We start from the raw sequence: 461,373 nt of genomic DNA, 5'->3' as shown, positions 1-461,373 counted from the left end.
ACGACGGATTCCTTGTTGAACAGCTTGTGCAGCATCCGGTACGGCTGCCAGATGCTCGGCGCGCGGCGGTTCTGCAGCCACGCGCGGCACTGGTCGACCCAGCCCGTCAGCAGCGGCGCGGCCGCGAGCGCGACGAGAATCTCGAGCGTCTGCGACAGGATGCCGGAGGCGGTCACCATCGTCTCACCACCGTCAGAAGCACGATCAGCACGACGAAGCTGTACGTCAGGTAGATCGCGATGCGGCCCGTCTGCAGCAATCCGGCGAGCGCCGCGACGCGATTCACGAGCGCCGCGACCGGCTCGTAGAGCAAATGCCATGTGCGATCCGCGACGCTCATCCGGTATTCCGGCCGCGAATCGAACGGCGAAGGCAGCCGCCGCTCGATCCGGAAGAACGGCGTGAAAATCTCGCGGATCGGCTGGCCGAAGCCTTCGGCCGTGTCCTGCATCCGCGCGGTCACGAACGGATGGCCGCACGACCACGGCGCCGCGCGCCTGAGCCGCCCGTGATAGAAGCGCCGCACGAGCAGCCACGCGAGCGCGCAGCACGCGAGAAAGAACAGCATGAAGAGCGCCGGCATGTAGCTCGCGCGCGCGGCCGACACGGGCGCGAACAGCAGCCAGCCGTGGTTCGTGCCGCCGATGCCCGCGCCGATCAGCGAGCGCGTCACCGCGTCGAGCACCTTCACGTACTGGACGGGCGCGAGGCCGAGCAGCACGCTCGCCGCCGCGAACCAGCAGAACGCGACGCGCTCCCACGGGCTCGCGTCGCGCGCGCGCTCGAGCTTCGGCTCGCGCGGCTGGCCGAGGAACACGATGCCGAAAAACTTGACCATCGCATAGCCGGCAAGCGCGGCCGTCAGCGCAACGAGCGCCGCGACGAGCGGCACCGTCATCCCGAGCACCGAATCGGGCAGGCCCGGCGTGAAGAGGAAGCTCTGCACCAGCAGCCACTCCGACACGAAGCCGCTCGACGGCGGCAGCCCGGCGCTCGCGGCGACGGCAACGAGCATCGCCCACGCGGTCCACGGCATGAAGCGGATCAGCCCGCCGAGCCGCCCGAGATTGCGCTCGCCCGTCGCGTGCAGCACGGCGCCCGTGCCGAGGAAGAGCAGGCTCTTGAAGCACGCGTGCGCGACGATCTGATACAGCAGCGCCGTCAGCGACAGCGCGGCGAGCGCGGGCAGACGGTAGCCGAGAAACAGGATCGTGAGGCCGAGGCTCACGCACATCAGCCCGATGTTGTCGATCGACGAATACGCGAGCAGCCGCTTCATGTCGGTCTGGATCGTGCTGAACACGACGCCGAGCAGCGCGCCGAACAGGCCGAGCGCGAGCGTCAGCACGCCCCACCACGCGGCCTGCACATGCAGCAGATCGAGCACCGTGCGCAGGATTCCGTACAGGCCGACCTTCAGCACGAAGCCGCTCAGGAGCGCGGACACGGGCGACGGCGCCGCCGGATGCGCGTCCGGCAGCCAGACGTGCAGCGGAAAGACGCCCGCCTTCGCGCCGAAGCCGGCAAGCGCGAGCAAGAACGCGGCCGACGCGGCGAGCCCGTCGAGATGCTGGACGCGCATGTTCGCGAACGTGTAGTCGCCCGTGCCCGCCTGCAGCAGGCCGAAGCACGAGAGCAGCGCGAGCGCGCCGACGTGCGAGATCAGAAAGTACAGGAACGCCGCGCGGCGGATCTCGGCGATCCGGTGATTCGTCATCACGAGGAAGGCCGCCGACAGCGTCAGCGTCTCCCACGCGACCATGAAGCAGTACGCGTCGTCCGCGACGAGGAGGAGCGCCATGCTTGCCGCGCACGCGTGGTATTCGAAGCAGATGAGCCCGGGCGCCGTGCCCTCGCCCTTGCGAAAGTAGCCGGACGAGAACGCGCCGACGCCCGCCGTCACCATGCCGAGCACGAACAGAAAGTAGGAAGACAGCGCGTCGATGCGCAGATGGAACGGCAGATCGGGCAGACCGAGCGGCAGCACGACCGTCGACGGCTCGGCGAACACGCCGGCGAATCCGATGCCCGCGAGCGCGAGCCCGGCCAGCGCGCCGAGCGGAAAGAGACCGTGAGCGACCGCACCGGTGCGACGCATGTTCGCGAGTCCGGCGCAGCCGAGCGCGAGCCACGCGAGCGCGACGAACAGCACGCATCGGAGAAGCAGGCCCTGTTCCATGTTGTTTGACTCGCGGATCGCCTAGCGTCGCGCCAACGGACGTGCCAACGAGTATGGCGAAGCGGCGCGCGCCGCGCAAGCGGCTAAAGGCCGCGCGAATGCGGCGCCGCAGCGCGCGCGGCGCGTGCCCGCGCCGCCTGTCTCCTGATCGGTTCCGGACGCCGGGCGGGATGTCATCGCAGGACCACGCAGGACCATATCGTTACAAGAGTATGATAATGTCGTTATCATCCTAGCACCATTGTCGATCTGTCACCACACGCGTCGATCCGCATTGCCTCGCTCCCCGTCGCGCCCCGCTTCGCTTCGCGCCTGTTCGGCGCTCGAACGCGAAGGTTGCCGGGCACGCGGGCGCAATGCGCAGGTTCGCCCGCCGCCACGTCACGCCATGCCAGTCGCCTACTTTCGCAGCCTCGCCGGAAAGGATCGCAATCTCGACGCCAACCGGCACCTCGGCTTTTCCCTCGCGTTCGTCGCGGGCGCCGCGAATGCCGGCGGCTTTCTCGCCGTCAAGCAGTACACGTCGCACATGAGCGGGATCGTGTCGGCGATCGCCGATCAGGCGGCGCTCGGCAACGTCGTGCTCGTGTTCGCGGGCGTTGCGTCGCTTGCGTCGTTCCTGCTCGGCGCGGCGGCGTCGGCCGTGCTCGTCAACTGGGGCCGGCGCAAGCGGCTGCACAGCCGCTATGCGTTTCCGCTGCTGCTCGAGGCGTTCCTGCTGCTGTGCTTCGGCCTTCTCGGCAGCCATCTGGCGCTCTGGCGGACGTTCTTCGTGCCTGTCACAGTCGTTCTGCTGTGCTTCATCATGGGCCTGCAGAACGCAATCATCACGAAGCTCTCGAACGCCGAGATCCGCACGACGCACATGACGGGCATCGTCACCGATCTCGGCATCGAGCTCGGCAAGCTGTTCTACTGGAATTCGACGCAGGCCGAGCCCGGCGAGCCGGACGTGTACGCGAACCGGCTGAAGCTGCGCGTGCTCGGCACGATGCTCGCGATGTTCTTCTCGGGCGGCCTCGCGGGCGCGCTCGGTTTCAAGCACATCGGCTACTCGGTGACGATCCCGCTCGCGGGTCTGCTCGTCGTGCTGGCCGGCGTCCCGATGCTCGATGACCTGCGCGAATGGGCGAGCCGGCCGGGCGGCGGCAGGCGGGCGGACTGACGGCGCATCGACGGGGTGGAGCGCGGCCCCGTGCCGGTCGGCGCGTCGGCGCGAGGCGATCGCCATTGGCGCGGCTTCGGGCGCAGCCCGTCGCAGTTGAGCGATTTCGCTTCGCGCCCCTAAACCGCCAGCGCCACCGTCCGAGCGCCGGCCATGCGGCGCGTTCGAGCCGCTCGACGAGAACCCCGGGGCGCGAAAGTGCGGTCGAGCGCCGAATTCCAGCGGGTTCAGCCAATCGGTCCAAGCCGAAGCCGAAGCCGAAGCCGAAGCCGAAGCCGAAGCCGAAGCCGGCAGCATTGTTGCGCGGGTTGCGCCCGCAATTCGTCCCGCCGAAAGCCGTCCGTCAGGCGCCGGCGCCCGCTTCAATCCCCTTGCCGCGCATCGGCTCCCGTCGCCCGGCGCACCTGCCCACTTTCCGAGCACGCACATACCATGTTAATGTTATGTGCATATACACTCCCGCGCACGAAAATGATCGATCACGCGCCGGCCCGTTCCGGCGATTGGCTCAACCGCACGCGCCCCCCGATGCGCGGCCCGACCCGGACGCACGCATGTTCGACATGCATATAGCGCTCCTAGCGCACGACTACGCGCGCCGCGTGCCGCGGGACGTAATGGGCACGCAGGGCCTCGTGATCGTCGGCGTCGGCAGGAGCGGCGAGCGCGGCTTTCAGATGCTCTACCGCTTCTCGGCCGCGTGCGAGCGCCTCGAGGCGCTCGGCACGAACGTCATCTTCGTCTACCCGAAGGAATCGGCGCGCCACGTGCTGGACCCGATCTCGGTGTCGAGCGCGCAGATCCGGCAGCGCCCCTGCCTCTTCCTCGACGACGACGGGCGCTTCTTCCGGCGGCCGTGCCCGCCCCGCTCGCTGGCGCTCGTGCATCTGAACCGCGACATGAAGCCGCTCGACACGGCGAAAATCGTCCTGCAGGATGGCGCATGGGACGGCGAGCTGCTCGCGTTCCTCGCCCGCGCGCAGGCGCGCGCGATGCACTGAGACTGAGTGCGCAGGCGCGCGAGCCGGCCGCGACGGCCCGCGTGCAACGAATCACTTGAAGGATTCCCGGTGGCACAAGCATTGATCGAGATCGGCCTGAAATGGGGGCGCTACGACGCCGCGTTCGCGGGCCAGGCGCTCGCCGGCGCGGCGGGCCGCTTCCAGAGCGACATCGTCGTCGTCGCGAACGGCCGCCGCGCGAACGCGAAGGACGTGATGTCCGTCGTCGCGCTGCGCGCGAAGCGCGGCACGCAGATGCAGATTCTGTCGAGCGGCCCGGACGAGGAAGACGCGCTTCATTCGCTCGCGTCGCTCTTGAGCGCGAACTGACGCGCGGGAGAACCGGCCGATGCAACCACGCTTTCCCGGCATGCCCGCGAACTCGTCCGGGCCGCTGTCCGCGCCGCACCGCTGCGCGCACGCGAACTCGCCCGTCGTGATCGAGACGCCGCACCTCGTGTCGCTCTGCTTCGACGATCGCGGGATGCAAAGCTGCATGTATGTCGACGGCCCGGATCTGCTCGCGCTCGGCTACACGCGCACGATGATGGGCTTTCTGTTGCTGCACTCCGAGCCGCGCCGGATCGCGATGATCGGCTTGGGCGGCGGCTCGCTCGCGAAATATCTGTACCGGCACCTGCCCGACGCGCGCATCACGTCGATCGAGATCAATCCGGACGTGATCGCGCTGCGCGACCGGTTCCGAATTCCGCCCGACGACGCGCGCTTCTCGGTGCTGTGCGCGGACGGCGCCCAATACGTCGCGTCCGCGGGCGACGCGTGCGCGGACGTGCTGATCGTCGACGGCTTCGACGCCGGCGGGCTGCCGCTCGAGCTCGGCAGCCGGCCGTTCTACGCGGACTGCCGCCGCCATCTGGCGGCGGGCGGCGTGCTGGTCGTCAATCTGCTGACCGACGATCCGCGCGTGGCCGATTGCCTCGCCGCACTGCGCGACGTGTTCGGCACCTCGGCCGCGCTCGCGCCCGCCGAGGACAGCGCGTCGAACCTGATCGTCTTCGCGTGGAAAAGCGATGCGCCGCTGCCGTCGCTCGAGACGATGATCGAGCGGGCGAACGCGCTGGCCCGCGGGCACAGCATCGATCTCGTCGAGGCGGCCGTGCGCATCGAACTGGGCGTGAGCTACGACTGGCGCCGGTTCGGCGAACCGGTCGACGCATGATACGGGCCCGGCTGCGCCGGAAATGAGGGAACGGACAAAAAATCGTCCGGAAGTCGGCATGTATTATAATTTGATTAACATACATGCCACTGTGTCCCGCCATGGAAACGAAAAGCGCCCGTCTGACCGTCCTGATCGACCCCTTCAAGAAGAAGGCGTTCGAGCAGTTGTGCGCCGCGCAGGATCTGACGCCGTCGCAGGTCGTGCGTCAGATGATTCGGGATTATCTCGAGCAGCACGGCGTGAGCTACAAGACGCGCAGCCCGGTCGCCCCGCGCGGCGCCGCGAAGCCGCAGCCGCGCCGCAAGACCACCGCCTGATTCGTGGGCGCGTGCGCGCCCGTGTCGCACCTTGTCGTGCCGTGCCGTAGAAAGCAGCAATGATACCTTGTGATGTCTGTCAGCCGCTCCTCGCCGAGCGGCATCCGGAGTCGGGCGATGTTCCGCTCGATGCGCTCGGCAAGCCGACCAAGCTGCGGCCGCTGTTTCGCAAGCCGCTCATGATCGGCAAGTTCCGCTGCCGCGCCTGCGGCGCGAACTGGATCCGCGAATCGGACGCGTCCGCGCCCGGCCAGGTTCACTGGCTCTTCCTCGGCGACGCGACGAGCATCCTCGAACCTTCCGCGCGCAAGCGCCCGCCGTCGAGCGCCGAACGCAGCGCCGCGGCCGAGCCGCACGCGCCGCCTGCCGGCGCCGAGCAGGCCGCGTGATCGTTCAGCGCGCGGCGGCGCCCGCGATCGGCACGCGCCGGATCTCCGCCAGATAGAGGATGATCAGCGACACCCAGACGATCCCGTACAGGAACATGAAGCACGTCGAGCGCACGCGAAGCAAGTCGACGAGCGCGCCGAAGATGATCGGCAGCAGGAAGCCGCCGAGCCCACCCGCGAGCCCGACGATGCCGGTGACGACGCCCATGTTGTCCGGAAAATCGTCGGCGACGTACTTGAACGTCGACGCCATCCCGAACGCGAACACGGCGCCCAACACGAACGTCAGCACGACGAACGCGGCGAGCGGAATATGGAGACGCAGCGTCGCGGTGCCGTCGACCGTGTGGATCACGAGGTCGGTCGGCGGATAGGACAGCAGGAACAGGCAAATCCACGCGACCCACAACCCCCACCATGTGACCGCGTGCGCGCCGTAGCGGTCGGCGAGCGCGCCGCCGAGCGCGCGCAGCACCGAGCCCGGCAGCGAGAAGCCCGCCGCGAACGCGGACGCGGCGACAAGCGACATTCCATAGCCGTTCTTCAGGTACTGCGGCATCCACAGCGACAGCGCCGTAAAGCCGCCGAACGTGATCGAGTAGTACTGGCAGAGCTTCCACACGCGCCGATCGCGCAGCACCCCGAACGATTCGAGCCACGAGCCCTTTTGCGCGCCCGCGCCGGGATCGGGCGCCGACGCGAACCAGAAGATCGCCGCGGTGACGAGAAGCGCGACCGCGTACACGCGCGGCACGACGCGCCAGCCGTACGCGGCGAGCAGCAGCGGCGTGACGAACAGATTGACCGCCGCGCCGGCCGTACCCGCGCCGAACACGCCCATCGCAAGCCCGCGCCGCTGTGGCGGGAAGAAGCGCGCGACGTATGGCGTGCCGACCGCGAACGACGCGCCGACGCAGCCGAGAAAGAGCCCGATCAGCAGGAACTGCCAAAGCGCGGTCGCGTAGCTGACCGCATAGACGGGCACCGCGCAGACGACGAGCAGCACCGTCATCACGATGCGCCCGCCGAAGCGGTCGGTCCATGCGCCGAGCGGCAGCCGCATCAATGCGCCCGTCAGCACGGGCGTCGACGTGAGCATCCCGAACTCGGTCGCGTTCAGATGCAAGTCTTCGCGCAGCTGGATGCCGAGCACGCCGAACATCATCCAGACGACGAAGCAGACGAGGAACGCGAACGTGCTCGCGAAAAGCACCGACCACGCGCGCGCGGGAATCGCCGGCGCATGGTCGAGCGCGCCGGAATCGTGCTGTGAGACCATGTCCGCCCTCCTTTCCCGATCAGTTCATTGAACCAGCGGGCCGTTCGCGTCGCCGAACGCGACGCCCTCGACGCGCGCGCCGCTCGCGAGAATCGTCACGTATTGCTGGATCGCCTTGTGCCGCACGCGCTCGGCGAGGAACGCGGCGATGTCGGCGGCGACCGCGTCGAACGGCACCGGATCGCCCGGCACGCGGCGCTCGATCCGCACGATGTGAAAGCCGAAGCGCGTGTTCACGAGGCGCGGCAGCACGCCGAGGTCGGGCGCATCGAACACGGCCGCCTCGAACTCCGGCGCCGAATCGCCGCGCAGCAGCTGCCCGAGGCTGCCGCCCACGCTCGCCGACGGGCAGTTCGAGAGCTCGCGCGCGAGCGCCTCGAACGTTTGCGGATCGGCGAGCACGCGCGCGAGCGTCGCTTCGGCCTCGCGGCGCAGCGGCGCGAGCGGCGTCGCGTCCGTCACCGCGAACAGGATGTGGCTCGCGTAGGCGATGTCGCGCCGGCGAAAGCGCGCCGCGTGGTTCCGGTAGTAGCGCTCGCAGTCCTCGCGCGCCGGCTGCGGCAAGTGCGTGAGCTCGCGCTCGAGCAGCGCGTCGAGCGCGTCGTCGTCGAGCGGCGCGCCTTCGGCGCAGAGGCCGAGCGCGATCGCGCGCTGCCGCAGCAGTTCGCGCACCACGAGCGCGCGCCGCGCCGCGTCGAGCGGATCGCCGGCGTCGGCATGGTGCGCGCGCTCGTCGGCGATCTCGGCCGCGCCGATCTCGACGCCGTTGACGCTCACGCGCGCATGCGCCCCCGCGTCGAGGGTTTCGTCGATCGTATTCATCAGCTGCTCGTCAACGCTTGCGCACGAGCTGGTACGGCCGGATCAGGTACGCGAGCGACGCGAACCCGCTCCAGATGTGCACCATCCGCGTGAACGGCGACACGAGGAAAATCGTGAAGCCGAGCAGGATGTGCGCGCGATACGTCCACGGCACGCCGGCGAGCAGATCCGCGACGCCCGGCCGGAACGTGACGACGCCCTTCACGTAGTCGGTCAGCACCTCGAACATCGCGCCGTCCATGTGCCGCGCGGACAGCACGACCGTGCCGAGCCCGAGCGCGAGCTGCGCCCAGAGCATCAGCACGATCAGGATGTCGGACTTGCGGCTGTTGCGGCGAATGCGCGCGTCGCCGAGCCGCCGCGCGATCAGGATCGTGAGCCCGACGATCGCGACCGCGCCCGCCGCGCCGCCGCCCACCATCGCGACGAGCTGATGCGCGGACGCCGACAGGAACGGCGACACGAGCCAGTGCGGCGCGAGAAAGCCGGCGAAGTGGCCGATCACGACGACGAGCACGCCCCAGTGGAACAGGTTGCTGCCGAGCCGCAGCGCGCCGTGCCGCAGCAACTGCGACGAATCGCTCTTCCACGTGTACTGCTCTCGATCGAAGCGGATCAGGCTGCCGATCAGCAGCACCGCGAGACAGAGGTACGGATAGAGGCCGAACAGAAACGTATTCAAGTAATCGCTCATGGGCTTCTCCTGATCTTTCGCCGGGTACTTTCGCCGGGTACTTCGTTGATCCTGCGCCAGGGCCTTGCGCCGCCCGCCCGCGCCGCCGGCCTTCGCATCGTCGCGCCGTCGGCCAGACGGCCGCGCGCGGCCCGTTGCGCGACCTGGGGAAACACTGATTCAATCGCTCGCAGCGCCGCAAACCCTTGTCGGGCCATGCTCAGTAGCGCGAATCCGGCCTTTGATCAGCGTTTCCCTAGCGGCCCGGCCGCTTGTCGTAAAACCGCACGGGCTCCGCCGCGCCCGGCGTCTCCGCGCCGACGAAGCGAACCGGTTCGTCCGCGTAGTCGGCGTCGAGCGCGCGGTGATCGACTGCCGTGTGCGCATCGTCGTCCGGCGACTCGGGCACGTCCGCCCGCCCCTTGCCCGCGAGCGACAACAGCGCGCCGATCGCGAAGCCGTAATGGCTGCCGCGCTTCGCGAGCGCCGTTGCCAGCGCCTGCAGAATCTCGGCCGTCTCCTCGAGCAGATTGCGCGCGTCGCGCTCCGGCAGCCGCGACAGATATTCGAGGAACACCGGCAGATAATCGGGCAACTCGTGCGCGCTCAGATAGAGCCCGTGCCGCTCGTACATCTGCAGCAGATCGACCATCGCCTGGCCCCGGTCGCGCGATTCGCCGTGCACGTGCTCAAACAGATGCAGCGACGTCGCGCGGCCGCGATCGAAGAGCGCGACGTAGTTCTCCTGCAGCGTCAGCAAGTCGCGCTCGCCGAGATACGCGACAAGGCGCGCGAGCCCCGCGCGCGCGCCGTTCGTCAATCCCTTCGCGTCGCGCAGGCACGCGTCGATCGAAGGCAGCGCGTCGACGAGCGCGTCGCCCGGATAATCGAGCAGCGCCGACAGCGCCGCGTACACCGCGCCGCGCGGCTCGAGCGGTGCGTCGCTCATCGCTCCACCTCCTTGATCGGAATCGTCCGCTGGCCTTTCTTCATGCCGAACAGGCTCGCCTCCGACGTGCCGCCCGAGCAGCCGTTGCCGAACGAGAAGCCGCACGACGCGCGCAGATCGAACGCGTCCTCCGCGTATTCGCGATGGGTCGTCGGGATCACGAAGCGATCCTCGTAGTTCGCGATCGCGAGATAGCGATACATCTCGTCGACCTGCGCGATCGACAGGCTCGCCTGCTTCAGCACGCCCGGCGCGTCGACGCGATCGACATGCCGCGCGCGCATGAACGCGCGCATCGCGAGCAGCCGCTCGAGCGCGAGCTTCACCGGCGCTTCGTCGCCCGCCGTCAACAGGTTCGCGAGATAGCGCAGCGGAATGCGCAGCGATTCGACGTCGGGCAAATAGCCGTTCATCCCGAGCGTGCCGCTGTTCGCGGCCGCGTTGATCGGCGACAGCGGCGGCACGTACCAGACCATCGGCAGCGTCCGGTACTCCGGATGCAGCGGGAACGCGATCTTCCAGTCGATCGCCATCTTGTAGACGGGCGAGCGCCTCGCCGCGTCGAGCCACGCGGCCGGCACGCCGTCGCGCTCCGCCTGAGCGGCGATCGCCGGATCGTTCGGATCGAGAAAGAGCGACAGTTGCGCACCGTACAGATCCGTTTCCCGCTCGACGCTCGCCGCGTCGCCGATGCGATCCGCGTCGTACAGCAGCACGCCGAGATAGCGAATGCGGCCGACGCAGGTCTCCGAGCACACGGTGGGCTGCCCCGCCTCGATGCGCGGATAGCAGAAGATGCATTTCTCCGCCTTGCCGCTTTGCCAGTTGTAGTAGATCTTCTTGTACGGACAGCCGGACACGCACATTCGCCAGCCGCGGCACTTGTCCTGATCGATCAGCACGATGCCGTCTTCCTCGCGCTTGTAGATCGAGCCCGACGGGCACGCGGCGACGCACGCCGGATTCAGGCAGTGCTCGCACAGCCGCGGCAAGTACATCATGAACGTGTTCTCGAACTGTCCGTAGATGTCCTTCTGAACGTGATCGAAGTTGTAGTCCTTCGAGCGCTTTTCGAATTCGCCGCCGAGAATCTCCTCCCAGTTCGGCCCCCACTCGATCTTCTCGAGCCGCTCGCCGCTCACGAGCGAGCGCGGCCGCGCGACAGGCATCGCGCGCGCGTCGCCCGCTTCCTGCAGATGCGCGTAGTCGAACGTGAACGGCTCGTAGTAATCGTCGATCTCCGGCAGATGCGGATTCGCGAAGATCTGCGCGAGCAGCCGCCACTTGCCGCCGAGGCGCGGCTCGATCCTGCCGTCCGCGCGCCGCTTCCAGCCGCCGCGCCAACGCTCCTGGTTCTCCCAGTCCTTCGGATAGCCGATGCCCGGCTTCGTCTCGACGTTGTTGAACCACGCGTACTCCATCCCTTCGCGGCTCGTCCACACGTTCTTGCACGTGACCGAGCACGTGTGGCAGCCGATGCACTTGTCGAGATTGAGCACCATTGCGATCTGCGCGCGGATTTTCATCGCGTTTCTCCTGCGTCGGCATTGCGTGCGGCCGGCTCACCCGGAGCAGCGGGTGCGGCCGACGGTGCGGCGGCCGCGCCGCCTGCGCGCGCGCGTTCGCTTTCGTTTTCGTTTTCGTCGTCGAGCCAGTCGATCCGTTTCATCTTGCGCACGATCAGGAACTCGTCGCGATTCGAGCCGACGGTGCCGTAATAATTGAAGCCGTACGACAGCTGCGCGTAGCCGCCGATCATGTGCGTCGGCTTCAGCGACACGCGCGTGACCGAGTTGTGGATGCCGCCGCGCGTGCCGGTGATCTCCGAGCCCGGCGTGTTCACGATCTTCTCCTGCGCGTGATACATCATCACCATCCCGCGCGGCACGCGCTGGCTCACGACGGCGCGCGCGCACAGCGCGCCGTTCGCGTTGTAGCACTCGATCCAGTCGTTGTCGGCGACGCCGATCGTCTGCGCGTCGCGCTCCGACATCCAGACGATCGGCCCGCCGCGCGAGAGCGTCAGCATCAGCAGGTTGTCCGTGTACGTGCTGTGGATGCCCCACTTCTGATGCGGCGTGATGAAGTTCAGCACGATCTCGGGATTGCCGTTCGAGCGCTGGCCGACCATGTGCGCGTAGCTGCCGGTATCGACGGGCGGCTTGTATGCGCAGAGCGACTCGCCGAACGCGCGCATCCACGGATGATCCTGATAGAGCTGCTGCCGCCCGCTCAGCGTGCGCCACGGCACGAGCTCGTGCACGTTCACGTAGCCCGCGTTGTACGACACGTGCTCGGATTCGATTCCGCTCCACGTCGGCGACGAGATGATCTTGCGCGGCTGCGCCTGGATGTCGCGAAAGCGGACTTTCTCGTCCTCACGCGCATGCGCGAGATGCGCGTGCTCGATGCCGGTGACGCGCGAGAGCGCCTGCCACGCCCTCACCGCGACCGCGCCGTTCGTCTCCGGCGCGAGCGCGAGGATCACCTCGGCCGCGTCGAGCGCGCTGTCGATCCGCGGGCGGCCTTGCGCGCAGCCGTCCTCGGTCACGCGATAGTTGAGCGCGCCGAGCAGCGCGACCTCGTCCTTCGTATCCCAGCCGATGCCCTTGCCGCCGTTGCCGAGCCGGTCCATCAGCGGCCCGAGCGACGTGAACTTGCGGTACGTGCTCGGATAGTCGCGATCGACGACGGTCACGGCCGGCATCGTCCTGCCGGGAACCGCGTCGCATTCGCCGCGCTTCCAGTCGCGCACGTCGAACGGCTGCGCGAGCTCCGCCGGGCTGTCGTGCGCGATCGGCGAAAGCACGATGTCGCGCTCGACCCCGAGGTGGCCGTCGGCCAGCTCCGAGAAGCGCTTCGCGATGCCCTTGAAGATCTCCCAGTCGCTCTTCGACTGCCACGCCGGATCGACCGCCGCCGACAGCGGATGGATGAACGGATGCATGTCCGACGTGTTCATGTCGTCCTTCTCGTACCACGTGGCGGTCGGCAGCACGACGTCGGAGTACATGCAGGTCGTCGACATCCGGAAGTCGAGCGTGACGAGCAGATCGAGCTTGCCGCGCGGCGCCTGCGCGCGCCACGTCACTTCCTCGGGGCGCGCGCCTTCGCCTTCGCGGATCTCGTCGCCCTGCACGCCGTGCGTCGTGCCGAGCAGGTGCTTCAGGAAATATTCGTGGCCCTTGCCCGACGAGCCGAGCAGGTTCGAGCGCCACACGAACAGGTTGCGCGGGAAGTTCTCGGGCGCGTCGGGGTCCTCGCACGCCATCCTCAGCTCGCCCGACGCGAGCCGCCGCGCGATCTCCGCGCCCGCGTGCGCGGGATCGGCGATGTCCGCGCCGACGCGCAGCGGATTCGCGGCGAGCTGCGGCGCGGACGGCAGCCAGCCCATCCGCTCGGCGCGCACGTTGTAGTCGATCGGCGCGCCGTGGAAGCGGCTCTTGTCGGCGAGCGGCGACAAGAGCGCGGCCGGGTCCATCGGGTCGTAGCGCCACTGGTCGGTGTGCGCGTAGAAGAACGATGTCGAATTCATCTGCCTGGGCGGCCGGTGCCAGTCGAGCGCGAACGCAAGCGCGGTCCAGCCGGTCTGCGGCCGCAGCTTTTCCTGGCCGACGTAGTGTGACCAGCCGCCGCCCGATTTGCCGATGCAGCCGCACATGATCAGCATGTTGATGATCGCGCGGTACGTCATGTCCATGTGGAACCAGTGGTTGATCCCCGCGCCGACGATCACCATCGATTTGCCCTGCGTCTTGTGCGCGTTTTCCGCGAACTGCCGCGCGACGGCGATCGCGTCGCCGCGCTTCACGCCGGTGATCGCCTCCTGCCACGCGGGCGTGTACGGCACGTCGTCGTCATAGGTCTTCGCGACGTCGCGGCCGCCCAGGCCCTGATCGATTCCGTAGTTCGCGACGAACAGGTCATAGACGGTCGCGACGAGCATCTCGCCGTTTGGCGTCGCGACGCGCCGCGCGCCGATCTTGCGCGACAGCTCGGACGGATGCGCGGTGTGATCGAAATGCGCGTGCGGCTGGTTGCCGAAGTACGGAAACAGCACGTCGACGACTTCGTCATGCGCTTTCGCGAGCGACAGCCGCGGCGCGAGCGCGTCGCCCGCCGACGTCTCGGCCTTCAGGTTCCACTTGCCGCGATCGCCGCCGTCCTGCTGCGCCCAGCGAAAGCCGATCGAGCCGACCGGCACGACGAACTCGCCCGTCGCGTCGTCGATCATCACGGTCTTCCATTCCGGACGCCCGGTTTCGCCGAGCGCGCCGCCGAAGTCGGACGCGCGCACGAGCCGCTCGGGCACGTAGCCCGCGCCATGCGGCACGAGCCGCACGACGCACGGCATATCCGTGTAGCGGCGGCAATAATCGGAGAAATAGTCGCTCGCCCCGTCGACGTGGAATTCCTTCAGGATCACGTGCCCCATCGCGAGCGCGAGCGCCGCGTCGGTGCCCTGCTTCGGATGCAGCCACAGGTCGCCGAACTTCGCGCCTTCGGCGTAATCGGGGAACACCGACACGATCTTCGTGCCCCGGTAACGCGCCTCGACGAGGAAGTGCGCGTCGGGCGTGCGCGTCTGCGGGACATTGGAGCCCCACATCATGATGAAGGTCGAGTTGTACCAGTCGGCGGACTCGGGCACGTCGGTCTGCTCGCCCCACGTCTGCGGCGACGCGGGCGGCAGGTCGCAATACCAGTCGTAGAAGCTCAGGCACACGCCGCCCACCAGCGACAGATAGCGCGAGCCCGCCGCGTACGACACCATCGACATCGCCGGGATCGGCGAGAAGCCGACGACGCGGTCCGGCCCGTGGCGGGCTATCGTATGAACATTCGCCGCCGCGACGATCTCGTTGACTTCGTCCCACGTCGCGCGCACGAAGCCGCCGAGGCCGCGGCGGCTCTGATAGGCGCGCCGCGCGTCTTCGTCGTCGACGATCGAGCGCCACGCGTCGACGGGCGCCATCGTGCGGCGCCGCGCGCGCCACAGCTTGACGAGCGCGCTGCGCACGAGCGGGTACTTGAGCCGGTTCGCGCTGTACAGGTACCACGAGTACGACGCGCCGCGCGAGCAGCCGCGCGGCTCGTGGTTCGGCATGTCCGCTCGCGTGCGCGGATAGTCGGTCTGCTGCGTCTCCCACGTGACGATGCCGCCCTTCACGTAGACCTTCCACGAGCACGAGCCGGTGCAGTTCACGCCGTGCGTCGAACGGACGATCTTGTCGTGCTGCCAGCGCTGCCGGTAGCCCTCTTCCCACTTCCGGTCCTCGTCGGTGACCGCGCCGTGCCCGTCGGAAAACTGTGGGCGGGCCGTCGTGAAAAAGCGCAGCCTGTCCAGGAAATGGCTCATGGCGATCCTTGTGGGGGAGTGAGGCGCACGGTTTTGAATCTAGCAACGGCCTTCCGCAAAGTAAAGGTAACGTAACCAATCGCGGCCGCCGTCGCGCCCGCGCGGAGCGCGCGCCGCCGCCGGCCGGGGCGGCGCGCCGCGGCGCCGGCCGGGCATTTGCGCCGATCGGGCCGGCGCCGGCATCCGATGCAAAATCGGCCGGGCGCCGCCATTGCGCGGCCGAATCCGCCGACGCGGCAGCGAAATAATCGGTAACGGAAAACTCGCGCCGCACGCCATTCGAATGATCGCCAAGACATGGAAAATGCCGATGGCGAGGTCTCGCCGAATATCGGTGAAATCGATGACGCGCGCCTGGCGGCGCAAAAAATGCCGATCGCGCGCGCGGCGCATTCTTGCCCGTCGCGCGGATGCCGCACCGCACGATGCGATGCGCGGCTCGCGGACGTTGACGGCGGCCCGCGCGCGCGTGTCGAGTCCGCGCGGCTGTGCCGGGTGGGAACCGATTGCCTCGCGGCGCAATATTTGAAAGAATTCGGCACGCGGCGCCTCCGCGTTGTCGCATTGCCGAAAATGACGGGAATCACGCAAAATATCGGCATTCCAATACCCGCCGCGTATCGAGCGCATTCGCTCGATGCCCCCCAACCAGCAACACCGGCATAACGAAGCATAGGTATGAATTCATGACCGCCAGCGGGTTCAGCCCTGGCGCATCGCGCGATGCGTCCCGCACCGACCGGCGCGCCGCGCTCGTGGCCGTGGCCGTCGCCGCGCTGGGCATCGCCGCGTCGTACGGCGTCGCGCGCCTCGTGCTGCAGCAGGAGCGCGACGCCGCGCAGGCCCGTTTCGAGCGCCGCGCCGCACATGTGACGACAACCCTGCGCCAGGAGCTGCTGACCGCCACGACGGTGCTGCGCGGCGCGCGCGGCATGCTCGGCTCGAACGCGTCGCCCGCCGCCGGCGGCTGGGCGAACTATCAGGCGCAGCTCGATCTCGACCGTGCGCGCTCGCCGATCCGCTCGCTTGGCTTCATCGACGCGAAAGCGATCGTCGGCGCCGCGCAAGCGAGCGTCGATCCGCAGGCGCGCGCCGCGCTGCTGCGCGCGGCCGACTCCGGCCTCGCGACGCTCGACGCCCATGCGGCGCCGGCCGACGGCACGTACGCGCCGGACAACGGCGCCGGCACGCTCGCGCTCTACCTGCCCGTCTACGCCGCGAACGAAGCGCTGCCCGCCGCGGAGCGCCGCCGCGCCGACACGTCGGGCTTCTTGGTCGCGACGCTCGATCCGCGGCGGCTCGTCGAGCTGTCGACGTCGAACGATCGCGACATCGACCTGCGCCTGACGGCGGGCGAGCGCGGCGCGCTCGTCTACACGACCGATCGCGACGACGCCGGCGCGGACTCGTCGCATCCGCCGCTCACGCGAGCGGACCCGCTCAATTTCGGCGGCACGCCGCTCACCCTCGCCTACAAGACCGAGAACCGCTGGGCGGCGATCCGCTCGAACGCCGTCGCGACCACGGTGCTCGTCGCCGGCGCGGCCACCTCCGCGCTGTTCGCGGTGCTCGCGTATCTGCTCGTCGGCCGGCTCGGCGCGCGCAGCGAATACGCCGACGACAGCCCGCTCAACGAAGCGCGGATGATGGGCATCATCCGCTCGTCGATGGAAGCGATCATCACGGTGGACGACAGGCAGACCATCGTGATCTTCAATCCGGCCGCCGAGCGCGTGTTCGGTGTGTCCGCGATGGATGCGATCGGCTCGTCGCTGTCGCGCTTCATCCCCGAGCGCTTTCGCCCGGCGCACGCGAAGCACGTCGAGCAGTTCGGCGTGACGGGCGTGTCCGAGCGGCAGATGGGCCGCCAGCGCGTGCTGTTCGGGCTGCGCGAGAACGGCGAGGAGTTTCCGATCGAGGCGTCGATCTCGCAGATCCGCGACGGCTCCGGCAAGCTGTACACGGTGATGCTGCGCGACGTCACCGAGCGCGTGCGCGCCGAGAATGCGCTGCGCCAGTCGCGCGAGGAGCTGCGCGAGCTGTCCGCGAACCTGCAGAACGTGCGCGAGGAGGAGAAGACGCGAATCGCGCGCGAGCTGCACGACGATCTCGGTCAGCAGCTCACCGCGCTCAAGATGGACGTATCGGCAATCGCGATCGCACTCGCCCGCCATCGCGAGGAGCAAGCCGACGCGCAGCCGATCGCGGCCGTCGAGCAGCAGTTGCAAGGGATGCGGCGGCTCATCGATTCGACGGTTGCGTCGGTGCGGCGCATCGCGGCCGACCTGCGGCCCGTGATGCTCGACGATCTCGGTCTCGTGCCCGCGATCGAATGGCTCGCAAACGATTTCACGAATCGCTACGGGATCGACGTCGAGCGCCGGCTCGACACGGCCGACACGCGCTTCACGAACGCCGGCGCGACGACGCTGTTCCGGATCGTCCAGGAGGCGCTCACCAACGTCGCGCGCCACGCGGACGCGTCCCGCGTGGACCTCACGCTCGCGATCGACCAGGACTTGTGCCTGCTGCAGATCAAGGATGACGGCCGCGGCGTGCAGCCCGGCGAGCGTCGCGACAGGCACGGCGACAAGTCGTTCGGGCTCATCGGCATCCGCGAGCGCGCGCACATGCTGAGCGGCACCGTCACGATCGATTCCGTGCCCGGACAGGGCTTCTCGATCAAGGTCACGCTGCCGCTCGCGGCGATCCGGCAACAGGACGCGCTCCTATGATCAAGGTCTTGATCGCGGACGATCACGCGCTCGTGCGCGACGGCCTGCGTCACATTCTCGGCAGCGCGACGGGCTTCGAGGTCGTCGGCGAGGCGTGCGACGGCATCTCGACCATCGAGCTGATGCGCTCGGCCGACGCGCAGGTGCTGGTGCTCGACCTGTCGATGCCGGGCCGCAACGGCATCGATCTCATCAAGCAGATCAAGGAGGAAAAGCCCGCGCTGCGCATCCTCGTGCTGACGATGCATGCGGAGCAGCAATACGCGTCGCGCGCGTTTCGCGCGGGCGCGTCCGGGTACATGACGAAGGAAAGCGCGAGCGCGGAGCTCGTCGGCGCGCTGACGAAGATCGCGGCGGGCGGCGTCTACGTGTGCCTCGCGATGGCCGAGCGGCTCGCGCAGAGCCTGAACGAGCCCGTCGAATCGCTGCCGCACCAGCGCTTGTCGGACCGCGAGTTCGACGTGTTCCGCCGGATCGCCGCCGGCGAGACGATCACCGAGATCGCGCAGGCGCTCGACGTGAGCGCGAAGACGGTCAGCACCTACAAGGCGCGCATCCTCGAGAAGATGCAGATGCCGCACGATGCGGCGCTCGTGCGCTACGCGCTGCGGCACAAGCTGTTCGACGACAGCGACGAAGTCTGATCGAGCGCGTCGCCGCGGGCGGGCCGCGCGCGCCTGCGCCGCTCGCTCGTTCGTTCGTGCGCTTCCCGGCCCGCCTGCCGGCCGCGGGTTCGCCGCTTGCGTTCGCCCGCTATCGTCCTTACCGGGCGGCGCTCGTCGCCCGTGGCTGACCGATTCCGCCCGATTCCGCCCGATTCGAATCGATTTGGCCCGATCTCGCCTGCCGTTGCGGCGGCGGCGCGCTTTCCACGAGCCGCCGCTCGACAACTCGACCGCTCGCCGCCCCGCGCCCTCCGCGCGATGCGCCACGGCCGGGCCGGCCGTGCCCTCGACGCCGGCCCCCTGAGCGCGCCGTTTCCGCCGCACGTTCCGCCTCCACCGCCCCGCGCCCCGGCGCCTGTCCGCATCCGCGCAATCCCTCGTAGGAATATCCCTACGTCGAACCCGCCATTGCCTACCCCATTTTCACCCGGCGCTGATTTCGCGCCGCGCCCGGGCCGACCATACTGCCGGTCATGGATGCACGCGAGTCAACTCCTCCGCTGAGAGTCTTTCTCGCCGACTACGCGGCCCCGGTCAGAGATCGCCTTACGTCGCTGTTCGAGACGATCCTCGGGGTCGAGGTGGTCGGCGAGGCCGAGGACGCTCCGGCCGCGCTCGCGGGCATTCTCGAAACGGGCGCCGACGTCGCCGTCATCGAGCTGAGACTGACGGGCGGCAGCGGACTCGAGTTGATTTCGGCGCTGACGCGCGCCGCTCCGAAGGTGGTCAAGATCGTGCTGACCAACCTGTCCGGACCGGCATTTCGCGCGGCATGCAGCGACGCGGGAGCGGATTTCTTCTTCGACAAGACCGCCGACGTCGACGCCGCCTGCCGCACCGTGAGGACCCTGGCCAGCGCGCGTCGACCGCACGCAGCCGAATGACAGGAGCAGATCATGTTGCAAGCGCAAACGCAGAACGCCTTGACGCCCGCGGCGCAGCAGCGCGCGATGATAGCGGTGCGTGCGGCCGCGCGTGACGACGCGGCCAAGCGTCCGGCCACGCGCTGCTCGAACTGCGCGATGCGCAGCGTCTGCATGCCCGCCGACCTGACCGTCAACGAATTCGCGAAGCTCGACGCGCTGATCTGCTCGACGCGTCAGGTCAAGCGCGGCGACACGCTGTTCCGCACGCACGACACATTCCAGAGCATCTACGCGGTGCGCACCGGCTCGTTCAAGACGGTCGTCATGCATCGCGACGGCCAGGAGCACGTGACGGGCTTCCAGATCGTCGGCGAGACGATGGGCCTCGACGGCGTGTGCGCCGGCCGCCACAACAGCGATGCGGTCGCGCTCGAGGACAGCACCGTCTGCATCATTCCGTTCGCGCAGCTCGAAGTCGTGTGCCGCGACGTGAAGCCGATGCAGCATCACGTGCATCGCCTGATGAGCAGCGAGATCGTCCGCGAGTCGAGCCAGATGATGCTGCTCGGCACGATGACGGCCGACCAGCGCGTCGCCGCGTTCCTGCTCAACATCTCCGAGCGTTTCCAGAAGCGCGGCTACTCGGCCGCGGAATTCAACCTGCGGATGACGCGCGAGGAAATCGGCTGCTATCTGGGAATGAAGCTCGAGACCGTCAGCCGGATGTTGTCGAAGTTCCAGCGCGACAAGCTGATCGCGCCGCGCGGCAAGCAGATTCGCATCATCGATCCGGTCGGCCTCGCGCGCGTGTGACGCGCGGCGGCCACGCGGATCGCGGAACAATCGCTACGGGGATAGAAAAAAGCTACGGGGATAGAAAAAAGACAGGCAGGCCGGACATCACGAGGAAGGCCCGGCGCACGCCGGGCCGCGACGGGGCCGAACCATACGGGGAGCAAACTGGCTGGCACGAGCAGAACGAGATCGAAAATCGACGGCTGAATACCCTACCTCGAAAGAGGCGCTTGAGGACGGCGTAGCGATACGGCCGTCCATTTTTTTTGCCAACGCCCGGCCGCTCGCGCCGCGCGTTTCGTCGCCGATGTGCGCCGCCTCGTCACTTCGCCGCGGCGCGTCCGTCGATCGGCGTCGCGCGCGCGTTACGAGCGCACCGGCAGCACGAGCGTCGACTGCTTGTTCGGATCGAACTCGAACGTCACGCCGAAGCGCTCGCCCGGATTGACGGGCGGCTGATACAGGCTGTCGTACGTGTCGAGCACGATGCCGATGTGGTGGCCCGCCGGCACGTCGTACGCGGTCGCCGAAAACTCGATCGGGAAATCGATCGTCGCGCCCGGGCTCGCCCAGTGCACGGTCCGCGCGCCGTGCGTGATCAGCTTGCCGAAGCCGAGCGCGTCGACGTCGTACAGGTACGCGACGACCTGCGCGCGCGCCTGCGACGGCGTCGCGCGCAGGTTCAGCTGCGCGACGCCGCGCAGATGCAGCGGCTGCGCGAGCGGCGCGCCCTCGTAGCGCACGCCCGTTGCGAGATTGACGGTGGCGAGCTGATTGACGACGGGCGCGCCGAGGCTCTCGCCGAACGTCGACAGCACCGGAATCGGGCCGCTCGTCGCGGTCGTGTCCGCGAAGTTCTGGATCAGATCGCCGCCCGCGGTGCGGTTCGGCCCGCTCTGCAGCGCGCCCGACACGCCCTTCTTGCACAGGCACGACAGATCCCAGCGCAGCGGGCCGCGCGGCGCGACGTACAGCGTCTGCGCCTGCACGTTGCTCGCGGGCCACGTGTCGAACGATTCGCGCGTGTTCGTGAACTTGATCTGCATCGACACCTTCGGCTCCGTGTCGACGCCGTTCTGCACGCCTTTCAGCCAGCGGTCGAACCAGCGGTGCGCCTGGTCGTACGGAACGTTCGGCGCGCCGACGAGCGCGCCCGGAATCTCGGCCTGCGCATGGATGCCCGGATTCAGCACGAGCTTTTTCGGCACCGTCAACTGCGAGAACAGCTTCAGCGACGAGTTCGGCGTGAACATGTCGTCTTCGAAATTCTTGCTGATGAAGACCGGCGCGCCGCGGCGGTTCAGCGCGTCGAGATACGTCGACGGCGAGCGCACCCGCGCCCACGCGATGATCTCGTCCGCCTTGGCCTGCGTCGTGTTCGGATCGAGCAGCGCCTTCACGTACTGGTCGACGATCGGATCGAGCCGCCCCGTCACCTTGCCGGACAGGAACAGCACCGCGCTCCACGTCGCGTTCGGCGACTGCGCGCCGTAGAGCTGATCGGCGAGATCGCCCCAGCCGGAGAGCGCGGCCGCCGTCTTCAGCCGCTTGTCCTGCGCGAGCGCGAGGAGCGACAGCCCCGCGCCGTACGAAATGCCGCTCGCCGCGAGCTTGTCGGGATCGGCGGGCGTGTTCGCCGACACCCAGTCGAGCGCCGACGATACGTCCTTCACGTCCTGCGGGCTCGCGACCTCGACCTGCCCGCCCGACAGATAGAAGCCGCGCGCGGTGTACGCGAGCACGATGTAGCCGTCCTGCGCGAGCTTGCGCTGCTGGCCGAGATACTCGAAGAAATCGGCTGCGGCCCAGCTCGAGATCATCACGATCGCAGGAAACTTCTGGTCGGGGCTCGTGATCTTCGGCAAGAACACGTTCGCGGTGAGCCGCGTGCCGTCCGTCGCCGTCACGGTCTGGTTGTTGACCCAGCAGGTGCCGTCCTTCGGCGAGCTCACGCCGGGAAACTGGAACGGCGTCGTGTAGACGGCCGCTTCGGCGGGCGTCGCGGGGCGGCAGGACACGCCCGCGTGGGCGAGCGAGGCGGCAAGCACCAAACTCCAGCCCCCAATGAAACGCGCAAGCTTCATGTATCTCCTCCAATTGCTCTTGGATCTTGTTCGGTCGGGTCGCGCCGCCGGCGGCCCGCTTGGCGGATTCCAGCGCGGCGCTGACTGATTGAGCCATTCGCCGAGCCGAGGGTCAAGGTGGGTGAAAGGTGCGAAAACGCCAACCGGCGGCGCGTGCGCGCCGCTTACCGTTTGAGCCGCGCAGAGGGTGTCCCATATCGCAATGCCGAGCCGCCGCCGCCGCGCTTCGTCGTCGTTTGAAACCGGTGCCCGCGCAAAAAATAAAGTAAACATTCGAAACGAAACGCCGAGTCGAATCGAAACACGGAAACGCGATGAAAACGAACATCCGGCGCATTTGGCGCATTCGGCGCGAGCCGGCCGCGTCGAATCGGGGCGGGGTCGCCGCGCGAATCGTATGGCGCGGTGCAACGAAAACCTTGGTGGCGACCTAATTCGCACGCGGCCGGCGAATCGCCGGGGCCGTATCCGAAATGAATGCGATTTCGAGAATTTTCTTCAAGCAGATCGCAATACCGATTTTCATGATTCAGCCAAAATCAAACAATTGGCTATTTTTTAAAAATAAATCGTCATTGATTAGAGAGGCCATACCATGAAGTTGCCGTCGACAAAAAATAACTGAACCTATACTGATTTCGAAATCGCAAAAAAATCTTGTAGAAAAAGCGTTTGCCCCACGACATCCGACAAACGGCGCGCTGCGGCTAGAGACCGCCATCGCAAGCGTGCTTCGTCAATTGGCGCACCGTCGCGCCCGGCGTGCGTTGAATCATTGCACTCGAAGCAACTCCGCGCCGCCTTGGTCCGCCCATCCGGCGACATCGCTCGCGGGCGGCGCGTTGCGCACGCGACGCCGCGCCACACGACAAGCGTTCGCCGCCGCCCTCCGCGATCCGGCCCGCGCGCGCCGGAACCGCTCGCCACCGGAAGGAAACTGGCAACGGCACCGCATCTCGACGACAGGAGTTCGACATGCACTCACTGAAACTGAAAATCACCGAGACCGACACCACGCACGGCAACCGCCCGCGACAGCCGAACGACGACTTGCGCAAGAACTGGTGGCCCGTCGCTTACTCGCACGACGTGGGCTCGACGCTACCGCACGGCATCTCGCTATTCGGCGAGCCGCTCGCGCTGTTCCGCAACGCGAGCGGCCGCGTTCAATGCTTGCAGGACTTGTGCCCGCACAAATCGGTGCCGTTGTCGATCGGCACGGTCGAAGACGGACACATCGTCTGCCGCTACCATGGCTGGCAGTTCAACGGCGCCGGCCAATGCAGCCATCCGAGCGGCATGTCGAATCGCATGGACGCGTGCCGATACAGCTATCCGGCGCTCGACGACGGCCTGCTGATCTGGATCTATCCGGACGCGTCGGAGCCGATCCCGTTCGTACAGCCGCTCACGCGCCTCATCGGCGACGACGCGCCATTGCCGGCCTGCTTCAGGGCGGACGTGTTCGACTTCAACCAGCCGTGGGATCTGTGGACGGCGGGATTCCTCGACCTGCTGCACACGAGGCACGTGCACCGCAGAAGCGTGGCGGGCGAGCGGCATCAGAATCTGCGCTATCACTACGATCCGGAGCTCTCGCCGGCCGCGACGCTCGCGCAGCCGCACTTGAGCGAATGGTACGCGGTCCATATCTATCTGCTGATCGTCCCCACGCGTGAGCATTCGAACCGGCACTTCCTGATGATGATGCCTTCGTCGAAGAAGCTCGCCACGCCGCTCGCGAAGGTGATCTTCAATCTGACGACGCCGCGCAAGGCGTTCACGAGCGCGATCGCCTACGAGGATTTCTATGTCGCCGAAAAGCAGTTCGAGCGCTTGCAGCAAGGCGCGAGCCGCTTCGGCATCGGCGGCACATCGCAGTTGTCCGACAAGTTCGTCGCGTGGTACCGCGAGCACTACAACGACAAGGTCTGGTTCAAGCGTTATGGCCCGGAGGGCGTCGTGCTTGACGCGCTCGACAGCCTCGAAACCCGATTGACGCGCACGCAAAAGGACACCGCAGTCGAGATCGCGTCGATGCAAAGCGGGCTGCGCTGGAACGTTCGCGACATCGGCATGGAATCGCAACTGCCGCGGCCGTTCACATGGGGCAAGCGCAAGCCGGTTGAATTCGCGGTGCAGCGCTTGCGCGACTACGTCGGCATCGCGCTGCAGGGCAAGAAATGATTCGCGTGCGACGCTCGCCGCGCGGAGCAGTCCGGCCCGCGCGCATCGCGGGGCTCGCCGGGCCGCTCGCGCGCGGCCGATAGCGCGTCTTCTCGAATCGCCCGCGCGCCGCTCCGGCCCTGGGCCTCATCGATCGGCCAACGCGCGAGGCCGCCTCGGACGAATCGTCGCCGGTTCGCTCGCCGGCGGGCTAGCGCGCCGATCGGCGCGCGTCGGCCGGGGACGCGCGGCAGCCCCGAGGCGCGCCCCGGCGCGCGTTCCGCACAAGCCGCCGCGACGCCGTTTGCCGTTCCCGACACCATCCCCCACTCGAACAGGGAGATCGCCATGGCCCAATCACTCGACGTCGTGCTGACGGATTTCCGTTCCGAACAATTGTCGCCGCCGATGCCGCAGGCTCGATCGCTCGACTACATCGCATGGCTCATCGAGCAAAAGAGCGGCCGGGAATCGAGCCGCTTTGAAGTCGAACGCGACGATGTCGATGTCGGCGACGCCGTCCGGACCGATCTGTCGTCCTACATTCGCGATCGCGTCTGGCATTATGGCGTCGCGCCCGAGCACATCGGCCACCGGCAACTGCACGCGCTTCCCTCGTCGACCCGCTTGAACGGCGATCCGGACACGTGGGACCGTGCGGTCTTCAACGAAGTCGGCGTCGAGTCGCCGCGCGGGCGCGGGCTCGGCGAGCGCCTCGACTACTTCGCGGAAGTCGCCGACACATGTTTCGAGCGCTTCTACCAAAACGAGCGCGAGGCGCCGGACGACATCATCCATGTGAGCTGCTCCGGCTACCTGTCGCCGAGCGCCGCGCAAAAGCTCGTGTCGCGCAAGCGCTGGCTCTCGACGAACGTCACGCACTCGTACCACATGGGCTGCTACGGCGCGTTTCCGCCCGTTCACATGGCGTCCGGTTATCTGTCCGCCGCGCATTGCCTGCTGCCGAAACCGAAGCGCCGCGTCGACGTCGTGCACACCGAGCTGCTGTCGATCCACGGCGACTTTTCGGATCTGTCGAGCGGCAACCTCGTCACGCTCACCCTGTTCGCGGACGGGTTCATCAAGTATTCCGCGTATCGCGGCGACGAAGCGCGCCGCCGGCACAAGCGCGGGCTGCGCCTGCTCGCGGCGGAAACCGCGATCATCGAAGCGTCGACCCACGAGATGACCTGGAAGCCCGGCGAGCACAATTTCGAGATGTATCTGTCGCGACGCGTGCCGCTCTACATACGCGACGCGATCGCGCCGCTCTTCACGAAGCTGTGCGGCCAATGCGGAATCGACTTCGCGCGCGAGCGCAACGCGCTGCTCTACGCGATCCATCCCGGCGGGCCGAAGATTCTCGATCATATCGTCGCGAGCCTCGGCGTCGATCGCGCGCGGATGCACTGGAGCTGGGACGTGCTGAAGCAGTGCGGCAACATGTCGTCGGCGACTGTGCCGCACATCTGGCAGGCGATGCTCGGCGACGACGCGGTGCCCGTCGGCGGCAAGATCGTGTCGGTGGCGTTCGGACCGGGGCTCACCGCGACATCGCTGCTGTTCGAGAAGATCGACGGATGAGCGGCGCCGGCGGCGGGGTGCCCGTTGGCAGGTTCGTACGTGCGTCCGCGCGCGAAGCGCTGTCGCCCGCCCCGGCGAGTCCGCCGCAAACGCATGCGGGCGACGCCGCGAATCCGCTCAGCCGCCCGCGCCCCGCGCGTGCGCGAGCGCGCGCAGGTTGCCCTCGCCGAAGCCGTGATGCCCCTGCCGCTGGACGATCTCGAAGAAGATCTCGCCGGGCCGCCGCTTGACGAAGGTCTGGAAGAAAAGCTGCGGCACGCCGTCGTCGCCGATCTCGCCGTCGACCAGTATGCCGCGCGTGCGCAGCGCGTCGACGTCGATCCGGCAGCCGGGCAGCCGCGCGTCGATCTCGTCGTAATAGCGCGCCGGCGGCTCGACGAACTCCACGCCGTTCGCGACGAGCGCGTCGGTGCACGCGAGGATGTCGTCGGTCGCGAGCGCGATGTGCTGAACGCCCTCGCCCGGATGGTCGGGCAGGTATTCGTGCATCAGCTCGGTGCGCCGCGCGCCCTCCTCGTACACCGGAATCCGCACGTCGCCGCACGGCGACACCATTACCCGCGATTCCTCCGACACGTGCCAGTTCGCGTTGAGCTCGTGGATCTCGCGGAAATGCAGCAGATCGCGATAGAAATCGAGCCACTCCTGCATCCGGCCGCTGCCGACCGTCTGCGTCAGGTGGTCGACCTGCCGCAGGCCCGTGCCGACGTAGTCGAGGTCGGCCTGCGCGGTCGCGACGTCGATCGGGCGAAAATCGACGTCGAAGATCGAGATGTCGCCGACGCCGCCGCGCAGCCCGCCCCGCCCGCGCCAGCGGTCGACGAAATGGATGTGCGACGCGCCGATCCCCTGGATCGCCGGAATCGTCAGCTCGCCGACGCCGATCCGCTCGCCCTCGAACGCCCACGCACCGAGCTCGATCGCGCGGTCGAACGCGCGCTGCGCGTTGTCGACGCGGATGCCGATCGCGCAGACGCCCGTGCCGTATTCGTCCGCGTAGCGCGCGGCGAACGAGTCGGGCTCCGCGTTGACGAGGAAGTTCATGTGCCCCTGGCGGTACAGCGTGACCGCCTTGCTGACGTGGCGCGCGATCGCCTTGAAACCGAGCTGCCCGAGGCGTCGCGCGAGCGCGTCGGGCTCGCGCGACGCGAATTCGACGAACTCGAGTCCGGCCATCCCGAGTGGATTGTCGCCCGGCGGGCCGGTAAACGCGGGGGCGCTGGACGGGGAGCTGGCGGGGCTGGGCATCGGTGTCTCCTGGGCTGGCGGTAGATCTTACGCGACCTGCGATCGGCGCGGCCGTGCGCAATCGCGGCGGCGCGGCGCGACGGCGGGCGATCGTCGATTGCCGGACGGCGCCGGCAATTTTAACCAAATCGTTCACGATGCCAAGCGGTGTCGACGCGCGGCGCGCATCGGCCGCCCGCCCAGGGCCTGTTCACGCCGGCGACGGGCTTGCGCCGGCCTAGTGCAAACCCCGAAACCGTTCGATAATCGCACGCCTGCGTTCGATGATCGTTCATCATGACGTGCCGTTCCGTTGCTCCGAAGCCGCCGCCGCTCCTATGCTGCGTGTCAACCCGGCACGACGGCTTGCGCGAGCCGCGTCGGCCACGCCGCAGACGCGTCGCGGCCGCGGCGGCCATGCGCCGACGACAACAGGAGACAAGGAATGACCCCAGCATTTGACGCAGCCGGCGCGGTCGGCGCCGAACCCATCCACAAGAACCAGGCCCGCAAGGCCGCGATCGGCAGCTTCGTCGGCGCGGTCGTCGACTGGTACGACTTCCTGCTGTACGGCATCGTCGCCGCGCTCGTGTTCAACCACGCGTTCTTCCCGAACGTCGGCCCGACGATGGGCACGCTCGCCGCATTCGCGACGTTCGGCGTCGGGTTCCTGTTCCGGCCGCTCGGCGGCGTCGTGTTCGGCCACTACGGCGATCGGCTCGGCCGCAAGCGGATGCTCGTGCTGACCGTGATGCTGATGGGCTTGTCGACGGTCGCGATCGGCCTGCTGCCGAGTTTCGGCACGATCGGCTGGTGGGCGCCCGTGCTGCTCGTCGCGCTGCGCGCGGTGCAGGGCTTCGCGGTCGGCGGCGAATGGGGCGGCGCGGCGCTGATGGCGGTCGAAAGCGCGCCGCAGAAGCAAAAGGCGTTCTACAGCAGCGGCGTGCAGGTGGGCTACGGCGTCGGTCTCGTGCTCGCGACGGGCATCGTGTCGATCCTGAGCCACACGCTCGGCGACGCCGCGTTCCGCGCGTGGGGCTGGCGGCTGCCGTTCGTGTTCAGCATCGTGCTCGTGCTGATCGGCCTGTGGGTGCGCGCGAGCATGGACGAATCGCAGGAATTCGTCGAGAAGGTCGAGCACGGCCGCCGCAAGCTGAAGCTGCCGGTGATCGAGGCGCTGACCCGCCATCCGAAGGCGTTCCTCTACATCGTCGCGCTGCGCCTCGCCGAGCTGTTCACGATGTACATCGTGACCGCGTTCGCGCTCAGCTATTCGACGTCGAACCTCGGCATGTCGCGCGACCTGTTCCTGAACATCGGCCTTCTCGTGGGCGCGATCAGCTGCGTGACGATCCCCTGCTTCGCATGGCTCGCCGACCGCTTCGGGCTGCGCCGCGTCTACATCGTCGGCGCGCTCGTCGGGCTCGCGAGCGCGGTGCCGTTCTTCGTCGCGCTCGAGGCGCGCGCGACCGTCTGGATCGTGATCTTCTCGGTGATGCTCGCGAACGTCGCGCACGACATGGTCGTGAGCGTCCAGCAACCGCTCTTCACCGAGCTGTTCGGCGCCGAGTACCGCTACAGCGGCGCGGGCGTCGGCTATCAGTTCGCGAGCGTCGTCGGCGGCGGCTTCACGCCGTTCATCGCGGTCGCGCTCGTCAGCTTCGGCGGCGGCTCGTGGCACCTCGTCGCCGCGTATCTCGCGATCGGCTGCCTGATCTCGACGTTCGTCGCCGCGCGGATGCGCGCCGCCTGAGCGCCGACGGCCGAACGTGCATGAAAAGCGTCCGTGAAACGCCCATGAGCCGAGCATGAAGAAGACGCCGCTCGACAAGCGCGACTGGATCGCGGGCCTCGAAAAGGGCCTCGCGATCCTCGAGGCGTTCGACAGCCAGCACGCGCGGATGACGCCGACCCAGGCCGCCGCGCGCACCGGCCTGACGCGCACCGCCGCGCGCCGCTATCTGCTCACGCTCGAATCGCTCGGCTACGTGTACACGGACGGGCGGCTCTACGGGCTCACGCCGCGCGTGCTGCGGGTGGGCTGGTCGTACTTCGACTCGGCGCGGCTGCCGCGCACCGTGCAGCCGTATCTGCAGCAACTGAGCGCGACGCTCAACGAATCCGCGTACGTGAGCGTGCTCGACGAATGGGAGCTCGTCGTGATCGCGCGCAACGGCGTGTCGCGCGTGATGACGACGGGCTTCGTGCTCGGCGCGCGCGTGCCCGCGCCGCTGATCTCGCCGGGCGTCGTGCTGCTCGCGTACAAGGACGACCAGGACGCGGTGCGCGCGTGGCTCGACTCGACCGAGTTCCCGCCGTTCACGCCGCACACGCTAACGAACCAGTCGCGCCTGCAGGAGAAGATCGACCGCGCGCGCATCGACGGCTATGCGTTGATCGAGCAGCAGTTGCAGGTCGGCGTGCGCGGGATCGCGGTGCCGCTCAAGAACCGTCAGGGCGAGGTCGTCGCCGCGCTCAGCACCAACATGCCGATCGGCGGCGAAAGCGCCGAAGCCGCGCTCGAGCGCGTGCTGCCGCCCCTGCAGGAAACCGCGCTCGCGATGATGAACGTGCTGTGATGTGACGCGCGTGCGCGCCGGATGTCGCGGGCCATGCGCCATGCGCCATGCACCGTGCGCCGTGAGTCGTGCACCGTGAGTCATGCGCCGTGGGTCGCGGGCCGAATGTCGCGCGCCGCCGAATGCCGGCTGCCGCGGCCGGAACGCGGCGCGCCGATCCGGCTGGCCGAGCCGTGCGCGCGGTTCGCCGGTCTGGGACGCCCGCTCGAAGGAGAGCCGACGACGAGGCCGGCGAATCATGGCGCGCGCGGCCCGGCCTTCGCGCCCGCCCGAAACGACGCGGGCCCGGCATCGCGCCGGGCCCGCCGATACCGCCGCCGTCACGGCGGCGATTCCCTCAACGGGAGAACGACCTCGCTTACTTCGCCTTCTCGGCCGTATCCGAGATCGCCTGGCCGCCCTTCGAAATGTCCTGGCCGACGCCCGCGATCGTGTTGCAGCCGGCAAGCGCGGCGGTCAGGATCAGCAGGGCGGCGGCAATCGCGCGGTTCATTCTCACTCTCCTTGTCAATGCGGGCGCTTGGCGTGCGACCGACGTATCCGAATCCGCCCGCGCCAAGGCGCGGGGACTGGTCCCGATTATACGGACGGGCCGCGCCGCACGGGGCAAAGCAATTGTTAAACGTGTTGCGGCTCGTACGGCGGCTTCGTGCGCCGCGCCGCCGTCCGTCATCCGTCAACTCGTTCGCATTTTCCGCTTGACTTCGGCCGCTGTCGACCTACCATACGCATCGCGTATATTTTAGAGAGCCGAGCCGACTGATGACCGTTCCTCAACAAGCGTTCCTGCGCGACGCGATGCGCCGCCTCAACATGACCCGCGACGCGTTCGCGAACCGCATCGGCATTAGCCGCCGCGCACTCGACACATGGCTTTTGCCCGACGATTCGCAGGAATCTCGCGGGATGCCAGAAATCGTCGAGCGCTTCGTCTCCGAGATCGTCGCGCGCCCGGAATCCGCCGAAGTCTATACGCATCGCGTAGATGCTCCGCCGCCGCTCGCAAGCCAGTTTCTGTTCGAAGGCAAGCCGCAACTGCTGTCGGTCGACCAGTTCTCGCGCGACTCGGTCGAGGCGCTCTTTCGGGTCGCCGACGTGATGCAGCCGATCGCCCGCCGCCGCAAGATTTCGCGCGTGCTCGAGGGCGCGGTGCTCGGCAATCTGTTCTTCGAGGCGAGCACGCGCACGCGCGTATCGTTCGGCGCCGCGTTCTGCCGGCTCGGCGGCTCGGTGTGCGACACGACGGGCTTCACGTTCTCGTCGATGGCGAAAGGCGAATCGATCTACGACACGAGCCGCGTGATGGCAGGCTACGTCGACGCGCTCGTGATCCGCCACCCCGAGCAAGGCTCCGTCGCCGAGTTCGCGCGCGCGATCAACCTGCCCGTGATCAACGGCGGCGACGGCCCCGGCGAGCATCCGAGCCAGGCGCTCCTCGACCTGTACACGATCCAGCGCGAATTCTCGCGGCTCGGCAAGATCGTCGACGGCGCGCACATCGCGCTCGTCGGCGATCTGAAGTACGGGCGCACCGTTCACTCGCTCGTCAAGCTGCTCGCGCTGTATCGCGGGCTCAAGTTCACGCTCGTGTCGCCGCCGACGCTCGAAATGCCCGCGTACATCGTCGATCAGATCTCGAAGAACGGCCACGTGGTCGAGGAGACGCACGACCTCGCGGCGGGCCTGAAGGGCGCGGACGTCGTCTACGCGACGCGAATCCAGAAGGAGCGCTTCACCGACGAATCGTTCGAAGGCTACACGCCGGATTTCCAGATCAACCAGGCGCTCGTCGACACCGCGTGCGGCCGCGACACGCTGATCATGCACCCGCTGCCGCGCGACAGCCGCCCGGGCGCGAACGACTTGTCGACCGACCTGAACCGCGACCCGCGCCTCGCGATCTTCCGCCAGACCGACAACGGGATTCCGGTGCGCATGGCGATCTTCGCGGTGCTGCTCGGCGTCGAGCATCTGGTCCAGCACTCGATGCGCGACGCGACCTGGCGCCCGCCCGCGTATCTCGGGCCCGAGGACGCGACGTTCCACGGAATCGACTGATTCCGGCGCGCAGGCGGGTTCGCGCCCGCCTGCGCGTAGTCAGCCGCTTGTTCCTTATCTTTCAATCAGATAGCCGGTTTTTCGGCGATTGCTCAAGAAAACGTAACAAGAACGCTTCTCATTTATAAAAATATTCACTAAAATGGCGCCCGAAAACAATTTGTAATATTCGGGTGGGGTGCGTCGCGCACCGGCGGTTGCTTCGCCCGATCGAGTCACATCTGGCGAGGAAATACCACTGATGAAGCCGCGTTCCGACGAGTTGAAGCTCGGAAAATTCACCACCCTTTGCGGCGTGCTCGCCGCGAGCCCTGCGTTCGCGCAGGACGCCGCGCCGCCCGCCGCGACCGCCGATCACGACAAGGAACTCGCGCCGATCCAGGTCAAGGGCGCCGCCGAGCACAGCTACAAGGCCGACTTTTCCTCGTCGGCGAAATTCACCGCTCCGCTCGTCGACACGCCGAAGTCCGTCACCGTGATCCCGCAGGCGCTGATCCAGAACAGCGGCGCGGCGACGCTCACCGAAGCGCTGCGCACGGTGCCCGGCATCACGTTCGGCGCGGGCGAAGGCGGCAACCCGCTCGGCGATCGCCCGTTCATCCGCGGCTACGACACGCAAGGCAGCATCTTCGTCGACGGCATGCGCGACACGGGCGCGACGACGCGCGAGATCTTCAACACCGAGCGCGTCGAAATCACGAAGGGCTCGGACGGCGCGTACGGCGGCCGCGGCGGCGCGGGCGGCAGCGTCAATCTCGTCACGAAGGCGCCGCACCTCGGCACGACGGCCGAAGCGAGCGCGGGCCTCGGCACCGACCGCTACCGCCGCTTCACCGCCGACGGCAACTGGCAGTTCGCCGATCACGCGGCGTTTCGCCTGAACCTGATGAGCCACAACAACGACGTCGCCGGCCGCGACGCCGTCAACAACGAGCGCTGGGGCGTCGCGCCGTCGATCGCGTTCGGTCTCGGCACGCCGACGCGCGTGACCGCGAGCTACTACCACCTGTCGACCGACGACCTGCCCGATAGCGGCATTCCGTACTTCTACACGAGCTCGAACAAGCCGGCGAACGTCGACACGATCTATCCGGCCAACGTCGACCGCCACAACTTCTACGGCCTGATCGACCGCGACTTCCGCAAGACGACGTCGGACATCAGCACGCTCAAGATCGAGCACGACATCACGCCGTCGCTGACGATCCGCAACACGACGCGCTACACGGAATCGACGCAGGACTACATCTGGACGCAGCCCGACGACAGCCAGGGCAACGTGATCAACGGCCGTGTCTGGCGGCGCAACAACAATCGCAACAGCTCGATCAACAGCATCGCGAACCTGACCGAGCTGTTCGGCGAATTCCGCACCGGCCCGTTCAAGCACAGCTTCACGACGGGCATCGAGCTGTCGCGCGAATGGGGCAAGCGCGACACGTACACCGTCGCGACGGGCACCGGCAAGATCTGCCAGCAAGGGATCGGCGCCGCGTCGGGCTACAACTGCACGAGCCTGTGGTCGCCGAACCCGAACGATCCGTGGACGGGCTCGATCACGCGCAACAACGACTACGCGCACGCGCGCACCGTCACGAAATCGATCTACGGCTTCGACACGATCGAGCTCAGCAAGCGTTGGCAGGTGAACGCCGGCGTGCGTCTCGACGACTACTCGACCCGCTTCACCGACACCCGCGCGAACGGCGGCAAGACCTACACGCGCGACGACACGCTCTTCAACTGGCAGCTCGGCCTCGTGTTCAAGCCCGCGCAGAACGGCAGCATCTATGCGTCGTACGCGACGTCGTCGACGCCCGCCGGCATGCTGCTCGGCGAAGGCTCGGAGACGCAGTCGCTCACGCCGGGCCGCGGCGGCGTCGGCTCGAACGCCGACCAGCTCGCGCCGGAGAAGAACCGCAGCATCGAACTCGGCACGAAGTGGAACGTGCTCGACGACAAGCTCTCGCTCACGGCCGCCCTCTTCCAGATCGACACGACGAACGCGCGCGTCACGCTGCCGAACGACCAGTACGCGATGGTCGGCGACAAGCGCGTGCAGGGGCTCGAACTCGGCTTCGCCGGGCAGCTCACGCGCGCGTGGCAGGTGTTCGGCGGCTACACGTACATGAAGAGCGAACTGCGCGACAACGGCAAGAACACCGCCGACAACGGCCACCAGTTCCCGCAGACGCCGAAGCACAGCTTCACGCTGTGGACGAACTACGACGTGACGCCGAAGCTCACGGTCGGCGGCGGCGCGTTCTACATGTCGAAGGTGTTCGGCGACACCGCGAACCTGCGCGCCGTGCCGTCGTACTGGCGCTTCGACGCGATGGCGCAGTACCGGATCAGCAAGAAGCTCGACGTCCGGCTGAACGTGAACAACCTGTTCAACCGCACGTACTTCGATCAGGCGTATCCGGCGCACTACGCGTCGATCGCGCCGGGCCGCTCGGCGTTCGTCACGCTGAACGCGCGCTACTGACGCGATGCGGCCGGTATCGTTGAAGGCGCTCGCATCGGCGTCGCGCGAGGATCTCGCCGGGGTCCTCGCCGGGCCGCCCGAGCGCGCGGCCGCGTGGGTCGCGGCGGCCGCGGAGAACGGGATCGTCGAGGCGCAGGCCGTCTACGGGCAATACCTGCTCGACGGCCGCGGCGTCGCACGCGACACCGCGGCCGCGCTCGAATGGTTCAAGCACGCGGCGCGCGCCGATCATCCGATGGCGATGAACATGGTCGGCCGCTGCTACGAGTTCGGCTGGGGAACGGCCGCGAGCGCGGCCGTCGCCGCGTACTGGTATCGCGAGGCCGCGCGCGCGGGGCTCGACTGGGGCATGTACAACTACGCGACGTTGCTCGCGCTCGGCAAAGGCGTCGACGAGGATCGCGCGGCCGCGCTCGAATGGTTCGAGAAGGCGGCGGCGCTCGGCCACGCGAAGTCGATCAACCTGATCGGCGGCTTCCATGAAGACGGCTGGGTCGTCGCGGCCGACCGCGACGCGGCCTTCGACTGCTACCGGCGCGCCGCCGCCGCGGGCGACTTCCGAGGCCAGTTCAACTATGCGCGCCTGCTCGGCGAGCGCGGCCGCGTGGCGGAGGCGCTCGAATGGCTCGCGCGGGTGCCGCGCACCGCGACGCCCGCGTTCGTCGCGAAGATGCGCGCGTATCTCGCGGCGTCGCCGATCGACGCGTTTCGTTCGATCGCCGCGCGGCAGGAGTTCGCGACATGATGCTTCACATTCCCGGCGTGCTGACGAAGGAGCAGGTCGCGCAATGCCGCGACGCGCTCGAGCTCGCCGACTGGACCGACGGCAATGCGACGTCCGGCGCGCAATCGGCGCTCGCGAAGCGCAACCAGCAACTGCCGGAGGGCTCGCCCGTCGCGCGCGCGGTCGGCGACGCGATCCAGGACGCGCTCGCGCGCAACGCGCTGTTCTTCTCGGCGGCGCTGCCGCTCAAGGTATTTCCGCCGCTCTTCAACCGCTACACGGGCGGCGACGCGTTCGGCACGCATGTCGACAATGCGATCCGCCTGCTGCGCGGCACCGATTTCCGCGTGCGCAGCGACTTGTCGGCGACGCTCTTTCTCGAGGAGCCGGATGCGTACGACGGCGGCGAGCTGTGCGTCGAGGATACGTTCGGCGTCCACCACGCGAAGCTGCCGGCGGGCGACATGGTGCTGTATCCGGCGTCGAGCCTGCATCACGTGACGCCCGTGACGCGCGGCGCGCGGATCGCGTCGTTTTTCTGGATTCAGAGCATGGTGCGCGACGACGCGGACCGCACCCTGCTGTTCCAGCTCGACACGCAGATTCAGCAATTGACCGCGGACAAAGGCGGGCGCGATGCCAGCGTGATCGCGCTCACCGGGATTTATCACAATCTGCTGCGGCGGTGGGCCGATGCGTGACGCGTGAGGATTCGGGCGGCGTTCGGATGGGAGTCAGGAATTGCCATCGATCGCCGGCCGCCGTCGGATGCGGATCGGATGCGGATCGGGCGTGACGATTCCGCAGTCGGTCGATTTGCGGCCGACGACCGAACGGCGCCGCTTGATCGCGGCTTGCCCTTTTCATTGTTTCGATCGGGCGAGGAAATACGCAATCACACGAAATTGCCGGCGTACGCGATTGGACGCCGGCCTGCGCGCCCGCGCACCGGGCCGCCGGCCAACCGCGCCGACGCAATCGGCATCGACGGCGGCACGCAATCGAGCCGATCGCGACGGCCGCCGCCGATTCACGCGTCAGCCGCCGAGGCGCGCCACGATGCTCGCGGCGTCCAGCACGCGCGCGTAGTCCATCGCGAGGTTGCTGAGCGACAGCGCATGGACATCCTCGGCGGCCCAGAGCCGCCCCGACAGGTCGCGCTGATCGAACGTGAAGCACGCGTCGCCCGCGACGATCGTGTCGAAGCCGAGATTGCCGGCCGAGCGCGCGGTCGATTCGACCGAGTTGTTCGTGATGACGCCCGCGATCACGAGCTGCGCGATCCCATGCTCGTGCAGCCAGCGTGCGAGCCCGGTTGCCGCAAACGCGTCGGGAACGTTCTTCTCGACCACGTGCTCGCGCGCGAGCGGCGAAAACGCGTCCTGAAACGCCGCGCCGGGTTGCCCCGGCCAGAACACCGATTCCGGCGACCGGGACACGTGCCGGACGTGCACGACCGGACGCCCGCTGCGCCTCCAGCTTGCCAGCAGCGCTTCGGCGTGCGACTCCGCGTCCGGATTGTTGCGGCGGCCGAGCTTCGGTTCGTGGATGCCTTTCTGCAAATCGATGAGCAGCAAAGCGGCGCGCGCGGCAAGCAATGTGGATGCGTCCATGTGGAAAGCGAATCGATCGCGAAGATAAACCGAGCGACGATTGTATCGGCCATATCGGCCGCGTCGATAAACGGGATCGACAATGCGTCGCCGCCTGTTCTTGCTTGTCGCCACCTGTTTTCGCTTGTCGTCGCCCGCCGTCGTATGTCGTCGTATGTCGTCGTTTATCGTCGCCCTTCACCTCGGGCGCCGCCCATCTCGATGCCCGCCATCCCGGCGGACTTCGGCGGCATGCCGCCCGCACCCCACCGCTCCCGTCCGAAGAAAGGGCTTCCCCGAACTTGCGCCCCGCCCGCGCCGCACCGCACAATCGCTGCACCTTCGCCACCGCATACCGCCATGACCCATGCGTCGCTCGCCTCCGGCGTGCTGCTGGCCGCGGGCCTCGGCACCCGCTTCGATCCCGGCGGCGTGCACAGCAAGCTGCTCGCGAAGCTGCCCGACGGCACGCCCGTCGCCGTCGCGGCCGCGCAACGGCTCGCCGCCGTGCTTCCCGATGTCGTCGCGGTCGTGCGCCCCGGCGCGGAGCGGCTCGCGCACCTGCTCAACGACGCCGGCTGCCAGGTGGTGTTCGCGCCGGACGCCGAGCGCGGCATGGGCGCGAGTCTCGCGGCCGGCGTGCGCGCGCGCGCCGAAAGCCCGGGCTGGATCGTCGCGCTCGCGGACATGCCGTGGATCGCGCCGTCGACGATCGAGGCCGTCGCGCGCGCGCTCGACGCCGGGCTCGCGTCGAGCGTCGCGCCCGTCTATCGCGGGCAGCGCGGCCATCCGGTCGGCTTCGCGAGCCGCCATTACGACGCGCTCGCCGCGCTCGACGGCGACATCGGCGCCCGCGCGCTGCTGACGGCCGCGCCGCCCGCGCTCGTCGACGTCGCCGATCCGGCCGTGCTGCGCGATGTCGACACGCGCGCCGACCTGCTCGCGCCGCCGCCGCGCGACTAACGCCGCATCGCCCGGCAAACGCGCGCCCGATTGGCTATAACGGAAGACGAGACCCGGCGTGTGCCGCGCCGGTCCCCGCTTTCACCGACACTTGCCGACTTCCATGACCGATCACACCACGCCGCTGCCGGAACCGCCCGCCGACCCCACTCGCGACCCCGAGGAAGACACGCTCGCGCCGCCGTCGCCCGGCCACCATCACCACGAGAATCCGCAAAAACCGGAAGAGCCGCCGAGCAAGGACCCGGTTTGACGCGCACGCGACGCGCCGACGCGCCGCGCACGCCCCGATCGTGCGCGCGGCTCGCGCCGCGAGCCTGAGTATCGGCGTTCGTTCGGCTTCGGCTTTCGGGCTCGCACGCCGGGTGCACGCGCGAGGATCGGAAGCGCGGATCGGGAGAGAGAATCGGGAAAGCGGCGCTGGAGCGAGCTTCGAGCACGGGGCCGGCGCGCAGGCTTCGGACGCGCGCAACGGCCCACGGCCGAAACCCCGCCCGATTCGTCCCGCGCCGCCGATTCGGCCGGCCACCCTGCCGCCCGCGGCTTGAAATCGGCCTTACGCGGCGCACGTCGGTCGTCGCACGTCGGTCGTGCGGCGGCGGATGCCGGCGCTGCGCATGGCGCCGCAACGCGTTGCCGATCGCCGCCTTGCCGATCTCGCCGGCCGCCTCGTCGATCCGGGTTCGACCGACGAATCGCCATCCACGACGCGATCGGCCGGCGTGATGACCCACCGTCCCGCGCCCCTCGGCGCGCGCGGCGACGCCTGCCGGCATCCGCCAACCGCCTCTCGGAGCCCGTTTGAAAATTGATGAAATGGAGAATTCCAGCCCATCTGGACCGCGCTTGCATGCCTTGGCGACGGTTTTTTCAGAGCGGTGCTCTTCGTCGAGAAGGCTGGAAGGGCGAGAATTTGCATTTCCAAACACGCTCTCAAGACTTGCCCGCCCGCGCCCGCACCTAGGGAATACCCGCCTGCGCCCCTCGTGCGCCGCGCCGATAAACAGGCATTCGTCCCCAAGCATCAGCCGCCTGACCGACAACAGACCATGCGCTCCCTTTCACTGAACCACAAGCTCGCGTCGATGATCGTCATTCTCTGGATCGGCCTGCTGCTGATCGGTGCGACCGGCGCGTGGCAGAACCGCGCGTCGATGATCACGGACCGGCGCGAGCAGCTTGCGAACCTGACCGCGCAGGCGTACAGCGTCAGCAGCCATTTCTACAAGCTGTCGCAGCAAAACGCGATGCCCGAAGCCGACGCGAAGCGCGCCGCGCTCGAAGCGATCGCCGCGATGCGCTACGGCAAGGACGGCTACCTGTCGGTCAACGATTCGAAGCCCGTCGTCGTGATGCATCCGATCAAGCAGGCGCTGAACGGCAAGGACGTATCGGGCTTCACCGATCCGGGCGGCAAGCATCTGTTCGTCGAGATCGTGAAGGCGGGCAACACGGAAGGCGGCCTCGGCTTCGTCGAATACATGTGGCCGAAGCCGGGCGCAGACAAGCCGATCGACAAGACGAGCGCCGTTCGCCATTTCGCGCCGTGGGACTGGTACATCGTGACCGGCATGTACATGGACGACCTGCACGCCGCCGTGCTCGCGAGCACCGGCCGCTGGCTCGCGATGACGGCCGTGCTCGGCGTCGCCGCGACGATCCTGATGGTGCTCGTGCTGCGCAGCGTGCGCCGCAGCCTCGGCGGCGATCTCGAAGCGGCCGTCGAAACCGCGCAGCGGATCGCGCAGGGCGACCTGACCGCGCACGTCGACCTCCACCACGGCGACCGCGCGAGCCTCCTGCACGCGCTGCACACGATGCAGACGGCGCTCATCGACATGGTGTCGCGCGTGCGGCTCGGCACCGAGAACATCAACGTCGGCGCGTCCGAGATCGCGGCCGGCAACACGGATCTGTCGCAGCGCACCGAGCAGCAGGCGGCCGCGCTGGTCGAGACGGCGTCGAACATGGACCAGATGACGTCGAACGTGAAGCACAATGCGGACAGCGCGTCGCAGGCGGCCGAGCTCGCCGACGAGGCCGCGCAGGTCGCCACGCGCGGCAGCGCCGTCGTCGACGACGTCGTGCGGACGATGGACGAGATCACCGACGCGTCGCGCAAGATCGGCGACATCATCGGCGTGATCGACGGCATCGCGTTCCAGACCAACATCCTCGCGCTCAATGCGGCCGTCGAGGCGGCACGCGCGGGTGAACAGGGCCGCGGCTTCGCGGTCGTCGCGGGCGAAGTGCGCACGCTCGCGCAGAGGAGCGCGACGGCGGCGAAGGAAATCAAATCGCTGATCGAGACGTCGAACACGACGGTCGAGCACGGCGCGACGCTCGTCACGCGCGCGGGCGCGACGATGACGGAGATCGTGCAGTCGGTGAAGCGCGTGAACGAGATCCTCGAGGAAATCAGCCACGCGTCGCACGAACAAAGCGCGGGCATCGATCAGGTCAACCGCGCGGTGGGCGAGATGGACCAGGTTACGCAGCAGAACGCCGCGCTCGTCGAGCAGGCGGCGGCCGCCGCGCATTCGCTGAAGGATCAGGCGGACGCGCTGCGCTCGGCGGTCGCGCTGTTCGCGCTGCCGGCCTGAGCGACGCCGGCCGATGCGATGGGCGGCTCGGCGGCCCCGGTCTTGCTTTCGCCGTCTTGCTTTCGCCGCCCGGACGGTTTCGTTGGCCGGGCGGCGTTTCCGGCCTTTCTGTCGCTCGCGGCGAGGAGCTCGCGGGCCTTTCTCCGAATCCGGTGCGTGCTCCCCGTTTGCGTTTGCGTTTGCGTTTGCACGCCGCCGCTCAGCCGCTCAGCCGCACCGCCCGCCGCTCGCGGCGCGTGACGTCCGGCGCGCGAGCGTTTGCCCGTTTGCCCGTTTGCCCGTGCGCGCGCCTCGCGCGCGGCCCTTTCCGCCAATCGGCCGTTTCCGCTCGCCGGACGCCGTTTCGCCCAGCGTTCGAACGCCCCTTTCTCTTCGGCTGACTTGTCCGTGCCCGCGCATGACGCCCCCCGCCGCATACGTCGCCCTCTCGACGCTTCGCGCCGCCGGCTCGCTCAGCGCGCGATCCCGCCGGACCGACACCGGGGGCCGGCCCGCGCACGCCGACGCCCAGACACGTCGCGGCAGACGCATTCGAGCTCGCGCATCGCGCCCGTCGCCGCATTCGCCGATCGCTTTCGGTTTCGGGGCGCCGGCTCGCTCCTCCGGCCCATTCCGTTGGGCGATCCCATCGGCCGAACGCCGAATCGACCACATGCGCGGGCGATCCATTCCATTCGACCGACGTCCCCACGCCCGCTGACGTATCGCACGCCTCGTCGCATCCGCCGATCGCCGCGCGTCTAGCGCCGACGGCCTCCCACCGCCCGATGGCTTCCATCCTCGGCGCGCAAGGCAAGCGCATTCGCAACGCCTCGCCGGCCACCGTCCGCTTTCGCCGGGCAACACCGTCAATCCAGCGCCGCGCCGACGCGTCGATTCGTTCGCCGATCGCGCTCGCGCGCAACCGCGAGCGCACGCGTCGCGCACGTCTCGTAGCGCCCTCTTTCGCCGCTCGCACCGGTTCCGCGCGCCCCGCGCCCTTCTTCCACATTTGTCAGATTTTTCAATGATTTGGCAGCCAATCCAGACGAAATCATTACTCATTCATTACAATTCCATCTTCGGGACGCGATCCGCGGTCCCGCCCAGCGATAGCCAGCCCATGCGCCTGAAGAAAAAACCGAAGTCGTCCGATCCTTACGTCGCCGTCGCGAAAAGCCCGATGCTGTCGGCGAGCCTGCCGATGTGGCGCTCGAAATTCGTCGTGATCCTCGTGTTCCTCGCGTTCGGCACGCTGATCGCCCGCGCATTCTGGGTGCAGATCGCGAACCAGGATTTCTACGTCGGCCAGGGCCAGAAACGCTATCAGCGCACGATCGAGCTCGGCGCGATGCGCGGCAGCATCGTCGACCGCAACGGCGCGCTCCTCGCCGTCAGCCTGACGACCTACGAGATCTGGGCGAATCCGAAGCAGGTCGACGAGACGGCTTACGCGCCGCTCGCGAAGCTGCTCGACCTGCCGCTCGCCGAAGTGCGGCGGCGCCTGAGGAGCGACCGCTCGTTCGTGCTGCTCAAGCGCCAGGTCGATCCCGAAACGGCCGCCCGGATCGAGAAGCTCGACGTCGACGGGCTCACGCAGATCGCCGATTCGAAGCGCTTCTACCCGGAGGGCGAATCGGCCGCGCACGTCGTCGGCTTCACGAACGTCGAGGATCAGGGCCAGGAAGGCGTCGAGCTCGCCGCGAACGGGCGGCTGTCCGGCACCGCGGGCCAGCGCCAGGTGATCCGCGACCGGCTCGGCCGGATCATCTCCGACACCGGGCCGCTCGTGCCCGCGCAGCACGGCGCGACGATCGAGCTCACGGTCGACCGGCGGATTCAGCAGCTCGCGTACGCGCAGCTGAAATCCGCGATCACCGCCAACAACGCGCAGGCGGGCAGCGTCGTCGTGCTCGATGCGCAGAACGGCGAAATCCTCGCGCTCGCGAACTATCCGACGTTCGATCCGAACGACCGCTCGCGCCTCACGGGCCAGCAGTTGCGCAACCGCGCGGTGATCGACACGTTCGAGCCGGGCTCGACGATCAAGCCGCTCGTCGTCGCGCTGTCGATCGACGCGGGCAAGGTGCGGCCGCAGACGATCATCGACACGTCCCCCGGCTCGTACAAGATCGGCCCGAACGTGATTCACGACACGTCGAACCACGGCGCGATCACGGTCGCGCAGGCGCTGCAGATGTCGAGCAACATCGCGCTCGCGAAGCTCGCGCTCCACCTGCCCGCCGAGACGATCTGGAACAAGTACCAGGAATACGGAATCGGCCGCGCGCCGGAGCTGACGTTTCCCGGCGTCGCGTCCGGGCGGCTGCGCCCGTACAAGCGCTGGCGGCCGATCGAGCAGGCGACGATGGCGTACGGCTACGGGCTGTCGACGTCGCTGCTGCAGATCGCGCAGGTCTATACCGCGTACGCGGGCGACGGCACGATCCATCCCGTGTCGCTGCTCAGGACGACGGCCGATCCGCACTTCGCCGACGCGCACCGCGGCCATCGCGTGACGACGCCGGCCACCGCGGCCGCGATCCGCTCGATGCTCGAGATGGCGGTCGGCCAGGGCGGCACCGGGCGCGCCGCGCGCGTCGACGGCTATCGCATCGGCGGCAAGACCGGCACCGCGCGCAAGCAGGTGGGCGCGTCGTACGCGAAGGGGAAGTACCGCGCGCTCTTCGCGGGAATGGCGCCGATGAGCGATCCGCGCCTCATCGTCGCCGTGATGATCGACGAGCCCGCCGCGAAGAGCTATTACGGCGGCACGGTGGCGGGGCCGGTGTTCTCGTCGGTGATGAGCGGCTCGCTGCAACTGCTCGGCGTGCCGCCGGACGCGCCCGTCGCGGCCGGCAAGCCGGCGACGGGCGGCGCGAAGGCGCAGGCTCCGGCGAAGGCGCAAGCGCAAGCGCAGCCTCGGGCGCAGGCGCAGGCTCCGGCTCAAGCGAACGCAAGAACTTGAGTCGATGCACGCACTGCGGCGCGGGCAAGCGATCGCGCGTTTGCGCCGCGGTTGGCAACGGCGTCGCATCACGAGTTGGGCACGTCGGCGTTTGCATCGCGTTCGTCGCGCGGCGCTTTACGACTGATCGGCTTGCCGATTCGAGTCTGCCCGCCGCCGGCGCTTCATCGCCGGATGTTTGCCGCCGAGCGGCGCTTCGCCCGTTCACGTCGAGCCTGGGCGCTTCGATACGTCGCGCCGCTCGGACGGCCCTCATCTTTTCCGTGCCCGCCCACGCGCGGCCCGCGTCGAATCTCGGCGATCGAATGCTTCATGCCCGATTCCGGACGTCGGGACGTCGCTCCGCACCGCGAACACACCGGTCGCATCATCGTGCCTGCGCCGCGGCGCGCCGATGTCATTGCGGCTTCCTACTTCGCTGAGCTTCGTCGCCATCCGCGCGGCCGCATCCCGCAACCGGCACTTGCACGAACAACCCCCCCATCCCCCGGCGGTCCCATTCTTTAGGATCACCTCGCATTATTTGGAAGCCCGCTTTCCCGCCGCCTACAATCTGCCGCACGACATGCATGCCGTGCGCGGCTCGCAAGGCCGCATCCATTCAAAACGGAGCACGAAGGAGACGCTTATGGGATCGCGTTGGTCCAGAGCCGCCCTCGTCTGCGCGAGCGTCGCCGCCGGCCTGTCGGCGGCGGGCCTCGCGCATGCGCAAGGCGCCGCGCCGGTGAAGATCGGCTTCGTCGTCAAGCAGCCCGACGACCCTTGGTTTCAGGACGAATGGCGCTTCGCCGAGCAAGCGGCGAAGGACAAGCAGTTCACGCTCGTGAAGATCGCCGCGCCGAGCGGCGAGAAAGTGTCGACCGCGCTCGATAGCCTCGCCGCGCAAAAGGCGCAAGGCGTGATCATCTGCGCGCCGGACGTGAAGCTCGGCCCGGGCATCGCCGCGAAGGCCAAGCGCTACGGGATGAAGCTGATGTCGGTCGACGACCAGCTCGTCGACGGCCGCGGCGCGACGCTGGCGGGCGTGCCGCACATGGGCATCTCCGCGTACAAGATCGGCCGGCAGGTCGGCGACGCGCTCGCCGCCGAGGCGAAGCGGCGCGGCTGGAATCCGGCCGAGGTCGGCGTGCTGCGGCTCGCGTACGACCAGTTGCCGACCGCGCGCGAGCGCACGGCGGGCGCCGTCGACGCGCTGAAGGCAGCCGGCTTCCCGGCCGCGAACGTCGTCGACGCGCCCGAGATGACGGCCGACACCGAAGGCGCGTTCAACGCCGCGAACATCGCGTTCACCAAGCATCGGAACTTCAAGCGCTGGGTTGCGTTCGGATCGAATGACGACACGACGGTCGGCGCGGTGCGCGCGGGCGAAGGTCGCGGCATCGGCGCGGACAACATGATCGCGGTCGGCATCAACGGCAGCCAGGTCGCGATGAACGAGTTCGCGAAACCGAAGCCGACGGGCTTTTTCGGCTCGATCCTGCTGAATCCGCGACAGCACGGCTACGACACGTCGGTCAACATGTACGACTGGATCACCCGGAACCGGACGCCGCCGCCGCTCGTGCTGACGTCCGGCACGCTGATCACGCGCGCGAACGAGAAAACGGCGCGCGCGCAACTCGGGCTGTGAGCGGCGCCGCGCGGCGGGCGGCGTCGACAGTCCGCTTCGAATCGGAGGAATACGCATGACGACACGCACCACGTTGATCACGGGCGCCGCGGGCGGCATCGGACAGGCGCTCGTGCGCCGCTTTCTCGCCGCGGGCGACCGCGTGCTCGCGCTCGACCGCGACCGCGCGGCGCTCGCCGCGTTCGTCGACACGCTCGGCGGCGCCGCCGTCGCGCCCGTCGTCGACGACCTGACCGACGCCGAGCGCCTCGCGGCCGCGCTCGCGAGCGAGCGCGTCGACGTGCTCGTCGCGAATGCGGGCACCGCCGCGTCGGCGACGCTGCGCACGACGACGAGCGCGTCGTGGCGCACGGATCTCGACGCGAACCTGACCGCGACCTACGTGAGCGTCGAGGCGGCGCTCGCCGGGATGCGCGCGCGCCGGCGCGGCGCGATCACGATCGTCGGCTCGGTGAACGGCGTCGTCGCGCTCGGCCATCCGGCGTACAGCGCGGCGAAGGCGGGACTCATCAGCTATGCGAAGTCGCTCGCGATCGAATACGGGCGAGAGGGCGTGCGCGCGAACATCGTCTGTCCGGGCACCGTGAAGACGCCCGCATGGGAAGCGCGCGTGCGGCAGAACCCGCAGGTGTTCGAGCAACTGAAGAAGTGGTATCCGCTCGAAGACTTCGCGACGCCCGACGACGTCGCGAACGCGGCTTTTTTCCTGTCGTCGGACGCGGCGCGCGCGATCACGGGCGTCACGCTGCCCGTCGACGGCGGGCTGCTCGCCGGCAATCGGGTGATGGCGCAGGAACTGACGCTCGAATCGTTCTATTGACGTGCGGCGAACGATGCGTTCGCGCCGCGCGTGCGAACCACCGGAACGTCCGGCGTGACCGCAGACGCGCCGGATGATTCGAATCGCGGCCGACGCGGACGCCGCCGTGATCACGGCGCCGATGCGTTTTCCGCGCGGCCCGCATGGCATATCGCGCGACGCATCGTTGCGAACCGTCATGGCAAGCATGCGCTGGGCGCGATCCCGCGAACTTCGTCGCGCCGGGGCATGCGCAGATGATGGAGGCGGCCGTCGCCGAAGGCCGCTCCTTCGAGACACCGCCCGATTCGAGGTCCTGTTGACGAGCGCGGCGATGGAATTTCCGAACTCGTGCGAATTCAAGTTTCGCTGGCCGCGCAGGCATTTGCCGTTCATCGCGCCGTCGAACATCGCGTTTCGCGGCGACAAGAGCACCGTCGCCGCCGGTCTCCTGACCGACGACAACCGCCCGCCGTTCCGGCGCTTTCCCGAACAAGGCGTGCTCTCCGGCGCGCCGCCTTCGCCGCCACGCCCGCGCCAAACGAACCGGACGAACCAAACGAACCGAACGCGCGCACGCGCCCGGCGCGCGCGTCCGTCCAACGATCAATGCGCGGCCGCCGGCCGCACCCTGCCCGCATCCGCGCCCATCCGCGCAAGCACGTGCTCGGTCATCCCGCGCGCGAGCTCGGTCTCGCCGACGAACACGTCGCCCATCCCTTCGTTCGCGAGCAGCGCCGCCTCGTCGTCGCTGTTCGTGCAGAGCGCGATCTCGATCGCCGGATTCAGCGTGCGCGAGATGTCGACGATCTGCCGCACGTCGAACACGTCCGGCAGCGTGACGACGAGCATCCCCGCGCGCGCGATGTGCGCCTGCACGAGCACGATCGGCTCGATCGCGTCGCCCGACACCGCCGCGACGCCGTCCACGCGCAACTTCTCGACCGTCTCGCGATTCTGCTCGACGACGACGTACGCGATCCCGCGCGCGTCGAGCGCCTGCGCGATCCGCGTGCCGACGCGCCCGTAGCCCACGATCACGACCTGCCCGGTCAGATGCGTCTGCGGCGTCGACATCGGCAGCGCGGCGAGCGGATCGTCGCGCGACTCGAGCCGGCGCGCGAACGCCGAGTGCCGGCGAATCCACGCGAGCGCCGGATCGATCGCCGCGAACAGCAGCGTGTTGAGCGCGATCGACAGCAGCGCGACCGCGAGAATCAGGCTCTGCCCTTCGGCCGACAGCAGCCCGAGCCCGCGCCCGAGGCTCGCGAGGATGAACGAGAACTCGCCGATCTGCGCCAGGCCCGCGCCGACCGTGAGCGCCGTGTTCAACGGGTAGCGGAACGCGAGCACGAGCGCCACCGCCGCGAGCGTCTTGCCGACCACGACGATCGCCGCGACTTCGAGCACGTGCAGCGGCTCGTCGATCAGCACGCGCGGGTCGAACAGCATGCCGACCGAGATGAAGAACAGCACCGAGAACGCGTCGCGCAGCGGCAGCGTTTCGTCGGCGGCGCGGCGGCTGAACTCCGATTCGCGCATCATCATTCCGGCGAAGAACGCGCCGAGCGCGAACGACACGTCGAACAGCTTCGCCGCGCCGAACGCGACGCCGACCGCCGCCGCGATCATGCACAGCGTGAACAGCTCGCGCGAGCCGGTGCGCGCGACGAGCCACAGGATGCGCGGAAACACGCGCTTGCCGACCACGAGCATCAGCGCGATGAACGCCGCGACCTTCAGCAGCGTGACGCCGAGCGCGCTCCAGAGACTGCCGCCCGCCTCGGCCGCCTGCGCGGCCGCATCGCCGTGCGCCTGAGGGCCGCCGCCGAGGAGCGCGGCGAGCGGCGGCAGCAGCACGAGCACGAGCACCATCACGAGATCCTCGACGACAAGCCAGCCCACCGCGATCCGCCCGTTGACCGATTCGACGAGCCCGCGCCCTTCGAGCGCGCGCAGCAGCACGACCGTGCTCGCAACCGACAGCGCGAGGCCGAACACGAGCGCGCCGCCGACGTTCCAGCCCCACAGCAGCGCGAGCCCGGCGCCGAGCGCCGTCGCGACCGCGATCTGGACGATCGCGCCCGGCAGCGCGATCTTGCGCACGGCGAGCAGATCGCCGAGCGAGAAATGCAGGCCGACGCCGAACATCAACAGCATCACGCCGATTTCGGCGAGTTGCTGCGCGAGCGCGAGATCGCCGACGAAGCCGGGCGTTCCGGGGCCGATCACGATGCCGGCGAGCAAATAGCCGACGAGCGGTGGCATCTTCAGCAGCGACGCGAAGTAACCGAGGATCATCGCGAGACCGAAACCGGCCGCGAGCAGTGCAATCAGGCTGACGTCATGAGGCATCCGTGCTCCATTCGATGTAACGTTTTCGTAAGACTTCAAGGATAAGGGATCGCGGCGGCAAATGTGCGAACTGACCAAAATTTGCCGGGGGGAGCGATCCGAGAACGCGGCGGGCGGCCGCAGCGGCGCGCCGGGTCGGGCGAGCGGCCCGGCCGGCGGCGCGCTTGCCGGCCTCCGGCCTTGCAGCGGGATTCGCGCCCGAGCGTGCGCGCGCACACTGCACACATGCGGCGCGCAGAATGAATCAGCCCCGCATCGCCTTGCGGCGCGGCTGCGCGCGGATGTCGCCTGTCGCGCCGGCCGCCGCTCTGACTCTGACTCTGACTCTGACTCTGACTCTGACTCTGACTCTGACTCCGATGGGCCGGCACCACGAACATTCTGCGGACGGCCGCCATCGCCTCGTCGAATGAATTCGGATCGCCGCTTAATCCGAATTAGTCATCCCGTCCTTGATTCAAATCAAGTTTCATTCGGTTCATAGCGAATCAAAACTCGTTCTGTTGGAAAGCATTCAGAAAAAGAGTTTCACCGCCATTGCCGCGACCATCCGTCGCACTTCACCGAATCCGTTCGAAATCGAACCATGACGATTCGTCTGAATGCCCTACCCATATTGCTTTCCGACCGGCAATCAAACAGCGCGCGACACGCCCTCTTCTCCGGCATTTCCAAAGCCCCGGATATTCCCATCGCCGCATCAGGGAAAATCCCCACGCGAAACGGCTGGTGCTCGCCGATCAAGCGATTATCATCGTTACATCGTTCAATGTAATGGTTGCCGGTGAATCCCGGCGGACGCCGCGACGGCGTCGCCGATGCGAACCGGCGTCGACTAGGAGGCAATCGATCATGGCCGACCACCCGCTGCCCGAAGTCCGCGCGGACGAGCTCGAATCGTTCCGCGCGCTGCAGCAGCTCGCGTATCGCTGCGTCGAAACCGTCGGCGGCATGCTCTACCCCGGCATCACCGAGAGAACCGCGGTGCGCCTCCTGACCGAATGGGCACAGGACCACGGCGTGCGCAACTGGGGGCACAAGCCGTTCGCGTGGTTCGGCGAACGCACCGCATTCGCGGGCTTCTCCGGCCTCACGCACCTCGCGGGCTTCAATCCGGCGTTCTTCCCGAGCGATCGCCGCCTCGAGCCGGGCATGCCGGTGATCCTCGACATCGCGCCCGTCGTCGACGGCTTCGTCGCGGACGTCGGCTACACGACCTGCCTTGGCGAGAACCCGATTCTCGCGCAGATCCAGGACGATCTGATCGCGCATCGCGAGCTGATCGTGACGCTCGTCAACGCGCGCCGCACGCTCGCCGACGTCGCGCGCGAAGTCGACGCGCTCTGCCGCCGCCAGGGCGTCGAGCCGCGCCACAAGGCGTATCCGTTTCACGTGCTCGCGCACCGGATCGAGCGGATCGCCACCGGCGGCAAGCCGCGCTTCGTCGCGCGCTTCGGCGTCGACTTCGCGCTGAACCTCGTCGCGAAGCAGATGCGCGCGGGCCGCGCGCAAGGCTGGTCGCCGCTCTGGTCGGCCGAGCGCCGCTCCGAGCACGCGCCGACGCCCGGACTCTGGGCGGTCGAGCCGCATCTCGGGTTCGCGGGCGTCGGCGCGAAGTTCGAGGAGCTGCTCGTCGTCACCGCCGACGATGCGTACTGGCTCGACGACGATCTGCCGCACGTGCGCCGCTGGCGGCGCCGGCAAACGGCCGCTCATGCCGCGCTCGAGTACGCGGCATGAGCGGATGCGCGAGGAACGCGCGATGGAACGCGTCATGCGACACGCGGCGAACACGACGAAGACGATCCGCGCCGCGGACGTCGCCGGGCGCCGCGAACGCCACGCCGATGCCGCGAACGACGCGGACGCCGCGGCGGCGCGCGCGACGGCCGCATCCGGCCACGCGACGCCTCGACGCCTCGACGCCCCGCGCGGCGCCGGCCGCCGCGCCCGCGCGGCCCCGCATTCTCCAGCCACACGCGATACGGGACGGCCGCACGCCGTCCGATGAATTCAAACCACAGGGAGGCACACATGGCAGTCGGCAAGCACCATCAGATCAAGGCGCGTCACGTCAAGTTCGATTTCAGCGCGACGCCGCTTCAGTGGATTCCGGGCGACCCCGAGAGCACGCACATCATCGACACGCTGAACCTGCTGTTCCCGGAAGGCGAGCTGTGGTTCTGCCGCGTGTACAACAAGGCGCTGCCGCTCATCGACGACCCGGCGCTGCACGCGGACGCCGACGGCTTCCTGCGCCAGGAGGCGGTGCATTCGCGCTCGCATCACGCGGTTGCGAAGCAGTGCTACGCGCGGCACGGCGTCGACACGCAGCCGTACACGAAACGCCTGACCTGGCTCTTCAGCAAGGTGCTCGGCGAGACGCCGCTCGGCCTGAAGATCGGCGGCACGCGCTTCTGGCTGCGCCAGCAGCTCGGCATCATCGCCGCGCTCGAGCATTTCTTCGCGTACCTCGGCCGCTGGGTGCTGAACGCGCGCGAGCTCGACGAAGCGCAGGCCGATCCGGCGATGCTCGACCTGTTGCGCTGGCACGGCGCGGAGGAAGTCGAGCACGGCACCGTCGCGTTCGACCTGCATCGCTACATGGGCGGCGGCTACTTCGGCCGCGCGTTCCACATGCTGCTCGCGATCGTGCTGCTGATCCTGTTCGTGTCGATGGGCTCGAAGTTCATGTACACGCGCGATCCGCAGGCCGGCCGCTATCCCGGTTTCGTGCGCGCGTGGAAGCGCGGCTCGCGGCGCGCGCACCTGCCGTCGTTCTGGAAGACGATCGGCGCCGCGCTGCGCTACTTCAACCCCGCGTACACGCCGCACGGCGAAGGCTCGACCGAGCTCGCGCTCGACTATCTCGCGCGCTCGCCCGCCACGCAGGCGGCCGCGCACGGCGGCAACTGGGGCGCGAAAAAGACGACTTGAGCGCCCCTCGATCGCCCGCCTCGTTCGCCGCCGCCCGCACGGTTCCACCCATTCATCGATTTTCTTTGCCTACACCACATCACCCATGATCGACATTCGCTTGAAACGGGTTGCGCCGCTGTTGCTGCTCGGCGCGCAGGCCGTGAGCCTCGGCGCCGCGGCGGGCACGCTGACGGGCACCGTCTCGTCGGACGGCAAGCCGCTGCCGGGCGCGATGGTCACCGTGTTCGACGCGGCGCAGACGCGCCGCGACACCGTCTACACCGACCGCAACGGCCACTACGGCATCGCCGTCGACTTCGCGGGCGAGCTGCGCGTACGCGCCCGCACGCCGTACTTCAAGGATGCGGCGCAGAGCCTCGCGCTTGCGTCCGGCGCGCGCAAGACGCTCGACTTCTCGCTCGAGCGGCAGACGGTGGCCGACGAGCTGTCCGCGAGCCTGCCCGCGTCCGCGCATCTGAGCGCGCTGTCGTGGCCCAGCCAGGACTCGCGGACCGCGTTCATCAGCCAGTGCAACTACTGCCACCAGGTCGGCAATGCGCTCACGCGCACGCCGCGCGACGAGGCCGCGTGGGGCGCGACGGTGCGCCGGATGGAGGGCTACGCGGCGCTCCTCACGAACAATCAGGCGCGGGACATCACGCACGCGCTGCACGAGGGAATGGACGGCCGCGCGGTCGCGGCGGTCGAGAAATACCTGTATGACGATCAGCTCGCGCCCGCGAAGATCCGGGAATGGGCGGCAGGCGACGGCCTCACGTTCATCCACGACGCGGACGTCGGCTCCGACGATCATCTGTACGGCGCCGACGAAGGCCACGACAAGATCTGGGAGCTCGACCGCAAGAGCGGCAAGCTCAGCGAATGGAAGGAGCCCGACGTCGATCTGCCGGTGGGCGGCATATTCTCGGGCGTGCAGCTGCCGATCGGCGTGTTCAGCGGCAAGCACGGGCCGCACAGCCTCGCGCAGGGGGCCGACGGCCGGTTCTGGATCACGAACGCGCTGTCGTCGACGCTCGCGTCGTTCGATCCGGCGACGAAGCGCTTCAAGCTCTACCCGCTCGGCCACTCGCATCTGTATCCGCACACGCTCCGCATCGACCGCGCGGGCATCGTCTGGTTCACGATCGTCGCGTCGAACGAAGTCGCGCGCTTCGATCCTAAGACCGAGACGTTCACGATCATCCATCTGCCCGACGGCGGGTTCTGGCGCGCGGTGTCGCACTATCTGTTTCCGCTCATCGTGAAGATGGCCGCGTGGTTCCCGGGGCAGAACCTGCACCTCGCGCTCACGCATCACAAGTGGGCATTCCAGGGCCGCGACGCGTTCCCGTTCCCGTACGGCATCGACGTGAATCCGCTCGACGGCTCGATCTGGTACGCGAAGCTCTATGCGAACAAGATCGGCCGCATCGATCCGGCGACGCTCGACGTCACCGAATTCGACACGCCGCTCAGCGGCCCGCGACGGCTGCGCTTCGATCCGCAGGGCAACCTGTGGATTCCGGCGTTCGACGACGGCGGGCTGATGAAATTCGATCCGCGCACGCATCGCTTCGAAACCTACAAGCTGCCGCTTCTCGCGCACAACGAATACGAAGTGCCGTATGCGCTGAACGTGAATCCGAAGACGGGCGACGTGTGGATCACGTCGAACATGTCCGATCGGATCTTCCGCTTCGCGCCGTCCACCCGGACCTTCGTCACGTATCCGCTGCCGACGCGCGTCACGTGGCTGCGCGACATGTCGTTCACGCAGGACGGCGCGGTGTGCTCGAGTTCGTCGAATCTGCCCGCGTACGGGATCGAAGGCGCGCGCGCGTCGTTCATCTGCCTGTATCCGGACGGCGAGCGCGGCGGCGCGGCGGCGGGCGGTACGGCAAGCGCGGCGGCGGCCGCTGCCGGCGACGCGTCAGATCGCTTGCCGGCCGAGCGGCAAGCGTCGAGCCGAGCGGCGGGAAGCCGCGCAATGCTCGCCGGCGCCGGATCGAATCGCGCCGGCGCGATTCAGGCCGGCCCCGTCCAGCTCGTCGCCTCGCGCGCCGATCGTTCGACACACTAAGCGAATACCCGCCATGGACATGCAAACTTTCCTGCTGTATCTGCTCATTACGGTGCTGATGGCGCCGCTGCTGGCCGTCTACGGGCTGCCGTTCATCGCTCTCGCGCGCGGGTTCGCGCGCATCGCGCGCGCACGTATCGGCAATCGTCTTCGCTACGCGATCGCGTGCGCGATCGCCGCGGCCGGGATCGCCCCGTCGTACGACGCCTATCGCGCGCCGCTGCCGATCTATGCGCGCCGGCTATTCGACGGCGTGAGCGTGGATGCCGGGTTCATGCTCGCGTCGTTCGGCGTCACGTGGATCGTCGTGATGATCGTTGCGCGGCTGTGCGTGCGGCGGCACGTGCCGCAAGACGCATGATCGGCAGGTAGGCGAAGCGCCGGTCCGCCGCACGTGCGGGACCGGCCCGAGGGATTTCGCTCGCGCCCCGGCCGCCGCGCCTGCCGCGTCGCGCCTTTTCCGTTTCGATCGGATCGCCGACGCGCGCTGCGCCGAGGCTCCCGTTGCAAATGAATCGTTCGTGGCGATAGCCGAAATTCCATGACGAAAAGTCGGCCATGTCGCATATGGCAGGCACGCTTGCATCTCGCTCGTCCACGATTTGAAATGCGAATTCGCGCTGCGCCACAATAAGCGGCGTCGATCGATATGAATCGAGATCATGCATTTTCCCGATATCGATCATCACCCGCTGCGTCGCCCGATTGGCCGACTCGATTAATCCGGGCCGACTGAATGACCGGGCAACGCATGGGGAATGGCTCCCGTCTTGACGCTATTTCCTTATTTCCTATATACACGCATGCATAAATCCTTAAAATAACCGGCCATCAATCAATTACTTTCTATCGCCATGAGCATTCGCAGTCGATTTTCCACGGACAATCCCGTACTCGCGGAAATCTGGCACCGTTCGGTGCGCGCGACGCATACCTTCCTGAGCGAACAGGACATCCGGGAGTTATATCCGCAAGTCCGGAACACTTACCTGCCGAACGTCACCGTATGGATCGACGAAGCCATCGACGGCCGCATTGCCGGCTTCGTCGGTGCGAACGGCGCGCGAATCGAAATGCTGTTCGTCGATCCGGACCTGGTCGGCCAGGGTGTCGGGACGCGCCTGCTCGACCATGTCAGGGCCGAGCATCCTCGCCTGAGCGTCGACGTCAACGAACAGAATCCGCTGGCCCACGGCTTCTATCGCCGATACGGATTCAAGGACGTCGGGCGCTCGGAAACCGATTCGGCCGGCAGACCGTTTCCGTTGATTCACATGGCGTATTGATTCGCGCGGTCGGGCATCTGCCGCGACGTGCGCTCCGGCCCATCGCCAAGCCGCGCCCTCCGACGGCCGGAATCGATGCCGAAGGCGCGCTCGTCGCCCAATGGCCGGACGGTCATGCCAGCCGCTTCGATCCGGGATGGCGGCGCGCTCACGCGCACGACGATCCGGCGCGCGGCATTTTCGGCGCTGCCATATCGACCGGAACCAATGGCGACCGGGGCAAATGGCTGTCGCGCATGCTCGTGCCGCAGCGCTGATCGCCGCGTTTTCCCGGGCCCCACGGGCCGACGTCGGCAAGCCGCGCCCGGCGCGCGCAGCGCGCCGGCGGCCGGACCTGCACGCACCGCACGCTACCGCCCCAGCCGCTCGCGGAGAAACTCGATGAACCGCTGTGTCTTCGCGGGCAGCAGACGAGTCTCGGTGATCGCATAGACGGGCATCGGCACGCCGTGCCATCCGGGCATGATCCGGCGCAGTTTCCCGCTCGCCAGCTCGTCGGCGACGACTTCCTCCGGCATCAGGACGATGCCCATGTCGAGCGTCGCCAGGCGGCGGATCATCCCGACGCTGTTCAGCGTGAAGCGCCCGCCCACCGAAACCGTCGTCTCTCGGCGTCCGTCGCGCAGCGTCCACGAGGCCGCTCTCAGGATGCCCAGGCACTCGTGCCGCGCCAGATCGGCGGGCTTTGCCGGTTCGCCCGATCGTTCGAGGTAGCCCGGCGATGCATAAAGATGCGGCGTGAGCGACGCCAGCGGGCGCGCGATGAGCTGCGAGCTTTCGGATTCCCCCATGCGGATCGCCACGTCGAAGGGCTCGCTGACGAGATCGACGCGCCTGGGCGTCAGATCGAAATCGAACGTGATGCCCGGATAGAGGGCGGCGAACTCGGCGATCAGCGGCGCCAGGTAGGTCACGGCGGCGCCAAGGTCATGCTTTTCGCCGGCTCGCCGCTGCACGCCGCGTCAACCCGAGCGCAACGGCGTTTCAACATGGGCTGCGAGCGATTCGATGGCGAGCACGCCGCGCTTGCGCTGATCGACCATCGGATCGGCGCCATGGGCTGAGTCAAGTCCATGCCGTTCAGCGACATGAAGCGCACCTCGCCGATGCCGGCGAAGACCGCGCGCATCCCGAGCATGCCGGCCGCGCCGACCTCCGGCATGGAGGGACATGCGCAGGCGCTGCCGTTGAACGAACCCGGATCTATCCCGCCCACCGGGTACGCGGCGCGAATCCGCGCTCGCCGGCATCGTCGCCGCGATGGGCGACGAACGCTTCGCGGCGGCCGTGAAGGCGACCGGGCGCACCAAGTTCATCGTCGCCGGCGTCACCAACGACGTGTGCACAGTGCTCCCGGCGCTCCCGGCGCTGAGCGTCGTGCGCGAAGGCTGCGGCGTGCCCGCCGTCGCCGATGCGGACGGCCCGCCCGGCACGATCGTCGACGGCATGGCCCGGCGCCGCACGCAAGGTCACGGCGTCGCGCTCGCCGGCCCGAGCCGGATCGTCAGGCAACCCTCGGGCGACTGGGCCACGCCGGAAGGAAGCCAAATCGCGCAAGTCGTGACGGAAGCGCCGCTGGCTTCCGCATGAGGGATTCGGATCGTCGTTCGTGGCGCGGCGGGTGCGGCGGGTGCGGCGACCCCGCCGGTCAAGCGCGCCTTCTCTTCGGACGGCTGCGAAGCTCCACCGGCGATTGCTCGGCGGCCCGTCGATTCATCTTGTCCAGCACGCGCTTCGCCCTGCCCGCGCAATCCTCGCCGTCCGCCTTGTGATCGATCTCGTCGGCGAGCGCGACAAGCTGGCGCTTGCTGCTCGCGAGACGCTGCTCCAGCAGCTCGATTTCGTCGATCTTGCGCCGCAGCGCCTGCAGCAATTCCTCGCGAGGCCACTTGTCCAGATCCGGCGGCAGAATCGCCCGGATTTCGTCGAGCGAGAAACCCGCGCATTGCGCGCCGACGATGATCTCCAGCCGCGTCAACGCGTCCGGCGCATACTCCCGATAGCCGTTCGCCTGCCGCTGCGCAGGCTGCAGCAAGCCGCTCGCCTCGTAGAACCGGATACGCGACGCCGTCACGCCGCTCAACTGCGCGAGCTCGCCGATCTTCATTCGCGCCCTCCCGGCACTTGACATTGAAGTTGACTTTAAGCTTAAGGTCACGATGTCGTCAACCGCGGGTGCTCCCCATGAAGCTCTTCACTCCCCTCGTTCTCCCCAACGGCGCGGTGATTCCGAACCGTCTCGCCAAAGCGGCCATGGAAGAAAACATGGCGGATGCGGACCACGCGCCGTCCGACGCGCTCTTGCGCCTGTACGACGCATGGGCGAAGGGCAAGGCCGGCCTGATCCTGACCGGCAACGTCATGGTGGATCACCGCGCGATGACGGGCCCGAACGGCGTGGTGCTGGAGGACGACGCCCACCTCGACCGCTTCCGGCGCTGGGCGGAAGTCGCGCGCGCCCACGGCGCGCACATCTGGATGCAGATCAACCACCCCGGCCGCCAGATGGCCGCCGCGCTCGGCCAGACCACGCTCGCGCCGTCCGCGGTGCCGTTGGCGCTCGGCGCGCTGTCCAAGCAGTTTCCGGTGCCGCGGGAAATGACGGACGACGACATCGCCGGCGTGCAGCGCCGCTTCGTGCAGGCCGCGCGGCTGGCGGAACGAAGCGGCTTTACCGGCGTGCAGATTCATGCCGCGCACGGCTACCTGCTGAGCCAGTTCCTGTCGCCGATCACGAACCGCCGCCAGGACCGGTGGGGCGGCAGCATCGAGAACCGCGCCCGCCTGCTGCTCGACATCGTCCGCGCCGTGCGCGACGCGGTATCGCCCGGGTTCGCGGTGTCCGTCAAGCTGAACTCCGCCGATTTCCAGCGCGGCGGCTTCAGCTCCGACGACGCGAAGCGCGTGGTCGAGATGCTCAATCCGCTCGGCGTCGATCTGGTCGAACTGTCTGGCGGAAGCTACGAGGCCCCGGCGATGCAGGGACAAGCGCGCGACGGCCGCACGCTCGCCCGCGAAGCCTATTTCCTCGAATTCGCTCGCGACATCGCTGCGGCCGCGCGCATGCCGTTGATGGTCACGGGCGGCATTCGCCGCCGCGCGGTCGCCGAGCAGGTCGTCGACAGCGGCGTCGCGATGGTCGGCATCGCCACCGCGCTGTCCGTCGATCCGAACCTGCCGCGCGACTGGCTGGCGGGCGGAAACAACGCGCCGGCGCTGCGTCCGATCGTCTGGAAGAACAAGGTGCTGGGCTCGCTCGCCAACATGGCGGTCGTCAAGTTTCAGCTGAAGCGGCTCAGTGAGGGGCGTGTGACGAATCCGCGCGTCTCGCCGCTGAGAGCGCTGCTCCTGCAGCAGTTGTCCACGTCCTGCCAGACGCGGCGTTATCGGCGCTGGACGGCCGCGCGGGCGGCGCGTTAGCCAGGCGCCGTTGCGGCGGCGGGACATCCCGCGCTCGCCTGCAGCGGGCGCCGGATCGAAGTGCAGCCACGGGAATTCGCGCCGCCGCGCGTCCGGCCGAACGCCGGCGCGCGACGGCGGCGGCGCCCGCTCATTCCGAAATGCACGTTCTTGCACGTTTCAATTCTTGTTTATGCACGTTATACTGCGTGCATGACCGACGCACTTCCCCTCGCGCGACGCGACACCATCGCAAGCCGGCTGGCCCTCGGGCAGCCGGTCCAGGCCGCGGCGCTCGCCGCCGAATTCGACGTTTCCGAAGACGCGATACGCCGCGACCTTCGCGCGCTGGCCGCCGAAGGCCGCTGCCGCCGGGTCTATGGCGGCGCGCTGCCCGTCACGCCGGCGTCCGCGCCGATGGCGGCCAGGATCGACGCCGCGCGCGAACGCAAGGAGGCCCTGGCCCGCTCGGCCGCGCCGCTGATCCGGCGCGGCGAACTGCTGTTTCTCGACAGCGGCAGCACCAATCTCGCGCTGGTCGAGTTCCTGCCCGAAGACGCCGAGCTCACGGTCGCCACCAACTCGATCGACATCGCCGCCGCCGTGCTGCGGCGCTCCGATCTGAACCTGATCATGATCGGCGGCGCGGTCGATCCGGCGGTCGGCGGATGCGTCGACGCGGCCGCCGTTCAGAGCGTCAGCCGGATGAACGTCGATCACGCCTTTCTCGGCGCTTGCGCGCTGTCGCCGAAAGGCGGCCTCAGCGCATTCGGCATCGCCGATGCGGCGTTCAAGCGCGCCGTCGTCGCCGCGAGCGAGCGCCGCGTCGTCCTCGCGACGGCCGACAAGCTCGCCGCGCGCGCGCCGCACCGTGTCGCGACGATCGACGAGATCGGCTGCATCGTCGTCGAGCACGATCTGCCGCGCGCCGAATGCGCGTTGCTGTCGAAAGCCGGTGCGTCGGTGTTGCAGGCGCAGCCGCCCGTGCGGCCGTAACGCCCGTTCTTCGTGGAGTCGATCGACATGTCCGCCGACCGGCCGGCTACCCGGCTTGCCACCCGTCTCGCCTTTCTCGCGGCGGGCTTCGGGCTCGCGTGCTGGGCGCCCCTCGTGCCGTTCGCGAAACAGCGGCTCGGCGTGAACGACGGCGCTCTCGGCGCGCTGCTGCTCTGCGTCGGCCTCGGCTCGGTGGCCTCGATGCTGCTCACCGGCCCGTTCAGCACGCGATACGGCAGCAAGCCGATCATCGTCGCGGGCGGAGTCGCGCTCGCCGCGATCCTGCCGCTGCTGACCGTCGCGAGCGGGCCGATCACGCTCGGCGTCGCGCTGTTCGCGTTCGGCGCGGCGCTCGGCTCGCTCGACGTGGCGATGAACGTCCATGCGGTCAAAGTCGAGCGCGCCGCCGCGCGGCCGCTGATGTCCGGATTTCACGCGCTCTTCAGCGTCGGCGGCGCCGCCGGCTCCGGCATCATGACGTTCCTGCTCTCGATGCGCATCGGCACGTTCGCCAGCACCTTGCTGTGCGCAATGCCGATGCTCGCCGCGATCCTCTTCGCGAGCCCCAGACTGCTGCAAGGCGCGCAGGCCGGCGAGCGGCCGCGGTTCGTGATGCCGCGCGGCGTGGTTCCGCTCCTCGCGCTCCTCACCGCGATCACGTTTCTCGCCGAAGGCGCGCTGCTCGACTGGAGCGCGTTGCTCATCACGGACAAGGGGCTCGTCGTCGCGGCCCAGGGCGGATTGGGCTATGTGCTGTTCTCGATCGCGATGACCGCCGGCCGGTTCGGCGGAGATGCGATCGCGACGCGCATTGGCGATCGGCCGACGATGTTCTGGGGCGGACTTCTCGCAGTCGCCGGGTTCGTGATTCTGCTGACCGCGCCGATTGCGGGCGTCGCGATGGCCGGCTTTGCGTTCATCGGCCTGGGCGCGTCGAACATCGTGCCCGTGCTGTTTCGCCGTGCGGGCGCGCAGCGGGCGATGCCTTCCGCGCTGGCCGTCACGGTCATCACGATCACCGGTTACGGAGGCCATCTGGTCGGCCCGGCCGGCATGGGCTTCGTCGCCCGGAGCGTCGGCCTCGAAAGCGCGTTCTGGATGCTGGCCGTCCTGCTGTGCCTCGTTCCGTGCTGCGCCCGGCTCGTGACGGGGAAGCGGTAGCGACCGCGCCCGACGCAACGCGGCCCTGCGCGCGACGTTTCGCACGGTAGTCGCGCTCGGGACAATTTGGCTCGCCGCATCGCTCCTCGCCGTGGCGAGCGACGTGTGCCATGTTCCTCACCGAGCGTGCGCGGATCTATCGCGCGCGAAAACCGTGGAGAAGCGCCGGAGCGGCCAGCGAACTCGGTCGGGCGGATCGGCTTCGTGTCGCGTCCACCGCTCGACCGCCGACTGAGCCGACGCATTGGCAAGTCGCACACCCGCGATACGGCAAAGTCTTCGCCTTTCGCGAACGAAGCTCGGGCGGATTGCCGGCGCTTCTTGTCACGGCGCTCATTCACGCGGTCCGATGCCGCTCCTTACACTTCACGACAGCAACGGCACAGCGCCTGGCTTCGCGCCTCTCGTCATTTTGATCCCCCAAGTCCGTTTGGGACGGTCTTTTCTGCGGCCACGATCACGCGATCAATCCCGCGTCGCAGCCAATTGGACTAAACATCCCCGCTCGTTCCCGTAATTCGCACTCTCAGCGAATGTAATATTATTGATATTTGTGCGTAAGCAAAATGTCGCGATACATCGCATTATTTGCCGCGCCCAATTCAGACCAAAATCGTCCCTTGGAGACCAACGATGATCACAACTTCGGGCCATGTCGACAACCATTCCAACTTCGGCGGTATGTGGATCGACCGCACCGACTGGCAGGAGCAATTGAAATCAAGAGTGCCTGTTCCGGAGCTTGCTCGTCTCATTACGGATTTTGTCCGCGACGGCTTCATCGTGCTGGAAGGCGGCGCCGATCCGAGCGCAGTGGATGCGTTCCAGGCGCAAATCGACCTTTCGTTCCGGGAAGGAAATCCGGAGCTGTTCTACCAAAAGCACGGCTCGCGTGACACGCGCAAGCTCGACGAACCCGTGAACCGCCTCGGCACGCGCGTCGTGGACTGCTACGGCGCAATGAGCGAGGCGCTGGACCTCTTTTCGTCGCCGCAGCTGATCGCTTTCCTGAAGGCCATCTTCGGCGAAGCGCCGCTCCTCTTCCAAAGCCTCAGCTTCGACCAAGGTTCGCAGCAGGGCCTGCACCGCGACACCGCCTATGTCGTCGTCGACCGCCCGATGGAACTCGCCGCATGCTGGATCGCGCTCGAGGACATCAAGGAAGGCTCGGGCGAATTGATGTACGCGCCCGGCAGCCACCGCCTGCCCGATTGGCCGTTCGGCGAGGGACGCAAGCACTTCGACGCCGCCCTGGACGGCTGGGATGTTCACGAGCAATGGTCCGACTGGCTACGCAGCTCCGCCGCCAGTAGCGAGCGAGGCGTCGAACGCTTCCTCGCGAAGAAGGGCGACATCCTCGTGTGGCATGCCGATCTCGCGCACGGCGGCTCGCCCGTCGTCGATCCGGCGCTGACTCGCCAAAGCCTCGTCGGACATTTCTGCCCGGCCTCGGCAAGGCCACGGTACTTCGATCACGCCCCCTGCCACGACGCCGTCGTCCAGCGTGGCCAGCTACACTATTCGAGCATGTACTACGATCTTCGGTCATCGTCTCCCGCTCGCCGCTCGCTCTGGCGTTCGATCAAGTCCGCGCTGACGCGTTAAGCGTGCGTCGCCGGTCGAACTAGGTTCGCTACGGAGCGGGGAAACATGCCGGAGCAAATCGTCGATCGGCGCCCGTCGAGCCGGCACTCGGCGGGCATCGGCTTCATCGGGAGCACATTCGGCCGACGACGGCAGCACCCCGCTCGCCACGGCCAAGTTCGGTCGATACTGCCGACGGACTCGAGCAGCCGCGTTACGCTCTTGCCCGCCCGACGAGCGCTTTCGATTCAAACGGCGTGGCCGCGCCGAACCGCCGCCGCGCGAGCGTGGACAAGGCAGGCGCGGCATGGTGTGATGGCGCACGTTCACAAGGAGCCTTCCATGTTGACCCGCCCGGACTGCATCCGCCATTGGACCGAACTCGAGGACGAAGACGACGCGCACTATCGCGGCGACACCGAACTGCTCGCGATCGGCGCGCCGCTCGCGGCGAAGCTCGGCATCACGCGGATCGGCATCCATCATTGCCGGCTGCCGCCCGGCCGCCGCACGTCGTATCCGCACGCGGAAAGCGCGGAAGAGGAATTCGTGTTCGTCCTGGAAGGCACGCCGGACGTCTGGCTCGACGGACACCTGCACCGCCTCGCGCCCGGCGACGCCGTCGGGTTCCCGGCCGGCACCGGACTTTGCCACACGTTCATCAACGACACGGACGCCGAGGTTCGGCTGCTCGTCGTCGGCGAAAGGCCGAAAGCCGAGAATCGCATTCGCTATCCGCGCAACAAGGCGTACGAGGCGACGCGCGCGGACCGCTGGATCGATTGGCCCGCGCGGCCGCTCGGGCCGCACGACGGCAAGCCCGCGCCGCGCGACGGCGATGGCTGACGGTTCGTTCGGCGCCGCGCTTCGCCGGTTGCCCGGCGGCGGCGCGACGAGCCGCGAGCAGCGAGCAGCGACCGACGATCGGCCGCCGCCGACGACAAGCGACGGGGATGGCGCCCGCCGGCATCCGGCATCGCAATCGGGCAGCACGGCGAGCGTGACCGGCGACGGCGCGGCCCGCCGAGGTGCGTGCCCCCGAGCCCCCGAAACTCGCGCCGAGCGGCGCATTGAAGCGTGCGCACGCTGAACGGCGAGAAAAGAGGCTCGATGCGCGCAGAGCGCCCGGCTCCGCCGATCCGGCGCAAGCCGTCGACGGGCAAGGCAGCGCGGACCGGCGCTTCCGCACTTTCGCACTTTCGCACTCTTCCTCTCTTCCTCTCTTCCTCTCTTCCTCTCTTCCTCTCTTCCTCTCTTCCGCACTTGCGCTCTTGCGCTCTTGCGCTCTTGCGCTCTTGCGCTCTTGCGCTCTTGCGCTCTTGCGCTCTTGCGCTCTTAGGATATCAACTCGCCCAATCCCTATTCCGCCGCGATTTCGCCGCGCGCCGATCCGACGGCGCCCGACCGGCACGCATCACCGATACCGCGCCGCCCCGATGAACTGCGAGAACCGCTCGCACCAGATCACGACGGTCGTATACGCGTCGACGTCGACGCCCTCCGCGAGCGGCGCGACGAAGTCGCCGAACGTCTTCAGCTCGCCGACCCGCAGCGCGCGCGATTTCATCGCGAGAAACGCCTGCTTCGACGCGACGAATTCGGGCGCAAGGTAGATCTTGTAGTCCGGGCCCGGCGCGACGCGCCCCTCGAACGCGAGCGCCGTGCGCGTGACGGACAGCTTGCCGTCCGTCCAGTGCAGCGGATCGCCGCCCGTCAGGCCGCGCTCGAAGCGGCCCGTGTAAAGCGCGCGTCCGGTGATCGGGCGCAGCTCGGTTTCGCTCGCGCCGGCTTCGGCCGTCAGGAGCGGCAGCGAATACACGCCGAGCGCGAAGCCCAATACGAACGCGATCACGTGCGAGCCGATCCAGATCCCTTCTTTCTTCATAGCTTCCGTCCTCCGTAGTCGAATCGATGCGCCGTTGCCCGCGAACGGGCCCGGCATGACGACAGTCGGCGCGGCGGGCGAAATATGACAGCCGGGCGGCCATGTTCGACGTGCGGCAAGCGGTCGCGGGACGGAAGTCGCGACCGGCCGATCGGACTCGGGGAACTTGGAGAGCCTGACGAAGTCGGCGAGGATTCTCGGGATTCTCGGGATTCTCGGGATTCTCGGGATTCTCGGGATTCTCGGGATTCTCGGGATTCTCGGGATTCTCGGGATTCTCGGGATTCTCGGGATTCTCGGGATTCTCGGGATTCTCGGGATTCTCGGGATTCTCGGGATTCTCGGGATTCTCGGGATTCTCGGGATTCTCGGGATTCTCGGGATTCTCGGGATTCTCGGGATTCTCGGGATATACGAGGGATTCGCGGCCGCGCGTCCCGGCACGTCACGGCGCGCCGTCGCGCCGCGAACCTCGACGCATCCTCACGGAACGCATCCTCACGGAACGCATGCGCGCCGCGGCCGCCCCGCTACCACGCGATCCGATCGAGCTCGAACGCATGCGCCGCCGCGCGCAAGTCGCCGACCTCGACGCCGTCGCGCAGCAGCGATTCGGTGAGCCGCTCGCGATAGCGGTGGAAGTCGTAGCTGCCGCGATCGCGCGGCCGCGGCAGCGCGATCTCGACGACCTGTCCGATCCGCCCGGGCCGCGGCCGCATCACGACGACGCGATCCGCGAGAACCACCGCCTCGTCGACGTCGTGCGTGACGAACAGCGTCGTGATCCGCTCGCGTTCGCGTATCCGCAGCAGCTCGTCCTGAAGCTGATGGCGCGTGAGCGCGTCGAGCGCGCCGAACGGCTCGTCGAGCATCAGGATTCGCGGGCGGGCGACGAGCCCGCGCGCGATCGCGACCCGCTGCGCCATGCCGCCCGACAGTTGATGCGGCAACGCGTCGTCGAAGCCGTCGAGGCCGACGAGCCGGATCGCGTCGGCGACACGCCGCGCCGCCTCGTCGCCCGGCAGCGCCTGCGCGGCGACGCCGAGCGCGACGTTGCGCGCCACCGTCAACCACGGAAACAGCCGGTGCTCCTGAAACACGATTCCGCGCTCGGCGCCGATGCCCGCGATCGGCTCGCCGTCGACGCGGATTTCGCCGTCGAACTCGGTGTCGAGGCCGACGAGCAGGCGCAGCAGCGTCGACTTCCCGCAGCCGCTCGCGCCGACGATCGCGACGAGCTCGCCCGCCGCGATGTCGAGCGAGAAGCCGCGGATCGCTTCGTAGGCGCGTCCGCCCATGTCGAACGTCTTGCCGACGCCGCGAAACGCGACGGCGGGCGTCAATCGATTCATCTCCGTTCTCCGGTCAAAAAAAACGAACGCCGGCCGGACCGCGCCGCGACGCCGTCATCGCGCGGGCGCGGGCTCGGACACGAGCGCGATCTTCGTGTAGCCGGCCGCGCTGATCTCGCCCATCGCCTCGATCATGCGGCCGTACGGCAGCGCCTTGTCGCCGCGGATCTCGATCCGCCGCGCGGCGTCGCCCGCCGCCTCGCGCGCGAGCGCTGGCACGAGCTGCGCGGCGGCGACCTCGGTCGTGCCGACGAACACCTTGCCGTCGCGCGCGAAGCTCACCGCGATCGGCGGCTTGTCCTCGGTGAGCGCGCCCGCCTTCGCCTGCGGCAAGTCCACCTTCACGCCCTGCGCCATCAGCGGCGCGGCGACCATGAAGACGATCAGCAGCACGAGCATCACGTCGACGAGCGGCGTCACGTTGATGTCGCTGACGGGCGCGGCCGCCGCGCGCGCGGCCGATGTCGTTCCGATCTTCGCGCCCATCTCACGCCCCTCCCGTCGCGACGCCCGCGATGCCTGCGGCAACGGGCACGAGGCCGGCCGCGTCGCGCGGCTCGACCGCCGTCGCCGTCGCGGTCGTCGCCGCCGCCGACGACGTGCGCGTGGTCGAACGCGCAAGCGCCGACGACGCGTCGCGCTCCCCCGCTCGCGTCGACACGACAGCGATGCTCGCGGCGGCCGGTGCGGCCGCCGCGGTACGGCCGATTGCCGCCGCCGGCGCAATTGGGGCCGGCGTATTTGCCGTATTTGCCGTATTTGCCGTATTTGCCGTATTTGCCGTATTTGCCGTATTCGCCGTATTCGCCGTATTCGCCGTATTCGCCGCGACCGCCGCCACCGCTACCCCAGCGACCGCCGGCCGCGCGCCATCGCCGTGCGCCGCGCTCCCGTCGCGGCCGCTGACGCGCTGCGCGTCACGGCCGGCGCCGCCGTCCGCGTCGACGACCGGATCGCCCGCATCGAGCTGCCGCGACAACTGCACTTCGACGAGCCCCGCGAGCGTGTCGAGCCGGTTCGCGTACGCGTTCAAATCGCCCGACGCGCGGTTGTACGCGACGACGGCCGGAATCGCGGCGACCAGCCCGAGCGCGGTTGCGAACAGCGCCTCGGCAATCCCCGGCGCGACGACGGCAAGGCTCGTGTCGTTGGTCGCGGCGATCCCCTGGAACGCATTGATGATCCCCCAGACGGTGCCGAACAGCCCGACGAACGGCGCGACCGAGCCGACCGTCGCGAGCACCGGCAAGCCGCGCTGCAACTGCTCGATCTCGACGCCGCGCGCGATCGCGCCGACGCGCGCGAGCCGCTCCTTCAGGCTGTCGCGCCCGGCTTCGCGCTGCTCGAGCCCTTGCCGCCAGCTTTCGCGCCACTCGGCCGCGATCGCGCGATACACGCGCGCGAACGGATCGCCGGCGTGCGCGCCGAGCGCCTGCGCGAGCGCGGGCAGCGGCCGCGGCTCGCGCAGCAGCGCGAGCCAGCGCGCGGCGCGGCGTTCAAGCGTGCGAAAGCGCAGCAGCTTGTCGGCGATGACGGCCCAGCTCGCCACCGACGCGAGCGCGAGCAGCGCCATGATGCTCTTGACGAGCCAGTCCGCCTGCTCGAACAACTGCAGCGGCGACAAATGGGCGGCGACGTGGGCGGAATTCATGCGGTTCTCCTGAGAAAAAAGACGGCGTCAGTCGGTCAATTGGTAGACGATCGCGCCCGCGAGCCGGTACGCGCTCGCGCCGAGATCCGGCGGCTTCGGAAACGGCGCGGCCGCGCGGATCGCTTCGCGCGCGGCCGCGTCGAGCTCGCCGTTGCCGGACGAGACGATTTCGACGTGCTGCACGCGGCCGTCCGGATCGAGCGTGAGCCGGTAGCCGACGCGCCCTTCGTCGCGGCGCAGCCGCGCGGCGCGCGGATAGCTGTCGGCCGCGTAGCGGTCGATCCGCTCGAGCACCTTCGCCGCGTAATCGCTCGGGATGCCCGACATCCCGACGACGGCCGGCGACGGCCGCGATGCGGCGGGCGTCGATGCGGCGCTCGGCGCGGGCGGAGGCAGCGCGGACGTGGCTTGTGCAGCCGGTGCGGGCTGCGCGGCTGCAGCGGCAGTCGTCGCGGCGGGCGTCGCGGCGGGCGCGTTCGCCGGCGGCGCGGGGCGCGCGGCCGGCTCGGCGGAACGGGGAGCCGCAGGCCGCGCCGGCTCGCTGCGGCGCACGGGCGGCGGCGCGGCGCGCTTCACGGGCTCGCTCGCCGGTTCGCGCGACGCATGCACGGGCGCCGGCGCCGGCTGCGGCGCGACGAGCGTGCGCGCCGGCGCGGGCTGCGCGATCGTCAGCTCGATCGCGCGCTCGCGCGCGGGCGGCTGCGGCGCATGTGCGTGAAACGCCCACAGCGCGGCGAGCGCCGCGCCGTGCAGCGCGACCGACACGGCCGTGCCCGCATGCGCGCCGCGCCGCGCGGGAATCGGCGCGAACGACGCCGCTTCGTCCTGCGGCCGCGCGATGTCGGGAAAAAAAGCGGTCTGCACGGAAATCGTCACGATGGGCTCCGTTGGAAATGCGCCGCGCTGGGCGGGCCGTCGTCCGCGACGACGACGAACGCCCCCGCGCGCCGGGACGACGAAGCGGCGCACGCCCGCGCGAACGCGTGCGCATGGGCCGGCACGCGCCCGCTCGCGCCCCCGCCCGCGCCGCGAGGGCAACAGCGACGGCGCAGGCAACGGCCGCGATCGACACGCGCGTTCATGCGTCCTGCGGCTGCGTCGCGAACACGCGCACCGCGCCGTCCTGCACGCCGTTGTCGGCGACATAGCGGGCCCAGTGCTCGAGCAGCGCGGCGAGGCGATCGGGCTGCGCATCCGCGAGATCACGCGTCTCGCCCGGATCGGCGGCGAGGTCGTAAAGCTGCCACGCGCCCGGCCCGACCGGCTGCGGAATGAACACCGCCTTCCAGTCGCCCTGCCGCACCGCGCGCATCCCGAACAGCTCCCAGCCCGTCACGTGCGCGTCGTCATGCACGCGCGCCGCGTCGCGCCGCAGGTAGGGCGCGAGCGACGCGCCCTTGACCGCCGCGACGTCCCGCCCGCGATAGCGCGCGCCCGGGTGCGCGACGCCCGCGAGCTCGAGCACGGTCGGCGTCACGTCCATCACCGTCGCGAACGCGTCGCTGATCTCGCGCCGCCGCGCGAGCGCCGGATAGTGCGCGAACGCGACCACGCGAATCCCGCCTTCCGTCGTGAACGCCTTGTACAGCCGCGACGGCGCGGTCGCCGCCTGCGCCCAGCGCGGGCCGTACCACACGTATGAATTGCCGTTGCCGACGTTCTCGAGGCGGTTGTCGTAGTAGTCGCGGATGAATTGCTGGAGATTCGGCCCGAACACCGGCAGCGCCTCGAGCAGCGCGCCCTCCGCGCCGTTGTCGGAGAGGAACAGCACGAACGTGTCGTCAAGCTCGCCCGTCGCCTTCAGATAGTCGACCACGCGGCCGACGTTCCAGTCGAGCCGCTCGACCATCGCCGCATACACCTCCATCGTCCGCGCGGAGAACGCGCGCTCGTCCGGCGTGAGCTGCGCCCACTCGGCGTTGCGCGCGACGACCGGATGCGCGTCGACGTGCGCGCCGAGCAAGCCGAGTTCGCGCTGCCGCGCGAGGCGCGCGCCGCGCAGCGCGGCCGGGCCGTCCGCATAGCGGCCGCGATATTTCGCGACGATGTCGGCAGGCGCCTGCAGCGGCCAGTGCGGCGCGGAAAACGGCAGATACGCGAAGAACGGCCGGCCGTCGTCGGGGCGCTCGCCGAGGTATTGCAGCAGCTTGTCCGCGAAGGTGTCGGACGAGTAGAAATCGTCCGGCAGCGCGTCGACGAGGCGATCGTCCTCGACGTACAGCGAGCGCGTCGAGCGCATCAGCCGCGGCTGCTCGGCGTCCGCCGGCACCGGCTCGAATCCGTAATGGTTCGCCGCGCCCGGCAGAAGCGCGAACGAGCGCTCGAAGCCGCGCGCGGCGGGCGCGCGCTCGATCGTGAGCCCGAGGTGCCACTTGCCCGCCATCGCCGTGAAGTAGCCGGCGTCGCGCAGCAGCTCGGGCAGCGCGACCACGCGCTCGTTCAGATAGCCCTCGTAGCCCGGCTTGCCCTGCAGCTCCGGCGTCAGCGCCTCGGCCATCGTGCCGATCCCGGCGACGTGATGATCGGTGCCCGTCAGCAGCATCGAGCGCGTCGGCGAGCACGCGGACGCGGTGTGGAAATCGGTGAAGCGCACGCCCGCGTAGGCGAGCGCGTCGAGGTTCGGCGTCGAGATTTCGCCGCCGAACGCGCCGATGTCGGAGAAGCCGAGATCGTCGGCGACGATCACGAGAAAGTTCGGCCGATCGGCCGGCTTGCGCCGGGAGCTTGCTTGGGTCGACATGGTGGCTCTGGTTCCTGGTTTCTGGTTTCGATCGAAGGAAAGGAAGAAAAGCGAAGCGCTCAGCGCGGGCCGCGCCAGCGCGTCGCCGCGGCTTCGAGCCGGCCGCCCAGCCAGCCGAGCGCCGCGCCGAGCGCGCCGACGATCACGGCCGCGCTCATCAGCCGGTCCATCCGGAACAGTTGCTGCGCGTCGAGCATGAAGCCGCCGATGCCGACGCCCGACGGCATGAAGTACTCGGCGCCGATCGCGCCGAGCCACGCATAGACGAGGCCGAGCCGCAGGCCCGCGAAAAGGCCGGGCGCGATCGCGGGCAGCACGAGCTGCCCCAGCCGCTGCCGTGCCGGCAGCCGCAGCGTGCGCGCGGCTTCGGCGAGCTGCGGCGACAGGCTCTCGACCGAGCGCTGCGCGGCGACGAGCATCGGGAAGAATGCGGCGAGCGCGACGAAGATCACTTTCGACAGCTCGTCGATGCCGGCCCACGCGGTGAGGAGCGGAATCCACGCGAAGATCGCGACCTGGCGCAGCGCGGCGAACGTCGGCCCGGCCGCGCGGCCGAGCCCGCGCACGAGACCGAACGCCACGCCCGCGACCGCGCCCGCCGTCGCGCCGAGCGCGAGCCCTTCGAGCGCGCGCAGCAGCGTGCGCGCGAGCGGCACGGGCAGCGCGCCGCTCGCGATGTCGCGAAACGCGCTCGCGAGCACGGCGGACGGCGCGGGCAGCACGCGCGCGTCCACCCAATGCCAGTGCGCGGCGGCCGCCCAAAGCGCCGCGAGCGCGGCGGGCAGCAGCGCGCCGTGCAGCCATGCGAGCGCGCTGCGGCGCGGCGCGCTCGCATGCTCGGCGAGCGCCGCGCGCGGCCAGCGCACGAGCCCCGCGTCGAGCCGGCGCAGCGCGTCGTCCATCGCGAAGCCGGTCGCGCCGATCACCGCGATGCAGACGAACACGATGTCGAGCTGGAACATCTGCCGGCCCCACACCATCAGATAGCCGATCCCCTCGGACGACGCGAGCAGCTCGACCGCGATCAGCGTGAGCCAGCCCTGCGCGAGCGCGATCCGCAACCCGGTCATCACCGGCGGCAGCGCGGCGGGCGCGACGAGCAGGCGCAGCGTCGCCGCGCGCGGCAGCCGCGCGACGGCGGCGATCTCGCGCAGCCGCGGCGGCACGCCGCGCACGCCGAGCTGCGTGTGAATCGCCACCGGCACGAGCACCGCCTTGACGATCAGCGCGATCTTCAGCGCCTCGCCGATGCCGAGCACGACCATCAGCAGCGGCAGCCACGCGAGCGTCGGGATCTGCGCGAACGCATAGAACACGGGCGACACGATGTCGTCGGCGGTGCGCGAGCGGCCCGTCAGCGCGCCGAGCGCGACGCCCGCGGCCACGCCCGCCGCGAACCCCGTCGCGAGCCGCGCGAGGCTCACCGCGAGCTGCGAGAACAGGTTGTCGCCGGCGAGCTCGACGGCCGTTTGCCAGACGAGCTCGGGCGTCGGCAGGATCTGCGGCGACATCCATTGCCGATGCGACGCGTGCCACCACAGCGCGAACAGCAGCGCGGGCAGCACCGCGCCGGCGAGCCGGTGCCAGCCGGCTGCGCCCGCGCGGCGGGCGAACGCGCGACGCAGCGTCTGCGGCGTGTACGACGCCGCGCGCGGCGCGCGGGCCGGCCCGAGGAACGGCGCGGCGGCCGATGCGGTGCGGGGCGATCTCGTCATCGTCTGGCTCCTTCGTCGTCGCGCGTCAGTAGTCGTAGCGCAGCGTCGCGCCGAACATCCGCTCGTCGCCGACTGACGCCGTGTACGCGCCGTTGATCGTCGCGAACGACGCGAGGTAGTAGCGGCGGTCGAACACGTTGCGCGCCCACAGCGACAGGTCCCATTGATGGCGGCCCATCGCGAGCCGCCAGCCGGTCGTCAGGTTCAGCACGCCGTAGCCGGGCAGCCGGCCGTACGTCGAATCGTCGAGCGTGCCGTACTGGCTCGAGCGCAGCGAATACTGCGCGGCGACATACTGGTCGATGTCGTGACGCAGCCGGAACTGGTATTGCGCGTTCAGGTTGACGATCCAGCGCGGCGCGCCCGCGACGGGCCGCCCGGTCAGGCTGCAGACCGCCTTCGGATTCGGGATCGACACTTCCGACGGGCACGGCGCGTTCTCGTACGACGTGTAGGCCGCATCGACGTACGACGCGTTGAGCCCGAGCACGAGATTGCGGATCGGCATCGCGCGCACGTCGAGCTCCGCGCCGCGGCTCCTCACGTCGGCCGCGTTCGACAGCACCGAGACGACGCCCGTCGGCGTCGCGAGGAAGCTCGTCGCCTGATAGCCGCTCACCTGCGTCCAGAACAGGTTCGCGTTGACCGTCAGCCGGCGCTCGAAGAACTCGCTCTTCACGCCGATCTCCGCGTTGTTCGCGCGCTCGGGCCCGACGAGGAGCGATTGCGCGCCCTGCGTCGGCGCCGACGACACCGACAGGTTCGCGCCGCCCGATTTCTCGCCGTGCGACAGCGTCACGTAGCCGAGCACGTTCGGCGCGAGCTTGTAGCCGAAATTGAGCAGCGCCGACGGGCTCAGGCTGTACAGGTTCAGGTCGCCCGACGCGTACCGGCCGATCACCGCGTCGCGCACCGCCTGCACGGCGGGCGGCACGGCCGCGCCGCCCGCCGGCGCGTCGCGCGTGACGCTCGCCGATTTCGTCTCGTACGTGCCGCGAATGCCCGCCGTGATATCGGCGCGCGGGCTCGCGTGCCACGTGCCTTGCGCGAACAGCGCGAAGCTGTCGGTCGTCATCGTCGCGGGCGCGATCGACGTCGTGTTCGCGAGCGCGCCGCTGCGGTTGCCGAGCACGATCGCGTCGGCGAACGGGCCGTAGTACGCGAACGTCCGGTTGCTCAGGCGCTGATGGAAGTAGTACGCGCCCGCGACGTAATCGAAGCGGCCGCCGGTGGGCGACGCGAGCCGGAACTCCTGCGACAGCTGGTGATCGTTGACCGCGACGCCCGTGTTGTAGATCGCGGGCTTGTCGAGGTTGTCGTCGTTCGCCGGCTCGAAATTCCAGAAGCGCGCGGCGCTGATCGACGTCAGCGTGTGGCCGCTCGGCAGCGTGTAGTCGACTTCGGCCGACAGCCCGCCCTGATGCACGCTCACGTGCTGCCGCGAATCGAGGTTCACCTCGTGCAGCGCGGGGTTCGTGACGGGCGCGGCGCCGATCGACGCCGCGCGGCTCAGGAACGGGTTGTAGCCGTTGATCGTCGGCCCGAAGCCGTACAGCACCGTCGTGCCGTAGCTCGAATCCTCGCGGTGATAGTCGGCGATCACGCGCGCGTTCAGGCTCGCCGACGGCTTGAACAGCAGCTCGCCGCGCACGCCTTCGCGCATGCCGCCGTTGAGCCGGCCGCCGGTGTAGCGGTTCTTCACGTCGCCGTCGTCGTGCGTGCGGTACAGCACGAGCCGGCCCGCGACTGTGTCCGCGAGCGGCCCCGACAGCACCGCCTTCGTCTGCGCATAGCCCCGCTGGCCGACCGACTGCTCGATCGACGCCTCGGCCCTGAACGTCGGCCGGCGCGTCGTGATGTTGATCACGCCGGCCGTGCTGTTCTTGCCGAACAGCGTGCCCTGCGGGCCGCGCAGCAGTTCGATCTGGTCGATGTCGAACGCGTCGAACACGGCCATTCCGGGGCGGCCGAGATAGACGTTGTCGAGATAGACGCCCGCGCTGCCCTCGAGGCCGTCGTTCGCCGGATTGTTGCCGAGGCCGCGCACGGAGATGCTCGACTGGCGCGCGTGGATGAACGCGACGTTCGTGCTCGGCAGCACGGTCTGCAGGTCCTGCACGCGGTAGTTGCGCTGCAGTTCGAGATCGTCGCCGCTGACGGTCGAGATCGGCGCGGGCACCTGCTGCGCGTTCTCCTTGCGGCGGCGCGCGGTGACGACGACGTCCTTCAGCGCGGCGCTCGACGAGGCGGCGGCGCTGCGCCCGGCCGGTGGGGTTGCGGCTGAGGCGGCTGGGGCGGCTGAGGCGGCTGGGGCGGCTGGGGCGGCTGGGGCGGTTGGGGCGGTTGCGGCCGGCGACGCGGCGTCGCGTCGGTCAGCCTGCCCAGCCTGCCCAGTCGGCCCAGTCGGCCCAGTCGGCCCGGCCGATCGGGCCGCCTTCGACGGCCCGCCGCCGGAAGCGCCCGCGTCGGATGTCGCATCGGATGTCGCATCGGATGTCGCATCGGATGTCGCATCGGATGTCGCGCCGCCGCCTGCGGCCCCGAACGATTCCGTCGCGCGAACCGGTCCGCTCGCACGCTCGGCGCGAGTCGCGTCGGCGGCGCTTGCGGCATCGGGCGCATTCGCCGAATCGGCCCCGCCCGCAACCGGCAACGCATTCGCCGTCCGCGCGGCGGGCGGCGGCGCACCGGCGGCTTCGACGCCGTCTCGCACGCCGGCCGCCCGGGCCGGATCGGGCGCGCGCGTCGCGGTTTCGGCGAGCGCGAGCGTCGATGCGGCCGGCAAGCCCGCCGCGCTCGTCGCATCGCGCCCATCGAGCGCATTCGTCGCGCCGGGCTTCGTCCCCGCATTCACCGCATTCGCCGCATTCGCCGCCTGCGGCGCACGCGCCACGTCCGCCGCCGCGCCGGCCTGCCCTTGCGCGCCGGCCTCCGCCTGCGCCCATGCCGCCGGCGCCAGCGCGGCCGCGACGAGCGTCGAGCCGAATCGAATCGTATTGCGCTTCATCGCCCCGCCCGTCAAAGCGCGCTGCCCGGCCGGCCGAACGATTCGTACGCCTGCCAGCGCGCGCCGAGATTCAGCTCGCGCAGCGCGGCGTCGAGATAGCTGCGGTCGATCCATTGGTCGACGTCGAACGTGCGGCGGATCAGCCCCGCTTCCTTCGCGACGCGCACGTCCTGCTTGAACGCGTCGACGTAATGGCGATCGATGAGCGGCGAGAACACGACGGCCGGATCGCTTTCGGCGAGCTCGTTGCGCCAGACGGTCGGCGGAATGCTCGCCTGCTGCTGTTCGAGCGCGATGTACGCATCGAGATTGCGCTTGTCGGATAGCCACTGCGACGCCTCGACGACGGTCTTCACGACCGTGCGCGCGAGCTCCGGATGCGCGCGCAGGAACGCGGACGACGCGACGAGCCCCGCCTTCAGCGTGCCGACGCCCTGCCGGCCCTTCGTGCTGACGGGCACGTCCGCGAGCCCCTTGTCGCGCAGCACGAACACGCCGGCCGAGCCCCACGCCGCATCGATCCGGCGCGCGGCGAGCGCCGCGGCCGCCGCGTTCGGATCGAGATTGACGATGCGGAAATCGCGCTCGGCGAGGCCTTCCGCGCGCAGCACGCTGTCGAACGACAGTTGCAGCGCGGTCCCGCGGAACACCGCGACCTGCTTGCCCTTCAGCGCGCGCAGGTCAGTGACGCCCGAGCCCGGCGTCACCGCGAGAAAGCCGTTCACGTTGCGCGCGAGCGCGGCGACGAGGCGCGTGTCGAGGCCGTTCGCGCGGCCGATCACCGCCGCGAGATCGCCGAGAAACGCGAGATCGACCTGCCCGTTCGCGAACGCCTCGTTGATCGCCGGGCCGGCGCCCTTGAAGAAGGTCCACCGCACGTCCACGCCCTGTTTCGCGAACGCCTTTTCGAGCAGCCGGTTCGCATGGATCACGTCGACCACGCCGCCGCCCGCGGGCTTCGGCCCGGCGCTCGTGTCGGGCACCGCGATGCGGATGACGGTTTGCGCGAATGCGTGGGCCGGCGCGGCGAGCGCCCACGCGAGCATGACGAGCCGAAGCGGCTTCAGCCATCGAATCAGATGCTTCATGGAAATCCTGGCGTTCTGGGGTTGAACGAAGCGAGCGACGCGCGGCGCGCGATGCGCGGCGGCGGCGGCAGCGGCAGCGCGCGACGCCACCGCGCTGGGGGCGAGGTCGCTCGGCGCGCGCCTGCGTCGACATGCCGACATCAAGCGGCCTTCGTGTCCGCGCTCGCGCGCGGATTCGGCTCGCGCAGCCGCGTGACGCTGCGCCGGCCGTCGACGCCGACGGGCACGTCGCCCGCGAGCGTCACGCGGCGCACGACGCGGCGCGCGTCGCCGTAGTCGTTGACCGCGTAGTGCTGCGTCGCGCGGTTGTCCCAGATCGCGACGTCTCCTTCGCGCCAGCGCCAGCGGACGATGTTCTCGAGCCGCGTCACGTAGCTCTGCAGCAGTTCGAACAGATGCGCGGAGCCGCCCGGCGTCACGCCGATGAAGTGCTTGAGGAAGTGGCCGAGGATCAGCGTCTTCTCGCCCGTCTCCGGATGCACGCGCACGACCGGATGCTCGGTTTCGTAGCGCGTCGACACGAACACCTCGCGATAGCGCTTGAGCGCCGCGACGTCGTGCGGCGTGTCGCCGGTGCCGATCCGGTGGCTCGCGTAGTCGTACTCGTTGCTGTGCACGGCCCACAGCGCGTCGGCGAGCGTCTTCAGCGGCGCCGGCAGATCGTCGTACGCGGCCGCGGTGTTCGCCCACACGGTGTCGCCGCCGACTTCCGGAATCGTCACGCCGCGCAGGATCGACGCCTGCGGGTACGCGTCGACGAACGTGACGTCGGTGTGCCACGAATTCGCGCGGCCGCCGCGGTGCGAATCGAGCTCGAGCAGATAGTCGGTGCCTTCGACGACGGGCACCGTCGGATGCGCGACCGGCTCGCCGAGCCGCTTCGCGAAGCCTTCCTGCTCGGCGTCGCTCAGATGCGCCTGGTCGCGCAGGAAGATCACCTTGTGCTTGAGGAGCGCGGCGCGGATCGCGTCGACGGACGCCGCGTCGAGCTGCGCGGACAGTTTCACGCCATGGATTTCGGCCCCGATGCGGCCGGTGACGGGGCGCACGTCGAGCGTGTTCGATACGGCGAGACTCAGATTGGTCATGACGGACTCCGATGGAGAAAACGATGGACGAGACGAAACGGCGCGCCTGCGCGGCGCGCGGCGACGGAAACGACGAAAGCGGCGAATCGGAAAAAACCGGAAAAACCGGGTGCGGCGGCCGCCGCGAACCGCGCGGCCGGATCAGCGGCGGCGACAGCGGCAGATGCGCGCGCGGCGCGGCGCGGGATGCACGCGGCGTCGAGTCGGGCGATGGGCGGATAGCGCGAACGTATTCAGCACGTCAAGGGCTCTGCCGGTTGCATTTGATGGAGATCATTATCGGCAGAGCGGCGGCGGCGAATCTATCGCGCGTTGGACATTTGACAGAAGAAGTTCGCATGCCGTTATGCGCGGCGGCCTGAAAAGCTCAGCAGGCATTCGGATGAAACCTGGAGGACGGCGTGCGCCCGCGGCGCGCGTCCGCACCGGTTCAGTCGAGCCACGGCGGCCGGCCCTTGGTCGACGTCCCGATCGGGCGCGCGCCCGCGCTCCGGTTCGGCGATCCGACGCCGATCGACGCGAGCCGCCTGCGCTGCGCGTCAGGGGTTGCGGAGCACGCCGCCGCGCCTTCGATCATGCGCATGCAGGCGCATGCCGTCGGGAAACGGCCGAAGGGAAACGGCCGAATCTCGGCCGGGTCGAACCTCGCCGCGATCGAACGCCGGATCTATCCGGCCCGCGCGATCGCGGCGGCCGGGAACGGTTGGCAGCCGTGGCACGCCCGCACGGAAGTCACGCGGCCGTGCCGATTGTCATGGCGGATCGATCGAGCGCTCGCGTCGCCGCCGACGGAACCGAAACCGGAATTGCGCGCGCCGCGCGTATCGCGCGCGGCCGCGCAGATCCGGCGGCTGCGCCCGCGCCGCCGCGATCGGAGCCGTGCACGCACAGCCCCGCCCCCGGCGCGGCGCGTCACACCGTCATTCTTCGCCGTCACTGATCGCGCGCAGCCCGTCGAGATCGAGAATCGTCAGCCGGCTGTACTGCGAATCGATGATCCGCTCGCGCACGAGCCGGCGCAGTTCCTTGTTCACGCTCTGCCGCGACGCGACGAGCAGCGACGCGAGATCCTCCTGCGACAGCCGGATCGTCAGCTCGATCCCGCGCGGCGTCGGCTGGCCGTGCCATTCGGCGAGCGTCAGCAACTGGTCGGCGAGCCGCGCGCGAAAGCCCGACAGCGCGGTCCGGCCGATCCGCCGGTGCAGCGCGCGGCTGCGCACGCAGATGAGCTCGAGCACGCCGCGCAGCAGCGCCGGCTCGCGCTCGAACTGCGCGAAGAGCGCGTCGCGCGAGATGTGGAACAGCGTGGTGAGCCCGTGCGCGCGCTGGTCGTGCATCGAGCCGCCGCCGTCGATCACCGGAATGAAGTTGATCACCTCGTTCGGCCACATGTAGACGGCGACCGCGCGCGCGCCCGCCGCGTTCGTCCAGCTCATCTCGATCGCGCCGGACAGCACCACCTGGATGTCGTCGCACGGGCCATGGCGCGCGAAGATCAGCTCGCCGTTCAGCCAGGTCTTCAGATAGCCGGCGTCGCAGAGCCCATCGATCGATTCGGCGGGCCAGTTGCGCAGGCACGGATTCGCGGTGAACGCCGCGTGGATCGCGCGGCGCGTGCGCGCGTCGAGCGCGCGGCCGGCGCGTTGCGGCTGGAACGGCAGCGCGGCGTGCCCGGACGACGGGCGCGGCGCATGCGCGGGCGGACGGCGTATCTCGATCGCTTCGCTGATCTCGCTCATGATGTCGACGCGCATCGCGCGGGAAGAATCGGGGCAGCACATGAAAGCACCGTTTCCCGCCCTCGCCAACGACTTCTTTTTTATGTGCTTATCACGGCCGGGCCGCCGCGCGGCTGGCCGGCAAAGCGGCCGGGCGCGCCGGCCCGCGGGCCTCGGCCGCGCCGGCGGCCCTGATCGCCGCGCGGCCGTCGTGCGCATGCGGCCGCCGCCTGGCCGCGCGTCGCGCCGACACGCGCGCGGCGCGCCGCCCCGCGATCGCGCCGCTACTGCCGCGCCGCCTCCGCGCCGCGCGCGCCGACCGGATAGATCAGCCACGGATCGCCGTCGATGTCGCGCCAGTACGCGCCCTGCGCCTCGAGCACCGTCGCGAGCCGCTGCCGCAGCCGGTTCAGTTGCGCGTTCGACGCCGTCTCGAAGAAGGTTCCGCGCACCTCGCGCAGCGCAATGCCGGCGCGCTCCATCCGGTGCACGAGATGGATGAACGTCGCGACCGCGTCGCTCGGGCCGCCCCCGCCGCCGCGCGTGGCGAGATCGCAGACGACGAGGCTGTCGTCGACGAGCCGGTAGACGAGATCGAGATCGTTGACCCGCACGCGCCAGCCGATCCGGAAATGGCTTTCGCCGAAATACGCGGGCTCCGGATGCATGCCCTGCGCTTGCAGATAGCGGGTTGCCGCATCGAGGGCTTCGGCCTGCATCGCGCCTCCCGTCAGTACCGCACCGCGGCGGCCATCTGCCCCTGCAGCGTCACGAGCTCGCGCAGCGCGTCGCGCATCTGCCGCGACGCGTCGAGCGCGCGCTCGAGGGTCGACGCGAGCGCCTTTTGCAGACGCTCGACGGACTGGCTATCGAAATCGCCCTGCAACTGCGTCTGCTGCGCGTCGCGCACGAGCGACGCGTTCGCGACGCCCGCGATCCCCTGCCCGGCCTTCGACAGCCCGTCGGTCGCGGTCGCGCCGAGCTGGCTGCCCGACGCCGCGCCGAGCGCGCTCATCGCGCCGCCGACGATCTGCGCGACCGCCGACGCCATCGCCGCGTCGAAGTTCTGCATGATCGCCTGCTTCCTCGTCTCGAGCACGCCGACCTGCCGGTCGAACGCGATCCGCTGCATCGTCTCGTTGAACGTGCGCTCCAGGTCGCGCATGTCGCTGAAGATCTTCTGCAGCCTCGCCTTCAACTGGTCGATCGTCGCCATCGGCCCCATCGCGGCGTCGCCCCCGTCGAACAGGCCGGCCGCGCCGAGCCCCGGCGTATCGGTGCGGACCGGCGCGCCGCCGGCTTGCGTCACAGTACTCATCACTCGTTCTCCTCGAATTTCAAACGGCGTCGTTGCGCCGTGCGTTCAAACCATCGCCGCGGCGACCCGCGACTGCACCGCGCCGCTCTGCCTGAGCGCCTGGCCGCCGTCCTCGATCGCCTGCCCCGCCTTCTCGACGAGCGCCTGCGCGTCCTTCGTCTGCGCTTCCTTCTGCTGCTTGTAGAACTCGAAGCACATCTGCAGCCATTGCTGGTCGAGAATCAGTTGGTCGATTTCCTTCTGCAGCTTCGCGCGCTCGACGCCGAGCACGCCCGACGTCGTCTGGCTCGCGGCCGCGACCGTCGCGCGCGTCGTGTTCAGAAGCGGCGACAGCGACGCCTTCAGCGCGGCCGCCATCACGTCGCGCTTCACTTGCTTGGCGATCGCCTGCGTCAGCGCCTGCGCGGTCATCTCGGCGCCGCGGTCGATCGCCTCGTTCGCGACCTTCTGCACCGCCTTCGTCACCATCTTCTCGATCGCCTCGCGCGAGAAGCTCTCGAGCATCCGGTTCACGCCGAGCTGCTGGACCGTCTTCTGCAGCGCTTCCTTGCCCGCCTTCTTCGACGCCTCGAGCGCGGCCTTGCCGAGCCCCTGCAGGATCTGCTCGGACACCTGCGACGCGACTTCCTTGCCGACCGCCTGCGCGGCCGTCTCGACCGCCTGCTTGCTGCCCGCCTTGACCGCCTGCTCGAGCGCCTCGCCCGCGCCCTTCTCGAGCACGGCGGTCGTCGCCTTCGGAATCGCCTTCGTGAGCAGCATGTTGCGCGCGGCGCTCGTCACGTCGACGACCGCGCCCGCGATCTCGAACGTCAACTGCACCTTCGCGGCGACGTCCGCGACCTGCCGGTACTTGTCCGCGTTCTTCTCGTCGATCAGCGCGAGCGTGTTCATCGTCGCCTTCACGACGCCGGCGAAGCCCGCCATCAGGTCCATCGCGCCGCCCGCGACCATCATCGCGTTGCCGGACAGCGCGCCGCCGATCATCTTCGCGACGCCGGACACGACCTCGACGGCCGCGACGATCCAGTCGAAGATCACGCCGAAGATGCCGGCCTTCTTCGCCTTCTGCTGCTGCTCGACCGCGTTGTCGATCTGCTCGCGATAATCCTTGATCTCCTGCCGGCGGACTTCCTCCTGCTTCGCGGACATGATGTCGAGCGCCTTGCTCTTCAGCTCCGCGGTGTTACCGAGCGCCTTCGTCGACAGCAGCGTCGTCGCGAGCAGCATCGTCTCCATCGACATTTTTTCGAAATCGCGCAGGCCGATCGACGACGCCGAGCCTTTTTCGCCGGATGCGCGATCGAACTGGCCGAGCACGCGCCCAAGCGCGCCCGCCGCCTCCTTCATCGACACGAGCGCCTGCGCGGCGAGCGGCGCGCGGCCGTCGGCGGCGAGCCCCGCGCGCGCATCGTCGACGACGGCCGCCGCGACGCGCAGCAGGCCCGCCGCGGCGCGCGCACGCGCCGCGCCGTCCGCCTGCCGTTCGGGATCGATCGGCGCGAGCGCGCCGCCTTGCGTTCCATGTGCGTTGATCGCAACCGTCATTTCATTCCTCCCGTTCACATTGCGCGCATTGCGCGAGCTGCCGCGCCGCGCGCGCCTTCAGCTCGCTGTGCTCGCCGCGCTCGCCGCACCAGCCGAGCGCCGCGCGAAACGCCTTCGCCGCGTAATCGGAATTGCCGGCGAGCCGGTAGCTCACGCCCGCGTGATACGACGCGCGCGGATCGTCCACGCGTATCATCCCGGCGCGGCTGAAGCAGAAGATCGCTTCGTCATGCGAGGCGAGCCGCTGCTGGCAAAGGCCGAGCGCGAACCAGTAATCGAAGTTCCAGTGATCGACGCGCGCGAGCATCAGCAGGAAGTTGCGCGCCGCGTGCAGCTCGCCCGCGTCGAGGAGCTGCGTGGCATACGCGTACAGCGTGTCGAGATCGCGCCGCTCGACGTCGGCGAGCATGCGAATCGATCCGCCCGACGCGAAAAAGCGCTGCAGCACCGCGTGATCGTCGTGCGGCGTCGTTTGATTGAGTGCGGCCATCGGATGGTCTCCCGTGCGGCGGCCGGCGCGCGCGAAGCCGCGCCGGCCGCGCGGCGCGTCAGCGGATCGCCGACGCGATGCCCTTCGTCGATTCGGCGAGCATGCTTTGCAGGCTGTTGATCATCTGCACCGCCGTGTTGTAGTTCTGCATCAGCTGCTGCATCTTCAGCTGGCTCTGCTGGATGAAATCCGACGCGCGCCCCGATACCGATTCGAGCGACGACTTCACCGACATCAGGTCCGCCTTGTCGAGCTTGCCGCCCTTGTCCTTCATGAAATCGTCGATCGTCTTGCCGTTCACGAGGATGTTGTTGTCCTTCATGTACTTGAGCACGTCGGCGGGCAGCTCGGTCTTGTCCTCCGGCTTGACGAGCTTCGCGAGCGCCGCTTCCACCTTGTTCGCCATGTCCTGCGCGTCGCGCGAGATGTTCGACTTCTTCTGCATGTCGTCCAGCTTCGCCGTCGTCTGCCGGCTCAGCAGATCCATGATCACCAGCATCATCGCGATGCTGTCGCCGATCGGGTGCGGATTCGCGACGTTGCGCTCGCTCGCGCCGCCGATCGGGTCGACGTTGGACATCTGGCTCTGGGCGGTCGGTTGAATGGTCGTCATGTCTCGGATTCTCCGTTTCGTTCGTTTCGTTCGTTTCGCTACGTTCCGTTCGCTTCGCTGCGGCTTGCTTCGTGTTTCCGGCTTCGTGCTGTTTCGCTGCGCGGCCGGATCGGACGGGTGTCAGACGAATGCGCGAGCGAATTTCCTCGGCGTCCGGCGCTCGCGCGAGGCCTCGGGCTGCGGCGCGGCGGCGAGCGCGAGCTGCGCGATTTCGTCGCCGAGCCGCTTCAGGCACTGCTCCGTCTTGCCGGCCTGCTCGGTCATGCGCTCGGCGAGGCCCTGCCCGCCGTGCTTCATCAGGTCGTCGAGACGCTGCAGCTTGCGGCGCGCGTCCGGATCGCGCGCGGCCCGCGCGCGTAGCGCCGCGATCTCGTCCTGCAACGCTTCAAACGCCTGCATCTGCTCGCGCATCGCTTCCTTGCGCCGGTGCAGGTCGGTCATCGCATCCTTCAGTTGCTCGAGTCCTTGCATCGCTCACCTCGTTCTTGACGGTTTCATCGTAATTTCACCGCGCGATTTCGCTTTACTGAAAACCGCGGCCGCTTTCGAATTCGTACCCGCGCATGCGCGTTTACCGCAATCGCCGTCGCGCGGCCGGCGCGCGCGAAGCCGCGCCGGCCGCGCGGCGCGTCAGCGGATCGCCGACGCGATGCCCTTCGTCGATTCGGCGAGCATGCTTTGAAGGCTGTTGATCATCTGCACCGCCGTGTTGTAGTTCTGCATCAGCTGCTGCATCTTCAGCTGGCTCTGCTGGATGAAATCCGACGCGCGCCCCGATACCGATTCGAGCGACGACTTCACCGACATCAGGTCCGCCTTGTCGAGGCCCGCCGCGCCCTGCAGCGCGCTCATGATCGTCTTCATGTGATCGACGCTGATCTTCTGGCCGGGCCGGTAGTTCACCTCGGGCAGCGACCAGATGTAGTCGCACACGCGCTTGCCGTCGATCTTGATGCCGAGCGAATCCATGTAGCTGACCACGTCCTGCCACGGCGTCGACGTCATCCCGTCCGCATCGGCCTTGTCGATCATCGACTGCATCTTTTCGAGCATCTGCGCGAATTTCCGAGGGTCCGGGCCGGCCGCCGTCTTCGCCGCCATGAACTCGTCAATCGTCATGCCGTTCACGAGGATGTCGTTGTCCTTCATATACTTGAGCACGTCGGCGGGCAGCTCGGTCTTGTCCTCCGGCTTGACGAGCTTCGCGAGCGCCGCCTCCACCTTGTTCGCCATGTCCTGCGCGTCGCGCGAGATGTTCGACTTCTTCTGCATGTCGTCCAGCTTCGCCGTCGTCTGCCGGCTCAGCAGATCCATGATCACCAGCATCATCGCGATGCTGTCGCCGATCGGGTGCGGATTCGCGACGTTGCGCTCGCCCGGCGCGTCCACGGCGTATTGCGTGCCGACGGAAGCCGCGCCCTGGCGCTCAATGCCAACTTGCATCGTGGGACCCTCCTTTTTATCGTGCAGCCGGTGGTTGACTCGGCGCTGCCCGCCGCGTCCGACTGCGTCCGCGACGAGCGCCGATCGGCGCGCCCGAACGGCCGCGCCCCGATCCGTTGCGTCCATCGTAGCCACGCATCCGGCCGCGCTTTGTCGGAATCCGGCCGCGCATTCCGGTTTTTCGGCAACGGGCCGGCGACGCGCGCAAGTGCGGCATGCCGCCTCGCCGACCGACGGTTTCAGGTGATGACCTGAGACGATTTTTCAGCCAAATGGCCGATGATTCGGACCGGGCAGCAACAACAGCCACGGGGGCTTGATGCAAGTTGTACGATTCCTGTTCGGCCGCCTGAGCGGCCAGGTGAGGACGCGCGGCATGATCCACGCGGTGCCGGGCGACTGTATCGTCGTCACCCGTGACGACGCCGCGCTGTGCGACGCCGGCGCCGGCACCGACATCCAGTTCGCCGACTTCTACGCGGCCGACTTCCGCACGCTGTACGCGGAGATCAGCGCGCTGATCGACCGGCCCGAGGCGACGCCGTTTCGCGGCGAGCCGCTGCGCGTCGTGCCGACCTCGCCCGAGGTGATCGGCATGCTGGAGCTGCTCGCGCCCGTGTCGCGCCCGGCGCTCCTCAGCTTCCTGTACGTGTTTTGCCTCGGCGCCGATCGCGCGTACTTCTCGCGGCTGCTGCACGCGGCGATGGCGGGCGACACCGAGTTCGTCGACTTCGTCGACGCACACGCGCTCAATCCGTGGAGCGTCGCGCGCTTCGCCGAGGAGTTCGGGCTGCCGCCGCGCAAGTTCAACCTGCTGTTCGTCGAGAAATACGGGATGTCCGCGAAGCGCTGGCTCGTCGAGCGCCGTCTCGCGCACGCGCAGCATCTGCTCGTGTCGACGTCGATGCGCATTCTCGACATCGCGCACGAATGCGGCTTCTCGAATCACGCGCATTTCACCGACAGCTTCCGCCGCCGCTACCTCTGCAATCCGACGCAGTACCGGCTGCGCGCGAAGCGGCCGGCGGCCGCGGTGGCCTGACGGAGGGCCCTGCGATGGATATCGAAGCCGTCAATCAGCAGCTCTCGCGTCTCGTCGACAAGGTCGGCAACGACGTCGAGTCGAAAATGAACGCGTCCGACCTCAACGATCCGACCAGCATGCTGCAGGCGCAGTTCGCGATCCAGCAGTACTCGGTGTTCGTCGGCTATCAGAGCGCGGTGCTCAAGGCCGTCAAGGACATGCTGTCCGGCATCATCCAGAAGATATGACGGCGCTCTCGCAAGACGCGCGCCGCCTGCTCGTCGAGTGCGGGCTCGCGGCCGTCAATCACGGGCTCGCGCGGCACGCATGGGCGATCTACGACGCGCTGCCGGCGCTCGTCGCGGCCACAGGCGACCGGCGGCTCGTCGAAGCGACGATGCTGATCGGGCTCGGCCGCGACGGCTGCGCCGCGCGGCTGCTCGCGTCGATGCCGGGGCCCGACGCCGCGCTGCTGCGCGGGCTGCTCGCGCCCGCGCACGCGCCGTCCGGCGCGCCGCCCCCGTTCTCATCCGAATTCGCAAGGAGCCTCCATGGACATCACAGCCGCGCAACACGCGCTCCAGACGCTGCAAGCGGCGCAGCAGCCGGGCGCGACGCCCGTCGACCAGACCCAGATTGACGCGTTCACGCGCGCGCTGTTCGGCCAGGACGCGAGCACGCCCGAAGCGCGCGCGGCGAGCGGCTTCCAGCATCGCTCGCTCGGCGTCGAACGCGCGCTCGACGCGGCGCGCGATCCCGGCGCCGCGCTGATGCAGCCGCTCGACATGCTCGCGAACCAGTCGGCGATGCTGCGCGCGATCCTCGAAGTCGACCTGACCGCGAAGGCGGCGGGCGCGGTGTCGCAGGGCATCAACAAGCTGGTGAACATGCAATGACCGCACGCGCTTCACGCGCCGTGTGCGCGGCCGCGCTCGCGCTGTCGCTCGCGGCCTGCAAGACGGATCTCTACACGAACCTGCCCGAAACCGAGGCGAACCAGATGATCGCGCTGCTGATGCTGCGCGACATCGACGTCGACAAGAAGCTGTCGAAGGACGGCAACGTGACGATTCGCGTCGATTCCGACCAGTTCGTCAACGCGGTCGAGCTGATGCGGCAGAACGGGCTGCCGCGACGCAAGGCGGCCGCGCTCGAGGATCTGTTTCCGTCCGGCCAGCTCGTCACGTCGCCCGCGCAGGAGCAGGCGAAGATCACGTTCCTCAAGGAGCAGCAGCTCGAGAAGATGCTGCGCGCGATGGACGGCGTCGTCGACGCGCAGGTGTCGATCGCCGAGGGCGATCCGCAGAACCGGCGCGATCCGCCGCAGCCGTCGGCGTCGGTGTTCGTCAAGTACAGCCCCGAGCGCAACTTCGCCGCGCGCGAAGCCGAGATCCGCAGCCTCGTCGTCACCGGCACGCCGGGGCTCGCGGCGGATCGCGTGAGCGTCGTGCTGCAGCCCGCCGATTACCGCTACGACATGCCGGCCGAAGTCGGGCCGCAAGCCGACGCGGGCCTCATCGCGTGGCTGCGCGCGCACCGGCTCGGGCTCGGGCTCGCGCTCGGCGCGCTCGGCATCGTCGCGAGCCTCGCGGTCGCCGTCGTCGCGTCGCGCGGCCGCTCGGCGGGCGAGCCGCGCGCGTCATGATCATGAGCGAACCGCCCGTCATGCCCGTCGCGCCCTCCATGTCGTCCATGCCCTTCACGCCCGCGCTGCAGCGCCTGCATCGGCTAGGCTGGCAACCCGGCGCGACGATGCACGACGGCTGGTGGCCGCATCTCGGACTCGCCGCGTGGCGCGAAAGCTATCGTCGCCATCCGGCGTGCCGCGCGGCGATCGACCGGCTGATCGTCGCGCGGCGCGGCTTTCCGCGCGCGCCGCTGCCCGCGCGGCTCGACGACAGGCAAAGCGCGCTGCTGTCCGTCGAGCCGCGAATCGAAGCGCTGATCGTCGCGCTCGGCGTGATCGCGCTCGATTGCGCGGATCATCTGCTCGTCACGCGATACCGCACGCACCTCGCCGGGCGGATCGGCGAGCGCGGCTGCGCGCAGTTGCTCGCGCTGCATCGCGGATGGCGCTCGCCCGCGCGCGTCGCATCGCCCGAGCGCCTCGTCGACGCCGCGACGGCGGCGGGCGTGCGATGGTGGCGGCGCGACGCGGGGGCGTGCGTCGTCGCGACGCTGCTCGCGACGCGGCTGCCGCCGGCGGACGATGCGCCGCTCGACGGGCCGGATGCGGCCGTGCGGCCGGCTGCGTTCGATGCGTCGGTTGCGTTCGATGCGGCCGATGCGTTCGACACGCACCAGACGCACCAGACGCATCAAACGCATGAGATGCGTGAGATGCACGAGACGCGCGGCATGCACGACATGCACGACATGCGAGACGCCCGGGTCCTGCGCGCGACGCCCGGCGCGACCGACGGGTGTGAACGGCTCGCCGCGCCCCCCGACGCGACGAGCCCATCGACCGCAGCGACCGTACCGACCGCAGCGACCGCGCCGACCGCATCGATCGCGCCGCACGCGCTCGCCGTGCGAAACCCGCTCGACGCATCGCCGCCGGCAACCGCCGGCTCCGCCTCCGACAAGCTCCTGAAACTCGCCCGCTTCCTATGAACGGCCTCGTTCCTCCGATCGTCTCGCTGCCCGGCCCCGCGCCGCTCGACGTGCATCTGCCGGCGGACGCGCTCGCGCGCTATTGCGACGCGGCGGCCGTCGTCGCGGCCGCGCGCGACGAAGCGCGTGCGCTCGTCGATCAGGCGCGGCGCGAGCTCGACGCGGCGCGGCAAGCGGCCGAGCGGGTGCGCGACGACGCGTACCGCGAAGGCGCCGCCCGCGCCGAAGCCGAGCTCGAATGCCGGCGAGACACGTTGATCGACGATACCGTCCGCTGGCTGATCGACGCGCGCGAAGCCGAGGCCCGGATCGCCGAGCGGATCGACGCGCGCGTGCGCGCGCTCGTCGCGAGCGTGGTCGAGCCGTACCTCGGCACGCACGAGCCCGTCGCGCTGCTCGCGCAACGCGTGCGCGTGCGCGTTCGCGCCGACGCGCACGGGCAAGCGTTCCGCGTCTTCGTGTCGCCGGCGAACCTGCCGCGCGCGCGCGGCGCGCTTGGGCACGACCCGCGCGTGCGAATCGACGCCGACACCGCACTGTCGGACCGCGCCGCACGGTTCGAAACGCCGGACGCGATCGTCCGCTTCGATCTCGACCGGCATCTGCGCCTGTTGCTCGCGCGCCTCGCGGGCCCAACCGAGGAGACTCGCTCCGATGCTCAACCGTATTGATCCGGCCGCCGCGCAGGCGAGCGCCGCCGCGACGCCGGCCGGCGCCGGCGCGGCTTCCGCGCAGCCGGTCCAGCGGATCGTGCCGCCGCAGTCCGCGCACGAGCTCGCGCAACGCGAGCTCGCCGACGCGCCGCTCGACTTCGGCGGCGCGCCGCTCGAAGCGGCGGGCGTGTCGGGCGAATCGTTCGCCGAAACGCTCGAGGACATCGGCTTCGCGATCGGCGCGCGTTTTCGCGAGCCGCGGCGCGGCGCGGCGGACGGCCGCCCGGATCGGCCGCGCGCGCGCTCGATGCTGCATCAGTTGATCAAGCAGATCGGCGCGGTGTCGGCGGCCGAGCTCGCCGAGCTGCGCGAGCGGATTCCCGGCGTCGACGAACTCGACGATGCGGCCGACGCGATGCGCGACGCCGGCTTCAACGCGGGCGAAATCGCGCTGCTGCTCGGCGCGATGCTCGAAGAAGGCAAGCTGTCCGGCATGCGGCGCAAGCGCGCAGAAGACGCGCTCGCCGCGATTCTCGACGGCGACGAATGGGCATTGCAGCTGTTCGCCCGGCTCGAATTCGGCGTGGCCGGCCGCGCGGGCCTGAGCGAGCTGCGGCGGCTCTATCAGCGCGCGGCCGCGCGGCAAAAGCGCCTGACCGAATGGTTCGACGAATTTCGCCGCCTGCGCGACCGGCGGCGCAAGCTGAAGACGCTGATCCGCGCGCTCGCGTTCGAGCTGTCCGCACAGGGGCCGGCGATGGATGCGCATCTCGCGGCCGTGATCACGGACCTGAAACGCATCCTGCAGTTTCTCGGCGTCGAGGATCACTGCGCGCGCGCGGCCGACGCGTTGAACGCGCCCGGCGTCGACGCCGACGTGCTGCTGCAATCGCTCGTCGAATGCGTCGAGCAAAGCTGGATCAGCGCGGGCTGGCTCGCCGAGCGCACCGGCGCGGCGATCCGCGACGACGCGTTCCGCTACCGCTACGCGAAGGCGATGCAGGAGCTCGTCAAGCTGCTGCCCGTCGACTGCTACGAGGACGCCGGCCAGCGCGACGCGATCCTCGGCGCGTTCGCCGAGCATCTCGAAGCGCTGGCCGACGCCGGGCTGTAGTTCGGCGCGCGCTCGTGAGCGAAGATGGGCGGGCCATCGCTCGCGCGCGAACAGGAACGGCTCGCGCCGCACGCGCGCCGCCTCCCTTACCCGGCCGGCGGGCCCCGGTTCGCGCGCTTGCCCTTGATGCGACCGCCCTTCGCCGGACGGCCGCTCTCGATCCGGCCGGTCGCGAACCGATCGGCGCGCCGAATGCCGATCAGGCAAGTCTGGCAAGCATGTTCGCGCGCGACGCGCTGCAATTCGATCAGATGCGCGGGCGCGCCCCGGCCTCACCTCGCACGCGCTCGACGGGCGCGGCGAGCCGGCATTCGGCCGTACCGCCGGCGGCGCTCGGCCGCGCCGAATCCGTCGCGTCATGCCGTTCGTGACCCGGCGCTTCCGCAACGCCGGACGCGCCGACAATCGACCAATCGCCGCTGAACGCCTTCGATCGGCCGTCACGAATCCGCGGCCGCGCTCGGCCATCCGGTATCCGCGCCGATCCGGAACATTCGATCGTGTGCGATGTCGCGCGGCGCCGCTCGCGCAATCCGGCACGCACGGCCGGTTTCCCCATCGTGAGCGCTCGCCGGAGCATTCAGCCTCGCGGCGGCGTCCCCGCTTGGCCGGGCGGGCTGCCGTGATATCGCGCCCACAGCGTGTCGATCACGTCGCGCGCCGCGCTCGCCGCGAGCCGCACGGCGTCCGGACAATCGCCGCCCGGCGCGCACGCGCGCGCGAGCACGGCGAGCAGCCGGTCGCGCGCCTCGCCCGTGTCGTCGGCGAACAGCGTTTCTTCGAGAGCAGTCAGTCGTACCATCGGAGGTTCCTTGCGGGAGGATCACATGTCGAGCGGCACCGACACGAGGCGCTCGTCCTTGCGCAGGCTCATCGCGCGGCGCGTGACGCGCACGATCGCATAGCCGTTCGGCAGCACGCCGCCCAGTTGCAGACGCATGCCGTTCGCGAGCACGACGTAGATCGCGCCCGCGTGGCCGCCCACCGTCACGACGGGCGCGGGCAGATACGCGCTCGCCGTCTGTTGCGACGGCACGTCCTGCCACGTCGCGGCGAAACCGTCGCGGGCCGAGCGGTTGAATTCGGCGATCACGGCCGAAAGCGCCGCCGCGCGGGCCGGGTCCGCCGCGCCGCTGACGATCAGCGTCTTGCCGGACATCACGATGTTCAGGCCGTCGAGCGGCACGCGAGCCGACAGCGCTTCGTACAGCCGGCCGAACCACAATGCGCGATCGTTAACCGCGCGCCATGCGCGCAGCCCGCCCAGCATCTGAAGCTGCGCGGCGACGCGCTGCCACGCCGCATCGGCAACGATCGGCCCGCGGATCTCGACGCCGTCGAGCGTCGCGTCGCTGCGCACGTCCACGTCGCGGTAGCCGTTCAGCGCGAGCACGTTGCGCACGTTCTCGCGCAGCGTGTCCGCGCAGAGGCTCGCGTCGCGCATCGCGATGCCGCGCGCGCGCAACCGCGCCCGCAGCCGCTCGACGTCGCCCGACGACGCGCAAAGCCCGCTCACCTCCACCGAGCCGTCCGCCGCGCGCCGCGCATGCAGGCCGTGCAGCGCCGGCGCGCGCATCTGTTGCGCGAGCCACGCGTCGACATCGAATCGCGCCGGCGCAGGCGGGCGCCACAGAATCAGCGCGAGCCCCGCGGCGATCGCGGCGATCGCCGCGCACGCGAACGCCGCGCATGCGAGCGCGCGCGTCGACGCCGCCGTCGCGGCGCGACGCCGCGCGGGCACCGGCAGCGCGGACAGCGTATCGCCGCTTTCGCCGAGCACGAACGCGACGCCCGCGACGTCGATCGCCCGCCCGAGAGGCAACGCGCCGTGCGCATTCCACGGCTGGCCGTCGACCCACGCGCGCGCGTCGGCCGACACGCGCACGCCGTCCTCGCCGCTCGTCAGCTCCGCGCGCGCATCGCCTTCGAGCGGCAGCGCGATGTCCGCGTCGTCGCCGCCGATGCGCGTCGCGCCCGGCGGCAGATCGAACTCGAGGCCGGCGAGCGGGCCGTTCAGCCACTTGAGCTTGTGCATCGGATCGTCATGCCGGCTACGTCTGCCACGGATCGGCGCGGATCAGGAACAGCCGGACCGTGTGCCGCTGGCTCCGGCTCGTCGTCTTGAACAGACGCCCGAGAATCGGGATGTCGCCGAGCAGCGGAATCTTGCGCTCGCCCTCGCTCAGCTCGTCCTGCACGAAGCCGCCCAGCAGCAGCGCATCGCCCTCCTTGAGCAGCGAATGCGTCGCGATCTCGGAGCTGAGCGTCTGCGGCAACGGCTCCTGGCGGCTCAGCGGGCTCGTCTGGCGGCCGTCCTGCACGACGAGCGTCAGCATGACCTCCTGGCGGCCCGCGTCGCCGATGATGCGCGGCGTCACGCGCAGCAGCGAGCCCGTCGAAATCGATTCGAGCCGCGCGACGCGCTCGGCGCTCACCTTCGTATAGAACGTGATGTTGCGATCCAGCACCGCCTGCATGTTGTCGAGCGTGACGACCGACGGGCGCGACAGGATGCGCGCCTTCGAGTTCTGCTGCAATGCGCTGAGCTGCACCATGAAGTTGCCGGTGTTCGAGATCACCGTCGAGAAGCTGCCCGCGCCGGGCTGGCCGCCGCTGTTGAAGCTCACCGTGCCGCCGCCGATCCGCGCGGACGCCTGCCAGTCGACGCCGAGCGCGCCGAGGTCCTCCGCGTTGATGTCGATGATCGTGACCGAGATCTCGACGAGCTTCGGCTTGCGGTCGAGCTGCGCGATCAGGTCGCCGTAGAGGCTCATGTTCGCGCGCTTGTCGCGCACGATCACCGCGTTCTGCCGCGCGTCGGCGGCGAACATCGGCAGCAGCCGGTCGCTCGCCGGCTGCTGCCCCTGGCTGTCCTTGAGCGGCAGCGCGCGGCCCTGCGCCATCTCGCGCAGCACCGACACGACGCCCGGCACCGTCACCTGCTGCGATCGATAGCTGTACGACGTGTCGGCGGCCGTCGCGTACTTGAGCGGAAAGAAGCGCACCGACTCCTGATTCTGCTCGCGATTGATCGCCTGCTGATCGAGGCGCTTCGCGAATTGCGCGATGCGCTCGAGGCAGACGGGCACGCCGTACGCCTCGATCGCGTTCGCCTGCGCGATCGCCAGCACGCGGCATTGCCGCCGATCCAGCAGCCCGGCCGAGCGCAATTGCGCGATCAAGGTGGCGGAAGGCAGGTAGTCGAGCGCGATCAGACGGCTCGCCACCTCCTGCGCGCGATACACGTAGAGCGTTTGCCCGTCGTAGTACCACGCGAGCTGATAGAGCCGCGCGAGACGATCGAGCGCCGCGTCCGGCGGGCCGCCGTCGAGCGTGCCGATGAACGCGCCGTCGACCTGCTCGCTGACGACGACGGGCACCCGATAGTTCGCGCCGAGATCGCGCAGCACGTCGGCGAGCTTCGCGCCGCGCGTGGCGAGAAAGAACGGCGCCGCGCCGTGCGTCGGCAGCGGCGCGGCCCATGCTGCCGCGTTCGCCGCCACGCACGCGGCAAGCGCCGCGGCGGCCCGCGCGCGCATTCGCGTGCGACGAAACGCGCGCGTCATTCGAGAGGTCCTGCGCGACGCATGCCGCGCGCGGCCGCGTGATGCGCGCCGAGCCAGCGCACGACCGCGCCCTGCTGCTCGAGCCCCGCGCGCAGCGCGGCCGCATCGACGTCGCAATCGTAGCGGCGCACGAAGTAGAGCGTGCCCTCGTCCAGCCACAGCGCATCGTCGGGCTGGCCGCGCAGCGACGCGAGCCACAGCGCCGCGTGCGCAAGCCATGCGGCGTCGTGCGGCGCGCCGTCCACGGCGAACGCAACGCATACGCCGTAGGCGCCTTCGCCGCACCAGCCGTCCAGCTCGTCCATCGTCAGCGACCAGCGTCCGCGCCGCGCGTCGCCGATCGAAACCGATCCGACATGCCGGATGCATGCGGGAGCGTCAATCAGGTATCCGTGCTTCATGGCGTGACATTTTCAAGATAGACCTTGATAGAATCGATCCGGTCATCACCTGAATTTCGGACGCCTTGAGTAATTTTTCATCATCGTCTGGCACCCGCCCCATGGCTCTCACGCACACCGCCGCTCCCGCCGAGATACGCATCCTGGTCGTGGAGGACCATCCCCTGCTGCGGTTGGGCCTCAAGAACCTGCTGGATGCTTCGCCGCCGCTGTCCGTCGTCGACGAAATCAGCAACGGCCTCGACGTCTATGCCGCGTGCCAGCGGCTCGATCCCGACATCGTGCTGCTCGATCTCGGCCTGCCCGGCATGAACGGCCTCGACGTGATCCATCAGTTGCGGCGGCGCTGGCCGGACCTCGGCATCCTCGTCGTCACCGCCGAGACCACCGAACATCGCGCGAGCGCCGCGCTCGCGGCCGGCGCGAACGGCTACCTGCTGAAGAACAGCTCGAAGCAGACGCTGCTCGACGCGATCTGGAAAGTGTGGCGCGGCCACACGGTGATCGATCCGGCGCTCAACGTCGAGCAGGTCACGACCAAGGCCGTTGCCGACGGCGCGGTCGCGCTCACGCCGCGCGAACGTCAGGTGCTCAAACTGATTTCCGAAGGCTGCCGCAACCGCGACATCGCCGAGAAGCTCACGATTACGATCAAGACCGTGGAGACCCATCGACTGAACCTGATGCGCAAGCTCGACGCGCACAACGCGGCGGAGCTCGCCAACTGGGCGCACCGCCTCGGCCTGCACTGACGCGGCGCCCGCCGCTGCGGTCACGCAAACTGAATCGAGATCAATTCCGCCAGGTCCCGCACGTCCTGACAGCTCGTCCAGCCGCCCGCGCGCACCTGACGCTCCTGCTGCTCGGCCGCCTCGCGCACGAGGTCGAGCCCGCCCTGGCCCGCGCAGCCCTTCAGCGCATGCAGCACGTTCAGCATCGACGCGACGTCATTCGCGTGCCATGCGGCGTCGATCTGCCGGTGCAGATCGACGAGCGCCTGATGCAGCTTCTCGCGCATCGCGGCGTCGTTCAGATCGAAGAGCGGCGAGCATGACTTCGCGTTCGGCGTGAGCTCGACACCGCGCGCGAGCTGCGTCGACGCGACCTGATTGATCATGTCGGCCAGCTGCTCGAGCGAAACCGGTTTCGTCAGATAACCGTTCATTCCCGCCGCCCTCGCGCGCTCGTGCTCGGCGGGCGACGCGTTCGCCGTCAGCGCGACGATCGGCGTATCCGGATCGAGCACGCCCTCGGCCACGTGCCGCCAGCGCTTCGCGGTCGCCATGCCGTCCAGCTCGGGCATGCGCACGTCCATCAGCACGAGATCGAACACGTGCGAGCGGCCGAGCTTCAGCGCGAGCTGCCCGGACGCGGCCGCGCGCGTGCGATGCCCGAGCTCGCGCAGCATCTTGCCGACGATGTCGCGATTGACCGCGACGTCGTCGACGACGAGGATCTTCAGCGACCACGGGCAGATCGCCTTCGGCGCGACCTCTTCCTGCACGGCCTCGCCGCGCAGCGCGAGCACGACCTTGTCCCACAGCTTGCCCGGCAGATAGCCCGATTCGGGCATCGGAAACTGCACGTTGTCGCCCGTGTCGACTTGCAGCCCCCACATGCGCAGCTGCATGTGCAGCGCGGCCGGCGCGACGAGATGGCCCGCGAGCGGCGCGGGCGGCATTTCATCGGCCTGCAGCGGCAGCAGCACCGTGAAGCGCGTGCCCTTGCCGAGCTTGCTGTCGAGCAGGATCTCGCCGTTCATCAGGTTCGCGAGCCGCGACGCGATCGGCAGGCCGAGGCCGTTGCCGCTGTCGTGCGCGCGCACCTGCACGAACGGCTTGAAGATGTCGAGCTGGTATTCGTCCGGAATGCCCTTGCCGGTATCCTCGACGACGAACGCGAGCATGTCCGCGCGGCGCTCGACGCTCAGGTGGATGTGCCCCTGCTCGGTGAACTTCATCGCGTTGCCGAGCAGGTTGATGAGGATCTGCCGCACGCGCAGGCCGTCTAGCCACACGCGACGCGGCACGTCGGACGTGACGAAGGTCCGCAGGCTGAGGCTCTTCTCGTGCGCGCGGATGTGGATCGTCAGCATCGCCTGGTCGAGCAGCGCGAGCAGATCGGTCTGCTCGCTCGCGAGCTCGAGCTGGCCCGCCTCGATTCGCGAAAAGTCGAGCACGTTGTTGACGATCCCGAGCAGATAGCACGACGACTGCTGCGCGACGCGCACGAGATCCCGCTGCTCGGCCTGCAGCGCGCTGCGATTCAGGAGCGCGAGCGCGCCGACGATCCCGTTGAGCGGCGTGCGCAGCTCGTGGCTGATGCTCGCGATGTGCTCGCTCTTGCGGTGGCTCGCCGATTCGGCGATCCGCTTGGCCTCCGCGAGTTCGCGCGTGCGCTCGCGCACCTTGCTCTCGAGCGTCTTGTAGTACGCGTTGACCGTGCTGAGCAGCGAGTTGTACGCGCTCCCGATCCGGCCCAGCTCGTCGCGGCGCCCGGTCGGCAGGCGGCGGCCGAGGTCGCCCTCGCGCTGCGCGTCGATGATGTCGACGAAATGCTGCAGCGGCCGGCCGAGCTGCCGCTGCAGCGTGACGTAGACGAACGCGATCAGCAGCAGCTGCACGACGAAGGTCCAGCGCGTCGTCAGCGGCAGCAGCGACATCGCCTTGTCCGTGACCGCGCTCACCGGATAGATCGCGGCGAGCTGCCAGTTCGGGCCCGACAGCGGCGTGCAGATCACATAGTAGTTGCCCCGGCGATTCCAGTTCGTGCGGTCGCACTTCGGCGTGAGCACGAACGCGGGCGGCGGCTTCATCGGCGTGTCGGCGCCCATCCAGAACACGTCGCCCGCCTGCGATTGCAGCGCGAAGCGCGGCGGCGCCTCGAGCCCCATGTCCTTCGCGATCGACGGGATGTCGCCCACCCGCAGATTCTGGCCGGCGACGATGCCCGTGTGCGGATCGACGACGGCCGCCGCCGCGCGGAGCACGCCCTTCGAATCCGTGATCGCCGCGCCCCAATGCACGACGGGCAGCTTCGGCAGCGTGCGCAGCGTCGCCAGCGCGGCGATCTTGCGCTGCATGTCGTTCTTCGACATCCTTTCCGGCTCGAACAGCACGATGCCTTCCGTCGGCAGCAGCAGGAACGTGTCCATCCGGTTGCGCGGATCGGCGTGCCCGTAGATCTCGACGATTTCACGCGCGCGATCGACGAGCTCGCGATCGCCCTTCGCGTCCTTGAACGGCACGAAAATCGCATGCTGCCCCGAAGCCTGCGCCTTCGGGCGCAGGATGATCCGGTCGTCGAGCATGTTCCACCACGACAGCAGCATCCGCGCCTGGCGCTCGGCGTATTCGTAACGGCGGCTTTCCTCCTGCGCGATCGATTCGAGCTGCCAGGTGAGCTCGCTGCGCAGCTCTCTTTGCGCCTCGATGTATCGAAAATAAAAGCCGATCGACTCGGACAACAGCCAGAAAGCCGTCATCGCGCAACTCAGGATCACCATGATCCGCGCGGTCAGCGACTTTTCCCACAATGCACTCATTATTGATGTGTACCCCGCAACATCTGCGGCGTAATTATCGCATTTTGCATTTTCGCGCGCCGGCCGGTTCAGGTCTTTACCGTATGCCCCGCTCGGGCCCGATTCGCGAAGATGTCTCGACCTTGTCTCACGACGCATCTTCGGCGTACGAAGGAACCGAATGGATTTGCAAACGGAACGCCGACTCGAGCAGTTGCTGCGCCTGCTCGATTTGCCCTGCGAGCGCATCGCCGAGCGCATGGAATTCGCCGTGGCGGGTACGCGCCTTTTCGTCGAAGTCGACGGCGGGCGGCTCACGCTGTCGCTCGCGAGCGCGGTGGACGCCGCGCGCCGCCGCGACGCGCTGATTCGCGTCATCGCGCGGTGCGATCCGATGCGCATGCAGGGCCTCGTGCTGCGCGCGTTCGCGGCGGGCACGCAGCTCGTCGTGAGCTGCGCGTTTCCGCGCGACACGAACGTCGACGACTGGCTGGCCGGCCACCGGACGATGCGGCGCCTGCTCGACGCGCACGCCGGAGACGCCGCATGAAACGGCTCGCGCCGTGGCTCGCGCGCGCGGCGGGCCGCCAGGACATCGTGCTCGCGGTGATGCTGCTCGTCGCGGTGTTCATGATGATCGTGCCGCTGCCGACGAGCCTCGTCGACCTGATGATCGCGTTCAACCTGATGGTGTCGATCATCCTGCTGATGATGTCGCTGTACATCCGCGATCCGCTCGAATTCTCGGTGTTCCCGTCGCTGCTGCTGATCACGACGCTCTACCGGCTCGCGCTCACGATCAGCACGACGCGTCTCATCCTGCTGCAGGCGGACGCGGGCGAGATCGTCTACACGTTCGGCAGCTTCGCGGTCGGCGGCAATCTCGGCGTCGGCCTCATCGTGTTCGTGATCATCACGATCGTTCAGTTCATCGTGATCACGAAGGGCTCCGAGCGCGTCGCCGAGGTGAGCGCGCGTTTCTCGCTCGACGGGATGCCCGGCAAGCAGATGAGCATCGACGGCGACCTGCGCGCGGGCACGATCGACGCGAACGACGCGCGCCGACTGCGCGGCCTCGTGCAGAAGGAGAGCCAGCTCTACGGCGCGATGGACGGCGCGATGAAGTTCGTCAAGGGCGATGCGATCGCGGGCATCATCATCATTCTCGTCAACATCCTCGGCGGCACCGCGGTCGGCGTGTTCATGCACGGCATGAGCGCGAGCCAGGCGATGTCGACGTACGCGATCCTGTCGATCGGCGACGGCCTCATCAGCCAGATTCCCGCGCTGCTGATCTCGATCACCGCGGGCATCATCGTCACGCGCGTGCCGGGCGACACGCGCCAGCCGCTCGCCGCCGATCTCGCCGAGCAGATCGGCAAGCAGCCGCAGGCGCTCTGGCTCGCCGCGTCGGTGCTGCTCGTGTTCGCGCTGCTGCCGGGCTTTCCCGTCGTCTACTTCGTCGCGCTCGCCGCGCTGGTGTTCGGCTGCGCGTGGCATCTGCGCCGGCGCGCGAAGCGCGGCGCGGCGGGCATCGGCACCGCGGCGCACGGCGCGGCCGCGCCGGCGGGCGCGCTCGCGGCACACGCGCCCGGCTCGCCGGGCTTCGCGCTGACGCCGGGCGCGATCCCGTTGATGATCCGCCACGGCGAAACGGCGGTGCGGCCCGCGAAGCTCGCCGAAGCGCTCGACGCGCTGCGCGCGCGCACGTTCGAGCAGCTCGGCCTGCCGCTGCCCGAGATCCATCTGCAAGCCGACGCCGGGCTCGCCGCCGACGCCGTGCAGATCCTGCTCTATCAGGAGCCCGTTCTCACGCTCGCGATGCCGGCGAACGAATGGCTCGCCGACGCGCGCAGCGCAAGCGTTGCGCAGCGCGTGCGCGTCGAGGCGCTGCCGTTCGCGCAGTTGCGGCTTCAATGGATCGACCCCGCTCATGCGGACGCGCTCGCCGCGCTCGGCGTCACCGTTCATCGCGACGAGGCGCGCGTCGCGCACTGCGTGTCGCTCGTCGTCGAGCGTCACGCCGCGCAGTTCATCGGCGTGCAGGAAACCCGCTTCCTGATGGACGCGATGGAGGCGCGCTACGCGGAGCTCGTGAAGGAAGTGCAGCGCCAGATGCCGATCGGCCGGATCGCGGACGTGCTGCAGCGGCTCGTCGACGAGCGCGTGTCGGTGCGCGATCTGCGCGGCATCTTCGAGGCGCTCGTCGAATGGGCGCCGCGCGAGAAGGACCCCGTGATGCTCGCCGAATACGTGCGCGTCGCGCTGCGGCGGCACATCGCGACGCGCCATCGCGCGGGCCAACCGTGGATCAGCTGCTGGATGATCGGCGAGCGCATCGAATCGATGGTTCGCGAATCGATCCGGCAGACGGCCGCGGGCTCGTATTCGTCGCTCGCGCCCGAGCACACGCACGCGATCGTCACGCGCCTGCAAGGCGCGCTCGCCGACGCCGATTTGCGGCGCACCGTGCTCGTCACCGCGATCGACGTGCGCCGTTTCATGCGCAAGATGGTCGAGCGCGAGTTCGGCGATCTGCCCGTGCTGTCGTTTCAGGAAATCGGCGACGAGGCGGAATTGCGCGTGATCGGCACCGCCGATCTGATCGGGGAGCTCGCCGATGCGCCCGCTTGATCACCCGCTTGATCACCCGCCTGATCACCCGCGCGATCGCTCGCTCGATCGCCTACTTGATCGCCTAGTTGATCGCGCGCGCGTCGCCGCGCTCGTCGACGCGCGGCTCGCGCCGCGCGGCGTCGCGCCCGAGGCCGGCGTGCGCTTCGGCCGCGTCGTCGAGATCGGCCCGACGCTCGTGCGCGCGACGCTGCCGGGCGTCGGCTTCGGCGATCTGTGCCGGCTCGAGCCGAGCGGGATCGACGCCGAAGTCGTCGCGGTCGACGGCGACGCGGCGCTGCTGTCGCCGTTCGCCGAACCGCGCGGCATCGCGGCGGGCAGCGCGGTGCGCGCGCTCGGGCGGCCGCACCGGATTGCGGTCGGCGATTTTCTGCTCGGGCGCGTCGTCGACGGGCTCGGCCGGCCGCTCGACGACGGCCCCGCGATACCCGCCGACGCCGCGCGGATCGATCTCGATCGCGCGGCGCCCGGCCCGCTCGCGCGCGCGGTGATCGACACGCCGCTGCCGCTCGGCGTGCGCGCGATCGACGGCGTGCTCACGTGCGGGCGCGGGCAACGGATCGGCATCTTCGCGGCCGCGGGCGGCGGCAAGAGCACGCTGCTCGGCATGATCTGCGACGGCAGCCTCGCCGATGTCACCGTGCTCGCGCTGATCGGCGAGCGCGGCCGCGAGGTGCGCGAGTTTCTCGAACGCGTGCTGACGCCTCAGGCGCGCGCGCGCGCGGTCGTCGTCGTGTCGACGTCCGATCGCCCGGCGCTCGAGCGGCTGAAGGCCGCGTATGCGGCGACCGCGATCGCCGAACACTTCCGCGACCAGGGCCGCGACGTGCTGCTGATGATGGATTCGCTGACGCGCTTCGCGCGCGCGGCGCGCGAGATCGGCCTCGCGGCAGGCGAAAAGCCCGCGGCGGGCAGCTATCCGCCGAGCTTCTTCGCGCGGCTGCCGCGCCTGCTCGAACGCGCGGGGCCCGCCGCAACGGGCAGCATCACCGGGCTCTACACGGTGCTCGTCGAGGGCGACGACATGAACGAGCCCGTCGCCGACGAGGCCCGCTCGATCCTCGACGGCCACATCGTGCTGTCGCGCAAGCTCGCGCAGGCGAACCATTATCCGGCGATCGACGTCGGCGCGAGCGTGAGCCGCGTGATGAGCCAGATCGTCGATGCGCGCCATCGGGATCTCGCCGCGCGGCTCAGACGCCTCGACGCCGTCTATCGCGACATCGAGCTGCTCGTGCGGGTCGGCGAATATCAGCCGGGACGCGATCCGGAAGCCGACGACGCGCTCGCGCGGCGCGACGCGATCCGCCGCTTCCTGTGCCAGCCGGTGACGGAGAAGACTACGTTTGAACAGACGATCGATCAGTTATGGACAACGGTGGACGGTCAACGCTGACCACGCTCGTGACAATCAAGAAGCGTCGCGAGCGCAGCATACGCAGCACGCTCGCGATGCTCGAGCAACAGGAGGCGACGCTCCTTGCAAGCAAGGCGAGCCTGCTGGAGGCGCGTCGCGCGCTTTGGGTCGAATGGCGCGAGTGCGCGGACGAGGACGCGGTGCACGACTACGCATCGCTGCAGGCGCTCAAGCGCGAGCTCGCGGGCTTTCATCAACGCGACCAGACGCTCGCCGACCGGATCGAGGCGGTCGATGCGCAGTGGCAGGCGCTGAGGCTCGAACGCGACGGCCAGCTCGATCAGTTGCGCCGCGCGCTCGTCGATCAGGAAAAACTGAACGCGCTGCTGGAATGACGCGACGAGGTGCGCCGTGAAAACGATGACGACGGGCGCGCGGTTGCGCGAATCGTACGGACCGTGCGCGCCGCACGCCGCGCGCGCGCCGGATCGCAGCGAGATGTCGGCGGGCGACGCCGCCGATGCGTTTTGCGCCTGGCTCGACGCCGGGCCGGGCGACGCGCGGCCACCGCGCACGCCCGCCGACGACGCGCCGGCGATCCGCACGAACGACTCGGGTGACTCGGGTGACTCGGGTGACTCGGGTGACTCGGGTGATTCGAGCGGCTCGGACGGCTCGAGCGCCGCAGCCGCCGGCTCGCGCGCGCACGCTCGACGCGCGCCGGCAGGCGGTGCGGGCGCGCGGTTCGACGGCGCGCCCGCCGCGCCGCGCCCGTCGCCCGCCGACGTGCTGACGCTGCGCATCGCGAACGGCCCGCTCGCCGGGCTCACGCTGCGCGCGCGCTTCGCGGGCGGCGCGCTCGTCGTCGCGCTCGATTCGGGCGGCGAGCACGCGCATTTGCGGGCGCGGGCGCGGCGGATGCGCGGCCGGCTCGAGGCGGCGCTCGCCGCACGTTTCGCGCAGCCCGTCACGCTGGAGTGGTCCGATGCAGCCGCTGCGGATTGATCGCACGACGCTCGCGCTGCTGCGCGCGGTCGGCGCGGGCCGGCGGCTCGCGCTCGGCGACGGCGCGCTCGCGCTGCGCTTTCTGCGCGCGGGCGGCGACGGCCTGATCCTGTCGGCGCGCACGGACGACGGCCCCGTGCGCCTATGGGTCGACGCCGCGCCGTGGTGCCGATGGATCGAGCCGGTGCTGAGCGTGCCGCACTGGGACGCGGTGCCCGTCGAGCTGCGCGGCGCGCTCGCCGCGTGGACGTGCGCGTGCATCGAGCCGGATCTCGCGTCGTTCGGCGTGCCGTGGCTGTGCGCCGACGCGATCGAGCGCGGCGCGTGCGCGGCCGAGCCCGCGTGGTCGCTGCGCATCGAGCGCGAGCATGCGGCGCTCGACATGCGGATCGTCGACGCTCCGCTCGCATGGCTCGAACGGCTCGCGAACGGGCTCGATCCGCTGCCGGATGATTTTCTGCCGGTCGATCCGCAGCCGATCGATTTGGAGCCGATCGATCTGCCGCCCCATTCGCCGGTCGGTTCTTCAGCCATGCCGCCGCGCACGCCGCCGCACGGCGGCCGCGCGGCCTCGCCCGCGCTCCGGCTCTCGCTCGCGGCCGGCTGGAGCATCGTCGACACGGCGACGCTCTCGCGCGTGCGCGCAGGCGACGCGCTGCTGCTGCAACACGCATACGCGGTTGCGCAAGGCGAGCTCGCGCTCTTCGCCGAGCGCCCGCTCGCGACCGTGCTCGATTGCCGGCGCGGCCCTTACACGATTGGAACGACGATGGATACGTTCGATGACTGGCTCGACATCGATGTCGAGCCTGCCGCGCTGCCGGATGCGCGAGGCGCAGCCGACGGGTTCGATGCGCCCGACACTGTCGATGCGCCCGACATGCACGACGGGCACGAAGGACACGCCCCGCCGCTGCGGCTCGACGCGCGCGTGCGCGTCGTCGCGCAGGTCGCGACGATCGACGTGCCGCTCGCGCGGCTCGCGAGCCTGCGCGCGGGCGACGTGCTCGACGGCCCCGCGCAGCCCGACGGGCTCGTCACGCTGCAGGTCGCGGGCAAGCCGTTCGCGCGCGGCACGCTGCTCGACATCGGCGGGCGCCTCGCCGTGCGCATCGAGCATCTGCTGCCCGCATGACGCGCGACTTCAGGTGTCGGCCGGATGGGTCGGTGCGCGACGCGCGCCGATAATGCGTCGCGTATCGCCCTTTCCGGATTCGTGGATGAACCTTTTCGACCAGCCCCTCCAGTTGATCGCCGTGCTGTTCGCACTGTCGATCCTGCCGCTGCTCGTGGTGCTGGGCACGTCGTTCCTCAAGCTGTCGGTCGTGTTCGCGCTGCTGCGCAACGCGCTCGGCACGCAGCAGATCCCGCCGAACATCGCGCTGCACGGGCTCGCGCTCGTGCTGACGATGTTCGTGATGGCGCCCGTCGGGCTCGCGATCCAGGACAACGTCGCCGCGCATCCGGTCAGGATCGACGCGCCGGACTTCACGCAGCAGGTCGAAAAGACGATCCTCGCGCCGTACCGCGCGTTTCTCGAGCGCAACACCGCGCCGGACCAGGTGCGCTTCTTCGCGGACATCGGCCACAAGACCTGGCCCGAGCCGTACCGCAACCGGATTCCCGACGATTCGCTGCTCGTGCTGCTGCCCGCGTTCACCGTGAGCCAGCTGATCGAAGCGTTCAAGATCGGCCTGCTGCTGTTCCTGCCGTTCATCGCGATCGATCTGATCGTGTCGAACGTGCTGCTGGCGATGGGGATGATGATGGTGTCGCCGATGACGATCGCGCTGCCGCTCAAGCTGCTCGTGTTCGTGCTGGTGCACGGCTGGGAGAAGCTGATCGGCCAGCTTCTGCTGTCGTTCGCCTGACGCCGCGCGCCGCCACGCATGAGCGAAGCCGTCGTCACCCAGCTCGCCGCGCAGATGATGTGGCTCGTGCTGCTGCTGTCGCTGCCCGTCGTCGTCGTCGCGTCGGTCGTCGGCATTCTCGTGAGTCTCGTGCAGGCGCTCACGCAGGTGCAGGACCAGACGATTCAATTCCTGATCAAGCTGCTCGCCGTCGCCGTCACGCTCGCCGCGACGTATCACTGGATGGGCGACGTGCTCGTCAACTATACGCTGCAGAGCTTCGATCAGATCGGCAGGATGCGATCGTAGCGCGCCGCCCATGCAGACGCTCGTCCAATGGCTGCCGATCGTCGCGATCGCGATGCTGCGCCCGTTCGGCGCGCTGCTGATCCTGCCCGTCTTCACGCCGGCCACGCTCGGCGGCGCGCTCGTGCGCAACGCACTCGCGCTGATGATCGCGCTGCCCGTGCTGCCGTTTCACGGTGCCTGGCCGGCGTTGCCCCAGGCGGCCGGCGGCACGCCGCATTACCTGTGGCTCGCGTTCGGCGAGCTGTGCATCGGCGCGCTGATCGGCTTTTGCGCGGCGATCCCGTTCTGGGCGCTCGACATGGCGGGCTTCCTGATCGACACGACACGCGGCGCGTCGATCGCGAGCGTGCTCAATCCGCTGCTCGGCGCGCAGTCGTCGCCGTTCGGGATGGTGTTCTCGCAAGTGTTCACGCTGCTCTTTCTCGTGTCGGGCGGGTTCAACACGCTGATCGCGACGATCTACGCGTCGTTCGCGACGCTGCCGCCGGGCGCCGCGCTCCACTTCGGCCCCGGCGCGCTCGCGTTCTTCGCGCAGCAGTGGCATCTGATGGTCGAGCTGTGCCTGCGCTTCGCGATGCCGGCGCTCGCGGCGATCCTCCTCGTCGACATGGCGCTCGGCCTCGTCAACCGCTCCGCGCAGCAGTTGAACGTGTTCTTCCTGTCGATGCCGATCAAGAGCGCGTTCGCGCTGCTGCTGGTCGTCATGTGCGCGAGCTTCGCGTTCCGGCTGCCGCTCGCCGACATCGCGCGGCTGCCCGAGCGCATCGCGCATCTTTGCGGCATGCTGCAATGAGCGAGAAGACCGAAAAGCCGACCGCGAAGAAGCTCGCCGACGCGCGCAAGAAAGGCCAGGTCGCGAAAAGCGCCGAGATCACGAGCGGCGCGCAGCTCGCGGTGCTGCTCGGCTATTTCCTGTTCGAGGGCGCGCATCTGCTGCAGGCGTTCGAGGCGCTCGTCGACGTGTCGATCGCGGTCGTCAACGACGATTTCGCCGCCGCCACCGCGCGCTGGATGCGCGCGCTCGGCGCGGCGCTGATCCGCTTCACGCTCGGCATGGCGGCGCTCGTGATCGCGACGACGGTGGTCGCGGTGATCGCGCAGATCGGCCCGCTGCTCGCCGTCGACGCGATCAAGCCGTCGCTCGACAAGATCAATCCGCTCGCGAACTTCAAGCAGATGTTTTCGCTGAAGAGCCTGTTCGAATTCGCGAAATCGCTGTTCAAGGTCGGCGTGCTGTCGGCGATCTTCTTCTATCTGATCCGGCAGTACGCGCCGTCGCTGCAGTTCCTGCCGCTTTGCAGCGTCGAATGCGGGCTCGCGGTCAGCACGCAGCTGCTGTACTGGATGTGGGCGGCGCTGATCGGCTTTTACGTCGTGTTCGGCATCGCCGATTTCGCGTTCCAGCGCTACAACACGACGAAGCAGCTGATGATGTCGCTCGAGGACATCAAGCAGGAATTCAAGAATTCCGAAGGCAACCCGGAGATCAAGCACAAGCGGCGCGAGATCCATCGCGAGGTGCAAAGCGGCAGCCTCGCCGCGAACGTCGCGAAATCGACGGTCGTCGTGCGCAACCCGACGCACGTCGCCGTGTGCCTCTATTACCGGCGCGACGAGACGCCGCTGCCCGAGGTGATCGAGATCGGCCGCGACGAGATGGCGCTGCACATCGTCGCGCTCGCCGAGCGCGAGCGCGTGCCCGTCGTCGAGAACGTGCCGCTCGCGCGGGCGCTCGCGAGCCGGCTCGGCGTCGGGCAGCGCATTCCGCCCGACCTGTTCGAGGCCGTCGCGCACGTGCTGCGCGTCGCGATGCAGTTGCCGTACGACGATGGCGATGACGACAGCGATGACGATGGCTGCGGTCGTGATGACGGCGGTCGCGTCGCGCGAGACGAACGCGCGCATTCTTCCCGCAACGATGCAAGCGGCTGAGCGTCGTGCGGCGCGGCGGAGCGCGCCGCGCCGGACGCGAGCGGCGCGCGCTCCGCTGGCGGTTGCGTCATCGCGCACGTCGCGGGCGCTCGCGATCGCCTTCGCGCTCGCGACCGTCGGCATCGACGCGCGAAGCGCGCATGCGCAGGAGGCGCGAGCGCCGCTCGTCTGGACGCCTTACGTCGAGGACGTCGAGGAATCGAGTGCGGCGGCCGGCGGTCGCTCCGATGCGAACACGGCCGCGCTTTCGGCGTTCGCTCCGCCTTCGACGAACGCCGCGACGCCCTCCATCGAGCCGGCCGATGCGGCCGCACGCGCGTTTGCGTCGTCTCGCGCGGCGCTTGCCGACGACACGGCGAAGGACTCGGGGAATGACTCGGTGAGGGACACGGCCAAAGACACCGCGAAAGACACCGCCAAAGACACCACGAAAGACACGACGGAAAACTCGACTGACGACTCGGCGGGACATGCGGCGAAGCAGGCGTCGCCCCCGCGGTCGACTTCCGCTTCGCCTTCGCGATCCTCCGGCTCCACGTCGCACGAACATGCGAGCCTCGCCGACGACACCGACGTTCGCACCGTCGAGGCGGCCGCATCACGAAACGCGGCGTCGCCCGCCGCGCCTCTCGCGTCCGCCGCGGCGCCGCCGTCGCGCCCCACGCGCTACGACGCGCTCGTCGCGACGGTCGCCCGGGAATTCGGTCTCGACGCGAAGCTGCTGCACGCGATGATCCGCGTCGAATCCGACTACGACGCGAACGCGATATCGCCGAAGGGCGCGACCGGCCTGATGCAGGTGATTCCCGCCACGGGCGCGCGCTTCGGCTTCGACGATCTGCGCGATCCGCATGCGAACCTGCGCGCCGGCGCGACCTATCTGAAATGGCTGCTCGGCGAATTCGGCGACGACCTGACGCTCGCGCTCGCCGCGTACAACGCGGGCGAAGGCGCGGTACGCAAGTACCGCGGCCGGATTCCGCCATATCGGGAAACGCAGGACTACGTGCGGCAGGTGCTCGCGTGCTACCGCAGCGCATGCCCGCCGCCCGACGATGCGCGACGCGACGGTTCGTCCCGCGCGAGCGTCGATGCCGCGACGCGCCCGCGCGCCGCGCGCCCGGATGCGCCGCGCCTCACCGCCGGCGCGCTCCTCGCGAAACTCGGCAGGCTGCTGCTGTCGACGCCCGCGCGTTCCGCGCCGTGACGCGCGCATGCGCGCGGCTGCGCGTGCGCGTCGAGGCGAGTGCGTCGCGCCGCCGATCGCGCAGACGTATCGGCCGCAGCCCGCATCGGCGGATCTGCTCGGCGCGCGGCTCGAACGGTATCGGCGTATGCATCGAGCGCTGAAGGGCGAGTTCGTCGCATGGCGCGCGTGCGCGCGAGCCGGTGGAACGTCCGGCATCCTTGACGAGCGGCGTTTCGGTGTTTCGGTGTTTCGGTGCAGCAGCGATGCAGCGCTTCGTCGTGCACGGCGCATCCCCGGACATCGATTTCCTTCGTTGCGCTGTCGCGCGAGCCGCCCGCGTCAACGCCCGCCCGTGCTCCGACGGCCGCGCCGAATCGGCTCCATGCCAGCCACGCCCCCGCCTCGCGACTTTGCGCATCGACGCGCGCATTGTGTCTCGACAGCGCTCGTGATTCTCCGCGCGCACCACGCGTTCTCGTCGCAAGCGCCCGACCTGCACCGCTCGTTCGCGATGTTCGCGATGTTCGCGACGGCCCGCCGCAGGCAAGCCGATTTCCACCGGACGCGGCGAAAATCAAGCAAGCGCGCCGAACACCTCGTCGAAAAGCGCGAGCATCATCCGCCACGACCGCTCGTCCGCGGAAGGATTGAAGCCGTAGCCGGGCTTGTTCAGTCGATCGGCGTCGGGATTGGTGTACGCATGCCCGACGCCGCCGAAGAGGTGAAGCTGCCAGTCCACCTGCTTTCCCTGCATTTCCGCCGCGAAGGCGGCGCGGTCCTGCGGCGGCACATCGGGGTCCTGATCGCCGATCATCATCAGAACCTTGGCCTGGATCGGCTGATCCGGGCTGCCTGCGGGACGCTTCAGGCCGGGATGAAAACCCACGGCGCATCGAACGGGCGCCCCGCTGCGCGCGAGTTCCAGCACGCTGATTCCGCCTTGGCAAAAGCCGATCGCGGCCACCCGCTTGCGATCGACGCCGGGCAGAGCCATCAGAAGTCCGAGCCCCGCGCTCGCCCGAGCGAGCATGAGGCCCGGCGCGGACATCAACTCGATATGGCGGCTCATCGCCTCCGATAGCGAAAGCCCCTCGACGCCGTACATATCGAGGGCGAACGCCGCATAGCCGAGGTCGGCCAGGCGTCTCGTTCGCGCCCGTATGTGCTCGTTCATTCCGAACGCCTCGTGCGCGACCAGGATCGCGGGCTTTTCCACGTGCGGCGCACAGTCGGCGAAATAGCCCGCCAGCGGGGTCCCTTCACATTCGTAGACTATCGTGCGTGTTTCCAACTTCATCTCTCCTTGCCCGACGGAAGGTCATCGCCTTGAGCTTTCGCGACGATGCCCAGGCCGGGGCGATGCATGAAATGGCGCGGGCGCGCGCGCCCAAATCGAGCGTCTCGACCGGATGCGACGAATTTGACCAACATCAACCAAGCGGCGCGTTTCACCTATCCGCTCATACCGCGACAATAAAACACATTTGAATACGTTCCGTCGGAAACGACGAAAATATAATTCGACCTTGTCGTTGCAGCACCGGCGATTTTCGCTTCGCCGTTCAAGCCGCTTTCGCGAGCCGCCGGCCGGATCTCGCGTCGCATCCGTTTTCCATCATCCGCTTGCCCGCCCCATACCATGACGAACGCGCTCACCTCGACAACCGCCACGCCCCGCTCCGCACGAACGCTGCCTGCACCGCCGCCGCGCATGCTCGGCGCGCTGCTCGTCGTGGCCGCCTGCGTCGCGCCGGGCCGCGCGCACGCGCGCCCGACTCCGCAGACGAGCGCCGTTTCGTGGCTCGTCGTCGACGCCGATTCCGGCACGACGCTCGGCGAGCATAACGCGAACGCGCGCCGCGAACCGGCCTCGCTCACGAAGCTGATGACCGCCTACCTCGCGTTCGACGCGCTCGAACGCGGGACGCTGCGCTGGGACGAAACCGTCGCGGTTTCCGCCGGCGACATCGCGTCCGTCGGCAGCGACGAAGCGCGCATGTATCTGACGCCCGGCCAGCACGTTCGCGTGCGCGATCTGGTGCGCGGCCTGATCGTCGCGTCGGCGAACGACGCGGCGCTCGTGCTCGCGAAACGGATCGGCGGCAGCCCCGCCGGCTTCGCGGCGCGGATGAACGACACGGCGCGGCGGCTCGGCATGCGCGATTCGCATTTCGTGTCGCCGTCGGGCATCACGACGCCCGATCACTATTCGACCGCGCACGATCTGTCGATTCTCGCGCAGCATCTGAACCGGGATTTTCCGGCGTTCTACGCGTTCTCGTCACAGCGGCGCTTCGCGTACGGGACCTTCTCGAAGACGAACAAGAATCGCCTGCTGAGTACCGATCCGACCGTCGACGGCATGAAGACGGGCCATACGAACGCGGCCGGCTGGTGCATGGTCGTCACCGCGGAGCGCCGCATCGCCGGCTCGCGTGCGTTGCACCGCGTGATCGCCGTGCTGCTCGGCGAGCCGACGGAAAAGCAGCGGCTCGCCGACGCCGGCAAGCTCCTCGACTGGGGCTTCGCGTCGCTCGGCGGCGGCGAATCGGCGGCGTCGACCGCTACGGCAGCTACGGCAGCTACTACTGCTACGACCGCTGCGACCGCTGCGGCAGCTACAACCGCTACAGCCGCGGCGACGGGGGCGCGCCGCTCGAACGCGCGGGCCGGCGAGCACCGCGCGGAAGATCGGGCGCACATGCTGTGACGTTCGCGTAGCGCGACGCCGCTCTCGCGCGCGCCTCGACGGCAACAGCGACGCGCCCGCGCCCGCGCGACAAGATGCCACGCGCGACGAGACGCGACACGACGCGCGACGCCCGCGCCGGCATCGATCGCCTATCGAAGCGGCGCGCGTCGCCGTGCAGCGTCATTTCGCCTTCATCCCTCCGCGCGGCATCGCGCCGCGCGTGCCGACGCGCTTCGCCGCGTCCTCTTTCCGCACGCGCTCGCCCAACGGCGGCGAGCGCATCGGTCATCCATCGGGGCTCTCGCTTCACGGCCGCGCCCTCGCGGTCGGGGCATCGCCCCTGTCGCCACCCACCTTCGTCGCCACGACGTCGACTCGACACCCATTCGACCATGCCGAAACCCACCGAATCGCTCCGCCCCCCTCCGCCGACGCCCGGCACGCTCCCCCGCTGGCGCTCGCGCTGCGTCCTCGCGCTCCTCTGCGCCGGCTTCGGCGCGCTCGCGGCGCGCGCGCTGTGGGTTCAGGTCGTGCACAGCGATTTCTACATCAGGCAGGGCGTGAAGCGATACGAGCACACGTTCGCGGCCGCGCCGACGCGCGGGCGCATTCTCGACCGCAACGGCGACGCCCTCGCGATCAACGAGCCCGTCGCCGACGTGTGGATCGCGCCCGACGCGCTGCGCCGCGCGACGCATCCGCAAATGCGCGCGCTCGCGTCGCTGCTCGGCCTGCCGGACGACGCGCTCGCCGCCAAGGCGCTCAGCGCGCGGCAGTTCCTGTATCTGAAGCGCTGGATCGCGCCGGAGCTGGCCGCGCGCGTCGAGCGGCTCGACGTGCCGGGCGTGCACGTCGCCCGCGCGACGCGGCGCTATTACCCGGGCGGCGGCGACGTCGCGCAGCTCGTCGGCTTCGTCGGCGCGAACGGTCACGGGCTCGAAGGCGTCGAGCTCGCCGCCGACGCCGCGCTCGCCGGCGTCGGCGCGAAGCGGGACTACATCGTCGACCGCCTGGGCCGCCCGGTGGACGTCGGCGACGTCGAATCGGCGGGCACGCCCGGCGCGGACGTGAGGCTGTCCGTCGATCGGCGCATCCAGCATCTCGCCACGCTCGCCGTCGAGCGGACCATCGAGCGCACCGGCGCGGCGGCCGGCTGCGCGATCGTCGTCGATGCGAAGACGGGCGGCGTCCTCGCGCTCGTGAACGCCCCCACGTTCGATCCGAACGAGCCGCACGCGGCCGGCGACGGCGACGGCCGCTTCCGCAACCGCGCGCTGACCGACGTCTTCGAGCCGGCCTCGACGCTCAAGCCCCTCACGGTCGCGCTCGCGTTGAGCGAAGGCGTCGTCACGCCCGACACGCGCTTCGACACGTCGCCCGGCGTGCTGGAGATCGACGGCGCGACGATTCACGACACCGGCGACTTCGGCGAGCTGAGCGTCACGCAGATCATCGCGAAATCGAGCAATATCGGCATGGCGAAGATCGCCGAGCGGCTGCGCGCGCAGGACATGTGGCAGACGTTCGCGCGTGCCGGCATCGGCGCGCGGCCGCTCGCGGGCCTGCCGGCGGTCGCGCGCGGCACGCTGCGGCCGGCCCGCCATTGGAGGCCGATCGAGCGCCTGACGATGTCGTACGGCTACGGGCTGTCGATGTCGCTCGCGCAGCTCGCGGACGTCTACACGGCCTTCGCCGGCGACGGCGAGCGCATTGCGCTGTCGCTCACGCGCCCGAGCGCGCAGGCCGAGCGCGTGCGCGTCGTGCCGCCCGCGGTTGCGCGGCAGATTCGCGCGATGCTGGAAACGGACGGCGAGCAAGGCACGGCGCGCGTCGCCCGGCTGCCCGACTACCGGATCGGCGCGAAGACGGGCACCGCGCGCAAGCTTCACGCCGGGCGCTATGCGCGCGGCAAGTACCGGGCGCTCTTCGTCGGCATGGCGCCGATGAGCGATCCCCGGCTGATCGTCGCGGTGATGATCGACGAGCCGTCGCGCGGCTCGTATTACGGCGGCCCGGCGGCCGGCCCCGCGTGGGCGCAGATCATGGAGAACGCGCTGCATCTGCTCGGCGTGCCGCCCGATCGGACAGCGCCGCGGCATGCATGACGCGCGATTCGATCGTCGCGCCGATAGCCGCCGTGCAACGGCCGAGCCGCAGCCGTCGTTTGCGCCCTCGATCCTTGTCGGACGTCGACGTGTCGGAACGCTTGTGCCGGCTCGTTCGCCGTGCGCCGCGCGCGTTCGGTCAATCTCCGAACGGCGCCGCGCGCGCCGAGCCGTGCGGCACGCCGAATCTCGAGCCGAACGCGGCGGCGCGAACGCGCGCGCGCCTCGTTCGCATTTGCCGCGCGGAAGCGGCCTGTTGCCGCCGCCGGTTGCGTCAATCGCATTGCTCGCCGCCTACGTCGCAAACGCAATTCAGGCGCGGTTGCCGACGGTCGCGGTGCTCGCGCACTTTCAGCCGATCGTGCCCGCTCATGGCCGATGCGGCGGACAACGCGCCGATCGCGCAATGCCGTACGGAACGCCGTGTACCGCCGACATTCGATGCGACTCCGCGCGTCGTGAAGCGCGTGGCGCTCGCAGCGCAAGGCGACGGATTCCACGCGCGCCGCGGCATCGACATGGTCGGCCCGGCGCGCGCCGCGTTCACGGGCGGGAGATCGATTCGCCCCGCCGCACGACGATCGAGATCCCCGTATCCGCGTACCCCATGAACAAATGGGACTCGGCGCGCATGTTGCGCTGCATGTCGTCGAAGCTGCCGGCGTTCTTGCCCGTTCCCGGGTCCATGTAGCTGCCGTCGGCGCGATGCGCGACCCAGTGCAGCCCGACCGGCACCTTCGCGAACGACACGGCGAGCGCCTTCAGCTCGGCCTCGCCTTCGCGCAGCTCGGCCGCGTGCGGCCTGACGACGGTGCCCGGCGCGAGCGACGACTTGACGTCCGAATACAGCCAGTTCAACACCTTCGAGAAGATGCCGGGATGCTCGTGAATGTCCATCTCGAGCCCCAGCAGCTGCCCCGCGAACACCAGATGCTGCGGCATCGAATATCCGGCGTCATGGATGCGGTCCGCATGACGCCGGTGCGTCGTCATCCCGCTCGTGATCATGAAAAGATCCTGCTCGCATGCGTTGCTCAGCTCGAGCGCGCCGTCGCCGAGCTCGCTCAGCGAGCCCTTATAAGCCGGCATCTTCTCGACGCCGAGCTCCTTCGCGATGCATAGAAGGCTCGCGGCGCCGCACGAGTTCGGGAAAATCTGCTTGCGCGACGCGTGCGCCGGAACGGTCGTGCCGGCGAGCCGGTCGGCGGCTTGCGCGCCGGCCGCAGTCGGCACATGAGCGGATATCGGGAGATTGCGGATCATGCGGTTGTCGATCGAATGGCGCGGCCGGCCGGCTGGCGTTCGTCGTCACGACGCGGCCGGGCGCCGTATGCGCGAACGCGGGATGCGGCGCTTGCGGCGCAGCCGCCGGCGACGTCGGGTTCATGGCGCGGCCGGCGCGTGCGGCGGCCGCGGCGTACGCGTTCGTGTCGTCGGGGCATCGTGCCCGTCGGCGAACGCGCGGTTCGATGTTACGAAAATCGGAGCGCGCGTGTTTTGAAAACGCGCCGCGCTTGTCGAATTCGCCGCGACGCGCGGCGGCGCGGCGGCGCGGCGTGCGCGCGGTGTGCGCCCGGTGTCGCGACGTGGCGCGCCATCGCGGCTATCGCTGCCATCTCCGTCATCGCCGCCACTGCCGCCGACGCGACCGACTCTGCTGACGCGGTCGGCTCGGTTGACGCTAACGTTGACGCTGACGTTGATGGCAACGCGAACGCAAACGCCCCCACAACGGCGTCGACCTCACCCGCGCCAACGCCCCCGGCGCAGCGCGCGTCAGCGCACGCTCGACCCCCGATCCGCCGCGTGGCGCAGGCACGCGCGCGGCTCTCGGCGCAGCCGCGCGCGCATGCGCGCGAGTGCCCGTCCGGCGCGGCTGCGCACCCGCCGCCCGCGCCCGTACATCTGCCTCGGCCCCACGTATGCGGTGTCCCTCGGCGCCGCGCCGCCGCCGTCGAGCGGCGCGCCCACTTCAATAAACGTCTCGCGCATAACGCTTGTCCTTCGCGAGCCGCGCGACGTAGTCCGCCGCCTGCTCGTCGGTCATCCCCCCATGCCGCGCGACGATCGCCTTCAGCGCCGCGTCGACGTCCTTCGCCATGCGCGACGCGTCGCCGCACACGTAGAAATGCGCGCCCTCCTCGAGCCACGCCCACAGCGCCGCGCCCTGCTCGATCATCCGGTCCTGCACGTAGATCTTCTCCTTCTGATCGCGCGAGAACGCGAGATCGAGCCGCGTCAGCAAACCGTCCGTGCGCATCCGGGCGAGCTCGTCGCGATAGTAGAAATCGGTGTCCGCGTGCTGTTCGCCGAAGAAGAGCCAGTTGCGCCCGTTCGCGCCGCGCGCGCGCCGCTCGTGCAGGAAGCCGCGAAACGGCGCGATGCCCGTGCCCGGCCCGACCATCACGATCGGCGTGTCGCCGCTCGCCGGCGGCCGGAAATGCGCGGACTTCTGCACGAACACCGGCACGCCCGCGTCGGCCGCGCGATCCGCGAGGAACGTCGACGCGACGCCCTTGCGCTGCCGCCGCCCGTTGCTGTAGCGCACGGCCGACACGGTCAGATGGATCTCGCCGCGATGCGCGTTCGGGCTCGACGCGATCGAATACAGCCGCGGCTGCAGGCGCTTGAGCATCCCGACGAGCTCGGCGGCCGACAGCTCGAGCGGAAACTCGTGCAGCACGTCGGCGATCTGCTGCCCCCACAGCCAGTTTTTCAGATCCGCCTTGCGATCGTCGCCGAGCAGGCGCGCGAGCGCGTCTCCCGAGCGGCTGCGCGACGCGACGAGCGCGAGCGCGTCGGGATGCGGCCGCGTGATGTCGAGATGCCTCGCGAGCGCATCGGCGAGCCGCAGCTCGCCCACGCCCGCGAGCGTCACCGGCGCGTCCGCCTTCAGGCGCGTCAACGTCAGCAGCTCGTCGACGAGCGCCGGGCAGTTCGTCGGCCACACGCCGAGCGCGTCGCCCGTTTCGTATTCGATCGCCGCGCCGTCCGTCGACAGCGACACGTAGCGCGTATCCTTCGCCGCGCCCGGCTCGTTGAGCCGCAGGTTCGCGACGAGCCGCGACGCGGCCGGGCGCGTCTTCGTCGGGATTGCGCCCGACGGGATCATCCCGTCCGCCGGCACCGCGTGCAGCGCCGCGTCCTCTTCCTTGATCCGCGCGATCGCGCGTTCGAGCCACGCGTCGGCGGCCGGCTGGAATTCGGCGTCGCAATCGACGCGCTCGACGACGCGCGTCGCGCCGAGCGCCGCGAGCCTCGCGTCGAGCCGGCGGCCGTGGCCGCAGAACTGGTCGTAGTTGCGGTCGCCGAACGCGAGCACCGCGTAGCGCAGCCCGTCCACGCGCGGCGCGTGCGCTGCGTTCAGCGCCGCCCAGAATTCCTGGCCGTTGTCCGGCGCGTCGCCGTCGCCGAACGTGCTCGTCATCAGCAGCGCGTACTGCGCCTTCGCGAGCGACGCGGCCGGATAATCGGCCATGCACGCGACGCGGATCTCGAAGCCCGAATCCATCAGCTGCGTCGCGTAGCGCTCGGTCAGCGATTCGACGTTGCCCGTCTGCGACGCCCACAGCAGCACGACCTTCGGCCGCGCGCGCACGATCCGCACGCCGCTCGGCGCGGGCGACGCGTCGGCCGCCGGCAGCGGCGGCGGCGACGTCGCGCCCGCCCGCGCCTCGAGCAGCGCCGGCGCCCCGCCCGGCGCGCGGCTGAACAGCCCGGCGAGCAGCCCGTCGACCCAGAGCCGCGTGTCGGCGCCAAGCGGCGCGTTCGCGGGCAGCACCGGCACGCCGCCCGCCCGTCTGCCCTCGACGCAGCGCAGCCCGCTGACGAAGCCCGCGACGTAGACGCGTTCCGCGCCCGTGAGCTGCGGCGCGCTCGCCGTGACCGGGACGCCGAGCAGCGCGGCGAAGGTGTCGATATCGGACATGTTCAGTTCCTCGGGGGCGGCGTCGGCGGCGCACGCGGCTTCGCACGCGCCGAACGCGCGCGGCGCGCCGCCTGCGTGCGCCTCATACGATTCATGCGCTTCATGCGCTTCTGCGCGCGGCGCGCGCGCGGCGCCGCCCGCCGCGGCGTCCGTTTCGCCGGACACGTCGGCGCGCGCAAGCGCGACCGCGCAGAATTTGAGTTCGGGCTGCAGCGACACCGGATCGACCGCGTCGTTCGTGAGCGCGTTCACGCACAGGTCGTCGCCGTACACGTCGTTCCAGTGCATCGGCGCGAAGCACGCGCCCGGCTGCACGCGGTCGGTGACGACAGCGGGCAACACCGCGCGGCCGCGCGCCGAACGGATCTCGACCGCGTCCTTCGCGGCGATCGACAGCGCGGCCGCGTCGTGCGGATGGATCTCGACGAACGGGCGCGGATTCAGCTTGTTCAGCATCGCAACCTTGCCCGTCTTCGTCATCGTGTGCCACTGATGCTGCAAGCGGCCCGTGTTCAGCACGATCGGGAATTCGCGCGTCGGCGTCTCGGCCGGCGCGACGTGCGGCCGCGCGAAGAAGCGCGCCTTGCCGGACGGCGTCGGAAACGCGATCGGCGGCGCGCCGCCGTCGGGCAGCGTCCGAAGCGGCTCGCTCGCGCCGTCGTTCAGGTAGCGGATCGGATGGCGGTCGCGCCCGTCGTCCGGCGGACACGGCCATTGCAGCGGCGTGTCGCGCAGCGCCGCGTGGCTCGCGCCGCGCAGGTCGTAGCCGGTGCGCGGATTCGCGAAGCGCCGGATCTCGTCGAATACTTCGGCGGCCGAACCGTAGTCGAACGCGTCGCCGTAGCCCATCTCACGCGCGACCGCCGCGACGATCCTCCAGTCCGGCCATGCGTCGCCGGGCGGCTCGACCGCCTGCCGCATCAGCGTGAGGTTGCGCTCCGAGTTGATCATCACGCCTTCGGCCTCCGCCCACAACGCGCCCGGCAGCAGGATGTCCGCGTAGCGGTTCGTCTCGGTGTCGAGGAACGCATCCTGCACGATCACGACGTCGGCCGCCCGCAGCCCGGCGATCACGTTCTTGCGGTTCGCGACCGTCGCGGCCGGGTTCGTGCAGATGATCCAGCACGCCTTCACGTCGCCCGCGGCCATTTTCGCGAACAGGTCGACGGTGCCGCCGCCCGCGTCCTTGCGGATCGTGCCCGCGGGCAGGCGCCAGACGTCCTCGACGAAGCGGCGGTCGTCGTCGTCGAGCGCGGTGCGCTGGCCCGGCAGCCCCGGTCCCATGTAGCCCATCTCGCGGCCGCCCATCGCGTTCGGCTGCCCGGTCAGCGAGAACGGCCCGCTGCCCGGCCGGCAAATCCTGCCCGTCGCGAGATGCAGGTTGCAGATCGCGTTCGTGTTCCAGGTGCCGTGCGTGCTCTGGTTGAGCCCCATCGTCCAGCAGCTCGTCCATTCGCGCGCGTCGCCGATCCATTGCGCGGCGAGCCGGATGTCCGCTTCGGCGAGGCCGGTGATTTCGGCGACCTTCTCGGGCGCGTAATCGCCGAGGAAATCCGGCATCGCGTCCCAGCCCTCGGTGTGCGCGGCGATGAACTCCGCGTCGGTCCTGCCGTTCGCGTGCAGCAGATGCAGCAGCCCGTTCAGCAGCGCGAGATCGGTGCCGGGCCGGATCTTCAGGAACAGGTCCGCCTTGTCCGCGGTCGCGGTGCGGCGCGGATCGACGACGACGAGCTTCGCGCCCGCCTTCACGCGGTCCATCATCCGCAGGAACAGAATCGGATGGCAGTCGGCCATGTTCGAGCCGATCACGAAGAACAGGTCCGCGCGGTCGAAATCCTGATACGAGCCGGGCGGGCCGTCCGCGCCGAGCGACAGCTTGTAGCCGCTACCCGCGCTCGCCATGCAAAGGCGCGAATTCGATTCGATGTGCGGCGTGCGCACGTAGCCCTTCGCGAGCTTGTTCACGAGATACTGCGCTTCGAGCGACATCTGGCCCGACACGTAGAACGCGAGCGCGTCGGGGCCGTGCGCGTCGAGCACGGCGCGCAGCCGGCGCGCGGTCTCGGCGATCGCGTCGGCGATCGGCACGGGCGCGGGATCGCGCTCGCGCGCGTCGCGCACGAACGCCCGCTCGAGCCGGCCCGCGTTGCGCAGCGCGACATGCGCGGACGAGCCCTTCGTGCACAGACGCCCGAAGTTGGTCGGATGCTCGGTGTCGCCGGACACCTTGACGACCTCGCCGCCCTCGACGTGCAGCACCATGCCGCAGCCGACGCCACAGTACGGGCACACGGTCTTCACGCTCGCGCTCGCCACGTTCGCTCGCCTCGCCGTTCGCTATCGGTCGGCGCGGCGCGTCAGGCCGCGACCCACACGTAGCCGTCCTCGATGCGCGACGCATACGCGCTCACCGATTGGTCCGGCGCCTCGACGCACTCGCCCGTGCGCAGGTCGAAGTGATGCTTGTAGAGCGGCGACGCGACGACGATCCGCTCGCCGAGGCTGCCGATCAGCCCGCGCGACAGCACGGCGGCATGCGAATGCGGATCGACGTTGCCGATCGCGAACGCGCGGCCGTGGCCGCCGCCGTCGTCGACGTGGAACACGGCGACCTGCTCGCCGTTCACGAGCGCGCAGACGCCCGTGTTCGGCAGGATGTCGTCGAGCGCGCAGACGGGCGTCCACGCGCAAGCGTCTCGATGGCGGGTCATGGCGATCTCCTTTCAGTGGCTGACGATGACGGAACGTTCAAGCGGTTTCGGCTTCGGTTTGCGCTTGCGCCTCGGGCGCGCGGCGCGCGTCGGCCGAAGCGGCCGGGCTGACCGAAGCGGCCGGGCCGGCAGCGCCGAGCGCCTCGCGCTCGTCCGGCGTCGCCGGGCGAATCTGGCCGCGCGCCTCGACGAACGCGATCGTCGAATCGGGCGCGTCGCTGTTGACGAAGTGACGAAAGCGCCGGCGCGTGGCCGGATCGGCGACGGCCTTCTTCCATTCGCATTCGTACGTATCGACGATATGCTGCATCTGCGCCTCGAGCTCCGCCGCGAGCCCGAGCTTGTCGTGGACGACGACGTCGATCAGGTAGTCGAGCCCGCCTTCGAGGTTGTCGCGCCACACGCTCGTGCGCTGCAGCCGGTCGGCGGTGCGGATGTAGAACATCAGGAAGCGGTCGACGTAGCGCACGAGCTGCTCGCGGTCGAGATCGGCCGCGAGCAGCTCCGCGTGGCGCGGCTTCATCCCGCCGTTGCCGCACACGTACAGGTTCCAGCCCTTCTCGGTCGCGATCACGCCGATGTCCTTGCCCTGCGCCTCCGCGCATTCGCGCGTGCAGCCGGACACGCCGAACTTCAGCTTGTGCGGCGCGCGCAGGCCCTTGTAGCGGTTTTCCAGATCGATCGCGAGGCCGACCGAATCGCCGACGCCGTAGCGGCACCACGTCGAGCCGACGCACGATTTCACGGTGCGCACCGACTTGCCGTACGCGTGGCCCGATTCGAAGCCGGCCGCGATCAGCTCCTCCCAGATGAGCGGCAACTGCTCGACGCGCGCGCCGAACAGGTCGACGCGCTGGCCGCCCGTGATCTTCGTGTAGAGGCCGTACTTGCGCGCGACCTGGCCGACCGCGATCAGCCCTTCCGGCGTGACCTCGCCGCCCGGCATCCGCGGCACGACCGAATACGTGCCGTCGCGCTGGATGTTCGCGAGATAGTAGTCGTTCGTATCCTGCAGCCCCGCATGCTCCTTCTTGAGCACGAATTCGTTCCAGCACGACGCGAGGATGCCGGCGACGGCCGGCTTGCAGACGTCGCAGCCGAGGCCGCGGCCGTGCTTCTCCAAGAGCGCGCCGAACGTCTTGATCCGCTCGACGCGCACGAGGTGATAGAGCTCCTGCCGCGAATGCGGGAAGTGCTCGCACAGGTGGTTGTTCACGTCGAGGCCCTGCTTCTTCATCTCGGCCTTCATCACCTGCGTGACGAGCGGCACGCAGCCGCCGCACGACGTGCCCGCGCCCGTGCAGCTCTTCAGCGCGCCGATGCTCGTCGCTCCCTGCGCGAGCGCCTCGCAGAGCTGCGCCTTCGTCACGTTGTTGCACGAGCAGATCTGCGCGGCGTCGGGCAGCGCGTCGACGCCGAGCGCCGGCTTCGCCGCGCCGTCCGACGACGGCAGGATCAGGAATTCGGGCGAATCGGACAGCTCGATCCGGTTCAGCATCATCTGCAGCAGCGTGCCGTACTCGGCCGCGTCGCCCACCATCACCGCGCCGAGCAGTTCCTTCCCGCATTCGGACACGACGAGCTTCTTGTAGATCGCCTTGCGTTCGTCGGCGAACTGGTACGTGCGGCTGCCGGGCGTCTTGCCGTGCGCGTCGCCGATGCTCGCGACATCGACGCCCATCAGCTTGAGCTTCGTGCTCAGGTCCGCGCCGGTGAACGCGCCGTCGCCGCCCGCGAGCTGCCGCGCGACGACGCGCGCCATGTCGTAGCCGGGCGCGACGAGGCCGAAGGTCTGGCCGTTCCACGCCGCGCATTCGCCGATCGCGTAGATATCCTGATCGCTCGTGCGGCAGCCGCTGTCGATCGCGACGCCGCCGCGCGGGCCGATCTCGAGCCCGCACGCGCGCGCGATCTCGTCGCGCGGCCGGATGCCCGCGGAGAACACGATCATGTCGGCATCGAGATGCGTGCCGTCGGCGAATTCCATCCGGTGCGCGCCCGCCTCGCCGTCGACGATCGCAAGCGTGTTCTTGCCCGTGTGCACCTGCACGCCGAGCGCCTCGATCCTGCCGCGCAGCATCCGGCCGCCGCCTTCGTCCACTTGCACCGCCATCAGGCGCGGCGCGAATTCGACGACGTGCGTCGCGAGCCCCATGTCGCGCAGCGCCTTCGCGCATTCGAGGCCGAGCAGCCCGCCGCCGACGACGACGCCCGACTTCGCGCGTGCGCCGCACGCCTGCATCGCCTCGAGATCCTCGATCGTTCGGTAGACGAAGCAATCGGCGCGCTCGCGGCCCGGCACGGGCGGCACGAACGGCGTCGAGCCCGTCGCGAGCACGAGCTTGTCGTACGCGAGCGTCTCGCCCGTCGACAGCGCGACCGTGCGCGCGCGGCGGTCGATCGCGACCGCCTTCGTGTTCAGCAGCACGCGAAAGTTCGGATGACGCTTGAAGAAGCCCGGCTCGACGAGCGACAGGTCGTCGGCCGACTTGCCGGCGAAGAATTCGGACAGGTGAACGCGGTCGTACGCGGGGCGCGGCTCTTCGCAGATCACCGCGACCTGCGGCGCGCAGCACGCATCCCGCGCGCCGGCCGCGATGCATTCGAGCAGCTTGTGGCCGACCATCCCGTGACCGATGACGACGATTTTCATGGTGGATGCCCTCTGTTTCCCTGTTAATGCGTGAAGCCGTTCGCGGCAAGCGCGCGCTCGCGCAGCGCCGCCTCGCGAGCCTTGTGCTCGGCGCTGAACCGTACCGCGAGCGCGCAAAACGCGGAAACGGTGACGAATAGGCCTAGCAGCGTGAGCGTTTGTTGGATATCGCCAACGCCTTTCATCAGGAATCCTGCCGCGACCGCGCCGACGTTGCCGCCCGCGCCGACGATCCCCGCGACGCCGCCGAGCGCGCGGCGATCGATGAACGGCACGAGCGCGTACGTCGCGCCGCAGGCCATGTGCGTGAAGAGACCGAACGCGACCATCGCGACGACGGCCGCCGCCACGCTGCCCGCATGCGCGAACCACAGCAGCCCGAGCCCCTCGCCGACGATCAGCGTGAACAGCAGCGTCGCGCGCACGTCGAGCCCGCGGCGCGCGGCGACGCGATCCGACAGCCAGCCGCCCGTCGCGCGCGCGAAGAGCGCGAGGAGGCCGAAGATGCCGGCGGCGAGGCCCGCGTCCTTCAGCGACAGCTGGAAGTGATTGACGTAGTAGAGCGCGGCGATGTTGTGCATGAACACTTCGACGCCGAAGCACGCGCCGTAGGTGACGAACAGCATCCACACGCGGTAGTTCGCGCACGCGGCGGCGAAGCTCGCGAAGCCGCCCTTCTTGCCGCTGTCGATCGTCGCGCCGCGCGCGCGCAGCGCGGCGAAGTCGCCCTGCGGGCAGTCCTGCGTGAAGCGCCAGTAGACGAACGCCATCGCGAGCATCGCGACGCCCGGCGCCGCGAGCGCCGCGCGCCAAGCGGACGCGTCGGGCAGGCCGAGCATCAGCGCGGCGGCCACGAGCAGCGGCATCGCCGCCTGAGCCGCGCCCGCGCCCGCGTTGCCCCAGCCGGCCGCCGTCGCGTTCGCGGTGCCGACGACGTTCGGCGCGAACATCACCGACGTGTGGTATTGCGTGATCACGAAGCTCGCGCCGATCGCGCCGATGCCCAAGCGGCACAGCAGGAACGTCAGGTAATCGTGCGAGAACGCCACCGCGAACACCGGAATCGCGCCGAGCGCGAGCAGGCCCGCATAGACGCGGCGCGGGCCGAAACGGTCGCAGAGCGGGCCGACGACGAGCCGCACCGCGATCGTCGCCGCGACGGCCGCGATGCTGACGTTCGCGACCTGATCGGCGCTCAGCCTGAATTCGCGGGCGATGAGCGGCATCAGCGGCGCGCACGCGAACCATGCGAAGAAACACACGAAGAACGCGATCCACGTCAGATGGAACGCGCGCATCGGCGCGGTGCGCCAGTCGAGCAGGTCGATGCGGGTGGCTTTGTCGGACATCTTGTTGTCTCACCAAACGAAAACGGCGTCCTGCGAACCCGGTCTCGAGTGACCGGATGCGTAGGACGCCGTTGCCCAGAAAGCCCGTCGCCGGGCGGATCGATATTCGATGCTGCGAGGCGAATCGTCGTTGAATCGCCCGTCGATCGCTAGGCAAGTGCCGTGCCAGCCGACGCGAAGCGAGACGCGACGCGGGATTGCGCCGAAACGCCCGGGTTTCGCGGCGCGCGCCGACGATGCGCGGTGATGCAGCGAAGCACAGATCTGGTGCGATGCAGCACTGTCGGCGTGCGACATGCCGGTGCGCAGCCGGGTGCGGCGGGCGTCCTCGCGCGTCGATCGCGACGCCGTGCGTCCGGACGCGGCGAGCGATGATCTATGAGCGATGAGCGGCGTGCGGCGCTTTGCGCGGATGCTCGCGTCGCGCGCTGCGTCCCAGCCGGGGCGGCGTCGGGCGGGCGCGACGGCAACCCGCCCGACGCCGCCCCGCACGCGACGCGTCGGCGCGAGACGACGCGCGCAAGCGCGCCGTCGCCCCGCTTCGCCAAGCGCGCGCCGCCGATGCTGGCCCGAATATTGCTCACCATGAAGCGTCATCGGCAACGGAGCCGGTGCCGCATCGCGAGACTTCTTTCGGACCGTCCGCCGACGGACGGTCCACTTGGACAACGGTGTCCCACGCATCCGGCCGCTGCGTCGGCGGGGTGCGCAGGACGCCGTTCTTTTTTTGGGCAACGCGCATTCGCCGCGCACGCGCCGCCCGCGCGACATGGGGATACGAAGATGAACACGATGGGCAAGGTCACGCTGCTCGGCGCCGGCCCCGGCGATCTGGATCTGCTGACGCTCAAGGCGGCGAAAGCGCTCGCGGCCGCCGACGTGCTGCTGCTCGACGATCTCGTCAATCCGGACATCGTCGCGCTCGCGCCGCAAGCGCGCGTGATCCGTGTCGGCAAGCGCGGCGGCTGCCGGTCGACGCCGCAGGCGTTCATCGAGCGGCTGATGTGCCGCTACGCGCTGCGCGGCGCGCACGTCGTGCGCGTCAAGGGCGGCGACGTGCTGCTGTTCGGCCGCGCGGGCGAAGAGATCGCCGCGTTGCGCGCGGCGCGCGTGCCGGTCGAGATCGTCAATGGGATCTCGTCGGGCTTCGCGGCCGCCGCGAGCCTCGGCGTGTCGCTCACGCACCGCGATCACTGTCAGGGCGTGACGTTCGTCACCGCGCACCTGCAGGACCACGGCGAGCCCGACTGGGCGAACCTCGCCGCGGCCGGCACGACGCTCGCGATCTACATGGGGATGAGCCGCATCGAGCGGATCGCCGCGGGGCTGCTGTCGACGCTCGATGCAGCGACGCCCGCCGCCATCGTCCAGTGGGCGGGCACGCCGGCCGAGCGGCGCTGGGCCGGCACGCTCGGCCGCCTCGCCGCCGGCGCCGCCGAGGCGGGCCTCGGCAGCCCGGCCGTGATCTTCGTCGGCCGCGCGATCGGCGAGGCGCTCGCGACCGGCGGCGCATGCGCGGCGCGCAATGCGCACGCGGGCTCGGACGACGCGCGCGGCACGCACGCCGCCGCGCGCACGCTCGAACGCCCCGAGGTTTCGCACGCGGCCTGAGCCGCGCGCGCCGGCCAGCGGTTGCGCGCCGCCCGCGCGCGTATGGCAAAAACAATCGCATGGGCGGGCGCCGCCGCAGCGCGCCCGCCTCCTCCATCCGATCCATGGAATCGACTGACCATTCCTCCAGGCTGCGCGTGCTGCTCGTCACCGACACCGACAAGCCGCTCGGCGAGCTGCGCGACACGCTCGCGCGCCTCGGCTACGAGATGCTCGACGAGGTCGCGACGCCCGCGCGGCTGCCCGCGGCCGTCGAAGAGCAGCGGCCGGACGTCGTGATCATCGACACCGAATCGCCGTCGCGCGACACGCTCGAGCAGCTCGCGGTGATGAACGCGACCGCGCCGCGCCCCGTGCTGATGTTCAGCCACGACGCCGACCAGCAGTTGATCCGCGCGGCGGTCGGCGCGGGCGTGAGCGCGTATCTGATCGAGGGGCTCTCCGCCGAACGGCTCGCGCCGATCCTCGAAGTCGCGCTCGCGCGCTTCTCGCACGACGAGCAATTGCGCAAGCGGCTCGCCGACGTCGAGAGCGAACTCGCCGACCGCAAGCTGATCGATCGCGCGAAGCGCATGCTGATGGACCGCCGCAAGCTGTCCGAACAGGAGGCCTACGCGACGCTGCGCCGCAGCGCGATGGATCAGGGCGTCCGGATCGTCGAGGCGGCCCGCCGGCTGCTCGCGGCGCACTCGCAATCTTGATCGAAGGTGCACTACGCATGAACACAGCGCGCATGAACCCAGCGACACCCGACGCACCGGAACGCCGCCGCCTGCGCATCGGCTTCGTCGCGCTGAGCGACGCGGCGCCGCTCGTCGTCGCGAAGCGGCTCGAGCTCGGCGAGCGCTACGGTCTCGCGCTCGAGCTGTGCCGGCAGCCGTCGTGGGCCAGCATCCGCGACAAGCTGCTGTCGGGCGAGCTCGACGCGGCGCACGCGCTGTACGGGCTCGTCTACGGCGTGCAGCTCGGCATCGGCGGGCCGCGCGCCGACATGGCCGTGCCGATGGTGCTCAACCGCAACGGCCAGGCGATCACGTTCTCGAACCGGCTCGCCGGCGCCTACCGCGCGTCGGGCGACCTGAAGGCCGCGCTCGCGACGCTCGGCCGCCGCCCCGTGTTCGCGCAGACGTTCCCGACGGGCACGCACGCGATGTGGCTGTATCACTGGCTCGCGTCGCGCGGCGTCGATCCGCTGCGCGACATTCGCAGCGTCGTGATTCCGCCGCCGGAGATGGTCGGCGCGCTCGCGGCGGGCGAGCTCGACGGGCTGTGCGTCGGCGAGCCGTGGAACGCGGTCGCCGAGGCGAGCGGCGCGGGCAGGACGGTCGCGGCGACGAGCGAAGTCTGGCTCGATCATCCGGAAAAGGCGCTCGCGTGCCGGCGCGAATTCGTCGCGCTGTATCCGAATGCCGCGCGGCTGCTGGTGCGCACGCTGCTCGACGCGTGCGAATGGCTCGACGACGCGGACCATCGGCGGCAGGCGGCCGAATGGCTCGCGGAGCCGGACGCGATCGACGTGCCGGTCGCGCAGATCGCACCGCGGCTGCTCGGCGATTACGGCGCGGGCCCGTTCGCGCAGCCGCCCGCGCCGATCCGGTTCTACGGGCACGGAACGGTGAACCGGCCTGCGGCGAGCGACGGCGTGTGGTTCCTGTCGCAATACCGGCGCTGGGGCATGCTGCGCTCGGACGTCGACGACGCGGCAATCGCGAGCGGCGTTGCGCAAACGGCGCTCTACGACGAAGCGGTCGCGCTCGCGGGAGCGCGGCGCGTCGGCTGACGGGGGGCTTCGTCGCGCGCGCGGCGGCCGGCTCGCGCGACGTTTGCACGACGCACGCGAGCCGGCCGCCTCGTCGGCGACTCGCCCGCGCATCGATGCCGATGCGCGCGGCGAAGAGTCCGCTGCTCCTCGCGGCGGCCCGGCCGATCAATTCGCATCAGTTGCACATCAGTTGCACGATAGCGCCGCCACGCCGGCGATCGTGCCGGCCGGGGCCGCCCGCACGATGTACGCGGCGAGTAGATGCGGCTTCGTCGCATCCGCGCCTCCGAATTAGCTCATCACCTGGTACGGATTGTCACGACGACGACGACGATCAAGCGCGCGCGCATCGCACACGGCGCGGATTGCATCCATGCGCGCCGGGGCTCGCCCGCACGCGAACGGTCCGGCCGCGGCCGAACGAAACGACACGCGGCGACGCACGCCACGCGCCACATGCCACATGCGACACGCCGCACGCCACGCGCCGCGCGCGCGAATCAACGAGGCGCGCCGAATTCCGTACGCCGCGCGCGAGATCGCTTCGGCCGTTCGTCGCACCGCGCGAAGAAGCCGGTGCCGACGGGCCAATTGCGAATGCGCGCGGCAACCCGTCGCGCGGTACGTCGACGAATCGAAGCGATGACAAAGGACGAAGGACGGCCGACGAATCGATCAGAACGGCCCACCCGCACTGAAATCCGCGATCGCGAATCGGCGTTCTTTTGCCATGCGAATTCGACCGAATCGATTGACGAATCATGATTTTTCAATGCGATTTCATTTGAATCATTAACAACTCGATACATAGAAAATTCGAAAGCAACGTTCACTCCCGCCCCAATCATGTGACGAATGGTTTAGCATGCACGGGTGCTGACGTACCACGCATTCGTGTGGAAGCGAGCGCGCAGCACGCGATGTAGCCGAAGTTCGAACGTTTCCGCCGAGGCGCGATGGGCTCGCGTCGCACTCGGCCGGCACGGCGCGCATCGACGCGCCGCGTCACATCCTCATCTCGCCCGGCTCGCGCCAGGCGGCCGCAGCGGCATTTGCGCCGGCCCGGGCGGCTCCGGCTACGCGCGCGACGCGCGCACGGCAACCGCACGTTGCGGCGTGCGCACGCAATCCGCACGCAATCCGCATTCGGCACGACACGGCGAGCATCCGGCCGTCTCGCATCGCGCGTCCCGATTCAAGCGTCATTCAGCCGTGCCTTTCGTCTGTCCGGCGACATCCGGTCACCGGACATATCGACACAATTTCCGTTGCCCACGAGCAAATGGAGGAGATATGAAGGCGTATTTCGATACGAGGAAAGTCTTCACCTGTTTAATTGCCTTTTTCATTGCCTTTCTGGCGAGCTGCTCCGATCACGACGACATTTCGCGAGGCGGCGATCCGTCCGCCCCGGCGCTCGCGTTCCGGCTCGACCGCGGCAACCAGATCAACGCGTTCTATCGACAGGACAAGATCGCCGCGCATCTGCTGATGCGCTCGTCGGCGAAGCCTCGCCTGCTCGTCGTGTTTCCGGCCGGCAACAGCGGCGCGGGCCTCTGGTTCGACGATACGTCGCAGCCCGTCAACTGGAGCCAGGACACGCCGATCGCGCCCGCCACCACGCAGGACGCGGCGGGCCGGACGCTGTACGGAATCGGCGTCGACGTGTCGGCCGACGCGAGCAGCCTGTCGATCAGGCAGGCGCTGCTGAGCTCCGTGCGCTTCCTGCGCGACTACAACGGCGGCGCGACCGTGCCGGCCGACATCGTCGCGCCGCCGACCGTGTCGGGCAACGTCGCGATGTGGCAGCGCGATCGCGTCGACGGCGCGCCGGGCTACGCGCTGCGCGTCACCGTGCTCGACGGCGGCTCGGTGGCGTCGGACGGCGCCGGCAAGCTCCTGCTGCAGTCGCCGTCGGGCGCGCCGACGCTGCGTCTGCACATCGACGCGTTCAGCGGCGAAACGCCGCTGCAACCGATCACGCATGCGAATCTGTTCACGTCGGCCGTCAACCCTGATCCGCTGAACCAGAACGTGTTCGAATTCCTGAGCTTCAGCGACAAGCTGCTCGCGGGCTCGTGGCAGTACGACACCTACTTCGGCCGCGACACGCTGATCTCGGTGCGCATGCTGATGCCCGTGCTGCAGCCGGACGTGATCGAGGCCGGGCTCGGCTCGGTGCTGAGCCGCCTGTCGCCGGACGGCAAGGTCGCGCACGAGGAAGGCATCGGCGAATTCGCGCTGATCGACAATCTGAGGCACGGCCGCCCGAACGATCCGACGCCGACCTACGACTACAAGATGATCGACGGCGACTACATGCTCGCGCCGATCATGGCGGACTGGCTGATCGAGGACCCGCGCGGCCAGGCGCGCGCCGCCGCGTATCTCGCGCAAACGGGCGGCGACGGCGTCACGAACGGCAGCCGCTTCGTGAGCAACCTGCTGCGCGTCGTGCAGACCGCGCAGCCGTTCGCGCAGCAAGCGCTCGCCGCGAACCTGATCCGGCTGCGCCCCGGCGAGATCGTCGGCAACTGGCGCGACAGCACCGACGGCCTCGCGGGCGGCGTCTACCCGTACGACGTGAACGTCGCGCTCGTGCCGGCCGCGCTGCGCGCGTGCGCCAATTTCCTCGCGCGCGGGCTGCTCGACCCGTATCTGAGCGGCGACCAGCGCGCCGTCCTCGCGAACGCGGGCGCGGCGGCGGCCGTCTGGGAGCGCGCCGCGCCGCCGTACTTCCAGATCGCCGTCACGCCGAGCGACGCGCGCGCGAAGCTCGCCGCGTACGCGCCGCAAGCGGGCGTGCCGGCGGGCACGGTGCCGGACGCCGCGCTGCAGTTCGATGCGATCGCGCTCGACGCGAACGGCAACCCGATCCCGATCATGCACTCGGACGGCGGCTTCGTGCTGCTGTTCGGCGATCCTGCGCCGCCGTTGCTCGCGCGCATCGTCAGCGACGTGATGCGGCCGTTCCCGGCCGGTCTCGTGACCGACGTCGGGATGCTGATCGCGAACCCCGCGTACGCGGACCCGACGCTCTGGCCGCGCTTCACGAGCTCCGCGTATCACGGCACGGTGATCTGGTCGTGGCAACAGGCGATGTGGGTCGCGGGCCTCGACCGTCAGCTCGCGCGCACCGATTTGCCGAGCGACGTGCGCACGCTGCTCGCGCAGGCGCGTCAGCAGATCTGGCAGGTGATCTCGAACGCGAAGGACATGCGCTCGACCGAGATGTGGTCGTGGTCGTACGCGAACGGGCAATACCAGGCGGAGGCGTTCGGCACGCGCAGCGCCGACGTCACCGAGGCGAACGCCGCGCAATTGTGGAGCACGACGTATCTGGCGATCCGGGACCCGAACTTGCGCGCGGGCAAGTACTGGTGGGACGCGCGCGCGGCCGGCGGCGCGACGCCGCAGCGCGGCCCGACGCAAGCCGCGGCGGCGAACCGCATGAGCGGCGCGGCATCCTGACCGCTCGAATCATCGATCGCGGGACGACGGTTCGATGCCGGCCGCGCGTCGAACGAGCGCGGCTCGCCGCGCCGGTTCGCGCGGCGCCGGCGCGGTGCCGATCGAAACGCCGGCCGGTACGGCGAGCGCGCGCGACGCAGGCCATCGCACGCCATCGCGCGCCATCGCGCGCTTAACGCCGCCACGCCACGCCTAGCCTGTCGCGCGCCTAGCGCCGAGCGCCATTGCAAAGCGCACGCCGCGCGCCCTTTCCGTCGACGACCGGACGCCCTCGCCGGCACCGCCGCGCGAGCGCGCGGCGCAAAAAGAGAAAAGCCGCGCGATCGCTCGCGCGGCAAAATCCGCCTGCATCCAAGGGCCACCTCCAGATGGCGGGCGGCGCACTAGCCTCGTCAGCCACTAGTGCCGAACCAACGAAACCCATCGAACGCCCGGGCGACGGAAACTTCGCCATCCCGACGTTGCGGCGGGCGCGCTCAGCGCGCCGCCTGATAACTCCCGAAGAACGCCGCGGCGTTGCGCGCGAGCGTATCCAGGTGATAGCCGCCTTCCTGCACGATCAGCGTCGGCAAGCGCAACGCGCCGACGAGCGCGCCGAGCCGGCCGAAGCCCTCGGTCGTCACCGCGACCTTCGATTGCGGATCGTCCCGGTACACGTCGAAGCCGAGCGCGAACACGAGCGCGTCGGGCGCGAAGCGCTCGACGATCGCCTTCGCACGCTCGAGCTGCGCGAAGAACACCGATTCGGCCGATCCGTGCGGCATCGGCAGATTCACGTTGTAGCCCTCGCCGCGCCCCGCTCCGCGCTCTTCCTCGTAGCCCGTGACGGCCGGATAGAAGTTCGTCGGATCGCCGTGAATCGACACGTACAGCACGTCGTCGCGATCGTAGAACAGCGCCTGGATGCCCTGGCCGTGATGCATGTCGGTGTCGAGGATCGCGACCCGCGCGTAGCGCGCGCGCAGCGCCTGCGCGGCGATCGCCGCGTTGTTCAGATAACAGAAGCCGCCCGCCGCGTCGCGCCGCGCATGATGGCCGGGCGGACGGCAGAGCGCGTACGCGTCGCGCACGCCGCCGCAAAGAGCCGCCGCGCCCGCGAGCGCATCCTGCGCGGACCAGTACGCGGCCCGATACGTGTGCTCGCCGATCGGGCAGCTGCCGTCCGCGAGATAGCGCGCCGCCTGCGCGAGCACGCCGCGCAGCGGATTCGGCTCGCGCACGTAAATGTTCGACATCACCTCGGGCCCCCAATCCTCCGGAATGCGCCGCCATTCGCGATGCGCGTCGGCGAGAAAGCGCAGATACGGCGCGCTGTGCACGGCCGCGAGCGGCGCCGAGCCGAAGTCCGCGGGTGCGCGCACGTCGAAGCCGAGCGAGTTCGCCGCGTCGAGCAGCCGCGCGGCCCGTTCGGGCACTTCGTGCGGCGCGCGCATCTTGCCGCGCGACAGGTAGGTGAGCGGGCGGTGCTTCAACTGATCCGGATGAAAATAAGTCAGCATGCGAGGTCGGTTCCCGGATCGATCGTCAATGCAGTTGCGCCGCGATGTCGGCGCGCACGTGCGCCGGCCTCGCGGGTCGAGCCGTTTGCGCATGCACGCCGGCGCGCGCGAGCACCGCGTCGAGCAGCACGTTCGCACCCGCCGCGACGTGCTCGGGCAGCGCGCGCTCGGCCGCGTTGTGCGACAGCCCGCCGACGCACGGAATGAACACCATCGCCGCCGGCACGCAGCGCGCGAGATGAATCGCGTCGTGTCCGGCGCCGCTCACGATCCGCTCGTGCGTGTAACCGCAGCGGCGCGCGGCCGCCTCGACGAGCGCGACGCACGCGGGGTCGAACGGCGTCGCGGGACTCGACCAATGCGAGCGGATGTCGACCGCCACGCCGCGGCGCGCGGCGATGTGCGCGCACGCGTCGCGCAGCTCGCGCTCGATCGCGTCGAGCGTCGCATCGTCAGGATGACGAAGATCGACGCTGAACGCGACGCGCTCCGCGATCGTGTTGCGCGACGCGTTCTCGATCACGCTCTGCCCGATCGTCGCGAGCGCATCCGGCGCGCGGCGCGCGGCGAGCGCTTCGAGCGCGAGCGCGATCTCGGCGCTCGCGAACAGCGCGCACTTCCGGTACGGCATCGGCGTCGTGCCCGCGTGCGCGGCGACGCCCGTCACGGTCGCGTCGAGCCAGCGGATCGCTTGCCCGCCCGTCACGACGCCGATCGCCGTGCCGTTTCGCTCCAGCACCGGCCCCTGCTCGATGTGCGCCTCGAAGTACGCATCCACGCGCTCGCGCATCGGCACGCGCGCCACTTCCGGATCGCACGGCGCATGCGGGCCGAGCGCCCACGCGGCCCGCAGCGGATCGCGGTAGCCGCACGCGTCGAGCGCGTCGGCGAGCGCGACGCCGTGCGCATCGCGCACCGCGAGCGCCGCGTCGAGCGACATCGCGCCCGCGAACACCGCCGAGCCGAGCATCGCCGGCGCGAAGCGCGCGCCCTCCTCGTTGGTCCACGACACGATCTCGATCGGCTTGTCGGTGACGATCCCGCGATCGTTCAGCGTGCGCACGAGCTCGAGCCCGGCGAGCACGCCGTACGCGCCGTCGAAGCGCCCGCCTTCGGGCTGCGTGTCGAGATGGCTGCCGACGAGCACGGCCGGATGCGCGTCATCCGCACCGGCGCGCCGCGCGAACAGATTGCCGATCGCATCGACGCGCACCGTCATTCCCGCGTCGCGGCACCATTGCGCGAAGCGCTCGCGGCCGCGCCGATCGGCGTCGGTCAGCGCGAGCCGGCGCACGCCGCCCCGCGCGGTGCCGCCGATCCGCGCGAGATCCATCAGACTGTTCCAGAGTCGCGTACCGTCGATTTCCCACACCGCAGCCTCCTCCCTTTCCGAATCAGCGCATGAGCACGGCGTCCGCGACGTCGGCCCGCTGCTGCCTGCGCGCGTCGAGCGCGATCACGCCGAACAGCGACAACGCCGCGAGGCACGTATAGAACACCGCGAGCGGCCACCACTGCCCGACGAAGCGATGCGCGAGCCAGGTGCCGGCGAGCGGCGTCAGCCCGCCCGCGATCGCGCCGCACATCTGGTACGAGATCGAGATCGCCGAATAGCGCACGCGCGCCGGAAACGCGCCGCTCACGAAGCCCGCGATCACCGAATAGAAGCCGGCGAGGAACACGGTCGCGAGCGCGATGCCGATCACCATCGGCGCGAGGCGTCCCGTCTGCACGAGCGCGAACATCGGATACGGCGACGCCATCGCGAAAAGCGCGGCGAGCTTCAGAAAGCGCGCGTCGCCGAGCTTGCCGCCGAGCCACGCGGCGATCGGCTGCGACGCGAACTGGATGATCGCGACGATGAACAGGCAATCGAGAATCAGCGATTTCGTCACGCCGACGTGCTGCGTCGTGAACGCGATCATGAACGTGTTCGTGAAATACAGCCCGGCGATGCCGATCGTGTTCGCGCACAGGCAGAACGACAGCATCGCGGGCGACGAGCGCAGCACCTCGGCGATCGGCCGCGCAACGGTGCGCGCCATCGCCTTCTCGCGCACGAACTCCGGCGATTCGTCGACCTTCAGCCGCACGAACGCGCCCACCGCGAGCAACGCGATGCTCGCGAGAAACGGCAGGCGCCAGCCCCACGACATGAACGCGTCGTGCTCCATCGACGCGACCGCGCGAAACGCGACGAGCGACAGGATGAGCCCGGCCGGGCTGCCGAGCTGCGCGAACGACGCGAAGAACGTGCGCCGCCCGTGCGGCGCGTGCTCGCCCGCCATCAGCACCGCGCCGCCCCATTCGCCGCCGACCGCGACGCCCTGCACGATTCGCAGCAGCACGAGCAGCGCGGGCGCGAGCATGCCGACGCGCTCGTAGGTCGGCAGCAGCCCGACGCAGACGGTCGCCGCGCCCATCATCGCGAGCGTCGCCATCAGCGCCTTCTTGCGCCCGATCCGGTCGCCGAGGTGGCCGAAAAGCAGCCCGCCGAGCGGCCGCGCGAAGAAGCCGACCGCGAACGTCGCGAATGACGCCATCGTGCTCGTGAACGAGTCGCGCGACGGGAAGAACAGCTCGCCGAAGACCAGCGCGGCCGCGTTCGCGTAGATGTAGAAGTCGTACCACTCGATCATCGTGCCGACGAACGCGGCGCCGGCCGCGCGACGCGGCTGGCGCGCGGGCAGGCTCGGTGGGAAGCCCCGGTTCAATGCGATCTCCTCGCAGAAATGTACGCGTCGCCGAATCGCGCGGATTCGGCAAATGGGCGTTTTATCGCGCACCGGGATTAATCGGTCAAATTCTAAGTTATTATCTTAAGAATAAATTTCATTAATCCAGTTTTACGATGCAGAATCGTTTCTCTGGGGTAAAAATAAATGTCGAATATTCGAAGCCATGTTTCCCGCGTCCTGATGGACCGCCTCGACTGGAATCTGCTGCGAACCTATCTGGCGATCATGCAGGAGCGCAGCATCAGCCGCGCGGCCGCACGGCTGCACCTGACGCAGCCGGCCGTGAGCCAGGCGCTCAAGCGGCTCGAGGATTCGCTCGGCCGCACGCTGATCCAGCGGCGCGGCGCGCAGTTCCTGCCGACCCGCGCCGGAGAAGAGGTCTACCGGATCGCCACCGACATCTACGGCCACATGTCGCGGCTCGACAACGAGCTCGACGACCGCGGCGGCGAGCTGACCGGCTCGGTGCGCCTGCTGTGCGTGAGCCGCGTCGAATCGCCCGTCTACGACGAATTTCTCGCCGAATTCCGCCGCGCTTATCCGCGCGTCGATCTGCATATCGAAGTCATGCGCTCGGCGGATATTCTTTCTTCTTTATTGCAAAAAACCGCGACTTGCGGACTCGCATTATGCCGAACGCCGGTCGATAAAATAGAATTACGCAGTTTTTTGCGCCAACGCTATGCAATGTTTTGCGGACGTCACCACCAGTTATTTGGTCGGCAGGCGTTGAAAATCGAGGATCTGCTCTCCGAGAATTTCGTTTCGTTCACCAGTGACCAGATCGGCGACGCGCTCGCGCCGCTCACCGTGTTTCGCGACCAGCGCGGCTTCACCGGGCGCATCGTCGCGACGTCGGCGAGCCTCGACGAAATCCGCCGCCTCGTGTTCGCCGGCTACGGCATCGGCTGCCTGCCCGAGCACATCGTGCGCGACGATATCGCACGCCAGCGGCTCTGGCGCCTGCCGCCCGAAGAAGGCCTGCTCGACGTCGAGATCTTCCTGATGTGGAACCGCGAGCGCCGGATGAACGCGGCCGAGAAAGTGTTCATCGACGCGTTTCAGCGCTACGTGCAGCGGTATCCGATGGCGGAACGGCTGGGGATGCTGCATTGAGCGGCGCGACGGATCGCGCTCGGGTTCGGCCGGCCGCGCGAGGCTCGGAACGCGCCGGGGCGGGAACGTCGCGCGCCAGATGATGCAAGAGCGGCGGCGCATTGCGTTGCATCGCACGCGATCGGGCGATGCAACCGCGCGATGTTCGCCGAACGAGCGCCGATCGAACGAGAACGATCCGGCAATTTCGCGTTTCGCGGCGCAGGCGCACGCCGGCCGGCTGGCCGGCGCACGATCCGTTTCCACCGCCCGTTGCAACGCGATGAACGTCCGCGGAGGGTCCGCCGAGGTTCCGCCGATGGCCGGTTCGTTCGAGGCGGGCCCGCTGCGCGATGCGCAGATGAACGCGTCCGCGCCCACGCATCGGCGCGAAGCCAAGGCGGCGCACGCTCGAAGCGGCGCACGCTCGAAGCGGCGCACGCCGTCGGCATTCGCCGAACGGCGGCCGCTCGCCGCGCGTCAGGCCATTTTCATCGCAGCGTTGAAACTGAAATCGCGCCCGCCGGCTGTGACGCGCCCGCCGTGCGCCGCATCATCGCAGCCGGAGCCGACCGAACGCGCCCGGATGCGCCGCGACGACCGCTGACAACGACGGTCAACGACGGCGGCGCCCCCCGCGCCGCCCGCCGCCCCGAACATCGCGGCGCGCGCATTCGCTGCGCGCGGCGGCCGGCGCTCCCTTTCACTTTTCGCCGATTCGAACCGCCATGAAAGCCATCGCCTTCTACCAGAACCTCCCGATCGACGCCGCCGATTCGCTCGTCGACATCGAGCTGCCCGCCCCGCAGCCGGGCCCGCGCGACCTGCTCGTCGAAGTCCGCGCGGTGTCGGTCAATCCCGTCGACGTCAAGGTGCGCGCCGGCCGGCCGCCCGAAGCCGGCCAGCCGACCGTGCTCGGCTGGGACGCGGCGGGCGTCGTGCTGGCCGTCGGCAGCGCGGCGTCGCTGTTCAAGCCGGGCGACCGCGTGTGGTACGCAGGCTCGCTGACGCGCCCGGGCACCAACAGCGAGCTGCACGTCGTCGACGAGCGGATCGTCGGCAGGATGCCGGGCTCGCTCGACTTCGCGCACGCGGCCGCGCTGCCGCTCACCGCGATCACCGCGTGGGAGCTGCTGTTCGACCGCCTGCAGATCCCCGAGGGCCCCGCCGCGGCCGGCAAGCGGCTGCTCGTCGTCGGCGCGGCGGGCGGCGTCGGCTCGATCCTCGTGCAGCTCGCGCGCCGCCTGACGGGCGTCACCGTGATCGGCACCGCGTCGCGCGACGAGACGGCCGCGTGGGCCCGCGAGCTCGGCGCGCATCACGTGATCGACCATTCGAAGCCGCTCGCCGCCGAGCTCGAGCGAATCGGCATCGGCCGGGTGGACTACGTCGCGAGCCTGAACCAGACCGATCGTCACTTCGATCAGATCGTCGACGCGCTCGAGCCGCAAGGCAAGCTCGCGCTGATCGACGATCCGGCGCTGCTCGATTTCCGCAAGCTGAAGGCGAAGAGCGCGTCGCTGCACTGGGAGTTCATGTTCACGCGCTCGATGTTCGGCACGAGCGACCAGCTCCAGCAGCACGCGCTGCTCGATCGCGTCGCGGCGCTCGTCGACGCGGGCACGCTGCGCACGACGTTCAGCGAACACTTCGGCGCGATCAATGCGGCGAACCTGAAGCGCGCGCACGCGTTCATCGAAAGCCATCGCGCGCGCGGCAAGATCGTGCTCGAAGGCTTCTGATCCGCCGGGCGGCGCGGCCGGCCCGCCGCGCCGCCGCCTTTTTTCTCCGGAGATCGCCTTGACCCGAACTTCCCCGGTCGTCACGCTCGCGACGATCGATTTGTCCTTTCATCACGCAGCGGCGGGCATCGTGATCGCGGCGCTCGCGCGTCACGGCGTGCGCGTCGACGAAATCAGGCGGCCGCACGAAGGCGCGTTCGAGCTGCTGCGCGACGGCACGGCCGACATGCTGTGCGCCGCGTGGCTGCCCGGCAGCCACGGCGCGTATTTCGACGCGATCGCCGACGCGTTCGAGCCCTTGTCCGCGATGTACGCGCCGTACGCGCTGTGGGGCGTGCCCGACTACGTGCCGGCCGACGCGGTGTCGAGCGTCGCGGACCTGACGCGCGCCGACGTCGTCGAGCGGATGACGCCGCTCATCCAGGGCATCGGCCCGGGCGCGGGCATCTCGCGCTTCTCGCGCGAGATCTTCGCCGCGTACGATCTCGACGCGCACGGCTATCGCTTCGCGAACGGCACACTCGAACAGTGCGTCGACGCGTTCGAAGAGGCGGCGGCAAGACGCGCGTGGGTCGTCGTGCCGCTGTGGCGGCCGCAATACCTGCACTGGCGTCACGCGATACGCGAACTGCGCGAGCCGCGCGGGCTGCTGCGCGGCGCCGACGCGGCGACGCTCGTGCTGCGCAAATCGGCGCGCGAGCGGCTGCCCGCCGCCGCCGTCGACGCGCTGCGGCAGCTGCGCCCGGGCAACGCCGGGCTCACGCGGCTCGATCATCTGATTTCGCGCGACGGGCTCAGCCCGCGCGAAGCGGGCGAGCGGTATCTGCGCGAGCTTGCGGCGCGTGTGTCGGGTGGGGCCGTGTCGCGTTGATCGGACTGAGCGCGCTGTTCGTGCTGTTCGCGCTGTTCGGGCTGTTCGGGCTGTTCGGGCTGTTCGGGCTGTTCGGGCTGTTCGGGCTGCTCGGGCTGTTCGGGCTGTTCGGGCTGTGCGGGCTGTGCGGGCTGTGCGGGCTGTGCGGGCTGCGCGGGCTGTTCAGGCCGTTCGCGCTATTCGCGCCGTTCTCGCCGTTCGGGCCGTTCGATGCTGTTCGGCACCGCCCCGCTTCGCCCGGCATCGACCTGCTCCGGCCGATGCGGACAGGCGCGCCAATCGCTGCTCCATGCCAATCAGCGCCGCACGGCGCGATCTCGCTGCGCGCCACGCGACGCCGCGCTAAGCGAGGTACGCAGCGATCCGCGCCCGCAGAAAGTCGCGCAGCGCGGCGAGCGTCGGCGACAGCGCGAGCCGGTGCGTATAGACGAGATTGAGCGGCGTCGGCTCGGTCGTCCACGCGTCGAGCGCGGGCTCGAGACGCCCCGCGCGCAGATCGTCGAGCACGTCGAGGCGCGACTTGTACGCAATCCCGTACCCGCCGACCGCCCAGCGACGCACGAGCTCGCCGTCGTCGGCAGCCCGGCTGCCCGTCACCTTGACCGTGTGCGCGGCGTCGCCCGAATGGAACGTCCATTGGTCGTGCGTGCGCTCGCTCAGCGCGAAGCGCAGGCAGTTGTGGCCGCGCAGATCGTCCGGCGTCGCCGGCTTGCCGTGCCGCGCGAAATAAGCGGGCGATGCGCACAGCACGCGCCGGTTGTCGGGCGCGAGCGGTGCCGCGATCAGCGACGAATCGTCGGGAACACCGTAGCGCAGCACCGCGTCGACCGGCTGACGGAACAGGTTGACGATCCGGTCGCCGATCCGCACGTGCAGCGACACGGCCGGATACAGCGCGAGAAACTCGTCGAGCCAGCCGGACAGCACGTTGCGGCCGAAATCGGACGGCATCGACAGCGTCAGGTCGCCGCCCACTTCCTGACGGCCGCGCGCGAGCGCGTCCTTGCCGGCGCGCAGTTCGGCGAGCGCGTTGCGCGCGTACGCGAGATAGCGCTCGCCGTCCGGCGTGAGGCGCAGGCTGCGCGTCGTGCGCGCGAGCAGGCGCACGTCGAGCTCGCTTTCGAGCCGCTTGACCGCCGCGCTGGCGACGGCCGGCGCGACGTCGAGCAGCCGCGCGGCGGCGGACAGGCTGCCGTTGTCGGCGGCGAGCACGAATACGGCGAGGTCGTCGAGTCGGATCATCGGGGGAGGCGCGTCGGGGCGAGCGACGCGCGCAAAGGCGCGCAACGGGCTGCAAGGGTACTGCGAACGCGTGCGGCGGTCGAGCGGCGGCTTGCGCGCGCCGTTCAGCCGGCCGCCAGCTCGACCGCCGCGAGCGCGTGCAGCGCGGTCGTGTCGAACACCGGCAGCGCCGAATCGGCGGGCTTGATCAGCAGCGTGATTTCCGTGCAGCCGAGGATCACGGCTTCGGCGCCCGCCGCCTGCAACGCGTCGATGATCCGCCGGTAGGCGGCGCGCGATTCATCGCGCGCGACGCCGTGACAGAGCTCGTCGTAGATCACGTCGTGGACGACGGCCCGCTCCCGCTCGCCCGGCACGATCACGTCGATGCCGTGAAGCGACGCCATCCGCTCGCGATAGAAATCCTGCTCCATCGTGAAGCGCGTCGCCGATCAGCCCGGCGACGCGCGCGAGCCCGTCGGCGCGGCGGCCGACGATCGCCACGCGTGCCCGCTGCCGCGCGAAACGCCGCGCGGTCGCGACACCGATCCCCGCGCCGCCGCCGCTCGCCACGACGGCCTGATCCATGCGCATGCCCCGATGCGGCCGTGACGGCCGCGCCGGTCCGCGCCCGCTACCACTCGGCGGGCGACCAACCGAGCGCGCGCGCCGGATGCGGCCATTGCACCGGCGCGCCTTCGACCTCGGACGGCGCCCGTACGCGCTGCGCCGGCCCCCAACTCGTCTCCTCGACCCAATCGGCCAGATCGCCCGCCGTCTCGCGCGCGATCGCCGGCCTGTCGGCTTCCTGCAAGCCACCCGATGCGAGCAGCACTGCCGTTCGCGCGAGCGACGCGCGCGTCCTCGTTCCGGCGCCTGTCGCCAACCGTCGCGCGAGACCGCGAATCGCGGCCGTCGCGAGCAGATAGCCGGCGCCGTGATCGAGCGCCTGCACGGGCAGCGGCACCGGCCGCTCGGCGCCGGCCTCGCGCATGCCCGTCGCGACGATGCCCGCGCTCGTCTGCACCAGGCTGTCGAAGCCGCGGCGGCCGCGCCACGGCCCGCTCCAGCCATAGGCGTCGAGCGATACGTCGACGAGGCCCGGATTGATCCGCCGCCGTTCGTCCGCATCGAAGCCGAGCCGGTCGAGCGCATCGGGCCGGTAGCCGTGGACCATCACGTCGGCCTCGCCGATCAGGCGGCGCAGCAGCGCGCGCCCGTCGCCCGATTTCAGATCGGCGCGGGCGCAGCGCTTGCCGAGCACGACTTCGGGCACCGTGTTCGGCTCGTCCCAGCCGATCGGATCGATGCGCAGCACCTGCGCGCCGAAGCCCGCGAGAAAGCGCGTCGCGACGGGGCCCGCCAGAATGCGTGTGAGATCGAGCACGCGCACGCCCCGCAGCGGCCGCTCGGCGGACGGCGACCACGCGGGCCGCTTGCCTTCGACCGCGACGCCGTCGTGAATCAGCAGCGGCTCCGCGCGCACTGCAAGCCCCTGCGGATGTCGCGCCCATTCGTCCTGCGTGCGCATCGCGGCCGCGCATCCGCCCTGCTCGACGACGGCCGACTCGAGCGCGTCGCTGCGCCACTGCCCGGCCGCGTGCGCGACCGCCGCCTTGTCGGGCGGCGCGCCGAGCACCGCGAGCGCGGCGGCGCGATGGTGCGGCGCGTTCGTGTGCAGCCTGATCCAGCCGTCGGCCGTGCGATAGTCGCCCGCGATCGCATCCCACGGCGGCGGCATGTCCCAGCCGCGCGGCCGCAGCGACGCGCCGAACCACAGCGACGCACGGCGGCGATCCACGCGCACGCCGGGCAGCTTGCCGGTCGCGCGATGCACGAGTTCGGCGACCGCGACGCTCGCCGCGCCGATCGCGGCCGATGCGAAATCGGTGACCGGAAACGCCGACGGCAGCACGCCCGTGCCGCTGAAATTCAACGCATGCAGGGCGGCGAGATCGCCGTTCGCGGCCCGCCAGATTTCGTGCAAATACGCGGCGGTGCGCGCACGGCCGGATTGTTCGGATTGCGACGACGAAGAGAGATCGGACATTGACTTCCCCGATTTGAAGAGATCACGGCAAGATTATTGCCGACGAATATCGAGTGTCAACGTTGATTCCGGGAATCAAGTTATTTTTTAATTCGTCCGCATCTTCTTTTAAAACGAATCCGGATGTGCGGCCGTCGGGCGATCGAGCGTCCCTATTCGGGCCCGCGGGCTCCGGGCGCGGGATTCCCGCTTCCGGGCCGATGCGGCGAAAGCGGCGACGCCCGCCGCCGCTCCCAGGCGGGCACGCGAATCGCGCCGCATCGATCATGGCAATGCGTCATGCGTCTTCCGCGGCGCGATATTGAAATGCACATCGAATTCCGATTCGCCTAATCGATTTCCATTTTTTCGGCGATCTGAACTTCGATGTCGACTCCCCGAATCAGGACGACGAACGCGCGGCGCTGCGCTTTACGTTGACTTTATATCCGCATTACTCGTCCGCTTTGCTCGTTCGCTTGAACCGGCGCGCGCGTCGCGGCCCTTTCGGCGCACCCCGTGCGCGCATCGTTTCGTCTTCGACGATGAGCGCCCGTTGCGGCGAACCGGCGACGGGTCCGCCGCCGCACTCCGCGCGCGTCGCGTCGCCGGCCTGCGGCGACGCGCCCCAAGCGCTCGCCCCACGCGCGCCACGAGGCGAACGGCGCGCGCCGGCCCTCGCCGAACCGGGGCACAGCGCGCACATTCGCCGCGCTTCGCGATCCGCGCCGCCGCCGTCAGCGCGACGCCTGCGTCGCCTTCCTCAGCTTCGCGACGTCGGCCGGGCGCACCGCGGGCGCGCCGTTGTTCCAGCCGGCGCGCATGAACGTCAGCACGTCGGCGATCTGCCGGTCGGTCAGCACGTGCGCGAACTTCGGCATCGGATAGGCGGCCGGCAGCCCGTCGATCACGAGATCGTCGGTGCCGTTCAGCGTGACGTTGATCAGCGACGCCGCGTTCGACTCGAGCACGTTCGGATTGCCGGCGAGCGGCGCGAGCAGCGGCGCGAACGCGTGGCCGTCGACGCCGTGGCAGTGCATGCAGTACGCGGCGTACACCTTCGCGCCCGCATCGTCGGCCGGCCGCGCGAGCAGCGCCTGCGTCGCGGCCGCTTCGTGGCGATAAGGCGGCGCGCCCGTGCCGCCCGCCGCCGGCAGCGATTTCAGATAGCGCGCGATCGCGGCCAGATCCGCCTCGCTCAGCGCCTGCGTGCTGTGATTGATCACGCTCGTCATCGAGCCGAACGCGCTCGCATGCCGGTTCGCGCCCGTCTTCAGGAACTGCGCGAGGTCCGCTTCGGTCCATCGGCCGAGCCCGACGTTGTGCTCGCCCGTCAGGTTCGACGCGAACCAGTTGTCGATCAGCGCGCCGGACAGATACGCCGGCCCGCTCTCGTCGAGCGCCTTCTCCTGGAAGCCGACGCCGCGCGGCGTGTGGCACGAGCCGCAGTGGCCGAGCCCCTGCACGAGGTACGCGCCGCGATTCCACGTCGCGTCCTTGCCCGGCTTGTCGCGATACGCGCCCGCGTCGAGAAACACCGCGTTCCAGATCTTCAGCGGCCAGCGCATGCCGAGCGGCCACGGAATGTCCGGCGCGCGATTCGCCTGCTTCACCGGTTCGACGCCATGCATGAAATACGCGTAGAGCGCCTTCACGTCGCCGTCGGCGAGCTTCGCATACGACGGATAAGGCATCGCCGGATACAGGTTGTGGCCGTCCTTCGCGACGCCCTCGCGCAACGCGCGCGCGAAGTCCGTCTCGCTGTAGCCGCCGATCCCCGTTTCCGGGTCCGGCGTGATGTTGGTCGCATAGATCGCGCCCATCGGCGTTTCCATCGGCAGGCCGCCCGCGAACGGCTTGCCGCGCGCGGCCGTATGGCACGCGATGCAGTCGCCCGCCTTCGCGAGGTACGCGCCGCGCGCGACAAGCGCGTCGTCGGGCGAGGCGGCGCGCGCGCCCGTGCTCACCGCGAGCGCCGCGAGCATCGCGCCGAGCGCCTGCGCGGCGCGCTTGAACTTGTTTCCAGTACGAATCATCGGAGTCCTCGGCGTTCAGGCGGTTTTCAGCTGGCTGCCGACCGGCAGCTTGCGCAGGCGCTTGCCCGTCGCCGCATGGATCGCGTTCGTGAGCGCGGCGCCGAGCGCCGCCGTGCCCGGCTCGCCGATCCCGCCCGGCGCTTCGCCGCTCTTCACGATGTGCACGTCGATTTGCGGCGTCTGATCGATCCGCAGCATCCGGTAGTCGGTGAAGTTGCCCTGCTCGACGCGGCCGTCCTCGATCGTGATCTCGCCGTACAGCGCGCCCGTGATCCCGAAGATGATGCCGCCCTGCACCTGCGCCTCGATCGTGTCCGGATTCACCACCATCCCGCAGTCGACCGCGCACACGATGCGCTTCACGCTCACCTCGCCGTCGTCGACGGATACGTCCGCGACCATCGAGAAGAAGCTGCCGAACGCATGCATCACCGATACGCCGCGCCCCTGCCCCTTCGGCAGCGACGCGCCCCAGCCCGCCGCCTTCGCGGCGACGTCGAGCACGTTGCGCGCGCGCGGCGACTTGCCGAGCAGCGCGCGGCGGTAGGCGACGGGATCGGTCTTCGTCTGCGCGGCGAGCTCGTCGATGAAACTCTCGACGACGAACGTGCCGCGCGTCGGCCCGACGCCGCGCCAGAACGCGGTCGGCACATGGCGCGGCTCCTGGCGCACGTAGTCGACGAGCTGGTTCGGCAGGTCGTACGGCAATTCGGCGGCGACCTCGACCGCGTCCGGATCGACGCCGTCCTTGACCGCGGGCGGCGCGAAGCGCGCGAGAATCGACGAGCCGACGATCCGGTGCCGCCACGCGACCGGCTTGCCGTTCGCGTCGAGCCCCGCCGAAATGCGGTCGTAGTAGTACGGCCGGTACATGTCGTGACGGATGTCCTCCTCGCGAGTCCAGACCACCTTCACCGGCGCGCTCACCTGCTTCGCGATCTTGACCGCCTGCCGCACCATGTCGGTCTCGAGCCGCCGGCCGAAGCCGCCGCCCAACAGATGGTTGTGCAGCACGATCTTGTCGGCCGGCAGGCCGGTCACGCTCGCGGCCGCGTCGACCGCGCGCGTCGGCACCTGCGTGCCCGTCCAGAGCTCGCAGCCGTCCGGGCGCACGTGCACCGTGCAGTTCACGGGCTCCATCGTCGCGTGCGCGAGGAACGGCTGCTCGTAGACCGCGTCGACGCGCGTCTTCGCGTTCGAAAACGCATGCTCGACGTCGCCGTCCTTGCGCGCGACCGCGCCCTTGCCGCTGTCGGCCGCGCGCGCGAGATCGGCGACGATGTCGCGCATCGACACGCGCGCGCCCGCGCCTTCGTTCCATTGAACCTGCAGCGCCGACGCGCCGCGCTTCGCGGCCCACGTGTGATCGCCGACGACCGCGACCGCGTCGTCCGCGACGACCACCTGCCGCACGCCCGGCACCTGCTTCGCGGCGCGATCGTCGACGTGCGCGACCTTGCCGCCGAACACCGGGCTGTTGACGATCACCGCGTACAGCATGCCCGGCACGCGCACGTCGAGCCCGAACTGCGCGGTGCCGTCGATTTTCTCCGGCGAATCGAGCCGCTTGACGGGCTTGCCGATCAGCTTGAAGTCCTCGGGCTGCTTCAGCGCGACGTCCTTCGGCACGGGCAGCTTCGCGGCCGCGTCGGCGAGCTGCCCGTACGACGCGCGCCGCCCGCTGGCCGGATGCAGCACTTCGCCGCCTTGCGCGCGGCACGACGCCGGATCGACCTTCCACTGCCGCGCCGCCGCCGCGACGAGCAGCGTGCGCGCGGCCGCGCCCGCGCGGCGCATCGGCTCCCACGCATAGCGGATCGACGTCGAGCCGCCCGTCAGCTGGCCGCCGAGCAGCGGATCGAGAAACAGCTTCGCGTTCGGCGGCGCGTGGTCGAGCGTCACGCTCGCGAGCGGCACCTCGAGCTCCTCGGCGATCAGCATCGGAATCGACGTGTAGACGCCCTGGCCCATCTCGACCTTCGGCATCACGAGCGTGACCGTGCCCGTGCGGTCGATCTGCACGAACGCGTTCGGCGCGAACACGCCGTTTCGGGGCGTCTCGATCGCGTCGCCGCCGATCACCGAGCGGCGGGCGTCGCCGCCCGCGGCGGGCACGCTGAAGCCGAGCAGCAGGCCGCCGCCCGCCGCCGCGCCGAGCGTCATCCCGTATTTCAGGAAATCGCGCCGCGACACGCCCGCGCCGCGCGCCGCCTCGGCCGCGTGCGCCCTGCCTGCTTCGATCAGTCCGCGCGACATGTCAGGCCCCCTTCGCGGCGTGCTTGATCGCCGCGCGTATCCGGTTGTACGTGCCGCAGCGGCAGAGGTTGCCCGTCATCGCCGCGTCGATGTCCGCGTCGGTCGGGTTCGGGTTCGACGCGAGCAGCGCCGCGGCCGCCATCACCTGGCCGGACTGGCAATAGCCGCACTGGACGACGTCGAGCTCGCGCCACGCCTGCTGAACCTTCTGCCCCGCCGGCGTCGCGCCGACCGCTTCGATCGTCGTGATTTTCCTGCCGCCGACCGAGGCGACGGGCAGCACGCACGAGCGCACCGCGACGCCGTCGAGATGCACGGTGCACGCGCCGCATTGCGCGATGCCGCAGCCGAATTTCGTGCCGGTCAGGCCGACGAGATCGCGCAGCACCCAGAGGAGCGGCATGTCGGCGGGGGCGTCGACCGCATGGGTCGCGCCGTTGATGTTCAAGTCGGTCATGCGGACTCCGGCAATGACGAGTGGGGATTTCGAATGGCGTGCAGCAACTCGCGCATATTGAACCTATTGCTAAATTGCTGCAGTCTCGGCCCGTGCAAGCGCGACGGATCGGCACGACAACGCACGAAAACGGTGCGGCGCACGCCCGCATGTCGGCTCGACCGGATCGGCGCATCGCGCGGGGCGACATCCTGCGCAGCGACGAGCGAGGGCCGGCAAACGCGGAAAAACCGCGGCCTTCCACGCGCCGCGCCGACGGCGGGCATGCGTGGCGGCTCGACTCCGATGCCGCTCGGATACCGGCGCTGCGGCCCGCGCAAGGCGATCGCGACGAGCGCCGCCTGCCCGCCGCAACACGGTTCGCACGGGGTTGTCGCGCCGGGCCGCCGACTCACGGCGGCTACGGCCGTCAGCGCCGTCACGGCGGGCGGCTGCGCCAGCCATTCAGCCGCCCTCTTCCGATACGCGACGGAATGCGCGCTCGCGCGGCGCGCTTCGGGCGCGGCCTCGTCGCCGTCGATCCCGAGCATATGAAGACCCGGCACGCCGTCGGCCTGACGAAACAGATCGCAGCGGCGATTGCCCGGTTCGGCGCGCGTCGCGGCCGCGGTCCGGCACAATCCCGCCGCCGCGCCGATGCGCTGGGGCGTCGGGATCAGGCTTGCAAGGACACCGCGCGCCATGATCGTTCTCGATGCCAATCCGGACCGCGGTCCGGCGATTCGCCTCCCCGCACGCCTCTGCACGCCTCTGCACGCCTCCGCACGCCTCCGCATCGCATGAATCCGCGCGACATCCGAGGCGGCGGCTCGAACGCGAGCGCCGAACCTTCATCCCGGCGCTCGCGCGGCCGAACTCACGGCGCGTCGGGCCCCACGCGCACGACGACCTTGCCGAAGTTCTTCCCGCCGAGCAGTCCGATCAGCGTCTGCGGCGCCGCCTCGAGCCCGTCGACGACGTCCTCGCGAAGCTGCACCTTGCCCTGCGCGACCCACTCGCCCATTTCCTTCAGGAATGCCGGATAAACGTCCGCGTAGTGATCGAGGATGATGAAGCCCTGCATGCTGATCCGCTTGCGCAGCACGCTCGACATCAGCAGCGGCAAACGATTCGGCCCCGGCGGCAGCGCGCTGTCGTTGTAGTGGGCGATCAGCCCGCAGACGGGCACGCGCGCGCGATCGTTCAGCAGCGGCAGCACCGCGTCGAACACCGCGCCGCCGACGTTCTCGAAATACACGTCGATGCCGTTCGGGCACGCGGCCGCGAGCTGCTCGGCCACATCCGGAGCGCGATGGTCGACGCACGCATCGAAGCCGAGCGTCTGCGTCACGTAGCGGCACTTGTCGGCGCCGCCCGCGATGCCGACGACCCGGCAGCCCTTCAGCTTCGCGATCTGCCCGACGACCGAGCCGACCGCGCCGCTCGCCGCCGCGACGACGACCGTCTCGCCCGCCTTCGGCCGGCCGATCTCCAGCAATCCGAAGTAAGCGGTGAAGCCGGGCATCCCGAGCACGCCGAGCGCCTGCGACGGATGCGCGATGCCGGCGAGCGGCATCAGGTCAGCGCCGTCGGACAGCGCGTAATCCTGCCAGCCGGCGTTCGACAGCACGAGGTCGCCTTCGCGAAACGCGGGCACGGTCGACGAGACGACGCGGCTCACCGTCCCGCCCACCATCACGCCGCCGATCTCGACGGGCGGCGCATACGAAGGCGCGTCGCTCATGCGGCCGCGCATGTACGGATCGAGCGACAGCCACACTGTGCGCAGCAGCACCTCGCCCTGAGCGGGCGTCGGCACCGCCGTCGTCTCGACGCGGAAATTCTCGGGCGTGGGCGCGCCTTTCGGGCGCGAATTCAGAACGATCCTGCGGTTCGTCGTCTGGCTTTGCGGCATAGGAATCTCCATTGAAATGAAACGAGGGGCATTGGCGTGCGGCGCACGCCGCCGAGCTTCGACGATTCGAAGCGGCTTGGAATCACAGGCTTGCCTCGAGCACGCGGCGGCTCACGTCGAGCGTGACGTCCCTGCGCTCGCCGAGCTGCGTCATGCCGTGCGCATCGAGCTGCGCGACGAGACCGTCGATCGCGTCGGCGCCCACGCCGTAGTCGGCAAGGCGAGTCTTCACGTCGAGGCTCTCGAAGAACGCGCGCGTGCGCTCGATCGCCGCGTCGATGCGCTCGTCCTCGGCGCCGTCGACGATGTTCCACACGCGCGCCGCGTACTGCAACAGCTTCGCACGCTTCGCGTCGCGCCGCACCTGGAGCATCGACGGCAGCACGACGGCGAGCGTGCGCGCGTGATCGATGTCGTAGCGCGCGGTGAGTTCGTGGCCGACCATGTGCGTCGCCCAGTCCTGCGGCACGCCCGCGCCGATCAGACCGTTCAGCGCGAGCGTCGCGACCCACATCAGGTTCGCGCGGATCGCGTAGTCGTGCGGCTCGGCAATCGCCTTCGGGCCGATCTCGATCAGCGTCTGCAAGAGGCCCTCGGCGAAGCGGTCCTGCGCGAGGCCGTCGGCCGGATACGTCAGATACTGCTCGACGATGTGCGTGAACGCGTCGACGACGCCGTTCGCGACTTGCCGCGGCGGCAGCGTGTACGTCTTCGTCGGATCGAGGATCGAGAATTTCGGGAACACGAGCGGGTGGCGGAACGCGAGCTTCGCGTGCGTCGCGCGGCGCGTGACGACCGCGCCGCTGTTCATCTCCGAGCCGGTGGCGGGCAACGTCAGCACGCTGCCGAACGGCAGCGCGGCCGCGACGTTCGCGCCGTGCGTCTCGAGGATGCTCCACGGATCGCCCGCGAACGGCACGGCGGCCGCGACGAACTTCGTGCCGTCGATCACCGATCCGCCGCCGACCGCGAGCAGAAAATCGACGCGCTCGCGCCGCACCAGCTCGACCGCCTTCATCAGCGTCTCGTAGGTCGGATTCGGCTCGATCCCGCCGAACTCGCGCACGTCGCGCGCGCCGAGCGCGGCGCGGACCTCGTCGAGCGTGCCGTTGCTGCGCGCGCTCTCGCCGCCGTACAGCACGAGCACGCGGGCCGCGGCCGGCAGCAGCTCGTTCAGCCGCGCAACGGTGTTCTCGCCGAAGACGATCCGGGTCGGATTGTAGAAATCGAAATTCTGCATGTTTGCTCCATCAAAAGTAGACCAGTCGTCTATAAACGGACTCAAAAGAAGGCACGCTCATGCGCGCCTTGCTTCGATGCCCGGCCGATCGACGACTCGGCTGCGGCACATCCATGCGCGGCGACGTCGCCGCCGCCACGGCTTCAAGCGGCCTCCAGCTGCGCGGCATCGTTTCGATGCCGCGTCGCCATCGCCGGGTCGCCGGGCCGCCGTGCCCGGCGCGCCGTTGAAATTCTTTCTGCGAGGGGGCGGCAAAACACAACTTGTCGACCTCTCGGAACGCACGAAAAACCGCTCGTGCGACTCGGGCAAGGGGTGTGAGACCATCCCCGAAAACCACGTGCGAGCACCTCGCAAGCCGGCTTTTCAACAGCCTGCCAACGCAGCGCCGCAGGCCGCCGTGCACCGGCGTGCGATCCGCTCGAGCGAACCATCAGCGCGCGAGGCTTCGACGCTGGCCGCGTAACGCGCGACGATTCGCGGCCCGCGTCGAAGCCGCGCGTCAACACACTCCGCATCGTCGCCGTGCCGAGTGTTCGGCCCGTTGCGCCTGCGCGCGCCTCGAGTGCACCGCGCCCGCCCCGGCCGGCCAGCCGCGCGCGCGACGCGCGAGGCAGCCGCCCGAACAGGCGCCGGACCGCGCTCCGCCGAACGCTTCCTACAAAGCCTCCGTCAAATCGAGGCAGCGGCGGAGCACCTCTTTCGGGATGTCCTCCGCCGCGAGCATTTCGCTCGAGCCAGCCCGCCAAAACCCAGTGCGGAAGCGCGATCGGCCTCGCGTCGCGGCGTTCAGGACGCGCGGCGCACGTGCGCAGTCGAGCGAAAGATCATGGCGCGCATCATAGCACAATTAGACCGGTCGTCTAGAGCGGCATCGGATGTTGCGGAAGCCCGCGCGGCCGCAGCCGAGTCGCGCCCATGAGCGGCCAATGAGCGGCCCATCTCGCCGCTGCCGCGGCGGACCACGCGCGTCGCTCGGGTGCGCGCCGCCCGCGTGAAAAGCGGCGCTCGCGCACCGACCATTCGAGCCGAACCGCCCGCCGTCTCCCGCATTCAACGCCCACGCCGACAAGTCGTCCGAACGATCCCGCGCATCGATCCAAGAATCGGCAATCACGCTCGATGCGGCCGCCGCCGCTTGCTCGCGGAAACGACGCGCTCGAGATTCACGGCGCACACCGCGCCCGGCAATCGATCATTCGCCATCGCACAGATCGCCGCCGATTAGCCGGCGCGCCATGACCAGGCGCCTGCGCGATCTCGTTCGAATCCGATCGCCCACGATGATCGCCACGGCGCGCGACGAAACCGTGCCGACCGACGCGCAATCGCTCATGCGCCATGCGCTGCGACGCGGGCTTCGTCGAATGCGCGCATCGCACGCTCGCCGCAGGCCATGCTTGGACATGCCGAACATGTCTGAACGGCGCGCCCCGTTTTCGACATCCGCGACGACCATCGGGCACCGAGCGAGGAGCACCGAGCGACGACATGCACGACGCGTCAATATCTTCACGATGCGTTGCGTTTATCATGCGCAGGATTTCACGTTCCGCATGTCATCCGGAGTACAGAGCAAATGAAGAACACGCCCGCGCCGACGTCACGGCACGCTTCAGCCTTCCCGTTCGACGCCGCGTCCGCGCATCCGGTGCCGATGCCGCGGTGACGGCGGCGCTTCGAAACGAGCCGAGCCGGGCCGAATCGAATCGAATCGAATCGAATCGATTCGAGAAACGAGAAACGACACGCGCGAGAAGACCGCCGTCCCGGCCCCGGCCCGACCGACGGCCGATCTGCCGCACACGCTCCACCACCCCTTTTCCAACAACGACACAACGCACATGACGACCACTCGCATCACGTCGCGAGCCGCCCTCGCCGCTTCGCTTTCCGCCCTGCTGCTCGCCGCGTGCGGAGGCGACGGCTCCTCCGATGCGTCGAATGCGAACGGCGCCGCCGCACCCGCCGCGCCCGCGACGACGAACGCCCCCGAAACGGCCGGCAATACGCCGGGCGTCACGCCCACGCCGCCTTCCAGCAGCACGTCGATCGGGCAGATCTCGATCGACAAGCTGGAATTCGCGCAGACTCACGTGGTGCCGAGCGGCGGCTTGAGCTGGGCGCTCCCGAATGCCAGCACGAGGCTTCGCCTGATCGGCGGGCGCGACGCGCTCGCATTGGTCGCCATCGGCCAGGCGGACGCCGCGCAGCCCGTCCTGCAAGCGTGGCGCAACGGCGCGAAGCTCGGCGCGCTGGCGCTGAACCCGCCGTCCGCGCTGCCGCCGACCGAGTCCAACGGCCGCGCGTATGCGGGCGACCGCTGGAGCGCCGTCGTGCCCGCCGCGTGGATGGTGCCGAGCGTCTCGTTCAGCGTGTCGGCGGCCAACTACACGCCGAGCGTCGCGCAGGCCCCGGTGTTCGGCACCGACGCCGACGTGCAACTGACGATCCTGCCGTTCTATCTGTTCGGCGCCGACGACGCCAATTCGCCGCCGCTGTCCGCGACGCAGGCGCCCGACGCCGCCACGCAGCAGGAGATCTCCGCGAAATGGCCGACGTCGGACGTGAAGGTCCGCACGCACCCGGCCGGGCGCTTCAGCCTCGCGACGGTCGTCGTCGGTCCGCGCGCCGATCGCGCCGGCGCGGCTCAGCCCGCCTATGCGGTGACCGCGCTCGATCAGCAGAAGGACGGCTACGGCGTGATGAGCGCGATGCTCACGCTGATTTCGAGCATGCGCACCGCGAACGGCGACGGCGCACTCAACGATCAGTACTACGCGCCGCTGCTCGCGCTGAATTCGAGCGGGAAGTTCGCGAACCTCGGCGGCGGACTGGGCGGCGTCGGCTCGGGCGCGTCGGTCGGCGATCATCGTTACACCGGCATCTTCATTCACGAACAGGGGCACGCGTTCGGCCTCGGCCACGCGGGAGACGAATATGCGAAGGGCGCCTATCCGTACGCGGGCGGCAGCCTGAACGGATCGGCGTGGGGCTACGACCCGAACCGCCGCGAGTTCCTCGACGTGCTCGTGCCCGCCACCGCGTCGAGCCATGCGAAGTGCGCGAGCTCGCATCAGGTCGACGCGCAGGGCCGCTGCTACAAGCAGGACCCCATGCAAAGCGGCGCCGGCGATCAATCGAGCGGCTACAAGTTCGCGACGTTCTCGGACTACAACACGGGCCGGATGCAGGCATGGATCGAATCGCGCGTGCTGATCGATCCCGCTTCGCCCAGCGGCTACAGCAAGTGGGACGCGGCCGCGCAGGCGCGCGCGCCGTACACGCCGACGACCGACGGCAAGGGGCTCTACGGCGTCAACCAGAATCTGCCCGTGCGAACCGGCGTGCCGGTGCACACGATCATCGTGAGCTTCAGCAAGGCCGGTTCGGCGGGCGCGTCGTACATCTATCCGCCGTTCACGTACACGGGGAACCTGATCGCGACGTTCGATCCGACCTCCGCGGCGGACCGCCAGGCGATCACCGTCGATAAGGGCACGTATCCGTGGTACTGCAAAGGCAGCGGCTGCGACTACACGCTGCGCGTCACGTATGCGGACGGCAGCCGCGCGTATCGCGTGCTGCAGGGCGGATTCCGTGCGTGGTGGACGCCCACCGTCGACAACGCCAACGCGGCCAATCCGCTCAGCGGCAGCAGCTTGCGCGTGTGGGCGATCAACGTGCCGGGCGACCAGCCCATCGGCAAGATCGAGCTGCTCGACACACCGACGGTGTGGAACGGCATGCCCGCGAATCCGACCGTGCTGCTCAGCCGGTGACGTCGCGGCGCTCGGGCGCGCGGCGCGGCCCGACGCGAAGCCCGGGCGCGCGGCGCACCGTTCAGGCTCGCGCGACGACGTCGATGCGCAGCGCCTCGCCGCCCGCCGCGATCGCGAGCAGCCGGTCGACGTTCGGATGCGCGCCCGGACGGTCGCGCGCATCGGCGGTGTGCTCGGCGAACACCGCGAGGCCGTGCTCGGCGGCGTCGGCGTCGAGCGCGCCGAACGTCTCGCGCAGATAGTGATACACGGCCAGCGAGCCCTGCTTGCCCGGCTTGTTCTCGATGCTCGCCACCACCGCGCCCTTCGCGTCGACGAGATCGATGCGCTCGATGCCGTCGATGGCGGGCAATTGGGCGAGGTTGTCCTTGAATGCGCGGGTCGGCTGAATCACTGCTGTCACTCCGTATGGTCGGGGAAAAGTTCGGCGGGGCGTATCTTAGCCGATCGCGTGCGCATGCATGACGCATACGCGGCGCGAGAGCGGCTCATCGGCGGGCAGCTCGCCGACGTCGCCCCGATGCGCGTCGCCCCCATCCGCAAAGTATCCGGAACACGTCGTTCGCGCCGCCGCGCCGCTACGCCGCGGCCGCCCGGATCGCGCGCTTGAGCGCGTCGAGCGTCCGGTCGCCCGCCATGTCCTGCCGCGTGACGAGGCACACGGCCGGCAGCGCGAAATCGAGATCGATCGGCAGGATGCGGCACGCGCCGCCGTGCGCGACTTCCTCCGCCAGGTCGCGCGGCAGCATCGTGACGGCTTCGTCGTTCGCGGCCAGCACGGCCTCGATGACCGTCACCGACGTCGTTTCGACGAGCGGCTCGCCGATCACGACGCCGCGCCTGACGAGCATCTCGTCGAACGCGCGCCGCGTCGGCGTGGCCTTCGGCGGCAGGACCCATTGCGCGCCGGCGACCGCGTCGATCGTCGCGCCCCGGCCCTTCGGAGCGCGGTAGCCGCGGCTCGAAAGCAGTACGGGCTGCTGAACGTAGAGGACCTCCTGCTCGATCTCGCCGGCGCTTTCGTGCGTGAGCCGCGCGATCGCGCAGTCGATCTCGTGACGCCGCAGCATGCCGACCACCGTATCGGTGTCGCCGTCGCGCACCGCGAAGCGATAGTTGAATCCGCGCTCCCGCAGCGCATCCATCGCTTTCGTCAGGATGCCGTACGCAATGAAATGGATGACGCCGATCCTCACGACGCCGTGAAAGCCGTCCTCGATCGCCGTGAGATCGCCCGCGAGATTGCGCAGATCCGCCAGGAAGGCGGCGCTTCGCGACACGAGCATGTCGGCGGCCGGCGTCGGCACGAGCCCTCGCGCGGTCCGCTCGAAGAGCGCCGCACCGACGATCTCCTCCAGTTCCTGCAACGCCTTCGTGATCGCCGGCTGGCTGAGGTTCATCTCGTCGGCCACCTTGCGCAGCGTACGATGGCGATGAATCGACGACAGCAGCACGAAGTGCCGCGCTTTCAGCCGCTGCGTCAACGCGGCCAACAGCTGCTCGTCCCGGCTTCGCATGGCGTTTCCATTTGGTTATCGCGCGTTCAGTATATTTCAATGCCGAGTTATATGGCCGAACTAGTATCGGGCTCACAGGTGCGGCACGCACCACGACTCGTGACTTGGAGGTCAGATGAAACTGTGGCTCTTGGGCACCGGCACGCCCACGCCCTCAACCAGCCGGATGTGCTCGGGCTATCTCGTCGAAGCGGGCGGCGACTACATCGTGTTCGATCACGGATTCGGCTCGCACCATCGCCTGCTCGAACTCGGCGTTCCCGCGACGCGCATCTCGCATGCGTTCTTCAGCCATCACCACTACGATCACATGGGCGACTACCCGCGGCTTCTGCTCACGCGGTGGGATCAGGGCGCGGGCAGAATCCCGGAGCTGAAGGTGTACGGGCCGCCGCCGCTGCGGAAAATCACCGATCGCCTGTTCGGCGACGACGGCGCTTTCGGCCCGGATCTCGTTTCGCGCACGGAGAACCAGGCGAGCATCGACGTGTATCGCGCGCGCGGCGGCGAAGGCGCGCGCGCGCGGCCGCGGCCGGTCGTCACGGAGCTGTCGCCGCTCGCGACGGTTACTGAAAACGAATGGACCGTGCAGGCCGTTGCCGTGAATCACTTCGCGCCCCATCTCGTTTCGTACGGCTATCGAATCGATCACGACGGCCAGTCGATCGTGTATTCGGGCGACACCGGCCCGTGCCCGGCGCTCGATCGGCTCGCGAAGGATTGCGACGTGCTCGTGCACATGTGCCACTACCTGAGCGGCACCGCGCCCAGCAGGACGTTCGCCGCTTTCACGGCCGGCCATCTCGAGGTGGCGCAGGCGGCCCGGCAGGCAAACGCGAAGAATCTCGTCATCTCGCACGTGACGGAGCAGTTCGACAAGCCGGGCGTGCGCGAGCGCGTCATCGTCGAGATGAGCCGGATCTACAGCGGCAACATCTTCTTCGGCTCGGATCGCATGGAGATTCCGGTATCCGGACCTCAGGCGAGCAAGCTCGACTAACCGCCGACCGGCGGCGGCGCGGGCCGCCCGCATCGCCGCCATCCACCTTCGGGGCATTTCGTGAATATGCTAGAGCAATACGTTCGGCCCTCCGCCTGCGAGGCAGACATGGCGTCCATCCGGCCCGTCGAAAAAAAGGCGATCGCCGCCGCCGTCATCGGCACGACGCTCGAATGGTATGACCTGTTCGCGTACCTGTACTTCTCGGTCACGATCTCGAAGCTCTTCTTTCCGCATTCCGATCCGCTCGTCTCGCTGCTCGCGACCGTCGGCACGTTCGGCGGCTCGTATCTCGTGAAGCCGCTCGGCGCGCTCGTGCTCAGTTCGTACGCGGACCGGGTGAGCGCGAAGGCCGCGCTCACGCTCACGGTGACGCTGATGGGACTCGGCACGGCGATGATCGCGCTGACGCCGACCTATTCGTCGATCGGCGGCGCCGCGACGGCCGTGATGGTGATCGCCCGGCTCGTTCAGGGTTTTTCCTCGGGCGGCGAATACGGCTCGGGCATCACGTTCATCGTGCAGCGCGCGCCCGCCGCGGATCGGGGATTCTACTCGAGCTTCCAGATCGCGGCGCAAGGCTTGACGTCGGTGTTCGCGGGGCTGACGGGCGTCGTCATCTCGGCGTCGCTGACCTCGGAGCAGATCCTGCACTGGGGCTGGCGCATCCCGTTCTTCATCGGGCTCGCGATCATTCCGGTCGCCGTGTACATGCGGCGCAACGTCCCCGAGGTCAACGACAAGACGATCGCGCCGCGACACGCGACGCCGGTGCGCGAAGCGATCCGCGAGCATCCGGCGCTCTGCGTGCTATCGATCGGCACGTTCGTGCTCGTGTCGGTGTCGTCATATGCGCTCGCCTACTATCTTCCGACCTATGCGGTGCGCACGCTCGGCCTGCCGCAGACGAGCGCGTTCGCCGCGACCATCCTGACGGGCGTGGTTCAAGCCGCGTTCTCGCCGGTGTTCGGCCGCCTGTCGGACCGATTCGGGCGGCTGCGCGTGATGCGCACCGGCGCGATCCTGATCGCGCTGATCGTGATCCCGGCGTTCGAGTTCGTCGTGTCGCATCCGGGGATCGCGTCGCTTCTGATCAGCCAGTTCGTTCTCGGCCTGCTGATGACGTCGTATCAGGCGCCGATGCCCGCGCTGCTGTGCGACCTGTTTCCGCCGTCGATCCGCACGGTGGGCGTGTCGATCGCGCACGACTTCACCGCGGCGACGTTCGGCGGCTTCACGCCGTTTCTCATCACCTACCTGATCGCGTCGACCGGCTCGAAGATCGCGCCCGGCTTCTACGTGTGCGGCGCCGCGGTCATCAGCCTCATCTGCATCACGCGCGTGACGAAGCACGCTCGCGCCGCGGCCGCGCGTTGCGCATGACGAAGCGGCCGATCAGCGGCCGGGCCCGCCCGGCGGGCCCAAGGAGACGGAAATGGAAAAACGCAAACTCGGCGCTGGCGGCCTGGAAGTGTCGGCGATGGGCTTCGGCTGCATGGGGTTGAGCGCGGCCTACGGGCCGGCGCCCGGCAGGCAGGACGCGATCGGAATCGTGCGAGCGGCGTTCGAGCGCGGCGTGACGTTCTTCGACACCGCCGAAGCCTATGGCCCGCACACCAACGAGACGCTCGTCGGCGAAGCGCTCGCGCCGTTTCGCCGCGAGGTCGTGATCGCGACTAAGTTCGGATTTCGCGACGGCGAGCTTCGCGCGCGCCCGGACAGCCGTCCGGCGCGTATCCGGGCGGTCGCCGACGCCGCCCTGACGCGCCTGCGGACCGACTACATCGATCTCTTCTACCAGCATCGCGTCGACCCGGACGTGCCGATCGAGGACCTCGCGGGAACCGTGCAGGATCTCATCCGGCAAGGCAAGGTCCGGCATTTCGGGTTGTCGGAAGCCGGCGCGCAGACGATCCGGCGCGCGCACGCGGTGCAGCCCGTCGCCGCGCTGCAAAGCGAGTTCTCGCTGTGGTGGCGCGAGCCCGAGACGGCGATCCTGCCGACGCTCGACGCGCTCGGCATCGGCTTCGTTTCCTTCAGCCCGCTCGGCAAGGGCTTTCTGACCGGCGCGATCACCGCAAGCACGACGTTCGGGCGCGACGATCCCCGCCGCGCGTCTCCCCGCTTCGCGCCCGGCGTGCGCGAGTCGAACCTCGGCGTCGTCGCCCGGCTCGACCAGATCGCGCGGCGCAAGCACGCGACGCCCGCCCAGATCGCGCTCGCGTGGCTTCTGGCTCAAAGGCCGTGGATCGTTCCGATTCCCGGCACGAGCAAGCTGCATCGTCTGGATGAGAACGTCGACGCGGCGGCGATCGAGCTGACGCCGGAGGATCTTCGCGAGATCGAGCGCGCGCTCGCGGGCGTCACGGTGCACGGCAACCGGTACTCGAACGAACGGGCGACGCTGATCGATCGGCATTGAGCGTGCGCGGCGCGCAACGTCCGCGCGAACACGCGGTGCGTCCGCGCTTGCCGCGCCGCCGCCGAGCGATCGCGTTCGATGACGCATGCGCCGCGATCCGTGATCGCTCGGGCGCGCAAGCGCGCAATCCCCGGGCGTGCATGCGCGCGAGCGGTTGCTGCCGGCCCGCCCGGCGAACGTCCGCCGGACACGAACGGCGCTGACGCCCAACGGTTGGCGCGCAGTCGCCCGCCGAGATCCGCGTCGCGCCGAAGCGGTCGACGGGCGTCGTGCGCGCGAACACCGCGCGCGCATCGAGAACGCCGACCGCATCCCGACCGCCGCGCGCAAGCCGCGTCTTCGGCGAGTTGCAGCCGAATGCCGCAAAAATGCAGCCGAAATGCAGCCGAAATGCAGCCGAAATGCAGCCGAAATACCGTCGACAACGGGCGCGCCGGCAGGCGGACCACACCCACCTTCGCTCGCGCGCCCGGCTGAGAACCGGCTTCCCCACGCGCGATCGCGCGCGTTTGCGCGCGGCCCGACACGATGATCCGCCCGCCCGCGGCATCAGGCATCGACGCCCGTCGGCCTCGCCGATCGCCAAGAAGTGGCGGCCCGCCCCTCGCCAACGTGTAAACTGCTGCCTTTTTTCGAAACTGACACTCGTGGCATGGTGCAAGCCCCGCAACATAGAGCGCTCGGCGGACCGGCGCTGATCCGCTTGCTTGCTCGCCTGGCGGACGCCGACGTGCCGGAATCCAGGCAGTCGCTGTCGGACCGGCTGAGCCAATGGCTCGCGTGGACCGACGCGATCGCGCTGTCGTCGGCGCTCGGCATGAGTCCGCCCGCCGCGGCGGCCGGCGCGCGCGCCGACGGCGACGGCGACCGCGACAACGCAAGCGGCCAATGCGCGCGCGTGCGCGCGTCGCTCGCGAAAGCGATCGCCCGCACGGGCGCGCTCGCCGCCGGACGCGACAGCGTCGCGCCGTCCGCCGCCCGCGACGCGGCGGCGGACGCGCCCGCCGATTTCACGCTTTTTCGCCACGACTACCTGTCGATGCAGCAGGCGATGGAGATCGACATCGGCGACCTGCGCGGCCGCCTGCGGCAGACGATGGCCGCCCGCACGCCCGCCCTCGCCCGGCTCGCGGTGCTCGACGCGACGATGGAGCGCGCGCTCGCCGTGCGCGAGCGGAGCCTGCTCGCGTGCGTGCCGAAGCTGCTCGGCGCGTATTTCGAGCGCCTGCGCCGGGCCGAGCAGCAACGCCTTGCCGACGCCGAAGCCAACGCCGCCGTGAACGCCGCCGCGGCCACGCCGGGCGCGTGGCTCGACGCGTTCCGCAAGGATATGCAAAGCGTGCTGCTCACCGAGCTGGAAGTTCGTTTTCAACCGGTCGAAGGGCTGCTCGCCGCCCTTCGCGCCAGCTAACCGGGCCCCCATGTCCAGACATCACGTTCATCTCGTTTTCTTTTTCGCCGGTCTCGCCGCGGTCTGCTGGATCGGCGCGGGCTATGCCGCGTCGAATCCGCTCGCGCTCGCCGTGACCGTCGTGATCGCCGCCTGCTATCTTGCCGGCGCGCTCGAACTGCGCCGCTATCAGCAGGCCACGTCCACGCTCGCGCACGCGGTCGCGGACCTGTCCGAGCCGCCGTCCGAATTGCGGGCGTGGCTCGAACGGCTGCATCCGAGCCTGCGCCACGCGGTGCGCCTGCGCGTCGAAGGCGAGCGCGTCGCGCTGCCGGGCCCCGCACTGACGCCGTATCTGGTCGGCCTGCTCGTGCTGCTCGGCATGCTGGGCACGCTCCTCGGCATGGTCATGACGCTCCGGGGCACCGGCGCCGCGCTCGAGAGCGCGACGGACCTGCATGCGATCCGCGCGTCGCTCGCCGCGCCCGTCAAGGGGCTCGGATTCGCGTTCGGCACCTCGATCGCCGGCGTGTCCGCGTCCGCGATGCTGGGCCTCCTGTCCGCGCTTTGCCGGCGCGAGCGGCTCCAGGCCGCGCAGGCGCTCGACGCGAAGATCGCGACGACGCTGCGCGTGCACTCGCACGCCCATCAGCGCGACGAGACCTTCAGGCTGCTGCAGCGGCAGGCCGACATGATGCCCACGCTGGTCGATCGGCTGCAGACGATGATGACGACGCTCGAGCAGCAAGGCATTGCGTCGGCCGAGCGGCAGATCGCCGGCCAGCAAGCGTTTCTCGGCAAGGCGGAAGAGACGTATGCGCGCCTCGCGTCGTCGGTCGGGCAGTCGCTGAAGGACAGCGCCGCCGAGAGCGCGCGCGTGGCCGGCTCGGCGTTGCAGCCCGTCATGGAAACCACGATGGCGGCGCTCGCACGCGAGACGACCGCGCTCCACGACGCCGTCGCGCAGGCTGTGCAGCGGCAGCTCGACGGGCTGTCGGCCGGCTTCGACGCGACGGCGACGAACGTCGCGAACGTCTGGCGCAACGCGCTCGACGAACATCAGCGCTCAAGCGACGCGCTCGCGCAGCGCCTGCACGGCTCGGCGGACCGCTTCGTCGAATCGTTCGAGCAACGCTCGGCGGGCCTGCTCGACGGCGTCTCGGCGCGCCTCGACGCGACGGCGGGCAGCGTGTCCGCGGCGTGGAACGACGCGCTGTCGCGTCAGGAGCGGGCCAACGAGACGCTGGCCGAGCGCAACCGGCAGGCGCTCGACGCGGCCGCCGCGACGTTCGAGCAGCACTCGGCCGCGCTGCTGCGCACGGTGGGCCAATCGCATGCGGATCTGCAGAAGGATCTGGCGTCGCGCGACGAGCTGCGCCTGGCCGCGTGGACCGATTCGCTCGCAACGATGGCCGCGAAGCTCGGCACCGAATGGGAGCAAACGAGCGTGCACGCCGCGAACCGGCAACAGGAAATCTGCGACGCGCTCACGCAAACCTCGCGCGACATCTCCGCTCAAGCCGCCGCGTTCGAGCAACATACCGCTGCGCTGCTGCGCACGATGAGCGAATCGCATTCGAACTTGCAGACGACGCTCGAATCGCGCGATCAACAACGCCTGACGACGTGGACCGATTCGCTCGCAACGATGGCCGCGAAGCTCGGCACCGAATGGGAACAAACGAGCGCGCACGCCGCGAACCGGCAACAGGAAATCTGCGACGCGCTCACGCAAACCGCACGCGACATCTCCGCTCAAGCCGCCGCGTTCGAGCAACATACCGCTGCGCTGCTGCGCACGATGAGCGAATCGCATTCGAACTTGCAGACGACGCTCGAATCGCGCGATCAACAGCGCCTGACGACGTGGACCGATTCGCTCGCAACGATGGCCGCGAAGCTCGGCACCGAATGGGAACAAACGAGCGCGCACGCCGCGAACCGGCAACAGGAAATCTGCGACGCGCTCGCGCAAACCTCACGCGACATCTCCGCCCAAACGCAAGCGCATGCGCGCGACACGATCGCCGAGATCTCCCGGCTCGTGCAGGCCGCGTCGGAAGCGCCGAAGGCCGCGGCCGAAGTCGTCGCCGAGCTGCGTCAGAAGCTCTCCGACAGCATGGTCCGCGACACCGCGATGCTCGAGGAGCGAAGCCGGCTGCTCGCCACGCTCGAAACCCTTCTCGATGCGGTCAACCACGCGTCGACCGAGCAGCGCACGGCCGTCGACGCACTCGTCGCGACGAGCGCCGACCTGTTGCAACGCGTCGGCGCACAATTCACCGAGCGGATCGACGCCGAAACCGGCAGGCTCGGCGCCGTCGCCGCGCAGGTGACGGGCAGCGCGGTCGAAGTCGCGAGCCTCGGCGAAGCGTTCGGCGCGGCCGTCCAGTCGTTCGGCGAATCGAACGACACGCTCGTCGCGCATCTGCAGCGCATCGAAGCCGCGCTCGACAAGTCGCTCGCGCGCAGTGACGAGCAACTCGCCTATTACGTCGCGCAGGCGCGTGAAATCATCGACCTGAGCATGCTGTCGCAGAAGCAGATCATCGAAGACCTGCAGCGCGTCGCCGGCCGGCAGGCATCCGTCGGAGCCGAAGCGGCATGAGCGACGAAATCGACGGCGGCCTCGAACAGACCGCGCCGATCTGGGCCGCGTTCGGCGACCTGATGTCGGTGCTGCTCGGCGCGTTCGTGCTGATTCTCGTCGGCGTGATCGGCGTGCAGCTCGAGCTGTCGTCGAAGCTCGACGCCGAGGTCAGGCAACGGCAGATGGAAACGCAGCGCCGCAAGACGCTCGAACAGGCGCTGGCGGGCCCGCTCGCGGCGGGACGCGTGACGCTCGTCAACGGACGCATCGGCATCAGCGGCAGCGTGCTGTTCGCGCTGAACTCCGACGAGCTGCAGCCGGCCGGCCGCGATCTGCTGAAGAGCCTCGCCGGGCCGCTCGCGGCTTACCTCAGCGCGAATCACGAGATCCTGATGGTGAGCGGCTTCGCGGACGACCTCCAGGTGCGCGCGGGCAATCGCCGCTTCGCGGACAACTGGGAGCTGTCGGCCAAGCGCGCGCTGACGGTGACGCGCGCGTTCATCGACGAAGGCGTGCCGGCGGCGTCGGTGTTCGCGGCGGCGTTCGGCTCCGAGCAGCCCGTGAGCCCGAACTCGGACGATACGGGGCGCGCGAAGAACCGGCGCGTCGAGATCGCACCGGTTCCGCGGCCGACGGCCGGCGACGGTGAACGCCATGAATGACGCTGCGGCCCGCGCGCAAGAAACGCTCGACGCATGGCGCACGCGCGGCGCGGATCGGCTCGACCCCATGCGCTTTCGCTTCATCGATGCGCTGCGGCGGCGCGCGGCCGACCACACCGGCGACGCGCGCCGGATTCTGGATGCGCGGCTGTCGGCGCTGATCGATGCGTACGCGGACGATCTTCGGCGCGCGTCTTCGGCCGCCGATGCGGCCGAAGACGCGGCGTCGGCATTGGAATCGGCATCGGCTTCTGCATCGGCTTCTGCATCGGCTTCTGCATCGGCTTCGGCTTCGGCTTCGGCTTCGGCGTCGGCTCCGGCTCCGGCTCCGGCTCCGGCTTCGGCTCCGGCTCCGGCTCCGGCTTCGGCTTCGGCTTCGGCTTCGGCTTCGGCTTCGGCTTCGGCTTCGGCTTCGGCTTCGGCTCCAGCGTTGACGCCGGCATTGGAATCGGCGTCGATGCCCGCATCGACGCCGACGCCTGCGCCGCCCGCACCCGCACGCGGGCCGCTCGCCGCACTGCTCGACTACATCGGCGGCCAGGCGCGCCCGAACGCGGGCGGCCCGTCCGCCGGCGCCAATGACGCCAATGACGCCGCGAACCGCAACCGCCGCGCCCTTCGCGCGGAACCGGACATGCTCGACTACTTCCGGCAAACCTGGTCGAAGGTCAGCGCGGACAGCCAGTTGCTCGCCTCGCTCGAACAAGTGCCGAAGAACGCCGGACCGCTCAATTCGAGCAGCCTCGTGCACCGGTCGCTGTCGCTGATGCGCGAGCTGTCGCCCGAGTATCTGCGGCAGTTCCTCTCGTATGTCGATGCGTTGTCGTGGCTCGAGCAGATGAACGGCGACGACGACGCCGCGAGCGGCGACGCGGCGCGCGCCGGAAGCGCCGCCACGAAGAAGGGCGCGCGAAGGAAATCGCGGTAACGCCGCGTTTCGGCGCGCCGCGCGAGCCGCACGAGCCGCGCAAACCGCGCCGCAGCGCGGCGCCGGCCGCGCGCCCCCCCGGAACGCTACCCGCCCGTCACCACGAACCGGCCGTCGCTCTGCAACTGCGCGTATGCGCCGGCACGGCCGGCGGTGCCGCTGTTCCAGAGCGGCCGCCCCGCGGTGTCGTATTCGACGAGATTGCCGTCCGCCTGCATCACGACCCGCGCGGCGATCTGCGACGACACGCCGTTGCTCCACACCGCCGCGCCGCCTTGGTAGGTGACGAGATTTCCGTCGCTCTGGAGCACGAGCTTGAACCGGCCGTCGCACGACACGAGCGCCGGCCCCACGGCAAGCCCCTGGTTCGGCCCGAGCGCGCCGCACGCGGGCACGCCGGCCGCCTGCGGCCCGGGATTGGCCGGCACCACGTCGGTCGCGGGCGATTCGCCGCGCACCACGCGCCCCGCCTCGTAAGCGAATCGCAGATACCAGTCGCTCGGGAGCGCGCGCCCGTCGGCATCGAGCGTCAGCCAATATCCCTGGTCGGGCGCATCGCCTCGCTTGCCGGCCGCCTTGAAGATCGCCGTCCCCTCGTTGACTTCGTCGAACATCGCGATCTTGATCGCCGACGCGCCGCTCGACACCGCGTTATACACCTGCCGCCAGAGAAATGCGCCGCCGAGCCGGGGCACCTGGTTCGCCGGCTTGTCCGGACTCGACATCGAGCGACGCCATCTCGACTTGCTCGCGCCGAAGGCGCGGGCGATACGGCAAGTAGTCCGCGTTGCGTTCGCGGCCGCGAAATGCCTCGATGCTCGCCACTGTAAAATTCTCCCGTTCTTCCGTTTCGTCATGCGCGGCGCGGGCAGACGCCATGCAGGCGAATCGGCCCCGAACGCATTCGTCTCGGTCAACGCCGATCGGGGCGCAACGTTCCCGGCTTCATCGATTTTTCTGGATTCAACGGCATCCCGAACATGACTTACTCACTCGCCACCACTTACATTCGGGAACTCGAGATCCGCAAGAGCCGGTTCATCGCATACGCGATCCCGGTCGAGGGCCGCGACGCGGCGATGGCCGAGTTGCAGCGGCTGCGCACCGAGCATCCGGGCGCGACGCACGTCTGCTGGGCGCTGCTCGCGGGCGGCCAGTCCGGGATGTCGGACGACGGCGAGCCGTCCGGCACCGCCGGCCGGCCGATTCTCGAAGTGCTGCGCCATCACGATCTCGACGGCGTGCTCGGCGCGGTCGTCCGCTACTTCGGCGGCGTGAAGCTCGGCGCGGGCGGCCTCGTGCGCGCGTACACCGACGCGATCGCCGCCGCGCTCCTCGACGCCGAGCGCATCGAGCGCATCGCGTACGCGCGGCTCGCGATCGAGACCGGCTATCCGGACGAAGCGCGCGTGCGCCGCTGGATCGAGCAGGAAGGCCACGACCTCGTCGACAGCGCGTACGGCATGACGGTGAAGCTCGTGATCCGGCTGCCCGCGAATGCGCTCGGCGCGGCGCGCGACACGTTGTTCGATCTGACGCAAGGGCGCGCCGGGTTTCCTTCAGTCGACTGACGAGCGCGAGGCCGCGCACGGAACGCCGGGCGATGCGACGGGTGCCGGCGATGGGCTTGCGCCGGATGGATGCGCGGCGCATCCCGTGCCGTGCCGCGCCACGCGGCATTTTTGCGCCGCAGCGGTCAGCCAGGGGCGTCGGCGAGCACGGAACGCGCAGTCGACGATTCGAAGCGGACATTCGGCGACGGCTGTTGCCGCTGTTGCCGCTGTTGCCGCTGTTGCCGCTGTTGTCGCCTCGTCGCCTCGTCGCCCTGCGCCCCCGCCAACTCGCCGATCCACCGATCCACCAGCCTGCCAGCCCAACGATTTGCCGAATCACCGCTCGGCCGATTCGCCGCCCCATCCGCTCCTCAGTCCGTCGTCCCGTCAGAATCGATCGCACGACGGCGGGATCGATCCGGCCAACGCCCCCGCCGACGTTCCCGCCCGCCACGAAACGAATGGCCGCCGCCCCCGGTTTGCGCTATCGTGGCGTCACTTTTTCACGTCGATCCGCGCCGCCCGCGCCACGCCCATGTCCGCACGCATGAACGCGGCTTTCACCGCACTCCTCGCCGCCGCGCTGTTCGGCGCCACCACGCCGCTCGCGAAGACGCTGCTCGGCTCGCTCACGCCGTTCATGGTCGCAGGCCTCTTCTATCTCGGCAGCGGCATCGGCCTCGCGACGTTCATATTGATTCGCCGGCTCGCGCGCGGCGCCGACGCGTCGCAGGCCGAGCAGTCGCGAGTGCCGCCCGCCGAGCTTCCATGGCTCGCGGGCGCGGTCGCGGCAGGCGGCGTCGCGGGCCCCGCGCTGCTGATGCTCGGCCTCGCGACGACGCCCGCCGCGACAAGCGCGCTGCTGCTGAATCTCGAAGGCGTGTTCACCGCGGTCATTGCGTGGGTCGTGTTCCGCGAGAACGTCGACGCACCGATCTTCGCCGGCATGGTCGCGATCGTCTCGGGCGGCGCGCTGCTGTCGTGGCATCCGGGCGCGGCGGGCGTGCCGCTCGGCGCGCTGCTCGTCGCGGCCGCCTGCGCGTGCTGGGCGATCGACAACAACCTGACGCGCAAGGTTTCGACCAACGACGCCGCGACGATCGCGTGCATCAAGGGCCTCGTCGCGGGCCCGGTCAATCTCGGCATTGCGCTCGCGCTCGGCGCGAAACTGCCCGCCGCCGCGTCGACGGCCGCCGCGATGCTCACGGGCTTCGCCGGCTACGGCGTGAGCCTCGTGCTGTTCGTCGTCGCGCTGCGCAACCTTGGCACCGCGCGGACCGGCGCGTATTTTTCGGTCGCGCCGCTGTTCGGCGTCGGACTGTCGCTCGCACTGTGGCCCGAGTGGCCGCCGCTGTCGTTCTGGGCGGCCGCGGCGCTGATGGCGATCGGCATCTGGCTGCATCTGCGCGAGCGGCACGAGCACGCGCACACGCACGACGCGCTCGAGCACAGCCACCGGCATCGCCACGACGAGCATCATCAGCACACGCACGATTTCGACTGGGACGGCGCGGAGCCGCACACGCATCCGCATCGGCATGCGCCGATCACGCATACGCACGCGCACTTTCCGGACATTCATCACCGGCATTCGCACTGACGGCGAGCGTCGGAACGCAGCCGGCATTGCAACTTGGCGAGTTGAACTCGGAGCCTTGCGGTTGGGGCTTGGGGAACTTTGGGCCGTCGGCGTCGAACTTCGAGTCGTGAGCTTCGAGTCGTGAGCTTCGAGTCGTGAGCTTCGAGTCGTGAGCTTCGAGGCGTGAGCTTCGAGTCGTGAGCTTCGAGGCGTGAGCTTCGAGTCGTGAGCTTCGAGGCGTGAGCGGCGAAGCGAGCTTTGAGCTTCGACCTGCAAGCCGCGAAGTACGACGCGTGAAACACGAGCTTCAGACTCGCGGCTCGTGACTTCCGCTTGGCGTCAGCCCAGATTGCGCCGGTCTCGCTCGACTTGGCTGCGGCGTCGGCGTCGACTTCGGCAAACGGTGCGTCCACCGTCGAATCGAATCGACGCTCGCACGCCGCCGTCACGCCATCACGACCACACCCCCGAAGCCGCCCCGACGATTCCCGCGACGCTCACCGCCGCCGCCACCGCCGACACGATCCACAGATAGGCGCCGCGCGGCCGCTGCGCCGGCGGCAGCGCGATTGCCGCGAGCGCGACGAGCAACCCCGCGACGAGCGGCAGCATCACCGCGTTGACCACCTGCGCCGCGACGTTCAGCGACACCAGATCGGGCGCGACCCACACGATCGCCGCGCAGCCCGCGACCGCCGCGACATAGATTCCGTAGAACCAGGGCGCGCGCGTCGGCCGGTCGTCGAGCGAGCGCTCGTAGCCGGCCACCTCGCCGAGCCCCCACGCGAGCGACAGCGAGCAGACGATCGCCGCGACCATCGACGCGCCCAGCACGCCCGCGCCGAACAGCACGCGCGCCGCGTGCGGACCGACCACCGTTTCGAGCGCCGCGCTGATCTCGCCGACGCTGCCGAGCGTGCGCGACGCACCGTCGCCGGCGAGCGTCGCCGCGGCCGCGACGAGCACCGCGCCCGTCAGCAACTGCGTGAGCACCGCGCCCACGGCCGTCTCGGCGCGCGCCGCGCGATGGTCGTCCGGCCCGAGCCGTTTGTCGGCGACGGCCGCCTGCTGATAGAAGACCATCCACGGGTTGAAGGTCGCGCCGATCAGCGCGGCCGCGAGATAGCCGAACGGCGCGCCGGCGGCCGGCCGCGCGGCCGCCGACAGCAGCCCCCGCCATTGCGGATGTGCCTTCCACGCGACGACGAAGAACGTCAGCTCGAACGCGCCGATCACGATCGCCGCCTTGTCGACGCGCTTGTGCGAGCCCGTCATCACGATCGCGATCAGCAGCGCGACGGCGGCCGGCAGGCTGACCGAGCGCGGCACGCCGAACATCTCGCCGATGCCGGCGACGCCCGTGAATTCGGTCACGAGCGAACCGAGCACCGCGACGACGAGGCCGGCCGCCGACAGCCACGCCCATCCCGCGCCGAAATGCTCGCGGATCAGTTCGCCGTGGCCGCGTCCCGTGAAGATGCCGAGCCGCACGGTCAGCTCCTGAATCATGTACAGCAGCGGCACGAGGCCGAGCAGCAGCATCAGCGGACCGACGCCCCACTGCACGCCGGCTTGCGCGGCGGTGACGACGTTCCCGGCGTCGCAGTCGGCGAGCATGACGAGAAGCCCCGGCCCCCATAGCGCCGCCCATCGCAGGCGCGCGGGCGGAGTCGATTTCGGCGGAACGGAAGAGCCCGGCATGGTTACTGAAAGGTTGCGTCGGTAGTATGCGGCGGCCGATTGTAGCGCGCCGGGCGCGGCCGGCGCGAGCCGCGGCGAACCGGCGCACGGCGGCACGGCGCATGCCGACCGCGATTGCGCCGCCGCGCCGCTTCCTGCCGCGACGATCACTTCATCCGTGGATTCGATATGGAAACCTATATTCTGCTTGGCATCGGCTTCGGCGCGGGCTTGCTGATCGCGATCTGGGGCATCAGCCAGCTCAAGTGAGCGGCCGCATGCCGAACGACCGTAGCGGCCGCGCGGCAAAACAGCGCGCCGCCGCGCGCGCGTGACCGCGGCAGCGAGCGCGGCGGAAGATTCGCCGCGACCGCGGCGAGACGTGCGCGCTCGCGCGCCGGGCATCGACAAGACCGGAAGCGACGCCTTCCGATGCGCCAGCCCGTCGCGCACGCCATTCCGGGAACGCACGCACGCGTCGGACATGCGCCGATCGCCCGCGGCGGGCCGGAACGGCCGCGCCGTCGCGTCTTCGTCGTCGCCTTCGTTCGTCCGGCTCGATCATCGTGCGCTCGCGGCCGCGCGCGCCCGTTCGTTTGCAACGGGCGCCGCCGCCGCGCCGTAAGCGCCCCCTCCCGCGCGCTGCCCGCCGCCGGCGGCCGACGCGCACGCGCCTCGAACGCCGCGGCGCTCACGCGCGCCGGCTGCGGCAGATCGCGTCACGCACGCGCTTCGAGCAGCCGGCGCGCGGCCCACCGCCCCGTCTCCGCCGCGCCGTCGGTCCACGGCGAGCCCATGTAGTCGCCCGCGAACAGCACGCGCCGGCGCGCGTCCGCGCTCGCGCGGTACGCGGCGATCGCGCGCGCACGGCCGACGGGCGACAACGGCTCCGCCGCGTCCCAGCGCTGCACGTGCGTCGCCACGACCGCGTCGGCAAGCCCCGGCAGCAACGTGTGCGCGTCGTCGAGCGCGACGCGCGCGATCTCGTCGTCCGACGCGTAGCGCAACGCGCTCGCGCATGCATGCCCGAGCATCGCCGACACGACTTCGCCGCCCCCGTCGCCGATCCCGCGCCCGCGCTCGAACGTCAATGCGGCGATGCGGCGCGCATCCGGCGACAGCAGCGCGCCGTACACGCGCCGCAGCCGCGCCGGCGCACGCCAGCCCGGCGCGAGACCGAACGCGACGTGCACGGCACGCGCGTAGCCGGTCGCGAGCAGCACGCGCTCCGCGTCGGTTTGCGCGCGCCAGATGCGGCGCGCGACGGTCGCGGGCGTCGCGACGATCGCGGCGTCGAAGCGCAGCGCGCGATCGCCGACGCGCGCCGTCACGCCGCCCGAGTCCGCCGACAGCGCGTCGACGGGCGCGCCGTAGCGCACGTCGAGCCGGGCCGCGAGCGCGCCGGGCAACGTCTGCCAGCCGCCCGCCACCGCCAGCGTGTGCGCGCCGTCGAAGCCGGTGACGGCGGCGAGCAGCGCGCGCGACGAACCGCGCAGCGACTGGAAATAGAGCCCATGAATCATCGGCGCGAAGATCGCGTCGACGGCCGCGCGCCCGAACGTCTGCTCGGCCCATTGCGCGGCGTCGGCATCGTCGAATTCGGCGAACGCCGCGTAGCGATTCGGATCGAGCGCGCGAATCCGCGCGAGCAGCGCGGCGCGCGCGCGGCCGACGCGCAGGCTGTCGCGCCAGCCGAGCAGGCCGCTCGCGGGAATCGTCCACGGACGGCGCGCATGCACGCGAAAGAGCCGCTCGCCGCGCTCGAACGCCGCCCACGGCGACGTCTTCACGAGCCGCGCCGCGAGCCCCGCCTCGCCGAAGAGCGGCATCAGATGCCGATAGCCGGACGACGGAAACTGCGCGCCGCATTCGATCACGTGACCGTGGAACGGCACGCTGCGAATCCGCCCGCCCGGGCGCTCGGCGGCCTCGACGACGGTGACGTCGCACCCGCCCCGCTTCAATTGCCAGCCGGCGGCCAGCCCGGCGATTCCTGCTCCGACGACGAGTACGTGCATGGCGAGGACGACCTCGAGGGTTGAACGAGGCCGTACAATAGCCGCCACGATCGGACCATACAAAGCCTGTACGTTTTCATGGCAAGAACGACAAGAGCGGACTGGATCGCGGCGGGCCTCGCCGCGCTCGACGACGAAGGCGCGCAAGGCGTGTCAGCCGACCAGCTCGCGCGCCGCCTGGGCGTCACGCGCGGCGCGTTCTACCATCACTTCGGCAGCCGGAAGGCGTTCGTTCTCGCGCTGCTCGCCGAATGGGAAGCGGCCTACACGACGCAGGCGATCGCGCTGCTGCAAGGCGACGAGCCGCCCGAGACCGCGCTCGACCGCTATCTCGCCGCGGCGTCGCGGATGAACCCGCGCCGCGAGGCGGCGATCCGGACGTGGTCGCTGCACGAGCCGCTCGTCGCCGAATTCCAGCGCCGCGCCGATCGCGCGCGGCTCGCGGCCGCGCATGCGTTCTGCAGGCAGACGCTGCGCAGCGAGTCAGACGCGGCGCTGTTCGCGCAGGTGTCCTACCTGTGCTTCGTCGGCGCGCAGCAAAGCGCGCTGCCGATGGGCCCGGACGATTTCGCGGCGCTGTTCCGCTCGCTGCTCGCGCTCGGCAAGCGGCTGCCGCCGGCGGGCGACGTCGAAGCCGACGGCCACGCCGATCGCGATGCCGATACCGATGCCGATACCGATACCGATGTTGCTCCGGCTCCGGCCCCGCCCGCCGCTCCGGCGCGGCGGGCGAGCAAGCCGGCCGCGCGCCGTTCGCGCGGCGATCGTCAGCCGAGAAACAGCCGATAAGCGGGATGGCCGGTTTCCTCGCGCTGCGGATAGCCGAGCGTCGCAAGGAAGCGGTCGAACGCCGCGTCGTCCGCCCGCGGCACCTGAAGGCCGACGAGGATCGAGCTCGCATCGCCGCCCTGATTGCGGTAGTGGAACAGGCTGATGTTCCAGTCGGGCGCCATCGACGACAGGAACTTCATCAGCGCGCCCGGCCGCTCGGGGAATTCGAAGCGGAACAGCCGCTCGTCGTGCGCGAGCGGCGAGCGGCCGCCGACCATGTGCCTCACATGCTGCTTCGCGAGTTCGTCGCCGCTCAGATCGACAGTGTCGAAGCCGTGCACGGCGAAGTTGCGCGCGATCTCGTCCGATTCGTCGCGCCGCTTGATCTGCACGCCGACGAAGATGTGCGCCGATTGCGCGTCGGCGATCCGGTAGTTGAACTCGGTCACGTTGCGCTCGCCGACGAGCGAGCAGAAGCGCTTGAAGCTGCCGCGCTCCTCGGGGAGCGTCACCGCGAACACCGCTTCGCGCGCCTCGCCCACTTCGGCGCGCTCGGCGACGAAGCGCATCCGGTCGAAATTCATGTTCGCGCCGGACGTGATCGCGACGAGCGTCTCGCCTTCGATGCCTTCGCGCTCCGCATACCGCTTCGCGCCCGCGACCGCGAGCGAGCCGGCGGGCTCGAGCACGCTGCGCGTGTCCTGGAACACGTCCTTGATCGCCGCGCAGAGCGCGTCGGTGTCGACGGTCAAGACGTCGTCGAGATACGCGGTGCAGAGCCGGAACGTCTCCTCGCCGACGCGCTTCACCGCGGTGCCGTCGGAGAAGAGGCCGACCTCGGCGAGCTCGACGCGCTCGCCCGCGTCGAGCGAGCGCTTCATCGCGCACGAATCGTCGGTCTGCACGCCGATCACCTTGATCTCGGGCCGCACCGCCTTCACGTACGCGGCCACGCCCGCGGCCAGGCTGCCGCCGCCGATCGGCACGAAGATCGCGTGGATCGGCCCCTGATGCTGGCGCAGGATTTCCATCGCGACCGTGCCCTGGCCCGCGATCACGTGCGGATCGTCGAACGCCGGGATGAACGCGAGCCGGTCGCGCTGCTGCACGCGCAGCGCGTACGCATACGCATCGCTGTACGATTCGCCCGCCTGCACGACTTCGACGAACGCGCCGCCGTGCGCGCGCACCGCATCGACCTTCACGCGCGGCGCCGTCTCCGGCACGACGATCGTCGCCTTCACGCGAAGCCGCGCCGCCGCGAGCGCGACGCCCTGCGCATGATTGCCCGCAGACGCGGTGATCACGCCGCGCGCGAGCGCGTCGGCGGACAGATGCGCCATCTTGTTGTACGCGCCGCGGATCTTGAACGAGAACACCGGCTGCGTATCCTCGCGCTTCAGCCAGACCGTGTTGCGCACGCGCGCCGACAGGTTCGGCGCAAGCTCGAGCGCCGTCTCGCGCGCGACGTCATAGACGCGCGCGTTCAGAATCAGCTTCAGGTATTCGTCGAGCGCGCTCGCCGCGCGCATCGCGGGCGCGGCTCGCGTGCGGGCTTCGGGGGTTTCCGTGACGGCGTCGTCTGACTGCATGGCAGGCTCTCCTGGGAGTGGACGCCCGGGAGACGGAAACAAAAAACCCGCCTCACGGGGCGGGTTGCTGTAAATGCTTTCGTACGCGCGCTAACCCACCATTCGATGAATGGTGCGAATAATGTGCGCGATGCGAAAGCCATAGGAATTCATGTGCGCAAGCTTGCGGTAGCGCGCACGGTTTGTCAATCCCGCCCGGCGCACGCCGGCGCCGCGTTCGTGACGCGCGGCACATCCTGACATATTGCATTCGTAGCCTAACGTACATCTTTCAATCGAACATGTCTCTAATGTCTGTTGCGGCACCGGTCCCGGTCCGGTGCCGTCGAATTCCGGCCGGGCATGACGCCCGTCGGGCCACTCGTCAATCCGGACTCTTTGGGTCCAAACTTCTCAGGAGAACCAAGATGCAGGAACTCAGCCAGCAGGAAATCGCCCACGTCTCGGGCGGCCACTATGACGGCGGCAGCATCTTCGACACGCTCGGCAATCTGATAGAGGTCGCAGGCAAAGGCGCGGAAACGATCGGCAACACGCTCACGCTCGGCCTTCTGTCGCCGATCAGCAGCGCGGCATACGGCATCGGCGAAGTGCTGACGACGGCGGCCGTGAACCTCGGCAACTCGCTCCTCAACCTATTCGGCATCCCGGCCAAGCATTATTGACGCGCGGCGTCGGCGTCCCGGCGCGCGCGGGCGTTCGTCCGCGCGCGCCGCGGGAAGACCTCAGTAAATCTCCGGCACGATCATGTCGGCCGGCACCGGACGCCGGATGTAGTCGTCGTGATGCTCGCGCTGCGGCAGATGCACGGGATCGCGCTCGATCTCGTAGTACGGCACGAGGCTCAGCAGATGGCTCATGCAATTGAGCCGCGCGCTCTTCTTGTCGACCGCCTGCACGACCCACCACGGCGCCTCGGGAATGTGCGTGCGCATCAGCATCTCCTCCTTCGCCGCCGTGTACGCCTCCCAGCGGCGGCGGCTCTCGAGATCCATCGGGCTCAGCTTCCATTGCTTGAGCGGATCGTCGATGCGGTTCTGGAAGCGGACTTCCTGCTCTTCGTCGGTGATCGAGAACCAGTACTTGACGATCTGGATTCCGCTGCGCGCGAGCATTTTCTCGAACTCCGGCACCGAGCGGAAGAACTCCTCGTACTCGTCGTCGGTGCAGAAATTCATCACGCGTTCGACGCCCGCGCGGTTGTACCAGCTGCGGTCGAACAGCACGATCTCGCCGCCCGCGGGCAGATGCGCGACGTAGCGCTGGAAATACCATTGCGTGCGCTCGCGGTTGCTCGGCGCGGGCAGCGCGGCGACCCGGCACACGCGCGGATTCAGCCGCTGCGTGATGCGCTTGATCGCGCCGCCCTTGCCCGCCGCGTCGCGCCCCTCGAAGATCACGACGAGCCGGTGCCCGGTGTTCACGACCCAGTCCTGCAGCTTCACGAGCTCGCCCTGCAGGCGGAACAGCTCGCGGAAGTAGCGCTTGCGCGCTTCGCGGCGCTCGGCGGAAAAGAGCGTCTCATCCTCGAAGCGACGGTCGTCGAGCTCCATCTCGAGCTCTTCGTCGTACGCGTCGACGAGATCCTCCTCGAAGCGGCGCTGCCGCTCGTGCAGCGGCGCCATGTCGCGCCGCGTGTCCTTTTCGCTCATGCCGGCCTCCTTGCTGCGCGTTGCAGACGCGTTCCGCGCACATTATCGCAGGCCCGGATGTCGGGGGAATGACCGCGCGGAAAGGATCGGGCGGCGGCGTGGCCGGCGGCCGGCAAGCCGCCGGACGATGAGACGAGACGGGCCGCCCGCCGGCGACGCCCACATCCACGCCGGCACCGGCCGGAGCGCATGGATTGCCTCGAGCGCACGGAGCCGCGCGACGCCGCTCAGAACCGGTAGTTGAGCAGCATCGTGCAGAGCAGGACGTTCGCGGAAAGCGTCGTCGTGTTCGACGCGAGGATGCGCTTCGCGTCGTTGATGTTGAGCGTGATCGCCGCCTTCAGCGGAATGTACGAGAGCGCCGTCGACAGCGACAACTGGCGCGTGAGCTGATAGTTCGCGCCGACGACGAACACGGGCGTCCACGTGCTCTTCACGCTCGCCGTCGCATGGACGCCGTTCGACAGCACGAGATTCGCGCCCGCCTGCAGCAGACGATCGAGCGCGCTCGGATCGGCGAGCAGCGATTGCAGATCGCCGAGCGAGATGCCCGCCGACAGCAGGCCGCCGAGCGACGTGAGCTTGTTCGCGAACACCGGGCTCAGGTTCGAGTTCGTGAAGCGCGTGTAGCTGATGCCGAGGCCGACGTATGGCCGGAGCCGGTCCTCGCGCTTACCGAGGTAATACTTGAACACGGTCGACGCAAGCCACGCGCGCGTCGTGCCGAGCGGATTGCTCTGCGTGTTGCCGAGGTCGACGAGCGGCAGCCGGCCCTGCACGCCCGGGAAGATCTTGTCGAACGGCAACCCGACGCTGCCGTGGCCGCGCATCGTCAGCTCGGGCGGAATCCCGCCGACGATCTCGGCCGCGACGTGCTCGCCGAAGAAATGCGTGAACGTGAACGCGGGCGTGTTCGCGTTGCTGATCGACACCGCGGAGCCCGGATTCACGAAGCTGCCGATCCCGAGCGCCCCCGTCGTCGTCGTCACGGGCGTCGAGCGGCCCGTCGACAACACGTAGTGCCAGCCGATCCCGATCATGTTGCTGTCGTCGCCCCGCAATTGCTCGAGGAGCGTCGGGCCCTGCGCCTCCGGCAGATCGGGCAGCATTTCCGGATCGATCGGATGCAGCTCGTACGGCATCCGGTCGTAGCGCACGCCGGCGATGAAGCGCGGCGCCGCGTCCGCGGGCGGGCGCCGCGCCGCGCCCTCGTCCGGCGCGCACGCGCTGCCGCCGCATGCGTCGGCGGAGGGCGCGTCGTCCGCGGGCGCGCCGCCCGGCGCGTCGGCGAAGCCGATGCCGTCGCCGCCGCCGCCGGAGCGCACGCGCGTCGCGGCGGCCGGCGTCGCGACGCGTTGGCCGAGCGTGATCGTCTCTTCGGTGAGCCTGCGCGGACGCGGCGCGTTCGGGCTCGCGGCGAGGGCGCCCGATGCGTCCGATGCGCCCGCTCCAGCCGCTGCGCCCGCCATGTCCGCCGTCCCGCTCGATGCGCCGCCGCTCGACGCCGCGCCCCGCCCCGCGCCCGCCGACGCCCGCCGCGCGTCGCCCGGCACCGGCCCCCACGCGTTCGCGTCGAAGCCGGGCGCGTCGCCGCCCGGAAAGAAGCCGATGCCGTCCGCGCCGTCGCGCCATTTCGCCGAGCCGCCGTCCTGCGCGTGCGCGGACCATGCGCACGCGAGCAGCGTCGCGCCGAGCCAACAGGACACCGGAGCGCGCCAGCCGCGGCGCGCGCGTCGTCGACGATGCTTGTCACCCATTACGCATCGGCCGTCACGCGGGCGTACCGAACATCCGCTGCCGGATCCGATACAACGGTTCGAACAGCCATTCGAGCAGGCTGCGCTTCTCGAGCACGATGTCCGCCTTCAGCGTCATCCCGGCCTTCAGCGTGAGCGGCCTGCCTTCAAACGCCGGATTGCGGTCGGCGAGCTCGACCCAGCACTTGAAGTAGGTCTGCGGCGCGCCGGCGTCGGCCGGCAGATTCAGCTCCTTCGCGGTGAACGCGACGGGCGACACCGACAGCAGCTTGCCGCGATAGGTGCCGAACTTCTCGACCGGATAGCTGCCGTACGCGAGCTTCACTTCCTGGCCGGGCTTCACGAACCCCGCCTTCGACGACGGAATGTACAGCTCGGCGATGAGCCCGTCCGCCTTCGCCGGCAGGATCTCGACGACGCGCGTGCCGGGCGGATCGATCACGCTGCCCTGCACGACGTCGAACCGCACGATCTGCCCGTCGGCGGGCGCGTACAGCACCTGATTCACGTTCTCGTCGATGTTGAATTCCTTCGAGTTCAGTTCTTCCCGCTTGATCTTCAGCTCGGCGTTCGAGCCGTCGTACTTGCTCTGCACGGTTTCCAGATCGCCGCGCAGCTTCATCGCGTTCTTCACGAGATCGGCGCGGCGCAGCATCAGATCCTGATACGCCTGGCTCGCCTGCAGATACTGCGTGTTCACCTGGTTGTACTGCTCGAGCGTGACCACCTGCTCGTTCAAGAGCTGCTTCACGCGGTCGCGCCGCTCCTGGTACTCGGACACGATCCGCTTCTGGTCCTGGATCTGCTTGTCCATGAGGCCGCGGCTCTCCGCGAGCGCGCCGATCTGCTGGTTGATCTGCTGGATCGTCGACTGGTATTCGAGCTTCACCGCATCCATCTGCTGATCGACCTCGACGCGCTGGCGCTTGATCGATTCGCGCATCCCCTGCGCGTTGTTCGCCTGCGCGACGAAGCTCGTGTCGCGCGTGACGCTCAGGAGCTTCTGGCCGGCCTTCACGTGCTGATCCTTCGCGACGAACACCTCGCGCACCGCCCATCCGGGCGGCGCGCCGACGCCGATCAGCCCCGTGCGCGGCGTGAGCATGCCCATCACGTTCTCGGTGTTCGCATACGTGAGGCGCACGAGCGCGACGACGAACATCACGAACATCGCGATCGACAGATAGCAGAAGAACCGCATCGACACCGGCACGTCGACGACGCCGTTGATCACCGTGCCGAACGTCGTGCCGCGCGTGAGCTTGCGCGGCGTCTTCTGCTCTCTCAGAGCGGTCATCCAGGTAGGCATGGGCGAAAACTCGTCAGGCGCTGCGCAGCGTCTGCGCGGCGGCGCGCGCGTTCGGCTCGAGCAACGGGGATGGCATCAGGTACGGCGTGAAGTGCTCCCAGAAGTGCCACTGTTCGGGCTGCTTCACGAGCGCTTCCTCGAGCTTGTCGGCGATCCGCTGATGGGTCGCCGCGACGCGCGACGATTCGTCCGCGACGCCGAGCATCCGCGACGCGGGCCGCGCGTCGAGCTCGACGAAGTGCATCTTGCACGTGTCGCGAAACGGCACGCCCGTCGCATACGACACGAGCATCGGGATGTCGTGCTCGACCGCGAGCTTCACGCCGCCGCCCGCGAGCCGCACCCAGCGGCCGCCGAGCCGGCATGCGTTGGTCTTGCCGAAGCGGCCGTGCAGATCGGAGAACAGCAGGAACACGGGCGCTTCCTTGCGCAAGCCCGTGACGAGCCGGCGCAGATGCACGCGCTGCTCGATGTCGATCAGCTCGATCTTGCCCGCGCCGTATTCTTCGACGAGGCGCAGCGCGTCGTCGAAGAACGCGCCCGGCGCGTCCTTGTGCATCACGATCATCATCTTGCGGTCTTCGGGAATCATCAGCCGCAGCTTCGTGACGAACAGCATCAGGTTGCCGAAGTGCAGGCCCGCGAGCATCAGCGGGCCGCCTCGCGCGAGCGCCGCGCGCAGCGCGCTCTCGCCTTCGCATTCCATCCGGTCGAGCAGCGCCTTCATCGACGCGATGCTGTGCGAGCGCAGCATCAGCCCCGCCACCTCGGCCTCGAACAGCTCGTGGACGATGCCGTCCGCGACGCCGCGGATGCGCACCGGATCGTCGTTCAGGTGCGCGCTCAGCATGTGCCTCACCGACATTTCGATCGACGAGCGGATCGACGGAAAGAGGCGCAGGCAGACGCCCGCGCACCAGCGCATCATGCCGAGCCCGCGTTCGGGCGAGCGGCCGAGCGCGATCCGCTTGACGATCCGCCGCACGAAAAAGCAATACGAGAACGCATTGAACAGAAAGAGCCGCATCAACGTCATCGCTGCACCTCCAGCTCCGGCTGCCGCTCGGGCGTCACTTCGGCGAGGCGGCCGTCGCGCATCTCGTAGATGCGATCGACCATCGACAGGATCGACGCGTCGTGCGTGACGAGCACGATCGTGCACGGCAGCGTCAGCACGTTGCGGCAGATCTCGTGCGTCGTCGCCTGATCGAGGTTCGACGAGAATTCGTCGAGAATCAGGAGCCGCGGCTCGCAATACAGCGCACGGGCGATCAGCAGGCGCTGCATCTGCCCGGCCGACAGGAACCTCTGCGTGTCGCCGAGCGGCGTGTCGTAGCGGTTGTCGAGCTGATCGATTTCGCGGTCGATGCACGCGAGGCGCGCGGCCTCGTGCATCGCGCCGACGCGTGGCGCGGGCGCGAAGTTCGTGATGTTGTCGCGAATCGTGCCGCGGAACAGCTGATCCGACTGCGTGACGGCCGCGACGTGCTTTCGGTAGAGCCTCAGGTTCACCTCGGACAGATCGACGCCGCCCACGAACAGCGTGCCCGGGCTCGACTGATACAGCCCGCAGATCAGGTTCAGAAGCGTCGTCTTGCCGCTGCCGGTCCGGCCGACGATCGCGACCTTCGCGCCGGCCGGCACGTCGAGATCGATGTCTTCGAGAATCGCACGGCGGCCGCCCTTCGGTGTGTACGTCAGCGCACGAATCGACAGCGAGCCGTCGAAATGCTCGACCGAGCGCACCGGCGCGTCGGGCGCGGGCTCTTCGGTTTCGGTCTGCAGCACGTCGGCGACGCGGTCCATGTGCACCTGCAAGACCTTGCGCCGCACGTAGAGCTGGATCGAATCGATGAACTTGTCCGCGAACAGGTTCTTGTACTGGATGAACGCGTAGATGATCCCGATCGTGCTCTGCCCGTGCATCACGAGCCACGCGCCGTACGTGACGATGATCAGCTGCTCGACATGGACGATCCCCTTCGAGATCGCGTCGAACAGCAATTGCAGCCGCTCCTGCTGGCGAACCGCCTGCAGCTTCTGCGTGAACGCGTTCACCCACAGGCTGCTGCGCGAGGTTTCCGACGACAGCAGCTTGATCGAATGCGCGGAGCGAATGTTCTCGATGAGCAGCGCGTCGGCCTCGGCGCCGCGCGTGAGGATCTGCGACATCGCGTCCTGCAGCTGCGGCTGGATCGCGAGCCGCGACAGCGCGAACAGCACCATCCCCGCGAGGCTGATGCCGGCGAGCACCGGGCTGTAATACAGCATCAGCACGAGCGTGACGACGCACGTGAACACGTTGAGCAGCCCGCCGATCAGCCCGTCGACGAGAAAGCGGCCGATCTCCGACACCGACGCGACGCGCGAAATCGAATCGCCCGTGTTGTGGAACAGGTAATAGCCGATCGGCAGCCGCGCGAGATGCCCGACCATGTTCGACGACAGCTGCTGCGACACGATGTTGCGCAAGTAGCTCTTGATGTTGCCGACGAGGTTCGCGTACAGCGTGTCGAACAGGAACACGATACCGAACAGGATCGTCAGCAGGTACAGAATGTCGACGTCGGTCTTCTTCAGCGCCTCGTCGATCGTGAGCTGCACGTACGACGGCCCGAGCAGCAGCAGCAACTGCGCGGCGATGCCGCCCCCGACGCCGAGCAGGATGCTCTTGCGAATGCCCGTGAGGCCCACCAGGTAGTCGCGCAGATGGATCTTGTCGGACGTGCCGACGTGCTTGAAGCCGATGTCCGGATTGAGCTCGAGCGCGTAGCCCGTGATCTGCGTGAGCGCCTGCGCGAGCGGCAGTTTCGTCTCGCCGAGCGCCGGATCGACGATGTGCACGCTGCCGTAGCAGACTTTCGTCAGCACGACGTAGTGGTTCATCCCCCAGTGCAGGATGCACGGCAGCTTCAGCGCGTCGATCTCGTTCGCCTCGAACTGGAGCCCGCGCGCGCGCATCCCGAGGTCGTTCGCGATCTCCATCAGATCGAAGAACGACAGGCCGGAATCGATCTTCACGGGATACCGGTTGCGCAGCGTGCGCAACGTCGTGTCCCGGCCGTGCCAGGTCGCGATCATCGCAAGGCACGCGAGACCGCATTCGGTCACCTCGTCCTGAAGAATGGGCCTGACTTTATTTGTGTTGAACCACATAGCTTGCGAATGCTGGACACGACAATGCCGGCCCGCGCCCGGCGCGCTGCGGCTCGAAGCCGTCGCGCGGGCACGGCGTGAACGCCGCGCCCCGGCTTCAGCGGAACGCGGCCTGGACGCTGCTTCGAGCCCGGCTTAGCTGCCGGACCCGAGCGCCATTTTGAATTGGTTGACGGCCTGGGCCTGGTATTGGGTCAAGAGCCCGTTGACGACGGGGCCGATCGATTGATTCGCGAGGGAAACCGTGTAGGCGGCCGAGTTGGCGTAGGCAGAGCCTCCGCCGCGGATCGCACGGGCTTGTTGCTCAGATATGGCTTGCATCGGGGTGGCCTTTACTCTTGAAGCAACGTCGTGGCCCGAATCCGCATCCGCCAGCGCGGACGACCCCATTCGGAGATGCCTCGACATCACTGTCTCCTGATCATTTCCTCCGATTGCCAACAAAGAAGAATGAATAGTGTTTATATATCTCGATTGGCGACGGATTACCGTTTTTGCAACTTGAACTTCAGACTATTTTACGCGGGGGGCGCCTCCCCGCGCAAATGCAACGGCTAGTGCTTACTTGCCGTTGCTATTGTAGTTCTTGGGATTCTGCAGGTAGCCGCCGAGCGTCGGCATGAACTGGCCGAGCGCCGTGAACAGCGGGCCGGATGCCGCTGCCAGCGTGCCCAGCGAGCTGATCGGGCCGCCGCCGTGAACCACCTTGGTCTGCTCCATCGTCATAACCTTCATAACTATCTCCTCGTAAAGAAAAAAAGACGACGTCAAGACTTCTCTAATAATGCCAATGGCCGTAAATAACCGAACGACGTTTATTTTTTATCGCTGCGATTACAAGCCGGAATCAGGCTATCATGCGCTCAAGATGGAAACAAGATGGCCGGCCTCGTCATATATGGGTTTTTGACGATCCGAAATTCACCAAAAAGATGCATGCGTTTCAACTCATTATTTAAAACGTTTAATTTGTAGCGTCGACCGCTTGACACATGGCAGGAGATGGAGACGGAGATGTTTGAAACAGCGAATTTGGGTGCCTCGTCTAAATTTTGGCATGCGGGTTTTCACTTAACGAGTAAATCCTTTCGCTTTCGAGCCAATGTGGCTTACGCCACCGTTTGCGCGGCATTCGTCGCACTCGGTACCGGTTCCGAAACGGCAAGCGCATTCTGTCTAGACGAGGTTTACCAGCATGCGGTTTCGAACGATCCGAAATTCCTGCAGGCGCGGGCCGAATACGACGCCGCGCGGCAGAAATTCCCGCAGGCGCGCGCGCAAATGCTGCCGCAGGCGAGCGCGCAGCTCGAATGGGGGCGCTACGGCACGCACGCGAACCTGTTCGGCATCGACGTGAGCGGCAACAGCACCGCCGCATACGGCGCCGCGCAGGTCACGCAGGCGCTCTTCAACATGCCGTACCTGTACGACATGAGCCGCGCAAAGGAATTCGAGGAATCGGCGCGGCAGCAGCTCGAAGTCGCGAAGCAGGAGCTCATCATGCGCGTGGCGAACGCGTGCTTCGATCTGCTGTCCGCGCGCGAGAAGCTGCAGCTCGCCGACGACGAGGTCGACGCGCTCGCGCGGCTCGAGAGCGACACGCGCCGCATGGCGCAGCTCGGGATGAAGACGATCGGCGACACCGCCGAGATCGAGGCGCGCAGGAGCCTCGCGCAATCGGACGAGGCGCTCGCACGCATCGACGTCGAGGCGCGCCGCGCGCGCTACGAGACGCTGCTCGGCTCCGCGATCGATTTCACGCGCTGGCCGCGGCTCGCGATGCACGGCACGTCGCCGCGCATTCCGTCGGGCGATTACCAGCCGCAGGACAACCCGTCGTATCAGCAGGCGTATCGCGACCTGCGCGTCGCGCGGCTCGCCGCGAAGCGCATCGGCGCCGAGCATCTGCCGACCGTCGACCTGTTCGCGTCGTATTCGCGCGGGCTCAATCCGAACCTGCGCGGCCTCACCGACAAATCCGACTTCCATCAGAGCGCGGTCGGCGTGCAGGTGACGATTCCGATCTTCTCGGGCGGCAGCGTGCACTACCGGCAGGTCGAGGCCGAGCACGTCGCGACGCAGTACCAGAACCGGCTGCGCGAAGTCGAGCAGCAGTTGAGCACCGACCATCGCGAGACGCTCGCGGCGCTGCAGTCGATCGGCACGCGCATCCGCGCGCTGCAGCAGTCGCTGCAGGCGGCGCGGCTCGCGTACGATTCGTCGATGAAGGCGCACCAGGTCGGCTACAGCACGACGTACGAGACGCTGAACCTGCGCACCGACATCTCGAACATCCGCCAGAAGCTGTTCGAGAGCTATCTCGACGCGCTGAAGCTGCAACTGAAGCTGAAGGGCATTCTCGGCACGCTGGACGAGCAGTCACTCGTGGCGGTGGACAGCTTCCTCGCGAGCAACGCGGCTTCGCCGGATCAAACGAGCGAGTGAGCGGCCGCGCGATCCGGTGCGCGCGTTCGGCGCGCTCGGGCCGCGGACGTCTCGCGCACCGAAATGAAACGTCCCGCTTGCGCGGCACGACGATCGTGACGATCGTGACGATCGTGTGACGCAAGCGGGACGTTTTCGTTTTCGCCGAAAGCCTCGCGACGAAGCGCGCGCCGGAACAGCGGCGCGGCAAAGACGCAGGAACGGCGGGAATGCGGCGGAAGCGGCGGAAGCGCGCGGCGAAAACGAAACGCGCCGCCGGCCGATGCGCCGCTTCGCCGCTTCGCCACTTCGCCACTTCGCCATTTCGCCACTTCGCCACTTCGCCACTTCGCCACTTCGCCACTTCGGTACTTCGGTACTTCGGTACTTTACCGCTTTCGCCGCCCGGCGCTTCCGGCGGCGAGCGGCGAGCGGCGAGCGGCGAGCGGCAAACGACGCTACACGCTCACTGAATCACGCGCGACACGCCGCGCCCGCGCGGGTCGGACACCGCCTCGGGCGTCTTGCCGTCGATCTGGATCGCCTGGATGTCGCCGCTGAAGTCCTGGCCCTTCAGCGTGTAGCCCTTCGCCTCGATGCCCTTCGCCAGATCCCCGTCGATCGGGTGGTACGGCTCCCAGAAGATCGTGTTCGGCGGCAGCAGCTGATGGTGGAAACGCATCGCGCCCACCGCGTCCTTCAGCGGCATCTTGAAGTCGTACAGGTTCGTGATCACCTGGAAGATCGACGTGAAGATCCGCGAGCCGCCCGGCGTGCCGATCACGAGCGCGACCTTGCCGTCCTTCGTCAGGATCGTCGGCGACATCGACGAAAGCGGCCGCTTCTTCGGCTCGATCGCGTTCGCGTCGCTGCCGACGACGCCGAACATGTTCGCCACGCCCGGCTTCGCGGAGAAGTCGTCCATCTCGTCGTTGAGCACGATGCCCGTGCCTTCGGCGACGACGCCCGAGCCGAAGTAGCCGTTGATCGTGTACGTGTTCGACACCGCGTTGCCCCACTTGTCGACGACCGAGAAATGCGTCGTCTCCGCCTTCTCGGGCATCGACGTGCCGAGGCCCGGCTGCACGCTCTTCGTGTCGGACGGCTTCTCCGGATTCACTTCGGCCGCGCGCTTCGCGATGTAGGCGTCGTCGGTCAGTTGCGCGACAGGCACCTTGTAGAAATCCGGATCGCCCAGGTACTGCGCGCGATCGGCGAACACGCGCTTCTCGATCTCGGCGATCAGGTGCACGTATTGCGGCGAGTTCAGCGTGACGCCGTCGAAGTCGGCCTTGCGGTCCGCCTTCATCTTCAGCAACTGGACAAGGCCGATGCCGCCCGAGCTCGGCGGCGGCGCGGTGATCACGCGATAGCCGTTCCAGCTCGCCTGGACCGGCTGCCGCCACACCGCCTTGTACTGGACGAGGTCCTGCTTCGTGATGAGGCCGCCGCCCTTTTTCATCGACACGGCGATCAGGTCGGCCGTCTTGCCGTCGTAGAAATCCTTCGCGCCGTCGTTCGCGATGCGCGCCAGCACCGCCGCGAGCTCCGGCTGCTTGAAGTTCGCGCCCGCCTTCAGGCCGGCGAAGTATTGGTCGAAGTTCGTCTTGCCGCCGAATTCCTTCGACGCGTCGACGCCGCGCTGCGCGAGCTGCTCGTCGACGATGAAGCCGTCGCGCGCGTAGCGGATCGCGGGCGCGAGCACCTGCTTCCACTTCAGCTTGCCGAAGCGCTTCTGCGCCTCCCACATCCCGGCGACCGTGCCCGGCACGCCGACCGCGCGGTCGCCGTACAGGCTCATGCCCTTGACGACGTTGCCGTCCTTGTCGAGGTACATGTCCCTCGTCGCGGCGAGCGGCGCGCGCTCGCGATAGTCGAGGAAGTACGGCTTGCCGTCCTTGTAGATGGTCATGAAGCCGCCGCCGCCGATGTTGCCCGCCTCCGGATACGTGACGGCGAGCGTGAATGCGATCGCGACCGCGGCGTCGACCGCGTTGCCGCCTTCCTTGAAGATCTGCTCGGCGGCGTCGGCACTGTATTTGTCGGCGACGGCGACGGCCGAGCCGTCGAGCACGACGCGCTGCGGACCTTTCGCATGAGCGGGCGCGCTCGGCAGGAAGCCGACGAAGGCCGCGCTCACGAGCGCGGCGAGCGCCGTCGACTTGAAGCGGTTCGTTGCGTTCATTGCATGTCTCCCATGTTGATCTCCTTGCAAATTGGGGCGCGAAAAGCTGACGAATAGGCTTATAGCACGGCTGCACGCGTAAACAAAAATGGGGCTTCGTAGTCGCGCCGGCCGGCGGGGCCCGGAGCGCGGCTCGTGGATGCGGCGTTGCATTGCATGGCGACAGGCTCGCACCGGATGACAAGCAGCGGCAATCGATACGCGGCATGCCGCGTGCGTGCCCCCGGCGCGCGAGCCGGCCGCGCCGCATCCGTTGCCCACGGCGGACGAATCGCGAAACGCCGGCGTTGCCCGGTCGCCGTTCGTGCAAGCGCGCGGCCGCTGCGTCCGCGCGCTCGTCGGAAGCTCGTCACGCGTTCGTTGCGCCGAGGCACTGCCGATAATGTAGTTAGTTGCGCCAAGTTGCGCTGAAAAATCAGACGGCATCCGCCAATTGGCAACGGTTGCATGCCGATCAGCCTTGCCGCACCGCGATGATCGAAAGGATTGCTGCGTCGGCCGTGCCAAGCGCCCGCCACGCCGCGCGCAACTTCACGTTCGCATCGCTTGGCGCGCGCCGAAAACTTTTCTTCGCCGCTCCTGCGCGCCGCACGCCAAATCTGCGAAGATAGCGCCCCTTTTCAATTTCGGCCGCGCGCCGACGCAACACCGGCATGGCATCACACGCAGCACATCACGCAAGCGGCTGGGCCGCGGGCCTCGTCGCCGCGGCGCTCGTCGCGCAGGCGGGCGCCGCGGGACCGTGGCACGTCTACAGCCTCGCCGCATTCGCGGCGGGCGTCGCGGGCGGCACCGCGCCCGACTGGCTCGAGCTCGCGTGGTGGCGCCGCTCGCGGCGGCTCTGGGTCACGCACCGCACCGTCACGCACTGGGGCGTCGCGTGGGTGGCAATGCTCGTCTTCGCGTATCGGTCGCTCGGCCATCTCCACCCTTGGGCCGCGCCGCTCTTCGGCTTCGCGTGCGGCGGCCTCGTCCATCTGATCGCCGACTGGCCGAACCCGCTCGGCGTGCCGTGGCTGTGGAAACGCCATTCGCTGAACTGGTGGAACAGCGGGCATTGCGACCTGCTCGTCGTCGCGGCCGCGTGGGCGGGCGCGCTGTGGCTCGCGCAGGCCGCATGGGGGCACGCGGCGCCGCTCGCGCACTGGCTCGGCTGGCTGCGCACGGTGTGACGCCGCCCGTCGACGGATACCGAATGCCAGACGCCGAATGCCAATGCCGAATGCCGGACGCCAGACGCCGGACGCCGGACGCCGGATGACAGATAACGGATGACGGATGACGGATGACGGCGATGATGACTCGAACGTCAATCGCATGACCGACGCGCCCGCTCGACGTGCGCTCGAAGGCAATCGCTCGATCGCCGATCGCTCGACCAGCAATTGCTCGCCCGGCAATCGCCCGGCCGGCATCCGTTCGATCCTGACCGCCTGGCCGACGATCGTTCGGCCAGCAATCGCCCGCCCGACGATTGGCCGGCAAGCGATCGCTCGATCGACGCCCGCGCGGCCGACCGGCGCCGGCTCGGCCGGCAGCCGTTCCACCGACGATCGGCAAACCGGCCGCCGATCGACACTGCTCCCGGCATGCGTCCGGGCCGCGCCGCGGCCGCGGGTAGAATGGCGAACGCGGCCTCGCCGCGCCCTTCGACGATCAGGCCGGATCGTTCCTGACACAACGCACAAGAACATGACCGACGACATCACGACGCCTCCGCCTTCATCCGCCGCACGCCCGCTGCCGAGCTTCGGCCCGCTTCGCTGGATCGTCCGGCACTGGCGCGGCGACTACTCGCTCGGCATCGCCTTCTGGCTGAATCAATCGCCGATCTACGCGCTGCGGACGATCTGCAGCCAGGTGCTGATGACCCGAGTGTTCGAACGGCTCGGCGAAGGACAGGGACCGGGAGACAACGACGCGATCGCAAGCGCGCTGGCGGCCGTCCCGCCGGTGGTGCTCGCCGACGTCGCGCTGTCGCTCCTCAACGTCTGGTGGGTCGTCGGCGTCTGGCGCGCGGCCAGGCGGCACATCGCCCGCACCGGCCGCCGATTCTGGGCGCGCGCGGCACAGGTGACGGCGGCGCTCGTCGCGGCGCGCATCGCCTATTCGATCGTGGTCATTCCGCACTCGATCGAGACGCTCCAGCTCCTCGTCATCGATCCGGGGAGACTGCTCACGGACCCGGTCGGCACGCTGAAGAACTGGCTGTTCTGACGATCGTCGGCGCAGGCGCGCGATCGCCGTGCTACGGCGATCGCGCGCCGCTGGAGTTGCCGCTGGAGTTGCCGCTGGAGTCGCCACCGAAAGTGCAGCCGAAGTCGTTGCCCGAAGCATCACCGAGTTCGGCCAACGAGCGCGTCGCCAGCCCTGATGCCGACAAGCCATCGGCGACGCGAGGCGAATAACGTCCACGCCTTCGGAACCATTTTCGTTCGGCGCATGATCTCCGCGGGCATGTCGCATGTCGCATGTCGCATGTCGCATGTCGCATGTCGCATGTCGCATGTCGCATGCCCGCGTTCTGCGCCCTGCGTTCTGCGTTCTGCGTTCTGCGTTCTGCGTTCTGCGTTCTGCGTTCTGTAGGCACGATCGCCCCGCCCTCGGCGCAACACAACCCCACCGTTAGTCGCATTCATGAGCCGCCCACGCTTCCCGCGGCCGGCTCACGCCCCGCGCCGCCCGCCGCAACGCACCACGTCCCCGCCCGCCGATCGCCTGCAATCCGCCCGCGCGTCTGGCACACTATCCGGCCGGGCCCCGCCTTGCGCCGCCCGCGCCCGCCCCCACCTACGGTTCCGATGGACGTCACCACCACCCGCCCCGCCGCCCGCGCGCTCGACGCGTTCCATCCCGTCGTCGCCGCGTGGTTCTCCGATACGTTCGCCGCGCCCACCGGCGCGCAGGCGCTCGCGTGGCCGCACATCAAGGCCGGCCGCTCGACGCTCGTCGCCGCGCCGACCGGCTCCGGCAAGACCCTCACCGCGTTCCTGTCCGCGCTCGACGATCTCGTGCGCGACGCGCTCGCGCACGGCGGCGCGCTGCCGGACGAAACGCTCGTCGTCTACGTGTCGCCGCTGAAGGCGCTGTCCAACGACATCCACGTGAACCTCGAGGCGCCGCTCGCCGGCATCGCCGCCGAGATCGCGCGGCGCGGGCTGCCCGCGCCGCAGATCCGCACCGCGGTCCGCACCGGCGACACGTCGCAGGCCGAGCGCGTCGCGCATCGCAAGCACGCGCCGCACATTCTCGTCACGACCCCGGAATCGCTGTACGTGCTGCTGTCGTCCGAATCGGGCCGGCGCATGCTCGCGAGCACGCGCACCGTGATCGTCGACGAAATTCACGCGCTCGCCAACAACAAGCGCGGCAGCCATCTCGCGCTGTCGCTTGAGCGGCTCGACGCGCTCGCCGGCCGCAAGCTGCCGCGCATCGGGCTGTCCGCGACGCAAAAGCCCGTCGAGGCGGTCGCGCGCTTTCTCGTCGGCGGCCGCGACGACGCGCCGCCCGATTGCGCGATCGTCGACACGGGCCACACGCGCACGCGCGATCTCGCGCTCGAATTGCCGCCGGTGCCGCTCGGCCCGGTGATGGCGAACGATGTCTGGGAGCGCATTTACGACCGCATCGCCGAGCTCGCGGCCGCGCACCGCACGACGCTCGTGTTCGTCAACACGCGCCGGATGGCCGAGCGCGCCGCGCGCCATCTCGCCGAGCGCCTCGGCGCGGACGCGATCGCCGCGCACCACGGCAGCCTCGCGAAGGAGCACCGCTTCGACGCCGAGCAGCGCCTGAAGCACGGCAAGCTGAAGCTGCTCGTCGCGACGGCGTCGCTCGAGCTCGGGATCGACATCGGCGACGTCGACCTCGTCTGCCAGCTCGGCTCGCCGCGCGGCATCGCGCCGTTCTTGCAGCGCGTGGGCCGCTCCGGGCACCGGGTCGGCGGCGTGCCGAAGGGGCGGCTCTTTCCGCTGTCGCGCGACGAGCTCGTCGAATGCGCGGCGCTCCTCGATTGCGTGCGGCGCGGCGAGCTCGACGTGCTGCGCATCCCGCACGCGCCGCTCGACGTGCTCGCGCAGCAGCTCGTCGCCGAAGTCGCGTGCCGCGAATGGGACGAGGACGCGCTCTACCGCTGCGTGACGCGGGCCGCGCCGTACGCGACGCTCGCGCGCGAGCAGTTCGACGACGTGCTGAAGATGCTAGCCGAAGGCTTCACGACCCGGCGCGGCGCGCGCGCCGCGTATCTGCATCGCGACGTCGTCTCGCACACGGTGCGCGGGCGGCGCAATGCGCGCATCGCGGCGGTCACCTCGGGCGGCACGATTCCCGACAACGCCGACTACGCGGTGCTGCTCGAGCCGCAGGGCGTGAACATCGGCACCGTCAACGAGGATTTCGCGGTCGAAAGCCTCGCGGGCGACGTGTTCCAGCTCGGCAACCAGTCGTACCGGATCATCCGGATCGAGACGGGGCGCGTGCGCGTCGAGGATGCGCACGGGCAGGCGCCGAACATCCCGTTCTGGATCGGCGAGGCGCCCGCGCGCAGCGACGAGCTGTCGGCGGGCGTCGCGCGGCTGCGCGCGCACGTCGACGCGCTGCTCGCGCGACGCGATGCGGATGCCGCTCGGGCGGGAGCTGAGGCGAACTCGGGTGCGAACGCGAACGCGAATGCGAATGCGGGAGCGGGAGCGGGAGCGGGAGCGGGAACGGGAACGGGAGCGGGAGCGGGAACGGGAGCGGGAACGGGAACGGGAACGGGAGCAGAGGCAGAGGCAGATAAAGATGCAACGAGAAATATCGCCGCGCCGCGCGGCCGTCGCGTCGCGGCGCGCCCCGCTGCCGCCGCCGCATCGCCGCGCGCCGCGACGCACGCCGAAACCGTCGCGATCGCCGTCACCGCAACCGAATCTGCCGCAGCCGAATCTGCCGCAAGCGCATCTGCCGCAACCGAAACCGCCGCATCCGACGCCGCCGCCGAGCCGCGCCGTCTCGCGCCCGTGCTCGCGTGGCTGACCGGCGAGCTCGGCGTCGACGCCGAAGCCGCGCGGCAGATCGCCGACTATCTCGCGCGCGCCCGCGCGGCGCTCGGCGCGCTGCCGACGCAGGACACGCTCGTGATGGAGCGCTTCTTCGACGAATCGGGCGGCATGCAGCTCGTGATCCATTCGCCGAACGGCAGCCGGATCAACCGCGCGTGGGGCCTCGCACTGCGCAAGCGCTTCTGCCGCACGTTCAACTTCGAGCTGCAGGCGGCGGCGACCGACGACGCGCTGATCCTGTCGCTGTCGCACGCGCACAGCTTCGCGCTCGACGAAGTCTGGCGCTATCTGCGCGCGGCGAGCGCCGAGCACGTGCTGATCCAGGCGCTCCTCGACGCGCCGCTCTTCAACGCGCGCTGGCGCTGGAACGCGACGACGTCGCTCGCGCTGCCGCGCTTCGCGGGCGGCCGCAAGGTCGCCCCGCAACTGCAGCGAATGAAGAGCGACGATCTGCTCGCGACCGTGTTCCCCGATCAGGTCGCGTGCGCGGAGAACATCGTCGGCGAGCGCGAGGTGCCGCGGCATCCGCTCGTCGACCAGACGCTCGACGATTGCCTGCACGACGCGATGGACACCGAAGGCTGGCTCGCGCTGCTGCGGCGGATCGAGTCGGGCGACGTCGCGCTCGTCGCACGCGATCTGCCCGCGCCGTCGCCGCTCGCGGCCGAGATCCTGAACGCGAAGCCGTACGCGTTCCTCGACGACGCGCCGCTCGAGGAGCGCCGCACGCAGGCGGTGCTCGCGCGGCGCTGGAGCGATCCGGAAGCGGCCGACGATCTCGGCGCGCTCGACGCGGGCGCGATCGACTCGGTGCGCGGCGAAGCGTGGCCGCTCGTGCGCGAGCCCGACGAAATGCACGATGCGCTCGTCGGCCTCGCGTGCGTGTCCGACGACGAGATCGAAGCGCACGACGGCTGGCGCGCGTGCGTCGAGCGGCTCGCGGCCGGCAAGCGCGCGGCCCGGCTCGCGCTCGCGAACGGCCGCGGACTGTGGCTTCCCGCCGAGCGCGTCGCGTGCATGCGGGCGCTGTACGGCGCGAACGCCCCGCTCGATCCGCCGCTCGAGCCGCCGGCCGGCTTCGACGCGCCGTGGGAGCCCGACGCGGCGCTCGTCGACGTGATTCGCGCGCGGCTCACGGGCTTCGGGCCGCTCTCGGCCGACGCGCACGCGGCGCCGCTCGCGCTGCCCGCGTCGTCGGTCGCGATCGCGCTCGCCGCGCTCGAGCGCGAAGGCTACGTGCTGCGCGGCCGCTTCACGCCGGGCGCGCGCGACGACGAATGGTGCGAGCGGCACCTGCTCGCGCGCATCCACCGGTACACCGTGAAGCGCCTGCGGCGCGAGATCGAGCCCGTCGAGCTCGCGGACTTCATGCGCTTCCTGTTCCACTGGCAGCGCGTCGCGCCCGACACGCGCGGCATGGGCAACGACGCGCTCGCGTCGGTCGCCCATCAGCTCGAAGGCTTCGAGGCCGCCGCGAGCGCGTGGGAAGACGAGCTGCTGCCCGCGCGGCTCGCCGATTACGTGACGGGCGGCCTCGACGAGCCGTGCCGCGCCGGCAAGCTCGCGTGGGCGCGGCTCGGCGCGCCGGCGAAAGCCGCGAGCGCGCCCGTGAAGACGACGCCCGTCGTGCTGCTGCCGCGCCGCGAGCTCGCGCTCTGGCAGGCGCTGCGCGATCCGGCCGCGCAGCCGGCGCTGTCCGCGCGCGCCGAGCGCGTGCGCGCGACGCTCGCCGCGTACGGCGCGATGTTCTTCGACGAGCTCGCCGCGCACGCGCGCCTGTTGCCCGTCGAGCTCGAGCGCGCGCTCGGCGAGCTCGTCGCGGCGGGGCTCGTCAACGCGGACAGCTTCGCGGGCCTGCGCGCGCTGATCAGGCCGGCCGCGCAGCGCGGCACGCACCGGCCGTCGCGCGCGCGACGCGGCGGCGCGCTGATCGGCGGCATGGACGACGCGGGGCGCTGGGCGCTCGTGCAGCGGCTGCCGCTCACGCGCGCCGATTTCGACGAAATCGGCGACGGCGGCGAACGCCGCGCATTTGGCGAAGGCGACCCGTCCGGCGAAGACGGCGAAGACGGCGAACGCGGCGAAGACGGACGACGTGCCGGCAACGGCCTCGCTCGCGCCGGCGACGCGCAACACGCCGCCGCGCCTGCCGACGCCCGCGTCGAGCGCGCGATGCGCGCGTCGCCGCCTCCGTCCGGCCGTCGTGCGATCGCGCCCGCCGCGCTCGAGCACGTCGCGCGGACGCTGTTGCGCCGCTACGGCGTCGTGTTCTGGCGAATCCTCGCATGCGAAGCCGGATGGATGCCGAGCTGGCGCGAGCTGCTGCCCGTCTACCGGCGGCTCGAGGCGCGCGGCGAGATTCGCGGCGGCCGCTTCGTCGCGGGGCTCGCGGGCGAGCAGTTCGCGCTGCCCGACGCGATCCCGATCCTGCGCGACCTGCGCCGCCGCCCGGCCGAGGGCCTGATGCAGTGCGTGAGCGGCGCCGATCCGCTCAACCTGACGGGCACGCTGCTGCCGGGCGACCGCGTGCCCGCGCTCGCGGGCAACCGGGTCCTGTTCCGCGACGGCGTGCCGGTCGCGTCGCTCGTCGGCGGGCAGTTCGTCTTCGCGCCCGAGCTCGACGCCGTCGAGCGGGACGACGCCCGCGCGAGGCTCGCGCGGCATCGATGACGCGGGCGGCCGCGCGGCGGAGGCAATGACAGCTCGCGGCTCGTGGCTCGCGATCAAATCACGATTGACTCACGATCGAGCCGAAATCGGCTCACGATCGGCTCGCAACCCACTCGCAACCGGCTCGCAATCGGCTCGATCCGGACTCACGCCCGGCGAGCCGCCTACCAGAACTGGTCGGTAGTTATTTTCAAGCCCCGCTCGAATAATCGATGACGGGTGACGCCTGCACACTCGCCGCATCCCGCGACGGGCGCGTCCGCCGCCCGAGCCGATCCGGCCGGTGCGGCCGCTCCGGCGGATGGGCTGCTCGTCCGCCGCTTCAGCCGACCGCCGATCGTCCCTCATCCAAGCGCATCCACTCCGGAGGTTTCGCCATGGCCACGCTATACGTCACCAACGCGGACAACGAGATTTTCGCGACCGTCAACGGCCTGGTCGTCTACGACAGGAAGACCGAGGGCAATCCCACCTTCTCCGACCAGGTCGACCTGACGCCGTATCTCGCCGACGGCCTCAACACGCTGATGATCGTCGGCGTCAACTGGGGCGGCCCGGCCACGTTCAAGGGAACCGTCGTCGTCGGCAAGATCGAGAGGCCGTTCTCCTTCACCGCGCCGAGCACGCCGAACGGCATCGTGTTCCATCAGGCGTTCGTGATTCCGCAATAAGCGTTCGCGGCGGACAGGCGGGATCAGAGGCGCCCCGGCCCGTCTTTCCGCGCCGAATCGAACCGAACCGAACCGGCAAGTCGGCAAGTCGGCAAGTCGGCAAGTCGGCAAGTCGGTGAATTGTAGACGCGGCGAACCGGAGACTCGGCGACGCGGGCCGCTTCATTCCGCCGAACGCGGTCCGCCGCCTCAAGCAAGCGCCCCGCTTCCTCATCTCGTTTCGAAACAATCCACGCCGGCCGCGACAAACTGCTAAACGCCCGCACGCCGAAGCCGCCGCCATCCACCATCATCGCCGCTCCCGTTACGCGTCGCGCGCCGCCCGGCCGCCGCGCGCGCACGCGCGCACAGTCGAACACGCCCACCAGGAGACCGGATAGATGAACGCCCCCGTCGAGCGCGGCGCCACGGCCGCGCCGCACCATGCCGGCTCGCTGACGATCCTCCAGGGCACGGCGCTCTACGTCGGCGCCGTGCTCGGCACCGGCGTGATCGCGCTGCCCGCGCTCGCGGCCGAAGTCGCGGGCCCCGCGTCGCTCGTCGCGTGGGCGGCGCTCGTCGTGCTGTCGATTCCGCTCGCCGCGACCTTCGCCGCGCTCGGCGCCCGCTATCCGGACGCGGGCGGCGTGTCGACCTACGTGCGCAACGCGTTCGGCCCGAAAGCGGCGGCCGTCGTCGGCTGGTGCTTCTATTTCGCGGTGCCGGCCGGCGCGCCCGCCGCCGCGATGTTCGGCGGCGCGTACGTCGCCGCCGTCACGGGCGGCGGGCACGCGACGGTGATCGCGTCGGCCGCCGTGCTGATCGCGATCGTCGCGGCCGCCAACGCGTTCGGCGTCACCGTGTCGGGAGGTGCGCCAGTTGCTCGCAGCCGGCCTGGTGGACGAGCTGCGGCTGCTGATCTATCCGGTCATGCTTGGGCGCGGCAAGCGCTTGTTCGGCGACGATGCGCTCGCGTGCGCCTTCACTCTCGCGCACTCGACGGCCACGCCCGGCGGCATGCTGATGGCCCGCTACCTGCGCGACGGCGAGGTGCGCACGGGCGCGTTCGAAGAAGTCGCATGACAATCCGCGCTGCAAGAGCATGCGTTCCGGCCGACTCCGCCGACGCACGAATGGCGGCCTGACGAGCCATTCAAGCCGAACCCGTTTCTCGGGCCGGCCTGATACGCTCCTCGCCGCGTCGGACCGCGCGCGTCGGGCGACGCGCGGAGCGCGCCGCGCCGGGCGCTCAGTCGCGCCGCGCCCATTGCGCCGCGCCCATCGTCGGCGCCGAGACACGCCGAGCCCATGGGGCGGCCCGCGCCCAAGCGCCCCGAACGGCGAGCGACCGATGGCGATGGCGGCGACAGCGGCGGCGCGAACGCGGACGCGGACGCGGACGCCGCGTCAGCGCGCCCCCTTCCCCCGCGCGTCGATCTCGTCGCGCAACCGTTCCTCCCGCTCCCGCAGCTCGGGCGTCATCTCCGCGCCGAAGTCGTCCATGTCGAACAACGGCCGGATCTCGATCTCCGAATCGCCTTCCATCGGATTCGGGCAGCGCTTCACCCATTCGAGCGCCTCGTCCATCGACGCGACCTTCCACAGCCAGAACCCCGCGACGAGTTCCTTGGTTTCCGCGAACGGCCCGTCGATCACGGTCCGCGCGCTGCCCGAAAAGCGCACCCGCTTGCCCTTCGCGCTCGGATGCAGGCCCTCGCCCGCGAGCATCACGCCGGCCTTCACGAGGTCTTCGTTGAACTTGCCCATCGCCTCGAGCAGTTCCGTGCCGGGCATCTTGCCCGCTTCCGATTCGTTCGTCGCCTTCACGATCACCATCACGCGCATCGTCGTTTCTCCTCGAGTCAGTGGGTTGCGCCGCGCGGCCGCCGGGCACTGCGCGGCGCGGCTTCGTCCTGCGGCTACGACACAGCGACGAACCAGCCTCGCCGAATTCGACACCTTCGCACAGAAAACCGGCCGCACGCCAGCCCGCGCGGCCGCGAGCGGCTCCGGCCGGCGCCGTACCGCCGTTTGCGGCAGCGCAGCGCGGACGCGGCCGCCCGCCTCCCGGGCCGCGGCGCGAATGCCATAATCGCGATTCATTTCGCAGAATCGGAACCCCACCATGCAAAACTTAGACAATCCCCTGCACGACCGGGAAGCGGGCTTCGCCGACGCGACGCAGGACACGACGCGCATCGACGACGTCCGCATCGGCGCGGTGCGCCCGCTCATCTCCCCGGCGCTGCTGCAGGACGAGCTGCCCGTGCCGCCCGCCGTCCAGACGCTCGTCGAGCAGAGCCGCCAGGCGATCGGCGGCGTGCTGCACGGCCGCGACGACCGCCTCGTGACGGTCGTCGGCCCGTGCTCGATCCACGATCACGACCAGGCGCTCGACTACGCGCGCCGGCTCAAGGCCGCCGCCGACGCACTGCAGGACGACCTGCTGATCGTGATGCGCGTGTATTTCGAGAAGCCGCGGACGACCGTCGGCTGGAAGGGCTACATCAACGATCCGCGCCTGGACGGCAGCTTCCGCATCAACGAAGGGCTGCGCGCGGCGCGCCGTCTGCTCCTCGACATCAATGCGCTCGGCCTGCCCGCGGGCACGGAATTCCTCGATCTGCTGAGCCCGCAGTACATCGCGGACCTGATCGCATGGGGCGCGATCGGCGCGCGCACGACCGAGAGCCAGAGCCACCGCCAGCTCGCGTCGGGCCTGAGCTGCCCGATCGGCTTCAAGAACGGCACCGACGGCGGCGTGCAGATCGCGGCCGACGCGATCGTCGCGGCGCGCGCGACCCATGCGTTCATGGGGATGACGAAGATGGGCATGGCCGCGATCTTCGAGACGCGCGGCAACGACGACGCGCACGTGATCCTGCGCGGCGGCAAGAAGGGCCCGAACTACGACGGCGCGAGCATCGAGGACGCCTGCGCGGTGCTGCGCGCGGCGAGCCTGCGCGAACAGGTGATGGTCGACTGCTCGCATGCGAACTCGAACAAGTCGCACCTGCGGCAGGCCGACGTCGCCGAAGATCTCGCGCGACAACTGTCGCACGGCGAGCGGCGCATTACCGGCGTGATGATCGAGAGCAACCTGGAGGCCGGCCGGCAGGAACTGAAGCCGGGCGTGCCGCTGCAATACGGCGTGTCGATCACCGACGCGTGCCTGAGCTGGGCGCAGACCGAGCCCGTGCTCGACACGCTCGCGCAGGCGGTGCGGCGGCGGCGCGCGGCCTGACGGCGCACGCTCCGAAATCTCGCAGTTGCCGCCCGCCCGATGCGGGCGGCGGCGCACAATTCGCCCTCGCGAGCCACACAAACCCCTAGGGCCAGTTCACGTTGGTAACGGGCTTGCGAACGTGCCTTTGCGCCCGCAAGGCAAGGAGAGAGAGGAGGCGCAACAGCCGTCGCCATTGCAACGACGGAACCACGCCGCAATGCGGGCGCACGGGCACGTTCCCGTGATCGAAAAAATCCTTCGAGGAGCCGGCCGCCAGAAGGACCGATCGCTGCGCGGTGCTCCTCGCGAATACGTCGAGTATTCGCTTCGTCGCGATCCTCGCGCTCGGCCCTTCTGGCGGCCGGCGCAAGCCCGTTACCAGCGTGAACCGGCCCTAGAACACATCGACGAGGAATCCATGAGCGCCAGTGCGGATATCGATGCGGCAGTCGCCGGACAATACAGCGGGTTCGGGCGGTTCGGAGAGCTTGAGCAGTTGGCGCGGCTCTTCGACCGGCCCTTTCTGATCGCCGTCCGCGACGCGTTCCTGACGACGGCCCACCCGGCTGAATCGCTTCAAATCTCGATGGGCTGGATCGACAAGAAGCCCTATGCGGACATGCAACCTTACGGCGTCGTCGATTGCCACGGACACGCGATCACCCGCCCGGTCGAGTTGGGCGACGCCGCCATTTTCGTGATCGACGCATTCACCAGGCACGGCCAAATCACGCTTCGCCGCGGCCGGGGCCTGATCGTCCAGGCGAAGGCCGCGCCGAGCGCGCAACAGCCGAAGGTTCCCGTCACGTCGTTGTCGGCGTCCAATCCCGATGCGTCGACCAACAAGGAACTCGCCCTGTTGTCGGCGTGGCCCCCGTTCGACTTGCATCGAGCGAACGGGCGCAACGGCCTGCTGGGCAAATTCGCCGTGCCCGGCACCTCGCATACGCCTCCCTACGGCTGGTATGCGGCCGCGCCGAGCCGCAAGAGCAAGGGCTGGAACACGAACGGCCTGTGGCCGTCGCGCTGGATGTGCGCGCCCGCGATACAAAATGCGCGTTGCGACACCACGTTCGGCGAAATGCTCGTCGCGCTGTTCGACGGAGGCGCCGTCCAGGGCGTCCAAGTGGGCGCGCCGTGCTACCCGACGAGCGGCAGGTACGCCGCCATCGATCACGCCGGCTCCCACTCGTCGCGAACCGCGACGGATTGGGATCGTCTCTGCACCACCCTGATCGAGCTCCCCAAGAAATATGAAGTCACGTCCGGCTCCCACGGCGTGCTGGCGTCGATTCCGTACGTCCCCGGCTTGGCGAGCGCGATGTCGAACAGCGCGATCGGACATTCGCTCGCCTGCGCCATCTGGAAACGACGATATCCGATCGTCGTCATCCATCGAACCCGGCCCGATTGAGCCGGAATTCGGCGCGCGCCGAATTCCGTGAGGCGCTCGTTCGCACGCCGTCGACGCGCTTTGGCCTATGCCGTCACGACGGTCAGCGCGAAACCGTCCCAGCCTTTCGAGCCGACGGTCTGCAGCGCGGTCGTCGACAGGCGCGGATGCGCGGCGATCAGGCGGAAGTATTCGCGCACGCCGATCGCGTCCGGATCGTGGTTGCGCCGATCCGCGACGCGCCCCTGCCGCACGACGTTGTCGGTGACGATCACCGTCCCCGCGCGGGACAGCGCGACCGCGAGCGGCAGGTATTGCGGATAGTTGTCCTTGTCGGCGTCGACGAAGATCAGATCGAACGGCTCGGCCCGCTCGGCGATCAGCCGCTCGAGGCTGTCCTTCGCGCGGCCGGCGACGACCGTCACGACGTTCGCCAGCCCCGCGCGCGCGATGTTCTCGCGTGCGAGCGCCGCGTAGTCCGGATTGGCCTCGAGCGTGAGCAGCGCGCCGCCCGGCGGCAGCGCCCGCGCGAGCCAGATCGTGCTGTAGCCGCCGAGCGTGCCGAGCTCGAGAATCCGGCGTGCGCCGCGGATCGTCGCGAGCAGGTTCAGGAACTTGCCCTGATTCGCGGTGACGTTGATGGCGGGCAGGCCGGCCGCCCGGCTCGACGCGAGCGCCGCGTCCAGCGCCGGATCGGACGGCGCGAGCTGATCGCAGAGGAAATCGTCCACCGCGCTCCATTGTCGTTCGCTCATCGCGCACCTTTCGCGTGTCGGGAAAGGCCATTCTATGTCCGGCGGCGCGCCGTCGTGTTGCGGTGATGCGCGGGATTTGCGTGTCGGGCCGTCAGGCGGCGGGCGAATTCGGGGAGGCGGCGGGCGGCGGGCGGCGGGCGGCGGGCGGCGGGCGGCGGGCGGCGGGCGGCAATTATGGGGCAACCGCGTTGTCGCCGGTCAAGTCGTTTGGGCTGCTCGCGACGGTCGCATTGTTCGCTTCGTTCATGTCGGCCGTGTCCTTCGAATCATTCGAGACGTTCGCGTTGTTCGCGTTGTTCGTGTCGTTCGTGTCGTTCGCGTCGCGCGTGTCGCGCGCTTCGTTCACGTCATCCGAGTCGTTCGAGCCATCCGATCCCCCCAACCGCCTTAGGCCGCCGAAATCGCCCGAAACCGCCGGCGCACGCACCGAGCGCCCCGAAGCCGCCCATTGCCGGCCGCCTCATCCGAGCCCGACGTCGACGACGCGATTGCGCCCGCTCGCCTTCGCCTGATAGAGCGCGCGATCGGCCGCCTCGACGATCGCCGCGACGCGCGGCGCGGGCGCGCCGTCCGGCTGCCACACCGCGACGCCGACGCTGACCGTCACGAACCCGACTTCCGACCCTTCGTGCTCGATCCCGAGCATCCGCACGCCGAGCCGCACGCGCTCGGCGACGACGAGCGCGCCGCCGCGCGGCGTGTCCGGCAGCACGACGACGAACTCCTCGCCCCCGTATCGCGCGACGACGTCGCCGAGCCGCGCCGCCTGCTGCGCGATGCAGCGCGACACGGTCGCGAGCACCTCATCGCCGACGCGGTGCCCGTACGTGTCGTTGTAGCGCTTGAAGCGATCGATGTCGACGAACAGGATCGCGAGCGGACGCTCGCCGTACACCGCGCGCCGCCATTCGCGCTCGAGCGTCTCGTCGAGCGCGCGCCGGTTGTGCAGCCCCGTGAGGCTGTCGGTGCCCGCGAGCCGTGCGAGCGCCGCTTCGGCCGTCGACTTGCGCCACAGCGAATGCGCGAGATACGCGCTCATCAGGACGAAGATCAGCGCGAACACGCCCGTCAGCACGCCGAAGCGCCACGCGCGAGCGCGCCACGTCTCGTAGATGTCGTCTTCGGCGATCGCCACCTGCACGATCAGCGGAATTTCGTCGAGCCGCCGATACAGGTAGAAGCGCTTCACGCGATCGATCGGCCCGGCGTCGAAGAACTCGCCCGAGCGGCCGAATTGCGTGCGCGTGTAGATGCTCGTCCCGCTCAGGTCGAGGCCGATGAATTTCTCGTCGAACGGAATCCGCATCACGATGCGCCCGTCCGCGTGAATCAGCAGGATCGCGCCGTGCGGGCCCGCATCGGCCGCCGCCAGCAACTGCTGAAAGTACGCGAGGCGCACCGCGAGCAAGACGACGCCCGCGAACGAGCCGTCCGCGCGCTCGACGCGGTGCGACAGCGCGACGCACGGCTCGCCGTCGCGCGACGGCAGGCGGTACGGCCCGCTCAGATACGTTCCGGGCCTCGGCGCGTCGCGCAGCACGGCGAAGAAGTCGTACGACGCGAAGCTCGCCGTGGGCAGCGGCCCGTTCGCCGATGCGAGCCGCACGCGCCCGTGCGCGTCGAGCACGTACAGCGTGCCGGCCTCCCTCGCGGCCGCCGCGGAATCGAACAGGACCGAGCGGCGCAAGTCGGCGGGCAGCGCGGCGATCCTGCTGTCGCCGAGCTGCGCGGCGATGCGCGCGAGAGTCTCGTCGTACAGGTGAAAGCCGCGCGTGACGTCGCGCGCGATCATCTGCAGCGTGTTGCGCGCGGCGCCTTGCGCGTGCTCGAACGCGTCGTCGCGGCTGTCGCGCAGGATGGCCGCGCAGATGGACATCATGACGATCGCGACCGCCACCGCGCCGGCGATCACCATGTAGCCGAGCGGCATCCGGTGTGACGGTCCTCGCCGTCCGCGCAAGCCGGCATGTATCGATTTCATGCTTGTCTAGATGAGCGCGACGCGCTTCGTCACGGAAAAGATCGCCGGCCATGGCCCCGAAGTGCGCCGCGCGGCGCGCATCGGGACGACGCGCGATCGCGCGCCGCCGTGCCGGAAGAATCGGAATATTCCGACCGCGAAGCGCCTCGGCGCGCCGAATCGGCGACACGGGCCAATCGATCGGGGACATTTCGAATCGACGTCGCGGAACGCGACGAGCGGCCATTTTATCGGACGTTCGGCGCGATGTTGACTTTGCGCGCGGCGATTCGATTCACGTCGCCGGAAAGCGCTCAAGAATGCCGGATCGACGCCGATAACGCCCACGTCACGCGCGATCACGCGATCAATTCCGCCATGCCCGCGCGGCCGGGCATGGCGCCTTCGCCGCGCTGCGTCGCGCTTCGTCACGCTTCGTCGATGCGGACGCGCTTGCGCGCGCGGTCCCGTTCGTCATAATTCTGCGTCACGCGCGAGCGCGAGCGCGGGCCGAACGACGCGCGCGGCCGGGCACGTCGTTCGTGTCAAAAACCGAAACGTCGACGCCGAACGCATTCGAATCGCAACACGCCGTTGCCGGCCTAGCGGCCCACCCATCCTGTTCGCCATGACCCACGCCAAATCATCGTCGTCCATTCCCACCGAACTGCTCTACATCGGCGCGGCGGGCGAGCACTACATCATGTCCGAGTGCTTCCGCCACAACATGGAGGCGTTCAAGCTGCCGATCGACAAAGGCTTCGATCTCGTCGTGACGCGCGCGTACCGGCATCTGTCGCGGCTCGACGACGCGCCGAAGCCGGTCGATCGCAACGCGCCGGAAACGCCGATCTACGTGCAGGTCAAGAGCCGCCAGGCCGCGCCGATCGCACCGCCGAAGCAAAAAGGCGAGCGGCCGAGCTGGGAAGGCTATTTCTCGATCAAGCCGGCCGATCTCGCGCTGATCTGCGCGACGCCCAATTCGGCGCTCGCATGCGTGCTGTTCGTCGATACGCGCGGCGAGCTGATGCGCAGCCGGACCGCGTACGCGTGGTGGATGTCGAGCGCCTACGTCAGCAAGATGCGCGATGCCGGGCACTTCATCGCGATGCCGAACAAGGACACGCTCGAGCTATGGGTGCGCTACGTCGAGCCGGCGCCGGACAGCGAGTTCAATCAGAACACGTACGTGTCGTTCTTCAAGCAATGCCAGATCAAGGGCGCGGCGCCGGGCAAGAAATCGAGCGGCTTCCTGCTGTCGGCGGAGCGATTCGATTTCGGCAAGCTCGGCATGGAATGAGCGGATGGACGTCGCGCGTCACGCCCCGCGCTTTCGCGTGCCGCGCGCCCGCTTCGGCGCACCCTGCCCGTCGCGGCGACTTCGCCCGCCCGCCGCGCCGAGCCGCCGCCGCGCGACCGCCCGCACGGCCTCGATCAGCGAGCGCGCGACGGGCGAAAGCTGCGCATCGGTGCGCAGGATCAGCCCGACCGGCTCGTCCGCGCCCTCGACGGGCAGCGCGAGCCGCACGAGCGTGCCCGCCGCGAGATCGTATTCGGCCGCGTAGCGCGGCACGAACCACACCGCGTCGTTTTCGAGCGCGAGCGCGCGCGCGACGGACACCGACAGCACCTCGACGAACGATTCGAGCGGCGGCGCGCCGCACGCGCTCAGCAGTTGCTCGGCCGCCTGGCGAATCATCGTGCCGTACGGCGGCAGCACGACCGGATGGCGCGCGAGCTGCGCGGCGGGCGCGGCGCTCGCCGCGAGCGGATGGCCCGCGCGCACGACCGCGACGAGCGGCTCGTTGTACAGGTGCTCGAACGACAGCCCGACCATCCGCTCCGGCTCCGACAGCCGCCCGATCGCGCACTCGATCGCGCCCGCCTTCAGCCGTTCGAGCAGCTCGGCGTTCGCGACGGTCGCGATCCGCACGACCGCGCGCGGCCATTCGCTCGCGAGCGCCTGCAAGACGGCGGGTGCGAGCGACGCGGCGACGGTCGGCAACATCCCGATCTCGAGCGTCGCGGCCGCGCCGCCGCTCTCGCGCGCGAGGAGCCCGACGCCCTGCCGCAGCGCGAGCACGCACGCGCTCGCGTGCGGAATGAACAGTTGCCCCTCGCGCGTCGGCCGCGCGCCCTGACGGCCGCGCTCGAACAGCTTCACGCCGAGGATCGACTCGAGCTCGGCGATCGTCTTCGACACGGCCGGCTGCGTGATCGACAGGCTTTGCGCGGCCTTCTGCACGCTGCCGAACTGCGCGACGGCGAGAAAGCACTGCAGGTGCCGGAACTTGACCCGGCCGTCGGCAATCCGGTGTTGCATAACGTCTGGTTATACGATTAGCGATAAAACATCATTTTGCATAACTTTCCGGATTAGCTAAAGTCCCCCCATCCCGCCTTGACAACCATCAACCCGGAGACGATCCTGATGGATTCCTCGACGCTCGCGCCGCGCGACTGGCCGTCGCATCCCGCGTACATTCATCCGCCGTACCGCTCGTCGGTGAAGCGCGGCCCGACGCAGCCGCTGATCCCGCTGAAGGAAAAGCTGCGCAACCAGCACGCGCCCGTCTATGGCGCGGGCGACCTCGGCCCGCTCGACCACGACCTGACGAAGAACGCGGCGAAGAACGGCGAGCCGCTCGGCGAGCGGATCATCGTCACGGGCCGCGTGCTCGACGAAGGCGGCAAGCCGGTGCGCAACACGCTCGTCGAGGTCTGGCAGGCGAACGCCGCGGGCCGCTACGTGCACAAGGTCGATCAGCACGACGCGCCGCTCGATCCGAACTTCCTCGGCGCGGGCCGGTGCCTCACCGACGAGAACGGCCGCTACCGCTTCCTCACGATCAAGCCGGGCGCATATCCGTGGGGCAATCATCCGAACGCGTGGCGGCCGAACCACATCCATTTCTCGCTGTTCGGCGACTATTTCGGCTCGCGGCTCGTCACGCAGATGTATTTCCCGGGCGATCCGCTCCTCGCGCTCGACCCGATCTTCCAGGGCACGCCCGAGGACGCGCGCGATCGCCTGATCTCGCGCTTCTCGATCGGCACGACCGAAGAAGGCTTCGCGCTCGGCTACGAATTCGACATCGTGTTGCGCGGCCGCGACGCCACCCCGACGGAGCGCTGAACATGACGACGCCGAAACAGACCCCTTCGCAAACCGTCGGCCCGTACTTCGCGTACGGCCTCTGCCCGCAGCAGTACAACTTCGATCTGAAGAGCCTCTTCACGCCCGAGATCGCGACGCCCGACGCGGCAGGCGAGCACATCCTGCTCGTCGGCCGCGTGATCGACGGCGACGGCAACGCCGTCGGCGACGCGGTGCTCGAATTCACGCAAGTCGACGGCGAGGGCCGCTATCCGACGTCGCGCGACGACGCCGCGCAGCGCGGCTTCAACGGCTTCGCGCGCGTCGGCACCGGCACCGACGCGCAGAACCGCTTCGTCGTGCGAACGGTGAAACCGGCGCGCACGTCGGAGACGGACGCGCCGCACGTCGACGTGACCGTGATGATGCGCGGCATTCTCACGCATGCGTTCACGCGGATCTACTTCGACGACGAAGCGGCCGCGAACGAAGCCGACGCGGCGCTGAACACCGTGCCGGCCGAGCGCCGCGCGACGCTGATCGCGAAGCGCGACGCGCAGGCGAACGGCGTGACCGTTTATCGCTTCGACATCCGCATGCAGGGCGAGCGGGAGACGGTGTTCTTCGATATCTGAACGAACCGACGTCCGCCGGTTGTGTGTGCGATCCGTGCCGCGCACGCAATCGGCCATTCGGGCGGATCGCCCCTCCTTATCCCCACTTTTTTCGGCCATGCGACGATCCGCGGCGCCCGGGCCGCGCCCCCCAATCGTCGGCTGGCCGGTCGATCGGCCCCGAACGGAAACAGGAGCCAATCCCGTCATGTCCGGCGCAATTAAAGCTTCTTTCAGCCAAGGAGCGGATCGACGACGAATGCCGCTTTAATTCCATTTGAAATCAGATCTTCGCTTGAATACCTCGCCATTCGTCCTATCCTGATTCCAGCAGATCGCTTATCTCACGAAACGAAAAAGAAAACATCAAACCAGCCATTCACCAAAATGCTGCGGAAACTCACGCAAACCGGATGTTGATTGCTGCCCTATGCGCCCGTACTCGACCGACACTTGGCGTCACATGCTTTCTTGCCGCTCACGTACAGACGCATCCGGAAATATCACTCGGATCCCGAATCACGCGATTATCGTCCGGGCAACCGCGTATGCCTGGGATGTCGCAGCGCCAGCTCGTCGATGGCTGGTTTTTCTTTAATGCCTCACTCAAGGGGATTAAGAATGAATTACCAGATCAACATTTCTATCAGCAACACCGGATTGAATACCATTTACCAAAATGGGCTTCATGTCACGCTCGTCAAGAGCGTGATCTCGGATCCACTGCAGCAGGGCAACCTGCCGATCGCCTGGGTAACGTTCCAGCCGCTCCAGTTGAACCAGATCTCGTGGCAGGAGCAGTACACGATGTACGCGACGACCACCGTCCTGCAGGCGGGCGCCACGATCATGATGACGTCGCAAACGGGTGCGCCGATTCAAACCGGCTGGACCTACACGTTCGAACGCGCCCAGTTCACCGGCGCCGACGGCGGCAGCCCCAGCACGTTCAACCTCCTCAACAGCCAGGCCGGCAACTTCAGTTTCGGGCTTGCCCAGCAGGCGGTCGTCAACAATGTTCCTGTCGCGGCGCCGCTCAACGCCGTGCCGGTCGCGTACAACATGAGGGCATCGTTTACGCCGATCGAAAATCTCTCGCTGTTCCTCGCGTCGTACAGCAACAATGGCTCGGTGATATCGCAGGTAGCCAGCAACGCGCTGCCGATCACGCTGTCCACCCAGAATCCGGCCGCCCAGGTCGGCTTCAACGAACGGACCAATACGTTCTACCTCCAGCAACCGGCCGTTCTCAGTGGGGAGGAGTTCGTCGAGGGACTTCGAGGCGCCGTCACCGGATCCGAAAGCTACGGCACGCTGAGAAGAATCGTGTGAGATGCGCGGAGCCGGTCTGCCGCGTCGAGTGGCAGGCCGGCGCACGGATCATGCCGGTTTGCACGATCTACATCGCGATCGATTCGGCAGGCGTGGCGAAGATCCGCGATGCGCGGCTTGCGGTCACGTTGACGAGACGGGTCGACACTTATGTCAGCTCGACACTGGCGAACATGCGCGGCGCATCGGTGAGCGCGTCCGTCATATGGCAGGCGTTCTCGCCGTACGAGCACAACAGCGTCGTCATCGACGACGCCATTTTCCTTTACATGACGGCGACCACGCTGACGGCAGGCAACGTGCTCGAGATCAATGCGACGACGAACGGACCGGCGCGGATCGAGACGCTCTATTCGTTCCGCAACGGCCAGATCGACAACGGCAATGCGGGCATCGGGCCGGCCGGCGCGTACTCCATCCGGAATCTGCAAATCGGCGCGTCCGGCGCTTTCGGGCTCGCGCAACGGGCAACGGTCAACGGCGCAACCGCGATATCGACGATGAACGCCACTGCTGTGATCACGAATACGCAAGCGGCGTTCTATCTGCTCGATTGGGCGGATCTGTTCCTGTCGTCCGGCGTAAACGGCATGATCGCCCCGTTCACGCCGACGAACAGTCTCGCGGTGCCGCTGAGCGGCGGTGCGGTCAATGTCGGATTCGACAACACCTCTAACACGTTCTATTTGACCTGACAGATTTCCCGCCGCCCGTGCGCTGACGCGCAAGCGCGATTCAACGCAGCATGAACGACATCGCCGACAGGCAGTTCAACGTTCGCACGACGTGCTCGATCGACGGCGCGGCGAACCGCAGCGTGAGCGCGTCGACGCGCTCGAGCGACGGCCACTGGCAGAAGAGATCGGCGGCCGCGACGGTCTGTGCGCGCAGCTCGCAGGCCGCCGCGCGCGGCGCGTGCGGGCGCGCCAGGTGCGCGACCTCGCGCGCCTGCTCGACCGCCTGCCGCGCCGCGACGCCGATCGCCGCGCACGCGGCGGCGGGCGTCATCGACGCGCCGCTCGCGAATCCCGTCGCCTCCTTGACGGTCACGAAGCGCGCGGCCGGAAAGAGCGGCCGCGTCTCGTCGACGAACACGTCGTCGCCGGACAGCAGCGCCACGTGCGCGCCGTATTCGTGCGCGAGCGCGCCGTAGAGCCCGGCCTCGCCGGCTTCGCGCCCGTCGAGCAGCACGCGCGCGAACGCGCCGCTGTTGATTGTGTGCGCGAGCAGCCCGCGTGTGCCCGCCTTCGCGTGAAAGCCGATCATGAACACGAGATCGGGCCCGGCTTCGAGGCCCGCCATCATCCCGAGCGTGCGCGGCTTGCCGAGCACGACGCGCGCGCGGGCGTCGATGCCGTCGGGCAGCAGGTTGCGAAAGCCGCCGTGCGAATCGTTGACCCACACGCGCGTCGCGCCGCCCGCGAACGCGCCTTCGACTGCCGCGTTCGCTTCCGCCGTCATCCAGCGGCGCGCACGCTCGTATTCGGGATTGCCGGCGCGCGTCTGCTCGGCGCTCACGACGCCCGCCACCCCTTCGATATCGGTCGAAATCAGCACTTTCATCGGTTTGCCTCGCGCGATGCGCGCATCCATCGTTCGACTTCCGGCGCGGCGTCGCGCAGCGCGCGGCGCGCGTGGCCGTCGCGGCCCACGACGCTCGTCGCGCGCCACAGCGCGTCGACGATCGCCTGCTCGACGCTGTCGGCCGCGGCCGCGAAGAGCGGATCGAGCGCGGCGTCGGCGACGAGCGCCGGCAGCGCGATGCGCTCGGCGTCGTGCGGCACCGTGTACGCGGTCGAGAACGCGAGCGCGATGTCGCCGCTGCCGTGGCCGTACACCGAGCCCGTGCGCGCGAGGCCCGCGGCCGCGCGCAGCGCGACGCGCCTCAGCTGCCGCGACGACAGCGGCGCGTCGGTCGCGACGAGCATGATGATCGAGCCCTGCTCGGGCGGCGGCGCATCCGGCCGCGCAGCGGCGGCGTCGGGCGCGAGGCCGCCGGCCGCTCCGCTGTTCGCGCGGGCATTCGCGCAGTCACCCGCATCGTGCGCCGCGTCGCCGGCGCGGCCCATGCCGCCCGTGCCGCCGGTGCCGGCATCGTCCCGCGCCGCGCCCGCGCCCTGCGCGCCGGCCGCCGCCTGCGCGCCGCCCGCGTCCCGCGCGGCGATCATCCGCCCGACCGGCACGCCGTCGATCGTCAGCATCGGCAGCCGGCCGAAGTTCGCGAGCACGAGCGCGCCCACCGTCCACGATTCGCCCGCCGCGCGCGCGACGCGCGACGCCGAGCCGATTCCGCCCTTCAGGTCGAAGCACGACATCCCGCGCCCCGCGCCGACCGCACCGCGCGCGAACCCGGGCCGCGCGTCGGCAAGCGCCTGCGCGTAGTGCTCGGGCGTCACCGCGAACGCGTGCTGATCGTTCAGATAGCCGTCGTTGCATTCGAACACGAGCGGATTGACGGTCGGCCACGCGCGGCCGATCTGCGGATTCGCATCGATGGCCGCGCGGATCTGCGCGTGCGCGAGCGCCGCCACGCCGAACGTGTTCGTCAGCGCGAGCGGCGTCTCGAGCACGCCGAGCTCGTCGAGCTGCACGAGCCCGACGCTCTTGCCGAAGCCGTTGATCACCGCCGCGGCGGCGGGCACCTTGTCGCGATAGACGTCGCCCGCGTGCGGCCGCACGACGCTCACGCCCGTCTGCACGCCGCCCGAATCGAGCGTCGCGTGGCCGACCGTCACGCCCGCGACGTCGGCGATGCTGCAAAGCGGCCCCGCCGGCAGCGCGCCGACGTGCGGCGCGGCGTCCGCCCGATCCGCTGCGTGCGTCACGTTCACGCCGCCCGCCGCGTCCGGCCCGCCCGCTGCGTGCGCGCCCATCAGCGCCGCTCCAGCTTCGGGTCGAGCGCGTCGCGCAGCCCGTCGCCGAGCAGGTTGAACGCGAGCACGGTCAGGAAGATCGCGATGCTCGGAAAGAGCGCGACGTGCGGCGCGTTCACCATGTCCGCGCGCGCCTCGTTGAGCATCGCGCCCCACTCGGGCGTCGGCGGCTGCGCGCCGAGGCCGAGGAACGACAGGCTCGCGGCGGTGATGATCGACGTGCCGATGCGCATCGTGAAATAGACGACGACCGACGACACCGTGCCCGGCAGGATGTGGCGCATGATGATCGTGCGGTCGGACGCGCCGATGCTGCGCGCGGCCTCGACGTAGGTCATCTGCTTGAGCGCGAGCGTGTTGCCGCGCACGAGCCGCGCGAACGCGGGCACGCTGAACACCGCGACCGCGCAGATCACGTTGACCATCCCGTTGCCGAGGATCGCGACCACGCCGATCGCGAGCAGGATGCCCGGGAACGCGAACAATACGTCGGCGACGCGCATCGTCGCGCGGTCCCACCAGCCTTCGTAGTAGCCGGCCAGCAGGCCGAAGAACGTGCCGATCGCCGCGCCGAGCGCGACCGAGAAGAAGCCCGCGGCGAGCGAGATCCGCGCGCCCGCGACGATCCGGCTGAAGATGTCGCGGCCGAGCGAATCGACGCCGAACCAGTGCGCGGCCGACGGCCCCGCGTTCAACGCGTCGTAGTCGAAATAGTTCTCCGGGTCGTACGGCACGAAATGCGGGCCGACGATCGCGACGGCGACGAGCAGCAGCACGAACGCCCCCGCCGCGAGCGCGACGTGCTGCTTTCTGAACTTGCGCCAAAACTCGCTCCACGGCGTGCGGATCGCGGCCGGCGCGGCGGCCGGGGTGGTAGGAACAGTCGCGTTCATGCGCGCCTCACTTGAAACGGATCGTCGGGTTGATGACCGCGTACAGCACGTCGACGGTCAGGTTGATCAGGATGAACTCGAGCGAGAACAGCAGCACGATCGCCTGGATCACCGGGTAGTCGCGCATCGTCACCGCATCGACGAGCAGGCGGCCGAGCCCCGGCCAGTTGAACACCGCCTCGACGACGATCGAGCCGCCGAGCAGGAAGCCGAACTGCAGCCCCATCATCGTGACGACCGGAATCATCGCGTTGCGCAGGCAGTGCTTGAGCACGACCACCGGCTCGCGCACGCCCTTCGCGCGCGCGGTGCGCACGAAATCCTCGTGCAGCACCTCGACGAACGACGCGCGCGTGAAGCGCGCCATCACCGCGGCCACGGCCGCGCCGAGCGTGAGCGACGGCAGCACGTAGCTTCTCCACGAGCCGTCCGGCACCACGGGCAGCCAGCCGAGCTTCACCGAGAACACTTCCATCAGCAGCATCCCGAGCGCGAACGCCGGAAACGAGATGCCCGACACCGCGAGCGTCATCCCGACGCGGTCCGGCCAGCGGTTGCGCCACACGGCCGACGCGATGCCGATCCCCATGCCGAAGAGCGTCGCCCAGGCCATGCTGACGACGGTCAGCGACAGCGTCGGCATGAAGCGCTCGCCGATCTCGGTCGCGACGGGCCGCTTGCTGCGCGTCGACGTGCCGAAGTCGCCGTGCGCGATCCGCGCGAAGAAGTTCGCGAACTGCGCGGGCAGCGGCTTGTCGAGGCCGAGATCGGCGCGCACGAGCGCGACCGTCGCGTCGTCCGCCTCCGGCCCCGCCGCGAGCCGAGCGGGGTCGCCCGGCAGCAGGTGCACGAACAGGAACACGAGCACCGCAACGCTCAGCAGCGTCGGCAGGAGCCCGAACAATCGTTTGACCAGAAAATTCAGCATGCGCTTGCCTCTCGATGCGGCGCGCCGACGGGCCGCGCGCCGCCTACGCCCGATGCGCGCGGATCGGCGGATTCGGCGCAATCGCGCCGATCCGGCGGGCCGCCCGGGCCGCGTCGCGTCACTTGATCGCGATCTCGTCGAAGTTGAACGAGCCGTCCGGCATCACGTAAGCGCCCTGCAGGCGCTTGCTGCGCGCATAGACGATCTTCTCCTGCACGAGCGGAATCCACGGCGCGTCGGCCCAGATGCGCTTTTGCGCATCGCCGTAGAGCGTCGCCTTCTTCGCGCGGTCGGTGGTTTGCAACGCCTTCGCGAGATCGTCGTCGACCGCGTCGTTCTTGTAGTACGCGGTGTTCATGAGCTTCGGCGGAACCGACGACGACGCGAGCAGCGGCGAGATCGCCCAGTCGGATTCGCCCGTCGACGCGGACCAGCCGGTGTAGTACATCCGCACGGGCGCCTTCGCCGGGTCCTGCGCGCTTTCGACCTTCGCGACCCGCTCGCCCGCCTCGAGCGCCTGCACCTGCGCCTTCACGCCCACCTGCGCGAGCTGCTGCTGGACGAACTGGATCGCCTTCTGCGAGGTCGAGTTGTTGTACGCGGACCAGAGCGTCGTCTCGAAGCCGTTCGGGTAGCCCGCCTCCTTCAGCAGCGCGCGCGCCTTGGCCGGATCGTACGGCCACGGGCCGAGCTTCACCGCGTAGTCGACGCCCTGCGGCACGATGCCGGCCGCGGGCGTCGCGTTGCCCGAGAACGCGACCTTCGCGAGCGCGTCCTTGTTGACCGCGTAGTTGAGCGCCTCGCGAACCTTCGGATTGTCGAACGGCTTTTGCATCACGTTCAGGCTCACGTAGCGCTGGATGATCGACGTGCGCTCGATCACGTCGACTTTCGGGCTCGCCTTCAGGTCCGCCGTCTGCTCGAACGGAATGCGGAACGCGAAATCGGCTTCGCCCGTCTTCATCAGCGCGGCGCGCGTGTTGTTGTCGACGACGGGCTTCCAGTCGATCGCGTCGATCTTCGGATAGCCGGGCTTCCAGTAGCCGGCGAACTTCTTCACCTTCAGGTCGTCGGTCTGCTTCCATTCGACGAACTCGAACGGGCCGGTGCCGACGGGGTGCAGCCCGATGTCGCGCCCGTACTTCTTCAGCGCGGCGGGCGAGATCATCACGGCCGACGGATGCGCGAGCACGTTGACGAACGCCGAGAACGGCTCGGTCAGCGTGACCTTCACCGTGTACGGATCGACGACTTCCGTCTTCGCGATCCGGCGGAACAGGTTGTAGCGCTTGAGCTTGTTCGCCGGATCGGTCACGCGGTCGAAGTTCGCCTTCACCGCGGCCGCGTTGAAATCGGTGCCGTCCTGGAATTTCACGCCCTGGCGCAGCTTGATCGTGTAGACCTTCGCGTCGGCGCTCGCGTCGTAGCCGGTCGCGAGCACGTTCACGAGCTTCATGTCCTTGTCGAAGCCGAACAGGCCTTGGTAGAACGATTTCGACACCGCCTGCGACAGCGTGTCGTTCGAATCGTACGGATCGAGCGTGGTGAACGTCGAATCGACGGCCATCACCGCGGCCCGCTCGGCGAACGCGAGCGACGCGGACGACATCGCGATCACGCCCGCGCAGGCGACGAAAAGCGCGCGCGGCGAGAACGGCAAGAACGAATGCGGCGTAGTCATGGGTGGGCTCCTTGGCGATGCTTCGTAAGTGCGTGTGACTGGGTTCGTGTGGTCCTGCTGGCGTCGTTCGGCGGGGCCGGGTTTCGTGCGGATGGTCCGGGGCCTCGCGTCATCGGCTTGCTGCGCTCTTCTCGACTTCCTCTGCTGATTCGATGCCGCTCGCGCATCGCGCGCGCGGCGTTTGCTTCGTCCCGCGGGCGCATCGCGCTCGCGTATTGCGTCTGCGTATTGCGTCTGCGTTTTGCATCTGCGTTTTGCATGCGCGTGCCGCAATTGCGTATCGCATTCGCACATCGCGCGCTCGCGCCGCGTTCGCCTGCGGCGCTCGCGCGCCATGCATGCGCCGCGCGGCTCGCCCATTTCGCGCCCGCGCTGCGCCGCGCCTCCTCAATACGCGCCGCCGACCCGATGCTCGGCGACGAAGTGGTCCGGCCCGACCGCGACGAGCGGCGCGACGACGGGCTCGTCGCCGATCGCGCGGATCGGGCTCGGCAGCTCGTCGGCGGGCAGCGTGCGCTGCGCGTGTCGGCGCGCGGGATCGGCGATCGGCACCGCGCTCATCAGCTTCTTCGTGTATGGATGGCGCGGCGTCTCGAACACCGCGCGGCGCGGGCCGATCTCGACGATCTGCCCGAGGTACATCACCGCGACGCGATGGCTGATCCGCTCGACGACCGCCATGTCGTGCGAGATGAACAGATACGCGACGCCGAGCTCGCGCTGCAGGTCGAGCATCAGGTTGACGATCTGCGCCTGCACCGATACGTCGAGCGCCGACACCGATTCGTCGGCGATCACGACCTTCGGGTTCAGCGCGAGCGCGCGCGCGATCGCGATCCGCTGGCGCTGGCCGCCGGAGAATTCGTGCGGATAGCGGCGCGCGGCGTCGGCGGGCAGGCCGACGCGCTCGAGCAGCCAGTCGACGCGCGCCTGCGCCGCCTTGCCGCTCGCGACGCCGTGCACGAGGAGCGGCTCCATGATCGAGAAGCCGACTGTCAGGCGCGGATTCAGCGACGCGAACGGGTCCTGAAAGATGAACTGGATGTTGCGGCGCAGCGCCTGCAGCGCGCGGCCCTTCAGCGCGCCGATCTCGCGCCCCTCGAATTCGATCGAGCCGCTCAGGCTGTCGACGAGGCGCAGCAGCGAGCGGCCCGTCGTCGACTTGCCGCAGCCGGATTCGCCGACGAGCGCGAGCGTCTCGCCCGCGCGCAGCTCGAAGCTCACGCGCTCGACCGCGTGCACGTATTGCGACACGCGGCCGAACGCGCCGCTCTTGACCGGAAAGCGCGTGACGAGGTCGCGCACGCGCAGCAGCGGCGGCGACGCCGGATCGATCGCGGGCTGCGCGAAAGCGCCGGCGGCGCGCGCGTGCGCCGCCGGCGCGGCGGTCGATGTGGTCGATGCGGTCGATGCGGTTGATGCGGTTGATGCGGTTGTAGCGGTTGATGCGGTTGTAGCGGTTGTAGCGGTTGTAGCGGTTGTAGCGGTTGTAGCGGTTGTAGCGGTTGTAGCGGTTGTAGCGGTTGTAGCGGTTGTAGCGGTTGTAGCGGTCGATGCGGCAGAATCAAGCGAAGCAACCGGGGCAACCGAACCAACCGATGCGGATGCGGATGCCGCGTCGCCCGACGCGGGCGCGGCGTCGCCGTTCTCGACGACGACCGCATCGCCCGTGACCGGATCGAAGCGCAGCAGCGGGAATTTCGCGGGCGCGTCGGTGCCCTGCATCGAGCCGAGCCGCGGCACCGCCGCGAGCAGCGCCTTCGTGTACGGATGCGACGGCGCGGCGAAGATCGCATCGGACGCGCCCTCCTCGACCTTCTCGCCGCGATACATGACGAGCACGCGATCGGCGACTTCCGCGACGACGCCCATGTCGTGCGTGATGAAGATCACGCCCATGTCCATCTCGTCCTGCAGCCCGCGGATCAATTGAAGGATCTGCGCCTGGATCGTCACGTCGAGCGCGGTGGTCGGCTCGTCGGCGATCAGCAGCGCCGGCCGGCACGACAGCGCCATCGCGATCATCACGCGCTGCCGCATCCCGCCCGAGAGCTGATGCGGATGGCGCGCGAACACGCGGCGCGCCTCGGGAATGCGCACGAGATCGAGCAGGCGCAGCGCCTCCGCGCGCGCTTCGCCCGCGTTCTTGTTTTGGTGCAGCGCGATCGCCTCGCTGATCTGGTCGCCGACCGTGAAAACCGGATTGAGCGACGTCATCGGCTCCTGGAAGATCATCGCCACGTCCGCGCCGCGCACGCTGCGCAGCGCCGACGGCGACGCGCGCACGAGATCGAGCGTCGCGCCGTTGCGCCGGCGCAGCGCGATCCCGCCGCCCGTGATCGCGCCGCCGCCGTGCTCGACGAGGCGCATCAGCGCGAGCGACGTCACCGATTTGCCGGAGCCCGATTCGCCGACGATCGCGAGCGTCTCGCCGCGATCGACGTGGAACGACAGCCCGCGCACCGCCTCGAACGCGGCGCCCTCGCGGCGGAACGTGACGGACAGCCCGTCGACTTCGAGCACGCGCTGCTCGCGCAGGCTCGGGGCGGTTCGGCTCGCGCTCATCTTCCGGCTCTCCTGTGTCTGCGCGGCTGGCGGCGTCACGCCGCCTCCTCGCGGTAGATCGCGGTCACGGGCGCCTCGCCGACGCGCGCGTAGCCGCGGTACATCCCCTCGGTGTTGAACGGCATCGCGAGGTTGCCGCGCGCGTCGATCGCGATGACGCCGCCGCGCCCCGCGATCCGCGGCAGCTTGTTCATCACGACGTCGTACGCGGCCGACGCGAGCGACGCGCCGCGGTATTCGATCTGCGCGGACACGTCATACGCGGTCGCGAGGCGAATGAACATCTCGCCCGTGCCCGTCGACGACACCGCGCACGTCACGTCGTTCGCGTAGCAGCCCGCGCCGATGATCGGCGTGTCGCCGACGCGCCCCGGCTGCTTGTTCGTGATCCCGCCCGTCGACGTCGCCGCGGCGAGATGGCCGTGCAGATCGCGCGCGACCGCGCCGACCGTGCCGTGCTTGCGGTCCGGATCGAGCGGCTGCGGCGCGAACGCGACGGCGCCGTTGCCGTTACCGTTGCCGTTACCGTTGCCGTCGCCGGACGCGAACGCCGTCGCCGCGTCGTGATCGAGCATCGCGCCCGCCGCCTGCCGCGCCTTCAACCACTGCGCGCGGCGGAACTCGGTGTCGAAGTAGCCCGGCTCCGCGAGCTCGAGCCCCTGCGCGGCCGCGAACGCGTCGGCGCCCGCGCCGGCGAACATCACGTGCTCGCTCGCCTCGAGCACGCGCCGCGCGGCGAGCACCGGGTTGCGCACGCGCGTCGCGCAGCAGATCGCGCCCGCTTTCAGCGTCGCGCCGTCCATGATCGCGGCGTCGAGCTCGTGCGTGCCGTCGGCCGTGTAGACGGCCCCGCGCCCTGCGTTGAAGAGCGGGCAATCCTCGAGCATCCGCACGGCGACGCTGACCGCGTCGAGCGCGCTGCCGCCCTCGGCGAGCACCTTCTGCGCGGCGGCGAGGATCGCGTTCAGCTCGGCGCGGTACTGCGCTTCGGCGTCGGCTGTCATTGCCTGACGCAGGATCGTGCCTGCGCCGCCGTGAATCGCAACGATTGCGGTTGAGGGTGAAGTCATCGGTCGGTTTTCCTGGAACGGCGCGGCGGGCGCGGCGGCGCGACGCACGCGCCCCGCGCCTCGAGCCACGGCAGCATGAATTCGGTCACTTCGGCGGCCGCGCGCGCGGAGCGCTGCGAGCGATGCGCGACCGCGTCGATCAGCGCCTCGAGCAACGCGAGCACCGCGGCCTCGGACGTCGCCGCGAGCCGGCGCTCCGCGTGCACGAAGAGCGCGCGCGTGGCGAACGGCGCGATCGGCGAGTCGGGCCCGTCGGTGATCGCGAGCACCGGCGCGCCGCGTTCGGCCGCGCGGCGCGCGAGCTCGATCGTGTCGTGCACGTAGCGCGGAAACGCGATCGCGACGACGAGATCGTCGCCGCGCGCGTTGAACAGGCGCCGCGCGGCGTCGGTCGGGCCGCCGAGCAGCGCGAGCGAGTGCACGTTGTCGCGATACACGGACAGCCCGTGCTCCATCAGCCCGGCGAGAAACGCGCTCGCGCCCATCCCGACGAGGAAGATCCGGCGCGCGGCGAGCAGCGAATCGACGGCCGCCTCGACGTTCGCGCGATCGAGCCGCCCGCGCGTGCGATCGAGGTTCGCGAGCGCCTGCTCGAAGCTCGCGTCGATCAGCTCGCCGCCGCGCGCGCCCGCTTCGCGCTCCTGCGCGGAGCGCAGCCGCTCGACGGGCGCGAGCGTCGCCTCGAAGCCGCGCACGAGCGCCGCGCGCAGCGCCGGATAGCCGTCGAAGCCGAGCGCGCGCGCGAAGCGGTTCGCGGTGGCGATCGATGCGTCGACCGCGTTCGCGAGCTCGTCGATCCGCATCGTCGCCGCGCGGAACGGATTCGCGAGCACGTACTCGCCCATGCGCCGATGGATCGGCGTGAGCGACGGCAGCGCGGCGGCGATGCGCGCGGCGATCGACGGTTCGGCGTCGAGCGGTGTGACGGTCGGGCTGGAACTGGACATTCGGCGGTCGGGACGATGCGCTGATTGATGAAAGTAAATTTACACAATAGGAAGAAGAGAAAAAATAAATTTTCATCGGGGTTTGCACTGCCTCCGGGCGAGCGCCGCCAGCCCGCGCCACAGGGCGCGCGGCGCGATCCGCGCGCGCATTGTCAGGCAACTTCATCGAATAGCTTACAATTCGTCAGTTTCGGCCTGCATCCTCGCCGTTGCAGCCCCTCCACCCCGCGCCTCGCGCGCGCCGCCGCCTCCGCGCCGTCCACATCGTCCCCATGCCGGGCTCGGCCGCCGCGGCGCGCGCCCCGCGACGCGTCCTTTTTCCGGAGATCCGCTCATGCCCTCATCCCGACCTACGCCGCGCACGACGCTCAAGCCGCAAGTCGTCGTGCCGTCGCTCGCCGCGATCGGCGCGCTGCTCGCTGCCTGCGCGCTGCGGCCGAGCGAAGCCGGCGCGCTCTTCGGCGCCGGCCAGCAGTGGATCGTCACGCGCTTCGACTGGTTCTACGTGCTCGCGATCACGACCTTCCTGATCTTCCTCGTGCTGATCGCGGCGAGCCGCTTCGGCAACATCAAGCTCGGCCCGGACGACGCCGAGCCCGAATTCAGCTTCGTGTCGTGGACCGCGATGCTGTTCGCGGCCGGCATGGGCATCGGCCTCATGTACTTCGGCGTCGGCGAGCCGATCCAGCATTACCTGTCGCCGCCGACGGCCGCGGGCGGCACGCCCGCCGCCGCGCGGGAGGCGATGCTGATGTCGTTCTTCCACTGGGGCCTGCACGCGTGGGCGACGTACGGCGTGATGGGCCTCGTGCTCGCGTATTTCGGCTTTCGCTACAACCTGCCGCTCACGCTGCGCTCGGGGCTTTATCCGGTGCTGCGCGACGGCGTGAACGGCTGGATCGGCCACGCGGTCGACGCGTTCGCGCTCGTCGGCACGCTCGCCGGGATCGCGGTGACGCTCGGCTACGGCGTGCTGCAGCTGAGCGCGGGCCTGCATACGGTCGCCGGCTGGGACACCGGCAGCGATGCGTTCCGCGTCGGCCTCGTCGCGGTCGTCGTCGCGCTCGCCGGGCTCTCCGCCGCGAGCGGGCTCGACAAGGGCGTGCGCCGGCTGTCCGAGCTGAACCTGATGCTCGCGTTCGCGCTGCTCGCGTTCGTCGTCGTCGCGGGGCCGACGTCGTTCCTGCTGCGCGCGATGGGCGACAACCTCGGCGAATATCTGTCGAAGCTCGTGTCGCTGTCGTTTCGCACGTACGCGTACGAGACGCCGAACGAGCAAGGCTGGTTCGGCGGCTGGACGCTGCTCTACTGGGCGTGGTGGGTGTCGTGGTCGCCGTTCGTCGGGATGTTCATCGCGCGCATCTCGCGCGGCCGCACGATCCGCGAGTTCGTGATCGGCGTGCTGCTCGTGCCGACCGCGTTCAACCTCGTCTGGATGACCGCGTTCGGCAACAGCGCGATCTGGCTCGACACGCACGCGGCCGCGGGCGCGCTCGCGCAGACCGCATCCAACGTCGACGCGCTGCTGTTCCGCTTCTTCGACTACCTGCCGCTCACGCGGCTGCTGTCGATCGCGGCGATCGTGCTGATCGCGGTGTTCTTCGTGACGTCGGCCGATTCGGGCGCATTCGTGATCGACGCGATCGCGACGCGCGGCGCCGCGCATTCACCCGTGTGGCAGCGGCTCTTCTGGGCGGCGGTGCTCGGCGTGACGGCCTCGGTGCTGCTCGTCACGGGCGGACTGAAGGCGCTGCAGGCGCTCACGCTCGTCGCCGCGCTGCCCGTCGCGCTCGTGATGCTCGCGCTCTGCTACGGGCTCTGGCGCGGCCTGAAGGCCGACCACGCGCACTACTCGCAGGACATGGCGCCCGCGACGAGCTTCTGGACCGGCCAGCACTGGCGGCACCGCCTGTCGCATATCCTGCGGCAGACGACCGACGCCGAGGCGCGACAGTTCGTTGAGCGGACAGTCGAGCCCGCGCTGCGCAAGGTCGCGGACGAATTGAAGGCGGGCGGCGTCGACGCGCACGTCGCGCGCGACGACGACGATGCGGTGCGCCTCACGGTGCCCGCGCCCGCGCAGCGCGACTTCGTGTACGGCGCGCGGGTGTCGCGCAAGTCCGCGCCCGCGTTCCGAATCCGCGAGGCGGCCGAGCCCGAGCCGCAGCGCGAGCACGTGTACGAGGTGCTGACGTTCTTCGCGGACGGGCGGCTCGGCTACGACATCGAGTATCTGCGCGGCGACGAGATCATCGCCGACGTGCTGCGGCAGTACGAGCGCTACGTGTCGCTCGCGGCGGACACGCGCACGCATCTGCTCAATCGCGCGCCCGAGCATGCGGGGCCGGAAGGCCAGCCGCCGCGGTAAGCCGCGTCGCCGGAGAAGGGCTCGCGCGGCGCGTGCGCCGACGGACGCGGGCGCCGACGGACGCGGGCGGCTCCGGCGGCGGGCGCAGGCGAGCGAGCGGGCGGCGCGGATCGGTTCGGTTCGGTTCGGTTCGGTTCGGTTCGGTTCGGTTCGGGGCGGCTCAGTTCAGCTCAGTTCAGCTCAGTTCGGCCCGGCCCGGTTCGGTTTGGCCCGGTTTGGCCCGGTTTGGCCCGGTTTGGCCCGGTTTGGCCCGGCTCGGGTCGGCCCGCTCGGCTCGGTTCCGTTTGACGCGACTCGGCGCGGCGCGCGAGTGCGTCAGCGTCGCCGCGATGCGTTCGCCCCCGTGCGGCGGCCCAAGCCGCCGCCGCACGGACCTTCCAGACCGCCCGGACCGCCGACGCCGCCCGCGCCCGCCGCCGCGAGGCCAAGCGCCGTCCTTCTTCGCGCCGCGCGCACCGCAAAGGCGGGCCGCGAATCACCCGCCGTAAACCGCGTCGCGCACCTCGACCGTCAACGGCCCCGACATCCCTTCATACGCGGTGTTCGTCATCAGCAGCACGGTAAGCCCGCGCGCCGCGTCGACGAACCAGGAATGCCCGTAGACGCCGCCCCATTGCAGCGTCCCCGCGCTTTGCGGCGACTGCGCGAGCGCCGGATCGGACAGCACCGCGCCGCCGTAGCCGAAGCCCCAGCCGGGGCCGCGCGTCTCGGCGGCCGGCCCCGTGTGATCGGTGCGCATCGCGTCGACGAGCGCGGCGGGCAGGAAGCCGTCGCCGCCCGTGCGGATCGTCTCGAGCATGCGCAGCACGTCGTCGGCGCTGCCGTACATGCCCGCGCCGCCCGACGGAAACGCCGACGCGTCGAACGCCCGCGACGGCGCGAAGCGCACCGCGACGCCTTGCCCGTCGGGCAGCGGCACGTCGAGGTTGTCGGTGATCCGCGCGGGTTCCGGCGCGGCGTTCGCGTACGCCACCGCGAAGCGCGCGGGATCGGCCGCGACGAAGCCCGTGTCGCGCATCCCGAGCGGCGTCGTGACGAGCTGCGCGACCGCGTCGGGCAGCTCGAGCCCGGTCGCGCGCTCGATCGCCGCGCCGAGCACGTCGAGCGCGAGCGAATAGCGCCATGCGCTGCCCGGCTCGAACGCGAGCGGCGCGGCCGCGATGCGCCGCAGGTTCTCCTCGAGATCGAAGTCGACGAGATCGATGCCGTCGGAAATGCCGAGCGCGTGATAGATCGAGCCGGGCTCTTCGAGCAGCCCGTAGCTGAGCCCCGCCGTGTGCGCGAGCAATTGATGCACGGTCAGCGCGGGCGCGCGGCCGTCGGGCAGCTTCGGCGCGAACGCCGGCAGCCAGCGCGTGATCGGCGCGTCGAGCGCCATCCGGCCGTCGGCGACGAGGCGCAGCACCGCGGCGGTGACAATCGGCTTGGTGATCGACGACAGGCGAAACAGCGTGTCCTCGCGCATCGGCTGCCGCGTTTCTCGCTCCGCGAACCCATGCGCGCGCCGATAGACGACTTCGCCATCGCGCGCGACGAGCGCGACCGCGCCGACGACGCGCCGCTCGGCGAGCGCCGTCGCGAACACGCGGTCGAGCCGCCCGGCAAGCGCGGCAGGGTCCGTTGCGGTGACCGCGGCTGTGGCGGCCGCGGATGCGGATGCGGGGGCTACGAACTCCAAATTCATCGTGCTGCTCCTCGTCGGTCGGAAAGCGTCGATTCTAGACACGCTGCGATGATTCCGCTGGCGTAGCCGCGCGCGGGACAGGGGCAAGGCGCGCGTCCCGCGCGCGCTCCGCGCGATTCGCTAAGATAGCCGGTCTTTCCGATTTTCCCGCCCCGTAGAGGTGAAGAGGTGCCGCTCCGATGACCGCTCCCGCCACGCTCGCCGCCGCAGCCGGCGCGACGACATTCGCCGAATGGACCGGGCTCGGCGCGCTCGCGCTGCTGTATCTGTTCGGCCTCGGCTGGTCGCTGCGCGGCGCGTTCGCGCGAACGCGCGGGCGCGGGTACTGGCTCGCGTGCGCGGCGCTGATCGCGGGCGGCACGGCGTGCGCGCTGCTCGCGAAGCCGTTTCCGTCCGATTCCGGCGAGATGCCGCCCGGCTTCGGGCTCGGCGTGCTCATCGTCATGCTCGGCATCGCGGGCACGACGGCCGGCTGCGCGTGGCAGGCGATCGCGCGGCTGCGGCGCGAACACCGCTAGCAGGCTGCTGAAATTCTCTCGCGAGGACTACGGCTGACAATTTCCGACCTCGTAAAACGCGCTACAAGCCGCCCGCACGACTTCGGGAAGCGGTGGACGACCCGCGAAACCGTCTGCAAGCACCCCTCAAAGTCGTTTTCAACAGCCTGCTAGGCCCGCGCCATCGCGCGCCGCGCGCATCGTCTCGTGCGGCCGGGCCGCGCCGCCGCTGAGATGCGTCGTCCGCTCGGCGCTCACGAGCGCCGAGCGCTCTGCGGTGCATGACGCGGGGCGGATCGCCGCGCGGCCCTGCGCGGCCGCGAAAACGCCGCCGCGCGTGGCGATCGGATCGTTCGCCGCGCCGGCGTCGCGACAGCGCCGGCCGGCTCGGCCGCGCCGAGCGGGAGCGGGAATTGCGCGCCGGCGACGATTTCGTCGCCGCCTTGTTTTTCCCGAAATATCGGATATACCTAATCCATCCGTTGCGCTCGTCAAGCAAGGCGCGCGACGGCCAGCGACGCCGTCCGCGCATAAAAAGGAGAAGATCGTGGCGAAGATCCTGGAAAACGTCGAGCACGTCGTCGTCGTGATGTTCGAGAACCGCTCGTTCGACACGATGCTCGGCTGGCTCTACCCGCCCGGCACGCAGCCCGCGCACGTGCTGCCCGCGCGCAGCTCGCCGCAGTTCGACGGCCTGAAGCCCGGCATGTCGAATCCGTCGAAGTCCGGCAAGCCGATCGCCGTCACGCTCGAAGCAACGAATAGCGTGATTCCCGATCCGCAGGAGACGTTCGTCAACGTGACGAGCCAGATCCTCGGCCCGCGCGACGCGCAAGCGCCGTGGCCGCCGATGCAGGGCTTCGTCGTCAATTACGAAACGACGCAGACGACCGATCCCGGCCACGTGATGCAATGCCACAGCGTCGCGCAGTTGCCGACGCTCACGGCGCTCGCGCGCGCGTACGCGGTGTCCGACGCCTGGTTCGCGTCGGTGCCGAGCCAGACCTGGCCAAACCGCGCGTTCGCGCACGCGGGCACGTCGAACGGGCGCGTGAACAACGGCGAGATCCCCGATCCGCTCGAATGGAACGTGCCGACGATCTTCGACGCGCTGTCGTCGATCGGCGCGAGCTGGGCGGTGTACAGCGACACGCTCGTCACGCCGTCGCTCACGCACACGATGTTTCCGACGCTGTGGGACGACAAGTACGCCGATCGCTTCAGGCACTTCCCGGATTTCGTCGCCGCGTGCAAGCACGACGCGCTCCCGCAGTACGCGTTCATCGAGCCGAGCTTCCTGTTCGAGCCGAACGACCAGCATCCGCCGCACGACGTGAGCGCGGGCGACGCATTCCTGCACGGCATCTGGACGGCGCTCAGCACATCGCCCGGCTGGCCGCGCACGCTGCTCGTCGTGACCTACGACGAGCACGGCGGCTGCTTCGATCACGTGCTGCCGCCCGCGAACGCGACGCCGCCCGACGCGGCGAGCACCCCCGGCGACGAAACGTTCGACTTCGATCGCTTCGGCGTGCGGGTGCCGGCCGTCGTCGTGTCGCCGTACATCGAGGCGGGCACCGTGTTCCGCTCGCCGACGAACGTCCCGTACGACCACACGTCGATCCTCGCGACGCTGCGCGACTGGCTCGGCATCCCGCCCGACAGGATGCTGAAGAGCGCGCGGATCGCGAATGCGCCGACGCTCGCGCAGCTTTTCACGCGCAGCACGCCGCGCACCGATCTGCCGACGATCGCCGCGCCGGCGACCGACTTCGTCCATCCGCCGCCGACCGCGCCGCTCAACGATTTGCAGAAAAGCCTCGTGACGGGCACGTCGCGGCGCGACGGGCACGATCCGGCCGCGAGCGTCGCGCCGATCACGACGCGCCAGCATGCGCTCGACTTCTTCGAGCGCCGGGCGCAGGGCAAGCCCGCGTAGCGGCAAGCGGGCGAAGCGCCGCGCCCCCTCGGACGGCGCGCGCGGCGCTTCGCCCGCTTGCCCTGCGCGCGCGTTTCGCTCGACGCTCGCGAAATCCGGCATGATAGGTGCTTGAAGCGAGGTGCTCGAAGCGAGGTGCCTGAAGCGCAGTGCCTGAAGCGAATCGAACGGCCGGCCGCGCGCCCGCGCCCGCTCCCCGGTCCGCGCCGATCGCGCCCCGGCCAACCCAACGGAATCCGTCGCCGCCATGAAGATACGCCCCGGTCTCGTCGCCGAACTGACGGTGAACCTGCTGCTCCCCTGGGCCGCCTATCGTGCGGCGGTGCCGCACTGGGGCGAGACGGGCGGCCTGATCGCGTCGGCCGTGCCGCCGCTCGTCTGGAGCGCGATCGAACTCGCGCGCTTCCGGCGCATCGACGCGCTGTCCGCGGTCGTGCTGTTCGGCATCGTGCTGTCGATCGCCGCCGCGCTCGCGGGCGGCAGCCCGCGCATGCTGCTGATGCGCGAATCGCTCGCGTCCGGCGCGATCGGCGTCGCGTTCCTCGGCTCGCTCGCGCTGCCCAAGCCGCTCGTGTTCCATCTCGCGCGGGCGACGGTCGCGCGCGAGGCGCACGACGGCGCCGCGCGAATCGACGCGCTGTGGGTCGAGCGGCCGGCGTTCGTGTCGGCGATGCGGCTGATGACGCTCGTCTGGGGAGCCGGGCTCGTCGCCGAGAATCTGCTGCGCGCGTGGATGATCTGGAACTGGCCGGTCGAGCGCGTGCTCGTGGTCGCGCCGTTCGTCGGCTACGCGATCTACGGTGCGCTGATGATGTGGACGCTGTGGTATCGGAAGGTGATGCGCACGCATGCGCTCGCCGGCTTGCCACGCGGCGGCGCGCTCGGCTGAGCGGCGAAGCCGCTCGCGCTCGACCCGCCCGGCGGCCCGCGCCAGCCCGCCGTTCGCGCGAAATCGGCGTGAACGGGCCCCGGCACGCTGCCGGGATTCTGCGGGCGGGATGCCGGAGAAAATCGTCGCCCTCTCCGCATGCGCGACAAACCGCTCGTGCGGCTTCGGGCCCGGCTTCGGCGACGGGGCGCCCCCCCCAAACTTCGTGCGAGCCCCTCGCGCCCCCGTCTTTCGGCAGCCCGCTAGCCGCGCCGGCGAAAGAACGCGATCGGGCTCGCCGCCGCACGCGCGCCCCAGCACGCTCGCGCGCGCGCCGCGAAATCGAGCGCGTCGTTCGACGCGGCCTCCGCGTGCCCTTCGTGCCAGATGCCGGCGAGGCGGCTGCCGATCCGATACGGATTGGCGCGCCCGCCGAGATAGTCGGCGAAGCCTTGCTGATATGCGCCGTACAGCGTGAGCGGCGGCGTTCCGTCGGACGGCGCGCCGCCGTGCGCGGCGAGCGGCTCGGACGCCACCTCGGCGATCAGCGTCTCGCCGTCGATCTCATTCGGCTCTGCGACGCGCACGCGCCGGCGCTCGACCCCGACGAATCCCATGTGAAGCTCCCTGAATCGGTTCTTTCCCAGTCAGGAGCAATAAGAGTGCCAGCCGCCACGCGCGCGGCGAACGCCGTCGCCTCAAGGCCGCGGCGGCGCGGCCCGGCGCACGCGGCGCCGACGTTACGGAACATGTCACGTGACGCCCGCGTTGCGCGCCGCGCCGCGCAACCGCCCATTCCGTTGCATCAATGAAACGTCGCGTCGCCGCCGCCGCCGCTGCCGCTGCCGTCGCTCGCGAGCCGCGCGCGCAGGAATTCGAGAAAGAGCTGCACGACCTTCGGCAGCGTGCGCCCGACGAGCGTCTGCAATTCCACCGCGCGCGCGTCCATCCCGCGATCGGCGATCGGCCGCACCGCGAGCTCGCCGCGCGCCTGCCGCGAGCGCACCGTGACCTCGCCGGAGATCGAGATCGCATCGCACGCGATCGCGAAGTTGTGCAGCGCGACGATGTTGTTGCTGACCATCACCGGCTCGATCGTCAGGTTCTGGCGGCTCGACACGACGTCGAACAGCTGCCGGATCGTCGTGCTCGGATCGGGCAGCGCGAGCGGATATGCGCTCATCTGCAGCACCGACACCCGCTCGAGGCGCGCAAGCGGATGATCGCCGCGCATCACCGCCATCACCGGCGCGCTCTGCCGGTGCTCGACCTTGATGTCGCTCTCGGGCGTGCGGCTGAACGTCACGCCGACGTCCGCCTCGCCCTTCTTCACGCGGCGCGTGACGTCGGCGGGCGCGCACACGGCCGCCTGGAACACGATGCCGGGATACGTGCGGCGGAAATCGGCGATCGCGTGCGGCACGAACTCGATCGCGAAGCCCTCCGACATCGCGACGCGCACCTGGCCGCGCCGCAGCCCCTGCAACGCGTCGATGTCCTGCACGAGCCGGTCGGCCTCGAGCTCGGTGCGAAACGCATACGCGGCGAGCATCTCGCCCGCCGCGCTCGCGACCATCCCGCGCGAGCGGCGCTCGAACAGCGGCGTGCCGAGCACCTGCTCGAGATGCGCGATCTGGCGGCTGATCGCCGAGCCGGCGACGTTCAGCCGCGCGGACGCCTCGCTGATCGATCCCGCGCGCACGACTTCGAGGAAGTAGCGCAATGCGGTGTCCTGCAGTTGATGGTGCTTCATTGCGCCTCCTCGCGATCGCCGGCGCCGCGATGCCGTTTCGGCAACGCAGACTTATTTTTTCGATAATAGTCGCAACAAAATTCGCTGTTTACGCTTGGCTCCTGAGCGTGGCCCCCATGCCCGCCGCGGCCCCGCCCGGCCGCCCCGTCCCGGATTTCCAGGAGCCTTGCGATGAATCGTCGGTTCGCCGTTCGCCCCGCCCTCCGCTTTTCCGCCCGCGCGGCGCTCGCGCCGATGCTCGCGTTCGCGCTGATGCTGTCGCTGCCGCCCGCCGCGCACGCCGGCAAGACGAACGACACGCTCGTCTACGCGTCCGACAGCGAGCCGGAGAACATCTCGCCGTATCACAACAACCTGCGCGAAGGCGTGATCATCGCGCACATGGCGTGGGACACGCTGATCTACCGCGATCCGAAGACGGGCGCGTACAAGCCGCAGCTCGCGACGGCGTGGAAGTGGGAATCGCCGACGTCGCTCGTCGTCGACCTGCGCCGCGACGTGACCTTCCACAACGGCGACAAGCTCACGGCCGACGACGTCGCGTTCACGTTCAACTACGTCGTCGCGCCGGATTCGAAGGTCGTCACGCGGCAGAACACCGACTGGATTCAGAGCGCCGAGAAGACGGGCGACTACCAGGTTCGCATCCGGCTCAAGGCGCCATTCCCGGCGGCGCTCGAATACCTGTCCGGCCCCACGCCGATCTATCCGGCCGCGTACTTCAAGAAGGTCGGGCTGCAGGGGTTCGGCAAGGCGCCCGTCGGCACCGGGCCGTACAGGATCGTGGCGGTGACGCCGGGCGTCGGCGTGACGATGGTCAAGAACCCGAACTATTTCAAGGACAGCCCGCTCGGCCAGCCGAGGATCGGCACGATCAAGTTCGTCGTGATCCCCGATCCGGAGACGCGCTCCGCGCAGCTCATGACGGGCGCCGTCGACTGGATCTGGCGCGTGCCGGCCGACCAGGCCGATTCGCTGAAGGCAATGCCGAACCTCACCGTGCAAAGCGGCGAGACGATGCGCATCGGCTATCTGTCGATGGACGCGGCGGGCGCGTCCGCGCCGAACTCGCCGTTCAAGGACGCGCGCGTGCGGCAGGCGGTCAACTACGCGATCAACCGCGGCGCGCTCGCGAAGAGCCTCGTGCGCGGCGGCAGCCAGCCCGTCTATGCGCCGTGCTTTCGCACGCAGTTCGGCTGCGATACGTCGGGCGTCGTCAAGTACGACTACGACCCCGCGAAGGCGCGCGAGCTGCTGAAGGCGGCGGGCTACCCGAACGGCTTCGACACCGATCTGTACGCGTACCGCGAGCGCGAGTACGCGGAGGCGCTGATCGGCGATCTGCGCAAGGTCGGCATCAACGCGCGGCTGCACTACCTGCAGTACGCGGCGCTGCGCACCGCGCAGCGCTCGGGCAAGACGCCGCTCACGTTCCAGGCTTGGGGCTCGTTCTCGGTCAACGACGCGTCCGCGTTCGTCAGCGTCTACTTCAAGGGCGGCCCCGACGACAGCGCGAAGGACGCGACCGTCGAGAAATGGCTCGATGCCGCCGACACGTCGAGCGACCCGGCCGTGCGCAAGACGAACTACGCGAAGGCGCTCGCGCGGATCAGCGGGCAGGCGTACTGGGCGCCGCTCTTCTCGTATTCGACGAACTACGCGTACGCGTCGGCGCTGAACTTCAGCGCCTATCCGGACGAGCTGCCGCGCTTCTACGAAGCGAGCTGGAAGTAGGCCGGCGCGCGCCGCGCCGATCGCCCGCGCAGCCGGATCGGCCCGTGCGCCCGATTCGCCGCTGCCCGGCCGGCGCGCGCCGCGCCCCGACCGTCCGCCGCCGATCGACGCTCGTTCGACACTTGACCGCCGCATCCGGCCGCGCCCTTCACCGAACCGAACCGAACCCAACCGATCCGTACCTCGCGCAATGTCAGCTTATCTGTTCCGCCGTCTGGGCCTCGCGATCGCCGTCGCGCTCACCGTGTCGATCGTCAGTTTCGCGCTGCTCCATCTGTCCGGCGACCTCGCGACCGCGATCGCCGGCCCCGAGGCGACCGCCGCGCAAGTGGACGCGCTGCGCATCCAGTACGGGCTCGACCGGCCTGTCGCCGCGCAGTACGCGGACTGGCTGTGGCGCGCGGCGCACCTCGATTTCGGCCGCTCGTACTTCTTTCAGTCGTCGGTCGCCGATCTGATCGCCGAGCGCCTGCCGATCACGCTGAAGCTCGGCGGCGTCGCGCTCGCGCTCGCCGTGGCGGTGGCGATTCCGCTCGGCGTCGTCGCCGCGCTGTACCGCGACACCTGGATCGATCGCGCGGCGCTCCTCGTCGCGGTGATCGGCCAGGCGATGCCGAGCTTCTGGTTCGGCTTGACGCTGATCCTCGTGTTCGCGGTCGGGCTCAAGTGGCTGCCCGTGGCCGGCAACGACGACTGGCGCCACTTCGTGCTGCCTGCCGTCGCGCTCGGCTACTACGCGACGCCCGCGATGATGCGGCTCACGCGCGCCGGGATGCTCGACGTGCTCGGCGCCGACTACATCCGCACTGCCCGCGCGAAGGGCCTGAGCCCGGCGCGCGTCGTCTTCAAGCACGCGCTGCGCAACGCGCTGATTCCGGTGGTCGCGCTCGCGGCGGTCGAGCTCGGCTTCATGCTCGGCGGCTCGGTCGTCATCGAATCGGTGTTCTCGCTGCAAGGGCTCGGCCAGCTCGCGTGGGATGCGATCGCGCGCAACGATTTCCCCGTGGTGCAGGCCGTCGTCCTCATCATCGCGATGTTCTACGTCGCGCTGACCTTTCTCGCCGACGTCGCGAACGCGGCGCTCGATCCGCGCATTCGCGCCCGATAGCTTCCCGTCCGACAGGAGCGGCCCATGCCCTTGCGCTCGCACTCTCTCCCGGCCCTGCGCATCGACGCGCCCGCCCGCCCCGCGTGGCGGCGCGCGGCACGCCGGCTGCTCGGCCATCGGGGCCTGTCGATCGGCGCGGCGCTCGTCGCGCTCGCCGTGCTCGCCGCCCTCTTCGCGCCGTGGCTCGCGCCGCACGATCCGTACGGCCAGGACCTGACGCGCCGGCTGCTGCCGCCCGCGTGGGACGCCGCGCGCGGCAACTGGGCCTACCCGCTCGGCACCGACAAGCTCGGCCGCGACTACCTGAGCCGCCTGCTCTTCGGCGCGCGCGTGTCGCTCGTGATCGGCGTCGCGGCGGCCGCGCTGTCCGGGGTCATCGGCACGACGCTCGGCGTGCTCGCCGGCTACTTCGGCGGCCGCGTCGACGCGGCGATCAGCTACCTGATCACGACGCGGCTCGCGATGCCCGTCGTGCTCGTCGCGCTCGCGATGTCCTCGCTGCTCGGCGGCTCGCTCGCCACCGTGATCGTGCTGCTCGGCCTGCTGCTGTGGGACCGCTTCGCGGTCGTGTCGCGCTCGATCGCGCAGCAGTTGCGTGACGCCGAATTCATCGCGGCCGCGAAGGCCGTCGGCGCATCGACGCCCTACATCCTGCTGCGCGAGCTGCTGCCGAACGTCTCGGGCGCGCTGATCGTCGTCGCGACGCTCGAGATGGCGCACGCGATCCTGCTCGAGGCGACGCTGTCGTTCCTCGGGCTCGGCGTGCCCGCGCCGATGCCGTCGTGGGGGCTGATGATCGCCGAAGGCAAGGCGTACATGTTCTTCCAGCCGTGGGTGATCCTGATTCCGGGCGCGGCGCTCGCGATCACGGTGCTCGCGATCAATCTCGTCGGCGACGGCGTTCGCGACCTGAGCTCGCCCGAAGGCCGCTGACCGACCGGCGTCAAGGAGAAGCCCGATGGCTGCATTGCTCGAAGTCGACAATCTGCGGGTCGACCTGCCGACCCCGAACGGCGTGCTGCACGCGGTGCGCGGCATCGACCTGCGCCTCGAGCGCGGCGAGCTGCTGTGCGTGGTCGGCGAATCCGGCTGCGGCAAATCGATGACGTCGCTCGCGCTGATGGATCTGCTGCCGCGGCACGCGCAGCGCCGCGCGGATCGGCTCGCGTTCGACGGCATCGATCTGCTGTCGCTCGAGCGCCGCGCGATGAACGGGCTGCGCGGCAACCGGATCGCGATGATCTTCCAGGACCCGATGACCTCGCTCAATCCCGCGTACACGCTCGGCAACCAGCTGTGCGAGGCGCTGCGCCGGCATCGCGGCGCGTCGCTCGCGCAGGCGCGCGAGCGCGCGGTGCATCTGCTCGAACGCGCGGGCGTCGCGCACGCGGCCGAGCGGCTGCGCCAGTATCCGCATCAACTGTCGGGCGGGCTGCGGCAGCGCGTGATGATCGCGATGGCGCTGATGTGCGAGCCCGATCTCATCATCGCCGACGAGCCGACGACCGCGCTCGACGTGACGATCCAGGCCGAGATCCTGCGGATGCTGCGCGAGCTGCAGCGCGAGTTCGGCACCGCGGTGCTGTTCATCACGCACGATCTCGGCGTGGTGTCGCGGATCGCCGATCGCGTGGCGGTGATGTACGCGGGCGAAGTCGTCGAAACCGCGAGCGCCGCGCAGCTGTTCGCGCGGCCCGCGCATCCGTACACGCGCGGCCTGCTGAACTGCATTCCGGTGCGCGGCAAGACGCGGCCCGGCTCGCGGCTCGACGCGATTGCGGGCGTCGTGCCGTCGCTCGTCGGCAACATCGACGGCTGCGCGTTCCGCAACCGCTGCGCGCTCGCGCGCGACGCGTGCGCGCAGACGCCGGCGTTCGTCGACGCCGGCGGCGGCCATCGCGCGCGCTGCGTGCTTGTCGAATCCGCTTGCGAGGAAATCAGCCGATGAACGCCGCTCCGCTTTCCGCGTCCAATGCATCCGCTGCATCCGCTGCATCCGCTGCATCCGCTGCATCCGCTGCATCCGCTGCATCCGCTGCATCCGCTGCATCCGCTGCATCCGCTGCATCCGCGCCGCCCCGTGCCGGCGTCGACGCCGACCTCCACGCTGCCTCGCCCGGCACCGACGTCGCACTCGAACTGTGCGCGCTCACCCGCACGTTCATGCTGAAACACGGCCTCTTCCACGCGCCGACGCCGCTGCGTGCGGTCGACGGCGTGTCGCTGCGCCTTCATCGCGGCGAGACGCTCGCGCTCGTCGGCGAATCCGGCTGCGGCAAGAGCACGCTCGCGAAGATGCTGCTCGGCCTGCTGCCGCCCACCTCGGGCAGCGTGCTGCTCGACGGCCGGCAGGTCGACCCGCGCGACGCCCGGCGCACCGCGCTGCGCATCCAGCCGATCTTCCAGGACCCGTATTCGTCGCTGAACCCGCGCAAGACGGTCGCGCAGATCGTCGGGCTGCCGCTGCGCGTGCACCGGCGCGGCACGCGCGACGAGCAGGACGCCGAAGTGCGCCGGATGCTCGACCTCGTCGGGATGCCGCAGCGCACGCACGGCCAGTATCCGGGCCAGTTGTCGGGCGGCCAGCGGCAGCGCGTCGCGATCGCGCGCGCGCTGATCCTGCGCCCCGGCATCCTCGTGTGCGACGAGCCGACGTCCGCGCTCGACGTGTCCGTGCAGGCGCAGATCCTGAACCTGCTGCTCGACCTGAAGGCCGAGCTCGGCTTGAGCTACCTGTTCATCAGCCACGACCTCGGCGTCGTCGAGCATCTCGCCGATCGCGTGGCGGTGATGGAGCGCGGCCGCATCGTGGAGCAGGACGCGGCCGGGCGGATCTTCGCGCAGCCGGGCCATCCGTATACACGCAAGCTGCTCGCGTCGGCGCTGACGCCGGAGCCGGGCCTCGGCCTGCCCGATCCGCCGGCCGCCGGCGCGCAGCGCGCCGCCTGAACCCTCAACATGGAGAGACAGACATGACGAGTCGCAGTCGAGCCATCGACATGGCCGCGTCGTACTTCGACGACGGCCGCTTCCTGCACGAACTGAACGCGCGCGTCGCCGTGCGCACCGAGAGCCAGCTCGCGTCGTCGCGGCCGCAGCTCTATGCGTACCTGACCGATCACATCGCGCCATCGCTCGCGGCGCTCGGCTTCACGGCGACGATCGTCGACAGCCCGCTCGAAGGCGGCAGCCCGTTCCTGATCGCCGAGCGCATCGAGGCCCCCGGCGCGCTGACCGTCCTCACGTACGGCCACGGCGACGTCGTGCCCGGCCACGACGCGCAGTGGCGCGCGGGGCTCGAGCCGTGGCGGATCGTCGTCGACGGCGACCGCTGGTACGGCCGCGGCACCGCCGACAACAAGGGCCAGCACACGATCAACCTCGCCGCGCTCGCGCAGGTGATCGACGCGCGCGGCGGCCGGCTCGGCTACAACGTGAAGGCGATCATCGAGATGGGCGAGGAAACCGGCTCGCCCGGGCTCGCGCAGATCTGCGCCGCGCATCGCGACGCGCTCGCGGCCGACCTCTTCATCGCGTCGGACGGGCCACGCGTCGCGGCGGCGCGGCCGACGATGTTCCTCGGCTCGCGCGGCAACCTGAATTTCACGCTGTCGATCGGGCTGCGCGACGGCGGCCATCATTCGGGCAACTGGGGCGGCCTGTTGCGCAGCCCCGGCATCCGGCTCGCGAACGCGCTGGCGACGATGGTCGACGCGCGCGGCCGGATACTCGTCGACGGCTGGCGGCCGGGCGGCGTGCCGCAGCCGGTGCGCGACGCGCTGCGTGCGCTCGATGTCGGCGGCGGCCCGAACGATCCGCAAGTCGATCGCGACTGGGGCGAGCCGGGCCTCACGCCGATCGAGCGGGTGCTCGCTTGGAACGCGCTGGAAATTCTCGCGTTCAGGACCGGCAATCCGGATGCACCCGTCAACGCGATCCCCGGGCATGCGCACGCGCATTGCCAGTTGCGCTACGTCGTGGGCAGCGACGGGCCGAATCTGCTGAACCGGCTGCGCGCGCATCTCGACGCGCACGGCTTCTCCGACATCGAGATCGCCGAGCGCGGCACGCGGATGGAGGCGACGCGGCTCGACCCGGACGATCCGTGGGTGCGCTGGAGCCTCGCGTCGATCGAAGCGACGACGGGCGACGCGCCCGCGCTGTTGCCGAATCTCGGCGGCTCGCTGCCGAACGACGTGTTCGCCGAGCTGCTCGGGCTGCCGACGCTGTGGATTCCGCATTCGTACGCGGCGTGCTCGCAGCACGCGCCGAACGAGCACCTGCTCGGCAGCGTCGCGCGGCAATCGCTGCAGATCATGGCGGGGCTGTTCTGGGATCTCGCCGAAGAGGGACAGGCGGTGCGCGACGCGAGGCGCGCGCGAGCGGCCTGAGGCGGCCGGCAGGCGCGCGGCCGCGCCGAGCGGGATTTGACGGGATCGGCCGGAGCCCGGCTGCCCGTTTGCACGTTTGCACGGTCGCCGCGCTGATCGCGCGTTCCGCGGTTTCGTCGGCCGCGAGCGGCGGACCGCCGGCGTCGCGGCCGCGGCCCGCGCGCGGCGTGCCGGAAGCGGGCGCGAACGCGCTCATGCGTCGCCGGCTTTGCCGATCTCCGAGATTTTCTGCTTCGCGCGGGGATCGTCCTTCGGCAACAGCTTGACGCCGGATTCGTCGCCGTTCTCGTAAGGCACCGCATACCCCGCGAGCTCGAAATCGCCGCCCGGCTTGCGCAATTGCGACGAGAGAACGTCCGCCGTCATGTGTTTCGCGTTGACCTGCAGCGTATGCGGCATGACTTCGGTCGCCCGCCCGTGCGCGTCTCGGACCAGTTCGGTCTGCTGCTGCAGCCGCTCGTCCTTGCTTGCCGCACTCTTGAGCGCGCCTTGCTGATGCGCGCCGGCCTGCTTGACGTGGCCGAGCAGTTCCGGCGCGCCGTTGGACGCATCCCCGCCTTTCTTCAGCGCCGCCGCCTGATACGCGTACGTGACGAACTGCGAGCAGCTGACGCCCTGGTTCTTGCTGAGCGGCATGCCTTCGGCGCTTCTGAGCGCGGCGCGCGCCGCGCGAAACGTCGCTTCGGGCGACCACTCCTCGGCCTTGTCTTCGTCTGCATCGTTCAAGCGCTCCTCACCGAATGGAGTCTTGGTCTTCGTCGGGTTGGACTCGCGCGAGCGCAGCGCCCATTGCTCGCCGATGCGCGCCGCTTCCTCGGGAATGGGCGATTCGGCGTTCTTCATCCGGTACACCGGCAGCTTCTTGGGCGTCTCGTTGCCGAACTTCTTCGTCAGGTAATCCGGGCCTTGCTGAAGGACGCCGAAGAAGCGCCCGTTCGTCGAGTGGACGAGCGGCTTGTCGCCCGCCGCGTACATCACCGCGTGCATGTTGCCGTGCTCCATGATCAGATCGCCGCGCGTCAGGTTCTGAAGATCCTTCAGGCCGCCGAGCGCGGCCCCGGCGCCGCGCTGCGACGATTGCCGCGCCTGTGTTTGCCCGGTTGCGTGCTGCCCGGAAGACGATTCGGAAGAGACATTGAGCGCAGTCGCGCCTTGCTGAACCTTTTGTATGCCCATGGCGTTCTCCAAGGTTGCCGGAATACGACGAATGTAGGGAAACGATGCGGCCCGCGACGGCCGCGACGCGAACGAACGTCGCGCGTCGCGAAGCGAACCGGCCATGCGGCGCGCGAGCGCGGCGGACGCTCGCCGGTTCGCTCAGGCTGCCGGCGCGACGCGCCGCGCTGTTGCACGCGCGATTTCGGTTTCATCGCGGGCTTTTGCTGGGAGCTTTGCGGGGATCTTTATTGCGATCTTTACTGGAGTTTGCGTCGCGGCCGCGACGCACCATCTCGACATTCGACCCAGGCGGTCGATCCGGCGCACCGGGTGCGGATCGCCGCCGCGGGCTCGTCGAGCCGCCGAACGGCGAGTAGTGAGCGGCGCTCGGCTAGCGGTGAGCAGCTTGCAATGAGCAATGAGCAATGAGTGGTGAGCGGTGAGCGGTGAGCGGTGAGCGGCGAACGCCGCCGGATGACCGATGCCGATTCCGCCGCCCCAATCACCGCATGCCCGGCACGACGGGCTTTCGCCGATGATCGGCAACCACGCCGGCAAACGCATGCCGACATGACCGACACAACCGACATCGCCGACGCCGCCCGAATTCCGCCCGACACGCCGCACTCGCTGACCGGGTCAATATTCCGCGTCGATCCGCGACCGCATCGCGGCCCTCAGCAGCGCGAGCGCCGCGTCGACCGCGCGTTGCAGCTCGATCTCGTCGCACGTCAGCGGACAATGGCGCACGACGAACGTCCGATGGCCGTGCACGCCGCCGATCCAGTCGAGCGTCGCGGGCTGCTGCGACCACAACAGTAGCCGAGCGTCGCGCGACAACCGGCCGAGCGCGCGCTCGAGCGGCGCGATTTCGGCGGGCGGCCGCGCCGCCGCGCTCGACCGCGCATCGACCCACGACGCATGCAGCCGCGCCGGTTCGGCGCAGCCGAGCAGCGCGATCTGCGGCATGCCGGCGAGCCGCTTCGCGAGCGCGCCGCAGCACGCGGCGGGCAGCGTGTCGTCGCCGACGACGCACACGAGCGTCGGCGACGACGGCGGCTGCCACCAGCGCGCCGCCGCCGTTTCGTCGCACGAACGCCTCGCCCCGCTCATCGGCGCGAACACGCGCGGCGGCCCGACGCGCCGGGTCAACCGTCGCGAAACAGGAAGCTGTACGCGTTCAGCGCGGGCACGCCGCCGAGATGCGCGTACAGCACTTTCGAGCCGGCCGGGAATTCGCCGAGCCGCACCTTCTCGATCATCCCGTGCATCGATTTGCCTTCGTAGACGGGGTCGGTGAGCATGCCTTCGAGCTTAGCGCACAGGCGAATCGCCTCGAGCGTGCCTTCGTTCGGCAGCCCGTATTCCGGGCCGCCGAAGCGCTCGTCGAGCACGACGTCGTCGCTCGTGATGTCGCGGCCGAGCTCGACGCGATCGGCGGTGTTCTTCGCGATCCTGAGGATCTGCTCGCGCGTCTGCACGGGCTTGGCCGACGCGTCGACGCCGATCACGCGGTCCGCGCGCCCGTCGGCCGCGAAGCCGACGACCATCCCCGCCTGCGTGCTGCCCGTCACCGAGCACACGACGACGTAGTCGAACTTGAAGCCGAGCTCGGCTTCCTGCGCGCGCACCTCCTCGGCGAAACCGACGAAGCCGAGGCCGCCCAACGGATGATCGGAGCAGCCGGCCGGAATCGCGTACGGCTTGCCGCCTTGCGCGCGCACGTCGGCGAGCGCGTCCTCCCAGCTCTTGCGAAAGCCGATGTCGAAGCCGTCCGGCACGAGGCGCACGTCGGCGCCCATCATGCGCGACATCTGGATGTTGCCGACGCGATCGTAGACGGCGTCGTGATAGTTGACCCAGTTCTCCTGCACGAGCACGCACTTCATGCCGAGATGCGCGGCGACCGCCGCGACCTGGCGCGTCTGGTTCGACTGGATGCCGCCGATCGACACGAGCGTGTCGCAGCCTTGCGCGAGCGCGTCGGGAATCAGGTATTCGAGCTTGCGCGTCTTGTTGCCGCCGAACGCGAGGCCGCTGTTGCAGTCGTCGCGCTTCGCGTACAGCTCGACCTTGCCGCCCAGATGCGCGGTGAGGCGCTTGAGCGGCTGGATCGGCGTCGGGCCGAAGGTCAGCGGATAACGCGGGAATTTCTGAAGATTCATCGATCGCTCCTGTCATCGAAGATTCGGGCGCGCGAACGCATCGAACCGCGCGCCGCGCAGCCCGATCGCGATTCGCCGCGACGTCCCATGTTAAGAACGATCGGGAAAAACAGGGTTGCGAACATATTGCCAATCACCTACTTTTATGACGACATATAAGTCATTCGATTAATTTAATTAGGAACGACATATCATGCGCGCAACAAAAAAATCCACGCCGAAGGCCGTCGCCCAGCCGGCCGGCGCGGACATCGACCGTGTCGACCGCGCGATCCTTCGCGTGCTGCAGCGCGACGCGTCGATCTCGAACGTCGCGCTCGCCGCGAAGGTGAACCTGAGCGCGCCCGCGTGCCTGCGCCGCGTCGAGCGCCTGAAGGAGATGGGCCTGATTCGCGGCATCGTCGCGCTGCTCGAGCCGAAGGCGCTGAACGCCGGCATGCTCGTGATGATCGGCGTCGTGCTCGACCGCTCGACGCCCGATTCGTTCGACGCATTCGAGCAGGCCGCGCAGAAGGTGTCCGGCTGCATGGAATGCCATGTCGTGACGGGGGAATTCGACTACATCATGCTGATTCGCACGCGCGACAGCGACACGTTCAACCGGCTGCACGCCGAGCAACTGCTGTATCTGCCCGGCGTGCGGCAAATCCGGACATTCGTCGTGCTGAAGGAGATTCTGTCGACCACGAGCTTTCCGATTTGAGCCGGACGCGCTTCGCGCGCGCCGCCCATGCAGCCGGCGGCTATCGCGCGAAAAAAGCGCGGGCGGCCTCGCTCGGCCGCTCGGCCGCTCGGCCGCTCGGTCACTCGGCCGCTCGGTCACTCGGTCGCGCCGTTACGCCGTCGCGCCGTCGCGCCGTCGTGCCGTCGCGCAATCGCGCCGCCGCTCCATCGCCTCCGAGCGCACGACGCCGCGCGCTCGAACGATGCCGCCCCCCACAAACGTGCGCGAAACGCGCCGCGCATTCGCGTCGGCGCGCCACGACAAGCGCGCGTGCCGCGCATTCTTTGGCCCACCGTTCGCACCGCCGCCCGAGCCCCCGCGCACATCGCCGCGCACGCCGTCGAACACGCGGATTTCCGCGCGACCGCGCCGACCCGCTATCATGTGCGCCATCCTCGATCGCATGATCGACCCGACACTCAGGTTGGAGACCCCATGGCCTTACCCCAGGACAGCGTCAACATGGCGCTCTTTTGCGACTTCGAAAACATCGCGCTCGGCGTGCGCGACACGAAGTTCGAGAAATTCGACATCAAGCCCGTGCTCGAGAAGCTGCTGCTCAAGGGCAGCATCGTCGTCAAGAAAGCGTATTGCGACTGGGATCGCTACAAGACGTTCAAGGCGGCGATGCACGAAGCGAGCTTCGAGCTGATCGAAATCCCGCACGTGCGGCAGTCGGGCAAGAATTCGGCGGACATCCGGCTCGTCGTCGACGCGCTCGATCTTTGCTACACGAAGGCGCACGTGGACACGTTCGTCATCATCAGCGGCGATTCGGACTTCTCGCCGCTCGTGTCGAAGCTGCGCGAGAACGCGAAGCGCGTGATCGGCGTCGGCGTGAAGAACTCGACGTCGGATCTGCTCGTCGCGAACTGCGACGAATTCATCTTCTACGATGACCTCGCCCGCGAGCAGCAGCGCGCGCTCGCGAAGCGCGACGCGCGCAAGGCCGAGGCGGGCGCGAAGCGCACGGCCGACGACGACAAGCACCGCAAGCACGACGGCGACGCGCGCAAGGCGGAAGCGATCTCGCTCGCCGTCGAGACGTTCGACGCGCTCGCGTCCGAGCGCGGCGAGAGCGGCAAGATCTGGGCATCGGTGCTCAAGAGCGCGATCAAGCGGCGCAAGCCGGATTTCAACGAGTCGTACTACGGCTTCCGCGCGTTCGGCAACCTGCTCGAGGAAGCGCAGGCGCGCGGGCTCCTCGAGATCGGCCGCGACGACAAATCGGGCACGTTCGTGTTCCGCTCGATCCAGCCGGCCGCCGTCGAGACGGTCAAGCCCTTCGAGACGGCCTCGGCCGCCGAGGAAAACCACGCGGGCGCGAAGCCGTCCGGCAAGAAGGGGCACGGCAAGGGCCGCGGCGCGAAGAAGCGCGTGCCCGAGCAGATGCCGCTGATCGTCGAGCCGGGCGCGGAAAGCCACGCTGCGAGCCTCGATGCCGACGCCGAGATCCTCGGTGCGGACTTCGCCGAGACGCGCGAAACCCGGCGCGAGCGCGCCGCGGATGACGCACGCGAGGCGCACCCGGCCCGCGAAGCGCGGGATGCGCACGAGCCGCACGAACCGGCCCGCACGCACGAGACGACCGAAGCGCAGGAAACCGAAGCGGCGAAGCCCGCGCGTTCGCGCGTGCGCAAGGCCCCGGCGAAGAAAAGCAAGCCGCGCGCGGCCGAAGCGGCGCCGGCCGCCAAGGCCGATGCGGATGCGGCCACCCCGGCCGCCGCCGGCGAACCAGCGGCCGAAGCGGCGCCCGCGAAGGCTCCGCGCAAGTCGACCGCGCGCCCGCGCCGCCCGCGCAAGACCGCGGGCGCGAGCGAGTCATGAGCGACGCGTGACAGGCGGCCGCGCGGGCGCGACTCGCGACTCGCGGCGCCCGTCGGTCGGCGATCGTCCGCAGGACGCGGGACGCGCGAGCGACCGAAACCGCCGATCCTGTCGCATCACTGGGGTCGCCCATGCTCGCCCATACGGCGCATCAGGGTGACGCGTCGGCCCCGGCGTGCCGCGTCGTTCGTCACCGCCGCGACTTGGCGGAGCGATCCCGGGCGTTAGACGGCGGTGCGGTGGTGCGGTGGGATGGTGGGATGGTGGGATGGTGAGGCGTTTATGCAGCGCGACAGTGAGACGGCGAGGCCCGCCCTCCACGCCGCGCGCGATTCACGCCGCATCGGACCGGCGCGGCGACATGAGCGCGCTACAGCGCCAGCAGTTCCTCCGGCCGCTCGATCAACGGCAGTCCACAATGCGCCCGCAGCGCCTGCGGCGCGGTATAGCCCCACGCGACGCCCCTGAACGCGATCCCGGCGTTGTCCGCGGCCTCGGCGTCGCGCACTTCGTCGCCGACGTACAGCACGTCGGCGCGCGCGAACCCGCTTGCGCGCGCGAGCAACCGCAAGCGCCGCGCCTTGCCGAACAGCGAAATCCCGCAACTGAAATGCCGGATGTGCGCGCACGTCGCCGGGCCGGCGATCGCACGCACGACGGCCTCCGAATTCGACGTCGCGACGGCGACGCGCGTCCCCCGTTGCGCGAGCGCGCGCAGCGTCGCGTCGATTCCCGGAAAGAGCCGCACGTCGGGCGCGCGCGCCTGCATCCGCCGCCGCATGTCGGCGGCGATGCGCGGCACTTTCCACTGCGGCACGCCGAGCAGCTCGACGATCTCGCGGGCCGACATCCCGCGCACTTGCGGCAGCAGCGCGTCGTCGATCGCGCGAAAGCCGTGATGCCGCGCGGACTCGGACAGCGCATGAAGAAAGCACGCGAGCGAATCCGCGAGCGTGCCGTCGAAATCGAAGGCGATGAGCTTGTAGCCCAAGTTTTCCTCGTGATGCTTATCGTGGCCGAAAGAAAATTGCCGGCGAGACAGGGCTCGCGATTGTGTCACGAAACACGCCGACGGCTAAATCGCGACGAAGCGATCGGATGCTTCGAGCGCTTCGAGCACTTCGAATACCTCGAATGCTCCAAACGCTTCGGATGCTTTGGATGCTTTGGATGCTTTGGATGCGATCAAATCGGCAGCATGATTGCCTCGGACGTTCCACTTAAAAATCTCAGAAACCTGTCCGAACGAGTGAGGCCACCTCTGAACGTAGTCGATCCAAATCATCTGCGAGCGTGTTGAGGTCGCTGGCTCGAAGTGACCTGCCCCCTTCACGCGCGCCCGGACCGCCCGAGACGCCGTCGCCGCGTCACGCGGCGCTCAAGCCGCGACGCCCGCGCGCGGCCGCCGGCCGAGCGTCGTCGCGACCGCCAGCATGCCGACGCCGAGCGTCGCGAGACACACGACGGGCACGAGCATCGGCGCGCTCGCGCTGCCCGCGACCTTGCCGACGTACGGCATCAGGTTCTGCGCGAAGAAGCCGCCGAGATTGCCGATCGAGTTGATCGCGGCGATGCTGGCCGCGGCGCGCGCGCCGGTGAAGAAACGCGGCGGCAGCGACCAGAAGCACGGATACAGCAGCGGGATGCACGCGCCGCCCAGCACGAGCGCGGCGAAGCGCAGCGGCAGGCCCGGCAGCGCAAGGCTCAGCGCGAAACCGGCGACGCCCACGCCCGCGACGAGCGCCATCGCCTTCAACACGATCCGCTCGCGCTTGAGCCGCGCCGGCAGCCACAGCAACAGCAGCGCCGAGATCGCCCACGGAATCATGTTCAGCAGCCCGTTCGTCGACGGCGGCACGCCGCTGCTCTTCAAGAGCGTCGGCAGCCAGTACGTGACGCCGTACAGCGACGTCGACATCAGCATGTACGCGAGCGCGAACATCAGCACGCGCGGATCGACGAGCGCGCGCCACGGCGATTCGGACATCGCGTCGGGCGACGCCTCGCGCTCGAGCGCGGCGAGCACGAGGCGCTTCTCGTCGTCGGACAGAAACGTCGCGCGCTCGACCGACTCCGGCAGGAAGCGCAGCGCGACGAGCGCGACGGCAACGGCGGGCAGCCCCGTGGCGACGAACACCCACTGCCACCCGGCGAGCCCGAGCCGGCCGTCGAGCGACAGCAGCAGCCCGCCCGCGAGCGAGCCGAGCATGTTCGCGAGCGCGCTGCCAAGCGTGAAGAAGCCGAGCACGCGCGTGCGGTGGCTTTGCGGAAACCACAGCGTCAGGTAATAGATGACGCCCGGATAGAAGCCCGCCTCCGCGACGCCGAGCAGAAAGCGAAACACGTAGAAGACGCCCGTCGAATGCGTGAAGCCGAGCAGCACCGTGATCGCGCCCCACGTCATCATGATGCGCGCGAGCCAGAGGCGCGCGCCGAACCGGTGCAGCGCGAGCGTGCTCGGCACCTCGAACAGCAGGTATCCGATGAAGAACAGCGAAGCGCCGAGCCCGTACGACGCCTCGGTCATCCCGAGCGCGTGCACCATCTGCAGCTTCGCGAAGCCGACGTTCTGCCGGTCGATGAACGCGATCAGGAACATGATCACGAGCAGCGGCATCAGCCGACGCGCGATTTTCGTCATGACCGCCCGTTCGCGGGTTGAGGACTCGTCCACCTGCTGTCTCCTGGTTCAAAATTCATATAGATGATTGGTTGAATAGTGGAATGCGGCAATGCGTAATAACCCGCGTCTCACGTCGGAATTTAGCGGCACTCATCGGGTTTTCACCGATTCGCCTCGCCACAAGTCATGCAAACATATAGATGAATTGGGAGAAACCATGCACGCCACCGACGACCGTCTGCCCCGTTATCAGCGTCTGCGCGACGAGCTGGCCGCGCTCATCGCCGCCCGGCACTGGCGGCCGGGCGAGGCGATCCCGACCGAGCAGGCGCTCGCCAAGCGCTACGACGTCGCGATCGGCACTGTGCGCAAGGCGGTCGACCTGCTCGTCGCCGACGGGATGCTCGAACGCTTCCAGGGGCGCGGCACGTTCGTGCGGCGCGCGAGCTTCGACAGCTCGCTGTTCCGCTTCTTCCGCTTCCAGAGCAGGCATGGCGAGCGCCGGATACCGGAGAGCCGGGTCCTGCGCCGCGAGATCGTCGAAGCGCCGTCGGCCGTCGCCGCCGCGCTGCAGATTCCGAGCCGCGAACCGGTGATCGAAATGACGCGCCTGCGGCTGATCGACGGCGCGCCGATGCTCGCCGAGGAAATCTGGCTGCCTTACGACCGCTTCGCCGCGTTCGCGCGGCTCGAGCTCGACGCGATCGGCGACTTGCTGTACCCGGTCTATGAAGCGCACTGCAACCAGATCGTCGCGTCGGCGACGGAGACGCTGACCGTCGAGGCGATCGGCCCCGTGCATGCGCGCCTGTTGCGCATCGAGCCGGGCACGCCCGCCGTCGTGATCGAGCGGCTCGCGTACGGCTACGACCGCCGGCCGCTCGAATGGCGGCGCTCGCGCGGCCCCGCGAGCGAGTTCATCTATCAGGCGGAGATCCGCTAACGCAAACGGCGCAAGCGCACCGACACGCGAACGCGCGCATGCGCGCCGACGGGCGAGCGCCGCGAACCGCGGCGGCGCGCCGCAACGCCCGTCGGGCAACAGGAGACGACAGTGTTCAAATGGTTCGGCACGATCTCGGCCCGGGAACGGCGCACGTTCTGGGCCTGCTTCGGCGGCTGGGCGCTCGATGCGCTGGACGTGCAGATGTTCAGCCTCGTGATTCCCGCGATCATCGCCGAATGGTCGCTGTCGCGCACGCAGGCGGGCTTTGTCGGCGGCGCGACGCTCGTCGCGTCGGCGATCGGCGGCTGGGCGGCCGGCATGTTGTCCGACCGCTTCGGCCGCGTGAGAACGCTGCAATGGACGATCGCGTTCTTCTCGGTCGGCACGTTCCTCTGCGCGTTCGCGACGAGCTATCCGCAGTTCGTCGTCCTGAAAACGCTGCAGGGCCTCGGCTTCGGCGGCGAATGGGCGGCGGGCGCGGTGCTGATGGCGGAGACGATCCGCGCCGAGCATCGCGGCAAGGCGATGGGCACCGTGCAGAGCGCGTGGGCGCTCGGCTGGGCGGCGGCCGTGCTGCTCTATGCGCTCGCGTTCTCGCTGATGCCCGCCGAGCTCGCGTGGCGCGCGATGTTCGCCGTCGGCCTGCTGCCCGCGCTGCTGATCGTCTACGTGCGGCGCGGCATCGTCGAGCCTGCGGCGAACGCATCCGGAGCGCGGGCTGCGCCGCACGCCGCCGCGGCTCCGCTCGTCGGCATCTTCGCGCGGGACACGTTGCGCATCACGCTGATCGGCGCGCTGCTCGGCGTCGGCGCGCACGGCGGCTACTACGCGCTGATGACGTGGCTGCCGACGTATCTGAAAGCGGAGCGGCATCTGTCGGTGCTCGGCACGGGCGGCTATCTGGCCGTCATCATCTTTGCGTTCTTCTGCGGCTGCGTCGCGAGCGCGCAATTGCTCGACCGCATCGGACGGCGCCGCACGATCCTCGCGTTCTCCGCGTGCTGCGTCGCGACCGTGATCGCCTATCTGTTCCTGCCGCTCGGCAACGCCGCGATGCTCGTGCTCGGCTTTCCGCTCGGCTTCTTCGCGGCCGGCATCCCGGCGAGCATGGGCGCGCTCTTCAACGAGCTGTATCCGCGCGGCACCCGCGGCACGGGCGTCGGCTTTTGCTACAACTTCGGACGCGTCGCGTCGGCCGGCTTTCCGGTGCTCGTCGGCCACATGTCGGCGGGCATGCCGCTCGGCACCGCGATCGGCATCGACGCGGCGATCGCGTATTCGATCGTCGTCGTCGCGGTGCTGATGCTGCCCGAGACGCGCGGGCGCACGTTCGACGAGCGCGCGAACGCCGCTGCCGGCGCGGGAACCCGCGGCGTCGCCGCGCCGCGCGCGCAGCATCGCTGAAGGCGCGGCGGATTCGGGCGGCAGATTCACGGCATGAGGAGCATCGAGCGTTGAGCGAGCAACAGGGAACGGCCCGCGCGCCCATAGCGGCGATCCGGGATGAAGCCGGCGGCATCGTCGGCGTCGACGCGCACGCGCACGTGTTCGAAACGGGGCTGCCGCTCGCCGGGCGCCGCCGCTACGCGCCCGATTACGACGCGACGCTCGACGCGTACCTCGCCCAGCTCGACGCGCATCGCGTCTCGCACGGCGTGCTCGTGCAGCCGAGCTTTCTCGGCAGCGACTGCCGCTACCTGCTGCGCGCGCTCGCGCGGCAGCCGCGGCGTCTGCGCGGCGTCGCGGTGATCGACGCGGGCCGCGCGCAGGACGAGCTCGACGCGCTCGATCGCGCGGGCATCGTCGGCATCCGGCTGAATCTGATCGGGATGCCGGACCCGGCGCTCGACGGCCCCGCATGGCGCGCGACGCTCGAGCGCGTCGCGGCGCTGCGCTGGCATGTCGAGCTGCACGCGCAAGCGCACCGGCTGCGGCGGCTGATCGCGCCGCTGCTCGCGCATCGCGTGAACGTCGTCATCGATCATTTCGGCCGCCCGGACCCGGCGCACGGCATCGCCGACGCGGGCTTCCGCGATCTGCTGCGCACGGCCGCGACGCGGCGCGTATGGGTGAAGATTTCCGGCGTCTACCGCAACTGGCCGCTCGCGCCCGACGAAGCGGCAGCCCGCGCGCGCGAAGCGTTCGATGCGCTCGAGGGCGAATTCGGCGCGCAGCGGCTCGTCTGGGGCAGCGACTGGCCGCATACGCAGTTCGAGCGAACCGAAACGTTCGGCCGCGCACTCACGCTCGCGCAACGATGGATGCGCGACGACGCGATGCGGCGCGCGATCTTCGTCGAAACGCCCGCGCGGCTGTTTCGGTTCGGTGAGAATCGGGGCGCGTAACGGCGATCGATCGGCAAGCGCGGGCGGTCGATGTGCCGCGATGCGTGGTGTGCGGTGCGTGGTGTGCGGTGCGTGGTGTGCGGCGCGCCTCAAAGGCTCACTCACGTTCGCGCCGCCCTTGCTTTCGACCCTTGCTTTCGACCCTTGCTTTCGACCCTTGCTTTCGGCCCTTGCCCTTGCCCTTGCCCTTGCCCTTGCCATCGCCATCGCCATCGCCATCGCCATCGCCATCGCCATCGCCATGCGATGATGTCACGCCGCCTTCACATTTATTACATCGGCCATGCGTACTTTTACGTCTTTCCAACGGAAACGACCATGCCACGACCGATTCTTCGCCGCGCCGCCGCGCTTCTGCCGGCGCTCGCGGGCGCCACGCTGTTCCACGCCTGCACGAGCAGCATCGATAACCAGCCGGACGCCGCGAGCGCGCCCGCGAACATCCAGGCGGCGTGGGTCGAGATCGGCGACGCCAACCAGGCCATCGCCCGCGTGATCACGAGCTACGCGCCGCCCGCCGCGGCGTCGGCGGAGCCTGCGCCCGCCGTCTGCCCGCAACTGAGCGCCGACGGCAAGATCGCGCGGATGACGCTGCGCGTCGCCGCGGGCACCGCCGCGCAACGCCCGACCGCGAGCGATCCGGCCGATTCGAAGCCGTCGAGCTTTTCGGTATCCGTCTGCGAAACGGCACTGCCCGCGAACGCGAAGGACGTGACCGTCGCCGGACGAACGCTGCCGCTGCCGAAGGCCGAGCCGCAGCGCGTGGCGATCATCGCCGACACCGGCTGCCGGATGAAGAAGGCCGACAACGCATTCCAGGCGTGCAGCGACGCAACCGTGTGGCCGTTCGCGACGATCGCGGCGAGCGTCGCGAAGCTGAATCCGGATCTCGTGCTGCACGTCGGCGATTATCACTATCGCGAGAACGCGTGCCCGCCCGACATCGCCGGCTGCAGGAACAGCCCGTGGGGCTACGGCTGGGACACCTGGCGCGCGGACCTGTTCGAGCCCGCCGCGCCGCTCTTCGCGAAAGCGCCGTGGGTGGTCGTGCGCGGCAATCATGAGGAATGCGCGCGCGCGGGCCAAGGCTGGTTCCGCTTCCTCGATCCCCGCCCGTACTCGGACGCGCGCTCGTGCAACGATCCCGCGAACGACGGCAACGCGAATTATTCGGAGCCCTACGCGGTGTCGCTCGGCACCGGCTCGCAGGTGATCGTGTTCGATACCGCGAAGGTCGGCCGCGCGGCGCTGAAGACGACCGACACGCAATTCCAGATCTACCAGAAACAGTTCCAGACGGTGGCCGCGCTCGCGAACAGGCCCGGCATGTCGACGACGATCTTCACGAACCATCATCCGATCCTCGCGTTCGCGCCGATCCCGGGCAGCACGCCCGCGCCGGGCAATCTCGCGCTGCAGTCGGTGATGTCGAGCCTCTATGCACAGGCGTACTACCCGCCCGGCGTGCAGGTCGCGCTGCACGGCCACGTGCACGACTTCCAGGCGATCAACTTCGCGTCCGGCCATCCGGCGACGATCGTATCGGGCAACGGCGGCGACAACCTCGACGTCGCGCTGCCCGATCCGTTCCCGGCAAACCTCACGCCCGCACCCGGCGTCGTCATCGACAAGCTGTCGCACAACAACAGCTTCGGCTTCCTGATCATGGAGCGGCGCGCGTCGCCCGCGCGCGGCTGGACGTTCAAGGCGTACACGGCGGCGGGCAAGCTGCTCGCGACCTGCGACCAGGCGGGCACGACGCTCGCGTGCGACAAGACCGGCTTCGTCACGCCGTGACCGGCCGCAAGCGACGCGCGGCGACGCGGCGTGCGCCCGCATGCGCGGAACGCGCGCGGCGCGCCGCGCCGGCCCGCGCGCCGAAAGCAGGCGCCGTCGATACCGTCGCCCCGCATGCGACGGCGGTGCCGGCCGTGGCGCGATTCGGCCGCGCCCCCGCGCATCGTCGGGCGGCGCACGTTAAACCACCGGCATTCGCCGCCCGGCGCGCGCTCGAATTCGACGAGCGCGCGCCCGCGATGGCGCTTGCCGATCCGTCGGCCGGCGCAGCCGACGCGGCGCGACCGCCCCGTTCTCACCGCACATCCCGCTCGCTCGCACGATGAAGAAACATCGCATCATCCCGGCCATCGCGCGCGCCGCATGCGGCGCGCTCGTCGCGTGCGCATCGGTGATTGCCTTCGCGTCCGGTTCGGCGGCGACGAACACGATGAGCGCGATTCACACGACGGCCGCGACGGGCGCCACTAGCACGACGAACGCAGCCGATATGAAAATCACGCCCGACACCGCCCCCGCCGCGCCCGCCTCGCCCCGCTCGGCGGCGGCGACCCTGCTTCCCGGCGCGCCGCCGCAGCGCGTCGTCGGCACGATTGGCCGACACACGCCGCAGGTCGCGTCGAAAGTCGATCCGACTGCGGCGGTGTTCCGCCCGGAGCCGGCGCTCGTCGCGCTCGGCAAGCGCGTGTTCTTCGATGCCCGGCTGTCGCAGCCGCGCGGCACGTCGTGCGCGAGCTGCCACGATCCGGGCCGCGCATTCGCGCCGACGCTGTCGAGCGCGGCGCTCGCCGGCCCGCGCGTGCCGCAGGGCAGCCGGCCCGGCCGCTTCAGCAGCCGCAACGCGCCTTCGCTGCTGTACGTGCGCTATGTGCCGCGCCGCCACTTCTATCAGGACGACGACGCGCTCGCGCCCGCGCCGTTCGGAGGCCTTTTCTCGGACGGCCGCGCCGATACGCTCGCCGAGCAGTTGCGCGGCCCGCTCTTCGATCCGAACGAGATGAACAACGCGTCGCCCGCGGCGCTCATGCGCAAGATCGACGGCACCGAGCTCGGCGCGGCGCTCGCCGAGCGCTTCGGCCCGTCGGTGCGCCGCGATCCCGAGCGGATGGTGCGCGCGCTCGGCGAAGCGGTGCAGGCGTATCTGCAAAGCGACGAAATGGCGCCCTTCTCGTCGCGCTACGACGCATACGTGACGAAGCGCGCGCCGCTCACGCCGCAGGAACTGCGCGGGCTTGCGCTCTTCAAGAATCCGGACAAGGGCAACTGCATGAGCTGCCACACGCTGTCGGACACCGCGAGCCGGCCCGAGCGCTCGCTCTTCACCGACTTCGGCTACGACGCGATCGCGGTGCCGCGCAATCGCGCGCTGCCCGCGAACCGCGATCCGCGCCGCTTCGACAACGGCCTGTGCGACACCGCGGCGAAGCTGCGCTGGCCCGGGCCGACGCAATGGTGCGGCTACCTGCGCACGCCGGGGCTGCGCAACGTCGCGATCAAGGAGACGTTCATGCACAACGGCGTGTTCGACACGCTGCGCGACGCAGTCGCGTTCTACAACACGCGCTCGACCGATCCGGCGCACTGGTATCACGGCCGCGACACGTTCGACGACGTGCCGCCCGCGTATCGCGGCAACATCAACGTGAATTCGACGCCGATGAATCGCCGCCCCGGCACGCCGCCCGCAATGACGGACGCCGACGTCGACGATCTCGTCGCGTTCCTGCGCACGCTGACTGACGCGCGCTACGTCGAGCTGATGCCTGCCGCGCTCGACGGAAAAGCGGCGCGGCCGTGACGCTCGCCTGAACGGGCCGCCCCGATCCTCGCGCCGTCAGCGGCGCAGCGAGGATCGCGCCCCCGCTTGGGGCGGCGCCGCACGATCGATACACTGTGACGTACCGACGAAATTCGTCCACGGAAGGGGGAGCGTCATGCCGAACCAATCGATCGCAGCGCCGGACAGCACCGCGGTGCGCGTCGCGCTGTGGCGCGCGTTGCACGTCGAGATCGATGCGCCGCCGCACGTGCTCGACGACGAGATCGGCCTGCAGTTGGCCGCGCCGGACGAAGGCTGGCGCAGCCGGCCGGACATGGATGCGCAAGCGACGCGCGGCTACCGGGCGTCGATCGTCGGCCGCGCGCGCTTCGTCGAGGATCTGGTCTGCGAGCAGGCCGCGCATGGCGTGGCCCAGTACGTCGTGCTCGGCGCGGGTCTCGACACGTTCGCGCAGCGCAGGGCCAAGCTCGCGTCGCATCTGCGGGTATTCGAGGTCGACCAGCCCGCCACGCAGGCGTGGAAGCGGCAGCGCCTGATCGCGCTCGGCTATGGCGTGCCGGACTGGCTGCGGCTCGTGCCGGTCGATTTCGAGGCGGGCGGCGTCTGGCGCGAACAGTTGAAGGCGGCCGGCTTCGACGGGGAACGGCCGGCCGTCGTGTCGTCCACCGGCGTCTCGATGTATCTGACGCGCGACGCGATCGCCGACACGCTGCGCCAGATCGCGACGCTCGCGCCCGGCTCGACGCTCGCGATGACGTTCCTGCTGCCGCTCGAACTCATCGACGATCCCGCCGAGCGCGCGCAGCACGAAGCCGTCTACGCGCGGGCACGTGCGGCGGGCACGCCGTTCGTCAGCTTCTTCGGCCCGTCCGAGATGCTCGCGTTCGCCCGCGAGGCGGGATTGCGCGAGGCCCGGCACGTGTCGACCGACGATCTCGTCCGGCGCTATTTCCGCGGCCGGACCGACGGCCTGCGGCCGTCGAGCGGCGAGGCGTTTCTCGTCGCGACGACGTGACGCGTGCGATCGGGGCGCGGGCGTCGCGGCGAGAGCCGATCGAACCCGTGCTCGAGCCGGTGGCCCGGTTGCGCCCTGCTCGCGTTCAATTGGATGCGGCTCGGTGATCGTCGCGACGCGCATCGCGACATGACATCGGAAACGCTCTGAGAAAATCCGCCGCGACTCGATACGATTGGAGCGCGCGACGCTTGCAATCAGCTCATCGACGATCTCGACCGGGCCGGTTCGACGCACTTCGTTTTAACTGTTTACCGAAGAGATCGATCTTTTCGATTCCTCGAAACCCGCTTCCTGCGCCGGCTCATCGAATCGAATTTCGCCGGCGCCGCAGCTCGCCCGCTGCCCCGATTCGAGATCCCCGCGACGCCCGACGACGCCCGACGAAACACGGCCCGATCCGCAACGAACCCGCTCGCGTGGAATCCCCGAGTGGAAAACACCAATCTTCTCGGCAAAACCGGCATCGCCCAGAATCGAATCGATCCGATCGAATCGCCAATTTTCCGCAACATCTCATTTACCCATGAAAACGGACAGAAAATGAACTAGCATTTTCATGGCGACGGCCCGATGCCCAAAACCAGAAAACGAAGCCGGAACTCGTTGCCTCGACAAAGACCGGCGCTTTCCGTGCGAGCCGAATCGCCGTTTGAACAATGACCAACAATTAACGTGACCTTCCTTTCCATCGGATAACGCTTTATCCATTTCAATTGATCGATAGTCGTTTGGACGATCGGATTCGACCAATCCGATCGCGGCATGCTGCACGCTTATAAAAAAGGGGAAATCAGCATGACTTACTTACGTCAAAACATCTGGGATCTGGGTGCCGACTGGGCCGAGCCGATTCTCTGGTACGCACGCGGCGTCAAGGCGATGCAGGCGCGCGCGCTCGACGATCGGGCCAGCTGGCGTTTCTACGCGGCCATCCACGGATTCCAGAAGGACCTGTGGCAACGCGTGGGCTACCTGAACGCGCACGACAAGATGCCGAGCACGGCCGATTACCAGACCTTCTGGAGACAATGCCAGCACGGCAGCTGGTACTTCCTGCCCTGGCATCGCGGCTACCTGCTCGCGTTGGAGGCCGTCGTGCGCGACGAGATCGCGAAGCTGCGCGGGCCCAAGAACTGGGCGCTGCCCTACTGGAATTATTTCAAGCCGGGCCAGGATCTTCTGCCGAAGGCCTTCGCGTCGCCCGACTGGCCGGACGGGAAAGGCAACAATCCGCTGTACGTGAAGCAGCGCTACGGCCCGTACAACAACGGCGAAGTCTACGTGCCGACCCAGTGGATCAACATGAACGCACTCGGCGATCCCGATTTCGAAGGCGTGGCGAGCGGAGGCAGCCCCGGATTCGGCGGGGTGGATACGGGCTTCAGCCATAGCGGCCGGGTGCACGGCGGAATCGAGACGCAGCCGCACGACGCGGTGCACGGCATCGTCGGCGGCAAGAATCGGGCGACGGGCCTGCCCGGATTGATGTCCCACCCCGACATCGCGGGCCTCGACCCGATCTTCTGGCTGCACCACGCGAACATCGACCGGCTGTGGGAAGTCTGGCGAAGGAATCCCCCGGCTCACGTCGACCCGACCGCCGTGAATTGGCTGAAAGGCCCGGCCGCCATCGGCGAGCGGCCTTTCAAGATGCCGATGCCGCACGGAGACATCTGGACCTACACGCCCGGCGAAATGAGCGACCTGTCGAAGCTCGGCTATGCTTACGATGACGTATCGGCGCCGACCGCGACGCCGCTGACGGCCGCACGCGTGAGCCGCCTGCGCGCGCAGGCGACGGCCGAAACGCCGCAGGAGGACTTCGCCGTGACCGATCCGAAGATCGTCGAGCTGTTCGGCGCAAGCGACCAGCACGTCCCGGTGGCGGGCTCGGAGGCGCGCTCGTCCGTCACGCTCGACGCCGGCGTGCACCGCAAGCTCACCGCCAATCTGGCGGCGACCGCGGCCGCGACATCATCGACGCCCGACCGCATCTTCCTGAACCTCGAGAATGTCCGCGGTCTCGACGACGCGACCGTCCTCAACGTCTACATCAACGTTCCCGAAGGCGAGGACCCCGCGAAGTATCCCGACCATCTCGCCGGCTGCGTCGCGCTCTTCGGCGTGAGCAAGGCGACGGTGGCCGAGGACGGACACGCGGGCGACGGCGTGACGTTCGTGCTCGAAATCTCGCACGTGATCGATGCGCTGCATCTTGCCGGCGCGTTGCCGCCGTCCAAGCTCGACGTGCGGCTCGTCGCGGCGACGCCGGTGGCCGAAGAGTCGCAGGTGAGCATCGGCCGCATCAGCGTGTATCGGCAGAGCACGTGACGCGGGGCCGATGATGAAGCTCGCCGAGCGACGGCTCGACGCGCCGCTCGTCGCGCTCGCGTCGATCAGCGTGATCGCGTGGTCCGCGTTGATCGTCGGCGCGGGCGGCCTGATGCCGCCCGCGCTCTGCGCGATCGCGGGCGACTGGCGCGTGCCGCTGTCGACCTGGCTGCGTCTCGCGTATTTGTCGAACTCGCCGGCGAAGTTCGCGGCCGATTCCGTGCTGATGGTCGCGGCGATGATGGCGCCGCTCGCCGCGTCGCCGCTGCGGCATGTACTGGAGCGCAGTTTCGCGCGCCGCCGCACGCGGGCGGCGCTCCTCTTCGTCGCCGGCTACGCGGCCGTCTGGCTCGCCGCGTGGATCGGCTTGCAGATCGCCGCGATCGCGCTGACCTGGGCCGCGCCGGGCGCCGTCGCGCGAATGAGCGCCGGGCTTGCGCTCGCGCTGCTTTGGCAGGCTTCGCCCGCCAAGCAGTGGTTCCTGAACGTCTGCCATCGCCGGCCGCCATTGGCGGCGTTCGGCATGGCCGCCGAACGCGACGCGCTGCGCTTCGGGCTGGCGAGCGGCGCGTCGTGCGCGGGGAATTGCTGGGCGCTGATGTTGCTGCCGCTGCTGGCCGGACCGGCGCACGTGCCCGCGACGATCGCGGTCATGGGCTTCATCGTCGCCGAACGGATCGAACGGCCGGCGACGCCCGCATGGCGATGCCGCGGCCCCGGCAAGGCCGTGCGCATCGTTTCGGCGAGGGTGCGCGCGACGCTGGCTTCGCTGCGCTTGCCCGTCTGACCTTCTCGGACGCACGACCGCGAATGCCCCGCTCGCGGAAAGCGCGGCGCTTCGCGTTCGTCATGCCGCCCTCGCAACCGCGCCGAGGTTCCATTGCCGCCGAGAAGGCCTCCGGCCTCCGGCCGACGATCGACGCCGCGCATGAGATTCGTTCGTCGCCGGGCCGCTCCCCGCCTCGCCGCATTCATCGGCATCGAACGCTGCGCGGCTGAACGAACCCGTCTCGCCTGAGCGTGCGCCCCCCCTTTTCGCGCCGCGTTCTCCTCACTGCGCTACCGCGTGGGTCCCGCGCCGCGCCGCATTCCAACTGCCGGCGCCCTTCGCGCCCCAATTCGCACCCTATTTAATGCAGTTGCACATACGACAAATACTGGATAAATTAACAGTACTGTGTTTTTAGCCAGTGAGGTGTCAAATGGAGCACCTGATTCGCATCGTCAACGATACCGATCGCCAAATCCTCGCCTGGCTGCGCAGCCAGGTCGGCGACGAACGCGTGGAGCGCGCGGCTCGGCACATGGGGCGCGTCCGCAAGCCTTATTTGTCGGCCGTTTGCCGCTACCTGGGCGTCTGGCCGCCGATCTCGCTGCGCAAGCCGCCCCGGCGCGCCGAAATCGATCGCACGGTGGGTGACCGTTACTTGACGCTGATCCGCCAGCACCTCGCTGCGCAAGCCGCAAGCCGGTAAGCGCCGTGTCCGGCGTCGACCGACGCAGTCGACACGGACAACACGGATCGACGCCGCGCGGCCGCCGCCGGCGCGACATGCCGCAACAGGCAGCGACATGCCGCAACACGGTGCAACGCCGCGCGACGCGGCGTCGCACCGTGCGATTCGATGCGCGACATCAAGGAACGCGCGTCGCCCGCTCGACAAAATATGCTGGTCGCGGCGACAGAAATCCTGTCAGCTCACCACGCACGAAGTCGTGCGCGCGTCGCGCCTTTCCCAGCCGCCTACCCCGCCCGCCAAGGCGCCGTCTGACATCGCCGCCGCGACACCCTCCAACGCATTTTGCGAGGCCCCCCGGCATGGCGAAGAAATTTCCGCTGCATCCGAAACACCCCGAACGCAATTGCTGGGGATGCGATCGATATTGCTCGGTCGACGCGCTGTCATGCGGCAACGGCTCCGACCGCACTCAACATCCGATCGAGTTGCTCGGCGACGACTGGTACGAATGGGAACAGGAGAACGAGGCGGCGCAACAGCAACGGCAGCAAACGCAAGCAGCCGCTTGATGACGCCGCGCCGCGATCGTGCGAGCCCGCTTGGAATCGCTCGATGAAATGGACCGCTGCCGCCAGACATCGGGAAATGCGCGTTCCCGGCAATCACAGCGCCGGCGTGTGCCGACCGTCATCCGGCGTCCGCCCGGCCCGAATCGCGCAATAGGAACGAGCACGGCGAAGAGCGCCGGGCGATAGAGGTCGCGCGAACAACGCGCAACGCGACATCGCCGAAACGCGGCCGCGACGCGACGACACAAGCCGTCGGGCGCGCCTGACCACCGCACATGCCGCGCTCAACGAAGCAACCGAACCATGTGCTGCTCGTCATAAAACCGATCGCCGACACGCATCGCACGCCGCTCGACGCCGAACGTCTCGAAGCCGAGCGACGCATACAGCGCCTTCGCGAGTTCGTTTTCCGTGTTCACGCATAGATTGACCTGAGCGATGCCCCAATCGCGCGCCGCGTGCGTCAACGCGGCGTCGATCAACCGTCGCGCAAGCCCGGCGCCGCGATGCGCGGGCGCCACGAACACGCCCCAAAGCGTCGCCTTATGGCCGACCTGCACGAGCGCATCCCTGCGCACGCCGGCGATGCCAATCAATTCGCCTTCGGCGGCCAGCGCGCCGAACACCGCCTGCGTGTCCGACGCGCGAAGCCGCGCCTCCACTTCCGCCGTCGATCGCGCCGCTTCTTCGTCGCGCGTCGGCCATACCGCGCTCGGCGACGCATCGATCGCGGCGAGACGCAAAGCCTTGAACGCGGCGGCGTGAACGGGCTCGAGCAAACGGATGGCGATCATCGGGCAGTCGAAGGCAGAAACAGGAAGACCCCGATCCTACGCATTCCCGCGCCTCTCCGGCGCGCGCCGCGCGCCGTTCAACGCCCGGCCCCGGCGCGTTCGATCCCTTCGAACGCCGCCATGCCGATCAGCATCGCCGCGACGAAGCCGAACGCCTTCGCGCCGCCCAAGCCGAGCGACACGACCGCCGGCCCCGGACAGTAGCCGACGAGCCCCCAGCCGACGCCGAACGCCGCGCTGCCCGCGACGAGCCTGAGCGTGACGGCCCCGCGCGGCGGGATCTGCATCGGCAGCCCGAGCAACGAGCGCTCGCGCCGCTTGGCGAACGCGAATGCGACCGAGCCGACCGCGATCGCGCCTGCCATCACGAACGCGAGCGACGGGTCCCAGTTGCCGGCAAGATCGAGAAAGCCCTGCACCTTCGCGGGATTCGCCATCCCGGACACCAATAAACCGGCGCCGAACAGCAAGCCGGACAGGAATGCGAACAACACGCTCATGTCACCCTCCGAACACGTGGCGCAGCACGAACACCGTCGCGATGCCCGCCGCCATGAATACCGCCGTGGCGACGATCGAGCGCAACGCGCCGCGCGAGATCCCGCACACGCCGTGTCCGCTCGTGCAGCCGCCCGCATAGCGCGTGCCGATGCCGACCAGCACGCCGCCGGCGATCACCCTGGCCCAGCCCGCGTCGACGACGGGCATCGAGAACCAGTCGAGCGCGCTCGCGACGAGCGCGGCCGCGATCATGCCGGCGAGAAACGCCGCGCGCCAGCCCGCACCGCCGCGCCGGCCGGCGAGCAGCCCGCCGACGATGCCGCTGATGCCGGCGATGCGGCCGTCGAAGAGCACGAGCAGCGCGGCTGCGGCGCCGATCATCAGGCCGCCCGCGAACGAGAGGCCCGGCGTGAAATGAACGAGATCAACGGCCACGGCGCTTCCCCTTCTTGTTCGTTGCACAGAATTGCTCGTAGAGCACGGACATGATCGCGATCGCCGGCTCGCTCGCGAGCGCGTAGTAGACGTTCTTGCCGTCGCGCCGCGTTTCGACGAGCGCGCTCTCGCGCAGCACGGCGAGCTGTTGCGACAGCGTCGGCTGGCGGATGTCGAGCCGCGCTTCGATGTCGCTCACGCACAGCTCGCCGCATTGAGCAAGCTCGCACATCATCAGCAATCGATCCGGATTCGACAGCGCCTTCAGCAGCGCGCAAGCGGCGTCGGCCGACGCGCGCATCCCGGACAGTTCGATCGACGAACCGGCAGCACCCATCGCCTCACCTCCACAATCTACAAAATAACATTATATATTTTTACATAATGAATGGCGAGAACGCAAACGCTGCGCGATCGTGTCGCGGCGTTCGATTCGGACCGTTAAGCGAGGCTTAAGCGCACGCCCGGCACAGTGGCGGCACGCGAAACCGCAGCCCGCATCGAAGAAACGACATGAAACGCATTCTCATTTTTCTGCTTTGTCTGAGTGCGCTTGCCGCGGCCAGCGGATGCGCGACGCGGCAGACCGTCGCCGATTCCTACGTCGACGGCCCGCACCCCGCGCACATGGGCCGGCCGAACTGGCTTTGAGCCGGCGCCCGATCAGCCGGCGGGCCGAGCGGCGACGCACGCCGCATCGCACGTGGTGCGCCGCCATTTGCGCGGCCACGCCCCGGCCTTAAGATTTCCATAAGAATCGGCCGCCATAATCGATCGAGCCCGGTAATGTACGACGGCGCACGACACGTTGCGCCGACCGATCCCTACGAACGGCTTACCTATATGACGATCCGCGCGATGACACACGCCACCCGAACGCCAGCTCGCTACGACCTGCTCAGCCGCATCCTGCACTGGAGCGTTGCCGCGCTCGTGCTCGCTCAATTCGTGCTCGGCTGGACGATGCCCGACGTGCACGGTACGGCGCCGCCCGCCGGCCTCGTCGCCTGGCATGTCGCGCTCGGCACCGCACTGATCGCCGTCATTGCGGCGCGCGCGCTGTGGTCAATCGTGCGCCGCAGCCCGCCCGCGCATCAGCAGGGCGCGCTGCTGTCACTCGCGGCGAGCGCGGTTCACAAGCTGCTGTACGCCGCGCTGATCGCCGTGCCGCTGCTCGGCTGGCTGAATGCGAACGGCCGCACGTGGCAATTGAAGCTCGCGGGCATCGTCCCGCTGCCGACGATCGCATCGCCTCATTCGCTCGGCGCGAGCATCGGCGAATGGCACAGCCTGTCGGCGACGCTCTTCATCGTGCTGATCGGCATGCATGCGCTCGCGGCGCTCGTTCATCGCTTCGTGATGAAGGATGGCGCGTTCGAACGGATGATCTGATCGCGACGCGCGGCGGTCGATCAAGCGTCGAGCCGCCGCGTGCGCAACGACCACGCGGAGTGATGTCGTGGCGGCGAGGATCAGCCGGCTGCAGGCTCGTGGCCGGCGCGGCCTTCGCCGCCTGCATCGCTCTCTTCGACCCGGCTCGCGCCGGGTCTTTTTTTCGTATGTCGAATCAACCGGAAGCCGGGCCTCGAGTTGTTCGTCGATGCGGCAGCCGGCCCGGTCGTTTCGCGCGAATCGACCGAGCCGGCATCGTCACGATGTGGCGCGCGGGGCTACCCGCGCCGCGCCGCGAGCCCTCGCACCACATCGACCATCGCATCGACCTCGTCGCACGTGTTGTAGAAAGCAAGCGACGGACGCACCGTCGCTTCGAGTCCGAAGCGACGCAGGATCGGCTGCGCGCAGTGATGCCCGGAGCGCACGGCGATGCCCTCCTCGTTCAGCGCCCGCCCGACTTCTTCCGTCTCGTAGCCCTTCAGCACGAATGACAGCACGCTCGCCTTGTCGCGTGCGGTGCCGACCAGCCGCACGCCCGGCACCGGCGCGAGCACGCCCGTCGCATAGGCAAGCAGATCGTGCTCGTAGCGCGCGATGTTCTCGATGCCGACGCGCGTCACATATTCGAGCGCCGCACCGAGCCCGACCGCGTCGGCGATGTTGCCCGTTCCCGCCTCGAAACGGTTCGGCGGCGGCTGGAACACGGTGCGCTCGAACGTCACGTCCGCGATCATGTTGCCGCCTCCCTGCCACGGCGGCATGTCGTCGAGCAGCGCGCGCTTGCCGTACACGACGCCGATGCCGGTCGGCCCGTAGATCTTGTGCCCAGAGAACACGAAGAAGTCGGCATCGAGCGCCTGCACGTCGACACGCATGTGCGAAATCGACTGCGCGCCGTCGACGAGCGCCTTCGCTCCCGCGCGATGCGCGAGCTCGACGATCTCCTTCACCGGCACGACCGTGCCGAGCGCATTCGACACCTGCGTGACGGAGACGATCTTCGTGCGGTCGTTGAGCAGCTTCCGGTACTCGTCGAGCAATACCTGCCCCGTGTCGTCGACGGGAATCACGCGCAGCGTCGCCCCCTTCGATGCGGCCAGTTGCTGCCACGGCACGATGTTCGCATGATGCTCGAGATGCGACACGACGATCTCGTCGCCTTCGCCGACGTTCCGGACTCCCCACGTTTTCGCGATCAGGTTGATCGCCTCCGTCGTGCCGCGCACGAACACGATCTCGTCCGGCGACGCCGCGCCGATGAAGCGCTGCACGGTCGCGCGCGCATGCTCGTACGCGTCGGTCGCGCGCCCCGCGAGCGTATGCGCGGCGCGGTGGATGTTCGAATTCTCGTGCGCGTAGAAGTAGGCGAGACGGTCGATCACCGCTTGCGGCTTGTGCGTCGTCGCCGCGTTGTCGAACCAGACAAGCGGTTTGCCGTTCACCCGTTCGGAGAGGATCGGGAAGTCGCGGCGAATCGCGTTGACGTCGAACGGCGGATGCGCGCCGGCTCCGGGCGAATGCGAAGCCGCGGGCCGCGCATCGTCGATGAAGTAGCGCGACGCGCCGTGTCGATCGGCCTGCGGCCGCTGAATCGGCAGCAGGTCGCGCAGCGCCTGCTCGTCCGGCAGGCCGAACGCGCGCGGCGACGCGATGCCGTCCTGCGGCACGACGATCTGCGCGGCGTCGCGCTGCCAGCCGTGCGATGCGCGGTCGACGAAGTAATACGGCGAAGACGACGATGCGAACGCAGACGGCATCGCCGTCGCGGACGCGTCGGTTGCCGATTGCGTGGCGACGGCCTCCTGCACGGGCGGCACGCCGAGTGCGGCACCGCCCGCGCGCGGCTCGAGCGCCGGCGCGATCGCTACGACGTTGTCCGGCAATCCGTTTTGCGCCGCCGCGTGCGGCGCGAGCGCGGGCGCGCGATTGCCGAGCGACAGCACGTGCGTCGGCGCGGGCGCGAGGTTCGCGCCGGGCACCTTGCCGGGCGGCGCACCGACGCCCGGCATGCCCGTGCCGGTGCCGCCGGGCCCGGCGAGCGGCGAGCCCGCCGGCGCGGGATTCGACGCCGACGCGAGAAGCGGCGCGGCGGCCGGCAGCGCCGACGGCACGCCGCCGACCGCGCCGCTTCCCGCGCCGACGTCGGGCGCGGCGGATTGCCCCGGCAACGCCGCGAGAAACTCGGACGCGAGGCGCGCGAGCGTCGCCGGATCGGGCAATCCGGCAGGCAGCGGCGCATGCGGCGGCGCGACGCTCGAGGCGCTCGCGGCAGGATTAACGGTAGGTGTCGGGATAGTCATGGTACTTGCCGATCTCCACGTCATCGAGGACAGCCAGCGCATCCGGCGAATGGACGGCGAGCGAGCAGTACAGCGAAATCAGATACGACGCGATCGCCTGATTGTTGATCCCCATGAACCGAACCGACAGGCCCGGCCCCTGCTCGCCCGCGACGCCCGGCTGATAGAGGCCGACGACGCCCTGCCGCTTGTCGCCGACGCGCAGCAGCAGGATTTTCGTCTTGCCGTCGGCAACCGGCACCTTGTCCGACGGAATCAGCGGAATGCCGCGCCACGTCAGGAACTGCGAGCCGAACAGGCTCGTGGTCGGCGGCGGCACGCCGCGCCGCGTGCATTCGCGGCCGAACGCGGCGACCGCGAGCGGGTGCGTGAGGAAGAACGCAGGCTCCTTCCACACTTTCGTCAGCAATTCGTCAAGATCGTCGGGCGTCGGCGCGCCCGTCAGCGGAAACACGCGCTGCTCTTCCGCGACGTTCGCGAGCAGCCCGTAATCGGGGTTGTTGATCAGCTGGCTTTCCTGCAGTTCCTTGATCGTCTCGATCGTCAGGCGCAGTTGCTCCTTGATCTGATCGTGCGGACTGCTATAGAGATCGGAGATTCGCGTGTGAACGTCGAGCACCGTGCTCACTGCGTTCAGGAAGTATTCGCGCGGCGCTTCCTCGTACGGCACGAAGGTGCTCGGCAGCGCGCCCTCGTCCTCGCGCGCGGTGCAGGCGGCCCGCACCGCTTCCGGGTTCTTCACCTGATTCAGACGATAGATGCCGGCCTCGACGGGCACCCATTGCAGCAGGTGCGTCAGCCAGCGCGGCGTGATCGTGGAAAGCTGCGGAACAGTCTTGGTGGCATTGGCGAGTTGCCGTGCTGCGTTGTCGCCGAGCGCCGTCTGGCCGCTCACTATCGTCGACATAGAGGACTCCGGGGGCTATAGAACTAAATCTGGAATGCTTATCAGCAGAACGCATTATCGAGACGCCATTTGGGCGGCTCAACATGCTATAGACGCCAATTCGGGGAGATCGAACAGGGATTCAGCGCGCGGTCGACAGCGACGCGTTCGATGCCGGCGACACGCCGAATCCTTGCGACGCGGCCTCGGATACGTCGACGCCGGAGGACAACAGCCGCGCGATCGGCACGCCGAACGCGCGCGCGAGCTTCTCGACGGTGACGATCGAAGCGATCGCGGTGCCGCGCTCGATCTCGCCGACGTACGAGCGGTTCAAGCCCGCATGCTCGGCGAGTTGCTCCTGCGACCACGCGCGCGCCTCGCGCAACTGGCGAATCGCCGCGCCGAAACGTTGGACGAGCGCCGTCATCACAGCGCTCCCGCGGCGGAAAGCGCCGTGTCGCTTGCGCCGTTCGCGCCATTCGCGCCCGGCACGCCAGCCGGCGCGTCGGCCTGCACGTCGGCCGGCCGCGCCGGATCGCTGCGCGTGACGGCCTGCGTGACATGGCTGCCCGGCGCGACGTCCTGCGTGATCCAGACGTTGCCGCCGATCACCGCGCCCTTACCGATCGTCACGCGGCCGAGAATCGTCGCGCCCGCGTAGATGACGACGTCGTCTTCGACGATCGGATGGCGCGCGAGGCCTTTTTCGAGATGTCCGGATGCGTCCCGCGGAAAGCGCTTCGCACCCAGCGTGACCGCCTGATAGACGCGCACGCGCTCGCCGATGATCGCCGTCTCGCCGATCACGACGCCCGTGCCGTGGTCGATGAAGAAGCCGCCGCCGATCTGCGCGCCGGGGTGAATGTCGATCCCCGTCTGCGCATGCGCATGCTCCGCGACGATGCGCGCGAGGAGCGGCAATTCGAGGCGGTACAGCTCGTGCGCGAGCCGGTGGTGAATCATCGCGAGGACGCCCGGGTAGCAGAGCAGCACCTCGTCGACGCTGCCCGCGGCCGGATCGCCATGAAACGCGGCGAGCACGTCGCTGTCGAGCAGCGCGCGGATCGCGGGCAGGCGCGCGGCGAACGCGCGCACCGCGGCGTCGGTCTTCGCTTCGATCGCGGCCTCGGCCTGCGCGCTCGCGTCGTGCCGCCCCTTGTAGCGCAGCTCGAGCCGCGCCTGCGCGAGGAGCGCGTGCAGCGCGTCGTCGAGCGCATGGCTCACGTAGAAATTTTCGCTCTCCTGCCTAAGATCGGGCGGCCCGAGCCGCATCGGAAACAGCACGCCCTTCAGCGTTTCGACGATGCTCGCGAGCGCCTCTCGCGCCGGCAATTCGCGCCCGCCCGGCTCGAGCGAGCGGCGCTGCACTTCGCGCCAGCGCTGGCGCACGGTTTGAAGCGATTGAACGATGTCGTCGATGTCGAATACCGCCACGGCTGCCGCTCCTTGTTGCTTCTCGTTGTTTCTCGTTGCTGGCTGACTGCTGCTCGCTACTCACGGCCGGTCGATGCCGGTTGCCGCACCGGAACCGACCGCATCGGTCAACTCTGCTGCCACGGCAACCCGTGCAACCGCCAGCCGTTGATCGCGCCGCGATGGCCCGCATCGTCGAGCTCGCCCTCGAAGCCTTCGAGCACGTTGAAGACTTGCGTGAAGCCCGCCTTCGCCGCCGCTTCCGCGGCGAGCGCCGAACGGTTGCCGCTGCGGCACAGCAGCAGCACGGCCGCGTCCTTGCCCGTCTTCGCTTCGAGCTCGCGCGCGAAGCGCGGGTTGCGCGTGAGGCTCGTGCCGGTCGCCCAGGGCACGTGCAGACTGTCCGGCACGTGGCCGACGAACGCGCGCTCCTCCGCGGTGCGCACGTCGACGAGCCGCGCGGCGCCGGCCGTGACGAGCGCCCATGCGTCGCGAGGCGATATGCCGCCCGCATACGGCAAGCCCGCCGCGCGCGCGGCTTCGCGTGCGGCTTCGAGCACCGCATGTGTGGAGCGTTCTTCGAGTTCAACCGTCATGGCGTCTCCTTGTGGGTATCGCGCATCGTGCACGAGACATGGGCCGGGCTCGACGGCGAGCGCTGTCCGAGCGCCGTCTATAGCCATCAAGGCTCCACTATGAAAGAGCCGCCGCAAAAGCCGAACCAATTATTTTTCATTTCGAAATGAGGCCGGGCATGCGGGAGATAGTCGCGATGTCGGATTGATTCGGGCGGGAAGCGCGACACGTGCGACGCCGGCGCTCGTCGTTCTCACGTACGACGAAAGCGTGCGCGCGTCGCTCGCGCACGCCGCGGCAACGCGCTCGCGCGAAGGACGCTCGGGCCGTCGGCCCAGCAATCGAAGCGCAGGCACATCACGCCTTACGCTACCATTACACGCAACGCTCATTGTGAATACGCCATGCCTCATGCTTCCTGGCCTGATCAGGCCGATCCGTACCGCTTCCTCGAAGAACTGGAAAGCCCCGCGAGCGTCGACTGGGTCGACGCGCAGAATGCGCGCACGCACGGCGCGCCATGGCTCGACGGCGCACGCTACCGCGCGCTCGTCGAGCGCTTCACGAAGGCGCTGCTGCCTCGCGAGCGGCCCGTGATCCCGCAGCGCTGGCAAGCGTGGGCCTACGACGTATGGCAGGACGAGCGCCATCCGAAAGGCCTGTGGCGGCGCGCGCCGTGGGCGAGCTGGCGCAGCGGCCGCGCCGAGTGGCAGACGCTGATCGATCTCGACGCGCTCGGCGCGGCGGAAGACGTTCAATGGGTGTTCGACGGCGAGCTCATCCTCGAGCCGGACGGCGATCGCGCGCTGATCGTGCTGTCCGACGGCGGCGCCGATGCGGTCGTCGTGCGCGAGTTCGATATCGAGCAGCGCCGGTTCGTCGACGGCGGCTTCTCGATCGAGGCGGCCGGCAAACATTCGATCGAATGGATCGATCGCGACACGGTCTATGTCGGCTGGGACAACGGCGGCCCGAGCGTCACGCGCTCCGGCTATCCGCGCGAAGTCAGGCGCTGGACGCGCGGCACCCTGCTATCGGACGCGCCCGTCGTGTTTCGCGGCGCACGCGGCGACATCTCCGTCGACGCGCAATACGATCCGGTCGATCGGCACCACATGATCGAGCAGGCGATCAACTTCTACGACGCGAATACGTATCGCCTCGGCGACGACGGCGCATGGATTCGCTACGACGCCCCGGCGCACGTCGAGGTCGGCTACTGGAACGGTTGGCTGCTGCTCCAGCCGAGGCTCGACTGGACCTGCGGCGGCGCGCGCTACACGGGCGGCAGCCTGCTCGCGATCCGGGAAGATGCGTTCGTCGCGGGCGAGCGCGCGTTCGCTACGTTGTTCGAGCCGAACGATCGCACGTCGGCGTGCGGCTGGACGCACACTCGCCGCTACCTGCTGGTGTCGTGGCTCGACGACGTGCTCACGCGCACGCTGCTCTGGCTGCCCGAGCAGCAGGACGACGGCGCCTGGCGCTGGCGCGCGCGCCCGTTCCCGGCGCGCGGGCTCGCGCAGGTCGACGTGTCGCCCGTCGAGCCGACGTTCGATGACGAGGTGTACGTGAGCGTCGGCGATTACCTGACGCCGCCCGAATACTCGCTCGCCGACCTCGCCGACGACGACCTGTCGGCATGGACGCTGCTCGATCGCTGGCCGACCCAATTCGATGCATCCACGCTGACGGTGCGGCGCGAACATGCGCGCTCGCGCGACGGCACGCTGGTGCCGTATACGCTGGTCGGCCCGCGCGACGCATTGGACGATGCGGGTCGCGCACCGCGTCCGTGCCTGCTGTACGGCTACGGCGGCTTCGCGATTGCGCTCACACCGGACTACGATCCGCTGCTCGGCATCGGCTGGCTCGAAAAAGGCGGCATCGCTGTCTTCGCGCATATTCGCGGCGGCGGCGAATTCGGCACGCGATGGCACGAAGCGGCGCGACAAACGGAGCGGCAGCGCTCGTTCGACGATTTCATCGCCGTCGCCGAAAGGCTCGTGGCGGACGGCGTGACGACGGCCGGGCAGCTCGGCATCCGCGGCGGCAGCAACGGCGGCTTGCTGGTGGCGGCATGCATGATCCAGCGCCCGGACCTGTTCGGCGCGGTGGTGAGCGACGTGCCGCTGCTCGACATGCAGCGCTATCCGCACTTGCATGCGGGCGCGTCGTGGCTCGACGAATTTGGCGATCCTGACGATCCCGGCCATGCGCCGACGCTCACGGCATACTCGCCGTATCATCGAGTCGCGCACGACGTTGCATATCCGCCGGCGCTCTTCACGACGTCGACGAGCGACGATCGCGTGCATCCCGCGCATGCTCGGAAGATGGTCGCGCGCATGCATGCGCAAGGGCACCGGAACGTATGGCTGCTCGAAAAAACCGATGGCGGCCACGGCAGCGCCGACGCAATCGACACGGCCGAGCACGAAGCGATCGGATATGAGTTCCTCTGGGGCCACTTGTCCCGCGACGCGAAGGACCGGCGCGAGTAAATCGCCATGAGAAGACGGGCGGGCGTTCGGCGTCCCGCCGCCCCGCCGTCCCGGCGCTCGCGGCGCGGCTCCGGGCGACCGCGTTCGCTTCAGAAGCTTGCCGGGACGAACGTGACTTCGTCGCGAGATGCATATGCGGGGATCGCGGATTCGTCGCCGGATTTCCCGTGTTGCCAAGCGCGCGTATCCGATGATGCCAAGACGAACGAAGTCGATTGGCTTCGTTCGCCTTGGGCGAGCGCACCGTTGGAGCGCTCGCCTTCCGCGTCGCGCGTCGGCCATGCCCTGTTCGCGCTGCGCTTCACGACTTCACGTCGTTCCCGCTCCGTCACGAAGGCAACCGCGCCGCATCGCTCGACGAACAAGTCGCCTGCAATCGCGAATCGAGCGCGAATCGACCATCGACATGCTTCGTCATCCGTACGATTGAAGCGCATCGCACCCGCATCGCGATGTCACCGCGCGGCGGGCGGCTCGCGATCGCCGCCGGCAATGCGGCGATCGCGCCCGACGAACATTCGCCGCGTCCCGTCGTTCGACATGCCGCGAGCGCCTCGTCACCGGCCGCCGTCGTTCTCCCGAATCACCGCCTCCGCCGCCGCGTCGGCCTCGCCCGCATACCCGTCGTGCACCTGCGTGCGCAAGCCCGGCAGCGGCGCCTCGCCGTCGAGCAGATGCCCGCCCCGCTCCTTCGTGCGGACCGTCGCCTTCATCGACAGCCCCACCCGCAGCGGATGCGCCGCCAGCTCCGACGGCTCCAGCGAGATCACCACCGGCACCCGCTGCACCACCTTGATCCAGTTCCCCGCCGCGTTCTGCGGCGGCAGCATCGAGAACGCGCTCCCCGTCCCCGCCGAGAACCCCTCCACCCGGCCCCGATACGTCACCCGCGCGCCGTACAGGTCCGACTCGAGCTGCACCGGCTGCCCCACCCGCATGTGCCGGATCTGCCCTTCCTTGAAGTTCGCCTCCACCCACACCTGCCGCAGTTGCACCACCGACATCAGCGGCACCCCCGGCCCCACCTGCTGCCCGATCTGCACCGACCGCTGCCCGACCGTCCCGTCCACCGGCGACACGATCGTCGTGCGCTTCAGGTTCCGGTACGCGAGCTTGAACTGCGCGCCCGCCTGCTGCACCGCCGGGTTCTGCCCGGCCGGCCGCTCGCTGCCCAGCGCGCGCGCCGCGTCCAGCTGCGCCTGCGCGCCCGCCAGCGCCGCCTGCGCGTTCGCCAGCGACGACTTCGCCCGCGCCAGCTCCTCCGGCGCCACCACCTCCACCGACGCCCCCACCCGCGCCCGGTACGCCTGCTGCGCGAGCTTCAGGTCCGCCTCCCGCGCCTTCACCGTCTCTTCGTACATCCCCATCGACAGCCGCGTGTTCGCCACCTGCCGCACCGCCTGCGCGAGCTGCGCCCGCGCCTGCGCGTATGCCGCCGACGCGTCCGCGTCGTCGAGCTTCACCAGCACCTGCCCCGCCTTCACCCGCTGCGTGTCCGTCACCAGGATGTCGGTCACCGTCCCCTGAATCTGCGCGGCGATCTGCACGACGTTGCCCGCCACGTACGCGTCGTCGGTCTCCTCGCTAAAGCGGCCGACGAGGAACCAGTAGAGCGCCGCCGCGAGCGCGACGATCGCCAGCAGTCCGAAGAACAGCGTGAAGCGGCGGCGGCGCGTCGCGCGGCGCGCGGCGAGCGACGCGGCCGCGTCGGGATGCGCGTGCTCGGACGCCGGCGTCGCGTGCGCGCCGTCCGCGGTCGTCGTATCGTTCGGCGCCTTGGCGCGCCGGGTGTGAGTGGCGGTGTCGTTCAAGGTCTTCGCGTGCGTGATGTCGGTGGCGCTATCGTGCGTTGGCCGGGCATGCCCGGGCGGCGTCGCGGATCGCTCCGGAGGGCTTCGATGTTCGGTTGCAGTGTCGGTTGAATCTCTCGTATTCACAATGGAGGTGGCGCTCGTGGTGATGTCTTCCTACTTGATGGTGCTCGATGCGTTGATGCCCGATGCGTTCGTGCCTGATGCATGCGCGCTCGACGCTCCCGAATAGCATTGCATCGCCCGCCGAAGCATGCATCGCGTCGACCGCCATTCGATCGCCGCCGCGCGTTCGCCCGTCGCTTCGACCGTCCGCCGAATCCCGCGACCGCACCGGTCAGTCGCGCTGCGGCTCGTTCGCCTCGGCCGGCCGCGACGCCGCCGCGAACGGCTTGCCCGCCTGCGCGAGCGGCCCGCCGCTCGCCTGCCGCGCGTCGAACCCGCCGCCCAGCGCCCCGATCAGCCCCACCCGCAACGTCCGACGCCGCGCTTGCAGCTCGATCGCGTGCGAGCGCTCGTCCAGCAGCGTCAGCTTCGCCAGGTTCACGTCCTTCCGCATCCCCATCCCGCGACGGTGCCGGTCCTCCGCCAGCGCCACCATCCGCTGCGCCGAGCGCACCGCCTGCTGCTGCTCCTTGAGCAGCGCATCGACCGTCGACAGCGACGTCAGCTGCCGCGCCACCTCGCCCAGCGCCCCATCCACCGTCTGGTTGTACAGCGCGAGCGCCACGTCCGCGTTCGCCACGTCGCCGCCCAGCTTCGCCTTCAGCCGGCCGCGATCGAAGATCGGCAGCGACAGCGCCGGCCCGATCGAGCCGCCCAGCGCATCGTGCTTGAACAGCGACGCCGGCGCCAGCGCGAACAGCCCGCCCAGCGCCGCCAGGTTCACGTCCGGGTAGAACGACGCGCGCGTGCCGTCGATCGACGCATACGCCGCCTCCACCCGCAGCCGCGCCGCGACGATGTCCGGCCGCCGACCCAGGAGCCCCGCCGGCAGCCGCGCCGGCAGCGGCGCGTCCGCGAGCGGCGCGAGCTTCGGCCGCGCGAGCGACAGCCCCCGCTCCGGCCCGCGCCCCGTCAGCACCCCCAGCTGCAGCTTCTGCAGCTGGATCTGCTCGTCGAGCAGCGCGATCTGCTCGAGCAGCTTGCTGCGCTTGAGCGCCGCATCGTCCGCGTCGTAGCCGTTGTCGATCCCGCGCGCCGCGCGCTCGCGCAGCACCGTCTCGACCTGCTCGCTCGAGCGGCGCTTGAGCAGCAGCAGCTCGCGCAGCGCGTACGCGCGGTCCAGCTCGCCGTACAGCGTCACGATCGCCACCGACAGCGTGAGCCGCGCCTGCTCCGCCTCGACCCGCGCCGCGTCGCGCATCGACATCAGCCCGCGCGTCGCCGCCGCGTTCTTGCCCCACAGATCCAGCTGGTAGTTCAGCCCGACGAACAGCGACGACGACGACACCACCGACTCGCCCACGAGCGGCACCGACACCGGCAAGCCGTTCAACGTCGTATTGATGGTGCCGCCCGAGCGCGGCACGTGCGCCTTGCTGAGCGACGCGCCCGTCGTCGCGGTGAGCCCCGTGAGCGATTCGAACTGCTGCAACTGCGACTGCGCGACGCCGATTCGCGCCTGCGCGGCCTGCAGCGTCGGGTTCTGCTGCAGCGCTTCGGCGACCAGCGCGTCGAGCTGCGGATCGCCGAGCTGCCGCACCCAGTCCGGGCTCGGCCATGCGCCGTGCGTGGCGCCGCCCGTCGTCTGCGCGAGCGCGTCGTCGCCGGGCTCGCGCGGCGCGAGCGTCGGCTTGAACCCCGACGGCACGCAGCCGGCCAGCGTCCATGCGAGCGCCGCCGCCGCGAACCAGCGCGCCGCGCGTCCTCCTGTCGTTCTCGTTGCCGCCTGATTCATCCGCGTCGTACGTCCTTCGTTCGTGCTCGATTCATGCTTGACTGATCGTTGCGATGCGGCTGCGCGCGCGGTGCTTCGCTAGCCGGTGCCGCCCGATTGTCGGCGCGCGTTGCCGGTGCTTCCACGATCGATCATCCGGTATGCTTGCCGCGCGCCCGCCGTGATCGGCGCTTACCGCTTGGTTGCGCGGACTCCGCGCGTGTTCTGCTCGTCCGTCACTGCCTCCTGTCGACCTGTCGACCGCCGCAGCATCTCCACGCCGAGTCCATTCGATTCGTCTTCGCAACGATTTCGTTCGATATCCGATCTTTATCGTCGCGCCGCGTCCTGCCCGTTGTTCGATCCATTCCATTCACCCCAGCCGCACCGGCTCGCGAGCCGCCGTGCCCGAGCGCGCCTCGTCGAACGATCCGAGCCGCCCGAACACGCCGTCGAGCACGCCCAGCGCGATCCCCCGCAGCTTCGCCCCCTTCTCCCGCTCGCACAGCACCACCTGGATCACCTGCCACACCGTCAGCAGATTCGGCACCAGCGCCACCGGAAACCGCAGCCCGTACTGCAGCCCCAGCTGCATCGCGTTGCGCGCGCCGTAATACCGCCGCTGCCACGAGTGATGCATCGCGGTCAGCTCGAACGGCCCCACCTTGTGCCGCCGCCGCGCCCCGATCCGGTGCGTCAGCACCAGCGACGGCACCACGTACAGCGGCACGTTGTGCGCAAGCGCGCGCAGGCAGTACTCGGTGTCGACGTGGTCGATGAACAGCGCCTCGTCGAACCTTCCGAGCCGCGCGTACGCCGCCCGTGAGATCACGCTGCCCGACGAGATCAGGAACGCGCAGCGCTGCGGCGCCGTCTCCCCTTCCACCCGCACCCGGCGCACCGTCACGCCGCTCGTCATCAGCTCCGGCAGGAAGCGCGCTTCGTTCGCGTCGTAGATCCGCGGCCCCGCGACGAACGCGCCCGCGCCTGCCCCCTCGCCCAGCCGCGCGCACGCGTCGCGCATCTGCGCGAAGTACCCCGCCGGCACCGTCGAATCCTGGTCGAACAGCGCCACCGCGTCGACGCCCTGCGCGAACAGCGCCGACAGCCCCGCGTTGTACGCGCCCGCCACCCCGCCGCGGTTGCCCTGGTGCCGCCATACGATATTCCCCCGCGACGACAGCGCCCCCACCCGCTCGCGCGCCGCCGCGTGCTCGTGCGGCGTGTTGTCGACGACCACGAGCGCGTCGCTGTCGCGCGCGAGCGCCTCCAGGCCCGACAACTGCTCGTCCGTCGGGTAATACAGAATCACCAGCGCGCCCAAGCTCGTCATCGCTCTTCCCTCGGTGGTTCGGGTGCTCGCCGCGCACCCTATCGCTGCGCCAAGTCGTCAGGACTTCGACGCATCGCCCTTCGCCCTCACACCCGGAGCATGGCGCCTCAATGCCCCATCGTCGCCGCCGCGCCCCGCTTCGGCCGCGTCAGCCACATCAGCCCCGCCAGCAACACGCACGTCCCGCTCGCCATGTAGAACATGTCGTTCGTCGCCATCATGTACGCCTGCTGCCGCACCACCTGGTGCAGCGAGCTCAGCTCCCGCGTCCCGTGCAGACCCATCGCGTGCAGCGCGTCCACGTACCGCTGCGTGTTCTCCGACGCTCGCGTCACCGACTGCGACACCACCGCGTAGTGATACGTCGCCCGGTTGTCCCACCACGTCACGCTCAGCGCCGTGCCGAACGCCGCCGACAGCGTCCTCAAGAAGTTCGACAGGCTCGACGCCGCCGCCAGCTTGTCGTCCGACACCCGCGACAGCGTCGCCGCCGTCAGCGGAATGAAGAAGCACGGCAGCCCCATCCCCTGGATCAGCCGCGGCGTCACCACCTGCGCGAACGTCATCGTCAGCGTGAAGTGCGTGCTCCACCACATCACCCCCGCGAACACCAGGAATCCGAACGTCACCAGCACCCGCGCGTCCACCCGGCTCGCGTACAGCCCCACCAGGATCGAGAACACCAGCGCCAGCACCCCCATCGACGCCGTCGCCAGCCCCGCCTGGTACGCCGTGTAGCCCATCACCGACTGCAGCCACAGCGGAAACACCACCCCCACCACCGAGAAGCTCATCATCCCCAGCGAGATGATCACCACGCAGAACGTGAAGGTCCGCTCCCGGAACAGGCTCAGCTCCACCACCGGATGCGCCTCCCCCAGCTCCCAGATCAGCAGCGACACGAGCGACACCCCCGCCACGATCGCGAGCGTCGTGATCAGCGACGAATCGAACCAGCCCCGGTCGTGGCCCAGATCCAGCACCGCCTGCAGCGCCCCCACCCCGATCACCAGCAGCACGATCCCCGTCACGTCGATCGGGCTCGCCTCGCCCCGCTGCTCCTGCGGGTGCAGCATCAGCGTGCACACCGCGAACGAGAACAGCCCGATCGGCAGGTTGATCAGGAAGATCCACGGCCACGAGAAGTTGTCGATCAGCCAGCCGCCCACCACCGGCCCCAAGATCGGCGCGAGCAGCACCGTCATCCCCCACAGCGCCAGCGCCAGCGTGCGCCTGGCCGGCGGGAACGCGCGCAGCAGAATCGTCTGCGACAGCGGCACCATCGGCCCCGAGAACAGCCCCTGCAGCGCCCGGCACGCCACCAGCACCTCCAGGTCCCGCGCGAGCCCGCACAGCAGCGACGTCAGCGTGAACAGGATCACCGACGCGACGAACAGCCTCAGCTCCCCCACCCGCCGCGCGAGCCACCCCGTCAGCGGCACCGCGATCGCCGCGGCCACCGAGTACGAGCTGATCACCCACGTCCCCTGGCTGTTCGACACCCCGAGGCTGCCCGAGATCGCCGGCACCGCGACGTTCGCCACCGTCGAATCCAGCACCTCGATGAACGTCGCGAGCGACAGCGCGAACGTCAGCAGCGCGAGCCTCGCGCCGCGCAGCGCCGGTGCGGCCGGCGCCGGCGGCGCGCTCGCGGCCCGATCCGCCGGCAACGCTTGCGCGCTCATGCCGGCTGCGCCTGCCGCGCCGCCACCCCCGGCGCGAAGCGCTCGATGAAGCGCGCCGCCTCGTCGCAGCCGTTCGGCTGCGCCGCCATCCGCGCCCGCACCTCACCGCAGCGCGCCGCCATCGCCTCGTCGCCCAGCACCCGCAGCAGCGAGCGCGCAAGCGGCTCGCCCCGCACCGGCGCGTCCAGCCGCACCCCGCAGCCGCTCGCCGCCACCCGCTGCGCGTTGTCGAACTGGTCGTGCGCGAACGGCGTCACCACCTGCGGCACCCCCGCCGCGTACGCCAGCGACGCCGTCCCGATCCCGCCGTGATGCACCAGCGCCCGGCAGCGCGGCAGCAACGCCGCCAGCGGCACGTAGCGCCGCTTGAGCAGCGTCACGCCGTTGCGTGGCGCATCATCGTGCGCCCTCGTTCCCGTTGGCCCCGTCGTCCCGTCCGATGCCGCCGGCGCGTCCGGCGCGAGCAGGATGCCCCGCACGCCCGTCGCTTGCAGCACCTGCGTCACCGCCCGCTCGTAGGTCCGCCCGTCCACCAGCGTCGAGCCCGCCGTGAACACCACCGGCGCATCGCCCGACGCGACGAACGCGTCCAGCTCCGGGTCCGCCTCGTGCGGCCCCGCGTCGTTGAACAGCGGAAACCCGCTTTGCAGGTGATTCGCCGGCCAATCCCGCTGCGCCGGCGCGAACCACGACGGAAACAGGCACAGCACCCCGTCCGTCGAATGCAGCCACCGCCCCAGAATCCGCCTCGCCGGCGCGAGATCCAGCGCCTGCCGCACCGCGTTCAGCTCCGGCCCGCACACCCGGTCCAGCACCTGCCGCTCGATCAGCGTCATCAGCCCCGCCTTCACCGCCAGCGGCAGCCCCGCCGGGATCGTCAGCCGCTTGTGCGTCGGCGGCGCGTGCGCCGACAGCAGCGTCGACGGCGACACCTGCACCGACACGTAGCGCGTCCCGTAGCGCTCCTGCATCAGCCGCGCCGAGAACGCCCACAGCGTGCCCACCAGCACCGTGTCCGCGTCGCTCAGCGCGCGCAGCGCGTCGAAGTGCGGCCGCACCACCGGCGCGATCACCCGCCACAGCGTCTTGAACGACGTGCGCGGGTCCCACAGCGCCGGGTCCGCCATCGCCTGCGCGTACTCCCGCGCCGTGCCCACCGGCACGAACGCGAAGCCGCTCGCGCGCACCGCCGCCTCGAACGGCGGATGCGTGCAGAACACCACCTCGTGGCCGCGCGCCGACAGCGCCCGGCCCACCCCGAGCAGCGGGTGCACGTCCCCCGCCGACCCGATCGCCGTCACGATTACTTTCGACATCGCTTCGTCACTCGATTGCGCGCGGCAGCCGTTGGCGCGAACGCGAAACGTTCAAACCGGATCGCCCGTCGCCGGCCGGGGTTCGGCCGCCTGCCGTCGGGATCTTCCGTTGAACGAACCGTTCCGTGACACGAACGCGCCTTGCCGTCGCCGCGTCACGCGGCGCGCGCCACGCCTGCCTGCCTGATTTGAACGAGCCGCGACACCGGCCGCGCGCGAACGCCCGCCTGCCTCGGCCCACGCACGCCGTTACGACAGCGCCGGCATCTGCCCCAGCGGCGCGAGCGCCTCGCCCTGCGCCTCGTCCCGCGCCGCGCTCGCCCGCTCCTCGCCGAAGAACCCCAGGATCGCCGTGCGAACCTGCTCCTGCTGCTGACGCCCCTCGAGGTCCAGGAAGTGCCCCGCCTGCCGGATCGTCGCGAACTCCGCCCGGCGCACGTACGCCGCCAGCCGACGCACGTCCGACGACGTCGTGTACTCGTCCAGCTCCCCGTTGATGAACTTCACGTCGCAGCCGATGTTGCGGAATTCCGGCAGGTACTGCTCCGGCTGCATCGACAGAATCTGGTCGACGTGGAACGCCACCTGGTCCTGCTCCTTGCGCGGCAGCTTCGTCAGGTAGCGGTAGTTGTACAGCTTCATGATCCGCGGCAGGTAGCGGCCCACCGTGTCGTTCAGCAACTGCGCCGCCTTCAGGTTCTCGCCCGCCGCGATGTGATCGCGCGCGCGCGTCACGTAGTCCGTCATCGCGTCGTTCAGGAACGGCGAGAACGACGCGACCACCGCACGCCGCACGCTCGCGCAGCCCCGCGACAGCGCGAACAGCGACGCCACCCCGCCCCACGACACCGACAGCAGGTAGCTCGGCTCGAACCGCTCGGCCAGGTGCAGCAGAATCTCGACCTCGTCGTCCTTCGTCAGAATGTACTCGCCCGGATTGTGCTGGCGCGACTGACCCGCGTACGGCAAGTCGAAGCACACCGCGTTCAGGCGCTCGCCCAGGTAGCGAATCGTCTGGCCGAACGACGCCGTCGTCGCCAGCGCGCCGTTCACGAGGATGGCCGTCTCGAAGGCCGGATCGAACACGTGGCGCTCGACGTGGACCTTCAGTCCGCTCGGCAGCGCAACGACCTGTTTCTCGATAGGCATGGCGTTTCTCCCGCATCTGCTCGGCAAATGAGCTGATCCCGCGCCCTTCTCGGACGCCTCCACGTAGCCGCCCGCCCTCCCGCGCGATCTGCCCGCCCTGCCTCGCGCGCGCCGTGACGACTACCCACTCGCCGGAGCCGCGCATCGCCATGCCGCATTCGCAACAGGCAATACGCCTCCCCGGGCCTGTCGCGGTTCCCCCGCTCCCTTTAGCCCGTGGTCTCCAGCGCCTCTATCTCGCATGACGCCTCTTGAGGATTACCGCTTCCCATCGCCATTCCGCTTTCTCAACCGTCGCGCGGCGGCTTGCGCTTTTGCGGTGTTAATACTAATACGCTGAATACAACCTCCTCAACTACTTTTAATGTTTTGCCTCAAAAAACTCATCAATGTATCCTTCCGTACATTTAACAAATCATTCTAAAATCCCTGATCCGATTAACCCCTTCATCGCCCCGAAATATTTTCTGTGATATAGAACGCATCACGACGGCATCGACCGAGACGCCCGTCACACAACCCTCCAGAACCGATCCTCGCGCGCCCGCCCCGGATACCCCACCCATCCGAATCAATACCCGCCGAAGCGCGAAATCTCCAATTCCGACATCGCGATCGCATCACCCTTCCGCTTTCGCAATACCCATCCGATGACAGTCGCGCACCAAAACGGATATTTAACTTCATACTTATTGGCATTAACGCCCCGCCTATAACACGAACCCGTAATACACGAATTGCCGATTGAAACGTTTTAAACATTCTCATCAATCTTCCAATTCACTTTCACCAATGCGCGGATTAACTGCGCACCGATGCGGCACGCGCACGCCGGCGGCCGACGCGAGCAAAAAGCCCCCACCCACCTCGAGCACCCCGTCACATCGATCGATCCCCACATATTTTTTATTGATTGAACGTTCAATAAAAAACCGCTATCCTTTCGGCTTCGCTCACCCGCCTCGCGCACAAAGGCCCCGCGATGCCCAAACTCGGAATGCGCGAGATCCGTCGCGCCCAATTGATCGACGCGACGCTCCGCTCCATCGACGAGGCCGGCCTGCCCGGCACGACGCTCGCATCCGTCGCTCAGCGCGCGAACATCTCGACGGGCATCGTCAGCCATTACTTCGGCGACAAGGACGGCCTGCTCGAAGCAACGATGCGCCATGTGCTGCGCGACCTGTGGGCCGCGACCGCGCGCCATCGCGCCGCGGCCTCCGGTGGTGAGCCGCGCGCGCGGCTGCGTGCCGTCGTCGCGGCCAACTTCGACGGCACGCAAATCAGCGCGCCCGTGATGAAGACCTGGCTCGCGTTCTGGTCGCAGAGCATGCACGAGCCGACGTTGAAACGCCTGCAGCGCGTCAACACGCGGCGGCTCTATTCGAATCTGTGCGCGGAGTTCGCAAAGACGCGGCCCCGCGCGCGAGCCCGCGAGGCCGCAAGCGGCCTCGCCGCGCTGATCGACGGCCTGTGGCTGCGCGGCGCGCTCGCGGGCGAACCGTTCGACACCGAGGCAGCCCTGAAGCTCGCCAACGATTACATCGACCTGTTGCTCGCGCCGCGCGCCTGACGCGCCACGCACCCTCGCCCACTCAAGGAGATCCTTATGTCCGTATACGGCCTGCAACGCCTTTACATCGCCGGCGCCTACGCCGACGCCACGAGCGGCAAGACGTTCGACACGTTCGATCCGGCGACGGGCGAACTGCTAGCAAGCGTTCAGCAAGCGAGCGCCGACGACGTCGAGCGCGCGGTCGCGTCCGCGCGCGAAGGCCAGCGCGAATGGGCGGCGATGACCGCGATGCAGCGCTCGCGCATCCTGCGCCGCGCGGTCGAACTGCTGCGCGAGCACAACGACGAACTCGCCGAGCTCGAAATGCGCGACACCGGCAAGCCGATCGCCGAAACGCGCGCCGTCGACATCGTCACGGGCGCCGACGTGATCGAGTACTACGCGGGCCTCGCGACCGCGATCGAAGGCCTGCAAGTGCCGCTGCGTCCGGAATCGTTCGTCTACACGCGGCGCGAGCCGCTCGGCGTATGCGCGGGCATCGGCGCGTGGAACTATCCGATCCAGATCGCGTGCTGGAAGAGCGCGCCCGCGCTCGCCGCCGGCAACGCGATGATCTTCAAGCCGAGCGAAGTCACGCCGCTGTCCGCGCTCAAGCTCGCCGAGATCTATACCGAAGCGGGCGTGCCCGCCGGCGTGTTCAACGTCGTGCAGGGCGACGGCTCGGTCGGCGCGCTGCTTACCGCGCATCCGGGGATCGCGAAGGTGTCGTTCACGGGCGGCGTCGAGACCGGCAAGAAAGTGATGTCGCTCGCAGGCGCTTCGTCGCTGAAGGAGGTGACGATGGAGCTGGGCGGCAAGTCGCCGCTCATCGTGTTCGACGACGCCGAGCTCGACCGCGCGGCCGACATCGCCGTCACCGCGAACTTCTTCAGTGCGGGGCAGGTGTGCACGAACGGCACGCGCGTGTTCGTGCAGCAAGCGGTGAAAGAGGCGTTCGTGCAGCGCGTGCTCGAACGCGTCGCGCGAATCCGCGTCGGCAAACCTTCGGACCCCGACACGAATTTCGGCCCGCTCGCGAGCGCCGCGCAACTCGACAAGGTGCTCGGCTACATCGAGAGCGGCAAAACCGAAGGCGCGAAGCTGCTCGCGGGTGGCGCGCGCCTCGCGCACGACCACTTCGCGAGCGGCCAGTACGTCGCGCCGACCGTGTTCGGCGATTGCCGCGACGACATGAAGATCGTTCGCGAAGAAATCTTCGGCCCGGTGATGAGCATTCTGTCGTTCGAGACGGAAGACGAGGCGATCGCGCGCGCGAACGCGACCGAATACGGCCTCGCGGCGGGCGTCGTCACCGAGAACCTGTCTCGCGCGCACCGCGCGATCCATCGCCTCGAAGCCGGCATCTGCTGGATCAACACGTGGGGCGAATCGCCCGCCGAGATGCCCGTTGGCGGCTACAAGCAATCCGGTGTCGGACGCGAGAACGGCATCACGACGCTCGAGCACTACACTCGAATCAAATCGGTGCAGGTCGAGCTCGGCCGCTATCAACCGGTGTTCTAAGCATTGAGGAGAACGCAACGATGACGACGCGCGAATTCGATTACATCATCTGCGGCGCGGGCTCAGCGGGCAACGTGCTCGCGACGCGCCTCACCGAGGACCCGGACGTCACCGTGCTGCTCCTCGAGGCGGGCGGCCCCGACTACCGGCTCGACTTCCGCACGCAGATGCCGGCGGCGCTCGCCTACCCGCTGCAGGGCCGCCGCTACAACTGGGCATACGAAACCGATCCCGAGCCGCACATGAATCATCGGCGGATGGAGTGCGGCCGCGGCAAGGGCCTCGGCGGCTCGTCGCTGATCAACGGAATGTGCTACATCCGCGGCAACGCGCTCGACTACGACAACTGGTCGACCCACAAGGGCCTCGAAGACTGGTCGTACCTCGACTGCCTGCCGTACTTCATGAAGGCCGAGACGCGCGACGTCGGCCCGAACGACTATCACGGCGGCGACGGCCCGGTGTCCGTGACGACGAGCAAGCCCGGCGTGAATCCGCTTTTCGAGGCGATGGTCGAGGCCGGCGTGCAGGCCGGCTATCCGCGCACCGACGACCTCAACGGCTATCAGCAGGAAGGCTTCGGCCCGATGGACCGCACGGTCACGCCGCGAGGCCGCCGCGCATCGACCGCGCGCGGCTATCTCGACCAGGCGCGCCCACGCCCGAATCTCGAGATCGTCACGCATGCGCTTGCCGATCGCATTCTGTTCTCCGGCAAGCGCGCGACGGGCGTCGCGTTCCTGCACGGCAACGAGCGCGTCACCGCGCATGCGCGCCGCGAAGTGCTCGTGTGCAGCGGCGCGATCGCGTCGCCGCAACTGCTGCAGCGCTCGGGCGTCGGCCCCGGCGAATGGCTGCGTGAGCTCGACATTCCCATCGTGCTCGATCTGCCCGGCGTCGGCCGCAATCTGCAGGATCACCTGGAGATGTACATCCAGTACGAATGCAAGGAGCCGGTGTCGCTATATCCGGCGCTCAAGTGGTGGAACCAGCCGAAGATCGGCCTCGAATGGATGATCAACGGCACGGGCCTCGGCGCGAGCAACCACTTCGAAGCGGGCGGCTTCATCCGCACGCGCGACGACGACCGGTGGCCGAACATCCAGTATCACTTCCTACCCGTCGCGATCAATTACAACGGCTCGAACGCGATCGAGATGCACGGCTTCCAGGCGCACGTCGGCTCGATGCGTTCGCCGAGCCGCGGCCGCGTGAAGCTGCGCTCGCGCGATCCGAACGCGCATCCGAGCATTCTGTTCAACTACATGTCGGAAGCGCTCGACTGGCGCGAATTCCGCGATGCGATCCGCGCGACGCGCGAGATCATGCGCCAGCCGGCACTCGACCGCTTCCGCGGCCGCGAGCTGAATCCGGGCATCGATCTGAAAAGCGACAACGACCTCGATGCATTCGTGCGCGCCCGCGCGGAAACGGCGTTCCATCCGTCCTGCTCGTGCAAGATGGGCTTCGACGACACGGCCGTCGTCGACGACGAAGGCCGCGTGCATGGGCTCGAGGGGCTGCGCGTCGTCGATGCGTCGATCATGCCGATCATCACGACCGGCAATCTGAACGCGCCGACGATCATGATCGCCGAGAAGATCGCCGACAAGATCCGCAAGCGCGAGCCGCTCGAACGCGCGAACGTGCGGTACTACGTCGCGAACGGCGCGCCTGCACGCGGCGGCAAGCCTGCCCGAGCGCCCGCCACCGCGTAGGCTCGTTCGGCGGATGCCGCACCGATGGCCATCGACGCGCGAGAACGCTTCGAGCGCGTTCGATGCGGCCACCGGTGCCGCATGTCGCACGTGCCTCGAATAAACGACCGGTCGACCGACTGTCCGCTCGCTCGATCGACGCACGCGCACCCGACAGGCAAATCCTGCGCCCCGCCCTGCGTCGCGCATGTTCGGTGCCATGCGCGCACCGGCCACAACGATACTGCGCCGACAATGAGGAACCGGCGCTTCTCGAGGATCACCCGCGCGATGTCGCATGATTTCGGTCGATACGGGCGACCTCCCGACGCCAATCCCACGATAGCCTGAGCGACGCATGCCGCTCGCCTCGAATCGGCAAGGAGCGCATCGATGACGCGCCGGCCGCCCCGCATGCCGCGCACGTTCGAATCCATCCCTGCGCGATCGCAATCAGTGCGGGCTGAGCGCACGCACCGGCGGCTAGGTCGACAAAGCAGCGCGGCGCGGATCGATTACCGCTTGCCGCGCAATGCGCCGATCAAGCCCCCTGCCCGAAACGCAATCCGCGACCGCCGGGGCGCCCGTCCAAGCGTTGTGCCCGCGCCGATCGATTGCCGGCTCATCTCGACGATCAAGCGCAGCACTGCACTGCACCGCACTGCAGTTCGTTCGATGCAACGATTAAGCAATCGGCACGCAATTTACTGAAATATCGATTTCACAAAAACAGAAATTCCCCGAACCCATCCGCCTAAATGGTTTGCCGATCGATATCGAATCCATTGAATATTCAAATTCAGTCATCCATCGATTCACATTGCTCACGAAAATATCGAACCCCGCTTTATCGCCATATCGGAATCAGGAAACGGCGCAATCCGCGCCCAATGCCCACGGAGCCCCAGCGCCCGCCCATCAAGCCATGACATCAAGCGCGCCGCACGATTCTCCCCAATCGAAACAAACGAATCGAATAAATTAACACCACCGAAATTACGCGCATTTCAATTTCAAAAAATTCAACTCATAATTATTTTTATAAATCAGCGTAATTTTATTGTAAGATGTCTGCAAGGCACCTTACAGCCATACCGGCGAGGTGCCTTCCGCATTTAGGCGGACGAGCCGTTCACGACCCGGACCGAGGCGAAACGCGGCACAACCCGGCCCGGCGATTCAGCGGCACCATGAAATGTCGCATCCGATCTCAATTATTTAGGATCACTTTCTAACGTATTTCAGGACGATCATGGTCAAGACCTTCTACATCACTGCAGCCCCTGTCGGCGCTGTCCCGAAGTTCCTCGATCCGCTGGAGCCGAAGTTCATCCCGCATGCGTTGCTCGAGCTGCTGCCCGCCGATACGCGCGAGGCCACGACCAAGGCTCTCGAGGCCAACGGATGGGAGGCCGTGCCCGCGGGCGGCATCGTGCGCGAATTCGGCTTCGATGCGCCGATCGATCTGACCGAATACGAAGGCGCGCAAGAATCGGCCACCGCGCCGGACGCGCTGCGCCGGAACGGCTGGACACCGGACGGCAACGTATGGCATCGCACGCTGACTTCGCCGTCGCTCGCCCAGCCGCCGTTGATCACGCGCACGACGCTCGAGCGCCTGTCGTCGATCGAACTGGCCCGGCAGATCGTCCTGCAGCTCACGACGTTCGGCTGGACCGCCACCGAAGACGGCAGCCTGACCTGGACACACGATCGAATCCACACGTATCTGTCGCCGGACTTCGTCGAGCGGATTCGCGCCGACAATGCGGCCGTGCTCGAATCGCTGTTCGAACACGGCTGGCGCACATGCGACGCCGGCTACTGGCAGCCGGGCAAGGCGCGCTCGCCCTTTCTGCCGATCACGGCGGAAGGCATCGTCGACGCATCGCGCGAGGCCCTCCGCGAAGGCGCGGCGGTGGTCCATCTGCACACGCGCGCGACCGACGACCAGGCGACGCTCGCGATTCCCGGGCTGAACGCGCCGATCGGCGTCGGCTCTCAGCGCAATCACATCGTGCTCGAGGACTACGATCGCATCGTGCCCTCGCTGCTCGACCTGGAGCCGTCCGCGATCCTGAATCTGTCGACGAGCGCGCGCGGCGACCGCCGCGCGTCGCAAAGCCCGCTGCGGCGCGCGCACCTGAAGCGCTACGGCCACGCGCAGCTCGCGCCCGACGTCGCGTCGTTCAGCCCCGGGCCTGTCGTGTTCCAGGCAGGTGGCGGCTATGACAATCCGAACGCGTTCCTCGCGGATCAGCTCGCCCACTTCGCGGACGTCGGCGTGCGGCCCGAGATCGAAGTGTTCAACCACACGATCGTCGAGAATTCGATCACGCTCTATCAGTCGCCGCTCGTCAAGGCCGGCGTTCCGGTGCTGTTCATGCTCGTCGCCGCCGTGGACCAATACCATCGCGACCCCGTCAGCGGCGACACGAGCGACGATTCGCTGATCGACGTGCCCACGCGCAAGGCGATCGCGAAGCTGCTGCAAGCGGGCACCGACGATGCGCACGAGAAGGCCGTCGAGCTCGCCGCCACGCAACTGCGCCCGAGCGTCGACAAGCTTCGCGACAACTTTCCGTCGTGCAAGATCTCGCTGCTGCTGCCTGGCCCGTTCCAGGCGTTGCTCGTCGACGTGGCGATCGCACTCGATCTCGACGGCATCCGCGTCGGCCTCGAGGATGCGCTGAACGTCTTCGACGCGCGCGTGCCGGGCGGCGTGCGCAAGGCATGCGGGACGGGCGATCAGGTCCGCTGGCTGCGGCTCGAGCTCGAGCGCCGCGGCATCGGCATCGTCGACGCCGAAACGCTGCGCGACGAGCTCGGCATGTCGCGCCCCGACGTCGGGCTGTTCCGCCAGGCGGAGGCCTCGCTCGCGCACTATCCGGCGGACGAGCGTCTCGTATCGGCCGATACGATTCTCGATGCGCTGCGGCCGATCGTCGACACGTATCGCAAGATCGAAGACCGGCTCGCGTCGCACCTTGCGAGCGCGCAAGCCCTGCCGACCGATCCCGCCGCGCTCGCCGAACACGTGCTGACGGCCGCGCGCAGCTTCGGCGTCACGATTCGCTCGTTCGTCGAGGAGCTCGATCGCTACGAGGACCACGAGTATCTGCTCGCCCGCTACATCCAGATCCCGCAAGCGCTGAATTTCGCGCGCGAGCTGCTCGTGCCGCGCGGCTATTCGATCGACGCGTACGACCGCGCGCTCGAAGATTACGCCCGCCCAGGCAAGACCGTGACGCGCGACGATGCGAGTTACAGCGTGCGAGTCGACCAGTTCAAGCCGCTGCCGCTGCGCTGCCTCGAATATCTGGTCGGGATTCCTTGCCGATACAACAGCGACTACAGCAACGTCGTGAATCTCGGCTTGCGCCAGAGCCCGCGCTACAGCGCGACGATGGCGCTGCTCTACCACGCGTTGCGCGAGCTCACGCTCGAGTTGCGCGATCGCTCGAACGCGTCGCACAAGGCGTGCGGACCGGTCTGGACCGTGCTCGAAACGTCGGCCGCGGCGGGCGAGCCGCCCGTGCGCCGCGACATCGCGCCGGGCGAGTTGCCGGCCGCGATCGACAGCGTCGACTGGATCGTGTTGCCGAGCACGCCGACCACCAACTATCCGCTCGGCCTCAAGCTATCGAACGGAATGGCTCAGCTGTTCCATGGCTTCGTCGCGCAGATCGCCGCCGATCCGACATTGCATGCTTCGCAGCATGCGCGCCGCGACACGCCGCTGCGCCTGCTCGCGATCACGCATTCGGGACGTCGCGACGACGGCGAAACGGTGATCGAAGCCAGCATGCTGCACAACCGCTTCGCGCTGAACGCGGACCCGGCGGGCATCTACTTCAGTCAGGAATCGCAACTGATCTACGAGCGCCTGATTTTGCCGCGCCTCGTCGACAAGCCTGCCAAGCTCGCGTACACCGAACAGCAGCTCGTACGCCGCGACGCGGCGGGATTCCCGCTGTATCAGGACGGCTCGCGCGCGCGACGCGTCAAGGCGGAGCAGATCGAGCAGTTGCCGTTCCTCAAGTGCTTCGCGCACAGCTCGGGGATCGCGACCGCGCAGCAGCTCGACGTGCAGGCGTGCCACGACGGCGAGCGCCTCGGCCTCACGGGCGACGAGCTCCGTGCGTTCTTCGATCGCGCGCTGCTCGTGTCGTTCGGCTCCGCCGCGGATATCCACCTCGACTGGCTCGGCACGTCGGTCGTCGACGTGACCGCGTTCAACGACGTGCGCAGCCTCGCCGGCACGACGAGCCGTCATTACGTGATCGAGCCGGGCGAGCATGCGGACGTGCTGCAGCATTGTCTCGTCCACACGCAGCCCGCCGACTATCGCTACGATCACGCGACGCCGGTCTGGCAAGAAGGCCGGCACGGCAAGATCGTCGCGCGGCTGACGGGCGTGTTCCTGCTCGACGACCATGCGCGGCTCGACGACGGCCACTCGATTCGCCGCTACCTGGCCGCGAGCCCGCTGTGGCTTCGCCAGTGGATCGCGCGCTTTCACGACGCGCCCGCCGACGCCGGCGCGCACGCGATCCTGCGCGAGTTGCAGTCGTCGATGACCGACTACCGGTCGAGCGCGAACCACATGATGCGGCGAGCGCTCGCGTAAGCCCGCGCGGCGCGCCGGCGGCGTCACGCGCCGGCGCGCCCGCCTTCGGCGGACGGCGTCGCCGCGAACGCGGCGCCGCCCCGCCGATGGCGCGCCCGTTCCACCCGCATGCCGCTTTCCTTCTATGGCGGCGAATAATGGCCAAGTCTACTGAACGAACCGCGCGCCCCGCGCATCCCGCGCCGGGGCCGCGTTACCACCAGAGACCGCCATGCCAGCCGCCCTCGCCGCCCCTTCGAGCGCCACGCGCGCCAGCGCCGCCGCCCGCCTCGAACGATTGCCGTTTTCCGGCTATCACAAGCTCATCTTCGTGATCATCGCGATCGCGTTTTTCTTCGACTCGGTGGATCTCGGCACGATGACCTTCGTGCTCGGCTCGATCAAGAAGGAGTTCGGCCTATCGACGGCGACGGCCGGCCTCGTCGCGAGCGCGAGCTTCTTCGGGATGGTGCTCGGTGCGGCAATCGCGGGCCTGCTCGCCGACCGCTTCGGCCGGCGCCCCGTGTTCCAGTGGAGCATGGTGCTGTGGGGCGCGGCGTCGTACCTCTGCTCGACCGCGCAGAACGTCGACGCGCTGATCGTCTATCGCGTGCTGCTCGGAATCGGCATGGGCATGGAGTTTCCGGTCGCGCAAACGCTCTTGTCCGAATTCGTTCCCGCCGCGAAGCGCGGCCGGCTGATCGCGCTGATGGACGGCTTCTGGCCGCTCGGCTTCATCACCGCCGGCATCGTGTCGTACTTCGTGCTCCCGCTGTTCGGCTGGCGCACCGTGTTCGCGCTGCTCGCGCTGCCCGCCGTGTTCGTGCTCGTCGTGCGCCGGCTCGTGCCGGAATCGCCGCGTTGGCTCGAGCACCACGGCCGGCTCGCCGAGGCCGAGCGCGTGCTCGCGCACGTCGAGGCGAAGGTGATGAAGTCCGCGCGCGTGTCGAGCCTGCCTGCGCCGTCGCGGCTCGCGGAGCCCGCCGCCGCGCGTGGCCGCGGCGCGTTGCGAGAGATCTGGAGCGCTGCCTACCGCCGTCGCACGACGATGGTCTGGCTGCTGTGGTTCTTCGCGCTGCTCGGCTTCTACGGCCTCACCTCGTGGCTCGGCGCGCTGCTGCAGCAGGCGGGCTTCCCCGTCACGCAATCGGTGTTCTATACGGTGCTGATCTCGCTCGGCGGCATTCCCGGCTTCCTGTGCGCGGCGTGGCTCGTCGAGCGCTGGGGACGCAAGCCGACCTGCATCGCGTCGCTCGTCGGCGGCGCCGCGATGGCTTACGTGTACGGACAGAGCGCACTGTTCGGCAGCAGCGTGACGCTGCTCGTCGGCACCGGGCTCGCAATGCAGTTCTTCCTGTTCGGCATGTGGGCGGTGCTCTACACGTACACGCCGGAGCTGTACGGCACGGGCGCGCGCGCGACGGGTTCGGGCTTCGCGTCGGCGATCGGCCGGGTCGGCTCGCTGATCGGGCCGTATGTGGTCGGCATCGTGCTGCCGCTCTTCGGCCAAGGCGGCGTGTTCACGCTCGGCGCGCTGTCGTTCGTCGTCGCCGCGCTGGCGGTCGGCGCGCTGGGGATCGAGACGAAAGGCTTGGCGCTCGAGGCGCTCGCGTCGACGGACGACGCGCGCGCCGCCGCGCGCGACGCGGCCGGCGCGGCAGCGAACTGATGGGCCGCCCCGTTCGCGCGACGACGCCGGCACGCGCGTCGCCGCCGGCCGTTGCGAGACGGCGCGCTTCGTTTTCCGGCGGGAACGCACATGCGCAGCCTTCGGCCCGCGCAGCAGCGATCGACGGCGACGCCGGATGCGAAGCCGTCACACGGCCGCCCTTGCGCGGATGCGCCGCGCGCGCGGCAAGCCAAAGACACTTCGTTCAGGGCTGCTACGCGGGCATCATGCGCCAGCCTGCAGGCCGCGTCGTCCGGCAACGCAAAAAAAGCGGCGTCATCGTCGACGGGAAACCGCGCGTCGACGCGCTCCATGTCCGCAGCGCGACGCACTGCACCACGCGATGCGCTTGATGAACGCGAGAAACGCCGCCGCTCAGCCCGGATCGGCCGCCTCGATCACCGCCAGCGGCAGCGTGGCCGTCAACGCGAATCCGCGGCCGGGCGCTGTATCGATCCGGATTTCGCCGCCGAGCCGCGCGGCGCGCTCGCGCATGCCGAGCAGACCGAGGGAATGACGATTGGGACGCGTTTCGCGAGCCGTGCCGTGGCCGTTGTCGGCGATCCGCACGATGCAGTGCGGCTCGTCGCGCACGATGTCGAGCTCGACTTCGGTCGCTTCCGAATGTCGCGCGACGTTGGTGAGCGCCTCCTGAACGATGCGGAACACCTCGGTCGCGCCGTCGCGACTGAACGCGATGTCGTCGGCCTCGATGCGGCTCACCACCCGGATGCGATACCGCACGCCGAACTCGTGCGTCAGCCATTCGATCGCCGGAGTCAGCCCGAGATCGTCCAGCATCACGGGGCGCAGGTCCGCCGCGATCCGCCGCACCGAATCCAGCAGTTGGCTGATCAACGCATACACGTTCGGCAAGCGGCTCGCGCGCGACGACCAGCCCGCGTCCTTCAGCTCGCCCTCGACCTGAGTGACCGCCATCTTCAGCGCCGTCAGCTGCTGCCCGAGATCGTCGTGCAATTCCCGCGCAATGCGCGTTTTCTCTTCCTCGCGAATGCCCTGGATATGCGCCGACAGGCGTTGCAGCTCCTCGCGCGACACACGCAGCGCGTCTTCGTCGCGCTTGCGGTCGGTGACGTCCATGATCCAGCCGACCATCCGATACGGCTCGCCCGCGCCGTTCCACAACGCCTGCCCGCGCGACTGAATCCATCGGAAATCGCCGCAGCGCGTGCGCACCCGGTATTCGACGTCGTACGTGTCGCGATGCTCGAGGTGCGCCTTCAGCGCGTCGGTCACGCGCTTCAGGTCGGCGGCGTGAATCGCGTCGCGGTGCCCCGTAATCTCGTCGGGCAGTTCGTGGTCGTCGTAGCCCATGATCTTCTTGAAGTGCGGCGACACGTACATCGCGCCCGTCTGCGGATTCCAGTCCCACAGCCCGGCGCTGGCGCCGCTGACCGCGAGCTGAAACCGCTCCTCGCTCGCCGACAGCGCCGCGGCGACACGGTGCCGCTCCATCGCATAGCGTATCGCCCGGCTCAGCAGCGACGTCTCGACCCGCTTCTTGAGCAGATAGTCCTGCGCGCCCTCCTGTATGGCCTGCAGCCCGACCGACAGATCGTCGAGGCCCGTCAGCACGAGCACGGGAACGTCGGGCACCTGCCGGTGAAATTGGCGGAACGTGTCGAGCCCATGCGCGTCGGGCAAGCCGAGATCGAGCAGGACGACGTCGTAATGCATGCGCTTCGCGGACGCGAGCGCCGTCGACAGCAGCTCGGCGCTCGACACGCGCGGCTCGAAATCGGTCACGTCGGTCAGCGCTTCGCCGATCAGCAGCGCATCGGTCTCGCTGTCCTCCACCAGCAGGATGTCGACGTTTCTGGACGATGCGTTCATGGCTTCGCGGGCGGCAGTGTGACCACGCCGAGCCAGAACTCGTTGATGCTGTGCACGACGTCCGTGAATTTGCCGAAATCGACGGGCTTGCTGATGTAGCAGTTCGCATGCAGTCCGTACGATCTCGCGATGTCCTCTTCCGATTTCGACGTCGTCAGGATCACGACCGGAATCGTGCTGAGCCGCGGATCGCGCTTCAGTTCCTGAAGAACCTCGCGGCCGCTCATTTTCGGCAAATTGAGATCGAGAATGATGAGGCCCGGCCGTCGCGCCGACGCGTAGCGCCCCTCGCGCCTCAGGTACGCCATCGCCTCGACGCCGTCCTCGACGACCTGCAGCGGATTGAGCACCTTGTAGTAGTCGAGCGCCTCCTTCGTCATCATCACGTCGGTCGGAGAGTCCTCGACCAGCAGGATCTCGACGAGATTTCCTCCGTCATCGGCCATCATCGCTCACCTCCTTCGGATTGCGCGTTTCATCGCGTTTCATCGCGTTTCATCGACGTCCCGTTTCATCCGCGGCCGGCCGCGACAGCGTGAACGAAAACGTCGTTCCCTGCCCCGGCGCGGACTCGACCCAGATGCGGCCGCCATGGTGTTCGACGATGCGCTTGCAAAGCGCGAGCCCGAGCCCCGTTCCCGGATATTCGCGCCGCGTATGCAGGCGCTGGAAGATCAGGAAGATGCGCTCGAAATACTGAGGATCGATTCCGATGCCGTTGTCGCTGATCCGGAACGCCCACGCGTCGTCGCGCGTTTCCGACGCCAGATGGATATGCGCGGTGCGATCCTTGCGGCGGAACTTGATCGCGTTTCCGAGCAGATTCTGGAACAGAAGGACGACCTGCGCGGGGATGCCGTGGACGACCGGCAGCCGGTCGTGACTGATGCGCGCGCCGGCGTCGCGGACGGCGGCGCTCAGGTTCCGGAGCGCCTCGTCGAGCGCGCGCTCGCAGTCGACGGACTGGCGCGCGTCCTCCAGGCGCCCGACGCGCGAATAGCTCAGCAGGTCGTCGATGAGCGCCTGCATTCGGGTCGCGCCGTCGACCGCGTGGCCGATGAACTCGTCGGCCCGCGCGTCGAGTTGCCCCTGATATCGGCGCTGCAGCAACTGCAACGGCCCCGCGACCGCGCGCAACGGCTCCTGGAGATCGTGTGACGCCACGTACGCAAACTGTTCGAGATCCTGATTCGAGCGCGCGAGCTCCTCGCTTCGGCGGCGCAGCTCGAGCTCCGAGCGCTTGCGCTCGGTGATGTCGGCGATCGAGCTGAGCACGAACGTGCCTTCCGACGTCGTGATCGGGTTGAGCCCGATTTCGACCGGGAACTCGGCGCCGTCGCGCCGCAGGCCGTACAGGTCGCGCCCGGCGCCCATCGGCCGCGCGCCCGGCTTGCCGAAGAATGCGCTCCGATGGGCGGCATGCCCGGAACGAAAACGCTCCGGCACCAGCATGTCGACATTCTGTCCGATCATGTCGTCGCGCACGTAGCCGAACAATCTTTCGGCTTGCGAATTGACGAGCACGATCCGGCCTTCGCGCCCCACCATGATCATCGCGTTCGGCGCGGCCTCGACGGCGAGCCGGAATCGCTCCTCGGCCCGCTCACGCTCCGACACGTCGCGCACGACGAGCACCGCGCCGATCAGCCTGCCGTTCGCGTCGAAAGTGGGCGCGGCATTGCCGTCGACCGGCAGCTCGCCGCCGTTGCGGCCGACGAGCCGCGCGTGAGCCGGCAGGGTCGCGGTGCGTTGCCGCTCGACCGCGACGCGCGCCGGATTGTCGATCGCGCGTCGCGCCGATGCGTGCCGGAAGGTCAGCGCCTCGGCGATCGGCCGGCCGACGACGGCGTCGCCGGCGAGCGCGGTCATCTCCTCGGCGGCCCGGTTGAAGAACGTGACGCGGCCGTCGACGTCGGTCGCCACGACGCCGTCGCCGATGCTCGCGAGCGTGACGTGAAGCAATTCCCGCTGCTCGAAGAGATCGTCGGCCGCGCTCGCCTCGACGAGCAGCAGGCGGCGCATCATGTAGCCGAACGACAGGCACACCGCGAGCGTCAGCAGGCCGGACGCGAGCCCCACCGCGATGGCGACGTCGCGTGTCGTTCTCGCGCGCTCGCGCAGGGCGACCAATCGTTGCTCGACGCTCGCCTCCATGTCGTTGGCGAGCGCGCGCGCCTGATCCATGAAGATCTTGCCGGAATCGTTCGAAACGACCGCGCGCGCCGCATCGAAACCCACGGTCTTGCGAAGCGCGATCGTCGAGGCGAGCTCATCCTGCTTCTTGTCGAGCAGCGTGTGCAGCGCGGCGAGCCGCTGCCGCTGGACCGCTTCGTCCTGCACGAGCGGCGCGAGGAAATCGAACTGCTTGCGAATGTCGGGCAGCGCCGCTTCGTAAGGCTGCAGGTATTCCGGCTTGCCGGTGATGATGTATCCGCGCTGCCCGGTTTCCATGTCGCGGGCGAGCGACAGCAGCCGTTCGAGCCCCGAAATCACTTCGTTGGCGCGGTGGACGTCCGCCTCGCTGTCGAACAGGTTCGTCGTGCCGAGCGCGCCGATGCCCGCCGTCAACAGCAGCAGCACGGCGGCGCTCCACAAGCCGAGGTCGATCCAGCGCGACGCTTTTTCCCCCAATCGCCTGATGCCCGAGGCCATCTCGACTCCCCCGAGGTGTCGTTGCCAGAAAGCCGTTCATAAGCTCGATCGCAGAATGCGGCCGCAGGCCGAGCTTGCTGCACCGCGCCGCCGCGTTCCGGAGCGCTCCGAAGCGTTCCGGGCGCGAGCGGCGGCGCGCCGCCCGTCGCGCGGGCGGAAGCAGTCTGTCGTGGCCGCCGCGTTCGCCGATGCCGGCCGCGGCGCACCGCCCGCCCGGATGAAGACGCCGGCGGCGTCGACCATGCCGGCGCGCGCCGGCGCGGCAGGCAAATGATGTCTGGAGATTAGGCGACAGACACAACGGCCGCAACCTTCGGCGGTGCGGATGCGCCGTTCGGCGGGCGGCGGCGAGCCGTGCCGCGCGGCGTCGCCGCCCGCCGTTGCGCCGCCCGGGAGGCCGCGGCAACGTCGCCGAAACCGCGCGCCGCTCAGCGCGCGTGCTCGTGCGCCCAGCTCCCCTCGACGCCGATCTCGCTCTTCACCGAGTTCGCGAGATAGCACGCTTCATGCGCCGCGTGGTGCAGCGCGTCGACGTCCTCGCGCGTCGGCGCCCGCTCGCCGCCGAACGTCACATGCGGCTTCAACACGATGCGCGTCATCACTTCCTTGCCGTCGGCGTTCTTTTCCATCGTGCCTTCGGCCACGTCGCGATAGCCCGTGACGACGAATTTCCTCTGCGCGGCGAGCGACAGGAACCACAGCATGTGGCAGCTCGACAGCGCCGCGACGAACGCCTCTTCCGGATCGACCGCCGCCGGATCGGAAAACGGCACGCGCACCACGTGCGGCGAGCTCGACGCCGGCACGCGAACGCCGCCGTCGAAGCGCCATTCGTGCTTGCGGCTGTAGCGATTGTCGGTGAACGCTTCGCTTTCCTGCTTCTGCCACGTCACTTCGGCCGTGTAGGTCGACATCGTTTCTCCTTGTGTGTTCGTGCCGGGACGGTCGTTCGTCAGATCGGCGTCAGCACCGGCCGCCCCGAGAAATGGCGCGCCGCGTTCTCGAGGAACTGCCGCACCGAGCGGTCGAGCGCCTCCGGCGACCAGCCGCCCATGTGCGGCGTCAGCACGACGTTGTCGAGCGCCGTCAGCGCGCGCGGCGGCTCCGGCTCCCCTTCGTAGACGTCGAGCCCCGCACCCGCGACGCGGCCTTCGCGCAATGCGTCGGCGAGCGCCGCCGTGTCGACGACGCTGCCGCGCGACACGTTGACGAGAAACCCGTGCTCGCCGAGCGCATCGAGGATGCGCGCGTCGATCAGATGCCGCGTCGCCGCGCCGCCCGGCGTCGCGACGACCAGAAAATCCGCCCAGCGAGCGAGCGCGTCGAGCGCCGCGAAATAGCGGAATGCGGCGCCTTCGCGCGGCTTGCGGTTGTGGTAGCCGATCTCGAGATCGAAGCCCGCCGCGCGGCGGGCGATCTTCTCGCCGATGTTGCCGAGCCCGACGATTCCGAGCCGCTTGCCGCAGACGTTCGGCGGCATCGGCAGCGCGTCGCGCCACACGCCCGCGCGGCACGCCGCATCGAGCTTCGCGACCTCGCGCACCGCCGCGAGCAGCAGCGCGAACGCGTGATCGGCGACGCAGTCGTCGTTCGTGCCCGCGCCGTTGACGACGACGATCCCGCGCGAGCGCGCGTCGGCCACCGCGACGTTTTCGTAACCGGCGCCCAGCGCGCCGACGAACTCGAGGTTCGGCAGGCGCGCGATCTCGTCGGCAAGCAGGCCGGCCGTGCCGTTCGTCAGCACGGCCCGCACGGCGGCGCCGCGCTCGGCGATCGCGTCGCGACGCTCGTCGGGCGTGGGGGCGTAGATGATGTCGAAGGCGTCGGCGACTTGCGCGCGCGCGTGGTCGCGCAGCGGGATCAGCACGAGAAGCTGGGGCTTCATGGCGGGCTTCAGCAGAGGAAAGTTGACGCAAGTGTAACAATGGAGCGCGCCGTGACGGCGGAAAGCCCTATTCGGCAAGCGGGCTCGACCGGCCCGAACGGATGCGCGGCCGGCGCGGATCAGCGGCATCGTGCGTCACGGGTTGCGGGTTGCGGGTCGTGGGTCGTGGGTCGCGGGTCGCGGGTTGAGGGTTGAGGGTTGAGGGTTGAGGGTTGAGGGTTGAGGGTTGAGGGTCGCAGGTCGCAGGTCGCAGGTCGCAGGTCGCAGGTCGCAGCGCCGATTTTCCGTCACACTGCTCCGCCGACGCGACGAAACCTTCCGCTCGGCACATTTCCCCGGTCGCGCTCCGCAATTCGGCATTCGCTGCGGTCCGGCCCGGCCATTTCAGCATCGCCGCGACATGGTCAGCGCTTAAGCTGATCGCACGTCGAACGATGTCCGGCGCGACATGCGGCGGGCCCGCCGCCACGCGCGAATCCGCGAATCCGCGAATCCGTGATACGCGATGCGGGCCGCGCCGCCGTCGCCGGCATCGGACGTCGGCGCGCGCGGTGCGATCGCCGCGCCGGCCACGTCACGCTTCCCATCGTCCCGAACCAGCGAGCACCATCCACCATGAGCCTCACCCGATTCAGAGTCCTGACCTTCGACGTCGTCGGCACGTTGATCGATTTCGAGCGCGGCATGCTCGACTACGTGCGCGACGTCGCGCCCGGCGCGCGCGTCGCCGACGAGGATTTCCTGCGCGCCTACCGCGCCGCCCGCAAGCACGCGAACGCGACGTGGTATCCCGACGATCTCGTCCGCTGCTGGCACGCGGTCGCGCCCGCGCTCGGCCTGCCCGGCGGCGACGCGGCCGCTCGCGGTTTTCGCGACTCGGTCGCGCGTTGGCCCGCGTTCGCCGATTCGGTCGACGCGCTGAAGCGGCTGCGCCGGCACTTCAAGCTGGTGACGATGACGAATGCGCAGCGATGGGCGCTCGAACATTTCGCGGCGACGCTCGATCATCCGTTCGATCTCGAGCTGAGCTGCGACGACGCGCTCTGCGAGAAGCCCGATCCGCGCTACTTCGCGTATGCGCGCGGCCGCTTCGAGGGCGCGTGGGGCTATCGGCAGGAGGACAACCTGCACGTCGCGCAGAGTCAGTATCACGACATCGGCGTGTCGATGCGGCTCGGCATCGCGACGTGCTGGATCGAGCGCCGGCACGCTCAGCAGGGCTCGGGCGGCACGATCGAATCCGAAATCACCCGCCCCGACTATCACTTCCGCTCGCTCGCCGAGCTCGCGGACGCGGTCGATGCCGGCCGCTGACCGGCGCGCCGCCGCGCAATCCTTTCAATTCCCCGTCGACACGAACCACACGGAATTCGCCAGATGCCCATCACCGTCATATCGCAATCGGCCCGCGCCGCCGGGCTCGACGATGCCGGCGCGGTCGCGCGCCCGCTCGGCGCGACCGTCGCGCGCACCCGCTGCCTCGACATTCCGCTCGAAGGCGCGGGCGACAATCAGACCGGGCTGTGGGAATGCTCGCCGGGCCGCTTCGAGCGGCAGCTCGCGAACGCCGAGGTGATGCACGTCCTGTCGGGCGTCTGCACGTTCACGCCGGCGGGCGGCGAGCCGGTGGAGATCCGCGCGGGCGACACGCTGTTCTTTCCGGCCGATACCGCCGGCGTCTGGGAAATCAGCGAGACGCTGCGCAAGGTCTATGTCGTGATGGCCTGAGCGTCGACGCGCGCGGCCGCGCGCCGGATCACGCGTCCTCGGGCGGATGCGCTTCGAGCCACGCGACGATCTGCTGCTCGGCCTGCAGCGGCGTCACGGTTTCGCCCGTCGCCAGCACTTCGTATTTGAAAGGATCGGAGCCGTCGAGATTGTCCGGCTCCGGCTGCGCGATGGTCCAGCGCCAGTCGATCCGATCGGCGATCGGCGACGGCGCGCCCTCGATGCTGCATCGGCAGCCGTCGATCTCCGCGACAAATCCGGTGTGGGTCGGTTCAAAACTCGCAAACACGGCGACTCCCGTCGATGTACGGCCGCAGCGCGGCAGGGTGGCGAGTATCTCACGATCGCGCCGCCCGCCCTGTCGCGCGTGCGCCGGCCTGTTACACCCTGTCACGCATGGTTGCACTTTTGCCGAGCCGTTCGCGCGCTCGCGTGTCAACCGGGCGCGGAACCCGGGAGTTAATGTCGGTACTGGCGCATGCTTTTGCGTCAGGGCTGCGCGCGTGTCGCAACGTGCGCACACACGCTCACGCAAGTGGACGCGCGCCAACCCCACATCGTCAGGAGTAGAAATGAAAAAGACCGCCCTTCTCTCGGCACTCGCCGCCGGCCTGTGCATCTCGATCAGCAGCTTCGCGCAAGCTCCGGCAAGCGCACCCGCCGGCACGACCGGCCTTTGCAAGGACGGCACGCTCTACTCCGGCGCGTCGAAGAAAGGCGCATGCTCGGGCCATAAGGGCTTGAAGACGTGGTACGGCGCATCGAAGGCCGCGGCGGCGAGCGGCGCATCGGCCGCGACGGCGCCGGCCGCCGCGGCGTCGGCTCCGGCCGCCGCCTCGGGCACGCCGGGCGCGACCGCCGCGACGAAGAGCGCGGCGAGCGCCGGCGCGCCCGGTCAGGTGTGGGTGAACACCGACACGAAGGTGTACCACTGCGCGACCGACAAGTACTACGGCAAGACCAAGCACGGCGAATACCTGTCGGAAGCGGCCGCGAAAGCGAAGGGCTTCCACGCGTCGCACGGCAAGGCCTGCTCGTGATGCACGGCCCGGCGAGGCCGGCGCGCGTGCGCAGCGCGCGCCGGCCTCGCCGGGCGCATCGGGCGCATCGGGCGCACAACGCAGCGTGGCGCGCATTGCACGTCACGACGACGATGCGCGCGACATGCGCGATGACGAAGCGGCGCGATGACGGCGCTGCGCTGCCACGCCGCCACGACACCACGAAGCCGCGCGAAGCGACAACCCGGCCGCGCGCGCCGGTTCGCTCAGCCGCGCGCGGCTGCCTCGCGCGCGGCCGCGCGCCACGCCGCATGGTCCGCGCGCGTCCAGTCTAGCTCGACGCCGACCCGCTTCGTCCCCGGCCGGATCTTCGGCTTGTGCAGCGCGAGCGTCAGCGCGTCGAGCGCCGGCCATTCGTCGAACGACAGCACGGCGATCTCGAGCGCGAGCGTCTCGAGCAACCGCGTGTGCGGCTTGTGCGCGAGGAACGACGCGATCCGCGCGCAATACGCGTCGTAGTCGATCCAGCCGTCGCCGCTCGCCTCCGACGGCTCGCGGCGATAGGCCAGCCGCGCGTCGAGCACGACGGGCTGCGGCGCCGCGTGCTCGTGCGGATGAATGCCGATGCGCGCCGGCACCTTCAGCGCGTCGACGAACACGCTCCAGCCGCGCCCGCGCGCGCGCGCCGGATCGAGCGTCGCGAACGGCGCCTCGACGGGTTTCATCAGGCGAGCGGCGTCGCCGCGTCGAGCATGATGCGGCAGAAGTAATCGGCGAAACTGCGCCGCACGACGATGTCGAACGAATCGTCGCCGGTCGGCACGAGCGTGATCGATGCCTTGAAGTAATGGCTCTGCGCACACTGCCCGACGCCGAACGCGCGCGGATGCAGATCGAGCGGGCAGCCGCGCGCGAGCACGTCGCGCGCGCGCGCGCCGCTCACTTCGACGATCGTGTAGCCGCTGCCGACGTCGACGGCCGCCGCATAGAGCCCCTGCATCGCCTCCGCGAGCGTCGCGGCGAGCGCGCCCGCCGCGACCGCGCCGTTCGAGCGCACGAGCCATTCGTCGGGGCCGAGCCACAGCACGTCATAGTCGGCGCTGCGCGCGACCGTGTTCGGCTTCACGGGCGGCCGGCAGCCGACGGCCTGCTCGAACGCGCGCACGAAGGCGGGATCGCCCGGCTCGCCGCGCACGTTGACGAGGTCGAGGAACGGCCGTTCGCGGAACAGGAATTTCTTCGACGCGCGCGCGTCGTACGCCTTCAACGCGTCGCCCGCGCCGACGAACGGCGATTCGAGCCGCACGCCGCCCTGCGCGTGCGCCGCCGCCGAAGCCTCGTTTCTCGTTTCATTCCACATGCTGACGTACCCCTTCGGTGTCGTAGAAAACCGGGCTCGAGATCGTCGCGACCACGCGCCGGCCGTTGGCGAGCGAAACCGCGACGCGCTCGCCCATCCTGCTCAGGCCGCCCTTCACCACCGCGAGCGCGATCGAGCGCTTCAGAATCGGGCTGTAATAGCTCGACGTGACGTGGCCGAGCATCTCGATCGTGCCGTCGGCGCGCGCGGCCGCGTCTGCCTCGACGATCTGGCCGCCTTCCGGCAGCACGTACTGCGCGTCCTCGGTCAGCAGGCCGACGAACTGCTTGCGGCCGCTCTTCGCGGTATCGGCGCGCGTGAGCGAGCGGCGGCCGAGAAAATCCTTCGACTTCGCGACGAGCCCGCCCATCCCGAGATCGAACGGCGTGATCGATCCGTCGGTGTCCTGACCGACGATGATGTAACCCTTCTCCGCGCGCAGCACGTGCATCGTCTCGGTGCCGTACGGCGTGATGTCGAATTCCGCGCCCGCTTCCATCAGCGCTTCCCACACCGCGCGGCCCGCGTTCGCCGGCACGTTCACTTCGTACGCGAGCTCGCCCGAGAAGCTGATGCGCATCACGCGCGCCTTCGCGCCCGCGACTGTGCCGTCGCGATAGCTCATGAACGGGAACGCATCGTTCGCGAAATCGATGTCCTTGCACACCTTCTGCACGACCTTGCGGCTCTTCGGCCCGACCACCGCGAACGTCGCCCAGTGATCGGTGACGGACGCGAGCCGCACTTTCATGTCCGGCCATTCCGTCTGCAACCAGCGTTCGAGCCACGTGAGCACGCGCGCCGCGCCGCCCGTCGTCGTCGTCATCATGAAATGCTGTTCGCCGAGACGCACGGTCACGCCGTCGTCGAACACCATGCCGTTCTCGTCGAGCATCAGCCCGTAGCGGCACTTGCCGACTTCGAGCTTGTTCCACGGGTTCGTGTACATCCAGTTCAGGAGCTTCACCGCGTCCGGCCCCTGGATGTCGATCTTGCCGAGCGTCGATGCGTCGAGCATGCCGACGCCGTTGCGCACCGCAAGGCATTCGCGCTTCACGGCGGCGTGCAGATCCTCGCCGCTCTTCGGGAAATACCACGGCCGCTTCCAGTTGCCGACGTCCTCAAACAGCGCGCCGTGCTCGACGTGCCATTCGTGGATGCAGGTCTTGCGTACCGGATCGAGGAAATCGCCGAGCTCGCGGCCCGCGAACGCGCCGAACGACACCGGCGTGTAGTTTGGGCGAAACGTCGTCGTACCCGTCTCCGGAATCGACTTGCCGAGCGCCTGCGCGAGAATCGCCATCCCGTTGATGTTGCCGAGCTTGCCCTGATCGGTGCCGAAGCCCATCGCCGTGTAGCGCTTCACGTGCTCGACCGATTCGAAGCCTTCGCGCGCGGCGAGCAGGATGTCGGCCGCGCCGACGTCGTTCTGGAAATCGACGAACTGCTTCGGACCGCGAACCGCCGCGTCCGCGCCGCTCGCGAGCCATAACGGCAGCAGCGCGTCCTCCACAGCTTCGGCGACCTTCGGCACGGGCGGCCGCTCGGCGGCGAGACCCGTCGACTTCGCCGCGGCCACGCCCGCGTCGACCGCGAGCCGCAGCGCGCGCGACAACTCGAACTCGCCCACCGCCGCGCCGACGCTCGCTTCCGCCTGCACCGGCTTGCCGGGCACGAAGCACGTCTTGTCGTCGTTCCAGTGCGCCTTGCCGCCCGATTGCGCGAACAGGTGCAGCACCGGGCTGAAGCCGCCCGACATCGCGACGAGCTCGCACGGCAGCGTCGCGATCTTGCCGCCCGAGCGGCCATTCGCGTACGACGCGACGTCCACCGACGCGACGCGCAGCTTGCCCGCCGCGCTCGACACGACCGCGCCGCTCATCACGGCGATGCCGTTGCGCTTCGCGACCGCGGGCAACGCGCCGCGCGTCGACGAGCGCGCATCGACGACCGTCACTTTCGCGCCGCACGCCTTGAGATCGAGCGCGCACTGATAGCCGCGATCGTTGTTCGTCGCGACGACCGCGACGCGCCCCGGCAGCACGCCGTAGCGATGAATGTACGTCGACACGGCCGACGCGGTCATCACGCCCGGCAGGTCGTTGTTGCCGAACACGAGCGGCCGCTCGTGCGCGCCCGCGGCAAGGATCACGCGCTTCGCGCGCACCTTCCAGATCAGCTCGCGCGTGCCCTTGCGCATCGACACCGGAAGATGGTCGGTGAGCCGCTGCACGACGGTCACGAGGTTGTGATCCTGATAGCCGAACGCGGTGCTGCGCGCGAGGATCGTCACGTCGGGCAGCTTCGCGAGCTCCGCTTCGATCTTCTCGACCCATTGCAGCGCGGGCTTGCCGTCGATCTCCGCGCGGCTCGCGAGCAGGCTGCCGCCGAGCTCGCGCTGATCGTCGACGAGCATCACGCGCGCGCCGTTCACGGCCGCCGCGTGCGCGGCCGCGAGCCCCGTCGGGCCGCCGCCGACGACGAGCACGTCGCAGTGCGCGTAGCGCTTGTCGTAGCGGTCGGCGTCGAGCGTATCGGGCGCCTTGCCGAGGCCCGCCGCTTCGCGGATCTTCTCTTCGTACTTCGGCCACAGGTTGCGCGGCCACATGAACGTCTTGTAGTAGAAGCCCGCCGGCAGGAAGCGCGAGAACTTCTGCATCACGGCCATCCGGTCGTGCTCGATGGACGGCTTCGCGTTCACGCTCGTCGCGACGAGCCCCTGGTACAGCTCGATCTCGGTCGCGCGCGCGTTCGGCACCGTGTACGCGCCGGTTTCGAGCTGCACGACGGCGTTCGGCTCGTCGACGCCCGCCGTCACGATCCCGCGCGGCCGGTGATACTTGAAGCTGCGCGCGACGAAGTGTACGCCGTTCGCGAGCAGCGCGGACGCGAGCGTGTCGCCCTGGAAGCCCTGATACGTGCGGCCGTTGAACGTGAAGGTGAGCGGCTGTGCGCGGTTGATGCGCCCGCCTGCGCCGAGTCGGTCTTTCTGGCTCATTTGCTCGTGTCCTCTGCTGCGTTGGCGGCGGCTGCGCCGAACGTTTCGTAGCCCTGAAACTCGTAAGTGACGGTATCGCGCTGCGCGACGAACCAGCGGCGGCAGCCCTGCGCATGCAGCCATTGCTCGCGGTGCGCGCCGCGCGGATTCTTGCGCATGAACAGGTAGTCGCCCCATTCGCGGTCGGACAGCTTGTCCGTGTCGAGCGGGCGCGCGATATCGGCTTCGCCGCCGCAACTGAATTCGGATTCGGCGCGCGGGCCGCACCACGGACATTCGATCAGCAACATGTTTCGTTCTCCTCTGTCGACCAGAGTTAGCGCTTTAGCGCTTACCTCTGGTCCCATGCATCGCAGTCGACCAGAGTTGGCGCTTTAGCGCTTACCCCGATCCCATGCATCGCAGTCGACCAGCGTTGGCGCTTCAGCGCTTACCCCGATCCCATGCATCGCAGTCGACCAGCGTTGGCGCTTCAGCGCTTTACTCTGGTCCCATGCACGTCAGTGCGCGGTGGTTCGGTCAGTGCGCGACGGCGGCCGCGCCGTGCTCGTCGATCAGGTGGCCGTTGTAGAAGCGCTCGAGCGCGAACGGCGCATTGAGCGGATGCGGCTCGTCGCGCGCGATCGTGTGCGCGAACACCCAGCCCGAGCCCGGCGTCGCCTTGAAGCCGCCCGTGCCCCAGCCGCAGTTGAAGTACAGGCCCTTCACGTCGGTCTTGCTGATGATCGGGCACGCGTCCGGCGACACGTCGACGATACCGCCCCACTGGCGGTTCATCCGCACGCGAGAGAACACCGGGAACATCTCGACGATCGCCTGCAGCGTGCCTTCGATGATCTGGAAGCTGCCGCGCTGGCCGAAGCCCGCGTATTGATCGATGCCCGCGCCGATCACGAGATCGCCCTTGTCGGACTGGCTGATGTACGCATGCACCGCGTTCGACATCACGACCGTGTTCACGACGGGCTTGATCGGCTCCGACACGAGCGCCTGCAGCGGATGGCTTTCGAGCGGCAGCCGCACGCCGGCCATGTCGGCGAGCGTCGTCGTGTTGCCGGCCGCGACCACCGCGACCTTCTTCGCCTTGATGAAGCCCTTCACCGTGTCGACGCCGACCACCGCGCCGCCTTCGCGGCGGATGCCCGTCACCTGGCAGTTCTGGATGATGTCGACGCCCGCGCGGTCCGCGCCGCGCGCGAAGCCCCAGGCCACCGCGTCGTGCCGCGCGACGCCGCCGCGCCGCTGGATCGACGCGCCGAGCACCGGATAGCGGCTGTTCAGGTTGATCGTCGGCTCGATCTCCTTGATCTGCGCGGGCGTCAGGAACTCGGCATCGACGCCGTTCAGGCGGTTCGCGTTCACGCGCCGCTCGGTGTCGCGCACGTCCTGCAGCGTGTGCGCGAGGTTCATCACGCCGCGCTGGCTGAACATCACGTTGTAATTCAGGTCCTGCGCGAGCCCTTCCCACAGCTTCATCGCCTTCTCGTAGAGCGCGGCGGATTCGTCCCACAGGTAGTTCGAGCGCACGATCGTCGTGTTGCGCGCGGTGTTGCCGCCGCCGATCCAGCCCTTCTCGAGCACCGCGACGTTGGTCACGCCGTGCTCCTTCGCGAGGTAGTACGCGGTCGCGAGGCCGTGCCCGCCGCCGCCGACGATCACGACGTCGTACTCGCGCTTCGGCTCCGGGCTCTTCCACTGCTTTTCCCAGTTCTCGTGATACGACAGGCCGTTGCGAAACAGGCTGAATATCGAGTAGCGGCTCATGTTGATGGACCCTTCGTTAGCATTCGATGACGTTCACGGCGAGGCCGCCGCGCGACGTTTCCTTGTATTTCGTCTTCATGTCGGCGCCCGTCTCGCGCATCGTCTTGATGACGGAATCGAGCGACACGTAGTGCTGGCCGTCGCCCTTCAGCGCGATCCGCGACGCGTTGAGCGCCTTGATCGCGCCCATCGCGTTGCGCTCGATGCACGGAATCTGCACGAGGCCGCCGACGGGATCGCACGTCATCCCGAGGTTGTGCTCCATGCCGATCTCGGCCGCGTTTTCGACCTGCCCGGGCGTGCCGCCCATCACCGCCGCGAGCGCGGCGGCGGCCATCGAGCACGCGACGCCGACCTCGCCCTGGCAGCCGACCTCCGCGCCGGAGATCGACGCGGTTTCCTTGTAGATGATCCCGATCGCCGCGGCGGTGAGCAGAAAATCGACGATGCCCTGCTCGTTCGAGCCCGGTACGAATTTCACGTAGTAATGGAGCACGGCCGGGATCACGCCCGCCGCGCCGTTCGTCGGCGCGGTGACGACGCGCCCGCCCGCCGCGTTCTCCTCGTTGACCGCCATCGCGTAGAGGTTCACCCAGTCGAGCATCGACAGCGGATCGCGCAGCGATTCCTCCGATCGATCGCGCAGCCGCGTGTGGAGCTCGGCCGCGCGGCGCTTCACGCGCATCGGGCCGGGCAGCTCGCCGTCGACCTTGCAGCCGCGCTCGACGCATGCGGCCATCGTCTTCCAGATCGCGACGAGGCCCGCGCGCACTTCGTCGGCGGGGCGCAGCGCGCATTCGTTGCGAAACGTGAGCTCGGCGATCGACAGGCCGCTCGCGCGGCACGCGCGCATCAGGTCGTCGCCGGTGCGGAACGGATGCGGCACATCCGCCGCCGCGCGCACGCCGTTCACGCGGTCGCCGTCGCGATTGACGACGAAGCCGCCGCCCACCGAGTAATATTCCTTCTCGACGAGCAGTTGGCCGTGCTCGTCGAACGCCTGGAAACGCATGCCGTTCGGATGCACGACGCTCGTGCCGCTCATCAGCTTGCGGTAGAAGCCGATGTCCTCCTTCTCGTCGAAGCGGATGCCGCGCTTGCCGAGCAGCGCGAGCGATTTTTCCGCGCGAATCGCGTTCAAGCGGGGCTCGATCAGGTCGGGATCGATCGCGTCCGGCAGATGGCCCTCGAGGCCGAGCAGCACCGCCTTGTCGGTGCCGTGGCCCTTGCCCGTCGCGCCGAGCGAGCCGTACAGCCCGATCCGCACGCGGCGCACGAAGCCGAGCAGGTTCGCATCCTCGACGTGCGACGCGAACCGGCACGCGGCGATCATCGGCCCGACGGTGTGCGAGCTCGACGGACCGATGCCGATCTTGAACAGATCGAAAACGCTGACGTTCATCTGGCTGCCCTTGCGTAACGATGCTTGGTTGACGTTGGGCGTCAGTACATCAAAGCGTAAAATCCGCCGATAGAACAAAAACGGCATCGGCGTGGGACGCCGCCGCCAACCGCCGCGCGTGACAGGCATTCCGTGCGTTTCGGCGATGGTTCGCGGCGAAAAAACACAAGTCCCGCGCGGCCCGATCGGCGACGCTCGCAGTACGGTCTGCGCGGCTGCCCGGGCGTCGGGCGCCCGTAGACTGGAGACACGCCGGGCCGCGCCCCGGCCAACCGAAGATTTTGCAGACATGACCGCCGACGTACCCGCTTCGCCCCTTGCCGCCGATTCCGCCCAGCCGCGCCTGCGCTTCGCAATCGTGCTGCTGCCGAATTTCACGCTGACCGCGTTCTCGGGGTTCGTCGACATGCTGCGGCTGTCTGCCGACGACGGCGACCACAGCAAGCCCGTGCGCTGCTCGTGGACCGTGATCGGCGACACGCTCGCGCCCGTGCGCGCGAGCTGCGGGATTCAGGTGACGCCGTGGCAGACGTTCGACGACGCCGACGCGTTCGACTACGTGGTCGTCGTGGGCGGCCTGCTGCATTCGGGGCCGCAGGCGGGGCCGCAGACGCTGCAGTTCGTCCGCCGCGCGGCGGCGGCGGGCGCGAACCTCGTCGGGATCTGCACGGGCGCGTTCGCGCTGATGCGCGCGGGCGTGCTCGACGGGCACCGCGTGTGCGTGAGCTGGTTCCATTATTGGGATTTCGTCGAGCGCTTCCCGAACGCCGATCCGGATCTGCTGATCGCCGATCGCCTGTTCGTGATCGACCGGCGGCGGATCACGTGCTCGGGCGGGCGCGCGTCGATCGACGTCGCCGCGGCGATCCTGCTGCGCCACTTCGATCACGCAACGGTGCAGAAGGCGCTCCGAATCCTGCTCGTCGGCGAGATGCAGAAGGGCAACGCGCCGCAGCCGCACCCGCCGGGGCTCGAGCCCGCGACGCATCCGAAGGTCAAGCGCGCGATCCTGCTGATGGAGCAGCATGTCGGGCGCGCGCTGCCGCTCGACGAGCTCGCGTGCAAGCTCGATCTGTCGACGCGGCAGCTCGAGCGGCTGTTCAAGGCGCAGACCGGCAGGAGCCCGCAGGCGTTCGCGAAGCAGGTGCGGCTGCGCACGGCCGCGTGGCTCCTGACGAGCTCGGACCGCACCGTCGCCGACATCGCATCGAGCTGCGGGTTCGCGGACGCGTCGCACCTCGGGCGCGAGTTCCGCAAGCAGTTCGGCGCGCCGCCCGCGGCTTACCGCGAGAAAGGCGTCGCGGCGGGCGGCGCGGGGGAGGCGGCGGCGATCGCGGGCGCGGCGGGCGATGCGCCGGCCGATCCGGACGCGGATTGGAACAGCGAATTGGGGGCATGACGCCGACGTCGCTAGCGCTGCCGATGCCGATGCTGATGCCGATGCCGATTCAACCGGCAGCGGAATGCGCGCCGACGAACGCCCGCAGCCGCGCGTCGCGAATCTCCAGCACGTCGAACAATCCGAGCGCGCGCAGCGACGGTAGCGTGTCGAGCAAGTCGCGCTCGGCCTGCGCGTGCGCCTGCGCCGACGCGTGCGCGTCGCTCCAGACGCGCGCGTTGGCGAGAAACGCGGCGACCGTCCCTTTGCGAATCGATACGCCGTCGATCTCGACGCGGTTGACGTGATCGGGAAGGATGCCTTCTGCTTTCATCGCGGACTCCGGTGTGGTGGTGACGAAGCTCCACTGTAGATGGCCCGGCGCAGCGAGACTGCGGCATCAAAGCCAATCGATACGCCGTTTGCGCCATGGCGGGCGCCGGGATTCGCGCGGCGCATGCCGCTTCGGCGCACGCGTCGGCGTCGGCGTCGGGCGAGCAGGCCGCGCGGCATCGGACTCAGACGCGTCGAACAAGGCTGACGCCGGCGCGCATGCCGCAAGCCACGACCGCTCGCGCGCGAAGATCAGCCCCCGCGCGAAAACTTGCCGACGTCGATGCCGAGCTCGTTCGCCATGTGCTCGACGAACGCGCGCAGTTGCGCGAGCTCCGCCGTCAGCGCCTTCTGCTCGGCCTTCAGCGCTTCGAACTCCGACGGCGGCACCGCGTCGTCCTGCGCGCCGCGCGCGGGCGCTTCGTCCGGCGCGATGTCGCCGCACAGCAGATGCATCCACCGGCTCTCGCGCTCGCCCGGCGCGCGCGCGAGCTTGACGACGAGCGGCGGCGTGCGCGCGGCGAGCTCGTCGAGGAACGCCTCGACCGACGAGATGTCGGCGAAGCCGTGCAGGCGCGCGGTGTTCAGGCGCAGCTCCGCGCCCGTCTGCGGACCGCGCAGCAGCAGCATCGTCAGCAACGCGGCCGCCTGGCTCGGAATGCCGAGCACGCGGTTCATGTTGTGCTCGAAGCGCGGCACGCGGCTGCTGCTGCCCTCCGACGCGAGGCTCAGACGCTTCAGGCCGTCGATCGCCGTGAGCACCTCGGCCTCCGACACGTTCATCACCGGCGATCGGGCGGTCTTCTGATTGCAGCCGGCCGTCAGCGCGTTGAGCGACAGCGGATAGGTATCCGGAACCGTGTGCTGCTTCTCGATCAATACGCCGAGCACGCGCGCTTCGAGCGGCGTGAGGGCGCGAATGGCGGGGCGTTGGGATGCATCGGGAGTGGAATTCATAGTGACGTCGCTGCGGGCTGTGCTGGTGTTGAAACAGGATCAAACAGGATCTTTCGGCTGCAGGACAATCCCGGCAGGCGAACCGAATCAAATGATAGCCGGGCTCGACGCTTCGGGTAATACCCGCTTGCGCGCCGCGCGATCGCGACGAGGCGCGATCATGGCCGCCGCGGCGGCAGCCGCCCGCGAACGCGTTAAGCGGATACGTGGCTCGTCGGCCGCAACACAGCAATGCGGCGCCGCGCCCGGCACGCGCGCGCATCCGCTCGCATCGGCATGGAATAACGGCGCGACGCCGCACGTTTACGCCGAGCGGCCATGCGCGCGGCGTTTGGCCGCGGGGCGGCCGCGCGCCCGTCTCATTTGTGCCGTCCGGCAATCGGCTGCTGTTCGACGTTTCGAAAATGGAGTCAAGCCATGAAAGCTCTACGTCATGTTTCATCCCCCGACCCGCCCGCGTCACTCCCGCCGCCTGCTTGCGAACGCTCGCGCGCGCCCGTCGCGCGTGCCGCGCCGCCGCGCGCGGCCTGCGCAACGCCGTCTGCGGCGCCGGCATCGTCGCGCTATCGTCCGGCTTCGCGTGGGCGAGCGGCAACGAGACGATTCTTCCGCCATCGGCGATGACCGGGTCGACGGTCCCCGCGAACGGCGATCTCAATCCGTACGGCATCGCATTCGTGCCGAGCGGCGTGCCCTCATGGAGCACGCTGAAGCCGGGCGACGTCGTCGTCTCGAACTTCAACAACACAGCGAACCTGCAGGGCACCGGCACGACGATCGTGAAGCTCGTGCCGAACGGCGATCCCGTGGTCTTCTTCCAGGGCGGCAACGTCGGCCTCACCACCGCGCTCGCGGTGCTCCACAGCGGCTTCGTGCTCGTCGGCAACCTGCCGACGAAGGACGGCACGACGCTCGCGTCGTCCGGCTCGCTGCTCGTCGTCAATCCGCAAGGCACGCTCGTCAAGGAACTGACCAGCCCCGCGCTGCTCGACGGGCCGTGGGATCTCGCGGTGATCGACCGGGGGCAACGCATCACGGCGTTCGTGTCGAACGTGCTGAACGGCACGGTGGCGCGGCTCGACATGACGATCGGCGAGAACGGCGTCACGGTGCTGCCGAGCTCGCTCGTCATCGCGTCGGGCTATCTGCATCGAAGCGATCCGGCGGCGCTCGTCGTCGGGCCGACGGGCCTCGCATACGATTCGACCCGCGACGTGCTGTACGTCGCGTCGACGGGCGACAACGCGGTGTTCGCGATTCACGGCGCCGCGTCGACGACGCGCAACAACGGCGTCGGGCGCATGATCTATTTCGACAACATGCACCTGCACGGGCCGCTCGCGCTGGCGCTCGCGCCGAACGGCCACCTCGTCACCGCGAACGGCGACGCCGTCAATGCCGATCCGAATCAGCCGAGCGAAATCGTCGAGTTCACGCCCGAGGGGCGCTTCATCGCGCAAATGCAAGTCGACTCGGTGCCGGGGGCGGCGTTCGGACTCGCGTTCGGGGCGAGCGGCGGCGGGCAGCCGCAATTCGCGGCCGTCGACGACAACACGAACACGGCGACCGTCTGGACGCTGCGTCAAGACAAAGGCAACTGATTCCGAAGGCTCGGCCGCAGCGGGCCGCCGGCGGCAAGGATTCGCGCCGGCGGCCCGGATCTCGCGGCGTCGGACGACGAACGCCGAATCCGGGCGATGCATCGCGGCCGAATCGGCCGCTTCCTTCCGGATGCGCGACGAACGGCGATGCGGAATTCGTCATGGCTCGCGCCGCCCCGCCCGACACGCGCCGACGATCGGCGAGCACGGCATGCCGATCGACGCGCCGCCGCTCATCGATCCAGCTCGGCGTAATGCCGGAAGATCCCCTGCTCGTTGAACGGAATGCGCCGACCGGACGCCAGATAGCGCGCGATCGGCGGATGCTGCGCGATCCTGTCGTGCAGCTCGACCAGCCCGGCATGCTTCTTCTCGATACGCGCCATCGCCTTCGGAAACGCGTAGCGCAAGCCCTCGATCAGCTGGAACATCGACAGATCCATATACGTCAGGCCGCCGCCCGCCATGTAGCCGCTCTTGTGCGGATTGTGCGCGAGCACCTTGCCGAAATAGCCGAGGAACTTCGGCAGCCGATGCTTGATGAAATCCTCCGCCCGCATCGCGGCTTGCGCTTTCTGGTCCTCGTAATACAGGCCGCTTGCGATCGGATGGTGACTGTCGTGAACCTCGACGACGAAATCGGACACCGTCAGCTGCAATTGATGCGTCCACAGCCGCCCTGCGTCGTCGCGCGGCGCGAGGTGATGCCGCGCGCCGAGGAACAGCAGGATGTTGGCCGTTTGCCCGATGATCTGCTCGCCCGCCTTGAGGAACGGCGGCGCGAACGGCAGGCACTCCAGCGAATCGCTCTCCAGGAGCCCCATCATCGCCGACACGCCCAGGCCCTTGCGCGGCGATTCGCGCGCGACGTCCACGTATTCGGCTTCGGCCGCCTCGAGCGCGAGCCGCACGAATTCGCCGCGCCCCTGGATGTCCGGCCAGTAGTAAAGCTCGTAGCGCATGCTGCCTCCCTTTCGTTGCGTGAAAGACGTTCGAACCGGCACTCGGCTTCGAGTTTCGCGGCCGAGCATCGCGGCTCGCCCCGCAAACGGAAAACGACAGTCTAGGCGCAAACCGCGGCCGACGTAGTCATGACGCGGCGGCCGCGCCGGCCGCGGCGTTCGGAAGGCCCAGGCAAACGGCACCCGCGATCCGCCGCCGCGCCCGCATACGCGAGCGCGAAGCGCGCGAAGCATGCCCGCGCGCGCTCGACGATCGCGGGCAGCGCGATCGTCGGCGACAGCAGCATGCCGACGACGAGGCAGGTCTTGCGTGCGGCGGCGGCGCTCCAGCCGCGCCGGCATTGGCCATCGGACACATAGCCGCGCCACTGCTCGTCGTTGAAATCGATGTGCCAATTCAACCCTGAGCGACCCTTCGGGATGGCATCCTGACGATGGTTTCCCGAGCACACCGGCCGTTCGCGTTACGCCCGTGCGCTGGCCAGACGATGGATCGCGGCCGGCGTCAGAACGCGCTGGGGCACCCCGTGGCGCGCCGCGTTGAGCATCGCATCGCCAACGGCCCGGGTGGTCAGGACGCTGGCGGGTGAAATTCGCCGAAGCAACAGCAGCAGCGGTTTGAGTGCGACGTACATCCAGCGATACGAAGCCGTGCGCGACTGAATGCCGTTCTCAGGCAGGATCGCGGATGGGCGGAAAATGACCACTTGCCGGAATGGCAGTCGCTGCAGCGCATTCTCGATTTGGCCGCGAACGCGAGCCCACATGCTTCGGCCTTGTTCACTGCTGTCGGCGCCGGCGCCGGATACATAAACCATCGTCATGGCAGGGCTCACGCGAAGCAGTTCCCGGGCGACATTGAGCGTGAGGTCGTAGGTTACCGCGCGATAGGCGGCCTCGGACAAGCCGAAAGACGACACCCCTGCGCAGAAAAAGCAGGCGTCGACACCGGCGAACGTGTCGTCCATGGCCCGAAAACTTGCGAGGTCGGGCAAGGTGAATACCTTGACCCGCGGGTCCACGCCCCCCTCCAGCGCGCGCCGGCCGATGACGATGATTTCGGCGACGTCCTCCGCTGCGAGGCAGGCACGCAATACACCCTGGCCGACCATGCCGGTCGCGCCGATCAGTACGACGCGCATGCGTTCACTCCGCGGGCCATTCGAGCGGTGCCGCGCCGAAATCGGCTGCAAGCGTCACGGCCTTCCAGTTTTGCCCGGTCTCGCGGCGGACGTCCTCCTCGGCTTCGACGACCTGCCAGGCATCCGAGCCAAGCACCAGCCGCGCCGGCACGAATTCACGCGAAGCCAGCATGACGATCAGTTTAGCGACGCGCTCGGGATCTCCCACTTCATGGCCCACGTACGCGTCGATCAGCGCCTTGAACCCGGCCATCGATTGCTGATAGTCCCGGGGAAGGTCTTGCAGTGTCGAACGCGCCTCGTATCCCCATTCGGTGCGCATGCCGCCTGGTTCCAGCGTGCAGACGCGGATGCCGAACGGTGCGAGTTCCTTGCCGACGACATCGCTGAATCCGCCGACGGCCCATTTCGCCGACTGGTAAGCGGAGAGTCCCGGGCTGCTGATGCGGCCGCCCGCCGATGAAATCTGAAAGATGTGGCCGCTGCCCTGCGAGCGCATCACCGGAATGACTGCGCGCGTGAGGTTGACCACTCCAAAAAGATTGGTTTCGAACTGTGCGCGGAAATCGTCCGAAGACGTGTACTCGAACGGCTGGACATGGCCGTAACCGGCGTTGTTGACGAGTGCGTCCAGACGCCCGAACCGGCGCACCGCTTCGGCTACGGCGCGCTTTGCCCGCTCCTCGTTGGTCACGTCCAGCTCGAACGTCGCCAGACGCTCGCCGTGACGCGCCTGCAAATCGGCGAACCGCGAAGTGTCGCGCGCGGTGGCCAGAACCATGCCGTCGTCCTGCAAGGCGGCCTCGAGAATGGCGCGGCCGAGCCCTCGGGACGCGCCGGTAATCAACCAGACTTTTGACATGATCGTAGAACCTCCGTTATGCGCCGACATCCGCGCGATGAAAATGAAATGCCATGAATGGAGAAGCGCCGTGCCTCGCCCATGCAATCAGGCGTCTGCCGGGCCCGACCGCTGCCGCGCTCGTGGCGTGCGGCGATCTTTCGGGCGGGCCGCGGCCGGCGCCGCGGCAATGGTTACTGGGGATTGAATCCCGCCTTGCCTTCGAACATCACCGAACCGGCGAGGTCCTTTTGGGCCTGCAGCGCGGCGAGGCTCCGGCTATAAGCGGCTTCGAGCACCGCGTAGGCGTCCCCGCCGAGGACGGTGCGCAGCGGCGGCTCCGGCAACTGGCTGATCGCATAGATGGCGCCGGCCATTTTCACGGGATCGCCCGATGCGTATTCATCGCCGACCGCCTTGATCTGCTGGCGCAGCTTGCCGACCACGCCGTCCTTGTAGCAGGCGAGTTCGTCGGTCCAGCGAATGTTGGCCACGAAGCCCGTCTTGATGGAGCCCGGTTCGACGATGAGGGTCTTGATGCCGAATTCGGCCACTTCCTGGCTCACCGCTTCCGCAAAACCCTCGAGGCCGTATTTCGCAGCGTGATAGAGCGAGCCGCTCGGGAAGGCGGCGCGTCCTCCGACACTGGTGACATGGACGAACGTGCCGTGCTTTCGCGCGCGCATCGCGCCGAGGAAGGCGCGCGTGATGTGGATGGGCGCGAGCAGATTGAGCGCGATCTGCTGCTCGATGTCGGCTTCGGTCATTTCCTCCATTGCGCCGATGACGGCGCCACCCGCGTTGTTGACGACCACATCGACATCGGGATGGCGCGCCGCGACGGCCTGCACCTGCTCAGGACGGGTCACGTCGACCGACTCCACTTCGAGCGCATCGGGCCAGGCTTCCTTCAGCGCCTGCAGCGCTGCGACTCGTCGCACCGCGGCAACCACACGATGCCCGTCGGCGAGCACTTTTTCGGTGAGGGCCAAACCGAGCCCGCCGGATGCTCCGGTAATGAACCACTTCTGACTGCGCATGATGATTGCTCCCTCCAATATTGAGCGCGTACGCGCTCACTTAAAATGCAAAAAAATTACTCCGTGACAGCTCTCCACGCGGCACGAAACCCCAGTTGCCGATGACGTTCGGCACCCTCGGGTTCCCTGTCGACGTACTCGATCGTGATGTCGGCAATGCGCTCGATCACGGCGTAAAGAAACGCAATCGGCGCATCGGCAAGCACGCCGTTCTGCACCGCATCCTCCATCATCCGGGACACGGCCAGGAACGGCTCCATGCCTCGTGCCCGCGTTCCTTCCTGCAGCACTCCCGAAGCCGACAGCTTCGAAAGCGCAAGGCGCCCGGCCGCATTGGCCAGCCCCCAGCCCACGTAACGCTGGAAGATGTGTTCCATGCGAAGCCGGTAGCTCGCGTTATCCGGATAGTCTGGCATGACATAATCGGCCAGCTCGTTTTTGAGGTGCAGGTACAGTTCCTGGAACAGGACTTCCTTGTTCTCGAAGTAGGTGAACAGCGTTCCTTCCGCGACTCCCGCGCCGCGGGCGATGCTCGCCGTGCTCGCCAGCACGCCTTGGTCGGCAACGGCCTGCGTCGCCGACAACAAAAGGGCATTGCGTTTTTCCGGGCTCAGAGGGCGCGCCATCGTGGTTCGAATCGAAAAAGAGTGAGTACGCGCTCAATTATAGACGACATTCGAGATCGAGGCAAACTGCCCAGATTGCCGTGGCGAAGGCTTTAGACGCCCGCGCCGCGCACCGGGGACTGGGGACTGGGGACTGGGGACTGGGAACTGGGAACTGGGGACACTACCTCCGCTGCCGGCCGAATGCCGCCGGAGCCGGAAAATGGCGGATAGCCCCGTTACTATCTTCACGCCCCGATAATCGGGGTTTTGGCCAGCCAGGCCCGGTATGATTCCCGCCCCCAGTCGCAGTCATGATCCGGGGGGTGTTGTCACCGGGCCTGGTGGGTGGCTGGTGATCGCTGATAGGGGTTTGGCCGGGATATCCCGACGCCGTCCGTAACGTGGATGCCGAGACTTGCCACCGTTGTTGCAGGCCAATCCGTTCACTCTGCATAAACTGCGATGCAAGAAACCCAACAACATGACGCCATCGATATCTTCATCGGCGTCGACGTCGGTAAAGGCCAGCATCACGCCGTTGCACTCGATCGAAATGGCAAGCGTCTGTACAACCAGGCGCTACCCAACGACGAGGTCAAGCTGCGAGCCCTCATCGCCGAGCTCAAGACTCACGGCCGACTTCTGTTCGTCGTCGACCAGCCTTCCACCATAGGTGCGCTTCCTGTAGCCGTCGCCCGTGCTGAAGGCATACTCGTCGCCTATCTTCCCGGACTGGCCATGCGCCGTATTGCCGATCTGCACGCCGGCGAAGCCAAGACCGATGCCCGCGATGCCGCGATCATCGCCGAAGCCGCTCGCTCGATGCCGCATACGCTGCGCTCGCTTCGACTCGCCGACGAGCAGCTCGCCGAGCTCACCATGCTGTGCGGCTTCGATGACGACCTCGCCGCTCAGGTCACGCAGACCAGCAACCGCATTCGCGGCTTGCTTACTCAAATCCATCCGGCGCTCGAGCGCGTTCTCGGACCGCGCCTCGACCATCCGGCGGTGCTCGATCTGCTTGAGCGCTACCCGTCCCCAAGCGCACTTGCCGCTGCCAGCGAGAAGACCCTCGCCAACCGCCTCATCAAGCTCGCACCGCGCATGGGCAAGAACTTGGCGGCCGAAATCGTTCACGCGCTGAACGAGCAAGCCGTGATCGTGCCCGGCACGCAGGCTGCCACCATCGTCATGCCTCGTTTGGCCCAGCAACTCGCCGCCTTGCGCAAGCAGCGTGACGAAATCGCCGCCGAAGTTGAGCGGCTGGTGCTTGCTCACCCTCTTTGGCCGGTCCTGACCAGCATGCCGGGAGTCGGCGTCAGGACCGCCGCCAGACTCCTGACCGAAGTCGCCCATAAAGCCTTCGCCTCCGCCGCGCATCTGGCGGCCTACGCTGGCCTCGCGCCGGTCACCCGGCGCTCAGGCTCGTCGATCCGTGGCGAGCATCCATCCAGACGGGGCAACAAGGTGCTCAAGCGAGCCTTGTTCCTCTCTGCCTTCGCGGCCTTACGAGACCCAGTCTCGCGGGCCTATTACTCGCGCAAGATCCAGCAAGGCAAGCGCCACAACCAGGCCCTCATCGCACTGGCACGACGACGCTGCGACGTCCTGTTCGCCATGCTGCGTGATGGCACCATTTACCAACCCAAGTCAGCCCCTAACGCTTGACGAAAGACATAGGGGCACCCCCCATGACAGCCAGATGCCAAGGAATCAATCGCAACCGCCAATCAATCGACGCGACAACGGCATGCCAATTCCCAAAGCGCCCAAAATCCGCCGTTGCCGTACGTAGCCTCCGTCGAATTCACACCGCACCGTCGCCCTCCAACTCCACATACCCCTCCACCTCCCCCGCCACAAACAACCGCTTCCCCAACCGCGGATAATCACAGACATCCTGCTCCAACCGCTGCCCCGCCGCGATGAATACGAGGGGCACATCCCCCGAGTTCTTCAGCACATGCGCCGGCCCGCGCTGCGCGAACCCCAGAAAATCGCCCGGCCCGACCGGAAACGTCCGTTCGCCGATCGTCGCCTCGCCGTACCCGGACAGGATGTACACGCACTCCTCTTCGTAAAGATGCCGGTGGTACTCGGACGATTCGTGCCCCGGCATGATCGTGATGATCAGAAACCCGAACTGCGTGATCCCGGTCTTGTCGCTCAGCGGCTTCTTCAAGCGCACCGCGTTCTCGTTCAGCGTATGGACCGAACGCACTACGTCCATCGCTTCGATATCGGCGGCTTTCAGCAATTCCGGAGGGGTGTTCGGCATGATTGAGCTCGCTCCAATGGGGACAAGTTTGATGTGAGTAAAACAATCGCAACCAGGGCACCGCGCGACGCAACGCAATGAAGCGCGAGCGCCAAGCCAAGCCAAGCCAAGCACGGGCGCGATCTCGAACGCAAGCGAAAGCACGATTCGATTCGACTCGCCCAAACCGCGCCCGCCGGCCGCGCCGCACCTAGATCAACCGCCGCCGCTCCAGTTCGTCCGCCAGCGCCTGGGCGCTCACGAACTTGCATCCCAGCAACCCCGCCTTCACCGCGCCCTCGACGTTCGAATCCGCATCGTCGATGAACAGCGTCTCTTGCGCCGTCGCGCCGAGCCATCCGACGCATCCCAGATAAGCCTGCGCATCCGGCTTCGCCGCGCCGAACGTCGCCGACGGATAGACGTCCGCGCCGAACACGCGCGCAACGGGCGGATTCAGATAATCGATGTAATCGGTCACGAGCCGGCAGTTGTTCGTCAGCACCGCGATCCGGCTGCGCTGCGCGACGCGCTCGGCGAGCGCGACGACGTCCAGGTTCGGCGTGATCGACGCCTTGCGCGCGATCAGCCAGTCGTCGCGGCTCACCGGCGCGCCGAGCAGCTCGGCCAGCTCGCTCAGGTATCGGTCGACGCCGATGAGCCCCGCGTCGGCGCGCGCTTCGAGCCCCGACTCCCAGATCGCATGGCGCACCGCGTCGGGCGGCCGCCCCGTCAGGTCGGCCAGGCGCGCGGTGCGTGCGGCGCGGTCGTAGTCCGACAATACGCCCTCCATATCGAACAGGACCAGCTTGATCGGCGGCGTCATGCGGTCGGCCTCGCGTGGAGCGCCCGGAAGCGCCGCGCCGCCGGCGGGCGGCGGGTTCCGGGCAGCGGAAAACTTCTATTCTGGTCGCCCCGGCGCGGTTTCGCCAAAACCCATCTCCCAAGGGTTATCCCGAATGCCCACGTCAAATCAAAGTTGTATGATGACCACATCACCTTACAAAATGAACGCCATGTTCGAGAAAATTCCGACCCGGGCGATGAGCGACACGGTCGCCCAGCAGCTTCTGAAGCAGATCGAGATCGGCAGCTTCGCCGGCACCGGCAAGCTGCCGACCGAAGCCGTGCTCGCGCAGGAATTCGGCGTGAGCCGCACGGTGATTCGCGAGGCGATCTCGCGTCTGAAGAACGAGGGCGTCGTCGAGCCGCGTCAGGGCAGCGGCGTCTACATCGCGCAGCACGCGGCGATCCGCCCGCTGCGGATCGATTACGCGGAGGCGGTCGAGGCGAGCTCGCTGCCGCATCTGCTCGCGGTGCGTCGCGCGATCGAGGCCGAGGTCGCCGCCGAAGCCGCGCTCTGCCGCACCGACGAGGACATGGACGACATCGACGCCGCGCTCGCGAAGATCGACGATGCGGTCGCCGAAGGCCGCGACGGCGTCGCGGAGGACGTCGCGTTCCACCGGACGATCGCGAGCGTCACCGGCAATCCGTACTTCCTGAAGACGCTGAGCTTCCTGAATCAGTACCTCGAAGCGGGCGTGAAGGTCACGCGCGGCAACGAGGCCACCCGCGAGGACTTCTCACGGCAGGTGCGCGAGGAGCACGCGGCGATCGCCGACGCGATCCGCGCGCGCGATCCGTCCGCGGCCCGCAACGCGGCCCGCGCGCACATGTACAACGCGGCTCGCCGTCTCGAGCAAGCCTGCATTTGCTGAGCCGCGCTTCGCGAGCGGCCGCACGGCGCGCGCGGAGCGCCCACGAACGAATCTAATCGAATCAGGAAGAAGTTTGACCATGTCACGGAATGTTGGAGTCATCGGACTGGGCGCGATGGGCCTGGGTGTCGCGCGCTCGCTGTTGCGCGCGGGCTTTCGGGTGCATGCGTGCGACGTGCGCGAGAACGTGCTCGCCGCGTTCGCCGCCGAAGGCGGCTTGCGCTGCGCGACGCCCGCCGAGCTCGGCGCGCGGTGCGACGTCGTGATCACGCTCGTCGTCAACGCGGAGCAAACCGACGCCGTGCTGTTCGGCGAGCACGGCGCGGCGGCCGCGATGCAGCCCGGCGGCGTCGTGATCTCGAGCGCGACGGTCGCGCCTGAGTTCGCGGCCGAGCTCGGCGCGCGGCTCGCGGCGGCGGGCGTGCTGATGCTCGATGCGCCCGTATCGGGCGGCGCCGCGCGCGCGGCGGCGGGCGAAATGACGATGATGACGTCGGGCCCCGCCGCCGCGTACGAAACGTGCGACGACGTGCTCGCCGCGATCGCGGGCAAGGTCTACCGGCTCGGCGGCGCGCACGGCGCGGGCTCGAAGGTGAAGATCATCAATCAGCTGCTCGCGGGCGTGCACATCGCGGCGGCGGCCGAGGCGATGGCGCTCGGCCTGCGCGAAGGCGTCGATCCCGACGCGCTCTACGACGTGATCACGCACAGCGCCGGCAATTCGTGGATGTTCGAGAACCGCGTGCCGCACATCCTGAACGGCGACTTCACGCCGCTGTCGGCCGTCGACATCTTCGTGAAGGATCTCGGCCTCGTGCTCGACACCGCGCGCCGCGCCAAATTCCCGCTGCCGCTGTCGGCCGCCGCGCACCAGATGTTCCTGAGCGCGTCGAGCGCGGGCCACGGCGGCGAGGACGACTCGGCCGTCATCAAGACGTTCCCCGGCATCACGCTGCCGGCGCGCGGCTGATTCTCCGGAGCCTCCCGTCGCCATGAACACCGATCACGCCTCTCGCCCCCCGCTCGGCTGCATCGCCGACGATTTCACCGGCGCGACCGATCTCGCGAACATGCTCGTCAAGAGCGGCATGCGCACCGTGCAGACGATCGGCGTGCCGGCCGACGGCGCGCCCGTGCAAGCCGATGCGATCGTCGTCGCGCTGAAATCGCGCACGCTCTGCGCCGCCGACGCGGTCGCGCAATCGCTCGCCGCGCTCGACTGGCTGCGCGCGCAGGGCTGCCGCCAGTTCTTCTTCAAATACTGCTCGACGTTCGATTCGACCGACGCGGGCAACATCGGCCCCGTCGCCGATGCGCTGCTCGACGCGCTCGGCGGCGAGCGCGCGTTCACGATCGCGTGCCCCGCGTTTCCGGAGAACGGCCGCACGGTCTATCGCGGCCATCTGTTCGTCGGCGATGCGCTGCTCAATGAATCCGGGATGGAAAACCATCCGCTCACGCCGATGACGGACGCGAACCTCGTGCGCGTGCTGCAGCGGCAGACGGCATCGAAGGTCGGCCTGATCCGCCGTGACGCGATCGCGCTCGGCGCGTGCGCCGTGCGCGAGACGATCGACGCGCTGCGCCGCGACGGCGTGCGGATTGCGATCGCAGACGCGCTGACCGACCGCGATCTGCACGTGCTCGGCGAAGCGTGCGCGGACCTGCCCCTCGTCACGGGCGGCTCGGGCGTCGCGCTCGGCCTGCCCGCGAACTTCCGGCTCGGCGGGCTCTTGCCCGAGCGCCGCGACGCGGCCGCGCTGCCGAGGATCGACGGCGCATCGGCGGTGCTCGCCGGCAGCGCGTCGAAGGCGACCAACGCGCAAGTCGCCGCGTGGCGCGCCGAGCGTCCGGCATTCCGGATCGATCCGCTCGCGGCCGCGCGCGGCGAGCCCGTCGTCGAGCAGGCGCTCGCGTTCGCGCGCGCGCATCTGCCGCAGCCCGTGCTGATCTACGCGAGCGCCTCGCCCGACGAAGTGAAACGGGTGCAACAGGCGCTCGGCGTCGAGGCGGCCGGCCATCTCGTCGAGGCGACGCTCGCCGCGATCGCGCGCGGGCTGCGCGAGATGGGCGTGCGCAAGTTCGTCGTCGCGGGCGGCGAAACGTCCGGCGCGGTCGTGCAGGCGCTCGACGTGAAGGCGCTGCAGATCGGCGCGCAGATCGATCCCGGCGTGCCCGCCACCGCGACGACCGGAGCAGGCCCCCGCGGGACGACCGGAGCAGGCCCCCGCGCGACGCTCGACGCCGAGCCGCTCGGCCTCGCGCTCAAATCCGGCAACTTCGGCGCGACCGATTTCTTCGACAAGGCGCTGCGCGCGCTGGAGGGCGCGGCATGAGCACCGCCGAAGCGAAGCTGCGCGACGAGATCTGCGAGATCGGCGCGAGCCTCTACGCGCGCGGCCATGCGGTCGGCAGCGCGGGCAACATCAGCGCGAAGCTCGACGACGGCTGGCTGATCACGCCGACCGACGCGTGCCTCGGCCGGCTCGACCCCGCCGGCATCGCGAAGGTCGATCTCGCGGGCCACGCGGTGTCGGGCGGCAAGCCGTCGAAGACGCTCGCGCTGCATCGCGGCATCTACGCGCGCAACGCGCAAGCGCGCGGCATCGTCCACACGCATTCGACGCACCTCGTCGCGCTCACGCTCGCGGGCGTCTGGAGCGAGGCCGACGTGCTGCCGCCGATCACGCCGTACTACGTGATGAAGGTCGGCCACGTTCCGCTCATTCGTTATCGCCGGCCGGGCGACCCCGCGGTGGCCGCCGAAGTCGCGGCGCTCGCCGATCGCGTGCGCGGCGTGCTGCTCGAGCGGCTCGGCCCGGTCGTCTGGGGGCCGTCGGTCGCGCACGCGTCGTACGCGCTCGAGGAGCTCGAGGAAACCGCGCGCCTGTGGCTGATGACGCATCCGAAACCCGAGCCGCTCGACGACGCCGCGCTCGCCGAACTGCGCGATGCGTTCGGCGCGCGCTGGTAACGCAGTTCAGCCCGCCGTGTGCGCGGGCCCATCCACCAGCACACGACAAAACGCACCGGCCGCGCACGCGGCCGGCGTCGACAACTCATGGAGACAGCGGAAATGATTCCCAGCCAAGCAGCCGCGGCCCGGCCGCTCGAGGCGGCCGGACAGGCCGAGCTCGATCTGACCTACAAGAAAGTGTTCTGGCGCATCGTGCCGTTCCTGATGCTCTGCTACGTGGTCGCGTACCTGGACCGCGTGAACGTCGGCTTCGCGAAGCTGCAGATGTCGCAGGATCTCGCGTTCAGCGAGACCGTGTTCGGCCTCGGCGCGGGCATCTTCTTTCTCGGCTATTTCCTGTTCGAGCTGCCGAGCAACATGCTGATGCACCGGATCGGCGCGCGCATCTGGATCGCGCGGATCATGATCACCTGGGGCCTGCTGTCCGCGCTCTTCGCGTTCGTGAAGACGCCGACGCAGTTCTACGTGCTGCGCTTCCTGCTCGGCCTCGCGGAAGCGGGCTTCTATCCGGGCGTGATCCTGTACCTCACGTACTGGTTCCCGACGCACCGCCGCGCGAAGATCATCGCGGTGTTCATGTCGGCGATTCCGGTGTCGGGCATCTTCGGCAATCCGCTGTCCGGCTGGATCATGGAGCGCTTCCACGGCGGCTCGGGCTTTCAGGGCTGGCAATGGATGTTCGTGATCGAGGCGGTGCCCGCGATCGCGATCGGCATCGCGACGATCCTCTATCTCGACAACAGCATCCGCAGCGCGAAGTGGCTCACCGAGCGCGAGAAAAAGCTGCTGACCGACGCGATCGACGCGCAGCCGCACGAGCGCGACAAGCACGCGCACTCGCTCGCGAGCGTGCTGCGCGATCCGCGCATGTGGTGGATGTCGCTGATCTATTTCACGTTCGTCACCGGCCAGTACGGGCTCACGTTCTGGATGCCGACGCTCGTCAAATCGACGGGCATCACCGATACGCTGCAGATCGGCCTGCTGAGCGCGATTCCGTTCGCGTTCGCGATCGTCGCGATGAATCTCTTCGGCCACAGCGCGGACAAGCGCCGCGAGCGCCGCTGGCACCTGATCGTGCCCGCGCTGATGGGCACCGCCGGCTTCTCGGTGGCCGCCGCGTACTCGCACAACACCACCGTGTCGATCCTGTTCCTGTCGATCGCCGCGGGCGGCGTGCTCACCTGCGCGCCGCTCTTCTGGTCGCTGCCGACCGCGTTCCTCGCGGGCACGGGCGCCGCGGCCGGCATCGCGATCATCAACTCGATCGGCAACCTCGCCGGCTTCGCGAGCCCCTATCTGATCGGCTATCTGAAGGACGCGACGAGCAGCACGTCCGCCGGCATGTACGTGCTCGCCGCGATGCTCGTGATCGGCGCGATCGCCGTGTGGCTCACGCCGGCGAAGCTCGTCAACCGATAATCGATCGTCGGCGGCGCGGCGCACGCCGGAATGCGCGCCGTGCCGCCCGCCTTTCAACCTCCGGACCTGGAACCGACGCCATGCCACGCTTCGCCGCCAACCTCACGATGATGTACAACGAGCACGCGTTCCTCGAGCGCTTCGCCGCCGCGGCACGCGACGACTTCAAGGCGGTCGAGTACCTGTTTCCGTACGACTTCCCCGCCGCCGAGCTGAAATCGCGCCTCGACGCGAACGGCCTCGTGCAGGCGCTCTTCAACGCGCCGCCCGGCGACTGGGCGGCGGGCGAGCGCGGCATCGCGTCGCTGCCGGGCCGCGAGGACGAGTTCAAGCGCGCGATCGACACCGCGCTCGGCTACGCGCGCGTGATCGGCAACGACAAGATCCACGTGATGGCGGGCCTGATCGCACCGGAGCAGGATCGCGCGAAGCACCGCGACACGTACCTGCGCAATCTCGCGCACGCGGCCGAAGCAGCGCGCGCGCAGAACGCGACGATCGTCATCGAGCCGATCAACCCGCGCGACATGCCGGGCTTCTTCCTGAACCGCCAGGACGACGCGCAGGCGATCTGCCGCGAAGTCGGCGCGCCGAACCTGAAGGTGCAGTTCGACTGCTATCACTGCCAGATCGTCGAAGGCGATCTGGCGACGAAGTTGACGCGCGACATCGCGGGCATCGGCCACATCCAGATCGCCGGCGTGCCCGAGCGGCACGAGCCCGACGTCGGCGAAATCCACTATCCGTATCTGTTCGAGCTGATCGACGCGCTCGGCTACGACGGCTGGATCGGCTGCGAGTATCGGCCGAGGGCCGGCACGTCCGAGGGCCTCGGCTGGCTCGCACCCTACCTGTAATCCCGCATTCTCACGAGGCACATTGCGATGAAGGTTCTGATCACTGGCGGCGCCGGCTTTCTCGGCCAGCGTCTCGCGAAACAGCTGCTCGCGCGCGGCGAACTGGCCGGCCCGGACGGCGCGCCGCGGCGGATCGACGAGCTCGTGCTGCTCGACGTCGTCAAGGGCGGCGACTTCGGCGATCCGCGCGTGAGCGCGATCGTCGGCGACATCGGCGAGCGCGCCGTGCTCGACGCCGCGATCGACGCGCGCACGCACGCGATCTTCCATCTCGCCGCGATCGTCAGCGGCCAGGCGGAAGCCGATTTCGACCTCGGGATGCGCATCAACCTCGACGCGTCGCGCCTGTTGCTCGACGTGTGCCGCGCGCGCGGGCACCGGCCGCGCATCGTGTTCACGAGTTCGGTCGCGGTGTACGGCGGCGCGCTGCCCGAGCTCGTCGAGGACGACACCGCGCTCGATCCGCAGTCGTCGTACGGCGTGCAGAAGGCGATCGCCGAGCTGCTGCTGTCGGACTATACGCGCCGCGGCTTCGTCGACGGCCGCGTGCTGCGGCTGCCGACGATCAGCGTGCGGCCGGGCCGGCCGAACGCGGCGGCCTCGTCGTTCGCGAGCGGGATCATTCGCGAGCCGCTGAACGGCGAGGAGGCGGTCTGCCCGGTGCCGGGCGGCACGCGGCTTTGGCTGCTGTCGCCGCGCCGCGCGATCGACGCGCTCGTCGCCGGCTGCGAGCTCGACGGCGCGAAGCTCGGCAACCGGCGCGTGATCAACCTGCCGGGAATCTCGGTGACGGTTGACGAAATGATCGACGCGCTGCGCGAAGTCGCCGGCATCGACGCGGTGAAGCTGATCCGCCGCGCCGAGGACGAGCGCGTCGTGAAGATCGTCGGCAGCTGGCCGGGGCGATGGGACACGTCGCGCGCCGAAGCGCTCGGCCTGAAGGGCGATGCGAGCTTCGTCGACGTGATCCGCAACTACGTCGACGACGATCGGCGCTAAACCGCGCCGCCCGCGCTGCGCGGCGGGCGGGCGCGCCGAATCGGTTCCATTCGGGCTTGGGATTCGGGCTTGGGATTTGAGTCTGCGATTTGAGCCCGCGATTCGAGCCGACGATTCAAGCCGACGATTCGAGCGTGCGATTCGCCCGCCGCGCCGCGCGGTGCGGCCGCCCGCACCGCGCGGATACGCCCGACGCGCCTCCCCCGCCTGCCCCGACGCCCCGACACGTCGCCACCAGCCGCGCGCCACGCTCGGCCGGCGTTCCCTTTCTCCGCGCCGCCGCGAACCCGCTTACGTTTCGCCGATCGTTCGCTTCCACGCGACAAACGCATGCCCGCCTCGCACGCGGGGCGCTACGCTACTCGGGCGACCGACGCGGACCACCGCCGGGGCGTGATGAAACGAAATGAAACCCGACGAAACGCGGCGCGGCGGCCGGCGAACGCGCAACGCGCCGCGTTTGCGACTATCGTTATAAGAACCCGGTCCTTGATTTCACGCGGCGCGCCGCCGGACGACCGACCGACCGGCCGCGCCCGACGCGTCTGCCCGACGAACGCCTGGATATGGCTGCCATCTACGATTTCGGCGCGCGCAAGCTGCGCGACCTCTACGATCGACGAATCCATTGCGGCGCCGAGCTGGACGCGGCCGCGCTGTTTCCGGACGCCGCGCGCTTCACGGGCGCGTGGCGCGCGATCCGCGACGAAGCGCTCGCGGTGTCGCGCGACCTGAGCCGGATTCCGCGCTTCCACGAGATCATGCGCGAGCAGGCGGCGATCTCCGCGAACGACGCGCGCGACTGGCGCATGTTCATCATGCAGGCATACGGCGTGCGCTTCCCGCAGAACCTCGGGCGCTGCCCGACGCTCGCGTCGATCGTCGCGGCGTCGCCCGACGTGCTGTCCGCGTCGTTCTCGTTTCTCGCGCCGGGCAAGCGCATCCCGCCGCACCGCGGGCCGTTTCGCGGCATCCTGCGCGGCTATCTGGTGCTGTCGATGCCCAGGCGCGCTGACGGCGCGCCCGCCGCCGTCCTGAAGATCGACGGCCGCGACTACCGCCTCGACGACGGCCAGTTCCTGCTATGGGACGACACGTTCGAGCACGAAGTCTGGAACGAGAGCGACGACGTGCGGATCGTGCTGCTGCTCGACATCCGCCGCCGCGACCTGCCGACCGCGCTCGCGCTGCTGTCGGGCGCGCTGATCCGGATCGTGCGCGTCGCGATCCGGCTGCGCGGCGGCGCGATTCCGGTCTAGGGCCCGCTCACGCCGACGGCGGGCTTGCGCCGGCCGCGCCGCTCGCGCCGCCCCACGGCCAGCCGCGCGCCGCGCACGCGGCAATCACGGGAATCTCGGGAATCTCGGGAATCGCGACAACGCGCGCCGCACCGCTTCGCCACACAACGCTTCGCTTTCCGCGCGCGCCCTTCGCGCCGCGCGCGTGCGGCGCGCCGCCCCGCTCATAAGATTGCGGGCCTCGGCCGCTGTCGGCCGCCTCCACCCGCACGCCCATGATCCGAATTCCCGGCAACATCGTCGGCGCCCCGCTCGCCACGAACCTTGCAGCCTCGTTCGGCGACGAGCGGTTGCCGTCCTCGATCGACGCCGACATCGACGCCAATGTCCGGCAACAATTGAAACGACTGGTTCGACAAGCGATCCGCGAATGCGGCGGGCCCGATTCGCAGCGAACGCCGCATTCGTCGCAGCTGCCGCTGCGGTTCGCGATGACGTCTGCGGCCGATGCCGACGCCCCGCTGTCGCTCGTCGAATCGACGAACGATGCGCCAAACGATGCGCCGCCCGCGCGCTGCGTCGCATCGCCCGATCCGTCGATGGCGCGCTTTGCGGCGCAAATGCCGGACGCGCAGACGAAACGCCCGCCCGGCGACAACCGCACCGCGCAGCAGATCATCGACGACAATCCGCTCCTCAAGCACCTCGGCAACCAGAGCGGCATCCGCGACAAGCTGAACCAGTTCGTCGGCGGCGACATGTACAACGATCCCGATCAGGCGTACAAGGCCGCGGCGCTGCTCACGTACGTGAAGAGCGCGAAGAACCGCGAAGGCAGCGAGCGGCCGAACGACGTCGTCGGCGACGGCAAGATCGACGGGTTCACGAAGGACGGCGACGCGCGGCACGGCACCGAAGCGGGCCTGCTGCAGGACGTCGTGGGCGGCGGCGGCTGGCAGCATCTGCGCGAAACCGGTCACCAGCTCGACCAGACGAGCGACACGCACGTACGGCTCGACGGCACCAACAAGGACAATCTCCAATGGGGCTTCGAGCAGGCCGGCAAATATATCGTCGCGGTGTTCAAGGGCATCGGCAGGGCGGTCGTCGACATCGTCACGAAGGGCCGCTTCAATCCGGTGTCGGCGGTGCTGAGCGTCGTCAAGAACGTCGGCACGCAGGTCGCGAAACAGGCGGTCGAGGACAGCAACCTGTCGAGCGACGCGAAGCGAAAGGCGAACAAGGTGTTCGGCGCGCTCGATTTCTTCTGATCCGGCAGCCAACGCCGCGCCGGCGACGCCGGAAGCGAAACGGCGCGCGCGAGCGAACGCTCACCGCCACGGTATCGCGACGAGTAGCCGGCCGAACAGCGCCCACTTGACGACGTAATAGGCGGTGCGATTCCACGCCTTCATCCGCTTGCCGACGCGCCGATCGCGTACAGATAGCGGAACAGCCGGTTCAGGCCTCCCGTGCGGTCACCCGTTTCGTTCGGCGACGCCGCCGCGCGCATCCGAGCGCCGCCGATCGCGCCGTTCACCGCCTGCGCCCGGCGGTATCGCATCGGCCGCTCGATGTCGCGGAACAGAATGATGCGGTCCTGATCGGTGCGGTTCTCGGCCCAATGCAGATAGGTTTCGTCGAACATCACCGCCTCGCCGTCGCGCCACGCGTACGGATCGCCGTCGACGACGATCGCGCATTCGTCGTCGTTCGGCGTCGTTCGGCGTCGCGAGCCCGAGGTGATCGCGCAGCGACCCGGCGTACGGATCGCGATGCAGCCCGAGCTTGCCCCCCGGCGGCAGCTGCGCGAGCATCGCCGCCTTTACCGACGGAATCTTCGACAGGATCGCGAGCGAGCGCGGACGATGCGCGAGCGCCGACGGATGCGGACGGTCGTACCACTTCAGGCAGAACCGCTTCCAGCCCTTGCGGAAGAACGAATTGAAGCCGATGTCGTCGTACTCGCCCGACGCCTTGATCCGGCTGTCGTCGCGCAACGCGAGCGCCTCGTCGCGGAACGTGTTCCACTCGCGTCTGAGGATCGCGAACTCCGGAAAATGCGACTCGTCGAATACGGCGTATTCGGCACGGTGGAGAACGCGTAAGCGAAACAATTGAGCGGAGCGGTAAACGTCGAGTGATCGGGCAGTTGGCGGAAGAACCCGTGACGCACCTTTCCGCGTCGATGCGTGAACGCCGCGCACGCGACGAAGATGAACAGAACGGCCCGGCGCATTTCTTTTGCCCCCGTTACAGCGTATGCGGGCAATTCCAGGAGCCCGTTTGAAAATTGATGAAATGGCGAATTCCAGCTCATCTGGTCCACGCCTGCACTCCTTGCCGACGGGCTACTTGCAAAGCAGCGCGCTACATCAGCGTGGCTACGAGGGCGGAAATTTGCATTTCCAACCGGGCTCTAAGAAAACTTTCAGCTTTCTGCTTTTTGGAAGCGTCCGGGGAGCACGGCGCGCGACGGGCGCCGATGGCCGGAAGGTTTCAGGGGAAGGAAGGCGACCGCCCGCCTCGGCGACGCGCGCCGACGACCAAGCGGCCGACGGCCGCGCGACGCGGGGCTGTGCCCGCCTCGCGCGGCGAACCCGGCGTTACTGGATGCCGAGGTAATGCTTGACGGCGGGCAGGCCCGGCTTGCCGTCGAACGTCGTCACGCCGGCGAGCCACTTGTCGAGCGACTGCGGGTTCGCCTTCAGCCATTCGGCCGCCGCCTTGTTCGGCTCTTCCTTGTTCATGATCGGCAGCATCACGTGATTCTCGATCGACGTCGTGAACTGCAGATTCGACACGAACTTCGCGACGTTCGGGCAGCGCGCCGCGTAATCGGGCGGCGTCGCGGTCAGCACCTTCGCTTCGCCGTAATTCGGGCCGAACACGTCGTCGCCGCCGCTCAGGTAATCGATCTTCATCTGCACGTTCATCGGATGCGGCTCCCAGCCGAGGAACACGATCCACTGCTTGTCGCGGATCGCGCGGTTCACTTCGACGAGCATCCCCGCCTCGCTCGACTCGACGAGCTTGAACTTGCCGAGGCCGAACTGGTTGCCGTCGACCATCTTCTTGATGAGCGCGTTGCCGTCGTTGCCGGGCTCGATCCCGTAGATCTTGCCGTTCAGCTTGTCCGCGTACTTCTGGATGTCGGCGAACGACTTCAGGCCGCCCTGGTACACGTAGTCGGGCACCGCGAGCGTGTACTTCGCGCCCGTCAGGTTCGGCGCGGCGAGCACCTTGATCGTGCCTGCCTTCGTGAACGGCGCAATCATCGGGTCCATCGTCGGCGACCAGTAGCCGAGAAACACGTCGATCTGCTTGCTCTTGATCCCGGCGAACGTGATCGGCACCGACGCGATCGTCTTCGTCGGCGCATAACCGAGCCCGGCGAGCATCGTCGACGCGAGCCCCGTCGTCGCGGCGATGTCGGTCCAGCCGACGTCCGCAAAGCGCACGGCCTTGCAGGTCGGCGGATCGCCCGCCCGGGCGCTCGCGAGCGGCGCGGCCGCGATGGCGAGCCCGCAGGCCGCCGCGATCAGATTTCGCTTCATCGTGCTTCTCCTCATCTACAAAGATGTCGTCAACATGGGATCGATTCGTGGCTTGAACGCGCGCCGCGATCCCGGCGGCCGCGCGTTTCGTTCGATGCGCTCAGCGCGCCGGCACGCGCCGCTCGTGGCTCGGCGCATGGCCGAACTGCGCGCGGTACGCCTTGCTGAAATGGCACGGCGAATGAAAGCCGCAGATCGTCGTCACGCGCGCGATCGACGCGTCGGTGGTGCGCAGCAGATCGCGCGCGCGCTTCAGGCGCAGCGTCAGGTAGTAATGTGTCGGCGACACGTTCAGATAGACCTTGAACATCCGTTGCACATGGCGCTGCGACAGCCGCACGAGCCGCGCGAGCTCCTCGAGCGACAGCGGCTCCTCGATGTTCGCCTCCATCAGCCGCACGACTTCGATCAGCTCCGCGCGTGAGAAGCCGACGCGCGCGTCGACCGGAATCGGCTGCGGATCGGTCGCGCCGCGAATGCGCTCGAGAATGAACTGCTCGGAGACCTGCGCGGCGAGCGGCGGCCCGAGCCGCGCGCCGACGAGGTTCAGCATCAGGTCGAGCGGCGCGGTGCCGCCGGTGCAGGTCAGGCGGTCGCGATCGACGACGAACAGCTCGTCGGCGAAGCGCACCTGCGGAAACTCCGCATACAGCGCCGACAGGTTCTCCCAATGCACCGCGCACCGGTAGCCGTCGAGCAGCCCGCACGCCATCAGCGCGTACGCGCCCGTGCAGATGCCGCCGAGCGGCACGCCGCGCGCGGCGAGCGCCGCGAGCGCGCCGCGCACCGGCTCGTCGACCGCCTCGCGAATCCGGATGCCGCCGCAGACGATCATCGCGTCGGGCGGATCGTCGAGGTCGAGCGGCTGCGTCGGCCGCACCGCGATCCCGTTGCTCGCGCGCACGGGCGCGCCGTCGAGCGAGAAGATCGACCAGCGGTAGTGGTCGGCGCGCGCGACGTAGTTCGCCATGCGCAGCACTTCGACCGCGCTCGTGAACGCGATCATCGAGAAATTCGGCAACGTCAGGAACCCGAAATGCGCGACCGAGGAAACCGGCTCGGCGCAGTCGGCGGGTGCGGCAGCGGCGGCGGACGTCACATCGTTCTCCAGCGAACGGATTGCACGAAGCCGCTCCGGCGGCGGACGGCCCGCCGGAGACGACCGGATCGGCGAAACGAAGAGGCGAGGGAGTGCGGGACGCGTCAGGCCTGCGCGACCGGCGAGCGCGAACGCGGACCGAGCCATTGCCGCAGGCCCGAGAAAAGCGGCGCCTTCGCCGTGCCCGGCGCGCGGCCGAAGCTCTCGGTGATGCGATCGAGAATGATCGCGAGCAGCACGACCGACAGGCCGCTTTCGAAGCCGAGGCCGATGTCGAGGCGCTGGATGCTCGCGAGCACGTCGTTGCCGAGGCCGCCCGCGCCGACCATCGACGCGATGATCACCATCGACAGCGCCATCATGATCGTCTGGTTCACGCCCTGCATGATCGACGGCAACGCGTTCGGAAACTGCACCTTGTAGAGCAGTTGCCACGGCGTGCATCCGAACGCCTGCCCCGCCTCGACGATCTCGCGGTTCACGTGGCGGATGCCGAGGCTCGTCAGGCGCACCGCGGGCGGCATCGCGAAGATCACCGTCGACAGGATGCCCGGCACGCGGCCGAGGCCGAACAGCATCGCGGCCGGAATCAGATAGACGAACGCGGGCATCGTCTGCATCAGGTCGAGGATCGGCCGCACGATCGCGGCGACCCACTTGCTCTTCGCGGCCCAGATGCCGAGCGGAATGCCGAGCACGAGGCTCACGATCGTCGACGACAGCGTGAGCCCGAGCGTGACGACCGTCTGGTCCCAGAAGCCCATCGCGAAGATCAGGAGCAGCGACGCCGCGGTGAAGATCGCGAAGCGCCAGCCGACGCGCCAGAGCCCCACGCCGATGAAGATCGCCATCATCAGCCACATCGGCACGGCCTGCAGCCCGTGCTCGACGAGCGCGGCGAGCCCTTCGATCGCGCGGCCGATCGCGTCGAACGTCTTCGCGTCGTGGTCGAGCAGATAGTGAACCGTCTGGTCGACCCAGCTGCCGAGCGGAATGAGTTCAGACATGGGAACCTCGCGAACGCGTAATGGCTTTCAGGAGCACGGCCCGATCGACCGAGCCGCAGTAGCGGCCGTCGTCGTCGACGACGGGCAGCGCATGCGAATGCGCGACGACGCGCTCGACGACGTGCTCGAGCGTCGCGTCGCGCCGGATGCTTTCGACCTGGCGCACGTTCGGCGTCGCGCCGTTCAGCGCGTCGCGCGTGACGAAGCCGCGAATCTTGCGCGCCTCGTCGAGCACGAACGCGTATTCGGCGCTGCCGTTCAGCGACGCGGCGACATGCGTCGCATCGAGCTTCGACACGAGCGGCACCGCGCCCGTCAGCATCAGGTCGCCCGCCGTCAGGTAGCGGCTCGTGTCGATGCCTTCGAAGAACGCGCGCACGTAGTCGTCGGCGGGGTTCGCGATGATCTCCTGCGGCGTGCCGACCTGCACGAGCCGGCCGCCTTCCATGATCGCGATGCGGCTGCCGATGCGCAGCGCCTCCTCGAGATCGTGCGACACGAACATGATCGTGCGGCGCTGCTCCTTCTGAAGCTGCAGCAGCACGTTCTGCATTTCCTTGCGCTTGAGCGGATCGAGCGCGGAGAATGCCTCGTCCATGATCATCAGCGACGGGTTGACGGCGAGCGCGCGCGCGAGGCCGACGCGCTGCTGCATGCCGCCCGAAAGCTCGGCGGGCAGCTTGTGCGCGAACTGCGCGAGGCCCACCTGCTCGAGCACGTCCATCGCGCGCCGCTCGCGGTCCTTGCGGCTCATGCCGGCGACTTCGAGCCCGAACGCGGCGTTCGACAGCACCGTGCGCTGCGGCATCAGCGCGAACGACTGGAACACCATGCTCATGTCCGTGCGGCGCAGCGCGGTCAGCTCCGCGCGGCGCACCGCGGCGACGTCGCGGCCGTCGATCATCACCTTGCCGGCGCTCGGCTCGACGAGCCGGTTGACGAGCCGGATCAGCGTCGACTTGCCGGAGCCGGACAGGCCCATCAACACGAAAATCTCGCCTTCCCGCACGTCGAACGACACGTTGTGCACGCCGACCACCTGGCCCGTGCGCGCGAACACTTCATCCTTCGTCGCGCCCGCGGCGAGCATGTCGAGCGCTTGCCGCGGATTGCTTCCAAACACCTTGCACAGACCTTCGACTACGACCTTCGGGGCATCCATTGCAACGTCTCCTCGTTGAGCGGGGAAATACGCCGTCACAGCGTGCCTACATGGTTGCCAGAAAAAACCCCGTGCAGCCGACGAATTACGACAAACGCTTGCGCAAATGCGACACGTTTGTACAAGTGACGCGAGCGAGCGTTTCGGCGCGCGGACGAAAGCGGCCGCCAATCCGGATGATGCGCCGCAGCGCGCGGCGCGGCCCCGGCGGGCGGCCCGCGCGGCCGCGCGCGCCCATGCCGCGCGCGTGGGCCGCGACGCGCATTTGCGCGATGCGCAATCGAGGCTCGAACGAGCGCCGCAGCCCATCCGCGCGGGCTTTCGCCGCCGCGCATTTGTCGTTTTCCGCCGCGCGCGCGGCGATGCGGCGGACATCCGCGCCCGGCGCAATTCCGCAGACTGATTCGTGTCGGTTCATCGCTGTTCGCCGTTGATTCGCCCGTCGCGCGCTCGAGCCGGCGACGCCATCGAGACATGAGCCGCGCTCCGCCCGCCAACTCCGGTCAACGATCGCGATCGATATCAGAATGCTCGACTTCAACCTGCTGAAGGCGTTCGATGCGCCGCTGGACGAACGCAACGTGACGCGCGCAGCCGCCCGGTTCGCGCCGACGCAGCCGGCGGTGAGCGGCATGGCGACCCGGTTGCTAGAAAGTTCCGCGCCCCGCTTCGTGCGCATGCAACGCGTGCGTCGTGCCGACGCAGCGCGCGCTCGAGCTCGCGGGCTCCGTCAAGCGCGCGCGTGCTCGGCGAGATCGACGCAATGCTGCGCCCCGCCGCTCGCGATTCCCGGGTTCGACAAGGTCGCCGTCCGGCACGAACGCGCGCTTCGCGATCCGGCGCACGCGCGGCTGCTCTAGACATGCGGCGCGAAGGGCAAGCCGGCCGCGCGGAGGAAGCGCGTGGGCTAGCGGCTTTGGTTTGGACTTTGCCGTTGCAACGCGACGGGATGCATGCGCGTGCCTTACCGCATTTGCATGTGCATGCATGTATAGTGCGTCGGCATTTCCGTTTGCATGAGTGCGTGGACGTGAATGGGCATGGGCGTATGCGAGCGTGTCCGCGTCGGTGCGATGTGCGATGTGCGATGCTCGTGTCCGATGTGCATGTGCATTCACATGTACGTGTACGTTTGTGTCGGTGTCGGTGTCGGCGTTGTCGACTATGCAGCCCTTTGTCGACGCATCGTGTATGCGTCCACATCGCAACCTTCGCCTTCGCCCGCAATTGCAGTTGCAATTGCAACTGCAACGCAACGCAACGCAACGCAACCGATCATTCCATGACGTGAACCGCGTGCCTGCGCGCGATGCGTCGCCGCTCCGCACGCGGCGCGCTCGACCGCGTCGAACCGCGCACACACCCCGGCGCGCAACATCAACGCTACGCGAACCTTCGCGGCGACGGCCGCGGCCGTCGCCGCGAGCCCGTCGATCCACGCCCGCCCCGCGTTCACCATCGAATTCGGCTTCGTCGCGGCGAGCTCCCGCGCCGGCTGGCCGATCTGCGTCTCCTGCGTGAGGATGCGCACGCGGCCGCCCGGCAAATCCTCGAAGAGCCACGCGCGATGCACGTCGAGCGCCGTGTCGCTCGCACCGTCGCCCCGACCGTGCCATGCGATCCGCGCCGGCCGGCCGAGGGCGGGGGCTCGTACTCGCCCCCGCCTCGACGGAGAAGCCGAACGTCATGAACCTGAAGCGCGCGCCGAGCCGCGGCGTCGGACCCAAGCCGTCGTGAAAGCGTATGTCGGACACGTCCTCGTAACAGCCCGGCCACGCCGACGTGTCGTTGAGGTGCGGCCACACGTCGGCGGCGGCGAGGCCCTGCACGACGGCCTCGTTGGATACGCGGTTGCCGGTCGTGCCCGGCAAGAAGCGCGCGGGCCATACGATGTCGCTCCTGGATGCCTATCCTCGATGGACGAGGCGAAACGGGCTAGGCGCCGCACGAGCGCCCCCCCTGAATCGCGGCGCGTTTCGCCTGATCGTCGCTCGGCGGATATCGATCCAATCGCGATTCTTGATTTGCGCCATGGCCATAAGATGGCGCGATATCACACGAACCGGCCCGCAGCGCCCTCTTCGCCGTCGATCCGAGGCGCGCGGCACGCCGCAGCACTGCAACGGATTCGAACGCGGCGACAATCGGGCGACTGCATCGCGCCGCTCGCCCGGGCGCGCACCCGCCGCCGCATCCGCCGCGCGCGGACACGAAAAAAAGCCCCGCCGACATTCCCACCGGCGGGGCCAACCCATGTCAGAGAAGATTTCATGGAGGAGACGGAAGCGATCATATCGGCCCGTCCGCTGCATCCCAACCAAGCATTTCTGCTATCCAATTGCGCCGCGCGCGACGCCGGCCGGGCGGCCGCCGGGCATATCGATAGAACGAAAAGTCGTTTCCCGGGCGCCGATTGGGTCGCTAACATGCAACTCTCCGCCTGATTCAGCCAGGCGCCGCACCCTCATGGAGCGCACTTTGACCGCATTCGACCAACATCGCCGGCCGTTCATCGTCGGCATCGGCGGCACGACCCGCGCGGCCTCGTCGACCGAGCGCGCGCTCGGCTTCGCGCTGCGCGGCGCGCAGGCCGCGGGCGCCCGCACCCGCCTGTTCGACGGCCCGTTCCTGCACACGCTGCCGCACTACGCGCCCGAGCGGCGCGCGCTCACCGACGCGCAGCACGAGCTGATCGACGCGGTGCGCGCGGCCGATGCGATCGTCATCGCGACGCCCGGCTACCACGGCGGCGTGTCCGGCCTCGTGAAGAATGCGCTCGACACGCTCGAGGAACTGCGCGCCGACGAGCGGCCCTATCTCGACGGGCGCGCGGTCGGCTGCATCGTCACCGCCTATGGCTGGCAGGCGGCGGGCACGGTGCTGACGTCGCTGCGCGCGATCGTCCACGCGCTGCGCGGCTGGCCGACGCCGTTCGGCGCCGCGGTCAACACGCTCGAGACACGCTTCGAAACGGCCGACAGTTGCTCCGACACGAAGGTCGCGGCGCAGCTCGAAACCGTCGGCGCGCAAGCCGCCGAATTCGCGCTCGCGTTCGCATTGCACCGCGCGGCGACCCGCGTCGCCGGCGGCGGCGCGCTTGCGCCGGCGCTGGAAGCCGCGACGAGCTGAACGCATACGCGGCGCGCTCGCGGCGCAGCGCGGCGAGCGCTTCGTCCGTCCGTCGATCGCTCGCGGCGCCTGCACGTCGCCGCGCCGATTCGTCTCCTTCATCGTCGGTCCCGCTCATTCACTGCCCGATCGCGAGCGCAAGCCGCCCCGCCATCGGGCAACGCATCGCCTCGTCGCCTCCCCGCTCGATCGCCCGGGTTTGTCGCACGGTCGAACGCGGGGCCGTCCATGCTCGCGACACGGCGTGCGGCGCCCCCCCGTCGCGCGCCGCATATGCGACGAAGATGCCTGGGTCATGACCATTCGCCCGCGCCGAGTGATTTGCTTACGTTTAAAGATTGGTTCACGCGCGCGAGGCGATTGCTTACGCTGCACGCACGTTCCATCCCTTCGCGAAAGCCATGAATCGTTCGATCCGCTACAAGGGTTATGAGGTTGCGCCCGCCGCGGCGCGCTTGCCGAACGGCCTGTTCGCCGCGAACCTCACGATCGAGAAGGCCGGCCCCGCGCCCGCGCGCGCCTACTCGTTCGACGCCATCGATTTCTTCTTCGACGAAGAGCACGCGCTCGCCTATGCGTTCCGCTGGGGACGCCTCTGGGTCGATTCGCACTGTTGACGCCGGCGCGGGCCCCGGCCGGCGTGCCCGCCCGCGCCCTCGGCGCTTGCGGGGCCGGCCGCCAAAATACGTGATTCGTCGAGCTATGTAAGAATCGTCAGCTCCCGAAATCACGATACCAATCAGGCCATGTCTGACACGCTGCGACAAGAGCAAGCGGCGGCGGATCACGCTATGCGCAACTGGGTCCATGAGAGTCGCGGCCCGGTGCAGATCGGTTCCGACACGCACAAGCAGATGTTCTGCCGGATGCTGCTCGATACCCACAACCCGTACAAGCCGGCCGTCATCGGCTGGCCGCCCCTCAGCCCCGAAGAACTTCAGCGCCTGACGTCGCTGCCCATCTGGGACATCGCCGTGCAGACCGAAGGTCGCGCGTCGATTCGCGTCGCGACGTTCGCGTCGACCGTGCGCGATCCGCTGCTGCGCCGGGCGCTCGACATGGACGCGGCCGAGGAAGCGCGCCACAAGGCCGTGCTGTCGAAGCTCGTCGAGGCGTACGGCATCCGGCTTGCGCCCGAGCCCGCGTATCCGGCGCCGAAGGACGCCGAATGGGCGTGGATGGTCACGGGCTTCAGCGAGTGCATCGACAGCTTCTTCGCGTTCGGGCTGTTCCGCTCCGCGCAGCGCTCGGGCTATTTTCCGGAAGCGCTCGTCGAGACGTTCGAGCCGGTGATTCAGGAAGAAGGCCGGCACATCCTGTTCTTCGTGAACTGGTTCGCATGGTACGGACGCAACATGCCGTGGTGGCGCAGGCCGTGGCTCTTCGCGCGAGTCGCGGCGGTGTGGGCGCTCCTGATCTGGGAACGCATCGGCATTGCGCGCGGCATCGACGCCGACGGCGTCGCGCGGGACGCGAACTTTCCGGCCAACACGGCGACGACGGTCGGCGACGCGCTGAACCCGCGCGAGTTGATCGCGCTGTGTCTCGCCGAGAACGAACGGCGCATGGCGGGCTACGACAAGCGGCTGCTGCGGCCGATGATCGTGCCGCGGCTCGCGCGCCTCGCGCTGCGCTTCATCAAGAAATAGCCCTCGTTTGCGGGCGGCGTCGCCACGCGGCTCGCAGCGCCATGGGCGAGCGCGACGCCGCCCTGCCATGCCCCGTCGACGGAGCACGCCGATCGATCGGCGTTCGCGCGCCTGCGCTTTCCGTTACTCCGGCTTCGTCGGCGTGCGCCGCGCACCTGTCGTCCGCCGCCGAGCGTGCGAGCGAATGCCGCGCACGCCACGGTCGATCGTCGCGAAAACGATACATTACGAACGCCTGATCACACGATTAAAAACCGCCGCGCCCCACGTCACGCTCGGCAAAAAATACCGCACCGGAAGCGGCAGGCGGCGTCGCAGCGTTGCGCGCAAGCGTTCGGCATTCGTCCACGTTCTTGCTCGATTACGAGCCGTTTTTCGCATCTATCGCTAGCTGCTCGACAATCCGCGGGGGCACAAGCAATACGAAAGCATTGTGACAAAGCGTATCAGACAGGTAACGATGCCCGGCAATTACACCGGCGACGCGTAATTGTGAGCAAGAGACTTGGAAGCATCGCCGACATTTCTCGGACAATTTGTGCACAAGACGAGCAATTGATCGCCTCGCCCCCTACACCCCGCAGACGCCCGCCCGACGTGACAGCGCACGATCCGGCGCACCAACGGACAAACGAACTTCATTGAATATCGGGATACGAGGCCGAATTAAATCAACAATGATTTCCAGAATAGACAATTTAATTAATCAATTAACCAGATTCAAAACGCCGACCCCAAAGACATATTTAAAACATCATTACAAATAGAAAGACAAATGTCAGGCGCAAACGTTTTGCGCGAGACCGCCGTATCTTTACGCTCGCCCCGGCAGCGCATTTCGAACCATCGATCCCGGGCATCCCTTGCCCCACCTGGACAAGACGAGCATCACCCCAAGCGCCATACACATTCGTATTACTTTTTCAATCGACGCAAACCGACCACCCAAGGCGCACGCGCATCAAACTTTCTTTAACTATTTTCAAACCGAACTTTGCAATCCTTTTAAGTTGTAAATACGCCGATCAAATAGACTCCGGCCACCAAACTCAAATAGCGCGAGCACGGACTCCCTGGTCAGACGAATCACTCTGCCGTGTTGCGCCAGCCCTCGGAGGCTACTTTCGTATGAATCGCTCGTATCGCTCAATCTGGAATGAAGCGCTTGGCGCGTGGGTCGCCGCTTCGGAAATCTCGTCCGCCCGAGGCAAGCCGAACAAGTCGGCCGTCGCGAAAGCGATCGTCGCCGCCGTGCTGGTCGCGGGCGGCGGCATCGACGCCGCGCAAGCGCAATACGCGGTCGGCGGTGTATCGACGACCAGTTGCAGCCTGTCGGTTTGCGCGACGGGCGCTCAGGCGATCGCGATCGGCGGCGGCGCCGGCAGCACCACGACCGCATCGGGTTCGACCGCGATCGCGATCGGCGCGAACGCGACAGCCTCGGGCAACTACTCTCAGGCTTTCGGCCAGGCGTCGACCGCGACGGGCAACAGCGCGATCGGCATCGGCTCGGGCTCGAAGGCGCTCAACACGGGCGCGACCGCGGTCGGCAACGACGCGACGGCGTCCGGCACGAGCGCGATCGCGATCGGCGGCGGCAACGGCAGCGGCACGGGCGGGTCGGCCGCGCTCGGCAACAACTCGATCGCGATCGGCCGGTCCGCGAACACGACGGCGGCGGCGACGGGCGGCATCGCGATGGGCACGAGCTCGACGGTGTCGACGATCAACGGCATCGCGATCGGTAACGGCGCGCTCGCGACCAACACCACCTCGAACCCGGCGCTCGCCATCGGCAATCTGGCCTCCGCCACCAACACCAACGCATCGGCGCTCGGCAACGGCGCGCTCGCGAGCGGCTCCGCGGCGTCGGCGCTCGGCACGCAGGCGGTCGCGACGGGCGACAACTCGGTCGCGGCGGGCACCGGCGCAACAGCGGCCGGCACCGGCTCGGTCGCGATCGGCAACAACAGCTCGGCCGCGTACACGAACAGCGTCGCGATCGGCGCGGGCAGCGTGACCGGCGCGTCGGCACCGACCGGCACCGGCTACCTGACGGGCACCGCGGCGCCGCTGTCCGAAGTATCGGTCGGCAGCGCGACCGCCCTTCGCCGCATCACGAACGTCGCCGACGGCTCCGCGCCGCAGGACGCGGTGACGGTTTCGCAGCTGAGCACCGGCATGAGCACGACGGCGAGCAGCATCGCAAGCCTGTCGACGTCGGCGTCGACGGGCATCGGCTCGTTGTCGACGGGGCTCAGCAGCACGAACAGCTCGCTGACCTCGCTGTCGACTTCCGCTTCGTCGGGCATCAGCTCGGCGAATAGCTCCGTCGCTTCGCTTTCGACCTCTGCGTCAACCGGCTTGTCGACCACCAACAGCAATGTTGCTTCGCTTTCGACGTCGGCTTCGACCGGCATTGGCTCGTTGTCGACGGGCCTGAGCACGACGAACAGCTCGCTGACCTCGCTGTCCACTTCCGCCTCGTCGGGCATCAGCTCGGCGAATAGCTCCGTCGCTTCGCTCTCGACTTCTGCGTCGACCGGCTTGTCGACCACCAACAGCACTGTCGCTTCGCTTTCGACGTCGGCGTCGACCGGCATTGGCTCGTTGTCGACGGGCCTGAGCACGACGAACAGCTCGCTGACCTCGCTGTCCACTTCCGCCTCGTCGGGCATCAGCACCGCGCAAAGCGGCGTCAACTCGCTTTCCACCGGACTGTCGACCACCAACAGCAACGTCGCTTCGCTTTCGACGTCGGCTTCGACCGGCATCGGCTCGTTGTCGACTGGCCTGAGCACGACGAACAGCAACGTCGCGTCGCTGTCCAGCGGCCTCAGCACCACCAACAGCTCACTGACCTCGCTGTCCACTTCCGCTTCGTCGGGTATCAGCTCGGCGAACAGTTCCGTCGCTTCGCTCTCGACCTCTGCGTCGACCGGCTTGTCGACGACGAACAGCAATGTTGCCTCGCTGTCCACGTCGACTTCCACGGGTATCGGCTCGCTGTCCACCGGCCTCAGCACGACAAACAGCAACGTCGCTTCGCTGTCCAGTGGTCTCAGCAGCACCAATAGCTCGCTGACCTCGCTGTCGACTTCCGCCTCGTCGGGTATCAGCTCAGCGAACAGCTCCGTCGCTTCGCTGTCGACCTCTGCGTCGACCGGCTTGTCGACCACCAACAGCACTGTCACTTCGCTTTCGACGTCGGCTTCGACCGGCATCGGCTCGTTGTCGACTGGCCTGAGCAGCACGAACAGCTCGCTGACCTCGCTGTCGACTTCCGCCTCGTCGGGCATCAGCACCGCGCAAAGCGGCGTCAACTCGCTTTCCACCGGACTGTCGACCACCAACAGCAACGTCGCTTCGCTGTCCAGTGGTCTGAGCACCACCAACAGCTCACTGACCTCGCTGTCCACTTCCGCTTCGTCGGGTATCAGCTCGGCGAACAGCTCCGTCGCTTCGCTGTCGACCTCCACGTCGACCGGCTTGTCGACCACCAACAGCACTGTCACTTCGCTTTCGACGTCGACTTCGACCGGCCTCAGCTCCGCAAATAGCTCGACCGCTTCGCTGTCGACCTCCACGTCGACCGGCATCGGCTCGCTGTCCACCGGCCTCAGCACCACGAACAGCTCGCTGACCTCGCTGTCGACTTCCGCCTCGTCGGGCATCAGCTCGGCGAATAGCTCCGTCGCTTCGCTCTCGACCTCTGCGTCGACCGGCTTGTCGACCACCAACAGCAATGTCGCTTCGCTTTCGACGTCGGCTTCGACCGGCCTCAGCTCCGCGAATAGCTCGATCGCTTCGCTCTCGACTTCGACGTCGACCGGCATCGGCTCGTTGTCGACTGGCCTGAGCACGACGAACAGCAACGTCGCGTCGCTGTCCAGCGGCCTCAGCACCACCAACAGCTCACTGACCTCGCTGTCCACTTCCGCTTCGTCGGGTATCAGCTCGGCGAACAGTTCCGTCGCTTCGCTCTCGACCTCTGCGTCGACCGGCTTGTCGACGACGAACAGCACTGTCGCATCGCTTTCGACGTCGGCTTCGACCGGCCTCAGCTCCACGAATAGCTCGCTGACCTCTCTGTCGACTTCCGCCTCGTCGGGCATCAGTTCGGCGAATAGCTCCGTCGCTTCGCTCTCGACCTCTGCGTCGACCGGCTTGTCGACCACCAACAGCAATGTCGCTTCGCTTTCGACGTCGACTTCGACCGGCCTCAGCTCGGCCAATAGCTCGATCGCTTCGCTGTCGACCTCCACGTCGACCGGCATCGGCTCGCTGTCCACCGGCCTCAGCACCACGAACAGCTCGCTGACCTCGCTGTCGACTTCCGCTTCGTCGGGCATCAGTACCGCGCAAAGCGGCGTCAACTCGCTTTCCACCGGGCTGTCGACCACCAACAGCAACGTCGCTTCGCTTTCGACCTCCGCCTCGACCGGCATCGGCTCGTTGTCGACTGGCCTGAGCACGACGAATAGCAACGTCGCTTCACTGTCCAGTGGCCTCAGCAGCACCAACAGCTCACTGACCTCGCTGTCCACTTCCGCTTCGTCGGGTATCAGCTCGGCGAACAGCTCCGTCGCTTCGCTGTCGACCTCCACGTCGACCGGCATCGGCTCGTTGTCAACGGGCCTCAGCACCACCAATAGCTCGCTGACCTCGCTGTCGACTTCCGCCTCGTCGGGCATCAGCACCGCGCAAAGCGGCGTCAACTCCCTTTCCACCGGACTGTCGACCACCAACAGCACGGTCGCCTCACTGTCCACGTCGACTTCCACGGGCATCGGCTCGTTGTCGACTGGCCTGAGCACGACGAACAGCAACGTCGCGTCGCTGTCCAGCGGCCTCAGCACCACCAACAGCTCGCTGACCTCGCTGTCGACCTCCACGTCGACCGGCATCGGTTCGCTGTCGACGGGCCTGTCGACGGTCACGACCACGACCAACAATCTCGGCAACAGCACCGCGGCCGCGCTCGGCGGCGGCGCGACTTACAACTCGGCGACGGGCACGATCTCCGCGCCGTCGTACACGACGTACAACGCCAACGGCACGACCACGACGAACAACAGCGTCGGTTCGGCGATCGACAGCATCAACGCGAACGGCATCAAGTATTTTCACGCGAACTCGACGGGGCCGGACAGCGTCGCGACAGGCGCCGACGCCGTCGCGATCGGCACGGGCGCGACGGCCGCCACGGCGAACTCGGTCGCGCTCGGCGCGAATTCGGTGACGGCCGCGGCCACCCCCACCAGCAGCGCGACGGTCGGCTCGACCACGCTCGGCACGTTCGCCGGCAGCGCGCCGGTGGGCGTCGTGAGCGTCGGCGCACCGGGCGCGGAGCGCCAGATCACGAACGTCGCCGCCGGCCAGGTCACGGCGACCAGCACCGATGCGATCAACGGCAGCCAGCTCTACGCCGTCGCATCGAAACTCGATTCGGCTTCGAGCTCGATCGCGTCGCTGTCGACGGGGTTGTCGACGACCGACAGCAACGTCGCTTCGCTCTCGACTTCGACGTCGACGGGCCTGAGCTCGGCGAATAGCTCCATCGCTTCGCTGTCGACCTCCACGTCGACCGGTATCGGCTCGCTGTCCACCGGTCTGTCGACCACCGATAGCACCGTCGCGTCGCTCTCCACGTCGACGTCGACGGGCCTGAGCTCCGCGAATAGCTCCATCGCTTCGCTGTCGACCTCCACGTCGACCGGCATCGGTTCGCTGTCCACCGGTCTCTCGACCACCGACAGCACCGTCACGTCGCTCTCCACGTCGACGTCGACCGGCTTGAGCTCCGCGAATAGCTCCATCGCTTCGCTGTCGACCTCCACGTCGACCGGCATCGGTTCGCTGTCGACTGGCCTCTCGACCACCGACAGCACCGTCACGTCACTCTCGACTTCGACGTCGACGGGCCTGAGCTCCGCGAATAGCTCGATCGCCTCGCTGTCGACCTCCACGTCGACCGGTATCGGTTCGTTGTCCACCGGTCTGTCGACCACCGACAGCAACGTCACTTCGCTCTCCACGTCGACCTCGACCGGCCTCAGCTCCGCGAACAGCTCCATCGCCTCGCTCTCGACCTCCACCTCGACCGGCATCGGTTCGCTGTCGACTGGTCTCTCGACCACCGACAGCACCGTCGCTTCGCTCTCCACGTCGACCTCGACCGGCTTGAGCTCCGCGAATAGCTCGATCGCTTCGCTGTCGACCTCCACGTCGACCGGCATCGGCTCGTTGTCCACCGGTCTCTCGACCACCGACAGCACCGTCGCGTCGCTCTCCACGTCGACGTCGACGGGCTTGAGCTCGGCCACCAGCTCGATCGCCTCGCTGTCGACCTCCACGTCGACCGGTATCGGCTCGTTGTCCACCGGCCTCTCGACCACCGATAGCACCGTCGCTTCGCTCTCCACGTCGACGTCGACCGGCCTGAGCTCCGCGAATAGCTCGATCGCTTCGCTGTCGACCTCCACGTCGACCGGCATCGGCTCGTTGTCCACCGGCCTGTCGACCACCGACAGCACCGCCGCGTCGCTCTCCACGTCGACGTCGACCGGCTTGAGCTCCGCGAATAGCTCGATCGCATCACTGTCGACCTCCACGTCGACCGGCATCGGCTCGTTGTCCACCGGCCTCTCGACCACCGATAGCACCGTCGCGTCGCTCTCCACGTCGACATCGACCGGCTTGAGCTCGGCGAACAGCTCGATCGCTTCGCTGTCGACCTCCACGTCGACCGGCATCGGCTCGCTGTCCACCGGTCTCTCGACCACCGACAGCACCGTCACTTCGCTCTCCACGTCGACCTCGACGGGCCTCAGCTCCGCGAACAGCTCGATCGCCTCGCTGTCGACCTCCACGTCGACCGGCATCGGCTCGTTGTCCACCGGCCTCTCGACCACCGACAGCACCGTCGCTTCGCTCTCCACGTCGACATCGACCGGCCTGAGCTCGGCGAATAGCTCGATCGCTTCGCTGTCGACCTCCACGTCGACCGGTATCGGCTCGCTGTCCACCGGTCTCTCGACCACCGACAGCACCGTCGCTTCGCTCTCCACGTCGACGTCGACGGGCCTCAGCTCGGCCACCAGCTCGATCGCTTCGCTGTCGACCTCCACGTCGACCGGCATCGGTTCGCTGTCGACTGGTCTCTCGACCACCGGCAGCACCGTCGCTTCGCTCTCCACGTCGACGTCGACCGGCTTGAGCTCCGCGAATAGCTCGATCGCTTCGCTGTCGACCTCCACGTCGACCGGCATCGGTTCGCTGTCGACTGGTCTCTCGACCACCGACAGCACCGTCACGTCGCTGTCCACGTCGACGTCGACCGGCTTGAGCTCCGCGAATAGCTCGATCGCTTCGCTGTCGACCTCCACGTCGACCGGTATCGGCTCGCTGTCCACCGGTCTGTCGACCACCGACAGCACCGTCGCGTCGCTGTCCACGTCGACGTCGACCGGCTTGAGCTCGGCGAATAGCTCAATCGCCTCGCTGTCGACCTCCACGTCGACCGGTATCGGCTCGTTGTCCACCGGCCTCTCGACCACCGATAGCACCGTCACGTCGCTGTCCACGTCGACGTCGACGGGCCTGAGCTCCGCGAATAGCTCGATCGCCTCGCTGTCGACCTCCACCTCGACCGGCATCGGTTCGCTGTCGACTGGTCTCTCGACCACCGACAGCACCGTCGCGTCGCTCTCCACGTCGACGTCGACGGGCTTGAGCTCGGCCACCAGCTCCATCGCTTCGCTGTCGACTTCCACGTCGTCCGGCATCAGTACCGCACAGAGCGGCATCGATTCGCTGTCCACCGGCTTGTCGACCACGAACAGCAACGTCGCGTCGCTGTCGACCGGCCTGAGCACCACCACCAGCTCGCTCGCGTCGCTGTCGACCTCGACGTCGTCGGGCCTCAGCTCGGCGCAAAGCGGCATCGGTTCGCTGTCGACGGGCCTCAGCAGCACGAACAGCACGGTCGCCTCGCTGTCGACGTCGACCTCGACCGGCATCGGTTCACTGTCCACCGGCCTCTCGTCGACCAACAGCAACCTCGCGTCGCTCTCCACGTCGACCTCCACGGGCCTGAGCTCGGCCACCAGCTCGATCGCCTCGCTGTCGACCTCCGCCTCGACCGGCATCGGTTCACTGTCCACCGGCCTCTCGTCGACCAACAGCAGCCTCACGTCGCTCTCCACGTCGACCTCCACGGGCCTGAGCTCGGCCACCAGCTCGATCGCCTCGCTGTCGACCTCCGCCTCGACCGGCATCGGTTCGCTGTCCACCGGCCTCTCGTCGACCAACAGCAGCCTCACGTCGCTGTCCACGTCGACCTCGACCGGCATCGGCTCGCTGTCGACGAGCATCAGCTCGATCACGTCGAACACGACCAACCTCGGCAACAGCACCGCGGCCGCGCTCGGCGGCGGCGCGACGTACGATCCGGCAACGGGCACGATCTCCGCGCCGTCGTACACGACGTACAACGCCAACGGCACGACCACGACGAACAGCAGCGTCGGCGCAGCGATCGACAGCATCAACGCGAACGGCATCAAGTACTTCCACGCGAACTCGACCGATCCGGACAGCGTCGCGACGGGCGCGAACAGCGTCGCCATCGGACCGAACGCCGCCGCGAACATCGACAACTCGGTCGCGATCGGCAACGGCGCGACGACGTCGGCGGCCGTGCCCGTCGCGTCCGCGACCGTCGGCGGCCTCACGTTCGGCGGCTTCGCCGGAAGCGCACCGGTCGGCGTGTTCAGCGTGGGGGCGCCGGGCGCCGAGCGTCAGGTCACGAACGTCGCCGCCGGCCGCATCTCCGCGACCAGCACCGACGCCGTCAACGGCAGCCAGCTCTATGCGACCAACAGCAACGTCGCGTCGCTGTCGACCGGCCTGAACGCGACGAACAGCAATCTCGCGTCGCTCTCCACGTCGACCTCGACCGCGATCGGCTCGCTGTCCACGGGCTTGTCGTCGACCAACAGCAACCTCGCGTCGCTCTCCACGTCGGCCTCGACCGGCATCAGCTCGCTGTCCACGGGCCTGTCGTCGACCAACAGCAACCTCGCGTCGCTCTCCACGTCGGCCTCGACCGGCATCGGCTCGCTGTCCACGGGCCTGTCGTCGACCAACAGCAACGTCGCGTCGCTGTCGACGAGCGTGACCAACATCAACACGCAGCTCACGTCGCTGTCGACGTCGATCACGGACAACGTGATCCGGTCGCTGCCCGCGAGCACGGGCATCGCCGCCGACATGAGCTCGCCGAAGGCGACGACGCCGTCCGTCACGGCCGGCTCGAACTCGGTCGCGATCGGCGCGGGCTCGACCGACGGTGGCCGCTCGAACGTCGTGTCGGTCGGCAGCGACACGCAGCAGCGTCAGGTCACGAACGTCGCCGCCGGCACGGAGGGCACCGACGCGGTCAACGTCAATCAGCTCAATGCGGTGTCGACGACGCTGACGCAATCGCTGTCCACGCAGCAGACGCAGATCAACAATCTGGGCGCGCAACTGAACCAGACGCAACAGCAACTGCAGCAGACCGACTCGATGGCCCGCCAGGGCATCGCGGCGGTCGCGGCGATGGCGTCGATTCCGCACATGGATCGCGACTCGAACTTCGCGATGGGGATCGGCACCGCGTCGTTCCTCGGCCAGAAGGCGATGGCGGTCGGCATGCAGGCGCGGATCACCGAGAACCTGAAGGCGTCGGTGAACGGCGGCTTCAGCGGCAATCAGAAGGTGATCGGCGCGGGCATGCTCTATCAGTGGAAGTAACGACGGGCCGGCACGGCAACGGGCAACGGACGGCGCCCGGCATCGCGGCCGGCGCACGCCGCCCCGGCCGCGGCCCGGCATCGGGCGCGCCCGGCCGGAACGACGAACGCGCCCGGCCGCGCTTCGTTTGCGCATCAGCCAGGAGAAACACGATGATGAAGCACATCGCATGGATGGGATTGACACTCGCCGCGCTCGCGGGATGCAGCGCGTCGAGCGGGCCGACCTACTCGGTGACGCAGGCGAGCCTGCCCGGCCATCCGCTCGCCTACCGCGTCGCATGCGGCGGCGCGTTCGGGAAATTCGAAACGTGCACGAAGGTCGCCGCGCGCGTATGCGGCGAGCGCGCCGTGCAAACGCTCGAGCGCGACGCCGACTTCCACGGCGACGATCGGCGCGGCAAGCCGTCGAGCCTCACGTTCGACTGCGCGTCGACGCCGAACGTCATGCCGCCGGCGGATCAATAAGCCGGCGCGATCCGCGCGGCGCGACGCCGCGCACGACCGCACCCCGGTCGACGACCTCGCCGCGCGCGCCGATCGATGCGCGAACGCATCCTTGCATCGCCCGTCGGGCGATGCGCGCCTCGCGGCCGGCTTTCGCCCGGCCCGGCGGCGCCTTCGAGCCGCCCCAAAATCGGATATCGTTCGGACCTTGAGCCGCCCGCGGCCCTCGACCATCGCCGTAATCGGCGGCGAATCGAGCCGCGCCGGCCTTTCGAGCGAACGTCATGCCCGCCGACCCGAACCGTTTCGCCGACATCCAAGCGCAATTGCAGCGCGGCGAACTGATCGCCGCCGCCGACGCGATCGGCGCGTGGCACGCGGCCGCCCCAGCCTGCGCCGATGCGATCGCATGCCGCGCGCACTGGCTGCGCCTGCTCGGCCGCTTCGACGAAGCGGCCATCGCGCTGGAACCGGCGCTCGCCGCGACGCCGCCTTGCGTGGCCGCGTGGCTCGAACGCGCGCGCCTCGCTCGGCTCGCCGGGCAGCCCGAGCGCGCGCAGCTCGCGTTCGACGCCGCGCATCGCGCCGATCCGGCCGCGACGAGCGGGCTGCCCGAATGGATCGCGCTGCTGCACGAGCTTCGCCGACACGCGCTCGCCCGCACGGTCGCGCAGGCGCTGTGCGAGCGCGCGCCCGCCGACGCGCGGTCGTGGTTCCTGCTCGGCCTCACGCATCACTACGCGGGCGAATACGCGGCTGCGGCCGACGCGTACGGCCGCGCGGACGCGCTCGATCCCGCGCACCCGATGCTGCGCAACAATCTCGCCGCCCTCCGTTATCAGACCGGCAAGCATCGGGATGCGCTCGCGCAGGCCGAAGCCGCGATCCGCGCGGACCCGGACAGTCAGATGGCATGGTGCAACTGCTCGAACGCGTGGCTCGCGCTGCACGAGCCGGCCCGCGCGCTGATCGCGGCCGAGCGTGCGTGCGCGCTCGGCCCGGGCTACTCAATTGCGCAACTCGCGCGCGCGAATGCGCTGAAGGAATGGCAGCGCTGGCCGGACGCGCTCGCCGCGGCGACGCAGGCGCACCGAGGCGCGCCCGACGATCCGGTCATGCAATGGTCGCTCGCGATGCTGCAATTGCTGCACGGCGACTACGCGAACGGCTGGCTCAATCACGAGGCGCGCTGGCGCGGCGCGCGCGAGCTCGACGATCGTCCGCGCCCGTCTGCCGAGCTGCAATGGCAGGGCGAGCCGCTTGCGGGCAAGACATTGATGCTATGGGGCGAGCAGGGATTCGGCGACGCGCTGCAGTTCGCGCGCTTCGCGCCGGTCGTCGCCGAGCGGGCCGCACGCGCGGGCGGCCGCGTCGTCTTCGCATGCTTCGCCGGCCTCGAGACGCTCCTCGCGCGCAGCTTCGCCGGCGCGCCGATGCGCATCGCGCCGCACGACGCGCGCCGGCTGCCGGCGTTCGACCGCCATCTGCCCGTCGGCAGCGCGCCGCTCGTGCTCGGCGTGCGGCCCGACACGATTCCGTCGGCGCACGGCTACCTGTTCGCGGATCGGGCGCGCGCCGCGCGATGGGCGGCGCGGCTGCCCGCCGACGGCCGGCTGCGCGTCGGGCTCGTCTGGAGCGGCAGCCGGACGCACCAGCGCAACCCGCTGCGCGCGCTCGATCCGAGCGCTTGCGCGCGCATGGCGCGACGTCGCCGGCGTCGCGTTCCACAGCCTTCAGGTCGACGGCGCGCGCGACGTCGAAACGATGCGCGCGGCGGGGCTCGACGTAATCGATCACACGGCCGGGTTGCCGACCTTCGACGATACGGCCGCCTATCTGGCGAATCTGGATCTCGTCGTGACCGTCTGCACGTCGGTTGCGCACCTCGCGGGCGCGCTCGGGCGGCCGACCTGGCTGCTGCTCGACGTGAATCCGCACTGGGTCTGGTCGATCGATCGCGACGACAGCCCGTGGTATCGCTCGATCCGGCTATATCGGCAAACCCGGTATCGCGATTGGACGGCGGCGCTCGACCGGGTGCGCGACGATCTGGCCGCGCTGGCGGCCGCGGACGGACAGCCGCGCTCGTGCCGCGCGTCGCGGCGAAAGCGCAATGCATCGCGCGGGACGAATGCGTAGCGCGGCCGGCACGCGCGGTCAGTCGGTCAGTCGGTCGGCGCGGTCGGCGCAGTCGGCACGGTCGGCACGGTCGGCGCGGTCGGACAGTCGGACAGTCGGACAGTCGGACAGTCGGACAGTCGGGCGGTCGGGCGGTCGGGCGGTCGGGCGGTCGGGCGGTCGGGCGGCAAGCGCATCGATGCTCGCGCAGCCCTCGCGCCGCTTGCCGTGACGCACGCGGTGGCGCGCGCACGCGCTCCGACGAAACCGCGATCCGCGCCCGGTCGCCGTAGAACGATGCCGTGCGCCCGCCTTTCGCCGGGCGCCCCGTTGTCCGGAAAGCCGTCGCATGCGTCCGGCGGTCGCGCGGCGCGCCACCGTCGCGCGCTTCGTCGCCATCGCGCCGCGCGTGCCGGCACTATCGGGAAATACCAGACGCGCAGCAAGATCGCCGCGCGCGGCAGTCGCGATGCCGGCGCACGGCGGCAAAACGCAATTCGGGATTTCCCGTTAAAAATCGGACAAATGCCTCGCGCGCCCAGACCAAGTAGAACCTCAACTCTAAATCCAGCATCGAATATTAAAATTCATTACCGCCAGCCACCGGCAAACGAAAACCAATATTTATAAATCAGAAAGCAAATTGAAATTAAATGGCGATTGCCGCCCGGCGATTTCATTTAAATAATTTACAACCCGGACAAAATCCGCAGCCGCCTCTCACTTCCCTCCCGAAGCCCCGCGCACCAAGGCCCGAGCCATTCACCCCGGAATCGTCATACGTTTATTCAACGAATCCCGGCGAATCGAATCGAACTGGCCGATCAAATTAAAAAGACGGATTGACGATTATTAACAATAAATTCAATTCCTTTTTACAGTTCTTGTCAGTCCGCTAACCAACACATAAATAGAATCGCGGCTGCAAACAACAGTTCGATGATCGAAGCGTGTTTAAAAGCGGCCGAAAAACTCCGGCGCCCAGTCGACCGACCGAGATCTTCAGACGGAACAAAGTGCGGTCACTTTCTTAGTCGGTTCGATTGCAAAAAGGGCGGAGATGAACAAGATCTACAAAACCATCTGGTGCGAGACCACGCGGAGCTGGGTTGCGGTATCGGAGCACACGAACGGGCGTCGCGGCGGCGCGACCGCCGTCGCGACCGCCTCCGTCTGCCCGATCTGGACGCGGCTGCGCGGCATCTCCGTCGCGGCGCTGGCGGCATTCGGCCTGAGCCTCGTCGCATCGCCCGCCGCATTCGCGCAATCGAACTCGGTGATGTGCGCGAACTACAACAACGGCGTTCTTCCGACGTATACCGGCTACGGCGCGAGCGCCTCGCTGACGTCGCCCTGCACGACCGGCATCGGGTCGTGGGCGGGCGGCGTCACGCCCGGCTCGACGACCGACTGGATCGGCCTGTCGGCCGACGACACGCAAGTCGTCCTGAACGGCAGCACCGGCAACATCTACTTCCGCACGGGCGGCACGAACGGCAACACGCTGACGATGAGCAACGTCGCGGGCGCGGGCCCGACGGGCGGCGTGCTGCTGTCGGGCGTCGCGGCGGGCGCCGTCACGGCGACGAGCTCGCAGGCGATCAACGGCAGCCAGCTCTATTCGCTGTCGACGTCGGCCTCGACGGGCATCAGCTCGCTGTCGAGCAGCATGTCGACGTTCAACAGCTCGATCTCGTCGCTGTCGACGGGGCTGTCGTCGACGAACAGCAGCGTCGCTTCGTTGTCGACTTCGACGTCGACGGGCTTGTCGTCGGCCAATAGCTCGATCACTTCGCTTTCGAGCGGGCTGAGCACCACCAACAGCAACGTCGCCTCGCTGTCGTCCGGGCTGTCGTCTACAAATAGCAGCCTGACTTCGTTGTCGACTTCCGCGTCGAGCGGGCTTTCGTCGGCCAACAGCTCGATCGCGTCGCTTTCGACTTCGACGTCGACCGGCATCGGCTCGCTGTCGACGGGACTCTCGACGACCAATAGCAACGTTGCCTCGCTGTCCAGCGGCCTGAGCAGCACTAATAGCTCGCTGACCTCGCTGTCCACTTCCGCTTCGTCGGGCATCAGCACCGCGCAGAGCGGCGTCAACTCGCTTTCCACCGGGCTGTCGACCACCAACAGCAATGTCGCATCGCTTTCGACGTCGGCTTCGACCGGCCTCAGCTCCGCGAATAGCTCGATCGCTTCGCTCTCGACCTCCACGTCGACCGGCATCGGCTCGTTGTCGACCGGCCTGAGCACGACGAATAGCTCGCTGACCTCGCTGTCCACTTCCGCTTCGTCGGGCATCAGCACCGCGCAAAGCGGCGTCAACTCGCTTTCCACCGGGCTGTCGACCACCAACAGCAATGTCGCATCGCTTTCGACGTCGGCTTCGACCGGCCTCAGCTCGGCCAATAGCTCGATCGCTTCGCTCTCGACTTCGACGTCGACCGGCATCGGCTCGTTGTCGACTGGCCTGAGCACCACCAACAGCAATGTTGCCTCGCTGTCCACGTCGACTTCCACGGGCATCGGCTCGCTGTCCACCGGCCTCAGCACCACCAACAGCAACGTCGCCTCGCTGTCCAGCGGTCTCAGCAGCACCAATAGCTCGCTGACCTCGCTGTCCACTTCTGCTTCGTCGGGCATCAGCTCGGCGAACAGCTCCGTCGCGTCTCTGTCGACCTCCACGTCGACCGGCTTGTCGACCACCAACAGCAACGTCGCTTCGCTTTCGACGTCGGCTTCGACCGGCCTCAGCTCGGCCAACAGCTCGATCGCTTCACTGTCGACTTCCACGTCGACCGGCATCGGCTCGTTGTCGACCGGCCTGAGCACGACGAACAGCACCGTCGCCTCGCTGTCCACGTCGACTTCCACGGGCATCGGCTCGCTGTCCACCGGCCTCAGCACCACAAACAGCTCACTGACCTCGCTGTCCACTTCCGCTTCGTCGGGTATCAGCTCGGCGAACAGCTCCGTCGCTTCGCTCTCGACCTCTGCGTCGACCGGCCTGTCGACCACCAACAGCAACGTCGCATCGCTTTCGACGTCGGCTTCGACCGGCCTCAGCTCGGCCAACAGCTCGATCGCTTCACTGTCGACTTCCACGTCGACCGGCATCGGCTCGTTGTCGACGGGCCTCAGCACGACCAACAGCAACGTCGCTTCGCTGTCCAGTGGCCTGAGCAGCACCAATAGCTCGCTGACCTCGCTGTCCACCTCCGCTTCGTCGGGTATCAGCTCGGCGAACAGCTCCGTCGCTTCGCTCTCGACCTCGACCTCGACCAGCGTCGATTCGTTGTCGACCGGTCTGAGCACCACCAACAGCACTGTCGCTTCGCTTTCGACTTCGACGTCGACCGGCATCGGTTCGTTGTCGACGGGACTCTCGACGACCAATAGCAACGTTGCCTCGCTGTCCACCGGCCTCAGCACCACCAACAGCTCGCTGACCTCGCTGTCGACTTCCGCCTCGTCGGGCATCAGCTCGGCGAATAGCTCCGTCGCTTCGCTCTCGACCTCTGCGTCGACCGGCTTGTCGACCACCAACAGCAACGTCGCATCGCTCTCGACGTCGGCTTCGACCGGCCTCAGCTCGGCCAACAGCTCGATCGCCTCGCTGTCCACGTCGACTTCGACCAGCGTCGATTCGCTGTCCACCGGCCTGAGCACCACCAACAGCAACGTCGCGTCGCTGTCCACGTCGACCTCCACGGGTATCGGCTCGCTGTCCACCGGCCTCAGCACCACGAACAGCAACGTCGCGTCGCTGTCGACCTCTGCGTCGACCGGCTTGTCGACCACCAACAGCAACGTCGCATCGCTCTCGACATCGGCTTCGACCGGCCTCAGCTCGGCCAACAGCTCGATCGCCTCGCTGTCCACGTCGACTTCGACTAGCGTCGATTCGCTGTCCACCGGCCTGAGCACCACCAACAGCAACGTCGCGTCGCTGTCCACGTCGACCTCCACAGGCATCGGCTCGCTGTCCACCGGCCTCAGCACCACGAACAGCAACGTCGCGTCGCTGTCCAGTGGTCTCAGCAGCACCAATAGCTCGCTGACCTCGCTGTCCACTTCCGCTTCGTCGGGTATCAGCTCGGCGAACAGCTCCGTCGCTTCGCTCTCGACCTCGACCTCGACCAGCGTCGATTCGTTGTCGACCGGCCTGAGCACGACCAACAGCAACGTCGCGTCGCTGTCCACATCGACCTCCACGGGCATCGGCTCGCTGTCCACCGGCCTCAGCACGACCAACAGCAGCCTCACCTCGCTGTCGACCTCCACCTCGACCGGCTTGTCGTCGGCCAACAGCTCGATCGCCTCGCTGTCCACGTCGACTTCGACTAGCGTCGATTCGCTGTCCACTGGCCTGAGCACGACCAACAGCAACGTCGCCTCGCTCTCGACCTCGACTTCGACCAGCGTCGATTCGCTGTCCACCGGCCTGAGCACCACCAACAGCAACGTCGCGTCGCTGTCCACGTCGACCTCCACGGGCATCGGCTCGCTGTCCACCGGCCTCAGCACCACCAACAGCAGCCTGACCTCACTGTCGACCTCCACCTCGACCGGCTTGTCGTCGGCCAACAGCTCGATCGCCTCGCTGTCCACGTCGACTTCGACTAGCGTCGATTCGCTGTCCACTGGCCTGAGCACGACCAACAGTAACGTCGCCTCGCTCTCGACCTCGACTTCGACCAGCGTCGATTCGCTGTCCACCGGCCTGAGCACCACCAACAGCAACGTCGCGTCGCTGTCCACGTCGACTTCCACGGGTATCGGCTCGCTGTCCACCGGCCTCAGCACCACCAACAGCAGCCTGACCTCACTGTCGACCTCCACCTCGACCGGCTTGTCGTCGGCCAACAGCTCGATCGCTTCGCTGTCCACGTCGACTTCGACTAGCGTCGATTCGCTGTCCACTGGCCTGAGCACGACCAACAGCAACGTCGCTTCGCTGTCCACGTCGACTTCCACGACCTTCTCGTCCGCGCTGAGCTCGATCGGCTCGCTGTCCACCGGTCTCGCGACAACCAACAGCAACCTCGCGTCGCTGTCCACGTCGACGCTCACCTACGTGAACTCGCTGTCCACCGGCCTGAGCACGACCAACAGCAGCGTCGCGTCGCTCTCCACGTCGGCGTCGACCGGCCTCGCCGCGACCAACAGCAACGTCGCCTCGCTGTCCACGTCGACTTCGACCGCCGTCGGCTCGCTGTCCACCGGCCTGTCGACCACCAACAGCAACGTCGCGTCGCTCTCCACGTCGACCTCGACCGCCGTCGGCTCGCTGTCCACCAGCCTGTCGACCACCAACAGCAACGTCGCGTCGCTCTCCACGTCGACTTCCACGGGCATCGGCTCGCTGTCCACCGGCCTGTCGACGACGAACACCAGCGTCGCGTCGCTGTCGACGAGCGTGACCAACATCAGCACGCAGCTCACGTCGCTGTCGACGACGATCGTCAACAGCACGACCAACGTCATCCGCTCGCTGCCGTCGAGCACGGGCATCGCCGCCGACATGAGCGCGCCGAACGCCACCGCGCCGTCCGTCACGGCCGGCTCGAACTCGGTCGCGATCGGCGCGGGCTCGACCGACGGCGGCCGCTCGAACGTCGTCTCGGTCGGCAGCTCGACGCAGCAGCGGCAGGTCACGAACGTCGCCGCCGGCACGGAAGGCACCGACGCGGTCAACGTCAACCAGTTGAATGCGCTGTCCACTTCTATGTCACAATCGCTGACGGGCCAGCAGTCCCAGATCAACAATCTGGGCTCGCAGTTGACCCAGACTCAGCAAGCGCTGCAGCAAACCGATTCGATGGCCCGTCAGGGCATCGCGGCCGCCACCGCGCTGACGATGCTGCCGCAGGTCGAGCCGGGCAAGACGATCAACGTCGCCGTCGGCGTCGCGCGCTTCGCAGGTCAGTCGGGGATGGCATTCGGCGCGAGCGCGCATGTGACAACCAACGGCATTCTCAAGCTGGGCATCGGCGTGTCGGGGCAGAACAAGACCTTCGGTGCAGGATATGGATATAGCTGGTGATCGACTCCGTCCACTCTTCATCGACCGGGCCGCGTGACGCGCCCGGCAAGCGCCTGGCCGTCGGCATCTCGCTCTTCGCCCGCGACGGCCAGGCGATCTGGGAAAACGGCATTCATCAGAACATTGCGTTCCTCGCGATGATGCTCAGGAAGTCGGAGCGGGTCGGCCCGATCTACTTCCTGAACGGCGGCGACGCGAAAGCGTTGCCCGCCGGCCTCGATCTCGGCGGCCTCGACGTGCCGCTCGTGAACCCGCGCGACGTGTCGCACGCGCTCGACGTCGTGATCGAGATGGGCGCGCAGCTGCCCGTCGACTGGCTCAAGTACATGAAGGCGCTCGGCAAGAAGCTCGTCGTCTGCTTCGTCGGGCACACGTACGCGGGGCTTTGCGAGACGCCGATGTTCGGCCGGCCGTCGGGCCACATCTTCAACGGCGGCCCGTTCGACGAAGCCTGGACGCTGCCCCAGTACGAAAAGACCGCGATGCCGCTGCTGCGCACGCTGCTGCGGGCGCCCGTCCATCTGATGCCGCACATCTGGTCGCCGTACTTCATCGAGCGCCGCGCGCGCCAGCTCGAGGCCGAGGGCCTGCGCTTCGGCTATGCGCCCGGCCGCCCGAAGTGGCGGCTGTCGATCCTCGAGCCGAACATCTCGGTCGTGAAGACCTGCCACTACCCGATGCTCGCCGCCGACGAATTCCACCGCGTGCAGCCCGACGCGGTCGAGCATCTGTTCGTCGTCAACTCGCTGCACATGAAGGAGCATCGGACGTTCGTCCATTTCGCGAACAGTCTCGATCTCGTCCGCCAGCACAAGGCGACCTTCGAGCCGCGCATCGATCTGCCGTCGTTCCTCGCGCAGCACGGCGACGCGGTGATCTCGCACCAGTGGGAAAACGCGCAGAACTATCTGTACTACGACGTGCTGTACGGCGGCTACCCGCTCGTGCACAACTCGCCGCGCCTCGGCGACGCCGGCTACTACTACCCGGAATTCGATTCCGCGGCGGGCGGCCGCGCGCTGCTGCACGCGTGGCGCCATCACGACGCGCATCTCGACGACTATCGCCGCCACGCCGACGCGCTGCTGCGCGAAGTCTCGATCGACAACCGCGACAACCTCGACGCGTATGTCGCGCGTCTGTTCGCCTAAGCCTATTCCCGGAGAGAACGCATGTCCGAAACCACCGCCCGTGACGTGCCGAACGGCGGCAAGCGTCTCGTCGTCGGCGTGTCGCTGTTCGTGCGCGGCGCCGGCCAGTCGCTGTGGGAAAACGGCATCTTCCAGAACTGCCTGCTGCTCGTGCTGCTGCTGCGCCAGTCGCCGCTCGTCGCCGAAGCGGTGATGGTCAACGGCGGCACGGGCGACGCCGATCCGCAACTGATGCTCGGCGAATGGAACGTGCCGCTCATCTCGATGGACGAGGCGATGACGCGCTGCGACGTGCTGATCGAAATGAGCGCGCAGTTCAACGCCGAATGGATCGCCGCATATCAGCAGCGCGGCGGCAAGGTCGTGACGATGCGCGTGGGCAACGACTACGTGATCGACATCGAGCGCGCGATCTTCGACAAGCCGTCCGGCTTCCTGTTCTCGGGCGCGCGCTACGACGGCGTCTGGACGATTCCGGAATTCGAGCATTCGTGCAGCCACTATCTCGAATCGGGGCTGCGCAGCCCGGTGACGATCGTGCCGCACATCTGGCATCCGCTGCTGTTCGACAAGGCGCGCGCGACGCTCGGCCCGGGGCTCGAATTCGGCTACAAGCCGGGCAAGCCGCGCTGGCGCGTCGCGACGTTCGAGCCGAACATCTGCATGGTGAAGACGAGCATCGTGCCGATGCTCGTCACCGAGGAGGCGTATCGCGCGCAGCCGAACTTCGTCGAATTCGTGCGCGTGTGCAACACGCTGCACATGAAGGAGCACACGACGTTCGTCCATTTCGCGCGCAGCCTCGACATCGTCGCGCATGGGCTCACGACGTTCGAGGGGCGCTTCGCGGTCTACGAATTCATGGCGGCGTACGGCGACGCGGTCGTGTCGCACACGTGGGAAAACGCGCAGAACTATCTGTACTACGAGTTGCTGTACGGCGACTATCCGCTCGTCCACAATTCGCCGTACCTCGGCCGCGCCGGTTATTTCTATCCGGATTTCGACTGCCAGGAAGGCGGCCGCCAGTTGCTGAAGGCGTTCCACGAGCACGACGCGAACCTCGACGCGTATCGCGAGCAGTCGCGGCACATTCTGGATTCGGTCAGCATCTACAACCCGAACAACGTCGCGGCCTATACGGAAGCGCTCGCCGCGCTGTACCGGTAACGCAGGCATCGCCGCATGCGCCGCGCCGCCCTATTTCGACCCGGAGGTCGCTTGAACAAGCTAGTCGCCCGATGCGTGATCGCCGCCGCCATGCTGGCCGCCGGCCCGCTCGCCCACGCGCAGGCGAGCCCGTCTCCCGACGCGGTGCTGCAAAGCGCCGAGGACGTGCTGAAGCAGATCGACGACGGCCGCTTCGATCTGGTCTGGCGGGATTCCGCCGCTTTCGTCAAGGAGCGATACACGGCGCAGCGCTTCGCCGACGACACGCGGCGGCTGCGCGCGCCGCTCGGCGCGGTCGCGCGGCGAGGATGGTCGGACATCATGCTGATCCAGTTCGCGAACACGAAGGACGTGCCGGACGGGCTATACGCGAACGTCGATTTCACGACGACGCTGCAAGGCGGCAAGGTCGTGTTCGAGAAGTTGAGCTTGCGCCGGGAGAGCGACGGCCGCTGGCACCTCGTCTCCTATGCGCCGCGCGAGCAGCAAGGCGTGACGCCGTCGCTCGCCGGGCAATGACTAGGCTGAATCGAGACCAATCGAATTGAAGAGCCGGAACCGGCGGGATCGGCACGCGGGCCGAAGCGCCGCGGCGCCGATCGCACGCGCGGCGTTCGTTCGCTCGCCGCTCAGCGCCCGCAGTCGTTGACGAGATTCGCGAGCAGCGTGTCGTATTCGGCGACGAGCGTCGGATTCTTCGACGTATAGCGGCGCAGCAGGCTGCGCTGCCGCGTCGCGTAGCCTTCCCAGTCGTCGTCGTGCTCGCGCAGCACGCGCGTCAGCACTTCCGCGCCCGTCAGCACGTCGTTGTCCGGATAGTAGTAGCCGATGTCGGGCACGAGATGCGCGTTGTGGACGAGCGGATAGCCCTGCCAGCAGACGTCGAAATAGAAGTAGTTGAGCGGGTTCTCCCACTGGTGCGACACGACGACGTCCGTGTGTTCGGCGAGGAACGTCGGCGTATCGAAGCGGCCGACGAAGCTCGCCTTGCTCGCGCGGACGATCTCCAGATAATTCATCAACATCACGAATTCCGGGCTGTCGTGCGCGAGCCGCTCGGCGTTCGTCACGTGCGCGAACGCGATCGCATCCGGATCGCGCCGATAGACTTCATCGATGATGAGCATCGGATACACGCAGAACTTGACGACATCGTGGTTCGGCTCCATCACCGTGAGCCGCTTCGCGCGCTTGCCGCTCGGCCGGTACTCGCCGCGCTCGCGCAGCAGCCGCGTGCGCTCGGTGAGGAACATCGGGTCCCAGACGAACGGCACGACGCGCCCAGGGCAGCGCCGCAGCGATTGCAGGAACGGCAGCGACGACGGCGCGATCTGCGGAATCGCCCAGATCTCGTCGTAGCCGCGGTTGATGAACAGCGTTTCCCACATCCGGCGGCCGAACAGGATCGATTGCGTCGCGTGGATGTATTCGAAGCCGCAGCAGTAGCTGACGAGCTTCACGCCGCGCGCCTTCAGATACGCGGTCTGCTCGCCGTCGATCTGGCCGCCGAGCTCGATCAGCACGTCGAGCGAATCCTTCATGTCGACGAACGAGCGGGTGTCGAAAATCCGGCGGTCCCACGGCAGCGCGTCGGTGATCGGCACGTCCGTCGTGTTGACGATCGTCACCCGATAGCCGCGCGACGATTTCATCAGCAGCTTCGCGAGAAACAGCGCGTTTTGCTTGATGCCGTTGATCCAGAGGCTCTCGTTCGGCTCGCGCAGGCCGATCGTGATACCGATGCGCAAGCCGTTCAAATCGACAGGGGATGTCATTGCATGCCGGAGGGAAGGGAATTACGCAGTGTAGCGCATGCCCTGCGCTACCGCCCGCACCAGTATTCGAGTCTAGCGGACATCATGTAACCGGACTGTCAGATATCGTTAACGTGCGCCGCTCGCTCAAGCCGGCCCCATCACGAGCAGTTGCGCGCCGTCCGCCACCTGGTCGCCCACCGCGTACAGCACCTCGCCGACGACGCCCGCCGCGGGCGCGCCGATCGTGTGCTCCATCTTCATCGCCTCCATCACGATGAGCGGATCGCCCTGCTCGACCTTCTGCCCCGGCTCGACGAGCACCGCGATCACCTTGCCCGGCATCGGCGCGGTGAGCCGGCCCTCGCCTTCCGTCGAATCGGCCGCGTGCGCGAGCAGGTTGCGCCACACGAACGCGCACGCGACGCCCTGGCAGAACACGTGGAACGTGTCGCCGTCGACATGCACGCGGCCGCTCGCGCGCACGCCGCCCAACGTCACGTCGAAGTCGAGCGGCCCCGCGCCGCGCGACCACGCGAACGGCTTCGCGACGCCGCCCGCTTCGAGCGACTGCGCGCCGCCGTGGTCCAGATAGCGGACTTCGAGCGTCGCGTCGTCGTCGAGCGCGCGCCATTCGATCGTGCGCCGGTAGCCGGCGTTCAGCCGCCAGTTCGGCAGCGCGCCCCACGGCGACGCCGCGCCGCCCTCGCCCGCGAACTCACGCTCGCGCGCGAGCAGCGCCGCGCACGCGAGGCCGAGCGCCGCCGCGGGCGCCGGCTGCGGCGCGAACAGCGCGTCGCGATGGCGCTCGATCAGGCCGGTGTCGAGATCCGCGTCGGCGAACGGCCGGCTCGCGACGATCCGCTGCAGGAACTCCGCATTCGTATGCAGGCCGACGACCTCGCATTCGCGCAGCGCGCGGCCGAGCGTCGCGAGCGCCTGCGCGCGCGTGTCGCCGTGAACGATCAGCTTCGCAATCATCGGATCGTAGAACGGCGTGATCGCGTCGCCCTCGCGAACGCCGCTGTCGATCCGCACGGCCGCGCCGATGGCGAATTCGACGCCCGCCGGAAATCGCAGGTGCTTCAGGCGTCCGGTCGACGGCAGGAAGCCGCGCGCCGGATTCTCCGCGTACAGGCGCGCCTCGATCGCGTGGCCGCGCACGTGCAGATCGGCCTGCTTCATCGGCAGCGGCTCGCCCGCCGCCACGCGCAGTTGCCACTCGACGAGATCGAGCCCCGTCACCATCTCCGTCACCGGATGCTCGACCTGCAGGCGCGTGTTCATCTCCATGAAGTAGAACGCGTCGCCCGTCATGATGAATTCGACGGTGCCCGCGCCGACGTAGCCGACCGCGCGCGCGGCCGCGACGGCGGCCTCGCCCATCGCCTGCCGGAGCTCATCCGCGAGGCCCGGCGCGGGCGCTTCCTCGAGCACCTTCTGGTGGCGGCGCTGCACCGAGCAGTCGCGGTCGAACAGGTAGACCGCGTGGCCGTGCGTGTCGCCGAACACCTGCACTTCGACGTGGCGCGGCCGCTGCAGGTATTTCTCGATCAGCACGCGATCGTTGCCGAAGCTCGCCGCCGCCTCGCGCTGGCACGACGCGAGCGCCGCCGCGAAATCGGCCGCGCGCTCGACGACGCGCATCCCCTTGCCGCCGCCGCCCGCGCTCGCCTTCAGCAGCACCGGATAGCCGATGCGGTCGGCCTCGCGTTGCAGCAGCGCGGGGGTCTGATCGTCGCCGTGATAGCCGGGCACGAGCGGCACCGCGGCCGCGTGCATCAGCGCCTTCGCGGCGGCCTTCGAGCCCATCGCGGCGATCGCCTCGACGGGCGGCCCGACGAACACGATCCCCGCCTCCTCGCACGCGCGCGCGAAATCCTCGTTCTCCGACAGAAAGCCGTAGCCCGGATGGATCGCCTGCGCGCCCGCCGCGCGCGCGGCGTCGATGATGCGCTCGATCCGCAGATAGCTGTCGGCGGCGGCCGGGCCGCCGATGTGCACGGCCTCGTCGCACGCGGCGACGTGCTTCGCGTGCGCGTCGGCGTCCGAATAGACCGCGACGCTCGCGATGCCGAGGCGTTTGCAGGTCGCGGCGACCCGGCAGGCGATTTCGCCGCGATTGGCGATCAGGATCTTGTCGAACATGATGGGTCGGAAAACGAAAGATCGATAACGGATTCGGTTCGGTGCGCGGGCCGCGCGCCGCGCTTCGTCACGGCCGCTACGGCACCGCTCCGCTGTGCGCGGGCGGCGGCGGCGGCGCGCGCCGCGTCACGCGCGCCACGACGGCGTGCGCTTCTCGAGGAACGACGCGACGCCTTCGCGCGCCTCCGCGCCCGCACGCGTCTTCGCGATCCAGTCGGCGGTCTGCTCGATCAGCGCGGCGTCGAGCGCGCGGCCCGCGACGTCGCGCACGAGCGTCTTGCACGCGCGCACCGCCTGCGGGCCGTTCGCGCACAAGGCTTCGGCCAGCCTCGCGACGGTCGCGTCGAGCGCATCGGCCGGCACGCGCTCATGGACGAAGCCGAGCTGCGCGGCCTTCGCGCAGTCGAACGCTTCGGCCGTCGCGAAATAGCGCCGCGCGGCGCGCTCGCCGAGCGCGCGCACGACGTACGGCGCGATCGTCGCGGGAATCAGCCCGAGGCGCGCTTCCGACAGGCAGAACTTCACGTCCTCGGCCGCGATCGCGATGTCGCACGCGGCGACGAGCCCCACGCCGCCCGCGTACGCGTCGCCGTGCACGCGCGCGATCACGGGCTTCGCGCAACGATGGATCGCCTCGAGCATGCGCGCGAGACGCCGCGCGTCGGCGCGGTTCTCGTCGTCGGAGAAGCCCGCCATCCTCTTCATCCAGTTCAGGTCCGCGCCCGCGCAGAACGCCGGGCCGCGCGCGGCGAGCACGGCCGCGCGCAGCGACGGATGCGCGTCGATGCGGTCGAACGCGGTCGTCAGCTCGGCGATCATCGTCTCGTTGAACGCGTTGCGCACGTCGGGGCGCGCGAGCGTGACGGTCGCGATGCGGCCGTCGTCGGTCACTTCGATCGTTTCGTAGCGCATCGTCGGCTCCTTGCGTCCATCACATCCGGAACACGCCGAACCGCGTGTCCTCGATCGGCGCGTTCATCGCGGCGGCAAGGCCGAGGCCCAGCACGTCGCGCGTCTGCGCGGGGTCGATCACGCCGTCGTCCCACAGGCGCGCGCTCGCGTAGTACGGATGGCCCTGGCGTTCGTACTGGTCGCGAATCGGCTGCTTGAACGCCTCCTCGTCTTGCGCCGACCATTCGCCGCCCTTCGCCTCGATCCCGTCGCGGCGCACCGTCGCGAGCACCGACGCCGCCTGCTCGCCGCCCATCACCGAGATCCGCGCGTTCGGCCACATCCACAGGAACCGCGGGCCGAACGCGCGGCCGCACATGCCGTAATTGCCCGCGCCGAACGAGCCGCCGATGATCACCGTGAACTTCGGCACCTTCGCGGTCGACACGGCCGTCACCATCTTCGCGCCATGGCGCGCGATGCCCTCGTTCTCGTATTTGCGGCCGACCATGAAGCCCGTGATGTTCTGCAGGAACACGAGCGGGATCTTGCGCTGGCAGCACAGCTCGATGAAGTGCGCGCCTTTCGTCGCCGATTCGGAAAACAGGATGCCGTTGTTCGCGACGATGCCGACCGGGTGCCCCCAGATGCGCGCGAAGCCCGTGACGAGCGTCGTGCCGTAGCGCGCCTTGAATTCGTCGAACGCGGAATCGTCGACGATGCGCGCGATCACCTCGCGCACGTCGAACGGCTTTCGCGTATCGACCGGAATCACGCCGTACAGGCTTTTCGCGTCGTAGCGCGGCGGCAGCGGCTCGCGCATCGCGAGCGACGCGCCGCGGCGCGCACCCAAGTTGCCGACGATCGTGCGCGCGATCGCGAGCGCGTGCGCGTCGTTCTGCGCGAGATGGTCCGCCACGCCGGACAGGCGCGTGTGCACGTCGCCGCCGCCCAGATCCTCGGCGCTCACTTCCTCGCCGGTGGCCGCCTTCACGAGCGGCGGGCCGCCGAGAAAGATCGTCCCCTGCTCCTTGACGATGATCGATTCGTCGCTCATCGCGGGCACGTACGCGCCGCCCGCGGTGCACGAGCCCATCACGACCGCGATCTGCGCGATGCCCGCCGCCGACAGGTTCGCCTGGTTGAAGAAGATCCGGCCGAAATGATCGCGGTCGGGAAACACGTCGTCCTGGTTCGGCAGGTTCGCGCCGCCCGAATCGACGAGGTACACGCACGGCAGCCGGTTCTCGGCCGCGATTTCCTGCGCGCGCACGTGCTTCTTCACGGTCACCGGATAGTAGGTTCCGCCCTTGACCGTCGCGTCGTTGCAGACGATCACGCACTCGCGGCCGGCGATTCTGCCGATGCCCGTGACGATGCCCGCGCCCGGCGCGTCGTCGTTGTACATCCCGTATGCGGCGAGTTGCGACAGCTCGAGGAACGGCGTGCCCGGATCGAGCAGTTGCGCGATCCGCTCGCGCGGCAGCAGCTTGCCGCGCGACAGGTGCTTGTCGCGCGCGGCCTGGCCGCCGCCAAGCGCCAGCCGGTCGATCTTCTCGCGCAGGTCGGCGACGAGCGCCTCGAGCGCCGCGGCGTTCGCGCGAAACTCGTCGGCGCGCGGGTTCAGCTTGGATTCGATGATCGGCATCGCGTGGGCTCCGCGCGCTGGGTCAGGCGGTTTCCGCGAACAGCTCGCGGCCGATCAGCATGCGGCGGATCTCGCTCGTGCCGGCGCCGATTTCGTAGAGCTTCGCGTCGCGCCACAGGCGGCCGACCGGGTACTCGTTGATGTAGCCGTTGCCGCCCAAGATCTGGATCGCCTCGCCCGCCATCCACGTCGCCTTCTCGGCGGTGTAGAGGATCACGCCCGCGCAGTCCTTGCGCACCTGGCGCACGTGCGCGCTGCCCGCCGAATCGAGATGGCGGCCGACCGCGTACAGATACGCGCGGCACGCCTGGAACGTCGTGTACATGTCGGCGATCTTGCCCTGGATCAGCTGGAATTCGCCGATCGGCTGGCCGAACTGCTTGCGATCGTGGACATACGGCACGACCGCGTCGAGACACGCGGCCATGATGCCCGTCGGCCCGCCCGCGAGCACCGCACGCTCGTAATCGAGCCCGCTCATCAGCACCTTCACGCCGCCGTTGAGCTCGCCGAGGATGTTCTCTTGCGGCACCTCGACGTCCTCGAACACGAGCTCGCCCGTATGCGAGCCGCGCATTCCGAGCTTGTCGAGCTTCTGCGCGACCGAGAAGCCCTTCATCCCCTTCTCGACGATGAACGCGGTAATGCCGCGCGCGCCGGCCTCGGGCTCCGTCTTCGCGTAGACGACGAGCGTGTCGCAATCCGGGCCGTTCGTGATCCACATCTTCGTGCCGTTCAGCACGTAGCGCTCGCCGCGCTTGTCCGCACGCAGCTTCATGCTGACGACGTCGGAGCCCGCGTTCGGCTCGCTCATCGCAAGCGCGCCTACGTGCTCGCCGGAGATCAGCTTCGGCAGGTACTTGCGCTTCTGCGCGTCGGTGCCGTTGCGGTGGATCTGGTTCACGCACAGGTTCGAATGCGCGCCGTACGACAGCCCGACCGACGCCGACGCGCGCGAGATCTCCTCCATCGCGACCATGTGCGCGGTATAGCCGAGACTCGCGCCGCCGTATTCCTCGGCGACGGTCATCCCGAGCACGCCCAGCTCGCCGAACTTGCGCCAGAGGTCCATCGGGAATTGATCGGTGCGATCGATCTCGGCCGCGCGCGGCGCGATTTCCTTCGCGGCGAAATGCGCGATCGAATCGCGCAGCATCTCGATGTCTTCACCGAGCATGAAGTTCACGCCGGGCAGGTTGATCATGTCTCCTCCGTCTCCAGGAAGTCCACGGAAGCGCCGATTATTGAGTCTCGCTCAAATCGGCGAATCCATCTTTCGTTGCCGTATTCTGCGGAAATTCTCGTTAGTTTCGCGCTTGACCCGCTCAAGCGTCAATAGTTTTTTGAGCGATACTCAGCTATGATCGACGGCATCGCAACGACGCCCGACGCCGCAGGAAAACCCGTATGACCGCCCCCCAGAAAGCCGAGCGCGCGGACGCGCCGCGCGCGCCCGCCGGCCGCAAATCGCAGCAGCGCGTGCAGGACATCCTGCGCGCCGGGCGCGAAGTCTTCGCGGAAAAGGGCTACGAGCACGCGACCGCGGCGGAGATCGCGCAGCGGGTCGGCGTGTCCGAGGCGACCGTGTTCAGCTACTTCCGCGGCAAGCGGGAGCTGTGCGCACGCGTGATCGCCGATTGGTATGACGAAATCATCGACGCGTTCGAGACCGGGATGCCGCGCGACGCGTCGGTGCGGCAGCAGTTCGCGTTCATCGTCCGCACGCACTTGCGGCTGATGCTCGTGAACGGCACCGGCCTCTGCGCGCTGGTGCTGTCCGAGGGGCGCGCGAAGCAGCACGCGCTCGCCGACGAATTGACGGCGTTGCAGCGCCGCTACACGGCGCCGCTGATGGACGTGCTCGCACGCGGGCAGTCGGCCGGAGAGGTGCGCGCCGACATTCCGCTCAGCCTGCTGCGCTCGATGGTGTTCGGGCCGATCGAGCATGTGCTGTGGGATGCGATTCTCGGGCACCGGAAACTTGATACCGAGACGACGGCCGAGCAGTTGATCGATTTGCTCTGGACGGGGTTGCAACCGCCCGCGCCGGAGAACGCGGCGCTCGTGCACTTTCGGAGCGACGTCGCCGACGCGATGCGCCGGCTCGACGAAGCGTGCGCGCAGGCGGCGCGCGCGGGTTCGGCGCGCCGCAAGCCGGGCAAGCCGGCGTAGCCGAGGGGCCGCGCTGCGCGCCGCGCGCATCGCATCGTGCACGGCGTCGCTCCGCGAGGCGCTCACCCGAGATCGACGCACGCTTCGCGATCGACTCGTCACGGCCGGGCGCATCGCCGCATTCGGTCCGCCATTCGGTTTTCTTTCAAACACCGCTCGCGTTCCTTTCTTTCTCCTCGATTAAACTCGATTTGATTCGATTCGGCTCGGTTAATCGCCCGCCCGCCGACGAATCGCGAAACGACGCGCATCGCTCCGATTCCGCCGCACACTCACGCGAACCGAGCGCATGTTTGCGTCGCCGCTCACGCCGACGCGCCGGCATGCACTTGCCGCTCACACACGAAAACATCGCAGAAAGAGACACTCGCGGCCGAGCCCGAACGACGGCCGGCACGGCCGCCCCGCGACGTCGCCGCATCGAGCGGCCGGCACGAAACGAACACGAGAAAACGCATCGCAATTCAATTATCGTTTAATGAAAAACCGCGCAAAAACTTGCAATATCAATGAACGACTAATCGACGATTAATCGGGTTTTAGCGCTCTTGACTTTCGAGACGCATAACCTACGCTGGAGTCGTACCAGCCGCCCCGAAGCGCCCGCTTCGCCGTTGCGCTGATTAAAAGTATTCGATTCCGGTACAAGTGCGCATGGGGAGCGCACACGCATTCCACTCTTTTCAAGTCTTTCAGCTCCGCCGCGCGGACGACGTCTGCGCGCACGGACGTTCATTGCCTCGCCGCTTCCTTGGGCCGTGACGCGCGCACGCTCGGCGTCGTCACGCCCGGCCGATCCGGCGAGGCATTTACTGTAGGAGACCGAAATGACTGTCATCCAGATCGGCCTCGTCGATACGACGAACGCCATCGATCCCGCTCTCGTGGAAGCCGCTGCCGCCGCACTGAACGTGCAAGTCATCCGAGATTTGCCGCCGTTCTGGAACGTGCAGGCGACCGTCCGGCATTTGCCGTCGCAGAATCAAATTCCGGCCGGCATATGGCCGGTGCTGCTGGTTCCCGTCCTGCCCGAAGGCGAAGGCGGATTTCACCTGGATCAGCACAACCAGCCGTATGCGAAAGTCGCCGCGACGCGCGGCAACGACGGATGGACAATCGCCGCGAGCCACGAAACGATCGAGATGCTGATCGATCCCGCCGGCAACCGTCTGCAGTCGTCGACGTCGATCGAGATCGTCGGCGGCAAGATCCAGGACGGCAGCGCGCAGTTCGAGTACCTCGTCGAAGGCTGCGATCCGGTCGAAGCGGAAAAATACAGCTATTCGATTCAAGGCATCGCCGTCTCCGATTTCATCACGCCGCACTTCTACGATCCGGTCGTCACGAGCGGCACGCGCTACAGCTTCACCGGCGCGCTCACGAAGCCGCGCGAGATCCTGCCGGGCGGCTACATCTCGTGGATCGATCTGAGCAACGAGCGAATCCGGCAATTGCAATACCTGGACCCGAGCGAGCCGCCGACGATCGTCGATCTCGGTCCTTCGCAGACCAAAGAAAAGAGCCTGAGAGAGTGGCTGCACACGAAGCGCGGATCGCCGGCGGGATTGCGAACCACCCGCGAGCTGTCGGAAAAATCCCTGAACGAGCCGCTGCTCGAACGCTGCCGGCAACACCGCAGGGCGCTGCAGGAAATCGCGAGCCAGCGCGCGAAGATGTACTGAAGCACCCGATCATTCGAACAACTTAGGTGCCCTCATGAACCATTCATTCGACGTCGAGGATCTGATCCTCAACTATGATCCCGAAGCGCCCGCCGAGCGCTTCGTCAAGGGCGGCTTGGAAGCCGCGCTGCTGGCCAGGGCGAGCCGCCTGCCTCACCCCGTCTCGTGGCCCGCCGGCGCACGGCCCGCCGCGCAGCCGCTCGATCCCGCGCCGCACGAGAACGACGACCTCACCCGCTTCGCCGGCTACGACGCGCTCGTCGTCACGTGGACGGCCGCCGAGGCCGCGGCGCTCGCGGCGCTCTTCACGCCCGATCATCTGCCGTCGGCGTGGTATTTGTACCGTCACGGCGTCGATGCGTACATCCCGCTCGTCACGGGGCCCCGCGCGCCGTTCAACGACACGAAGCCGGACATGGCCCGCTACTATCACACGCTCGGCCTGTATTTCCCGTGCGTGATCGGCAACGCCCGCGTGCTGCTGTTCAAGTCCGGCCTGCACTTCGCATATGACGGCCCGCACACGCCGCTTCAACGCCTCGTCGCCGAGCTCGTGCAGACGATCCGGCCCAGGCTGCTGATCACGACGGGCACGGGCGGCGGAATCGGCACCCAAGCGAAACTGGGCGATGTCGTGATCGCGAGCAAGGTCAAGTTCGACTGCACGACGCAGTTCAAGGAGGCCGCATTCGCGAAGTCCGAATACAGCCCTTCCGAGCTGCCGGCCGGCGCGATCGATGCAATCGCGCCCGATCTGACGAAGGTCAACGCGGCGTACATCCAGGGGGCGCGGCCCGTGCCGACCATTTTCACGAAGCCCGCCGACGCGCTCGTCACGACGGACTTCTTCGGCTTCGACGATTCGACGGATCACTATCGCTTGCAGAATCTGGGACGCGCATGCGACATGGGGGACGCGATGATCGGACTGACGATGAAGGACTTCCCGCTGACTCGCTGGTACTCGGTGCGCAACGTGTCCGATCCGCAGATTCCCAATCCCGATAACGACATCGAAAAGGCGAAGCGGGAAGCGGGCCAGATCTATACGCGCTACGGCCCGTATACGACGGCCGCCAGCGTGATCGCGACCTGGGCGATCATCACGAGCGCGCACGCCTGACGCAACGGCCTCGCGGGCATCGTGCGGCCGCCGTGGAAATTGCGGCCGTCGATCCGAAATAAATTTCGCCTGTGAGGCGAGGCTGCCGCGCGATTGCCGAGCGACAGCCTTTCGTTTCGAATCGAAAACGCCGGCCGGTGCGGCCACCGTGCGCCTCGCGCGTCTGCCGCCCGCTTTTGACGAAGAGCGGCCATTCGGCATTCCCGGCAACGGATGCCGCCAAGCGAAGCGAAGCGTATCGGCAAGGCGGCTGGCGGCGCGGCCTCGGCCCGGCATGCGCGACCATCGTGACTCGGCCAATCCGGCAACGGGAGGCGGCTGCGCGGCACATTGCCGGCGCACCCGCCCAATCGGCGCCTCGGCATGAAACGGAGGGCCTCGATCGAATGGGTGGAGGAACGCAATGGATGGCGCGACATGCGCCGATTTCCGCCAAACGGAATCGGCAACATGGGGCGGCCGGCGCGTGCGATCCGCGTGACCGAGACGCATGAGAGCGCATCATGCAACCGGCGCGCCACACCCCGCGCGCCGGCCGGCCCTGAACGGCCGGCTGATGCGCGGACGAGAACCGCTCGCCCGGTGCGCGCCGGCAAACGCGGCCGGGGGCTTTCATCGACGGGACGCCCGAGCCGGTCATTCGCATCGAGACAAATCTCCACGCGAATCCGGTCGACACCGCAGGGTTAACCATGAGACGATTCGCGGCTCGTTAGATTTTCGTCGCTACTCGCCACATGAATGTCCCGATGTCGCGCGCGGCACTGGTCGCGACCCTGCTGGCGGCGTGCACGAGCGCGCAAGCGCAGCCGCTCGGCGGCTCGCCGTCGAGCGCAACGCCCACGCCCGAAACGGCTTCGTCGCCAATGCGGCCACAAGCGCCGCCGCAAACATCGCCGCTTACACCGTCGCACACGCCGCTGCATACGCCGCCGCCCGAGGCCGCCCGATTCCGTTCGCCGCCGCCTCGCAGCCTCGCGCCGCAAACGCTGTCGAAGCACGCGCAGCCCGACGCGAAGCCGCAATACATCGCGCCGCTGCAGCGTAACTTCGCGTTCGCGCAGGATCAGGGCCGGCAGGAAGAATGCGACGAACTGGCGTCGAAGATCGACAATCTGGCGCGCCACGCGCAAGCCGCCGCGCGCTCGGCGCCGCCGTCGCTGCTCGCGCCGAGCACGATCAACAGCGCGACGCCGTGGAAAGTCCCCGCGCCGCCCGTCTACGAGCCGCCGCCGTCGCGGCCGCTGCCGTCCGCGAACGGCGGCGCACCGTCGAACTTCGCGCCGCTCGCGTCCGATCGCTGGAGTCGCCCGTGGGCTCACAAGCCCTATCCGGCCACCGAGAAAGACGCAAAAGAGCAGCGCGAGCGCAGCGAGCAGCAGATCGAGCTCGAAGCCCGCTACCGCCGGCTGCACTGCCGCCCATAGACGCCACGCCGTGCCACGCCGTGCCTCGCCGCGCCTCGCCGTGCCACGCCGTGCCTCGCCGTGCCTCGCCGCGCCGCGCGCCCGCGCGGCGAACGCGGCCATTCATGCATGCTCCGGCATCGGCGGGTAACATGTCGTCGACCGCGGCCGCGCGCGACGCGCGCCGCCTTTCCCGACGCCCTCGCCATGCATACTCGACAACTGACGCCCGCTCTCGCCTCGCAATTCGCGAACCTCGCGCTCGGCCACCTGACGCGCGAATACCCGAACAAGCTCACGCACTCGCTCGCCGGCCCGGAAGACGTGCGCGGGCCGCGCGCGCTGCATCCGATCTTCTACGGCAGCTACGACTGGCATTCGTGCGTGCATGGTTACTGGCTCGTCACGCGGCTGCTCGATCGCTTCGCGGATCTGCCACAGGCGCAGCGGATCGTCGACACCGTCGACGCGCACTTCACCGCCGACAACGTCGCCGGCGAGGCGGCGTACTTGAGCCTGCCGCACAATCTCGGCTTCGAGAGGCCGTACGGCTGGGGATGGCTGCTCGCGCTGTCCGCGCAGCTCGCGTCGATGACGTCGAATGCGGGCCGCCGCTGGTCGGCCACGCTCGCGCCGCTGACGGAGATCTTCGTCGACCGCTTCACCGAATTTCTGCCGAAGGCGACCTATCCGCTGCGCGTCGGCACGCACTTCAACACCGCGTTCGCGCTGTCGCTCGCGCTCGACTTCGCGCGGCAAACCGGGCGCGCGGCGCTCGAAGCGCTGATCGTCGACACCGCGCGGCGCTGGCATCTGCGCGACGCGAACTGCCAGGCGTGGGAGCCGAGCGGCGACGAGTTCCTGTCGCCGGCGTTGATGGAGGCGGAGCTGATGCGGCGCGTGCTGCCGGCGGCCGAGTTCCTCGCTTGGTTCGACGCGTTCCTGCCGTCGCTCGCCGCGCGCGAGCCGGCGACGCTTTTCACGCCGGCCACCGTCACCGATCGCACCGACGGCAAGATCGCGCACCTCGACGGCCTGAACCTGAGCCGCGCATGGTGCCAGCGCTCGCTCGCGCGAGCGCTGCCGGACGGCGATCCGCGCAAGACGGCGCTCGCCGACGCGGCCGACGCGCATCTCGCGAGCGCGCTCGCGCACGTCGCGGGGGACTACATGGGCGAGCACTGGCTCGCGTCGTTCGCGCTGCTTGCGCTGGAGGCTTGAGCCGGACGGCGAAAATGGCGCGGCCGCATCCGGCGGCGCGGGGCAGCCGCGTGCGCCGTGCGCGCCGGATGAGTCTGGCCGGATGAGTCTGGCCGGATGGGTCTGGCCGGATGGGTCTGGTCGAATGGGTCTGGTCGAATGGGTCTGGTCGAATGGGTCCGGTCGAATGGGTCCGGTCGAATGGGTCTGGCCGGATGCGCGCGGTTGGACAAGCTCAGCCAGGTGAGCCCGGTTAGGCCGGCTCGATCGGGTGAGTTCGCCGGGAAGCGAAAGGCGCGGATCAAACAGCCTCTGCATCGCGGCCGAATTCGACGCGCCGGCACGCCGCGCGCACGTCCGCCCGGCCGTCACGCGTTGCGCCAAGCGCGGGCGGCGCACGCTTCGCCAGGCGTGGGCGGCACGCACGCGCACACATCGAACGCGCGCTGCCCGCCCGGCGCGCATCAATGCGAAATCGTCTCGAGCGCGATTCCCTTCGTTCTCGGCCCCATCAGCCCGATCGACGCCATCACGATCGCCATCGCGCCCGCGATGAACACGAACACGCCCGGCGTGCCGAACCCCTTCAACACAGCCGCGATCGCGAACGACGTGAAGATCGCCGAAAAGCGGCTCCACGAATAGACGAAGCCGACCGCGCGCGCCCGGATGGCGGTCGGGAACAGCTCCGCCTGATACGCGTGGAAGCTGTACGACATGATGTTGTTCGCGAGCGTCAGGCACACGCCGAGCGCGACGAGCCACCACGCCGCCGACGCCCGGCTGAACATCAGCCCCGCGATCATCGCCGCGCCGGCCATCGCGACGATCACGGCCTTGCGCTCGAAGCGGTCGGCGATCGCGAGGCCGATCAGCGGCCCGATCGGCGCCGCGAGCGCGATCACGCTCGAATACATGAGGCTCGTCGTGACGGTGATCCCCTGCTTGATGAGCAGCGTCGGCACCCAGTTCGCGAAGCCGTAGAAGCCGACCGTCTGGAACACGTTGAAGATCGTCATCATCACCGTGCGCTTGCGGTACGGCGGCGCCCACATGTCGCGGAACCGGCCGCGCGGCGCGACGGGCTCGGCGGGCGCGGGCGGCGGCAGCGGCCGGCCATACTCCGCCTCGACCCTCGCCTCGAGCGCGGCGAGCACGCGATCCGCTTCGTCGAGCCTGCCTTGCTGCGCGAGCCAGCGCGGGCTTTCGGGCAACCGGCGGCGAATCCACCAGACGAAGATCGCGCCGTGCGCGCCGATCAGCACGACCCAACGCCAGCCGTCGAGGCCGAGGGGCGCGCGCGGGACGAGCAGATACGCGAGCAGCGCGACGACAGGCACCGCGACGAAGCCGACCGCCTGCTCGCACGCGAACGCGCGGCCGCGAATCTGCTTCGGAACCAGTTCGGAGATGTACGTGCCGATCGTCACCATTTCGACGCCGAGCCCGAGCCCGACGACGAAGCGCCAGAAATTGAGGCCCGCGGCCGTATCCTGAAACGCCATCACGATGTTCGCGGCCGTGTACCACAGGAGCGACCACGTGAACACCGCGCGGCGGCCGAAGCGGTCGGCGAGAAATCCGCACGCGATCGTGCCGACGAAGAGCCCCGCGAACAACGCCGCGATGAAGCTCGCGACGCCCGTCGTGCCGAACAGCCCGTGCGTCGTCGCGGTGAGGATGCCGCTCTTCACGAGGCCGGGCGCCACGTAGCCGCTGTAAAGCAGATCGTACAGCTCGAAGAAGAATCCGAGGCTCAGCAGCGCCACCAGTTTCCAGACGCTGCGCGTGGGCGGCAGGCGGTCGAGGCGCGCCGAGATGGCGCCGGCGTCGATCGTCGTCGCGCACGCCGACGTGCGCGAGGCGCTTTCCGTTGAAGCCATGGCGGGGGTGTCTCCGAATGTCGTCGTTGTCGAATCACGGCCGCGGGCGGCCGTTGGCGTTTCGGACATTTTACCGGGCGCACGGCCGCCGGGAAGAACGGCGAGGGGCGCGCCGCGCCCCTTTTCGTCACGCGGCGCCGCCGCGCGCCGCCGCGATCAGCGTCGCCAGCGGCTGCCGCTGACGGCCCCGCTCGTCGAAATTCCCGGCGGCGAGCCACTGCCCGAACGCCGAGCGCAACGCCGGCCATTCGCGGTCGACGATCGAATACCACGCGGTGTCGCGCGACCGGCCCTTGTAGACGACGGCCTGCCGAAACAGCCCCTCGTACGCGAAGCCGTAGCGGAGCGCCGCCGCGCGCGACGGCGCGTTGAGGCTGTCGCATTTCCATTCGAAGCGGCGATAGCCGAGCTCGTCGAACACGCGCTGCATCAGCAGGAACATCGCTTCGGTGCCCGCGCACGTCTTCTGCAGCAGCGGCGAATACGCGACGAAGCCGACCTCGATCACGCCGTTCGCCCGGTCGGTCCGCATCAGCGCGCAGGTGCCGACCGCCTTGCCCGTCGCGAGATCGACGATCGCGTGATGCAGCGGATCGTCGGTTTCGGCCGCCTTCGCCAGATACGCGCGGTAGCTCGCGGCGTCGGCGAACGGGCCGGCGCTCATGTACGTCCAGTCACGGCCGTCGGCGGCCAATGCGTATGCCGCGTAGAGATCGTCCGCGTGCCGGCTCGCGTCGACCGGCTCGATCCGGCAGAACCGGCCCTGCATCGGCGTGCGCGGCGGCGCGGGACGCGGCTGCCAGCCGGGCACCGGCGCGCCGATCGGCTGGCCGAATTCGTTGGTGTATGCGTTGTCACTCACGGAATGTTTCCCGAAACGATGAATGGGTCGCCGATCGGCGCCGAAGCCAGAAGCCTGAAGCCCGAGGCCCGAGGCCTGCGCGTCGATCCCGGATCGACATCCGTGCCCGGCGCCGCGACGGCGGATTCGATTGTAAAAGACGTCGACGGGGCGTGCCGCATCGAACGTCGCGAATGACGCGACTCGATCGTCCCGCGCCGCCCGGCGAATCGGCGAATCGGCGCGTCGGCGCGTCGGCGCGTCGGCGCATCGGCGCATCGGCGCATCGGCGCATCGGCGCGTCGCAGAATCGCAGAATCGGCCCATTGTCCACGCAATGCATCGCTCGCGCGGTCTCGACCGACGCGGGCACGCGGGAAACCGGGATGCCGCTCCAGTCGCCGGAACGCCGCGCGCGACGCGAATTGCGAAGCATCGCAGCGCGACACGAACGGCGTCGGGGCGCGACATTGCATGTCGTCGAATTCGAAGCGCGCATGCGCCGCGGGGCTCGAAGCGCGAGCCCCGGGATTCGGGATTCGGGATTCGGGATTCGGGATTCGGGATTCGGGATTCGGGATTCGAAGCGCGCTGACCGCCCGCCGATGGGCCTCACTCGATGCCCGGCGAATGCCGCCCGGCATACCGCAAGCGCCGTGTGATCGGCGACGCTTGCACACAAGTGCGCGGCCCGTGCGACTCCGGTCGTTCAAGCCGGTCGTTCAAGATCGTGCGGGGGTCGACGGCGGCGCGGACCGCCGCGTAAGCGGCCGGCAGCGCGCCGGCGCCGCCCCCTGCCGGCATCCGATGCAACAGGGCCGCCGAGCCAGGGCTTTGATGCAAGCCGCGCCCCTGCCCGGCGCGGTCCGCGCGCCGGCTCGATTGCATGCCGCGCTCACCGTGCGGCTCGCCCCGGACGACGGCGACACCGTGCGGAACCGGCATCCGAAGCGCGCATGCGCGGAGCGGAACATGCCGCCCGCCGCCGTCGGAAAATACCCAAGCCTGAAAATGTCAAGCTAACAAAAATGGTAGGTATTCGCCGATGAATAAATCCTACTCTTTAGACGAGAGATAATCGGCACGGCTCTCGCTATCAAATTCAATCCGTGCTTTTCCGAGGAGCCACGAAATGAGCCAATTTGTCGATGTCCTGGAGGAAATGCGTGCGCATTACAAATCCTCTGTCGGCCAAGCGTCGCCGCGTCGCTATGCCGCCTCGCAGCAACTCGCCGCTTATTTCACCGCCGCGCAGGCGTCTTCCGTCAAGCTTTCGGCGCAGGAAAACGACTTGCTGAAGGGGCTGCAGATCGACGCCCAAGCATCCGGACAGGAAGAAGCGAGCGGAATCGAGACCGGCATCGTCGGCGCAACCGAAGCGCTGAAGAGCGCGGGAGCGTCCCCCACGTCCGTCGAAGAATTCAAAAAGAAGATGGAAGAACAGAGAAAAAAGGCGAAGGAGGATTCCAACGCGAGAATCGACAAGATTTTCGATACGGCGATAAAAATCGGATTGGAACACCCCGATCTTCAGCAGCCCATTGTCGTCTTGATAGACAAGATCGGTAATTTCTTCAACGATCTTTTCAATAAGATTGCAGATTTCATCGTGGGAGTCGTAAGAGACGTCGTCGCATGGCTCAAAAACGCGTGGGACAGCATCAAGAGTACGTTCAACGGAATCACGGGTTGGATATCCGGCTGGTTCTGACGCCCCGCGCGATCATTTGCCGATCCGCTCGCGCGCCGAGCGCCCGTCTCGACGAAACACGCGATGCCTTGAGCGCCCGCTATCGGGCCGCGACCCCGGCGAACGCGCGCCGAACCCACGCGGCGGCCCGACACGGGCGGCCGCGATCGCCGGCGATCTGATCGGGCGCGGCGCCGGAATCGCGACAGGAAAAGGCTCGGGATGGATTCCGAGCCTTTTCTTCGGACGGGCGCGCAAGCGGGCCGCGGGCGCGCCCCGTACGGGCGACCGCGCCCGCCGCTCAAACGTCGAGCTTCACGCGCGGCGCGCGCGGCGATCGAGAGCGCAGCGCTCGCCGCGATCGAGAAACCCGCGGCGGGCGCGTCCATTGCAATCTCACGCGCCCCGCGCCCGATCGCCGCCGAGCGCCAACCCTTCGACCACCGCCTGAACCCCGTCCGCGCCGCCCGGCGCCGGCGAGCGCAGCGTGAACGACGCGCCCGCCCCTTTCGCGATCGCATCGACGATCGCGAGTCCGAGCCCGCTGCCCTTCGCCGTCGTCGCGCCGCGCTCGAACGGCTTCGTCAGACGTTCGATCTCGCGCGCCGGCAGCGCCGGCCCGCGGTTCGTCACGCTGAGCGCGCCCGCCGCCGACAGCGCGACCTGCACCGGCTCCGCCGCCGCGCCGTGCTTGAGCGCATTCTCGACCAGATTGCGCACGACGATCGCGAACGCGTCCGGATCGATCCGCGACGTCACGGCCGCGTCGGGCAGATCGAGCGCGATCGCGCGATCGCGCGCGACGCGCCGGAAATCGTCGACGACGAGCGACAGCACCGGCCGCAAATCCTGCGGCGTGTCCGCGAGCACGCGCCCGTCCTCGGCCTTCGCGAGCTGCATCAACTGCTCGCTGACCCGCGACAGCGTATGCAGCGCGCCCTCGACCCGCTCCGCGCGCTCGCGCAACGGCTCGCTCGGCACTTCGACGATCAGGCGCTGCGTCTGCGCGAGCGCCGCGGCGATCGGCGTGCGCAACTCGTGCGCGCTGTTCGCGGTGAAGCTGCGCTCGGCGGCGAGCGCGCGATCGAGGCGCGCCATCAGCTCGGTGACCGCATCGGCCACGGGCGCGATCTCGCTCGGCAGCCCGCCCTTGTCGAGCGGCGTCAGATCGTTGCGGCCGCGCGCGGCGATCGCGTCGCAAAAGCGCCGGATCGGCTTCAAGCCGGAGCGCACGATCAGCCAGATTCCGAACAGGCCGGCGGGCAGGAACAACGCGAGCGGCCGCACGACCGCGATCGCGGCCTGCACTTGCGCTTGCCGGCGCATCGTGAGCGGCTGCGCGATCAACAGCGTGACCGTGCCCTGCAGCACCGTCTCCGCGTAGATCCGATGCGTCGCGGTGCGCCGGAAGCCCGCCTTCATGTCCATCGGAAAAATCGACGCGTCGGCATCGTGCGAGCGCAGCAGCGTCTTGCCGGTCTCGTCGCGCACGACGTACGTCAGCAGCTCGTCGTGCGGGCGGACCGCCGCGATGCGGCCCCCGCTCGCGCCCTCGCCGTCGTCGCCGTCCGAATCGCGCCCGACGATGTCCATCACGGCGAGCGGCAGCAGCCGCTGCGCGGTCTCCTGCAGCGCGCTGTCGGACATCCGCTCGACCTCGTCGCGCAACACGTAGAACGCGGCCGTCCCGGCCGCGAGCGACAGCACGACGAAGCCAGCCACGAGCGCCGCCGCGAGCCGCCCCTGCAGACTGCGCAGCATCGCTAGTCCCGCCTCAGCCGGTAGCCGAGGCCGCGCACGGTCTCGATCACGTCGGCGCCGAGCTTCTTGCGCAGGCGGCTCACGTGCACCTCGATCGTGTTGCTCTCCACTTCGTCGCTGAACGAATACAGACGCTCCTCGAGCCGCGGCTTCGACAGGATCATCCCGGGATGCTGGAGCAGCGTTTCGAGAAGCGCCCATTCGCTCGCGGTCAGGTCGACTCGCGCATCGCCGCGCTTCACGCTGCGCGCGGCGGTGTCGATCGCGAGCTCGCCGAGCTTCACGAGCGGATTCGGATTGCCCGCATAGCGGCGCGCGACCGCGCTCACGCGCGCGGACAGCTCGGACAGATCGAACGGCTTCACCAGATAGTCGTCCGCGCCGGCGTTCAGCCCGGCGATCCGGTTCGCGACCTGATCGAGCGCGGTCAGGATGATGACGGGCACCGTCGATCCGCCCGCGCGCAGCTCGCGCAGGAAGTCGAGCCCGCGGCCGTCGGGCAGCAGCAGATCGAGCAGGATCAGATCGTAGGTCGCGACCGCGACGTGCCGGCGCGCGTCGGCGAGGCTGCCGACGAAATCGGCCGGATGCCCGTCTTTCTCGATCTGGTCGCGGACGGCCTCTCCGAGCCACGGGTCGTCTTCGACGAGAAGCACTCTCATGCGCGTGTCCTGATGAATGAGTGGCGCGACTCTGCCATGCGAACCTGAAGCGAACATGAAGAAACTTTTTCGCGCCCGCAAGCTTCGCTTCAGGTGCCGAGCGCATTGTAGAGCCCGACGATCCGAACAGGAGATATCACGCAATGAAAACCTCGCGACTGATCAAGGGCGTGACGCTCGTTTCGCTCGCGTCGCTCGTGCTCGCAAGCGCGCTCGGCATCCGCGCGGCGATGGCGGACGACGGCGACGACTGCCACGCGCCGCTCGCCGACTGGAAGCCGCGCGACGCAGTGCGCGCGATGGCGCAGCACAAAGGCTGGCGCGTCGACAAGCTGAAGGCCGACGACGGCTGCTACGAAATCAAGGGCCACGACGCCGACGGCAAGCGCTTCAAGGCGAAGCTCGATCCGGTGACGCTCGACGTCGTGCGGATGAAGCGCGAGGGCGACCGCAAGCACGACCACGACGATGACGACGACCATGGCCGCGCGCCGCGCGCGCAAGCCCCGGCGGGCGGGCCGGCGACGGGCGCGCCCGCGGGCGGCGCGCTGAAGCCGGGCTCGAAGCCCGACGTGCAGATTCGCTGAAGGCGGCTGGTCGCGCGGCGCCGCCGGGTTGCCGCGCTGCATTGTTTGGCGCAGCCGGCGATGCGATGGGCGCGTCGATGGCGGCATCGATCGCTGAATTGATGGCTGAGTCGATGGCCGCGTCGTTCGCTGAATTTGATGGCTGAGTCCATGGCCGTGTCGACCTTCCCGCCCATGACCGATTGCCGAATGCCCGCCCGCGACATGGCGGCCTCCGGCGCGGCCGCGTGCGGCCTCGCGTGGCTGCCGGCGCGCGATCGGCACGATCGGCACGATCAGCACGATCGGCGCGATCGCGAAGCAGCGGCGAAAGGTCGCGGCACGGGCGGAGTTCCGGCGGTCACGGCGCGGGCGGCGTAAGCGGCGCGAGTGACTCGCCCGGCTTGCGACGCTTGCGAGCCGACGATACGGCGTCCGCCGCCGCGCCGATCGCGACGCCGACATTCCCCCGCCGCCACCGCCCTTCCGGCGCCCGGACGACACGCGACACCCGGCTCGATGCGGTCCGCGCCGCCATCCTCACCGATACCAGGAGAACCCAGATGAAACACGCATTGCCGATCGCGGCGCTCGCAGGCGCGCTCGCCGCGCCGTCGCTCGCCTCCGCGCGCGAGGTCACGTTCGAGACGCAGCTTGCCGACTACGGCGGCGACGGCGCGTACGTCGTCCTGTACGTCACCGATCGCGCGGGCCGCTACCAGGGCGCGCTGTGGATGGCCGGCCGCCAGACGAAGTACTACCGGCATCTGCGCGACTGGTATCGCGCGACGGGCGGCTCGCAGCGGCTCGACGGCATCACGGGCGCGAGCGTCGGCGCGGGCAAGACGCTGCGCGCGACGCTCGACGTGGCCGACGCGCTGCTCGACGCCGGCTGCGAAATCCACATCGACACCGCGGTCGAGGACATGAACGAGAACCCGTCGGAAGTCGTCGTGCCGCTGACCGCGGCGAGCGCCGGCAAGGCGGTCAAGGGCCGCGGCTACGTGAAGTCGTTCCGCTATTCGCTTTAACACGAGGACAAGAGGCGTTCCATGCTGCGCAAGCTTCATTCGATTCCCGGACTGATCGCCGCCGTGCTGGTGATCGTCGTCACGCTGACGGGCGCGGCGCTGTCGATCCAGCCCGCGCTCGAGCGCGCGACAGTCGCCGGCACGCCGCACGCGCCGCTCGACGTCGCGACGCTCGCCGGCCGCGTGCGCGCGCAAGTGCCCGGCGTCGAAAAGCTCGTGCGGCGGCCGTCGGGCCAGATCGTCGCCTACTACGCGGCCGCCGACGAGCCGCGCGCGTCGATCGTCGATCCCTCGACGGGCCGGCCGGTCGCCGACTTTCGGCCGTCGCCCGCCGTGCGCTGGCTGACGAATTTGCACCGCAAGCTCTTTCTCGGCGACGCGGGCCGGATCGCGACGGGCGCGACCGCCGCCGCGATGCTGTTCGTCGCGCTGTCCGGGCTCGCGCTGCTCGCGCGCCGGATGGGCGGCTGGCGGCGACTGTTCGGCCGGATCGGCGGCGACGGGCTGCAGCGGCTGCACAACGAGACTGCGCGCGTCGCGCTCGCCGGGCTCACGCTGTCGGCGCTCACGGGGCTCGCGCTGTCGCTGACGACGTTCGGCGTGATTCCCGAGCGCGGCGCGTCGGCCTCGGCGTTCGATGCGCAAGCGAGCATGGCGGCGCACGCGGCGGCGCCGATGCCCGTCGAGCAAATGCCCGCGCTGCGCGCGATCGACACGTCGACGCTGCGCCAACTGACGTTCCCCGCGCCGGACGAGCCGGGCGGCGGCGTGATCGAGCTGAAGACGACGAACGGCGCCGGCGTCGTCGATCCGTCGACGGGCGCTTCGCTCGCCTACCGCGCCGCCGACCGCTGGCAGCGCCTGCATGCCGCCGTGAAAATGCTGCACACGGGCGAAGGATTGTGGTGGCTCGGCCTGGCGCTGGGCGCGGCGTCGCTGTCGGCGCCGCTCCTCGCGGTGACGGGCGTCATGCTGTGGGCGCGCCGGCGACGCGCGCGGCCGAGGCTCGCGGGCAACGCGTCGGCGCGCGAAGCGGACACCGTGCTGCTCGTCGGCAGCGAAGGCAACAGCACGTGGGGCAACGCATCCGCGCTGCACGCGGCGCTCACGCAAGCAGGCCTGCGCGTGCATGTCGCGCCGATGAACGACGTCGCCCGCGACTATCGCCGGGCCCGGCGCTTCATCGTGCTGACCGCGACCTACGGCGACGGCGACGCGCCGGACGGCGCGCAACAGTTCCTGTCGAAGCTCGCGCGGCTGCCGCTGACGCAAGACGTGTCATTCGCGGTGCTCGGCTTCGGCAACCGCCAGTTTCCGCGGTTTTGCGGCTACGCGCGAAGCGTCCACGACGCGCTCGTCGCGAAAGGGCTGATGCCGTTGCTCGATCTCGGAACCGTCGATCGGCAGTCCGAGCACGAATTCCGCGCGTGGTGCGCGCGGCTCGGCGAAGAGGCGCTCGGGCTTGCGCTCGACATCCGCTACACGCCGACGCCGCCGCGCACGATGCCGCTCACGCTCGTCGCGCGCGACGACTACGGCTCGGACCCGCAGGCCGTGACGTCAGTGTTGCGCTTCGCCCCCGCCGAACGCACCGCGCGCACGACCGCGCCATGGGCCGCGTTCGCAACACGGCGGCTGCCGCCGTTCGAGACCGGCGATCTCCTCGGCGTCGTGCCGCCGGGCGGCGCGTCGCCGCGCTACTACTCGCTCGCGAGCGCATCGTCGGACGGCGTCGTCGAGATCTGCGTGCGCCGCCATCCGAACGGCGCGTGCTCGACCTACCTGACCGCCCTGCGCCCGGGCGACACGATCGACGCGTTCATCCGCGCACACGCGCGCTTCCGGCCGGCCACGGGAGACGCGCCCGTGATCCTGATCGGCGCGGGCACCGGCATCGGCCCGCTGATCGGCTTCATTCGGCACAATGCGGCGCGCCGCCCAATGCATCTGTATTTCGGCGCGCGCAACGCGGGCGACGGCTTTCTCTATCGCGACGAACTCGCCAGCCTCGTGCGCGACCGCCGGCTGCACGCGCTGACGACCGCGTTCTCGCGCGCGGAGCGCCGGGCCTACGTGCAGGACCGGCTTGTCGCCGACGCGCGCACGTTGCGCGATCTCGTCGCGCACGGCGCGCAAATCATGGTGTGCGGCGGCCGCTCGATGGCCGACGGCGTCGCGCACGCGTGGGAACGCATCCTGTCGGGCTCGGGCTTGTCCGTCGCGCAATTGAGAATGCAGGGGCGCTATGTCGAAGACGTCTATTGAATGGTCGCCCGGCGCGCGGCTGAATCGCTGCCGCGCGAGCGGCGCGACGATGGGCACGCGCTACGACGCGCAGTTCTATGCGCCGCCGCCGGCCGACGCGAAGGCGATCGCCGCCGAACTCGACGCGGCGGTGCGCGCGGTCGACGAACAGATGTCGAACTGGAAAGCCGACTCCGATCTGTCGCGGCTCAATCGCGCGGCGCCCCGATGCTGGATGCCGGTTTCCGCGAACCTCGCCGCGGTGCTCGCGCGCGCGCAGGAAATCGGTCGCGAGACGGGCAACGCGTTCAATATCGGCGTCGGCTCGCTCGTCGACGCGTGGGGATTCGGGCCGGGAGCGCCGGCGGGCGAGCGGTGTGCGGATTTGGCCGATGCGACGCGTGGGCCTGATGGGCCTGATGGGCTTGACGGGCTTGACGGGCCTAATAGCCCTAACCGGCCTAACGTGCCTAATGTGCCTAACGCGCTCGATGCTCTCGATACGCTCAACGCGCTCGATGCGCCCGATACGCGGCGCGCATCGAGCGCGCGCCGCGCGTCGCCGTGCCGCCCGATCGACGAACTGCTCGAAGTCGACGTCGCACGCCGCCGCGCACGCAGGCTCGCGAACGCCGCATTCGACCTGTGCGGGATCGCGAAGGGCTTCGGCGTCGACGAACTCGCGCGAGTGCTCGACCGCCACGGCATCGGCGCGTGGCTCGTCGGCATCGACGGCGAGTTGCGCGCGCGGACGCAAGCCGGACGGCTCGCCGTGGTCGATCGCGCTCGAAGCGCCCGACTACGCGCGACGCGGCGCGATGGGCGTGATCGAGCTCGCCGACGCGGCCGTCGCGACATCGGGCGACTACCGGCATTGGGCCGACGTCGGCGGCGCGCGCATCTCGCATACGATGGACCCGCGCACCGGCGCGCCGCTGCGCAGCGGCATCGCTTCAGTGACGGTGATCGCCGCGACCTGTGCCGACGCGGACGCGTACGCGACCGCGCTGATGGTGCTCGGCGAACGAGCGGGATACGCGCACGCCGAACGCCACGGGCTCGACGCACTCTTCGTCGTGCGCGCCGGCGACGCGCTGCGCACGATCGGCTGCGGCGCTTTCGCGAACGCGCAGCCGGCCGTTTGACCGTGCGCGCGCCGCCAACGGCGCGCCCCGCTTACACGTCGAACTTCACGCCCTGCGCGAGCGGCAATTCGCGGCTGTAGTTGATCGTGTTCGTCGCGCGGCGCATGTAGCTCTTCCACGCGTCGGAGCCCGATTCGCGGCCGCCGCCCGTCTCCTTCTCGCCGCCGAACGCGCCGCCGATCTCCGCGCCGCTCGTGCCGATGTTCACGTTCACGATCCCGCAATCGCTGCCCGCCGCCGACATGAACTGCTCGGCCTCGCGCATGTCGTTCGTGAAGATCGCCGACGACAGCCCTTGCGGCACGCCGTTGTGGATCGCGAGCGCATCGTCGAAATCGTCGTAGACGAGCACGTAGAGAATCGGCGCGAACGTCTCGCGCGCGACGACGGCCGCCTGCCCGGGCATCCGCACGAGCGCCGGGCGCACGTAGTACGCGTCATCACGGCCGAGATCAACTCGCTCGCCGCCCTTCACTTCGCCGCCCTGCTCGCGCGCGTCGGCAAGCGCCTTTTGCATCGCGTCGAACGCCGCGCGGTCGATCAGCGGGCCGACCAGCGTGCCCGTCTCGAGCGGATCGCCGACCCTCACCGACGCGAACGCCTTCTCGAGACGCGGCAGCAGCCGGTCGGCGACGTCGCGATGCACGATCAGCCGGCGCAGCGTCGTGCAGCGCTGGCCCGCGGTGCCGACCGCGGCGAACGTGACCGCGCGCACGACCAGATCGAGATCCGCGCTCGGCGCGACGATCATCCCGTTGTTGCCGCCGAGCTCGAGGATGCTGCGCGCGAGACGCCGGCTCAGCACCTGCGCGACTTCGGTTCCCATCCGCACGCTGCCCGTCGCGGACACGAGCGGCACCTTCGGCGAGGCGGCCAGCACCTCGCCGACGTCGCGGCCGCCGAGCACGAGCTGATGCAACCCGTCGGGCACGACGCCCGGATGCGTCTTGCCGAATTCGCGCACCGCCTTCGCGAACAGCGTGTGGCACGCGATCGCGGTGAGCGGCGTCTTCTCGGACGGCTTCCAGACGACCGGATCGCCGCAAACGAACGCGAGCGCCGCGTTCCACGACCACACGGCGACCGGGAAATTGAACGCGGAAATCACGCCGCACACGCCGAGCGGATGCCACGTCTCCATCATCCGGTGGCCGGGACGCTCGGACGCGATCGTCAGGCCGTAGAGCTGCCGCGACAAGCCAACCGCGAAATCGCAGATGTCGATCATCTCCTGCACTTCGCCCAGGCCCTCGGACGCGATCTTGCCCGCCTCGAGCGTGACGAGCCGGCCGAGCGCCGCCTTGTGCTCGCGCAGCACGTTGCCGAACACGCGCACGAGCTCGCCGCGCACGGGCGCGGGCACCGTGCGCCACTTGAGGAACGCTTGATGCGCGGCGTCGATCTTGCGCCCGGTTTCGGCCGGGCTGTCGGCGGCGAGCGTCGCGAGCGTCGCGCCGTCCACGGGCGACCGGGCGGTCAGCGCATTGCCCTGCCAGCGGGCCAGATCGACGTCGAGCGCGGCGAGAATGTCGTTGAATTGCATCGCTTCCTCTTTAGAACAGAATCAGGTTGATCGGTGCGGCGTCGCCGCCGTGAATGGATCGATTGGACCGCGTTCGCGCGCCGCATGCAAGCGGGCCGGCCGTTCGGTCGAGGGCCTGTTCACGCTAACACCGGCCCGCCGCGAGCGCCGCGCGCAGCCGGCGCACGCCCTCGAAGATCTCCGCCTCGCCCGGCGCGGCGAACGACAGCCGCAGGCTGCTCGCATCCGCGTCGCGCGCGTAGAACGCCGCGCCCGGCACGTACATCACGTTGTGCTCGAGCGCGCGCTTGAGCAGCTCCGCCGCGTCGCGGCCGCGCGCGAGGCGCGCCCACACGAACATGCCGCCCGACGGCTCGCGCCATTCGATGTCGTCCGGCACGAATTGGGCGAGCGCGCTGACGAGCGCGCGGCAACGGCTGCCGTAAGTCTGCGCGATCGTGCGCAAATGCGCCGCGAGCCGGCCGCTCTCCAGATAGCGCCGGATCGCCTCCTGCGCGATCGGTGCGGTGCACAAGTCGCTCGTCTGCTTCGCGACCGTCATCCGGCGCGCGATCGCGGCGGGCGCGACCGCCCAGCCGATCCGCAGGCCCGGCGCGACGATCTTCGACAGGCTGCCGAGATAGACGGTCCAGTCCTTCGCGCCGTCGTGCGCGAGCACCGGCTTCACCGGCTCGCCGGAGAAACGCAGGTCCGCGTACGGATCGTCCTCGACGAGCACGAGCCGCGCGCCGGCCGCGATCTCGGCGAGCCGCGCGCGGCGTGCGGGCGGCAGCGTCGCGCCGGTCGGGTTCGCGAACGTCGGCACCGTATACAGCAGCTTCGGGCGGCGCTCGTTCGCCGGCCACGCGGCAAGCTGCGCGGCGAGCGCGTCGGGATCGACGCCGTCGGCGTCGGTGCGCACCGGCGCGAGCTTCGCGCCCGCGAGCCGCAGCGCCTGCAGCGCGGCCGGATACGCGGGCGCCTCGACGAGCGCGACGTCGCCCGGCTCGATCAGCGTGCGCACGAGCAGATCGAAGCCCTGCTGCGAGCCCGTCGTGACGAGCACCTGCGCGGCATCGCACGGAACGCCGCGCGCGCTCGCCATCCAGTTGGCGAGCGCGCGGCGCAGGCCCGGCTGGCCCGCCGTGTCGCCGTACTGCAGGCACGCGAGCGGATCGTCGCGGGCCGCCTGCGCAAGCGCCGCCGCGATGCCTTCGCGGTCGAACAGATCGGCGGACGGATAGCCGCCCGCGAACGAGATCATCCCCGGCTTGCCGACGTGCTTGAACAGCTCGCGGATCGGCGAGCCCTGCGGGTCGGCGAACGGCGCGGCGAACGGATAGTCGACGGCGGCGTCAGCGAGCGTCATGGCGGCTCCGGTGCGGTGGAAGTCGAGCGAAAGGCAAATCGGGTGCAGAACGCGTCAGGCGGCGGCCGTCATCTTGAAGATGCCGGTCGCGTTGCCCGCGTCGAAGCTCAGGTCGAGCGCGCGGCGGCCGGTCTCGGTGTCGGCGAGCGCGTCGCGCGTGATGAATTCGTAGAACGAGCCCGGCACCTCGCGCTCGACGAGCGCGCCCGACGCGTCGACGAACGCGCGCGTCACCGGGTCCGCGCGGAACGCCGTCTGCCGCACGCGGCCCGAGCGCGACACCTCGACGGCCGGCTTGATCGGCCGCCCGAGCGCGCGTTGTGCGTCGGCGAGCGCATCGACGTCGGGCACGCGGTCGGTCGCGTGGTTGAACGCGTTGCCCTCGGTCGCGATCCACGCCATCTCCGCCGATTCGGCGAGCAGCGTTTCGTAGTCGGCGAGCGCCGGCGTCGCGTGCTGGCGATCGAAGCAGCGCACGAGCACCGGCATGAGCGCCTGCGCGTCGGCGAGCGGCAGCGACGCGTCGCGCTCGAGCTCGCCGAGCGTCGCTGCGGCCTGCGGCGTCAGCGGGTCGGCCGATGTGTCGAGCACGTTCGTCGCGGCCGCCTGGAACGCGGCGCTGAAGCGCTCCGGATGCAGCTCGCTCACGAAGAACTGCGCGATCTGGTCGGGCGCGTCGAGATGCGCGTACGAGCGGCCCGTCATCTTCAGGCGCTCGAGCGGATACGTGCCGTTCAGCCGATAGCCGAGCGGCCGCAGGATGCGCGTGAACGCCGCCTCGCCGGGCGGCAGCGCGCCGCACGACGGCCAGCGCACGGTGCGCAGCGCGCCGTGATCGAACGTCACGCGACCGCCGTCGCGCGCGACGTCGCGCGTGTAAGCGCGGCCCGTCGGCACCCGTTCGAGCAGATCCGCGAAGAGCGCCATGTTGAGCGCCTGCGCGAGCTCGGCGCGCCTGACGACGCCCGGCTCGCAGCGCTCGAGGCAAGCCGGCACATGCATCAGGCGCATCAACTCGCCGATGGTCGGCTGACCGGCAACGGTGGCGAGCAAGGCGGCGAGGTTCGCGTTCATCGGGTTCTTCCGTGGGTTTGCGTCGTGGCGGGGCGGGCCGCGCATCGGGCGGCCCGCGGTAATGATCGGGGTCGATTTTCGGTGCGCGAAATTCGCTCGGCAATTGATATAAACTCACCAGTTCATTCTCAAAACTCACCAACTCGCGATTTCCCGATCGTTCGACCGTCGATGCGAAAAGGCATTCCGAACCTCGCGGCGCTGCAGGTCTTCGAAGCGGCGGCCCGCCACGAAAGCTTCACCCGCGCGGCCGACGAGCTCGCGCTCACGCAAAGCGCGGTCAGCCGCCAGATCACGTCGCTGGAGGAGCGGCTCGGCGTCGCATTGTTCCTGCGGATCAAGAAGCGGGTCGTGCTGACGCCGCACGGCCGGCACTACGCGGGGCTCGTGCGCCGCAACCTCGAGCGGATCGAGCGCGACACGCTCGAGCTGATGGCGCAGCGCGGGATCGGCGCGACGCTCGAGCTCGCGGTCGTGCCGACGTTCGCGAGCCAGTGGCTGATCCCCCGCCTGCCCCAGTTTCGCGCGCTGCGGCCCGACATCACGGTGAACCTGTCGGTGCGCACCGAGCCGTTCCTGTTCAGCGATTCGGCGTTCGACGCGGCGATCTACTTCGGCCACGCGCTGTGGCCCGGCACGCAAGGGCGGCTGCTGTTCCGCGAAGGCGACATGCTGCCCGTCTGCAGTCCGGCGCTGCTGCCGGCGAACGGCTCGATCACCCGCGACGCGCTGCTCGATTTGCCGCTCCTGCACCTGTCGACGCGCGCGGATGCGTGGCGCGACTGGTTTCGCGCGCACGGTCTCGACAACGACCTGCGCGCGGTGCGCGGGCCGCGCTACGAGCTGTTCACGATGCTGACGGCGGCCGCGCACGCGGGAATGGGCGTCGCGCTGATGCCGGCGCTGCTCGTCGCCGACGAGCTCGCATCGGGGCGCCTCTGCGCGCCGCTCGACCTGCGACTACCGAGCGACGCCGGCTACTACCTCGTCGCGCCCGACGCCGCCGCGAACAGCGAACCGTTCGTCGCGTTGGCCGAATGGCTGGGTTCCGTCGCGCCGGCGCGGCCGATAAGCTGACGCGACCATCCTGTTCATCCGTTCATCGGCCGGCGGCGGGCCGGCCACGCGAGATCGACCATGACCATACGCATCGGCGACATCGTGCCGCTGTCCATCGCCCGCGCCCGCTTCTCCGAGCTGGCGGACGAGGTGCGGGACGGCGGCGCGAAGATCATCACGAAGAACGGCGCGGCGTACGTCGCGCTGATCGACGCAAGACGGCTCGATCACTATCATCGGCTCGAGCGCGATCGGGCGGAGCGCGACGATGCGGGACGCGTCGAAGCGGAACGCGGCGACGCGGGACGCGGCGATGCGGGACGGATATGCGGCGGAAACGGAAGCGACGCGTGCGATGACGCGGACGGCGGCGCGGGCGGCGGAGACGTGAGCGTTGCGGCGGCATGCGCGTCGGCCAATGCGGACGGCCGCACGATCGTCGAGGCGCGGGACGGCCGCGGCGGCGCGTCGTTCGCCGCAAGCCGCACCGACACGTCACGCGATGCGGACGATTCGCGCGCCGACCGCGGCATGCGCCCGATGTGCGCCGCACAACGCCCGCTCGCCGCGGACGACGGCTGAAAACAAGCTCGGAACGGGTTCGCCGCCGGCGGCCGGCGACTGCTCCTCGCAATCGATCGGCGACGCTCGGCTGTCGGGTTTGGACGGACGGCATCGGCATCGGCAGCGGCAGCGGCAGCGGCAGCGGCACTGACGATAACGTTGACATGACATGCGCATCGACGTCGGCGATTGGCAATTTGTGACTGGCGAAGGACGGTCGGCGGCCAGCAGCCACGGCCAATGGTCAGCGGTCAGCGGTCAGCGGTCAGCGATCGGGCAGTAGGCAGTAGGCAGTAGGCAGTAGGCAGTAGGCAGTAGGCAGTAGGCAGTAGGCAGTAGGCAGTAGGCAGTAGGCAGTAGGCAGTAGGCAGTCGGCAGTCGGCAGTCGGCAGTCGGCAGTCGGCAGTCGGCAGTCGGCAGTCGGCAGTCGGCAGTAGGCAGTAGGCAAACCTTGAAACAGCCGACCGAGTTCCGACGCGCAATGCGGTACGCCAAGCGCGGAACCCTCCCGGAATGGCGACATCGAATCCGTCGCGCACCGGGGCGTCTGCGGCGCGCGCCGCCGTCCATCCGTGCAGACTCTGCTTCATCGCACGCAACACAACCGATACGATAGTCAGACGATTCGCCCTCGCCCCTCCACCACGCACGATAAACGCATGCAGAACTATTACGAAGCCACCGCGACGCGCACGCCCTACCCCGCGCTCGCCGAACGCATCGACGTCGACGTCTGCATCGTAGGCGGCGGCCTCGCCGGCCTGTCGACGGCGCTCGGGCTCGTCGAGCGCGGCGCGCGCGACATTGCGGTGCTCGATGCGCAGACGGTCGGCTACGGCGCGTCGGGCCGCAACGGCGGCTTCGTGTTCGGCGGCTACAGCCTCGACAACGCGGACCTCCTGCGCACGCTCGGCCCCGCGTCCGCACGCGCGCTCTATCGCTTGACGCTCGACGCGGTCGACCTGATCCGCGCGCGCGCCGCGCGCTACGGCATCGACTGCGAGCTCGTCGACGGCGGCGTGATCCTCGCCAACTGGTTCGACGATCCGGCGCGCCTGTCCGCGCCGCGCAAGCTGATGAAGGAAGCGTTCGGCATCGACTGGGAGCCGCTCGACGCATGCGAGCTGCGCACGCGACTGAAGACCGACCGCTATCACGGCGGCCTCTTCGAGCGCAACGCGTTCCACTTCCATCCGCTCAAGTACGTGCTCGGCGTCGCGGCGGCGGTCGCGCGAAGCGGCGCGCGAATCCACGAACATTCGGCCGCGCGCGCGATCCGCCGCGACGGCGCGGGCTTCGTCGTCGAGACCGACGGCGGCGCGGTGCACGCGCGGCGCGTCGTGTTCGCGGGCGGCGGCTACGCGCGCGGCGTGTATCCGCGCATCGAGCGCGCGGTGCTGCCGATCGCGACCTACGTGATCGCGACCGAGCCACTCGGCGCGCGGCTCGCCGGCGCGATCGCGTGCGAATCGGCCGTCTACGACACCCGTTTCGCGTTCGACTACTACCGGCCGCTCGCCGACACCCGCATCCTGTGGGGCGGCCGCATCTCGGTGCTCGAACGCGGGCCGGAAGCGATCGCGCGGCTGCTCAAGCGCGATCTCGCGCGCGTCTATCCGCAATTGCGCGACGTCGCCGTGCAGTTCGCATGGGGCGGCCTCATGAGCTACGCGCGCCACAAGATGCCGCAGATCGGCCGCGACGCGGACGGCGTGTGGCACGCGGTCGGTTTCGGCGGACACGGGATGGCGCCGACGACGGTCGCGGGCGAAGTGCTCGCGGCGGCGCTCGCGCAAGGGCGTCCCGTACCGGACGGCTTCGCGCGGTTCGGCCTCGCGCGCACGTTCGGCCTCGCCGGGCTAGCCGCCGCGCAGCTCACGTACAGCGCGTACGAAGCGCGCGACGCGCTCGCCGCGCGACGCGGCTCACGCTCCCGCAAGCCCGTCTTTTAGAGCCGGGAATCGGGCAAAAGCCCATCGGGGTGCGTGCTAGAATGCGCCGACCATGCCGCCGCCCGATCACGCCAAAATGAAACAAGGAAGCAAGGCCGCAGCGCCCGACGCCGATGCACGGAGCGATGAGGCGCGCCGCAAATACGATCCCGAGCAGACGAAGCGCAACATCCTCGACGTCGCCACGCAGGAGTTCTCCGCGATGGGGCTGTCGGGCGCGCGCGTCGACGCGATCGCCGAGCGCACGAACACGACGAAGCGGATGCTCTATTACTACTTCGACAGCAAGGAAGGGCTGTACGAAGCGGTGCTGGAGAAAGTCTACGGCGACATCCGCGCGCTCGAGCTCGAGCTGCATGTCGGCGAACTGGAGCCGCACGAAGGGCTGCGCCGGCTCGTCGAATTCACGTTCGACTATCACGACAAGCACCGCGATTTCGTGCGCCTCGTGACGATCGAGAACATTCATGGCGCGAAGTATCTCGAGCAGCTGAAGTCGTTCAAGAACCGCAACGTCAGCATCATCAAGACGCTCGAGGAACTGCTCGCGCGCGGCGTCGAGAGCGGCGTTTTCCGCGGCGACGTCGATCCGTTCGATCTGCACTTGCTGATCAGCTCGTTCTGCTTTCATCGCGTCGCGAACCGCTATACGTTCGGCACCGCGTTCGGCCGCGACCCGTCGTCGCCGCGGCTGCGCGCGCGGCATCGCGCGATGATCGCCGAGACGGTGCTGCGTTACGTCGCGCGCTGATCGCCGCACGTCGCCGAGCCGAGCGGCCGCTGCATCGTCGACCGCGCGGTCGCGGGCCGATCGCGGCCGCATGACAACATGCGTCGCGCGAAGCGCGATCCGCGCCGCGGCCTTCCTGCCGATCCCCCAGCCGGCGACCACCGGCTTTGCGCACCGCGTTGCGACGGCGCTCGCCGCACGAGCCGGCGTCGACGCACGGGCTGACCGCACGTGTCCAGCGCCGCCGGCCCGCCAAGAAAATCCTTGTGCGCCTGCGCGCCAAACCGGCCGGAATGCAATCGCCGTCGCGATAGAACGCGCGCGACGCCGACGCGATCCGTGAAATACAAGCGCAGCGCCCCGCCGCCCGTCAGCGCGCGGTAGCCGGCGACGCCAACGCGATCCGCGCCTTCTCCTCGGGGCTGCCCGCGACGAAATACTTTTTCGCCCACCGCGAATCGGGCTGCAACGCGAGCTTGCCGCGCGCGCCCGCATCCGCTCCCGAGCCCGATTCGCCGCGCGAAGCGATCGCCAGCGCGCGCGCACGATAGTGCTCGTACAGTCGCAGAAATTCCGCGAGGTAGATCGCCGCGACGCGCGCATCGCGAATCTCGAGCAGGTTCTCGTCGTTGTAGTGCTCGGAGTTCGCGCTCATGTTCGCCGAGCCGCTGTAGACGATCGGATTGGCCCCCTCCGCATCGATCACGATGAACTTGTGGTGAACGACGACGGGCGGATAGGCGGGCGGCGCCTCGCCCGGAAAGAGCCGCAGCTCCGGCTCGAAGCCGTCCGGCACCGTCGCGGGCGAGAAGTACGCGGCGTCGATCACGTCGCGATTCGACCGGCTGCGGTGATACAGCTCGAGGTTCGCGAGGCGCGCCGCATCGAGTGTCTTGCCGTCGCGCTGGTCCGCGTCCGCCTGCTGCGCGCCGCGCGCGCTGATCGCGTTGACGAGCCCGAACATCATCAGCCCGCGGTCGCCCGCCGCGAAGCACGCGTCGCGCAGCGCGGCGTCGGTCGGCATGAAAAGGCAGAACGCGACCGAATGCTGCGCGCCGCGAATCGCGTCGACGATCGTGTCGATCTGCGTGCGCGCGCCGCGCGGCTCCGGCGAGAACGACACGCGCACGCGCGCCGAGCCGACTGCGACCGGCTCCGACCAGCCGGGCGCGAGCCGGGCCGTCTCGGCAATGCCCGGATTCGACGCGAGCGCATGCGCGCGGGCGTCGTACAGCTCGGCGAGCGCCGCCGATTCGAACGTGTGCAGCACGTTCGCCTGCTCGGTGATGCCTTCCGTCGTGAAGTTCGCCGAACCGGTCAGCACGCGCGCGGGCCCGGATTCGTCGCCCGCGACGATGAATTTGTCGTGCATGATCCGCGTCTTGTCGCGCGGCGCGAGCATCGCGAGGCCCGTCAACTGCTCGACGGCCGGCTGGTTCGGCGAAGGCAGCGGCGCCTCGCCGCGGCCGCGCTTCGTCTCGTGCGCGTCGTAGACGATCGCGAGCGCATCCGCGCCGTGCGCGCGGCCGAACGCGTCGAATGCGGGAATCGCCCACAACGGATCGGTCAGGTGATAGACGGCCGACACGGCGCGCCGCGCAGCGCCGCCGAGCATCAGGCCGAAGGTTTCCTGCAGATCGTTCGCGAGCCACGCGCGCAAACGCCGCGCCGCGTCGGGCGACGGTGCGCCGCCGGCCGCGAGATCGAGCGCGCGGACCTGCCTCGCGAACGCCTGCGAGCTCACCACCGCGCGGTTGAACCACGTGCCGACGCCGTCCTCGACGTGCGCGGGCAGCGTGACGCTGCACACGCCCGCTTCGGCTTCGAGCACGCGCAGCGACGCGGGCGTGCCGACGACCGGATAGACGTCGTAGCGAAACGTCAGGCCGCGATCCGGCGGATCGATCCGCGCGTCCCACCACATGAATTTCTGGATCGGCGCCTGGTCGGTCGGCGCGTCGCCTTGCGTGTCGGCCGCGGGGCCGTCGAACGTCAGCCGGTTCGGCAGCCAGCTCGTCGCGGCGCGCGTCTTGCCGTCCGCCGTCCAGAAGCCGGGCGTGCGTTTGATCGCGAAGCCGAGAAAATCGTCGCGACGCCGCGCGTCGGGCCAGTCGAAGGCCAGCAGGACCAACGTCGGGGAAAGATAGCTGCGCACGCTGACGGACATCGCCGCCCTCCTCGGCTCATCGCCTTTCAAAGTCGAAGCGATGAGTGTTCAACGCGCGCTTGCCGTGCGTGTGACGTTCCGATGAAGTTTCCGTGTCGTTTCGGCTTTGGCTTTGGCTTTGGCTTTGGCTTTGGCTTTGGCGCGGCGGACGGCCGCGCGGCGAGCGTGGTAGGCGGCGGGCGGACGAAATCGGGCGATCGAGACGGAGCGACGCGAGGCGCAACGGCGTCCCGCAGCGCGCGATTTACGAAACAAGGCATGCGTCGCATGGTCGAGACGCTCGCCCGACGCACCGGCGCTCGCCCGCGAACGACAAAATCGAACATCCTCGGCACCCGCCCACGCTGCATCGCGTTGCCGCGCTTCGATGGATTGAGAGAAGTTCGGCGCACGCCGTGCCGGAATCTCGCACGCTCGCGACACTCCCTCGATACCCCCGCGCTCATCCGCACGCGACGAAAACCGATCGTCCTCGGCACCCGCCCACGCTGCATCGCGTTGCCGCGCTTCGATGGACTGAGAGAAGTTCGGCGCACGTCGCGCCGGAATCTCGCACGCTCGCGACGCTCGCTCGACACCCCGGCGCTCAACCGCAGACGACGAGCTCGATCCCCCGCGACGTCAACGCCCGCCGCGTCGCCTTGTCCGGCGCGCGCTCGGTCACGAGAAAGCGCGCGGCGTCCGAGCCGTTGATCCGCACGGGCGTCACGCGCCCGAACTTCGAGTGATCGGCCACCACGATCGGCGCGGCCGCCGCCGCGAGCATCCGCCCGCGCACCTCGGCCACGACGCGCGAGTAATCGGTGAGCGTGCCGTCGGGCGTGATTCCGCCCGCGCCGACGAACGCGAAGTCGACGTGGTATTGCGCGAGCTGCTGGATCGTGTCGAGGCCGAACGTCGCGTCCTCGTCTTCGGACAGCTCGCCGCCGAGGAGCGTCACGCGGTTGCCGTTGCGGCGGCCGAGCACGCCGACGATTCGCCAGTCGTTCGTGTAGATGGCCAGCCGGTGGCGGTCGACGAGCGCGAGCGCGACCGCGTAGACCGTGCTGCCCGAGTCGAGCAGCACCGACGCGCCGTCGGGCACGAATTCGGCCGCACGCCGGCCGATCGCACGCTTCGCGTCCGCGTGCGACGCGTCGCGCTCGGACACGCTCGGCTCATGCCGATCGGCCGCGAGCGCGCCGCCGTGCGTCGTGATCACGAGGCCGCGCGCGGCGAGCGCGTTCAGGTCGCGGCGGATCGTCTCGCGCGACACGGCGAGCGCGTTCACGAGCTGCGCGACCGACACCGCGCCCGTGCGGCCGAGTTCGGACAGGATGTAGCGATGACGTTGTTCTGCAAGCATGGCGCGCGGCGCTGCCGGGCCGCGGTCGGATCGAGGATGGCGAATGGCGGGCTATTGTAGTACGGCGCGATGAAGTCGCGCCGATCGCCTGCCGATCCGGCCCTGCCCGCGCCACGCGTGTCATGTGCCGTTTGCCCTCTGCCATCTGCCGTCTGCCGTCTGCCGCCAGCATGAATCGAATGCCAGCGGACCACGGACCACGGACCACGGATCGCGCGCCGCAAACCACAAACCACCCTTACAGAATCGGACTTTCGCGCAACACGCGCGCGTCGCACGGACGGTTGCGCAGGAAGAGCGCGGACAGCACCGCGCCGACCAGCGCGATAGCGCCGGCGAGCACGAACGCGGACGCGAACGAGCCGCTGCGCTCGACGATGAACCCGGTGACGGCCGGCCCGACGACGCCCGACAGGCTCCCCATGCAATGCAGGCAGCCGCTGACCGCGCCGACGCGCTCGGGCGCGACGACGTCCTGCACGATCGCCCAGTAGATCGCCCCCGTCACGTAGAGGAAGAAGAGCGACACGGACATCAGCGCGATCGCGCCCTGCGTCGAGCGCACCGCGCCCGCGATCGCGACGCAGATCCCCGCGCCGAGCAGGCAGGTGACGAGCACGATCCGGCGCGACAGCATCGCGTTGCCGGTGAGCTTGTAGATCACATCCGAAACGAAGCCGCCGCACGCAAGGCCGACGGTGCCGACAAGCCACGGCACGACCGTCGCCACGCTCATCTCACGGATATTCAGGTGATGCGCCTGCACGAGATAGCTCGGAAACCAGCTCAGGAAGAAGAACAGCACGTAGTTGTAGCCGAAGAACGCGACGCCCGTCGCGAGGATGCGCGGCTGCTTCAGATAATGCCGAAGCAACGGCGCATCGACGCCGCCCGCGGCCGCACGCGGCGCGGCCGCGGATACTGCACCGCCGGCGCCGGCAAGCCCCGCCGCGGACGAAGCCGAACCCGCCGCGGGCCGGTCCGACGTGGTCGCGACCCACACGAGCACCCACGCGAGGCCGATCACGCAGACGATCCAGAACGCCGGCCGCCAGCCGAACTGCACGGCGAGCATGCCGACGATCGGCCCGGCGATCGCGCCGCCGAGCGGCGAGCCCGCGCTCAACAGCCCCATCGCGGTGGCCGCCGATTCGCGCGGCAGCCAGTTGTTGACCATCTTGTTCGCGGCGGAGCAGAGCGGCCCCTCCGCCATGCCGAACAGCAGGCGCACGATCAGCAGGCTGACGAAGCCGACCGTGATCGCCGTCATCCCGCAAAAGATCGACCAGAGGCCGACGGCCAGCACGTAGACGAGCTTCGGCCCGAGCCGGTCGGACGCGAGGCCGCCGACGAAATTGAACAGCGCATAGCCGACGAAGAACGTGCTGAAGACGATGCCCATCTGCGCGGCGTCGATCCCGAGATCCTTCTGCACCATCGGCGCGACGATCGACAGCGCGACGCGATCGAGATAGTTGATGCCGTACACGATGAACAGCAGCAATACCGTGATCCACCCCATCGTTCTCTGATTCATGCCTGTCTCCTTCATGCCGACGCTGCCGGCGTTCCTATGATTTGTCGGCGCCGCTGGCGGCGGCGGTCGCGGGTCGAATGCGGACCGAATGCGGGCCGATCGCGGACCGGTTCGTGCGGCGCGCCGCCGGGCAACCTGGCGCTCGGGCGGCTCGCCACCCGCTGCCCCGCGCCACGGCCCTCTGTTCCTCTGTGTCTTCGTTGCCGCGGCCGGCCTCGCGCGCGGTCCGTCTCGCGCGAAACGCGAAACATGAAACGCAAGAGGCGGCGCACGGCGGACTGACGCGACCGACGGCATCGAGCGCCGCGCTCGCCTCGCCCGCGCTCAAGCGTCGAGCAACGGCCTCAGCAGCGCGTCCGTGCCGCGCTCGCGCAACGTCTCCAGATGCGAGCCGACGCGCGCCGTCAGCGCATCGGGCCATCGCGCCGCGCCGCGCGACGCGAGCCGATCCAGCGCCGCGCGCACCGCGTCGGTCGCGCTGCACGCCGCATGCAGGGTTCGCGCAAGCGCGTCGGCGCCCGGATCGTCGAGCGCGAGCGGCTTGCCGGCCTCGTCGTGCGGCGCTTCCACGTAATGCAGCCACGCGGCGAGCGCACGCTCGAGATACGGCCGCTCGACGCCCGCCGCCGCGCTCTGCTCGAGCGCCGGCAGCCAGCGCAGCGGCACCTTCTGCGTGCCGTCCGTCGCGATCTGCGCGGTGCGATGCGCGAGCGCCGGGTTGCGAAAGCGCTCGATCAGCGACGCGCAATACGCGTGCACGTCGTAGCCGGCCGGCACGTCGACGGTCGCGAGCAGGTCGCGCGTCATCACGCCGCGCACGAACGCGTCGATCAGCGGATCGGCCATCGCATCGGACACCGTGCGCCGCGCGCGCAATTGGCCGACGTACGCGATCGCCGAATGCGAGCCGTTCAGCAGTCGCAGCTTCATCTTCTCGTACGGGCGCACGTCGGTCGCGACGAGCGCGCCCGCCTCTTCCCAGCGGGGCCGCGCGCCGGCGAAGCTGTCCTCGAACACCCACTGCGCGAACGGCTCGCAGACGATCGCCGCCTCGTCGCGCACGCCGATCCGCGCTTGGGCCCAGTCGAGCGATTCGGGCGTCGCGGCGGGCACGATCCGGTCGACCATCGTGTTCGGGAACGCGATGTCGTCGCGGATGCGCCGCGCGAGCGCGCCGTCGACCTGCTCCGCGTATTGCGCGAGCAGCGTGCGCAGCGTGTCGCCGTTCGACGGCATGTTGTCGCAGCAAACGACCGACAGCGGCGCGCCCGCCGGACGCCGCCGGATGCCGGCCACGAGCACGCCGAGCGTCGTCCACGGCGCATCCGGCTGCTGCAGGTCGCGGCGGATCGCGGGATCGTCGGCGTCGAGCTCAGCGCCGCCCGCCTTGCGGTAATAGCCCTTCTCGGTGACGGTCAGGCTGACGATCGGCACGGCCGGATCGGCGATCAGGCCGAGGAGCGGCGCGAGCGCCTGCGGCGCGAACAGCGCGCGATGGACCGCGCCGACGATGCGGGTGCGCGCGGCGTCGCCGTCGCGCTCGGTGACCGAATAGAGATGATCCTGCGCGGCGAGCCGCTCGACGGTGTGCGGTCGCCGCAGCTCGACGCCCGCGATGCCCCAGCGCATGTCGCCGCGCTCGACGAGCGTCTCCGTGTAGCACGCCTGATGCGCGCGATGGAACGCGCCGAGGCCGAGGTGCACGATGCCCGTGCGCAGCGCGCGCCTGTCGTAGCGGGGATAGGACACCTCGGCCGGCAAATTGCGGCATTGATCGGACGAAAGAAGCGGCATGACGATTGAATTGGCGGTTTGTACCATGGTAGATATGTGACTTCCGGCAGAGTATTCCGAGTACACTCCCGGTTTTATTGGTGTATACGCTAAGTCGGCTTCCTTTCTCACCAGATGTACCATGGTAGAAAGATGAAATGAACTGTGCCTCGCCCTTGATGAAGAACCCGTTGATGAGCGACAAGGAATCCACTGAAGACATGGTCGTCGCGGCGCTGCACGGCTTCGCGCTCGACGCCGACGCGTCGTACACGCAACAGGTGCACGCGCTGCTGCGCAACGCGATCGTGCGCGGCGCGCTGCCGCCGCGCACCGCGCTGTCGGAGGCGGTGATCTCGGCCACGATCGACGTGAGCCGCACGCCCGTGCGCGAGGCGCTCGCGCAACTCGCCGACGAACGGCTCGTGCAGATCTACCGCAAGGTCGGCACGCTCGTCGCGCCGATCTCGGTGTCGATGCTCGAAGAAGGACGCTTTGCGCGCAGCACGCTCGAATGCGCGAACCACGTCGATCTCGCGCAAAAGATCACGCCGGCGCAGCTCGAGGAACTCGCGCGCCTCGTCGGCGCGCAGCGCGACGCGGTGGCCGCGCGCGACGTCGACACCTTCTTCGCGCTCGACGAAACGATGCACGGCCGCATGTTCGAGTTCGCCGGCCGGCCGCACGTGTGGGAGATGCTGCAGCCGATGAAGCGGCAGTTCGACCGCGTGCGCTGGCTGCTGCTCGATCGCGTCGAGGACCACGCGCGCCGCGCGCTGCACGAGCACGAGCAGATCCTCGCGCACATCGCGTCGCGCAACATGGCGCTGCTCGGCGCGTCGGTCGCGGTGCACGTCGACCGCGTGAGCTCCCATCTGCCCGAGGTGCGCGACCGCGCGCCGCACTACTTTGTCGACTGAACCACTCATCGGAGAAGCCGCGTGAAAATCGAACGGCTGAACATCATCGTCACCTGCCCCGGCCGGAATTTCGTGACGGTCAAGATCGTCACCAACGAAGGCGTCTACGGCCTCGGCGACGCGACGCTCAACGGGCGCGAGCTCGCCGTGCGCGCGTATCTCGAGGATCACGTGTTTCCGTGCCTCGTCGGGCGCGACCCGCGCAATATCGAGGACATCTGGCAATACCTGTACCGCGGCGCGTACTGGCGGCGCGGGCCCGTCACGATGACGGCGATCGCCGCGATCGACATGGCGCTGTGGGACATCCTGGGCAAGCTCGCCGGCATGCCCGTCTATCGGCTGCTCGGCGGCCGCAGCCGCGACGGGCTGATGGTGTACGGCCACGCGACCGGGCGCGACCACGAGGAAGCGATCGACGCCGTGCATCGGCACATCGAGGCGGGCTACCGCGCGATCCGCGTGCAGTCGGGCGTGCCGGGGCTGTCGAAGGTGTACGGCGTCGGCAAGACCGCGGGCGCGTACGAGCCCGCCGAAAAGGGCCTGCCGCCCGAGGAGCCGTGGGACACCGCGCTCTATCTGCGCCACACGCCGGAGCTCTTCCGCAAGGTGCGCGACGCGGTCGGCGACGCGCCGCATCTGCTGCACGACGCGCATCACCGGCTCACGCCGATCGAGGCCGCGCGCCTCGGCCGCGATCTCGAGCCGTACCGGCTGTTCTGGCTCGAAGACGCGACGCCCGCCGAAAACCAGGACGCGTTCCGATTGATCCGCAGCCACACGACGACGCCGCTCGCGGTGGGCGAGGTCTTCAATTCGATTTGGGACTGCAAGGATCTGATCCGCGACCAGCTGATCGACTACATCCGCGCGACGATCGTCCACGCGGGCGGCATCACGCACGTGCGCCGCATCGCCGACTACGCGGCGATGTACCAGGTCCGCACGGGCTTCCACGGCGCGACCGACCTGTCGCCCGTGTGCATGGCGGCCGCCGTCAACTTCGGCCTGTGGGCGCCGAACTTCGGCATTCAGGAGCTGATGCCGCACAACGCGCTGACCGACGAAGTCTTTCCGCACAGCTATCGCTTCGAGGACGGCCATCTCGTGATGGACGACGTGCCGGGCCTCGGCGTCGACATCGACGAGGCGCTCGCCGCGAAATATCCGTACGAGCGCGCCTACCTGCCCGTCGCCCGCCTGCGCGACGGCTCGATGTGGAACTGGTGAGCGGGTGAGCGCGTGCGCGCACGAACTACACGAAACGAAACACGAAGGAGAATCAGGACATGCTGAGCGTCGTCGTCGACCGGCCCAATAGCATGGGCGTGCGTGAATTGCCGACGCCCGCGCCCGCCGCGGGCGAAGTGCGCGTGCGCGTGCGTTATGCGGGCATTTGCGGTTCCGATCTGCACATCTTCCACGGCAAGAACCCGTTCGTCTCGTATCCGCGGATCATCGGCCACGAGTTCGTCGGGCGCATCGAATCGGTCGGCGCGGGCGTCGACGCGTCGCGCGTCGGCGAGATCGTCGCGGTCGATCCGGTCATCAGCTGCGGGCACTGCCATGCGTGCGCGATCGGGCGGCGCAACGTGTGCCGCAACCTGAGCGTGCTCGGCGTGCATCGCGACGGCGGCTTCAGCGAGTACGCCTGCGTGCCCGCGGCGAACGCGTACCGGATTCCGCCCGAGATCGCCGACACGTGCGCGGCGATCGTCGAGCCGTTCGCGGTCGCGGCGAACGCGACCGCGCGCACCGGCGTGCTGCCGTCCGACGTCGCGCTGATCTACGGCGCGGGCACGGTGGGCCTCACGCTGCTGCAGGTGCTCAAGCACGTCTACGGCATCCGCGCGTTCATCACCGATCGCCTCGACGAGCGCCTGGAACTGGCGCGCCGGTGCGGCGCGGCGGCCGACGAGGTGATCAACGCGGCGGCCGAAGCGCTGCCCGACGCGCTGCTGCGGCGCGGCGTCGACGGCGGCCCGACGCTGATCTTCGACGCCGTCTGCCATCCGTCGATCCTCGAGGAAGCGGTGCGGCTCGCGGCGCCCGCCGGGCGGATCGGCGTGCTCGGCTTCTCGTCGGAGCCGTCGTCGATCGTGCAGGCCGAGCTGACGAAGAAAGAACTGACGCTGTGCGCGTCGCGGCTCAATTGCGCGATGTTCGCGCCGGTCATCGAATGGATCGCCAAGGGGCTCGTGCATCCGGAGCACATCGTCACGCACAAGGTCGATTTTCGCGACGTCGCGCATGCGTTCGATCTCGCGGAGCGCAATCCGCGCGAAAGCTGCAAGATCCTGCTGGATTTCGCGGCGCAGCCGGAGTGAAACGCACGAGACCGAGCGGAGCCTGACGCGGCTCGTCGGGCACGGTTGCGGCGGCGCGCAAAGCGTGACGCGGCGCGCGGGCGGCGGCGCACATCCGCACATCCGCACATCCGCACATCCGCACATCCGCACATCCGCGCAAATGCGCAAATACGCATTTGCGCGTTCGCCAACCGGCAAGGCCGCTCGGTCGCGCCGCGCGCGGTCGACAGCCAACCGTGCGACGCGGGGATTCGTGCGGCGCCACACGCAGTTCGACACGCGCGGCGCACGGCGATTTCGGACGGGACGCACGCGCGATGCGCCGGGAACGCCATGCTCAGGCGCGCGTCGCGCGGCCGCCCGCAGCGTCATGGCTTCGCGATCGATACGGGAACGACGCGCAGCGAACCCGCGCCGAGCTCAAGCGCTATCGCGATCGTTCGGGGCAACGCGCCGAATCAAGCGCTACCCGCACTCCACTCCGGCAACCTCCCTTCGCAGCCGACGCGCGCCTTCGAGACGGACGAACAGAACGGACGAACCAAACGAAGCCCCCAAAACGGAGGACCCGAACCGGCGGCCCACACGAACGAGCAATTCAGTATTTCGCGTCGCGCGGCAATCGCCTTCGCCGCACGTTGCTAAACTCGCGGGCTCGACCACCAGCCAACCGACAGGGGTGCACCGATGTACCGCAAAGGCATCGTCCTCGAAATCCAGTTCCCGCCTGAACGGCTCAACGACGCCGCCGGCGATCCGTACTGGATCGATCTCACGCTCGACGAAGCGCGCCGGCTGCATCAGCAGTTGAACGCGCGCTTCGCGACCGAAGCGAGCGCGAACCAGCCGCTCGATACGTTCTCGATCGACTGACGCCGGGCCGCGATCGCGCGCAGCCGCCGGCTGTGCAGAATCCGACAAGACGGCCGCGCCCGGGTGCGCGATACTCGGCGGCTTCCACGTCATGCCGGCTTCGTCCGGTCCGCTTCGCATGCCGGTTTCCGCTTCTCTCGCCGCCGCGGCGTTCGTCGCGCTGTGGTCCACGGGCTTCATCGTCGCCCGCGCGATCAAGCCTTACGCCGATCCGAACCTGTATCTGCTCGCGCGCTTCTCGGGCACCGCGCTCCTCTATGCGTGCGTCGCGCTCGCCGTCCGCGCGCCGTGGCCCGCGCGGCGCGATTGGGGACGCCATCTGTTCGCAGGGGCGCTGCTGCAAGGCGTCTATCTGAGCGCGAGCTACTGGGCCGTCGCGCAAGGGCTCAACGCCGGCGTGATGGCGCTCCTCGGCGCGCTGCAACCGCTCGCGACCGCCGCGCTCGCCGCGCCGCTCTTCGGCGAGCGGCTGTCCGCGCGGGGCTGGCTCGGCATGGCGCTCGGCGTGGCGGGCGTCGCGCTCGTGCTCGCGCCGAAGCTCGACGCCGCCCCCGCGACGGCGGGCGGCGCGCCCGCATGGGTCGTCGTCGCGATCGCGGTCGCGGCCGTCGCGTCGATCACGGCCGGCTCGCTCTATCAGAAAACCTCGCTCGCGCAGACCGACTTGCGCACCGCGGTTGCGTTGCAGAACTTCGGCGCCGCGCTCGTCGCCGGCGCCGCCGCCGTCGTGCTCGGCGAAACCCGCTGGCACGGCACGCCCGCGCTGTGGGTTTCGCTCGCATGGGGCGTCGGAATGCTGTCCGGCGTCGCGGTGATGCTGCTGATGGCGATGTTGCGGCGGGGCGAGGCGGCGCGCGCGACATCGCTGCTGTTCCTCGCGCCGCCCCTCGCCGCGCTGCAGGGCTACGCATTCTTCGGCGAAACGCTCGTGCCGCTGCAGATCGCCGGCTTCGCGGCCGCGCTCGCCGGCGTCACGCTCGCGCGCCGCCGTTGACGGCCGGCGTGCGCGCGCGAATCCGCCTATGATCGAACCTTCGATTCCGTCGCCGAGGAGCGCGCCGATGTCCCGCCCCGATCACGCCGCCCGCCAGCAGGCGATCGCAGCCGAGCTGCACGTTTCGCCGTCGTTCGACGCGCACGACGAAGCCGAGCGCCGGATCGCGTTCCTCGCCGACTACCTGCGCGCGGCCGGATTGCGCGCCTACGTGCTAGGCATCAGCGGCGGCGTCGATTCGTCGACGGCGGGCCGGCTCGCGCAACTGGCCGTCGAGCGGCTGCGCGTGTCGGGCTACGACGCGCGCTTCGTGGCGATGCGGCTGCCGTACGGCGCGCAGCATGACGAAGCGGACGCACAGCGCGCGCTCGCGTTCGTGCGCGCGGACGAAACGCTCACGGTCGACGTGAAGCCCGCCGCCGACGCGATGCTCGCCGTGCTCGCCGCGGGCGGCCTCGCGTATCTCGACCACGCGCACCAGGACTTCGTGCTCGGCAACATCAAGGCGCGCGAGCGGATGATCGCGCAATACGCGGCCGCGGGCGCGCGGCGCGGCGTCGTGATCGGCACCGATCACGCGGCGGAATCGGTGATGGGCTTCTTCACGAAATTCGGCGACGGCGGCGCGGACGTGCTGCCGCTCGCGGGCCTGACCAAGCGCCGCGTGCGCGAGGTCGCGCGCACGCTCGGCGCGGACGAGCGGCTCGTGACGAAGACGCCGACCGCCGATCTGGAAACGTTGCGCCCGCAACTGCCCGACGAGCACGCATACGGCGTCACTTACGAGCAGATCGACGACTTCCTCGAAGGCAAGCCGGCCGACGAAGCGGTGAGCGAGACGGTGCTGCGGTTCTACGACGCGACACGCCACAAACGCGCGCTGCCTTACACGATGTTCGATTGGCCGGGCCGCGCGACGTAAGCGCGCAGACGATGTCCATTCGGTATCGTTTTTTCGATGCGCCGTGCGGCCGGCTTTCACGTCGACGGCGGCTTTCGCATCGCGCGGCGCAATCCGATGCGGTCTCGTCGGCGCGGGCACGCATTCGCGTTCGCGACGACGGTGGCGTGCGGCTCCGGGCTCCCGTTTCTTGGCCTTTCGCTTCCGAATTCCGGCCTCTGGCACTGCGCTTCCGGCTTGTTGCCGCTGACTCCCGATTTGCAGTGCCTGCCTCGCGCCTCGCGCCAGTTGCTGCATTGACGGCTCGCCATTCAGCCATCGCGCTCGCCGCCGCCCGGAGCCGGCGATCCGGAAGCCGGCGATGCGCGCGTGCCGTCCTCGACGCCCGGGCCGCCCGGGCCGCCGGTTTCGTGCGCGTGATCCGCACCGCCCGGCGCAGCGCCGCCGCTCGCCGCGGCCGTGTCGTCCGCGGCACGGGCACCGCCGGCCGGCTCGATCGCACTCGCCGCATCCGCATCCGCGCCCGCCGCGGGCTCGACGCCGCGCCGCGCACCCGCGCCGTCACCGGCCGCGCCGACGCTGCGCGCCGAACCCGCATCGCGCCCCCCGGCCCCCACACCGCCCGCCCCGGCGCCGGCGTTCGCGCCTGCATCGCTCGCAGCCTCGGCACGCCCGGCCGGAACGGCGCCGCTCGCGGCCGAATCCGCGCCGCCCGTCTCTGCGAGCGTCGCCCGCACGAGCGCCGCGCTCATCCATTTGACGACGGTCATGAACTGCTGGAAGTCGAGCCCCCAGATGTCCTTCAGCACGACCATCGCCTCGGTGCCGTAGAGCAGCGACAGCGCCTGCGCGAGCCGCGCGGCCGCGGCCGGATCGACGCCCGCCTGCACCATCGGCTCGACCGCGAGCGTCAGCAGCCGGCGGCGATTGCCGCGCCGGTACTTCGGCTCGTCCTGCGCGCGCCGCGCGCGCTCGTTCGCCCATTGATGCAGCGCGACCTGCAGCGCGGCACGCAATGCGCCCTCGTGCTGCTCCATCCGCGGATACGCGAAGTCGAGCAACTCGTTGACGCGCGCCTCGACCGACGTCGACGTCGGCCGCCATTGCAGCACCGGCCCGAGGCTTTCGTCGACGACGGTGCTCACGAGCGCCGCCTGGGAGGGGAAATAACGGTAAGCGGTCGCGCGCGACACGCCGGATGCGTTCGCGAGCTCGGTGATCGACGGAAACCAGCCTTGCTCGAGCATCGACAGCGCGGTTTGCAGCAGCAGCTCGCGGGTCTGCGCGCGAGTCTCGGACAGCGGTTCCGGTGCGGATTCGGTAGTTGGCATGTGTTTTGTGAGGACGACCGCTGAGACGGCCGTCTCATCTATGTTAAAGTGATCGCGGAATCGAATCGCGGTGACATCGTGCGACAAACGAACGATTGGCGAAGGAGACCAAATGGTACCCCACCGTAAACAGATCTACGTTGCGGCAACCGTTGATACAAAAGGCGCGGAAGCGCATTTCGTCAAGGACCGGATCGTCGAATCGGGGCTTTCGGCGGTCGTCGTCGACCTATCGACCCGCACGCCGGGCCTCGCGGCCGACATCGGCGCGGACATCGTCGCCGCGCACCATCCGGACGGCGCGTCCGCCGTATTCTGCGACGATCGCGGCCGCGCGATCGCCGCGATGGCGGTCGCATTCGAGCGCTACCTCGCGAGCCGCGACGACGTCGCCGCGCTGATCGGCATCGGCGGCTCGGGCGGCACGGCGCTCGTCACGCCGGCGATGCAGGCGCTGCCCGTCGGCGTGCCGAAGCTGATGATCTCGACGATGGCGTCGGGCAACGTGTCCGCGTACGTCGGCTCGTCGGACATCGCGATGCTCTATTCGGTGACGGACGTCGCCGGCCTGAACCGGATCTCGCGCCAGGTGCTCGCGAACGGCGCGCACATGATCGCGGGCGCGGTGCGCGACATGCAGCCGTTGCCCGGCGACCTGAAGCCCGCGCTCGGCCTGACGATGTTCGGCGTGACGACGCCGTGCATCCAGGCGGTCACGTCGCGGCTCGAAGCGCGCTTCGACTGCATCGTGTTCCACGCGACCGGCAACGGCGGCCATGCGATGGAGAAGCTCGCGGACAGCGGCCTGCTCGACGGCGTGCTCGATCTCACCACCACCGAAGTCTGCGACCTGCTGATGGGCGGCGTGCTCGCGTGCGGCGAGGATCGCTTCGACGCGATCGCGCGCAGCAAGACGCCGTACGTCGGCTCGTGCGGCGCGCTCGACATGGTGAACTTCAGCCACATCGACACGGTGCCGCCCCGCTACGCCGGCCGCCTGCTGTACAAGCACAATCCGCAAGTCACGCTGATGCGCACGACGCCGGCCGAGAACCGCCTGATCGGCGAGTGGATCGGCGCGAAGCTGAACGCGTGCGACGGCCCCGTGCGGTTCCTGATTCCCGAAGGCGGCGTGTCGGCGCTCGACGCGCCGGGCCAGGCGTTCTGGAGCCCGGAAGCCGACGCGGCGCTGTTCGACGCGCTCGAGGCGACGGTCGTCCAGACAGAGCGCCGCCGCCTCGTGCGCGTGCCCGCGCACATCAACGATCCACGGTTCGCCGACGTCGCCGTCGAACACTTCTTATCGCTTCTCGCAGCACACCGGAATTGAAGATGAAGAGACTTTCACGCGCCGAGATCCTCGAGAAACTGCGCGCGGCCATTGCGCGCGGCGAGCCGATCATAGGCGGCGGCGCGGGGACGGGCCTGTCCGCGAAATGCGAGGAAGCGGGCGGCATCGACCTCATCGTGATCTACAACTCGGGCCGCTACCGGATGGCCGGGCGCGGCTCGCTCGCGGGCCTGCTCGCGTACGGCAACGCGAACGAGATCGTCGTCGACATGGCGCGCGAGGTGCTGCCCGTCGTCAAGTCGACGCCCGTGCTCGCCGGCGTGAACGGCACCGATCCGTTCTGCAACTTCGACGCGTTTCTCGACGAGCTGATCCGGCTCGGATTTTCCGGCGTGCAGAACTTCCCGACCGTCGGCCTCATCGACGGCAACTTCCGCGCGAATCTCGAGGAGACCGGGATGGGCTACGCGCTCGAAGTCGACATGATCCGCCTCGCGCACGGCAAGGGCCTGCTGACGACGCCTTACGTGTTCAGCGAAGCCGACGCGATCGCGATGGCCGAAGCCGGCGCGGACATCGTCGTCGCGCATCTCGGCCTCACGACGGGCGGCACGATCGGCGCGAACACCGCGCGCACGCTCGCCGATTGCGTGCCGCTCGTGCGCAACTGGGCCGATGCGGCAAAATCCGTGCGCGACGACATGATCGTGCTCTGCCACGGCGGCCCGATCGCGTCGCCCGAGGACGCCGCGTACATCCTGCGCGCGTGTCCGCAGTGCCACGGTTTCTACGGCGCGAGCTCGATGGAGCGCCTGCCCGCCGAAACCGCATTGACCGACATGACGCGGCGCTTCAAGGAGATCGACAGGCGCGTCGCGTCATGACCCGCGCGCGAAGCGCGCGCCTTGCACGAGAAACCGAACGACGATGAACCACACCTCCTTCGCCAGCAGTGTCATCGACGCGCCGATCGAGCGCGTCTGGGCGTTCTTCCGCGATTTCGACGGCCTCGCCGCGTTCCATCCGGCGATCGTCGAGAGCCGGCTCGAGCCCGGCCCGGACGCTTACACGGTGGGCGCGATCCGCCATCTGACGCTGTCGGACGGCTACGTCCGCGAAAAACTGCTGAAGCTCGACGAACCGAATCACGCGCTCGAGTATTCGATCATCGAGACGTCGATGCCGGTGCGCGACTATGTCGCAGGCGTGGAGCTCTTCCCCGTCACCGATTCGGGCAAGACGTTCGCGCAATGGTGGGCGAACTTCACGACGCAAGGCGTCGAGTTGCAGCCGGTCGCGGCGTCGATCAGCGAGCACGTGTTCGCGGCGGGGTTCCGCTCGCTCGCGGACAGGTTGCGCGTGCGCTGACTTGCGTGCGCGCTGACGTGTCGCACGCAGCCGTGCCGTTTCGTCGCGCCGCCGCCCATCGCGGGCATCGCGCGCGGCTTGCCGGCGAGCTTCGCCGCCGCCTTGCCGCACCGCCCATGCGCGGCGCGGCGGCACGGCGGCGCAGCGCCGCCGGCCGTTTCTCGGGTTCTGGCAATGGCCCTCGGATAAAGCCGGAACCTTTTTGGCCGACCGTGACCGGTCGGCCACTTTCTATCCGCAAGCGCGCCGCGCACGACGGCGCATCCCCACGCAGCAGACGAACGGATCGCGCGTAACGCGCGATCCGTTCGCACACCGCAATACCTGCGACAAGCGGGCGCAGCCGCTTCTCCAGAAATTCATCTGGATTAAGTTATTCGCCGCCCCGCGCCTGCCCACAAAGATGCATTTGCTGCGCATCAATACTCGCCTGCCTCGCGATCGATAGCTTGGAGGAAACGAAGCCAGCGAGGGGCTAATCATGAAAGAAGACCTGCAATCGATCCGTGGCCAACTGCGCGCCACGTTCCTGTCCGTCCTGTTCGGCGCCGTCGTCGCGACGAGCGCGCATGCCGCAACGGCGAGCGCATCCGGCAAGATTCCCGGCGACTTCGGCCCGCCGCAAGGCGAGCCGATCCACGCGACGCTCGTGAGCCCGCCGAACGTGCCGCCGCCCATCGCTCGCCGCTATCCGGCGAAAGTCATCGTCGATCTCGAAGTGATCGAGAAAGTGATGCCGATCGCGGACGGCGTGAACTACACGTTCTGGACCTTCGGCGGCGCGGTGCCCGGCAACTTCATCCGCGTGCGGCAAGGCGACACGGTCGAGTTCCATCTCAAGAACCGTCCGGACAGCAAAATGCCGCACAACATCGATCTGCACGCGGTGACGGGGCCGGGCGGCGGCGCGACGTCGAGCTTCACCGCGCCCGGCCACGAATCGCGCTTCACGTTCAAGGCGCTGAACGAAGGGCTCTTCGTGTATCACTGCGCGACCGCGCCCGTCGGCATGCATGTCGCGAACGGGATGTACGGCCTGATTCTCGTCGAGCCGCCCGAAGGGCTGCCGAAGGTCGACCACGAGTACTACGTGATGCAGGGCGATTTCTACACGAACGGCAAATATCGCGAGAAGGGGCTGCAATCGTTCGACATGGACAAGGCGATCGACGAGCGCCCGACCTACGTCGTCTTCAACGGCGCCGAAGGCGCGCTGACGGGCGACAAGGCGATGCGCGCGCGCACCGACGAGACGGTGCGCCTCTTCATCGGCAACGGCGGGCCGAATCTCGTGTCGAGCTTCCACGTGATCGGCGCGGTGTTCGACAAAGTGCGCGCGGACGGCTCCAGCGTCACGCAGAACGACGTGCAGACGACGCTGATTCCGGCGGGCGGCGCGGCGACGATCGAATTCCATACGCGCGTGCCGGGCAACTATACGTTCGTCGATCACTCGATCTTCCGCGCGTTCAACAAAGGCGCGCTCGCGATCCTGAAAGTCGATGGTCCGGACAACAAAGCAATTTATTCGGGCAAGGAGCTCGATACGCTTTATAGCGGCGACAGCGTCAACGCCGCGGCGGGATCGGGTTCAACGGGATCGCCGGCGGCGGCCGCCGGCACGAAAGACGGCACGAAAGGCGGCGCCTCGCTCGTCAAGACGAGCGGCGCGCCGCTGTCACTGCCGGCGCAAGTGAAAGCGGGCGGCGCGGTGTTCGCGAGCACTTGCGCCGTGTGCCATCAGAGCGGCGGCACCGGCTTGCCGGGCGTGTTCCCGCCGCTTGCCGGCTCCGATTTCCTTGCGGCGAATCCGCAGCGCGCGATCGGCATCCTGCTGCACGGGCTGAACGGCAAGGTGACGGTCAACGGCCGCGACTACGACTCGGCGATGCCGCCGATGGCGCAGCTGACCGACGACGAAGTCGCGAACGTGCTGACGTACGTGCTCAACAGCTGGAACAATCCGGGCGGCCGGATCGGCGCGGACGAAGTCGCGAAGGCGCGCGCGAAGACGCCCGCCGTCGCCGAAGCGTCGCACTGACCGCCGACATCGGGGAGAACCGCCATGCGCGCCTCGAAACCGTCGTCCATGTGTTGCGCCGCGAGCGCGGCCCGGCTGGCCGGCATCGCGATCGTCGCCGCGGCGCTTGCCCTCGCCGCGGGCGGCGCGCACGCCGCGCGCTTCGTGCGGCTGCCGGGCGGCGACTTCGAAAGCGCGCTGCCGCAGGACGTCCCAGGCCGCTCGACGCCCGTTCGCATCGACGCGTTCGAGTTGCAGGACACGCCCGTGACCGTCCGCGCGTTCTCGGCGTTCGTGAGCGCGCATCCCGAATGGCGGCGCGACCGCGTCGCGCGCGTGTTCGCCGGGCCCGCGTATCTCGCCGACTGGGCCGATCCGTTGCATGCGGCGCCGCAAACGCCGCCCGACGCGCCGGTCACGGGCGTCAGCTGGTTCGCCGCGCGTGCGTACTGCGCCAGCGAACGCGCGCGGCTGCCGACGTGGCTCGAATGGGAATACGCGGCGGCGGCCGACGCGACGCGCCCCGACGCGCGCAACGATCCGCTGTGGCGCCGGCAGATTCTGTCGTGGTACGAACAGCCTGCCGCGCGCGTGCTGCCGCCCGTCGGCGGCGTGCCGAACGTCTACGGCGCATACAACCTGCACGGGCTGATCTGGGAATGGGTCGACGATTTCAATGCGCTCTTCATCAGCGGCGACAGTCGCACGCAAGGCGACCCGGACCAGCAACGATTCTGCGGCGCCGGCGCGATCAGCATCGTGCGCCGCGACAGCTATGCGGTGCTGATGCGCGTCGCGCTGCTGTCTTCCCTCACCGGCGCGGATTCGACCGGAAGCCTCGGCTTTCGCTGCGCCCGTTCGATTTCAGGAGATCAACGATGAAGCCAGGACATCGCATCCGGCGCGGCGCGCTCGCGCTGTGCGTCGCAGCATGCGTCGCGACGACCGCTCGAGGCGCGGGCGTCGCCACATCGGCCGCGGCCACCGCGGCCGCCCCCTCGGCGGCGACGGATTCGCTCTATCAGACGAGCACGCTGCTGACCGATCAGGATGGCAAAACATTTCGTCTCGCCGATTTGCGCGGAACGCCGACGCTCGTCAGCATGTTCTATACGTCGTGCAAGATGGTGTGCCCGATGCTGTTCGAGACGATCGGCCTCACGCTCGACGCGGGCGGCGAAGCGGCGCGCAAGCGAATCAAGGTCGTCGCGGTGACGATCGATCCCGATCGCGATTCGGTCGCGGTGCTGCGCAAGACGGCGAACGCGCACGGCCTCGACGCGCGCTGGCGGCTCGCGCGCACCGACCGCGACAACACGCGGACGGTCGCCGCGCTGTTCGGCGTTCAGTACCGGAAGCTCGCGAGCGGCGAGTTCAATCATTCGAGCACGATCGTGCTGCTCGACGCCGACGGCCGCATCGTCGCGCGTACGAACACGCTCGGCGAGACGGACCCGGCGTTCGTCGACGCGATGCGCAGACAGCTCGCCGCGCAATGAGGCGAAGCGCAGTGTGCGGTGTGCGGTGTGCGGCGCGGCGCGGCGCGGCGCGGCGTAGAGCGTGCGCGCTTCGGCCAGCGCGCACGCGTCGAAATAAAAAAGCGATCGCCGATCACGGCGATCGCGAAAGCCGCCTGTTCCGAGGCAGATCGGAAGGGCTGACAGGCGGCGGCCTAACTCATCGCGCGATCACGGCTTGCCTTCTTTGCGGCCGTTTTCACGCGGATCGATCATCGGATGCCGGACAGATCAGGCGCGCCGACACAGCCGGGCGCGAACAAGCTGCGTGTGGCGTGATGAAAATGGACGAACGCCGTGCGCGCGTGCCCGCATGAAAATGCTTGCGCGCGCAACACGCTGCCCGGGCCGAGCGATCGGCGCTCGTCACGCATGTCACGGCGGCTGCCGCCGATGCGAGCATGCAGCGCCGCCATCGTCGCCGTGAAGCTCGGCCAGCGATCGTGCTCTCTCACGCGCATCCGTCAGTCAAATCCGGAGCAACGTCCGCACATCGGCCTAGGGCCTGTTCCCGCTAATAACGGGCTTGCGCTGGCCGCCAGAAGGGCCGAGCGCAAGGATTGCGACGAAGCGAATACTCGACGTATTCGCGAGGAGCATGGCGCAGCGATCGGCCCTTCTGGCGGCCAGCCCCTCGACGGATTTTTTCGATCACGGGAACGTGCCTTTGCGCCCGCATGGCGGCGTCGTTCGTCGTTGCAATAGCGACGGCTATTGCGCCTCCTCTCTCCTTGCCATGCGGGCGCAAAGGCACGTTCGCAAGCCCGTTATTAGCGGGAGCAGGCCCTAGCCGGTTTATCTCGTCGTCGCCTTCTTAAGCGAGGCTCACTGAATCCCCGCAGCCTCCGCCACGCCGCCCGGCGGCCACGCATACAGGCAGCGCCCCACGAATTGCCCGTTCCTTCCACCCGGCGCGAGCATCGATTCAACTGATCGATTGATCCCCGCCGCATCCCGATCTTGTCCATCTACCGGGCCGCATCGACCTATCGCATTGCCTCGACCTGAACCCTTTCGGCGCTCCTCCAGCATTTCGACTGACCGATTTCCCTGTCAATGACGATTCCGCTCAGCGATCGGAACCTGGGATTTCATCGACACATCGAATCGCGTCCGCGATCTGAGCATTTTTTCGCTGGCTTCGTCATTCGACAGACGAATTACAAGCACGACCTGCAACTTCTCTTTTAATAACTCAGACAGCTACTGCGTCAAGCCTATTTCCATATTGCAAAAACAATAATTATCTTAAGGGAGATAATATGGATGAATTGGCAACCCATCGAAACTCGTAGATCTAACAGGTACTCCCTCCGTAACCGACCGAGCGGCACCACACTCGGCACAAGCCATGTGCACGCGCCCACAACCATTCATGTCCAACATGCACAAATGGATAATCGAACATATATTATTTATATCTTTAATTCATTTCCACAAACTTTACGCCCTCCGCCAAAACACAAAACAATCGAAACCATCCCGATCAAAAAAACGAATGAATCGGCCTTCCGGATTGATCGCATAATCTCTCGCAGATCCCGTTTTACTCGCCGATTAACAACGGAACCATCGGGTATCATGCCGAAGCTCGTCGAATGAACAAGGTTCTTCCGTCCACGCGCCTGAACGACCGAATTTGGTTGATCGAGAATCGAAATACCGAAACCAGGAATCCCAAAAACATGAATTCATCGCCGAACCGAGGCGCCATGGAGCTTGGCAAGCAATCCAAGTACGAATCCACGTACAACCCGGAGAAGCTTTTCGCGATTCCGCGCACGATCAAGCGCGAGGAAATCGGCATCACGGGCCCGTTGCCGTTCTTCGGCGTCGACGTGTGGAACCACTACGAGCTCTCGTGGTTGACGCCGCGCGGCGTGCCGCGCGTCGCGATCGCGACGATCGTCGTGCCGTGCGCATCGCCGAACGTGATCGAGTCGAAATCGATGAAGCTGTATTTCAACACCTTCAACAACACGTCGTTCGAGACTCCGGCTGACGTCGAGCGCATCGCCGCGCAAGACCTGTCGCGCTGCGCGGGCGCGCCCGTTTCCGTCACGCTCGAGCCGCTGGAGCGCGCCGCCGCGCGCCACATCGGCACGCCGGCCGGCACGTCGATCGACGAGCAGGACATCGCGATCGACGCATTCGACGTGGACCGGCGGCTCCTCGCGACGCATGACGAACAGGTCCGCGAAACGCTCTATTCGAACCTGCTGAAATCGAACTGCCTCGTGACGGGACAGCCCGACTGGGGTACGGTCTCGATCGCCTACGAAGGCCGGCGCATCGATCGCGAGGCGCTGCTCAGGTACGTCGTGTCGTTTCGCAATCACGAGGAATTCCACGAGCAATGCGTCGAGCGGATTTTCAAGGACATTCAGCAACGATGCGCGCCCGCACGGCTGACCGTCGCGGCCCGCTACACGCGCCGCGGCGGCATCGACATCAACCCGGTTCGCAGCAGCGAGCCGCTGCACGACGTGCCGAATCTGCGCTTGATCCGACAATAGCCCGCCTCGCAGGCCGATCATGGAATACGCTTCTCATGAAATCGCAGACGTCATCGAGCCGTCGCTCGACAACGATGCGTTGCTCGTCCTGGTGCGCGTGTGCGATTCCGGCGCCACCTTCAAGATGTCGCCGCGCGAGCTGAACACGAAATCGTGGCTCGGCAAGTTCTCGCGCGAGGACGTCGCGCACATCGGCTTTCTCAACGCCGCCACTTACACGGACAGGCTCGTCCCGCTGTCGTACTTCCCGACGCTCAAGCATCGACTGACGCCCGCCGTCTTGCTGCTCGCGCTTGTCTATGTCGGCTTCCTGATGCTGTCGAACGTGACGGGCGCGCGCGTCATCGAGCTCAGGATCGATGGGCTGCCGCTTCTCGGCGCCGTCAGCTTCGGCATTCCAGCGGCGCTGATCGCGTTTCCGATGACCTACGCGTTCAGCACGATCATCACCGAGGTCTACGGATATCGCGTCAGCCGCCTGGTGATCTGGGGCGGGCTGGCGGTGAACCTGATGTTCATCATCGGCACCTGGCTGCTGTCGCTGCCGCCCGCGTTGCCCAGCTGGGAGGCGCGAAACCCAACGCTCGCCGCCGCATACCCGGCGCTCGCGCTCGAATTCGCCCGAACGTTCGTCGCGTCGACCGTCGCGTATTTCTGCGGCGAGTTCATCAACACGACGTTTCTCGCGAAACTCAAAATCGCGACGGCCGGCCGCCATCTGTGGGCGCGTATCGTGTCGAGCACCGGCGTCGCGATCGTGATCGACAGCACGCTGTTCTGCGCGATCCTCTTCTGGGGGCGGCTGCCGCGGGACGTCGTGCTGACGATGATCGGCATCCAGATAGCCTTCAAGCTGATCTACGAGCTCGTGCTGCTGCCCGTCGTCACGACCGTGTCGAAGCGCCTCAAGCGCGTGGATCAGATCGACTACTACGACTATCACACGAGCTTCAATCCATTCTCGTTCAAGGATTGATGAGGCGCGACTCGGTCACGACGCCGAGCACCGCAACGCCCCGGCCGAAAGCGTCGACCGTCTGCGCGTGCGGCGCGCCGACGCTTTTGAGCCGGACGGCCTCGCCGTCCTCGATCACGCGGCGCAGCGCCGGCTCGCCGCCGTCGATCGCGGCGACGACCACCTGAGCGTCGCGAAACGCGAGGCCCGGCTCCACGATCACGACCGACCCTTCACGAAACCGCGGCGCCATCGACGGTTTCGTACGCGCCGCAAACGCGCCGGGGCCGCGCGGCGTATCGACCGTCACCCATCGCGTGTTGCGGGCGGCGTTGTCATGGCCGCGCGAGAAATCGAGCATCTCGTCCCATTCGAGAATCGGAATCGGGTAGACGCGCTCGCTATGCAGCAGATACCCGACGGTCGAAGCGAGCGCGTCGGCGATCGCCAATACGGTGCTGATGCGCGGATCTTCGGTCGACATCGACAGCACGCGGCTCAAGGTCGCCGGCGAGATGCCGGTCTGACGCGCCTGCGGCGCGCGTCGATGCGGCGCAGAGACCCGCCTTCGCCCGAGCTTCGCCATGCCGCGCCCGGCGGATTCATGCGCGACACACGCGCCGTGCTCGCACTTGAGCGAATCCGAATTTCCACGATTCAGGATTCGATCGAACCACGCGTGCACGCTCCGACTGGCAACATCGTTCGCCAGCGCCGAGGAATTCGGATGCGCCGCGCCGCTGACGCGGCTACCAGCCGAATTTCAACTCCGCGCCCAGATAATCCGCGTTTCGACCGCCCTCGGCGCGGATCGCGTCGCCGATCTGAAAATGCACGATTTCGAGCGCCGCCGCCAGATTCGCCGTCACCGCCCAATCGGCGCGCAACTGCGTGTAGAAACCGGTCCACTTGCCGCCGCGCCCCGCCGTGCCCGGCACGGGCGACGCGCCCTGCGCATAGACCGCGTCCGCCGTCGTCGCGCGCCACTGAAGCCCGACCGCCGCGAGCAGCGTGAGCGCGTTGCTCGGCTTCAACGTGACCGACGGCTTCACGTGAATCAAATTCGTATAGCCGGTGTAGCCGGCGAGCGCGAAGTAGTAGCCGTTCGGGAACAGCGGATTGAACGTCTCGATGCGGCCGTCGTGCGGGTGCCGGTCGCCCGACGCGGCGTCGACCTGCAAGCCGACGCGCGGCGTCCAGCGCACGTTGGCGAACGTATAGCCCGCGAGCGAGCCCACCGCCCACGCGTCGATGCGCTGCGCGCCGACGTGCCCCGACTGGAGCATGCCTTCGACGTCCCAATCGACGTTGCGCTGCCTGCCCGCGTACCGGACATCGAACACGTCGCGATGCTCCGCACCCGAGCCGTCCAGAAACCGGGCCTGCGCCCGGTTGTACCGCGAATAATAAGCGGACAGATCGCCGGGCCCCACGCCCTGACGTTCGATGCGCACGCCGCTGAACGTGAGATTGCGGTTCGACACGTCGTCGAATGCGTGATCGTCGCGATACTGGACGGGCTGCGTCGCATAGCCGATGAAGCGCCACGGGCCCTCTTCCCAGTCGGCCCAGATTCCGTCGAACGCCTGGCGCACGTTCGGGCCGTCGCGCACCGACACGAAGCGCTGCAAGTCGAACGCCATCTCCTGGCGGCCGATTCGCGCCTTGAAGACGCCGGGCCCGATCGCGCCGGCATAGGTCACGAACGCCTGGCGCAGATCCACGCGATTTCGATCGACGGAGCCGACGTCGTCCTTGCCGAACGTGCGCGCGTCCTCGAGCTGCACGAACACCTGCACGTGCCCGGCGATTCGCAGGTCGGCATGCACCTGCGCGCGCTGCAGCACGTAGGTGTCGTCGTGCGCGCGGCCGAGGCCGAACAGCGGCGCGTCGTTCATCTCGAGCCGCTCGCGCAGCACCGCGCCGAGCGACAGATACGTGTCGCTGCGGCCGAGCAGCGGCAGGTATTTCAGCGCATCGAGCGGCCTGCGCGGCACGCACGGGTCCGCGAGCGCCGACCAATCCTCCTGCCAGCGATTGAACAAGATCGCCGGACGCGCCTTCGTGCAGGACGATGCGTCCGGCGATGCGGGCGACGTGGGTGACATGGGTGACGTGGGTGACGCGGGCGACGTGGGCGTCGTGGGCGACGCTGGTGACGTCGGCGACGCGGGTGACATGGGCGACGCATCCGCCGCATGCGCGCGCACCGCCGCGAACAGCGACATCAGCGCCCAGCAACCGAGCGCGGAAACGCGGCGCATCGTCATTGCGCGTCGTGCACTTCCGCGATATAGCCGCCGGGGAACGCGAGCATCGCGGTGCGCCCGGCCTGCGTGCGATAGGGCTGCGCCAGAACCTTGACGCCCGCCGCCTGCGCGTTCTCGAGCGTCGCATCGAGGTCGGCGACCGCGTAGCCGGTCGTTTCGCGGCCGTACGGATACGGCAGCTTGCCGTCGGTCACGAACGCGGCGACGCGTCCGAAAGTCGATTCGATCACGATCTTGCGCACCTCGGCGCCCGGCCGGCCGATTGCGCCGCCGTCTTCGCGACGGTTGTCGGAGACGATCTTGCCGTGCGAAAACCGGACCCAGCTCTTGACGAAGCGATCCGCCTCGTACGGCGACAGATAGACGCGATTGTCCGGAACCGTCGCGAGCGGCGCGTAAGACGGCGCCTTCCGGTGCCAATACAGCTGCATCATCACGCCGCCCGGCCAGCGAACGACGGCGTCGCGGCCGATCGGGTCGTCGAACGAATCGACGACGATGTCCGCGCCGGCGGCCCGCGCGGCCTTCACCGCGTCGTCGAGATCCGTCACGAGATAGCCCGTGCGCTCGGCGCCGAACGGATAGGGAATCGGCGTCTTGAACCCGAATACCGACAGCATTCCCACCGGCGTCTGCACGTATTGCGACAGCGTTTCGCTCGGCGTCGGCGTGACGGTGAGCGTCACGCGCGGCGACGCCTTCCCGCCGAACGTCGCGACGAAGCTGTCGACGAACGCGTCCAGATCGGGAACCGCGACGTAGACATGCGTCGTGTCGTATTGCGGCCCGACGGCGACCGGCGGCGCCGATGCGATCGCGCGCGCGGATTCGGCGGCGGCGCCCGCATCCGCATCCGCGAAAGCGGCGGGCATCTGCGCGAAGCCGAACATCAGGGCGGCCAGCAAGGCCGAACGTATTCCCGAGCGTCGTGTTTGCATGCTTGTTTCCCAAAGTGGTGAAGTCATCGACATGCCGCGCCGGCGCCTGCTGCGCGCCCGCGCGGCGTTTGGTCCGGCCAGCCGGCCCCGGGGACGAGTCCGCCGAGAATCGCGAGGCAATCGTCGAGGCGGCGGTGCACGCCTTCCAGGCCGAGCGTCGCCGCGCGCGCGGCCGCCGGTTCGATCGCGAGCGGGATGCCGTCGAGACGGCGGCAGATCTCGCCGGCGAAACGTATTTCGGCGGACTGCGCGCCGGGCGTGCGCGGCCGCTGCCGCGCGTTCGCGCGCGCGAAGAACAGCTGGACGGCCGAATGCGCCGGAATGTCCGCGTCGCTCCCGCCGACGCTTCGTCGCGCGACGCGACCAAGCGCGTCACCGGAATGCGACGAGACAGCGACGCGCGGCACGCGCGCCCGAGCGCGTGCTCACACCGCCCAGCACGAGCAGCCGAGCGCGCCCCAGAAGCTCTTCAGATCGTCGACCGGCAGCTTGCTGCTCCACGCGCTCGCATGCCGATGCGCATGAATGCCGCAACGGTTCGCGCACGCGCACGCCTGCGCCGCCTGCCGGACCACCTGCTGCAGCGACGCGCCGCCTTCCCTGTCGCCCCACGCCGCATAGCCGCCGAACACGCGGGCGGGCGACCAGTCCGGCATCGCGGGCGGCGGCGCGCCTTCGTCGATGTCGGCGAACGGCCCCGCGCCGTAGACGACCTTGCCGCCGACGACGGTCAAGAGCGACGTCGTATCCGCGATGTCGGATTCCGGGCATGCGAAGAAATCGCGGTCGGGCACGATCAGATCCGCGAGCTGCCCGACCTGAATCCGGCCCTTCTTGCCGACTTCGTTCGAGAACCACGTGACGTTCTCGGTCCACATCCGCAGCGCGGTTTCGCGATCGACGCAATTCGCGCGCGGATAAAGCTGCGCGCCGCCGACCGTCTTGCCGGTGACGAGCCAAGCGAGCGACACCCACGGGTTGTACGACGCGACGCGCGTCGCATCGGTGCCGGCCGACACGTTGACGCCCTTGTCGAGCATCCGCCTGACAGGCGGCGTCGCTTCCGCCGCGGCCTGGCCGTAGCGCTCGACGAAGTATTCGCCCTGGTACGCCATCCGGTGCTGAACCGCGATCCCGCCGCCCAGCGCGGCGATCCGGTCGATCGATTCGTCGGAAATCGTCTCCGCGTGATCGAAGAACCAGTTCAGCCCGTCGAGCGGAATGTCGCGGTTCACGCGCTCGAACACGTCGAGCGCGCGGCTGATCGTTTCGTCGTAGGTCGCATGCAAGCGCCACGGCCAGCGATTCTGCGCGAGCACGCGCACGACCGCTTCGAGCTCGCCTTCCATGTCGGGCGAAAGATCGGGGCGCGGCTCGCGGAAATCCTCGAAGTCCGCCGCCGAGAACACCAGCATCTCGCCCGCGCCGTTGTGGCGAAAATAGTCGGTGCCGTCGTGGTATTTCGATGTCGCGGTCCAGTTCAGGAAGTCCTGCTTCTCTTCCTTCGGCTTCTGCGTGAACAGGTTGTACGCGAGCCGGATCGTCAGTTGATCGTCCTTCGCCAACTGCTCGATCACCGCGTAATCGTCCGGATAGTTCTGGAAGCCGCCGCCGGCGTCGATCGCGCCCGTCACGCCGAGCCGGTTCAGCTCGCGCATGAAGTGCCGCGTCGAATTCAGTTGATATTCGAACGGCAGCTTCGGCCCCTTCGCGAGCGTCGCGTAGAGAATCGCCGCATTCGGCCGCGCGAGCAGCAGCCCGGTCGGATTGCCCGCCGCGTCGCGCGCGATCCGGCCGCCCGGCGGCTCCGGCGTGTCCTTCGTATAGCCGACCGCGCGCAGCGCCGCGCCGTTGAGCAGCGCGCGATCGTACAGATGCAGGATGAAGACCGGCGTATCGGGCGCGACGGCGTTCAGCTCGTCGATCGTCGGCAAACGCTTCTCGGCGAACTGATGCTCGGTGAAGCCGCCGACCACGCGCACCCATTGCGGCGCGGGCGTGACGGCCGCCTGGCGGCGCAGCATCGCCATCGCGTCGGCGAGGCTGCGCACGCCGTCCCAGCGCAACTCCATGTTGAAGTTCAGGCCGCCGCGAATGATGTGCAGATGGTTGTCGATCAGGCCCGGCAACACGCCCTTGCCTTGCAGGTCGACGATCCGCGTGTTCGCGCCCGCCGACGCGAGCAGCTCGTCGCCGCCGACGGCGACGAACCGGCCGCTCTTGATCGCGACCGCGCTCGCGGCCGGATTCGAACGGTCGAGCGTCGTGAAGCGACCGCGGTGCAGGATCAGATCGGGGGTGGCGTGTGCGGCGTGGTCAGCCATGGCGTTGCTCTCCGGATGACGAATCGGGGTGACGGGCGGCCGCGACCTGCGCCGGCGCGTCCGGCGCCTTCGGGCAAGTCGGCAATTGGCCGAACATGTGCGGCTTGACCTGGTGCTGATACCAGGAAGTCGACGTCTCGGCGTTGCTCAGCAGCCGCTTGACGAGCGGCGGCACCTGCTCGCCCGCGAGGATGCCGAGCAGGCCGACGAGTGCGATCACGGGCGGCGCCGGCGAGCGCACGTTGGAGACGCCGTAGATGATGCCCACGAGCAGCCCCATGGCGAGCGACAAGACATAAGCTTTCATGATGGGTAGTCCGGATGTAGTGGTCGTGTGCGTCGTCGGAACGTCGAGCTGGCGCGCGAGCGGTGAACCTGCGATCCGTTCGCGGGCGTCTCGATCGGTCGCGGCTGACTATCGCATTTGCGGGCGCTCGCGTATTGAACGTTTGTCGCCAGTTTTGAACGATAGCGACGCGACGCGACGCGTTCGCACGCGCACGCGCACGCGACATCGAATGGCGCGATGCGGCGATACGGCGATGCGGCGATACGGCGATACGGCGATGCGGCGATGCGGCGATGCGGCGGCATCATCGTCGACGGCGAGCAGTTCGCACGCAAGCCGACGCGCAACGTTCACCGGACTCCTCGCCAAGTTTGCGCACTATTGTTCAAGACGGCCGGACATCCACGCTCTAGCATCCATCCCGCAGCAGATCGTTCGAGTCGGCGCGCCCGCGTTTCGACTCGGCCGCCCGGCCTGAACGCGGCGCGCGGCGTCGGCGGCGTGCCGCGTTCGCATTCGATCCAGAAACGATGTGCGCGATCGCAGCGATCACAGCGATCGCCGCGCATCGAATGTCTTTGTTCACTCCCGCCCTGAACGGCGTCACCCCGGAGATTGTCATGTCCGACCCGAAGCTCGAAGTCCTCACTCCGCACAACTGCCAGATGATCTTCATCGATCAGCAGCCGCAAATGGCGTTCGGCGTTCAGTCGATCGATCGCCAGACGTTGAAGAACAACGTCGTCGGCCTCGCGAAGGCCGCGAAGATCTTCAACATCCCGACGACGATCACGACGGTCGAATCGGAATCGTTCTCCGGCTTCACGTACCCGGAGCTGCTCGACGTGTTCCCCGATCACAAGCTGCTCGAGCGCTCGTCGATGAACTCGTGGGACGACCGGAAAGTGCGCGACGCGCTGAAGGCGAACGGCCGCAAGAAAGTCGTCGTGTCCGGACTGTGGACCGAAGTCTGCAACCTGACGTTCGCGCTGTGCGCGATGGCCGAGGGCGGCTACGAGATCTACATGGTCGCCGACGCGTCGGGCGGCACCAGCAAGGAAGCGCACGACTACGCGATGCAGCGGATGATCCAGGCGGGCGTCGTGCCGGTCACGTGGCAGCAGGTGCTGCTCGAATGGCAGCGCGACTGGGCGCACCGCGAGACGTACGACGCCGTGATGACGCTCGTGAAGGAGCATTCGGGCGCTTACGGCATGGGCGTCGATTACGCATACACGATGGTCCACAAGGCTGCGCAGCGCACCGCGAGCGCGCACGAAGTGCTGGCGCCCGTTCCGGCTCGCTGAACCGGATCGGCCGGCGCGCCCGCCATGCGAGCGGACGCGCCGGCCGAATCCGATCGCCGATTGTCGATTGTCGATTGCCGATTTCGCTCGTTTCTCCGCAATCCGGCCGCGAGCAAGCGCGCGGCCGCTTCATGCATGCCGGCGCACGACGCTTCCGATCAACGCGTGCGCGATGGCTCTCGGCCCGATTCGAGCCGCCGCATTTGAGCAGCTCCATTTGAGCAGCTACATTCGAGCGGTCTCATTCAAGCGGCCCAATTCGATCGGCCCCATTCAAGCGACCGGAAAGATCGGCACGCCAGTCGATAGCCGCCACACGCCGGCGATCCGTCGCGCCGCCACCAGCTCGTCCCGGACACGGTCGCCCCGGCCATCGCCGACGCCCGACGCGCAAGCCCGGGCGCGATCCGTCAGCGGTCGAGCGCCTGCGGAATGCGTTCGGCGAGAAACGCGATGAACGTCTGCACCTTTCGCGAATGTCGCCGATTCGGCAGATACGCCCCATAGACTTGCGCGTCGCCGCCCGGCGGCGTCATGCGCCACGCCTCGAACAGCGGCAGCACGCGGCCCGCGACGACGTCGTCGTGCACGCGCCAGGTCGGCGCGAGCGCGACGCCCTGCCCGTCGAGCACGCCTTCACGCAGGATGTCGAGACTGTTCGCGGTCAGCCTGCCGCGAACCTCGACCTTCTCCGCCCCGCCATCGCGGCTGAACGTCCAGCTCTGCCGCCCTTGCCGATACGGAAAACGCAGACACCGGTGCGACGCGAGATCGCCCGGCGCGGCGGGCACGCCCATCTCGTCGAAACAACCGTGGCTCGCGACGACGATGCGCCGATTCTCCGTCAGCTTGCGCGCGACGACCGGCAAGACGCCGCATCAATGGCGCTCGAACGGCGCATCGACACCGCGAAGCATCTGCTCGCGCATGGCGACTGGCCCCTTGCGCGCATCGCGGCGCATTGCGGCTTTTCGAGCCAGAGCCATTTCACGCAGGCGTTCGCGAAAATCGTCGGCGCGCCGCGCCTGGCCGGCGCGCTTCGACGAAACCCCGCTATTTCCGGTTCACGCGACGCCACGCGGCGGGCGGCGTGCCGATCATGCTGGTGAAGACGCGCGTCAGATGCGCCTGATCCGAGAAGCCGCACTGGTGCGCGATGTCGGCGATCGGTTCGGAGTTCGAAAGCAGGCAGTGCTTCACGCGTTCGATCTTGTGCTCGAGCAGCCACCGGTGCGGCGTCGTGCCGACCGTTTGCCGAAACGCCTTGATGAAGTAGCTGCGCGACAAGCCGCACGCCGACGCGACCTGCGAGATCGGCACCTCGCCGGCGGCGTTCTCCTCGAGGATCGCCTTCGCGCGCTCCAGTTGCCAGTTCGCCAGCCCGCCCTTCGCGGGCGCGTTCGGCGCGGCCACGCCATAAGTCTGCACGATGTGGATCTGCATCGCGCGCGCCACGTGACCGGCGAGCAGCGGGCTGCGCGGCGAAGCGCCGGACGCCGCCGTCAGCAGCGCCCCGACGAGACACTGCAGCACCGCGTCGTGGCTGTCGTCCGGACATGCGAGCTCGCGAACGCCGCCCATTTGCATGTCGGCCGTCAGCTCGGCCAGCGTGCGCCGCGGCAGCACGTGGAACAGCATGTCGAACGGCCTTTGCAGATCGGCGCGAAACGGCTCGCCCTCCTGTCGGATTCGCAAGGCGATGCGCGCATCCCGACCCGGCGCGTCGTCGGCGCCCGGCGTCGCGCATGGCGTGCGCGCCGGCAGCGCCACGCCGATCAAGCAGCAATCGGCGGGCGGCAGGAACTCGACGACGCCGAAACCGCACTCCGCATGCCGCACGCGCGTCAGCACGACGGGCGCGTGTGCGTCGGCGCGCGTCTCGATCGTCTCGATCGCCGCGCCGCGAAACGCCTCGTGCAGCTCCATCGGGGCAAGATCAGTGCTGCTCATCGTCAGGCTCGGCAGTGTGCTCGCTTCGGTATCGGCAGATCGCCCCATGGCGGCTACTCCTTCGATCGGGTTAAGGATAATGGCCGATTGCATCCTTCGATAGAACAAAGGTGTCTTTTTTACAGAAACGTCGACGACGCTCGGTCCTCACCAGTTGTCATTCGCGCGCCATGCGCGCATCATCTTCGCACTTCGCGCCGCCGCCTCGCGCCGGCGGCCGTCGGGAGAAACGTCCCGCGATCTATACTTGAACAATCCGTCAGGACGGCAGGTGTCAGGCCGAGGCAACGCTTGCGCAAGCGCAGATCCGATGCCTCGCGCTCCTGGCGACGCGCACTCTTCGATGAATCACCTCCGAAATCTACTGGGGCATCTGAAGCATACCGACGACTTCGCCGCGTACGGGTTGCCGCACGACCTGATCGAACGCGCGTCCCGGTACGGCTGCGTCGTCGAAGTCGATGCCGGCGCGACGCTGTGCGCGAGCGGCACGCGCAGCGACTATCTGTACATCGTGCTCGACGGCACGACCCGATGCGCGCCGCCCGCGCATCCGGCCACGCCGTGCGGCGTCGATCACGGCCCCGGCACCTTCACCGGCGAGCTCGACCTGCTGAACGACATCGCCTGCGAAACCACGGTGGTCGCGTCGTCCGCTTGCCGCCTCGTGCGAATCCATCGCGCCACGCTTGGGGTTCTGCTGGAGCGCGAGCCGGACCTGCGCGACTTGCTCGTGCGTCTTTTCCTGCTTCGCCGCATCGGCCTGCTCGCCTACGGGCCTTCCGCCGCGTCTGCCGCACGCGGCGCCCCGCGCGCCGGCCATCGCGATCCCGGGCGCGATCCCGGGCGCGACTTCGATGTGGCGATCGTCGGCAGCGGGCCGAGCGGCATGATCGCCGCCGCGCACGCCGCATCGAGGCGCCTGAACACGATCGTCGTCGAAGGTCGCCTGCCGTTCGGGATCGACGACGAATTCGCACGGGCCGACACGGCGGAGCTTCAGCGATTCGGTCCACGCCTGACGATCGGCAGCCGCACCGTGCGCCTCGACTGCGACGCCTACCCGTTCGGCCTCGTCGCCCGCGACGGCGAACGCATCGGCGCGCACGCGCTCGTCATCGCATCGTCGCTGCGCCCCGAGTACGACCCGCGGCTCGCGCGCGTCACGCTGCGCGCGAACACCGAATGGCTCGGCGGCGCCGTCGACGTGGACGACCGCGGATTCGTCCGCACCGGCCGCGCGGCGTCCGGCACGACCTTCGCCGCCGCATTCGAAACTTCGCAGCCGGGCATGTTCGCGATCGGCGAGGTGCGCGCCGGCCCGCGGCGCTCGGCCGTCGCCAACCTGTCGGAAGGCGCGGTCGCCGTCGAGGCAGTTCGCCGCTTCATCCGCGCGTACCCGGCCTGAGCCCGATCCGCTTCGGGCCTCGCGGCGGCTCACGCAGCCGCTCACAACGCCTTCTCCATCGCCTTTTCTTCGTCGACGAGCAGCGCCGCCCCGATCAGCACCGGCGGCAACGCAAACGCCCATGCGCCGCCGATCAGATAAAGTCCCGCCGCCGCGCCGCATCCGAGTGCGAACGTCGCGACGGTCCACGCCATGTTCGCGAGCCGCGACGGCCCGCCTGCGCGCGGCACGTCGTCGCCGGCGAGGCGGTTCGACAGATGCAGCATCAGTTGCGTGACGGTGCCCGTCATCAGCGTCGTCGGCAACGCGTCCGGCAGATGCAGCCGATGCACCGCGTTCTGGATCGCCATCGCCATCACGAGGATCATTCCGGTCATGATCGCCGGCCACGCATCGCCGTCCGTGAAAGGACCGAGGCGGATCGCAAGCGCCGCGCCGATCGCGAGCAGCAGCCATTGCGCACCCAGCAGGATCTTCAGCGCCGGCGCGCGCGCACGCATCATCGAGCGCCGCGCGACGCCCGCCGCAAGCACGACGAGACAGAAGACAGGCAGCGCCAACAGCTTTGCGACGGCGCCCGTGCTGCCGGAGACGAGCGTCGCGCCGAGCGTGACGAAGTTGCCCGTCACGTGCGCGGTGAAGAGGCCCTGCAGCGCGAGAAAGCCGGCCGTATCGACGAAGCCGCCGTTGAACGTGAGCAGCGATGGAAGGTTCAGTTTCATTGCATCGGGTTCCTGAAGAATGCAACGGATGCCGGCCGGCAGGCGATCCGCGCGAAATCGCTGCGCGCTTTAATCGCCGCGAACGGCCCGCGGCCGAACCGCGCGCGCGGGATGGCCCGCGCCGCGGCCGTCCGCGCACGGCCGCCCCCGCGCGACGTCGTCACGCCCATTCCGCGGTGACTTCGATCGGCCGCAAATCGAACAGCAAGACCTCCGCCTGCCTGCCGTTCTCGATTTGCAGCGCCTGCTCGTCGCGAATCCGCGCGCCGTCGCCCTCTTGCAGCGCGACGCCGTTCACCGTCACCGATCCGCGCGCGACGTGCACGTACGCGAAACGCTGCGGCGGTAGCACGAACCGCTCGCTCGCATCGCCGTCGAACAGGCCCGCGTACACCCGCGCGTCCTGGCGAATTTTCAGCGAGCCGTCCTGCCCTTCCGGCGACACGATGAGGCGCAGCTTCCCGCGCTTGTCGCCGTCGCTCACGCTCGTCTGCTGGTAGCGCGGCTCGACGCCGCGCACCGACGGCCCGATCCAGATCTGCAGGAAATGCACGGGCTGCGCCGACGAATGGTTGAATTCGCTGTGCGCGATGCCCTTGCCCGCGCTCATCAGCTGCACGTCGCCCGGCACGATCACGGAGCCCGTGCCCATCGTGTCGCGATGTTCTAGCGCGCCTTCGAGCACGTACGACAGGATTTCCATGTCGCGGTGCGGATGCATGCCGAAGCCGCGGCCGGGCGCGACGCGATCGTCGTTGATCACGAGCAGGTCCGAGAACCCGACTTGCGCCGGATCGTAGTATTCGGCGAACGAGAACGTATGGCGCGAGCTGAGCCAGCCGTGCTCGGCGCGGCCGCGTTGATGTGCTGCCCTGACTTCAATCATGATGACCTCCGTTTCATCGCGGGCGCTGCGGGTTGCGCGCCTCGTCGATCGATGCCTGCAGCTTACGTCAACTATTTTGATACATATATAAACAGAGAGATAATTACTGTCTCATATTGGTGGACAATCATGCAATTCGACGACCTCCGGATATTCGTCGCGACAGTCGAAGCGGGAAGCTTCACGGGCGCGGCCGACAAGCTCCTGCTGTCCAAGCAGTTCGTCAGCCGGCGCGTGATGGCGCTCGAGGCGTCGCTCGGCGTCCGGCTGCTCGTGCGCAACACGCGCAAGCTCGCGGTGACGGAGCTCGGCCAGGAGTTCCATGCGCGCGCGACGCGCATCCTCGCCGAGATCGCGGAAACGGAAGAAGCGATGTCCGCGCGCCGCGGCGACCTGCGCGGAACGCTGAAGATCAGCGCGCCGATGTCGTTCGGCATCACGCGCTTGTCGCCGCTGATCGCCGAGTTCCTCGTCCAGCACCCGGCCGTGCGGCTGCACGTCGAGCTGAGCGACCGCCACGTCGACCTGATCGGCGAAGGATTCGATCTCGCGCTGCGCATCGGCGCGCTGCCCGATTCGACGCTGATCGCACGCCGTCTCGGCGCGCTGCGGATGGTCGCGTGCTGCAGTCCGGCCTATCGGCGCAAGCGAGGCGCGCCGGCGACGCCCGCCGATCTGCACGCGCACGTCTGCCTGCTGTACGGCCAGGAAGGCCGAACCGGCTGGGAGTTCGCGATCGACGGCGCGCGCCGCACATTCGAAGTGCAAGGCGCGCTGCTCGCGAACAACGGCGACGTGATCCGCGACGCGGCTGTCGCGGGGCTCGGCATCGCGCTGCTGCCGCACTTCATCGTCGAGCCCGCGCTGGACGCGGGCCAGCTCGTGGCGGTGCTCGAGCCGTTCGCGCAGGCGCCGCTGCCCGTCAACGCCGTGTATCCGCAGCATCGGCAAGACATGTCGGCCTGCCGGGTGTTTCTCGGATTCATCGAGGAGCGGCTGCGCGAGCGCTTTTCCCGGTGAGCGGCGGCGACTCGGGCGGTTGGGTGGTTGGGTGGTTGGGTGGTTGGGTGGTTGGGTGGTTGGGTGGTTGGGTGGTTGGGTGGTTGGGCAGTCGGGCAGTCGGGCAGTCGGGCAGTCGGGCAGTCGGGCAGTCGGGCAGTCGGGCAGTCGGGCAATCAAGCAGTCAAGCGGTCGGGCGGTTGATTGGGAAGCCGGGCCATTCGGCCGTTGTGTGGCGCTTCCCCGCCTCCCGATTCCATCTCATCGACCGAGATGTCCCGGACGACACGGGAAGGTCATGCTCCGCGCCGCTCCCACCATTCCCGCCACCGGCGCGCTTCGTGAATGCGGCCCGAGCGTGCGCTCTCGACCATCAGGCATCGCGCAACGAATCTGCCGATAGTTTCGCTCTGCTGCTGAACGAGCGGCGCGAAGCGGCCTCCATCGCCCAAGCGACGGGCATGTTCGCGCGCTGACCGCGCGGCATCGAGAATCGAGACGAACGCGTCCCCGCATGCGGTTTCAGATCATCGAAACCATCCGACCAAGCCCGCCGACGAATCCCGGGACCAGCGTCGGCGCGGCGGCGCTCGACCGCAGCCAGCACGGCGAGCGCCCGACAAAGCCCTGAAACCCAGGCATTTCGGGCGCTCGTCGCATCGCCGGAATCACGCCCCGCGCGTCTTCTCCTGCAACGCGCGAATCCGCATCACGGCCGCGGTGTCGTGCACCGCCGATTCGTACAGCTGCGCGAGATCGTGCTTGAGCGCGGCGCGCGAACCGCCGTCGAGATACACCATGTGTCCCGACGGATAGAACCGCGCAGACAGGTTCCGCCGCACCGTCGCATCCTCGAGCGGCATCTGCTGAAGATCGAGCACCGTCTGATAGAACGGCGTGACGAAATCGTAGAAGCCGTTCGCCGACAGCACCTTCAGATCGACGTTCAGCGCCATCGTCGCCGCGAGATCGCCCGCCGTGTAGAGGATCACGTTGCCCTTCGCGTCGACGCCCTGCTGCGCGCCCGTCGGATCGATGTGGCCGAAGTCCCAGAACTTGAACGCCTGATCGTTCAGGTCGGCGAACGACGAGTTCGACGTGTACTTCAGCTGCTCGTTCAGATACGAGTTCCACATCGCCGTGTAGACGCCCGACACGGCCGTCATCGTCGGATCGTTGCCGCCCGAGTTCGGATCGATCTTGCCCGCGATCCCCGATTCGATCCCCGTCACGCGGCCGTCGTATGCACCGAGCGCGAGGCCGCTCGCCTTCAGGAGCGTCGTCAGGAAGAGCGCGTTGCCGCGCGTGTCGTAGCTCGCGACGTCGAGGCTCCACGACAGGAGCGTCGTCGTGTCGATGCCGGTGTAGCCGGACAGCTTCTTGACCACCGCCTCGTCGGGCTGCGGGAACTTGCGCAGCGCGTCGAGATAGCCGGTGCGCGCGAACTGCGCGACCTCCTCGACGAACGCGCCGAGATCGGCCGGCGCCGGCGCGACGCCGAGCCGCTTGTGGTACCACGCGTCGGCCGCGGCGGTCGGCAGCGCGCCCACCGGATTGCCCGCCTGCTTGTAGTCGAGGATCGATGATTGCAGCGTGATCCCGTTCAGGTCGACGCCGTCCTCGTGCAGCTTGTAGGCGAGCACGCAGCTGCGCGCGGTGCCGTACGATTCGCCGAACAGGAATTTCGGCGAATTCCAGCGGTTGTTCTTCGTCAGAAAGCGCTTGATGAACTGCTTGATCGAGTTCGCGTCCTGGTCGACGCCCCAGAAATCGCGGTTCTTGTGCGGCGCGACCGCCGCCGAGTAGCCGGTGCCGACCGGATTGATGAACACGAGGTCGCTCTTGTCGATCAGGCTGTCCGGATTGTCCTCCATCCGGTACGGCGCGGGCGGCGTGAAGCTCGGCATCGACGTCCTGATCCGCCGCGGCGCGAACGAGCCGAGCAGCACGAACACCGCCGACGAGCCCGGCCCGCCGTTGTAGAAGAACGTGACCGGCCGCGTTTGCTCCTGCTGGCCGTCCTGCGTGAACGCGACGTAGAAGATCTTCGCGTTCGGCTGCGAACTGCTCGCGTCGACGGTCACGAGATGGCCCGCCGTCGCCGTGTACGCGATCGTGCGGCCGTCGATCTGGATCGTGTGATGCGTGATCGCGGCGGCCTCGGTCGTGTCCGTCACCGAATCGTCGGGGCCATTGCCGTACGCGACCGGATCGAAGAACGGCTGGTCGCCGTCGCGCTTCGGCGCCGCGACGATCGGCGGCGGCGCGTGAACCGAAGCGGAAGCGCCATGATGGAGCGGCTGCGTGCCGCCCGAAGAAGTCGAATCGATGCTCATCGTGCTGCTCCTTCTGGTTCCATTGGAGGGTGCATGAACGAATCGTCAATCGTGCCAAACCGTTTGCCGCCGATCGCGGCCGCGCGCGCATCGCGAGCGGCCGGTCACGTCGAGCCGGCCCCGGGGCCGGCTTCGCGCAATGCGCGGCCGCCGCCTTTGCCGTCGCCGCCTCGCCGCAACGGCGAAGCGGCGAAGCACAGCCGTGATGCCGGAATGCCGTGATGCCGGAATGCCGGCGTCACCGCACGGCGAGCCGGAAAGCCCCGACATCGCCGCCGCGTCGGCCGTGCGACATCGCGGCCCGCCGCGTCGTCGCCGCGGCGACGAACGGCCCGCCGGCATGATCGATGCGCCGCGCGCCGACGCCGCCGGAGCGCCGCGACCGGAACCGCCTCTACCGATCCCGCGCCGCCAATCTCGAATGGCGCCGCGCGCGCGTCAAGCGCCGCGACGCCGCAGCCTGCGAACCGCCGCGCCGGATGCGGCGGCGCGGCGGCCCGCGACGCACCGCCAGCCGTCGCATCGGCCCGCGATCACCCCGTGGCGCCGCTCTTGAGCGCCGCCACGACCTTCGCGCCGTCCGGGCTGCCGAGCCCCGTGCATGCGTCCCAGCCGGGCGTCGCCGCGTACGCGCCGTTGTCGCCGACCGTGACGTCGCGCAGCGCGCCCGCGTTCCGGTACAGCTTCGGGTTGATCCAGCCCGCGGAACTGCCCACCGCCGCGTTGATCCGCGCGACGAGCGCGGCCCAGAGCGGCGCGACGGCGCTCGTGCCGCCCATCACCGCCGACGTGCCGCCGACGAGCACCTCGTAGCCCGTCGCGGGCGACGCGTCGCCCGCGACGTCGGGCACGCCGCGCTTCGCGAGCGGCGACGCGGCGCCGCCCCGCGCGAGCGTCGCGCTCAGCCCCTTCTGCCAGTCCGGCAAATCGAACACGTCGCTCACGCCGCCGCCCGTCGAACCGCCGCCCGCCGCGTCGTCGTTCCATACGACCTCGCTGCGGATGCCCTGCCCCGGCAGCGCATCGAGCCGCGTGCCGCCGCACGCGAGCACGTACGGGCTCGACGCCGGAAAGTCGACGTGGTTCGCGCCGTCCTGCACGCCGTCGGCCGAGCCGGCGTCGCCGGACGCCGCGCACACGGTCACGCCGAGCGCCGCGGCCGACTGCAGCACGCGGTTGAACGCCTGCAGCGATTGCGACGTCCACGCGGCCTCCGGGCCGCCCCAACTGATCGACACGACCGACGGCCGGTTCGTCGTGTCGTGCACCGCCTGGTTGACCGCCTGAATGAAGCCCGCGTCGCTGTTCTGCGCGAAATAGACGGCGAGCGTCGCGCCGGGCGCGATCGCGCCCGCGACCTCGAGATCGAGCGCGACTTCGCCGTCCGGCCCGCTCGGGTCGCCCGTCGGCGCATTGCGGCCGGCGCCGACGTTCACGTCGACGAGCTTCGGCTGCCGAGCGAGCCCGAGGCCGCTGAAATACTGCTGGATCTCGGCCGGCCGATACCCGCCGCCGAGCTCGACGATCGCGATGCACTCGCCCGCGCCGTCGCCGGGCGGAAAACCATACAGGGATGCGAGCTGCGGCGGCGTGTAGGTGACGGCCGCGCCGCCGCGCGCCGGCTGGAAAGTCGGCCGCAGCCGGAAATGCGGCCGGGCCTGCGGACGGTTGTCGAGCCCGAGCACCGCGGTGACGACGTCGTGCAACTCGTCTGGCAGCGCGATATCGCCCGTGCGGCCGCGATACTGGCCGATCGTCCGGTGCTCGAAGCGCTGCAGTTTCACGCCGAACGCCGCCTCGAACTGCGCGATCGTGCCCGACAGCACGACGAGGCTCTCGACCGGATCGACGCGCGCGACCGTCAGGCCGTGCTGCTTCGCGAACGCCTCGACTTTGCCGACATCGTCGGGGTGCGCGCAGAAACGCTGCGCGAACGCTTCGCGCGAAACCGGCTTCGCGTCGGGATCGCCGCTCGCGAGGCCTTGCAACAGCGAATCGAGGTGCTGCTCTTCCTGCCGCCGCAACATCACCACCACACGGATCGTCTCGGCCGGATCGCACGGACCGATGCACGTGGATTCGGCGACGATCGGCGGTTCGTTGCCGGCGTGAAGATGCCTTGCCATATTCGAGTCCTCCAGAAGCCGTGATAACGGGTTGCCAGGATTCGGACACGGTCGCGCGATCGCAGTTCCGGGCGGTATGTCGGACGGCGCACACACGCCGTCGACAGGACCGTGCGACAGTACGGCAGAGCAAGTGTAAAGCACGCGCGGCGATCCTGTATCGGCCTCTCGAGCGTTCGCGAAGGCGTGCGCCGGCGCATTCGCGAAGTTCGGCGCGGCGCGGCGCGGCGTGCGTGTGCGTGTGCGTGCGTGCGGCGCGCGCGTGTGGCGCAACGCGCGCGCGGCGCGCGGATGCCGGCATTTCGCGGTTAGTTGCTTCGCACGCGCGGGCGGCTTCGCGCGTCGCCGCCGGAGCCGATGCCGGCGCTCGCGCGCGGCAGGTCAGTCGATCGACAGTCGCAGCGCAAAACCGAGCAGCACGGCCGAAAACGTCCAGCGCTGCGCGGTCTGCGCAAGCGGATGCGCGCGCAACCATCCCGCGATGCGCGCCGCGCCGGCGACGCACGCGAGATCGAAGCACAGGCCCGCGAGCACGAGCACGGCACCGAGCGTCGCCATTTGCACGATCACCGGCGCGCCGCCCCGTTGGACGAACTGCGGCAGCAGCACCGAGCAGAACAGCAGCGCCTTCGGGTTCAGCAGGTTGGTGAGCAGGCCTTTGACGAACGTATGGCGCAGCCGCGCGGCGGGCTCGGCCGCGCCGTCGTCGGACAGCGCGAACGCCGGCGAGCGGAAGATCTGCACCGCGACGTACGCGAGGTACAGCGCGCCGCCGTAGCGCACGGTCTCGTAGAGCCACGGCGCGCTCTTGAGGAGCGCGGCGACGCCGCACGCGGACAGCGTCACGTGCACGGCGCGCGCGAGCCCGAGCCCCGCGGCGGCGGCCGCGCCGTGCCGCGCGCCGCGGCCGATGCCCGTTTGCAGCACGAACGCCATGTCCGGCCCGGGCACCGCGTAGACGGCGACGACGGCGGCGATGTAGACGAGCAGCAAATGAGCGGAAAACATGGTCAAGCCCGGATTCGGAAAGGGTTCCATGTTGCCCCTGCTCAACGAGGGTTATTTGGCTAATTTAGCCTTCCAGCACGACGGAATTATTGGAATACACTACTAGAAACCGATTTTTTAGAGCATCCCCACACCATGATCGATCTCGACAAAACCGACCGCGCCATCCTCGCCGCGGTGCAGCTCGACGGACGCATTCCGGTCGCCCGCCTCGCCGACTCGGTGGGGCTGAGCGAAACGCCGTGCGCGCGCCGCCTGAAGCGCCTCGAAAGCGACGGCTACATCGAGCGCTATCGCGCGCAGATCTCGCGCAACGCGCTCGGCTTCGGCGTCATCGCGTTCGTGCTGCTGCGCTGCGCGGTTCACGATCGCGGCGTCGCCAACCGCTTCGAGCGCGAGGTGCTCGGCATTCCGCGCATCCTGTCGTGCCACAACGTGTCGGGCTCCGCCGACTATCTGCTGCAAGTCGTCGCGCACGATCTCGACGATTACGGGACGTTCCTGCGCGAGACGCTGCGCGTGCTGCCGGGCGTCACGTCGATCGAGTCGGCGCTGTCGCTGCGCGAGGTGAAGCGCGAGGCCGAACTGCCGATTCCATGAGCGCCGGCGAAGCGCGCGGCCGCCGCCGGGCGCGGCACGGCGCCAACGCGCGCGGCCGAGCGGCGCGCATGCCGGCTATGACGCCGCGGGCGCGGCATCCACTATCATGCGTATTCCCCGAAACGCCGCCGAACCCGCCCCAATGAACGAAGCCGCCCCGATCCGCCTCGAACGATTCGTCGCCCGCCCGCCTGCGCAAGTCTGGGCGGCGCTCACCGAGCCCGCGGCGCTCGCGCGCTGGTGGGCGGCGGGCGACGTGAGCCCCGCGCACGGCCACCGGTTCACGCTCGACATGGGCCCGTGGGGCAAGCAGCCATGCGAAGTGACCACGGTCGAGCCGGAGCGCCGGTTCGCGATCCTGTTCGCGCAGGGCACGCTCGACACGACGATCACCTGGCGGCTCGCGCCCGAGGACGGCGGCACGCGCGTGTTCTTCGAGCATGCGGGCTTCGATCTGGACGCGCCGCAGGCGCGGATCGCGTACGAAGGCATGGCGCGCGGCTGGCCGTCCGTGCTCGCGCGGATCGAACAGGCGATCGGAGGCTGACCTCGCGCCGCCCTGCGTCCGCCCGTCGCGCCGCCGGAGAATCGCGCCCCCTTTGAGCGCTGTCATCAAACTGCCTGATCGCGGGCGCTAGGATCGAACGGTCAGTCATATCAAGGGCCGTCATGAACCACCCTCTGTCCGCCGCGACGAGCGAAGAGCTCGGCCGCACTCGGCATCTGGGCATCGCGCTTCTCGTCACCCTCGTCGCGGCCGGCGCCGCCTACGTGTTCGTCCACCTGTTCGCGGATCTCGCGCCCGTCGGCGAGCACACGGCTCTCCCCTACCTGCTGCTCGGCGTCGCGCTCGCGATCGCGCTCGGCTTCGAATTCGTCAACGGCTTTCACGACACCGCGAACGCGGTTGCGACCGTCATCTACACGCATTCGCTGACGCCGAACGTCGCCGTCATCTGGTCGGGCATCTGGAATTTTCTCGGCGTGATGGCGTCGACGGGCGCAGTCGCGTTCGGCATCCTGCAGTTGCTGCCCGTCGAACTGATCCTGCAAGTCGGCCACGGCGCGGGCTTCGCGATGGTGTTCGCGCTGCTGATCGCGGCGATCGCGTGGAATCTCGCGACCTGGTATTTCGGCCTGCCTTCGTCGAGCTCGCACACGCTGATCGGCTCGATCATCGGCGTCGGACTCGCGAACCAGTTGATGCACGGCTCGTCCGGCACGAGCGGCGTCGACTGGGCGCAGGCGGCGGGCGTCGGCAAATCGCTGCTGTTCTCGCCGATCGTCGGCTTCCTGTGCGCGGGCCTGCTGCTCGCCGTGCTGAAGGCGCTCGTGCGCGTGCCCGCGCTCTATCGCGAGCCGCGGACGAACGAGCCGCCGCCGCTCTGGGTTCGCGGCCTGCTGATCCTGACCTGCACGGGCGTGTCGTTCGCGCACGGCTCGAACGACGGACAGAAAGGCATGGGGCTCATCATGCTGATCCTGATCGGCACCGTGCCGACTGCGTATGCGCTCAACAAGGCGGTCACGCCCGGCGAGACGCAGACGTTCATCGCCGTCGCGCATCGGGCGTCCGAAGCGCTTGCGCGCTACGCGGGCGACGCGCCGCCGTCGCCGAACCCGCGCGCCGACGTCGAGGCATACGTGCAGTCGCGCCGCCTGAGCGGCACGACGCTGCCGGCGGTCCGGCAGTTGTCGGACGCGCTCGCGGCCGAGGTCGGCGCAACGGGCTCGATCGCGACAGTCCCCGAGGGCCAGGCGGACAACGTGCGCAACACGATGTATCTGGTGTCCGAAGCCGTGCGCCTGATGGAGAAGACCGGACAGCCGACGTTCGCGCCGCAGGACCGCCGCGCGCTCGACGACTATCGCAAGCAGCTCGATCACGCGACGAAGTTCATTCCGACCTGGGTCAAGGTCGCGGTCGCGATCGCGCTCGGTCTCGGCACGATGGTCGGGTGGCGGCGCATCGTCGTGACCGTCGGCGAGAAGATCGGCAAGCAGCATCTGACCTACGGGCAAGGCGCCTCGGCGGAAGTCGTCGCGATGCTGACGATCGGCGCGGCGGACGCGTACGGGCTGCCGGTATCGACGACGCACGTGCTCTCGTCGGGCGTCGCCGGCACGATGGCCGCGAACGGCTCGGGGCTGCAATGGAGCACCGTGCGCAGCCTCGTGCTCGCCTGGGTGCTGACGCTGCCCGCCTCGATCGTCCTCGCGGGCGCGCTCTACTGGGGCTTCCACGCGCTGGTGTGACGCCGGATGACGGCTCGCCGCGCAAGCGCTCCGCATGAATTGCGGCGCAAGATTCGGAGCGCGACGCATCGACCGTTTCGCTAGACTGGCCGCATCGATCCATCCACGATGCAGCGAAGAAACGCCGATGAATGCGACGTTCGAACCACCCGCGACGCCCGCCCGCGCACACGACTCGGCGCACGCCCCGGTTTTACCCGTCGCATCGCGCGAGGCCGCGCTCGCGCAGCGAATCGACGCGCTCTCGTGGCGGCCGATCGAACAGGCCCTCGATCGCGACGGCCACGCGATCGTCCGCGGCCTGCTCGCGCGCCGCACGTGCGAAGCGCTCGCCGCGCTCTATGCGCGCGACGCGCTGTTCCGCAGCCGCGTGACGATGGCGCGACACGGATTCGGGCGCGGCGAATACAAGTACTTCGGCTATCCGCTGCCGCGCTTGATTCAGGCGCTGCGCACGGCGCTCTATGCGCACCTCGCGCCGATCGCGAATCGCTGGCACGCGCAGATGCGCATCGATGCACGCTTTCCTCTCGAGCACGAACGATTCATCGAGCGCTGTCACGCCGCCGGACAGTTGCGCCCGACGCCGCTGCTATTGCGCTACCGCGAAGACGATTACAACTGCCTGCATCAGGATCTGTACGGCGAGCACGTGTTTCCGCTGCAGGCGGCGATCCTGCTGTCGGAACCCGGCGCCGATTTCACGGGCGGCGAATTCGTGATCACCGAGCAACGGCCGCGCATGCAATCGCGCGTCGACGTCGTGCCGCTCGAGCAAGGCGACGCGGTCATCTTCGCCGTGCACCATCGTCCGGTGCAAGGCGCGCGCGGCCCGTACCGGGTGAATCTTCGGCATGGCGTGAGCCGCTTGCGCGCCGGGCAGCGGCACACGCTCGGGATCATCTTTCACGACGCGTTGTGACACCCGCCGCGGGAAAGCACGCCGTATCGGGCCATGCATGCGCATCGATGCGCATGCCCCTCGACCTTTCCGATCTGCAAACGCAAAGCAGCCGACTCGAATGAAATGGTTGCGCACGCATCCATTTACCGGGACGCATGCGCATCGCACGGACATTCGATGCGACGGCGCAACCGCGTCGCCCGCACACGATTTCGCCATCGCGCCGACATGCGCCACGCGATCGCGCGGCATGCCCGCCCGTAAGAAACGCGCAACAGATTCGAAAGACTGTAACCATCGACAAGCGAGATTCGACAAGCGAGATTCATCAGGACAATTGACGATAGCGTCGAGCGGACGATCTCCTCCACGAAGGCGCACACGCATTTCGAATGTGCTAACGCGCCGTCGAGAAACGAAGCAAACGCGCCCGTCAGTGTTCGGCATCACCCCGTTCGGCAATTTGCCTCCATTCGCTGCCGCCGCTCGCGGCACCTATTCGCTACTCTTTCGGGCAGCCAGGATCGGCCGCGTTCGCGCGACGATCGTTAGCCACCGAAAGCCTCGCAGCATCGCTCGACGTGCGCCGCCCGTGTTTCTGAACGAAGGTGGAACCATGCGAAATTTCTTCGATCTGGTCGGACAAGCGGCGTGCCGCACGCCCGACGCCGAGGCACTCGTCGCGCGCGACGCTCGGCTGACCTATCTGGCGCTCGCCGCGCTCGGCCTGTCATTCGCCGAGCGATTGCGGGCGCTCGATATCGCGCCGGGCGAGCGGCTCGCGATCTTTCTCGACAAGCGCGTCGAGGCGGTCGTCGCGATGCTCGGCGCGGCCGCCGCGGGCGTGGTGTTCGTGCCGATCAATCCGGTTCTCAAGCCCGAGCAGGTCAATCACATCCTCGTCGACAGCGGCGCGCGCTGCCTCGTCACGTCGTCGCTGCGCGCGCGGATTCTCGGCGACGGCGTGCCCGCGAACATGCCGTACGTGATCCTGACCGACGCAAAAACGCAAGCGCCCGCGCCGTCGTCGCGCACGACGTATCTGCGATGGATACAGGCCGACGCGCCGCCCGAATCCGCGGCGCTCGCGCGCGCCAACGCGCAAACCTCGCTGCAAGCTGACACGATCGATACCGATCTCGCCGCGCTCCTCTACACGTCGGGCTCGACCGGCCGCCCGAAGGGCGTGATGCTGAGCCATCGCAATCTGCTCGAAGGCGCATGGAGCGTCGCGCAATACCTGCGCCACACGGCGGAGGATCGCATTCTCGCGGCGCTGCCGCTCAGCTTCGATGCCGGCCTCAGCCAGCTCACGACCGCGTGGGCCGCGAGCGCGACCGCCGTGCTGGTCGACTATCTAATGCCGGCGGACGTCGTCGACGTCTGCGTGCGCGAACGCATCACCGGCTTCGCGGGCGTGCCGCCGCTGTGGGCCCAGCTCTCGCGCGCCGCATGGCCCGACGACGCGCGCGCGCGACTGCGCTATTTCGCGAACACCGGCGGCCGCATGCCGCAACCGGTGCTGCGCGCACTGCGCGCGCTCTTCCCGAATGCGTCGCCGTATCTGATGTACGGGCTCACCGAAGCGTTCCGCTCGACCTACCTCGATCCCGCCGAAGTCGATCGCCGCCCCGATTCGATCGGCAAGGCGGTGCCGAACGCGCGGGTCCTCGTCGTGCGCGACGACGGCTCGCCGTGCGCGCCGAACGAGGTCGGCGAGCTGGTTCATGTCGGCGCGTGCGTGACGCTCGGCTATTGGAACGATCCCGAGCGCACCGCGTTTCGCTATCGGCCGTCGCCCGAGACGAAGCCGGGCGGCGCACGGCGTGAGACGGCCGTCTGGTCTGGCGATCTCGTGCGCCGCGACGACGACGGCTTCCTCTATTTCGTCTCCCGTAACGATGCGCAGATCAAGAGTTCCGGCTACCGGATCAGCCCGGAGGAGATCGAGGACGTCGCGCACGCGAGCGGTCTCGTCGCCGAAGCCGTCGCGCTCGGCGTGCCGCATGACGAGCTCGGCGAGGCGATCACGCTCGTCGTCGTGCCGCTGTGCGCCGAATCGTTCACGCCCGACGCGCTGCGCACGTGGTGCGCGAAGCAACTGCCGCCATACATGGTGCCGCACACGATCGCGGCGCGCGCGTCGCTGCTGCGCAATCCGAACGGAAAATTCGATCGCGTCGCGCTGCGCGCGGATGCCGCAAATCTCGTCGAATCGCTCTGACGGCCGGCCGCGCCGAGCGACCGTCGACGCGCGGCGCTTCGGGCGGTCGCGCCGCGCCGACCACGCCTCGCCGCGCCGCGCGGTTCGATGCACGATGCGCGGGGCACGACCGTTGCCCGCCGCCGCATTCCGCCCGCCCGGCGTGCTGCAGCGCAATCACGGCCCGCAAGCGCGCGCTCGGCAGCGGTGGCGTGGTCGCATCCCGATCGCTTCGGGTCCCGCCATTTCCCGGCGCCGGCTTGCGTTCCGCCACGAATATATTCGCTCCACCATATTCCGGCGGAAAACAAGAATTCACCGCGCATCTAAAATCCTGATTCCACTCGAATATCCACTCGACACCATCCTTCACTGACGGCGAGTTGCCGAAACGATACGGCACTTACTGACGCATGCACAAAGACTTGTTCATGCGAAAATGAAATGAACTCGTCTATTGCATCGCACCAACGGTTTAAATTTCCGGCCGCCGAACCGGACGCGTCACGCCCCGCGGCCTCTCCTGCCGGATCGTTGCAGGCAGCGAAAAATATCCGAGCCGTTGAGATAAAAATATCGAACGTCATGCCGGAATAAATCTCAGATAATCCGAACGCCGCTCTTGCAATCGTTATTGCATTTGATATTATTTCCGGACAATTTCTACGTCATTGCGTTATCCGATTTTCATTGGCGACGCGTCCCCAACCCGGTACACGGCACTTCCGAAAGTCTTGATTTTCAATAACGGGGGCATGCAAATTGAGCAGGCTGCTTCAACGCGAATATCGAACAGGTGGAGACGACGGTGCGGGGTCGTCGTCCGGAGAAAGCGCTTCGACACCCACGTTCTCCGCCACCTTGCCGGAATCGCGCGACGTCCGCACGCTGATCGAGACTTTCAGGCAGGCGGCGCTGCAGATCGGCTATCAGCATCATGCAATCGTCGAGCTGACGGGCGCGTCGCATCCCGCGTCGATCAACGTCATCTCGCTGCACTATCCGTCCGAGTGGGTCGAGCACTATACCCGCAACGACTACTTCAACATCGATCCGGTGCATCGCGCGGCGTTCCGGTACAGCACGCCGTTCTCGTGGAGCGACATCGCGACGTCGAATCTGCGCGAGCGGCATCTGCTGACGGAAGCGGAGGACGCGGGCCTCGACCACGGCATCAGCATCCCGCTGCACCAGCCGCTCGGGCGCGTGCTGCTGGTCAGTCTGTCCGGCACCGCGCCCACGCACGACGCCGAGGCGAAGTGGCGCAACGCCTATCTGCTCGGCATGCAGTTCAATCTGCAGTTCCAGAGCATGCGGACGTCCCGTCCCATTCCGCCATCCGTTCACCTGACGGATCGCGAGCAGATATGCCTTACTTGGGTCGCGCGCGGCAAATCGTCGTGGGTCATCGCGAACATGCTCGACATCTCCAAGTACACGGTCGACTTCCACATCGAGAATGCGATGGACAAGCTCAACACGCGCAGCCGCACGTTCGCCGCCGTGAAGGCGACGCGGCAAGGGCTCATTTTTCCATGAACGCGCGCCTCGCCCCGATGCGTTAGCGCCGCCCGCATCATGCGCCGCCGCGCGCCGACGCGATGCAATCGATCAATTGCATCGCATTCCTGATCGAGCCGCGGCCGCCGTCTTTCCGAACGCCATCGCCGTCGCCATCGCCGCCGCCGTGCAGCGGCGAGGCCGGCCCGCATTCGTCGCCTGCAAGACGAGCGCGGCGAATCGCGGCGCCGCGGAACGGCCGCGGCCGCCGCACGCGCGTTCCTCGCAACCGCCACCGTTCATACGCGATCGCACGGGCCCTCCCTTCACCCCGGCGATCGATTCATCGGAGAACCAAGCGCCATGTCATACATCATCGCGGGCCGATTGGACGAACTGCCGCCCCACGTCCAGACCGATCTCGGCGCGTATCGCTACGACGTGTTCGTCCGTCGGCTCGGCTGGACGATCGCCGGCCACGCGCACGACGATCGTGCGGAATGGGACGAATTCGACGGTCCTTCGACGATCCACGTCGTCGCGCTCGACGATGCGCGCGGGATCTGCGGTTATGCGCGCTTGCTGCCGACGACGGGCCCGTATCTGCTGCGCGACGTATTCCCGCATCTGCTCGGCTCGGCGCCCGCGCCGCAATCGCCCGCGGTCTGGGAGATGTCGCGCTTCGCCGCATCGCGCCGGCGCCGCCGCACGACGGAGCGCCAGCCGCTCGGGATGGACTTCTTTCCGTCGGTGCTCGCCGTGGCCGCGTCGCTCGGCGCGACGCGCGTGGTCGGCGTGATGTCGCTGTCGATCGAGCGCCTCTACCGGCGCTCGGGCATCGCGCTGCAGCGCCTCGGCAACGCAGCGCCGTCCGCCGACGGCGGCGTTTCCGCATGCTCGGTCGATTTGCCGCGCCTCGCGTTCGCGCCGTTCGGCCGGTCGCAGTGCGCGTCGTGTCTGTCGATGCATTGACGTCGACGCGAGCGCGTCGCGGCGAGACGCGCGTCTTGTCGTTTTTGCCGATTTCTGCGCGCTCGACGCCCAATACGCGCGTTTGCGCCACGGCTCGCCGTTCGATGCCGCTTCGACGCGCCGCGATGCCACGCGCCGTCGAATTCGATGAACGCCTCTAACTTCGCCGGCCGCCCGTCGCGGCCGGCGACCGCGAACCCGCCGCGCGCTCCATGAATGCGCGGCGCTCGTCTTCCAGCGAGCCGCGCGCCCATGCGCCGCTGCCGCGCCGCCTCCGGCGCGAGTTCGCGCGTTGCGCGCAACCGCGCGTTATCGCACTGCGCACCACGCGAGCGACGCCTCGCGCCCAGGTTCCGCTCCGCTGGCGATCCAGCACCCCATCGACGTCCGCGTCACTCCGTCTTGACTCGGTTCCGATTTTGAACCTACGATCCAATCAATACATCACGCGATGTAACATTCGTCGATGGATAACTGACCGTCGACCCAACCGGAGCGTCACGACATGTCCCATCCGAATCCCGCTGCGGGCGCGTTGCTCGCCGAGCCGCTCACGTTGCCGAACGGCACCGTGCTGAAGAATCGCGTCGCGAAATCGGCGCTGAGCGAAGCGCTTTGCGGCCACGACGGCCGCGTGACGCCCCAGCTGATCGCGCTTTACCGGCGCTGGTCGAGTTCGGGCGCGGGGCTCCTCGTCACCGGCAACGTGATGATCGACAGCAAGGCGCTCGGCGAGCCCGGCAACGGCGTGATCGAGGACGAACGCGACCTGCCGCGGCTGCGCGAGTGGGCCACGGCCGCGAAGGCGCACGGCAGCGAGATCTGGATGCAGATCAATCACCCGGGCAAGCAGGCGATGCGCGGGCTCAACGAGCAGACCGTCGCGCCGTCGGCGATCGGCTTCGGCCCGAAGCTGGCTCGGTATTTCGCGGTGCCGCGCGCGCTGACGAGCGCCGAGATCGACGATCTGATCCGGCGCTACGGGACGGCGGCCGCCGTCGCGCAAAAGGCCGGCTTCACCGGCGTTCAGTTGCACGGCGCGCATGGCTACCTGATCAACCAGTTCCTGTCGCCGAAGCACAACCAGCGCACCGACGAATGGGGCGGCAGCGCGGAGAACCGCCGCCGCTTCGTGCTCGCGGTGTACGCGGAGGTGCGCCGCCGAGTCGGCCCCGACTTTCCGGTCGGCATCAAGCTCAATTCCGCCGACTTCCAGCACGGCGGCTTCACCGAGGACGAATCGCTCGACGTGATCCGCGCGCTCGCGCAGGCGGGCATCGATCTGATCGAGATCTCCGGCGGAACCTACGAGGCGCCCGTGATGCAGATCGGCGACCGCAAGGCGTCGACGATCGCGCGCGAGGCGTATTTCCTCGCGTTCGCCGAAAAGGTGCGCGCGCAAGTGAAGGTGCCGCTGATGGTGACGGGCGGCTTCCGCAGCCTCGCCGGCATGGAAGCGCCGCTGCGCGGCGGCGCGCTCGACCTGATCGGCCTCGGGCGCATCCTCGCGATCGAGCCCGACGCGCCCGCGCGCCTGCTGCGCGGCGAGGAAACGCTGCACCGCGTGAAGCCGCTCAGCACGGGCGTCAAGTACTTCGACAGCCTCGGCTCGCTCGAGGTGACGTGGTACACGCGACAGCTCCACCGGATCGGCAAGGGCCGCAATCCGATTCCCGACGAGAACGCGCTGAAGTCGTTCCTGTTCGATCTGTCGTCGAAGGGCTGTGCGATCTTCAAGGCGCGCCGCCTGCGTGCTTCGTCATCCGAAGCGTCGGCGGCGCACCGCTCGGGGACGTCGGTCGTCGGCGGTCAGCGGCACGACGCGCATTGAGCTGTACGACGCGCATTGAGCGGGGCGAGTCGCGTCGCGCGGCGTCGCCGGCCGGCGCGATGACGATACCGATTGACGATGCCGATGACAATTGCGATGAGATGACGATGACGCGCGGCGCTGGCCGCAGCGCTTGCGCGTAAGACATCGCGATCACGCGCGCAAACGGGTCTTCACATCAGTGTCGCTCGACGCTCGAGAACGGCGCCTCGCGAGCGGCGATCACCGCGCGGCATCGCCCCATATCGCCCCGCATCGCCGGAACGAACGCGCCGCGCCGCCACGCCCGCGCGAACCGAGCTATTCCGCCCGCCACGGCGTCAAGCGCCGCTGCAGCACGCGCAAGCCGATTTCCAGCGCGAGCGCGATCGCGCCGATCACGAGAATCCCCGCGATCACGACGTCCGTCACGAGGAATCGCGACGCCGAGTACACCATGAAGCCCAACCCGCGCGTGGCCGCGATCAGCTCCGCCGCGACGAGCGTCGACCAGCCCGCGCCGAGCGCGATGCGCACGCCCGTCAGGATGTCCGGCAGCGCGCTCGGCAGCACGACGTGGCGCAGCAGCTTCAAGCGCGTCGCGCCAAGCGACGCGGCCGCGCGCAGGCGGCTCTCCGATACGCCGCTCGCGCCTGCGGCGGTCGCGATCGTCAGCGGCGCGAACATCGTCAGAAAGATCAGCAGAATCTTCGACGCATCGCCAATTCCGAACCAGACGACCATCAACGGCAAATACGCGAGCGGCGGAATCGGCCGGTAGAACTCGACGATCGGATCGACGACGCCGCGCACGATCCGGTTCGTCGCGATCAGGATGCCGGCCGGAATCGCGGTGACGACCGCAAGCGCGAACGCCGTCGCGATCCGCGACAGGCTCGCGAACACGTGCTGGCCGAGCGTCGCGTCGTCGAAGCCCTCGGTGCTCAGCGCGACGAGCTTGCGCAGCACCGCCTCGGGGCCCGGCAGCAACGCGGCCGACACCCATTCGAAGCGCGCCGCGAGCCACCAGCCGAGAACGAGCGCGGCCCATGTCGCGAACGCGGCCGCGTGGCCCGCGTGCATGCGCGGCCTGCGACGCGCTCGCGATGTCGCGGGCATGCCCGTCGAAGCAAGCGGCACAGGAAAATCCCGATGCTGTTCGGTCGCGGCCAAAGTCAGACCTCCTCGGTTTCTCGCATCAATTGCTCGACGAGCGCGAGATGGATTTCGGTGAAGCGCGGATCGCTCTTGATCGAGCGCATCGATTCGCCGTTCGCGTAACGCCGCGCGAAGTCGAGCGAATGGCGCGCGACGATGCGCCCGGGCCGCGGCGACAGGATCAGCAGCTCGGTCGCGAGCAGCACCGCCTCCTCGACGCTGTGCGTGATCAGAAAAATCCCCTTGCCGGTCGCCCGCCACACGTCGAGCAGCAGCGTTTGCATGTGCTCGCGCGTGAGCGCATCGAGCGCGCCGAGCGGCTCGTCCATCAGCAGGAACGACGGGTCCGCTGCCAGCGCGCGCGCGAGCCCGACGCGCTGACGCATTCCGCCCGAGATCTCGTCGATGCGATGCTGCTCGAAGCCCGCGAGCTTCACGAGCCGCAGCACGTCGCGCGCACGCGCGTTTCGCGCATCGCGGCCGACGCCCTGCATCCGCAGACCGAACGCGACGTTGTCGATCACGTTCAGCCACGGCATCAGCGCGTCGTCCTGAAACACGACGCCGCGATCGGCGCCCGGCCCCGCGACGGGCGCGCCGTCGGCGGTGACGCGGCCCGACGTCGGCCGCTGAAAGCCGGCAAGGAGCGACAGCAGCGTGCTCTTGCCGCAGCCGGACGCGCCGAGCGCGACGGCGATCTCGCCGCTGCCGACCGACATCGATACGTTATCGAGCGCCGTCAACGCGCCGCGGCGCGATTCGTAGACGACGGACACCTGTTGCGCGCAGAGCTTCGCCATGCCGATGCCGCCGCGTCGAATCAGCGCGCCGCGACCGACGCGCGGACGAACTGGTCCGTCACCGTCGGTCGATAGTCGGGCAGCACGCGGTCGATCTTGCGCTGCTCCTTCAGGAAACGCGCGGTCGACGCGATCGCGGCGGCCGTCCCTCCGCCGAGCAGTTCGGGCGACGCCTGCTCGGACGCGGTCGGATAGAGATTGCCGGCGAGCAGCTGCGGAATGTCGCCCGTCGTCGCGCCGCTCAGCCGCGAGATCGCGGCGACTTGCGGCGACGCGCTCGTCCACGCCTTTGCGTTCGCGCGATAGTCGGCGATCGCCTGCGTCGTCACGTTGACGAACTTCGATACGAAATCCGGATGCGCGCGCGCGAAATCGCTGCGCACCGCCCACAGATCGAACGTCGGCGCGCCCCACTTGCCGACTTGCGCCGAATCGACGAGCACCTTGCCGCCGCTCGCCTTCGCGCGGCCGAGCGCCGGGTCCCACGTGTAGGCGGCGTCGATCACGCCCCGCTCCCACGCGGCGACGATCTCGGTCGGCCCGAGATTCACGATCTTCACGCGCTGCGCATCGATGCCCCAATGCTTGAGCGCCGCGAGCAGCGCGTAGTGGCAGTTCGATGCGTAAGGCGTTGCGATCGTCTTGCCGACGAGATCGGCCGGCTTGTCGATGTGCGCGCCGCTGCGCACGACGAGCGCCTCGGACACGCCGGTGATCGCGTTCAGCACGACCGCCTGGATCGGCACGCCGCGCGACACGGCCGCGGTAAACGGGCTCTGCCCGACGTCGCCGATCTGCACGTCGCCGGACGCGAGCGCCGCGACGACGTCCGCGCCCGAATCGAAGCGGCGCCAGTTGATCTTCCAACCGGTGGCCTTCTCGTACGCGGCGCCCGCCTGCGCGAGCTTCGCCGGATCGGCGCCGTACTGATACGCGACGTTCACCGTGTCCGCATGGGCGAACTGCGCGTGAACCGCGGCGAAAGCGGCGACGGCGAAAGTCGTGGCGGCGAGGATGCGCTTGAGAATCATGAGGCCTTCCCTTCTTCTGGATGCGTTGAATTCGGATGGCCGTCGAGATTACCGGGATGCCCGTCGTCTGTTAAACAACGAAATCTGCGAAGGATATGAGACGGCGCATGCCGCGGCCGCGCCGGGCCCGCTGCAATCCCGGCGGGCGGATAAGCAATGCGCAATTCGTTGGTTCACCGTACGAATGCGTTTTGCGAGACTTGCCGGCTTTGCGCAACACGCGACATGCCGCACGCGGCGCGCGGGCGGCTGGCTGCGCAAGCCGCCGCTTCGCGGCGATTTCAAAGCGGTTTCAAAGCGGCTTTATAGCGGCTTCATAGCGCTTGATAGCGGCTTCAAAGCCGCATCGAACCCGGATCGACGATGACTCGACTGAAACTGACCCGACTGACGCCCGCGATCGGCGCGATCGTCGACAACGTGGACCTTGCGAACGCGGCCGACGGCGACTTGCACCGCGACATCCGCGACGCGCTCGCGCACCATCAGGTGCTGTTCTTCCGCGATCAGCGCCTGAGCGCCGCTCGGCATCGCGACTTCGCGGCCGGCTTCGGCGATCTGCACGTTCACCCGATCTATCCGTCGCATCCGCAGGCGCGCGAGATCATGGTGCTCGACAACGCCGTCTTCGACCTGAAGGACAACGCGATCTGGCATACGGACGTGACGTTCGTCGAAACGCCGCCGAGCGCGTCGATCCTCGCCGCGCGCACGCTGCCCGAGACGGGCGGCGACACGCTGTGGGGCAGCGGCTTCGCCGCGTACGGCGCGCTGTCCGATCGCGTGAAGACGCAGCTCGACGGCCTCACCGCGCAGCACGACTTCACGAAGTCGTTTCCGTTGAAGCGCTTCGGGCTCACCGCCGACGATCGCGCGCGCTGGGAGGACACGCGCATGAAGAATCCGCCCGTCACCCATCCCGTCGTGCGCACGCATCCGGAGAACGGCCGCAAGGCGCTGTTCGTCAACGAAGGCTTCACGACCGAGATCAACGAGCTGCCGGAAGAAGAAAGCGCGGCGCTGCTGCGCTTCCTGTTCGCCCACCAGTCGCGGCCCGAGTTCACGCTGCGCTGGCGCTGGCAGGCGGGCGACGTCGCATTTTGGGACAACCGCTCGACGATTCACTACGCGGTGAACGACTACGGCAGCGCGCATCGGGTGATGCATCGCGCGACGATCGTCGGCGACAGGCCGTATTGACGTGAAAAACGCGCGGCGCGCGCGAGCGCCGCAACGGCATCGCCGGCTTGCCGTTTTTTTCGATCTGACGATTTCGATCGCGAATCGCGCCGGGCGGCGGCACACGCCGGTGTGCGATTCGTTCAATTCGTGCGATTCGTGCGATTCGTGCGATTCGCACTTCGACCAGACGGGCGCCCCGTTGCGCCGCCGCTCGATCTCGTTCGATCCCGCTCGTGCTGCGCGTTCGCCTCCGGCCGTGCCCGGCGTCGATGCGAAAGCGCGAATGAAACCGATCGTCAGACTGTCAAAAAGCTGCGGATTATACGGGACGTAGCCGCTTGGAAGCGCATGGTCCATCGCAATTCTCGGCGCAAAACCGACGGCCTCGATGCAGCCCGAAATCGCTTGAAAACGGGGGCGACGCGTGAATCGTCGGACGCAAACGAAAAACCGCATGCACGCAAACGTTGCCGCGCGGACGGCGCATCGGCACGCGCGGCGCACCGCGACAAATCGACTCTCCCGCGCCGTCGCGCGACTTGCTACACGCCCACACAATCAACACTCATCATCCGGCATCCGGCATCCGGCATCCAAAAAAACAGACGACAATCTGTTTTCTCGAAATACAACTCAAACCTTGTAAATTCGATTTACAGCATATAAACTGTTTTCTAAGATTACAGTGAATCCCTTGTATTTCAATCAGGTGCGCGCATGGCCATCACCATCGAACACGAGATCAAGACGCTCGACCAACTACGGCCCATCCTGCGCGGCTTCCGCAAGGTGGCCGGGTTGACGCAGGCGATGGTCGCGAGCCGCCTCGGCGTCACGCAGCAGACGTATGCGCAATTCGAGGCGAATCCGGCGTCGGCGAGCGTCGAGCGGCTGTTCAAGGTGCTGCGCGTTCTCAACGTCGAGCTCACGCTCACCTACATCCACATCGCTTCCGCCAGGCCCGCCGCGAAGCAAGCCATCGCCTTGCCCGCGCGCAAGGCCGCGCAGGCTTCCGGAAGCGGGCGCGCCGCCGCCAAGCGCCCGGCGCCGCCCGCGAGCCAATCGATGCCCGCCCCGCGCGCCGCCGAGCGCCAGCCCCGCCCCGCGCGCAAGCGCGCCGCCCCGAAGAAGCGGGAGGACTGGTGAGCGCCCGCCGCGCGCGCGCCACGCGCCTGCATCTGTGGATGAACGGCCTGCCCGTCGGCTACTGGGAGCATGCGCGCGACGGCGAGCGCCTCGTCTACTTCGACGAATGGATCGCCGATCCGCAGGGCCGCCCGCTATCGCTGTCATTGCCGTTCACGCCGGGCAACCAGCCGTATCGCGGCCGGCTCGTCAGCGACTACTTCGACAACCTGCTGCCCGACAGCGAACCGATCCGGCGCCGCATCGCGATGCGCTACAGGACGGGCGGCACGTCGCCGTTCGAGCTGCTCGCGACGCTCGGCCGCGATTGCGTCGGCGCGCTGCAGATGCTGCCGCCCGACGAAGCGCCGGACGATCTCGAACGCATCCGCGGCCGCGCGCTCGCCGATGCGGACATCGCGCGGCTGCTGCGCGATATCACATCCGCGCCGCAAGCCGGGCAGCACGAGCCGCTCGACGATCTGCGCCTGTCGATCGCGGGTGCGCAGGAAAAGACCGCGCTGCTGCGCCATCGCGGCCGCTGGCTGCTGCCCGACGGCAGCACGCCGACCACGCATATCCTGAAGCTGCCGCTCGGGCTCGTCGGCAACCGGCGCGCCGACATGCGCACGTCGGTCGAAAACGAATGGCTGTGCTCGAAGATCGTCGCCGCGTACGGATTGCCGGTCGCGCATTGCGACATCGCGCACTTCGACGAGCAGAAGGCGCTCGTCGTCGAGCGCTTCGACCGCAGGCCGTCGAGCGACGCGCGCTGGATTCTGCGCCTGCCGCAGGAAGACATGTGCCAGGCGACGGGCACGTCCGCGCTCGACAAATATCAGGCCGACGGCGGGCCCGGCATCGAGGCGATCATGGACGTGCTCGCCGGCTCCGAGCACGCGGGCGACCGCCACGCGTTCTTCGCGTCGCAGATCGTGTTCTGGCTGCTCGCCGCGACCGACGGCCACGCGAAGAATTTCAGCATCGCGCATCTGCCCGGCAACCGCTATCGATCGACGCCGTTATACGACGTGCTGTCCGCGCATCCGGTGATCGGCCGGGGGGCGAACCGCTTGCCGGCGCAGCGCGTGCGGCTCGCGATGGGCGTGCGCGGCAAGCACGTCCATTACCTGATCCATCAGATCCAGCGGTGGCACTGGATCGCGCAGGGCCAGCGCGTCGGCTTCGCGCCCGCCGAGGTCGACGACATGATCGACGCGTTGACCGCGCGCACCGCAGGCGTCATCGACGAAGTGTCGGCCCGGCTGCCGCGCGATTTTCCGATGGACGTCGCCGATGCGACCTTCAGCGGGATGCTGCGCCTGAATGCGAAGCTCGCGGCCGAAACGGCGGCGCGGGCCTCGCGATGAGACGGCGCGACGAGGTGATTCGACGAAGCGGCTCGACAAAGTGATTCGATGAAGCGCTGCGATGAGGCCGAGGCCGCGCGCGCCCGGCCCCGCGTACCGGCCGCAGGCGTTCTCGACGACGGCGACGATCGACGTCGTCGAGAACGTCGGACCCTCGCCGACCGGAAGAAACGCCGGAAAACTCGCCCGCTCATTCATCGCGCGCCGCCTTCGTCGCGACGACGCGCACGCGGCCGTCGCCCCCGGCCGCCGGCGGTGCCGCCCGCCCGTCCAATGCGGCTGCGCGAACGCGCGCCGCGCGTCGATCACCGCGCCGGCGCGGCGCGACGGCCCGAAGTCTCGACTCAAGTGGATTTGCGCTGCCCGGCATGCTGCTCGAACAGCCTGCGCACGATCAGCACGATGCCGCCGACTATGCAGACGAACACGAACCACAGCGCGAGCACGTAGCCGACGAGCTGCCAGAACTCGTCGGCGCGCGCATGCATCACGGCCGCGGAATAGCCGTCCGCGCTGCTCGCCGCGTCGACGTACGCGGCGCGGTACAGAAAGAACGACCGGCAGACCGCGCTGTCCGGCTGTGTCGCAGACAGCAGCGAGCCCGCCGGCATCGCGCGCACCGTCTCGCATTCCGGCGCCGCCATCCCGTCTACGATCGCCTGCTGGACCGGATGATCGACGATCGCGCCGATCCACGTCACCGCGACCGCGAACAGCGCGCTCAGGCCTACCGCATGAATCCACGCGGCCAGCCGTCGACTTCGACGACGCTCGTACCTGTGTTCCATCGCATTGCTCCGTTGCGATCCCGCCCGGCACGCAAAAGCGCGGCGCCGTCGGGACTCCATTCGCCCGAACGCATACTGCGTGCGGCCGCAGCAAATCGGTTTGATATGGCTCAAATGGAACGGGTCCACCCGCGCGCGCGGTCGCGAAAAGAAACCGGATCGCGCACCGTTGGGCCGCATCGATGCATTCGCGCGATCGAATCCCGTTCGACGTCACGGCAATCGCGCGGCCGTCGACGAACGCCGTCGCGCGAGCGTCGCTCACGTGTGCGCCGCGTCGCCCCGGTGCGCGTCCATCAGATCGTCGAGAAACGCCTGCACGATCGGATCGCCCCGGCCGCGCCGCTGCGTGACCACGTGGAACGTCACGTCGTAGCGCAGCGCACCGGGGTTCAGCGCCTTGAGCAGCCCCTGCTTCACGTAGGGCGCGGCGAAATGCTGCGGCAGATAGCCGAGATGATGGCCGGACAGGATCAGCAGCGCGACGGCCTCCATGTTGTCGGCGTGCGCGGTGACGTTCGCGGGCGTCGTCGACAGCTCGGCTTCCGGCGACGGATAGGTTCGCCACGCCCACTCGGCATCCGCGACGCGCGCCGCCGAAAGCCGCCCCGCCCGCCCGAAGAGCGGATGGCCGCGCCCGCAATACGCGAGCTGACGCTCGACGAAGAGCGGCGCGTACTCGAGCGTCGGCACGCGGTGCCAGAAATAGCCGATCGCAACCTGAACGTCGCCGCTCAAAAGCCGCTCTTCGAGCTCGCCCGGCGGCCGCACCGAGATCACGAAGCGCACCGCCTCGTCGCGCTGCCTGAAGCGCGCGATCGCGCCGCTGATGCGCGCATTCGCGCTGATCGGCGTGTGGCCGATGAGGCCGATCGCGAGCGTGCCGACGAGCGTCTTGTCCATGTGCCGCGCTTCGCTGCTGAACGCATCGACGGCCGCATACAGCTTCTTCGCGAGCGCATAGAAACGCTCGCCCTTCGTCGTCAGCCGAAAGCCGCTACGCCCGCGCTCGCACAGCCGGAAGCCGAGGCGCGTCTCGAGCGTCGCCAACTGCGAGCTGATCGTCGGCTGGCTGACGTTCAGCGCCGATTGCGCGACGCTCACGCCGCCTGCGTCGGCCACCGCGACGAACACGCGGATCAGCCGGAGGTCCAGGTCCGTCAGGGTGCCGAGCATGTTTTCTCCACGGCGCACGCCGCCGATACATAGAAGTTCATCGATGTAAACGTTGAATCTTCGTGATTCAAATTGACCTTTTGGCGACGTACAACGCTACCTGTCGTCGCATACGGATGATACGACGCCACCAATATGAGAGGAGCAAGACGATGTCGAATCGCGACTTCCAGCCGCAAAGCGGCAACGCGATGCCCCGCTTCGGCGGCATCGCGACGATGATGCGGCTGCCGCAAGCGCCGAACGCCGCGGAGCTCGACGCATGCTTCGTCGGCGTGCCGTTCGATCTCGGCACGTCGAACCGCACGGGCGCGCGGTTCGGCCCACGCCAGATCCGCTGCGAATCGGTGCTGCTGCGCCCGTACAACATGGCCACGCGCGCGGCGCCGTTCGATTCGCTGCGCATCGCCGACGTCGGCGACGTCGCGACGAACCCGTACAACCTCGCCGATTCGATCGCGCGGATCGAAGCGGCGTACGACGAGATCCTCGCGCACGGCTGCCGCCCGGTCACGCTCGGCGGCGACCACACGATCACGCTGCCGATCCTGCGCGCGATGCATCGCAGGCATGGGCGCGTCGGCCTCATCCACGTCGACGCACACGCGGACGTCAACGACACGATGTTCGGCGAGAAGATCGCGCACGGCACGCCGTTTCGCCGCGCGGTCGAGGAAGGCCTGCTCGACTGCGGGCGCGTCGTGCAGATCGGCCTGCGCGGCACCGGCTACGCGGCCGAGGATTTCGACTGGTGCCGCGACCAGGGCTTTCGCGTCGTCCAGGCCGAGGCATGCTGGAACCGGTCGCTCGCGCCGCTGATGGACGAAGTGCGCTCGCGCGTGCAAGGCGGCCCCGTCTATCTGAGCTTCGACATCGACGGTATCGATCCCGCGTACGCGCCGGGCACGGGCACGCCGGAAATCGCCGGCCTCACGGTGCCGCAGGGCCTCGAGATCGTGCGCGGCGCGTGGGGGCTCGACATCGTCGGCGCCGATCTCGTCGAGGTCGCGCCGCCGTACGATCCGTTCGGCACCACCGCGCTGCTCGGCGCGAATCTCGCTTACGAGATGCTCTGCGTGCTGCCCGGCGTGAGGCGGCGCGCTTCGTAGCCGAGAGACGAAGCCTCCGGCCCGCGGACCGCGCACGCCGGGCACCCGGCTCGAAACATGGCATCGCCGCGGCGCGGCATGCGAAGGCGCTCGCCTTGAACGCGAGACTTCGCCGCCCGCCTTCGGCGATTGGCGTGCGGCGATTGGCGTTCGGCGGCCCGTTCGCGAACACGCATCGGCCGTCGTCAATGCATCGACGCGCCGATAAGTTGAGGCAATGCAGCCGGCGCGATCGCCGCGCATGCGATCAAGGATCGTGAGAACCGGCAGCGCGGCCTGCGTCGCCTCGACCGGATGAAAATCGCGTTCGCATTCGCCAAGGCGCGGGCGAACGAGCGCGCCGCTCTCCCTTATTGGCTTGCCGAATCGCGCATCGAACGCCCGCATCGCGCACGACGTCCGGCCGGAGGCACGAAGTCGCGACGTCGCGAGGTCGCGAGGTCGCGAGGTCGCGAGGTCATGGGGTCACGGGGTCACGGGGTCACGGGGTCACGAGGTCACGAGGTCACGAGGTCACGGGGTCGCGAGGTCACGGAGTCACGGAGTCACGGAGTCACGGAGTCACAGAGTCACCAGGATGCGGGTGCGCGGGGTCGATCTCGCGGCCTCACCCCGGCCGCGACAGCCCACGCCCCCGCGCACCGCCACGCTCCCGGCATCCCGCATCGACCACGCCGCCCGCGCGCCGCCCCCGGGCGAGCTTTCCGAGCCGCCCGCAACACCCCGATCCCATCGCCATGCATCCGCCGGCGGCACCGATTCCACCTGCCAACCCGAATCCGAAACTTTCCCGCCCCTTTTTTCTCCGGCAAACGTATGATGATTGCCGCGCGTCAAGCGCGCTCACACGCTAGGAGACCCTATGAAAAGACTGAAATACGCTGCAGCACTATTGACCGCGGCGGCAATGAGCCCGTCGTGGTCGCAACCGCCGACCATCGCCGCGCAATCGCACGTTTCCGGCATCAGCAAGGCGGAGCCGACGAAAATCGGCGAGCAGCTCGCCGCGCGCCGCGCGTCGCTGCCGAACCTGCCGCGGCCGTTGCCGACGCTGTCCGCCAGCACGATCCGGCAGGCCGGCTCGCGCGCGTCGCTCGCGACGCGGCAATCGACGCTCGGCGCGCCGGCCGCCGCGACCGCCGCCACCGTCGCGCCGCCCGTCGCGGGCTGCACCGACGTGACGATCGGCGCCGCGTACAACGCGCCCACCGCGCCCGCCGGCCAGTCCGACTGCTTCCAGTTCGTCGCGCCGAGCGCGACGAAGATCGTCGCGTACGTCGTGAACCTGCCGGCAAACGAACAGCACGACGCGCATCTCGTGCAGGTCAACGAAGACGGCTCGTGGACCGTGCTCGACAGCCAGGCCGACCTGTCGCCGAACAAGGTCGTCGAGGCGATCCCGAACGGCCCGGTGCGCCTCTTGCTGCTCGTGAGCGCGCAGCAGGGCGCGGGCAACGCGACGTTCCAGTTCCAGGTGTACGGCACGACGGGCTACGACAGCTACGAGCCGAACGATTCGATCCTGCATCCGACGCGGCTGACCGGCAACCAGCAGATCAACGCGAACCTCGACACGGTCGCGGACTTCGACTACTACGCGGTGCAAGTGCCTTCGACGCAAACGACGAATTACGTGACGTTCAAGGGCGCGGGCACGCAAACGGCCGAGCTCGAAACCGCGCCGAACACGTGGGCCACGCTCGCGTCGGGCACGCCGTACAACATCACGTCGCCGGCGGGCGCGACGCTGATGTTCCGCGTCTACGACAAGGGCGCGACGGCACCCGCCGCGCAAGCCTACACGCTGCGCGTGTCGGACGGCGCGGGCACCGCGGGCTTCTATCGCTTCCTCGACAACGAGAACATCACGCATCTCGTGCGCGGCACCGAGAACGTCGCGCGGGTGGTGTCGGCGGGCGTCATCGCGTGGGACTCGACGGGCAACGTGCGCCTGCCGCCGGGCGAGCGCGTCTGGGTGCGCGCATACGACGGCGAGAGCCAGAACGGCCCCTACACGCTGTTGACGGAAACGTCGGGCTACACCGATGCGAACGGCAACCTGCTGATCGACCTGAACGTCGGCCAGTGTCAGGGCCTCGGCAGCATGACCGGCGACTTCCATACGATGTCGGTGCCATCCGATCGTTGGCGAATCACCTACAACCCGTATGCGGTCGCCGTGGCTTCTCTCGACAACGGTCAAACGCCCAAAAGCTCGTCGCAAATGCACTTCACGCACATCTGCACCGAACTATATCTCGGCCGCAAGTAAACGTGAAAAAGGCGGTTCGCACTCGCCGACCCGCCTGACATGACGCATGAGGCCGGTCGGCGCACCCCGCGCCGGTCGGCCGCTCGACACCGTCCCTGCGACGGGCGCCGTCGAACCGGCCAGCGCATGCTCCGCGCGAGACCGAATGCGAGCGCTGCGCTCACCGGCATCGATCGGCGTTCGATCGACGTTCGATCGGCGCTCGGTCGACAATTTCATGCGATCGCCGAACGCGTCGAAGGCGCTTACATGCGCCGAGCGTGCCGCTCGAGCCGATGATCGATGGCCAATCCATTGACTTGCACATCGGGCTTGCGCATCGCGCCGCACACCTCGTCATGACGCGCAACGGCGCGGCTCCGTCGCGAATCGCCACGCCGTTGCACATGCCGCGCGACACGCGCCCTCTTCCTCGCCCCCATTCACGATCCGCGCGGCGGGCGTCGATCGCCTGTTGGCGATCGCGCACGCCGATTTCGCATTCGCGATCGCGCGATCGCGACCATGCATTCGTGATCGCCCATTCGTGATCGCGCAAACGCCCACGCCTTCCCGCGTCTGGCTTCACCGAACGAAGCCGCACATCCGCGTCGAACCGTTCGGCCGCGCCGTTCACTCGCACCGCGGACGACGGATAGCCTGCACGCACAAACGCCGAACGTGCGGATTCGCGACGCCCCGCACGGTGCGCCGCGAATCCGCACGCCATCGAACATCGGCGCCGCAAGCGGCCGTCATCCCGGCTTGCCGCTCAATTCCTTCAATCCCTTGATCACGCCGAGCAGCGCGCGGCCGTGCTCTTCCGAGCCGTCCCACGCCTCGACGATCGCCTCGCGCAGCAAATCGTTGTACGGGGCCGAAAGCCGGCCCGACTGACGCGCCTCGACGCCGTAGAAACTGCATAGCTTATTGAATGACCCGCTCCTGCGCAGCCGACGCCCGCTCGACGACCTGAGTCGCGAGACGGTGGGCTGACTGACGCCCGAAAGCCTAGCTATTTCGCTGGACGAGCGGGTATCGGCCAGCAGCCGGCTCAATAGGTCCTGAACAGAAAAATGTCTCTTAGGGGCTTCCATAGTATGCATTATACATATACATTAACGCCTAATGAATTGATCGTCGAAGCTGGCGGTCGGCCGCATTCCGAGAAAGAGTTGATGACACTGAAACACCTGCCCCCGACGTTTTGCTGGACCAAGATCGGTAACGAGTCCGGCGAGGAACTCCCGACCATCGTGCTGAGAAAGGAATGGGAGCGCCGGTTGGGAGGCGGGCGGTTTCTGTGGGGCATCGGCCAGCCGCTCGGCAACAGCGCGCAGATTGCCGCGCATCGAACGGGCTCGCTGATCGCGCTGTTCTCGCCGGCGTCGAGCAAGGCGCGGCCGGCGGAAAGAAAACCGGAAGACGTGCTGCTATGGAACGCGTGGATCGATGCGGGCGGCCAGGTGCGTCAGTTGCCGCCGCACACGTTCATCACGAGCCGCGCGACGCTGCCTTCGGGGCGCCGCCGCGAGCATTACTACGCGCTCGTGTGCGCATCGCCGACCGAGCTCAGCATCGGCACGCGCCTGCGCGTGCATCCCGATCACCTGCGCAGCGTGAGCACCGGCAAGGTGCTCGGCGCCGCGCAAAGCGCGGCGGTCGTCGATTGCGTCGGCCGCGAAGCCGAGCAAACGGGCAAGCGCTATCCGCTCGCGCTGTCGGTCGAGCTCGAGGCACCGTACTTCGTGCGGCTCACGCAGCCGAGCATGCTGAAGGCGCGCGATCTCGCGGACATCACGAAGGCGGCGCGCGACGGCGATTTCGGCACGTTCGTCGAGCAGGTCACGCGTCTGCGCAGCCGGCCCGCCGCCGAGCAGGCGCGCGGGTTCACGCGGGATCTGTTCGATTTGCCGCCCGTCGAGGCCGTCGCGCCGTTCGGCGGCGCGGCCCACGCGCAGGCAAGCCATGCGTGGTGACGCAACGGGCGCCTGAGCGCGCCGGACGCGCGGCGCGCGGCGCGCGGCGACTCATGAAAGGTTACGTCGTTGGCGTGCGTCGGCGGTTGGTCGCCATTCGACCATGACGGCCCGATCGGAACGCGCAGCGATCCGGCACGCGGGCCCGCTCGCGGCGGCCGACGATGCGGTTGCATTCGGTGGTTCGCGCCGATGCACGTCGCGCGATGCGAGCGCTTGCCGTCGGCTTGTCATGTTTGGCAACAGAGGAGCAGCGTCCATGTCGACCATCCCGCATTCACGGGAAGCCCAGGCCGCACAACGTTTCTTCGAGGCGACGCGCAACGTCGACCTCGCCTTTCGCGCCGTTCGCGGCGACGCGGACGATACGACCTCGAGCATCGAATACGCGGCCGCCGTGTCGCGCCTCGATCGCGCGCTCGACGAGCTCGCCCGGGCTCAGGCGCTGTTCGATTCGGCGGTGCGCTTGCGGGCGCGCAAGCGCAATTAGTCTTCGCGTCACCGGCGTCGGCCATGCTCGATGCCGCGCCGCGCCCGGCGTGAATCGCGCGGCGGCCGCCAGCCGGCGCGAAGCGCCCGCGCCACGCCGCGCCTGCTCAAGGCTCGATCACGCGCGGCGTGACGAGAAAGAGCCGCTCGCTATGGCTGTCCTGCTTGTCGGTCGAGCGGAACAGCGCGCCGACGAGCGGCAGCTTCGAGAGCACCGGCACGCCCGACAGCGTGCTCGAGCGCGCATCCACCTTGTAGCCCGCGATCAGCAGCGCCTGCCCCTGCTCGATGAACGCCTGCGTGTTGATCTCGTTCGACACGATCACCGGAATGTTGTCGACCGTCTGCTGCGACAGCTCGCCGTCGACGATCCGCACGTCGAGCTTGATCTGCGTGCGTCCGCCCTCCTCGACGACCATCGGCAGCACGCGCAGCGACACGCCCGTCGAGATGCTGTACAGGTCGGCCGACGTGTAGCCCGCGACGCGCACGAAAAACTGCTTCTTGTTGTCCATCACCGCCTCGACGTTGTCGAGCGTCGTGACTTTCGGGCTCGCGTCGGTGCGCGCCTGGTTCGACGATTCGAGCGCGTTGATCCGCGCGAGCAGATAGCGGCCCGCGTCGCCGAGCACGGCCGTCAGCGACAGGCCGAGCGGGCTCGCCGGCACGCCGGCCGAATCGTTGCCGGGCAGCGTGATCGAGCCGAACGTCGGATTCAGCGAGCCACTCGCATACGCGTTCTGCGACGTGAGCCCCGTGCCCGTCTGCAAATCGACGTGGCTGTTGTGCGCGCGCCAGTCGACGCCGAGCTGCCTGAGCGCGCCTTCGTCGATCTCGATGATGCGCGCCTCGATCTCGATGAGGCGCGGCTTCACGTCGAGCAGCGCGATCAGGTCCGGGTACTGCGCCATGTGCTCGGGCGCGTCGCGCACGAGAATCGAGTTCGTGCGCGGATCGGGCTGGATCACCGGCAGGTCGGCCGCGTCGCTCGCGCCCGCGGGCACGGCGCTCGCGCCGCCGAGCGCGTCGGGCGCGCGCGCCGCGCCCGGATTCGCGATCGCCGCGGCGATCATCCCGCCGGGACGCGGATCGCTCCCCTGGCCGCCGAGGCCGCCCGCCGGCATGCCCGCGCCGTCGCCCGCCTGCGCGGCCTGCATGTACGGCGGCAGCGGCGGCAAAGGCGGCACGCCGCTGCGTCCGCCGCCGAGATCCGTCATCGGCGCGGCGCGGCCGATCGGCTTGCCGACCGTCGTCTGCGACGCATGCCTGCCTTCGCCCGGGTGATACATCCGGTTCAGCAGCGATGCGACGCCCGGCATCGTCACGGTCGTGCCGTCGACGTTCACGTCGCGATCGGCGGCCCATGCGTGCTTGAGCGTGAACACGCGGATCGTCGTGCCGCCCGTGCGCGCGGAATTCTCGTCGAGCCGCGCGGCGACGCTCGTCACGAGCTCGACGTAGCGCGGCGGCCCCGCGACGAGCGCGGTGCGCTGCTGCGCGTTGTAGGTGACCGGATAGCGCGCGTCGGCAACCTTCATCTGCTCGAGCAGGTCGCGCAGGTCGCCCGTGTTCGCGTGATCGAGCTTCACGAGCGTGCTCTTCATGTCGCTCGCGGGCGTCACGTACAGCACGGTGCCGTCGTAGTACCAGACGAAGCCGAACGATGCGGCGAGCGTGTCGAGGAAGCGCTGCGGCGACATCTTCATCTTGCCGCTGACGGCGCCGCTCACGCCCGGCGCGACGTTCGCCGCGACGTTCTGGCTCGCGGCGAGATCGCGCAGCACGTCCTTCACGTCCTTGCCTTGCGCCGCGTACTGGATTTCGGCGCTGCGCCAGCGAACCGGCGCGGCGTGGGCGGAAAGGCTCGCGAGCGAGCACAGCAGGGGCAGAAAAACGGAAATCTTGGCCTTCATGGGTCCGTCCGGAGGGGGCGCGCACCGTCGGTCGATCAGACGGATCGCGCGCCGCGAATGGGAGACCCCCGCAGTTAACCGCAGCCGTGCGCGGCGAATGCTGCGCGCGGCGAAGGCCCGTTCAATAGAACGAATTGACGGTCCAGCCCGTGACGAGCGGCGTCTGGAGGAATGTATGACCGCCGCTGCAATAGGTGGACTGCCACGGCGTCTTCGCGTAGCTGTCGTACGTCGCCCATTTGCTCGCGAGCCTGACCACGTATCCGCCGCGCGGCTCGGCGGCCTGGTTCAGCGTGACGTTGATCGTCGCGGCGTCCTCGATCAGCTTCGTCGACTGCGCCTCGCCGTGCGCGATCACCTTGTTGCCCTGCACGTCGATGATTTCGACGACGAGCCGCATCTGCCCTTCGCGCCCCTTCAGGTCGCACGTCGCATAGCTCATGTGCATGTACGCGCTCACCGAAATGAGCCCGTTGTTGTCGAGCTTCACGCGCCGGTCGATCGTGTACGTGTACGTGCCGTCCGCTTCGTACGTGATGAGCGATCCGTTCGGATAGGGACCGGCGTAGGTGCTCGAGCATTGCGGGAAATCGGTCGCGCCGGGCGTCGCCATCAGGATCTGGCAGTCCATGTCGGTGCCGCCGATCTTGATTCCCGATTGCGGCAGCCATGTGCCGTTCTGGCACGACAGCACCTGCCCGTCCTGGCCCATCGACACGAGCCCCGCGTTCTGCCGCATAGGATCGGGCGAGCACGGCGTGTTGACGACGACGCTGCCCGTGATCTCGAGCCGATTCGCCGCGACGATGCCGGGCACGATCATGTTGCCGTCGCGGTCCACCGCGAGCGCCTGCCAGCCGCCGCCTGTCCACGCATACGCGCGGAACGTGTCGAGCGTGAGGCGCACGTCGCCGGCTTCGTTCGATGCGTCGTCGGGCAGGGTGCCGGCCGTGGCGACGGGACTCTTCCAGTGCCCGCCCGCGCCGCGCCACACGCCGTTGCTGCAGCTCAGCAGATTGCCGGCCGCGTCGGCGCCGAGCTTGCCGTTCGCGAAGCCGCCGGCCGTTCCGCAGTTCGCCGCATCCGCGCTGCCTTCCACGAACGTGTGCGTGAGCCAGATCGGCACCTGCATCGCGTTCGCCTCCGGATGGCCGCCGACGCCGACGCGATACAGATAATCGCTGTTGATCTGCTGGCCCGGGCCGTTGAAGAAGATTTCGTTCGCGAGATGGCCGGCGTTCGGCGGCGCGGCGTCGGCCGGATCGCACGTGGGCGAGCTGCCGCCGAGGTACGCGCCGAGCGGCATGCGCCACGCGTCGAACGCGCCGCGCGCCTCCGCCGGCACGCGCGCGCCGATCGAGCCGCCGCCCGGCCCCGCGCTCGCGGCGACGAGCCCGAGCTCCTTGTCGCCGATCGTCTCGCCGCCCGTCGTCACGACGAGCGCGTCGAGCCCGGCGCCGCTCGCGGTCCGCTTGACGAGCACGCACGTATGCTGGCCGTACGCGTTCGCCGGTCGCAGCGCGGCGGGCAGATCGTTCGTCGCCTGCAAATCGGCGAGCGTCATCACGACGGGCGCCTGCGTGTTCGCGCGCTGCAGCCACGCGTCGTAGTCGCGCTTGAGCGCGCGCGTGGCCGCGGCGGTCACCTGCGCCTGGTATTGCGCGGCCTGCTGCGCGCGCACGTCGTCGAGCGACGTATCCACCAACATCGCGATGCCGGCGAGCATCAGCGCGGCGATCGCGAGCGCGCCGAGCATCTCGATCAGCGCGAAGCCGCGCGCGCGGCGGCGGGAAGACGCGAAGCGCATCAGTACGCTTGCCCCATCCACACCGGCAAGCCGTTCGCGATCGTCAGCCCGGCGGGCAACGGCACGCCGTTCGCCGGCACGTTCGGATTCGCGTAGCCGGGACGCACGACCGCGTTGCGATACGCGACGCCCGCGAACAGCGAGCCGTCCGCGAGCGTCGCGATCTCGCCCGCGATGTTCACGCGCGGCGCCGACGCCGCGTACGCGACGACGGTTCCGTTCTCGACATAGTTGCGCCACAGCGGGTTCGCGCCCGGATACCACGCCGGAAACGCGAGTTGCGCGTTCGGCACCGCGCCGCGCGTGCCCGGATGCGTGCGCGCGTAATCGAGCGCGGCCTGGCGGTAGACGGCGAGGTTGTCGGCGAGCGCTTGCGCGGTGCGCGACGGTTGCAGCGCGGCAACGGCGAACGGGCCCTGCAGCGTCGCGTAGACGGCGGCGAGCGCTGCGAAGGCGAGCGCGGCGGCTAAGGCGTACATGAGCGGCGGCGTGGACGGTGGAAAAAAACTCGGGCGGCGTCAGTTCGACATCCAGACGATCGTGACGGTGCCGGTGCAAGCGCCCGTCGCCTCGGTCGGCGCAACCGGATAGCTCACGGCTTTCTCGCCGACTTTGGCCGACAACCAGTTTCCGCCGGCGGTCAGCGTATTGATGCAGACGTCGCGCGGAACGTTCGTGTACTCGACGGTGAAAGTCTGTCCCGCCCCCGTCACCGTGACGGTGCCGCCCCACGTATTCGAGACGGCATCGTTGTCGCCGGTGGGCAGCGTGTTCGGAAACACCTTCGCGGCGATGAGATTCGCATTCAGCGACTCACTCCCGTAGTTGTTCACCTGCCCCATATAAAGCTTCTTGGTCCCCGTCTGAATCGCATTCAGCTCCTCGGCGAGCCGGTTCGTATTCGCGCTCGAAAACGCCGACCCGAGCAGCGCGATCGCGCCGACGATCACGATCGCCGCGACGCCGAGATACGCGATGCTCTCGAGCAGCGACGCGCCGCGCTCCTTGCGGTGGCGTCGGCAGAACGCCGGTTCGCGTCGATAGGCGGGGTGGGCAGCGAGTGGTTTCATGTTGGTTTCTCCTGGATTGAAAATGCGCGGCGTCAATGCATCGCGCGCGTCATCGCGGCGATTTCCTGCTGGATGCCGAAGAAGCCCGTCACGAGCCAGCCGATCAGCATCGCGAGCACGACGATCGCGGCGCCGTTCAGCACGCGCATCTGCGCGGCGATCCGCGCGACGCCCTCTTCGAGCCACTCGTCGGCGAGCATCTTGAGCGCCGCGTCGAAGCCGCCGTATTCGGCGTAGATGCACAGATCCTCGACGATCTCGCGCGACGGAAACTGATAGCCGGCGTTGAGCAGCGCCTCGCCGGCGTTGAGGCCCGACTTCACGCCGACGAGCGTGTCGTCGATCCGCTCGCGCAGCCACGGCCCCGCGACCGCGCCGATCTTGAGCAGCGCCTTCTCGACGGTGACGCCCGACGCCTGCAGCGCCGAGAACGCGATCAGGAAGCCGCTGCCCGCGACGAGCCGGTAGATCGAATAAGGCGGCACGCGGTCCGCATAGATGCGCAGCGGGCCGCGCCAGCGCGGCAGCGACCACGCGAGCGCGACGAGCGCCGCGGCGAGCGCCGCGACGACGGCGAGCATCCAGCCCTGCACGAACAGCGACATCAGATAGAGCGAGCGCGCGGCGCCGCGCCAGTGCGACGGATCGGCGATCAGCGCGAATTTCGGGATGACGTGCGTGCCGAACAGGTACAGATAGCCGATCACCATCACGACGAGCCCGACCGGATACGCGAGCCCGCCCGTGACCGCGCGGCGGATCTTGCGGCTCGACTGCACGATGTCGGCGACCGACGCGAGCGCGTCCTCGATGCGCCCCGCCTGCTCGCCCGCCGCGACGATCATCTGCTCGGTGGCGGGCACCCACGCGCCCATCGCCTCAGACAGCATCCCGCCGTTCTGCACCGCGAGCCGCCAGTCGGACAGCACGATCGCGAGCGGCTCGCGCGGCTTGCGGCCCTCGCGCGACGCGCGCCATTCGAGCTCCTCGAGCACCTTGAGGAGCGGCAGCCCGTTGCCGAGCATCTTCGCGATCTTCCGATACACGCGCAGCCGCTCGTCGGCGTTCAGGCAGAGCTTCGCCCAGCGGCGATTCAGCTCAAGTGCCATAGCTGAATCCGACCAGCGACAGCTGCTGCCGCGCTTCGCCCGCCGCCGGCGCGAGCGTGCCGACGACCCGCTCGACGCCGCGCGGATCGACGAGCCCCGCCGCGATCTTGTGCAGCGCGTGCTCGGCGAGCGTCACCCCGCCGAGCGTGCGGGTCCAGTATTCGAGCGCGCCGGCCTTGTCGCCTTCGCGCAGGAACTCGAACAGCCGCGCATCCGGCAGGATCACTTCGGCGACGACCGTGCGGCCGATCGTGCCGACCGAGCCGCAATGCGCGCAGCCGTCGCCCGCGATGCACGCGTCCTGCATCCGGCCGTCGAGCGCGCCGCGCAGCCGCGCGAAGAGGCCCGGCTCGATGCGGTCGGGATGATCGACGAGCCGCAGCTTGCAATGCGGGCACAGCAGCTTCACGAGACGCTGGCTGACGAGGCCGGAAATCACCGTGTGATCGGTAACCATCCGTGCGTGCAGGCCGAGATCGATCAGGCGGTCGGCGATCGCGAGCGCGCTGTTCGCGTGCACGGTCGTCCACACCTGATGGCCCGTCATCGACGCGCGCAGCGCCGTCTGCCCGGATGCGCGATCGCGGATCTCGCCGATCATGATCGTGTCCGGGTCGAGCCGCATCGCGTTCGTGATCGCCGCCGCGAACGCGAGCGCGCGGGCCTCCTCGGTCGGCGCGTTCGCGACCGGCGTCTGCACCGCGCCGTCGATCGGGTATTCGATCGGGTCCTCGACGGTGATCACGTGCAGGCTGCCGCGCGATTCGTCGATCTGCGCGGCGAGCGTACGCTGCAGCGTCGTCGATTTGCCGGAGCCCGTCGGCCCGCTGATGATGTTCATCCCGTGCGGCTGCGCGCGCAGCGCGCGGAACGCCGCGACGTGCCCGGGCGCGAAGCCGAGCGCCGCGAGATCGGTCGCGTCGCCCGCGTCGTTGTAGAGCAGCCGCAGCACCATCAGGCTGCCTTCGCTCGTCGGCGTCGTCGCGATCCGCACGCCGTACAGGTCGTCCGGCAGCTTGTCGCGGTCGCCGATGCTCGCGTCCTGCCGCTCGCTCGGCCGGTAGCTGTTGTCCGACACGGTCGTCATCGCGCCGTACAGCGTCGCGAGCAGCCGCTCGCCGTGCTCGCGCGTGTGCTCGTTCACACGCGCGAGCTCGTTGTGCACGCGGAAGTAGACCTCGGTGCTGAAGCGGCGCACGCGAATGTGGATGTCGGATGCGCGCTCGCGGCACGCGCGGCCGATCAGCTCCTTCGCGAGCACCTGCATCACCGTGTGATCGAGCCGCTCGCCGCCGCCCGCGGCGTTTTGCCGGTACGCCTCGCGCACCTGCATCAGCGTCGCGGGCGTCGGCCGGTACGGCCGGCCCATCCGGTCGAGCCGCGCGCGATACGACAGCACGAA

General features: G+C 68.8%; 375 protein-coding genes and 16 pseudogenes (2 of these 391 running past the window's edge). 207 read left to right on the top strand and 184 right to left on the bottom strand.

Features of this window, described 5'->3' with window-relative positions:
• Both WS78_RS24040 and hyfB read right to left on the bottom strand, forming a co-directional pair.
• Positions 1–179, bottom strand: partial view of a respiratory chain complex I subunit 1 family protein gene (locus WS78_RS24040; protein WP_038745375.1) — the beginning only. 772 nt of this gene lie to the left of the window's left edge; only the first 179 of its 951 coding nucleotides appear in the window; its start codon is at positions 177–179; its stop codon lies beyond the left edge, outside the window.
• Positions 173–2,179, bottom strand: a complete 2,007-nt coding sequence (gene hyfB / locus WS78_RS24035; protein ID WP_059581941.1) for a hydrogenase 4 subunit B — start codon at positions 2,177–2,179, stop codon at positions 173–175. The genes WS78_RS24040 and hyfB overlap by 7 nt, the downstream gene beginning before the upstream one ends.
• Positions 2,180–2,567: 388 nt before the next feature.
• Here hyfB and WS78_RS24030 point away from each other — a divergent pair, with 388 nt between their 5' ends.
• The 6 genes from WS78_RS24030 (at position 2,568) to WS78_RS24005 (ending at position 6,234) form a co-directional block, all read left to right on the top strand.
• Positions 2,568–3,344 carry a YoaK family protein gene (locus WS78_RS24030; protein ID WP_059581946.1) on the top strand — a complete coding sequence of 259 codons (777 nt, stop codon included), beginning with the start codon at positions 2,568–2,570 and terminating at the stop codon, positions 3,342–3,344.
• A gap of 554 nt (positions 3,345–3,898) precedes the next feature.
• A complete protein-coding gene (locus tag WS78_RS24025) occupies positions 3,899–4,345 on the top strand; it encodes a hypothetical protein (RefSeq protein ID WP_059581950.1) in 447 nt (148 codons plus the stop codon).
• A gap of 69 nt (positions 4,346–4,414) precedes the next feature.
• Positions 4,415–4,675 carry an HPr family phosphocarrier protein gene (locus WS78_RS24020; RefSeq protein WP_059581955.1) on the top strand — a complete coding sequence of 87 codons (261 nt, stop codon included), beginning with the start codon at positions 4,415–4,417 and terminating at the stop codon, positions 4,673–4,675.
• Between the two features lie 40 nt (positions 4,676–4,715).
• Complete coding sequence (locus WS78_RS24015) at positions 4,716–5,525, top strand: spermine/spermidine synthase domain-containing protein (RefSeq protein ID WP_052145027.1); 810 nt, start codon at positions 4,716–4,718, stop codon at positions 5,523–5,525.
• 101 nt (positions 5,526–5,626) lie between these two features.
• A complete protein-coding gene (locus WS78_RS24010) occupies positions 5,627–5,845 on the top strand; it encodes a ribbon-helix-helix protein, CopG family (RefSeq protein WP_059581960.1) in 219 nt (72 codons plus the stop codon).
• A 59-nt stretch (positions 5,846–5,904) separates the two neighbouring features.
• Positions 5,905–6,234: a hypothetical protein gene (locus WS78_RS24005; protein ID WP_038745394.1), complete on the top strand. Its 330-nt coding sequence runs from the start codon at positions 5,905–5,907 to the stop codon at positions 6,232–6,234.
• A gap of 4 nt (positions 6,235–6,238) precedes the next feature.
• Here the strand turns inward: WS78_RS24005 and WS78_RS24000 are convergent, their stop codons facing one another.
• The 6 genes from WS78_RS24000 to WS78_RS23975 form a co-directional block, all read right to left on the bottom strand.
• Positions 6,239–7,513, bottom strand: coding sequence for an MFS transporter (locus WS78_RS24000; protein WP_038745396.1), 1,275 nt, complete (start codon positions 7,511–7,513; stop codon positions 6,239–6,241).
• A 24-nt stretch (positions 7,514–7,537) separates the two neighbouring features.
• The gene (locus WS78_RS23995; protein ID WP_038745399.1) at positions 7,538–8,335 is read right to left on the bottom strand and encodes a peptidylprolyl isomerase; all 798 of its coding nucleotides are present in this window, start codon (positions 8,333–8,335) and stop codon (positions 7,538–7,540) included.
• 10 nt (positions 8,336–8,345) lie between these two features.
• A complete protein-coding gene (gene narI, locus WS78_RS23990) occupies positions 8,346–9,029 on the bottom strand; it encodes a respiratory nitrate reductase subunit gamma (RefSeq protein WP_038745402.1) in 684 nt (227 codons plus the stop codon).
• A 235-nt stretch (positions 9,030–9,264) separates the two neighbouring features.
• On the bottom strand, positions 9,265–9,957 hold the full coding sequence (gene narJ, locus WS78_RS23985; protein ID WP_038745404.1) for a nitrate reductase molybdenum cofactor assembly chaperone: 693 nt from the start codon (positions 9,955–9,957) through the stop codon (positions 9,265–9,267).
• A complete protein-coding gene (gene narH, locus WS78_RS23980; RefSeq protein ID WP_038745407.1) occupies positions 9,954–11,483 on the bottom strand; it encodes a nitrate reductase subunit beta in 1,530 nt (509 codons plus the stop codon). Before narH ends, narJ begins: the two co-directional genes overlap by 4 nt.
• Entirely contained in the window at positions 11,480–15,316 is a 3,837-nt protein-coding gene (locus tag WS78_RS23975) for a nitrate reductase subunit alpha (RefSeq protein ID WP_059581964.1), read from the bottom strand. Before WS78_RS23975 ends, narH begins: the two co-directional genes overlap by 4 nt.
• A gap of 297 nt (positions 15,317–15,613) precedes the next feature.
• Between WS78_RS23975 and WS78_RS37245 the strand changes: the two genes are divergently transcribed.
• The 5 genes from WS78_RS37245 to WS78_RS23955 all read left to right on the top strand — a co-directional run bounded on the left by WS78_RS37245 (position 15,614) and on the right by WS78_RS23955 (position 20,395).
• On the top strand, positions 15,614–15,982 hold the full coding sequence (locus WS78_RS37245) for a hypothetical protein (RefSeq protein ID WP_197419494.1): 369 nt from the start codon (positions 15,614–15,616) through the stop codon (positions 15,980–15,982).
• A gap of 20 nt (positions 15,983–16,002) precedes the next feature.
• Positions 16,003–18,051, top strand: coding sequence for a PAS domain S-box protein (locus WS78_RS23970; RefSeq protein ID WP_059581973.1), 2,049 nt, complete (start codon positions 16,003–16,005; stop codon positions 18,049–18,051).
• Positions 18,048–18,695, top strand: coding sequence for a response regulator (locus WS78_RS23965; RefSeq protein WP_059581978.1), 648 nt, complete (start codon positions 18,048–18,050; stop codon positions 18,693–18,695). The genes WS78_RS23970 and WS78_RS23965 overlap by 4 nt, the downstream gene beginning before the upstream one ends.
• A 494-nt stretch (positions 18,696–19,189) precedes the next feature.
• A complete protein-coding gene (locus WS78_RS23960) occupies positions 19,190–19,600 on the top strand; it encodes a response regulator (RefSeq protein WP_038745415.1) in 411 nt (136 codons plus the stop codon).
• A 66-nt stretch (positions 19,601–19,666) separates the two neighbouring features.
• A complete protein-coding gene (locus tag WS78_RS23955; RefSeq protein ID WP_226377337.1) occupies positions 19,667–20,395 on the top strand; it encodes a helix-turn-helix domain-containing protein in 729 nt (242 codons plus the stop codon).
• Positions 20,396–20,742: 347 nt separating this feature from the next.
• Here the strand turns inward: WS78_RS23955 and WS78_RS23950 are convergent, their stop codons facing one another.
• On the bottom strand, positions 20,743–22,461 hold the full coding sequence (locus tag WS78_RS23950; protein WP_059581983.1) for a CocE/NonD family hydrolase: 1,719 nt from the start codon (positions 22,459–22,461) through the stop codon (positions 20,743–20,745).
• Positions 22,462–22,648: 187 nt separating this feature from the next.
• Between WS78_RS23950 and WS78_RS36245 the strand changes: the two genes are divergently transcribed.
• The 3 genes from WS78_RS36245 (at position 22,649) to WS78_RS23935 (ending at position 26,211) form a co-directional block, all read left to right on the top strand.
• On the top strand, positions 22,649–23,023 hold the full coding sequence (locus WS78_RS36245) for a hypothetical protein (protein WP_156432347.1): 375 nt from the start codon (positions 22,649–22,651) through the stop codon (positions 23,021–23,023).
• A 413-nt stretch (positions 23,024–23,436) separates the two neighbouring features.
• Positions 23,437–24,648, top strand: a complete 1,212-nt coding sequence (locus tag WS78_RS23945) for a Rieske 2Fe-2S domain-containing protein (protein ID WP_038745421.1) — start codon at positions 23,437–23,439, stop codon at positions 24,646–24,648.
• Between the two features lie 327 nt (positions 24,649–24,975).
• A complete protein-coding gene (locus tag WS78_RS23935; RefSeq protein ID WP_038745423.1) occupies positions 24,976–26,211 on the top strand; it encodes a 3-oxoacyl-[acyl-carrier-protein] synthase III C-terminal domain-containing protein in 1,236 nt (411 codons plus the stop codon).
• Positions 26,212–26,328: 117 nt separating this feature from the next.
• On the opposite strand, the gene WS78_RS23930 is transcribed toward WS78_RS23935, so the two are convergent.
• On the bottom strand, positions 26,329–27,459 hold the full coding sequence (locus WS78_RS23930) for a 4-hydroxyphenylpyruvate dioxygenase family protein (RefSeq protein ID WP_052145028.1): 1,131 nt from the start codon (positions 27,457–27,459) through the stop codon (positions 26,329–26,331).
• 424 nt (positions 27,460–27,883) lie between these two features.
• On the opposite strand from WS78_RS23930, the gene shiA reads away from it, so the two are divergent.
• Both shiA and WS78_RS23920 read left to right on the top strand, forming a co-directional pair.
• Entirely contained in the window at positions 27,884–29,191 is a 1,308-nt protein-coding gene (shiA, locus tag WS78_RS23925; protein ID WP_038745427.1) for a shikimate transporter, read from the top strand.
• 55 nt (positions 29,192–29,246) lie between these two features.
• Positions 29,247–30,017 (top strand): IclR family transcriptional regulator domain-containing protein, encoded by a 771-nt coding sequence (locus WS78_RS23920; RefSeq protein WP_038745429.1) that lies wholly within the window; start codon positions 29,247–29,249, stop codon positions 30,015–30,017.
• A gap of 358 nt (positions 30,018–30,375) precedes the next feature.
• Here the strand turns inward: WS78_RS23920 and WS78_RS23915 are convergent, their stop codons facing one another.
• A complete protein-coding gene (locus WS78_RS23915; RefSeq protein ID WP_010109044.1) occupies positions 30,376–30,510 on the bottom strand; it encodes an entericidin A/B family lipoprotein in 135 nt (44 codons plus the stop codon).
• Positions 30,511–30,779: 269 nt separating this feature from the next.
• On the opposite strand from WS78_RS23915, the gene WS78_RS23905 reads away from it, so the two are divergent.
• The 4 genes from WS78_RS23905 (at position 30,780) to WS78_RS23890 (ending at position 35,988) form a co-directional block, all read left to right on the top strand.
• A complete protein-coding gene (locus WS78_RS23905) occupies positions 30,780–32,075 on the top strand; it encodes an aspartate carbamoyltransferase (protein WP_038745432.1) in 1,296 nt (431 codons plus the stop codon).
• A gap of 241 nt (positions 32,076–32,316) precedes the next feature.
• Positions 32,317–34,563: a TonB-dependent receptor gene (locus WS78_RS23900; protein ID WP_059581992.1), complete on the top strand. Its 2,247-nt coding sequence runs from the start codon at positions 32,317–32,319 to the stop codon at positions 34,561–34,563.
• 4 nt (positions 34,564–34,567) lie between these two features.
• Entirely contained in the window at positions 34,568–35,308 is a 741-nt protein-coding gene (locus WS78_RS23895) for a tetratricopeptide repeat protein (RefSeq protein WP_038745437.1), read from the top strand.
• On the top strand, positions 35,305–35,988 hold the full coding sequence (locus WS78_RS23890) for a Fe2+-dependent dioxygenase (RefSeq protein ID WP_059581997.1): 684 nt from the start codon (positions 35,305–35,307) through the stop codon (positions 35,986–35,988). The genes WS78_RS23895 and WS78_RS23890 overlap by 4 nt, the downstream gene beginning before the upstream one ends.
• Before the next feature lie 336 nt (positions 35,989–36,324).
• Here WS78_RS23890 and WS78_RS23885 read toward each other — a convergent pair whose 3' ends face one another.
• Positions 36,325–36,900: a cysteine hydrolase family protein gene (locus WS78_RS23885; protein ID WP_038745443.1), complete on the bottom strand. Its 576-nt coding sequence runs from the start codon at positions 36,898–36,900 to the stop codon at positions 36,325–36,327.
• A 339-nt stretch (positions 36,901–37,239) separates the two neighbouring features.
• Between WS78_RS23885 and WS78_RS23880 the strand changes: the two genes are divergently transcribed.
• The 9 genes and pseudogenes from WS78_RS23880 to WS78_RS38390 form a co-directional block, all read left to right on the top strand.
• Positions 37,240–37,842 (top strand): nucleotidyltransferase family protein, encoded by a 603-nt coding sequence (locus WS78_RS23880; protein WP_059582000.1) that lies wholly within the window; start codon positions 37,240–37,242, stop codon positions 37,840–37,842.
• Between the two features lie 103 nt (positions 37,843–37,945).
• On the top strand, positions 37,946–38,095 hold the full coding sequence (locus tag WS78_RS37240) for a hypothetical protein (protein WP_162836169.1): 150 nt from the start codon (positions 37,946–37,948) through the stop codon (positions 38,093–38,095).
• Between the two features lie 364 nt (positions 38,096–38,459).
• Positions 38,460–38,654 carry a hypothetical protein gene (locus tag WS78_RS36240; RefSeq protein WP_157131159.1) on the top strand — a complete coding sequence of 65 codons (195 nt, stop codon included), beginning with the start codon at positions 38,460–38,462 and terminating at the stop codon, positions 38,652–38,654.
• Between the two features lie 237 nt (positions 38,655–38,891).
• Entirely contained in the window at positions 38,892–40,445 is a 1,554-nt protein-coding gene (locus WS78_RS23875; protein ID WP_059582005.1) for a methyl-accepting chemotaxis protein, read from the top strand.
• Between the two features lie 767 nt (positions 40,446–41,212).
• On the top strand, positions 41,213–41,455 hold the full coding sequence (locus WS78_RS36235) for a hypothetical protein (protein WP_152611648.1): 243 nt from the start codon (positions 41,213–41,215) through the stop codon (positions 41,453–41,455).
• A gap of 92 nt (positions 41,456–41,547) precedes the next feature.
• Entirely contained in the window at positions 41,548–43,392 is a 1,845-nt protein-coding gene (locus WS78_RS23870; protein WP_059582010.1) for a peptidoglycan D,D-transpeptidase FtsI family protein, read from the top strand.
• Positions 43,393–44,020: 628 nt separating this feature from the next.
• Positions 44,021–45,022: an arabinose ABC transporter substrate-binding protein gene (locus WS78_RS23860; RefSeq protein WP_059582247.1), complete on the top strand. Its 1,002-nt coding sequence runs from the start codon at positions 44,021–44,023 to the stop codon at positions 45,020–45,022.
• A 49-nt stretch (positions 45,023–45,071) separates the two neighbouring features.
• A complete protein-coding gene (locus tag WS78_RS23855; RefSeq protein WP_059582014.1) occupies positions 45,072–45,842 on the top strand; it encodes an SDR family oxidoreductase in 771 nt (256 codons plus the stop codon).
• Between the two features lie 73 nt (positions 45,843–45,915).
• Positions 45,916–46,278 (top strand): annotated as a pseudogene (locus tag WS78_RS38390) (5' nucleotidase, NT5C type); the annotation flags it as partial.
• Positions 46,279–46,427: 149 nt separating this feature from the next.
• Here WS78_RS38390 and WS78_RS23845 read toward each other — a convergent pair.
• A complete protein-coding gene (locus WS78_RS23845; protein WP_038745455.1) occupies positions 46,428–48,176 on the bottom strand; it encodes a cation:proton antiporter domain-containing protein in 1,749 nt (582 codons plus the stop codon).
• An 852-nt stretch (positions 48,177–49,028) separates the two neighbouring features.
• On the opposite strand from WS78_RS23845, the gene WS78_RS23840 reads away from it, so the two are divergent.
• From WS78_RS23840 to WS78_RS23810, 6 genes are all read left to right on the top strand, one after another.
• On the top strand, positions 49,029–49,916 hold the full coding sequence (locus WS78_RS23840) for a M24 family metallopeptidase (protein ID WP_038745457.1): 888 nt from the start codon (positions 49,029–49,031) through the stop codon (positions 49,914–49,916).
• Between the two features lie 294 nt (positions 49,917–50,210).
• Entirely contained in the window at positions 50,211–51,113 is a 903-nt protein-coding gene (locus WS78_RS23830) for a metal-dependent hydrolase (protein ID WP_059582022.1), read from the top strand.
• An 85-nt stretch (positions 51,114–51,198) separates the two neighbouring features.
• Entirely contained in the window at positions 51,199–53,175 is a 1,977-nt protein-coding gene (locus WS78_RS23825) for a carboxypeptidase regulatory-like domain-containing protein (RefSeq protein WP_059582025.1), read from the top strand.
• 13 nt (positions 53,176–53,188) lie between these two features.
• On the top strand, positions 53,189–53,536 hold the full coding sequence (locus WS78_RS23820) for a hypothetical protein (RefSeq protein ID WP_038745463.1): 348 nt from the start codon (positions 53,189–53,191) through the stop codon (positions 53,534–53,536).
• Between the two features lie 493 nt (positions 53,537–54,029).
• Complete coding sequence (locus WS78_RS23815) at positions 54,030–54,461, top strand: acetyltransferase (RefSeq protein ID WP_038745466.1); 432 nt, start codon at positions 54,030–54,032, stop codon at positions 54,459–54,461.
• On the top strand, positions 54,458–54,718 hold the full coding sequence (locus WS78_RS23810; protein ID WP_059582030.1) for a hypothetical protein: 261 nt from the start codon (positions 54,458–54,460) through the stop codon (positions 54,716–54,718). Before WS78_RS23815 ends, WS78_RS23810 begins: the two co-directional genes overlap by 4 nt.
• 93 nt (positions 54,719–54,811) lie before the next feature.
• On the opposite strand, the pseudogene WS78_RS23805 reads toward WS78_RS23810, so the two are convergent.
• Both WS78_RS23805 and WS78_RS37770 read right to left on the bottom strand, forming a co-directional pair.
• Positions 54,812–55,378: pseudogene (locus WS78_RS23805) on the bottom strand (substrate binding domain-containing protein); the annotation flags it as partial.
• On the bottom strand, positions 55,372–55,623 hold the full coding sequence (locus WS78_RS37770) for a hypothetical protein (RefSeq protein ID WP_226377300.1): 252 nt from the start codon (positions 55,621–55,623) through the stop codon (positions 55,372–55,374). The gene WS78_RS37770 and the pseudogene WS78_RS23805, both read right to left, overlap by 7 nt.
• A 125-nt stretch (positions 55,624–55,748) precedes the next feature.
• Here WS78_RS37770 and WS78_RS37765 point away from each other — a divergent pair, with 125 nt between their 5' ends.
• Positions 55,749–56,051 (top strand): cysteine hydrolase family protein, encoded by a 303-nt coding sequence (locus tag WS78_RS37765; protein ID WP_226377299.1) that lies wholly within the window; start codon positions 55,749–55,751, stop codon positions 56,049–56,051.
• A gap of 58 nt (positions 56,052–56,109) precedes the next feature.
• Here the strand turns inward: WS78_RS37765 and WS78_RS23795 are convergent, their stop codons facing one another.
• Positions 56,110–56,568: a MerR family transcriptional regulator gene (locus WS78_RS23795; protein WP_038745477.1), complete on the bottom strand. Its 459-nt coding sequence runs from the start codon at positions 56,566–56,568 to the stop codon at positions 56,110–56,112.
• 77 nt (positions 56,569–56,645) lie between these two features.
• On the opposite strand from WS78_RS23795, the gene WS78_RS23790 reads away from it, so the two are divergent.
• The 5 genes from WS78_RS23790 (at position 56,646) to WS78_RS23770 (ending at position 62,447) form a co-directional block, all read left to right on the top strand.
• A complete protein-coding gene (locus WS78_RS23790) occupies positions 56,646–57,881 on the top strand; it encodes an NADH:flavin oxidoreductase/NADH oxidase family protein (RefSeq protein ID WP_059582034.1) in 1,236 nt (411 codons plus the stop codon).
• 192 nt (positions 57,882–58,073) lie between these two features.
• Positions 58,074–58,856 carry a DeoR/GlpR family DNA-binding transcription regulator gene (locus WS78_RS23785; RefSeq protein WP_059582038.1) on the top strand — a complete coding sequence of 261 codons (783 nt, stop codon included), beginning with the start codon at positions 58,074–58,076 and terminating at the stop codon, positions 58,854–58,856.
• A gap of 27 nt (positions 58,857–58,883) precedes the next feature.
• On the top strand, positions 58,884–60,017 hold the full coding sequence (locus tag WS78_RS23780; RefSeq protein ID WP_059582040.1) for an MFS transporter: 1,134 nt from the start codon (positions 58,884–58,886) through the stop codon (positions 60,015–60,017).
• Positions 60,018–60,650: 633 nt separating this feature from the next.
• Positions 60,651–61,622, top strand: a complete 972-nt coding sequence (locus WS78_RS23775; protein ID WP_059627729.1) for a phytanoyl-CoA dioxygenase family protein — start codon at positions 60,651–60,653, stop codon at positions 61,620–61,622.
• A 324-nt stretch (positions 61,623–61,946) separates the two neighbouring features.
• Positions 61,947–62,447 (top strand): cupin domain-containing protein, encoded by a 501-nt coding sequence (locus tag WS78_RS23770; protein WP_038745513.1) that lies wholly within the window; start codon positions 61,947–61,949, stop codon positions 62,445–62,447.
• Positions 62,448–63,015: 568 nt separating this feature from the next.
• Here the strand turns inward: WS78_RS23770 and WS78_RS23765 are convergent.
• The 10 genes from WS78_RS23765 to WS78_RS23715 all read right to left on the bottom strand — a co-directional run bounded on the left by WS78_RS23765 (position 63,016) and on the right by WS78_RS23715 (position 76,127).
• Positions 63,016–63,486 (bottom strand): DM13 domain-containing protein, encoded by a 471-nt coding sequence (locus tag WS78_RS23765; protein WP_038745489.1) that lies wholly within the window; start codon positions 63,484–63,486, stop codon positions 63,016–63,018.
• A 530-nt stretch (positions 63,487–64,016) separates the two neighbouring features.
• A complete protein-coding gene (locus tag WS78_RS23755) occupies positions 64,017–64,838 on the bottom strand; it encodes an ABC transporter ATP-binding protein (protein WP_081990091.1) in 822 nt (273 codons plus the stop codon).
• Positions 64,839–64,892: 54 nt separating this feature from the next.
• The gene (locus WS78_RS23750) at positions 64,893–65,324 is read right to left on the bottom strand and encodes an ExbD/TolR family protein (RefSeq protein ID WP_038754753.1); all 432 of its coding nucleotides are present in this window, start codon (positions 65,322–65,324) and stop codon (positions 64,893–64,895) included.
• Position 65,325: 1 nt separating this feature from the next.
• Positions 65,326–66,489 (bottom strand): MotA/TolQ/ExbB proton channel family protein, encoded by a 1,164-nt coding sequence (locus WS78_RS23745; protein ID WP_082717373.1) that lies wholly within the window; start codon positions 66,487–66,489, stop codon positions 65,326–65,328.
• Positions 66,490–66,516: 27 nt separating this feature from the next.
• On the bottom strand, positions 66,517–67,365 hold the full coding sequence (locus tag WS78_RS23740) for a TonB family protein (RefSeq protein ID WP_059582048.1): 849 nt from the start codon (positions 67,363–67,365) through the stop codon (positions 66,517–66,519).
• A gap of 202 nt (positions 67,366–67,567) precedes the next feature.
• Entirely contained in the window at positions 67,568–69,229 is a 1,662-nt protein-coding gene (locus WS78_RS23735; protein WP_059582058.1) for an arylsulfatase, read from the bottom strand.
• 59 nt (positions 69,230–69,288) lie between these two features.
• Entirely contained in the window at positions 69,289–70,944 is a 1,656-nt protein-coding gene (locus tag WS78_RS23730; RefSeq protein ID WP_082717375.1) for an ABC transporter permease, read from the bottom strand.
• Positions 70,945–70,969: 25 nt separating this feature from the next.
• Positions 70,970–73,951, bottom strand: a complete 2,982-nt coding sequence (locus WS78_RS23725) for a TonB-dependent receptor (RefSeq protein ID WP_197419487.1) — start codon at positions 73,949–73,951, stop codon at positions 70,970–70,972.
• Between the two features lie 11 nt (positions 73,952–73,962).
• Positions 73,963–75,039, bottom strand: a complete 1,077-nt coding sequence (locus WS78_RS23720) for an ABC transporter substrate-binding protein (RefSeq protein WP_063889466.1) — start codon at positions 75,037–75,039, stop codon at positions 73,963–73,965.
• A gap of 140 nt (positions 75,040–75,179) precedes the next feature.
• Positions 75,180–76,127 carry a TauD/TfdA dioxygenase family protein gene (locus tag WS78_RS23715; RefSeq protein ID WP_059582066.1) on the bottom strand — a complete coding sequence of 316 codons (948 nt, stop codon included), beginning with the start codon at positions 76,125–76,127 and terminating at the stop codon, positions 75,180–75,182.
• A gap of 23 nt (positions 76,128–76,150) precedes the next feature.
• On the opposite strand from WS78_RS23715, the gene WS78_RS36225 reads away from it, so the two are divergent.
• On the top strand, positions 76,151–76,489 hold the full coding sequence (locus tag WS78_RS36225; RefSeq protein WP_145986879.1) for a hypothetical protein: 339 nt from the start codon (positions 76,151–76,153) through the stop codon (positions 76,487–76,489).
• 68 nt (positions 76,490–76,557) lie between these two features.
• Here the strand turns inward: WS78_RS36225 and WS78_RS37230 are convergent, their stop codons facing one another.
• The 9 genes from WS78_RS37230 to WS78_RS23670 all read right to left on the bottom strand — a co-directional run bounded on the left by WS78_RS37230 (position 76,558) and on the right by WS78_RS23670 (position 83,254).
• Complete coding sequence (locus WS78_RS37230) at positions 76,558–76,710, bottom strand: hypothetical protein (RefSeq protein ID WP_197419488.1); 153 nt, start codon at positions 76,708–76,710, stop codon at positions 76,558–76,560.
• 337 nt (positions 76,711–77,047) lie between these two features.
• Positions 77,048–77,866 (bottom strand): Crp/Fnr family transcriptional regulator, encoded by an 819-nt coding sequence (locus WS78_RS23705; protein ID WP_161788711.1) that lies wholly within the window; start codon positions 77,864–77,866, stop codon positions 77,048–77,050.
• A gap of 263 nt (positions 77,867–78,129) precedes the next feature.
• The gene (locus WS78_RS23700) at positions 78,130–78,564 is read right to left on the bottom strand and encodes a type III secretion system effector protein SseE (protein WP_038754765.1); all 435 of its coding nucleotides are present in this window, start codon (positions 78,562–78,564) and stop codon (positions 78,130–78,132) included.
• Between the two features lie 11 nt (positions 78,565–78,575).
• Positions 78,576–79,163, bottom strand: a complete 588-nt coding sequence (locus WS78_RS23695; RefSeq protein ID WP_226377298.1) for a type III secretion system translocon protein SseD — start codon at positions 79,161–79,163, stop codon at positions 78,576–78,578.
• Positions 79,164–79,208: 45 nt separating this feature from the next.
• Positions 79,209–80,708, bottom strand: coding sequence for a type III secretion system translocon subunit SctE (gene sctE / locus WS78_RS23690; protein ID WP_059582071.1), 1,500 nt, complete (start codon positions 80,706–80,708; stop codon positions 79,209–79,211).
• Between the two features lies 1 nt (position 80,709).
• The gene (locus WS78_RS23685) at positions 80,710–81,198 is read right to left on the bottom strand and encodes a SycD/LcrH family type III secretion system chaperone (protein ID WP_038754772.1); all 489 of its coding nucleotides are present in this window, start codon (positions 81,196–81,198) and stop codon (positions 80,710–80,712) included.
• Positions 81,199–81,256: 58 nt separating this feature from the next.
• Positions 81,257–81,811: a type III secretion system translocon protein SseB gene (gene sseB, locus WS78_RS23680; RefSeq protein ID WP_059582074.1), complete on the bottom strand. Its 555-nt coding sequence runs from the start codon at positions 81,809–81,811 to the stop codon at positions 81,257–81,259.
• A 120-nt stretch (positions 81,812–81,931) separates the two neighbouring features.
• Positions 81,932–82,282, bottom strand: a complete 351-nt coding sequence (locus WS78_RS23675; RefSeq protein WP_038744729.1) for a hypothetical protein — start codon at positions 82,280–82,282, stop codon at positions 81,932–81,934.
• 159 nt (positions 82,283–82,441) lie between these two features.
• Positions 82,442–83,254, bottom strand: coding sequence for a secretion protein EspA (locus tag WS78_RS23670; RefSeq protein WP_059582255.1), 813 nt, complete (start codon positions 83,252–83,254; stop codon positions 82,442–82,444).
• Between the two features lie 319 nt (positions 83,255–83,573).
• Here WS78_RS23670 and WS78_RS23665 point away from each other — a divergent pair, with 319 nt between their 5' ends.
• From WS78_RS23665 to sctW, 8 genes are read left to right on the top strand one after another with little or no spacing between them, the layout of a single operon-like run.
• Complete coding sequence (locus WS78_RS23665; RefSeq protein ID WP_226377297.1) at positions 83,574–84,296, top strand: helix-turn-helix transcriptional regulator; 723 nt, start codon at positions 83,574–83,576, stop codon at positions 84,294–84,296.
• A gap of 14 nt (positions 84,297–84,310) precedes the next feature.
• A complete protein-coding gene (gene sctF / locus WS78_RS23660) occupies positions 84,311–84,526 on the top strand; it encodes a type III secretion system needle filament subunit SctF (protein ID WP_038747791.1) in 216 nt (71 codons plus the stop codon).
• Positions 84,523–84,918 carry an EscG/YscG/SsaH family type III secretion system needle protein co-chaperone gene (locus WS78_RS23655; RefSeq protein WP_063889467.1) on the top strand — a complete coding sequence of 132 codons (396 nt, stop codon included), beginning with the start codon at positions 84,523–84,525 and terminating at the stop codon, positions 84,916–84,918. Before sctF ends, WS78_RS23655 begins: the two co-directional genes overlap by 4 nt.
• Positions 84,830–85,174 carry a type III secretion system inner rod subunit SctI gene (gene sctI / locus WS78_RS23650; protein WP_038747793.1) on the top strand — a complete coding sequence of 115 codons (345 nt, stop codon included), beginning with the start codon at positions 84,830–84,832 and terminating at the stop codon, positions 85,172–85,174. Before WS78_RS23655 ends, sctI begins: the two co-directional genes overlap by 89 nt.
• Positions 85,171–85,923, top strand: a complete 753-nt coding sequence (gene sctJ / locus WS78_RS23645) for a type III secretion system inner membrane ring lipoprotein SctJ (protein ID WP_059582078.1) — start codon at positions 85,171–85,173, stop codon at positions 85,921–85,923. The genes sctI and sctJ overlap by 4 nt, the downstream gene beginning before the upstream one ends.
• A 38-nt stretch (positions 85,924–85,961) precedes the next feature.
• Positions 85,962–86,894, top strand: a complete 933-nt coding sequence (locus tag WS78_RS23640; protein WP_197419489.1) for a type III secretion system domain-containing protein — start codon at positions 85,962–85,964, stop codon at positions 86,892–86,894.
• Positions 86,891–87,565 carry a hypothetical protein gene (locus WS78_RS23635; protein WP_059582085.1) on the top strand — a complete coding sequence of 225 codons (675 nt, stop codon included), beginning with the start codon at positions 86,891–86,893 and terminating at the stop codon, positions 87,563–87,565. Before WS78_RS23640 ends, WS78_RS23635 begins: the two co-directional genes overlap by 4 nt.
• On the top strand, positions 87,549–88,661 hold the full coding sequence (gene sctW, locus WS78_RS23630; RefSeq protein ID WP_059582088.1) for a type III secretion system gatekeeper subunit SctW: 1,113 nt from the start codon (positions 87,549–87,551) through the stop codon (positions 88,659–88,661). Before WS78_RS23635 ends, sctW begins: the two co-directional genes overlap by 17 nt.
• Before the next feature lie 86 nt (positions 88,662–88,747).
• Here sctW and WS78_RS37760 read toward each other — a convergent pair whose 3' ends face one another.
• The 5 genes from WS78_RS37760 to WS78_RS23605 form a co-directional block, all read right to left on the bottom strand.
• Entirely contained in the window at positions 88,748–88,903 is a 156-nt protein-coding gene (locus tag WS78_RS37760; RefSeq protein WP_231752765.1) for an anthrax toxin-like adenylyl cyclase domain-containing protein, read from the bottom strand.
• A gap of 338 nt (positions 88,904–89,241) precedes the next feature.
• Positions 89,242–89,463: a hypothetical protein gene (locus tag WS78_RS23620; protein WP_059582092.1), complete on the bottom strand. Its 222-nt coding sequence runs from the start codon at positions 89,461–89,463 to the stop codon at positions 89,242–89,244.
• A 21-nt stretch (positions 89,464–89,484) separates the two neighbouring features.
• Complete coding sequence (gene sctD, locus WS78_RS23615) at positions 89,485–90,696, bottom strand: type III secretion system inner membrane ring subunit SctD (RefSeq protein ID WP_059582097.1); 1,212 nt, start codon at positions 90,694–90,696, stop codon at positions 89,485–89,487.
• A gap of 16 nt (positions 90,697–90,712) precedes the next feature.
• Complete coding sequence (locus WS78_RS23610; protein WP_082717377.1) at positions 90,713–92,227, bottom strand: EscC/YscC/HrcC family type III secretion system outer membrane ring protein; 1,515 nt, start codon at positions 92,225–92,227, stop codon at positions 90,713–90,715.
• Entirely contained in the window at positions 92,224–92,628 is a 405-nt protein-coding gene (locus WS78_RS23605; RefSeq protein ID WP_226377296.1) for a hypothetical protein, read from the bottom strand. The genes WS78_RS23610 and WS78_RS23605 overlap by 4 nt, the downstream gene beginning before the upstream one ends.
• A gap of 101 nt (positions 92,629–92,729) precedes the next feature.
• On the opposite strand from WS78_RS23605, the gene WS78_RS23600 reads away from it, so the two are divergent.
• Positions 92,730–93,380, top strand: a complete 651-nt coding sequence (locus WS78_RS23600) for a two component system response regulator (RefSeq protein WP_038747807.1) — start codon at positions 92,730–92,732, stop codon at positions 93,378–93,380.
• A gap of 20 nt (positions 93,381–93,400) precedes the next feature.
• On the opposite strand, the gene WS78_RS23595 is transcribed toward WS78_RS23600, so the two are convergent.
• The gene (locus WS78_RS23595; RefSeq protein WP_038747810.1) at positions 93,401–96,172 is read right to left on the bottom strand and encodes a two component system sensor kinase; all 2,772 of its coding nucleotides are present in this window, start codon (positions 96,170–96,172) and stop codon (positions 93,401–93,403) included.
• 160 nt (positions 96,173–96,332) lie between these two features.
• Between WS78_RS23595 and WS78_RS23590 the strand changes: the two genes are divergently transcribed.
• From WS78_RS23590 to WS78_RS23540, 11 genes are all read left to right on the top strand, one after another.
• The gene (locus WS78_RS23590; RefSeq protein ID WP_226377295.1) at positions 96,333–96,701 is read left to right on the top strand and encodes a secretion protein; all 369 of its coding nucleotides are present in this window, start codon (positions 96,333–96,335) and stop codon (positions 96,699–96,701) included.
• Complete coding sequence (locus WS78_RS23585) at positions 96,698–98,785, top strand: EscV/YscV/HrcV family type III secretion system export apparatus protein (RefSeq protein WP_059582101.1); 2,088 nt, start codon at positions 96,698–96,700, stop codon at positions 98,783–98,785. The genes WS78_RS23590 and WS78_RS23585 overlap by 4 nt, the downstream gene beginning before the upstream one ends.
• A complete protein-coding gene (locus WS78_RS23580; RefSeq protein WP_059582104.1) occupies positions 98,772–100,181 on the top strand; it encodes an EscN/YscN/HrcN family type III secretion system ATPase in 1,410 nt (469 codons plus the stop codon). The genes WS78_RS23585 and WS78_RS23580 overlap by 14 nt, the downstream gene beginning before the upstream one ends.
• The gene (locus tag WS78_RS23575) at positions 100,154–100,537 is read left to right on the top strand and encodes a hypothetical protein (RefSeq protein ID WP_038747816.1); all 384 of its coding nucleotides are present in this window, start codon (positions 100,154–100,156) and stop codon (positions 100,535–100,537) included. Before WS78_RS23580 ends, WS78_RS23575 begins: the two co-directional genes overlap by 28 nt.
• 16 nt (positions 100,538–100,553) lie before the next feature.
• Positions 100,554–101,147, top strand: coding sequence for a hypothetical protein (locus WS78_RS37225; protein WP_059582109.1), 594 nt, complete (start codon positions 100,554–100,556; stop codon positions 101,145–101,147).
• Complete coding sequence (locus WS78_RS23565) at positions 101,128–102,282, top strand: FliM/FliN family flagellar motor switch protein (protein ID WP_059582113.1); 1,155 nt, start codon at positions 101,128–101,130, stop codon at positions 102,280–102,282. Before WS78_RS37225 ends, WS78_RS23565 begins: the two co-directional genes overlap by 20 nt.
• An 85-nt stretch (positions 102,283–102,367) precedes the next feature.
• On the top strand, positions 102,368–103,018 hold the full coding sequence (sctR, locus tag WS78_RS23560; RefSeq protein ID WP_038747822.1) for a type III secretion system export apparatus subunit SctR: 651 nt from the start codon (positions 102,368–102,370) through the stop codon (positions 103,016–103,018).
• Between the two features lie 18 nt (positions 103,019–103,036).
• Complete coding sequence (locus WS78_RS23555; protein ID WP_038747825.1) at positions 103,037–103,306, top strand: EscS/YscS/HrcS family type III secretion system export apparatus protein; 270 nt, start codon at positions 103,037–103,039, stop codon at positions 103,304–103,306.
• Between the two features lie 10 nt (positions 103,307–103,316).
• Positions 103,317–104,099, top strand: a complete 783-nt coding sequence (gene sctT, locus WS78_RS23550) for a type III secretion system export apparatus subunit SctT (protein WP_059582117.1) — start codon at positions 103,317–103,319, stop codon at positions 104,097–104,099.
• A complete protein-coding gene (locus WS78_RS23545) occupies positions 104,096–105,238 on the top strand; it encodes an EscU/YscU/HrcU family type III secretion system export apparatus switch protein (RefSeq protein ID WP_059582120.1) in 1,143 nt (380 codons plus the stop codon). The genes sctT and WS78_RS23545 overlap by 4 nt, the downstream gene beginning before the upstream one ends.
• Positions 105,141–106,445 carry a lytic transglycosylase domain-containing protein gene (locus WS78_RS23540; protein ID WP_226377294.1) on the top strand — a complete coding sequence of 435 codons (1,305 nt, stop codon included), beginning with the start codon at positions 105,141–105,143 and terminating at the stop codon, positions 106,443–106,445. The genes WS78_RS23545 and WS78_RS23540 overlap by 98 nt, the downstream gene beginning before the upstream one ends.
• 556 nt (positions 106,446–107,001) lie before the next feature.
• On the opposite strand, the gene WS78_RS23535 is transcribed toward WS78_RS23540, so the two are convergent.
• Positions 107,002–107,718 carry a dienelactone hydrolase family protein gene (locus WS78_RS23535; protein ID WP_052145077.1) on the bottom strand — a complete coding sequence of 239 codons (717 nt, stop codon included), beginning with the start codon at positions 107,716–107,718 and terminating at the stop codon, positions 107,002–107,004.
• Between the two features lie 348 nt (positions 107,719–108,066).
• Between WS78_RS23535 and WS78_RS23530 the strand changes: the two genes are divergently transcribed.
• Entirely contained in the window at positions 108,067–109,137 is a 1,071-nt protein-coding gene (locus tag WS78_RS23530) for a D-alanyl-D-alanine carboxypeptidase family protein (protein WP_059582125.1), read from the top strand.
• Between the two features lie 374 nt (positions 109,138–109,511).
• Positions 109,512–111,224 (top strand): peptidoglycan D,D-transpeptidase FtsI family protein, encoded by a 1,713-nt coding sequence (locus WS78_RS23525; RefSeq protein ID WP_059582129.1) that lies wholly within the window; start codon positions 109,512–109,514, stop codon positions 111,222–111,224.
• A gap of 543 nt (positions 111,225–111,767) precedes the next feature.
• Here the strand turns inward: WS78_RS23525 and WS78_RS37220 are convergent.
• The 5 genes from WS78_RS37220 to WS78_RS23490 all read right to left on the bottom strand — a co-directional run bounded on the left by WS78_RS37220 (position 111,768) and on the right by WS78_RS23490 (position 121,865).
• On the bottom strand, positions 111,768–112,487 hold the full coding sequence (locus tag WS78_RS37220) for a hypothetical protein (protein WP_197419490.1): 720 nt from the start codon (positions 112,485–112,487) through the stop codon (positions 111,768–111,770).
• A gap of 709 nt (positions 112,488–113,196) precedes the next feature.
• Positions 113,197–117,468: a bifunctional nitrate reductase/sulfite reductase flavoprotein subunit alpha gene (locus WS78_RS23505; RefSeq protein WP_059582142.1), complete on the bottom strand. Its 4,272-nt coding sequence runs from the start codon at positions 117,466–117,468 to the stop codon at positions 113,197–113,199.
• Positions 117,469–117,509: 41 nt separating this feature from the next.
• A complete protein-coding gene (gene nirD / locus WS78_RS23500) occupies positions 117,510–117,863 on the bottom strand; it encodes a nitrite reductase small subunit NirD (RefSeq protein WP_038747845.1) in 354 nt (117 codons plus the stop codon).
• A gap of 37 nt (positions 117,864–117,900) precedes the next feature.
• Positions 117,901–120,516, bottom strand: coding sequence for a nitrite reductase large subunit NirB (nirB, locus tag WS78_RS23495; protein ID WP_038747848.1), 2,616 nt, complete (start codon positions 120,514–120,516; stop codon positions 117,901–117,903).
• 23 nt (positions 120,517–120,539) lie between these two features.
• Complete coding sequence (locus WS78_RS23490; RefSeq protein ID WP_059582147.1) at positions 120,540–121,865, bottom strand: MFS transporter; 1,326 nt, start codon at positions 121,863–121,865, stop codon at positions 120,540–120,542.
• A 783-nt stretch (positions 121,866–122,648) separates the two neighbouring features.
• On the opposite strand from WS78_RS23490, the gene cobA reads away from it, so the two are divergent.
• From cobA to WS78_RS23455, 5 genes are all read left to right on the top strand, one after another.
• Entirely contained in the window at positions 122,649–123,476 is an 828-nt protein-coding gene (gene cobA / locus WS78_RS23480; RefSeq protein ID WP_059582150.1) for a uroporphyrinogen-III C-methyltransferase, read from the top strand.
• 104 nt (positions 123,477–123,580) lie between these two features.
• On the top strand, positions 123,581–124,177 hold the full coding sequence (locus WS78_RS23475; protein ID WP_038747855.1) for an ANTAR domain-containing response regulator: 597 nt from the start codon (positions 123,581–123,583) through the stop codon (positions 124,175–124,177).
• Between the two features lie 17 nt (positions 124,178–124,194).
• On the top strand, positions 124,195–125,256 hold the full coding sequence (locus tag WS78_RS23470; RefSeq protein ID WP_059582155.1) for a CmpA/NrtA family ABC transporter substrate-binding protein: 1,062 nt from the start codon (positions 124,195–124,197) through the stop codon (positions 125,254–125,256).
• A gap of 243 nt (positions 125,257–125,499) precedes the next feature.
• Complete coding sequence (locus tag WS78_RS36215) at positions 125,500–126,003, top strand: hypothetical protein (protein ID WP_145986878.1); 504 nt, start codon at positions 125,500–125,502, stop codon at positions 126,001–126,003.
• Between the two features lie 528 nt (positions 126,004–126,531).
• Positions 126,532–128,709, top strand: coding sequence for a glucosidase family protein (locus WS78_RS23455; RefSeq protein WP_038747863.1), 2,178 nt, complete (start codon positions 126,532–126,534; stop codon positions 128,707–128,709).
• A gap of 476 nt (positions 128,710–129,185) precedes the next feature.
• Here the strand turns inward: WS78_RS23455 and WS78_RS23445 are convergent, their stop codons facing one another.
• From WS78_RS23445 to WS78_RS23435, 3 genes are read right to left on the bottom strand one after another with little or no spacing between them, the layout of a single operon-like run.
• On the bottom strand, positions 129,186–130,208 hold the full coding sequence (locus WS78_RS23445) for a histone deacetylase family protein (RefSeq protein ID WP_038747866.1): 1,023 nt from the start codon (positions 130,206–130,208) through the stop codon (positions 129,186–129,188).
• Between the two features lie 25 nt (positions 130,209–130,233).
• Complete coding sequence (locus WS78_RS23440; protein WP_059582162.1) at positions 130,234–131,580, bottom strand: Zn-dependent hydrolase; 1,347 nt, start codon at positions 131,578–131,580, stop codon at positions 130,234–130,236.
• A 22-nt stretch (positions 131,581–131,602) separates the two neighbouring features.
• The gene (locus WS78_RS23435) at positions 131,603–132,922 is read right to left on the bottom strand and encodes an MFS transporter (protein WP_038747872.1); all 1,320 of its coding nucleotides are present in this window, start codon (positions 132,920–132,922) and stop codon (positions 131,603–131,605) included.
• Positions 132,923–133,090: 168 nt separating this feature from the next.
• Here WS78_RS23435 and WS78_RS23430 point away from each other — a divergent pair, with 168 nt between their 5' ends.
• From WS78_RS23430 to WS78_RS23415, 3 genes are all read left to right on the top strand, one after another.
• A complete protein-coding gene (locus WS78_RS23430) occupies positions 133,091–134,062 on the top strand; it encodes a LysR family transcriptional regulator (RefSeq protein WP_197419491.1) in 972 nt (323 codons plus the stop codon).
• 707 nt (positions 134,063–134,769) lie between these two features.
• Positions 134,770–135,783 carry a zinc-binding alcohol dehydrogenase family protein gene (locus tag WS78_RS23420; protein WP_059582170.1) on the top strand — a complete coding sequence of 338 codons (1,014 nt, stop codon included), beginning with the start codon at positions 134,770–134,772 and terminating at the stop codon, positions 135,781–135,783.
• Positions 135,784–135,841: 58 nt separating this feature from the next.
• A complete protein-coding gene (locus tag WS78_RS23415) occupies positions 135,842–136,654 on the top strand; it encodes a glycine betaine ABC transporter substrate-binding protein (RefSeq protein WP_059582172.1) in 813 nt (270 codons plus the stop codon).
• A gap of 342 nt (positions 136,655–136,996) precedes the next feature.
• Here WS78_RS23415 and WS78_RS23405 read toward each other — a convergent pair whose 3' ends face one another.
• The 10 genes and pseudogenes from WS78_RS23405 to WS78_RS36210 form a co-directional block, all read right to left on the bottom strand.
• Positions 136,997–137,896, bottom strand: a complete 900-nt coding sequence (locus WS78_RS23405) for a LysR family transcriptional regulator (RefSeq protein ID WP_038747884.1) — start codon at positions 137,894–137,896, stop codon at positions 136,997–136,999.
• 104 nt (positions 137,897–138,000) lie between these two features.
• A pseudogene (locus WS78_RS23400) lies at positions 138,001–138,361 on the bottom strand (aspartate/glutamate racemase family protein); the annotation flags it as partial.
• Between the two features lie 148 nt (positions 138,362–138,509).
• Entirely contained in the window at positions 138,510–139,925 is a 1,416-nt protein-coding gene (locus WS78_RS23395) for a CoA transferase (protein WP_038747886.1), read from the bottom strand.
• Between the two features lie 716 nt (positions 139,926–140,641).
• Positions 140,642–141,940, bottom strand: a complete 1,299-nt coding sequence (locus WS78_RS23380; protein WP_059582183.1) for a c-type cytochrome — start codon at positions 141,938–141,940, stop codon at positions 140,642–140,644.
• Between the two features lie 15 nt (positions 141,941–141,955).
• Positions 141,956–144,196: a xanthine dehydrogenase family protein molybdopterin-binding subunit gene (locus WS78_RS23375; protein ID WP_038747891.1), complete on the bottom strand. Its 2,241-nt coding sequence runs from the start codon at positions 144,194–144,196 to the stop codon at positions 141,956–141,958.
• Position 144,197: 1 nt separating this feature from the next.
• On the bottom strand, positions 144,198–144,653 hold the full coding sequence (locus tag WS78_RS23370; protein WP_059582187.1) for a (2Fe-2S)-binding protein: 456 nt from the start codon (positions 144,651–144,653) through the stop codon (positions 144,198–144,200).
• Positions 144,650–145,336, bottom strand: coding sequence for a putative quinol monooxygenase (locus tag WS78_RS37215; protein WP_063889468.1), 687 nt, complete (start codon positions 145,334–145,336; stop codon positions 144,650–144,652). The genes WS78_RS23370 and WS78_RS37215 overlap by 4 nt, the downstream gene beginning before the upstream one ends.
• A 173-nt stretch (positions 145,337–145,509) precedes the next feature.
• Positions 145,510–146,547: an NADP-dependent oxidoreductase gene (locus tag WS78_RS23360; RefSeq protein WP_059582191.1), complete on the bottom strand. Its 1,038-nt coding sequence runs from the start codon at positions 146,545–146,547 to the stop codon at positions 145,510–145,512.
• An 82-nt stretch (positions 146,548–146,629) separates the two neighbouring features.
• On the bottom strand, positions 146,630–147,787 hold the full coding sequence (locus WS78_RS23355) for an iron-containing alcohol dehydrogenase (RefSeq protein ID WP_059582195.1): 1,158 nt from the start codon (positions 147,785–147,787) through the stop codon (positions 146,630–146,632).
• Between the two features lie 1,195 nt (positions 147,788–148,982).
• Positions 148,983–149,246 (bottom strand): hypothetical protein, encoded by a 264-nt coding sequence (locus tag WS78_RS36210; protein WP_145986877.1) that lies wholly within the window; start codon positions 149,244–149,246, stop codon positions 148,983–148,985.
• 385 nt (positions 149,247–149,631) lie between these two features.
• On the opposite strand from WS78_RS36210, the gene WS78_RS23350 reads away from it, so the two are divergent.
• Positions 149,632–151,569, top strand: a complete 1,938-nt coding sequence (locus tag WS78_RS23350; protein ID WP_082717378.1) for a M66 family metalloprotease — start codon at positions 149,632–149,634, stop codon at positions 151,567–151,569.
• 61 nt (positions 151,570–151,630) lie between these two features.
• On the opposite strand, the gene WS78_RS23345 is transcribed toward WS78_RS23350, so the two are convergent.
• Together WS78_RS23345 and WS78_RS23340 are read right to left on the bottom strand one after the other, a co-directional pair.
• Complete coding sequence (locus WS78_RS23345; RefSeq protein WP_038747902.1) at positions 151,631–151,963, bottom strand: DUF2322 family protein; 333 nt, start codon at positions 151,961–151,963, stop codon at positions 151,631–151,633.
• Between the two features lie 184 nt (positions 151,964–152,147).
• Positions 152,148–153,086, bottom strand: a complete 939-nt coding sequence (locus tag WS78_RS23340) for a LysR substrate-binding domain-containing protein (protein ID WP_038747906.1) — start codon at positions 153,084–153,086, stop codon at positions 152,148–152,150.
• A 115-nt stretch (positions 153,087–153,201) separates the two neighbouring features.
• Here WS78_RS23340 and WS78_RS23335 point away from each other — a divergent pair, with 115 nt between their 5' ends.
• The 7 genes from WS78_RS23335 to WS78_RS23300 all read left to right on the top strand — a co-directional run bounded on the left by WS78_RS23335 (position 153,202) and on the right by WS78_RS23300 (position 162,078).
• Positions 153,202–154,086 (top strand): MBL fold metallo-hydrolase, encoded by an 885-nt coding sequence (locus tag WS78_RS23335; RefSeq protein WP_059582199.1) that lies wholly within the window; start codon positions 153,202–153,204, stop codon positions 154,084–154,086.
• A 108-nt stretch (positions 154,087–154,194) separates the two neighbouring features.
• Complete coding sequence (locus WS78_RS23330; RefSeq protein WP_059582203.1) at positions 154,195–155,469, top strand: MFS transporter; 1,275 nt, start codon at positions 154,195–154,197, stop codon at positions 155,467–155,469.
• Between the two features lie 52 nt (positions 155,470–155,521).
• Positions 155,522–156,508, top strand: a complete 987-nt coding sequence (locus WS78_RS23325; RefSeq protein ID WP_059582207.1) for an aldo/keto reductase — start codon at positions 155,522–155,524, stop codon at positions 156,506–156,508.
• 652 nt (positions 156,509–157,160) lie between these two features.
• Positions 157,161–157,919, top strand: a complete 759-nt coding sequence (locus WS78_RS23315) for a DUF3348 domain-containing protein (RefSeq protein WP_059582212.1) — start codon at positions 157,161–157,163, stop codon at positions 157,917–157,919.
• A 10-nt stretch (positions 157,920–157,929) separates the two neighbouring features.
• Positions 157,930–160,506, top strand: a complete 2,577-nt coding sequence (locus WS78_RS23310; RefSeq protein ID WP_059582215.1) for a DUF802 domain-containing protein — start codon at positions 157,930–157,932, stop codon at positions 160,504–160,506.
• Positions 160,503–161,150, top strand: coding sequence for an OmpA family protein (locus tag WS78_RS23305; protein WP_059582220.1), 648 nt, complete (start codon positions 160,503–160,505; stop codon positions 161,148–161,150). Before WS78_RS23310 ends, WS78_RS23305 begins: the two co-directional genes overlap by 4 nt.
• Positions 161,143–162,078 carry a DUF2894 domain-containing protein gene (locus tag WS78_RS23300; RefSeq protein ID WP_059582274.1) on the top strand — a complete coding sequence of 312 codons (936 nt, stop codon included), beginning with the start codon at positions 161,143–161,145 and terminating at the stop codon, positions 162,076–162,078. Before WS78_RS23305 ends, WS78_RS23300 begins: the two co-directional genes overlap by 8 nt.
• An 86-nt stretch (positions 162,079–162,164) precedes the next feature.
• On the opposite strand, the gene WS78_RS23295 is transcribed toward WS78_RS23300, so the two are convergent.
• Positions 162,165–162,803, bottom strand: a complete 639-nt coding sequence (locus WS78_RS23295; protein ID WP_059582225.1) for a hypothetical protein — start codon at positions 162,801–162,803, stop codon at positions 162,165–162,167.
• Between the two features lie 255 nt (positions 162,804–163,058).
• On the opposite strand from WS78_RS23295, the gene WS78_RS23290 reads away from it, so the two are divergent.
• Positions 163,059–163,649 (top strand): IMPACT family protein, encoded by a 591-nt coding sequence (locus WS78_RS23290; RefSeq protein ID WP_059582229.1) that lies wholly within the window; start codon positions 163,059–163,061, stop codon positions 163,647–163,649.
• 517 nt (positions 163,650–164,166) lie between these two features.
• Complete coding sequence (locus WS78_RS23285) at positions 164,167–165,231, top strand: DMT family transporter (RefSeq protein WP_059582233.1); 1,065 nt, start codon at positions 164,167–164,169, stop codon at positions 165,229–165,231.
• Positions 165,232–165,663: 432 nt separating this feature from the next.
• Here WS78_RS23285 and WS78_RS23275 read toward each other — a convergent pair whose 3' ends face one another.
• Positions 165,664–166,827, bottom strand: a complete 1,164-nt coding sequence (locus WS78_RS23275; protein ID WP_197419493.1) for an NRAMP family divalent metal transporter — start codon at positions 166,825–166,827, stop codon at positions 165,664–165,666.
• Positions 166,828–167,025: 198 nt separating this feature from the next.
• Between WS78_RS23275 and WS78_RS38060 the strand changes: the two genes are divergently transcribed.
• Positions 167,026–167,160: a hypothetical protein gene (locus WS78_RS38060; RefSeq protein ID WP_257789113.1), complete on the top strand. Its 135-nt coding sequence runs from the start codon at positions 167,026–167,028 to the stop codon at positions 167,158–167,160.
• Positions 167,161–167,609: 449 nt separating this feature from the next.
• On the opposite strand, the gene WS78_RS23265 is transcribed toward WS78_RS38060, so the two are convergent.
• Entirely contained in the window at positions 167,610–168,908 is a 1,299-nt protein-coding gene (locus WS78_RS23265) for a protoporphyrinogen/coproporphyrinogen oxidase (RefSeq protein ID WP_059582236.1), read from the bottom strand.
• 78 nt (positions 168,909–168,986) lie between these two features.
• Here WS78_RS23265 and WS78_RS23260 point away from each other — a divergent pair, with 78 nt between their 5' ends.
• On the top strand, positions 168,987–169,697 hold the full coding sequence (locus tag WS78_RS23260; protein ID WP_059582240.1) for a TetR/AcrR family transcriptional regulator: 711 nt from the start codon (positions 168,987–168,989) through the stop codon (positions 169,695–169,697).
• Here the strand turns inward: WS78_RS23260 and ilvA are convergent.
• On the bottom strand, positions 169,676–171,211 hold the full coding sequence (ilvA, locus tag WS78_RS23255; protein ID WP_060823166.1) for a threonine ammonia-lyase, biosynthetic: 1,536 nt from the start codon (positions 171,209–171,211) through the stop codon (positions 169,676–169,678). The genes WS78_RS23260 and ilvA overlap by 22 nt on opposite strands.
• Positions 171,212–171,678: 467 nt before the next feature.
• On the opposite strand from ilvA, the gene WS78_RS23245 reads away from it, so the two are divergent.
• Positions 171,679–171,936: a hypothetical protein gene (locus WS78_RS23245; RefSeq protein WP_059580422.1), complete on the top strand. Its 258-nt coding sequence runs from the start codon at positions 171,679–171,681 to the stop codon at positions 171,934–171,936.
• A 60-nt stretch (positions 171,937–171,996) separates the two neighbouring features.
• Here the strand turns inward: WS78_RS23245 and ppk2 are convergent, their stop codons facing one another.
• From ppk2 to WS78_RS23210, 7 genes are all read right to left on the bottom strand, one after another.
• Complete coding sequence (gene ppk2, locus WS78_RS23240) at positions 171,997–172,923, bottom strand: polyphosphate kinase 2 (RefSeq protein ID WP_038749428.1); 927 nt, start codon at positions 172,921–172,923, stop codon at positions 171,997–171,999.
• A 227-nt stretch (positions 172,924–173,150) separates the two neighbouring features.
• Complete coding sequence (locus WS78_RS36205; RefSeq protein ID WP_059580419.1) at positions 173,151–174,680, bottom strand: OmpW/AlkL family protein; 1,530 nt, start codon at positions 174,678–174,680, stop codon at positions 173,151–173,153.
• A gap of 13 nt (positions 174,681–174,693) precedes the next feature.
• On the bottom strand, positions 174,694–175,989 hold the full coding sequence (locus WS78_RS23230; protein WP_059580415.1) for an HlyD family secretion protein: 1,296 nt from the start codon (positions 175,987–175,989) through the stop codon (positions 174,694–174,696).
• 13 nt (positions 175,990–176,002) lie between these two features.
• The gene (locus tag WS78_RS23225; protein ID WP_059580412.1) at positions 176,003–177,025 is read right to left on the bottom strand and encodes a lysophospholipid acyltransferase family protein; all 1,023 of its coding nucleotides are present in this window, start codon (positions 177,023–177,025) and stop codon (positions 176,003–176,005) included.
• A complete protein-coding gene (locus WS78_RS23220; RefSeq protein ID WP_059580408.1) occupies positions 177,022–179,145 on the bottom strand; it encodes a peptidase domain-containing ABC transporter in 2,124 nt (707 codons plus the stop codon). The genes WS78_RS23225 and WS78_RS23220 overlap by 4 nt, the downstream gene beginning before the upstream one ends.
• A gap of 135 nt (positions 179,146–179,280) precedes the next feature.
• Positions 179,281–179,466, bottom strand: coding sequence for a hypothetical protein (locus WS78_RS23215; protein ID WP_038749441.1), 186 nt, complete (start codon positions 179,464–179,466; stop codon positions 179,281–179,283).
• Between the two features lie 240 nt (positions 179,467–179,706).
• Entirely contained in the window at positions 179,707–179,865 is a 159-nt protein-coding gene (locus WS78_RS23210) for a hypothetical protein (RefSeq protein WP_162483266.1), read from the bottom strand.
• Between the two features lie 294 nt (positions 179,866–180,159).
• Here WS78_RS23210 and WS78_RS23205 point away from each other — a divergent pair, with 294 nt between their 5' ends.
• Entirely contained in the window at positions 180,160–181,590 is a 1,431-nt protein-coding gene (locus WS78_RS23205; RefSeq protein ID WP_082717588.1) for a TolC family protein, read from the top strand.
• 445 nt (positions 181,591–182,035) lie between these two features.
• On the opposite strand, the gene ggt is transcribed toward WS78_RS23205, so the two are convergent.
• A complete protein-coding gene (ggt, locus tag WS78_RS23200) occupies positions 182,036–183,754 on the bottom strand; it encodes a gamma-glutamyltransferase (protein ID WP_059580400.1) in 1,719 nt (572 codons plus the stop codon).
• Between the two features lie 653 nt (positions 183,755–184,407).
• Here ggt and WS78_RS23190 point away from each other — a divergent pair.
• From WS78_RS23190 to WS78_RS23160, 6 genes and pseudogenes are all read left to right on the top strand, one after another.
• Entirely contained in the window at positions 184,408–184,926 is a 519-nt protein-coding gene (locus WS78_RS23190; RefSeq protein WP_059580397.1) for a metal-dependent hydrolase, read from the top strand.
• A 520-nt stretch (positions 184,927–185,446) separates the two neighbouring features.
• Positions 185,447–185,971 carry a hypothetical protein gene (locus WS78_RS38280; RefSeq protein WP_038749457.1) on the top strand — a complete coding sequence of 175 codons (525 nt, stop codon included), beginning with the start codon at positions 185,447–185,449 and terminating at the stop codon, positions 185,969–185,971.
• A 584-nt stretch (positions 185,972–186,555) separates the two neighbouring features.
• Entirely contained in the window at positions 186,556–191,463 is a 4,908-nt protein-coding gene (locus WS78_RS23175) for a DEAD/DEAH box helicase (protein ID WP_059580388.1), read from the top strand.
• A 377-nt stretch (positions 191,464–191,840) separates the two neighbouring features.
• Complete coding sequence (locus tag WS78_RS23170) at positions 191,841–192,134, top strand: hypothetical protein (protein WP_038749463.1); 294 nt, start codon at positions 191,841–191,843, stop codon at positions 192,132–192,134.
• Positions 192,135–192,514: 380 nt separating this feature from the next.
• A pseudogene (locus tag WS78_RS23165) lies at positions 192,515–193,051 on the top strand (amino acid permease); the annotation flags it as partial.
• Positions 192,984–193,196 (top strand): annotated as a pseudogene (locus WS78_RS23160) (dihydrofolate reductase family protein); the annotation flags it as partial. The pseudogenes WS78_RS23165 and WS78_RS23160, both read left to right, overlap by 68 nt.
• Positions 193,197–193,520: 324 nt before the next feature.
• On the opposite strand, the gene WS78_RS23155 reads toward WS78_RS23160, so the two are convergent.
• Positions 193,521–193,958, bottom strand: coding sequence for a YciI family protein (locus WS78_RS23155; protein WP_059580381.1), 438 nt, complete (start codon positions 193,956–193,958; stop codon positions 193,521–193,523).
• Between the two features lie 280 nt (positions 193,959–194,238).
• On the opposite strand from WS78_RS23155, the gene WS78_RS23150 reads away from it, so the two are divergent.
• Together WS78_RS23150 and WS78_RS23145 are read left to right on the top strand one after the other, a co-directional pair.
• On the top strand, positions 194,239–195,357 hold the full coding sequence (locus tag WS78_RS23150) for a 3-deoxy-7-phosphoheptulonate synthase (protein ID WP_059580377.1): 1,119 nt from the start codon (positions 194,239–194,241) through the stop codon (positions 195,355–195,357).
• A 223-nt stretch (positions 195,358–195,580) separates the two neighbouring features.
• On the top strand, positions 195,581–196,753 hold the full coding sequence (locus WS78_RS23145; RefSeq protein WP_156437583.1) for a hypothetical protein: 1,173 nt from the start codon (positions 195,581–195,583) through the stop codon (positions 196,751–196,753).
• A gap of 65 nt (positions 196,754–196,818) precedes the next feature.
• Here WS78_RS23145 and WS78_RS23140 read toward each other — a convergent pair whose 3' ends face one another.
• From WS78_RS23140 to WS78_RS23130, 3 genes are all read right to left on the bottom strand, one after another.
• On the bottom strand, positions 196,819–197,487 hold the full coding sequence (locus tag WS78_RS23140) for an O-methyltransferase (RefSeq protein WP_059580371.1): 669 nt from the start codon (positions 197,485–197,487) through the stop codon (positions 196,819–196,821).
• Positions 197,488–197,659: 172 nt separating this feature from the next.
• Positions 197,660–197,833, bottom strand: a complete 174-nt coding sequence (locus WS78_RS36200; RefSeq protein WP_156437535.1) for a hypothetical protein — start codon at positions 197,831–197,833, stop codon at positions 197,660–197,662.
• 114 nt (positions 197,834–197,947) lie between these two features.
• Positions 197,948–199,417, bottom strand: a complete 1,470-nt coding sequence (locus WS78_RS23130) for a GGDEF domain-containing protein (RefSeq protein WP_059579027.1) — start codon at positions 199,415–199,417, stop codon at positions 197,948–197,950.
• A gap of 36 nt (positions 199,418–199,453) precedes the next feature.
• On the opposite strand from WS78_RS23130, the pseudogene WS78_RS38385 reads away from it, so the two are divergent.
• A pseudogene (locus WS78_RS38385) lies at positions 199,454–199,788 on the top strand (hydrolase).
• Between the two features lie 287 nt (positions 199,789–200,075).
• On the top strand, positions 200,076–200,747 hold the full coding sequence (locus WS78_RS23120) for a hypothetical protein (RefSeq protein ID WP_059579030.1): 672 nt from the start codon (positions 200,076–200,078) through the stop codon (positions 200,745–200,747).
• Between the two features lie 18 nt (positions 200,748–200,765).
• On the opposite strand, the gene pcaQ is transcribed toward WS78_RS23120, so the two are convergent.
• Complete coding sequence (gene pcaQ / locus WS78_RS23115) at positions 200,766–201,770, bottom strand: pca operon transcription factor PcaQ (RefSeq protein ID WP_059579032.1); 1,005 nt, start codon at positions 201,768–201,770, stop codon at positions 200,766–200,768.
• A gap of 108 nt (positions 201,771–201,878) precedes the next feature.
• Between pcaQ and pcaH the strand changes: the two genes are divergently transcribed.
• The 4 genes from pcaH (at position 201,879) to WS78_RS23095 (ending at position 205,185) form a co-directional block, all read left to right on the top strand.
• Positions 201,879–202,583, top strand: coding sequence for a protocatechuate 3,4-dioxygenase subunit beta (gene pcaH, locus WS78_RS23110; RefSeq protein WP_038749493.1), 705 nt, complete (start codon positions 201,879–201,881; stop codon positions 202,581–202,583).
• A gap of 2 nt (positions 202,584–202,585) precedes the next feature.
• A complete protein-coding gene (gene pcaG, locus WS78_RS23105) occupies positions 202,586–203,179 on the top strand; it encodes a protocatechuate 3,4-dioxygenase subunit alpha (RefSeq protein ID WP_059579035.1) in 594 nt (197 codons plus the stop codon).
• Positions 203,180–203,779: 600 nt separating this feature from the next.
• Complete coding sequence (locus WS78_RS23100) at positions 203,780–204,490, top strand: hypothetical protein (protein ID WP_059579038.1); 711 nt, start codon at positions 203,780–203,782, stop codon at positions 204,488–204,490.
• 50 nt (positions 204,491–204,540) lie between these two features.
• Positions 204,541–205,185, top strand: coding sequence for a hypothetical protein (locus tag WS78_RS23095; RefSeq protein WP_059579124.1), 645 nt, complete (start codon positions 204,541–204,543; stop codon positions 205,183–205,185).
• A gap of 40 nt (positions 205,186–205,225) precedes the next feature.
• Here WS78_RS23095 and WS78_RS23090 read toward each other — a convergent pair whose 3' ends face one another.
• The 9 genes and pseudogenes from WS78_RS23090 to WS78_RS23055 all read right to left on the bottom strand — a co-directional run bounded on the left by WS78_RS23090 (position 205,226) and on the right by WS78_RS23055 (position 215,447).
• On the bottom strand, positions 205,226–206,053 hold the full coding sequence (locus WS78_RS23090; RefSeq protein WP_038749543.1) for a M55 family metallopeptidase: 828 nt from the start codon (positions 206,051–206,053) through the stop codon (positions 205,226–205,228).
• Complete coding sequence (locus WS78_RS23085; protein WP_059579041.1) at positions 206,050–207,363, bottom strand: DmpA family aminopeptidase; 1,314 nt, start codon at positions 207,361–207,363, stop codon at positions 206,050–206,052. The genes WS78_RS23090 and WS78_RS23085 overlap by 4 nt, the downstream gene beginning before the upstream one ends.
• Positions 207,363–208,256 (bottom strand): glutathione ABC transporter permease GsiD, encoded by an 894-nt coding sequence (gene gsiD, locus WS78_RS23080; RefSeq protein WP_038749502.1) that lies wholly within the window; start codon positions 208,254–208,256, stop codon positions 207,363–207,365. Before gsiD ends, WS78_RS23085 begins: the two co-directional genes overlap by 1 nt.
• 7 nt (positions 208,257–208,263) lie before the next feature.
• Complete coding sequence (gsiC, locus tag WS78_RS23075) at positions 208,264–209,184, bottom strand: glutathione ABC transporter permease GsiC (RefSeq protein ID WP_038749504.1); 921 nt, start codon at positions 209,182–209,184, stop codon at positions 208,264–208,266.
• A gap of 118 nt (positions 209,185–209,302) precedes the next feature.
• Positions 209,303–210,865 carry a glutathione ABC transporter substrate-binding protein GsiB gene (gene gsiB / locus WS78_RS23070; protein WP_059579044.1) on the bottom strand — a complete coding sequence of 521 codons (1,563 nt, stop codon included), beginning with the start codon at positions 210,863–210,865 and terminating at the stop codon, positions 209,303–209,305.
• A gap of 387 nt (positions 210,866–211,252) precedes the next feature.
• Positions 211,253–212,287 (bottom strand): annotated as a pseudogene (locus tag WS78_RS38550) (ABC transporter ATP-binding protein); the annotation flags it as partial.
• 105 nt (positions 212,288–212,392) lie between these two features.
• Positions 212,393–213,430, bottom strand: a pseudogene (locus WS78_RS38545) (ABC transporter ATP-binding protein); the annotation flags it as partial.
• Positions 213,431–213,465: 35 nt separating this feature from the next.
• Positions 213,466–214,500: an isoaspartyl peptidase/L-asparaginase family protein gene (locus WS78_RS23060; RefSeq protein ID WP_059579132.1), complete on the bottom strand. Its 1,035-nt coding sequence runs from the start codon at positions 214,498–214,500 to the stop codon at positions 213,466–213,468.
• A complete protein-coding gene (locus WS78_RS23055; protein ID WP_038749510.1) occupies positions 214,497–215,447 on the bottom strand; it encodes a MurR/RpiR family transcriptional regulator in 951 nt (316 codons plus the stop codon). The genes WS78_RS23060 and WS78_RS23055 overlap by 4 nt, the downstream gene beginning before the upstream one ends.
• A 334-nt stretch (positions 215,448–215,781) precedes the next feature.
• Between WS78_RS23055 and WS78_RS23050 the strand changes: the two genes are divergently transcribed.
• Positions 215,782–217,815, top strand: coding sequence for a BCCT family transporter (locus WS78_RS23050; protein WP_038749513.1), 2,034 nt, complete (start codon positions 215,782–215,784; stop codon positions 217,813–217,815).
• 475 nt (positions 217,816–218,290) lie between these two features.
• Here the strand turns inward: WS78_RS23050 and WS78_RS23045 are convergent, their stop codons facing one another.
• Positions 218,291–219,499, bottom strand: coding sequence for a serine hydrolase domain-containing protein (locus WS78_RS23045; RefSeq protein WP_059579047.1), 1,209 nt, complete (start codon positions 219,497–219,499; stop codon positions 218,291–218,293).
• Between the two features lie 179 nt (positions 219,500–219,678).
• Between WS78_RS23045 and WS78_RS23040 the strand changes: the two genes are divergently transcribed.
• From WS78_RS23040 to WS78_RS23030, 3 genes are all read left to right on the top strand, one after another.
• Positions 219,679–220,017, top strand: coding sequence for a hypothetical protein (locus WS78_RS23040; protein ID WP_038749518.1), 339 nt, complete (start codon positions 219,679–219,681; stop codon positions 220,015–220,017).
• Positions 220,018–220,543: 526 nt separating this feature from the next.
• Complete coding sequence (locus tag WS78_RS23035) at positions 220,544–221,935, top strand: alkaline phosphatase family protein (RefSeq protein ID WP_059579050.1); 1,392 nt, start codon at positions 220,544–220,546, stop codon at positions 221,933–221,935.
• A gap of 247 nt (positions 221,936–222,182) precedes the next feature.
• Positions 222,183–222,824, top strand: coding sequence for a VC0807 family protein (locus tag WS78_RS23030; protein ID WP_059579053.1), 642 nt, complete (start codon positions 222,183–222,185; stop codon positions 222,822–222,824).
• A 242-nt stretch (positions 222,825–223,066) separates the two neighbouring features.
• Here WS78_RS23030 and WS78_RS23025 read toward each other — a convergent pair whose 3' ends face one another.
• Positions 223,067–223,420 carry a hypothetical protein gene (locus WS78_RS23025; protein ID WP_038749525.1) on the bottom strand — a complete coding sequence of 118 codons (354 nt, stop codon included), beginning with the start codon at positions 223,418–223,420 and terminating at the stop codon, positions 223,067–223,069.
• 188 nt (positions 223,421–223,608) lie between these two features.
• Positions 223,609–224,556, bottom strand: coding sequence for a LysR family transcriptional regulator (locus WS78_RS23020; RefSeq protein ID WP_059579055.1), 948 nt, complete (start codon positions 224,554–224,556; stop codon positions 223,609–223,611).
• 171 nt (positions 224,557–224,727) lie between these two features.
• Between WS78_RS23020 and WS78_RS23015 the strand changes: the two genes are divergently transcribed.
• The 6 genes from WS78_RS23015 (at position 224,728) to WS78_RS22990 (ending at position 231,789) form a co-directional block, all read left to right on the top strand.
• Positions 224,728–226,290 (top strand): ABC transporter substrate-binding protein, encoded by a 1,563-nt coding sequence (locus WS78_RS23015; RefSeq protein WP_059579060.1) that lies wholly within the window; start codon positions 224,728–224,730, stop codon positions 226,288–226,290.
• A gap of 190 nt (positions 226,291–226,480) precedes the next feature.
• Positions 226,481–227,398: an ABC transporter permease gene (locus tag WS78_RS23010; protein WP_059579065.1), complete on the top strand. Its 918-nt coding sequence runs from the start codon at positions 226,481–226,483 to the stop codon at positions 227,396–227,398.
• Positions 227,399–227,422: 24 nt separating this feature from the next.
• Positions 227,423–228,331, top strand: coding sequence for an ABC transporter permease (locus tag WS78_RS23005; protein WP_059579069.1), 909 nt, complete (start codon positions 227,423–227,425; stop codon positions 228,329–228,331).
• Positions 228,332–228,356: 25 nt separating this feature from the next.
• Positions 228,357–229,346 carry an ABC transporter ATP-binding protein gene (locus WS78_RS23000; RefSeq protein WP_038749535.1) on the top strand — a complete coding sequence of 330 codons (990 nt, stop codon included), beginning with the start codon at positions 228,357–228,359 and terminating at the stop codon, positions 229,344–229,346.
• Positions 229,343–230,347, top strand: coding sequence for an ATP-binding cassette domain-containing protein (locus WS78_RS22995; protein ID WP_059579073.1), 1,005 nt, complete (start codon positions 229,343–229,345; stop codon positions 230,345–230,347). The genes WS78_RS23000 and WS78_RS22995 overlap by 4 nt, the downstream gene beginning before the upstream one ends.
• 23 nt (positions 230,348–230,370) lie before the next feature.
• Positions 230,371–231,789: a M20 family metallopeptidase gene (locus WS78_RS22990; RefSeq protein ID WP_059579077.1), complete on the top strand. Its 1,419-nt coding sequence runs from the start codon at positions 230,371–230,373 to the stop codon at positions 231,787–231,789.
• A gap of 192 nt (positions 231,790–231,981) precedes the next feature.
• Here WS78_RS22990 and WS78_RS22985 read toward each other — a convergent pair whose 3' ends face one another.
• The 3 genes from WS78_RS22985 to WS78_RS22975 form a co-directional block, all read right to left on the bottom strand.
• Complete coding sequence (locus WS78_RS22985) at positions 231,982–232,965, bottom strand: hypothetical protein (RefSeq protein WP_059579081.1); 984 nt, start codon at positions 232,963–232,965, stop codon at positions 231,982–231,984.
• 621 nt (positions 232,966–233,586) lie between these two features.
• Positions 233,587–234,060: a hypothetical protein gene (locus WS78_RS22980; protein ID WP_059579137.1), complete on the bottom strand. Its 474-nt coding sequence runs from the start codon at positions 234,058–234,060 to the stop codon at positions 233,587–233,589.
• Positions 234,061–234,095: 35 nt separating this feature from the next.
• Positions 234,096–235,112: a 1-aminocyclopropane-1-carboxylate deaminase gene (locus WS78_RS22975; protein ID WP_038753044.1), complete on the bottom strand. Its 1,017-nt coding sequence runs from the start codon at positions 235,110–235,112 to the stop codon at positions 234,096–234,098.
• Between the two features lie 193 nt (positions 235,113–235,305).
• On the opposite strand from WS78_RS22975, the gene WS78_RS22970 reads away from it, so the two are divergent.
• Positions 235,306–235,815, top strand: a complete 510-nt coding sequence (locus WS78_RS22970) for an Lrp/AsnC family transcriptional regulator (protein WP_038753042.1) — start codon at positions 235,306–235,308, stop codon at positions 235,813–235,815.
• A gap of 456 nt (positions 235,816–236,271) precedes the next feature.
• Positions 236,272–237,663, top strand: a complete 1,392-nt coding sequence (locus WS78_RS22960) for an NYN domain-containing protein (RefSeq protein ID WP_082717623.1) — start codon at positions 236,272–236,274, stop codon at positions 237,661–237,663.
• A gap of 370 nt (positions 237,664–238,033) precedes the next feature.
• Here the strand turns inward: WS78_RS22960 and WS78_RS22955 are convergent, their stop codons facing one another.
• The 3 genes from WS78_RS22955 to WS78_RS22950 all read right to left on the bottom strand — a co-directional run bounded on the left by WS78_RS22955 (position 238,034) and on the right by WS78_RS22950 (position 240,304).
• Positions 238,034–238,654, bottom strand: coding sequence for an HAD hydrolase-like protein (locus WS78_RS22955; protein WP_038753036.1), 621 nt, complete (start codon positions 238,652–238,654; stop codon positions 238,034–238,036).
• An 84-nt stretch (positions 238,655–238,738) separates the two neighbouring features.
• Positions 238,739–238,948, bottom strand: a complete 210-nt coding sequence (locus WS78_RS37210; protein ID WP_198174682.1) for a hypothetical protein — start codon at positions 238,946–238,948, stop codon at positions 238,739–238,741.
• 93 nt (positions 238,949–239,041) lie between these two features.
• Positions 239,042–240,304 (bottom strand): MFS transporter, encoded by a 1,263-nt coding sequence (locus tag WS78_RS22950; RefSeq protein WP_082717624.1) that lies wholly within the window; start codon positions 240,302–240,304, stop codon positions 239,042–239,044.
• Between the two features lie 199 nt (positions 240,305–240,503).
• Between WS78_RS22950 and WS78_RS22945 the strand changes: the two genes are divergently transcribed.
• The 11 genes from WS78_RS22945 (at position 240,504) to WS78_RS22890 (ending at position 252,532) form a co-directional block, all read left to right on the top strand.
• Positions 240,504–241,229 (top strand): GntR family transcriptional regulator, encoded by a 726-nt coding sequence (locus WS78_RS22945; protein ID WP_038753026.1) that lies wholly within the window; start codon positions 240,504–240,506, stop codon positions 241,227–241,229.
• Positions 241,230–241,340: 111 nt separating this feature from the next.
• On the top strand, positions 241,341–242,636 hold the full coding sequence (locus tag WS78_RS22940) for an MFS transporter (RefSeq protein ID WP_059579097.1): 1,296 nt from the start codon (positions 241,341–241,343) through the stop codon (positions 242,634–242,636).
• 50 nt (positions 242,637–242,686) lie between these two features.
• Positions 242,687–243,577, top strand: a complete 891-nt coding sequence (locus tag WS78_RS22935; RefSeq protein ID WP_038753024.1) for an amidohydrolase family protein — start codon at positions 242,687–242,689, stop codon at positions 243,575–243,577.
• A 118-nt stretch (positions 243,578–243,695) separates the two neighbouring features.
• Positions 243,696–243,827: a hypothetical protein gene (locus WS78_RS38055; RefSeq protein WP_257789125.1), complete on the top strand. Its 132-nt coding sequence runs from the start codon at positions 243,696–243,698 to the stop codon at positions 243,825–243,827.
• Between the two features lie 68 nt (positions 243,828–243,895).
• A complete protein-coding gene (locus tag WS78_RS22925; RefSeq protein WP_059579146.1) occupies positions 243,896–245,374 on the top strand; it encodes a metallophosphoesterase family protein in 1,479 nt (492 codons plus the stop codon).
• Between the two features lie 490 nt (positions 245,375–245,864).
• The gene (locus WS78_RS22915; RefSeq protein WP_059579143.1) at positions 245,865–247,172 is read left to right on the top strand and encodes a cytochrome-c peroxidase; all 1,308 of its coding nucleotides are present in this window, start codon (positions 245,865–245,867) and stop codon (positions 247,170–247,172) included.
• A gap of 136 nt (positions 247,173–247,308) precedes the next feature.
• On the top strand, positions 247,309–248,169 hold the full coding sequence (locus WS78_RS22910) for a class I SAM-dependent methyltransferase (RefSeq protein WP_038753020.1): 861 nt from the start codon (positions 247,309–247,311) through the stop codon (positions 248,167–248,169).
• Positions 248,170–248,967: 798 nt separating this feature from the next.
• Positions 248,968–250,503, top strand: a complete 1,536-nt coding sequence (locus WS78_RS22905; RefSeq protein WP_038753053.1) for a tyrosinase family protein — start codon at positions 248,968–248,970, stop codon at positions 250,501–250,503.
• A gap of 10 nt (positions 250,504–250,513) precedes the next feature.
• Positions 250,514–251,290, top strand: a complete 777-nt coding sequence (locus WS78_RS22900; RefSeq protein WP_226377290.1) for a copper chaperone — start codon at positions 250,514–250,516, stop codon at positions 251,288–251,290.
• 415 nt (positions 251,291–251,705) lie between these two features.
• Entirely contained in the window at positions 251,706–251,978 is a 273-nt protein-coding gene (locus WS78_RS22895) for a hypothetical protein (protein WP_059579102.1), read from the top strand.
• Positions 251,979–252,322: 344 nt separating this feature from the next.
• Entirely contained in the window at positions 252,323–252,532 is a 210-nt protein-coding gene (locus WS78_RS22890) for a DUF3079 domain-containing protein (protein WP_038753016.1), read from the top strand.
• 284 nt (positions 252,533–252,816) lie between these two features.
• Here WS78_RS22890 and WS78_RS22885 read toward each other — a convergent pair whose 3' ends face one another.
• The 4 genes from WS78_RS22885 to WS78_RS22870 all read right to left on the bottom strand — a co-directional run bounded on the left by WS78_RS22885 (position 252,817) and on the right by WS78_RS22870 (position 254,599).
• The gene (locus WS78_RS22885) at positions 252,817–253,326 is read right to left on the bottom strand and encodes a GNAT family N-acetyltransferase (protein ID WP_059579104.1); all 510 of its coding nucleotides are present in this window, start codon (positions 253,324–253,326) and stop codon (positions 252,817–252,819) included.
• A 77-nt stretch (positions 253,327–253,403) separates the two neighbouring features.
• Positions 253,404–253,826 carry a DUF6691 family protein gene (locus tag WS78_RS22880; RefSeq protein WP_059579108.1) on the bottom strand — a complete coding sequence of 141 codons (423 nt, stop codon included), beginning with the start codon at positions 253,824–253,826 and terminating at the stop codon, positions 253,404–253,406.
• A gap of 1 nt (position 253,827) precedes the next feature.
• Positions 253,828–254,262, bottom strand: coding sequence for a YeeE/YedE family protein (locus WS78_RS22875; protein WP_038753010.1), 435 nt, complete (start codon positions 254,260–254,262; stop codon positions 253,828–253,830).
• On the bottom strand, positions 254,252–254,599 hold the full coding sequence (locus WS78_RS22870) for an ArsR/SmtB family transcription factor (RefSeq protein WP_038753008.1): 348 nt from the start codon (positions 254,597–254,599) through the stop codon (positions 254,252–254,254). The genes WS78_RS22875 and WS78_RS22870 overlap by 11 nt, the downstream gene beginning before the upstream one ends.
• Before the next feature lie 176 nt (positions 254,600–254,775).
• Here WS78_RS22870 and WS78_RS37205 point away from each other — a divergent pair, with 176 nt between their 5' ends.
• The gene (locus WS78_RS37205) at positions 254,776–254,913 is read left to right on the top strand and encodes a hypothetical protein (protein WP_038753006.1); all 138 of its coding nucleotides are present in this window, start codon (positions 254,776–254,778) and stop codon (positions 254,911–254,913) included.
• Positions 254,914–255,120: 207 nt separating this feature from the next.
• Positions 255,121–255,654 (top strand): cytochrome b, encoded by a 534-nt coding sequence (locus WS78_RS22865; RefSeq protein WP_059579149.1) that lies wholly within the window; start codon positions 255,121–255,123, stop codon positions 255,652–255,654.
• Positions 255,655–255,932: 278 nt separating this feature from the next.
• Here WS78_RS22865 and WS78_RS22860 read toward each other — a convergent pair whose 3' ends face one another.
• The 5 genes from WS78_RS22860 to WS78_RS22840 all read right to left on the bottom strand — a co-directional run bounded on the left by WS78_RS22860 (position 255,933) and on the right by WS78_RS22840 (position 260,855).
• Positions 255,933–257,957: a family 2A encapsulin nanocompartment cargo protein cysteine desulfurase gene (locus WS78_RS22860; RefSeq protein WP_052145230.1), complete on the bottom strand. Its 2,025-nt coding sequence runs from the start codon at positions 257,955–257,957 to the stop codon at positions 255,933–255,935.
• The gene (locus WS78_RS22855; protein ID WP_038755522.1) at positions 257,932–258,864 is read right to left on the bottom strand and encodes a family 2A encapsulin nanocompartment shell protein; all 933 of its coding nucleotides are present in this window, start codon (positions 258,862–258,864) and stop codon (positions 257,932–257,934) included. Before WS78_RS22855 ends, WS78_RS22860 begins: the two co-directional genes overlap by 26 nt.
• A gap of 121 nt (positions 258,865–258,985) precedes the next feature.
• Positions 258,986–259,273, bottom strand: coding sequence for a helix-turn-helix domain-containing protein (locus tag WS78_RS22850; RefSeq protein ID WP_038755520.1), 288 nt, complete (start codon positions 259,271–259,273; stop codon positions 258,986–258,988).
• Positions 259,273–260,280, bottom strand: coding sequence for a serine O-acetyltransferase EpsC (gene epsC / locus WS78_RS22845; protein WP_059579111.1), 1,008 nt, complete (start codon positions 260,278–260,280; stop codon positions 259,273–259,275). The genes WS78_RS22850 and epsC overlap by 1 nt, the downstream gene beginning before the upstream one ends.
• Positions 260,281–260,387: 107 nt before the next feature.
• Positions 260,388–260,855 carry a rhodanese-like domain-containing protein gene (locus WS78_RS22840; RefSeq protein WP_059579115.1) on the bottom strand — a complete coding sequence of 156 codons (468 nt, stop codon included), beginning with the start codon at positions 260,853–260,855 and terminating at the stop codon, positions 260,388–260,390.
• A 384-nt stretch (positions 260,856–261,239) separates the two neighbouring features.
• On the opposite strand from WS78_RS22840, the gene WS78_RS22835 reads away from it, so the two are divergent.
• On the top strand, positions 261,240–263,336 hold the full coding sequence (locus tag WS78_RS22835; protein ID WP_059579118.1) for a prolyl oligopeptidase family serine peptidase: 2,097 nt from the start codon (positions 261,240–261,242) through the stop codon (positions 263,334–263,336).
• Positions 263,337–263,425: 89 nt separating this feature from the next.
• On the opposite strand, the gene WS78_RS22830 is transcribed toward WS78_RS22835, so the two are convergent.
• The 7 genes from WS78_RS22830 to WS78_RS22800 form a co-directional block, all read right to left on the bottom strand.
• The gene (locus WS78_RS22830; RefSeq protein WP_059579121.1) at positions 263,426–263,701 is read right to left on the bottom strand and encodes a hypothetical protein; all 276 of its coding nucleotides are present in this window, start codon (positions 263,699–263,701) and stop codon (positions 263,426–263,428) included.
• Positions 263,702–263,893: 192 nt separating this feature from the next.
• Positions 263,894–265,147 (bottom strand): HlyD family efflux transporter periplasmic adaptor subunit, encoded by a 1,254-nt coding sequence (locus tag WS78_RS22825; RefSeq protein ID WP_059582761.1) that lies wholly within the window; start codon positions 265,145–265,147, stop codon positions 263,894–263,896.
• Between the two features lie 337 nt (positions 265,148–265,484).
• Positions 265,485–267,047: an efflux transporter outer membrane subunit gene (locus WS78_RS22820; protein ID WP_063889470.1), complete on the bottom strand. Its 1,563-nt coding sequence runs from the start codon at positions 267,045–267,047 to the stop codon at positions 265,485–265,487.
• 352 nt (positions 267,048–267,399) lie between these two features.
• Positions 267,400–268,359, bottom strand: a complete 960-nt coding sequence (locus tag WS78_RS22815) for a glycosyltransferase family 2 protein (RefSeq protein ID WP_059648296.1) — start codon at positions 268,357–268,359, stop codon at positions 267,400–267,402.
• Positions 268,360–268,466: 107 nt separating this feature from the next.
• Positions 268,467–270,044 (bottom strand): DHA2 family efflux MFS transporter permease subunit, encoded by a 1,578-nt coding sequence (locus tag WS78_RS22810; protein WP_038744240.1) that lies wholly within the window; start codon positions 270,042–270,044, stop codon positions 268,467–268,469.
• Positions 270,041–271,360, bottom strand: a complete 1,320-nt coding sequence (locus WS78_RS22805) for a glycosyltransferase (RefSeq protein WP_038744242.1) — start codon at positions 271,358–271,360, stop codon at positions 270,041–270,043. Before WS78_RS22805 ends, WS78_RS22810 begins: the two co-directional genes overlap by 4 nt.
• Positions 271,361–271,609: 249 nt before the next feature.
• Positions 271,610–272,509: an alpha/beta fold hydrolase gene (locus WS78_RS22800; RefSeq protein WP_038744245.1), complete on the bottom strand. Its 900-nt coding sequence runs from the start codon at positions 272,507–272,509 to the stop codon at positions 271,610–271,612.
• Between the two features lie 982 nt (positions 272,510–273,491).
• On the opposite strand from WS78_RS22800, the gene betI reads away from it, so the two are divergent.
• From betI to WS78_RS22770, 5 genes are all read left to right on the top strand, one after another.
• Complete coding sequence (gene betI, locus WS78_RS22795; protein WP_038752849.1) at positions 273,492–274,082, top strand: transcriptional regulator BetI; 591 nt, start codon at positions 273,492–273,494, stop codon at positions 274,080–274,082.
• Positions 274,083–274,118: 36 nt separating this feature from the next.
• Positions 274,119–275,588, top strand: coding sequence for a betaine-aldehyde dehydrogenase (gene betB / locus WS78_RS22790; RefSeq protein ID WP_038752850.1), 1,470 nt, complete (start codon positions 274,119–274,121; stop codon positions 275,586–275,588).
• A 20-nt stretch (positions 275,589–275,608) separates the two neighbouring features.
• Positions 275,609–277,306, top strand: a complete 1,698-nt coding sequence (betA, locus tag WS78_RS22785) for a choline dehydrogenase (RefSeq protein WP_059579736.1) — start codon at positions 275,609–275,611, stop codon at positions 277,304–277,306.
• A gap of 1,231 nt (positions 277,307–278,537) precedes the next feature.
• Positions 278,538–281,915 carry a 3-keto-5-aminohexanoate cleavage protein gene (locus WS78_RS22780; RefSeq protein WP_059579733.1) on the top strand — a complete coding sequence of 1,126 codons (3,378 nt, stop codon included), beginning with the start codon at positions 278,538–278,540 and terminating at the stop codon, positions 281,913–281,915.
• Between the two features lie 211 nt (positions 281,916–282,126).
• Entirely contained in the window at positions 282,127–283,563 is a 1,437-nt protein-coding gene (locus tag WS78_RS22770; protein WP_059579728.1) for an MFS transporter, read from the top strand.
• Between the two features lie 375 nt (positions 283,564–283,938).
• On the opposite strand, the gene WS78_RS22765 is transcribed toward WS78_RS22770, so the two are convergent.
• Genes WS78_RS22765 through WS78_RS22755 form a run of 3 tightly spaced genes read right to left on the bottom strand, consistent with a single transcriptional unit; the run spans position 283,939 to position 288,069 of the window.
• Positions 283,939–285,417 (bottom strand): hybrid sensor histidine kinase/response regulator, encoded by a 1,479-nt coding sequence (locus tag WS78_RS22765; RefSeq protein ID WP_059579724.1) that lies wholly within the window; start codon positions 285,415–285,417, stop codon positions 283,939–283,941.
• Complete coding sequence (locus tag WS78_RS22760; RefSeq protein ID WP_038752859.1) at positions 285,414–285,866, bottom strand: response regulator; 453 nt, start codon at positions 285,864–285,866, stop codon at positions 285,414–285,416. The genes WS78_RS22765 and WS78_RS22760 overlap by 4 nt, the downstream gene beginning before the upstream one ends.
• A 46-nt stretch (positions 285,867–285,912) precedes the next feature.
• The gene (locus tag WS78_RS22755) at positions 285,913–288,069 is read right to left on the bottom strand and encodes a sensor histidine kinase (RefSeq protein ID WP_038752861.1); all 2,157 of its coding nucleotides are present in this window, start codon (positions 288,067–288,069) and stop codon (positions 285,913–285,915) included.
• On the opposite strand from WS78_RS22755, the gene WS78_RS37200 reads away from it, so the two are divergent.
• A complete protein-coding gene (locus tag WS78_RS37200; protein ID WP_162483271.1) occupies positions 287,972–288,343 on the top strand; it encodes a hypothetical protein in 372 nt (123 codons plus the stop codon). The two genes, WS78_RS22755 and WS78_RS37200, sit on opposite strands and share 98 nt — an antisense overlap.
• 154 nt (positions 288,344–288,497) lie before the next feature.
• On the opposite strand, the gene WS78_RS22745 is transcribed toward WS78_RS37200, so the two are convergent.
• Positions 288,498–288,983 (bottom strand): OsmC family protein, encoded by a 486-nt coding sequence (locus tag WS78_RS22745; protein ID WP_059583874.1) that lies wholly within the window; start codon positions 288,981–288,983, stop codon positions 288,498–288,500.
• A gap of 38 nt (positions 288,984–289,021) precedes the next feature.
• Entirely contained in the window at positions 289,022–289,954 is a 933-nt protein-coding gene (locus WS78_RS22740) for a 2-hydroxyacid dehydrogenase (RefSeq protein ID WP_038752867.1), read from the bottom strand.
• Between the two features lie 615 nt (positions 289,955–290,569).
• Here WS78_RS22740 and WS78_RS22730 point away from each other — a divergent pair.
• Together WS78_RS22730 and WS78_RS22725 are read left to right on the top strand one after the other, a co-directional pair.
• Positions 290,570–291,268 (top strand): HAD-IA family hydrolase, encoded by a 699-nt coding sequence (locus tag WS78_RS22730; RefSeq protein ID WP_059583876.1) that lies wholly within the window; start codon positions 290,570–290,572, stop codon positions 291,266–291,268.
• 63 nt (positions 291,269–291,331) lie between these two features.
• Positions 291,332–291,682, top strand: coding sequence for a cupin domain-containing protein (locus tag WS78_RS22725; protein WP_038752871.1), 351 nt, complete (start codon positions 291,332–291,334; stop codon positions 291,680–291,682).
• Positions 291,683–291,710: 28 nt separating this feature from the next.
• On the opposite strand, the gene WS78_RS22720 is transcribed toward WS78_RS22725, so the two are convergent.
• On the bottom strand, positions 291,711–291,971 hold the full coding sequence (locus WS78_RS22720; protein ID WP_038752873.1) for a hypothetical protein: 261 nt from the start codon (positions 291,969–291,971) through the stop codon (positions 291,711–291,713).
• Positions 291,972–292,254: 283 nt separating this feature from the next.
• Here WS78_RS22720 and WS78_RS22710 point away from each other — a divergent pair, with 283 nt between their 5' ends.
• Positions 292,255–292,722, top strand: coding sequence for a DUF3761 domain-containing protein (locus tag WS78_RS22710; protein WP_038752875.1), 468 nt, complete (start codon positions 292,255–292,257; stop codon positions 292,720–292,722).
• A gap of 227 nt (positions 292,723–292,949) precedes the next feature.
• Here WS78_RS22710 and WS78_RS22705 read toward each other — a convergent pair whose 3' ends face one another.
• The 6 genes from WS78_RS22705 to WS78_RS22680 form a co-directional block, all read right to left on the bottom strand.
• The gene (locus tag WS78_RS22705) at positions 292,950–293,408 is read right to left on the bottom strand and encodes a dihydroneopterin aldolase (protein WP_059583881.1); all 459 of its coding nucleotides are present in this window, start codon (positions 293,406–293,408) and stop codon (positions 292,950–292,952) included.
• Positions 293,408–294,043 carry a sarcosine oxidase subunit gamma gene (locus WS78_RS22700; protein WP_038752880.1) on the bottom strand — a complete coding sequence of 212 codons (636 nt, stop codon included), beginning with the start codon at positions 294,041–294,043 and terminating at the stop codon, positions 293,408–293,410. Before WS78_RS22700 ends, WS78_RS22705 begins: the two co-directional genes overlap by 1 nt.
• The gene (locus WS78_RS22695; RefSeq protein WP_059583883.1) at positions 294,033–297,041 is read right to left on the bottom strand and encodes a sarcosine oxidase subunit alpha family protein; all 3,009 of its coding nucleotides are present in this window, start codon (positions 297,039–297,041) and stop codon (positions 294,033–294,035) included. Before WS78_RS22695 ends, WS78_RS22700 begins: the two co-directional genes overlap by 11 nt.
• Positions 297,038–297,331: a sarcosine oxidase subunit delta gene (locus tag WS78_RS22690; protein ID WP_038752884.1), complete on the bottom strand. Its 294-nt coding sequence runs from the start codon at positions 297,329–297,331 to the stop codon at positions 297,038–297,040. Before WS78_RS22690 ends, WS78_RS22695 begins: the two co-directional genes overlap by 4 nt.
• A gap of 229 nt (positions 297,332–297,560) precedes the next feature.
• Positions 297,561–298,805: a sarcosine oxidase subunit beta family protein gene (locus WS78_RS22685; protein WP_038752886.1), complete on the bottom strand. Its 1,245-nt coding sequence runs from the start codon at positions 298,803–298,805 to the stop codon at positions 297,561–297,563.
• 16 nt (positions 298,806–298,821) lie between these two features.
• Positions 298,822–300,207 carry an L-serine ammonia-lyase gene (locus WS78_RS22680; protein ID WP_059583885.1) on the bottom strand — a complete coding sequence of 462 codons (1,386 nt, stop codon included), beginning with the start codon at positions 300,205–300,207 and terminating at the stop codon, positions 298,822–298,824.
• Between the two features lie 289 nt (positions 300,208–300,496).
• On the opposite strand from WS78_RS22680, the gene WS78_RS22675 reads away from it, so the two are divergent.
• Positions 300,497–301,606, top strand: a complete 1,110-nt coding sequence (locus WS78_RS22675; protein ID WP_059583887.1) for a GlxA family transcriptional regulator — start codon at positions 300,497–300,499, stop codon at positions 301,604–301,606.
• Between the two features lie 49 nt (positions 301,607–301,655).
• Here WS78_RS22675 and WS78_RS22670 read toward each other — a convergent pair whose 3' ends face one another.
• Positions 301,656–301,919: a hypothetical protein gene (locus WS78_RS22670; protein WP_059583889.1), complete on the bottom strand. Its 264-nt coding sequence runs from the start codon at positions 301,917–301,919 to the stop codon at positions 301,656–301,658.
• A gap of 251 nt (positions 301,920–302,170) precedes the next feature.
• Positions 302,171–302,875, bottom strand: coding sequence for a YceH family protein (locus WS78_RS22665; RefSeq protein ID WP_038752892.1), 705 nt, complete (start codon positions 302,873–302,875; stop codon positions 302,171–302,173).
• Positions 302,876–303,495: 620 nt separating this feature from the next.
• Between WS78_RS22665 and WS78_RS22660 the strand changes: the two genes are divergently transcribed.
• The gene (locus WS78_RS22660) at positions 303,496–304,476 is read left to right on the top strand and encodes an NHL repeat-containing protein (RefSeq protein WP_059583896.1); all 981 of its coding nucleotides are present in this window, start codon (positions 303,496–303,498) and stop codon (positions 304,474–304,476) included.
• A 233-nt stretch (positions 304,477–304,709) separates the two neighbouring features.
• Here WS78_RS22660 and WS78_RS22655 read toward each other — a convergent pair whose 3' ends face one another.
• From WS78_RS22655 to WS78_RS22630, 6 genes are all read right to left on the bottom strand, one after another.
• On the bottom strand, positions 304,710–305,438 hold the full coding sequence (locus WS78_RS22655) for a glutathione S-transferase (RefSeq protein WP_059583891.1): 729 nt from the start codon (positions 305,436–305,438) through the stop codon (positions 304,710–304,712).
• Positions 305,439–305,539: 101 nt separating this feature from the next.
• Positions 305,540–305,839: a hypothetical protein gene (locus WS78_RS38380; protein WP_059583892.1), complete on the bottom strand. Its 300-nt coding sequence runs from the start codon at positions 305,837–305,839 to the stop codon at positions 305,540–305,542.
• A 63-nt stretch (positions 305,840–305,902) separates the two neighbouring features.
• Positions 305,903–306,580, bottom strand: coding sequence for an NAD-dependent epimerase/dehydratase family protein (locus WS78_RS22645; protein ID WP_059583894.1), 678 nt, complete (start codon positions 306,578–306,580; stop codon positions 305,903–305,905).
• A gap of 4 nt (positions 306,581–306,584) precedes the next feature.
• Entirely contained in the window at positions 306,585–307,442 is an 858-nt protein-coding gene (locus WS78_RS22640) for an SDR family NAD(P)-dependent oxidoreductase (protein WP_052145176.1), read from the bottom strand.
• A 173-nt stretch (positions 307,443–307,615) separates the two neighbouring features.
• Positions 307,616–308,461 carry an SDR family NAD(P)-dependent oxidoreductase gene (locus WS78_RS22635; RefSeq protein ID WP_038753257.1) on the bottom strand — a complete coding sequence of 282 codons (846 nt, stop codon included), beginning with the start codon at positions 308,459–308,461 and terminating at the stop codon, positions 307,616–307,618.
• 56 nt (positions 308,462–308,517) lie between these two features.
• Positions 308,518–309,087 carry a TetR/AcrR family transcriptional regulator gene (locus WS78_RS22630; protein WP_038753255.1) on the bottom strand — a complete coding sequence of 190 codons (570 nt, stop codon included), beginning with the start codon at positions 309,085–309,087 and terminating at the stop codon, positions 308,518–308,520.
• Between the two features lie 444 nt (positions 309,088–309,531).
• On the opposite strand from WS78_RS22630, the gene WS78_RS22625 reads away from it, so the two are divergent.
• Entirely contained in the window at positions 309,532–310,737 is a 1,206-nt protein-coding gene (locus WS78_RS22625) for an IS110 family RNA-guided transposase (RefSeq protein ID WP_059581319.1), read from the top strand.
• A 139-nt stretch (positions 310,738–310,876) separates the two neighbouring features.
• Here WS78_RS22625 and WS78_RS22620 read toward each other — a convergent pair whose 3' ends face one another.
• Together WS78_RS22620 and WS78_RS22615 are read right to left on the bottom strand one after the other, a co-directional pair.
• Positions 310,877–311,347, bottom strand: a complete 471-nt coding sequence (locus WS78_RS22620; protein WP_038753253.1) for a cupin domain-containing protein — start codon at positions 311,345–311,347, stop codon at positions 310,877–310,879.
• A gap of 190 nt (positions 311,348–311,537) precedes the next feature.
• Positions 311,538–312,152, bottom strand: coding sequence for an HAD family hydrolase (locus tag WS78_RS22615; protein ID WP_038753251.1), 615 nt, complete (start codon positions 312,150–312,152; stop codon positions 311,538–311,540).
• Positions 312,153–312,342: 190 nt separating this feature from the next.
• On the opposite strand from WS78_RS22615, the gene WS78_RS22610 reads away from it, so the two are divergent.
• The 8 genes from WS78_RS22610 (at position 312,343) to WS78_RS22575 (ending at position 320,561) form a co-directional block, all read left to right on the top strand.
• Positions 312,343–313,047, top strand: a complete 705-nt coding sequence (locus WS78_RS22610; protein ID WP_059576449.1) for a FadR/GntR family transcriptional regulator — start codon at positions 312,343–312,345, stop codon at positions 313,045–313,047.
• 79 nt (positions 313,048–313,126) lie between these two features.
• Entirely contained in the window at positions 313,127–314,017 is an 891-nt protein-coding gene (gene ltnD / locus WS78_RS22605) for an L-threonate dehydrogenase (protein WP_059575894.1), read from the top strand.
• Between the two features lie 22 nt (positions 314,018–314,039).
• A complete protein-coding gene (otnK, locus tag WS78_RS22600; RefSeq protein WP_059575897.1) occupies positions 314,040–315,383 on the top strand; it encodes a 3-oxo-tetronate kinase in 1,344 nt (447 codons plus the stop codon).
• Positions 315,380–316,021 carry a 3-oxo-tetronate 4-phosphate decarboxylase gene (gene otnC, locus WS78_RS22595; RefSeq protein WP_059575898.1) on the top strand — a complete coding sequence of 214 codons (642 nt, stop codon included), beginning with the start codon at positions 315,380–315,382 and terminating at the stop codon, positions 316,019–316,021. The genes otnK and otnC overlap by 4 nt, the downstream gene beginning before the upstream one ends.
• A gap of 102 nt (positions 316,022–316,123) precedes the next feature.
• Positions 316,124–317,446: an MFS transporter gene (locus WS78_RS22590; protein ID WP_059575900.1), complete on the top strand. Its 1,323-nt coding sequence runs from the start codon at positions 316,124–316,126 to the stop codon at positions 317,444–317,446.
• 80 nt (positions 317,447–317,526) lie between these two features.
• The gene (gene otnI, locus WS78_RS22585) at positions 317,527–318,303 is read left to right on the top strand and encodes a 2-oxo-tetronate isomerase (protein WP_059575902.1); all 777 of its coding nucleotides are present in this window, start codon (positions 317,527–317,529) and stop codon (positions 318,301–318,303) included.
• Positions 318,304–318,330: 27 nt separating this feature from the next.
• On the top strand, positions 318,331–319,302 hold the full coding sequence (gene denD, locus WS78_RS22580; RefSeq protein WP_059575904.1) for a D-erythronate dehydrogenase: 972 nt from the start codon (positions 318,331–318,333) through the stop codon (positions 319,300–319,302).
• 566 nt (positions 319,303–319,868) lie between these two features.
• Entirely contained in the window at positions 319,869–320,561 is a 693-nt protein-coding gene (locus WS78_RS22575) for an aspartyl/asparaginyl beta-hydroxylase domain-containing protein (protein WP_038753258.1), read from the top strand.
• A 7-nt stretch (positions 320,562–320,568) separates the two neighbouring features.
• Here the strand turns inward: WS78_RS22575 and WS78_RS22570 are convergent, their stop codons facing one another.
• Positions 320,569–320,916: a hypothetical protein gene (locus WS78_RS22570; RefSeq protein ID WP_198174683.1), complete on the bottom strand. Its 348-nt coding sequence runs from the start codon at positions 320,914–320,916 to the stop codon at positions 320,569–320,571.
• Between the two features lie 115 nt (positions 320,917–321,031).
• On the opposite strand from WS78_RS22570, the gene WS78_RS22565 reads away from it, so the two are divergent.
• Positions 321,032–321,811 (top strand): hypothetical protein, encoded by a 780-nt coding sequence (locus WS78_RS22565; protein WP_226377288.1) that lies wholly within the window; start codon positions 321,032–321,034, stop codon positions 321,809–321,811.
• A 60-nt stretch (positions 321,812–321,871) separates the two neighbouring features.
• Here the strand turns inward: WS78_RS22565 and WS78_RS22560 are convergent.
• From WS78_RS22560 to WS78_RS38270, 6 genes and pseudogenes are all read right to left on the bottom strand, one after another.
• A pseudogene (locus tag WS78_RS22560) lies at positions 321,872–322,779 on the bottom strand (aspartyl/asparaginyl beta-hydroxylase domain-containing protein).
• A gap of 367 nt (positions 322,780–323,146) precedes the next feature.
• Positions 323,147–324,097 carry a choline ABC transporter substrate-binding protein gene (locus WS78_RS22555; RefSeq protein WP_059575909.1) on the bottom strand — a complete coding sequence of 317 codons (951 nt, stop codon included), beginning with the start codon at positions 324,095–324,097 and terminating at the stop codon, positions 323,147–323,149.
• A gap of 100 nt (positions 324,098–324,197) precedes the next feature.
• A complete protein-coding gene (locus WS78_RS22550; RefSeq protein ID WP_038753232.1) occupies positions 324,198–325,196 on the bottom strand; it encodes a GlxA family transcriptional regulator in 999 nt (332 codons plus the stop codon).
• 104 nt (positions 325,197–325,300) lie between these two features.
• Positions 325,301–326,203 carry a choline ABC transporter permease subunit gene (choW, locus tag WS78_RS22545; protein WP_059575910.1) on the bottom strand — a complete coding sequence of 301 codons (903 nt, stop codon included), beginning with the start codon at positions 326,201–326,203 and terminating at the stop codon, positions 325,301–325,303.
• Positions 326,196–327,650: pseudogene (locus WS78_RS22540) on the bottom strand (quaternary amine ABC transporter ATP-binding protein); the annotation flags it as partial. The pseudogene WS78_RS22540 and the gene choW, both read right to left, overlap by 8 nt.
• Before the next feature lie 877 nt (positions 327,651–328,527).
• Positions 328,528–328,938 (bottom strand): SRPBCC family protein, encoded by a 411-nt coding sequence (locus WS78_RS38270; protein ID WP_317135636.1) that lies wholly within the window; start codon positions 328,936–328,938, stop codon positions 328,528–328,530.
• A 343-nt stretch (positions 328,939–329,281) separates the two neighbouring features.
• On the opposite strand from WS78_RS38270, the gene WS78_RS36185 reads away from it, so the two are divergent.
• From WS78_RS36185 to WS78_RS22425, 12 genes and pseudogenes are all read left to right on the top strand, one after another.
• Positions 329,282–329,809: a hypothetical protein gene (locus WS78_RS36185; RefSeq protein WP_156437456.1), complete on the top strand. Its 528-nt coding sequence runs from the start codon at positions 329,282–329,284 to the stop codon at positions 329,807–329,809.
• Between the two features lie 22 nt (positions 329,810–329,831).
• Positions 329,832–330,494, top strand: coding sequence for an NADPH-dependent FMN reductase (locus WS78_RS22515; RefSeq protein WP_059575914.1), 663 nt, complete (start codon positions 329,832–329,834; stop codon positions 330,492–330,494).
• Positions 330,495–330,895: 401 nt separating this feature from the next.
• A complete protein-coding gene (locus tag WS78_RS22510) occupies positions 330,896–331,111 on the top strand; it encodes a hypothetical protein (protein WP_004198708.1) in 216 nt (71 codons plus the stop codon).
• Between the two features lie 129 nt (positions 331,112–331,240).
• Positions 331,241–332,143, top strand: coding sequence for a hypothetical protein (locus WS78_RS22505; RefSeq protein ID WP_059575916.1), 903 nt, complete (start codon positions 331,241–331,243; stop codon positions 332,141–332,143).
• A 1,128-nt stretch (positions 332,144–333,271) separates the two neighbouring features.
• Positions 333,272–333,349, top strand: a pseudogene (locus WS78_RS38540) (ESPR-type extended signal peptide-containing protein); the annotation flags it as partial.
• 375 nt (positions 333,350–333,724) lie between these two features.
• Positions 333,725–341,941: a YadA-like family protein gene (locus tag WS78_RS36180; protein WP_442854947.1), complete on the top strand. Its 8,217-nt coding sequence runs from the start codon at positions 333,725–333,727 to the stop codon at positions 341,939–341,941.
• 155 nt (positions 341,942–342,096) lie between these two features.
• Positions 342,097–342,408, top strand: a complete 312-nt coding sequence (locus WS78_RS22460) for a hypothetical protein (protein ID WP_052144998.1) — start codon at positions 342,097–342,099, stop codon at positions 342,406–342,408.
• A 263-nt stretch (positions 342,409–342,671) separates the two neighbouring features.
• Positions 342,672–344,457: pseudogene (locus tag WS78_RS22455) on the top strand (tetratricopeptide repeat protein); the annotation flags it as partial.
• 1,108 nt (positions 344,458–345,565) lie between these two features.
• Positions 345,566–350,551: a YadA-like family protein gene (locus WS78_RS36175; RefSeq protein ID WP_156437464.1), complete on the top strand. Its 4,986-nt coding sequence runs from the start codon at positions 345,566–345,568 to the stop codon at positions 350,549–350,551.
• Positions 350,548–351,702, top strand: a complete 1,155-nt coding sequence (locus WS78_RS22435; protein ID WP_059575923.1) for a DUF2827 domain-containing protein — start codon at positions 350,548–350,550, stop codon at positions 351,700–351,702. The genes WS78_RS36175 and WS78_RS22435 overlap by 4 nt, the downstream gene beginning before the upstream one ends.
• Positions 351,703–351,723: 21 nt before the next feature.
• Positions 351,724–352,872: a DUF2827 domain-containing protein gene (locus WS78_RS22430; protein WP_059575925.1), complete on the top strand. Its 1,149-nt coding sequence runs from the start codon at positions 351,724–351,726 to the stop codon at positions 352,870–352,872.
• A 51-nt stretch (positions 352,873–352,923) separates the two neighbouring features.
• Positions 352,924–353,391, top strand: a complete 468-nt coding sequence (locus WS78_RS22425; RefSeq protein WP_082717694.1) for a DUF4019 domain-containing protein — start codon at positions 352,924–352,926, stop codon at positions 353,389–353,391.
• 110 nt (positions 353,392–353,501) lie between these two features.
• On the opposite strand, the gene WS78_RS22420 is transcribed toward WS78_RS22425, so the two are convergent.
• The 5 genes from WS78_RS22420 to WS78_RS22400 all read right to left on the bottom strand — a co-directional run bounded on the left by WS78_RS22420 (position 353,502) and on the right by WS78_RS22400 (position 360,517).
• Positions 353,502–354,647 carry a DUF2827 domain-containing protein gene (locus WS78_RS22420; protein WP_059575927.1) on the bottom strand — a complete coding sequence of 382 codons (1,146 nt, stop codon included), beginning with the start codon at positions 354,645–354,647 and terminating at the stop codon, positions 353,502–353,504.
• Positions 354,648–354,773: 126 nt separating this feature from the next.
• Positions 354,774–356,774 (bottom strand): acetyl-CoA carboxylase biotin carboxylase subunit, encoded by a 2,001-nt coding sequence (locus WS78_RS22415; RefSeq protein ID WP_059575929.1) that lies wholly within the window; start codon positions 356,772–356,774, stop codon positions 354,774–354,776.
• A 126-nt stretch (positions 356,775–356,900) separates the two neighbouring features.
• Positions 356,901–357,686 carry an enoyl-CoA hydratase/isomerase family protein gene (locus WS78_RS22410; RefSeq protein WP_038752734.1) on the bottom strand — a complete coding sequence of 262 codons (786 nt, stop codon included), beginning with the start codon at positions 357,684–357,686 and terminating at the stop codon, positions 356,901–356,903.
• Between the two features lie 19 nt (positions 357,687–357,705).
• Positions 357,706–359,313 carry a carboxyl transferase domain-containing protein gene (locus WS78_RS22405; protein WP_059575931.1) on the bottom strand — a complete coding sequence of 536 codons (1,608 nt, stop codon included), beginning with the start codon at positions 359,311–359,313 and terminating at the stop codon, positions 357,706–357,708.
• A gap of 22 nt (positions 359,314–359,335) precedes the next feature.
• Positions 359,336–360,517, bottom strand: coding sequence for an isovaleryl-CoA dehydrogenase (locus WS78_RS22400; protein ID WP_059575933.1), 1,182 nt, complete (start codon positions 360,515–360,517; stop codon positions 359,336–359,338).
• A 203-nt stretch (positions 360,518–360,720) separates the two neighbouring features.
• Between WS78_RS22400 and WS78_RS22395 the strand changes: the two genes are divergently transcribed.
• The 5 genes from WS78_RS22395 (at position 360,721) to WS78_RS22375 (ending at position 366,917) form a co-directional block, all read left to right on the top strand.
• Positions 360,721–361,485, top strand: coding sequence for a TetR/AcrR family transcriptional regulator (locus WS78_RS22395; RefSeq protein WP_059575935.1), 765 nt, complete (start codon positions 360,721–360,723; stop codon positions 361,483–361,485).
• An 827-nt stretch (positions 361,486–362,312) separates the two neighbouring features.
• Positions 362,313–363,167, top strand: a complete 855-nt coding sequence (locus WS78_RS22390) for a hypothetical protein (protein ID WP_038752742.1) — start codon at positions 362,313–362,315, stop codon at positions 363,165–363,167.
• Positions 363,168–363,201: 34 nt separating this feature from the next.
• Positions 363,202–364,290 (top strand): phosphorylase family protein, encoded by a 1,089-nt coding sequence (locus WS78_RS22385; protein WP_038752744.1) that lies wholly within the window; start codon positions 363,202–363,204, stop codon positions 364,288–364,290.
• A 749-nt stretch (positions 364,291–365,039) separates the two neighbouring features.
• Positions 365,040–365,717, top strand: coding sequence for a hypothetical protein (locus tag WS78_RS22380; protein WP_394335893.1), 678 nt, complete (start codon positions 365,040–365,042; stop codon positions 365,715–365,717).
• A 186-nt stretch (positions 365,718–365,903) separates the two neighbouring features.
• On the top strand, positions 365,904–366,917 hold the full coding sequence (locus WS78_RS22375) for a DUF2891 domain-containing protein (RefSeq protein WP_059575938.1): 1,014 nt from the start codon (positions 365,904–365,906) through the stop codon (positions 366,915–366,917).
• A gap of 443 nt (positions 366,918–367,360) precedes the next feature.
• Here the strand turns inward: WS78_RS22375 and WS78_RS22370 are convergent, their stop codons facing one another.
• Positions 367,361–368,779 carry an MFS transporter gene (locus WS78_RS22370; protein WP_038752749.1) on the bottom strand — a complete coding sequence of 473 codons (1,419 nt, stop codon included), beginning with the start codon at positions 368,777–368,779 and terminating at the stop codon, positions 367,361–367,363.
• A 127-nt stretch (positions 368,780–368,906) separates the two neighbouring features.
• A pseudogene (locus tag WS78_RS22365) lies at positions 368,907–369,802 on the bottom strand (GNAT family N-acetyltransferase).
• Between the two features lie 950 nt (positions 369,803–370,752).
• Between WS78_RS22365 and WS78_RS22350 the strand changes: the two are divergent.
• Positions 370,753–371,331: a hypothetical protein gene (locus tag WS78_RS22350; RefSeq protein WP_059575945.1), complete on the top strand. Its 579-nt coding sequence runs from the start codon at positions 370,753–370,755 to the stop codon at positions 371,329–371,331.
• Between the two features lie 375 nt (positions 371,332–371,706).
• On the opposite strand, the gene WS78_RS22345 is transcribed toward WS78_RS22350, so the two are convergent.
• Together WS78_RS22345 and WS78_RS22340 are read right to left on the bottom strand one after the other, a co-directional pair.
• A complete protein-coding gene (locus WS78_RS22345) occupies positions 371,707–373,071 on the bottom strand; it encodes a sensor histidine kinase (protein ID WP_059575948.1) in 1,365 nt (454 codons plus the stop codon).
• A 2-nt stretch (positions 373,072–373,073) separates the two neighbouring features.
• Positions 373,074–373,733 carry a response regulator gene (locus WS78_RS22340; protein ID WP_038752760.1) on the bottom strand — a complete coding sequence of 220 codons (660 nt, stop codon included), beginning with the start codon at positions 373,731–373,733 and terminating at the stop codon, positions 373,074–373,076.
• Positions 373,734–373,876: 143 nt separating this feature from the next.
• Here WS78_RS22340 and WS78_RS22335 point away from each other — a divergent pair, with 143 nt between their 5' ends.
• From WS78_RS22335 to WS78_RS22315, 4 genes and pseudogenes are all read left to right on the top strand, one after another.
• The gene (locus tag WS78_RS22335; RefSeq protein WP_059575949.1) at positions 373,877–374,320 is read left to right on the top strand and encodes a PepSY domain-containing protein; all 444 of its coding nucleotides are present in this window, start codon (positions 373,877–373,879) and stop codon (positions 374,318–374,320) included.
• 542 nt (positions 374,321–374,862) lie between these two features.
• On the top strand, positions 374,863–375,330 hold the full coding sequence (locus WS78_RS22325; protein ID WP_059575954.1) for a DUF2271 domain-containing protein: 468 nt from the start codon (positions 374,863–374,865) through the stop codon (positions 375,328–375,330).
• 21 nt (positions 375,331–375,351) lie between these two features.
• Complete coding sequence (locus WS78_RS22320; protein WP_059575957.1) at positions 375,352–377,595, top strand: PepSY domain-containing protein; 2,244 nt, start codon at positions 375,352–375,354, stop codon at positions 377,593–377,595.
• A pseudogene (locus WS78_RS22315) lies at positions 377,576–378,719 on the top strand (FAD:protein FMN transferase). The gene WS78_RS22320 and the pseudogene WS78_RS22315 overlap by 20 nt, the downstream one beginning before the upstream one ends.
• 31 nt (positions 378,720–378,750) lie before the next feature.
• Here WS78_RS22315 and amaB read toward each other — a convergent pair.
• The 3 genes from amaB to WS78_RS22300 all read right to left on the bottom strand — a co-directional run bounded on the left by amaB (position 378,751) and on the right by WS78_RS22300 (position 382,684).
• Positions 378,751–380,262, bottom strand: coding sequence for an L-piperidine-6-carboxylate dehydrogenase (gene amaB / locus WS78_RS22310; RefSeq protein WP_038752772.1), 1,512 nt, complete (start codon positions 380,260–380,262; stop codon positions 378,751–378,753).
• A gap of 124 nt (positions 380,263–380,386) precedes the next feature.
• Positions 380,387–381,610 (bottom strand): aminotransferase-like domain-containing protein, encoded by a 1,224-nt coding sequence (locus WS78_RS22305; protein ID WP_038752774.1) that lies wholly within the window; start codon positions 381,608–381,610, stop codon positions 380,387–380,389.
• A gap of 54 nt (positions 381,611–381,664) precedes the next feature.
• Positions 381,665–382,684 (bottom strand): DUF1338 domain-containing protein, encoded by a 1,020-nt coding sequence (locus WS78_RS22300; protein ID WP_059576464.1) that lies wholly within the window; start codon positions 382,682–382,684, stop codon positions 381,665–381,667.
• 171 nt (positions 382,685–382,855) lie between these two features.
• Between WS78_RS22300 and WS78_RS22295 the strand changes: the two genes are divergently transcribed.
• The 4 genes from WS78_RS22295 to WS78_RS22275 all read left to right on the top strand — a co-directional run bounded on the left by WS78_RS22295 (position 382,856) and on the right by WS78_RS22275 (position 387,010).
• Complete coding sequence (locus WS78_RS22295) at positions 382,856–383,761, top strand: LysR substrate-binding domain-containing protein (RefSeq protein WP_038752777.1); 906 nt, start codon at positions 382,856–382,858, stop codon at positions 383,759–383,761.
• Between the two features lie 60 nt (positions 383,762–383,821).
• A complete protein-coding gene (locus tag WS78_RS38265; RefSeq protein ID WP_059575959.1) occupies positions 383,822–384,325 on the top strand; it encodes a type II toxin-antitoxin system Phd/YefM family antitoxin in 504 nt (167 codons plus the stop codon).
• Positions 384,326–384,966: 641 nt separating this feature from the next.
• Complete coding sequence (locus WS78_RS22280; protein ID WP_059575961.1) at positions 384,967–386,259, top strand: NAD(P)/FAD-dependent oxidoreductase; 1,293 nt, start codon at positions 384,967–384,969, stop codon at positions 386,257–386,259.
• 52 nt (positions 386,260–386,311) lie between these two features.
• Positions 386,312–387,010 (top strand): TetR/AcrR family transcriptional regulator, encoded by a 699-nt coding sequence (locus tag WS78_RS22275; RefSeq protein ID WP_038753939.1) that lies wholly within the window; start codon positions 386,312–386,314, stop codon positions 387,008–387,010.
• A 349-nt stretch (positions 387,011–387,359) separates the two neighbouring features.
• On the opposite strand, the gene WS78_RS22270 is transcribed toward WS78_RS22275, so the two are convergent.
• From WS78_RS22270 to WS78_RS22250, 4 genes are all read right to left on the bottom strand, one after another.
• Complete coding sequence (locus WS78_RS22270) at positions 387,360–389,156, bottom strand: phospholipase D-like domain-containing protein (protein WP_059575963.1); 1,797 nt, start codon at positions 389,154–389,156, stop codon at positions 387,360–387,362.
• A gap of 586 nt (positions 389,157–389,742) precedes the next feature.
• Positions 389,743–390,501, bottom strand: a complete 759-nt coding sequence (locus WS78_RS22260) for a DeoR/GlpR family DNA-binding transcription regulator (protein WP_059575965.1) — start codon at positions 390,499–390,501, stop codon at positions 389,743–389,745.
• A 238-nt stretch (positions 390,502–390,739) separates the two neighbouring features.
• Positions 390,740–392,038, bottom strand: coding sequence for an MFS transporter (locus WS78_RS22255; RefSeq protein ID WP_038753987.1), 1,299 nt, complete (start codon positions 392,036–392,038; stop codon positions 390,740–390,742).
• 324 nt (positions 392,039–392,362) lie between these two features.
• Positions 392,363–393,832: a mannitol dehydrogenase family protein gene (locus WS78_RS22250; protein WP_059575967.1), complete on the bottom strand. Its 1,470-nt coding sequence runs from the start codon at positions 393,830–393,832 to the stop codon at positions 392,363–392,365.
• 173 nt (positions 393,833–394,005) lie between these two features.
• Here WS78_RS22250 and WS78_RS22245 point away from each other — a divergent pair, with 173 nt between their 5' ends.
• The 6 genes from WS78_RS22245 (at position 394,006) to nadE (ending at position 399,829) form a co-directional block, all read left to right on the top strand.
• Positions 394,006–394,731 (top strand): GntR family transcriptional regulator, encoded by a 726-nt coding sequence (locus WS78_RS22245; protein WP_059576467.1) that lies wholly within the window; start codon positions 394,006–394,008, stop codon positions 394,729–394,731.
• A 21-nt stretch (positions 394,732–394,752) separates the two neighbouring features.
• Positions 394,753–395,961 (top strand): D-mannonate dehydratase ManD, encoded by a 1,209-nt coding sequence (gene manD, locus WS78_RS22240; protein WP_038753951.1) that lies wholly within the window; start codon positions 394,753–394,755, stop codon positions 395,959–395,961.
• Between the two features lie 59 nt (positions 395,962–396,020).
• The gene (locus WS78_RS22235; protein ID WP_059575969.1) at positions 396,021–397,058 is read left to right on the top strand and encodes a Zn-dependent oxidoreductase; all 1,038 of its coding nucleotides are present in this window, start codon (positions 396,021–396,023) and stop codon (positions 397,056–397,058) included.
• A gap of 669 nt (positions 397,059–397,727) precedes the next feature.
• Positions 397,728–397,913 carry a hypothetical protein gene (locus WS78_RS22230; RefSeq protein WP_038753957.1) on the top strand — a complete coding sequence of 62 codons (186 nt, stop codon included), beginning with the start codon at positions 397,728–397,730 and terminating at the stop codon, positions 397,911–397,913.
• A 91-nt stretch (positions 397,914–398,004) separates the two neighbouring features.
• A complete protein-coding gene (locus WS78_RS22225; protein WP_052145194.1) occupies positions 398,005–398,907 on the top strand; it encodes a DMT family transporter in 903 nt (300 codons plus the stop codon).
• 67 nt (positions 398,908–398,974) lie between these two features.
• Entirely contained in the window at positions 398,975–399,829 is an 855-nt protein-coding gene (gene nadE, locus WS78_RS22220) for an ammonia-dependent NAD(+) synthetase (RefSeq protein ID WP_059576470.1), read from the top strand.
• Positions 399,830–400,119: 290 nt separating this feature from the next.
• Here nadE and WS78_RS36165 read toward each other — a convergent pair whose 3' ends face one another.
• A complete protein-coding gene (locus WS78_RS36165) occupies positions 400,120–401,139 on the bottom strand; it encodes a TetR/AcrR family transcriptional regulator (protein ID WP_059575973.1) in 1,020 nt (339 codons plus the stop codon).
• 112 nt (positions 401,140–401,251) lie between these two features.
• Here WS78_RS36165 and WS78_RS22205 point away from each other — a divergent pair, with 112 nt between their 5' ends.
• The 6 genes from WS78_RS22205 to WS78_RS22175 all read left to right on the top strand — a co-directional run bounded on the left by WS78_RS22205 (position 401,252) and on the right by WS78_RS22175 (position 407,317).
• Positions 401,252–402,469: a Tm-1-like ATP-binding domain-containing protein gene (locus tag WS78_RS22205; protein ID WP_059575975.1), complete on the top strand. Its 1,218-nt coding sequence runs from the start codon at positions 401,252–401,254 to the stop codon at positions 402,467–402,469.
• Positions 402,470–402,471: 2 nt separating this feature from the next.
• Positions 402,472–403,314, top strand: a complete 843-nt coding sequence (locus WS78_RS22200) for a phosphoenolpyruvate hydrolase family protein (protein WP_059575977.1) — start codon at positions 402,472–402,474, stop codon at positions 403,312–403,314.
• A 43-nt stretch (positions 403,315–403,357) separates the two neighbouring features.
• Entirely contained in the window at positions 403,358–403,798 is a 441-nt protein-coding gene (locus tag WS78_RS22195) for an SRPBCC family protein (RefSeq protein WP_038753973.1), read from the top strand.
• A gap of 481 nt (positions 403,799–404,279) precedes the next feature.
• Positions 404,280–405,839, top strand: coding sequence for a copper-containing nitrite reductase (gene nirK, locus WS78_RS22185; protein WP_059575979.1), 1,560 nt, complete (start codon positions 404,280–404,282; stop codon positions 405,837–405,839).
• 24 nt (positions 405,840–405,863) lie between these two features.
• Positions 405,864–406,700: a formylglycine-generating enzyme family protein gene (locus WS78_RS22180; protein ID WP_059575980.1), complete on the top strand. Its 837-nt coding sequence runs from the start codon at positions 405,864–405,866 to the stop codon at positions 406,698–406,700.
• Positions 406,697–407,317, top strand: a complete 621-nt coding sequence (locus WS78_RS22175; protein WP_038753981.1) for an SCO family protein — start codon at positions 406,697–406,699, stop codon at positions 407,315–407,317. The genes WS78_RS22180 and WS78_RS22175 overlap by 4 nt, the downstream gene beginning before the upstream one ends.
• A gap of 230 nt (positions 407,318–407,547) precedes the next feature.
• On the opposite strand, the gene WS78_RS22170 is transcribed toward WS78_RS22175, so the two are convergent.
• Positions 407,548–407,751 (bottom strand): hypothetical protein, encoded by a 204-nt coding sequence (locus WS78_RS22170; protein WP_082745296.1) that lies wholly within the window; start codon positions 407,749–407,751, stop codon positions 407,548–407,550.
• Positions 407,752–409,047: 1,296 nt separating this feature from the next.
• Here WS78_RS22170 and queF point away from each other — a divergent pair.
• Together queF and WS78_RS22160 are read left to right on the top strand one after the other, a co-directional pair.
• Positions 409,048–409,851: an NADPH-dependent 7-cyano-7-deazaguanine reductase QueF gene (gene queF / locus WS78_RS22165; RefSeq protein ID WP_226377286.1), complete on the top strand. Its 804-nt coding sequence runs from the start codon at positions 409,048–409,050 to the stop codon at positions 409,849–409,851.
• A 19-nt stretch (positions 409,852–409,870) separates the two neighbouring features.
• The gene (locus WS78_RS22160; protein ID WP_059575987.1) at positions 409,871–410,827 is read left to right on the top strand and encodes a queuosine precursor transporter; all 957 of its coding nucleotides are present in this window, start codon (positions 409,871–409,873) and stop codon (positions 410,825–410,827) included.
• Here the strand turns inward: WS78_RS22160 and WS78_RS22155 are convergent.
• The 5 genes from WS78_RS22155 to WS78_RS22130 form a co-directional block, all read right to left on the bottom strand.
• The gene (locus WS78_RS22155; protein WP_059576473.1) at positions 410,817–411,392 is read right to left on the bottom strand and encodes a S24 family peptidase; all 576 of its coding nucleotides are present in this window, start codon (positions 411,390–411,392) and stop codon (positions 410,817–410,819) included. The genes WS78_RS22160 and WS78_RS22155 overlap by 11 nt on opposite strands.
• A 163-nt stretch (positions 411,393–411,555) precedes the next feature.
• Positions 411,556–413,076, bottom strand: a complete 1,521-nt coding sequence (locus WS78_RS22150) for an alginate export family protein (protein ID WP_059575989.1) — start codon at positions 413,074–413,076, stop codon at positions 411,556–411,558.
• A complete protein-coding gene (locus WS78_RS22145) occupies positions 413,073–413,966 on the bottom strand; it encodes a VOC family protein (protein WP_038743828.1) in 894 nt (297 codons plus the stop codon). Before WS78_RS22145 ends, WS78_RS22150 begins: the two co-directional genes overlap by 4 nt.
• Positions 413,967–414,439: 473 nt before the next feature.
• Complete coding sequence (locus tag WS78_RS22135) at positions 414,440–416,338, bottom strand: amidohydrolase (protein ID WP_059576000.1); 1,899 nt, start codon at positions 416,336–416,338, stop codon at positions 414,440–414,442.
• Positions 416,331–416,645: a XapX domain-containing protein gene (locus tag WS78_RS22130; protein ID WP_038743822.1), complete on the bottom strand. Its 315-nt coding sequence runs from the start codon at positions 416,643–416,645 to the stop codon at positions 416,331–416,333. Before WS78_RS22130 ends, WS78_RS22135 begins: the two co-directional genes overlap by 8 nt.
• A gap of 602 nt (positions 416,646–417,247) precedes the next feature.
• Between WS78_RS22130 and WS78_RS22120 the strand changes: the two genes are divergently transcribed.
• Entirely contained in the window at positions 417,248–417,934 is a 687-nt protein-coding gene (locus WS78_RS22120) for a hydrolase (RefSeq protein ID WP_038743905.1), read from the top strand.
• A 410-nt stretch (positions 417,935–418,344) separates the two neighbouring features.
• Here the strand turns inward: WS78_RS22120 and WS78_RS22110 are convergent.
• Positions 418,345–418,797 (bottom strand): annotated as a pseudogene (locus WS78_RS22110) (substrate binding domain-containing protein); the annotation flags it as partial.
• On the opposite strand from WS78_RS22110, the pseudogene WS78_RS22105 reads away from it, so the two are divergent.
• Positions 418,787–419,043, top strand: a pseudogene (locus WS78_RS22105) (helix-turn-helix transcriptional regulator); the annotation flags it as partial. The pseudogenes WS78_RS22110 and WS78_RS22105 overlap by 11 nt on opposite strands.
• Here the strand turns inward: WS78_RS22105 and WS78_RS22100 are convergent.
• Positions 418,988–419,884, bottom strand: coding sequence for a helix-turn-helix domain-containing protein (locus WS78_RS22100; protein WP_038743902.1), 897 nt, complete (start codon positions 419,882–419,884; stop codon positions 418,988–418,990). The pseudogene WS78_RS22105 and the gene WS78_RS22100 sit on opposite strands and share 56 nt — an antisense overlap.
• 343 nt (positions 419,885–420,227) lie before the next feature.
• On the opposite strand from WS78_RS22100, the gene WS78_RS22095 reads away from it, so the two are divergent.
• Positions 420,228–421,292, top strand: coding sequence for a cyclic nucleotide-binding domain-containing protein (locus WS78_RS22095; RefSeq protein WP_059576018.1), 1,065 nt, complete (start codon positions 420,228–420,230; stop codon positions 421,290–421,292).
• 41 nt (positions 421,293–421,333) lie between these two features.
• Here WS78_RS22095 and WS78_RS22090 read toward each other — a convergent pair whose 3' ends face one another.
• On the bottom strand, positions 421,334–422,014 hold the full coding sequence (locus WS78_RS22090) for a YoaK family protein (protein WP_059576021.1): 681 nt from the start codon (positions 422,012–422,014) through the stop codon (positions 421,334–421,336).
• Positions 422,015–422,174: 160 nt separating this feature from the next.
• Positions 422,175–422,900 (bottom strand): pirin family protein, encoded by a 726-nt coding sequence (locus tag WS78_RS22085; RefSeq protein ID WP_059576024.1) that lies wholly within the window; start codon positions 422,898–422,900, stop codon positions 422,175–422,177.
• A 129-nt stretch (positions 422,901–423,029) separates the two neighbouring features.
• Between WS78_RS22085 and WS78_RS22080 the strand changes: the two genes are divergently transcribed.
• Positions 423,030–423,920 carry a LysR family transcriptional regulator gene (locus WS78_RS22080; protein WP_038743812.1) on the top strand — a complete coding sequence of 297 codons (891 nt, stop codon included), beginning with the start codon at positions 423,030–423,032 and terminating at the stop codon, positions 423,918–423,920.
• A 647-nt stretch (positions 423,921–424,567) separates the two neighbouring features.
• On the opposite strand, the gene WS78_RS22070 is transcribed toward WS78_RS22080, so the two are convergent.
• The 3 genes from WS78_RS22070 to WS78_RS22050 form a co-directional block, all read right to left on the bottom strand.
• Positions 424,568–426,235 (bottom strand): S10 family peptidase, encoded by a 1,668-nt coding sequence (locus WS78_RS22070; protein ID WP_059576027.1) that lies wholly within the window; start codon positions 426,233–426,235, stop codon positions 424,568–424,570.
• Positions 426,236–426,768: 533 nt separating this feature from the next.
• Positions 426,769–428,361, bottom strand: a complete 1,593-nt coding sequence (locus tag WS78_RS22055; RefSeq protein ID WP_059576033.1) for a S53 family peptidase — start codon at positions 428,359–428,361, stop codon at positions 426,769–426,771.
• Between the two features lie 381 nt (positions 428,362–428,742).
• The gene (locus WS78_RS22050; RefSeq protein ID WP_038743900.1) at positions 428,743–429,369 is read right to left on the bottom strand and encodes a LysE family translocator; all 627 of its coding nucleotides are present in this window, start codon (positions 429,367–429,369) and stop codon (positions 428,743–428,745) included.
• A 135-nt stretch (positions 429,370–429,504) separates the two neighbouring features.
• Between WS78_RS22050 and WS78_RS22045 the strand changes: the two genes are divergently transcribed.
• From WS78_RS22045 to WS78_RS21995, 8 genes are all read left to right on the top strand, one after another.
• Positions 429,505–429,969 carry an Lrp/AsnC family transcriptional regulator gene (locus WS78_RS22045; protein ID WP_038743804.1) on the top strand — a complete coding sequence of 155 codons (465 nt, stop codon included), beginning with the start codon at positions 429,505–429,507 and terminating at the stop codon, positions 429,967–429,969.
• A gap of 142 nt (positions 429,970–430,111) precedes the next feature.
• The gene (locus WS78_RS22040; protein ID WP_038743802.1) at positions 430,112–430,516 is read left to right on the top strand and encodes an SRPBCC family protein; all 405 of its coding nucleotides are present in this window, start codon (positions 430,112–430,114) and stop codon (positions 430,514–430,516) included.
• A gap of 122 nt (positions 430,517–430,638) precedes the next feature.
• Entirely contained in the window at positions 430,639–432,225 is a 1,587-nt protein-coding gene (locus WS78_RS22035) for an inorganic phosphate transporter (RefSeq protein WP_059576037.1), read from the top strand.
• Between the two features lie 127 nt (positions 432,226–432,352).
• A complete protein-coding gene (locus WS78_RS22030) occupies positions 432,353–433,147 on the top strand; it encodes a 2OG-Fe(II) oxygenase (RefSeq protein WP_038743798.1) in 795 nt (264 codons plus the stop codon).
• Between the two features lie 598 nt (positions 433,148–433,745).
• On the top strand, positions 433,746–435,353 hold the full coding sequence (locus WS78_RS22020; protein ID WP_059576475.1) for an acyl-CoA ligase (AMP-forming), exosortase A system-associated: 1,608 nt from the start codon (positions 433,746–433,748) through the stop codon (positions 435,351–435,353).
• An 840-nt stretch (positions 435,354–436,193) separates the two neighbouring features.
• A complete protein-coding gene (locus tag WS78_RS22010; protein ID WP_038743794.1) occupies positions 436,194–436,871 on the top strand; it encodes a LuxR family transcriptional regulator in 678 nt (225 codons plus the stop codon).
• A 324-nt stretch (positions 436,872–437,195) separates the two neighbouring features.
• Positions 437,196–437,804, top strand: a complete 609-nt coding sequence (locus tag WS78_RS22000) for an acyl-homoserine-lactone synthase (protein ID WP_038743790.1) — start codon at positions 437,196–437,198, stop codon at positions 437,802–437,804.
• Between the two features lie 505 nt (positions 437,805–438,309).
• Complete coding sequence (locus WS78_RS21995; RefSeq protein ID WP_059576040.1) at positions 438,310–439,635, top strand: NADH:flavin oxidoreductase/NADH oxidase family protein; 1,326 nt, start codon at positions 438,310–438,312, stop codon at positions 439,633–439,635.
• A 300-nt stretch (positions 439,636–439,935) separates the two neighbouring features.
• On the opposite strand, the gene WS78_RS21990 is transcribed toward WS78_RS21995, so the two are convergent.
• Genes WS78_RS21990 through tauA form a run of 3 tightly spaced genes read right to left on the bottom strand, consistent with a single transcriptional unit; the run spans position 439,936 to position 442,603 of the window.
• A complete protein-coding gene (locus WS78_RS21990) occupies positions 439,936–440,787 on the bottom strand; it encodes an ABC transporter permease subunit (protein WP_059576043.1) in 852 nt (283 codons plus the stop codon).
• Between the two features lie 2 nt (positions 440,788–440,789).
• A complete protein-coding gene (locus WS78_RS21985; RefSeq protein WP_059576046.1) occupies positions 440,790–441,572 on the bottom strand; it encodes a taurine ABC transporter ATP-binding protein in 783 nt (260 codons plus the stop codon).
• A 20-nt stretch (positions 441,573–441,592) separates the two neighbouring features.
• Positions 441,593–442,603, bottom strand: a complete 1,011-nt coding sequence (tauA, locus tag WS78_RS21980; RefSeq protein WP_038743780.1) for a taurine ABC transporter substrate-binding protein — start codon at positions 442,601–442,603, stop codon at positions 441,593–441,595.
• Here tauA and WS78_RS37730 point away from each other — a divergent pair.
• The 4 genes from WS78_RS37730 to WS78_RS21955 all read left to right on the top strand — a co-directional run bounded on the left by WS78_RS37730 (position 442,602) and on the right by WS78_RS21955 (position 446,280).
• Positions 442,602–442,970 carry a hypothetical protein gene (locus WS78_RS37730; protein ID WP_226377284.1) on the top strand — a complete coding sequence of 123 codons (369 nt, stop codon included), beginning with the start codon at positions 442,602–442,604 and terminating at the stop codon, positions 442,968–442,970. The genes tauA and WS78_RS37730 overlap by 2 nt on opposite strands.
• On the top strand, positions 442,967–443,803 hold the full coding sequence (gene tauD / locus WS78_RS21970; RefSeq protein WP_038743777.1) for a taurine dioxygenase: 837 nt from the start codon (positions 442,967–442,969) through the stop codon (positions 443,801–443,803). Before WS78_RS37730 ends, tauD begins: the two co-directional genes overlap by 4 nt.
• A gap of 699 nt (positions 443,804–444,502) precedes the next feature.
• Positions 444,503–444,931 carry a helix-turn-helix transcriptional regulator gene (locus WS78_RS21960; protein WP_059576049.1) on the top strand — a complete coding sequence of 143 codons (429 nt, stop codon included), beginning with the start codon at positions 444,503–444,505 and terminating at the stop codon, positions 444,929–444,931.
• Positions 444,928–446,280 carry a type II toxin-antitoxin system HipA family toxin gene (locus WS78_RS21955; RefSeq protein WP_059576052.1) on the top strand — a complete coding sequence of 451 codons (1,353 nt, stop codon included), beginning with the start codon at positions 444,928–444,930 and terminating at the stop codon, positions 446,278–446,280. The genes WS78_RS21960 and WS78_RS21955 overlap by 4 nt, the downstream gene beginning before the upstream one ends.
• 344 nt (positions 446,281–446,624) lie before the next feature.
• On the opposite strand, the gene WS78_RS21950 is transcribed toward WS78_RS21955, so the two are convergent.
• Positions 446,625–447,068 (bottom strand): hypothetical protein, encoded by a 444-nt coding sequence (locus WS78_RS21950; RefSeq protein WP_059576055.1) that lies wholly within the window; start codon positions 447,066–447,068, stop codon positions 446,625–446,627.
• Positions 447,069–447,329: 261 nt separating this feature from the next.
• Positions 447,330–448,244: a LysR family transcriptional regulator gene (locus tag WS78_RS21940; RefSeq protein ID WP_059576058.1), complete on the bottom strand. Its 915-nt coding sequence runs from the start codon at positions 448,242–448,244 to the stop codon at positions 447,330–447,332.
• 152 nt (positions 448,245–448,396) lie between these two features.
• Between WS78_RS21940 and speB the strand changes: the two genes are divergently transcribed.
• Together speB and WS78_RS21930 are read left to right on the top strand one after the other, a co-directional pair.
• The gene (speB, locus tag WS78_RS21935; protein ID WP_059576062.1) at positions 448,397–449,353 is read left to right on the top strand and encodes an agmatinase; all 957 of its coding nucleotides are present in this window, start codon (positions 448,397–448,399) and stop codon (positions 449,351–449,353) included.
• A gap of 862 nt (positions 449,354–450,215) precedes the next feature.
• Complete coding sequence (locus WS78_RS21930; RefSeq protein WP_059576065.1) at positions 450,216–451,625, top strand: hypothetical protein; 1,410 nt, start codon at positions 450,216–450,218, stop codon at positions 451,623–451,625.
• A 734-nt stretch (positions 451,626–452,359) separates the two neighbouring features.
• On the opposite strand, the gene WS78_RS37195 is transcribed toward WS78_RS21930, so the two are convergent.
• Entirely contained in the window at positions 452,360–452,701 is a 342-nt protein-coding gene (locus WS78_RS37195) for a hypothetical protein (RefSeq protein WP_059576478.1), read from the bottom strand.
• An 81-nt stretch (positions 452,702–452,782) separates the two neighbouring features.
• Between WS78_RS37195 and WS78_RS21915 the strand changes: the two genes are divergently transcribed.
• On the top strand, positions 452,783–453,583 hold the full coding sequence (locus WS78_RS21915) for a hypothetical protein (RefSeq protein ID WP_038743896.1): 801 nt from the start codon (positions 452,783–452,785) through the stop codon (positions 453,581–453,583).
• A gap of 259 nt (positions 453,584–453,842) precedes the next feature.
• Positions 453,843–454,073, top strand: coding sequence for a hypothetical protein (locus WS78_RS21910; RefSeq protein WP_038743759.1), 231 nt, complete (start codon positions 453,843–453,845; stop codon positions 454,071–454,073).
• A 106-nt stretch (positions 454,074–454,179) separates the two neighbouring features.
• On the opposite strand, the gene sctC is transcribed toward WS78_RS21910, so the two are convergent.
• The 6 genes from sctC to WS78_RS21880 all read right to left on the bottom strand — a co-directional run.
• On the bottom strand, positions 454,180–455,985 hold the full coding sequence (sctC, locus tag WS78_RS21905) for a type III secretion system outer membrane ring subunit SctC (protein ID WP_059576071.1): 1,806 nt from the start codon (positions 455,983–455,985) through the stop codon (positions 454,180–454,182).
• Positions 455,986–456,106: 121 nt separating this feature from the next.
• Entirely contained in the window at positions 456,107–457,792 is a 1,686-nt protein-coding gene (gene pilV, locus WS78_RS21900; protein WP_059576073.1) for a shufflon system plasmid conjugative transfer pilus tip adhesin PilV, read from the bottom strand.
• The gene (gene pilM, locus WS78_RS21895) at positions 457,792–458,271 is read right to left on the bottom strand and encodes a type IV pilus biogenesis protein PilM (RefSeq protein WP_059576075.1); all 480 of its coding nucleotides are present in this window, start codon (positions 458,269–458,271) and stop codon (positions 457,792–457,794) included. Before pilM ends, pilV begins: the two co-directional genes overlap by 1 nt.
• Positions 458,272–458,310: 39 nt before the next feature.
• A complete protein-coding gene (locus WS78_RS21890; RefSeq protein WP_059576079.1) occupies positions 458,311–458,862 on the bottom strand; it encodes a type 4 pilus major pilin in 552 nt (183 codons plus the stop codon).
• 32 nt (positions 458,863–458,894) lie between these two features.
• Positions 458,895–459,971, bottom strand: coding sequence for a type II secretion system F family protein (locus WS78_RS21885; RefSeq protein WP_059576082.1), 1,077 nt, complete (start codon positions 459,969–459,971; stop codon positions 458,895–458,897).
• A protein-coding gene (locus WS78_RS21880; protein WP_038743744.1) for a GspE/PulE family protein crosses the window boundary here: on the bottom strand, positions 459,961–461,373 show its 3' portion. Its footprint extends 198 nt past the window's final position; 1,413 of the gene's 1,611 nt are visible here — the last part of the coding sequence; its start codon lies beyond the right edge, outside the window; the stop codon is at positions 459,961–459,963. The genes WS78_RS21885 and WS78_RS21880 overlap by 11 nt, the downstream gene beginning before the upstream one ends.

This window comes from Burkholderia savannae, from assembly GCF_001524445.2.
GTDB lineage: Bacteria > Pseudomonadota > Gammaproteobacteria > Burkholderiales > Burkholderiaceae > Burkholderia > Burkholderia savannae.
This window is presented reverse-complemented; position numbering and strand designations above follow the sequence as displayed.

What these genes read in the sequence shown, in the direction of transcription:
- hyfB (WP_059581941.1), bottom strand. Translation starts at nt 2,179, where the DNA reads ATGGAACAGGGCCTGCTTCTCCGATGCGTGCTGTTCGTCGCGCTCGCG.
- WS78_RS24030 (WP_059581946.1), top strand. Translation starts at nt 2,568, where the DNA reads ATGCCAGTCGCCTACTTTCGCAGCCTCGCCGGAAAGGATCGCAATCTC.
- WS78_RS24025 (WP_059581950.1), top strand. Translation starts at nt 3,899, where the DNA reads ATGTTCGACATGCATATAGCGCTCCTAGCGCACGACTACGCGCGCCGC.
- WS78_RS24015 (WP_052145027.1), top strand. Translation starts at nt 4,716, where the DNA reads ATGCCCGCGAACTCGTCCGGGCCGCTGTCCGCGCCGCACCGCTGCGCG.
- WS78_RS24010 (WP_059581960.1), top strand. Translation starts at nt 5,627, where the DNA reads ATGGAAACGAAAAGCGCCCGTCTGACCGTCCTGATCGACCCCTTCAAG.
- WS78_RS24005 (WP_038745394.1), top strand. Translation starts at nt 5,905, where the DNA reads ATGATACCTTGTGATGTCTGTCAGCCGCTCCTCGCCGAGCGGCATCCG.
- WS78_RS24000 (WP_038745396.1), bottom strand. Translation starts at nt 7,513, where the DNA reads ATGGTCTCACAGCACGATTCCGGCGCGCTCGACCATGCGCCGGCGATT.
- WS78_RS23995 (WP_038745399.1), bottom strand. Translation starts at nt 8,335, where the DNA reads ATGAATACGATCGACGAAACCCTCGACGCGGGGGCGCATGCGCGCGTG.
- narI (WP_038745402.1), bottom strand. Translation starts at nt 9,029, where the DNA reads ATGAGCGATTACTTGAATACGTTTCTGTTCGGCCTCTATCCGTACCTC.
- narJ (WP_038745404.1), bottom strand. Translation starts at nt 9,957, where the DNA reads ATGAGCGACGCACCGCTCGAGCCGCGCGGCGCGGTGTACGCGGCGCTG.
- narH (WP_038745407.1), bottom strand. Translation starts at nt 11,483, where the DNA reads ATGAAAATCCGCGCGCAGATCGCAATGGTGCTCAATCTCGACAAGTGC.
- WS78_RS23975 (WP_059581964.1), bottom strand. Translation starts at nt 15,316, where the DNA reads ATGAGCCATTTCCTGGACAGGCTGCGCTTTTTCACGACGGCCCGCCCA.
- WS78_RS37245 (WP_197419494.1), top strand. Translation starts at nt 15,614, where the DNA reads ATGGAAAATGCCGATGGCGAGGTCTCGCCGAATATCGGTGAAATCGAT.
- WS78_RS23970 (WP_059581973.1), top strand. Translation starts at nt 16,003, where the DNA reads ATGACCGCCAGCGGGTTCAGCCCTGGCGCATCGCGCGATGCGTCCCGC.
- WS78_RS23965 (WP_059581978.1), top strand. Translation starts at nt 18,048, where the DNA reads ATGATCAAGGTCTTGATCGCGGACGATCACGCGCTCGTGCGCGACGGC.
- WS78_RS23960 (WP_038745415.1), top strand. Translation starts at nt 19,190, where the DNA reads ATGGATGCACGCGAGTCAACTCCTCCGCTGAGAGTCTTTCTCGCCGAC.
- WS78_RS23955 (WP_226377337.1), top strand. Translation starts at nt 19,667, where the DNA reads ATGATAGCGGTGCGTGCGGCCGCGCGTGACGACGCGGCCAAGCGTCCG.
- WS78_RS23950 (WP_059581983.1), bottom strand. Translation starts at nt 22,461, where the DNA reads ATGAAGCTTGCGCGTTTCATTGGGGGCTGGAGTTTGGTGCTTGCCGCC.
- WS78_RS23945 (WP_038745421.1), top strand. Translation starts at nt 23,437, where the DNA reads ATGCACTCACTGAAACTGAAAATCACCGAGACCGACACCACGCACGGC.
- WS78_RS23935 (WP_038745423.1), top strand. Translation starts at nt 24,976, where the DNA reads ATGGCCCAATCACTCGACGTCGTGCTGACGGATTTCCGTTCCGAACAA.
- WS78_RS23930 (WP_052145028.1), bottom strand. Translation starts at nt 27,459, where the DNA reads ATGCCCAGCCCCGCCAGCTCCCCGTCCAGCGCCCCCGCGTTTACCGGC.
- shiA (WP_038745427.1), top strand. Translation starts at nt 27,884, where the DNA reads ATGACCCCAGCATTTGACGCAGCCGGCGCGGTCGGCGCCGAACCCATC.
- WS78_RS23920 (WP_038745429.1), top strand. Translation starts at nt 29,247, where the DNA reads ATGAAGAAGACGCCGCTCGACAAGCGCGACTGGATCGCGGGCCTCGAA.
- WS78_RS23915 (WP_010109044.1), bottom strand. Translation starts at nt 30,510, where the DNA reads ATGAACCGCGCGATTGCCGCCGCCCTGCTGATCCTGACCGCCGCGCTT.
- WS78_RS23905 (WP_038745432.1), top strand. Translation starts at nt 30,780, where the DNA reads ATGACCGTTCCTCAACAAGCGTTCCTGCGCGACGCGATGCGCCGCCTC.
- WS78_RS23900 (WP_059581992.1), top strand. Translation starts at nt 32,317, where the DNA reads ATGAAGCCGCGTTCCGACGAGTTGAAGCTCGGAAAATTCACCACCCTT.
- WS78_RS23895 (WP_038745437.1), top strand. Translation starts at nt 34,568, where the DNA reads ATGCGGCCGGTATCGTTGAAGGCGCTCGCATCGGCGTCGCGCGAGGAT.
- WS78_RS23890 (WP_059581997.1), top strand. Translation starts at nt 35,305, where the DNA reads ATGATGCTTCACATTCCCGGCGTGCTGACGAAGGAGCAGGTCGCGCAA.
- WS78_RS23885 (WP_038745443.1), bottom strand. Translation starts at nt 36,900, where the DNA reads ATGGACGCATCCACATTGCTTGCCGCGCGCGCCGCTTTGCTGCTCATC.
- WS78_RS23880 (WP_059582000.1), top strand. Translation starts at nt 37,240, where the DNA reads ATGACCCATGCGTCGCTCGCCTCCGGCGTGCTGCTGGCCGCGGGCCTC.
- WS78_RS37240 (WP_162836169.1), top strand. Translation starts at nt 37,946, where the DNA reads ATGACCGATCACACCACGCCGCTGCCGGAACCGCCCGCCGACCCCACT.
- WS78_RS36240 (WP_157131159.1), top strand. Translation starts at nt 38,460, where the DNA reads ATGGCGCCGCAACGCGTTGCCGATCGCCGCCTTGCCGATCTCGCCGGC.
- WS78_RS23875 (WP_059582005.1), top strand. Translation starts at nt 38,892, where the DNA reads ATGCGCTCCCTTTCACTGAACCACAAGCTCGCGTCGATGATCGTCATT.
- WS78_RS36235 (WP_152611648.1), top strand. Translation starts at nt 41,213, where the DNA reads ATGGCTTCCATCCTCGGCGCGCAAGGCAAGCGCATTCGCAACGCCTCG.
- WS78_RS23870 (WP_059582010.1), top strand. Translation starts at nt 41,548, where the DNA reads ATGCGCCTGAAGAAAAAACCGAAGTCGTCCGATCCTTACGTCGCCGTC.
- WS78_RS23860 (WP_059582247.1), top strand. Translation starts at nt 44,021, where the DNA reads ATGGGATCGCGTTGGTCCAGAGCCGCCCTCGTCTGCGCGAGCGTCGCC.
- WS78_RS23845 (WP_038745455.1), bottom strand. Translation starts at nt 48,176, where the DNA reads ATGCCTCATGACGTCAGCCTGATTGCACTGCTCGCGGCCGGTTTCGGT.
- WS78_RS23840 (WP_038745457.1), top strand. Translation starts at nt 49,029, where the DNA reads ATGGCCGACCACCCGCTGCCCGAAGTCCGCGCGGACGAGCTCGAATCG.
- WS78_RS23830 (WP_059582022.1), top strand. Translation starts at nt 50,211, where the DNA reads ATGGCAGTCGGCAAGCACCATCAGATCAAGGCGCGTCACGTCAAGTTC.
- WS78_RS23825 (WP_059582025.1), top strand. Translation starts at nt 51,199, where the DNA reads ATGATCGACATTCGCTTGAAACGGGTTGCGCCGCTGTTGCTGCTCGGC.
- WS78_RS23820 (WP_038745463.1), top strand. Translation starts at nt 53,189, where the DNA reads ATGGACATGCAAACTTTCCTGCTGTATCTGCTCATTACGGTGCTGATG.
- WS78_RS23815 (WP_038745466.1), top strand. Translation starts at nt 54,030, where the DNA reads ATGAGCATTCGCAGTCGATTTTCCACGGACAATCCCGTACTCGCGGAA.
- WS78_RS37770 (WP_226377300.1), bottom strand. Translation starts at nt 55,623, where the DNA reads ATGCCGGAGGTCGGCGCGGCCGGCATGCTCGGGATGCGCGCGGTCTTC.
- WS78_RS23795 (WP_038745477.1), bottom strand. Translation starts at nt 56,568, where the DNA reads ATGAAGATCGGCGAGCTCGCGCAGTTGAGCGGCGTGACGGCGTCGCGT.
- WS78_RS23790 (WP_059582034.1), top strand. Translation starts at nt 56,646, where the DNA reads ATGAAGCTCTTCACTCCCCTCGTTCTCCCCAACGGCGCGGTGATTCCG.
- WS78_RS23785 (WP_059582038.1), top strand. Translation starts at nt 58,074, where the DNA reads ATGACCGACGCACTTCCCCTCGCGCGACGCGACACCATCGCAAGCCGG.
- WS78_RS23780 (WP_059582040.1), top strand. Translation starts at nt 58,884, where the DNA reads ATGTCCGCCGACCGGCCGGCTACCCGGCTTGCCACCCGTCTCGCCTTT.
- WS78_RS23775 (WP_059627729.1), top strand. Translation starts at nt 60,651, where the DNA reads ATGATCACAACTTCGGGCCATGTCGACAACCATTCCAACTTCGGCGGT.
- WS78_RS23765 (WP_038745489.1), bottom strand. Translation starts at nt 63,486, where the DNA reads ATGAAGAAAGAAGGGATCTGGATCGGCTCGCACGTGATCGCGTTCGTA.
- WS78_RS23755 (WP_081990091.1), bottom strand. Translation starts at nt 64,838, where the DNA reads ATGAATCGATTGACGCCCGCCGTCGCGTTTCGCGGCGTCGGCAAGACG.
- WS78_RS23750 (WP_038754753.1), bottom strand. Translation starts at nt 65,324, where the DNA reads ATGGGCGCGAAGATCGGAACGACATCGGCCGCGCGCGCGGCGGCCGCG.
- WS78_RS23745 (WP_082717373.1), bottom strand. Translation starts at nt 66,489, where the DNA reads ATGAATTCCGCCCACGTCGCCGCCCATTTGTCGCCGCTGCAGTTGTTC.
- WS78_RS23735 (WP_059582058.1), bottom strand. Translation starts at nt 69,229, where the DNA reads ATGTCGACCCAAGCAAGCTCCCGGCGCAAGCCGGCCGATCGGCCGAAC.
- WS78_RS23730 (WP_082717375.1), bottom strand. Translation starts at nt 70,944, where the DNA reads ATGACGAGATCGCCCCGCACCGCATCGGCCGCCGCGCCGTTCCTCGGG.
- WS78_RS23725 (WP_197419487.1), bottom strand. Translation starts at nt 73,951, where the DNA reads ATGAAGCGCAATACGATTCGATTCGGCTCGACGCTCGTCGCGGCCGCG.
- WS78_RS23720 (WP_063889466.1), bottom strand. Translation starts at nt 75,039, where the DNA reads ATGAAGCATCTGATTCGATGGCTGAAGCCGCTTCGGCTCGTCATGCTC.
- WS78_RS23715 (WP_059582066.1), bottom strand. Translation starts at nt 76,127, where the DNA reads ATGACCAATCTGAGTCTCGCCGTATCGAACACGCTCGACGTGCGCCCC.
- WS78_RS36225 (WP_145986879.1), top strand. Translation starts at nt 76,151, where the DNA reads ATGGACGAGACGAAACGGCGCGCCTGCGCGGCGCGCGGCGACGGAAAC.
- WS78_RS37230 (WP_197419488.1), bottom strand. Translation starts at nt 76,710, where the DNA reads ATGCGCATGATCGAAGGCGCGGCGGCGTGCTCCGCAACCCCTGACGCG.
- WS78_RS23705 (WP_161788711.1), bottom strand. Translation starts at nt 77,866, where the DNA reads ATGAGCGAGATCAGCGAAGCGATCGAGATACGCCGTCCGCCCGCGCAT.
- WS78_RS23700 (WP_038754765.1), bottom strand. Translation starts at nt 78,564, where the DNA reads ATGCAGGCCGAAGCCCTCGATGCGGCAACCCGCTATCTGCAAGCGCAG.
- WS78_RS23695 (WP_226377298.1), bottom strand. Translation starts at nt 79,163, where the DNA reads ATGAGTACTGTGACGCAAGCCGGCGGCGCGCCGGTCCGCACCGATACG.
- sctE (WP_059582071.1), bottom strand. Translation starts at nt 80,708, where the DNA reads ATGACGGTTGCGATCAACGCACATGGAACGCAAGGCGGCGCGCTCGCG.
- WS78_RS23685 (WP_038754772.1), bottom strand. Translation starts at nt 81,198, where the DNA reads ATGGCCGCACTCAATCAAACGACGCCGCACGACGATCACGCGGTGCTG.
- sseB (WP_059582074.1), bottom strand. Translation starts at nt 81,811, where the DNA reads ATGACGACCATTCAACCGACCGCCCAGAGCCAGATGTCCAACGTCGAC.
- WS78_RS23675 (WP_038744729.1), bottom strand. Translation starts at nt 82,282, where the DNA reads ATGCAAGGACTCGAGCAACTGAAGGATGCGATGACCGACCTGCACCGG.
- WS78_RS23670 (WP_059582255.1), bottom strand. Translation starts at nt 83,254, where the DNA reads ATGCAAGTTGGCATTGAGCGCCAGGGCGCGGCTTCCGTCGGCACGCAA.
- WS78_RS23665 (WP_226377297.1), top strand. Translation starts at nt 83,574, where the DNA reads ATGCAAGTTGTACGATTCCTGTTCGGCCGCCTGAGCGGCCAGGTGAGG.
- sctF (WP_038747791.1), top strand. Translation starts at nt 84,311, where the DNA reads ATGGATATCGAAGCCGTCAATCAGCAGCTCTCGCGTCTCGTCGACAAG.
- WS78_RS23655 (WP_063889467.1), top strand. Translation starts at nt 84,523, where the DNA reads ATGACGGCGCTCTCGCAAGACGCGCGCCGCCTGCTCGTCGAGTGCGGG.
- sctI (WP_038747793.1), top strand. Translation starts at nt 84,830, where the DNA reads ATGGACATCACAGCCGCGCAACACGCGCTCCAGACGCTGCAAGCGGCG.
- sctJ (WP_059582078.1), top strand. Translation starts at nt 85,171, where the DNA reads ATGACCGCACGCGCTTCACGCGCCGTGTGCGCGGCCGCGCTCGCGCTG.
- WS78_RS23640 (WP_197419489.1), top strand. Translation starts at nt 85,962, where the DNA reads ATGTCGTCCATGCCCTTCACGCCCGCGCTGCAGCGCCTGCATCGGCTA.
- WS78_RS23635 (WP_059582085.1), top strand. Translation starts at nt 86,891, where the DNA reads ATGAACGGCCTCGTTCCTCCGATCGTCTCGCTGCCCGGCCCCGCGCCG.
- sctW (WP_059582088.1), top strand. Translation starts at nt 87,549, where the DNA reads ATGCTCAACCGTATTGATCCGGCCGCCGCGCAGGCGAGCGCCGCCGCG.
- WS78_RS23620 (WP_059582092.1), bottom strand. Translation starts at nt 89,463, where the DNA reads ATGGTACGACTGACTGCTCTCGAAGAAACGCTGTTCGCCGACGACACG.
- sctD (WP_059582097.1), bottom strand. Translation starts at nt 90,696, where the DNA reads ATGCACAAGCTCAAGTGGCTGAACGGCCCGCTCGCCGGCCTCGAGTTC.
- WS78_RS23610 (WP_082717377.1), bottom strand. Translation starts at nt 92,227, where the DNA reads ATGACGCGCGCGTTTCGTCGCACGCGAATGCGCGCGCGGGCCGCCGCG.
- WS78_RS23605 (WP_226377296.1), bottom strand. Translation starts at nt 92,628, where the DNA reads ATGAAGCACGGATACCTGATTGACGCTCCCGCATGCATCCGGCATGTC.
- WS78_RS23600 (WP_038747807.1), top strand. Translation starts at nt 92,730, where the DNA reads ATGGCTCTCACGCACACCGCCGCTCCCGCCGAGATACGCATCCTGGTC.
- WS78_RS23595 (WP_038747810.1), bottom strand. Translation starts at nt 96,172, where the DNA reads ATGAGTGCATTGTGGGAAAAGTCGCTGACCGCGCGGATCATGGTGATC.
- WS78_RS23590 (WP_226377295.1), top strand. Translation starts at nt 96,333, where the DNA reads ATGGATTTGCAAACGGAACGCCGACTCGAGCAGTTGCTGCGCCTGCTC.
- WS78_RS23585 (WP_059582101.1), top strand. Translation starts at nt 96,698, where the DNA reads ATGAAACGGCTCGCGCCGTGGCTCGCGCGCGCGGCGGGCCGCCAGGAC.
- WS78_RS23580 (WP_059582104.1), top strand. Translation starts at nt 98,772, where the DNA reads ATGCGCCCGCTTGATCACCCGCTTGATCACCCGCCTGATCACCCGCGC.
- WS78_RS23575 (WP_038747816.1), top strand. Translation starts at nt 100,154, where the DNA reads ATGGACAACGGTGGACGGTCAACGCTGACCACGCTCGTGACAATCAAG.
- WS78_RS23565 (WP_059582113.1), top strand. Translation starts at nt 101,128, where the DNA reads ATGCAGCCGCTGCGGATTGATCGCACGACGCTCGCGCTGCTGCGCGCG.
- sctR (WP_038747822.1), top strand. Translation starts at nt 102,368, where the DNA reads ATGAACCTTTTCGACCAGCCCCTCCAGTTGATCGCCGTGCTGTTCGCA.
- WS78_RS23555 (WP_038747825.1), top strand. Translation starts at nt 103,037, where the DNA reads ATGAGCGAAGCCGTCGTCACCCAGCTCGCCGCGCAGATGATGTGGCTC.
- sctT (WP_059582117.1), top strand. Translation starts at nt 103,317, where the DNA reads ATGCAGACGCTCGTCCAATGGCTGCCGATCGTCGCGATCGCGATGCTG.
- WS78_RS23545 (WP_059582120.1), top strand. Translation starts at nt 104,096, where the DNA reads ATGAGCGAGAAGACCGAAAAGCCGACCGCGAAGAAGCTCGCCGACGCG.
- WS78_RS23540 (WP_226377294.1), top strand. Translation starts at nt 105,141, where the DNA reads ATGACGACAGCGATGACGATGGCTGCGGTCGTGATGACGGCGGTCGCG.
- WS78_RS23530 (WP_059582125.1), top strand. Translation starts at nt 108,067, where the DNA reads ATGACGAACGCGCTCACCTCGACAACCGCCACGCCCCGCTCCGCACGA.
- WS78_RS23525 (WP_059582129.1), top strand. Translation starts at nt 109,512, where the DNA reads ATGCCGAAACCCACCGAATCGCTCCGCCCCCCTCCGCCGACGCCCGGC.
- WS78_RS37220 (WP_197419490.1), bottom strand. Translation starts at nt 112,487, where the DNA reads ATGATCCGCAATCTCCCGATATCCGCTCATGTGCCGACTGCGGCCGGC.
- nirD (WP_038747845.1), bottom strand. Translation starts at nt 117,863, where the DNA reads ATGACCCGCCATCGAGACGCTTGCGCGTGGACGCCCGTCTGCGCGCTC.
- nirB (WP_038747848.1), bottom strand. Translation starts at nt 120,516, where the DNA reads ATGAAAATCGTCGTCATCGGTCACGGGATGGTCGGCCACAAGCTGCTC.
- WS78_RS23490 (WP_059582147.1), bottom strand. Translation starts at nt 121,865, where the DNA reads ATGTCCGACAAAGCCACCCGCATCGACCTGCTCGACTGGCGCACCGCG.
- cobA (WP_059582150.1), top strand. Translation starts at nt 122,649, where the DNA reads ATGAACACGATGGGCAAGGTCACGCTGCTCGGCGCCGGCCCCGGCGAT.
- WS78_RS23475 (WP_038747855.1), top strand. Translation starts at nt 123,581, where the DNA reads ATGGAATCGACTGACCATTCCTCCAGGCTGCGCGTGCTGCTCGTCACC.
- WS78_RS23470 (WP_059582155.1), top strand. Translation starts at nt 124,195, where the DNA reads ATGAACACAGCGCGCATGAACCCAGCGACACCCGACGCACCGGAACGC.
- WS78_RS36215 (WP_145986878.1), top strand. Translation starts at nt 125,500, where the DNA reads ATGCGGCTTCGTCGCATCCGCGCCTCCGAATTAGCTCATCACCTGGTA.
- WS78_RS23455 (WP_038747863.1), top strand. Translation starts at nt 126,532, where the DNA reads ATGAAGGCGTATTTCGATACGAGGAAAGTCTTCACCTGTTTAATTGCC.
- WS78_RS23445 (WP_038747866.1), bottom strand. Translation starts at nt 130,208, where the DNA reads ATGCTGACTTATTTTCATCCGGATCAGTTGAAGCACCGCCCGCTCACC.
- WS78_RS23430 (WP_197419491.1), top strand. Translation starts at nt 133,091, where the DNA reads ATGTCGAATATTCGAAGCCATGTTTCCCGCGTCCTGATGGACCGCCTC.
- WS78_RS23420 (WP_059582170.1), top strand. Translation starts at nt 134,770, where the DNA reads ATGAAAGCCATCGCCTTCTACCAGAACCTCCCGATCGACGCCGCCGAT.
- WS78_RS23405 (WP_038747884.1), bottom strand. Translation starts at nt 137,896, where the DNA reads ATGATCCGACTCGACGACCTCGCCGTATTCGTGCTCGCCGCCGACAAC.
- WS78_RS23395 (WP_038747886.1), bottom strand. Translation starts at nt 139,925, where the DNA reads ATGTCCGATCTCTCTTCGTCGTCGCAATCCGAACAATCCGGCCGTGCG.
- WS78_RS23380 (WP_059582183.1), bottom strand. Translation starts at nt 141,940, where the DNA reads ATGATTCGTACTGGAAACAAGTTCAAGCGCGCCGCGCAGGCGCTCGGC.
- WS78_RS23375 (WP_038747891.1), bottom strand. Translation starts at nt 144,196, where the DNA reads ATGTCGCGCGGACTGATCGAAGCAGGCAGGGCGCACGCGGCCGAGGCG.
- WS78_RS23370 (WP_059582187.1), bottom strand. Translation starts at nt 144,653, where the DNA reads ATGACCGACTTGAACATCAACGGCGCGACCCATGCGGTCGACGCCCCC.
- WS78_RS37215 (WP_063889468.1), bottom strand. Translation starts at nt 145,336, where the DNA reads ATGGCGCGCGGTGTCCTTGCAAGCCTGATCCCGACGCCCCAGCGCATC.
- WS78_RS23360 (WP_059582191.1), bottom strand. Translation starts at nt 146,547, where the DNA reads ATGCCGCAAAGCCAGACGACGAACCGCAGGATCGTTCTGAATTCGCGC.
- WS78_RS23355 (WP_059582195.1), bottom strand. Translation starts at nt 147,787, where the DNA reads ATGCAGAATTTCGATTTCTACAATCCGACCCGGATCGTCTTCGGCGAG.
- WS78_RS36210 (WP_145986877.1), bottom strand. Translation starts at nt 149,246, where the DNA reads ATGGTCGTCGCGGATGTCGAAAACGGGGCGCGCCGTTCAGACATGTTC.
- WS78_RS23350 (WP_082717378.1), top strand. Translation starts at nt 149,632, where the DNA reads ATGACGACCACTCGCATCACGTCGCGAGCCGCCCTCGCCGCTTCGCTT.
- WS78_RS23340 (WP_038747906.1), bottom strand. Translation starts at nt 153,086, where the DNA reads ATGCGAAGCCGGGACGAGCAGCTGTTGGCCGCGTTGACGCAGCGGCTG.
- WS78_RS23335 (WP_059582199.1), top strand. Translation starts at nt 153,202, where the DNA reads ATGAAACTGTGGCTCTTGGGCACCGGCACGCCCACGCCCTCAACCAGC.
- WS78_RS23330 (WP_059582203.1), top strand. Translation starts at nt 154,195, where the DNA reads ATGGCGTCCATCCGGCCCGTCGAAAAAAAGGCGATCGCCGCCGCCGTC.
- WS78_RS23325 (WP_059582207.1), top strand. Translation starts at nt 155,522, where the DNA reads ATGGAAAAACGCAAACTCGGCGCTGGCGGCCTGGAAGTGTCGGCGATG.
- WS78_RS23315 (WP_059582212.1), top strand. Translation starts at nt 157,161, where the DNA reads ATGGTGCAAGCCCCGCAACATAGAGCGCTCGGCGGACCGGCGCTGATC.
- WS78_RS23310 (WP_059582215.1), top strand. Translation starts at nt 157,930, where the DNA reads ATGTCCAGACATCACGTTCATCTCGTTTTCTTTTTCGCCGGTCTCGCC.
- WS78_RS23305 (WP_059582220.1), top strand. Translation starts at nt 160,503, where the DNA reads ATGAGCGACGAAATCGACGGCGGCCTCGAACAGACCGCGCCGATCTGG.
- WS78_RS23300 (WP_059582274.1), top strand. Translation starts at nt 161,143, where the DNA reads ATGAATGACGCTGCGGCCCGCGCGCAAGAAACGCTCGACGCATGGCGC.
- WS78_RS23295 (WP_059582225.1), bottom strand. Translation starts at nt 162,803, where the DNA reads ATGTCGAGTCCGGACAAGCCGGCGAACCAGGTGCCCCGGCTCGGCGGC.
- WS78_RS23290 (WP_059582229.1), top strand. Translation starts at nt 163,059, where the DNA reads ATGACTTACTCACTCGCCACCACTTACATTCGGGAACTCGAGATCCGC.
- WS78_RS23285 (WP_059582233.1), top strand. Translation starts at nt 164,167, where the DNA reads ATGTCCGCACGCATGAACGCGGCTTTCACCGCACTCCTCGCCGCCGCG.
- WS78_RS23275 (WP_197419493.1), bottom strand. Translation starts at nt 166,827, where the DNA reads ATGCTCGCCGACTGCGACGCCGGGAACGTCGTCACCGCCGCGCAAGCC.
- WS78_RS23265 (WP_059582236.1), bottom strand. Translation starts at nt 168,908, where the DNA reads ATGCACGTACTCGTCGTCGGAGCAGGAATCGCCGGGCTGGCCGCCGGC.
- WS78_RS23260 (WP_059582240.1), top strand. Translation starts at nt 168,987, where the DNA reads ATGGCAAGAACGACAAGAGCGGACTGGATCGCGGCGGGCCTCGCCGCG.
- ilvA (WP_060823166.1), bottom strand. Translation starts at nt 171,211, where the DNA reads ATGCGCGCGGCGAGCGCGCTCGACGAATACCTGAAGCTGATTCTGAAC.
- WS78_RS23245 (WP_059580422.1), top strand. Translation starts at nt 171,679, where the DNA reads ATGCAGGAACTCAGCCAGCAGGAAATCGCCCACGTCTCGGGCGGCCAC.
- ppk2 (WP_038749428.1), bottom strand. Translation starts at nt 172,923, where the DNA reads ATGAGCGAAAAGGACACGCGGCGCGACATGGCGCCGCTGCACGAGCGG.
- WS78_RS36205 (WP_059580419.1), bottom strand. Translation starts at nt 174,680, where the DNA reads ATGGGTGACAAGCATCGTCGACGACGCGCGCGCCGCGGCTGGCGCGCT.
- WS78_RS23230 (WP_059580415.1), bottom strand. Translation starts at nt 175,989, where the DNA reads ATGCCTACCTGGATGACCGCTCTGAGAGAGCAGAAGACGCCGCGCAAG.
- WS78_RS23225 (WP_059580412.1), bottom strand. Translation starts at nt 177,025, where the DNA reads ATGACGTTGATGCGGCTCTTTCTGTTCAATGCGTTCTCGTATTGCTTT.
- WS78_RS23220 (WP_059580408.1), bottom strand. Translation starts at nt 179,145, where the DNA reads ATGTGGTTCAACACAAATAAAGTCAGGCCCATTCTTCAGGACGAGGTG.
- WS78_RS23215 (WP_038749441.1), bottom strand. Translation starts at nt 179,466, where the DNA reads ATGCAAGCCATATCTGAGCAACAAGCCCGTGCGATCCGCGGCGGAGGC.
- WS78_RS23210 (WP_162483266.1), bottom strand. Translation starts at nt 179,865, where the DNA reads ATGGAGCAGACCAAGGTGGTTCACGGCGGCGGCCCGATCAGCTCGCTG.
- WS78_RS23205 (WP_082717588.1), top strand. Translation starts at nt 180,160, where the DNA reads ATGTTTGAAACAGCGAATTTGGGTGCCTCGTCTAAATTTTGGCATGCG.
- ggt (WP_059580400.1), bottom strand. Translation starts at nt 183,754, where the DNA reads ATGAACGCAACGAACCGCTTCAAGTCGACGGCGCTCGCCGCGCTCGTG.
- WS78_RS23190 (WP_059580397.1), top strand. Translation starts at nt 184,408, where the DNA reads ATGGCATCACACGCAGCACATCACGCAAGCGGCTGGGCCGCGGGCCTC.
- WS78_RS38280 (WP_038749457.1), top strand. Translation starts at nt 185,447, where the DNA reads ATGACCGACGACATCACGACGCCTCCGCCTTCATCCGCCGCACGCCCG.
- WS78_RS23175 (WP_059580388.1), top strand. Translation starts at nt 186,556, where the DNA reads ATGGACGTCACCACCACCCGCCCCGCCGCCCGCGCGCTCGACGCGTTC.
- WS78_RS23170 (WP_038749463.1), top strand. Translation starts at nt 191,841, where the DNA reads ATGGCCACGCTATACGTCACCAACGCGGACAACGAGATTTTCGCGACC.
- WS78_RS23155 (WP_059580381.1), bottom strand. Translation starts at nt 193,958, where the DNA reads ATGCGCGTGATGGTGATCGTGAAGGCGACGAACGAATCGGAAGCGGGC.
- WS78_RS23150 (WP_059580377.1), top strand. Translation starts at nt 194,239, where the DNA reads ATGCAAAACTTAGACAATCCCCTGCACGACCGGGAAGCGGGCTTCGCC.
- WS78_RS23140 (WP_059580371.1), bottom strand. Translation starts at nt 197,487, where the DNA reads ATGAGCGAACGACAATGGAGCGCGGTGGACGATTTCCTCTGCGATCAG.
- WS78_RS23130 (WP_059579027.1), bottom strand. Translation starts at nt 199,417, where the DNA reads ATGCCGCTCGGCTACATGGTGATCGCCGGCGCGGTGGCGGTCGCGATC.
- WS78_RS23120 (WP_059579030.1), top strand. Translation starts at nt 200,076, where the DNA reads ATGACCCACGCCAAATCATCGTCGTCCATTCCCACCGAACTGCTCTAC.
- pcaQ (WP_059579032.1), bottom strand. Translation starts at nt 201,770, where the DNA reads ATGCAACACCGGATTGCCGACGGCCGGGTCAAGTTCCGGCACCTGCAG.
- pcaH (WP_038749493.1), top strand. Translation starts at nt 201,879, where the DNA reads ATGGATTCCTCGACGCTCGCGCCGCGCGACTGGCCGTCGCATCCCGCG.
- pcaG (WP_059579035.1), top strand. Translation starts at nt 202,586, where the DNA reads ATGACGACGCCGAAACAGACCCCTTCGCAAACCGTCGGCCCGTACTTC.
- WS78_RS23100 (WP_059579038.1), top strand. Translation starts at nt 203,780, where the DNA reads ATGAATTACCAGATCAACATTTCTATCAGCAACACCGGATTGAATACC.
- WS78_RS23095 (WP_059579124.1), top strand. Translation starts at nt 204,541, where the DNA reads ATGCCGGTTTGCACGATCTACATCGCGATCGATTCGGCAGGCGTGGCG.
- WS78_RS23090 (WP_038749543.1), bottom strand. Translation starts at nt 206,053, where the DNA reads ATGAAAGTGCTGATTTCGACCGATATCGAAGGGGTGGCGGGCGTCGTG.
- WS78_RS23085 (WP_059579041.1), bottom strand. Translation starts at nt 207,363, where the DNA reads ATGGGCGCGCACGCAGCGGGCGGGCCGGACGCGGCGGGCGGCGTGAAC.
- gsiD (WP_038749502.1), bottom strand. Translation starts at nt 208,256, where the DNA reads ATGAACGCGACTGTTCCTACCACCCCGGCCGCCGCGCCGGCCGCGATC.
- gsiC (WP_038749504.1), bottom strand. Translation starts at nt 209,184, where the DNA reads ATGCTGAATTTTCTGGTCAAACGATTGTTCGGGCTCCTGCCGACGCTG.
- gsiB (WP_059579044.1), bottom strand. Translation starts at nt 210,865, where the DNA reads ATGACTACGCCGCATTCGTTCTTGCCGTTCTCGCCGCGCGCGCTTTTC.
- WS78_RS23060 (WP_059579132.1), bottom strand. Translation starts at nt 214,500, where the DNA reads ATGACTTCACCCTCAACCGCAATCGTTGCGATTCACGGCGGCGCAGGC.
- WS78_RS23055 (WP_038749510.1), bottom strand. Translation starts at nt 215,447, where the DNA reads ATGTCCAGTTCCAGCCCGACCGTCACACCGCTCGACGCCGAACCGTCG.
- WS78_RS23050 (WP_038749513.1), top strand. Translation starts at nt 215,782, where the DNA reads ATGCCCTCATCCCGACCTACGCCGCGCACGACGCTCAAGCCGCAAGTC.
- WS78_RS23045 (WP_059579047.1), bottom strand. Translation starts at nt 219,499, where the DNA reads ATGAATTTGGAGTTCGTAGCCCCCGCATCCGCATCCGCGGCCGCCACA.
- WS78_RS23040 (WP_038749518.1), top strand. Translation starts at nt 219,679, where the DNA reads ATGACCGCTCCCGCCACGCTCGCCGCCGCAGCCGGCGCGACGACATTC.
- WS78_RS23030 (WP_059579053.1), top strand. Translation starts at nt 222,183, where the DNA reads ATGAAGATACGCCCCGGTCTCGTCGCCGAACTGACGGTGAACCTGCTG.
- WS78_RS23025 (WP_038749525.1), bottom strand. Translation starts at nt 223,420, where the DNA reads ATGGGATTCGTCGGGGTCGAGCGCCGGCGCGTGCGCGTCGCAGAGCCG.
- WS78_RS23020 (WP_059579055.1), bottom strand. Translation starts at nt 224,556, where the DNA reads ATGAAGCACCATCAACTGCAGGACACCGCATTGCGCTACTTCCTCGAA.
- WS78_RS23015 (WP_059579060.1), top strand. Translation starts at nt 224,728, where the DNA reads ATGAATCGTCGGTTCGCCGTTCGCCCCGCCCTCCGCTTTTCCGCCCGC.
- WS78_RS23010 (WP_059579065.1), top strand. Translation starts at nt 226,481, where the DNA reads ATGTCAGCTTATCTGTTCCGCCGTCTGGGCCTCGCGATCGCCGTCGCG.
- WS78_RS23005 (WP_059579069.1), top strand. Translation starts at nt 227,423, where the DNA reads ATGCCCTTGCGCTCGCACTCTCTCCCGGCCCTGCGCATCGACGCGCCC.
- WS78_RS23000 (WP_038749535.1), top strand. Translation starts at nt 228,357, where the DNA reads ATGGCTGCATTGCTCGAAGTCGACAATCTGCGGGTCGACCTGCCGACC.
- WS78_RS22995 (WP_059579073.1), top strand. Translation starts at nt 229,343, where the DNA reads ATGAACGCCGCTCCGCTTTCCGCGTCCAATGCATCCGCTGCATCCGCT.
- WS78_RS22990 (WP_059579077.1), top strand. Translation starts at nt 230,371, where the DNA reads ATGACGAGTCGCAGTCGAGCCATCGACATGGCCGCGTCGTACTTCGAC.
- WS78_RS22985 (WP_059579081.1), bottom strand. Translation starts at nt 232,965, where the DNA reads ATGGGCATACAAAAGGTTCAGCAAGGCGCGACTGCGCTCAATGTCTCT.
- WS78_RS22980 (WP_059579137.1), bottom strand. Translation starts at nt 234,060, where the DNA reads ATGAGCGGGGCGAGGCGTTCGTGCGACGAAACGGCGGCGGCGCGCTGG.
- WS78_RS22975 (WP_038753044.1), bottom strand. Translation starts at nt 235,112, where the DNA reads ATGAATCTTCAGAAATTCCCGCGTTATCCGCTGACCTTCGGCCCGACG.
- WS78_RS22970 (WP_038753042.1), top strand. Translation starts at nt 235,306, where the DNA reads ATGCGCGCAACAAAAAAATCCACGCCGAAGGCCGTCGCCCAGCCGGCC.
- WS78_RS22960 (WP_082717623.1), top strand. Translation starts at nt 236,272, where the DNA reads ATGGCCTTACCCCAGGACAGCGTCAACATGGCGCTCTTTTGCGACTTC.
- WS78_RS37210 (WP_198174682.1), bottom strand. Translation starts at nt 238,948, where the DNA reads ATGATTTGGATCGACTACGTTCAGAGGTGGCCTCACTCGTTCGGACAG.
- WS78_RS22950 (WP_082717624.1), bottom strand. Translation starts at nt 240,304, where the DNA reads ATGACGAAAATCGCGCGTCGGCTGATGCCGCTGCTCGTGATCATGTTC.
- WS78_RS22945 (WP_038753026.1), top strand. Translation starts at nt 240,504, where the DNA reads ATGCACGCCACCGACGACCGTCTGCCCCGTTATCAGCGTCTGCGCGAC.
- WS78_RS22925 (WP_059579146.1), top strand. Translation starts at nt 243,896, where the DNA reads ATGCCACGACCGATTCTTCGCCGCGCCGCCGCGCTTCTGCCGGCGCTC.
- WS78_RS22915 (WP_059579143.1), top strand. Translation starts at nt 245,865, where the DNA reads ATGAAAATCACGCCCGACACCGCCCCCGCCGCGCCCGCCTCGCCCCGC.
- WS78_RS22910 (WP_038753020.1), top strand. Translation starts at nt 247,309, where the DNA reads ATGCCGAACCAATCGATCGCAGCGCCGGACAGCACCGCGGTGCGCGTC.
- WS78_RS22905 (WP_038753053.1), top strand. Translation starts at nt 248,968, where the DNA reads ATGACTTACTTACGTCAAAACATCTGGGATCTGGGTGCCGACTGGGCC.
- WS78_RS22900 (WP_226377290.1), top strand. Translation starts at nt 250,514, where the DNA reads ATGATGAAGCTCGCCGAGCGACGGCTCGACGCGCCGCTCGTCGCGCTC.
- WS78_RS22895 (WP_059579102.1), top strand. Translation starts at nt 251,706, where the DNA reads ATGGAGCACCTGATTCGCATCGTCAACGATACCGATCGCCAAATCCTC.
- WS78_RS22890 (WP_038753016.1), top strand. Translation starts at nt 252,323, where the DNA reads ATGGCGAAGAAATTTCCGCTGCATCCGAAACACCCCGAACGCAATTGC.
- WS78_RS22885 (WP_059579104.1), bottom strand. Translation starts at nt 253,326, where the DNA reads ATGATCGCCATCCGTTTGCTCGAGCCCGTTCACGCCGCCGCGTTCAAG.
- WS78_RS22880 (WP_059579108.1), bottom strand. Translation starts at nt 253,826, where the DNA reads ATGAGCGTGTTGTTCGCATTCCTGTCCGGCTTGCTGTTCGGCGCCGGT.
- WS78_RS22870 (WP_038753008.1), bottom strand. Translation starts at nt 254,599, where the DNA reads ATGGGTGCTGCCGGTTCGTCGATCGAACTGTCCGGGATGCGCGCGTCG.
- WS78_RS37205 (WP_038753006.1), top strand. Translation starts at nt 254,776, where the DNA reads ATGAAACGCATTCTCATTTTTCTGCTTTGTCTGAGTGCGCTTGCCGCG.
- WS78_RS22865 (WP_059579149.1), top strand. Translation starts at nt 255,121, where the DNA reads ATGACACACGCCACCCGAACGCCAGCTCGCTACGACCTGCTCAGCCGC.
- WS78_RS22860 (WP_052145230.1), bottom strand. Translation starts at nt 257,957, where the DNA reads ATGACTATCCCGACACCTACCGTTAATCCTGCCGCGAGCGCCTCGAGC.
- WS78_RS22855 (WP_038755522.1), bottom strand. Translation starts at nt 258,864, where the DNA reads ATGTCGACGATAGTGAGCGGCCAGACGGCGCTCGGCGACAACGCAGCA.
- WS78_RS22850 (WP_038755520.1), bottom strand. Translation starts at nt 259,273, where the DNA reads ATGACGGCGCTCGTCCAACGTTTCGGCGCGGCGATTCGCCAGTTGCGC.
- WS78_RS22840 (WP_059579115.1), bottom strand. Translation starts at nt 260,855, where the DNA reads ATGACGGTTGAACTCGAAGAACGCTCCACACATGCGGTGCTCGAAGCC.
- WS78_RS22835 (WP_059579118.1), top strand. Translation starts at nt 261,240, where the DNA reads ATGCCTCATGCTTCCTGGCCTGATCAGGCCGATCCGTACCGCTTCCTC.
- WS78_RS22820 (WP_063889470.1), bottom strand. Translation starts at nt 267,047, where the DNA reads ATGAATCAGGCGGCAACGAGAACGACAGGAGGACGCGCGGCGCGCTGG.
- WS78_RS22815 (WP_059648296.1), bottom strand. Translation starts at nt 268,359, where the DNA reads ATGACGAGCTTGGGCGCGCTGGTGATTCTGTATTACCCGACGGACGAG.
- WS78_RS22810 (WP_038744240.1), bottom strand. Translation starts at nt 270,044, where the DNA reads ATGAGCGCGCAAGCGTTGCCGGCGGATCGGGCCGCGAGCGCGCCGCCG.
- WS78_RS22805 (WP_038744242.1), bottom strand. Translation starts at nt 271,360, where the DNA reads ATGTCGAAAGTAATCGTGACGGCGATCGGGTCGGCGGGGGACGTGCAC.
- WS78_RS22800 (WP_038744245.1), bottom strand. Translation starts at nt 272,509, where the DNA reads ATGCCTATCGAGAAACAGGTCGTTGCGCTGCCGAGCGGACTGAAGGTC.
- betI (WP_038752849.1), top strand. Translation starts at nt 273,492, where the DNA reads ATGCCCAAACTCGGAATGCGCGAGATCCGTCGCGCCCAATTGATCGAC.
- betB (WP_038752850.1), top strand. Translation starts at nt 274,119, where the DNA reads ATGTCCGTATACGGCCTGCAACGCCTTTACATCGCCGGCGCCTACGCC.
- betA (WP_059579736.1), top strand. Translation starts at nt 275,609, where the DNA reads ATGACGACGCGCGAATTCGATTACATCATCTGCGGCGCGGGCTCAGCG.
- WS78_RS22780 (WP_059579733.1), top strand. Translation starts at nt 278,538, where the DNA reads ATGGTCAAGACCTTCTACATCACTGCAGCCCCTGTCGGCGCTGTCCCG.
- WS78_RS22770 (WP_059579728.1), top strand. Translation starts at nt 282,127, where the DNA reads ATGCCAGCCGCCCTCGCCGCCCCTTCGAGCGCCACGCGCGCCAGCGCC.
- WS78_RS22765 (WP_059579724.1), bottom strand. Translation starts at nt 285,417, where the DNA reads ATGAACGCATCGTCCAGAAACGTCGACATCCTGCTGGTGGAGGACAGC.
- WS78_RS22760 (WP_038752859.1), bottom strand. Translation starts at nt 285,866, where the DNA reads ATGATGGCCGATGACGGAGGAAATCTCGTCGAGATCCTGCTGGTCGAG.
- WS78_RS37200 (WP_162483271.1), top strand. Translation starts at nt 287,972, where the DNA reads ATGCCCGCCGTCAACAGCAGCAGCACGGCGGCGCTCCACAAGCCGAGG.
- WS78_RS22755 (WP_038752861.1), bottom strand. Translation starts at nt 288,069, where the DNA reads ATGGCCTCGGGCATCAGGCGATTGGGGGAAAAAGCGTCGCGCTGGATC.
- WS78_RS22745 (WP_059583874.1), bottom strand. Translation starts at nt 288,983, where the DNA reads ATGTCGACCTACACGGCCGAAGTGACGTGGCAGAAGCAGGAAAGCGAA.
- WS78_RS22740 (WP_038752867.1), bottom strand. Translation starts at nt 289,954, where the DNA reads ATGAAGCCCCAGCTTCTCGTGCTGATCCCGCTGCGCGACCACGCGCGC.
- WS78_RS22730 (WP_059583876.1), top strand. Translation starts at nt 290,570, where the DNA reads ATGAGCCTCACCCGATTCAGAGTCCTGACCTTCGACGTCGTCGGCACG.
- WS78_RS22725 (WP_038752871.1), top strand. Translation starts at nt 291,332, where the DNA reads ATGCCCATCACCGTCATATCGCAATCGGCCCGCGCCGCCGGGCTCGAC.
- WS78_RS22710 (WP_038752875.1), top strand. Translation starts at nt 292,255, where the DNA reads ATGAAAAAGACCGCCCTTCTCTCGGCACTCGCCGCCGGCCTGTGCATC.
- WS78_RS22705 (WP_059583881.1), bottom strand. Translation starts at nt 293,408, where the DNA reads ATGAAACCCGTCGAGGCGCCGTTCGCGACGCTCGATCCGGCGCGCGCG.
- WS78_RS22700 (WP_038752880.1), bottom strand. Translation starts at nt 294,043, where the DNA reads ATGTGGAATGAAACGAGAAACGAGGCTTCGGCGGCGGCGCACGCGCAG.
- WS78_RS22695 (WP_059583883.1), bottom strand. Translation starts at nt 297,041, where the DNA reads ATGAGCCAGAAAGACCGACTCGGCGCAGGCGGGCGCATCAACCGCGCA.
- WS78_RS22690 (WP_038752884.1), bottom strand. Translation starts at nt 297,331, where the DNA reads ATGTTGCTGATCGAATGTCCGTGGTGCGGCCCGCGCGCCGAATCCGAA.
- WS78_RS22685 (WP_038752886.1), bottom strand. Translation starts at nt 298,805, where the DNA reads ATGAGCCGCTACTCGATATTCAGCCTGTTTCGCAACGGCCTGTCGTAT.
- WS78_RS22680 (WP_059583885.1), bottom strand. Translation starts at nt 300,207, where the DNA reads ATGAACGTCAGCGTTTTCGATCTGTTCAAGATCGGCATCGGTCCGTCG.
- WS78_RS22675 (WP_059583887.1), top strand. Translation starts at nt 300,497, where the DNA reads ATGACCGCCGACGTACCCGCTTCGCCCCTTGCCGCCGATTCCGCCCAG.
- WS78_RS22670 (WP_059583889.1), bottom strand. Translation starts at nt 301,919, where the DNA reads ATGAAAGCAGAAGGCATCCTTCCCGATCACGTCAACCGCGTCGAGATC.
- WS78_RS22665 (WP_038752892.1), bottom strand. Translation starts at nt 302,875, where the DNA reads ATGAATTCCACTCCCGATGCATCCCAACGCCCCGCCATTCGCGCCCTC.
- WS78_RS22660 (WP_059583896.1), top strand. Translation starts at nt 303,496, where the DNA reads ATGACCGGGTCGACGGTCCCCGCGAACGGCGATCTCAATCCGTACGGC.
- WS78_RS22655 (WP_059583891.1), bottom strand. Translation starts at nt 305,438, where the DNA reads ATGCGCTACGAGCTTTACTACTGGCCGGACATCCAGGGGCGCGGCGAA.
- WS78_RS22645 (WP_059583894.1), bottom strand. Translation starts at nt 306,580, where the DNA reads ATGCGCGTCGTACTGATCGGCGCGACCGGCATGGTCGGCCAGGGTGTA.
- WS78_RS22640 (WP_052145176.1), bottom strand. Translation starts at nt 307,442, where the DNA reads ATGTCAAAAGTCTGGTTGATTACCGGCGCGTCCCGAGGGCTCGGCCGC.
- WS78_RS22635 (WP_038753257.1), bottom strand. Translation starts at nt 308,461, where the DNA reads ATGCGCAGTCAGAAGTGGTTCATTACCGGAGCATCCGGCGGGCTCGGT.
- WS78_RS22630 (WP_038753255.1), bottom strand. Translation starts at nt 309,087, where the DNA reads ATGGCGCGCCCTCTGAGCCCGGAAAAACGCAATGCCCTTTTGTTGTCG.
- WS78_RS22625 (WP_059581319.1), top strand. Translation starts at nt 309,532, where the DNA reads ATGCAAGAAACCCAACAACATGACGCCATCGATATCTTCATCGGCGTC.
- WS78_RS22620 (WP_038753253.1), bottom strand. Translation starts at nt 311,347, where the DNA reads ATGCCGAACACCCCTCCGGAATTGCTGAAAGCCGCCGATATCGAAGCG.
- WS78_RS22615 (WP_038753251.1), bottom strand. Translation starts at nt 312,152, where the DNA reads ATGACGCCGCCGATCAAGCTGGTCCTGTTCGATATGGAGGGCGTATTG.
- WS78_RS22610 (WP_059576449.1), top strand. Translation starts at nt 312,343, where the DNA reads ATGTTCGAGAAAATTCCGACCCGGGCGATGAGCGACACGGTCGCCCAG.
- ltnD (WP_059575894.1), top strand. Translation starts at nt 313,127, where the DNA reads ATGTCACGGAATGTTGGAGTCATCGGACTGGGCGCGATGGGCCTGGGT.
- otnK (WP_059575897.1), top strand. Translation starts at nt 314,040, where the DNA reads ATGAACACCGATCACGCCTCTCGCCCCCCGCTCGGCTGCATCGCCGAC.
- otnC (WP_059575898.1), top strand. Translation starts at nt 315,380, where the DNA reads ATGAGCACCGCCGAAGCGAAGCTGCGCGACGAGATCTGCGAGATCGGC.
- WS78_RS22590 (WP_059575900.1), top strand. Translation starts at nt 316,124, where the DNA reads ATGATTCCCAGCCAAGCAGCCGCGGCCCGGCCGCTCGAGGCGGCCGGA.
- otnI (WP_059575902.1), top strand. Translation starts at nt 317,527, where the DNA reads ATGCCACGCTTCGCCGCCAACCTCACGATGATGTACAACGAGCACGCG.
- denD (WP_059575904.1), top strand. Translation starts at nt 318,331, where the DNA reads ATGAAGGTTCTGATCACTGGCGGCGCCGGCTTTCTCGGCCAGCGTCTC.
- WS78_RS22575 (WP_038753258.1), top strand. Translation starts at nt 319,869, where the DNA reads ATGGCTGCCATCTACGATTTCGGCGCGCGCAAGCTGCGCGACCTCTAC.
- WS78_RS22570 (WP_198174683.1), bottom strand. Translation starts at nt 320,916, where the DNA reads ATGTCGGCGTCGATCGAGGACGGCAACCGCTCGTCGCCGAACGAGGCT.
- WS78_RS22565 (WP_226377288.1), top strand. Translation starts at nt 321,032, where the DNA reads ATGACGTCTGCGGCCGATGCCGACGCCCCGCTGTCGCTCGTCGAATCG.
- WS78_RS22555 (WP_059575909.1), bottom strand. Translation starts at nt 324,097, where the DNA reads ATGAAGCGAAATCTGATCGCGGCGGCCTGCGGGCTCGCCATCGCGGCC.
- choW (WP_059575910.1), bottom strand. Translation starts at nt 326,203, where the DNA reads ATGTCTGAACTCATTCCGCTCGGCAGCTGGGTCGACCAGACGGTTCAC.
- WS78_RS36185 (WP_156437456.1), top strand. Translation starts at nt 329,282, where the DNA reads ATGGACGAGGCGAAACGGGCTAGGCGCCGCACGAGCGCCCCCCCTGAA.
- WS78_RS22515 (WP_059575914.1), top strand. Translation starts at nt 329,832, where the DNA reads ATGGAGCGCACTTTGACCGCATTCGACCAACATCGCCGGCCGTTCATC.
- WS78_RS22510 (WP_004198708.1), top strand. Translation starts at nt 330,896, where the DNA reads ATGAATCGTTCGATCCGCTACAAGGGTTATGAGGTTGCGCCCGCCGCG.
- WS78_RS22505 (WP_059575916.1), top strand. Translation starts at nt 331,241, where the DNA reads ATGTCTGACACGCTGCGACAAGAGCAAGCGGCGGCGGATCACGCTATG.
- WS78_RS22460 (WP_052144998.1), top strand. Translation starts at nt 342,097, where the DNA reads ATGAAGCACATCGCATGGATGGGATTGACACTCGCCGCGCTCGCGGGA.
- WS78_RS36175 (WP_156437464.1), top strand. Translation starts at nt 345,566, where the DNA reads ATGAACAAGATCTACAAAACCATCTGGTGCGAGACCACGCGGAGCTGG.
- WS78_RS22430 (WP_059575925.1), top strand. Translation starts at nt 351,724, where the DNA reads ATGTCCGAAACCACCGCCCGTGACGTGCCGAACGGCGGCAAGCGTCTC.
- WS78_RS22420 (WP_059575927.1), bottom strand. Translation starts at nt 354,647, where the DNA reads ATGACATCCCCTGTCGATTTGAACGGCTTGCGCATCGGTATCACGATC.
- WS78_RS22415 (WP_059575929.1), bottom strand. Translation starts at nt 356,774, where the DNA reads ATGTTCGACAAGATCCTGATCGCCAATCGCGGCGAAATCGCCTGCCGG.
- WS78_RS22410 (WP_038752734.1), bottom strand. Translation starts at nt 357,686, where the DNA reads ATGCGCTACGAAACGATCGAAGTGACCGACGACGGCCGCATCGCGACC.
- WS78_RS22405 (WP_059575931.1), bottom strand. Translation starts at nt 359,313, where the DNA reads ATGCCGATCATCGAATCCAAGCTGAACCCGCGCGCCGACGAGTTTCGC.
- WS78_RS22400 (WP_059575933.1), bottom strand. Translation starts at nt 360,517, where the DNA reads ATGATCAACCTGCCCGGCGTGAACTTCATGCTCGGTGAAGACATCGAG.
- WS78_RS22395 (WP_059575935.1), top strand. Translation starts at nt 360,721, where the DNA reads ATGACCGCCCCCCAGAAAGCCGAGCGCGCGGACGCGCCGCGCGCGCCC.
- WS78_RS22390 (WP_038752742.1), top strand. Translation starts at nt 362,313, where the DNA reads ATGACTGTCATCCAGATCGGCCTCGTCGATACGACGAACGCCATCGAT.
- WS78_RS22385 (WP_038752744.1), top strand. Translation starts at nt 363,202, where the DNA reads ATGAACCATTCATTCGACGTCGAGGATCTGATCCTCAACTATGATCCC.
- WS78_RS22380 (WP_394335893.1), top strand. Translation starts at nt 365,040, where the DNA reads ATGTCGCGCGCGGCACTGGTCGCGACCCTGCTGGCGGCGTGCACGAGC.
- WS78_RS22375 (WP_059575938.1), top strand. Translation starts at nt 365,904, where the DNA reads ATGCATACTCGACAACTGACGCCCGCTCTCGCCTCGCAATTCGCGAAC.
- WS78_RS22370 (WP_038752749.1), bottom strand. Translation starts at nt 368,779, where the DNA reads ATGGCTTCAACGGAAAGCGCCTCGCGCACGTCGGCGTGCGCGACGACG.
- WS78_RS22350 (WP_059575945.1), top strand. Translation starts at nt 370,753, where the DNA reads ATGAGCCAATTTGTCGATGTCCTGGAGGAAATGCGTGCGCATTACAAA.
- WS78_RS22345 (WP_059575948.1), bottom strand. Translation starts at nt 373,071, where the DNA reads ATGCTGCGCAGTCTGCAGGGGCGGCTCGCGGCGGCGCTCGTGGCTGGC.
- WS78_RS22340 (WP_038752760.1), bottom strand. Translation starts at nt 373,733, where the DNA reads ATGAGAGTGCTTCTCGTCGAAGACGACCCGTGGCTCGGAGAGGCCGTC.
- WS78_RS22335 (WP_059575949.1), top strand. Translation starts at nt 373,877, where the DNA reads ATGAAAACCTCGCGACTGATCAAGGGCGTGACGCTCGTTTCGCTCGCG.
- WS78_RS22325 (WP_059575954.1), top strand. Translation starts at nt 374,863, where the DNA reads ATGAAACACGCATTGCCGATCGCGGCGCTCGCAGGCGCGCTCGCCGCG.
- WS78_RS22320 (WP_059575957.1), top strand. Translation starts at nt 375,352, where the DNA reads ATGCTGCGCAAGCTTCATTCGATTCCCGGACTGATCGCCGCCGTGCTG.
- amaB (WP_038752772.1), bottom strand. Translation starts at nt 380,262, where the DNA reads ATGCAATTCAACGACATTCTCGCCGCGCTCGACGTCGATCTGGCCCGC.
- WS78_RS22305 (WP_038752774.1), bottom strand. Translation starts at nt 381,610, where the DNA reads ATGACGCTCGCTGACGCCGCCGTCGACTATCCGTTCGCCGCGCCGTTC.
- WS78_RS22300 (WP_059576464.1), bottom strand. Translation starts at nt 382,684, where the DNA reads ATGAACGCGAACCTCGCCGCCTTGCTCGCCACCGTTGCCGGTCAGCCG.
- WS78_RS22295 (WP_038752777.1), top strand. Translation starts at nt 382,856, where the DNA reads ATGCGAAAAGGCATTCCGAACCTCGCGGCGCTGCAGGTCTTCGAAGCG.
- WS78_RS38265 (WP_059575959.1), top strand. Translation starts at nt 383,822, where the DNA reads ATGACCATACGCATCGGCGACATCGTGCCGCTGTCCATCGCCCGCGCC.
- WS78_RS22280 (WP_059575961.1), top strand. Translation starts at nt 384,967, where the DNA reads ATGCAGAACTATTACGAAGCCACCGCGACGCGCACGCCCTACCCCGCG.
- WS78_RS22275 (WP_038753939.1), top strand. Translation starts at nt 386,312, where the DNA reads ATGCCGCCGCCCGATCACGCCAAAATGAAACAAGGAAGCAAGGCCGCA.
- WS78_RS22270 (WP_059575963.1), bottom strand. Translation starts at nt 389,156, where the DNA reads ATGTCCGTCAGCGTGCGCAGCTATCTTTCCCCGACGTTGGTCCTGCTG.
- WS78_RS22260 (WP_059575965.1), bottom strand. Translation starts at nt 390,501, where the DNA reads ATGCTTGCAGAACAACGTCATCGCTACATCCTGTCCGAACTCGGCCGC.
- WS78_RS22255 (WP_038753987.1), bottom strand. Translation starts at nt 392,038, where the DNA reads ATGAATCAGAGAACGATGGGGTGGATCACGGTATTGCTGCTGTTCATC.
- WS78_RS22250 (WP_059575967.1), bottom strand. Translation starts at nt 393,832, where the DNA reads ATGCCGCTTCTTTCGTCCGATCAATGCCGCAATTTGCCGGCCGAGGTG.
- WS78_RS22245 (WP_059576467.1), top strand. Translation starts at nt 394,006, where the DNA reads ATGAGCGACAAGGAATCCACTGAAGACATGGTCGTCGCGGCGCTGCAC.
- WS78_RS22235 (WP_059575969.1), top strand. Translation starts at nt 396,021, where the DNA reads ATGCTGAGCGTCGTCGTCGACCGGCCCAATAGCATGGGCGTGCGTGAA.
- WS78_RS22230 (WP_038753957.1), top strand. Translation starts at nt 397,728, where the DNA reads ATGTACCGCAAAGGCATCGTCCTCGAAATCCAGTTCCCGCCTGAACGG.
- WS78_RS22225 (WP_052145194.1), top strand. Translation starts at nt 398,005, where the DNA reads ATGCCGGCTTCGTCCGGTCCGCTTCGCATGCCGGTTTCCGCTTCTCTC.
- nadE (WP_059576470.1), top strand. Translation starts at nt 398,975, where the DNA reads ATGTCCCGCCCCGATCACGCCGCCCGCCAGCAGGCGATCGCAGCCGAG.
- WS78_RS36165 (WP_059575973.1), bottom strand. Translation starts at nt 401,139, where the DNA reads ATGCCAACTACCGAATCCGCACCGGAACCGCTGTCCGAGACTCGCGCG.
- WS78_RS22205 (WP_059575975.1), top strand. Translation starts at nt 401,252, where the DNA reads ATGGTACCCCACCGTAAACAGATCTACGTTGCGGCAACCGTTGATACA.
- WS78_RS22200 (WP_059575977.1), top strand. Translation starts at nt 402,472, where the DNA reads ATGAAGAGACTTTCACGCGCCGAGATCCTCGAGAAACTGCGCGCGGCC.
- WS78_RS22195 (WP_038753973.1), top strand. Translation starts at nt 403,358, where the DNA reads ATGAACCACACCTCCTTCGCCAGCAGTGTCATCGACGCGCCGATCGAG.
- nirK (WP_059575979.1), top strand. Translation starts at nt 404,280, where the DNA reads ATGAAAGAAGACCTGCAATCGATCCGTGGCCAACTGCGCGCCACGTTC.
- WS78_RS22180 (WP_059575980.1), top strand. Translation starts at nt 405,864, where the DNA reads ATGCGCGCCTCGAAACCGTCGTCCATGTGTTGCGCCGCGAGCGCGGCC.
- WS78_RS22175 (WP_038753981.1), top strand. Translation starts at nt 406,697, where the DNA reads ATGAAGCCAGGACATCGCATCCGGCGCGGCGCGCTCGCGCTGTGCGTC.
- WS78_RS22170 (WP_082745296.1), bottom strand. Translation starts at nt 407,751, where the DNA reads ATGGCGGCGCTGCATGCTCGCATCGGCGGCAGCCGCCGTGACATGCGT.
- queF (WP_226377286.1), top strand. Translation starts at nt 409,048, where the DNA reads ATGGAGCTTGGCAAGCAATCCAAGTACGAATCCACGTACAACCCGGAG.
- WS78_RS22160 (WP_059575987.1), top strand. Translation starts at nt 409,871, where the DNA reads ATGGAATACGCTTCTCATGAAATCGCAGACGTCATCGAGCCGTCGCTC.
- WS78_RS22155 (WP_059576473.1), bottom strand. Translation starts at nt 411,392, where the DNA reads ATGGCGAAGCTCGGGCGAAGGCGGGTCTCTGCGCCGCATCGACGCGCG.
- WS78_RS22150 (WP_059575989.1), bottom strand. Translation starts at nt 413,076, where the DNA reads ATGACGATGCGCCGCGTTTCCGCGCTCGGTTGCTGGGCGCTGATGTCG.
- WS78_RS22145 (WP_038743828.1), bottom strand. Translation starts at nt 413,966, where the DNA reads ATGTTCGGCTTCGCGCAGATGCCCGCCGCTTTCGCGGATGCGGATGCG.
- WS78_RS22135 (WP_059576000.1), bottom strand. Translation starts at nt 416,338, where the DNA reads ATGGCTGACCACGCCGCACACGCCACCCCCGATCTGATCCTGCACCGC.
- WS78_RS22130 (WP_038743822.1), bottom strand. Translation starts at nt 416,645, where the DNA reads ATGAAAGCTTATGTCTTGTCGCTCGCCATGGGGCTGCTCGTGGGCATC.
- WS78_RS22120 (WP_038743905.1), top strand. Translation starts at nt 417,248, where the DNA reads ATGTCCGACCCGAAGCTCGAAGTCCTCACTCCGCACAACTGCCAGATG.
- WS78_RS22100 (WP_038743902.1), bottom strand. Translation starts at nt 419,884, where the DNA reads ATGAGCAGCACTGATCTTGCCCCGATGGAGCTGCACGAGGCGTTTCGC.
- WS78_RS22095 (WP_059576018.1), top strand. Translation starts at nt 420,228, where the DNA reads ATGAATCACCTCCGAAATCTACTGGGGCATCTGAAGCATACCGACGAC.
- WS78_RS22090 (WP_059576021.1), bottom strand. Translation starts at nt 422,014, where the DNA reads ATGAAACTGAACCTTCCATCGCTGCTCACGTTCAACGGCGGCTTCGTC.
- WS78_RS22085 (WP_059576024.1), bottom strand. Translation starts at nt 422,900, where the DNA reads ATGATTGAAGTCAGGGCAGCACATCAACGCGGCCGCGCCGAGCACGGC.
- WS78_RS22080 (WP_038743812.1), top strand. Translation starts at nt 423,030, where the DNA reads ATGCAATTCGACGACCTCCGGATATTCGTCGCGACAGTCGAAGCGGGA.
- WS78_RS22070 (WP_059576027.1), bottom strand. Translation starts at nt 426,235, where the DNA reads ATGAGCATCGATTCGACTTCTTCGGGCGGCACGCAGCCGCTCCATCAT.
- WS78_RS22055 (WP_059576033.1), bottom strand. Translation starts at nt 428,361, where the DNA reads ATGGCAAGGCATCTTCACGCCGGCAACGAACCGCCGATCGTCGCCGAA.
- WS78_RS22050 (WP_038743900.1), bottom strand. Translation starts at nt 429,369, where the DNA reads ATGTTTTCCGCTCATTTGCTGCTCGTCTACATCGCCGCCGTCGTCGCC.
- WS78_RS22045 (WP_038743804.1), top strand. Translation starts at nt 429,505, where the DNA reads ATGATCGATCTCGACAAAACCGACCGCGCCATCCTCGCCGCGGTGCAG.
- WS78_RS22040 (WP_038743802.1), top strand. Translation starts at nt 430,112, where the DNA reads ATGAACGAAGCCGCCCCGATCCGCCTCGAACGATTCGTCGCCCGCCCG.
- WS78_RS22035 (WP_059576037.1), top strand. Translation starts at nt 430,639, where the DNA reads ATGAACCACCCTCTGTCCGCCGCGACGAGCGAAGAGCTCGGCCGCACT.
- WS78_RS22030 (WP_038743798.1), top strand. Translation starts at nt 432,353, where the DNA reads ATGAATGCGACGTTCGAACCACCCGCGACGCCCGCCCGCGCACACGAC.
- WS78_RS22020 (WP_059576475.1), top strand. Translation starts at nt 433,746, where the DNA reads ATGCGAAATTTCTTCGATCTGGTCGGACAAGCGGCGTGCCGCACGCCC.
- WS78_RS22000 (WP_038743790.1), top strand. Translation starts at nt 437,196, where the DNA reads ATGTCATACATCATCGCGGGCCGATTGGACGAACTGCCGCCCCACGTC.
- WS78_RS21995 (WP_059576040.1), top strand. Translation starts at nt 438,310, where the DNA reads ATGTCCCATCCGAATCCCGCTGCGGGCGCGTTGCTCGCCGAGCCGCTC.
- WS78_RS21985 (WP_059576046.1), bottom strand. Translation starts at nt 441,572, where the DNA reads ATGGCGAAGCTCTGCGCGCAACAGGTGTCCGTCGTCTACGAATCGCGC.
- WS78_RS37730 (WP_226377284.1), top strand. Translation starts at nt 442,602, where the DNA reads ATGAGGCCTTCCCTTCTTCTGGATGCGTTGAATTCGGATGGCCGTCGA.
- tauA (WP_038743780.1), bottom strand. Translation starts at nt 442,603, where the DNA reads ATGATTCTCAAGCGCATCCTCGCCGCCACGACTTTCGCCGTCGCCGCT.
- tauD (WP_038743777.1), top strand. Translation starts at nt 442,967, where the DNA reads ATGACTCGACTGAAACTGACCCGACTGACGCCCGCGATCGGCGCGATC.
- WS78_RS21960 (WP_059576049.1), top strand. Translation starts at nt 444,503, where the DNA reads ATGGCCATCACCATCGAACACGAGATCAAGACGCTCGACCAACTACGG.
- WS78_RS21950 (WP_059576055.1), bottom strand. Translation starts at nt 447,068, where the DNA reads ATGGAACACAGGTACGAGCGTCGTCGAAGTCGACGGCTGGCCGCGTGG.
- WS78_RS21940 (WP_059576058.1), bottom strand. Translation starts at nt 448,244, where the DNA reads ATGCTCGGCACCCTGACGGACCTGGACCTCCGGCTGATCCGCGTGTTC.
- speB (WP_059576062.1), top strand. Translation starts at nt 448,397, where the DNA reads ATGTCGAATCGCGACTTCCAGCCGCAAAGCGGCAACGCGATGCCCCGC.
- WS78_RS21930 (WP_059576065.1), top strand. Translation starts at nt 450,216, where the DNA reads ATGAAAAGACTGAAATACGCTGCAGCACTATTGACCGCGGCGGCAATG.
- WS78_RS37195 (WP_059576478.1), bottom strand. Translation starts at nt 452,701, where the DNA reads ATGGAAGCCCCTAAGAGACATTTTTCTGTTCAGGACCTATTGAGCCGG.
- WS78_RS21915 (WP_038743896.1), top strand. Translation starts at nt 452,783, where the DNA reads ATGACACTGAAACACCTGCCCCCGACGTTTTGCTGGACCAAGATCGGT.
- WS78_RS21910 (WP_038743759.1), top strand. Translation starts at nt 453,843, where the DNA reads ATGTCGACCATCCCGCATTCACGGGAAGCCCAGGCCGCACAACGTTTC.
- sctC (WP_059576071.1), bottom strand. Translation starts at nt 455,985, where the DNA reads ATGAAGGCCAAGATTTCCGTTTTTCTGCCCCTGCTGTGCTCGCTCGCG.
- pilV (WP_059576073.1), bottom strand. Translation starts at nt 457,792, where the DNA reads ATGCGCTTCGCGTCTTCCCGCCGCCGCGCGCGCGGCTTCGCGCTGATC.
- pilM (WP_059576075.1), bottom strand. Translation starts at nt 458,271, where the DNA reads ATGTACGCCTTAGCCGCCGCGCTCGCCTTCGCAGCGCTCGCCGCCGTC.
- WS78_RS21890 (WP_059576079.1), bottom strand. Translation starts at nt 458,862, where the DNA reads ATGAAACCACTCGCTGCCCACCCCGCCTATCGACGCGAACCGGCGTTC.
- WS78_RS21885 (WP_059576082.1), bottom strand. Translation starts at nt 459,971, where the DNA reads ATGGCACTTGAGCTGAATCGCCGCTGGGCGAAGCTCTGCCTGAACGCC.